Genomic DNA, 461,373 nt, shown 5'->3' with positions numbered 1-461,373 from the left:
GCCTGACGCAGCATTGAGAGCTGAATCGGCTGCCCGGGAACGAGATCGCGCAGGCTAATCGCATCCTGCGCCTGATTGATATCCAGCATCGTGCGCGGCGGCAATTGATCGAGACGACCGCGTTTTAATGTCACGCTGCCGGGTTGCAGCGTGCTGCCACGCGCAACAGATTGCGCCGCCACTACATAATTACCCGTCGCCTGCACGTTAACCTGCAAAAAGCGCTTAGCTCCCGCACAGTTTGCCACAACGTTTACGTTTCCCCATAGCTTTGCGCCGCCGACTACGCTCAGCGCGGGCTGATCGCAGGTGGGCAACATGTTCTGCGGGGTTCGTATATTTACCACTACCTCGTCACTAAAGCCAGCAAGGCGCTGAGCAAAAAATGATGTGAGCTGAGCTTGCAGCTCGCCCGCCTGTGTCAGCGGGCTCAAAAACAGTAAGGTCGCGGCTAAACCGCTTTTCAACGTGTTCATCGCAGACTCCTGCCTGTTGATGGGATGCAGAGATTTTAACTGCATGGCAAATCTATCAACGCAATAAATAGCGACGCATTTTGCCCTTATTCCGGCGATAAGTTTGCCTGAGGAGATTTAAGCTGTTGGCTAAATAATTGTCATCAGTGGGGGAGCTATGCTCGATAAACTTGATGCCGCTCTGCGTTTTCAGCAAGAAGCGCTGAACCTGAGCGCCCAGCGCCAGGAAATTCTGGCGGCAAACATTGCCAACGCCGATACCCCCGGGTTTCAGGCGCGCGATATTGATTTCTCCAGCGAATTAAAAAAAGTCATGGAGCGCGGGCGTGCTGAAAACAGCGGCGTTGCATTGACGCTGACATCTTCCCGCCATATTCCGGCGCAAAACATCTCCACGCCGTCTGCCGATCTGTTGTACCGCATTCCTGACCAGCCTTCACTCGACGGTAACACCGTGGATATGGATCGCGAACGTACGCAATTCGCTGACAACAGCGTGAAATACCAGACCGGCCTGACCGTGCTGGGCGGGCAGATCAAAAGCATGATGAGCGTTCTGCAACAGGGGAACTAAGTAAATGGCATTACTGAATATCTTTGATGTCGCCGGGTCTGCGCTCACCGCGCAATCAAAACGTCTGAACGTCGCCGCCAGTAACCTGGCGAACGCCGACAGCGTAACCGGACCGGATGGGCAACCCTACCGCGCTAAACAGGTTGTCTTCCAGGTGGACGCTGCACCGGGTCAGGCGACCGGCGGCGTGAAAGTAGCTGATGTGGTCGAAAGTCAGGCGCCGGACAAACTGGTCTTTGAACCAGGTAATCCGCTGGCTGATGCCAATGGCTACGTCAAAATGCCGAACGTTGATGTGGTCGGTGAGATGGTGAATACCATGTCCGCTTCACGCAGCTATCAGGCAAACGTTGAAGTGCTTAATACCGTTAAGAGCATGATGCTCAAAACGCTCACCCTTGGCCAGTAAAGGAGACACGCATGTCTATCGCCGTGAACGTGAATGACACCACTGCTAACAGTAGTGTCTCATCGACCAGCACTACCGGTACTACCACTACAGGCACTAACAGCGCTTCCGACCTGCAGAGTAGCTTTCTGACGCTGCTGGTCGCACAGCTGAAAAACCAGGACCCGACCAACCCGCTGCAAAACAACGAGCTGACGTCGCAACTGGCACAGATCAGCACCCTTAGCGGGATTGAAAAACTGAATACCACGCTGGGTTCGATTTCCGGACAGATTGATAACAGCCAGTCATTGCAGGCATCTAACCTGATTGGTCACGGCGTCATGATCCCGGGGCAGACGGTTCTGGTAGGCAGCGGAACCACCACGCCGTTTGGCGTTGAACTGACGCAGGCTGCTGACAAAGTCACTGCGACTGTCACGAGCAAAGACGGCACCGTGGTGCGCACGATTGACATTGGTTCGCTGTCGGCTGGCGTTCATACCTTTAGCTGGGATGGCAAGCTGACCGATGGGACGACAGCGCCGGATGGCTCTTACAAAGTCTCCATCTCTGCCAGCAACGCATCAACACAGCTGGTTGCACAACCGCTGCAATTTGCCATGGTGCAGGGCGTCACGCTCAACTCCAGCGGCAACCTTTTAGATTTGGGTACCTACGGTACAACCACACTCGACGAAGTACGGCAGATTATCTAAGCCTTAACACTTATCAGGAGTAAGTCATGGCCTTTTCACAAGCGGTCAGCGGCCTGAATGCTGCGGCCACCAACCTCGATGTCATTGGTAACAACATCGCCAACTCCGCCACATATGGCTTTAAATCCGGGACTGCATCTTTTGCCGATATGTTTGCCGGTTCCAAAATCGGTCTGGGTGTTAAGGTGGCCGGGATTACCCAGGACTTTAACGATGGTACCACCACCAGTACCGGTCGTGGTCTTGACGTCGCGCTGAGCGGCAACGGTTTCTTCCGTCTGGTAGACAGCAACGGCTCTGTTTATTACAGCCGTAACGGCCAGTTCAAACTGGACGAGAACCGTAACCTGGTGAACATGCAAGGCATGGAAGTGACGGGTTATCCGGCAACGGGTACACCGCCAACGGTTCAGACCGGCGCGAACCCGCAGGCCATTACTATCCCGAACACCCTGATGGCGGCGAAAACCACCACCACGGCAACGATGCAGATCAACCTGAACTCTACGGATTCCACTCCGACAGTTACCACCTTTGATCCGACTAACGCGGATAGCTACAACAAAAAAGGCTCTGTTACCGTTTACGATAGCCAGGGTAACGCGCATGACATGAACGTCTACTTCGTGAAAAGTTCTACGGCGAACACCTGGAGTGTTTACACGCAGGACAGTAGCGTAAGTGGCAGCACTGCAACGCTGGCAAGCACACTGGTGTTTGATGCGAACGGCTCTCTGACCAGCGGCACCACGGCGAACATCACCACCGGTACCATTAACGGCGCAACCCCGGCGACGTTCTCCCTGAGCTTCCTGAACTCCATGCAGCAAAACACCGGTTCCAACAACATCGTTGCGACCACCCAGAATGGTTACAAACCGGGTGACCTGGTGAGCTACCAGATTAACGATGACGGTACCGTTGTAGGTAACTACTCCAACGAACAGACTCAGTTGCTGGGGCAGATTGTGCTGGCAAACTTCGCCAACAACGAAGGCCTGAAGTCCGAAGGCGACAACGTCTGGTCTGCCACGTCTTCTTCCGGTGTGGCGCTGCTCGGTACGGCAAACACCGGTAACTACGGTAGCCTGACCAGCGGCGCGCTGGAAGCTTCGAACGTGGATCTGAGTAAAGAACTGGTCAACATGATCGTCGCGCAGCGTAACTATCAGTCGAACGCGCAGACCATCAAAACCCAGGACCAGATCCTTAACACGCTGGTTAACCTGCGTTAATCGTCTGACGGGATGGCTTAATGGATCACGCAATATATACCGCGATGGGCGCTGCCAGCCAGACGCTGAATCAGCAGGCTGTCACGGCCAGCAACCTCGCGAATGCGTCCACTCCGGGTTTCCGCGCGCAGCTTAATGCGCTGCGTGCGGTGCCGGTAGAAGGGCTTTCGCTGCCTACCCGTACGCTGGTAGTCGCGTCAACACCTGGTGCCGATATGACGCCAGGCCAACTGGATTACACCTCGCGTCCGCTGGACGTGGCGTTGCAGCAGGACGGCTGGCTGGCAGTACAGACGGCGAACGGTACTGAAGGATATACCCGCAACGGTAACATCCAGGTGAGCTCGACCGGCCAGTTGACGATCCAGGGGCATCCGGTGATGGGCGATGCCGGGCCGTTGACCGTGCCTGAAGGCTCGCAAATAACGATTGCGGCTGACGGTACGATCTCCTCGCTGAACCCGGGCGATCCGGCCAATACCGTTGCGCCGGTTGGCAAACTGAAACTGGTGAAAGCAGACCCGCAAGAAGTGCAGCGCGGCGATGACGGCATTTTTCGTCTGACCCAGGCCGCACAAGCGACGCGTGGCGCGACGTTACAGGACGATCCGAGCGTACGCGTCATGTCCGGCGTGCTGGAAGGCAGTAACGTTAAACCGGTGGCGGCCATGACCGACATGATTGCCAGCGCGCGTCGTTTCGAGATGCAGATGAAGGTGATCTCCAGCGTCGATGATAACGCGCAACGTGCCAACCAGTTGCTGTCAATGGGCTAATAAACAGGACTACATATGATCAGTTCATTATGGATCGCAAAAACCGGCCTTGACGCCCAACAAACCAATATGGATGTCATCGCCAACAACCTGGCGAACGTCAGTACCAATGGTTTTAAGCGTCAGCGTGCGGTATTTGAAGATTTGCTGTACCAGACGATTCGTCAGCCTGGTGCGCAGTCTTCCGCGCAGACTACGCTGCCTTCCGGCTTGCAGATTGGTACCGGCGTGCGTCCGGTAGCCACTGAACGTCTGCATAGCCAGGGCAACTTGTCTCAGACCAACAACAGTAAAGATGTGGCGATCAAAGGGCAGGGCTTCTTTGAAGTCTCTCTGCCGGATGGGACTTCCGCTTACACCCGCGACGGTTCCTTCCAGGTTGATCAGAACGGGCAACTGGTGACGGCTGGCGGTTATCAGGTTCAGCCGGCTATCACTATTCCGGCAAACGCCCTGAGCATCACCATTGCCAGCGATGGTGTGGTGAGTGTGACTCAGCAGGGGACAGCTGCGCCAGTTCAGGTTGGCCAGTTAAACCTGACCACCTTTATGAATGACACCGGTCTGGAAAGCATCGGTGAAAACCTCTACACCGAAACGCAGGCCTCCGGCGCGCCGAACGCCACTACGCCTGGGTTGAACGGTGCGGGTTTGCTGTATCAGGGGTATGTGGAAACCTCAAACGTAAACGTGGCGGAAGAGCTGGTGAATATGATCCAGGTTCAGCGCGCTTACGAAATTAATAGTAAGGCAGTATCGACCACCGATCAGATGCTGCAGAAACTGACGCAACTCTAAGGCGTTTTCCGGCGCGGTAAGTGCCGCGCCGGAACCCTGATTTCGAAGATGAATGCAATGCAAAAATACGCCGTGCGCAGCTACCCGATTATGGCTTTAGTGGCATTAACCCTGACTGGATGTGCCTGGGTTCCGTCTACACCGTTAGTGCAGGGGGCAACCACCGCCCAGCCCATTCCGGGGCCGGTGCCAATGGTGAATGGTTCTATTTACCAAACTGCGCAGCCAATCAATTATGGCTATCAGCCGCTGTTTGAAGACCGTCGTCCGCGTAACGTCGGCGACACGCTGACTATCGTACTGCAAGAGAACGTGAGCGCGAGCAAGAGCTCGTCAGCGAATGCCAGCCGCGATAGCAAATCCAGTTTTGGCATGGATACCACGCCGCGTTATCTCGAAGGGCTGTTCGGCAATGCTCGTGCCGATCTGAGTTCTTCCGGCAGTAATACCTTTGACGGCAAAGGCGGCGCAAACGCCAGTAACACATTTAGCGGCACGCTGACCGTTACGGTCGATCAAGTGCTGATCAACGGCAATTTACATGTAGTGGGTGAAAAACAGATCGCCATTAACCAGGGCACGGAGTTCATCCGCTTTTCCGGTGTCGTAAACCCACGCGCCGTCAGCGGCAGCAACACGGTTCCGTCCACGCAGGTGGCGGATGCGCGTATCGAATATGTGGGCAATGGCTACATCAACGAAGCGCAGAATATGGGCTGGCTGCAACGTTTCTTCCTCAACTTATCGCCGATGTAACCGGGGTGAATTATGTTTAGATATCTGGCAATGGCGTTGGTACTGGTGGCATCTGTTGCCCAGGCCGACCGCATCCGGGACCTCACCAGCGTACAGGGCGTGCGAGAAAACTCCTTGATCGGCTATGGCCTGGTCGTTGGCCTTGATGGCACCGGTGACCAGACCACGCAGACCCCCTTTACCACGCAGACACTGAATAACATGCTGTCGCAGATGGGGATTACGGTGCCGACCGGCACCAACATGCAGTTGAAAAACGTCGCGGCCGTTATGGTCACGGCGCAGTTCCCGGCATTTGCCCGCCAGGGGCAAACCATCGATGTGGTGGTCTCCTCAATGGGTAACGCTAAAAGTCTGCGCGGCGGTACGCTGCTGATGACTCCGCTGAAAGGGGTCGACAGCCAGGTGTACGCGCTGGCGCAGGGGAATATTCTGGTTGGCGGCGCAGGTGCGTCGGCAGGCGGCAGCAGTGTTCAGGTGAACCAGCTTAACGGCGGTCGTATTACTAACGGTGCGGTGATTGAGCGTGAGTTACCGACGCAGTTCGGCTCAGGGAATACCATCAACCTGCAACTGAACCAGGAAGATTTCTCTATGGCGCAGCAGATTGCCGACACCATTAACCGCAGCCGTGGTTACGGGAGTGCAACGGCGCTTGACGCCCGCACTGTGCAGGTCCGCGTTTCTACTGGCGGCAGTTCGCAGGTCCGTCTGCTGGCCGATATTCAGAACCTTGAAGTCGGCACGACTCAGCAGGATGCGAAAGTGATCATCAACTCGCGTACCGGCTCGGTGGTGATGAACCGTGAAGTGTCGCTGGATAACTGTGCCGTCGCGCAGGGGAACCTCTCTGTCACGGTCAACCAGCAGGCTAATGTCAGCCAGCCGAATACACCGTTTGGCGGCGGTCAGACGGTAGTGACACCGCAAACGCAGATCGATTTGCGCCAGAGCGGCGGCTCGCTGCAAAGCGTCCGCTCCAGCGCCAACCTGAACAGCGTCGTGCGCGCACTTAACGCGCTGGGGGCTTCGCCGATGGAACTGATGTCCATCCTGCAGGCTATGCAAAGTGCAGGCTGCCTGCGCGCGAAACTGGAGATCATCTAATGTTGACGGACAGCCGGTTGTTGTCGAGCGCGGCCTGGGACGCGCAATCACTGAACGAACTGAAAACCGAGACCAGACAGGATCCGCAGGCCAATTTGCGCCCCGTTGCGCGTCAGGTAGAGGGTATGTTTGTGCAGATGATGCTGAAAAGCATGCGTGAAACATTACCGAAAGACGGTATTTTCAGCAGTGACTCAACGCGGCTGTACACCAGCATGTATGACCAACAAATCGCGCAGCAGATGACGGCCGGTAAAGGTCTGGGGCTGGCGGATATGATGGTCAAACAGATGGCCGCTCAGCAGGGTTCCGCTGAGCCAGCGGAACAAGCAGCACAGCAGGTGCCGATGAAGTTCCCGCTGGAAACGGTCACCTCCTATCAGAACCAGGCGCTGACGCAACTGGTGCGTAAAGCGATGCCAAAAGCGCCGGATGGCAGCGATGAACCGCTTTCCGGCGACAGCAAAGACTTCCTGGCGCAATTGTCGCTTCCTGCCCGTCTGGCGAGTGAACAGAGTGGGGTTCCGCATCACCTGATCCTGGCGCAGGCGGCGCTGGAATCTGGCTGGGGCCAGCGGCAGATCCCGCGTGAAAACGGCGAGCCGAGCTTTAACATTTTTGGCGTAAAAGCTACGCCAGGCTGGAAGGGGCCGACCACGGAAATTACCACCACCGAATATGAAAACGGTGAAGCGGTGAAAGTGAAAGCCAAATTCCGCGTTTACAGTTCGTACCTTGAAGCGCTCTCCGACTACGTTGGTATGCTGACGCGCAATAAACGCTACGCGGCGGTCACCACTGCCGCAACGCCAGAGCAGGGCGCGCAGGCGCTGCAAAATGCCGGTTATGCGACCGATCCTAACTATGCTCGCAAACTGACATCCATGATTCAGCAGTTGAAATCGATGGGTGAAAAAGTCAGCAAAGCGTATAGCACCGACATCCAAAATCTGTTCTGAAAGGTCTCAAGTTTCGCCCTGGGTTGCCGATAATCGTCAACAGGACTCATGACTGAATGTATATAAGGAACCTCCATGTCCAGTTTGATTAATAGCGCCATGAGTGGGCTCAGCGCAGCCCAGGCCGCGCTTAATACTGCCAGTAATAACATTTCCAGTTATAACGTGGCGGGCTACACTCGTCAGACGACAGTGCTTTCAGCGGCGAAAAGTACGCTGGGCGCAGGCGGCTATGTTGGTAATGGTGTTAACGTAGTTGGCGTTCAGCGTGAGTATGATGCCTTTATCACCAACCAGTTGCGCGCGGCGCAAAACCAGAGCAGCGGGCTGACGACGCGTTATGAGCAGATGTCGAAAATCGACGATGTGTTGTCAAGCACCACCAATTCGCTGGCGACCAGCATGCAGGATTTCTTCTCCAGTTTGCAAACGCTGGTCAGTAACGCGGAAGATCCAGCGTCACGTCAGGCACTGTTGGGTAAAGCTGACAGCATGGTTAACCAGTTCAAAGTGGCTGACCAGTATCTGCGCGACCAGGACAAACAGATTAACTTGTCTATCTCGTCAAGCGTTGACCAGATTAACAACTACACCAAGCAGATTGCCTCGCTGAACGACCAGATCTCTCGCCTGACTGGCGTGGGTGCTGGCGCGTCGCCGAATGACTTGCTCGATCAGCGCGACCAACTGGTCAGCGAACTGAATAAGATCGTGGGTGTGGAAGTCAGCGTGCAGGATGGTAATACCTACAACCTGACGATGGCGAACGGCTATACGCTGGTGCAAGGCAGTACTTCTCGCCAGCTGGCGGCGGTTTCTTCGAGCGCCGATCCGTCACGTACAACCGTCGCGTATGTTGATAACACCGCTGGCAATATCGAAATTCCGGAAAAACTGATCACCACCGGCTCGCTGGGCGGCCTGCTGGCATTCCGTTCACAGGATTTGGATCAGACGCGTAACACGCTGGGTCAACTGGCGCTGTCATTTGCCGATTCATTTAACCAGCAGCACACGCAAGGTTATGACGCGAACGGCGATCAGGGGACTGATTTCTTTACCATTGGTTCCCCGGCAACGCTGAACAACTCGAAAAATACCGGTGATGCCACGTTGACGGCAACCGTGAGTGACAGCTCTGCGGTACAGGCGACCGATTACAAAGTGGTTTATGACGGCACAAACTGGAATGTTACCCGCCTGTCCAACAATACCTCGTTTACGGTTACGCCGGATGCGACTGACGGTACGCTGAACTTTGACGGTCTGAAAATTACCGTCGGCGGCACGACCGGGCCGGTCGCCAACGATAGCTTTACGGTTAAACCGGTGAGCAATGCTGTCGTCAACATGAGTGTGGCAGTGACGGATGAGTCGAAGATCGCTATGGCGCAAACCGCTACTGACGGTGCGAGCGATAACCGTAACGGCCAGGCGATGCTGGATCTGCAAAAGGCGACGAAAGTCGGCGGCAACAAAACCTTTAACGATGCGTATGCCACGCTGGTCAGCGATGTGGGTAACAAAACATCCACGCTGAAAACCAGCAGCACGACGCAGACCAACGTGGTGACACAGCTCAGCAACCAGCAGCAGTCTATCTCCGGGGTTAACCTCGATGAAGAGTACGGCAACCTGCAACGTTATCAGCAATATTATCTGGCTAACGCCCAGGTTCTGCAGACCGCAAGCACGCTGTTTAATGCGTTGCTGGAAATTCGCTAAGTAAGGGGTGAATGATGCGTATCAGCACGCAAATGATGTATGAACAAAACATGCGCGGCGTTACCAATGCGCAGAGTAAATGGCTGGCCTACGGTGAGCAAATGTCTACCGGGCAGCGTGTGAACCGTCCGTCTGACGATCCGATCGCCGCTTCGCAGGCGGTAGTGATCTCTCAGGCGCAGTCGCAGAACACCCAGTATGCGACAGCGCGTACTTTCGCCGAACAAAAAGTGTCGCTGGAAGAGAGCGTGTTGCAGCAGGTAACGACCGCTATTCAGGGCGCGCAGTCCACTATCGTTGAGGCCGGTAGCGGCTCGCTCAGCGACGATGACCGCGCATCGCTGGCCAGCAAACTGCAAGGCTATCGCGATCAGTTGTTGAACCTGGCGAACAGCACTGACGGTAACGGGCGTTATATTTTTGGCGGCTATAAAACTGAAACTGCGCCGTATGACTCTACCGGTACATACAGCGGCGGTACGCAGAATATCACCCAGCAGGTTGACGCTTCCCGCACCATGGTGATTGCCCATACGGGGGATGAAATTTTTAACCGTATCACCAGTAACGCCACGCCTGAACCGACGGATCCGGCAACCGGTGCGCCGGGAACTTCGGAAACGGATCTGTTTAAAATGCTGGATACGGCCATCGCTGCGCTGAATACGCCGGTTTCCGGCGATGAGACGGCCAAAGCGACCGCACAGGCCGCGGTTGATAAAACCAGTCGTGGCTTGACGAACTCCCTGAACAACGTGCTGACGGTACGCGCGGAGTTGGGCACGCAGTTGAATGAGCTGGACAGCCTTGATTCGTTGGGTGATGACCGTGCGCTGGGTCTGACACAGCAGAAAAGCGATCTGGTGGATGTGGACTGGAACTCGGTGATTTCGTCCTACACCATGCAACAGGCTGCATTGCAGGCTTCTTACAAAGCATTCTCCGATATGCAGGGAATGTCGTTGTTCCAGATTAACTCGTAATCGTTTCATTTTGAGCATGTCTTGAAACTGGGGCATGTTCCGTATGCCCGCTCTGTTACCGGAGCGGGCCTTTTTTTTGCCTTATGCTTTCTGCGTTGCTTGCTGGATGCGACGGGCATCAACCAGGCGAATGACCAGCGCGATAAAGCCAGAGAGCGTCGCCAGCACCACCACACCCTGCCATGAGGCAACGGAATAGAGTTTACTGCCCAGTGCAGAACCCACCGCCATACCGATAAACACACCTGTAAACAGTAGCGCATTCAGGCGGCCACGCGCTTGCGGCTCCAGACCGTATACCAGATTCTGGTGCGCCACGAGGCTGGATTGCAGACCGAGATCGAAGCCGACGGCAGAGAGCGCAATCAGGATAAGCTGAGCGTGTGGCGGCAGTGCCGGCAGTAAAAACATCAGGGCAAAAGAGAGCGTCACCAGCCCGGCGCCCAGCTGCGTCACTTTTTCAGCGCCGACTTTATCTGCCAGACCACCAGCCAGCGGTGCGGCCAGCGCACCGGCGGCACCCGCAATACCGAATGTACCGGCAACGGCACTACCCAACTGATATTTTTCCAGCAGCATTACCGCAAGCGTAGACCAGAAGGCGCTAAAAGCGATGGACAAGAAACCCTGGGCGAAAGCCGCACGGCGCAGTGCCGGATAACGTTGCCACAGGTGCGCCATCGATTTCATCAGTGCCGGATAGCTCAGCGTAGAGTGGGTGGCAAAACGCGGCAGCACGGACCACATCAGCACGCCAATCAGGGCAATACTGACGGCAGCAAGTTGATACATTACCCGCCAGCCAAATGCTGCACCGACAAAGCCGCTAACAGTACGAGAGAGCAGAATGCCCAGCAGTAAGCCGGTCATCACCGTGCCGACCATTTTCCCCTGTTTGCCCGCTGGTGCCAGAATGGCCGCCGCCGGGACAATATCCTGCGCCATTGTCGCCGCCATCCCCAGCATCAGGCTGACGAGCAATAGAGAGGGCAGGTTGCTGGTCAGGCTACAGGCCAGCAGCAGAATCGCCAGTGCCACGCTTTTTATCAGGATGAGGCGGCGACGATCATGGCGATCGCCCAGCGGTAGTAAAAACAAAATACCCAGCGCATAACCGGCCTGAGTCAGCGTCGGTACCAGCCCCATGCCGTTAACGGTCAGGTGCAGATCGCTACCCATCAGCGGCAGCAACGGCTGCGAATAGTAGATAGATGCCACGCTAAATCCGGCGCCCAGCGCCAGCGCTAAAATGACCCAGCCAACAACATCTGTCGAAAGAGAATGACGGTTCATACAGTGTTTCCCCGGTATGGTTTTTATGAGTTCGTAGGCGTGCTACGCAGTGAGGACATTCTTCTCTAATACGCTGTGGCGCGGTAGCCTGCGGAGTGGTAAAACGGTTATACGTGAAACGTATAGGCAAAATAAATATGAAGCGCCAGGAGCGTATAGACAGAGTGGATTTGATGCGGACGTTTATCCGTATCGTGGAAGCGGGCTCGCTGTCGGCAGCTGCGCGCCAGTTGGGAACGACGCAGGCGACGGTCAGCCGCCGTTTGCAGTCACTGGAAACCCTGCTTGGCGTGAAGTTGTTGCTGCGCACCACCCATGCGATGAAGCTGACCGATGATGGTGAACGCTGTTATCAACATGCAAAACGGGTAGCGGATGCCTGGGTAGCCCTGGAGGATGAGCTGAGCCAGTCTGACGATGAACCGGTCGGTATTCTGCGCGTGCGCGCGCCACATGCTTTTGGTCAGGAGCAGTTACTTGGGCCGCTCACCGAATTTCTCGAGCGACACCCGCAGCTTTCTGTCGAGTGGATGCTGAACGATAAAACGGTCGATTTTCTTAGCGTGAACATCGATTGTGCTATTCGCGTCGGCGCGGAAGTGGACCCGGCAACGGTGTCGGTGCTGCTGGCAGAAGTCCCCCGCAGCCTGGTGGCTTCTCCGGCCTTGCTGGCGCGTTTTCCGGCAATTGAGACCCCACAGCAACTCTCAGCCTTGCCGTGGATAGCGCTGAACACTTTTTATCAGCATGAAATTCATCTGACACATCAGCAAACCGGCGATGCGGAACAGGTGCCGATCTCGCCAAGACTGTTTACCGACAGCCTGTACGCTGCGCGGAATACGGCAATCAGTGGTCTTGGTCTGGCGGTTATCTCCAGTTGGGCGGTGGAAGAGGAGATACGCAGCGGGAAACTGGTTGCTTTGTTGCCGGAATGGCAGGCGGCGGCGCTGCCGGTACATCTGGTGTATCCGTGGGCGCGGTACTATCCGGCGCGATTGCGAAAATTTTTGCAATTGATGCGTGAAGTGATGCCGGGGCTGGGAGGCATGCGCCAGCCTGCGCGGCAGGCATAAAAAAGCCGACCCTGAGGTCGGCTTTTGGCTGTCTGGCGATTAGCCAACAGATGGCGGCTTCGTTGCCGGTGCAGTGGCGGCGTGGGTGGCGCTGTGACCGCCCGCGGAGCCTTTGCCTTCGAAATTGAAGTCAGGACGTACCCAGTCGCTGTGACGCGGCGCTTCCGGTACATAATCCGGTGCAGGCGCTTTGGTCATCGGCGCAGTGGCTACTTTACGGGCGACGGCGGGCACCACAGTTTCTTTAACCGGTTCTGCAACCGGGGCCTGTGATTCTTCGCTAACGACCGGAGCGGTTTCGACGATGGGAGCCGGGGCTTCCTGCGCTGGCGCGGCTTCTTCCGCAACCTCTTCGGCGACGACACGATCTTCTTCGGCAATCAGTTGCGGTTGCTCATCAACCGGCGCGGCAATAACCTCCGGATGACTGGTTTCTACCTCAACGGTTTCTGGCTCAGCGACAGTCTGCTGCGGCTCAACAACGACAGGTTCTGTCACTTCCGTTTCAGCGGCTGGCGCGACAACTTCTGCTTCTGCTGCGGGTTGCTGCTCAACCACTTCGGTTTCTACAGCGCTTACCAGCGCGGCTTCATCCACCATCGGTGCAACTTCCTGCTCAACGGCAACGTTCTCTTCTGCCGCGATCTCTTTCGCCTGCTCTTCCTGAGCGCGCGGAACCGGGTAGCGGATCCATACCTTACCGGAAGCCATTTCAGGTGAAGCACATGCGACGGTTAACGGCATGGCTGACTGCAACGGATAACGCTCGTCACGGTAGCGACGACGGCGCTGGCCGCTGACGCGCAGATGACGCGGAGAACGACGAGAGCGGCGAGGCATCGCATTTTCGCGCGCTTCCGCATTCTCATCCTGATCCTGGCTGGTTTCCACAACGGCCGGGAGATCGACTTTCGCCACTTCAGTACTCTGAGCCATCGTCTCTTCGGTAGTATCCGTGGACTGCGCATCTTCAAAACGTACTTTCTGGCTCAGTTGACGCTGCTTACGACGCGGCATCACCTGTACGCGCTCTTCCTGTTCAGTTTCCTGCTCAGGCTGATCGGCATCGGCACGGTTCAGTTCTTTAACATCCTGCTGTGCCTGACGTTTGTCATCGTTACGGCGACGGTTGCGTTCACGGCGCGACGGTTGCTGCTCATCGCGCTGTTTAGTTTTTTCCGTCTCTTCGACCGCTACTGGCTGACGCGCTTCGCGAGTTTCCACGTTCTGCTGCGATTTCTCGCGGCGATTACGGCGGTTCTCTTCACGACTTTCGCGGTTTTCACGATTCTCACGACCTTCGCGCGCCTCGCTACCTTCAGCGCGGCCATCACGGCGTTCGCTACGATCGCGACGATTGTTCTGGCGCGGTTTGCGACGATCCTGTTGGCGATCTTGTTTCGCTGGCTTTTTCTCTTCCTGGGCTTCGACGGCTGCCGGGGTTTCTTCACCCGCAAACAGACCTTTCAGTGCCGAGAAGAAACGACTGAACAGCCCCGGAGTGGTGGGTTGTACAGCGGCAGGTTCGGCTTTGGCAACTGGTGCAGCAGCGGCGGCAGGCGCTTGCGGCACAGGCGGAACATCTGGCATGACGAACGTCGCCAGCGCAGGCTGCTCAGGCAGTTTACGCTCGGCATACTCTTCTTCCGACGGCAGCGCCATTGCTTCTTCGTGTAGCTTCGGCAGCAGGTAGCTCAGGGTCGGCGTCTCTTCGCCTTTACGCACACGCAGTACGGAGTAGTGCGGCGTTTCCATCTGGTCGTTCGGCACGATCACGCAGCGTACGCCGCCCTGGCGGGCTTCGATAGCGCTGACCGCAGCACGTTTTTCGTTCAGCAGATAAGAGGCGACCTGGACCGGCACAATCGCGTGCACTTCCTGGGTGTTCTCTTTCAGCGCTTCTTCTTCGATCAGGCGCAGAATCGACAGCGACAGCGATTCGTTATCACGAATGGTACCGGTGCCGCTACAGCGTGGGCAGACGTGGTGGCTGGATTCGCCCAGCGATGGGCTCAGGCGCTGACGAGACATCTCCAGCAGGCCAAAGCGGGAAATATGGCTGATCTGAATACGGGCGCGGTCCTGACGTACGGCTTCGCGCAGACGGTTCTCAACAGCGCGCTGATGGCGAACCGGCGTCATATCGATAAAGTCAATGACAATCAGACCGCCGAGATCGCGCAGGCGCAGTTGGCGGGCGATCTCATCGGCTGCTTCCAGGTTGGTGTTGAAGGCGGTTTCTTCGATATCGCCACCGCGGGTTGCGCGTGCGGAGTTGATATCGATAGCCGTCAGTGCTTCCGTGGAATCGATAACAATGGAGCCGCCGGACGGCAGACGCACTTCACGCTGGAAGGCAGATTCAATCTGCGACTCAATCTGGTAGTGGCTGAACAGCGGGATTTCACCGGTGTACAGTTTGATTTTGCTGCTGAAATCCGGACGACCCAGTGCGGAGATATGCTGGCGGGCCAGCTCAAGCACTTTCGGGTTGTCGATGAGGATTTCGCCAATGTCCTGGCGCAGGTAGTCACGGAAAGCACGAACGATGACGTTACTTTCCTGATGGATCAGGAACGGCGCTGGACGGCTTTCAGCGGCTTTCTGGATAGCTTCCCAGTGTTTCAGGCGGAAACTCAGATCCCATTGCAGCGCTTCGGCGGATTTACCCACACCGGCTGTGCGTACAATCAGCCCCATGCCATCCGGCAATTCGAGGCTGGAGAGGGCTTCCTTTAATTCAGTACGATCGTCGCCTTCAATGCGGCGAGAGATGCCGCCAGCGCGCGGGTTATTCGGCATTAACACCAGATAACTGCCCGCAAGGCTAATAAACGTGGTCAGCGCAGCGCCTTTATTGCCACGCTCTTCTTTATCAATCTGGACGATGACTTCCTGGCCTTCACGCAGCACATCTTTGATATTAGGACGGCCATGAGCGTTGTAATTGGCGGGGAAATATTCGCGCGCGATTTCTTTGAGGGGGAGAAAACCGTGTCGTTCAGCACCGTAATCAACGAAGGCGGCTTCAAGACTCGGCTCAATGCGGGTGATTTTACCTTTATAGATGTTCGCTTTTTTCTGTTCGTGCCCCGGACTTTCGATATCCAGATCGTACAGGCGCTGCCCATCCACAAGGGCGACACGCAACTCTTCTTGCTGAGTTGCGTTGATTAACATTCTTTTCATCGTAACTTACTCATTATTCTTACATTGACGACTAAGCTGCGGGCAAGATAACGCCTTTCCGGGGAGAACCGATGGCCTCGAGACTATTCACGTCGCCAACCTCACGGTTGTCGCTCGCTTAAGAGGCGCAGTGTGTCGGTTGCCTGTATTTCCTGTGGAAAATACAGCGCAATTATCAGGGGAACAGCCTGGGAAAAACTCTCCAGAGAAGATTCCATCTACCGGTAAGGACTGCAACCCGCAGCCCGCTAACTGCCTGAAAGTTCAATACGTCTTACGCCATTGCTGCGTGTATGATCGGACAGGCAAAACTGGTCATTCCGCTTATTTTGCTTGTTTCAACAAGATTCAACACGGAAAACCGCAACATTATTCCCTGCGAACCCTCTTATAGCAAGCTGACTTTTACCATTTATCACCCGGTTACTCACAGTTTTTTCACCTCTGTACGGAGATTGGTTTAATAACCACCGAATCAGAAGAATCTAACGCCAGTATCCAGGTGCGAATGTAAATATAAGCATAGAAAAATGAGTGGCGCTAATCATCATGGCTATTTAGAATCGCCTCCCATGAAAACTGAGACACCATCCGTAAAATTTGTTGCTATTTCCGCTGACGAAGCGGGGCAACGCATCGATAACTTTTTACGCACCCAATTAAAAGGTGTGCCGAAAAGCATGATCTACCGCATTCTGCGTAAAGGCGAAGTGCGGGTGAATAAAAAACGCATCAAACCGGAATATAAACTGGAAGCCGGTGACGAAGTGCGCATCCCGCCAGTGCGCGTTGCTGAACGCGAAGAAGAGGCGGTTTCACCGCATTTGCAGAAAGTTGCGGCACTGAGTGACGTTATTTTGTACGAAGACGATCATATTCTCGTTCTCAACAAGCCGTCCGGTACAGCGGTACACGGCGGCAGCGGCCTGAGTTTTGGCGTGATTGAAGGTCTGCGCGCGCTGCGTCCGGAAGCCCGGTTCCTCGAACTCGTTCACCGCCTCGATCGCGATACTTCCGGCGTTCTGCTGGTGGCCAAAAAACGTTCGGCGCTGCGTTCGCTGCATGAGCAACTGCGTGGCAAAGAGATGCAGAAAGATTATCTCGCGCTGGTGCGCGGTCAGTGGCAGTCACATGTAAAAGTGGTGCAGGCACCGTTGCTGAAGAATATTCTGCAAAGCGGTGAACGCATTGTACGCGTCAACAGTGAAGGCAAGCCGTCGGAAACACGTTTTAAAGTGGAAGAGCGTTACGAGTTTGCGACGCTGGTACGTTGTAGCCCGGTAACCGGTCGTACGCACCAGATCCGCGTACATACGCAGCATGCGGGTCATCCGATTGCTTTTGACGACCGTTATGGCGATCGTGAATTTGACAAGCAACTGGCAGCAACCGGTTTGTCACGTCTGTTTTTGCATGCGGCAGCGCTGAAATTTACCCATCCAAATAGCGGTGAGACGTTACGTATTGAAGCGCCGCTCGATGATGAACTAAAACACTGTTTGCAGGTGCTGCGCAGCGGCAAATAAGCGTTTCCCCCTCCGGTACGAGGGGGGAAGCAACAGGTCAGGGCTTCAGCCACTTATCCAGCCACGGAAAGACTTCATCCTGCTGTTCACGGTAAAAAACATGCCCCAGTTGTGGCCAGGTTCGGGTGACGAGTTTGTCGTCGGCGTGCTGCGATTTCCAGACGCGGTGCACTTTGGCAAAGGCCTCCTTTACCGCTTCCTGCGGGAACAGTTTGTCCTGGCCGCCGCTGAATATCAGCATCGGTTTAGGCGCAGCGATACTGGCAATGTCCGGAATATCCATCTGCGCAGGCATTCCCGGGTGGAGCATATAAAAGGCAGACTGGCCGCGCAGCACATTATTGCCTGGTTGCATCAGGCCGTTATACGTACCAAACCATGAGATCACGGCGGTCGCCGCCACTTTGTCGCTCAGTGCTGCCAGTTGCCAGGCGCGAAAACCGCCCATCGAGAAACCCAGCACGCCCACACGTTGACTGTCCACTCCGGCATATGAGGCGATAAAGTCTACCGTGCGCATATCTTCATAAGCCATTTCGCCTGCCAGAGAACGGCCAAGGTTGAAATAGTTACTGGCCAGCGCCTGCTGCTGCTCGTAGACCATTGGCCCGCGATCGCCCCAACCCGGGCTGTCAATGGCGATGACGGCATAGCCACGGCTGGCCAACTCATCACCGATAAATTTCCCGCTGAAAAATTTGTCAGCCCAGGCTTGCGCGCTGGCGAGCTTTCCTGCATCGCCCCAGGGACGGATCAGCTTCTCTTTACCGATATCAAATTTCGAACCGTGATCGTGTAACAGCACTACTGCGGGGTGAGGTCCCGGGGATTTCGGCATTAGCAGCAGCGCCGCAATACGATTATCGTCGGTGATATTAAGTGCCAGTTTTTCTGCAGTGTAACTGCCACGATCTTCTTTGCTGAGAATTTCTGGCGCGAAAGGTTTCGTCGAGGTCGGGGTAAGCAATGCTGCGCGGAACAGCTGGCGGCTAAGGGTTTGCCACTGAGTAAAATCTTTATAGTGGCCGGAGAGCCAGGAATGGGGGTAATGCATCTCTGCTTTCAGCGTTTGCCATGAAGCGGGGAGGTTACCTTCGACCACTCCCTGCGTTTGCCACGGTGCCTGCGCAATGGCATTCGCGGCGCCGAAAAGCGTCAACAGCAGCGCCATTTTATTGAATATCTTCATCACCTCTCCTTAAATTAAAACGGTGTTTTAATAATGGAGGTGAATGTAGCTTTTGCTCAAAAAAGAAACTGTGATCGCTAAAGCATTAGTTTAACAAGGGGTTACACTGTTCACGACGTAGCATCTGGCACAGCGCGATCAGCGGCAAACCGACCAGCGTGTTGGGATCCCGGCCTTCAAGACGCTCAAACAGCGCAATGCCTAACCCTTCGCTTTTGAAACTACCTGCGCAGTTCAGCGGATGCTCTTTACGGATATAGTCTTCGATTTCCTGCTCGCTTAAATGACGGAAATGGACGTCGAAAGGCTCACATTCAGTCTGCAAATGACCGGTGGCCGAGTTATATAGCGCCAGGCCAGTATAAAATGTGACAATATTTCCGCGGGCTTTCATCAATTGCTGGCGGGCATTTTCTTCCGTATGCGGCTTGCCGGTTATTTCACCGTCCAATACGCACACCTGATCGGAACCAATAATCAGATGCTGAGGATATTTTTCCGCCAGCGATTGCGCTTTTTCCTGCGCCAGACGCAGCACCAGATGACGCGGTGCTTCGCCTGCATACGGGGTCTCATCAGCCTGCGGCGCGGCGCATTCAAACGCTAAGCCAAGCTTTTCCAGAAGCGCACGGCGGTATGGGGAGGTCGATGCGAGAATAATTTGCGACATATTTTTTTCACCAAATATGGCTTAACAATGAGAGGCATTTTAAACTGTAGGCCGCAATGTGTGCGAATTATTGGCAAAAGGCAACCGTAGGCTGCCTTTTTCTTTGACTATATGACGTTACAAAGTTAATATGCGCGCCCTATGCAAAAGGTAAAATTACCCCTGACTCTTGATCCGGTTCGTACGGCTCAAAAACGCCTCGATTACGAGGGTATCTATACCCCCGAACAGGCGGAGCGTGTCGCCGAATCTGTAGTCAGCGTAGACAGTGATGTGGAGTGCTCCATGTCGTTCGCTATCGATAACCAGCGTCTGGCGGTCCTGACCGGCGATGCGAAGGTAACGGTATCGCTCGAATGCCAGCGCTGCGGGAAACCGTTCACCCATCAGGTCTACACAACGTATTGTTTTAGTCCTGTGCGTTCAGACGAGCAGGCTGAAGCACTGCCGGAAGCGTATGAACCGATTGAGGTTAACGAATTCGGCGAAATCGATCTGCTGGCGCTGGTTGAGGATGAAATTATTCTCTCCTTGCCTGTAGTTCCGGTGCATGATTCTGAACACTGTGAAGTGTCCGAAGCGGACATGGTCTTTGGCGAATTGCCTGATGAAGCGCAAAAACCAAACCCATTTGCCGTATTAGCCAGCTTAAAGCGTAAGTAATTGAGGAGTAAGGTCCATGGCCGTACAACAGAATAAACCAACCCGTTCCAAACGTGGCATGCGTCGTTCCCATGACGCGCTGACCGCAGTCACCAGCCTGTCTGTAGACAAAACTTCTGGTGAAACCCACCTGCGTCACCACATCACCGCCGACGGTTTCTACCGCGGTCGCAAGGTTATCACTAAGTAATCACGCGCAAGCGTGATTAAGCTTAGTGAGGATTTCCCCGCGAAAGCGGGGATAGACCGAACCAGGCTGCGACGATACCTTGACACGTCTAACCCTGGCGTTAGATGTCATGGGGGGCGATTTTGGCCCGTCCGTGACAGTGCCTGCAGCTTTGCAGGCACTGAACTCTAATTCACAGCTCAACCTTCTTTTAGTCGGCGATCCCGACGCTATCACGCCATTACTTGCCAAAGCTGATTTCGAGCAACGCTCACGCTTGCTTATCATTCCTGCACAGTCAGTTATTGCCAGTGATGCCCGGCCCGCGCAAGCGATCCGCACCAGTCGCGGTAGCTCGATGCGTATGGCGCTGGAATTAGTGAAAGAAGGTCGTGCCCAGGCTTGCGTCAGCGCAGGCAATACCGGCGCGCTGATGGGGCTGGCGAAAATGTTGCTCAAACCGATTGAGGGGATTGAGCGTCCGGCGCTGGTGACCGTTCTGCCACATCAGCAGAAGGGCAAAACTGTCGTGCTGGATCTCGGCGCGAATGTGGATTGTGACAGTAGAATGCTGGCGCAGTTTGCGGTAATGGGGGCGGTGATGGCCGAGGAGATCCTGGGTATCGCTAACCCTCGCGTGGCGCTGCTGAACATTGGTGAAGAAGAAACCAAAGGTCATGACAATATCCGTGATGCAGCGGCTCTGTTACGATCGGTTCCCTCAATGAACTACATTGGTTATCTGGAGGCGAATGAACTTCTGACTGGAAAAACGGATGTGTTAGTTTGTGATGGTTTTACGGGAAACGTCACATTAAAAACCATGGAGGGGGTTGTCAGGATGTTTCTTTCGCTGCTGAAATCACAGAGCGAAGGGCAAAAAAGGTCGTGGTGGCTGGTTTTATTAAAACGTTGGTTACAAAAAAGCCTGAGCAGGCGATTCAGTCACCTCAACCCCGACCAGTATAATGGCGCCTGTCTGTTAGGATTGCGCGGCACTGTGATTAAAAGTCACGGAGCAGCGAATCAGCGAGCCTTTACCGTCGCGATTGAACAGGCAGTGCAGGCGGTGCAGCGGCAGGTTCCACAGCGAATCGCCGCTCGCCTGGAATCTGTGTATGCGCTTTCGGCATCATCCGCCCAGGGCGACGATAACCGGAATGTGTGTATATTACCCAAGAGTGACTGAGCGTACATGTATACGAAGATTATTGGTACCGGCAGTTATCTGCCTGAGCAGGTTCGAACAAACGCCGATTTGGAAACAATGGTGGAAACCTCTGACGAGTGGATTGTCAGCCGTACAGGGATCCGTGAGCGTCGTATTGCTTCGGCAAACGAAACTGTCTCAACCATGGGCTATGAAGCCGCTAAACGCGCGCTGGAAATGGCCGGCATCGATAACGATCAAATTGGCCTGATTATTGTGGCGACAACCTCTGCAACGCACGCTTTTCCGAGCGCGGCGTGCCAGATCCAGAATATGCTGGAAATCAAAGGTTGTCCTGCCTTCGACGTTGCCGCAGCATGTGCAGGGTTTACCTACGCGTTGAGCATCGCCGATCAATATGTAAAATCCGGCGCGGTAAAACATGCGCTGGTGATTGGATCTGATGTGCTGGCGCGCACATTAGATCCAAATGATCGCGGTACCATTATTCTGTTCGGCGATGGTGCAGGTGCGGTGGTATTGAGTGCTTCGGAAGAGCCGGGCATTATCTCAACCCACATGCATGCTGACGGTAGCTACGGTGAGCTGCTGACGCTGCCGAACCTCGACCGCGTGAATCCGGAAAGCCCGACCTATTTAACGATGGCGGGCAACGAAGTGTTTAAAGTCGCGGTGACGGAACTGGCGCGAATTGTTGATGAAACATTAGCCGCTAATAACCTTGAGCGAAGCTCGCTGGATTGGCTGGTGCCGCACCAGGCTAACCTGCGTATTATCAGCGCCACAGCGAAAAAGCTTGGCATGGCGATGGATAACGTTGTGGTTACGCTGGATCGTCATGGCAACACCTCTGCGGCTTCTGTTCCCAGCGCACTGGATGAGGCGGTACGCGATGGGCGTATCAAACCTGGCCAGCTAATTCTGCTTGAAGCGTTCGGCGGCGGGTTTACCTGGGGTTCCGCGCTGGTTCGTTTCTAAGTATTAAGGATAAGAAGATGACGCAATTTGCTTTTGTTTTTCCGGGGCAGGGTTCCCAGACCGTCGGTATGTTGGCGGATATGGCGGCAGCTTACCCGGTCATTGAAGAAACGTTTGCCGAAGCCTCTGCGGCTCTGGGTTATGATCTCTGGGCACTGGTGCAGCAAGGCCCGGCAGAAGAGCTTAATAAAACATGGCAGACTCAGCCTGTACTCCTGAGTGCATCTGTCGCGCTGTGGCGCGTGTGGCAGCAGCAGGGTGGCAAAACGCCGGTACTGATGGCAGGGCATAGCCTGGGCGAATATTCCGCGCTGGTATGCGCCGGTGTTATTGCTTTTGCCGATGCTGTACGTCTGGTTGAGCTGCGCGGCAAATTCATGCAGGAAGCCGTACCGGAAGGTACCGGCGCGATGTCAGCTATCATCGGTCTTGATGATGAGTCTATTGCAAAAGCATGTGAAACTGCGGCTGAAGGCCAGATTGTTTCTCCGGTGAACTATAATTCCCCGGGGCAGGTAGTTATCGCAGGCCATAAAGAGGCCGTTGAACGTGCCGGCGCAGCCTGTAAAGCCGCTGGTGCTAAACGTGCATTGCCGCTGCCTGTAAGCGTGCCGTCTCACTGCGCGCTGATGAAACCGGCTGCCGAAAAACTGGCTGTTGAACTGAACGCTATTCCATTTAATGCGCCGCAGATCCCGGTTATTAACAATGTGGATGTGAAGTGCGAAACGTCGCCGGAAGCCATCCGCAGTGCACTGGTGCGCCAGTTGTACAGCCCGGTGCAGTGGACGAAAAGCGTTGAGTTTATGGCGTCGCAGGGCGTTGAGCACCTGTATGAGGTTGGCCCGGGTAAGGTTCTCACCGGCCTGGCAAAACGTATTGTTGACACACTGACGGCATCGGCTATCAATGAGCCGGCTGCGATGTCAGAAGCACTCGCGCAATAAAAGAGGAACACCATGAGTTTTGAAGGAAAAGTCGCGCTGGTTACCGGTGCAAGCCGCGGAATTGGTCGTGCCATTGCTGAGACGTTAGCCGCTCGCGGCGCAAAGGTTATTGGTACCGCGACGAGCGAAAATGGCGCGCAGGCTATCAGTGATTATTTAGGTGCGAAGGGTAAAGGTCTGCTGCTGAACGTGACCGATGCCGCATCTATTGAATCGGTTCTGGAGAACATTCGCGCTGAGTTTGGCGAGGTTGATATTCTGGTTAATAATGCCGGGATCACTCGTGATAACTTGCTGATGCGCATGAAAGATGATGAGTGGAACGATATTCTCGACACTAACCTTTCATCTGTTTTCCGTCTGTCAAAAGCGGTAATGCGGGCTATGATGAAAAAGCGTCATGGGCGTATTATCACTATCGGTTCTGTGGTTGGTACCATGGGAAATGCTGGTCAGGCCAACTACGCTGCGGCGAAAGCGGGTCTTATCGGTTTCAGTAAATCGCTGGCGCGTGAAGTTGCGTCCCGCGGTATTACGGTAAACGTTGTTGCTCCGGGCTTTATTGAAACGGACATGACGCGTGCGCTCTCTGACGATCAGCGTGCGGGTATCCTGGCGCAAGTTCCTGCGGGTCGCCTTGGCGGTGCTCAGGAAATCGCCAATGCGGTTGCATTTTTAGCCTCTGACGAGGCGGGTTACATCACTGGTGAGACTCTGCACGTCAACGGTGGAATGTATATGGTCTAACCACGATTAAAATCATTTGCGTTATGAGGGCGAAAGGCCTCAAAATAGCGTAAAATCGTGGTAAGAACTGCCGGGATTTAGTTGCAAATTTTTCAACATTTTATACACTACGAAAACCATCGCGAAAGCGAGTTTTGATAGGAAATTTAAGAGTATGAGCACTATCGAAGAACGCGTTAAGAAAATTATCGGCGAACAGCTGGGCGTTAAGCAGGAAGAAGTTACCAACAATGCTTCCTTCGTTGAGGACCTGGGCGCTGATTCTCTTGACACCGTTGAGCTGGTAATGGCTCTGGAAGAAGAGTTTGATACTGAGATTCCGGACGAAGAAGCTGAGAAAATCACCACCGTTCAGGCTGCCATTGATTACATCAACGGTCACCAGGCGTAAGTGAACATCTCCAGGCGGTCACTCGACCGCCTGAGTTTTATCTAGTGCTATCCCTCGAATCTCTTTTTTATCCCTCCCTGGAGGATGAACGTGTCTAAGCGTCGTGTAGTTGTGACCGGACTTGGCATGTTGTCTCCTGTCGGCAATACCGTAGAGTCTACCTGGAAAGCTCTTCTTGCCGGTCAGAGTGGCATCAGCCTGATCGACCATTTCGATACTAGCGCCTATGCAACCAAATTTGCTGGCTTAGTAAAGGATTTTAACTGTGAAGACATTATCTCGCGCAAAGAACAGCGCAAGATGGATGATTTCATTCAATATGGAATTGTGGCTGGCGTTCAGGCCATGCACGACTCCGGCCTGGTTATCACGGAAGAAAATGCTTCTCGTGTTGGTGCCGCGATCGGTTCTGGTATCGGCGGTCTGGGCTTGATTGAAGAGAACCACAGCTCCCTCGTTAAGGGCGGTCCGCGTAAAATCAGTCCGTTCTTCGTACCGTCTACAATTGTTAACATGGTGGCAGGTCACCTGACTATCATGTTTGGCCTGCAAGGCCCAAGCATCTCCATTGCAACGGCCTGTACTTCAGGCGTGCACAACATCGGCCATGCTGCGCGTATTATTGCTTATGGCGATGCCGATGCGATGCTGGCTGGTGGTGCAGAAAAAGCCAGCACCCCGCTGGGCGTAGGTGGCTTTGGTGCAGCGCGTGCGCTGTCTACCCGCAACGATAATCCTCAGGCTGCAAGCCGTCCGTGGGATAAAGAGCGTGACGGTTTTGTCCTCGGCGACGGCGCTGGCATCATCATGCTGGAAGAGTATGAGCACGCAAAAAAACGCGGTGCGAAAATCTATGCTGAAATCGTCGGCTTCGGTATGAGCAGCGATGCTTATCATATGACGTCACCGCCGGAAAACGGCGCTGGCGCGGCCAAAGCAATGGTGAATGCGCTGCGTGATGCGGGCATTGGACCAGGCCAGATTGGCTATGTCAACGCACACGGTACCTCTACGCCAGCAGGCGATATTGCTGAAGCTCAGGCGGTGAAAGCGGTGTTTGGCGATGCCGCGCGTAGCGTCATGGTGAGTTCAACCAAATCCATGACCGGGCACCTGTTAGGCGCGGCCGGTGCAGTAGAGTCCATCTACTCCATTCTTGCGCTGCGCGATCAAGCTGTACCGCCAACCATCAACCTGGATAACCCGGATGAAGGTTGCGATCTGGACTTCGTACCGCACGAAGCGCGCCAGGTCAGCGGTATGGAGTATACCCTGTGTAACTCCTTCGGCTTTGGTGGCACCAACGGCTCGCTGATCTTCAAAAAAGTCTGATCGCCTTCGCTGTTTTAAAGGCCCGCTTGTCGGGCCTTTTCTATTCAGCTTTCTCCCCTTGTTCTCTGCTTTCCATCCTGCCAAACTGTCCGGCCACACGCTTAAGGAGCCTCTATGTTCTTGATTAATGGCACAGAGCAACGACAGCTTGCAGCCAGTGACCGGGCCATACAGTTTGGTGACGGCTGCTTTACTACCGCGCGTATCCTTGCCGGGCAAATCCAGTTTGCGCCTGCGCATATACAGCGCTTGCGTCTGGCATGTGAACGGCTATTTATTCCTTTTCATGACTGGGATCTACTGGTGCAGGAGATGGCATCGCTGGCACAAGGAAAAGCTGACGGTGTGGTTAAAGTGATCCTCAGCCGTGGTGGCGGAGGTCGTGGCTACAGTGCAGCGAACTGCGATTCACCGACGCGTATTCTTTCTGTTTCAGCCCGGCCCGCACACTACGCGCGATGGCAGCGGGAAGGCGTTACGTTGACGTTGAGCGATGTATGCCTCGGGCGTAATCCGATGCTCGCGGGAATCAAACATCTTAACCGTCTGGAACAGGTGTTAATCCGCGCCGGACTGGAGCAGACCGATGCTGATGAAGCGCTGGTGCTGGACAGCGACGGCTGGATCACCGAATGTTGCGCGGCTAATATTTTCTGGCGGCAAGGGCAGGAGGTTTTCACGCCACGCCTCGACTATGCCGGAGTGGATGGCATCATGCGACAATATTGTATGCGACATCTAGCATCTTCCGGTTTTCGTGTTGTCGAAGTGAATGCCCGCCAGCAAGCGCTGGCGCAGGCCGAGGAAGTGGTTATTTGTAACGCGTTGATGCCGGTCGTCCCCGTTCGCCAATGGGGAGAACTGCGTTGGTCAGCGCGTGATTTGTACCAATTTTTAGCCCCACTGTGTGAGCAGATAAATCAGTCATGAGGAAAATGTTACGCGTTGTTCTCCTGCTGCTGACGGTATTAGTGATTGCAGCAGGAGCCGGAGTCTGGAAGGTTCGTCAACTGGCGGATTCCACGATCCTTACCAAAGATGAAATCATTTTTACCCTGCCAGCCGGAACCGGCCGGGTGGCGCTGGGTGAATTGCTGTACCAGGAAAAAGTCATCAATCGCCCGCGTGTTTTCCAGTGGTTGTTACGCCTGGAGCCTGATTTGTCGCACTTCAAAGCGGGGACCTACCGTTTTACGGCGGGCATGACCGTGCGTGAAATGCTGCAATTATTGGCCAGCGGCAAAGAGGCGCAATTTCCGCTGCGTCTGGTGGAGGGAATGCGTCTGAGTGATTATCTGAAGCAGCTACGTGATGCGCCATATCTGAAGCACACGCTGAAGGATGATGATTATGCCACTGTCGCGCAGGCGCTGAAGTTGGAGCATGCAAACTGGGCGGAAGGCTGGTTCTGGCCGGATACCTGGATGTATACCGCAAATACGACGGATGTTGCGCTACTCAAGCGCGCGCACCAAAAGATGGCGCGAGCCGTTGAACAGGTCTGGGAAGGGCGCATGGACGGCCTGCCGTACAAGGATCAGAACCAGTTGGTAACCATGGCGTCCATCATTGAAAAAGAGACGGCTGTGGCCAGCGAACGCGATCAGGTTGCCTCGGTCTTTATTAACCGCTTACGCGTCGGAATGCGCCTGCAAACCGATCCGACGGTGATCTACGGGATGGGCGCGCGTTATAATGGTAAGCTGTCGCGCGCCGACCTGGAGGCTCCGACGGATTACAACACCTATGTGATTAGCGGCTTGCCGCCAGGACCGATTGCCACGCCAGGTGAAGCCTCGCTGAAAGCGGCAGCGCATCCGGCGAAGACGCCATACCTCTATTTTGTGGCCGACGGGAAGGGTGGACACACATTTAATACCAACCTCGCCAGCCATAACCGGTCAGTGCAGGACTATCTGAAAGTGCTTAAGGAAAAAAATGAGCAGTAAATACATCGTTATTGAAGGGCTGGAAGGCGCCGGTAAAACGACGGCACGCGATGTCGTCGTCGAAACGCTGAAAGAACTGGGCGTCAGCGAGATGATATTTACGCGCGAGCCGGGCGGTACGCTGCTGGCAGAGAAGCTGCGCAGTCTGGTGCTGGATATCCGCTCTGTTGGTGACGAAGTGATTTCTGATAAAGCCGAAGTCCTGATGTTTTATGCCGCTCGTGTTCAACTGGTGGAAACGGTGATCAAACCGGCGTTGGCGCGCGGTTGCTGGGTCATTGGCGATCGGCACGATCTTTCTACTCAAGCCTACCAGGGCGGCGGTCGTGGCATTGATCAAGGCATGCTGGCGACGTTGCGCGATGCCGTGCTGGGCGATTTTCGCCCGGATTTAACTCTGTACCTTGATGTCACCCCTGAAGTGGGCCTGAAACGCGCCCGCGCGCGCGGCGAGCTGGATCGTATTGAGCAGGAGTCGCTGGATTTCTTCAATCGCACCCGTGCACGTTACCTTGAGCTGGCCGCGCAGGATGCTTCTATTCGCACGGTGGATGCCACGCAACCGCTGGATGACGTTGTGCGCGCTATCCGTCAGACAGTTACCGCATGGGTGCAGGAGCAGGGCGCATGAAATGGTATCCGTGGCTGCGACCGGACTTTGAACAACTGGTCGCCAGTTATCAAAGCGGACGTGGGCACCACGCGTTACTTATTCACTCGCTGCCAGGTATGGGGGAAGACGCGCTGATCTATGCGCTCAGCCGTTTTCTGCTGTGCCAAACACCGGAAGGACACAAAAGCTGCGGCCACTGTCGCGGCTGTCAGTTGATGCAGGCCGGAACTCACCCGGATTACTACGCACTGGCGCCGGAAAAAGGCAAAACCACGTTGGGCATTGATGCGGTGCGTGAAGTGAGTGAAAAACTCTACGAGCATGCTCGTCTTGGCGGGGCGAAGGTGGTCTGGATTCAGGACGCCGCGTTATTAACCGATGCTGCCGCCAATGCATTACTGAAAACGCTGGAGGAGCCACCAGCCCAGACGTGGTTCTTTCTTGCCTGCCGCGAGCCCGCTCGGTTACTGGCTACGCTGCGCAGCCGCTGCCGCTTGCATCACCTTGCGCCACCGGCGGAAAGTTATGCCAGCGCATGGCTTAGTCGGGAAGTGACGGTGTCACAAGATGCTATCCTCAGCGCGCTGCGTCTGTGCGCCGGGTCGCCTGGCGCGGCTGAAACGTTGTTGCAGGAAGAGCACTGGGCGCAGCGTCAGGCACTCTGCCTGGCGATTGAAAACGCGCTAAATAGCGGTGACTGGTTCGCCATGCTGACGGCGCTTAACCACGATCGGGTGGCGGAGCGCTTGCAATGGGTCTGTGCGCTGTTCCTCGATGCTCTGAAAGCACAGCAGGGGGCGACATTGCTGACCAACGTTGATGTGCCAGACCTGGTACACAACCTTGCCCGTCAGTTACGCGGTGAGACATTGCATGCTCTGCTGCATGCTGTATTTACTTGCCGTGAGCAGTTGCTGAATGTCGTGGGAGTGAACCGCGAACTGCTGCTCACCGATCTTTTATTAACACTGGAACGGTACCTGCAACCAGGCGCTACGCTTCCGGTATCCCACCTTTAAGAGAGACATTATGTTTTTAGTCGACTCGCACTGCCATCTTGATGGCCTGGATTACGCCTCTTTGCACAAAGATGTTGATGACGTACTGGCGAAAGCCGCCGCGCGCGATGTGAAGTTTTGTCTGGCTGTGGCCACCACGCTGCCCGGATATCGCAGCATGCGCGAGCTGGTGGGAGAGCGCAGTAATGTGGTGTTCTCCTGCGGCGTTCATCCGCTGAATCAGGACGAAGAGTATGACGCGGCGACGCTGCGTCAGTTAGCAGCGGAAGAGGGTGTTGTGGCAATGGGTGAGACCGGTCTGGACTATTTCTATACACCGGAAACCAAAGCGCGTCAGCAGATCTCATTCCGCAACCATATCCGCATTGGGCGCGAGCTGAATAAACCGGTTATCGTGCATACACGCGATGCCCGTGCCGACACACTGGCGATTTTGCAGGAAGAGCAGGTTCAGGATTGCGGCGGTGTACTACACTGCTTTACTGAGGATCGTGAAACGGCAGGCAAGCTGTTGGATATGGGATTTTATATCTCTTTCTCCGGCATTGTGACTTTCCGTAATGCGGAACAACTACGCGATGCAGCACGTTATGTGCCTCTGGATCGGTTGCTGGTCGAGACCGATTCTCCGTATCTCGCGCCCGTACCGCACCGCGGTAAAGAGAACCAGCCTGCAATGACACGCGATGTGGCAGAATATATGGCGGTTCTGAAAGGGGTTTCCATTGAGGAACTCGCACAGCAGACCACGCAAAACTTTGCCAGCCTGTTTCATATCGATCCCGCCAGATTGCAATCTGTCTGAAATATCAGCTTATTTTAGTACTCGTAATTAATAAACGATCAGAGTAAAGTTCACCGCCATAAAAAAGGCGGTGATGGTCGTTTTTCATACATCAGGCAGCGCCTTTTGTAAATCTGTGTGAGTTTTAAAGCGACCGCTAGCTGAAACGTGATAGCCGTCAAACAAAGCTGAAACGATTTATTTTACTCTGTGTAATAAATAAAGGGCGCTTAGATGCCCTTCCCAAGGCGCGGTTCTCCCCCCGTGCCAACGCGTGAAAGCGCAACAAAAAGCACTAATACTCAGGAGCACTCTCAATTATGTTTAAGAATGCATTTGCTAACCTGCAGAAGGTCGGTAAATCGCTGATGCTGCCAGTATCCGTACTGCCTATCGCAGGTATCCTGCTGGGCGTCGGTTCTGCAAACTTCAGCTGGCTGCCAGAAGTGGTATCTCATGTTATGGCCGAAGCGGGTGGTTCCGTTTTTGCCAACATGCCGCTGATTTTCGCTATCGGTGTTGCGCTTGGCTTCACCAATAACGATGGCGTTTCTGCTCTGGCTTCGGTTGTTGCCTACGGCATCATGGTGAAAACCATGGCTGTGGTTGCACCTCTGGTTCTGCATTTACCTGCTGAAGAGATCGCTGCAAAACACCTGGCGGATACCGGTGTGCTCGGCGGGATCATCTCCGGTGCGATTGCCGCATACATGTTTAACCGCTTCTACCGTATCAAGCTGCCTGAGTATCTGGGCTTCTTCGCGGGTAAACGCTTTGTACCGATTATTTCTGGCCTTGCAGCGATTATCACCGGTGTGATCCTCTCCTTCATTTGGCCGCCGATTGGTTCCGCGATCCAGACATTCTCTCAATGGGCTGCTTACCAGAACCCGGTTGTTGCATTCGGTATCTACGGCTTCATTGAACGCTGCCTGGTACCGTTCGGTCTGCACCACATTTGGAACGTACCTTTCCAGATGCAGATTGGTGAATTCACCAACGCTGCTGGCCAGGTATTCCACGGCGATATTCCGCGTTACATGGCAGGCGACCCGACAGCGGGCAAACTGTCTGGCGGCTTCCTGTTCAAAATGTACGGTCTGCCGGCTGCAGCTATCGCTATCTGGCACTCTGCTAAACCGGAAAACCGCGCGAAAGTGGGCGGTATCATGATCTCCGCAGCGCTGACCTCGTTCCTGACCGGTATCACCGAGCCGATCGAGTTCTCCTTCATGTTCGTTGCGCCGATCCTGTACGTTATCCACGCTATTCTGGCAGGTCTGGCCTTCCCGATCTGTATCCTGCTGGGTATGCGTGACGGTACGTCGTTCTCTCACGGTCTGATCGACTTCATCGTACTGAGTGGCAACAGCAGCAAACTGTGGCTGTTCCCGGTCGTCGGTGCTTGCTATGCCGTGGTTTACTACACCGTGTTCCGCGTGCTGATCAAAGCGCTTGATCTGAAAACGCCGGGCCGTGAAGACGCAACCGAAGACACCAAAGCAGGTGCAAGCAGTGAGATGGCCCCGGCTCTGGTTGCAGCGTTTGGCGGTAAAGAAAACATCACCAACCTGGATGCGTGCATCACGCGTCTGCGTGTCAGCGTAGCTGACGTAGCGAAAGTGGATCAGGCTGGCCTGAAGAAACTGGGCGCTGCAGGTGTGGTCGTCGCTGGTTCCGGCGTTCAGGCAATTTTCGGTACGAAATCCGATAACCTGAAAACCGAAATGGATGACTATATCCGCGCTAACTAAGCCGTAGTCTGGGGAGACTGAGGGAGCCTGCTGGCTCCCTTTTTTATTGCTCTGCTATCAGAAGCTGTAATTTGCACTGACAGAGAAGTTACGCGGCGCACCGTACACACCGTAGGTGCCCAGATAATCGTAATACTCTTTATCGAACACATTGTTGAGGTTCGCCTGGATGGCAAAGTTCTTCGTGGCCTGATAGCGCGCGAAGAGATCCACCACCGTGTAACCGCTCTGGGTAATGCGGGTATCGCCGTTCGGGCCGGTAATATCCTGCCAGGTTTTGTTCTGCCAGCGCGCGCCGCCGCCGATTGCCAGCTCAGGTAGCATCGGCAACTGGTAGCGTGTAAACAGCTTCATCGTGGTACGCGGCTGTTCAGGGTTCACCGCAACGCCATCACCATCTTCCGCCATAAAGCGGCTTGCCCCGAAGGTCAGTTGCAGGTTGTCGGTCAGCGCACCGTTCAGTTCAAATTCCACGCCCTTGCTGACGGTGCCATTCACAGATTTATAGGCCGTCTGGCCACCTGAGTCAGGAATATATTCACCAGTGGAAACAGCAACGTGATCCTGCTCGGTGCGGAAGACCGCAAGCGTGGCAGTCAAACGTGTGTTAAACCAGTCGCCTTTTACTCCGGCTTCGTAGCTTTTACCGGTTGTCGGTTCAAGGAACTCGCTATTAATGTCGCGCTGGCTGGACGGTTCGAAAATAGAGGTATAGCTGGTGTAGACCGACCAGGTGTCATTGATGTCATAGATCAGGCCGGCATACGGCGTTACATCATCAAACTTGGTGTTACGGATCTCGTCCGGTTTACGCTCCAGGTTGTACTTCGCGCTCCACTCGGTGTAGCGGGCGCCGAGGATCAGATGCAGCGGATCGGCCAGCGAGATGCGGGTCGCGGCGTAGACAGATTTCTGGCGAATAACGTCGCGCTGATAGAGCGCCCAGTCGGACCAGCTCGGATCGGCCAGCGTACTACCGTTGTAATTGTTGATATTTCCGACATCCATCAGACCGAAATTATCATTCACCGGGTAGGAGTTGTCGTAGTTGTTACGCTGACGGCTGTAGCTGCCACCGAACATCACCTCATGCTGGCGACCCAACAGGTCGTAGCCGCCGCGAACAAAGGCATCGACGGAATCCTGCTTACGCTCGCCCCGGTTCCAGCCGCCCCAGGCACCTTGCCACTGCGTGGCGTCATACAGGCCGGTGGCTTTATCCGGGAAACCATCGATATACATCAGTTTGCTGTCGAAATTGGTTTCGGCATGCATAGCGTTGACTTTGGCTTCCCAACCATTATCAAAACGCTGTGTCAGGTTGGCGAAAACCTTGCGTGAATCGACGTTAGAGTAAGCCCAGTCCGCCGCCGTGTTGAAACCACGGCGGAAATGGGTACGGCTACCGTCGCTGTACAACGAGGGAATGCCGCCCCAGGTCGGGCTATCCTCTTCGCTCTCCTGGTAATCATACCCGAGAGAAAGTGTTGTCGAATCGGTGAGGTCGGCATCAACAACGCCGGTAATGAATTTTTTGCGGTAGTGGTTGCGTTCAAGCCAGGAGTCGTTGTCCTGGTAGCCGGTAATAACACGGCCGCGCACATTGCCGGATTCGGTCAGGGGAGCCTGGAGATCCAGAACATAACGCTGTTTACCCCAGCTACCATATGTTGCCTCGGCCGAGCCTTTAAACGTTTTGCTGTCGGCGTGTTTACGCACCATGTTGACATACGCGGATGGATTCCCTGTCCCGCTCATCAGACCCGCTGCGCCGCGCACGACTTCGATTTTGTCATAAATCGCCGTATCACCCGCGGTATCCCCGAAATTCCATCGGTTATCGAGAAATGTCGGCATATCTTCATAGGCAAAGTTGCTGACGAAGAAACCACGGGCGAAGAAATTTGTACGGTGTGAGTCAATGCGCGAAGCGTTAACGCCAATCGTGTTATCGAGCACTTGCTCAATCGTTGTTAACTGTTGGTCTTGCATACGTTGCTGGCTGACAACGCTGACGGACTGGGGAATATCACGCGGCACTAGCAGTAATTTTGTCCCGGTGGTAGTGGTTTTTACGCTGTAGTCCTGCGCCTGGCTATCGGAGATGCTCAGCCCACCGCCACCGTCGACCACAACTGTATCATCGGCGTTGGCCGTTGTTTCTGCTGCAAATACTGCAGATGGCGTCAGCGCAAGAGCAATGCACGCTGCCAGCAGCGAAGGCACAGCAGCGTTTGAACACGCGCCATCCCTGGTGTGTTGAGTGAAAGACATAATAAACCCTTAATAGTGCGTTAGCGTGATAACCCGGCGGCGATACGTTGTCGCGCCGGATGTGTTTTTGTAATGCGTTTGATAAGAGTTGCGCATGAAAATGCAAATGCGAAATATACGCATTCACTTCATAAATGTAAACAGATGTAATATTCATAATTGAAATGCTATTTCATTCACGCTGTGTTGAAAGGAGAAAGGTTCCTGCGGCAGAGAAGGGTGTAAAGGCGAAAGAAAAAGAGCGTTATGGTTGAAACAACAAGAGAATCTCGATCATACTCTAGGGCACGTAATTGACGATGGCTGCGGGTTGGCTCCGCGCCTGAAAAAGGAAAACGTCATGGCCGAAGAAACCATTTTCAGTAAAATCATCCGCCGGGAAATTCCCTCGGATATTGTCTACCAGGATGAACTGGTCACCGCTTTTCGCGATATCTCTCCACAAGCGCCGACGCATGTGCTTATTGTGCCGAATATCCTCATCCCCACGCTGAATGATGTCACCGAGGCGCACGAGCAGACGCTGGGACGCATGCTGACCGTTGCGGCCAAAATCGCCAGCGACGAAGGCATCGCCGAAGATGGATACCGTCTGATCATGAACTGTAATCGTCATGGTGGTCAGGAGGTTTACCATATCCATATGCACCTGCTGGGCGGGCGCGCAATGGGGCCAATGCTGGCTCATAAAGGTCTGTAAGATGATAAACGGGCGTGTCGCGCTGCTGCTGGCGGCGCTGGGGCTGGTGGGATGCAGTTCGCGCCCGGCTATTCCGGTCGCCAGCGATCAAACGCTGGTGATGGAGTCCAGTATTCTGGCGGCGGGCATTATCGCGGAGCCGCCGGAAATGGGCACGCAGGAGCTTCAACCTTCCGCCTCCTCCCGATTATTTAATGAGCGGCAGCAGCCTGTGACGGTGCACTACCGTTTTTTCTGGTATGACGCCAGAGGTCTTGAAATGCACCCGCTGGAAGCGCCGCGCAGCATCACGATCCCGGCGCGTTCCGGCGTGACGCTGTATGGCAGCGCTAATTATCTGGGTGCGCACAGCGTCAGACTTTATCTCTATCTCTAAGGAGTGACACTTGATTAAAACATTTGGACGCTTCGCGCTACTGACCACACTGTCGGTGTTGTTGGCAGGGTGTATCAGTAATCAACAGCCTGCGCCGGTTGAACAGGCCGGCGGCGCTCAGCAGCCTGCCCAGCCGCAACCGCAACCGACGCAGCCAGTTCCGACAGTACCGTCGGTTCCGACGTTACCACAGCAGCCTGGCCCAATCGAACACCAGGATCAAACCGGACAGCCCGCGCCGCGCGAACGTCATTATGACTGGAACAGTGCGGTGCAGCCGATGGTCGGTAAAATGTTGCAGGCCAGTGGTGCCAACGCTGGCAGCGTTTTGCTGGTTGATAGTGTAAACAACCGTACCAACGGTTCGATCAACACCGGCGAAGCCACCGAAGTGGTGCGCAACGCGCTGGCCAATAACGGCAAATTTACGCTGATTACCGCGCAGCAGCTTTCGCTGGCGAAACAGCAATTGGGGCTCTCCCCGCAGGACAGCCTGGGTACCCGCAGTAAAGCCATTGGCATTGCCCGCAACGTTGGGGCGCAGTATGTGCTTTATTCCAATGCGACCGGCAACGCCAGCGCACCCGCGTTACAAATGCAGCTGATGCTGGTGCAGACAGGCGAAATTATCTGGTCGGGTAAAGGTGCGGTTCAGCAACAATAAACAGACGCGTGACACTGTGTTGTCACGCTATTTTCCGACGTATACTCCCGTCGCCAGCCAGAATAGCGGGCTAAGCGGCGGGAGTTGCCTTATTCGCGATGGCCAGCACACGCTGGTGCTGCGCCAGCATCACCAGGCCGCTTCCTCGCCATTTCTGCGTCAGTACCGTTTGCTCCGCCGCTTGCCCGCAACCCTCGCGCCGCGCCCGCAACTCTATACTGGTACCTGGATGGCGGTGGACTTTATACCCGGCGAGATCAAAACGGCCTTACCGCAGCCTGATGTACTGGCGGCATTACTCCGCGATTTACACCACCAGCCACTTTTTGGCTGGCGTATTACGTTGTTGCCGCTGCTGGAGCGATACTGGCAGCAGAGCGCGCCGACGCGGCGCACCCCCTTCTGGTTGCGACAGTTAAAGCAGTTAAGAAAACAGGGCGAACCGCAGCCGCTACGGCTCGCGCCGCTGCATATGGATGTCCATGCGGGAAACCTGGTGCACAGCGCCGTGGGTTTGCGGCTTATCGACTGGGAATATGCTGGCGATGGTGATGTTGCTCTCGAGCTCGCCTCGGTATGGACGGAGGATGAGGTGCAGCGTCTGCAGTTGGTTGCGCAGTATGCTCAGCAGGCGGCGGTCGATCCGGTAATATTAGTGCGCCAGGTTCGACGCTGGCGGCCCTGGGTATGGATGTTGATGGCGGGCTGGTTTGAGTGCCGCTGGCAGCAAACGGGCGAACAACAATTTATTACGCTGGCAGATGCAATCTGGCGGCGGTTACAGAACAAAGAATAAGAGAGGTCAGTGTGGGTCCGGTAATGTTGGATGTGGAAGGGTATGAACTGGATGCGGAAGAGCGCGAGATTCTGGCGCATCCGCTGGTGGGCGGCCTGATTCTCTTTACCCGTAATTATCACGATCCGCAGCAGTTGCGGGAACTGGTGCGCCAGATCCGCCAGGCTTCGCATCACCGTCTGGTGGTGGCGGTCGATCAGGAAGGAGGGCGGGTGCAGCGTTTTCGCGAAGGCTTCACGCGTTTGCCTGCTGCCCAGGCTTTTTCCGCTCTGCACGGGTTAGAAGAGGGCGGGCGGCTGGCGCAAGATGCCGGCTGGTTGATGGCCAGTGAAATGATCGCCATGGATATTGATATCAGCTTTGCCCCGGTGCTGGATGTTGGACATATCAGCGCCGCCATCGGCGAACGTTCTTACCACGAAGATCCGGCTAAAGCGCTGGTGATGGCGAGCCACTTTATTGATGGTATGCACAGCGCGGGAATGAAAACGACCGGTAAACATTTCCCGGGGCACGGCGCGGTAACCGCAGATTCACACAAAGAAACACCGCGCGATCCGCGTCCGCTGGCGGAGATTCGCGCGAAAGATATGTCGGTATTCCGCTCGCTGATTGAGCAAAATAAACTGGATGCCATTATGCCCGCGCATGTGATTTATACCGATGCCGATCCGCGTCCGGCCAGCGGTTCACCGTGGTGGTTGAAAACCATTCTGCGCGGCGAGCTGGGTTTTAACGGCGTGATTTTTTCTGACGATTTGTCGATGGAAGGCGCGGCAATCATGGGAAGTTATGCAGAACGCGGGCAGGCATCGCTGGATGCCGGTTGCGATATGATCCTCGTCTGTAATAATCGTAAAGGCGCAGTCAGTGTGTTAGATAACCTGTCGCCGATCAATGCAGAGCGTGTTACACAATTGTATCATAAAGGTTCATATTCTCGTCAGGAGTTGATGAGTTCGGCGCGCTGGAAAGCGGTCAGTACAGCACTGGAGCAGTTGCATGAGCGCTGGCAGGCGATGAAAGCCGCCCATTAACCCCTGAGGACGTGATGTCGAAGTGGTGAGGATACAATGATTATCTATTTACACGGTTTTGACTCAAACAGTCCCGGCAACCATGAAAAAGTGTTGCAGCTACAGTTTATCGATCCGGATGTTCGCCTGATAAGCTACAGCACGCGGCATCCGAAACATGATATGCAGCATCTGTTGAAAGAAGTCGACAAGATGCTGCAACTCAACGTGGATGAACGCCCGCTGATTTGCGGCGTCGGCCTTGGCGGTTACTGGGCAGAGCGCATTGGTTTTCTCTGCGACATCCGCCAGGTGATGTTCAATCCGAACCTGTTTCCCTATGAGAACATGGAAGGGAAGATTGACCGGCCGGAAGAGTATGAGGACATTGCCACTAAGTGTGTCGCTAACTTTCGGGAGAAAAATCGCGATCGCTGCCTGGTGATCCTGTCGCGAAAAGATGAAGCACTGGACAGCCAGCGCTCTTCCGATGAGTTGCATCATTACTATGAGATTGTCTGGGACGAAGAACAGTCGCATAAGTTTAAAAATATCTCGCCGCACCTGCAGCGAATTAAAGCCTTTAAAACCCTCGGTTAATCCTCTCCCCGGCAGGTTCTTGTCTGCCGGGCTCCTCTTTTTCTCCTCTATTGACGGGCAGTTTTTCGCTGCGTGACTACACTTGCTCAACTTTTAGGCATGAAAACTTGATTCATATCAATTTTGGTATGACCATTGAACCGTTCGTGATATTCTCGACGTCAAAGTGAGGTTGCGCGTGCGTAACCTGTTGTTAATTAAGAGCTATTTTTATAACTTTTAATTAACAATTGGTTAATATTTTAGGGGGTCATTTTGACAACACCGTTGAGAAAGATTGTGATCGTAGGTGGTGGCGCTGGCGGTCTGGAACTGGCAACACAGTTAGGTAAAAAGCTGGGACGCGGTAAAAAAGCCAAAATTACGCTGGTCGATCGTAACCACAGCCATTTATGGAAACCCCTGCTGCACGAAGTGGCAACCGGTTCGCTGGATGAAGGTGTTGATGCGCTGAGCTACCTGGCGCACGCACGCAATCATCATTTCCAGTTCCAACTGGGCTCTGTGGTGGATATTAACCGCGAAAGCAAAACCATCACCCTGGCGGAATTGCGTGATGAGAAGGGCGATCTGCTGGTGCCGGAACGCAAACTGGCCTATGACACGTTAGTGATGGCGCTGGGCAGTACCTCGAACGACTTCAACACGCCGGGCGTGAAAGAGCACTGCATTTTCCTCGATAACCCGCATCAGGCGCGTCGCTTCCATCAGGAAATGCTCAACCTGTTCCTGAAATATTCGGCCAACCTTGGCGCTAACGGCAAAGTTAATATTGCGATTGTCGGTGGCGGCGCGACCGGCGTTGAACTCTCCGCAGAGTTGCACAATGCGGTGAAACAGCTTCATAGCTACGGTTATAAAGGGCTGACGAATGAGGCGCTGAACGTCACACTGGTGGAAGCGGGTGAGCGCATTCTGCCAGCGTTGCCGCCGCGCATCTCCGGCGCCGCACACAATGAACTGACCAAAATGGGCGTACGCGTTTTGACCCAGACGATGGTCACCAGCGCCGACGAAGGTGGTCTGCATACCAAAGAGGGCGAATACATCAAGGCCGATCTGATGGTATGGGCAGCAGGGATCAAGGCACCGGATTTTATGAAAGAGATTGGTGGCCTGGAAAGCAACCGCATCAATCAGCTGGTCGTAGAGCCGACGCTGCAAACAACGCGCGATGCGGACATTTACGCCATTGGCGACTGTGCTTCTTGCGCCCGTCCGGAAGGCGGATTTGTGCCGCCGCGCGCGCAGGCTGCTCATCAGATGGCTACCCTTGCATTGCATAACATTCTGGCGCAGATCAAAGATAAGCCGCTGAAATCTTATGTTTATAAGGATCACGGTTCACTGGTTTCCCTGTCGAACTTCTCCACCGTGGGCAGTCTGATGGGTAACCTGATGCGTGGTTCAATGATGATTGAAGGTCGTATTGCGCGTTTTGTTTATATTTCGCTGTACCGTATGCACCAGATCGCGCTGCACGGCTATTTCAAAACCGGTCTGATGATGCTGGTCGGCAGTATTAACCGCGTGATCCGCCCACGTCTGAAATTACACTGATCCGGTTTCGCTGCTCTCCCGGTTGTTGGCCGGGAAGCAGCATATCCCGCTGCCTTGCACGCGTATGGTGGTCGGAAAACTCTGAATATCATCTTTTACCCCATCTGTATCCCTATTTTTGCGTGCTTTCCGATTGGCTTTACTATTGCTGAAGTTGCAAAATTGTTACCAATAGCCAACCAGGGAGAGAATCCTGTGAATAAATCAATGTTAGCGGGTATCGGTATTGGCGTGGCCGCTGCACTGGGCGTTGCCGCAGTGGCCAGCCTGAATGTCTTCGATCGCGGCCCTCAGTATGCGCAGGTCGTTTCAGCCACGCCAATCAAGGAAACAGTAAAAACGCCGCGTCAGGAGTGCCGTAATGTCACTATGACGCATCGCCGCCCGGTGCAGGACGAAAATCGTATTACCGGTTCGGTACTTGGCGCAGTGGCTGGTGGGGTGCTCGGTCACCAGTTCGGCGGCGGCAAAGGACGAGATGTCGCAACAGTCGTCGGTGCGTTAGGCGGCGGGTATGCTGGTAACCAGATCCAGGGCGGTATGCAGGAGCGTGACACCTACACCACCACCCAGAAGCGTTGCAGCACGGTATATGATAAATCGGAAAAAATGCTCGGCTACGACGTCACTTATAAAATCGGCGACCAGCAGGGAAAAATTCGCATGGATAAAGATCCGGGAACACAGATTCCGCTGGATAAAAATGGTCAGCTGATACTGAATAACAACGCGTAAAATAGTAGTACTCTGCATGTTAGCTCCCCATCGCTCAGGCTGGGGAGCTTTTTTTCATTGAAAAGCCCTGCATTGCTGCAAGGCTTAATCAGATCAAATGAAATCGTGTTGGCGTACCAGTAGTAGCCCGGTGATGAGAACAGATATAAAAGCAAATAATACGGAACCGCCTAACATAACCCACAGACCAAATAACAATGTAATTACTATTAGCACTTTAATGAATGGTAATAGCAAAATCATCTCCATTTTCCTTCTGCTTGTGATCAGTCAGTGAAGTACCCTTTATCCTCGACAAGTCATGCATTACAGCGCGTAAAAATGAGAGCAAAGGAAGGCCAGTGAATGTGTCATCATGACGCTTATTATTTGTATCATTCTGCTGAATGATTAGCACGGCAATAATCACAATTAATAATAGCAAAGCGGGGGATTTAGCTGATAGTTTTCACCTATTATTGAAATGTGATATCTCCATCACAGAGATAAAAAAAGAGACGGTTTCCCGTCTCATTTTTTTTATGCCTTGATCAAATTTGGCCACAGTCTCAGGGTCGTGCGCGTGATCTGTAGCAGCTTCTCAACGCTGGCACCTTCACGTGCACTGATCGACATCCCCTGCAAAACACACCCAAGGAATTCAGCCAGCGCCTGAGGATCTGCCTCCGCCGGGATCTCACCGCGCTGCTGGCGCTGAGAGAGGAACTGGAGCAGGGTATCTTCCTGCTGCGCATGCCGCGATTTGATCGTTTGCGCGATGGCCTGCGAAGAAGCTGCCAGCGTCGCCGAGGTGTTGATCATAAAACAACCGGCTGGTGTATCGGTGCTGGTGAAGCACTTTGCCACGGCGGTGAAATAATCCAGCAGCGCGGTTTCTACTGGTTTGTCCTCACAGAGCAACTGGGCTTCGTGCTGTCGGGCGAACCGCGCAATATAGCGATCGAGCACCGCGCGGAACAATCCCTCTTTATTGGTGAACTCAGCGTACAGCGTCGGTGCTTTCGCCCCGGTGGCTTCCACGAGATCGGATAATGATGTGGCTTCGTAGCCATGCTGCCAAAACAGCGTCATGGCTTTGTCGAGCGCCGCTTCCCTGTCGAACACTTTCGGTCGGCCACGGCATTTTTTGGTGCAACTGGTGACTTCACTGGTCATATTGCCGCTTAACCTTTGTTGGTTTGTTGAACGACCATTATAAAAATAATCTTCGCCAATGACCAGCAGCAAAATAGCACATATTAATAAAACATATAATTATGAAAGTTAAGCAATTAATACTTTAATTAACATTCATTACAAAAATATGTTGACCAGTGATGAAGATCACACTTATCATTTACCTATCGATCGTTAACTTAATAGTTAACGACATCTTTTATCTTCATTCAGGAAAAAATCATGAAAAACATCACTGCGCTTTTTGCCGCTGCTGCACTCAGTACGCTCTCTTTTGCCAGCTTTGCTGCCGTTGAAGTTCAGTCTGCGCCGACAGGCCAGCAGGAAGTTGCGGCCATTGGTGTCAGTGCGGGTTCCGATATCTCTTCCGTTGAAGCCAAACTGGCGCAAAAAGCCGATGAAATGGGCGCGAAATCTTTCCGCATCACTTCAGTGACTGGTTCTGACAACCTGCACGGTACCGCGGTGCTTTACAAATAACCCCAACCTCTCCTCCCTGTGCCACTGCAATAAAAAAGGCCCGGTGTATATCGCCGGGCCTTTTCTTTTCGCTCACTTTCTACAGAGCCTGCAAGACGCTCTCACTATGACGAGTAACATCAACCGGCATACCAGAGCGGATTTCTATTGCGTGGTTCATTATGCTGGCGTCGCTACGGGCATCGTCTTTGAAGGCCTGCATCGTGGCATTCAGCACGATGGGCTGCGTTTTCGGATCGTCATCAATCGATTTCGACAGCGGTTGATGTACTTCAACCAGCCGTCTACCGTCCGGCTCAACTGATGCTTTTATTGGCGCATTAATGATGTTCACCGGCGTTCCTGGCGTCACGTTGGCAAACAGACTGGAAATATCGGCATCGCGCAGGCGAATACAGCCAGAGCTGACGCGCATGCCGATACCGAAATCAGCATTAGTGCCGTGCAGCAGGTAAACCCCGCCAAACGCGGCAAGACGGATCGCATGATGCCCCATCGGGTTATCTGGCCCGGCTGGCATCACCGCAGGCAGATCAATCCCCTGAGCCTTATAACGCGCGCGGATGTTGGCAGTTGGCGTCCATGTGGGGTTTGCACGTTTATCGGAAACTGTGGTGACCATTGTTGGCGTCAGGGTATCGCCACCTAACTGACCAATGCCGATCGGATAAACCGTCACTTCGTTTTTTCCCGCTGGGTAGTAATAGAGACGCAGTTCCGCGAGGTTAATGACAATACCTTTGCGTGGAACATCCGGCAGCAGGGTTTGCAGCGGGATCGTCAGCACGCTGCCAGCACGCGGCACATAAGGGTCGATGCCCGGGTTTGCCTGCAACAGAGCAAGAAAACCAACATTATATTTTTTGGCGATCGCTTCCAGTGAACCGCCATCATTTTGCACCACATGATAGCGGTTTTCGCCTACCAGACGGCTACCCTCAGCTGGTAATGGCCAGGTATTTGCCCGAGCAGGCAAGGTGAGGGTGGTGATGGTCGCAACGGTGAGGAGGGTGATCCAGCAGGTAAAACGTGTAATTCTTCTCATTACCATAATCCATTTAAATCATGAGGTTATTTATATACAACTTTGTTATGGGATTATGATTGGTCAGGGTGTCGGGAAACCCTGGCTATTGCAAAATATTTGTAAATATTGCGAAAAATAACGGGCCGGGCCAGGCGGCCCGGCGCTGAGACCATCAGGCGACGGCGTTTTCGGCCAGTTGCTGCATAAAATTACGCACCCAGCCCATGCGGGTTTTCCGTTCGCTCAGATCCTGCATAAATTTCAGCCGCGTCGGACCATCCAGACGGAAATGCTGCGGCTGTTTTTGCAGCAGACCAATCAGCCACACCGGGTTGACATTGTTTTTCTCGTTGAACTCGATGATGCCGCCTTTTTCATTGCCTTCCAGTTTGCGGATCCCCAGCTTCTGCGCTTGCTGGCGCAACAGGGCGATATCCAGCAGGTTACGCGCCGCATCCGGTAGCAGCCCAAAGCGATCGATCAGTTCGACTTTTATCTCTTCCAGTGCGTTCGCATCTTTCGCGCTGGCGATGCGTTTATAGAATGACAGACGCGTATTAACATCAGGAATAAAATCGTCCGGCAATAGCGAAGGCATGCGCAATTCGACCTCGGTCTGCTGGCTGGTTAAATCCTCCAGCGACGGCTCGCGACCGGCCTTCAGCGCATCAACTGCGTTTTCCAGCAGTTCCATATACAGCGAGAAACCGATGGTTTCCATCTGGCCACTCTGATCTTCACCGAGCAGCTCGCCCGCCCCACGGATCTCCAGATCGTGCGTTGCCAGCGCAAAACCTGCGCCCAAATCCTCCAGCGAGGCGATAGCTTCCAGCCGTTTTTGCGCATCGGTTGTCATCGCTTTCGGGTGCGGCGTCAGCAACCAGGCGTAGGCCTGGTGGTGTGAGCGACCGACGCGTCCGCGCAACTGGTGCAACTGGGCGAGACCAAAGTGATCGGCGCGTTCGATGATAATGGTATTGGCAGTCGGAATATCGATCCCGGTTTCAATAATGGTGGTGCAGACCAGCACGTTGAAACGCTGATGATGGAAATCGTTCATCACCCGTTCCAGTTCGCGCTCGCGCATCTGCCCGTGACCGATAGCGATGCGCGCTTCCGGCACCAGCTCCGCCAGCCTGGCGGCGGCTTTCTGGATATTCTCCACATCGTTATACAAGTAATAGACCTGCCCGCCGCGCAGCACTTCACGCAGGATCGCCTCACGTACCACCAGGCTGTCGTACTCCCGAACAAAGGTTTTTACCGCCAGACGGCGCGCAGGTGGCGTGGCGATGATCGACAGGTCGCGCATCCCGCTCATTGCCATATTCAGCGTGCGCGGGATCGGCGTTGCCGTCAGCGTCAGAATATCGACATCGGCACGCATCGCTTTGATGCGCTCTTTATGGCGCACGCCGAAGCGGTGCTCTTCGTCGACAATCAGCAGGCCGAGATCTTTCAGCTTCACATCGCTTTGCAGCAGTTTGTGCGTGCCGATCAGAATATCGATTTTGCCCTCAGCGGCCTGTTCAAGAATTTGCGACTGCTCTTTGGCGCTGCGGAAGCGTGAGAGCATCTCAATGCGTACCGGCCAGTTGGCAAAACGGTCGCGGAAGTTATCAAAGTGCTGCTGCGCCAGCAGGGTGGTTGGCACCAGCACCGCCACCTGCTTGTTGTTTTCGACGGCAAGGAATGCCGCGCGCATCGCCACTTCGGTTTTACCGAAACCCACATCGCCGCACACCAGACGATCCATCGCCAGCGGCTGACACATATCGCTGAGCACGGCGTTGATCGCCTGCGCCTGATCCGGCGTGGTTTCGAAGGGGAAACTATCGCAGAACAGTTGATATTGTTCACGATCGTGCTTGAAGGCAAAACCTGCTTTTGCCGCGCGCTGCGCGTAGATATCCAGCAGCTCGGCCGCCACATCACGCACTTTTTCCGCCGCTTTCTGCCGTGCCCGCGCCCAGGCATCGCTGCCCAGTTTATGCAGCGGGGCAGTCTCTTCTGCGCCGCCCGCATAGCGGCTGATTAGATGCAGCGAAGAGACCGGGACATAAAGTTTGGCGTCACCGGCGTACGTCAGCATCAGGTATTCGCCTTTAATGCCGCCGGCTTCCAGCGTGGTCATACCGGCATAACGCCCGACGCCATGTTCCAGATGCACCACTGGCTGGCCGTCGTGCAACTCAGCGAGGTTACGGATCAGCGTGTCGGGATTAATCGTCCGTCGCGTATCCTGGCGGCGGCGCGCAACGCGTTCGCCCAGCAGATCGCTTTCGCAAATCAGTGCCCGGTTGCGTAGGGTGTCGATAAAACCGTGCTCTGCGGAACCGAGCATCAGCCAGGCGCCCGGCGTTGACGCTTCGTCGAGACGCAAAATGCGTTTGGGCGCCACTTTAATGCGCGCCAGCAGTTCTATCAGCGCTTCGCGGCGGCCTTCGCTCTCGACCGAGAAAACCACCGGGCCGCTGAAGGACTCAAGGAACTTACGCAGGTTATCCAGCGGTGATTTTTGCTGCGCCTGTACCGCCAGTTCTGGCAACGCGCGATAACCGAGATTAACGTGCGCGGCTTTTTCACTGAGCCGTTCAGTTTTGAGCTGGATACGCGGCCATTTTTTCAGTTCGCTGAACAGCGCGTCGCTGCGCAGCCATAAGCTTTCCGGCGGCAACAGCGGGCGCATCGGATCCACACCGCGGCTCTCGAAGCGCGCCTGCGTCTCCTGCTGGAAACGTTCCGCACTGGCTTCCAGATCGCCGGTGTTGACCAGCAGCGTATTCGCCGGGAAATAGCTAAACAGCGGCGACAGCGGTTCGCTAAAGAACAGCGGCTGCCAGTATTCGATCCCGGCGGGCAGGGTGCCTTTGCTCACCTGCTGATAAATGTGTTCTGCATCGCGCTTCACCTCAAACCGATCGCGCCACTGGCTGCGGAACAGCTCAATGGCATTTTTATCGGTCGGGAATTCATGCGCAGGCAGTAAATTAATCGCCTCGACCTCTTCCAGCGTGCGCTGGGTATCGGCGTCGAACAGCCGTAAGCTGTCGATTTCATCGTCGAAAAAGTCGAGACGGAACGGCTGATCGCTGCCCATCGGGAAGAGATCCAGCAGTGCGCCGCGCGTGGCATACTCGCCGTGCTCCATCACCTGATCAACATGGCGGTAACCCGCACTGTCCAGCTGCGCGCGCAGCTGATCGCGAGACAGCCGCTGCCCTTTTTTCATCACCAGCGCATGGCCGTGCAGATAGTTGTGCGGGCAGACGCGCTGCATCAAGGTATTGACCGGCACAATCAGCACGCCACGCTGCATGGCTGGCAGCTGGTAGAGGGTGGAAAGACGGGAAGAGATGATCTCCTGGTGTGGCGAGAAGCTGTCGTAGGGCAGAGTTTCCCAGTCGGCCAGGTTCATGACCAGGTTATCGGTAAACTGGCTTATCTCGTCCTGCAAGCGCAGGGCGTTTTGCATATCCGGTGCGATCAGCACCACGGGACCAGCATGGCGCTCAATGATTTCCGCCACTTCGGTGGCGCAGGCGGCGCCGGTGAGTTCGCCAAACTGGCGCTGGTCACCCGCTTTGGTCGGCAGTGAATAACGATATTGTTCAGGCATAGAAGGTGTCGGAGTCTCTTGTGGATATACCCCCACATGGGGGCATATCACTGATACGCAATCCCTTGATTATCCGCGATTGCGTCATTTTAGCCAAGGTGAACGCATGGATCAGCGTGCGGTGGCGGGTTGGAAGAGTTTTGCCGGAGGGGTGAAAAAGAGATCGCCAAACAAGGCGCTGGAGAGTTTGCGCACCAGCAATCCAAACAGCGTACAGATAAGCAAAGTCGCAAACGGATAGACCAGCAGCAGCGCCAGTTCGGTTTGCGGCGGCCAGACACCGGCATTCAGCGGTTTGATCAGCGCCAGGCTGAATCCCTCAACCAGAATGCGATGGGTGGTGTAAATCGCCAGTGTATTGCTGCCCACTACATTCAACAGGCTCTTTTCACTCGGCGGGAAACGCTGCTCCAGCTCCCAGAACAGCCGCATAATGGCGACGATAGAAAGCAGGCAGAGCGGCAACGGCATCGCGAACATCCACAGGCCGAAGGCCGCGACCATCGCGAGGGCAAACAGCACGCCGTAACGGCGAATTTGTACGGTTTTGACCCACTCCATCAGGCTTGCGCCATACCAGGCACCCAGCGAGTAGAAAATCATATTACGTACTACGCTGTTCATTCCCCACCACGGCAGCGGCAGATAATTGATCGCCAGGCTGCTCAGGATCATCAGCGCCAGCATTGGCACTTTCCAGCGGCTCAACAGTTTACACAGGGTGAAATAGACCACCAGCGCGTACAGATACCACAGACTGGTGCTCGCGGTGAGCATCCCCTGTAAAAACTCAATCCAGCTACCAGCGTAAGCAGCATTCGCGGCGTTGCTCAGATCGCGTTCCGGTGCCAGCCATGCATTAAGCTGGCTTAAGCCTGCCCACTGCAATACGCCCCACAACGCCAGCACATATACAATGCTCCAGATGCGTTTATCGATGGTCTCTTTCCACGGCACCTCATCGATATAGCGGCGAATCAAATAGCCGGAGATAAAAAAGAACACCGGCATGCGAAAAGGTGCGAGGTAAAGATTGAAGTAGACCCAGCACTTCGAGAGCGTTTGCGACCATGGATGCTGAAATACATTGAGATGCGGATAAAAGGTAATCACAGAGTGGTAAATCACCACCAGACAAATACATAACCCTTTAATTTGGTTTAGCCACAAAGCTTTTTGTTTCACGTCCTTAGTCCCCTGCATTACAAAAAATTAAGTCTTTTATCCTGACTATTGAGGGCGTGAATGTGATGCGAAAATATCTGTATTTTGTCATTTTAGGATTAAGATCAGAATCGTTTGTGGTTGACCTCTGTGCAAACATGCAGCAGTTCAGCGTTGGCAGAATGGAATTATTGAGTTGATTTCCCGGCTTTTTTTCATATCACGCTGACGAATTCTTACGGTTCCTCTCATTTACGCTATGTGCTTTCGCTTATATACTCCTGACTCTGCTATCAGCAATCAGACGGATTTCATGTACCAGCCTGTCACTCTTTTCATAGGTCTGCGCTATATGCGTGGACGCGCAGCGGACCGCTTTGGCCGCTTTGTTTCCTGGCTATCAACCATTGGCATTACGCTCGGCGTCATGGCGCTGGTGACCGTGTTATCAGTGATGAATGGCTTCGAACGCGAGCTGCAAAACAACATTCTTGGGTTAATGCCGCAGGCCACACTCACCGCGCAAAACGGCTCCCTCAATCCGCAACAACTTCCTGCCAGCGCCGTGAAATTGCAGGGCGTAACGCGTATTGCGCCGCTGACTACCGGCGATGTCGTACTGCAAAGCGCGCGCAGTGTGGCGGTCGGCGTGATGCTGGGGATCGATCCGGCGCAGAAGGATCCACTGACGCCGTATCTGGTGAACGTTAAACAGAGCGACCTGCAGGCGGGCAAATACAACATCATCCTCGGTGAACAACTGGCCGGGCAATTAGGCGTTAATCGCGGCGATCAGATCCGCGTGATGGTGCCCTCCGCCAGCCAGTTCACCCCAATGGGGCGTCTGCCGAGCCAGCGTCTGTTCACCGTGATCGGTACTTTCGCCGCCAACAGCGAAGTGGATGAATATCAAATGCTGGTGAACATTGACGATGCGTCGCGGTTGATGCGTTACCCGGTGGGTAACATTACCGGCTGGCGCTTGTGGCTCAACGAGCCGCTGAAAGTGGACGTACTGAGCCAGCAAACGCTGCCGGAAGGCACAAAATGGCAGGACTGGCGCGATCGCAAAGGCGAATTGTTCCAGGCCGTGAGCATGGAAAAGAACATGATGGGGCTGCTGCTGAGCCTGATTGTCGCCGTTGCGGCGTTTAATATCATCACCTCGCTGGGCCTGATGGTGATGGAGAAACAGGGCGAGGTGGCGATCCTGCAAACCCAGGGGCTGACGCCGCGCCAGATTATGGCGATCTTTATGGTGCAGGGAGCCAGCGCCGGGATCATTGGCGCGCTGCTTGGTGCCGTGCTTGGCGCGCTGCTTGCCAGCCAGCTCAATAATCTGATGCCGATTATCGGCGCGCTGCTCGACGGCGCGGCGCTGCCGGTGGCAATTGAGCCGCTGCAGGTCGTGGGTATTGCGCTGGTGGCGATGGCCATCGCGCTGCTTTCAACGCTTTATCCTTCCTGGCGCGCTGCCGCCACTCAACCCGCTGAGGCTTTACGTTATGAATAAAATCCTGTTGCAATGCGACAACCTGTGCAAACGCTATCAGGAAGGCAGTGTGCAAACCGACGTGCTGCACAATGTCAGCTTTAGCATGGGTGAAGGGGAGTTGATGGCGATCGTCGGTAGCTCCGGTTCCGGGAAGAGTACGCTGCTGCATCTGCTGGGTGGGCTGGATACCCCGACCTCCGGCGATGTCATTTTCCGCGATCGGCCGATGAGCAAGCTCTCATCGGCGGCGAAAGCAGAGCTGCGCAACCGCGAACTCGGCTTTATCTACCAGTTTCACCATCTGCTGCCCGATTTTACCGCGCTGGAAAACGTGGCTATGCCGCTCCTCATCGGGAAAAAGAAACCGGCGGAAATTGATGCCCGTGCGCGGGAAATGCTGCGCGCCGTTGGGCTTGAGCATCGCGCCAGTCACCGTCCTTCTGAGCTTTCCGGCGGTGAACGCCAGCGCGTTGCTATCGCGCGCGCGCTGGTGAACAATCCGCGTCTGGTGCTGGCAGATGAACCGACCGGTAATCTCGATGCCCGCAACGCCGACAGTATCTTTGCGCTGCTGGGGGAACTGAATCAGGCGCAGGGCACCGCCTTTCTGGTGGTGACGCACGATCTGCAACTGGCGAAGCGTATGAATCGCCAACTGGAGATGCGCGACGGCCACCTGAGCGCCGATGTGACGCTGATGGGGGCAGATTAATGGCGCTGCCTCTGTCGTTATTGATTGGTCTGCGCTTTAGCCGCGGTCGCCGTCGCGGCGGAATGGTGTCGCTGATTTCGGTGATCTCCACTGTCGGTATCGCGCTGGGTGTGGCGGTGTTGATCGTCGGTTTAAGCGCGATGAACGGTTTCGAGCGCGAGTTGAACAACCGCATTCTGGCGGTGGTGCCGCACGGCGAGATCGAGCCGGTGAATCAGCCGTGGAACGACTGGGACACGGCGCTGGAAAAAGTGAAAAAAGTTCCCGGCATTGCTGCCGCTGCGCCCTATATTAATTTTACCGGGCTGGTAGAAAGTGGGGCGAATTTGCGCGCCATCCAGGTGAAAGGCGTTGATCCGGCGCAGGAGAGCGAGCTGAGCGCGCTGCCGAAATTTGTGCAGGGCGATGCCTGGCAGAATTTCCGTGCCGGTGAGCAGCAAATCATTCTCGGCAAAGGCGTTGCCGATGCGCTAAAAGTGAAGCAGGGCGACTGGGTATCGATCATGATCCCCAACTCGGACGACGCGCACAAACTGCTGCAACCGAAACGCGTGCGTCTGCACGTAACCGGGATTTTACAGCTCAGCGGCCAGCTTGATCACAGCTATGCCATGATCCCGATGGCGGATGCGCAGCAGTATCTGGAGATGGGCAGCAGCATTACCGGTATCGACATCAAAGTGAATGATGTGTTTAACGCCAATAAGCTGGTGCGCGATGCGGGCAGCGTCACGAACAACTATGTCTATATCAAAAGCTGGATCGGCAAGTACGGCTATATGTACCGCGACATCCAGATGATCCGCGCCATTATGTATCTGGCGATGGTGCTGGTGATTGGCGTGGCCTGTTTTAATATTGTCTCGACACTGGTGATGGCGGTAAAAGACAAAAGCGGCGACATTGCCGTGCTGCGCACGCTGGGGGCGAAAGATGGCCTGATCCGCGCCGTGTTTGTCTGGTACGGGCTGCTGGCCGGGCTGCTGGGCAGCCTCTGCGGCGTGGTGATTGGTGTTATTGTGGCGCTGCAACTGACACCGATTATCAACGTGATTGAGAAGATTATTGGTCATCAGTTCCTGTCGGGGGATATCTACTTTATCGATTTCCTGCCGTCAGAGTTACACCCGCTGGATGTGGTGTACGTGCTGGTGACGGCGTTACTTCTGAGCCTGCTGGCGAGCTGGTATCCGGCGCGCCGGGCGAGCAATATTGATCCGGCAAGAGTACTGAGCGGGCAGTAATCCCGCCGTTTTCACAGGGCCACAACGAAGGAGTGGCGATGAATTACGGATTTGATATCGGCGGCAGTAAAATCGCGTTAGGCGTCTTTGACGCTGAGCGACGCTTACAGTGGGAAAAGCGCGTCGCCACGCCCCACGACAGTTACGACGCGTTTTTGCGCGCCATCACCGGGCTGGTTGCCGAAGCGGATGAACGCTTCGGTAGCAAAGGCAGCGTCGGCGTCGGTATTCCTGGTATGCCAGAGACCGCCGACGGTACGCTGTATGCCTCCAACCTTCCTGCCGCCAGCGGTCAGCCGCTGCGCACCGATCTCAGCGCTCTGCTTGCGCGGGATGTGCGTATCGATAACGATGCCAACTGCTTTACCCTCTCAGAAGCCTGGGATGATGAATTCCGCGACTATCCGCTGGTGATGGGGTTGATCCTCGGCACTGGCATGGGCGGCGGGCTGGTGGTGAACGGGAAATCGGTGACCGGGCGTCGTTTTATTACCGGAGAATTTGGTCATATTCGCCTGCCGGTGGATGCGCTGGGGCTGATGGGTTTTGACTTTCCGTTAACCCGCTGCGGCTGCGGCAAAATTGGCTGCATTGAGAACTATCTCTCGGGACGCGGTTTTGCGTGGCTGTATCAGTACTTCTACCATCAATCGTTGTCAGCGCCGGAAATCATTTCGCACTGGGAGCAGGGCGAGGCGAAAGCGCGGGCCCATGTTGAGCGCTATGTGGATTTACTGGCGGTGTGTCTGGGCAATATTCTGACCATTGTCGATCCCGATCTGCTGGTGATCGGCGGTGGTTTATCAAACTTCAGCGCACTGACCCGGCTGTTGCCGGAACGCATTGCGCCGCATCTGCTGCCGGCAGGCGATGTCCCGCGTATTGAACGTGCTCGCCACGGCGATGCGGGCGGCATGCGCGGCGCGGCCTTCCTTCACTTAACTGATTAAATCCTGAGAGGATGCCATGCAATCGCGTCGTTTACATCGTCTCAGCCGTTTTCGCCGTAACAAACGCCGCCAGCGCGAGCGGTTACGCCAGCGAATTTTCTTCAGAGACAGAGTGGTACCGGAACTGATGGAAAAACCAAGAGTCGTCGTCCTGACCGGAGCGGGCATTTCTGCCGAATCCGGCATTCGTACTTTTCGCGCCGCCGACGGGCTGTGGGAAGAGCATCATGTGGAAGATGTGGCAACGCCGGAAGGTTTTGCCCGCAACCCGCAGCTGGTGCAGACTTTTTATAACGATCGTCGTCGGCAGTTGCAATTGCCGGAGATTGTGCCGAACGCCGCGCACCTGGCGCTGGCGAAGCTGGAGCAGGCGCTGGGCGATCGTTTCCTGCTGATCACGCAAAATATCGATAACCTACATGAGCGCGCCGGCAACAAAAACATTATCCATATGCACGGTGAGCTACTGAAAGTGCGCTGCTCGCAGAGCGGGCAGGTGCTGGAGTGGACCGGCGATGTCACGCGTGAAGATAAATGTCACTGCTGCCAGTTCCCCGCGCCGCTGCGCCCGCATGTGGTGTGGTTTGGCGAGATGCCGCTGGGCATGGATGAAATTTACAGCGCGCTGGCGATGGCCGATGTCTTTATCGCCATTGGCACATCCGGGCATGTTTACCCGGCTGCCGGGTTTGTCCACGAAGCGAAACTACAGGGCGCGCACACCGTTGAGCTGAACCTTGAACCGAGCCAGGTCGGCAGCGAGTTCGAAGAGAAGCACTATGGGCTGGCAAGCGAAGTGGTGCCAGAGTTTGTGGAAAAATTGCTGAAAGGGCTGTAACGACACTCTCTCGCACAAGCGGGAGTATGCCGTTTGCTTGTCGCCCGGCGGCGCTTTGCGTGCCGGGCCTTTCGTTTCTCCCCGACAAATAAGTTACAAGTCGCTTTCCGGTAAGTTCCCCGTAAGTTTTCACCGCGGATGATAGCGCTTCCATTGCTAACAGGAGCGCCATTATGGTTGTTGTGCCGCACCGCATTATTGCTGCCAGTTTGCTGTCTCTCTCATTTTCCGCCCTTGCCGATGACGCCACCACCTGGGGGCTGGGCGTCGGCGTTGCCAGCACGCAAAAACCCTATACCGGGATCGACCGCGAATACACGCCGCTGCCGGTACTGCATATCGAAAACCGTTATTTCCGCTTTTTAGGCACCACTGCTGAAGTGAAATTACCTGCCTGGCAGTGGAGTGAAACCCAACGGCTAAATGCCGGTCTAATAGCCCGCTATGATGGCGCAGGCTACGCCTCCGACGATGCCGAAATTCTGCGTGGGATGGATAAGCGCAAAGGCGGCGTGTGGGCTGGCGTCAACGTGGAGTGGCAGAACCCGCTGGTGAATATTTTCACCGACTGGTCGCACGATATCTCCGGTAACAGCAACGGGCAACGCCTGCGTCTTGGCGCGGAGCGTAGCTGGCAGTGGGGCGATGTGACCCTGACGCCGCGTGTTGTGGCGAACCGTTACGACAGCAATTATGTGAATTATTACTATGGCGTGCGCAGCGATGAAGCCCGCGCCTGGCGACCTGCCTGGCAGGGGGACGCCGCGCTGAACACGGAAATTGGCCTCAATGGCCGCTGGCAGTTCAGCACTCACCAGTTGTTGATGGTGGATGTGCAGGCGACGCTGCTGGCATCAGAAATTAAGGATAGCCCGCTGGTGGACAGGACCAACGAAAACCGATTTTTTGTGAGTTATCTCTACGACTTCTGATGAGCCGAATACTGTTAATAGAAGATCATGACCATCTGGCGCGCCTGATCGGTAAAGGGCTGGGCGCCGCCGGGATCGCCACGGATATCGTCGGTCGCGGCGATGCCGCCTGGCATGCCATACAGCAAGTGGCTTACCAGGGGCTGGTGCTCGATCGGGGATTGCCGGATGGCGACGGTTTGCAGTTATTGCAGCGCCTGCGCCAGGCGCAGGTTGTCACGCCGTGCCTGATCCTGACCGCCCGCGATGCGTTGCACGATCGTGTCGAAGGGCTGGAGGCCGGAGCCGATGATTATCTGGCCAAACCCTTTGCCATGGAGGAGCTGGTGGCTCGTGTGCGGGCATTATTACGTCGTCCCGCCGAAAGCCAGACCCTGAAGCCAATGTGGGGCGATATCACTTTATTGCCGGAATCGGCGGTCATGTGCTGCGGGCAGCAGAATGTCCCGCTGGCTCCCGCTGAGCTACAGATCATGCTGACGTTGATCCGTAAGCAGGGCAGCATTGTGCGCCGCAACAGTATGGAGGCGGCCGGGTGGGGGCTGAGCGATGCCGTTACGCCGAACGCCCTCGATGTTGTTTTGTATCGGCTGCGCCGCAAACTGCTGGCGATTGGCTCCCGTTTGCAGATTGTGAATATCAGGGGGCTGGGCTATGCCATCCGGGAAAACACGCCGCTTTAACAGCCTGTCGTTCAAGATCTTACTGGCCTTTATCACCGGCGTGCTGCTCAGCATTGCGCTGCTGATCCTGCTCGGTATGGTGGTGAAAGAGCGTTTGCCGGGAATGGATCTGACTGATTACACCCGGGCGTTAGCCCGCCAGTTGCAATTTGATGCTCACGGTCAGCCGATCGGTTTTCGTGAAGGGGCTGATTATCCGCTGTGGATCTACAGCAGCCTCGAAGAGGAACTGGCATACCGGGTGCTGGATGCCGACGGGAAAGTGGTATTGATGTCGCCGGGCGCACAGCACTGGCCGCCGCTACCGCAACTTACTGCGCCGGTTGCGGGCGACTTCAAGTTTCAATTGCAGGGCGCGGAATATGGCGGTACCAGCGATCCCTATTTCATGGAGGGAAAGCGCTGGTTTATCCAGGTGAGCGCCAGTTCGCGGATTATCGATTTTTTGCACCGTGGATTTGCCCTGCCGTTTATTCGTTTTGGTATTGAGCTGTTCAGTCTGGTGCTGTTGGTGGTGTTCGGTTTGTGCGCCTGGGTGACGCTGGCCTGGTCGCTGCGACCGTTGCGACAGGCATCCGCCGGAGCCGCCACGATCTCGCCGCGCTCGCTGGATGCCCGTTTGCCAACGGCGGGTGTTCCCACGGAGATTTCGCCGCTGATCGACAGTTTTAACCAGGCATTAGCCCGGCTGGAGACGGGGTTTCGCAATCAGCAGGATTTTCTGGCGAAGGCCGCCCATGAGCTGAAGACGCCGCTGACGCTGATTCGCGCTGAAGTGGAATTGATGAGCGACTGTGCCGAGGCCCGCGAACTGCTGCTGGCTCGCGTGGAACATCTTTCCCGCCAGGTACAGCAACTGCTGATCCTCGCGGAGGCCAGCGAGCCGCTGAGCTACCACTTCGCGCCGGTTGATGTGGCGGATGTCGCCCGCGATAGCGCGCGATTTCTGCAGCGCATTGCCGAAGAGGCGCGCGTCAATCTGACGCTGAGCTTCAGGCATGTTGCCGTGGTGTGGAATGCCGATCGCGGCGCATTGTTCACCCTGCTGAAAAACCTGATGGAAAACGCGATCCAGCATGCGCCTGCGGGCAGCGACGTGCATATAGAAATTCATGCGCAGGCCATCACGCTTCGCGATTGGGGGCCGGGTGTTATCGGGGACGAACTGCCTTTATTGTTCACGCGCTTTTGGCGCGGCGCACACCGGCGCGATAGCGGCGCCGGGCTGGGGCTGGCGATCTGCCAGGAAATTGCCGTGGCTCATGGCTGGTCGCTGACGGCAGAAAACGTGCAACCCGGTCTGCGGCTGAGGTTGTGTGTGACGGGGGAGTGAGTAGCACTTTCTGCACCCCGCATCCGGCGTGCATGATGTTCAGATATTCTGAGGATTGCCAACAAATCTCCTGGCTTTCTCTGCAGGCGTGACAAACTTAGTATTTCTCTGTTGATACCCGTGATACACCGATCATGGCGAACAACCGGATCGGCCCGGATTTCGATCTGCACGGTACCACCAGATGAGAAAGGGCCGAGCTAAAACCGGGAAGCCGTACGCGGATTCCCGGCCCATAAAGGAGAATTAGCATGGCATATGTCACAACAAACCCGTACACCGGCGAAGTCGTTAAGACGTTCCCGGATGCCACCGATGCTGAAGTTAATGGCGCGATAGAACGATCGCACCGTGCTTTTAGCGAGTGGAAAAATGTTTCATTTGCACAGCGCGGCGCGATTTTACAGAACGCAGCCAACCTGTTACGCCAGCAAAAAGATGAATTTGCGCAGTTGCTTACGCTTGAAATGGGCAAGCTGATTTCAGAAGCGCGAGCGGAAGTGGAACTGTCGGCACAAATTTTTGAATACTACGTGCATAATGCCGAAAAACTTCTGGCGCCGGAGATCCTGCCGGTGGCAAACCCGGAAGAAGCCACGGCGAAAATTGTGCATGAACCGCTGGGAGTGCTGCTGGCGATCGAGCCGTGGAATTTCCCGTACTATCAAATCGCCCGCATCATTGCTCCGCAACTCTCCGCCGGTAACACCATCCTGTTAAAACATGCGTCGAATGTTCCGCAAAGTGCCGCGCGGTTTGAGCGCCTGATGAAAGAGGCCGGTCTACCTGACGGCGGATTTATCAATCTCTACGCAGCCCGTCACCATATCGAACTGATCCTTAATGACCCGCGGGTACAGGGTGTGGCGTTAACCGGTTCTGAGGGCGCGGGTGCCACCGTTGCTCAGCAAGCGGCGAAGGCGCTGAAAAAATCCACGCTGGAACTTGGCGGGGCCGATGCGTTTATCGTGCTTGCCGATGCCGATATCGAAAAAGCGGCGAAGTGGGGCGTATTTGGTCGCCACTGGAATGGCGGGCAAGTTTGCGTCTCATCGAAACGCATGATCGTTGTTGATGAGGTGTATGACCAGTTTGTTGACCATTACATCAAAGGTGTTGCCGCGTTGCGGGCGGGCGATCCGCTGGATGAAAACACAACGCTGGCACCGCTCTCATCGCAACAGGCCGCTGACGAAGTTAAAGAGAAAATCAGCCTGGCCATTGCGCATGGCGCACAGGCGCTGGAAGTTGGACCGAAAGTCCCGGAACGCGGGGCATTTGTGCAGCCGACGATCCTGACCAATGTGACGCCAGACAATCCGGCCTACTATATGGAGTTCTTCGGCCCCGTGTCGATGATCTTCAGAGCCAAAAACGAAGACGACGCGGTGCGGATTGCCAATGACTCGCCGTTTGGCCTTGGCGGTTCTGTCTTTACCCGCGATACCGCGCACGGTGAAGCGCTGGCCAGTCGCATCTCTACTGGCATGGTGTATATCAACCATCCCACGCGTGTTAAAGCCGATCTCCCGTTTGGCGGGGTCCGCCGTTCCGGTTATGGCCGCGAATTAACCGGGCTGGGGATTAAAGAGTTCGTCAACCATAAGCTGATTTCGGTTGTCGATATTGATGCCGATTTTTAACTGCGCGAGGAGCCAGCCCCCGTCGGTTCGGCTCCCCGGCTAACGCGACGCGGCCCACATTCTGGGCCGCGGTTTGCGGCTTAACGCCCGGCTTTTAACTTCTGGTAATACTCTTCATAAATGGCGCTGGCGCTGCCAACATCATTTTGCCATTCGCCTTTGCTGAGGGTTTCCGCATCCGGGTAAAGCGATTTGTCGTTCGCCACTTCCGGTTTTAGCAGCTTACGCGCGGCAAGGTTCGGCGTCGGGTAACCGATGGTTTCCGCCACCTGTCTGGCAATGTCCGGGCGCAGCAGGAAGTTGATCAACTTCAGCGCGCCGTCGACGTTTTTCGCATTGGCCGGAATCGACAGGCTGTCCATCCAGAAGATACCTCCTTCCTGCGGCCATACCACTTCCAGCGGTGTACCGGCCTGACGAGCTACATACGCCGAGCCGTTCCATACCATGCCGAGGTTTACTTCCCCTTCCATATACGGGTTCGCCGGATTGTCGGAGTTGAAGGCCGCCACATTCGGCATCAGCTTTTGCAGCTCTTTATACGCCGCTTCAATCTCTTTCGGATCGGTGGTGTTGCCGGAGTAACCGAGCTTGCGTAGCGCCATCTGGAACACTTCGCGTGCATCGTCGGTCAGCAGCAGGCTGCCTTTGTATTCGGGTTTCCACAGATCGGCCCAGCGGGTGACGCTCTTTGGATCGATAGCTTCGCTGTTAACACCGATAGCGGTTGCGCCCCAGATATAAGGGATCGAGTAATCATTGTTCGGATCGAACGGTTTGTTGAGCATTTGCGGATCGAGGTTGTGGAAGTTGGTCAGCTTCGTTTTATCGATCTTCTGAATCATGCCCTCTTTGCGCATTTTGTCGACGAAGTAGGTGGATGGCACCACCAGATCGTAAGCACCGTCTTTATAGGTTTTGAGCTTGGCGTACATAGTTTCATTCGATTCGTAAGTCGAATAGATAACCTTGATGCCTGTCTCTTTGGTGAACTGTTCCAGCAGGCCTGGCGGCACATACTCGGTCCAGTTGTAGAAGTAGAGCGTTTTGTTGTCGTCCGCGTGCGCAGCGCTCATGCCGAGGGCGAGAGCGCCCGCTGCGAGCAGGTGGCGTGACCATTTTTTCATATTACGTCCCCTGAGATTGAGCCTCTGTTTCAGGCTATTTTATTTGCCATTCCGGTATTGAACGCGGCGGAAATTCTCGCGAACGCCTTGTTGAATCCGGCATGGCGGTGTTCGTTACGCCTGGCGCGGCTGGCTTCTGGCTTTGGTGGTATCGCGGGCAATCAATTGGCTGGCAATAACCAGCACCAGCGACAGAACCAGCAGAATCGTTGCCAGCGCGTTCACTTCCGGCGACACGCCGACTTTGACCATCGAATAGATCTTCAGCGGCAGAATTTCATACCCCGGCCCGGTCACGAAGGAGGAGACCACCACATCATCCATCGACAGCGTGAAACTCAATAACCAGCCAGCGGCCACGGCGGGCATCGCCAGCGGCAGAATGATTTTGCGCAGAATGGTGATTTCGCTGGCCCCGAGATCTTTGGCCGCTTCCAGCATCCGCACATCAAACCCCTTCAGGCGTGAAAACACCGTAACCACGACAAACGGCAGGCAGAAGGTGATATGCGAAAACAGCAGCGACCAGAAACCGAGCTGAATGCCCAGCAGCATAAACAGCACCAGCAGGGAGATAGCCATTACGATATCCGGCGACATCATCACCACGAACAGCATGCCGCTGACGAACGGCTTGCCGCGAAAACGGTAGCGATAAAGCGCGACGGCGGTCAGCGAACCGATAAGCGTGGCGAATGTCGCCGACAGCACCGCCATGGTTAGCGAGTGCTGCGCCGCCTGCAACAGACTGTCATTGTTCATCAGCAGGCTGTACCACTGCGTGGTGAAGCCCTGCCAGTTAATGCCGAAGCGCGAACTGTTAAAGGAATTGACGATCAAGATAATGATCGGGATATAGAGATAAGCATAAATGGCGGTCATAAAACCGCCGCGCAGCAGTCGACCGATCATTCGAGTTCCACCTTTTTATTCAGCAAGCGCGCGGCGCGCCAGTAAACCAGCAGCATCAACCCCATTACGATTGTCAGAGTGATGCTGGTTGCTGAACCAAATGGCCAGTCGCGGATATTAAGGAACTGGCTCTTAATGACGTTGCCGACCAGCAGATTTTTCGCGCCGCCCATCAGATCCGAAACGTAAAACAGCCCCATTGCCGGCAGCATTACCAGCAAACACCCGGCGATAATCCCCGGCATGGTCAGTGGAATGATAATGCGCGTAAAGGTTTGCAGCTTACTGGCACCCAGATCTCTCGCCGCTTCCAGCAAGGGCTTATCGAGCTTTTCGATGCTGGAGTAGAGCGGCATCACCATAAACGGCAGCAGAATATAGACCAGACCAATAATTACCGCGCCAGGGGTGAACATAATGCGTATCGGCGTATCGATAACGCCGAGCCACAGCAGGAACGCATTCAGATAGCCTTTGGTGCTGAGGAAAATCTTCAGCCCGTAGATGCGAATCAGCGAATTGGTCCAGAAGGGAACAATCAGCAAGAACAGCAGCAGCGGACGCACTTTGGCAGGCAGTTTCGCCAGAAACCAGGCAAACGGATAGCCGATCGCCAGGCAAGCGAGCGTGGCGATCAGCGCCATATTCAACGAGTGCAGCAGCACGTCGAAATAGAGCGGATCGAACAGGCGCGTGTAGTTGTCCAGCGTAAAGACCAGCGCAACGAAATGGGCGTCATCGCGGGTTAAAAAGCTGGTGGCGATGATCATCAGATTGGGCAGAAAGACAAACAGTACAAGCCAACCGACAATGGTGATGATCGCCGCGTTCTGGAATTTACTTGTACTCTTCATCAGCCAGTACGACCTCCCAGCTTTCCACCCAGTTAATGGCCATTTTTTGGTCCAGCGAGTGGTCAAAATCGGGATCGTCTTCGTTGAAGAATTCACTGACCATCACCATCTTGCCGTTCTCCAGCTCAACCATCGATTCCAGTGTCATGCCTTTGTAATTGCGTTCGCGCACGTAGCCGATCAGACCTGCCACTTCGGCAACATCATGAACCTCTTCCACGCGCAGATCTTCCGGACGCAGCAGCACATTGAGCCGCTGACCTTTTTCGACGGCGAAATTGACGTGAATATGACATTCGCGGCCTTCTACGCTTGCGCGCACGCGCGTTTCATCCAGGCGTTCGAGCACCGTGGCGTTAAAGATATTGATCTCGCCAATAAAGCTGGCAACAAACAGATTTTTCGGCTCTTCGTAGATTTCGCGCGGCGTGCCGTCCTGCTCAATACGGCCATCGCGCATCACCACGATACGATCGGACATCGTCAGCGCTTCTTCCTGATCGTGGGTGACGAAAACAAAAGTAATGCCGAGTTTACGCTGCAGCGCTTTTAGTTCGTTCTGCATCTGCTTGCGCAGCTTGTAGTCGAGCGCTGAGAGGGATTCATCCAGCAGCAACAGGCGCGGTTTGTTGACTACCGCACGGGCGATAGCAACGCGTTGCTGCTGGCCGCCAGAGAGCTGATGCGGTTTACGCTGGGCGAACTCATCAAGCTGCACCATGCGCAGCGCTTCGGTGACGCGCGGGGTGATTTCGCTGGCCGGGGTTTTTTGCATCCGCAGACCAAATGCCACGTTTTCGAAAACGGTCATGTGCGGGAAGAGGGCGTAGCTTTGAAAAACGGTATTCACATGGCGGTGTTCCGCCGGAACGTTCGTTATCTCCTGGTCATCGAGGCGGATATAACCGGCATCGACGTTTTCCAGCCCGGCAATCAGGCGCAGAACGGTGGTTTTGCCGCAACCGGAGGGGCCAAGCAGGGTGAGAAATTCGCCGTTATTGATGGTGAGATTAAAATCGGTAATGACATTTTTGCCATCAAAGCTTTTGCCAATACCGGCCAGTTGCACCAGCGGCGAATGCGAACGCGATTGTGTGTTCAATTTTTTACTCTGTCCCGTGTTTGCGCATCGAATGGCGTATTGGATGCGGGGTTTGTGATTAACCACCTTGAGGGTTGTGCACGATTTAAGGGCTGGCATTCTACGGCAAAGCCATGAAATCGCCAATCATTGTGAGTTTTTTGCTCATCAAACAGGTGCTTCTCAACGACATTTCCTGTGCGAGAGCAATTTTGAAAATATACTCGTTTACGGGGTAAAGGTGACTTGACGCAATATTTATCTTTTCATGCTTACTGATAATGTTGTGACATTTTGTTGGGGGGCTTCATGGACAAATTATTAGAGCGTTTTTTACAGTACGTTTCGCTGGATACTCAATCTAAGCCCGGCGTCCGCCAGGTGCCAAGTACGGACGGTCAGTGGAAGCTCCTGCGTTTACTTCAGGCCCAACTGGAAGAACTAGGGCTGGAAAATGTGACGTTAAGTGACAAAGGCACGGTGATGGCGAAGCTGCCTGCGAACGTGCAAACGCCGGTTCCGGCGATCGGTTTTATCTCCCATGTCGATACTTCCCCTGATTGCAGCGGGAAAAACGTCAACCCGCAAATCCTTGAAAACTATCGCGGCGGCGATATCGCGCTCGGCATCGGCGATGAAATTCTCTCGCCAGTGATGTTCCCGGTGCTGCATCAGTTGCTGGGGCAGACACTGATCACCACCGACGGCAAAACGCTGCTCGGCGCGGATGATAAGGCAGGTGTCGCGGAAATCATGACCGCGCTGGCGGTGCTGAAAAAGGAAAATATTCCTCACGGCGACATCTGTGTGGCATTTACCCCGGATGAGGAAGTCGGCAAAGGGGCGAAACATTTTGACGTTGAGGCTTTTGGCGCGAAATGGGCGTATACCGTTGATGGCGGCGGCGTAGGCGAGCTGGAGTATGAGAACTTCAACGCCGCGTCGGTGGACATCAAAATTGTCGGCAATAACGTGCATCCTGGCACAGCGAAAGGGGTGATGGTCAATGCCCTGACGCTCGCCAGCAAGATCCATGCGCTGGTGCCGGAAGAGGAGAGCCCGGAACAGACCGAAGGCTATGAGGGGTTCTACCATCTGACCAGCATCAAAGGCACGGTTGAACGCGCCGAGATGCACTACATCATCCGTGATTTTGATCGGAAAGCCTTCGAAGCGCGTAAACGTAAAATGATGGAAATCGCCAAAAAAGTGGGTAAAGGGCTGCATCCGGATTGCTATATCGAACTGGCGATTGAAGACAGCTACTACAACATGCGCGATAAAGTGGTGGAATTCCCGCATATCCTGGAAGTCGCCCAGCAGGCGATGCGCGACTGCGACATCGAACCGGACATGAAACCGATTCGCGGCGGCACCGACGGCGCGCAGCTCTCCTTTATGGGGTTGCCGTGTCCGAACCTCTTTACCGGCGGCTATAACTACCACGGCAAGCATGAATTTGTGACGCTGGAAGGGATGGAAAAAGCGGTGCGGGTCATTGTCCGTATCGCCGAATTGACCGCAAAAGGGCACTAATACAGGAAATGCCCGGTGGCGCTTTGCTTACCGGGCCTGTGACAGGGCGGGACGTTGACGGATTTTCCAGGCCGGATAAGACGCAATCGCCATCCGGCGCTTATTAATCCTCGAAGAACCAGTAGCCGCTGTTGACCAGCGCGGCGAGCATGGCGAGGAAGGACGGGTCTTCCAGCGCATCGCCAAAGTTCTCACCGGTTAACACAACGTCGCTTGCCAGCGCATTCAGCGCCGGGCGGTGTGGCGTATCCACTTTCTCACCATTAACGAAGACGTCTTCGCCAATACGCAGCACGCGCAGGCCGCCCAGACGCACCAGCTTGTCGCCCTGTTGCAGCGCATCATAGATTTCATCCGGCTGATACGGCGGTTCCGGCGGCGCGACATCCAGCTCATGGCGCGACTGAGAGATAAACTCACCCAGCCAGTCGTTGAACTGTTCGGGCTGGTTGATCAGGTTCAGCATCATCTCACGCAGTTTATCCACCTCTTCCGGCAGAATATCCGCCGGATGCGCACGCTGCGGCACGTCCGGATCGCTGTAACGCTGGCTGCCTAATTCACGTTGTAAAACGTAATCGGCAAAACCGCTGATCAATTCGCGGCCGCTTGGCGCGCGAAAACCAACCGAATAGTTCAGCGAGTTTTCCAGCGAATAACCTTCATGCGGGAATCCCGGCGGAATGTAGAGAATATCGCCCGGCTCCAGCTCTTCATCGATAATCGCCTCGAATGGATCGACCTGGAGCAAATCCGGGTGCGGGCAGTGCTGCTTGAGCGGCGTTTTTTCACCCACGCGCCAGCGACGACGGCCGGTGCCCTGAATAATAAACACATCGTACTGGTCGAGGTGCGGGCCTACGCCACCGCCCGGCACGGAGAAAGAGATCATCAGATCGTCGGTACGCCAGTCGGGCAGGGCGCGGAACGGACGCATTAATGCGGCGGCAGGCTGATGCCAGTGGTTAACCGCCTGCACCAGCAGCGACCAGTTGTTTTCGCCCAGGTGATCATAGCTCTGGAACGGCCCGTGTCCGACCTGCCATTTGCCATCAAGATGGCTGACCAGTCGGCTGTCCACTTCATTTTCCATTGCCAGCCCGGCCAGTTCGTCAGGGCTGATGGGATCGACGAAATTTTTAATTCCACGTTTCAGCACTACCGGGCGTTTTTGCCAGTAGCGTTGAATAAAGTCTGGCCAGTTTATCTCTACATGATATTCCATATACGTTTCCGGCAAATAATCAGTGGCTGAATAAAGGATTATAGTAATGCTGATGCGCTATTTTGTCTGCGTAACAGGGTGAGATAACAAGAAAAAGGGGGCGAATTCGCCCCCTTTTTGCACAATCGGTAAGTGATGGCGATCAATCACTGGTTGCACTGGTGTGCTGTCGGCCAAAAATCACTTCCATTCTGGCCCCGCCAAGCAGGCTCTCGCCAGTCAGAATTTGCCCTTCATACTGGTCAACGATCTCCCGCGCCACGGAAAGCCCGACGCCCTGTCCGGGACGCAGTGTATCGGCGCGCTGCCCGCGATCAAAAACCATTTCGCGTTTAGCAATCGGGATCCCCGGGCCATCGTCTTCAACCACAATATGCAGCGTATCTTCGGTTTGCCGGGCGGAAACTTCGACAAATTCAAGGCAGTATTTGCAGGCGTTATCCAGCAGATTGCCCATCACTTCCATAAAATCATTCTGCTCGCCGACGAAGCTGATTTCCGGCGAGATGTCGAGCGTGATATTCACACCTTTGCGTTGGTAAACCTTGTTCAGCGCCGATGTGAGGTTATCGAGCAACGGTGCAATGGGATGCAGTTCGCGGCTCAGCAGGCCGATGCTGCCGCGCATTGTCGCCCGGTGCAGGTAGTAACCAATTTGCTGAGAAATACGGCTGATCTGCTCCAGCATTAAGGGTTCTGCTTCGCCAAGGCTCATCTTCTCACTGCGCAGCGATCGTAATGTGCTTTGCAATACCGCCAGCGGTGTTTTCAGGCTGTGGGTGAGGTCGGTCAGCGTAGTGCGATATTTGTCGTAGCGTTCGCGCTCACTTTTCAATAGTCGGTTCAGGTTGCTCACCAGACTGGTCAGCTCGCGGGTGGTTTCCGGGTTGAGTTGCTCACGGTGATGCTCTTCCAGCTCGCGCACTTCCCGCGCCAGATCTTCAATCGGCCGCAGGCTCCACCATGCCGCCATCCATAGCAATGGCACCACCAGCAGCAGGTTGGCGGCCAGTACATAGATAAACCAGTTCCAGACCATATTGGAGCGTTTAAGCTCGATAGGAATGGTATCGACAACCACGATGGTCAGTTGCGGCATGCGCGCCGTGGCGGGGTAAATATTCACCGCCACGGAGTGCGTCATTTCTGAGTTGCTGTCGTCGTTGCGGATCTCTTTCAGCTCTTCCGCGATGGAATGGTCGTCATCCACCAGCGTGCTGCTGGCATCGACATCGGCTTCGATTTCGTGGAAACCGTTAGCTGTTAGCCAGTCCGGCTCGATCATTTTCTGCAACCACGGCACATCTTTCTGTGACCAGATCAGTTTGTTGTTCTTATCATAGATAAGCGCCACCGTCGGGCTTTGCAGGTTGAGATTTTCCGGCAACTCAACGCTGAGCTGGTTATTTTCCCACTTCGCCAGAGTGTAAAAGAGGTTACTTTCGCCGCGTAGCAGACGGAAGGTGGTTTTATCAAAACTAACGCTGTAACCCACCAGCGCCACCACGCCATACGCCAGCGAGAGCACCATCACCACGGCTGCCGTGGCGAGTAAAAAGCGAACCCGCAAAGACAGCGGCATGATGTGTCGCAGCAGGCGTCTCATTTTGGCAATTCAAATAAATAACCCTGACCGCGCACCGTGGTGATGACGTCATTGGGATACTGCGCCTGGATTTTTTTACGTAACCGACCCATCAACACATCGATGGTGTGGCTTTCGCGCAGTTCTGCATCGGGATAAAGCTGCAACATCAACGAATCTTTGCTGACCACTTTGCCGCTGTTGCGGATCAGCGTTTCCATAATGGTGTATTCAAAAGCGGTAAGTTTCACCACTTCATCATTCACGGATAATTCCCGGCGTGAAAGATCGACCTGGAAAGGCGGCATCGAGATCAGTTGCGAGGCCAGGCCGCTGTTACGGCGCATCAGCGCCTGAATGCGCGCCACCACCTCTTCAATATGGAAGGGTTTGGTGACGTAGTCGTCGGCACCCGCACTCAGCACTTCGACTTTATCCTGCCAGCCTTCGCGGGCGGTCAGAACCAACACCGGCAGCGAAACCTCATGGCTGCGCCAGCGGCGGATCAGCGACAGGCCATCCTCATCCGGCAGACCGAGATCGACAATGGCGATGTCCGGCAGATGTTCGTTCAGAAAGTAATCCGCTTCCCTGGCATCTTCCGCCGCGTCAACCTGATGTCCCAGTTCCTGTAACTGAACTTTTAAGTGGTGGCGCAGCAGAGCATTATCTTCCACAACGAGAACGCGCATCGTCAGAACTCTCCATATATTTTTGATACAAATAGTTTAACGCTGATTGTCAGGCGGTGGGGATAAACATTTACTAAACCAGGAGGGAAGAAACCCTCTTTTCAGGGAAAAGAGGGTTGGCAGGCAGAACAACGGGTTACTTTAATTCATCAACCATGGTGATGGCACGACCGATATAGTTGGCCGGTGTCATCGCTTTCAGACGCGCTTTTTCGTCGTCCGGCAGCGCCAGGCTGTCGATAAACTGCTTCATCCCTTCGGCGTCGACACGTTTGCCGCGGGTCAGTTCTTTTAGCTTCTCGTACGGTTTTTCGATGCCGTAACGGCGCATCACGGTCTGGATCGGCTCGGCCAGCACTTCCCAGTTGTGGTCGAGCTCGTCGAGCAGACGATCGCGGTTCACTTCCAGTTTGCTTACGCCTTTCAGCGTTGACTGGTAAGCGATCAGCGCGTAGCCAACGCCAACGCCGAGATTACGCAATACCGTCGAGTCGGTCAGATCGCGCTGCCAGCGGGAAACCGGCAGTTTGCTGGCCAGATGCTGCAACACGGCGTTTGACAGACCGAGGTTGCCTTCGGAGTTCTCAAAGTCGATCGGGTTAACTTTGTGCGGCATGGTGGAAGAACCAATTTCACCGGCAATGGTTTTCTGCTTGAAGTGGTTCAGCGCAACGTAGCCCCAGATATCACGGTCGAAGTCGATCAGGATGGTGTTGAAGCGCGCCATGCAGTCAAACAGCTCAGCGATATAATCGTGCGGCTCAATCTGCGTGGTGTACGGGTTCCACTGGATCCCGAGCGAGGTGACGAACTCTTCGCTGAACTGATGCCAGTCCACTTCCGGATAGGCGGCGATGTGGGCGTTGTAGTTACCAACCGCGCCGTTGATTTTGCCGAGAATTTCCACCTGGTTCAACTGGCGGAATTGACGCTCCATACGGTAAGCGACGTTGGCCATCTCTTTACCCATAGTGGACGGCGTTGCCGGCTGGCCGTGGGTGCGCGAGAGCAGTGGAATATCACGGTACTGTACCGCCAGATCTTTTACCGCATCGATGATCTTGCGCCAGTAAGGCAGGATCACTTCGTCACGGGCGGTTTTCAGCATCAGCGCGTGGGAAAGGTTATTGATATCTTCCGAGGTGCAGGCAAAGTGGATAAATTCAGATACCGCGTGCAGTTCGGCAACATCGGCCACTTTCTCTTTCAGAAAATATTCGACCGCTTTGACATCGTGGTTAGTGGTGCGCTCGATAGTTTTAATGCGGGCGGCATCTTCTTCACTGAAGTCTTCGACGATTTTATCGAGGTAACCGTTTGCGTGGGCAGCAAAAGCAGGAACTTCCTTGATCGCCGCGTGCGCCGCCAGTTTTTGCAGCCAGCGTACTTCAACCTGAACACGAAATTTCAGCAAACCGAATTCGCTGAAGATCCCGCGCAGTACGCTGACTTTATCGCCGTAGCGTCCATCGACAGGGGAAACGGCGGTCAGTGAGGATAATTCCATAAGTCACAACTCCGGGAGGTTAACAATGAGCGAGAATTTGTTTGGCCTGTGTCGACAGGCGATTTCGGGAAAACATCAATTGCAGGCGGCCCCCGCCGACCTGATGCCACAGCACGGCGGCGCGGATCCCGGCGAGTAGCGTGGCGCGTACTTTTGCCTGCACCTGCGGGCTTTGCAGCACGGCGGGCGAACCGGTGACCTGAATGCGCGGCCCCAGCGGGCTGATAACGTCAACATAAATACCGGCCATCGCGCTGAGCAGCGTCTCCGATTGCAGATCGAAGTGCTCAAGCTGGCGCTGTAATCCGGCAATGCGGTTACCAAGCGTCTCCATTGCCCCTTTGCTGCCGGCAAGTTTACGCTCCAGCACCATCATAGAAAGAGTGTAGCGGGTTAATTCACCATTCAGACCCTGGCGACTGCTGGCGTTCAGCACGCCAAGCAGCGTTTCCAGCCCGGTGCGCAGATTGGTTTCACTGCCGCCGAAGACGCTGAGCGTGGAGTCCGGGTTAAGATCGATAACGCTATTGAGCGAAACGTGCAGCGCGTCGGAGTCACAATGCCCCTGGTGCGCCAGTTGCTGCACCAGCCGTGCGGACTGGCAAATGCCTGCCAGCGCGAGGGTAATATCGTAATAGTTCTTCGCCACACTCACTCCTTCCACTGCCCGCAGTGTTAACTGCTGCGCGGGCTTTCGCCAGTCCAGTATTTACGCTAATTCGTTAAAGGGGCAGCGGCAGGCGCTGCTCAATAATGCCGCCGCCGAGGCAGACTTCGCCGAGATAAAAGACAGCGGATTGCCCCGGCGTGACGGCCGCAACCGGTGCATCAAAACGGACCTCGATGCGCTCGTCGTCCAGCACGGTGACGGTGCAGGGAATATCTTCCTGACGGTAGCGGGTTTTCACCGTGCAGCGCAGCGTCCCTTGCAGCGGCTCGCGATTGACCCAGTGCAACTGCTGGGCAATCAGCCCAACGGACATCAGACGCGGATGTTCGTGACCCTGCGCGACGATGAGAATATTGTTTTCCACGTCTTTATCAACCACGTACCACGGCTCTTCGCTACCCTCTTTGGTGCCGCCGATCCCCAGACCTTTGCGCTGGCCGAGGGTGTGGTACATCAGCCCCTGATGCTCGCCAATCTCTTCACCGTCGACGGTGAGGATTTTGCCCGGCTGGGCTGGCAGATAACGACCGAGGAATTCGCGGAATTTACGCTCGCCGATAAAGCAGATGCCGGTAGAGTCTTTTTTCTTCGCGGTGGCCAGGCCGAGCTCTTCGGCGATTTTACGCACCTGCGGTTTTTCCAGCTCGCCGACCGGGAACAGACTCTGGGCTATTTGCTCATGGCCCAGCGTATACAGGAAGTAGCTCTGATCCTTATTGCCATCAAGGCCGCGCAGCAGGCGGCTTTTGCCGTCAACGTCGGCGCGGCGCACATAGTGGCCGGTGGCAATGTAGTCTGCGCCCAGATCTTCGGCGGCAAACTCAAGGAAGGCTTTAAATTTGATCTCTTTGTTGCAGAGAATATCCGGGTTCGGCGTACGCCCGGCTTTATATTCAGCCAGGAAATGTTCGAACACGTTGTCCCAGTACTCTGCGGCAAAGTTGACGGTGTGAAGCTCAATGCCGAGCTTGTCGCAAACGGCCTGCGCGTCGGCCAGATCCGCCGCCGCGGTGCAGTATTCCTCGCCGTCATCCTCTTCCCAGTTCTTCATGAACAGGCCTTCCACCTTATAACCTTGCTGCTGCAACAGGTAAGCGGAAACGGAAGAGTCGACACCGCCGGACATGCCGACGATCACTTTTTTTGGGCTATCAGACATAGAATACTCACGACTAAGAACTTCAGGGCGGCGTATTCTATCACGGGCTGACAGCGCAGGCATCCCTTTGTGCCCATTCATGTTGTGAATGTGTTGCCATAAGGCACACAACGGCCATTTACGCGGTGAACGGCCAGTTAAATTCCCCGACTAGCGCCAGCGGATAGCGCTCCCCGCGCTGCCAGCTACGAATGCTCTCCGCGACCAGCGGCGAGCGCAAATTTGCCGCCTGCAAAATCTCTTCGGCAGTTACCCACAGACAACGATCGATATCGCTGTCGTGCGGCTCGGTGGCACACATTTCGTCAAGCTCGATGGCAAACAGAAAACGCAGAAACGGGGTTTTGTCCGGGGCGATCCAGTGGTGCATGCGGATAAACTGCTGCGGCTCGGCGCGGATCCCGGTCTCTTCCCACAACTCACGTTTTGCCGCCTGCACGAGAGTTTCGTCGGCTTCAAGATGGCCGGCAGGCTGGTTCCATAGTGCTTTGCCGTTGATGGTCTCTTCTACAACGAGGAATTTGCCGGCGGCGTGAACCACGCAGGCGACGGTAACATGCGGTTTAAACATGGTTGGCTCCCTGGTAAGCGTCACGCCACTCGCCGTTGGCGAGGTTATCCAGCGTGTAATTTCCCATAGCGTAGCGGATGAGACGCAGAGTGGGAAACCCAACATGGGCAGTCATACGGCGTACCTGGCGGTTGCGCCCTTCGTACAGCGTGATTTTCAGCCATGCGGTAGGGATCGATTTGCGCTCGCGGATCGGCGGATTGCGCGGCCACAGCCAGTCTGGCTCATTGACCCGCTCAATACCTGCGGGCAGGGTTGGGCCGTCATTGAGGGTGACGCCGCTACGCAGCGCGGTGATGGCTTCGTCAGTCGGTTCGCCTTCCACCTGCACGTAATAAATTTTGCCGGTACGTTTGCCGGGCTGGGTAAGGCTCGCCTGTAGCGCGCCATCATTGGTCAGCACCAGCAGCCCTTCGCTGTCGCGGTCAAGACGACCGGCGGCATATACGCCCTGCACCGGAATAAAATCTTTCAGCGTGCTGCGTCCGGCTTCGTCGGTAAACTGTGGCAAAACATCGTAGGGTTTATTGAACAAAATGACGCGTTTTGGTTGGCTTTGTCCGGAAGGTTTAGACGCTTGTCGCGAGCTGAATCGCTCAACCCGGTGATTTCTAAAAGAAGTTTTCTTCATGGTATTTTCAGTAGTTATCAATTGCCGCATTATAGCGGAATAACGATTGCCTTTCATGGAGCCTGAGTATCGGTTAGTATTGACGGGCTCATTACAATTCATTAACAAAAAACGGTTTGCTCTGTGTGATTCAGATAACAGGTGAACGGACGAAGTCTGAGCGCCCCGGCATGAAGTCAGCGAGCAAACAACCAGAAGCGCTCGAAGGAGAGGTGAATGGAAAGCAAAGTAGTTGTTCCGGCGGAAGGTAAAAAGATCACCCTGCAAAATGGCAAACTCAACGTTCCGAATAACCCGATTATCCCGTTCATTGAAGGTGACGGTATCGGTGTTGACGTGACCCCGCCAATGCTGAAAGTGGTGGATGCCGCCGTGGAGAAAGCCTACAAAGGTGAGCGTAAAATTTCCTGGATGGAAATTTATACCGGTGAGAAATCGACCCACGTTTATGGCCAGGATGTCTGGCTGCCGCCTGAAACACTTGATCTGATTCGTGAATACCGCGTTGCGATTAAAGGCCCTCTGACCACGCCAGTTGGCGGCGGCATCCGTTCCCTGAACGTTGCGCTGCGCCAGGAGCTGGATCTTTACATCTGTCTGCGCCCGGTTCGTTACTACCAGGGCACCCCAAGCCCGGTTAAACATCCGGAACTGACTGACATGGTCATCTTCCGTGAAAACTCTGAAGACATTTACGCCGGTATCGAATGGAAAGCGGACTCTGCTGACGCAGAAAAAGTGATCAAATTCCTGCGCGAAGAGATGGGCGTGAAGAAAATTCGCTTCCCGGAACATTGCGGTATTGGCATCAAGCCGTGCTCCGAAGAAGGCACCAAACGTCTGGTGCGCGCTGCGATTGAATACGCGATCGCCAACGACCGCGATTCCGTGACGCTGGTTCACAAAGGCAACATCATGAAGTTCACCGAAGGCGCGTTCAAAGACTGGGGTTACCAGCTGGCTCGCGAAGAGTTCGGCGGTGAACTGATCGACGGCGGCCCGTGGCAGAAAATCAAGAACCCGAAAACCGGCAAAGAGATCATCGTTAAAGATGTGATCGCTGATGCGTTCCTGCAACAGATCCTGCTGCGTCCGGCTGAATATGACGTTATCGCCTGTATGAACCTGAACGGTGACTACATCTCTGACGCCCTGGCTGCTCAGGTTGGTGGTATTGGTATTGCGCCTGGCGCGAACATCGGTGACGAATGCGCACTGTTCGAAGCGACCCACGGCACGGCACCGAAATATGCCGGTCAGGACAAAGTGAACCCAGGTTCGGTGATCCTTTCCGCTGAGATGATGCTGCGCCATATGGGCTGGGTTGAAGCGGCAGACCTGATCGTCAAAGGCATGAGCGGCGCGATTAACGCCAAAACTGTGACCTACGATTTTGAACGTCTGATGGAAGGCGCTAAGCTGCTGAAATGCTCAGAGTTTGGCGACGCGATTATCGCGAACATGTAATCCGCTTCGCGGGTTACACAAGAACGGGAGCCTGAGGGTTCCCGTTTTTTATTGCGTGTGAATAATTAGCAGACTGATGAAAATTAACTTCGCGGATATTTACTATATTAGTCTGCAATAATGCTTTGGTTTTTACTCATTGCTGGTTATCAATCTTAAGGTTTTATTAATATTCCCTGCGTAGTTGGGGTAATGCGGCTTAAAAATAAGAATTAATGAGATTTCCGAATCTGGGTAAACTTAATATGCTTATAAAGTGTACTCACTGTGAAGGTATAAAAATCATGTTTAAGCGTCGCACTTTTAATACTGCTCTTGCGGCGGTGATTTCACTCTCTTTACTCGCGGCTCCTGCTTTTGCTAATCCGGGCAACGGAAATGGTAACGGCAATAGTGGTGGTAATCATGGCAATAGCGGCAATAAAGGCAACAGCGGAAACAGAGGGAACAGCAGTGCCGCAGCCGATCAGGGTAATCGTAAAAACTATGGAAAACCGGACCACGTGGAGTCGGACATTAGTGTCTCCCGCGCCCGTTCTCTGGCGATAAACTATGGCTTAACAGGTTACCAGGCACTGCCTCCTGGCATTGCTAAAAACCTTGCGCGCGGTAAACCTTTACCTCCGGGCATTGCTAAAAAAGCCGTACCTGCATCAATGCTGGGCCAGTTGCCTTATTATCCCGGTTATGAATGGCGTATTGTCGGCGACGATCTGGTGCTGATCGCACTGAGTACAGCCATTGTTACCGCCATCATCAATGGTGTATTTGATTAACCACCATCTCTTTTTCATCAACGCTTCGCATCTGCGGGGCGTTATATTGTTATCCGTGAATTCCCTCCAGAGAAGGCGATTATCTGAATGAGAGTTTTGAAAAATATACGGATTTATACCGATGATCTGAGTTGCCATTAAATAAAACCAATAAAAGAAAAATCTCAGTAGAGGTTATTTTTTTGGGCCCGTGACGATGATGCTATTCGGTGGGAATCCTCTGGTTTAGCAATGAATATTTGTAGCGGCGAATAGCTTTGCCAGGGCAGCGTTTTGTTGAGTTGCTGGAGTAATAAACGTTTGGAATTGTTTATTCACTGGTTGTCATTTTATCCAGGTCACAATAATGAAGGTTTGCCGGTGAGTATGTTGCTGCGGATAGTGAGAAGAGTGGGGTAGCTGTTTTCATCGTATCTGAAGAGATAAGGGCAGCATGGTGATTCGGGCAGACTACGTCAGTGAAAACAGACCTGTCCACACAAGACGAGCTGCCCTGAATCATGCACTGATATGATTAGCGGCGTACTGCCATGGCCTCAATTTCCACACCGGCATCTTTTGGCAGGCGTGCCACTTCCACGCAGGAACGTGCCGGGAAAGCGGCGTGGTGTTCGCGGAAAAAGGCTTCATACACCGCATTTACCTGCGAAAAATGATTAAGGTCTTTGACAAAAATGGTGGTTTTAACAATATCCGCCACCTGCAGACCACTGGCCTCGATAATGGCCTGCACATTTTCCAGCGACTGTCGGGTTTGCTGCGCAATATCCGTCGCCATCTCGCCCGTCGCAGGGTTTAACGGGATCTGACCGGAAGTGAACACCAGGGAGCCTAAATCTACCCCCTGAACATAAGGCCCAATAGCGGCAGGCGCCTGGGAAGTTGAAATTGCTGACATAGACCAACCTTGTTAAAAAGTAGCGTTATTTTTGACCGGAAAGCTCCGTTGTACGACGTACCGCAGCCAGAACGCTGCTTTGCAGGCCAGCGGCGAAATCACTTTTATTCAACTCGTATAAGCCATTAATGCCGACACCCGCCGGAGAGTTATTAATATCCATCAGTTGGCGCGGATGGCGTCCGGATAACTTAAGCATTTCAACCGCGCCGACCAGGTTTTCCCACACCACCTGCGTGGATTGCGTGCGGGTTAACCCGGCAAGAACACCGGCGTCAGCCAGCGCTTCGACAAAGTAATAGACATAATTGACGCCAGCGACAGCAAAACCGGTGAAGACGTCAATCAGCCGTTCTTCCAGCACCATCACCTTGCCGAAACTTTCGAGGAACGGCATGACGGAGGCGCTGTTGACATAAGCATTAAACGCCACGCCGCTGTAGCCCAGCCCGGTATCCGTCAGCGTATTCGGGATGATCCGCGTAATCGGGCGCGACTCGCCCAGCATTACGGACAGTTGAGCCAGCGTTACGCCAGCAATAATAGAAATGACCGACGCCTGTGGCGCCGCATGCTGCTTGATCAGTTGTGCGACACCGGCAATATCGTCCTGCGGACGAACCCCCATCACGATGTGATCCGCTGCGGCCAGCGCATCGGGTAAATCTTGTGTATTGCTCAACTGATAGCGCGTTTTCAGCGTTTCAATTCGCGCCGGATCAATATCCGATAAGCTGACCTGATCCGGGTTTAATGCGCCGCGTTTTAAGGCGGCACGCAGAATCGCTTCGGTCATTTGACCGGCACCAATAAAGTGGATATGGCTCATAGTGAATCCTCGGAAGTAACAGAAACAGGGCCCAATGACCTCTCCACCAGCGATACCCAAAGACCGATGCCAGGCGCGATAAGTTGGTCATTAAAATCGTAATGCGGGTTATGTAACGCCGCGCCAGGCGTTGGGCCATCGGCCCCCAGCCACAGATAAGCACCCGGACAGGCTTCCAGAAAATAGGCGAAATCTTCTGCCGCCATGGATGGCGAGAGCTGCGTGTGGACCTGCGTGATCCCGGGGACATGGCGTGCGGCATCCGCCAGAATTTTTGCCTGTTGCGCATGATTGACAGTTACCGGGTAACCGTATTCCCAGCGAATGCTGCCACTGACGCCAAACGGCCCGGTGAGTTGTTCAACATACTCCGCCAGCAGGGCCTGGCAACGCGCTCTGGCGGCCTGGCTCAGGCAACGCAGCGTGCCGGACAAGTGCATTGTCTGCGGAACGACATTTATTGCTTCTCCTGCCTGCAGTTGCGTCACGCTGATCACGGCGCTGTCCAGCGGTGAGAGGCGGCGTGTGGTGATCGTTTGCAATGCGGTAATCAGGTGCGCACCGGCCAGCACCGGATCGGCACCTTTTTCCGGCATCGCTGCATGGCATCCCACGCCAGTCAGCGTGATAAAAAAATTGTCCTGCGAAGCCATCATCGGGCCTGCGCTCACGGCCACTTCTCCCACCGGAAGCCCCGGCCAGTTGTGCAGCGCATAAACCGCAGAAACGGGAAAGCGCGTAAAGATCCCTTCTTCCACCATCAAACGCCCGCCGCCGGCATTCTCTTCCGCAGGCTGAAAAATAAAGTACACCGTACCGTTGAATGCCCTGGTCTGGCTGAGATAGCGCGCAGCACCCAGTAGAATGGCAGTATGTCCGTCATGTCCACAGGCGTGCATCGTGCCAGGCGAGGTTGAGCACCAGTCAACAACATTGTTTTCCTGGATGGGTAAGGCATCAATATCAGCGCGAAGGGCTATTGCCGGTCCCTCGCCATTGCGAAGAACACCAATCACGCCAGTGCCTGCGATGCCGGTATGCACTTCAAGATCATATTCGCGCAGCAGGCTGCTGATTTTCGCGGACGTATGAAACTCTTGTAAGCCAATCTCCGGGCGCGCGTGGATCTCACGTCGCCAGATAATCGCCTGTTGAATAATCTCTTCGGGAATGGAGCGCATATTTCCTCTACATTTTCCCGGCGCAATGCCGCAGCATAACGCTGTGAATGGATTACCGGAACGCGTAATGCCCTCTGGTAGCTGATTAAATTATCGTTGTGACCCTGACGGAAAGAGCGTCTCAGGGCTTGCCAAAATAGATCCTCGCAAGCCCTTCTTTTGTCACTTCAACCGCGTGCTCGGCACTCAATGAAATATGTTGCTCAATCAGTACCACGCCTTTTTCTATATCCCGCTGACGTAAAGCCGCGATAATTTCGACATGCTCGTCATAGGCATTGTTCCGGCGTACGGGGGTTTCGAGATCAATGCGCCGGAAAAAACGGCTTAGCGAATTCAGGCTGTCGAGCATTTCATAGAGCCGGCTGTTATGGGAAATACGGGCTATTTCCATGTGGAAACGCTCATCGATTTCCGCGATCTTCGCCCAGTCCTGTTCGGTTTGCGCCGGGCGATGCTGGCTCACTTCCTCCCAGATAGCCGTGGTCGCAGCGATCTCTTCATCGGTTGCCCGCAGGCAGGCGAAACGAAAGGTCGATTGCTCTATCACCATTCGCACTTCATACAGTTCGCGGACACCTTCCGGCGTCAGGTCGCGGGAGTAAAAACCCCGGTTGGGTACAAAGTTCATAAAGCCGTCTTTCGCCAGACGGTTCAGCGCTTCCCGCACCGGGGTACGCGAGACGCCCAGTTGTGCCGCAAGCTCAACTTCATTCACCCGTTCGCCGGGACGAAAGTGGTAATCAATCGCCAGGCCTTTCACTTTCTCGTAGACCTTTTCCACACTGTCAGCGCTACGGGATTTCTTTTTAATAGCAACCACATTATCCCCTTAATTTACCGCACACTCAGCACGAAAATAAAAATGCTGTACAGGTTATTTCACGTAATATTTTTATAGATAGCACAGCGAAAAAAACAACTCAACACAAAAGTGAATACACTTTCGTTTCATTTTAATGTTACTGATTTATAAGTTGTTTTATATTATTTGTTGTCGTTGGTTCTTTCCGCACCATTTTACGGCAGCGTTGCACCAAAATGACTCAAAGTGTATTCACTTTTGCACGCACATGTTTTTATCAACCACAGTAAAAAACGAAAATGAAAGTTTCATGATGCGATTTTCATTATTTTCGATTCCCTTGTATTTATTCGGGAATTTGCATTTGTCTCGCCTGAAATAAGCACCTGATGTCGGGAACATCCAGGCTCCCTGGCATCGTCTTTGCTTAATGCACAAGTGTATGCACTTATATATTCACTTTAGTGCGCGCTTATTGGCATTACCAGACAGGCTTGTGCACGTTTGCGCAGGCGACAAAACACCGGCCTCAGAAGCCGGCAACAGCAAACCGGAGAACCAACATGAAAAATCGTTTTGGGCAGGGCATGACGCTGTCAACACTGGCAGGTATGACGTTGTTAGGTCTGGCGCACACGGCGCAGGCCGATGTGAACATTGGCGCGATTTTGCCCTTAACCGGCACCAGCGCCAGCATTGGTGAAGATCAGCGTCGTGGTATGGAACTGGCGGTTGAACAGGTCAATGCCCAGGGCGGCGTTAATGGTCAGCCATTACATGTGATCGTGGAAGATTCCGCCGAAAGCCCGGTAACAGGCCTGAATGCCGTACGTAAGTTAACCCAGGTTAACCATGTCCCTTTAGTAATGGGCAGTTTTTCCTCCAGCGTCACCATCCCGATTGGGCAATATCTGGTGAAGAATAACCTGCTGCACATCAATATTTCCGGCACCAGCACCGATATCCGCAAAATCGGCGCTACCTCCTGGAGCGTTATTGGCCTGGATTCCCTTTCCGCGAGCTTCTCGGCACAAGATGTGCGCCAGCTCGGTTACAGCAAAGTGGCCTTTATCGCCCCGGATGGCGCTTACGGTCAGGGGATGGCGGAGCAATTCACCAAAGCGTTTGAAAAAGAGGGCGGCAAAGTGGTCGCCAAAGTGCTCTATACCAGCGGTCAGCCTTCTTATCGCCGCGAGCTGGAGCAAATCTCCCGCGCTCATCCGCAAGCCTATGTCTATACCAGTTACGGCCAGGATGCCATTGTGCTGAACCGCGAGGCCTGGGAGCTGGGACTGAATAAAACGCCCTGGTATGGCATGTATTTAACCATGGCCATTGAAGGTTCCCCGGCGCAGTACACCAACGGACAGGTTGGTATGGAAGTCGCGGGTATTGACCAGAAAGCGGCGAGCGGCAATGGCGCAAATTATGCTGAGCTGTACCAGCAAAAATTCCATGAGAAACCTCGCTCCGTGTACGGCAGCTATGCCTGGGATAGCGTGATGCTGGCGGCGGCAGCGATTAATAAAGCGCACAGTGCCGATCCGGCAGCCATGATCGCGGCAATGAAAACCGTTGCGCCTGGCTTTACGGGTATTACCGGCACATTAAATCTCGACGCCGATAACCAGCGTCAGTCCCAGCCGTACCTGAAAGTGAAAGCGTTTAATGGCGTACCGGTTCCCCGGTAACGAGCCGCTTTATTTTGCCAGTTCACGCTACATCATCGGGGAAAAACCATGCTGCAGTTTTTGATTGATACATTGATTCGCACCGCGGATTTGTCGCTGGTCGCGCTGGGATTAAGCCTGGTTTACGGGCTGGTACGGTTCGCCAATATCGCCCATATGCAATATGCCATGGTCGGTTCATTTATTACCGCCGCCGGGCTGCGCCTTGGCATGCCGCTGTCACTGGCAATCGTGTTTTCGGCAATAGTCTGCGGCATGTTGTCCATGATGTTGCATCACTGGGTGTACCAGCCGCTGCTGAAAAGCGGCACCGCTAACGCCATGATTGGCTCGCTGGCGGTATCGATGGTGCTGATTGCACTGGTTCTCGGGGTTGAGGGATCGGCCCCGGTGAATTATTCCCTGCCAGTGGGCGCGCTCTTGCAGGTTGGCGACACCCGCATCTCTTCCGACGAACTCTGGAGCCTTGGCGTCACGATTTCGCTGGTGGTGATGTTCAGCCTGCTGCTGTTTCGCACGCCGCAAGGCCGCGCTATCCGTGCGCTGGCCAGTAACCGGGATCTGGCGGCAGCCTCCGGGTTAAATGCCAGTGCCATTATCCACACCGTTAACCTGGTGGCCGGAATGCTGGCCGCCGTGGGAGGCAGCATGCTGGCAATGAATGCCAGCGCATGGGTTAACCAGGGCAATGATCTGATGTTGCCGGTACTCGCTGCCGCCATTCTCGGTGGGCTGGGAAATCCAATGGGCGCCATTTTTGGCGCGCTCCTTATCGCTGTAACCGAAACCCTCGTTACCAACATCGACTGGAGCTGGCTGTTCGGCGGCGACTTATTGTTTATCCCGGTGACCTGGGTGAACGCCTCATCGTTTGTGATTCTGCTGCTGGCGCTGTTGCTGCGTCCTTATGGTCTGTTTAACCGGGAGGTCCGCCGTGTCTGAGTTTTTACTGCATATCCTTTGCCTTGCCGGGATTTATGCCATCGTCGCGCTTGCCCTGAATTTACAGGCAGGTTACGCCGGTTTGCTGAATTTCGGTCATATCGTGTTTGTCGGAACCGGCGCTTATGCCATTGGTCTGGGAAGCAATTTTGGCTTGCCGCTGTGGCTGGTGATCCCGGCCGGGTTACTGTGTGCCATTGTTATCAGCGCGCTGATGACGCTGCTGGGCCGTCAGCTCACGGCGGATTACTGGGGCATTGCCACGCTGGCGCTGGCTGAAATCATCCGCATTGCGGTCGTCAATGAAGACCATCTGACAGGTGGCGCGCAGGGGATTGGCGGGCTGTCCGCGCCCTGGTCAACCGGCGATACCATCACCGATACACGTATCTTCGCGGTCATTATCCTGCTCAGCGTCATCATCGCCACGCTCGCCAGCCTGCGGATCGGCGCCAGCCGGTTTGGCCGGGCGCTGCGCCTGATGCGCGAGCAACCTCAATTAGCGATCTGTATGGGCTATGCGCTGCCGTGGCTGAAATGCCGGGCGTTAATGAGCAGCGCGGTGATGTGCTGTCTGGCTGGCATGTTACTGGCCTGGTACACCGATTATGTCAGCCCGGATTATTTGCTCTCTTCGGAAACCTTTCTTATCTGGAGCATGGTGATGATCGGCGGTATTGGCAATGTGCGCGGCGTGCTGCTGGGCGTGTTGCTGGTAGAAGGGCTGTATAACTTTATCCCCTTTGCAAAAGACTATTTCCACATCAGCTCAGACCTGACCGGCGCTCTGCGCCTGGGGTTGGTGGGGCTGGCTTTATTACTCTGTCTGCTCACCCGCCCAGGCGGCCTGTTACCGGAAAAATTAAGGACTTTATCATGAGCCGTTTGCTTGAAGTGGCTGATGTCAGCAAAGCCTTTGGCGGCAACCAGGTACTGACATCCGTATCATTTACGCTGGAGAAGGGCGAAATTCTTGGCCTGCTGGGGCCGAATGGTTCCGGTAAAAGCACGCTGCTTAACACCATTTCCGGGTTTACCCGGCCGGATGGCGGCAACATCACATTTGATGGCCGCTCCATTGCTTGCCAGCCCAGCCACCGGATCATCCAGGCGGGCATTGCGCGCACCTTCCAGCTACCGGTTATGCCGGAAAAGATGAGCGTTATGGAAGTCGTGATGACGGCGGGCACTCGCCAGCACGGGTTATTCAACGGTCTGCTGGGGCTGGCTTCCGGGCGTAAAGCCGAACAGGAAGATAGAGCCCGCGCCCGCGAATTACTGGATATCTTGTTATTAACCAAAGTGAAAGACCTGCCTGCTGCGGCACTTTCCGGCGGACAGAAAAAATTACTGGGCATTGCCTGTGCGTTGATGGGCAAACCGACGCTTCTGATGCTGGATGAGCCGATGGCCGGCGTGCACCCGAAATTACGCCAGGAGCTGGTGGAAACGCTGGTCAGCCTGAGCCGTCAGGGCATTTCACTTTTGGTCATCGAGCACGACATGCATTTTATCAACACTTTGTGCCAGCGCTGCATTGTGCTGGATCGCGGGCAGATTGTCGCCAGTTGCCGCCCGGACGAACTGGCGCAGAACCAGCAGGTGCTGGAAGCCTACCTCGGGCACAGCACCGCAACATTGCAGGAGGCCGTATGATTACCCTCGAAAACGTGGTCGCCGGTTATACCCCGGGGATTGATATTCTGCATGGTATTTCATTGCACGTTGAACAGGCGGAAATCGTGACGCTGCTGGGGCCAAATGGCTGCGGCAAATCTACCCTGCTGAAATCGATTGCCGGTTTTGTCTCCCCGCGCGAAGGGCGGGTTGAAATCGATGGCCGGGAAACGGCAAAAATTCCGGTGCACCGCAAAATCCGCGAATGCGCACTCGGGTTTGTCCCGCAACTGGACAACGTCTTCAACAATCTGACCGTGGCAGAAAACCTGCAAACCGGGGGGCAGTTTTTACCGCCCGGCCAGCGTAAGCAGCGGATGGCGCAACTGGCGGAACATTACCCGGTATTACATAAAAAGTGGCAATCGCCCGCGTCCGCGCTTTCCGGCGGTGAGCGACAAATCCTCGCGCTCGCCCGCGCACTGATGCCCGAACCGGCGGTACTGCTGCTTGATGAACCCTCGGCCGGGCTGTCACCGAAAATGCTGACGGAAGTGTTTAGCGCCATACAAACCATTCGCCGCCAGGAAAAAGTGACCATTTTGATGGTCGAGCAGAATGCCATGGAGGCACTGCACATTTCCGACCGGGCTTACGTACTGGCGCTGGGGAAAGTGGCGATGGAGGGCAGTGCGCGGGATCTGCTGGACGACCCCCGTATGCGCGAGCTCTATTTTGGCGGTCGTGCCGCCTGACAGGATCAATAAAAAGAGCAGAAGGAATACACCATGCCGATTACCCCGGTTATCGATCACGCGGTGATTAATGTTGATGAAGAGCTGGATCAGGCCCAATCCCTGTTCCAGCGGATGGGATTTCAGCTCAGTACGCGGGGGCACCATTCGATGGGCTCCAGCAACCATCTGGCCATCTTTGCCGATAACTATCTGGAACTTTTAGGTTATGAACCTGCCAGGCAGACAGACTCGCGAGGTTTATGGAACGTTGCGCCAGGCCTTGCCGGACTGGTCTGGAAAACTCGCGATGCACATGCGGTATGGCACCATCTACAGCAATGCCAACTCGATGGCGAACCACCGACCCGCTTCTTCCGCCCGGTGATACTGCCGGACGGCAGTCAGACTGAGGCCCGGTTCTGTATCTCGCGGGTCCGCGCCAGCGCCCTGGCATACGGCTTCAGCTTTTTCTGTGAACATCAGACGCCGCAAGCTGTCTGGCAGCCCGCCTGGCAAGTACATCCTAATGGCGTACAGGCGCTGTCCGCGTTCGTTATTGCCTCGCCGCAACCTGAAGAGACGCTGGCGCTGTATCGTCAGTTATTCAGTACAGAGGCCCGTGCGGAAGATAGCGGCGGCTATGTGCTTGATTCAGGAACGTGCTGCCTGCGTATTATCACGCATCAACAAGCCAGCCTGGAGTTTGCGCTGCCGCCTGTTGCTGCGCAGGCACCAGCGAAAATGGTGGCGCTCTGCTTTCAGGTGGCCTCACTGGAGCAGCTCAGGCGCTGCCTTAGCCAGGGCGATATTCAGTGGCGCGAGCAGGGCCGCCAGGTGCTGGTGATGCAGCAGCAGGCACAATGGCTGGCGATGCGTTTTGCGGAAAAAGCATAGAGGGGAGTGCTGAAAACGAAGGAGGAGCAGGACGTGAAGTGAATATTCGCTGGCCGCTTCTCCTGGTGTACTTCAGGCATTACCGATTTCAGCCCGGCTGCACGTTCTGGCAGCCGGCAGATTTCGGCGCAAATTCAGAGGGCGTCATCCACGATGGCACTGCCTTACTCCGCCACCAGCCACATATCCGCTTCTTCAAACATTTCCTCGAGCATCCGGTTCAGCTTTTCCCGGTCGTTTTTACTGGCATCGCTGTTCAGCCCGTTGGCCTGCATGGGTTTTACCCGGACATCGGCATCAGGAAACAGACGGTGAACACGCCGGGTAAGTTCCTCAAGGATAATTTCCCTGGCGCCGGAAAGCCCTTCAACATTGCGTTTGTCATAGACCAGTTCAACGAACATTAACCATTCCTGTGTGTGAATTAATAGCGCAGTATTTATACTGTATAAAACACCAGTAATCAACAATGAAAGTGAGAGGGGAAGGGCAGAAGGTATTTTGTGGGATAGCGATCGGTTATTCCGCGCTATTTCTGCGCGCAATGGGTGAAAAACAGTCGCGGCATTTGCTGTATATCACCGTGAGCCCTTTTCAGGACTCACGGTTTTATGGTCGATTCTGAGCGGGAATTTTGGGTGGAGATCAGGTGGGCTGTACGGTTTTTTTCTTTTTAAAGTTTTCGTCATTAATCACAAACTGGAATGCATCGAGAATCAGCCCCGATATTCTGAGAATATCTTCCATTTATCACCTGTAGCTTCAGAGAATGTAGCTTCTTCAAATTATTACTATTTTGGTGAATAAAGCCGCCGTGCAGCATCCCCTCTCGCCGATCGTGAAAGCGCAGCGTTTGCCAACCACATGATTAAAAAAAGAGAGTGCAATATCTGATTTTGCCCGTGCCGGGCCACTATTGGCACGATCGAATGGCATACACTGAACTGAGTAGCGAAAGCGAAGGCCCCTTTGTGCTTGTTCACCAGGAAGGCTTACGCCAGTACAGTCCGGAAATATGTCGAAATAGCCTGGAAGCGCAGTGACTGTAACTGGTTGATGATGCCGGTTCGTACATATCTTTCTTCACCGCAGGCGTAACGGTGTTGAACAGTGGGAAGCCGCATGTTTAATCATTTGAAAAAACGAATGCACCAGTACAGGAAACCGGCGGTGCCGCCATGGCAGGGGGAAGATATTCTGTTTGCTGCTCTTGAGCAGAATATGATGGCTGCCGTGTTGATTGATGAGCAAGACAGGGTGATGTTTTACAATCGCGCGGCAGAAAGACTGTGGGGCTACAGCCGTGACGATGTGCTCGGACAAAGTGTCTCCATTCTGATTCCGCATGACCTGAAGGCCGCGCATCCTGGCTTTATTCGCCATCATCGCGAGGGCGGAGATTCACGCGTTGAAGGGATGAGCCGGGAATTGCAACTGGAGCGAAAGGACGGCAAGAGGATCTGGACGCGCTTTTCCCTTTCCCGGGTCGTGAACGCAGGAAAAGTCTGTTACCTAGCGCTGGCGCGTGACGCCACTCTGGAGGTGGAACAGCGGGAACAGACGCGTTTGCTGCTGCTGGCTGTTGACCATATCAGCAAACCGGTGATCGTGCTGGATACAGGACGGCGTATTGTTCAGGCGAACCGGGCTTTTACGGAGGCGTTTGGCCTGAGCGTAAGCCAGGCGGCAGGGAAACGCCTGGATAACATACTCAACATTCCCGATGCTCCGCCGGATAACCGGCAGCGTCTGCAAAACCTGTTGCGCAAGAACGAGCGTGACCAGAATGAGTTTCAGGCGCTTGCCAGCACTGGCGAAAACGTCTGGTTCAGCGCCACCCTCAGCCCGGTTCTTGCCAAAAATGGTCAGTTGCAGAATCTGGTGATGACCTTTTCTGATATCACTGAAGATCGCAAGATCCGCGAACTTGAACGAGCGTTGCTTTCCGCGATGCGCAGCAACCTGCCGATCGCTGAAATGGGCGAAATCATCTGCCGTAATATCGTCGCCGTGCTGGGGCAGGCGCACGCTTCGCTGAAAACCCTGCAAAATAATGTTCCGCAACACTGGGCGTCCAGCGCCGAAAAACTCGACAGCCCGGGAGTCATGTCGCGCGCGGTGACGATTCGCCGTCGTGACGGCGTTGCCGCAGGCATCCTGGCGATCGACACCGTGGCAGGCAAGGAAAACAGAGCCTTTACTGAGCGTGTCGCCGATATTAGCCAGCACCTGGCCGCGCTGGTACTGGAGCAGGAAAACAGCCGCCAGCAGATTGAACATCTGATTAAATTCGATCCGCTAACCGGGCTGCCTAACCGCAGTCATCTGCAAGAGCATCTCGATCAACAGCTGGCGACAGCGGAGACGAAAGCGCCGGTGGTGTTGATGATGACGGTTGATCATTTCCAGGACGTCATTGATGCGCAGGGGTATAGCGCCGCTGAGCAGATCCTCTCAATCGTGGCTAACCGTCTGCACGATAGCCTCGGAGCGGGTCAGTATCTGAGCAAAATAGAGGGGCAACAGTTTGTGCTGGTGGATAGCGAAAATGACGTCAGCAGCATGACACGAGTTGTGGAAACGCTCGAAAACGCCGTTAGTGAACCCATTAGCTTCAATAACACGACGCTTTCATTGACGCTGAGTATCGGTATCAGCCATGAAGCAGGTAAAGATCGCGACTGGCTGCTGTCCACTGCGCACAGCGCCATGGATCATATTTACCGCAGCGGCGGTAACGGCTGGCAGTTCTTCAATGAGGAGCTTAACCGCGCTGCAACGGAGCGTCTGCTTCTGGGGGCGGCGCTGAAACGCGCCGTTGCGGAAAATCGCCTGCGGCTGGTATTTCAGCCGCAGATCAATATCGCCACGGGTCAATTATATGGTTTTGAGGCGCTGGCAAGATGGTGGGATCCTGAACACGGAGATGTGCCGCCTGCTCGGTTTATACCGCTGGCGGAAGAGGTGGGAGAAATCGAAAATATCGGCGTCTGGGTGTTGCGCGAGGCGTGCCGCCAACTGGCGCAGTGGCGCAAAACCTGGCCGGATTTTCCTGCGCTTTCTGTCAATTTGTCGGCCATTCACTTTCACAATATCCAGCTTCCCGTGCAGGTACTGCAAGCGATCAACGAGTTTGCCATCCCCGGTGAAATGCTGACGCTGGAAATTACCGAAAGTATGGTCATGGCGCCGGATGATGAGCTATCAACGCGTTTTCAGGCACTGCGCGATATGGGCGTCGGTCTGTCGGTTGATGATTTCGGGACGGGGTTTTCCGGGCTTTCCCGGCTGGTCACGCTGCCGGTGACCGAAATTAAAATTGATAAAAGCTTTGTCGATGGTTGCCTGACGGATAACCGGAGCCGTTCGCTGCTGGAGGCGATAACCAGCATCGGGCAGAGCTTTGGCATGACGGTGGTGGCAGAGGGCGTTGAAACCCACGAACAGTTACAGCTCCTGCGGCATATCGGGTGTCCGGTGGTCCAGGGCTACTATTTTTCCAGACCGATGCCTCCTGAAGAGGTTCCCGAGTGGTATTCAACGACCTTCCCCAGGCTTATCGCGCAAGAGGCGCAGCCCTGAAACGCCGTTTTTTGCTGAAATAACCGCAACGCTTTTGTTTCTGCGGCTCCCCTTGTAGCATATGTCGCGAATTTTATTGTGGTTGCAGCGTTAGCTCTAAGGAAGTGAGTGTGTTTGCGGAATTTGGCGTTATCAGTTACTGGACCTATTTTATCGGCGCAATTTTTATCATTCTGGTGCCCGGTCCGAACACCTTTTTTGTGCTGAAAACCAGTATCGCCGGAGGATTACGCAACGGGTATACCGCTGCGGCAGGCGTTTTTATTGGTGATGCTGTGCTGATGTTTCTCGCGTACGCTGGTGTCGCCACGCTGATTAAAACAACACCGGTATTGTTCAATATCGTGCGTTATCTCGGCGCGATTTATTTGCTCTGGCTTGGCGGGAAAATGCTCTACAGTACCTTTGTGCAGCGAACGCAGCCGCAAAGCGATGATGATGCGCATAAAGGCGATATTTTAAAACGCTCGCTGGTGTTGAGCCTGACCAACCCGAAAGCGATTCTGTTTTATGTTTCGTTCTTTGTGCAGTTTATCGATATCCATTATGCCCGTCCCGGCGTGTCCTTTTTTATTCTCGCCAGCACGCTGGAGATCATCAGCTTCTGCTATTTCAGCTTCCTGATCGTGACAGGCTCGTATGTGACACAGTGGGTGAAGACAAAAAAACGCTTAACCCGTCTGGGAAATTCGCTGATTGGTTTAATCTTTGTCGGCTTCGCCGCCCGTCTGGCAACGTTGCAATCCTGAAGAGATAACCTGAAGAGATAAAAAGAAAAGCCACGCCAGCAAGCGTGGCTTTTTAGCGTTTATTCTGCCGGCACAGGCATTTTCGCCATGACAAACTCCAGCACTTTTTCACCATCCATTGACGCGAAAGGATAGCTTTCGATAATCGCGACAGGCGCATTACCCACGGCGGCCTTAATTTCGTCCAGTTTGTACTGGATGTGCGGCGCGACCAGAAAACAGTCAAAGGCGGGAGCCACGCTGGCAAAATTATCCAGACCGATGGCACTAATCAGCATTGGATAGCCATGTTCGTTGGCTGCCTTTTGCATCCGTTTCGCCAGCGCGTTGGCGGTATTGCCGAAAAGACAACATATTAGTAACTTTTTCATGGTTCTGTCCTCCTGGAAGATACGCCTACACTATGCCTGCCAGTGGCGAGAAAATGAGCGCAGCCTCCAGGTTTATTACGAAATATCGTTACTGGAACACCGAAATCGCTTCTGCTAAACGAATGGCCTGCTGATTCATACGCCCGGAGGCTTCCGCGCCTTCCTGCACGCGCTCGGCATTCTGATGGGTGATCCTGTCCAGATCTTCCACGGCCACACTGACTTCGCCCAGCGCAGTCGCTTGTTCGGCGGTGGCGGCGCTGATTTGCGCAATGAGCGCGGTGACGTTCTGTACCTGGCTGACAATCTCTTTCATCGTCTTTCCTGCGTTATCGGCCAGTGCACTACCGGAATCAACGTTCGCCACACTGGTTTCGATCAGTGCTTTGATTTCACTGGCCGCGCTGGCGCTGCGGCTTGCCAGGCTTCTCACTTCGCCAGCCACCACCGCAAAGCCTTTACCTTGTTCCCCCGCGCGTGCAGCCTCTACCGCGGCGTTCAGCGCCAGGATATTGGTTTGAAAGGCAATACTGTCGATGATGCTGGTGATGCTGGCAATTTGCCGCGAGCTGTCCGCAATCGCCGACATCATCTCGATCATCTGATTCATGACCTGTCCGCCTTGCTGCGCCGCGCTCTGCGTACCTTGCGAAAGGGCGGTGACTTCCGCCGCCGTTTCGCGGTTACTCCTTACCGTTGCCGTCATTTCGTTCATGGTGGCGGCCGTTTGCTGCACATTTGACGCCGCCTGTTCAGTCTGACGGCTTAAGGAGTCATTTCCTGCCCGCAGCGCATCTGACGCTTTCAGCACGGTCACTGCCTGGCCGCTGACGTCGTTAACCAGCCAGCGAAACATCAGGCCAAGCTGGTTGATGGCGCGTAGCGTGACGCCCACTTCATCTACGCGGTTGAGCTGTTCCACCTGATGAATTTCACCACTGGCAACCTGCAACGCCTGGCGCCGCAGATGTTCAACCGGGCGAACGATTTGCTGCTCAAGCCAGATATCGATAGCCAGCAGCAGTAGCGCCATAAAACCCGAGAAGCTTGCCATTTGCCCTGGCGTTAATGCATGCAGCCAGGCGGCAGCAAGGCTGAATAACAGCGCGATAATTAGCGCTGAGCGTAATCGCCAGCGCAGGGGCAGGGTGACGAACAGCGAGCGCCACGCCATTAAACCGGTGCGAATAATCAACCCTTTATGAAAACGTCGGCCTTTGCTCTGGCCGTTGCGAAACTCTCGGTACAGTGTCTCCGCCGCCGCGACTTCTTCCGCTGCGGGCCGTGTACGTACTGACATATAACCTTTGATTCTGCCCTCACGTACCACCGGAATAGCGTTAGCGCGTACCCAGTAGTGATCGCCATTACGACGGCGGTTTTTTACCAGTGCCGTCCACGGTTCCCCCTGCTTCAGCGTGCCCCACATGTCCGCGAAAGCCTCTTTTGGCATATCGGGATGGCGAACCAGGTTATGCGGCTCACCTTTTAGTTCCTCAAGCGAAAAACCACTGACCTGAACAAACGCGTCGTTAGCATAATTAATATGGCTCTGTGGATCGGTCGTTGACATTAAAGTGGCATCATTGTCGAAAACGTATTCTTGCTGTGTGACGGGTTCATTGTTACGCATAGTGAGCCTTCTCAGGAAAAGGGATACGAGCCTGAAACATGTTGCATTTCTTATATCTATTTACGGCATGGAGTACTGCGTGCTTTATATTTTTCTGTTGCTTACGTACTGGCGAAATAGTGCATAAAATAATTTCATTTAAGCCATCATCTTTTTTCCCGGAGATAAAAGGAAATTTTACTTAAGGAGCTAAAAAGCGCACAACAGTAAGTTAAGTGTATATTTATATTCAAGCATAACCACACATAGTGTAGCTGTTTTTATTATTGTTGAAGCTGCAGGGATAATGTTTCCGCTGAGACTATAAATACGTGAATAAGAGTTGTGGTCGGGATCATAAACCTGTTGCTACGGTGCGCCAAATACGCGCCAGATCGTTTCCTGGCGGGCTGGATTCAGCTACGCTGAAACTCTCTTACTGCGAAAGGATTGTTCTTATGAAAGGTACTGTCGTTCACCACGAGCACCGCATTGGCTTTCTTGTGATTCGCGACGATAAAGGCGAGTTCGCCATCGCAGAGCTGCTGGGAAATTATGATGTTGAGATGGGAGATATCGTTTCTGGAAACCTGCACACTAACGGCAATGAGACGCTGTTTAACCAGACTCAGAATGAAGCGATGGAGGTCTCTGTGAAAGGCTATGGATTATCTGAACAGGATGCCATTAGCATGCTTTTGCGTACGCACTGAATTAATTCGCTGTTTCTTATGCGATATATCTTAGTTGCGGAGAATTAATTGCAGAGAAAAAAGTTCCTGTTTTCACTGGCTGGTTGAAGCAGGGGGGAATAGCAATAAAATGCGGCAGTTTCGACACCAAAACTGCCAGCGAATGTTTTTTTGAGATTGTTAAAGCGTATATCCGTCACGTGCGCACTTTATAACCTGTAACCCGATTGTGAGCCAACGCAAATTTTTCTGTGGAAAGATTAATGAATTTGATGATTACTGGTGCTGCGCTATCGTTTGATAGCCACATGCTGCTGCGGAATGTGACGCCGTAGCAGCCAGATTCATTAAACCATCTTATTGTTTGTCCGGAGTTTGAAGATTTGCACCATCTCCAGCAGGTTTTCCGCCTGCTGCTGCATGGCATGCGCCGCCGCCGATGATTCCTGCGACAGCGTTGCATTTTGCTGCGTCGCCGCATCCATACGAGTAATGGCGACATGCACCTGATCGATTCCCACGCTCTGATCGTTACTCGCCAGCGAAATGGTCTCTACCAGTTTGCTGACGTGCGCCACGCTCTGCATGATGTCGTCCATGGCGCTGCCTGCGCTTTTCACCAGTTGGTTACCTTCGTCAATACGCGTGACAGAACGTTGGATCAAGGCGCTAATTTCTTTCGCGGCCGTCGCGGAACGCTGAGCCAGTGCGCGAACTTCTGAGGCGACGACAGCGAAACCCCGGCCTTCTGTTCCGGCGCGGGCGGCTTCAACCGCCGCATTCAGCGCCAGAATATTGGTCTGGAAAGCAATGCTGTCGATCACGCCGATAATGCTGCTGATCTCGGTCGAAAGCTGATTAATTTCGCTCATGGTCTGCACCACACGCTCAACCACTTCACCTCCCTGGTTTGCAACCTGGGTCGCTTCGCGAGTGATATCGCTGGCGATGCGTGAATTTTCGGCGTTGTTTTTGACAACCGCGGTCAGCTCCTCCATCGAGGCTGCGGTTTGTTCCAGCGCGCTGGCCTGCGCTTCATTGCGCGAAGAGAGTTCGCGACTGCCGCTGGCAATCTGCTGCGATGCGCCCGCGATAGTTTCGGTACCGGAACGCACGCCGGTAACAATACGCGTCAGGTTGCCGTTCATTTCCAGTAACGCATGCATCAGTTCCGCCGTTTCATCCCGTCCGGCGGGGATAATCGTTGATTGCAGATCGCCGGAGGCAACGTTGCGGGCCACCGATACTGCTTGCGCCAGCGGCTGCGTGATACTGCGGATCAGCCACCAGGTGATCAGTAGCCCGACAACTAAAGTCAATGCCATTACCAGCAGTAACATCAGGCGCGTTTGGGAAAAGTGTTGATAATTACTGGCCTCAGTTTGTTCGCGGATAAGCGCCGCCTGTTTCAACGTCGAGGCCACCACTTCGTCGATCATGCGCGTAGGCTCGCGATCGATGCCGGTGACCAGATGATCGACCCGCTGGGCGCTGGTGGCATCCTGTATAGCGTACTGCTGCAAGGCGGAGAGATAATGCTGCTCCAGTTCCGCATGCAGGTTGATGGTATTGGTGACTTCTGTTGCGGGAAGGCCGATTTGCGGTAGCAATTCGCGCAGGGTTTTTAACAGCGCCTGCGTTTTCTGGCTCTGTTCTACAAACGCGTTTTTATATTTGTCGAAAGATTGCTGGCCCTGTGTACCGCGCAGCAGCGTATTTTTCCACTCCTGCACCTGAATTTTAAACTGCACCTGTGCGTTGCGGGCGGTGTCAATACTCTGGGCAACGACCTTTTCCGTGGTCATGATCCGTTGATTTTGTACTAATCCGCCAGCGTTAATCGCCAGGCCGCGAATACCAATAAACAGCGTTGCCAGCAGCAGAATGGTCGCAAGAAAACCGAGGCGCTGCCCGATGGTGAGGTGGTTGAGTTTCATGAATTTCTGCTTCCCGTTGTCAGTGGAGCGCGAACCGGCGCACGCCAGCAATATCGACCGGGTTTTACGGGGCTTTAATCGGCTGTCTGCAGGGAAATTGAGCGTATTTGGCTTAAGTTATTGAGGCGGAATATAATATCTTTTTTATGACATTTTCATGACAGTACGCGGCCTGCTGCTTAATACAACAGGCCGGATAAATAACGTGCGTGGTTATATACCGTACTGGTGGTGATTCTCGTCAGCGTTGATTTTCGCCAGCAAACGAAAGGGTTTACTGTCAGCCAGCCAGTCCGGGATCTCTTCGGGCGTCAGCGGGCGAGAAAAGAGATATCCCTGTGCGACATCGCAGCCATACTCTTCCAGCATGCGTGCGGTTTCGAGATCCTCAATCCCCTCGGCCAGCACCACGTACTGCAGTTCCTTGAGCATCATAATCACGTTACGGGCAATAATCCGGCTGCCGGTATCGGTGGTTACCTGGCTGACCAGCGAGCGGTCGAGCTTGATAACGTCGATCGGAATTCGGCGTAAGTAACTGATATTGCTGTAACCGGCGCCAAAGTCATCAAGCAGAATGGTAAAGCCCAGTAGTTTAAGCCTGTCCAGTTCCGCCAGCGCCGGGTCGCTTTCCAGCACTTTTTCTGTCTCCAGACATTCGATACGCAAATCGGAGGTGTAAAGCCCGGCAGCGAGCACGTTGCGTTCCAGCTCGTCGGCAAACCCCGGACGCGAGAAATCGCTTACCGTAACGTTGATCGACACCGGCAGCAAAACGCCCTGCTGTTTCCAGCTTTTTAGCTGCGCGATCACCGATTTAATCACCCACTGTGTAAGATCGCTCATCAGGGTGGTTTTTTCTGCTAGCTCCACTATGACGGCCGGGGAGATATTCCCCAGTTGCGGGTGTTTCCAGCGCAGTAACGCTTCGACGCCTTCGGTTTTACCTGAGCGCAGCGAAATCTTCGGCTGATAGACCATATACAACTGGTCCGGAGATTTAATGGCTTCACTGAGATCGTGCAGCAATTTGAAGTCTTTATTGCGTTTGTGGTCGAGGATCGGGTTGAACTGCAACGCCGGAATATCCTGGCGAATGGACTCATGCAGGGCGCTAATTCCCTGGCGCACCACTTCCTGCACATTGTCTTCCTGCGGGGAAAATTTAACGTAGCCGGTATGCAGGGTCAGGTTGATGTCGATATCGCCAGCCACTTTCGCCTGCGTACAGGGTAAACGTTCCGCCCGTTTTGCCAGCGTCAGCGCATAATCGATATCCACCAGCACGGCATAACGCGCGGTGGTAAAGGCATACAGCGTGACCTCTTCTTTCAGTCTCAGGCGTAAACGCAGCAGCGAGCCGAAGCTGCGTAGCAGTTTCTCCACTGCTTCCAGGCCGAGATAGCGAGAGAGCTCGTAAGCACGCGGCATATCGATGCAATCAAAAATCACCAGCCCGTAAGGGGAACTCACTTTTTCATTGGTCAGCCGCTCCATCTCTTTCATCAGAAACTGGCGGTTAGGCAGACCGGTCAGCGCATCCACCAACCCGACGGTATAAAAGGATTCAAGATAAGCGGCAGCGAGGGCGGCAACGCGCAAAAAGCTGGCAACCTGGCTGGACGTGGGCACGTAGGTTTCGGAATGACTCGCACACAGCGTACCCATGATCACGCCATCTTTATTTATCATTGGCGCTGAAGCATAAAAAACAATATCGCCGCTTTTTACCAGCGGCTGATGATTAAATCGACCATCAAGGCGGGTATCTGAACTAATTACCGTTTGGCCGCTGTGCAAAGAATATTGGCACATGGTCTGTTCAATACGTATTTTTACGTGCTCAATCGGTATGTTTTTAACATATTTGATATATTGAAAAACATCATCGAATGTAGAGATAAAGCAGCCTTCAACGCCCATAACTTCGCACGCCAGAAGAGCAAACTCGGCCAGTGCTGCATCGCGGGATTTATCCTCCTTGCTCAGCAGCTCCAGAGTGGCTAACCGTTTGCTTTCGCTTTTTTTCAGACCAGTGAACATAGCGAGCTCCTGCCCAAATAAATGAGACCGTAGGAATCTGTTCAGAGGACGCCATCATTCGTTTGGTTGAGTTCTGCGCTGAAATAACAATATGTCTGGAATTACCACCAGCCCAATTGCGTTCCGGCCACGGCGACAATTGCCACAATCAGCATAATGATGGTTGTCTTTCTCACGAAAACTCCTTCACCGGCGATATTCGCCAGAAATGAATTGTATAAGAGATAGAAGAAAATCAGATTTTTCTCAAGCTATCCATGGGGGTCAATAAGCTTAATCGAGACGGGGAAAGGGTTTTTTCTTTTTATTTTTTTCACCAGATACATTCCCTCATTCACAGGCACAGCCGCGCATGTTAATGCCGCAGATCCTGGCTGCGCGACATTACATCATGAAAGCCGGACATTTGATATATCGGGGGGCGGTAGCCACTAAAGCTGGCAGGGGAAAATAAAAAAAGCCCCGTTGATGAAGCGGGGCAAAAACTCATTGATTACGGAATGATGTTCTCTTGGTCATGGGTGAGAACGAGACTCACTATAATGACCAAAAGTGCAGTAAGAATGGAGAAATCATGGAGATACCTCCGGCTTGAGGCTATGCTGAAGAGCGATTTCGCCTGAGATGAAGGAAAAAAATGATGCGCTATGTTTTATGGATGCTGCCGTTTTTAGTCACCGCTTGCTCCACAACGAAACCCGATGCGCCGCTGCCGCCGCAGATCGGGAAAGCCAATCCGGCGGCGATGTACTGCCAGCAAAAGGGCGGTCAGCGGGTGCCGGTTCAGAGTCCGCAGGGTGTGCGTACCGAGTGTAAACTGCCGAACGGTGAGGTGATCGATGAATGGACGCTGTGGCGTCGCGATCATCCGCAATCCGGATCGTGACAGCAGCGGGCGGCCCAGGGTAAACTTCGCTTTCAGATTAATCTCATTTTTACTGTTGCGAGAGTACCAGAGAAGTATGTTTCAGCTACGAGCGGGCAGCCAGGCCTTAGTGATTGGCGCCCAGACCGCCAATGGTCGCTGCAATATTGGTAAAGCCGTTGAACTGTTCGGCCTGTGCCAGCCGGGAGAACGTTTTTTAAATCCGGTGAACGGTGTAATCACTGAGATGCCGCGCAACGCCGGCCGGGCGCTGTGGCTGGTCACCGGAAATGTCACCGCTTTCGATGGTCAGCAGGGCTTTGCTTTTATCCGGGCTGAGCATCTGATGCCGTTGCAACCCGACAGCGAACCGCAGGATCTGCGCGAGCGGGTGATCGACTAACTCAACGAGCGCAGCCATTCGGCCAGCACGATGGCATGATTCTGCGCCCTGTTTTTCGCCGCGTATAACAGCGTAACAGTCTCCTTTTTACCCCGTGCCGCAAGCTGTTCACCTGCCGTTTTTTGCGCATCCAGCTCTTTGCGGTAGGCTTCGCTGAAGCTGGCAAAATCGAGCACCTCCCCGTGAAAGGCTTTGCGCAGCTCCGTTGAGGGTGCCAGCGTTTTGTTCCATTCATCAAAACGCAGCTCGGCTTTTTTTATGCCGCGCGGCCAGAGCCGGTCGACCAGCACCCGGTAACCATCGTCGTCGCTGGCGGCGTCATAAACACGTTTACATTGGATCATGGCTCTCCCTCTCTTCAACCCAGGCAATCAGCGCCGGTAATTGTCGTGCGGAAAGGCAGGCGCTCACGAGGATGCGGATTTGCTGCACGGGTGACTCCTGATAATTTGTTCTTGCGCAACAGATTATTTCATTTTTCCGCGTGATACATGATCTCAATTTTAAGGTGTTGTGATTCCAGTAAAAGACAGCTAATGTGATGTTCCTTATGTTATTCGTTATTTGCCCCGGCATAAGGACACATTCATGCATCATATCCCTCCGAAGAAAACACTGCGTATCGCACTGGTCGGCGATTACAGCCATGACATTGTTGCTCATCAGGCGATTCCGCTGGCGATTGATGATGCCGCTGCCGTACTGGAAATTACCGCTGATTACGACTGGTTACCGACCAGCGAAATTAACAGCGCCGAAGATCTGGTCGGCTACGATGCCATCTGGGTGGTGCCGGGAAGCCCTTATAAAAATGCCCGTGGCGCGTTTATTGCCATTCAGTATGCGCGAGAAAATGCCGTGCCGTTCCTCGGTACCTGCGGCGGTTTCCAGCATGCGGTGATCGAATATGCCCGTAATGTGCTGGGCTGGAGCGACGCTGCACATGCTGAAACGGAAAACGAAGGACGCATGGTGATCTCCCCGCTGACCTGCGCGCTGGTGGATCAAACCGGTACCATCGAACTGCGACCGAATACGCTGATTGCCCGCGCGTATGGTCGTGAAATGGTGGAAGAGGCATACCGTTGCAGCTTTGGCGTTTCGGCAGAGTTTGCCCGCGAACTGGAGAGCGGCGATCTGCGCGTGACCGGTTGGGATGAAGAGGGTGAAATCCGCGCGGTGGAACTGGTGACGCATCCGTTCTTTGTCGCCACGCTGTTTCAGCATGAACGCGCCGCGCTGGCTGGACGACCTTCACCGCTGGTACAGGCGATGCTGCGCGCTGCCTGCGAATAAGCCATGCAGCTCTTACGCGCCATCCGGTATCCGGCCGGATGGCGCGCGGTTTAGCGGGAAATAATTTCCCGTTCGCGGCCGGCAAACGCGCCGCACACCGCCATTACCACCGCCAGCACGGTACATGCCAGTAACGGAAGGTGCCAGTCGCCGCTGGCGTCGTGAATTTTTCCCATCAACGGCGGGCCACAGGCTGCCAGCAGGTAACCGACCGACTGCGCCATCCCGGAGAGGGCGGCCGCCTGATGTGCGGAACTGGCGCGCAGGCCGATAAAAGTGAGGCCGAGGATCATCGTCGCGCCGGAGCCAAAACCAAAAATAACCGTCCACAGCACGGCATGTGCTGGCAGCAACCATAATCCCAGCGAACCCACCGCGCACAGAAGCGCCACCAGCGCCGCGATGCCGCGTTGATCTTTCAGCCGGTGCAGGAAAACCGGCACCAGTAAGCCTGGCGCGGCAGTCGCCAGTTGCAAAATACCGTGCAGGGAACCGGCCTGCGCTTCACTAAAACCCTGAGTCAGCAGAATCGACGGCAGCCAGCCAATAATAATGTAATAAATCAGCGAGTTGATACCGAGGAACAGCGTGACTTGCCAGGCCAGCGCCGAGCGCCAGATCCCCCGGCTGTGCAGCGCTCCGGAAGCGCTGATCTGCGCCGGTGCACCGCGACGCAGATGAGGCAACCACAGCAGCAGCGCGAGCAGCGGAAACACCATCAGCATCAGCAATGCGCCGTGCCAGCCCGCGCCGCTCTGCGCCAGCGGAACCACCAGTGCGGAGCCAAGCGCCGCAGACGCGCCCATCGTCAGGGAGTAGGCGCCAGTCAGTTTCGCTACATGTCCGGCGAAGTCACGCTTCAGCATACCTGGCAACAGCACGTTGCCGAGTGCGATACCGCAACCAATCACCGCTGTGCCAGCAAACAGCAGCGTGGAGGACGGCAGGGAACGGATGGCGATGCCAAGACAAATCAGCACCATAGCGGCAAACAGACTGCGCTCCATGCCGAAACGGCGGGCGACACCGGCAGCCAGCGGAGAGATCAGCGCAAATGCCAGCAGCGGCAGCGTGGTAAGCATGCCGGTTTGTGCGGTACTTAAACCATATTCTGCACGAATGGCATCGAGCAACGGCGCCGCGCCGGTAAACGTGACGCGTAACGTGGTCGCAATCATCAGGATACCGGCAATCAGCAGCACCCCTTGTTGCCCACGGGAAGAAAGGCGAGTGGTCATTGTATTCTCTTGATAAACAACAGAGCGTTACGATAGCGGTTTTTTCTTTGGTTTTAATCAAGCTAAAATGACAGTTTATCGCTAAATTCGGACAACTTAATGCACGGACTCGGACTGGGCGGCTACGATCCCGACAGCCAGCAGGAAGCGGCGGTGGCTTTTCGTATCACCGTTGCGGCAGAAGAGCAGCGCATTCCTGCGCATTGTCACCGCAAGGGGCAACTGATTCTGGCGCTGAAAGGGGCCATCACCTGCGAAGTTGAACATGCACGCTGGATGGTGCCGCCGCACCATGCCATGTGGCTGCCCGGTAGGGTGTCGCACAGTAATCACGCGACTCCCAACGCGCAGCTCTGCTTTTTATTTATCGAACCCTGGTCGGTGGTGATGCCGGAACATTGCTGCACGTTGAAGATCTCGCCGCTGGTGCGCGAGCTGATTATGACGCTTGCCGCACGAACGCCGACGCAGCGACGCCAGCCTGCTACGCAGCGGCTGGTGCAGGTGCTGTTTGATGAGTTGCCGGATCAACCGCAGATGCAGTTGCAGCTTCCTGTTTCCGCGCATCTGAAGATCCGCCAGATGGTCGATCATATGGAGGCCAGCCCGGCTGAGCGGCAAACGCTGGCGCAGTGGGCACAGATTTTCGCCATGAGCGAGCGTAACCTGGCGCGGCTGGTGGTTCGGGAGACGGGCCTCAGTTTTCGTCGCTGGCGGCATCAGATGCAGTTGATCCTCGCCCTGCAACTGCTGATTAGCGGCCAGTCCGTACAGCAAGCCGCCCAGACGCTGGGGTACGACTCGACCACGGCATTCATTACCATGTTCAAAAAGGGGTTGGGTCAGACGCCGGGGCGTTATCTGGCCACACTCGGCGCAGAGTAATATTTTCTGCTCTCTATTCCCTTGTGTTTATAAGGTCTTAAAAGGTTTGTTCTGTGGAGTGATGGTGGATAAGGGATTTATATGGTGAATCTGTTTTTAATAATATTTTCAGATAATCAATGCACTTTTTGATATTTGTCTGATGAATGGGGTTATGTGACTTTAGCGCTGAAATCACCACAATAACAGGGCATAAGGATAAGCATGGCAACTACATTACACACAAAAATCACCGCGCTCAGCGCGCTGACACTCCTTTCCGCACTCTCATTTGCTGCGCATGCCGACAAACTGGCGGATATCAAAGCCGCTGGTGTCGTCAAAGTGGCGACCTTCGACGCCAACCCGCCGTTTGGCGCAATTGATCCGAAATCGCACGATATCGTCGGTTATGACGTCGATTTTGCTAAAGCGCTGGCGAAAAGCCTTGGGGTGAAACTGGAGCTGGTCGCGACCAACCCGGCGAACCGCATTCCGCTGTTACAATCCGGCAAGGTGGATCTGATTGTTGCAGATATCACCATCACCCCGGAACGCGCGCAGGTGATTGACTTCTCCACGCCGTATTTTGTTACCGGCCAGCAGTTCCTCGTCCCGGCAACGGCTGCCGATAAACTGGATTCCTACAGCAAAGCGCGTATCGGCGCAGTGAAAGGCACTACCGGAGAGCAGGCGCTGCACCAGCGCTTCCCGCAATCCCGCGTGCTGGCCTATGACGATATCCCACTGGCGCTGACCGCGCTGCGTAATGGCAACGTACAGGCGATTACACAAGACAGCACCATTCTGGCCGGGTTACTGGCGGAAGCGCCGGATAAAGCGAAATTTAAAATCCTGCCGGATCTGCTGTCGAAAGAGGAGATTGGCGTTGGGGTGGGTAAAGGTGAAACCGCGCTGCTGAAAGCGGTGAATGATGAACTGGTGAACCTTGAGAAGAGCGGCGACGCGGCAAAAATCTACGATACCTGGTTTGGCCCGCAAACCAAAACTCCGGCTCCACGCAGCTTTAAAATAGAAGCGAAGTAATATGCTGTCAGGTCTGTTTTCCGCCTCTGTGGCTCCCGCCACGGAGGCGTTTCCCGTGCAAAAAGGAACGGTGACATTTCGCGGCGTCACAAAACGCTATGGCGATAATGTTGTGCTGAATGGCATTGATTTACAGGTCGCCGCTGGTGAAGTGCTGGCCGTGTGCGGCCCCTCTGGCTCCGGCAAATCGACCCTGATCCGCCTGATCAACCAGCTTGAAACCCTGAGCAGCGGCGAGATTGAGGTTGATGGCCAACCGACCAGCACGCTCTCCGGGCGCGCGCTGCGCGGACTGCGTCGCCATGTCGGTTTCGTCTTTCAGCAATTCAATCTCTATGCGCACCTCAACGCGCTGGACAATATCACGCTGGCGCTGCGGCACATTCACGGTAAAAGTGCCGGTGACGCGCAGGCTATCGCGCTGGCGCTCCTGGCGCGGGTGGGGTTGCAGGATAAAGCGCATCACTTTCCCTCGCAGCTCTCCGGCGGGCAGCAGCAGCGGGTGGCGATCGCCCGCACGCTGGCTGCCGATCCGCATATCATTCTGTTCGACGAGCCCACCTCGGCGCTGGATCCAGAGATGATTGGCGAGGTGTTGCAGGTGATGAAATCGCTGGCGCACAGTGGCATCACGCTGATTGTTGTTACCCACGAGATGCAGTTTGCCCGTGAAATTGCCGATCGGGTGATCTTTATCGACGGCGGCGAGATCCTGGAACAGGCGGCACCGGCACAGTTCTTCTCCGCGCCGCAACACCCCCGAGCGCAGCGTTTCCTGCAAAAAGTGCTCAACCCGCTGCACGCGGATAACAAGGAGTTGTGATGGCGCTGCATCTCGACTGGGCGGGCGTGCTGACCGGGCAGCCCGCGCAATGGATCGTCTCCGGTTTTCTCACCACCATTTGGGTCACTATCGCCGGTATGTTGCTGGCGACGGCGCTGACGGTACTGCTGCTGGCGTTGCGGTTGACCGGTGGCAAAGTGAGGCGTGGAGCGGTGGCGGTGTGGGTTTCGCTGTTTCGCAACACGCCTTTGCTGGTGCAGTTACTGTTCTGGTATTTCGCCGCCTGGAACCTGCTGCCGCTGAGTTTTCGCCAGTACGTCAATGACGACCATGCATTCAGCATTCTGCCGGGTAATGTCTGGTGGTTTACCCCGGAATTTCTCTCCTCCGCCTGGGCCTTAGGGCTGTTTACCGCCGCATTTCTGGTGGAAGAGATTCAGGCCGGGCTACACGCGGTACCGCGCGGGCAAATTGAAGCGGCCGAGTCGCAAGGGTTCAGCCCGCTGGCGCTGTTTCGCTGGGTGCTGTTGCCGCAGGGGTTGCACAATGCCTGGCAACCGGTGGTGGGGCAATATCTCAACCTGATGAAACTCTCCTCGCTGGCCACCGGGATTGGCCTTGGCGAACTGACCTACCAGACCCGACAGATCGAAAGTTACAACGCGCATGCGCTGGAAGCGTTTGCCATTGGCAGCGCGCTCTATCTGCTGCTGGGGCTGGTGATGAGCGTGCTGTTCAATGGGGCGCAAAGCTGGCGAATTCTACGCCGCGCGGCGGGAGGGCAGCATGATCGCTAACGTTACGGTTATCACCGATAACCTCGATTATCTGTTGTGGGGGCGAGCAGCCCAGGGAGAACCGGGCGGGGTATTGCTCTCATTGCTGATGACCTTTGGCGCGGCGGCGCTGGCCTTTCCCGGCGGCGTGCTGCTGGCCTGTTGCGCCTGGCGCTTTCGCGGCTTGCCGCGCAGGGTACTGTTTCTGTGGGCAGAGATTATCCGCGGCATTCCGCTGATCTTCGTGATTTTCTGGCTGTGGTTTTTACTGCCGTGGCTGACAGGAACGGATCTGCCTGGCGCGGTGACCGTAACGCTGGCGCTGGCGTGGTTTACCTCGGCATCGGTAATGTATTCGACGCTGGCGGCGCTGGGCGCGTTGCCAGACGGCCAGTACGAAGCGGCGCTGAGCAGTGGTTTTAGCAGCGCGCAAACCCTGCGGCTGGTACTGCTGCCACAAGCGTTACGCAATGCGCTGCCCTCATACGTGGGGTTGCTGGTCGCGCTGCTGAAGGACACCTCGCTGGCATTTATCGTCAACGTGCCGGAGCTGACCACCGTAGCCGGGCAGGTGAATAACCGGGTGCAGGTCTATCCTGCGGCGTTGTTTATCTTTACCGGTCTGGTCTACTACCTGCTGTGCAGCGCGCTGGAGTTTGCCGTCAAACGCCACCAGCGTCGTTATTCACTGCCGACCAATTAGCAGCGACACCAGCCCGGCAGCAATCAGTGGCCCGACCGGAACGCCCCGGAACAGGGCCACACCCAGCACGGTGCCAACCAGCAGCCCTGCCACCAGCGACGGCTGCGTACTCATTAATGTCACGCCGCGCCCGCCGAGCCACGAGACAAAAATACCCACCGCAATGGCCACCAGCGACTTCCAGTTGACGAAGGAGTGCAACAGGGTGGACGGCGGCAGCGAGCCGCTGGCAATCGGCGCCATCACGCCAATCGTCAGAATAATAATCCCCACCGTCAGCCCCTGTTTTTCTATCCACGGAAAGAAGGTGTTCAGCGGCGTGATGCGGACAATAATCAGCACCAGAATGGAAACGGCGACAGTGGTGTTGTGGCTGACAAATCCCAGCGCGGCGAGCGCGAGCAAAATAAACAGCGTGCTATCAAACATGCAGAGGTTCCTTGCCAAAAAAAGAAGCCTGTTCACTCTACGCATAAATGGATGATGAGGCAGGCTTTTTTCTTTCGTACGGCTAATTTCGGGCAGTTGCCAGAACATTTTTTACGCAAGTTCTGGCAATCTGTCATGAATCAGTCATGTTCGGCGCTTATCAATAGCGCATCGCCCGGTGAAATTTCAGGCAATTGCGAGCCGCCATCATGCCATCAGATATCTATATTCTTACCACACTGTTTACGACGCTGGCCGTTGGGCTGGTGATCTGCGTGTTAATACTGGAACGCTCGGAGTGGTAACCGGCCCATTACGCGGACAGACGGCGGAAATCGACAATTTCCGGCTGCGCAATGCGCAGGTAATCTTGTGTATCCATAATCACTGATTTTTCCAGCAGACCGGCGTTGAAGGCGATATCGTCAAAGCGCTGAAACAGCACCGGGTCGGCCACCAGATGCAGATCCGGATGAAAGCTAAACGGCGGAATCGCGCCGAAGACGCAGGCGGTGAGCTGCTCCACCTCCAGCGGACTGGCCAGCGAGGCTTTCAGACCACCAAAATGGTGCGCCAGACGGCTGAGATCGGCTTGCAGGTCGGCGGCCAGGATCGCCAGCACATGCTTTTTCACACCGTTACCTTTAATTTTGCACACCAGCGCTTTAGCGCCCTGACCCAGGGCGGTGCCGCGAATTTCACTGACCGCTTCGCATTTACCGACGGCGTCGTGCTCGACTACCTGAAAACGTGCTTGCTGCTGTTCCAGCAGGGTCAACAGATGTTGATGGACGTCGCGGCTGGCAATCTCAGACATGATCTCTCCCAATAACAAACAGTAAGAGTGAAAGCATAATCCACCCGCCGGACGATGAGAATAAAAAAGCCGCCCTGAAGGGCGGCGAAAAAATACAAGCACTACAAACAACGCTTTGTGTGTACTGTTTATTTTTTTTGCAAAAGGTAGCTGTTTTCAAAGCCCGGAACGCTACCAATAACGTCGAATCCGTTAAAGAAGCCGCCTGCGCGCAGCAGGTCAACTGCGGGTCCGACTTCCGGAGAGTAGATGAAGTCGCGATAATCATCGAAGACAATAAATCCACCGCTAACCACGGTTGGCGCATACAGCAGGAAATCGGTAAGAACGTGCTCTTTCAGGTGGCCGCCGTCAATATGCAGCAGAATGGTTTTCGGCGCCAGCGCCATTACCCGTTCAATACTGTGCTGCGAATAGCCGCGTATCAGCGTGACTTCCGGGAAAATATGCTCGTGGTAGAAACCCAGTTCCAGAGGCTGGTTCGTCAATTCCATCGGGTCGATGCTGATAATGCGGCGGTTACCCTGGCAGAGGGCGTTCATAAAGGCGCTGGATTTGCCTTTCCAGACGCCGATTTCAATAATATCGCCAGCGGCGTTGGCATTATTCACTAACCAGCAGAGATAACCGAGCAGCTTAACGTGGTCGTGAAAAGAGAGTTCCCGGCGCGGCATCGCTTTTTCAGCGGGCAGGATGGCCTGTGCTTGCACGAAGGCTTCTCCCAGATCGTCCCAGACGGTATCAATAATCCCTTTTATTTCAGGGTTCTGTACAAATACTTTTAAGTCCTCAAGGTCGATCATGCGCACGGTTCCTGTCAATTTGTCTTTCGCGACGAAAGAGAACGCCACGATTTGTCGTGCGTAAAATGTGCCACATTTCTTTGCTCACAAGGGGTGAAATAGCCGCGCTTTTGTAGGGCAATTCGTGGATTAGCTCCGCGCAAGCGGAATCAGAAGGGTTTGCGGGAAAGAACGCGCCTGAGGAGAATCAGCCAGCCGGGCGGGCCTGACTGGCTGATATGTGTGGTTAATTCCCTGATGTTGCCGTTTGCTTGTGAAACAGTTCACGAAATACCGGGTAGATATCTTCCTGATCGCGGATATGCTGGATGGCGAAGTTATCGAACATCGTTTGCAGATGTTCGTACTCGCGCCACAGCGTCTGGTGCGCCCGGCGGGTGATCTCAATGTAGCTGTAGTAACGCACCACTGGCAGGATTTTCTTCGCCAGGATTTCGTGACACAGCGGTGAGTCGTCCGCCCAGTTATCGCCGTCCGACGCCTGCGCAGCATAGATGTTCCACTGTGCCGGGTCGTAACGCTCTTTGACCACTTCATCCATCAGTTTCAGGGCGCTGGAAACGATAGTGCCGCCCGTTTCCTGCGAGTAGAAGAACTCATGCTCATCCACTTCTTTTGCCTGCGTATGATGGCGGATATAGACCACTTCGACGTTTTTATAGGTCCGGCTCAGGAACAGATAGAGCAGGATGTAAAAACGTTTGGCCATATCTTTGGTGGCCTGATCCATCGAGCCGGAGACGTCCATCAGGCAAAACATCACCGCCTGACTGGAAGGTTCCGGGCGTTTTTCGTAGTTTTTGTACCGTAAATCAAAGGTGTCGATAAACGGCACACGCTCGATTTTTGCGCGCAGCTCCGCAATCTCTTTACGTAAACGCTCCTCTTCAAGTAACTGTGCCGGTTCGCTTTTCTCCACCGTTTCGAGACTATTTTCCAGTTCGCGCAATTCACGGCGTTTACCGGCAGTCATCGCGGTTCGACGGGCGAGCGAATTTTGCAGCGATCGCACGACGCTGATATTCGCCGGTACACCGTTGGAGGTGTAGCCAGCGCGGTGCGTTTTAAATTCATTAAGCTGCCGTTGCTGGTTTTGTTTCAGGTTCGGCAGCGCCAGATCCTCAAACAGCAGATCGAGATACTCATCTTTGGAGATCTGGAAGACGAATTCATCCTGGCCTTCGCCGTCAGGGCTGGCTTCACCCTGGCCGCTACCGGAACCGCCACCGCCGCCTTGCGGGCGTTCGATACGGTCGTTTTGCACAAAATGATCGTTTCCCGGATGCACGCGATGACGTAAGCCGCCGCGCCCCTGATGAAACATCGGTTCGCTGATATCTTCCGTTGGGATGGAGACAGACTCGCCGTTCTCCACGTCGGTCACCGAGCGTTTGTTAATGGCTTCGGAAATCGACTGTTTTATTTGTGCTTTATAACGGCGTAAAAATCGCTGGCGGTTAACCGTGCTTTTGTTTTTGCCGTTCAGACGTCGGTCAATGAACCAGGTCATTAGTGCCTCCCGCTGCGAATGCCAACTTTGCAACAGGCCGCGCGCAGGGCGCGGCCCGATCGTTGTTATGATGATTTACGAACACGCAGATACCATTCGCAGAGCAGGCGAACCTGCTTGCGGGTGTAGCCTTTTTCCATCATACGATCGACAAAGTCGTCATGCTTTTTCTGCTCGTCGGTTGAGGTTTTGGCATTAAACGAAATGACCGGCAAAAGCTCTTCGGTATTCGAGAACATTTTCTTCTCGATGACCGTGCGCAGTTTTTCGTAACTGGTCCAGTTCGGGTTGCGGCCATTGTTGTTGGCGCGGGCGCGCAGCACAAAATTGACGATTTCGTTACGGAAATCTTTCGGGTTGCTGATCCCTGCCGGTTTCTCGATTTTTTCCAGTTCCGCGTTCAGGGATTCACGGTCAAACAACTGGCCGGTATCCGGGTCGCGATACTCCTGATCCTGGATCCAGAAATCCGCATAAGTGACATAACGGTCGAAAATGTTCTGCCCATATTCGGAGTAGGATTCCAGGTACGCCGTCTGGATCTCTTTGCCGATAAACTCGGCATATTTCGGGATCAGATAGCCTTTCAGGAACTCCAGGTAACGCTCGGCCAGCTCTTGCGGGAACTGCTCGCGCTCAATTTGCTGCTCCAGTACGTAGAACAGATGCACCGGGTTGGCCGCCACTTCCACATGATCGAAGTTAAACACGCGGGAGAGGATCTTAAAGGCGAAACGCGTCGACAGACCGTTCATCCCTTCATCGACCCCGGCGTAGTCGCGATACTCCTGGTATGATTTGGCTTTCGGATCGGTATCTTTCAGGCTTTCACCATCGTAGACCCGCATTTTCGAGTAGATGCTCGAGTTTTCCGGCTCTTTCAGACGCGACAGGATCGAGAAACGCGCCAGTGTTTCCAGCGTGCCCGGCGCGCATGGCGCATGGGACAGCTCACTGTGATTGAGCAGTTTTTCGTAAATTTTCATCTCTTCCGAGATGCGCAGGCAATAAGGCACCTTGACGATGTAAACACGGTCAAGAAATGCTTCGTTGTTTTTGTTGTTACGGAACTGCACCCATTCCGATTCGTTCGAGTGGGCGAGGATAATGCCGTTAAACGGCAGGGCGGATATGCCTTCCGTACCGTTATAGTTCCCCTCCTGCGTGGCGGTCAGCAGTGGGTGCAGCACCTTGATCGGTGCTTTGAACATTTCGACGAATTCCATGACCCCCTGGTTTGCCCGGCACAGCGCGCCGGAATAACCGTAAGCATCCGGATCGTTTTGCGCGTGGTTTTCCAGCTTGCGGATATCCACTTTACCCACCAGCGCGGAGATGTCCTGGTTGTTTTCATCACCCGGTTCAGTTTTGGCGATGGCGATCTGTTCCAGAATCGACGGCCATACTTTGACCACACGGAATTTGCTGATGTCGCCGCCGAATTCGTGCAGACGTTTGGCGGCCCACGGCGACATGATGGTGCCGAGATAGCGACGCGGAACGTTGTACTCTTTCTCAAGGATCTGCGCATCTTCCTGCGGGTTAAACAGGCACAAAGGATGGTCGTTTACCGGGCTGCGTTCGCCATTGGCGCTCAGCACGTAAATCGGCACCCGTTGCATTAAGGATTTCAGCCGTTCAGCCAGCGACGATTTCCCGCCGCCCACCGGACCGAGTAAATAGAGAATCTGCTTCTTCTCTTCCAGACCCTGAGCGGCATGTTTGAGGTACGAGACAATCTGTTCTATTGCCTCTTCCATGCCATAGAATTCTTCAAATGCCGGGTAGCGTCCAATGACCCGGTTCGAAAAGAGACGGGAAAGCCGTGGCTCCTGGGCGGTGTCTACCATCACAGGTTCACCTATAGCCATCAGCAGCCTTTCAGCGGCGTTAGCATAGGCACTACGATCTTGCTTACAGATAGCAAGAAACTCCTGCAAAGTGAACTCTTCGTCCTTGGCAGCTTCATAACGCTGGCGATAGTGATCGAATATATTCATGGCATGCCGTCCTTTCTTAATCTGTGGGAACATTACAGCTATCAGTTTTTCCACTTTTAGCGTCGCAAACCAACGGGATAAAAAATCTGCTCCGTCCTATCTGTTATGAGCGTGTATCCGTCTTTGATCAAGTTATCGCTGGAGACGATTCTGATGGCAGGAGGGTGTTTTTTACTCATTATTTAGATTAAATATCTGTCTAATTTGATTTATACAGATTTTTTATGATTGATAGCGGGTTTTTGCGTTGGAAAATGCCAACATTTCGCACCGGGCGAATGTTGGTAAATTTTTACAGGATGTGCGGAATCGCAAGTATAGAAAAAGTGACGCCGTCATGGTCACTTCGTCTCAGTACAAAGATGAGCGACAATATTAACTACGTGAGCAGTGTGAAACGATGATGACAGAGGGGCGTTTTTTCGTTGTTAAGACGAAAAAAAGCTCCTGGCGATAATGCCTGGAGCCTTTGAATATCATAAAGCCCGTGTGATTAGCCGCGGTGCTCTTCAACGTAACGTGCTAAATCGGCGGGCGTTTTCAGCACGGTGGCGACTTCCGTCGGCGGGATCATGCAGCCGTAAACGTCCTGCACTTCCAGAACCATATCTACCGCGAGAATGGAGTCGAGAATATCGGACTCGATCAGCTCATCATGAAAGCCCACCTTGCGGGACAGAATCTTTTCAAACAGCGCGAGAATTTCTTGTTCCATTGTCTTTTCCTGTGTAATCAGTTGCTGCGGGCGTGGCTGTCCAGCAGTTTACGGTCGATTTTACCGTTAGGGTTCAACGGCAAAGCGTCCTGGATAATGATTTGCGACGGCACCATGTATGATGGCACCACCTGTGAAAGTGAATGTTTGATAGCGTCAGGTGCCAGTTTTGTTACGCAGAACGCCGCGATACGCAGCACGCCGCCGCCCGTTTTCATCAACGGCAATACGACCGCCTCACGAATGCCGGACATCGCCAGCAGGCGGTTTTCAATCTCGTTGATTTCAATGCGGTAGCCGTTGAGTTTGATCTGGCTGTCATTACGTCCCTGGCAGTAAAGAAGCCCATCTTCATAGCCGAGATCGCCCGTTTTATAGCCGCGCCATGCTTCGCCTTCCCGGCGCAGCAATTTTTCTGCATTCTCCTGCGGCAGGCCGAGATAGCCGCGCATCACGTTTTTGCCCCAGATTATCAGCTCACCCTCTGCAGTAATCTCCATTCTGGATTCCGGCATCATGGTGCCGATCGGCAGCAGGTCGTTCTCGCGGTTCACTATCTCATCGGTGATTTCAACCACGGTGGTGGCGATAGTCGCTTCGGTCGGACCATAGGAGTTGAGGATTTTGGCGTGCGGAAAACGGCGGCGCAGCTGTTTAACCAGTGCTTTGTTGAGCACCTCGCCGATAAATATAAACACGCCAAGCGTCGGTAAAAAGTCGCTATTGAACTGCGGCGAGAGCAATTTCTGGTAGGCGAAAGAGGGGGTGGAAACCCAGACTGAGACAGCATTATTTTTCAGCCGGGTGAGCCAGTCTTCCGCCGCGATATCCTCTTTGGCATTCAGCACAATGTGGCCGCCTGTTGCCAGATTCGCCAGCAATGGAATCAACGAGAGATCGAAACTGAACAGTGCGTGGTTCATCAGCACCGGCACTTGCGGCAACGCGAAATCCTGGCTCACCCACTGCATAAAATGCCACACGCTTTCCCGCCCGATCTGCACGCCCTTCGGTTTACCAGTACTACCAGAAGTAAACATGATATAGGCGAGATCCGGTTCTGCCAGCGGCTGGCCGACTTCACCGGTTGGCACAAACTGCCGGGTCGCTACGTCGTAGTAGTACGGCGCGCTGGCGAGGTGGCAAATCTCCTTCAGCCTTTCCTGGGGGTAAATGCAGTCTACCGGAATATAGGGAATGTTATGGAGCAGGCAGCTATAGATTGCCACCGCGAATTCCGCCTGCTGGTGGCCATATAACACCACTGGCGTTCCTGCCGGTGGCTGGCAACGCTGATAGCGCTGTAACCACTCTGTTACCGCCACAGAGAGTTGTTGCCAGGTTAATGTTTCATCGCTGCCGCTGATCGCTAACTGATGCGGACGAGCAGGATCGAGTAATGCTGCACGCAGGAAATCCTGGAGCGCCTGGAGATCAGAGTGAAGATTCATAGGGGAGACATTCCGCTAAAAATGTAAAGGGATACCGCAGCGCTTGCGAGCGTTAACAGGCGTCCCAAAAAGAGCATCACGGGGTATTGCAACCAACGGTTCAGTGCCGGGCTGCGCTTCGCTGACCATTGCAACATGTTGTGTGCAACTGAAATGGCGCCAAACAGAGCGCCGCTAATGACATAGTGCCGTTCGAGCCCGTTCCATGCCCCCATACAAAACAGCGTGCAGAAAATACCAATATTCTGCGCCAGCGTTTTGTTCTGACGGAAAAAGTCGAGCTTCATTAAATTCATATAAATCGGCATAAAGACCACATCGCGTAACCATTCAGACAGACTGATATGGAAACGGCGCCAGAAATCCTGTGGATTTTTCGCCAGAATGGGCATATTGAAATTTGCCGGAATATTAAGACCAAACAAACGTGCGGCGCCGATTGCCATATTGCTGTAACCGGCAAAATCAAAATAGAGATAGGCGCTATAGGCCAGCGACATAACAATGCCAACACTTAAGGTAAACGGACGATGGCTCCACGACTGAATGACCAGGTTATCGATCAGCATGGCAAATAAGAATTTCTGGATAATGCCGGTAAAAATGCGTTCTGCGGCAACGAGAAATTGCTCACGTGTCAACGTAAATAGCGGTTTATTAATATCTGTGATCCATGTTCGCCAGCGATACATCGGACCGGCCAGAATAATAAACGGCATAAACAGGTAACAGAAATAATGTAAAACATTGTTGCCATCTTTTTTGTTGCGGTAGAGCAGGACATCAATGGCGCGGAAGGTCATAAAAGATAAGCCAATCATTCCCCAGTGATTATTTAAATGTAATTTCACCGCGAACAAAGGCAGCAGGGTTAAACTTACCGCTTGCCAGGTTTTTAACCAGCCTTTCTCTTTTAAGGTCACGAGAACATAAAAACTGAGGAATACCGCAACAGGGACAATGTAATCACCCTGAAATATATATCCCCAGCCGAATGCCGCCAGCACGGAAAAAGCGGATAAATAAGTTAACCGGTAACGCAACACCCGGTTAACCAGCGCAAACAGCAACGCCGAAGAAAAGAGAAAGAAGAAAAAGGTTCCGGAGCTGTACATCATTCATTCCTTAGAACTTTTGATATTCAAAGTGCACTTTTAAATTCATGCTTTCATCAACAGAGGACCACGCGATAATGGTGACCGCCAGTAAGAGGTAAAGGAAAAACAGGCGAATAGCGTATTTCATCATTTAAAACTCTCAACAATAAAGCGGTCCATCGGAACCCATGCGAGGTCGGTAGGATGCAGGCGATCCCAGTTCCAGCCGTTCTGATAGGGCATTGAATACATATCAAGATACGGGATCTGATTTTCTTTCAGAATGGCCGTCGTCTGTATTACTGCAGGCTGTACGAGTTCGGGGTTTTGCACCGCGCGCCGGTTAATCGCATCGATAATGACTACCACCTGGACGTGGTGTTCTTTCAGCAACTGGATCATGGCGCGAAACGCTTTCATTTGTTCGGGTTCAACGGGCGAGTCGTCCCACACTTCCGGTTTTTCGCCCGGTTCATAGACAGTTTTATCCATCCACAAGGTATCGGCGCTTTCCTGACGCGCTTCGTTCAGTTTGCGGGCATGAGCCAGTTCGCGATCCCAATCCGGTGTGATGGCAACGGCAGGTTGCACCGGCCAGGGCCGCGCAGGTGAAGGGACAATATGCAGCATCGCCAGCCAGTCGTTTTTTATCAGCGTGCAAAAATTGTCAAACTCATAACTGACTTCTTGCCAGATATTGTCCAGGTCCCAGCCAGAGATTTTCATTTGTGCAAACGTTAAATGGCTGGTTTCCTTTTTATCTATTTTGCGCAAGTAATTGACCAAAAATGGGCGAGTCTGTTCATCCTGCATTAATGGATTAAATACGGGCGCCGGGAAATTGTTAGCGAAAATAGTGGGAGGCACACCAGTAGAATAAAAGCTGTCGGGGGCCAGTAGTAAAACCACTTTACTGTTTGCGTTAAGGGAATCTTTAAAGCGTGACAGCAAAAGAAAATGGGTGATGCTGTCATCAAAACTGTCGCCAAATGCAACTACATTACGATGTAAATCATTGTTCAGATAATTATATACAGCGTAAGGCTCATCTTCAGAGGTGGCTACCTCCGATGCACCAATGAAAAAAATCGCATTGCCCTGTAATGCATGGGAAATAGTCGCTATTTTTTCCGCCTGTTCTTTTGTCGTTCCGTCCATAGATTCGATCAGCGGCTGGAATTTAAGCGGCGGGGCATAACTGTTCATCAGTGGATGAATACAAAGGAACAGGACGGCAAGAAGTGCCATCAGGATATGTAGGCAAAAAGTATTTTTGATTTTCATTATAAACGTGAAATTACTTGATGTTCTTATGTTTCAAAATTGTTGTTTTTTTAAGGTCACAGACAAAGGAAACTTTGTTTCCGCGACACTATATACCAGCCGCAGGGGAATGATGAGTATTGCCGTGTAACAGTATGTACAGCGCGTCATTTATCGCCAGTAATTCCAGAAACGGCTCACCGCAGTTTTGCTGAGCCGGGGGCAGCAGCGTTTTGTCACACCGGATATGCCAGGCGAGGCGTTATGAACAGTTAGCGTCTTTTTTGTAATGCTCAGGTAAAAAAATTTGGGTAGGATGTCGTGGGCGGTTAAACTTCTTGCGCCAATTATTTGACTACAGGAAAGAAAGGACTGTGACCAAACTCAAACTCCTGGCACTGGGTGTGCTGACTGCAGGTTCCGCTTTTGCGGCGAATGCAGAAAATACCTTTTCCCTGGGCGCTGGTGTCGGCGTCGTGGAAACGCCGTACAAACAGTATGACAGGGATGTACTGCCGATTCCGGTGATCACCTATGAAGGCGATGATTTCTGGTTTCGTGGCATCGGTGGCGGCTACTATCTGTGGAATGATGATGCGGATAAGCTGTCGATTACGGCCTACTATTCACCGTGGCAGTTTAAACCGAAAGACAGTGATAACAATCAGTTACGCCAGTTAGATCGCCGTAAGGCGACCATGATGGCGGGGCTATCGTATATTCACAACACGCCGTATGGTTTCCTGCGCACCACGCTTGCTGGCGATGTGCTGGATAACAGCAACGGTATCACCTGGGATGCTGCGTGGTTGTACGCATACCACAACGGCGGTCTGACGGTGACTCCGGGGATTGGTGTTGAGTGGAATAGCGACAACCAGAATGAGTACTATTATGGCGTCTCCGCTTCTGAAGCGCGTCGCAGCGGTTTAAACAGCTACGATCCAGACAGTAGCTGGAACCCGTATCTTGAGCTGAGCGTCAGCTACCGCCTGACCGATAGCTGGAGCATCTACGGCACCGGCCGCTATACCCATCTGTCGGATGAAATAAAAGACAGTCCGATGGTGGATAAATCCTGGGCGGGTTTGTTATCCACGGGTGTCACCTACCGTTTCTGATTGTGCATTTGAATAGCGTAATCTGTGCATTAAAACAGGGCCTTTGGCCCTGTTTTGTTTTACGGTGGTGCATTTATCGCAGGGGGAGAAGATGGCAGAGAAAAACATCGTTTTTACCGGTAACGCAACGCTACCCGCGATCGGCCAGGGCACCTGGTACATGGGTGAAAATTCACGCATGCGGACAAAAGAAGTGGATGCGCTACGTGCGGGCATCGATCTGGGGCTGACGCTGATTGATACCGCCGAAATGTACGCGGAAGGTGGTGCTGAAGAGGTGGTCGGCGAAGCACTACAGGGCGGTTTGCGCGATAAGGCGTTTCTGGTTTCCAAAGTTTATCCGTGGAATGCGGCGGGTAAAAAAGCGATCGCGGCCTGTGAAGCGAGTTTGCGTCGCCTGAAAACCGATGTGCTCGATCTCTATCTGCTGCACTGGCGTGGCAACTACTCGCTTGCTGAAACGGTAGAGGTGATGGAAACGCTGATGCAGCAGGGCAAAATCCGCCGCTGGGGCGTCTCTAACCTCGATTACAGCGATATGCAGGAACTTTCCCGCGTCAGCGGCGGTGAGGCTTGCGCTACCGATCAGGTGCTGTATCACCTCGGCTCCCGCGGGATTGAATTCGATTTACTGCCCTGGTGCCAGCAGCAGGCGATGCCTGTAATGGCGTATTGTCCGCTGGCGCAGGCCGGGCGTCTGCGGGATGGTTTACTGGAAAGCCGTGTGGTGCAGGATATTGCCCATGCGCACCGCGCCAGCGCGGCGCAAATTCTGCTGGCGTGGGTTATCAGTCATCAGGGGGTGATGGCAATACCCAAAGCGGCGAGCGTGGCGCACGTCGAGGAAAATGCGGCAGCGTTGAAAATCGTGCTCAGTGCGGATGATTTGGCGCGACTCGATAATGCGTTTCCGGCGCCCAACCGTAAAACACCGCTCGATGTTGTGTAATAACGTGCCTTAACCCTCTCCCGGCGGGAGAGGGTAGGCAGCGGATCAGCGTTTAACCACGCGGATGCTCTGTGCCAGGCGGGACGGTTTTTCGGCGGTCGCTTTTTGCGCGACGGTCGCATTGACTGATTCCACGCAGACAAAGGTTTTATAACCATCGTCCGGCATGTCGGCCATGCTGACGGAGAGCGCCGGACCCGGGTTCCAGGCCACCACGTTGGCGTTATGGCTGTGAGTCACTTCAATCGTGCGGTTCAGCGCGGCATCATGAATCAGACTGCAACCTTCAGCATTCAGATAGACGCGATCGGTACGATCCGGGAAGGTTTGTACGCCATCGGCCAGCACATCTTCTTTTGCGTCATTCACTTTGTCGATAAAGCGATCGCCCAGGCCGCTCACTTTCACCGCGGCGATATCACCAACGTTGAAATAGGTGTGCAGGGCGGAGGTGGTTTCAAACTCACCGTGGGCTTCCAGTTCAATTTCACAGGTTGCGCCCAGTTTATAACGTGCATACAGAGTAAAGTCGTGCGGCCAGAATTTGCGCGAGGCATCGCTGCTTTGCAGTTCAAAAGTCAGTACCACGCCGCTTGCATCTTCGTTGTGCGCTTTCAGCGTCCACGGCAGATTGCGCGCAAAACCGTGCGCAGGCAGGCCTTGCTGTTTTGCCGGGCCAAACCACGGCCAGCACACCGGAATACCGCCACGGATTGCGATGCCATCTTTAAACGGGGTGTTGCCGCTCAGCCACAGGACTTCCTGTTCGCTCTGCGGTTTCCAGGAGAGCAGATGTGCGCCCTGTAAGGTAAAGGCGGCTTTAACCTGCGGATGTTCAACGACTAACACATCCAGTTCGTCCATTTTACGGCGGGTAAGCGTTGGGGTAATTTTTTCGAGTACCGGAAGTGCAAAAATTTTTGTAATCATTAACGCAATCCTCTGTCTTGAAAACAAAAAAAAGAGCGACCGAAGTCGCTCTTTCAGATCATGTTCTCATCTCAACTTATTTGGAGATGTGAGCGATCAGGTCCAGAACTTTGTTAGAGTAGCCAGTTTCGTTGTCGTACCAGGAAACCAGTTTCACGAAGTTGTCGTTCAGTGCGATACCAGCTTTAGCATCGAACACGGAAGTGCAAACTTCACCGTTGAAATCGGTAGATACAACGTCGTCTTCGGTGTAACCCAGAACGCCTTTCATCGGGCCTTCAGAAGCGGCTTTGATGGCTTTCTTGATTTCTTCGTAAGACGCTGCTTTTTCCAGACGAACTGTCAGGTCAACAACAGATACGTTCGGAGTCGGAACGCGGAACGCCATACCAGTCAGTTTGCCGTTCAGTTCCGGCAGTACTTTACCTACAGCTTTAGCAGCACCGGTAGAGGACGGGATGATGTTCTGGGATGCGCCGCGGCCGCCGCGCCAGTCTTTGTGAGACGGGCCATCAACGGTTTTCTGAGTTGCGGTGGTTGCGTGAACAGTGGTCATCAGACCTTCGATGATGCCGAAGTTGTCGTTGATAACTTTAGCCAGCGGAGCCAGGCAGTTGGTGGTGCAGGATGCGTTGGAAACGATGTCCTGGCCAGCATATTTGTCGAAGTTCGCGCCGCGAACAAACATCGGAGTGTTGTCTTTGGACGGACCAGTCAGAACCACTTTTTTCGCGCCAGCAGTGATGTGCTTACGAGCAGTTTCATCGGTAAGGAAGATACCGGTAGCTTCAGCAACAACGTCAACGCCGATTTCGTTCCATTTCAGGTTAGCCGGATCTTTCTCAGCAGTAACACGGATGGTTTTACCGTTAACAACCAGGTTGCCGTCTTTCACTTCTACGGTACCGTTGAAACGGCCGTGAGTGGAGTCATATTTCAGCATGTACGCCATGTAGTCAGCGTCCAACAGATCGTTGATACCAACGATTTCGATGTCAGAACGTTCCTGAGCAGCACGGAAAACAATGCGACCGATACGGCCAAAACCGTTGATACCTACTTTGATAGTCATATATTCCACCAGCTATTTGTTAGTGAATAAAAGGTTGGCTGTAAAATTACAAAAACCGTACGCAGCGTCAAGCGGAATCGTGTCAATCATTGCGACAAATCAATCCTCCGCATAACCTTTGTTCGACTGACTCGCCTCACTCTTCCTTTGAGCATCCTCCCCATATGGAGGCGCCGCGTGGGATTTTAAAGGTCAGACAGGATAAAAATGTGAAACGCATCACAATTACCTGGCTGCTTTATCGCAACTGCTAAGTTTAGAACAAAAGTTAGCACCCTAGTGTTAATGTTTTGTTAGAATCGTTGGAAAAAATGGTCTTACTTTTACCGCGAGATGTGAGCATATGGCGAATAATTCCTCCGAAGACGACCTGAAAAAAGAACTGACTGAAATGCAGTTTTATGTGACGCAAAATCACGGCACAGAACCCCCTTTTACGGGCCGTCTGCTGCATAACAAACGCGATGGCGTTTACCATTGCCTGGTGTGCGATGCTGCGCTGTTCAATTCCCAAACCAAGTACGATTCTGGCTGCGGCTGGCCGAGTTTTTTTGAACCGGTAAGTGAAGACGCGATCCGCTACATCAATGACTACTCCCACGGTATGCAGCGCATAGAAATTCGCTGCGGGAAATGTGACGCGCATCTGGGCCATGTCTTCCCGGACGGCCCGCAGCCGACCGGAGAGCGTTATTGCGTGAACTCCGCCTCGCTGAGTTTCATGGATGATGAAGACGGTAGCCAGACTCGTGGTTGAAAAATCGATTCAGCTATTATTCCACGGAGATGAGTAATATGGATCTCGAACAAATTGTTAACAGTATGACGCCAGAGATCTACCAGCGACTGGCGACGGCCGTTGAATTAGGAAAATGGCCAGACGGCGTGGCGCTGACGCCGGAGCAAAAAGAGAACAGCCTGCAATTGGTGATGTTATGGCAGGCGCGCAACAACACGCAGGCGCAGCACATGACCATCGACACCAACGGGCAGATGGTGATGAAAAGTAAACAGCAGTTGAAAGAGGATTTCGGCATTGCGCCGAAGCCGATCGCGACATTTAAGTCATAAGCGTCGCGCAATGCCAGAGGGGGGCTTCGCCTTATCTGGCCTGTAAAACTGTAAGCCGGACGGCAACAGCCGCCATCCGGCTTTGTCTCTCAGGCGTGTGTTTCCTGCCAGTCCGCCAATGTATAGAGCGTGGCACCTTCTACCGCCATCTCCATAAATGCCTGCGTGCTGTCCTGCGGCTGGATATTGACGCCGCGGCAGCCGTCGCTGATCACGCTGACCTCGTAGCCCAGTTGCAGCGCATCCAGCACGCTGAATTTGACGCAGTAGTCGGTGGCCAGCCCCAGCACGATTAACTCGCGAATACCGTGCTGTTGCAGCCAGCCATGCAGCGCCGTAGCTTTGCGGTGATCGTTATCGAAAAACGCACTGTAACTGTCGATGTTCGGATCTTCACCTTTGCGGAACACCTCATCAATAGCCTGCTGATTCAGTAATGGGTGCAGCGCAGCGCCGTCACTGTTCTGCACACAGTGATCCGGCCAGAACGTTTGCGCTAAGCCGTCCAGCTCGCCGGTGCTAAACGGCGCAACACCGTGCTGGCTGGCAAAGCTGCCGTGATCGGCGGGGTGCCAGTCCTGGCTTGCCAGTACCGCATCGCCACGGGATTTGCACCAGTCGATCAGGGTATTGGCAATATCCACGGTGCTGTCGCCTTCGGCCACGGCCAGCGCGCCGCCAGCGCAAAAATCATTCTGGATATCGACCAACAGCAGAGCACGTTGCGTCATACAAGCCTCCTCATTCATCCGGCGTCAGTTCACCCCGCAGATTTTGCATCATGGCGGTACGGATCGCGTCCGCATCAAGCTGCTGGCTCAGCAGGTAGTGCAGTTTGGTCAGCGTGGCTTCGACGGTCATATCCGCGCCGCCAATCACCCCGGCATGGGCGAGAGCGTTGCCGGTGGCGTAGCCACCCATATTCACCTTGCCGGACATACATTGTGTCAGGTTAACCACCACGATGCCGCGCGCGCTGGCATCCTGCAAGGCTTTCAGGAACTCGCTGTTTTGCGGCGCATTTCCCACACCATAGGAGCGCAGAATCAATGCTTTTACCGGCTGAAGCAGGAAATTACGCACCACATCGGCGGAGATCCCCGGATAAATCGTCACCACGCCAATCGGCTGTGGGGTGATAGGGTGTACGATCAAATCTCCCACTGTATGCGGTGCTGGTGGCGTATTGAGTCGGCGAATGTGAATGCCGGCTTCCAGCAGCGGCGGCAGGTTCGGCGAAGCGAAAGCATCAAAACCGTCCGCATGCGCTTTGGTGGTGCGGTTACCGCGATAGAGGCGATTGTTGAAGAACAGCGTCACTTCGTTAATCGGGAAGTTTGCCGCCACATACAGCGCGTTCAGCAGATTAATTTGTCCGTCGGAGCGAAGCTCGGCGAGTGGGATTTGTGACCCTGTCACAATGACCGGTTTGCCAAGATTTTCCAGCATAAACGACAGTGCTGACGCGGTGTACGCCATGGTGTCGGTGCCGTGCAGAATGACAAAACCGTCGTACTCGTCGTAGTGCGTTTTCACATCATCAGCAATATGCTGCCAGTCTTCCGGCGTCATATCGGAAGAGTCCATCAGCGGGGCATATTCGTGAATCGTGAAATCCGGCATCTCCGGGCGATGGAACTCCGGCATCAGCGCCAGTTGACGTTGCAGGTGGCCGGAAACCGGCACATAACCGTGTTCTGAGCGTTGCATACCGATGGTACCGCCGGTGTAGGCAACGTAAATAGATTTCTTTTGCATGGTTTCGTTCTTGCCGCATCTAAAAAAATCCCCTCCGGTGGAGGGGACGTGTGAGGTGAGTTTAGCGGATATTGGCGCAGTTCAGACAGAGGGCGTAACGATTTTGTGGATCGTTAAACACCGCCAGTTTGTCCGTTTCGGCTTTTACTTCCTGCGCAGCGCTGGCCAGCGGCGCAGGCAGATAAGCCTGCAACGCCTGCGGCAGCATCGCGCGCACGGAGCCAGTCATGCTGTCCATTACCCGATCAAAGAAGCTCGGCTCCTCTTCGTAGTAATCCACATGCCACTGCTTGAGTTTCGCCAGTTCCGCGGCTTTCGCCAGCGCATCGTCGAAATCGCCCAGCGCATCAACCAGACCGTTGTTTTTCGCATCCTGGCCTGTCCAGACGTGACCCTGGGCAATCTTATCGACCTGCTCAGGCGTGCTATTGCGTGACTGCGCGACCAGCGTGATAAAGCGTTTGTAGCCATTATCGATGCTCAGTTGCATCATCTGCTGCACTTCGTCAGGCAGCGCTTTGGTCATACTGACATCCGCCAGCGGTGACGTGGCGACGCCGTCGGTGTGCACGCCAATGGTATCGAGGCTGTTTTCCAGCGTATTGATCACGCCAAAAATACCAATCGAGCCGGTCAGGGTGCTGGCATTGGCGATGATGTAATTCGCCGGGGTCGAGATCCAGTAGCCGCCAGAGGCCGCCATGCCACCCATCGACACCACCACCGGTTTGCCAGCCGCTTTTGCCGCTGCCAGTTCAGAGCGGATGATTTCGGAAGCACTGACGCTGCCGCCAGGGCTGTTCACCCGCAGGACGATCGCCTTCACTTTTGGATCAAGACGCGCGTCGCGGATCTGCGCGGCTGTGGTATCGCCGCCGACATTCCCCGGTGTTTCTTCGCCATCCATGATCGCCCCGTTCGCGAAGATCACGGCAACGGTGCCGCCGACATCGCTCGGTTTCTTCGTCTGATAGTCATACATGCTGACAGCGCGGAAGTTTTTATCTTCGCTGCTCCAGCCAAACTGTTTGACCATCGCTTTTTCGGCGTCAGCAGCGGAACCCAGCTCATCCACCAGCTTGTTGTCGAGCGCGTATTTTGCCGTGTCGCCATCGGCTTTGCGCAGACCGTCCAGCATCGCCTGCGCACCAGGGAAGACCTGTTGTGCTGTGATCTGGCGGTTTGCTGCAACGGTATTAAGGTAGTTTTGCCACAGCTCATTGATCCAGCGGCTGTCCGCTTCGCGCGCGGCAGGGGACATATCGTCACGAATAAACGGCTCAACGGCAGATTTATACGTGCCAACGCGGAACACATGCGTGGTGACTTTCAGCTTATCCAGCAAGGTTTTGTAGTAGAGGCCGTTGGTGGCGAAACCGTGCAGATCCACCACGCCCTGCGGCGACAGCCAGATCTTATTGGCGAAGCTGGCAAGGTAATACTGGCCCTGACTGTAGTTATCACCGATGGCGTAAACCGGTTTACCGCTGTCGCGGAACGCGCGCAGCGCTTTACCGATGTACTGCATTGAGGGTTGATCGGCGCCGGCGAAGTTTTTCAGATCCATCACAATACCGGTGATATTGCGATCGCTCTGCGCCTGTCGAATGGTCTCAACGATATCAAACAGCGAATTCTCCTGAAGGCGATCGGAACTGGCGCCAAAGAGCTGGCGGCCCAGTGCACCAAGACGTCCGCTGGTTGAAGTTTTATCGACCACTACGCCGGTGATATCCAGCAGTAATGCGCCGCGATTGCTGTGCTCGGTTTTGCTGTCGCTTACCTGCATCCAGATCCCGACGCCCACCAGAACCAGCAGGATAAAGAACAAATTCAATACCAGATTGCGGATAAAGTTCAGCAATCGCCAGCTCCATCGAAAAAAAGCGGCAATAAAACGCCAAAGTGTTCGCATGTATTCTCCCTGGTTTGTTTAGGCCACCGCTGCCCGGGCGGCGAAGTGTGGTTATCCTAATTATCCCGCCGCCTCTTGTCAGCAGGAATCGCCTGCGGCGCTGTAACAAATTCTACGTCCGTGTTAATTTTAAGAATAAATTTTAATACAGGAGTTTAACTAATGGATGCACTTGAACTGCTCGTCAACCGTCGTAGCGCGTCACGCCTGGCGGAACCGGCACCAGCGGGTGAACAACTGGATAACATTCTGCGTGCCGGTATGCGCGCACCCGATCATGGTACGCTGCAACCGTGGCACTTTTTCGTTATCGACGGCGAAGGGCGCGAACGCTTCGGTAAGGTGCTGGAGCAGGGCGCAATTGCGGCAGGCCAGGATGAGAAGGGCATTGAGAAAGCGCGCACTTCGCCGCTGCGCGCGCCGCTGATTATTACCGTGGTCGCGAAATGTGAAGTGGGTCATAAAGTGCCGCAGTGGGAACAGCTGCTTTCTGCCGGTTGTGCCGTGATGGCGATGCAGATGGCGGCGCTGGCTCAGGGGTTCAATGGCATCTGGCGTACCGGCCCGCTGACCGACAGCCCGCAGGTGCGCGAGGCGTTTGCCTGCCGCGAGCAGGACAAAATCGTCGGCTTCCTGTATCTCGGCACGCCGCAACTGAAAGCCTCCACCACCGTTACGGTTCCGGATATCGCTCCGTTCGTCACGCGTTTTTAATCACCACATCTATTCACAGGCCGGATGGCGCTAACGCTTATCCGGCCTGCGTTATTAATTTGCTACTTATTCTTCGCAGCAAACTCCGCTTTGGCTTTCTGCAATTGTTGCTGGAATGCCGGGCTGGTGTGTAGCGTGGCGACAACGGCAGAACCGACGATCCGCGCGGCATCAACATCACTCTGCCAGTGGTAGCCGCAGATCACCCGGCTTTGCCCCAGATCGTAGCCGCGTTTGAGGATCTGATCCTGGCGCTGCGGGTTAATTTCTGCGAGCACCAGCGCCGTTGCCCAGCCAATTGAGGTGTGTCCGGAAGGGTAGGAGCCGTTTTTCGACAATGCATCCTGCTCTTTGGTATTGCAGGTCGGCACACCATAGAAGGCAAACGGGCGGATGCGCATGTACTTCTGTTTAGCACCGCGCGTCGCCAGATCGCCCGCATCCTCAATCATATTGGTCAGCAGCTTATGCAACTGCGGGGAATCTTTTTCGGTAATCGGTGAACCGAATGCCGTTGAGAAGGCATTGGCGACGCCGCCGCTACTCAGGTTGGCGTCTTCCGCAGCCTGTTTGCCACGTTCAGTGTTGCGCAGCAGGCGGCCTTGTTCATACATCGCCTGATCGTTGAGAAACGCAATGCTGCCTACTTCCGGCGGTGGCGGCAGCAACGCCAGGCTGTCAATCGCCTGCGCATTTTTCAGGTAGTAGAGGTCTGGTTTGGTGGTGGCATCGTTGCCCGCAGGGACAAGCGCAAAGGTATTAACAGAGAACAAACTGGCAATGCAGAGGGTAAGTAAACGTCTTTTCATTAGTGATTCCTTTAATTATCAATAACATCCTCAGTTGAAAAGATAAGTAATATTTCTGTCATATAACAGTAATAAATAAACTCACGGTTTAAAAAATTGCTCTGTATCGCAAAATGGCCGATGTATTGAGTTCAGTGATGTTATGTGGCGACATACTCAGCAGCGAAATGCTGTTATTCGTTCGCTTAATGAGCAACAGCGCGTGAATTCAGACACGCAGACTTACCACCATGCCGTTTGGGCGCTACCATAGCGGGATTGCAATGACAGGAGATGTCCATGAGCGAGCAAACCATTCGTTTAACGCAATACAGCCACGGAGCCGGTTGCGGTTGTAAAATTTCCCCCAAAGTGCTGGATACCATTCTGCACAGCGAGCAGGCAAAGTTTCTCGACCCGAATCTGCTGGTCGGTAATGAAACGCGCGACGACGCCGCGGTTTACGATCTCGGTAACGGCACTTGCATTATCAGTACCACCGATTTTTTCATGCCTATCGTCGATAACCCGTTCGATTTTGGCCGTATTGCGGCAACCAACGCCATCAGCGATGTCTTTGCGATGGGGGGAAAACCGATCATGGCGATTGCCATCCTCGGCTGGCCGCTCGATAAACTGCCGCCGGAAATTGCCCGTGAAGTGATCGATGGCGGGCGCTTTGCTTGCCAGCAGGCGGGTATTGCGCTGGCGGGCGGTCACTCTATCGATGCGCCGGAGCCGATTTTCGGTCTCGCCGTGACCGGCGTGGTGCCGACAGAGCGCGTGAAGAAAAACAGCACCGCGCAGGCGGGCTGCAAACTGTTCCTCACCAAACCGCTGGGCATTGGCGTATTAACCACTGCCGAGAAAAAATCCCTGCTTAAGCCGGAACATGTTGGCCTGGCAACGGAAGTGATGTGCCGGATGAATATTGCTGGCGCAGCCTTTGCGAATATCGACGGGGTGAAAGCGATGACCGATGTCACCGGCTTTGGCCTGCTCGGCCATCTGGGCGAGATGTGCCAGGGCGCTGGCGTGCAGGCGCAGGTGAATTATCAGGCTGTGCCGAAACTGCCGGGCGTCGAAGAGTATATTGCCAAAGGCGCCGTGCCGGGCGGCACGCAGCGCAACTTCGCCAGCTATGGTCATCTGATGGGCGAAATGCCTGCGTCCGTGCGCGATCTGCTGTGCGATCCGCAAACCTCCGGCGGCCTGCTGTTGGCGGTGTCGCTGGAAGCGGAAAACGAGGTGAAAGCCACGGCGGCAGAGTACGGCATTGAACTGAGCGCCATTGGCGAGCTGGTCAGTGCTCGTGGCGGTCGTCCGATGATCGAGATCCGTTAATTCATGCGGTTATTTATTGCCGAAAAGCCCAGTCTGGCCCGCGCCATTGCCGATGTGTTACCCAAACCGCATCGCAAAGGCGACGGCTATATTGAGTGCGGTAATGGTCAGGTGGTGACCTGGTGTATCGGTCACCTGCTGGAGCAGGCGCAGCCGGATGCCTACGATAGCCGCTACGCCCGCTGGAATCTGGCGGATTTGCCGATTGTGCCGGAAAAGTGGCAGTTGCAACCGCGCCCGTCGGTGCTGAAACAGATCAATGTCATTAAACGCCTGCTCGCGGATGCCGAGCAGGTGGTGCACGCGGGTGACCCGGATCGCGAAGGGCAGTTGCTGGTGGACGAGGTGATCGACTACCTGCAACTGGCGCCGGAAAAGCGCCAGCAGGTGCAACGCTGCCTGATTAACGATCTCAACCCGCAGGCGGTGGAGCGCGCGATCGAACGCCTGCGCGCCAATAGCGAGTTTATTCCGCTGTGCGTATCGGCGCTGGCCCGCGCCCGCGCCGACTGGCTGTACGGCATCAACATGACCCGCGCGTATACGCTGCTGGGGCGCAACGCCGGTTATCAGGGCGTGCTCTCGGTTGGCCGCGTACAGACGCCGGTGCTCGGGCTGGTGGTGCGCCGCGATGAAGAGATCGAAAACTTCGTGGCGAAAGATTTCTTTGAGGTGAAAGCGCATATCGTCACGCCTGCCGGAGAGCGCTTTACCGCCCTGTGGCAGCCGAGCGATGCCTGCGAGCCGTATCAGGATGAAGAAGGGCGTCTGCTGCATCGTCCGCTGGCGGAACATGTGGTCAGCCGCATTACCGGCCAGCCAGCGCTGGTTACGGCGTATAACGATAAGCGCGAATCGGAACTGGCGCCGCTGCCGTTTTCCCTTTCGGCGTTGCAGATTGAAGCGGCGAAACGCTACGGTCTCAGCGCGCAAAATGTGCTGGATATCTGCCAGAAGCTGTACGAAACCCACAAGCTGATTACCTATCCGCGTTCGGATTGCCGTTATTTGCCGGAAGAGCACTTTGCCGGGCGCCATGCGGTGATGAATGCAATTGGCGCGCATGCGCCGGATCTGCTGCCGCAGCCGGTGGTCAACCCGGATACGCGCAACCGCTGCTGGGATGACAAAAAGGTCGATGCGCACCACGCCATTATTCCGACCGCGCGGGCATCGAAAGTGAATCTCAGCGATAACGAAGCCAACGTTTATAACCTGATTGCCCGCCAGTATCTGATGCAGTTCTGCCCGGATGCGGTGTTCCGCAAATGCCAGATCGATCTGGATATCGCCAACGGCAAGTTTATCGCCAAAGCGCGTTTCCTGGCGGAAGCCGGCTGGCGAACGCTGTTGGGTTCGAAAGAGCGCGATGAGGAGAACGATGGCACGCCGCTGCCGGTGGTGGCGAAAGGCGACGAGCTGCTGTGCGAGAAGGGCGAAGTGGTGGCCCGTCAGACGCAGCCGCCGCGCCACTTTACCGACGCCACATTATTGTCGGCGATGACCGGTATCGCCCGCTTTGTGCAGGATAAAGAGCTGAAAAAGATCCTGCGCGCCACCGACGGGCTGGGGACGGAAGCAACGCGCGCCGGGATTATCGAACTGCTGTTTAAACGCAGTTTTCTGGTTAAAAAAGGGCGCTACATCCACTCCACCGAGCCGGGACGGGCGCTGATCCATTCATTGCCGGAAATGGCGGCCAGACCGGATATGACGGCGCACTGGGAGTCGGTGCTGACGCAAATCAGCGAAAAAGAGTGCCGCTATCAGGACTTCATGCAGCCGCTGGTCAGCACGCTGCATGAGTTGATCCACCAGGCGCGTAATACGCCGGTGCGTCAGTTCCGTGGCCTGGTTGCGCCGGGCGGCGAGAAGAAAAAAACGTTTGCCAAAGGACGGAGTAAAAAACGCCCGCCATCAACTGAGGCGGGCGGCGACGCTGTTGTGTCGTAGGCCGGATAAAGCCTGTATGCCGCCATCCGGCAATGAATGCCTGATGGCGCTTCGCTTATCAGGCCTGGGGTTAAATCACACCCTGCGCCAGCATCGCGTCGGCGACTTTCACAAAACCGGCGATGTTGGCGCCGCGCACATAGTGCGTCTGTTTACCTTCACCGCCGTATTCGACGCAGGCCTGATGAATATCAAGCATGATGTGGTGCAGACGGGCGTCCACTTTCTCTGCTTTCCAGCTTAAACGCGCGGCATTCTGTGCCATCTCCAGCCCGGAAGTGGCTACGCCGCCCGCATTGGCGGCTTTACCCGGCGCGAACAGCACGTTTGCTTCAAGGAACAGTTCGGTCGCCGCGATAGTGGTGGGCATATTCGCCCCTTCGGCCACCGCTTTCACGCCGTTGGCGATCAGCACGCGTGCTGCATCCACAGCCAGTTCATTCTGCGTGGCGCACGGCAGCGCAATATCCACGGGCACGGACCATGGCTGCTGGCCCTGCAGATAGTTCAGGCCAAACTCCCGCGCATAGTCGGCGATCCGGCCATCGCGACTGGCTTTGATTTCACACAGACGGGCCAGTTTTTCCGCCGTAAAACCGGCTTCATCAACGACAGTGCCGCTGGAATCAGAAGCCGTGATCACGCGCGCGCCAAGGGACATCGCTTTTTCGATGGCGTACTGCGCCACATTGCCGGAACCGGAAACCGCCACGCGCATCCCTTCAAAACCGAGACCGTGGCGTTTCAGCATCGCTTCGGTGAAGTAAACCAGGCCGTAGCCGGTGGCTTCCGGGCGGATCAAACTGCCGCCGAACGTCAACCCTTTGCCGGTGAAGACGCAGGCGGTGTTGTTGGAGAGTTTTTTCATCATCCCGGCCATAAAGCCGACTTCACGCGCACCGACGCCGATATCGCCCGCCGGAACGTCGGTATCCGCGCCGAGATGGCGGTACAGTTCGCTGATCAACGCCTGGCAAAAACGCATCACTTCGCCGTCGCTTTTGCCTTTCGGATCGAAGTCGCTGCCACCTTTGCCGCCGCCCATTGGCAGGGTAGTCAGCGCATTTTTAAAGGTCTGCTCGAAACCGAGGAATTTCAAAATCGACAAATTCACTGACGGGTGAAAACGCATCCCGCCTTTGTAGGGACCAATGGCGGAGCTGAACTGTACGCGCCATGCGCGGTTGACCTGCACCTGGTTGCGGTCATCAACCCAGGCCACGCGAAACTGGATCACGCGTTCCGGTTCAACCAGCCGCTCCAGCAGCGACAGCTGGCGATAGCGCGGGTTAGCTTCAAGAAACGGCCAGAGGGTGGTCATCACTTCGCGCACGGCCTGGGCGAACTCCGGCTGGTGCGGATCGCGCTGCTGAACATAACCGAGAAAGGATTCAAGAGAGTGGGTCTGATCCATAGATATAAGCTTCTCTTATTTTTAGGTGAAGTTGTTGTGATTGTGGTGCGCAAAAAACGGGCACTTTCGGACTATAACATCCGTAATGGTGCATGCCGCAAAGGAAAATGCCCCATACCAGGCAAATTAATAATCTGCGCAGCGTCATAACGAAAAACGATGATTGAGGAAACTAAAGCTGTGGGAAATAGATCCGTTATAGTAATACGTGGCGTCAATCAGAAAGGAAGAGTTATGGCCCGTTTATCGTGGATAGCAGCATTACTGGTGGTAGCAGCGGGCAACGCGCTGGCCGAACGTTTACCCTCGCCGGGAATTGAAGTGAATGTCCCCCCGGAAGTCTTTAGCTCCGGCGGGCAGACGCAAACCACGCAGCCGTGCATCCAGTGCTGCGTGTATGGCAATCAAAATTACAGTGAAGGCGCGGTGGTGAAAGCCGAAGGCGTGCTGTTACAGTGCCAGCGCGATGAACGCGCCATTTCCACTAATCCGCTGGTCTGGCGTCGCGTGAAGCCATAAACGCTTCCAGTAGCGGGATATCCGCTGGCGCCAATGCCTGTTTCAGGGCGTCAGCGGGTTCGCACCACAGCAAGGCGCTGTGATAGTGGCGGGTTGGCTCGCCATGAAAGGCAACAACATGCCACGCATGCAGATGGATCATCCGCCCGGACACTTCCCGCTGGTGGCTGGCGACATAACAAGCAGGCTGGGCATCAATGCCCAGTTCCTCACGCAGCTCACGCGTTAGCGCCTGCGGCTGCGTTTCCCCGGTTTCCACCTTGCCGCCAGCAAACTCCCATAGCCCGGCTTGATCTGCGTGCGGCGGGCGCTGCGCCAGCAAAATTTTGCCATCGCGCTCGATGATCGCCGCGACCACCTCAACTGTTTTCAGGGTTGTCATCCGTCTGTTCCATTTTCTGCTGCTGGCTCCACTCGAACCAGCCGCCATCATACACGGCGATCCTCTGCCAGCCGAGCGCGCGGGCAAGCAAAAATGCCAGCGATGCACGCCAGCCAGTACCGCAGTAAAAAATCACCTGTTGATCGGCGGTGATGCCTTGCTGCTGCCACAATGCGGCAATCTCTTGCGGGGAGCGTACAGTGCCATCCGGATGATGGTAATCCGCAATAAACTGGCTGTTGCCGCCAGCGTGTCCCCAGCGCGCGCCGGGAATATCACCAGCGGTGGAAATATAGTGATATCCGCTGCTGCCGCCGCTGAATTCATCCCAACTGCGTACGCTGACCAGCACGGTTTCTGGCTGCGCCATTCGTTGCCGGGTTTGCGCCAGGTTAAGTAAAAAGTGTGGCCGTGCAGGGAACGGCGCGCCGAAATCCTGCGCGGTGATGGCGGGCGGCAGGTCGCTCGTTTGCCGCAGCCCTGCGCGTTGCCAGCTCTGCCAGCCGCCATTCAGCAGACGGACATCGTTAACGCCCGCGTACAGCAGAATATGCGCCAGCCGCTCGGCCGCATAGTTACCGCGACCGTAGAGAATGACAGTCATATCGCTGCGTAGACCGTAGCGGGACAGCACCGCGCGCAGTATTTCGGGCGGTACCACATTCCACAGCGGCAGGCTTTCGACAAGTTGGGTGTCAATGTAATGCGCGCCGGGAATGTGCCCGGCGCGATAGGTTGGCTCGGCGTTATAGCCGACTTCCAGCAGCCGCCATGTTTCGGCTGGCGGATTGTGTTGCAGTAAATCGTCCAGCCACTGCGCGGTAACCCACGGATTGCCGGACGTCATGGCATCAGACCTTAAATTTGGCCCATACCGGCGCGTGATCGGACGGTTTTTCCATGCTGCGAATGTCGTAATCAATCCCGGTTTCGATGCAGCGCTCGGCCAGCGGCTGGCTCGCCAGCAACAGATCGATGCGCAGGCCACGGTTGTCATCAAAGCCTTTGGAGCGGTAATCAAACCACGAGAAGCGATCGTTGGTTTCCGGGTTTGCTTCGCGGTAAGTGTCCACCAGACCCCAGCCCTTCAGGCGCTCCATCCATTCACGCTCTTCCGGCAGGAACGAGCATTTCCCGGTGCGCAGCCAACGCTTGCGGTTCTCTTCGCCGATGCCGATGTCCAGATCCGTCGGGCTGATATTCATATCGCCCATGATCAGTACCGGGTTCTCTTTTTTCAGCTCGGTTTCGAGGAAGGTTTGCAGATCCTGGTAGAACTTCTCTTTCGCCGGGAATTTCAGCGGATGGTCGCGGCTTTCGCCCTGCGGAAAGTAGCCATTAATCACGGTGATATTGCCGAGAGGCGACGGGATTTCCGCCATGATAATGCGACGCTGCGCCTCTTCGCCGTCGTTGGGAAAGCCGCGACGTACGGAAACCGGCGTATCTTTGGTCAACAGCGCAACGCCGTAGTGACCTTTTTGCCCGTGATAAAAGACGTTGTAACCCAGTCGCGCCACCTCTTCGAGCGGAAACATATCGTCATGGACTTTTGTCTCCTGCAGACCGATTACGTCCGGCTGATGCTGCTCGACAAGCGCTTCCAGTTGATGAGGCCGGGCACGCAGGCCGTTGATATTAAAAGAGACAAATTTCATAGTCGCCGCCACTTAGCAGTAAAAAGATGCACAGATGTTAGCAGAATTTACATTTAACCACCGCCACTTATTGATATTGCTGTTACTGATGAGCAAAAAACGCGTCGGTTGCCCTGGTTTGGTGCGCGCTGCGCCGAAATGGGGCAGTGCGTGAAGATTAATTTCGCTGATGATCACAGTTCCAGAATTAAATATTCTTATTGCATAAACCCGCGCCTCCGATCGCCCATCACCTCGCCTGGATATACATTTATTCACTTTTTATGCATTTTATGTGAATAGCGACAGGCTGTAAGTTGCTGATATTTCGTTGCTCCAGGACGTTTATGCATTTTTATCGCTGGCTGGCACGAACTGTGCAATCTACATTTACAGCGAGAATGTTCATATTCATTAACATTTATTCAACTTTTTATTTACCGGATGAGGTCGCTATGTCTACGTCAATTACGCGTGAAAATTTTGATCAATGGATGTTGCCTGTCTACGCGCCAGCGCCTTTTATTCCGGTTCGCGGGGAAGGGTCGCGTTTATGGGATCAACAGGGCAACGAGTACATCGATTTTGCCGGGGGGATTGCGGTAAACGCGCTGGGCCACGCCCATCCCGCATTGTGCAAGGCTCTGAGCGAGCAAGCGGCGAAGTTCTGGCATACCGGCAATGGCTATACCAATGAGCCGGTACTGAAGCTGGCAAAACGGTTGCTGGATGCCACGTTTGCCGATCGCGTTTTCTTCTGTAACTCCGGCGCGGAGGCGAATGAAGCGGCGCTGAAACTGGCACGTAAATATGCCCACGACACTTTCGGCCCGCAGAAAAGCGGCATTGTGGCTTTCAAAAATGCTTTCCATGGCCGCACGCTGTTTACCGTCAGCGCTGGCGGGCAACCGGCCTACTCACAGGATTTTGCGCCGTTGCCGCCGCAGATCCAGCATGCGGTTTACAACGATCTGGCTTCCGCCAGCGCACTGATCAATGACGACACCTGCGCGGTCATTGTTGAACCAATGCAGGGGGAAGGTGGTGTGCTCCCGGCCAGTCAGGCCTTTTTACAGGGCTTGCGCGATCTCTGTACCCGTCACAACGCGGTGCTGATTTTTGATGAAGTGCAGACCGGCGTCGGCCGCACCGGCGAACTGTATGCCTATATGCACTATGGTGTGACACCGGATGTACTGACCACCGCGAAAGCATTGGGCGGCGGTTTCCCGATTGGCGCGATGCTCACCACTGAAACCTTCGGCAAAGTGATGAATGTGGGTACACATGGCACGACCTACGGCGGTAATCCGCTGGCGGGCGCAGTTGCTGGTGCGGTGCTGGATATCGTCAATACGCCGGAAACACTGACCGGTGTGAAACAGCGCCACCAGTGGTTTGTTGAGCAGCTGACGGCGTTCAACGATCGCCATCCTCTGTTCAGTGACATTCGCGGCCTCGGGCTGCTGATTGGCTGCCAACTGGTGGCGGAACATGCCGGAAAAGCGAAACAGATTTCGCAACTGGCGGCAACGGAAGGGGTGATGGTGCTGATTGCCGGTGGCAACGTGGTGCGCTTTGCTCCGGCGCTGAATATCAGTGAAGAAGAGGTTCGCACCGGGCTTGCGCGCTTTACCCGCGCCTGTGAAAAATTCCTTGCGGAGAACGTATCATGATGGTGATCCGTCCTGTCGCGGCAAGCGATCTACCGGCGCTGATGAAGCTGGCCGGGAAAACCGGCGGTGGACTGACATCGTTACCAGCCGATGAAGCGACGCTGGCCGCGCGTATTGAGCGTGCCCGCCGCACGTGGCAAGGGGAGTTGCCGAAGGGCGAGCAGGGCTATGTTTTTGTGCTGGAAGAGACGCAAAGCGGTGAAGTGGCCGGGATCTGCGCCATCGAAGTGGCGGTGGGGCTTAACGATCCCTGGTATAACTACCTCGTGGGGACTCAGGTTCATGCGTCGAAAGAGTTGAATGTCTACAATGCGCTGCCAACGTTATTTCTCAGTAACGATCACACCGGCAGCAGCGAGCTGTGCACGCTGTTTCTCGATCCGGCCTGGCGCAAAGAGGGCAACGGCTATCTGCTGTCGAAGTCGCGCTTTCTGTTTATGGCGGCCTTTCGCGATCGCTTTAACGAAAAAGTGGTGGCGGAGATGCGCGGCGTCATCGACGAGCATGGTTACTCGCCGTTCTGGGAGAGCCTGGGAAAACGTTTCTTCTCAATGGAATTCAGCCGTGCTGATTATCTGTGCGGGACCGGGCAGAAAGCGTTTATCGCCGAATTGATGCCCAAACATCCTATTTATACCCACTTCCTCTCCGACGAGGCGCAGGCGGTTATTGGCGAGGTGCATCCGCAGACCGCGCCAGCACGCGCGGTGCTGGAGAAAGAGGGCTTTCGCTACCGCAATTATGTCGACATTTTTGATGGCGGGCCGACGCTGGAATGCGATGTTGACCGGGTGCGGGCGATCCGCAAAAGCCGGCTGGTTACCGTGGCGCAAGGGCAGCGCGCGCCGGGAGAGTGGCCAACCTGCATGGTGGCGAATGAGCAATACGAGCAATTTAGAGCCATGCTTATCAAAGCGGATCCCAACACGGAGCGGCTGCTGTTAAGCGCCGCAGAACTGGATGCGTTGAAATGTCAGCCGGGCGATACCGTGCGGCTGGTTCGCCTGTGTGCCGAGGAGAAATCACAATGAGTTTATGGATCAATGGCGACTGGGTAACCGGTGAAGGTGAGCGTCGGGTGAAAAGTAATCCGGTAAGCCATGAAGCGCTGTGGCACGGTTTTGATGCCAGCGCCGCACAGGTCGAAGAGGCGTATCGGGCTGCGCGTAACGCTTTTCCGGCATGGGCGCGCGAACCTTTCTCCGTGCGCCAGGCGGTGGTGGAAAAATTTGCCAGCCTGCTGGAAGCCAATAAAGCCGCGCTGGCGGAAATCATTGCCCGTGAAACCGGGAAACCGCGCTGGGAAGCAGCGACCGAAGTAACGGCGATGATCAATAAAGCCACCATTTCCGTGAAGGCTTATCACACGCGAACCGGCGAACAGCACACGGAAATGGCCGACGGCGTAGCAACGTTGCGCCACCGTCCGCATGGCGTTCTCGCCGTTTTCGGGCCCTATAATTTTCCAGGCCACTTGCCGAACGGCCATATTATTCCGGCGCTGCTGGCGGGCAACACGCTGCTGTTCAAACCGAGCGAACTGACGCCGTGGAGCGGCGAAGCGGTGGTTAAACTGTGGGAGCAGGCTGGTCTGCCCGCCGGGGTGCTCAATTTAGTGCAGGGCGGACGCGAAACCGGGCAGGCGCTGAGTGCGTTGCCGGGGCTGGACGGTTTGCTGTTCACCGGTAGCGCCAATACTGGTTATCAATTGCATCGCCAGTTGGCGGGTCAGCCGGAGAAGATCCTCGCGCTGGAAATGGGCGGCAATAACCCGCTGATCGTCGAAGATATTCAGGATATTGATGCCGCCGTACATCTGGCTATCCAGTCCGCTTTTATTACCGCCGGACAGCGCTGTACCTGCGCACGACGTTTGCTGGTGAAACGCTCAGCAGAGGGCGATGCTTTCCTTGCGCGGCTGGTGGAGGTGAGCGCACGTCTCACGCCGCAGGCATGGAATGCAGAACCGCAGCCGTTCCTGGGCGGTTTGATCTCCGCGCAGGCCGCGCAGCATGTGCTGCACGCGTGGCAGGAGCATGAAGCGCGCGGCGGCAAAACCTTGCTGGCGCCACGTCTGCTGGAAGAAGGCACTTCACTGCTGACGCCGGGCATTATTGAGATGACCGGAGTGGCCGACGTGCCGGATGAAGAGGTGTTTGGCCCGCTGCTGTGCGTCTGGCGTTATGACGATTTCGATGAAGCCATCGCGCTGGCGAACAATACCCGTTACGGGCTCTCCTGTGGGCTGATTTCCCCGCAGCGCGAGAAGTTTGATCGGCTGTTGCTGGAAGCGCGCGCCGGGATTGTTAACTGGAACAAACCACTGACGGGCGCGGCCAGTACCGCACCATTCGGCGGTGTGGGCGCTTCCGGTAACCATCGCGCCAGCGCCTGGTATGCGGCGGATTACTGCGCATGGCCTATGGCGAGCCTTGAATCTGCCGATCTGACCCTGCCGCAAACGCTCAGCCCGGGTCTCGATTTTTCCCGCGAGGAACAACCATGAAAGCGCATGAAGTGAACTTTGATGGGCTGGTCGGCCTGACGCACCACTATGCCGGGTTGTCATTCGGCAATGAAGCCTCGACCCGGCACCGTTTCCAGGTCTCCAACCCTAAGCTGGCAGCGAAGCAGGGGCTACTGAAAATGAAGGCGCTGGCCGATGCCGGTTTCCCGCAGGCGGTGATCCCACCGCATGAGCGCCCCAATGTGCCGGTGTTGCGCCAGTTGGGATTTAGCGGCAGCGATGAGCAGGTGGTCGAAAAAGCCGCAGCGCAGGCGCCGCAAATCCTCTCTTCCGCCAGTTCGGCATCGGCGATGTGGGTTGCCAATGCCGCCACGGTTTGCCCGTCGGCGGATTCCGCGGATGGCAAAGTCCATCTGACGGTGGCGAATCTCAACAATAAATTCCATCGCGCGATCGAAGCGCCGACCACTGAAGCGCTGCTGCGGGCGATTTTCCGCGATGAAGAGACATTCAGCGTGCATTCGGCGCTACCGCAAGTGGCAATGCTGGGCGATGAAGGTGCCGCTAACCACAACCGCTTTGGTGGCGACTATGGCGATCCGGGCGTCCAGCTTTTTGTCTATGGGCGCGAAGAGGGCAGCACGCTTGCACCGACACGCTATCCGGCTCGTCAGACGCTGGAAGCCAGCCAGGCGGTGGCGCGTCTCAACCAGGTTCGCCCTTCGCAGGTGGTGTATGCCAGGCAAAATTCCCAGGTCATTGATCAGGGCGTGTTCCATAATGATGTTATTGCTGTTTCCAATCGCCAGTTACTGTTTTGCCACGAGCACGCCTTTGCCGATCAAGCGCAACTGCTGGCGGAGTTACGCCGTCGCGTGCCGGGTTTTATGGCGATCGAAGTGCCGCAGCAGGCGGTATCGGTTGCCGATGCGGTGTCGACTTACCTGTTCAATAGCCAGCTACTGAGCCATGAAGATGGTCGCATGGTGCTGGTGTTGCCGCAGGAGTCGCGGGAGCATGAAGGCGTCTGGCGTTATCTGAACCAGTTGCTGGCGCAGGATAACCCGATCGCTGAGCTGAAGGTGTTCGATCTGCGCGAGAGTATGGCAAACGGCGGCGGCCCGGCGTGCCTGCGCTTGCGCGTAGTGTTAACCGGGGCGGAACAGCAGGCGGTAAATCCGGCGGTGATGATGAACGATACGTTGTTCGCCACGCTCAATGACTGGGTTGATCGCCACTATCGCGACCGTCTGACACAGGCAGATCTTGCCGATCCGCAACTGTTGCGGGAAGGGCGGGAAGCGCTGGACAGACTCACGCAGTTGCTGAACCTCGGTTCTGTTTATCCCTTCCAGCGTTAACCGGAGGTTGTATGGATAACTTTCTTGCCACCACGTTATCGGGTGACATCCCGCGTAAAATGTCAGGGGAGTCGGGCGGTATTCACTGGTTGTGGCACGAGCAAGGGATCCTTGAACTGGTACCGCCGCACCCTACCGGGCGTTCGCTGGTGCTCTCCTGCGCCATTCATGGCAATGAAACCGCGCCGGTGGAGATGCTGGACATCCTGCTGAAAAATATGTTTTCCGGCACGCAGCCGCTTACCTGGCGGTTGTTGGTCATCCTTGGCAACCCGCAGGCGCTGAGGGAAGGAAAGCGTTTTCTGCATAGCGATTTGAACCGCATGTTTGATGGACGCTGGCAACAACTCCCGCCCAGCGATGAAACGGTGCGTGCCGCGCAGCTTGAACGTGCGGTCACCCACTTTTTTGCCGGTGGCGATGAGGAGCGCTGGCACCTCGATCTGCATACGGCGATTCGCGGATCGCATCATGTGCGTTTCGGCGTGCTGCCGCAGCGTGCGCAGCCGTGGGATGAACTGTTTCTGGAGTGGCTGGGCTCTGCGGGCCTGGAAGCACTGGTGTTCCATCAGGCGCCGGGCGGCACGTTTACCCACTTCACGTGTGCGCAATTTGAGGCGCTGGCCTGTACGCTGGAGCTGGGTAAAGCGCTGCCGTTTGGCGAGAACGATCTCAGCCAGTTTCAGCGTACCGCATGGGCGCTGGCAGCATTGCTGGCCGGTGAACCTGCGCCGGACAAGCAGAGTACGCCGGTACGTTACCGGGTTGTGCAGCAACTGACGCGACACAGTGAGGCGTTCAAACTGTATATGTCAGCAGAAACGCTGAACTTTACGCCTTTCAGCGCCGGGACGCTGCTGGCGGAAGATCGCGGTGAACGCTACGTTGTGCAGCATGATGAAGAGTATGTGCTATTTCCGAATCCTGGTGTTGCTGTAGGTTTGCGCGCCGGATTAATGCTGGAAAAAATAAACTAATACCTCGGCCCTGTTACCACAGGGCTTATTTTTTTTGGTGGCTTTTTAAATAAATTACGGAAAAATCCTGGTTGCTGGGTTTATTATTAATCAGCGTTACTTTATACTCTTCATAATTCCTTATTAATCAATGTATTGATTATTTAATTTTCAACTCTCCACTGTTTATCCTTATTTCCCTCACATTTGACGTAAAAAGAGTATTTACACTTTCATTGTTTTACTGTCGCTCTGATTAATTGACGATAAAGACGGTAAAGTAAATAGCGTCAACACGGCAATCGCCGTAAGTAAAACCGAAGTAAGGAATAAAATTATGCGTAAATTGACTGCTCTGTTTGTTGCCTCTACCCTGGCTTTTGGCGCTGCTGGCCTGGCGCACGCCGACGATACAACGGCTGCACCTGCTGACGGTAAGCCGATGATGATGCACCACAAGGGTAAAGGTCCGCACGATATGATGTTCAGAGACCTGAATCTGACCGATGCACAGAAACAGCAGATCCACGAAATTATGAAAAGCCAGCGTGATGAGATGAAACGTCCGCGGGTTGAAGAGATGCGTGCAATGCATGACATCATCACCAGCGACAGCTTCGACAAAGCGAAAGCGGAAGCACAGATCGCGAAAATGGAAGAACAGCATAAAGCTGGCATGCTGAGACATATGGAAACGCAGAACAAAATTTACAACATCCTGACGCCGGAGCAGAAAAAGCAGTTCAATGCGAATTTTGAGAAGCGTCTGACAGAACGTCCGGCAGCGGAAGGTAAAATGCCTCCTGCACCTGCTGAGTAATTCAGCACCCCCTATCAAAACCGCCGGTTTTGCCCATTGCATGCAGTACGTGATGGGCAGAATCGGCGGTTTTTCTTTCCTTCCCTCTTGCCAGCCGCGCGTGGCACGGTATTCTCGTGAAGCCCCTCTTCTCGGGTGCGTTACTTATCTGAAATTTATATTTTTTTACATGTCTGGTTACGCTGTGGCCTAAGGCAAATTGTTGCTGCTGCCGATAATCCGACAACGACAATAAACAATAACAAGCTGCCTGCTGAAGCAGCGGCGCGGATTGCATAACCGCGCCCTTCAGGAGTGATGATGGAATTCTTTGATATTCGCAAAATGCCGGTGAATCTCTGGCGTAATGGTGCGGGCGAGACCCGGGAGATTTGCTGTTTTCCGCCCGCCACTCGCGATTTTAACTGGCGCGCCAGTATTGCTTCACTGGCAAGTAACGGTGAATTTCCTCAGTTCCCCGGCGTCGATCGGGTGATAACCCTGCTGGAAGGCGGTGAAGTGACGCTGGATGGCGGTAGCGTTTTCCGCCACACCCTGAAACACCATCAGCCTTTTACCTTTGCCGGTGAACAGTCTGTGAAAGTGGAACTGTCGGAAGGGAAAATGTCGATGGATTTCAATATCCTGACGCGCCGTGACCGTTGCCAGGCAAAAGTGCGCATTGCCGATCGCACGTTTACCACCTTCGGGACGCGTGGCGGCGTGGTGTTTATTCTTAGTGGCGCGTGGCAACTGGGAGATAAACTGTTAACCGCCGATCAGGGCGCTTGCTGGCAGGAAGGGCGGCACACGCTGCGGTTGTTGAAGCCAGAAGGGCAGTTGCTGTTCAGTGAAATCAGCTGGCTGCCCGGGCATTAATCCAGATCGATGATTTCATGCTCGCCGCTGAGCAAAGGTTTACAGAGTATTTTGTAACCATCATGGTCGAAACCGGCTGGCGTGCGTAGCAACGCGGTGGCCTCACTCAGCGTGTTAACCGAACCCAGCCACAGCCAGTTGTGAATGACGTGGTATTGCGTCATCGCGCCGAAACTCTCTTTCAATCCGACCGGCCCTTGCCAGGGCCAGCATACCAGCTTCATACGCGCCATCGCCGCCGCGAAACGCGCATCGTGCGCTTCGCGCGGTTCTCTGCCGCAGCATGCTCCGGCGCAGCGTTGCAGCGCTGAGCGGAAGCAGGGACGACCTCGCGTGACCGACTCCAGCCCCAGCAGACCGTAACAGAGCTTTTCGTCATCGGCGATGGATTGCAGCGCCTGTAACGCGGCGCGGCGGTTGGCGAACAGCCCGTGGAGCTCCGGCGTGGCGGAAAAATCCACTTCGCGCGCATAGACCACCTGCGGTTTCTCGCCACCGAGCAGTAGCGAGCAGAGCTGGCGATTGCGGCGCAGGCGTTTATTAAACAGCGGCTGCTGCTCTTTGATCAGCCGGGCTTCCAGCAGCAACGCACCCAACTCTCCGGCGGTGCAGATCCAACTGATACGCCTGGACTGGCGCAGCATTGAGGCTTCATCCGGGGTGCGCATATGTGACAGCACCCGGCTGCGGATATTGACGCTTTTGCCGATATACAGCGGCATCGCCTCGCTTTCGCCATGAAAAATATAGACGCCAGGGTGCTTTGGCATGGCCTCCAGCCACTGGCGCAAATGTTCGGGGTATTCATAAATTGCCGCTGCGTCGAATTCGAGACGCGGGGCGGATTGACGCCTTGCCACTCAGAAACTCCTGATACTGTTTACCCATCCAGTATAACAACTAACGACAGGCTAAAAAAGTGGCAAACAGGCGATGATGTGGGCAGGCCGGGAAAGCCGCGACAATATCAGGGAGCAGGGGATGGACACAGAGGGCGCGACGCTTATCAGGCCCGGCGGGCAGGCCTGATAAGATCATGATGAATTTCAGAAATTATTTTTTCCAGAAGTCATCGAAAACGGTGATCGGCGGGCGGCGTTTGTGTTCGGTTTTCAGATACCAGCCTTCGATGATTTTGGCGATACCGGCATCCAGCGTTTTGCCTTCCAGATAATCATCGATATTTTCGTAGGTAACACCCAGCGCAGCTTCATCAGGCAGCGATGGGCGATCGTCTTCCAGATCCGCCGTTGGCGCTTTCTTGTAGAGATGTTCCGGGCAGCCCAGATACGCCAACAGTTGTTTCCCCTGACGTTTATTCAGACGGAAAATTGGGTTGATGTCGGTGCCGCCATCGCCATATTTGGTGAAGAAGCCGGTTACCGCTTCAGCAGCGTGATCGGTGCCGACCACCACGCCTTTGGTCATGCCAGCGATACTGTACTGTGCTTTCATACGTTCACGGGCCTTCTCGTTGCCGCGAACAAAATCGCTCAGCTCGATGCCAGCATCACGCAGCGCCTGTTCGCTCGCCAGCACTGCGCCTTTGATGTTCACGGTCAATACGCGATCCGGCTGGATAAAACCAATGGCATCCTGGCAATCTTGCTCGTCTGCCTGCGCGCCGTAAGGCAGACGCACCGCGATAAACTGATACGCTTCATCGCCGGTTTCCGCGCGCAGTTCGCTGATAGCCAACTGGCTGATTTTGCCGGTCAGCGTGGAATCCTGGCCGCCGCTGATGCCGAGCACCAGCGATTTAATAAAGGGAAACGTCTTCAGATAGGTTTTCAGAAAATCCACGCTGCGGCGAACTTCTTCTTCGGCGTTGATGCTCGGCTTCACGCCCAGCGCCTGAATAATCTCTTGTTGCAGAGTCATTTACCCCTCCGTTATGTAATCCTGCCTGGCAGGTTGCAAATAGCTAATATAGAGCCAAATTAACCCTTTGGCGGTAAAACGACAAGGATCACAGATCTGAGTGGCGCAATTTGCTGCGTTTTAGCAGCTTATGTCACTTTCATTAGATTTTTCCGAAAGATATGCCATCGGCAACCCATAGTTGAAAAATGCACTTTTATATTCCAGGCTTAGATAACACGCTGATACACAAGCGGATACTAAAGAGGATGGAATATGAATAAGAACATCGCAGGAATTCTGGGCACCGCCGCTGTACTGACCATGCTGGCAGGGTGTACTGCCTACGATCGCGCAAAAGATCAGGTCACGCAGCCGGTTGTGAAAGATGTGAAAAAAGGCATGAGCCGCCAGCAGGTGATGCAGATTGCAGGTCGTCCTTCTTCTGAAGTCACCATGATCCACGCGCGCGGTACCTGCCAGACCTATATTCTGGGTCAACGTGACGGTAAAACCGAAACTTACTTTGTGGCACTTGATGAAACTGGCCACGTGATGAATTCCGGTTATCAAACTTGCGCCGAGTACGATACCGACCCGCAAACTAAGCAGTAATTTATTTTTGCCTGAGCATTAAAAAAACCGGCCTGATGGCCGGTTTTTTTATCTCATGCCGGTATGCTGTCAATCTTGCCTATTCGTGACCACACCCGGTGCGCGGCAAGGTGGGTGAGGAAATCATCCACCAGTATCGATGAGGCTGAGTCGGCTTCCACAATACCGTCTTCCCCCTGCGCATCGACGCCCAGCAGCGCTTTGAACTGACGCGCATCACCCAGCAGCGCAATGGTTTTCAGATGCTTATACGCCTCCAGCAGGTAGTATTTCGCATCCCCATTTTGTAAAAGCTCGCTCACGTCGCCACCGGGGACGATCACACCGTCCACTGTCAGCGAAGGTGATCCGGCAAATGTTGCCGCCACCGGCAGGCTGGAGCCGTCATCAGCGGTCACTTCACCCATGCGGGCATACAGCAGTTTGCTGTGCACGCCTTTTGCCTGAAGCCCTTGCAGCACGTTCAGTACATCGGCAGCGCTGACGTTATCATGCAGCAGGATAGCCACTACCCGGCCTTTGACGCTGCCGTCCGGAACCGCATACAGGCTTAGCGCCGGATCTTTTTTCAGGCCGTTAACGTCCGGCGGCGGAGCGATATTGCGCTGTTCATCGCTGAGCGTAATCCCGAGGTTTTCGGCAACGCCCTGCGCCAGATGAACGTCGATATGCGCCAGTTGATCAACAACGCGTTCGCGAATATAGGCGCGCGCCACTTTACTCAGTTCAAAGCTGAATGCGTCGATGATATGGCGCTGCTCAAAAGGCGTCTGGCTAAGCCAGAAAAGCCGTGGATGGGCATAATACTCGGCAAAAGAGGCGCTGCGCTCGCGGATTTTATGGCCCTCAACGCGCTCCTGATACGTTTCAAACCCGCCGCGTTTCGGCCCCGGCGGTGTTTCTCGCGGCCAGTTATCGTTGATCGAATTCGGTTCATAATTGGCCGGATTGGTATCAATATCCATGCGGTGCATGCCGTCACGCTGGAAATTGTGATACGGGCAGGTAGGGCGATTTATCGGGATTTCATGGAAGTTTGGCCCGCCGAGACGGCTGATTTGCGTATCGGTGTAGGAGAACAACCGCCCCTGCAAGAGGGGATCGTTGGTGAAGTCCAGTCCCGGAACGATATGCCCCGGATGGAACGCGGCCTGCTCGTTTTCGGTAAAGAAATTATCCGGGTTCCGGTTGAGCACCATCTTGCCCACGCGTTGCACTGGCACCAGTTCTTCCGGGATCAGTTTGGTCGGATCCAGCAGGTCAAAATCAAATTTGAACTCGTCTTCTTCAGGGATCAGTTGCAGCCCCAGTTCATATTCCGGGTAGTCGCCCGCTTCAATGGCTTCCCACAACTCGCGACGATGGAAGTCCGGATCGCGTCCGGTCAGTTTTTGCGCCTCATCCCACACCAGAGACGCCTTGCCCGCCAGTGGTTTCCAGTGGAAGCGCACAAAGGTCGCTTTGCCTTCGGCGTTAATCAGCCGGAAGGTATGAATGCCGAAGCCTTCCATGGTGCGATAGCTGCGCGGAATGCCGCGATCCGACATCGCCCACATCACGTTGTGCAGCGTCTCCGGTTGCAAAGAGACGTAATCCCAGAAGGTGTCATGGGCGCTTTGCCCCTGCGGGATTGCCCAGTGCGGTTCCGGTTTTACGGCATGAACAAAATCCGGGAATTTATGCGCATCCTGAATAAAAAAGATCGGCGTGTTGTTGCCCACCAGATCAAAAATGCCCTCTTCGGTATAAAACTTGGTGGCAAAACCACGGATGTCGCGCACGGTATCTGCCGAACCGGCACCGCCCTGCACTGTGGAGAAGCGGACAAAAACCGGCGTGATTTTCTCTGGATCGGAGAGGAAATCGGCTTTGGTGATATCGCTCAGGCTGCGATAGGGCTGAAAATAGCCGTGCGCCGCTGAACCACGCGCGTGCACGATCCGTTCCGGAATGCGTTCATGGTCAAAATGGGTAATCTTCTCCCGCAGAATGAAATCTTCCAGCAGAGTGGGGCCACGGGTTCCGGCGCGCAGGGAGTTTTGATCGTCGGCGATGCGCACCCCTTGATTGGTGGTAAGTGGAAAATTCTCACTGCCCTTACGGAAAGGCTCAAGCGCGTTCAGTTTGTCGTTGGACGTATCCGGCGCTTTCAGGCTCCCCGGCGCGGTTGGCTGTTCACCAGGCGCAGTGGGCTTCGGGGAAGGGCGGTGAGAATTGTCTTCTGGCGCGAGGGAATCCAGCCCGGGGCGGGATTCGTTGGCATCATGTACCGGGGCATGTTGGGGGTCTTTTTTCTGTTGCGACATTGAACTCGTCTCCTGTTTTCATTACTGAAAAATGGTCGTTGTTATGGCAAAACCCCTCTAACTATAGAACATTGTCCTGTTGCTGCCCGCCAGATGGCGGTTCGATGAAAAAGCGGAGAAAAGTGCGCCAGAGGCGACGGGCGGGGTAACAATCGGCTATGATAGGTCTTTCATGTCTGTAGATTTTGTCTTTAGTGAATGCATCGCTTATGAAAACTCTTCGCCAACAAAACCGAGTCGTTATCAGCTATGTCCCGCGGGTTGAACCCGCTCCGCCCGATCATGCCGAAAAAGTGGACGGGTATCGCGATGTCTGGCTGCTGCGCGGTAAATATGTCGCTTTCGTGCTGATGGGGGAAAATTTTCACCGTTCGCCGGTTTTCAGCGTCCCGGAAGCGGCCCAACGATGGGCGACGCAGATGCGCCAGCAGGACGAACTCGACGAAGAGTAATTCTGGCGCTACGGCTGGCGGAGCGCGGTGACAAGATAATCGGCAAACGCTCTGACCCTGGCTGAAAGATGCCGGTTTTGCGGGTAAAGAAGATAGAACGGACGCGAACGGCCAGCCATCTCCTGCATCACTTCTTCCAGCCGTCCTTCCGCCACTGCCTGTGCCGCCACAAAATGGTAGATCTGAAAGAGTCCGCCGCCCGCCATCGCCCAGCCCACACCCGCCAGCACATCTTCGTGGACCCTGCGGCGACTGGTGAAACTGAAATCCTGGTTTTCACCCTGCGCGTTGCGGAAAATCCACGCCACCGGGCGGCCCGTGCTGGGTAAAATAAACTGGATTAAATCGTGCTGGCGCAGGGCATCCAGCGTCTGCGGGCGCGTGTGATTTGCCAGATACGCTGGCGATGCAAAGACGCCGACGCTGGCATCTTCCAGCTTGCGTGCCACGACGCGGGAGTCTTTCGGTTCTCCCATCCGAATGGCCAGATCATAGCCGTCCTCAATAAAATCTATATTGCGGTTCGAAATGTTAAGTTCGACCTCGATATCCGGGTATGCCGCCATAAACGCCGGTAGCAACGGTACGATGCGGTGATGCCCGTACACCGTTCCGACGCTGACCCGCAGTACGCCTTGCGGGCGGCGCTGTTGTCCGGTTAGTGCGCGTTCTGCTTCGGCAATCTGATCCAGCGCCTGCTGGCACTGAGCGCGATACAATTCGCCATCGCTGGTCAATTTTACGCTGCGGGTGGTGCGATTAAACAACCTGACGCCAAGCCGTGTTTCCAGCCGACTAATCGTCCGGCTAACCGAGGCTGGCGTGATCCCCAGTGCTTCTGCCGCCGCAGTGAAACTACCGCTCTCTGCTGCCTTGCAGAAAAGCTCGATACTGCCCAGTTGTACCGACTCGAATGACCGTGACATTTATTCTCTGGTGTAATCAATAAAGTTCTTTCAGGTTAATTTATTTACAGCAAGTGAACCAGTACATTTCTCGTACTGTTAATCTATTGGGGACCAACCATGAAAAAACTGCTACAGGGTTTGCTTGCTGTTATTGCGCTGGCTACCAGCGTGACCACCTATGCCGCATCGAAAGGCAATGTACTGGTGCTGCTCTCCAGCGAGACCGCGCTGCCGCTGCAAGAGGGGAAAAGTTATGCTTCCGGCTTTTACCTTAATGAATTTGGTGTGCCCGCCGATGCGTTGCTCAAGGCCGGATATTCGCTGACGATTGTCACCCCCAAAGGCAATAAGCCGCTACCGGATGAGCACTCGATCGACCCGATGTATTTCGCTAATAACCCGCAAGAAATGCAGCGCATTAAGAGCGTTGTGGACACACTGACTGCCGAAGGCAACGTTAAATCGCTTAAACAGGTTCTGGCGCAGGGAACGGAGAGTTATGCGGGGATCTTTATTCCTGGCGGGCACGCCCCATTGATCGATCTGCCGGGGAATGCGGATGTTGGTGCGCTGCTGCGTCAGTTCCACCGCAGCGGTAAACCGACGGCGGCTATCTGTCATGGGCCGATTGCACTGCTGGCGGCGCAGGAGCAGCCGCAGACGTTTGAGCAGGGGCTGATTGCGGGCGCGCCAGCGGCGGCGAAAAACTGGATTTATGCGGGCTATAAGATGACGATTTTTTCCGATGCCGAAGAACAGGCCTTTGAAACGTCGTTGAAAGGGGCTAAGTTGCGTTATTACCCGGCGCAGGCGATGGCGCAAGCAGGAGGCAAGATGGCATTTGCCAACGCCTGGCAGGCCAATGTCGTGACGGACCGGGAGCTGATTACCGGGCAAAACCCTTTCTCGGATCATGCGCTGGCAAAAACGTTGATTGCTGCGCTGGATAGCAAAAAGCGATGAGATATAAAAAAGGCGGGGAGATTCCCCGCCTTGTCGTCTTTGGCTTAACGATGCGCCAGTTCGGCGTCGTCTTCGCTCTCCAGAATAGCTTTGTCGGTTTGCTTCAGCCACTGGCTGGTCAGCGTCCCGGCGGTCATGGAACCACTCACATTCAGCGCGGTACGACCCATATCAATCAGCGGTTCAACGGAGATCAGCAGCGCAACCAGCGTGACCGGCAGGCCCATGGCTGGCAGTACAATCAGCGCGGCAAATGTTGCGCCGCCGCCGACACCCGCGACACCGGCGGAGCTGACGGTGACAATCCCGACCAGCGTGGCAATCCACAACGGATCCAGCGGGTTAATGCCGACGGTGGGCGCCACCATGACAGCCAGCATTGCCGGATAGAGACCCGCACAGCCATTCTGACCAATCGTTGCACCGAAAGAGGCCGAGAAGCTGGCGATCGATTCCGGCACGCCCAGACGGCGGGTTTGCGCTTCGACGTTCAGCGGAATTGACGCCGCGCTGGAACGGCTGGTGAAGGCAAAGGTCAGCACCGGCCATACTTTGCGGAAGAATTTCAGCGGGCTGACGCCGTTAACGCCCAGCAGCAGTCCGTGCACGACAAACATAATGCCGAGGCCAAGATAGGAGGCGATAACAAAGCTGCCCAGTTTGATGATGTCCTGAATGTTGGAGCCCGCCACGACTTTGGTCATCAGCGCCAGCACACCATACGGCGTAAGTTGCATCACCAGACGCACCAGTTTCATCACCCAGCTTTGCAGCGTGTCGATAGCGGTCAGCACGCGCTGGCCTTTCGGTGCGTCATCTTTCAGCAATTTCAGCGCGGCGACGCCGAGGAAAGCGGCAAAAATTACGATGCTGATGATCGAGGTCGGATTCGCGCCGGTCAGATCGGCAAACGGGTTTTTCGGCACGAAAGAGAGCAGCAGTTGCGGTACGGTCAGATCGGCCACTTTACCGACATAATTGCTCTGGATGGCATTCAGACGCGCCGTTTCCGCTGTTCCCTGCACCAGTCCTTCGGCGGTCAGGCCAAACAGGTTAGTCACCAGCACCCCGACCAGTGCGGCAATCAGCGTAGTAAACAGCAGTGTGCCGATGGTTAAGAAGCTGATTTTACCCAACTGGGAGGCGTTATGCAGGCGCGCGACGGCGCTTAAAATAGAGGCGAATACCAGCGGCATTACGATCATTTGCAGCAGTTGAACATAGCCGTTTCCAACCACGTTAAACCACTGGATAGAGGCTTTCAGTACCGGGCTGTCAGCACCATAGATAGCCTGTAGCGCCAGGCCGAAGACCACGCCAAGCCCTAAGCCGACCAGCACTTTTTTGGCCAGGCTCCACTGTTTGTGGCGGGCCTGCGCCAGCAAAAACAGCAATGCCACGAACACAACGACGTTCGCGATTAATGGAAGATTCATCCCCGTTCTCCTGATTTCATTATTCGGTCAACCTTGCCGGTTAATCCAGTGGCGCAAGGTTAGCAGAAGTGCCGGGGTGGCCTTATATCCAAATGGAATGTTTTATGCAAAAAGCAGGGGAATTGCTGGTTTAATGGCCGGATTGTGGATGAATAAAGCGATTAAACTGATTTTGCAGCGAGTTTATCATCTGTGATGACCAGCGAACTGCACCGCTTTCGGGCAACGATTGCGGCATCCACACCGCCCAGGTGAACAGCGCCATACATAATACGCGCTCCAGTTGATTGCCTTTTTGCGGCACCAGGATCGGCAGGCGAAAGCGCCAGCGACAAGGCCATAACAGCGGCACGCCCGCAGGCGTCAGCATATCTGCAAGGATATGGCTCAAATAGCCCACCACCATTCCCTGCAATGCATCCGCAGGGACAATCCAGCTTTCCGGGACTTTTAGCGTAAACAGGGCGAGTGAGAGAAAAACCGCCAGCAGGCTGTGCGTAAAGCCCCGATGACCGAAGGCTCGCGCCACCGGTTTTGATATCCACTTCAGACGCTGGCCGAGGAAGGATTTCGGGTGATCGATGTCCGGTAACAGGCAGGTAAGAATGGCCGACGGAACAATATGCCACCAGTCACCCTGAGCAAGGACAGGTGTTAACTCGGCATTTTTGGCAAACACCGCGCAGGCAATGGAGAAAAGCAGGTGTCCTTCCGCCGTCATGATCAAACTCACTAAACTGTCGATGCATACAGTATAGGATGTTTATACAGTAGGCGGAAGAGGTGACGTTGTAACTCTTTGTCACAATCCTGTCAGATTAGCGCGCCAGCCAGCCGCCATCGACGGCAAGGGTGAAGCCATTGATGTAATCGGATGCCTGTGAAGCGAGAAACACCGCTGCGCCTTTCAAATCTTCGGGCTCGCCCCAGCGCCCGGCGGGAATGCGATCGAGTATCTCCTGGCTGCGTTCGGCATCTTCCCGCAGTTGCTGGGTATTATTGGTCGCCATATAGCCTGGCGCGATGGCGTTGACGTTAATCTGGTGCGGCGCCCACTCATTGGCCAACAGTCGGGTCAGCCCCATCACGCCGCTTTTCGACGCAGTATAAGAAGGCACGCGGATGCCGCCCTGGAAAGAGAGCATCGAGGCAATATTAATAATTTTGCCGCCGTTGCCCTGGGCGATAAATTGCCTCGCAACGGCCTGCGACAGAAAGAAGACCGTTTTCAGGTTCAGGTTCATGACGTCATCCCAGTCCTGCTCGCTGAAATCGAGGGCGTCGCAGCGTCGAATGGCGCCAGCGTTATTCACCAGAATATCTACCCGGCCCATCTGGTTCACCGTCTGATTAACAATGTCATCAAGCCCGTGCTGATGGCGCAGATCCGCCTGCACAGAAACAAAACGACGCCCGAGAGCCTGAACGCGTTCGGCCGTGTCGAGTGGAATTTTTCGGCCCACGCCGACAATATCGCAGCCCGCCTCCGCAAGCCCTAACGTCATTCCTTGACCCAGACCGGTATCGCACCCGGTCACAATGGCCACTCTACCTGCAAGCTTAAAGGCATCCAGTATCATGTTCTCTCCGGCGTAATCATTATTGTTGTAACAGGGCATCAGCGCCTGAAGATCAGAATAGAAGGTGGGCAAGAAAAATACAAATAAAATGAAATGATGTTTCAAAAATAAAATTAAGGGGCAACAAAAGCGGCTGCCCCGGTGGAATTAGCCGATAAGATGGGCAAGCGTGAGCTGTTCGAGGCTGGTGAGCTTAACGTTAGCCAGCACATAACGCGGATCGGCGCGGTGTTCTTCATCCGGTACCACAATCGAGCGCATCCGCGCTGCTTTGCTGGCGATCATGCCATTGACGGAATCTTCCAGCGCCACACAGGTCAGCGGATCAATGCCCAGTTTGGCGGCACAATCCAGGTACACCTGCGGGTGCGGTTTGCTGTAGGGGAGGTTTTCTGCCGAGGCCAGCGCATCAAAGCTGTCGCGCAGTTCAAACATTGCCAGCACTTTTTCCAGCATATGCAGCGGCGATGCGGAGGCCAGCCCGACCAGCAGGCCGTTGGCTTTACACAACGCAATGGCTTCGCGCACGCCAGGCAGTAGCGGGCGTTTCTCTTCAACCAGCGAAATTGCGCGCTGAATAATGCGTTCGGTCACTTCTTTGCGATCCGGGCCATTCCACGGTTGCTGCGCGTACCAGAGTTCCACCACCATATCGATGCGCAGACCGAGGGTATCGGGCAATTCATTACGTCGGTTAATGTCCACGCCCAGGCTTGCCATAACCTCCAGTTCGGCGCGATCCCAGAGTGGCTCGGAGTCGATAAGCAATCCATCCATATCAAAAATGGCAGCAAGAATTTGACGCGGAGCTGTCATAAAACCTCTCTTTTTTATGGCATGTCGCCGGGGAATAAACGGTAAGTATGGTTAAACGTTCATCATACCGACTTTAAAGATCAGGCGAAAATGATTATCAGCAGGTAGACTAAGGCGGAAACAGTGCGTCACTTACAAGGGGAATCCATGACGTATCAACAAGCTGGACGCATCGCTATTCTGAAACGCGTTCTGGGTTGGGTGATTTTTATTCCGACCGTAATTTCGACAGTCATTTCTGTACTGAAATTTATGTATGACCACAGTGAAAAACAGCCAGGCATTAACGCCGTGATGCTGGATTTTGCGCATGTCATGATTGAGATGATGCGTTTTAATACGCCTTTTCTTAACCTTTTCTGGTACAACTCGCCGACGCCCGACTTCCACCAGAGCCTGAACATTGTGTTCTGGCTTATCTACGCGCTGATCTTTGTTGGTCTGGCGTTGCAGGCCTCCGGCGCGCGCATGAGCCGCCAGGCGCGTTTTCTGCGAGAAGGGGTGGAAAACCAGATGATTCTTGAACAAGCCAAAGGGCCTGAAGGGTTGTCTCGCGAGCAGATCGAAGCGCGCATCGTCGTGCCGCACCACACCATTCTGCTGCAAATTTTCCCACTTTATGTGTTGCCAGTGATTGTGATTATCGCAGGCTACTTCTTCTTTTCACTGCTGGGCTTTCTGTAAGCGGTAACAAGCCCGAAAGCGATAATGCTCCCGGGCTTGTCTGTTCTACGCTGCCAATACGCGATCGAGCGCTTTTTGTGCGTTCAGCAGATGTTCGCCACCAAAAAGAATGGCCCGGTTGAAAAGCGTATAAAGCTGGTAGATCGGCTGACGTTCGGGGAAATCGAGGGGCAACGGTGAGACTGACTGGTAGCCGTCGTAAATCTGCGGCGGCTGATCCGGATGCAGCGGCAGCATCGCCAGATCGCACTCACGATCGCCCCAGTAACAGGCCGGATCGTAAATATAAGGACCGTCTGGCCCCAGCGCGCAGTTATCGGACCACAGATCGCCATGCAGTAAGGACGGCTGCGGCTGGTGAGAGCTAAGGCGCTGCTGGACATGCTCGACAATGGCGTCGATATTGCCGAACTCCATGCCTTTTTCCGCAGCCAGCTCCAGTTGCCAGCCAATACGCTGTTCGGCAAAAAACGTTGACCAGCGGCGCTGCCAGGCGTTGGGCTGCGGCGTGGTGGAAAGATCGTTATCAAAATCGAGGCCAAACTGCGGTTGATCGCTCCACTGGTGCAGACGCGCCAGTTGCTGACCGAGCAGAAACGCGTTGTGCGCATCCAGCGGGCGGGCAGGGAGATACTCCATGACCAGAAAGCTGTAATCGCGATCGCTACCCACCGCCCATACCGTCGGCACCTTTACCGTATTACTGCGCGCCAACAGTGCGAGCTGATCGGCTTCGGCGGTAAAAATAGGCAACAGTTCACGTTCATCGCATTTTACGAAAAGATCGCGACCCGCGTAACGGACATGCCATGCAGCATGGATTTCGCCGCCTGGCAGCTCATCCCGCTGCTCAATCTCGCCACTTCCCAGTTGTTCGCGTAACAGACCACTTATCGCTTGCCACATGATGTCTCTCCCATGTAATCAGCCAGATCATAAGGTTAGCGCACTAAAGCTGTGAAAAAATACGACGTAACGCACACCTGCGGGACAGGCGGTGCGCCATGGCACTTAATGCTCTTTTTGCTGCCATGCCTCCCAGGTGCTGATGGCGATATCAGCCTCTTCAGCCACCGCGGCGGTGGCTAATCCACGGGCGAGTTCAAGCACTTCCTGTTCACTGAGCGCACTGATGAGCCCGAAGGTGTTGGTGCCCAGATCGTGAACATTGCCATCTTCATCGGTCATCGTGAGCAGGAAACCTGCACGTGTAAAGTGGTTATTTAGCTCGTTGATTTCGGCCAGGCTTTGCTCATGAAATTTCACCACTACCACGTAGCGCGTGATGCCGTCGCTGCTCATATATCACCTCGTTGTAATCCTGAAGGTTTTTTTAGCATAGTCGTCAGGCGCTATTTGTCGATTCTCAGGCATTGCGCAAATAGTCGTAGATCTTTTGCGTGTCGGCCAGCGCACACAGGCGAGTACCATGGTTGATCGTGGCGGCGCTCCCGGCAGCAACACCGTAACGGACCATATCGTCCAGCGGCGCGTCGTGCGCCAGTTTTAGCGTCATCGCACCCACCATACTGTCGCCAGCGCCTACCGTACTCTGGCTTTTCATCGGCGGCGGCACGACCTGCACACACTGGTTCGCATCGACGGCCAGCGCACCCTGAGGGCCCAGCGATACGACAACGCGCAGCGCTTTACCGCTATCAACAATCTCCTGTGCGGCTTTGCGCACATCATCCGGCTGGGTCAACTCCCGGCCCACCAGCGCGCTTAGCTCTTTCTGATTCGGTTTGACCAGTTCGATGTTGCCGATAGCCAGCGCAGCGCTAAGGGCTTCGCCGGAACTGTCAACGATGCAGCGCAGCCCATGCTGCTGTGCGGTTTTAATCAGTTGTGTCAGTTTCCCGACGGTAATGCCTGGCGGCAGACTGCCGCTCACTACCAGCAATGCGCCTGGCTCAATGGTGAGTACTTTTTCTTCGATCTGGCGAAATTCATCTTCACTGAGGCTGGCGCCCGGCATGACAAAGCGGTACTGCTCGCCGCTGGATTCAACGTGAACATGCAGGTTCTGCCGTGTCCAGTCTTTGGCGTAGACGCTGATGGTTGGCACGTTTTCATCTGCTAACAGCGCAGTCAGGTGTTCGCCGGTTGCGCCACCGGCCGGAAAAATCGCTGTGGCTTTACCACCAAGATGGGTAATGGCCCTTGCGACATTAATGCCGCCGCCGCCGGGCTCAAAAACAGGTGAAGTGCAGCGCAGTTTCCCTTCTGGATAAATCTGCGGCGTTAATGTTGCGCTGTCCAGTGAAGGTGCCAGCGTCAAAGTATAAATCGCGACCATGATGACCTCCTTTTTCTTCGGTTGCAGTAAGCCTGGCACTGAATCCAGCGGAGGGAAAGGAAATAACAGCCTGATTTAAATATGATATCGATTAACCTGGCTTAGAGGATTAATAACCATTTTGTAGTTTTTGAGATCTCTCTTATTCAAAAATTCCAATAATATTTCATTGATATGTTTAAGCGGCCTTTTTATAATTTGTTACCTTTCTTTGGAACGTTAGTCGTTGATCCTGATGAAAGTTTCCGGGACCGTGATGGTCTCTTTTTTTTGCTGTTCGGACTCTAAAAAAATGAAGCTTTTGAAGACAGTACCCGCGTTTGCACTGGTCGCGGGCGTATTTGCGGCAATGAATGCTGCCGCAGATGATACCGTTTTTACTGTCATGGATGACCCATCCACCGCGAAACACCCGTTTGAAGGTAGCGTGAACGGCGGCTATCTGGCGCAGTCCGGCAACACAAAGAGCTCCTCTTTGACTGCCGATTCCACCCTGACCTGGTACGGCAATACCACGGCCTGGTCTCTGTGGGGCAACGCCAGTAATACCTCATCGAACGATGTTCGTTCGTCTGAGAAATACGCCGTTGGCGGCCGTAGTCGTTATAATCTGACGGATTATGACTATATTTTCGGCCAGGCCAGTTGGTTGACCGATCGCTATAACGGTTATCAGGATCGCGATGTATTTACCGCCGGTTATGGTCGTCAGTTCCTGAATGGCCCGGTTCATAGCCTGCGCTTTGAATTCGGTCCTGGTGTACGTTACGACAAGTACACCGATGACAACACCAAAACCACCGCGCTGGGTTATGCATCCGGTACTTATACCTGGCAAGTGACTGACACCACCAAATTCACGCAGGGTGTGTCTGTGTTTGGCGCGGATGACACCACAGTGAACTCAGAAACAGCGCTGGAAGTGGCTATCAATGCCCATTTCGCGTTGAAAGTAGGTTATTACCTGACCTGGAACTCCCAGCCGCCTTCAACTGCGCCGGATCATACCGATCGCAGAACGACGGTTACGTTAGGTTATAAAATGTAATACGCCGGGCCGGAAATTCCGGCCCACTGTTTTTGTTTATTTGTGCTATTTTATCGCGCCTTATATTCAGTTTTATTTAAGTAAATCCCTCTCTCCATATTGTCTTCATAATTAATTACCTGGACACATATTCAGTTTATTTGACACGAATGGATAAATAAATTGACTGGGCAAAAGTGTGATCCAGATCTACACTGGTTTTACGGGCGGAAAAACGGCCCAGCAAATAATGTTCGTATTACAGAAAGAGAACTCAATTATGAAAACAATCAAAACTGCCGCAGTTGCCGTGGTGCTTTCCGCACTCTCTTTTGGCGTCTTCGCGGCTCAGTCTGCTACTTCAGCCAGCCAGAGCAACACGAATATCACTAACATTGAAGCGGGCTCCAATATGGTGCCGGTCGCACAATCTACTCACGGAACCAACGATCAGGCGTTTGATGCGCATACGCTGGTTGCTGGTGAATGGAATTAAGTAGATTCTTAGTTAATTCATTAACTTTGAAAAACCGGAGAGTGTAGTACCGGTTTTTGCAATTATCCCCTAATGTAAAATTAGCGCTCTGTATTTTATTAAACATTGACGAAAACTGACGGTGATATTTAAAGAACTACAGGTGTTAAATAGGTTGTCTGTTTAACTCCGCAACAAAGATAAAATATTTTCTGCCGACTGATTTGCCACTTTGAGTACGGCATCCTGCCCCTGTTGTAATATTTGTGCTTTCACCATCTTGCTGATTTCCAGTGCATAATCTGCGTCTTCAATGCGGCTTTTTGCCGCCTGTGTGGCAATATTTTGTTGCGCCAGCACTGATTTTGACGATTCAAAGCGATTAATGAACGCACCGTACTGAGAACGATAGTGACTGACTTTCTCCAGCGCGCTATCGAGTGTTCCCATCGCATCACCAGCGGTCGCCATCGAACGAATATCGGTATTCAGTAACCCCAACGATTTCAGATCGGCCGGCGTGGTCGGCATCGTAACGGCACCCACCTCGCCATCAAAATTTGCACTGGTGACCACCTCCCAGGGAAAACTCTGCTTTGGCGGTTCGGCGGGCGTGATTTTTGGCGTGGGCAGGGTGCCCCAGTTCAGGTTACTGGTAAACGAGCCGCTACCGACAATCATCACCACCAAATCTTCCGTAACGTTATCTATTTTGATTCGTTCCAGCCGGTTGGAACCATTACTGCCGTCGTTGTAGGCTTTGCCGGATTCGTAGCGATCGCCATCACCGCTGTATCGGATGGTCATGCCGTCGTAATTAAGCGTTGCGCTGCCATTCAGCACCCAACTGGAACCTCCTTCTATCAATAATGAATCATCATAGATTGCACCTGCCTCAAAACCGTTGGCCTCGGTCAGTACGCGGCTGGTCGCTTTTGCCGGGGTGGTAATACCGCGGCTTTTCCAGGTGTAATCCGGATCGGTACCGTCGATCGGCGTACCGGCAAGGTGCTTGCCATCGCGCGTGAAGAGCTGAATGTCATCGTCAAGTCCCAATGAATCAATAGTGAGGGTGATATCCTTCGCCCCCGCGGGAATATACGCCAGAGAAACAATTCCCGAGCTGAATGTGTAATTCGTTCCTGCAACGGGAAATTTCGTGTCCAGTGGCGGAACATTACCGATTAACTCTGGCGGCAGATCCGGGGTGTCGGTGGCCAGCGGGTAGCGACCAAAAATCTCTGTGTTTTCTGAAAGGTACTGAATATTTTCAAGAATTTCTTGATATTCAGCATGCAAACTTTCCCGGTCACTTACCGACAACGTACTGTTACCGGACTGGATGGCCAGGCTTTTCGCTCGGATCAACAATTCACCGACGGTACCCAGGCTGTCTTCGGCGGTTTGCGCCATACTCATGGCATCGTCAAGCCCGCGTGAAATCACGGTATCCGAATTAACATTGGCGCGCATGCGGTTAACAATCGCCTGGCCTGCAGCGTCGTCTTTCGCACCGTTGATGCGCAATCCAGACGATAATCGTGCAATAGATTCCTGTAATGCTGATGCCGTTTTCTGGCGGGTGGACAGATTGAGACCGACCATTTCATTGTAATTAATCGTCTGCATCGCTGAGCTAACTTATCCGTGCTTCTAATGAATCATTCATCGGCAGTGGAGGCAGGTAACTTTAAGGTAAATTTACAAGTCAGTTTAATATATGTGCATCCGATTGAAAGTGAAGGAAGTTGTCTGCAGGAGGTTACAAAGGGAGTGTTTATCCCTATCCTGATACCGATTAAGCCAGGCAAAAAACCACAACAACCGGAGGAACAATGGGGAATTCCAAAGATGAGGCATTATACGAGGAGATGTGCCGGGTGGTGGGGAAGGTAGTGCTCGAGATGCGCGATCTGGGACAGGAGCCAAAGCATGTTGTCATTGCTGGCGTGGTCAGAACGATGCTGGCAAATAAGCGAGTTACGCGTTCTGCATTAACGCAGGAAGCAATGGAAACAGTGATTCGCGCGTTGGGGTATCAATCCTGATAAATAATGAAGAAAGGCACGCTTGCGCGTGCCTTTTGTGAGTGCGAGTTTGTCCTTCAAAGCAGCCTGGCGCCGTCAGCGCCGCTTTTTATGACGACCCGGTAAGCTTCTTGCTGATTTCATGCTGCGGTGCTTATAAAACGAAAAAATAATGATCGCAAGGAGCGCGATAATGATAACGGGATAAACGATTGCCATGCTTTATCATTGAGTTAGATGTTAATGGGAAGCCAACTAGACTGCCAGTGGTACTGTTGTGTCAAGGTGGCCACTAAAAATCAGATTAAACGCATGCTATGCGATTAATTTTGAAACATTTTTTCACAATAACAATCATCACTGCCGGTTATGGATATCCTGTTTTCAGACGTGCGGAGCTGCCACGCTGGAGTGAATAAAAAGCACTCACTTGCTGTTATATCCCGGAAATTCCATTTTGTACGTTTTTTTCTGCGGCAGGCCGAAAACGTGGTGGGAGGTTGCCGCTGATGTGAAGGTATCGGGAGCTAACTTACTGAATTGCCAGTTGCTGTGAACTGACAACTCACGTAGGAAATGCGTTATCTCAATCGGGCGGGATCAATTTCCGCCATGATTAAACTGGCGATATCCTGCTTTTGATGCACCTTTCCACATTTGATGATGATCTGCCTTGCGTTTTCGTATCCCGGCGCCCAAAGCTGATTGTTGAGCCGTACATCTTTGTAGATAGCAATGAGCGGTTTCTGCCAGGCTGCCGCCATATGCACGATCGAAGTATCGGGCGAGATAATCAGATCGGCTTGCGCAATAAGAGCCATTGCATGATGCAGGGTTTTAAAGGGATTTATGACGACTTTGTCGGGGAGTGGCAGGTGGATCTCTTTACGGTGATCGAGCAAAATAATATTTACCGCAGGATACGCGATCTGCAACTGTTCAATAATTACTGCAAGCTGAGTCTGGGATAAGCAGCGATCCTCATTACCGGCAAAGATATTAATGATAATCTTACGGCCTTCGATGGCTGCCAGAAATTGTTGTGTCTCAGCATAAATATCCTGTGGGATATGCAGGTCATAAGTTTCCAGTTGTTTTTTATCTAACTGCATGCAGTCAGCGATGCAGGAAAAGGTTTTGCTGACATGCAAGTTTGCGCAATCAAAATCAAAGGATTTTGTATAATGGTTAATAGAGGGCCATTTGTTAAATCCTAATACTGCTTTGGCATTTATTTGCCTTAATAACAACAACCGATGTACCGGAATATCAAAAAGGGAGGGGTCGATAACAATATCGTATTTATTACTGGCTAACTCAGTAATCACAGAACGGGGGACATTATGGGTGAATTTTTTGAGGTAGCTGGCAGAAGTGACATCCTCTGCCTCGTAAATATGGCGAATGCGGGGATTATAGCGCATTACCTGGCTGTTTGATTTTGTCAGCAGAAAATCAACGATATATCCTGACTCGTGCAGACATTTAACCAGTGCGGAATCGACGACGACATCGCCGATTGCTCCTTCGTTGCGCATCAACAGAACTTTTCTCGCTGAGATTAAATTCAGTTCGCTTCGGGCAGGACTGTCCCATAGCATTTTTGCAATATAAATGCGTAACAGCATACGTATTTTTTTTATAAGATAATTACGCCGTCTGTTGAGTGCTCTTAGTTTTTTAAATTTGCCGACAGGCATTTCTATTGCTGTGTGTTGCATCATGATTACTCTTTTCCTTATTCACAATAAACACTCCCGTCATTTGTTCTAATGAGATCACAAGACGGTAAAAATGATTCAGTCAGGTTTGTTAGTTATTACAGTAAAACGATGAATATTTTTTCGCTTGATTTCATCATGTGAAATTGAGGATATGATGGATGAAATGTGAATTCGTTATATTTTTTGCGGTAGCGCATATAAAACGGCTGAGTGGTATAATTGTCCGTATTATGGGAACGTCATTGACGGCGAATTTATTGTTGTTATCGCGCCATGATGACGTGACTGGCATGATCCCTGCGATGTACGCCAGGAATATGATTCTGTTCACGCTTTTATGTCGCCGCGATGCCGTGTACTATTGTGGGGCGTTATCAACAGGTGGGGATGGGCACAGCCAGGCTTTCGTACATTCTGGTGTGCACAGTTTGCAGAGTGAAGCAAATAAACATTCTTAACGTGCTGATATAAATACATTATTTAATTTTGTATGTGCTCTTTCGTGTGGGGCACCACTGCAAATAAGGAAATGAAATGCCTGTAATTACTCTTCCTGATGGCAGCCAACGCCATTACGACCACGCCGTAAGCCCTATGGATGTTGCGCTGGATATCGGTCCGGGACTGGCGAAAGCCTGTATCGCTGGGCGCGTTAATGGCGAACTGGTTGATGCTTCTGATGTAATCAACAGTGACGCCAACCTCGCCATCATCACCGCTAAAGATGACGATGGTCTGGAAATTATCCGTCACTCCTGTGCGCACCTGTTAGGCCATGCGATCAAGCAATTGTGGCCGAATACCAAAATGGCGATTGGCCCGGTTATTGATAACGGCTTCTATTATGACGTTGATCTTGACCACACCCTGACCCAGGAAGACATCGACGCGCTTGAAAAGCGTATGCATGAGCTCGCCGAAACCAACTACGACGTCATCAAGAAAAAAGTGAGCTGGCAGGAAGCGCGCGAGACCTTTGTCAAACGCGGCGAAAACTATAAAGTCTCCATCCTTGATGAAAACATTGCGCATGATGACAAGCCGGGCTTGTATCATCACCAGGAATACATCGACATGTGCCGCGGTCCGCACGTGCCGAACATGCGTTTCTGTCATCACTTCAAACTGATGAAAACAGCAGGGGCTTACTGGCGCGGCGACAGCAACAACAAGATGTTGCAGCGTATCTACGGCACCGCGTGGGCAGATAAAAAAGCGCTGAATGCCTATCTGCAACGCCTGGAAGAAGCGGCAAAACGCGATCACCGTAAAATCGGTAAGCAACTCGACCTGTATCATATGCAGGAAGAGGCTCCGGGTATGGTTTTCTGGCATAACGATGGCTGGACTATCTTCCGTGAACTGGAAACATTTGTTCGCTCTAAGCTGAAAGAGTACCAGTATCAGGAAGTGAAAGGCCCGTTCATGATGGACCGTGTGCTGTGGGAAAAAACCGGCCACTGGGACAACTACAAAGATGCGATGTTTACGACGTCTTCCGAGAACCGTGAATACTGCATCAAGCCGATGAACTGCCCGGGTCACGTACAGATTTTCAACCAGGGCTTAAAATCCTACCGCGATCTGCCGCTGCGTATGGCTGAGTTCGGTAGCTGCCATCGCAATGAACCATCAGGCGCGCTGCATGGTTTGATGCGCGTACGTGGCTTCACTCAGGATGACGCCCATATCTTCTGTACGGAAGAACAGGTGCGTGATGAAGTGAACGCATGTATTCGTTTAGTCTACGATATGTACAGCACCTTCGGTTTTGAGAAAATCGTCGTCAAACTCTCTACTCGTCCGGAAAAACGTATCGGTAGCGATGAGATGTGGGATCGTGCTGAGGCGGATTTGGCAGTTGCGCTGGAAGAGAACAATATCCCGTTTGAATTCCAACTGGGTGAAGGCGCATTCTACGGTCCGAAAATTGAATTTACCTTATATGACTGCCTCGATCGTGCATGGCAGTGCGGTACAGTACAGCTTGATTTCTCCCTGCCGGCTCGTCTGAACGCCTCTTATGTAGGCGAAAGCAACGAACGTCAGGTTCCGGTGATGATTCACCGCGCGATTCTTGGTTCTCTGGAGCGCTTTATCGGCATCCTGACTGAAGAGTTCGCTGGCTTCTTCCCGACCTGGCTGGCGCCGGTGCAGGTAGTGGTCATGAATATCACCGATTCACAGTCTGAATACGTTAACGAATTGACGCGTAAACTGCAAAATGCGGGCATTCGTGTAAAAGCAGACTTGAGAAACGAGAAGATAGGCTTTAAAATCCGCGAGCACACTTTACGTCGCGTCCCTTATATGCTGGTTTGCGGTGACAAAGAGGTTGAGGCCGGCAAAGTTGCCGTGCGTACCCGCCGTGGTAAAGACCTGGGGAGCCTGGACGTAAATGATGTTATCGAGCAGCTGCAGCAAGAGATTCGCAGCCGCAGTCTTCAACAATTGGAGGAATAAAGTATTAAAGGCGGAAAACGAGTTCAAACGGCGCGTCCCAATCGTATCAATGGCGAAATTCGCGCCCTGGAAGTTCGCTTAACAGGTCTGGAAGGCGAGCAGCTTGGTATTGTGAGTCTGAGAGAAGCTCTGGAAAAAGCTGAAGAAGCCGGGGTTGATTTAGTTGAAATTAGCCCTAACGCCGAGCCGCCCGTTTGCCGTATAATGGATTACGGCAAGTTCCTCTATGAAAAGAGCAAATCTTCTAAGGAACAGAAGAAGAAGCAAAAAGTTATTCAGGTTAAGGAAATTAAATTCCGACCTGGTACAGATGAAGGCGACTATCAGGTAAAACTCCGCAGCCTGATTCGCTTTCTCGAAGAGGGCGATAAGGCCAAGATCACACTGCGTTTCCGTGGTCGTGAAATGGCCCACCAACAGATCGGTATGGAAGTGCTTAATCGCGTGAAAGACGATCTGAATGAGCTGGCAGTTGTCGAATCCTTCCCAACGAAGATCGAAGGCCGCCAGATGATTATGGTGCTTGCTCCGAAGAAGAAACAGTAAGGCCATCAAGTAATTAAACCTGTGGGCCACAGGCTCACGGGTTTAGTTCGCCTTTGTTTCGTTTATTAACAATGCGAAGTGGAAGTTAAAAAATGCCAAAAATTAAGACCGTACGCGGTGCTGCTAAGCGCTTCAAAAAAACCGGTAAAGGTGGTTTTAAGCACAAGCACGCTAACCTGCGTCATATTCTGACCAAAAAAGCTACTAAGCGTAAACGTCACCTGCGCCCGAAAGCCATGGTTTCCAAAGGCGATCTGGGTCTGGTAATCGCGTGCCTGCCGTACGCATAAGTCGTTAACCTTTTAACTTTTTTTAAGAATATAGATACAGGAGAGAGCATATGGCTCGCGTAAAACGTGGTGTGATTGCACGTGCACGTCATAAGAAAATTTTGAAACAAGCTAAAGGTTACTACGGCGCGCGTTCACGCGTTTACCGTGTTGCCTTCCAGGCTGTTATCAAAGCTGGTCAGTACGCTTATCGTGACCGTCGTCAGAAAAAGCGTCAGTTCCGTCAACTGTGGATTGCACGTATCAACGCAGCAGCACGTCAGAACGGTATCTCTTACAGCAAATTCATCAATGGCCTGAAAAAAGCCTCTGTTGAAATCGACCGTAAGATCCTGGCTGACATCGCCGTATTCGACAAAGTGGCATTCTCTGCACTGGTTGAAAAAGCGAAAGCAGCTCTGGCATAAGCCAGTTTAAGAGAGGGAGCCTGGCTCCCTCTTTTGCTTTAACATTATCAATACATTGACATTTTGCAGTGATGTGTTTTCAATAGCCCATCGCCGCCACTTACCCTGTTAAGGTAACGCAAGCATGAATGCTGCTATTTTCCGCTTCTTTTTTTACTTTAGCACCTGAATCCGGGAGGCTAGCGCGTGAAAGAAGAAACGGAAAACAGCGCCAGAAAGCCTCCCTGTGGAGGCTTTTTTTGTATCTGCCGTTTGTAAATATCGTCATATAACGAGGAAAACCATGTCACATCTCGCAGAGCTGGTTGCCAGTGCGAAGGCAGCCATTAACGATGCTTCAGATGTCGCCGCTCTGGACAACGTCCGCGTCGAATACCTGGGCAAAAAAGGGCACCTGACCCTTCAGATGACCACCCTGCGTGAGCTGCCGCCAGAAGAGCGCCCGGCTGCCGGGGCAGTGATCAATGAAGCAAAAGAGCAGGTTCAGCAAGCGCTGAATGCCCGTAAATCGGATCTGGAAAATGCTGCGCTGAATGCGCGTCTGGCTGCCGAAACCATCGATGTCTCCCTGCCGGGTCGTCGCGTGGAGAATGGGGGATTGCACCCGGTAACCCGTACGATCGATCGTATCGAGAGTTTCTTCGGGGAGCTCGGCTTTACCGTCGCCACCGGCCCGGAAATTGAAGACGATTATCATAACTTTGACGCGCTGAATATTCCGGGTCATCACCCGGCACGTGCGGATCACGATACTTTCTGGTTTGACGCGACGCGTTTGCTGCGTACCCAGACCTCTGGTGTGCAGATTCGTACCATGGAAAATCAGCAGCCGCCAATCCGTATCATCGCCCCCGGACGCGTTTACCGTAACGACTACGACCAAACGCATACCCCAATGTTCCATCAGATGGAAGGGCTGATCGTGGATAAAAACATCAGCTTTACTAACCTGAAAGGCACACTGCATGACTTCCTGCGTAACTTCTTTGAAGAAGATCTGCAGATTCGTTTCCGCCCGTCTTACTTCCCGTTCACTGAGCCGTCTGCAGAAGTCGATGTAATGGGTAAAAACGGCAAATGGCTGGAAGTGCTGGGCTGCGGCATGGTGCATCCAAACGTACTGCGTAATGTTGGAATCGATCCGGAAGTTTACTCCGGCTTCGCATTTGGCATGGGGATGGAGCGTCTGACCATGCTGCGTTATGGCGTTACCGATTTGCGCGCATTCTTCGAAAACGATCTGCGTTTCCTCAAACAGTTTAAATAAAGGCAGGCAAAACAATGAAATTCAGTGAACTGTGGTTACGCGAATGGGTCAATCCAGCCATTGACAGTGAAGCGCTGTCAGGGCAAATCACCATGGCTGGCCTGGAAGTGGACGGCGTGGAGGCGGTTGCCGGGGCGTTTCATGGTGTTGTGGTTGGCGAAGTGATGGAGTGCGCCCAGCACCCGAACGCTGACAAACTGCGCGTGACGAAAGTAAATGTTGGCGGCGATCGCCTGCTGGACATCGTCTGTGGCGCGCCGAACTGCCGTCTGGGCCTGAAAGTCGCCGTAGCGACAGTGGGTGCGGTACTGCCTGGTGACTTCAAAATCAAGGCGGCAAAACTCCGCGGCGAACCGTCGGAAGGCATGCTGTGCTCCTTCTCCGAGCTCGGTATTTCTGACGATCACAACGGCATTATCGAACTGCCGGCAGATGCGCCGATCGGCACCGATATCCGTGAATACCTGAAGCTTGATGATAATACCATTGAGATCAGCGTCACGCCGAACCGTGCGGATTGCTTAGGGATCATTGGTGTTGCGCGCGATGTGGCGGTACTGAACCAGTCTCCGCTGACGGCGCCGGAAATTTCGCCGGTCGCCGCGACAATTACCGACACGTTGCCGATCGCAGTGGAAGCCGCCGATGCCTGCCCGCGCTACCTCGGACGAGTAGTGAAGGGCATCAATGTTAAAGCGCCAACTCCGCTGTGGATGAAAGAGAAGCTGCGTCGCTGCGGTATTCGTTCAATCGATGCGGTTGTGGACGTAACCAACTATGTTCTGCTGGAACTGGGTCAGCCGATGCACGCGTTTGACCGCGATCGCCTTGAAGGCGGCATCGTGGTGCGCATGGCAAAAGAGGGCGAAACCCTGGTGCTGCTGGACGGCAGCGAAGCGAAACTGAACGCGGACACGCTGGTTATTGCTGACCATAACAAAGCGCTGGCGATGGGCGGTATCTTTGGCGGCGAACACTCTGGCGTGAACAGCGAAACCCAGAACGTACTGCTGGAATGCGCTTTCTTCAATCCGCTTTCTATTACTGGTCGTGCACGCCGTCATGGTCTGCACACTGATGCTTCACATCGTTATGAGCGCGGTGTCGACCCACAATTGCAGTACAAAGCCATGGAGCGCGCAACTCGCCTGTTGCTGGATATCTGCGGCGGCGAAGCGGGTCCAATCATTGATGTCACGAATGAAGCTAAGCTGCCGAAACGTGCGACCATTCGTCTGCGCCGGAGCAAACTGGATCGCCTGATTGGTCATCATATTGCCGATGAGCAGGTCAGCGATATCCTGAAGCGCCTTGGTTGCGAAGTCACTGAAGGCCAGGACGAATGGCTGGCCGTTGCGCCGAGCTGGCGTTTCGATATGGAAATCGAAGAAGATCTGGTGGAAGAAGTGGCGCGTATTTACGGCTACAACAACATTCCGGATGCGCCGGTTCAGGCCGGTCTGGTCATGGGCGAACACCGTGAAGCGGATCTGTCGCTGAAGCGTGTGAAAACCATGCTCAACGACAAAGGCTACCAGGAAGTGATCACCTACAGTTTCGTTGATCCGAAATTGCAGCAATTGATCCACCCGGGCGAAGAAGCGTTGATCCTGCCAAGCCCGATCTCCAGCGAAATGTCGGCAATGCGTCTGTCACTGTGGACTGGTTTGTTGGGCACTATCGTTTATAACCAGAACCGCCAGCAGAGCCGCGTGCGTATTTTTGAAACGGGTCTGCGCTTTGTCCCTGATACCCAGGCAAATCTTGGTATTCGTCAGGATGTCATGCTGGCGGGCGCCATTTGCGGCAACCGTTATGAAGAACATTGGGATCTGGCAAAAGGCAGCGTGGATTTCTTCGACCTGAAAGGCGATCTGGAATCTATTCTGGAGCTGACTGGCAAATTATCCGCCATTGAATTTCGCGCAGAAACGAATCCGGCGCTCCATCCGGGACAATCTGCGGCGATTTATCTGAAAGATAAACGTATTGGTTTTATTGGTGTTGTGCACCCTGAACTGGAACGTAAGCTCGATCTGAACGGCCGCACTTTGGTGTTTGAACTGGAGTGGAATGCGCTTGCAGACCGCGTGGTTCCTCAGGCTCAGGAGATTTCACGCTTCCCGTCGAACCGTCGTGATATCGCTGTTGTTGTGGCTGAAAATGTGCCCGCAGCAGATGTTTTGGCCGAGTGTAAGAAAGTTGGCGTAAATCAGGTAGTTGGCGTAAACTTATTTGACGTGTACCGCGGTAAGGGCGTAGCGGAGGGGTATAAGAGCCTTGCCATTAGCCTGATCCTTCAGGATACCAGCCGTACACTCGAAGAAGAGGAGATTGCCGCTACCGTTGCCAGATGTGTAGAGGCATTAAAAGAGCGATTCCAGGCATCATTGAGGGATTGAACCTATGGCGCTTACAAAAGCTGAAATGTCAGAATATCTGTTTGATAAGCTCGGGCTTAGCAAGCGGGACGCAAAAGAGCTGGTAGAGCTGTTTTTCGAAGAGATCCGTCGTGCTCTGGAAAACGGTGAGCAGGTAAAACTCTCCGGCTTTGGCAATTTCGATTTGCGCGACAAAAATCAACGTCCGGGGCGTAACCCGAAAACGGGCGAAGATATTCCCATTACAGCCCGGCGCGTGGTGACCTTCAGACCCGGCCAGAAGTTGAAGAGCCGTGTTGAAAACGCTTCGCCCAAAGCTGAATGATATGAACTAACTAAAAAGGCCGCACTGCGGCCTTTTTTCTTTTCAGCGCCCGGCATCAATCATAAAATCAGCCACCTGACTGACGGTAAAACGGTTAACATGCTGGCATACGCTCATCTTCAACAGCAACGAAATCGCCGCTGGCTTGGCGGATTATTGCTGCTTTTATTATTCTCTGTGTTTATTAGCCTCTGTGCGGGCGAGCAATGGATCGCGCCAGGCGGCTGGTTTACTCCTGATGGTCAGCTCTTTGTCTGGCAAATTCGTCTTCCCCGTACGCTGGCGGTAGTGCTGGTGGGTGCCGCGCTGGCGCTCTGCGGCGCAGTGATGCAGGCGCTTTTTGAAAATCCGCTCGCGGAGCCGGGATTGTTGGGGGTCTCCAGTGGCGCGGGCGTCGGGTTGATTGCCGCTGTACTGCTGGGCGGCGGTATGTTGCCAGGCTGGGTGCTGGGTGTGTGCGCCATCGCCGGAGCGCTGATCGTGACGCTTATTCTGCTACGCTTCGCCCGGCGTCATCTCACCACCAGCCGTCTGCTGCTTGCTGGCGTAGCGCTTGGCATTATTTGTACAGCGTTAATGACGTGGGCGGTTTACTTTTCTACCTCATTCGATTTACGCCAGCTTATGTACTGGATGATGGGCGGTTTTGGCGGGGTCGACTGGCAACAAAGCTGGCTGATGGTGGCGTTGCTACCAGCGATGATCTGGGTCTGTTTTCAATCAAAACCGCTGAACGTTCTGGCGCTGGGTGAGATATCCGCCCGGCAGTTGGGGCTGCCGCTATGGCTGTGGCGAAATTTGCTGGTGGTGGCAACGGGCTGGATGGTAGGCGTCAGCGTTGCGCTGGCGGGAGCTATTGGCTTTATTGGTCTGGTGATCCCGCATATTTTACGTCTCTGCGGGCTGACCGATCACCGGGTGCTGCTTCCTGGTTGCGCGCTGGCGGGGGCGGTGGCGCTGTTGTTCGCTGATATTGTTGCACGGCTGACGCTCAGTGCCGCTGAGTTACCCATCGGCGTCGTCACGGCGACGCTGGGTGCGCCGGTGTTTATCTGGTTATTATTAAAGGTCGGGCGTGAAGCCTGAAATCCATAACATCAACAAAGGGTACGCTATGCAACAGGATATTCTGAATACCGAAGTCACGACCATTGATGGTGAGCAGACCACGCTGGAAACTTATCGCGGTAATGTATTACTCATCGTCAATGTGGCATCTAAATGCGGCCTGACGCCGCAGTATGAGCAACTGGAAAACCTGCAAAAAACGCTCGCCGGTGAGGGCTTCACGGTGCTGGGATTCCCCTGCAACCAGTTCCTTGGCCAGGAGCCGGGTTCGGAAGAGGAGATCAAAACTTTTTGCAGCACGACTTACGGCGTGACGTTCCCGATGTTCAGCAAAATTGAAGTGAATGGTGACGCGCGTCATCCGCTGTATAAAAAATTGATCGCTGCCGCGCCGTCTGCTGTTACGCCGGAAGGCAGCGGTTTCTATGCGCGTATGGAGAGTAAAGGCCGTGCGCCGAAAGAGCCGGGTGATATTTTGTGGAATTTCGAAAAATTCCTCATTGGCCGCGATGGTACGGTGATTCAGCGTTTCTCACCGGATATGACCCCGGAAGATCCGGCTTTGCAACAGGCCGTTAAACAGGCTTTGACGAAATAATGTCAGCGCTGTTGCAACTGCAAAATGTGGGAGAATCGGGCAGGCTGGGGCCGATTACGGCATCGGTTGAGCGGGCGGCGATTCTGCATCTGGTCGGACCAAATGGTGCAGGGAAAAGCACGCTACTTTCCCGGCTTGCTGGTCTATCTGGCGGGCAGGGCGAGGTGTTGTTGAACAACCGTCCGCTGGAACAATGGCCCGCCCTGGCGCTGGCGCAACATCGCGCTTACCTTGCCCAGCAGCAGACGCCGCCTTTTGCTATGCCAGTCTGGCACTATTTGCTGTTGCATCAGCGCGACACAGCGCAAACCCACAGTCTGGGGAAAATTGCCGCTAAGCTTGGGCTGGGTGACAAGCTTAGCCGTAGAGTCAATCAACTTTCTGGCGGTGAATGGCAGCGGGTGAGGCTGGCCGCAGTGATTTTACAGATCCACCCGGAGGTGAATCCCTCCGGGCAGTTGCTGTTGCTGGATGAGCCAATGAATAGCCTTGATGTAGCGCAACAGACTGCGCTGGACAAGCTTATAGCGGAGCTGGTGAGCGGTGGCGTGACCGTAGTGATGAGTAGCCACGACCTCAACCATACGTTGCGCCATGCACAGCAGGTGTGGTTGCTGAGCGCCGGGCGGCTACTGGGTAGCGGCAAACAAGAAGAGGTGCTGACGCCTGCTCATCTGGCGGAAGTTTACGGTATGGCTTTTCGTCGTTTCGACGTAGACGGGCATCGTGTGCTGATCCCGGCGACGTGACGAAAAGGTGACTTGCCACGCAACTGATTCACACGGTAGATTATTCCGATAAAAATAAAGTACGAGGCGAGATCCAGAATGCGTATCTGGTTTCTTCTGGCGGCGGCACTGTTCCTTGCAGGATGTAGTTCTCATCGCGCTCCGCCACCTAACCCAAGATTGTCGGATTCGATCACGGTGATCGCGGGTCTGAACGATCAACTGAGCGAGTGGCGAGGTACACCGTATCGCTACGGCGGTATGACGCGTTCAGGCGTCGATTGTTCCGGGTTTGTGATGATGACTTTCCGCGACAAATTTGCGCTTCAACTACCGCGCGAAACACGTCAGCAGGCTGAGATCGGCACGAAAATCGACAAAGATGATCTATTGCCTGGCGATCTGGTGTTCTTCAAAACCGGTTCCGGCGAAAGCGGGCTGCATGTTGGAATTTATGATACTGACAATGAATTTATTCATGCGTCTACCAGCCGCGGCGTGATGCGTTCTTCATTGGATAACGTCTATTGGCGGAAAAATTTCTGGCAGGCGCGGCGCATTTAAGCGCTGCGCAGTCGTGGCAAAAATTTGTTAAACCAGGATGTTTCCACTAATTATCTTTTAGAATATTAATTATCATAAGTGGACATTGAATCTGGCGAAAAGACTATTAGTGAGCAACCTAATAAAGGAGAAGCCAAATATAAAATGGGATAAAAATGGAGTTAACCTCACTAAAATCATTAAGCCTGGAATTCATCTACTTGTGTTTAGCCATTCCGGATATCACCCTTAACGCGGGACTGGCACAATGATCATTTTGCTTGATGATACATATCACCCGGAGCTTTTATTACAGCCAGCGAGAAAAAGTAACGGAATGCTTCAGGGGCTGGAAGTTATCGTTAACTTTGTGGGGAAAGACAGTAATGTCCGCGCCCCGGCAGAGCTGGTTTCCCCGCGCCTGCAGGCTGATGAAATGCTGCAACTTTTTAAGGAGCAACTGGCGCTAATAGAGGCCTGTCAGCTCTTTTTATTACAACATCAATTAATTGCCTGGATTAATATTTCCCCGGCTATTGTTGAAGCCTTACTTACCGACGAGACGCTGGCTGCCAGCGTGGCTAAATTCCCTTTTCTGGAATTTACTATAAATGAGAATTTCCTCAATTTAAATAAAGGAAAAGAGGATCCTTCTCTGTCTCTATTGGCGAAACAATATCCGCTGGTACTGGCTAATTTTGGTGTCGGAACGGCATCGACTAAAGCCATTTTTGACGGGTTATTTAAACGTGTCGCATTAGATAAAAATTTTGTTCAGCAACGATTAGCATCTCCTTCGTTTGAACCTTTTATGCGGGCGATCGTTTCGCAGATAAGTCCCTATTGTCAGTCAATGATGATTGCGGGCATTGATGACGAATCTGCCCTGAAGCGGGCGGAACCTTTTCACTTCAGCGCAATGCAAGGGGCACTATGGCCACCAGTCAACGCTGCGCAGATCACATCGCTGATCCACTCATAGCCCTGCTTTTCGCCGGTGTTTAAACCTGGTGGTTGGCACTACACTAAAGGCAGGAGGAACCATGACCCTGTCTTTTACTACCCGCTGGCGTGATGAACTGCCAGAATTTTACACTGCATTATCTCCGACACCGCTGCACAATGCCCGTCTGATCTGGCACAACGCGCCACTGGCGCAGGAGCTGGGCGTGGAGGATGCGCTTTTTCATCCCGAATCGGGTGCCGGTGTCTGGGGCGGCGAAGCATTGCTGCCGGGCATGTCGCCGCTGGCGCAAGTCTACAGTGGACATCAGTTCGGTGTCTGGGCCGGGCAACTGGGCGACGGTCGCGGGATCTTACTCGGTGAACAACAACTGCCGGATGGCACTACCCGCGACTGGCATCTGAAAGGCGCAGGGCTGACGCCTTATTCGCGCATGGGCGATGGACGCGCAGTTCTGCGTTCAACCATCCGAGAAAGTCTGGCATCAGAGGCGATGCACCATCTTGGCATTCCGACGACCCGCGCGCTGAGCATCGTTACCAGCGATACACCGGTCATGCGTGAAAGCCGCGAGCAGGGGGCCATGCTGATGCGCATCGCTGAAAGCCATCTGCGTTTCGGCCATTTCGAGCATTTTTATTATCGGCGCGAACCGCAAAAAGTGCGCCAGCTGGCCGACTTTGCCATCCGCCACCACTGGCCGCATTTGCAGAATGAATCCGATAAGTACGTGCTGTGGTTCCGCGATATCGTCCGACGCATTGCCACGCTGATTGCCCGCTGGCAGGCGGTCGGTTTTGCGCACGGTGTGATGAATACCGACAACATGTCGATCCTCGGGTTGACCATTGATTACGGCCCCTTCGGTTTCCTCGACGATTATCAGCCGTCATTTATCTGCAATCACTCGGATTACCAAGGGCGTTATAGCTTCGATAATCAACCTGCAGTGGCGTTGTGGAACCTGCAACGTCTGGCGCAGTCGCTGTCGCCGTTTATTGACATTGAGGCGCTGAATAGTGCGCTGGATGATTATCAACATCTGTTGCTGACAGAATATGGCGTGCTGATGCGCGGTAAGCTTGGTTTCCTCACGCAGCAGCAAGGCGATAACCAGCTTCTGACGGAACTGTTTGCGCTGATGGCGCGTGAGGGCAGTGATTATACGCGTACCTTCCGTCTGCTCAGCCAGACGGAGCAGCAGAGCGTCTCTTCGCCGCTGCGCGATGAATTTATCGATCGTGCGGCGTTCGACCGTTGGTTTGCTCAGTACCGGATGCGTCTGCAACAGGAGCAGGTTGACGATGCGCAACGGCAACAGCTGATGTCCGGTGTGAATCCGGCGCTGGTGTTGCGCAACTGGCTGGCACAGCGGGTGATTGATGCTGCTGAGAAAGGCGACGCCAGTGAACTGGCGCAGTTACATGAAGCGCTGCGCCAGCCGTTTCGCGATCGTAACGATGATTATGTCAGCCGCCCACCGGACTGGGGAAAGCGGCTGGAGGTCAGTTGTTCGAGTTAAACCGGTTCATTTCGTCAGAATCAGCTTCCCGGCATGGGTCTGACGCAGCAGATATTGCTGTCCTTTATGCTCAATCACCACCCGGCCTTCTTCGCCCAGTAGCTGTTGACTGTTGATGCGACGATCGGTCGGGCTGATATGGGTGGGTTTTTCCTGCGAAGCGATGAGTGCGGCAGTCGTGCTATCCGTATGCGACATAACTGTTTCAAGGTTGCTTATTATCAACAATGATAATCATTATCAATAATATGCCAGCTGGTAGCAAGGGTGTTCTGTAACATTTCGCGATTTCCCCCTGGATAAAGTAGGGGAAGAGGATCCCGCCGCCTGGCGGCGGGATGCGATCAGAGGCGGGTGGCGACAGCGGCCGCCAGTTTCTCCAGCAGCAATTCACTGTCGTCCCAGCCCAGGCAAGGATCGGTAATGGATTGCCCATAAACCAGCGGCTGGCCGCTGACAATTTTCTGCGTGCCTTCCTGCAGGAAGCTTTCTACCATCACGCCAGCAATGGCGGTCGAACCGTTACGAATCTGCGAACAAACATTGTCGCAGACATCGAGTTGACGTCGATGTTGTTTCTGGCAGTTGCCGTGGCTGAAATCCACCACCAGGTATTCCGGCAGATCAAACTCGCTCAGCGTATCGCACGCATTGGCGATATCTTCGGCGTAATAGTTCGGCGTTTTACCGCCACGCATAATGATATGCCCGTAAGGATTACCGCTGGTTTGATAGATGGTCATCTGCCCGGTTTTATCCGGCGAGAGGAACATATGGCTGGCGCGGGAGGCGCGGATCGCATCGACCGCGATGCGGGTATTGCCATCGGTGCCGTTTTTAAAACCGACCGGGCAAGAGAGCGCTGACGCCATTTCACGGTGGATCTGGCTTTCCGTCGTGCGCGCGCCAATCGCCCCCCAGCTAATCAGATCGGCTATAAATTGCCCTGTTACCATGTCGAGAAATTCAGTCGCCGTTGGCACACCCAGTTCGTTGACCTGGAGCAGCAGCTTGCGCGCCAGTTCAAGACCATGATTAACGCGATAGCTACCATTCAGGTCCGGATCGGAGATCAGTCCTTTCCAGCCAACAACCGTACGCGGTTTTTCAAAATAGGTGCGCATCACGATCTCAAGCTGAGCGTGATGTTTCTCGCGCAGCGTCTGCAAGCGACGCGCGTAATCTACCGCCGCATCAAAATCGTGGATGGAGCAGGGGCCAATAATCACCAGTAAACGGCGATCTTCGCCATTGAGGATTTTTTCTATTCGCCGCCGGGATGCAATAACATGTTCGGCAACATCAGGTTTAACAGGATAACGCTGCGCCAGTTCAGCCGGTGTCACCAGGCTGTCGATGCGCGCAGTGCGAAGTTCATCGGTTTTGTTCATCAAGCGTCTCAAAATTAGGTGCTTCAGCGGCAGGAATGCCGGAAGTGATGCGCACACCATAAACCAATCGCGGCTTATTTCAAGTATGGCCGCGAAGCGCATTACTTCAGTGGCAGATATCATAGCGCAGTATGAATCAGTGTACTAGCTTGTTAGTACAATAATGAGCGTAATACATTTTGAGTGAGCATATTTTGAGCACGCTTTGCTGTGATTTGTCTTCTACAGTGTGATCGCCAGTCGTGTCAGATAGTAATTATTTTCAAACTGAACACTATCTATTATTTCCGCTTTTCGGAATTATTATCGGAAATTTCTTTTCGTACAATATATTTGATAAATGTATCCGCGCTATGCTTACTGTTATAAAATGATTGCTAAATCATGTGGCAAGAAAGAATATTAAATTTCTGTATGATTTTCATTTTAAGTGTTTTTTAGGAAAAATATCTAATTCTATTTCTGGACAATGCATTCATCGCTGGCAGATACTATTAAGCATATTTTATAAATGAATTTGGAGTTGTCATGTGATAGCTCCAGAAAGCTGAAACCTATTTTTTTTCAGCTGAATATTTAAATATTGTTTCAAGATTAAGGGGAATTTGATGAAACAACTCAGCAATGATGAAATGCAGGCCGTATCCGGTGCAGGCTTGATCTCTCTGGCTGCGGGTATGCTCGGCGAAGGCATTGGTATTGTGATTGATGCGGCCTTTGGCGGGAAAAGTTCTTTCGCAACTGATTTAGGGCGTAACATTGGTAAGGGCATCGGCGTTGTGCTTGAAACCAGCCTGAATCTTTTCACCAGTATTATGAATATTTTCAGAAAGTAAATCATAAATCGCCACGGAAGGTGAGTTGCTGCTAATTTTACTGTGGGGGACTTCCCCACAGTAAAATACAATTATTGATTTATGATTTCTTATCGGCTCATTAATATTACGAAGTGTCCATATTTTCTTATCGACCATCCGTGATGTAATACGTCCAAAAATGCACTTATCATTATTGTTGGTGATTTTGGGTGATGCATAAACAATAAAGAGTATCATTGGTCATTGGAAATTATTTTATTGATTTCAAAATGGTATTCTTATTTGTTTTATGTATAAATGAACAATTAATATTAAGGATAATGAAATGAAAGAACTTACAACTCATGAAATGCAATATGCTTCAGGTGGAATTCTTTTCTCCGTAGCGGGTGCTATGCTGGGGGGCGGTATTGGTAAGTTGATTGATATGATGCTTCCAGGTGAAGATCATTATTCGTTTGGAGACACCGGCCTGTCGATGGGATTGTTAGGCGGCATCGCGGCTGATGCGATTGGCGTGGTGGGTACGCTCGGCGCTATTGGTGTGGTCGGTGCTGTAGGGGTTGGTGTAGCAGGTGCTGGCGTGGTTGGTGCAGGGCTGTTGTGCCTCTCTCCACTTCTGTTATTCATCTAATAGCAACCTATTAACTGCAATGATCTCGCATTGTTGATATGTGTATAAGTGACATCTCTCTTGATATGTCACTTATTTTTAAATATCCGCAAACATCGCTTTTCGTCGTTATGCCGCCTGTTCTCCGGGCAATCCGCAGCCAGAAAACTGGTGCAGCCACGCTTAGTACATGCGGCGGTTCAGTCCCATGATGTCGAGCATTTTGGTCGCAATCTCTTCAACTGAGTAGTTGGTACTGTTAAGACAGGGAATCTGATTTTTGCGATAAAGCGCTTCTACTTCCGCTACTTCCATGCGGCACTGTCGCAAAGAAGCGTACCGGCTGTTCTCCCGCCGCTCTTCACGAATTGCTGCAAGGCGTTCAGGGTTAATGGTCAGACCAAATAATTTATGCTGCAACGGTTTTAACGCAGCCGGAAGTACAAGGTTATCCATATCATCGGCAATAAAGGGATAATTCGCTGCGCGAATACCGAATTGCATCGCAAGATAGAGGCTGGTTGGGGTTTTTCCACAGCGCGATACCCCCAGTAAAATGACCTGAGCCTGATCGAGGTTGCGCAACGAAATACCGTCATCATGTGCCAGTGTGTAATCAATTGCGGCAATACGCGCATCATATTTAGTTAAATTACCCGGATTAAGCCCATGCGTGCGATGCGCAATCGGGGTAGGATCGAGCTTTAATTCCTGCTGTAATGGGGCAACCAGCGCCTGAACAATGTCCTGACAAAATCCTTCGCTTTGCAAAATAATAGAGCGAATTTCGGGGATCACAATGGAATAAAAAACCAATGGACGGTTGCCCGTTTGCTGATAGATAGCATCAATCTGATCTTTGACGGCGCGGGCGCGGCTCTCGTTTTCCACGAAAGGCAGGGTAATGCTGCTGACGGCGACCGGAAATTGTGACATCACCGCATGGCCCAATACTTCAGCGGTGATAGCGGTTCCATCAGAAATATAAAACACGTGGCGATCAACAGAACTGTCCATTTAACCCATCCTGACTTTCATACGTAATTCTATGAAAGCATAAATTAAAATCTTCATTGTGCGTATCTCCTTTTTCTCATTTTTAAAATGAAATGGTGTTTTTATTTTTTATGAACTACAGGGTTCACTTTTTTTGATGGCGTATGAAAAATAAGGATATTCTAAAAAGAGATATTCTCGCCGCGTGATTAATTGATGGGAATCTGTCCGAAAAACCATAATCTGGAATTGCTTACACGATTCACCGTTTTTTCCGGCGAATTAATTATGCCAGGATTAATACGCAGTCTGAGATTTTACCCATTCATATATCACAAAAGGATTGTTTCGATGTCCAACAATGGCTCGTCTCCGCTGGTGCTTTGGTATGACCAACTCGGCATGAATGATGTAGACAGAGTTGGGGGCAAAAATGCCTCCCTTGGTGAAATGATTACTAACCTGTCAGGCGTGGGAGTTTCCGTGCCGAATGGGTTCGCGACCACCGCCGATGCGTTTAACCAGTTCCTTGAACAGAGCGGCTTAAATCAACGTATTTATGCGCTGCTGGATAACACGGATATTGACGATGTCTCTGAGCTGGCGAAAGCCGGCGCACAGATCCGCCAGTGGATTGTCGATACGCCTTTCCCGCCGGAGCTGGAGAAAGCGGTTCATGATGCGTATGCAAAACTGTCGGAGGATGACGCGCAGGCCTCGTTTGCCGTACGCTCCTCGGCGACGGCGGAGGATATGCCGGACGCTTCTTTCGCCGGTCAGCAAGAAACATTCCTCAATGTTCAGGGTTATGACGCCGTGCTGGTGGCTGTTAAACACGTGTTTGCTTCGCTGTTTAACGACCGCGCTATCTCTTACCGCGTGCATCAGGGTTATGACCACCGCGGCGTGGCGCTCTCTGCGGGCGTGCAGCGTATGGTGCGCTCGGACATCGGCGCTTCCGGCGTGATGTTCTCTATTGACACCGAATCCGGCTTCGACCAGGTGGTATTTATCACCTCTGCGTGGGGGCTGGGCGAGATGGTGGTGCAGGGCGCGGTCAACCCCGATGAGTTCTACGTGCATAAACCGACGCTGGCGGCTGGCCGTCCGGCGATTGTGCGCCGCACGATGGGCTCGAAAAAGATCCGCATGATTTATGCGCCCACGCAGGAACACGGTAAACAGGTACAGATTGAAGATGTGCCGCAGGCCGATCGCGATCGCTTCTCGCTGAGCGATGCCGATGTGCAGGCGCTGGCCAAACAGGCGGTACAAATCGAAAAACACTATGGTCGTCCGATGGATATTGAATGGGCGAAAGACGGCCATACCGGCAAGTTGTTTATCGTGCAGGCGCGTCCGGAAACGGTGCGCTCCCGTGGACAGGTGATGGAACGCTATACGCTGCATGCGCAAGGGCGAATCATCTCTGAAGGCCGCGCTATCGGTCATCGCATCGGCGCAGGTACGGTTAAAGTGATCCACGACATCAGCGAAATGAACCTGATTGAAGCGGGCGATGTGCTGGTCACCGATATGACCGACCCGGACTGGGAACCGATCATGAAGAAGGCGGCTGCGATTGTCACCAACCGTGGTGGTCGAACCTGCCATGCGGCGATTATCGCCCGTGAACTGGGGATCCCGGCGGTGGTAGGTTGCGGTGATGCGACCGAACGTATCAAAACCGGTGAAAAAGTAACTGTCTCCTGTGCCGAAGGCGACACGGGTTATGTGTATGCCGATCTGCTCGATTTCAGCGTGAAAAGCTCCAGCGTCGATACCATGCCGGATCTGCCGCTGAAGATCATGATGAACGTCGGTAACCCGGATCGCGCCTTTGATTTCGCCTGTTTGCCGAATGAAGGTGTCGGGCTGGCGCGCCTGGAATTTATCATTAACCGCATGATTGGCGTTCACCCGCGCGCGCTGCTGGAGTTTGATGATCAGGAAGCGAAGCTGCAAAGCGAAATTCGCGAGATGATGAAAGGTTTTGACTCGCCGGTTGAGTTTTACGTCGGTCGTCTGACGGAAGGGATTGCCACGCTGGGCGCGGCGTTCTGGCCGAAGCGCGTGATTGTGCGTTTGTCGGATTTTAAATCGAACGAATACGCCAATCTGGTCGGCGGCGAGCGTTATGAACCGGAAGAAGAGAACCCGATGCTCGGTTTCCGTGGGGCGGGTCGTTATGTAGCCGACAGCTTCCGCGACTGCTTTGCGCTCGAATGCGAAGCGGTAAAACGCGTGCGCAACGAGATGGGGCTGACAAACGTTGAGATCATGATCCCGTTCGTTCGTACCGTGGAGCAGGCGAAAGCCGTGGTTGATGAACTGGCGCGCCAGGGACTGAAACGCGGTGAGAACGGGCTGAAGATCATTATGATGTGCGAAATTCCGTCCAACGCACTGCTGGCGGAGCAGTTCCTTGAGCACTTTGATGGTTTCTCGATTGGTTCCAACGATATGACGCAGCTTACGCTGGGCCTCGATCGTGACTCCGGCGTCGTTTCCGAACTGTTCGATGAACGTAATGAGGCGGTGAAAGCCCTGCTGTCGATGGCGATTCGCGCGGCGAAAAAACATGGCAAATATGTCGGTATCTGCGGCCAGGGGCCTTCGGATCACGAAGATTTCGCCGCATGGTTGATGGATGAAGGCATCGACAGTCTGTCGCTGAATCCGGACACCGTGGTGCAGACATGGCTCTCGCTTGCTGAACTGAAAAAATAACGTACTGAAGGAAATCCCCGGCACAATGTCGGGGTTTATTATATATTTATCATTGCCTTATGTTCGAATGGGGTGCTTGTGGGGTGCCGGGCTGTGGTAAAATATAAAAGAATAGCATCAAACAATACGAAAAAGCCGGGCGAAGCCCGGCATGCCACTAGCTGTTCATTTGTTTAAAAAGTTCTCTTCCTGCCGCCCTTTGTTTCTCTATGTAATCGGCGAGATCCTGAATATGAATCATCCGCGGCGCTTTCTGGCTTTCGCCAGCCCGGAACGTTGGGATAGGCAATTGTCCCAACGCAGCTTTTTTATCAGCGGTCGCTGACTTCATGCCAAAGTATTTTTCGCATACATCGGCAAGAGGTATTGATGCTGTTTCAAATTCAGCCAGTAATAAAAAAATCGTATTCATACCCACCTCACACCATACTCAGGCCACGTCAGTGGCTCCATGTTTCATATTAACCACTTCCCGGAAGTAGTGGCCCTCGTTGTCTTTTGTCCTGATTTTCATACTTCCTCGCGCTCTGAATTTATTCCACGGCTTACAAGTGAGCGTATACGGCGCCTTCCTGTCAGTGCCGTCGCAACATAGCTTGCCGGGCGGTTGACCACTTCAACGGTAATTTTCACGCCTTCAACGAGAACCGTGTAAGTTGTCGTTTTATCGTGGCGTCCATACTCACCAAATTTTTCAACATGAGATGCCAGTGCTGCGTCACATGCCTGCCGTGCCAGCGGTGAATTTTTGCTGCTTCGGTTAATCAGCTTCATGCGCACGCTCCGGATCAAATTTGTCCCAGCAGTTAATTTCGATGTTGCGCTGCAGCCGCCGTGCCCGTATCTCTTCGATATCCCGCCCGGTCAACTCAGCCACCGACTGATTACCGTGCCTGGCGAGTAGCATCAGATCTTCGACACTCCAGTTTTCTCGCTCCATAAATCCTCCAGAGCGGGAGGGTTGCCCCTCCCGGCGTCGATTAGCCAACGTATTCGGGTTTCATGTCGGTGAGCGTGATGCTGTATTTTTCGTACAAATCATCGCCCAGGTGGCGTTTTGCTGCGGAAAGCGTACGCTCCACGGCGGCAAACTGTTCCGCCGCGCCGGGTTCGCCGGGCGATGGCAGAGAATTAATCGCCGCCTCAACCTTGTTCCGGTTGTTGACCAGGTGATAACGACGCGTTGCCTTGTTTTTCAGTTCCGTGAAGAGGGCTGTGCCGAGAGCTGCTTTCGCCTCGTTAATCTGATTACCGACAGCAGTCGCAGCCTCCAGTGTTTCAGCGGCATCAATGCGCGCGCGGAATGCCTCTGCTTTGGTTTCCTGTCCATCAGTGTTATCGATCACCGTCTGATTTTGTGGCTCGCTCTCAGTAATCTCCTGGACGCTTACGCGTGGTGCCGGGTCAGGGTTGATGACTCTTTCCTGACGATCTTCAAGCTCATCCGGTGTGTATACGCCGAGGATCACATCCGGGCAGAAGAGTCGCGCCCAGCGCTTAACCGCAAGGTAAGCAAGCTGCTGGCGTGGATCATCCGCCCACAGGGTGGAGTTTCGAACCCGTGCCTGCGCCAGCAGTAAATCCAGTTCGCGGTATTGCTCCTCGCCTTTTAGCCGGGCGCGGATGATGATGCCGATCCCTTCTTCGTCCGCCATGCTCCAGCCAGGAACCCGGTATTCGCCTTTCTCACCTTTCTTAATGTTGAATCTGCCGATCACCTTTTCCCACGGGCCGTACCATTCATATTCGAAACGAGAGGCCAGCACACCACTACGGGAGATCACCGCGTTGACGAGCTGCGCCTCATAACCCAGCACGCCATTAATCAGGTGTGTTTTCTGCGCCACGGCGAACGGGTTCATTTGCCACTGCGCCGCCTGCATAGCTACAGCCATACAATCCGCCGCATTTCCCTGGAGGTGACGCGGGACAGTTGCAGCCCCTTGCGACATCATCTGCGCAAAAGCGCTGATGGCGTTCAGGTACTGCGAGTCGAAAAGCGCGATATTTGAGTTAACAATCGCGCTCTGGTCTGTTACAGCAACGTTTGTATTTTCCATGATCCCCCCTTATGCGTTTGCCAGTGCGCGCAGCGATTCAAGGCGGCGCAGGTCGTAGTCGGTCAGTTCGTCGGCGTAATCTTCGGTAACTGGCGCAGGCCATTCGCCTGTGTCGAATGCGTTCGCGATAGCGCGCATAGTGGTCTGGTATTCCAGCGCGCCGAGTTCGATGAGTTCCGGGCTGGCTTCGACAATCGCGATCCAGTGGTAGCCCTCATCCTTGTTGACGAAAATCCAGAAGAACTGATCCAGTGCTGCGGTGTTCATGTACATGGCCGCGCTGAGGTGGTAATCGCGGTCGATAATTTCCCGGTGCAGTTTTGCCCGCAAAGCTGGCTGTTTGACGTTCCACATACTGATCGTTTTCAGGTCTACGCCGACACGGATGCCGCCCATATCGATTTCCAGATCGGGACGCACACGGATTTCCAGCCCGGTTTCGTCGTCGAACCCGAAATAGCTCACTTCAACGGCGCGACCAGGGTGGGTGAGGAATTTCCCGGCGGTCGGGTGCGCCAGCAGCGCGGACTGAATCGCCGTGGCCGTTGCCATTTGCTGGCGGGTGACCAGAATTTTGTCTTCCGGGTTCTCGCGCCATGCATCCAGCAGCTCGTCGGCAAAGACTGCATCGGGATTAACGCTTTTAACCGCTTGAATCAGATCTGCTTTCTGGCCCGATACTTTCAGCGGCGCGGGTTTCTGCGCTTCCTGCGCCACCAGGTTGGGATGTATAAGCGCCAGTTGTTCGAGCAATGTGTCGCGGCTGCCGCTGGTTTTAACCGGGGCGGGCAGGGTGGCGTTGTACTCTTTGATGCAGGCTTTCATTGCCGTGGCAGTTTGCTTCTGGCCTTCTTCTATGCGCTGATATTCTGCCGGCAGGGACATGTAGCTTTGCCCTGTTTCGTCAACAGATGTGCCTAGCGGCAGTTGCGCGGGCAGGGTGGCGTTGTGCGTTTCCAGCAGCGCTTTAATGTCATCTGTGCTTAACTGCGGCGGCAACCCGGCGTTGTATTCATCGATAAAGGCGCGGATTGTTGCTGTGGTGGTGAATGCGCCTTTCGGGATCTCCGGCTCAATGCTGAATTCAGCCAGAAGGTTTTCAGGTTGGAGCGCCAGCGCATGCACCAGATTCCCCATATCCAGCACCTTCGATTGTTCGCGGGCGATGGTTTTGGCAACGTGGCGCGCGTTGAAGTACATCAGGCTGACGCGGGCATCTTTCACCTGCGTGCTGCTGATACCATTTGCCGCGTGGTAAACGTTGTTCGGCAAACCTTCGTAGCGGCCCGGTTCGAAGAATGCCGGGTATTCAGGTTCCGGTGTTGCGTCTGCTGCATGCTGTTGCACTTCGTCCTGTAACGGTTGGGTGCTTTCCGGCCCGGCAACTGCGGCGGCCATCAGCGGGGCCGCAGCGGCCATAATGTCATGGGTGCTCAGGGTATCTGTTTGCGTACCAGCGAGATCCACGCTTTCGCCTCCCGGCAGCGCAGCAGTATTTTGGTCTTCGATCTGGAAAGTCTTTTCCATCTGCACATCTTCGGCATTCTCCTGCACGTTCGTTTGGGTTGTGTTGCCGATCAGGCCATCAATGGAAAACATCCCGCCGCCCAGCTTTTTCACTTCCGGCTGACCGGTCGTTTCACTCACCGACGCGCGGGTAGCTTCGGCTGCCGCTTTCCCCACGACAGCAAATTCAGTGGCAAGTTTATCGAGGCTTTCAACCGGCTCGGCGCCCTGAATCACCCCGGCGACAACCGCAGCGCTGTCTATCTGACGCGCCGCCGCTAGGGTTTCATCCGTCGGTTTGTCGTGCTGATGCTCAGTGAGGTTTGCGTTGATATAGGTCTGTAAGCTGACCGGGAAGTGATGCACATTTTCAGTGGCGCTGCGGATAAGGGCGAAAATAGCCGCGCGGGAGAAATCGAGGATGCCAGGCGTTTTGCGCAGCGCTGCTGACCACTCCTTAAACGGACTTTCTTTGGCTGCGACAATGTCCTTCGCACGGCGGTGAACTGAACCAGGAATGTTGTAGATATCAAAATCCATCGGCATTGTTGCCGCTGCGATCTCAATATCTAGGGTGTCCAGCGTATGCTCGTAGTCAGGATTGCGATCGGTGGCATTCCCGCCGCCTGCATTGGTGCCAGTATCGGTGCGCTGAATGGCAGGAATACGTTTACCAGCGGCCCATTCTTTTACAAGCAGGCCACGGTCAATGTGATGGGTATCAGACCACGCCAGGATAAACTGAACCATGACAGCAAGCTCATGGCGTTTTTCTTCCGGGAATACTGACTTGATGGCACTGGTTAATTTCCACAACTCATGCGTTGTCAGATTGTCGATGCCGGGGATATTTCGCGCAGCAAGTAGCAGGTTCTGGACATGGTTATTATCGCTGTCCATCTCCATAGCACCAATCTCCACACGCTGAGACTGAGTTACGTGATGGCGCATTTTGTCACTCAGATACTGTGCAATAATTCGCTGAGGCAGACGCAGTTTTACCACCGGATATAACGTATTTTCGTCATCATCCTCCGTCACGTCTGAGTGGGTGTTCGTTTGCAGGGGGGATGTTTCTGCGGGGGACGAAACCGGATCTGCTGCTTCGTTTACAGCACCCTCTGTTGATTCGGTATCCTGAGTGTCTGTTGTGGCCTGGCTGGTAATTTTCAGCCAGGTACGTCCGTCATCAGTCAGCGAATAACGATCGCACCAGGTGAAGTCGATAGCTTCTTCTGCTGGCAGATCGTCAACCACAGGGAAATTAGTCAGTACCGGCAACTGATAATCGTGGCCGCGCCCGGTAGCGATTTCGTTATCTTCGAGAATTACCTGTACCTGCAATTTTGCACGAGCTTCGGTTTTCGCACTAAACCAGACAACTGCACTCGGCTTGCCTGATTTCTGAGTTGCTTTAATTAAATAAAAGAATTCCATACCAGATCCTTATTTTGGGGTGATAAAATCCCCGGCGCTGATTAAGCCGCCTGCGGTTTATTAGTGTTAAAAGTTCCGGTTTGCTTTGGTCGGTACACCGGAAGGGCTGGCCCACCTTGCGTGGGCTTTTGCTCAATGAACTTGCTGCAAAACCCTTTCAGTAAATTCACGCTTGTAGTTGCGATAACTGCCGAACATGGCTTTATCTGCGTCTGAAATACTGAGTGCCAGCAGTGCGATGGCCTTCACTGCGCAATGGGCGCAATCAAACTTACCCAGCACATAACCGCCATCGAGAATAACGGTCACCTCTTTTGACGATGGGGTGTGAATAACGCCGCTTACTTTCTTTTCGCAATTGAAAAGGGCGACATCTTGATTAATGACTTTAATTTCCGTTTGAGCTGTAATGATTTGCATAAATACTCCTTGGTTTTCTCGTCGGTTAATTAACCTTCATGCGCCCATTGGTCATGGGTTGCACACTGTTTAGAGCAGTATTCATTTTCTTTGCGGGCGAGCTGCGCGCCGTTACGGAACAGAATGGTTTCTTTAACTGTGGTTTCAGCCGTGAGCGGCTTGCCGCAGTAAGCGCATTTCGCGCCTGTGGGTGTTTTTTCTTTGATCACTGGATCACCTTTACCGTTTAACAGAACCTCTACCAGGCAATCGCTGATGCGCGTTGCTTCACGCATGGTGCTCAGGTAGACGTGTTTGCCGCGAACGGCTGAGACATTCCAGGTGTGGCCCTTGTGCATGGCCAGCATGCCTGGCGTCACGCACTGACGAATGATGTGCATCGTGCCGTAGTGCTGGTTAATCATTGGTTTTCCCCCTGTTGATGCCTGTCTTTTAACCACATCAGGCCCGGTGGTATGCTGGAGTTCCTACACAACCAGCAAGGACGGACTATGAAATCAGTAACCAAGCCGTGCCCGATCTGTGGTGAAGCAGCTACGTCGTTTAAGCATGTAAGTAAGGTTGTTAACATCAGCGGTAATCAACCCACTATCCGGGAGGTTCCATCCGTGGTTTATGTCTGTGATGAACACGGTTGGTTTATGCTCTCGGAACAAATTAATGACTTTGTCATTACAAGCACTGACCCATCTGTAAAAAAACGGCTGGCAGAGTTGGTTAAGGTTCGATTCGTACCTGAGCAAGAACAGCCGCTATCTCTGAAAGCTATTGAGTCGCTCGATTAAGGTCTTTACGGGACTCACTTCTCCAGCCCAGGCGGTACATCTTTTTATTCATCCTGCCGCGAGGCACACCGCCTGTTCTGTTCACCTTCCGGCGAAGGTGGTGCAAATGTTTTTCTTCCGGACTATTCATCCCTGTGCCGCCATCCTGCCGCGAGCTTTGAAGCTGCAAGGGTTTCTGTCGTGTCTCAAAAAGACGCGCCCAGTAAGCGCCAAACCCGAACATCTCAGTTTTCTTTGTGTTGCCTTTCATATTCATCCTCTGCCGTTGACGCCCGGCTGGCGGAACGTTGAAAAACCTTATGCGCGCATTGCTGTGCGGTGAGTGGCGTCGTAGCCGCTCGTTTGGATGAATTAAAGATAACTAAAGTTATTTGATGTTGCAATAACTTAAATTATTATTTTGGGGCGTAAGTTATAAATGGCTAATAACAAAAGGAATTTATTTTCTTAGCTGTTGTGAGTAAGATCGGTTTGTTTAATCAGGAGACAGGTTATGAGGCTATTGAAGGGATTGCTTTTCGTGTTTGGCGTGATGCTTCTGGGGGCATCGTTTAAGCTGGAGCAGGGTGGTGATTCGCCATTCGGCGCTTTCGTTTGCTACGGCTTTTTTGCGGGCTCGGTGATGATCGGATGGTCTGAGGTTAAGGCGTTCGTGCGGGAACTTGGCGGGAAGTGATGTAAAAAACCCGGCTCGGTGGCCGGGTTGGTTTGAAAATAATCAGTTTGTAAATTTTAAGGATTTACCTGCTGCTGTAAACATATGATCAAAGTACTTTGCCATATCTTGCTCACTAAGCAGATTAAAAACATTATCGGCATAGCCTTCTATGAGATTTAATTGCCTTAGACCTGCTTTTTCTTCTGAAAGGCAATTTGCTGCATAAACTACAAAAGAGCTTACTTTTCCATCAAAAACATTTTTAGCTTTAGAAATGGTAATCGCTTTGAGAGCGGAGTCTCCCATTTTTTGCTTAGTGCTATCTCCACGAAGATCCAGCGTTTCAGTTAAATGGTATGCACCGTTTTTTAATAGTAATTCTGCATAAATACCTTCATCTTCTGCAATCGGGAAATTATAAACCACCCTGTGATTCCATAAATCATCATGAGTTTTCCCCAATATTCCAGCACGACTAAACTCTTGTTTTAACTCAGTTATAATGCGTTTATTCTGTTTTGTTCGCTCTGAAGAAAAACAAGGTTGAACATATTCTTTCATCAATAGTTCAACTTTTTTATCGTATGCTGTTTGCTCTCGAAGAACAAACATACCAGGTTCTGAAAGTTGGATGCTTCCAGTCTTAAACAGCTTTGAAAGGGTTTTGATATCAGGTGTTAAATCATAAAGCCATTCAATTTCCGAGGTGAAATCCTCAATCAAAGAGAGATTGAAGTTTTCACTCACAGCTTTTATTTTCTGTTCTGTTTTCAGCAGACGGATATCAAGACCATGTTCAGTTTCAACAAGAACACCGACATTAATAGTTTCAGCTCGAATAGGGTCAGAAATCAATTTTATAATGCTAAAGCTAAATTTATTCATGATTTGACCTCTTTATCTATAATGTCGATCCTGTCCTGTTTTTCTTCGCTATCCCACCATGTCAGAAGTGCATCTCGACGCAACACTGGCAACCAAGTATCAGGCATGGCATTCAAAATACCTTGAATTATTGAAATGTCCATAGAGCTTAGCTTGCTTAGAAGATTTTCAGCACTTTTATGATACTCAGGGTCGCTACCGATCACGGCCTTAATAATTGACCAGACTAAAGTGGTTTTTGAATCTTCGGGTAATAGCAGAACTCCTGTTCTATTGGGCCATCCCATAGCTAAACCAGACATACTAAAATCAAAGGCTTGTATTGCGACTGATTGTTGTCGGTTTGTAACATACAGATAATTGTTTATGTGCCTGTCAACATTGTAGATAAACTGGTCGAACGCATAAATGGACCATAGCTGCTTACGCATTTGGACATTAGAATTAACCAGTAAATTGCGCCACTGCGGTATTTCAAGCGCACCGCGATAAGCCGCAAGATCGATTCTAGAACCGAAAACATATTGATTGCTAACCGGTTCGAGCAGGATCCTGCAAGGTGGTGACGGTAGACCACATGCTTCCGCTAACTTGCTACAAAACCATTCAGCAGCAGGGACCAACTCTGGTGAATAGACGTTGAGACTGGAAGCTTGTCCATCTTCTAGGCTTTTAATCGCATACTCTAGGCCATCGTTAGCAATAGCAAAACTCCGCAAGTGCCCGGTTGAGCCATTTGGAGGTGTCCACTCTTCGATCTCAAGGCCAAATAGAGGCTGAGGTTCAGTTGGGGACTGACGGCCATCTTCTGAAGGATTATTATTCAACAAGTTATCCCCTTGATAATATCTGATAGTTCATTATCACCATTCTTCGAGAGATTCAGTCGTCAAGAATACCCCATCAACTACCCATGCTTCCGGTACGTCTGCGGCATGCTGCCAATGACCTTGCCAAAAATGAGCACACGGTTCATCTCGTCTTTCTCGATCGGATCCCACGGTGAGTAAATCTTGTTATCCGAGATAACCAATAGCTTGTCTTTCATTTTCTGGAGGCGCTTCACATGCGCGGTGTCGTCATACAGGAACGCGTAGATGCCATCACCATCGAAATTTTTCACACTGATATCGACGAACAGCAGATCGCCTGGCTCAATCGTTCCGGACATGCTGTCGCCGCGTACGTTGATGATTCGGATCTGGTCGGCCTTTCTGCCATCAAACATCATCCGCGCATCTTCTGGCGCGTACTCCATTGATCGCAGCACTTCAATGAACTCGCTATTCACGACTCCAGGCCCAGCGCTGACGCTCAGATTCAACACTTCCAGACGGTAGATATCGCCGCGATGCACTGGCGGTTCAGCCGATTGCTGGCCATCGTGGCGCATTGGACCGCTTCCCGTTGATAGCCACTCAGGTCGAACTCCGAGTGCGTGCGAAAGCTCCACCATTTTTCTACTGCCGTTCGTTTTACCAGATGCCATTTTTTGCACGGCAGGTTGAGACACGCCTACAAGCTCAGCTAGCTGTGCTTGTGATAGGCCTGCTGCGGTCATTGCCGCGGAGAGTCGTTCAGAAAAAGTTTTCATAGATTCAATTTATAACCTCGGTTATGCCTTGTAAAATAACAAAGGTTATGGACAGTGTGGATAACTTGAGTTATCTTTCGACTGTTCAATACCGATGAAGGTAAAAAAATATGAATTTAGTTATTCAGCGTGCTTTACAGATTGTCGGTAGCCAAAAGCGCCTTGCTGACATATGCGATGTATCACAACCAGCGGTTCACAAATGGCTCAACGGAGGATCTGTTTCTCCTGAAAAAGTGAATGCGATTGTTAAAGCTACCAATGGCGAGATTAAGGCTCATGAAATTCGTCCTGATCTGCCCGAATTATTTCCCCACCCCGACAATGCGGCCTAACACTCAACGGAGTTTCAGTCATGCACAACGCAATAGCACGAAAGTTGGAACCACCAATTCTCAAGCCACTTGAAATCGAGAGCATTTTGCTCAACCGGCTGGCGTCTGTGGGGCAAAAGAATTACGCCGAGCAGATCGGCATCAGCGAATCGACAGTGAGCAAGCGCAAAGCCGACAGCCATTTTTCAGAGATGGCTCGCGAGCTTTCTGCTCTTGGCTTGCAGGTGGTACCGCCGGAGGCGGTGGTGGTTTCACGCGATTACCTGACATCGGTCGAGACGCTGGCAGATATCGGCCTTCGCGCCGAACGCGCACGGCCCGGCCCGCTGGGATGGGACTGATGGAAAGACTAAAAATGGTGAAGACCGGACTGCGCTAACAGTGCCGGTCTTCGTGCGAATTAATGAGATCAATTCACGGAATTAAGTATGTCAAATACCGCTGAAGTTATCAAATTCCCTGCGCCGGAACGAGCGCAACAGGAGCACAGCATGGCTGATCTGGAAAATGGCTATTTACGCCTGGCCAATCAGATCCAGGATGCCCTATGTATCGTTGAGTTGTCCGGGCGTGAGTTCCGCGTCCTGAACGCCATTGTTCGTCTGACTTATGGCTGGTCAAAAAAGTCAGATCGGATTACCAATAGCCTCATTGCGGACAAGACGGCGCTCAAAGCTAAGCATGTATCCGAAGCTGTCCTAAGCCTTGCCTATCGCAATATTATTAAGCTGCGTCGGATAGGGCAAACGAGATACATCGGGATTAACACAAGTCTGGATCAATGGGCTTACACAAAGCCCAATTGCTCAAAGTGCCCAGTTGATTTCCCTGCCGCGGAGATCGTTACTTGGGCAATCACCATCCCTGAAACAGGGGAAAACCATCCCCGAAAACAGGGAGAGATATCCCCGAAAATGGGGATGGATATCCCTGAAAACGGGGATAGTGAAAATGAACCATCAACCATCCCTGAAAACGGGGAAAACTATCCCCGAAAACAGGGAGAGGTATCCCTGAAAACGGGGAACACCAAAGACATTATTCCAAAGACAAATATAAAACCTAATACCCCCTCTAATCCCCCAAGGGGGAAGGACAAATTTGATCCGCTCAGCATTCTCGTTCCTGAGTGGCTTGATCAAACCGCCTGGGTGGAGTGGGTTGCTTATCGTAAACAGTCTGGCAAAGCCATTAAAACCGAGCTGACGGTCACGAAGGCATTCAAGCTGCTGAAAGAGTGTCTGGACGAAGGCCATAACCCCGTTGACGTAATCAACGCGAGCATTGCCAACGGGTATCAGGGCTTATTCAAGCCGAAGTTTCCGGTTAAGCCTACCTCCCGCACTACGAATGGGAACGGCCGGCCTATAGATTTCAACAACACCGACTGGATCAACGGGGTGCTCGATGAAAAATATCTCTGAACAGATTCATAACCTCGATCGGGAAAATTTCCGCCGTGTTGCTCACGGTCTGCCGGAAGTTCAGGACGACAACGCTCCTGTCAGACAACAGCAGGTGGCAGAAGTGTTCAACAGCCTGTTTTCTCAGTTGCGCGCAACGTTCCCGGCTGCGATCGCTAATTTCCGCACCCAGGATGAGTTCGATGAATTTCGCCGCCAGTGGCTGCTGGCGTTTAGCGAGAACGGGATCACAACTCTGGCACAAGTCGCCGCAGGTATGCGCGTTGCTCGCCAGCAGGAAAAACCATTCCTGCCGTCGCCGGGCCAGTTCGTCGCCTGGTGCCGCGCGGAAGAATGTGCGGCGGTAGGGCTGCCAGACCAAGCAGCGCTGATGGATCTTTTTTATCGCTATTGCCGCACGCGCGGGAGCTATCCGGATGCAGAGTCATTTCCGTGGCCGGGGAAAATCGACGGGAAGAACACCAGCCAATCATCTGCGAATTACTGGATCGTGACCACGCTGTATCAGCAGATGCTCGCCAGTGGTCTGAGTGACGCTGAAGTACGCCGCAAAGCCGGGGAAGAGCTGGCAGCGATGGCGCTGCGTATTCGTCGTGGTGAAGAGCTCCCGGAGCCAATCGCCCGCCTGCCTGTGATGGGTAGAAAACCGCTTAGCCGCGAGCAGAACATGTCGAAAGTTAAGGAAATCCGGATGAAGTTCGGTTTTAAAGGTGGTAATTGACGATGGTAAATAACTTCGTACTAAAACTACAAATCTCTAAACTGTGCGTAGCACAAAACTGTTAGCGTATTTTTTAAGCAAGTCCCGTAATTGTAATTTGCATCAATATTGCCTTATGGTATACGCTGCTTTTAACTACAATAACGATCAGTAAATGTAGATAACAGAATCTAATGTAACGTGTTTACTTACATAGAATTGTTATCAATGTCATTTCCTAAGAAATCGTGAAGGACGCATATGATAACTAGCAGATTTAGATTAGCTTTAGAGCAACTTAAACGATCAGACTGGGAAACATTTGAAAGATTAGCATCTATTTTTTTAGCTTCTGAGTTTTCATCTATCAGAACCGTAGCTAGCGCGTCAGGGGATGACGGTAGAGATGCCGAGTTATTTTCTCCAGAAGGTGAACCTACAGTTATGATTCAGTATTCAGTTACTGAAGGGTGGAAAAATAAAGTTCGAGAGACCCTCAAAAGATTGAGGGAAACTAGGCCCAACACACAAATACTTATATATTTAACTAATCAGGAAATCGGTGCTAAAGCTGATGATTTGAAAATAGCAGCAAGAAAATCTGGTATATCTCTTGATGTGAGGGATAAAAATTGGTTTTTGGAGCGCGTTTTAGGAAATGACGCCAGGGAAAAAGCTGCTGAAGAGCTTGCAATTTTAAAAGTTGACCCTCTGCTAGCGTCAAAAGGATTAACAGATAAAAAGTCTTCCGAATTATCACAAGATGAAGCAGTCACAGCAGCAACGTTTTTAGCGCTTCAATGGCAAGATGATAACCGTGATAAAGGATTAACAAAATTAGCTTTCGAAGCACTTGTCCGGGCGTCATTGATTGACACAGACACTGAGAATCGAATGAAAAGGTGCGATATCCATTCGAAGATTCATCAGTTTCTACCATCTCATCCAGCTGAAGTTGTTTCTAAATATATAGATTCTGCATTACGACGACTCACTAAAAAAACGATAAAGCATTGGGAAAGTTTGGATGAATTTTGTTTGGCTCATGAGGAAATCGTGAGGTACAAAGAGTTTAGAGCAAGATCAATTTTATCTGAGTCAACTCTTCTGGAAGCCATGAGACATATTATGGATAATATTAAGTCCATGTATAAATCAATTCCGATTGAAAATGAAGATTTAATTATCAAAACATTAAGGAATATTTCACAAAAAGTATTGCTTGAGCGTAGCCAGGCGTTTGCATTGGCTGTGCAGTCTGGTAGTTTATCAGAATTAGCAGATAATGATTTCACAACTGTAATTATTAATGAGCTAAATGACGTTAAATTACCAAGAATAAAAGAACTGGATTGGATTCAAGTGATGCGGACGGGAGTACGCATGATTCTCACCAGCAATAACGGGGTAATTCAAGAATATCTTCGATCTCTATCTGATTCATTCACTTTATTAGCTTTTTTAAAGAAGACTCCAGATGTACAAAAAGTTGTCGAAAAAATGTTTTCTACAGGAAACATCTGGTTGGATACAACTATAGTGCTGCCTCTAATCGCAGATACATTACTTGATGAATATGATTCTGATGTTGGGCGTTTCACTAGAATGATTGATGCGGCTAGGGATGTTGGTTTCAAGTTGTATGTTACTCCCGGTGTGGTTGAAGAAATTGAACGACACATGAACAGAGCAAAAACGTGCGCTCAAATGATTAATGGAAAATGGCAAGGTTCTGTTCCTTTTTTGCTTGAAAGATTTATTGTAAGTGGAAGATCTAGAGCTTCTTTCGCTCAATGGTTAGAGAACTTTCGAGGGGATGTACGCCCATTAGAGGATATATCAATATATTTGTCAGAAGTATTCAAAATTAACATCCGCTCTTTGGAAGATGAAAGTCAAAATGCTTCACATGAGTTAAGACATGCTTTAGAACAAATTTGGGGGGAAAGATATAAACATAGACAGGAAAAATATGGTGCTGTGTTAGACGATATGGCAGTAGCACGCTTGATCGCACATGATGTTGAGTGCTACAGCGGAGTTATAGGGCTAAGAAACAAGCAAGCCTCATCGCCATTCGGTTATAATGAATGGTGGCTTACTGTCGACAAACAGGCCTTTGATTTAAAAGAGAAACTTAAAACTAGAATGAGCGATAGAGTACCAGATTCACCGGTTATGAGTGCTGATTTTATGGTTAATTATCTGGCCTTTGGTCCATCGCGCCGAAAAGTTGATAAAAATAAAGAATCCCATCTTCCAGTTTTAATGATTATGGGTAACACATCTTACCTCACTCCTGAGTTACTCAAAGAAGCTGAACGGCTTAGAGAGCAGTATAGTGAAATGCCTGAAAGGATTATTCGGCGCCACGTTAGAGATTACTTAGACGGTGCAAAATCAAAAATTGGCCCTGTCTCACATTTAGGGCTAAATGGAAAAGAATTAGATGAAATTGATGAAAGTCTTCAATTAGCATCACCATCTATAAACGTCATTGATAAACAATTTTATAACTCTAACAGTAAAATATGATATTTTAAATATCATAAATGGGTTGATATTAATTTCAACCTGAGAAACTTATTATCTTATGTGCCAAACATCGACATGATAGCGCAATTACACCTCATTGATTATTCCCCTCGTTGAATCGAAGGGAATTGATGTTTGAAGTATAATACCTTTTCAAGGTTTAGATTTTGCCATTACCTTTCCTGCTAATTCTGCGACAGCGTTAGCTCCGTCCAGAACAGAAGGGATATTGTCTGGTGTTATTTGAATTGGACTAAATATTAACGATTCAAATAAATCCCATGATTCTTTGTTATCTTTGTCAGCATTTTTCTTTTCAATATAATCATGAATGAATTCGCAAAGACTCAATCTGTGATCGATTTGCAGTAATTGTGTGTTTAACGCTCGGACTTCGCTATAATATAATCGCATAAAATAGAAAATTAAGATCTCAAAGGTTAATATTGGTAAGTAAAATGACAGCGATGAGAAACCTTCACCACTTGGAAACCAATTATATATGTGGTTGAAAAAAGCAAAGGAAGGAGGAAGGGCTAATGCCATAGTGAACCTCCAAGTTAACTTTTTGGCTTTATTCAACTCCTCACTTTTTCTAATGTGTAGGTTGTTAAACGATTTACTTAGTAAAACGAAGTTATATTTGGCTTTATAACCTTCTAGTTTTGCATCATAATCTGCAAGCTCAGATTTGGTAGAGTTTGTTTTTTCTATTGACTCTTCTAAGGTCTCGCTAAGGTTCTTTACTGTTTCAATATACTCAGTGGTAGATTTTTCTTTATGTGAAGTGATTATTTTTTTGTAATTAGCCACATCCTTGGCTATAGCTCTAATAGAAATGAAATCTTCAGAGTTTATCAAGTCTCGTGTTATGGCGGTAGCCATTGAATTCTCGATCCAAGAAAACTGAGCGGTATATGATTTCTTTTTAGTTAAAGACGAAAGCCGCGTGAGGATATCACTACTAATTATATCCGGAAGTTCTTCTCTAACCGGGTTCCAAAAATAATATTCATGTATTACCCTCATCAAGTAACTTAAGAAATGTTCTTTGTCAGTTTTTAATATATCTAGGGTTGGTTTTGCTCGATTTTGTAAGTGCTTCTGATTGAAAGGGGTGAATTCATTTAAATTATCAAGTTCAAATTTGAAAAGATACTGAAAATGAGACCATGATTTAATTAAAGTTGCATCAATGAAAGTATTATCATCAATTTCTGATAGTATATATTTCTCATAATCTTGATTTGGGAATTCCCTTTCAAGATAAGTTGTTATTTTATTTATTTCGATGTTGTCAGACTCATTCCAGAAAGCCATAATATGTCGCCCGTGTTTGGTAGTTATAGTCCAGTTTACGCTATTTGTTTTTTGTAATGCACTTCATTTATATTTGCTTTGTCTAAAGCTCCTGTTCATAATCTCAGTGTCAGCCTGAACAACTGACAACCTTATGCGCCAAATGGGGACATTATGGCGCAGCTACAACTTATCAATCATTCAGGAATCCTGATCCCGGCAACGCCTGAGACCAGAGATTTTCTGCATTCAAAATGTAAGCTCGGTGCGGTGCTGTCAGCCGACATCAAGCTGGTACGCAATCCGGCTTTTCACCGCCGATTCTTCGCTTTGCTCAATCTCGGTTTTGAATACTGGGAGCCAACCGGCGGCGCTATTTCGTCCAACGAACGCCGACTGGTAACAGGGTATGCAAAATTCCTCGCTTCCTACGGTGGAAATGAAGCGGCGTTGATGGATGCCGCTGAGCAGTATCTGGCGCAGGTTGCCAATCGCCGCATCACCAACGGGATAAGCCTTTGCAAATCCTTCGATGCGTACCGTGCGTGGGTGACCGTTGAGGCAGGCCACTATGACGCTATCGAGCTGCCGGATGGCACACTACGCAAACATCCCCGCAGTATCGCCTTTGGAAACATGGACGAAACCGAATTCCAGCAACTCTACAAATCCGCACTGGATGTCCTCTGGCGCTGGATATTGTCCAGTTCATTTAGCTCGCAGCAAGAAGCAGAAAACGCTGCATCTCAACTGATGAGCTTCGCGTGATCATGACCAGAAAGAGCTGGTTCCAGCACACCGAATGCAGCACGCAACAGGCCGACGAGCTGGTGGAGCAATACCGGCGCCGTGGTGTTGAGGTTGAGCGCAGCCTGAATCCCGATCTTATTACCTGGACTGTCAGCGCCAGGCTTCCCGAGCAACGAAACGGTAAACGTGGTCGCCCGTGGGGAGGTCGCCTTGGCTGATTTACGCAAAGCGGCGCGCGGCCGCGAATGTACCGTCCGAATTCCAGGGATATGCAACGGCAACCCTGAAACCAGTGTACTGGCGCATTACCGCCTGGCGGGAACCTGCGGCACGGGAATTAAGCCGGATGATACACAGGCCGCGATCGCCTGTAGCTGCTGCCATGATGTCATCGACGGGCGCGTACAAACCGAATACAGCCGCGACGAGTTGCGACTCATGCACGCTGAAGGCGTAATGCGCACGCTTGCCATCTGGAAGAAAGGGGGGCTGGTGAAAACATGACAGTCGCCGAAAAACACCGCTACGAAAAAGAATCCATCCTCCGCGCGCTTGCACCGGCGCGCCAGCACCATTCCCGCACACAGCAGAAAACAGGAGCCGCCGCATGACTGCAAATCTCTCATACATCCGACAGCAACTGATAACCGCAATGGCTGATCTGAGCGGGGCGACAAAAGGCCAGTTACTGGCCTGGCTTGAGAATGCACAATTTGACACGAACACTTATCGCCGGAAGAAGCCCAGAATTTACGATGAAGAAACGGAGAAATGGATAACGCTGCTCAACCCACCAATTCAGGGACGTCAGTCACTGGCGAAAGGCTCATCAATTGCTCTGGTGAAGCCGGTGGAATTTGCGACTGCGTCGTGGCGCCGCGCTGTGCTGTCCGTTGAAGAACATCAGAAAGCGTGGCTACTCTGGAACTACGGCGAAAATATCCGATTCGAATACCAGGTCGAAATAACTCGCTGGGCGTGGACTGAGTTTACGGTGCAGCTCGACGGCAAGAAGATAGCCGGGAAAACGCTGGGGCGACTCCGGGCATTAATCTGGCTGGCAGCGCAGGACGTTAAATCCGAGTTAGCTGGGAGCGCAGTTTATCAATATAAGGATCTGGCGCTGCTGGTAGGGGTTGAAGAGAAAAACTGGTCGAAAACTTTTACTGCTCACTGGCTCGCCATGCGCACTATCTTTCTGCGCCTCGACCAGGCATCTCTTTTGAGTCTATCGAAAACACGATCGAAACAAATGGCGACTAATTATCAGCATAGTGTTGCAAAAGTAGATTAAAATGGCTATATTTCGTGTAAATCTGATATCGTCGTCATAGCTTTGATTGTCGACCAAAATATAAAACCTCGCATCGACGGGGTTTTTTTATGTCTGGCATATTTACTTCTTGCTGATACATCGAACCAGAGTTATCTGTGTGTCACGGCATCAGAAAGGGTAAAAAGACATGCTAAAACAGCAAGATATGACAGAAACAGCAAGGGCTGTTCTAAGTGCGCTGACGTTATCTCCTGCCACTGCCGGGGAAGTAGCAGAAGCGGTGCATATTTCACACGAACGCTGCCAGTTGATACTGACTCAGTTGGTTATGGCGGGGTTATCGCATTATCAATTCGGATATTATAAACGCCTCCAGTAATGGGGGCTTCCTGCTGTGAAAATGGGCGGCTGGTGGGTGTTGTAGCACCCGGCCAGCCATTCGCTCATGTCTGAGGTCACAAGCGAACCATGGCCCACTGCTTTAGCGCAAAAGCATAGTGAGCCTACCAGAGTCCCGCTTACTGATCTATGAAAAACACTGTAAAAATATCCAGTATTGAGTTAATTAACGCTGATTGTCTGCATTACATACAAACTCTCCCTGATAATTCCATTGACCTGATTGTTACCGATCCGCCTTACTTCAAGGTAAAGCCGAATGGCTGGGATAATCAGTGGAAAGGGGACGAGGATTACTTAAAGTGGCTCGACGGCTGCCTGGCGCAGTTCTGGCGAGTCCTCAAACCCTCGGGCAGCATCTACCTGTTTTGTGGTCATCGGCTTGCGGCAGATATCGAGTTGATGATGCGCCGCCGTTTCAGTGTGCTGAATCACATCATCTGGGCAAAGCCCTCTGGCCGGTGGAACGGCTGTAATAAAGAAAGCCTGCGGGCTTACTTCCCGGCGACCGAGCGCGTTCTCTTCGCAGAGCATTATCTGGGGCCGTACAGGCCGAAAGACGATGGTTACGAGCGGAAAGGGACGGAATTAAAGCAAAGCCTGATGGCTCCCCTGATCGAGTATTTTCAGGGTGCCCGAGCCTCACTCGGCGTCACATCGAAAGAGATTTCAGCCGCTACGGGTAAGAAAAACATGGTCTCGCACTGGTTCGGATCCAGCCAGTGGCAACTGCCGGGCGAGGCGGATTACCAAAAGTTGCAGGCGTTATTCACCCGAATAGCCACAGAGAAGCACCAGCGTAGCGAACTGATTCAACCTCATCACCAGTTGGTGGCCACGTACCATTCACTCAACCGTAAATACTGCGAGCTGGTGGACGAATATAAATCGCTCCGGCGGCACTTTGCTGTCACCGCCGCGGTTCCGTATACCGATGTCTGGACGTATAAGCCGGTACAGTTCTACCCGGGCAAACACTCTTGCGAAAAACCGGCGGACATGCTGAGGGACATTATCAACGCCAGCAGCAGGCCCGGTGATATCCTCGCTGATTTCTTTATGGGTTCTGGCTCAATGATTAAAGAAGCATTAGCGCTGGGGCGTAGCGCAATCGGTGTTGAACTTGAAACAGACCGGTTCAACCAGACTGTTTCGGAAGTATCAGCACAGGCGAGCAGGGACGCTGAATAATGTTGGTACTGGCCCCGTAAGACAAAAAAATAACACTGTGCAAAAGGTCATCTCTCTCTGATGACCTTTGACAGAGTGTTGCTCATTGACGAAGCGGTACGGCTAATTTTACATTATTGATGTGGTGAATCCCCCTGTGCGGAGGGGCGTAAACAGCAATCTTCGTGTTTCACGACTGAAGCATACCCTACGCGGGTCATGGTAGCTGGCCAAAGACTCACCGGGAGGCACCCGGCACCACATCCTGTAAATTTATTATTGCTTTTCTGGCCTGTTCATCCGAGCAGGCCTTTTTTTATCCTGTTTCCAATTACACAGCCTCCGCAAACAGCGAGGTGAGAGACTATGAAAATGCCTTACAAACAAGATTTCATTGCTGCTCTGCTGGCTGCAAAAGAGCAGGGTATTGGCGCAATGCTGGCGTTTGCAATGGCGTATCTACGTGGGCGCTATAACGGCGGCCCGATCATGAAAACGCTAATCGATGCCACCATGTGCGCGATGATTGCCTGGTTTGCCCGTGACCTGCTGGATTTCTTCGGTCTGGCTAAAAACCTGTCATACATCGCCAGTGTCTTTATAGGCTACGTAGGTACGGATTTTATCGGCGGCTTCATCAAACGCTTCGCCGCCAGAAAAGCAGGGGGGGATGATGCAAATCAGCAATAAAGGGATCGCGTTAATCAAGCAGTTTGAAGGTCTGCGGCTTACGGCATATCAGGACAGCGTCGGCGTGTGGACGATTGGCTACGGCTGGACGCAGCCGGTTGACGGCAAACCTGTCGGTAAGGGTATGGTCATCAAGCCTGAAATCGCTGAGCGCCTGCTTAAAACAGGGCTGGTGAGTTACGAAAACGACGTGTCGAAACTGGTGAAGGTGAAGCTGACTCAGGGGCAGTTTGATGCGCTGGTGTCGTTTGCTTATAACCTCGGCACACGATCGCTTTCCACCTCTACGTTGCTGAAAAAGCTTAACGCAGGAGATTACCGCGGCTCCGCCGATGAGTTCCTGCGCTGGAACAAAGCAGGCGGGCAGTTGCTGGCTGGTCTAACCCGACGCCGTGAGGCAGAGCGTGCTCTGTTCCTGTCGTGATTGGCGCGCTGGTAAAACGCTACTGGCTTCAGTTGTCGGTAATAGCGCTGGTGGCCGTGCTGGCGGCATTACTGATGAAAACGCGGGCGGACCTCAGCGTGTCGGAGAGTGAAAAGCGCGTGCTGAAGTCAGATAACGCGTTGCAGGGCCAGGTGATAGCCACGCAGGCATTCAACGTGAATCGGTTTAACCAGGTGGCACAGTTAGCAGCCAGAGCTAATGCCGCCGTCGCCAGCGATGCCGAAAACACCGTAATTGAATACCGGGAGATACTTCGCCGTGAGAAAACCTGTGATCTGCCTGTTCCTGCTCATATTGCTGACGGGCTGCTCTCATACGCAAACCGTTTACGTTCCAGCGCAATGCACGCCGATTCCGACGAGCCTGACACAGCCGATGGTGGTTCCGCTCCCGCCAGCGGGATGACATATTGCCAGGCTGTGCTGTGGATAAAACCACTTCTCGTAACTATCGAGCAGGGCAATAACAACTTTGCTGGCATTCGGGATATTGAGAACCAGCGGCAGAAATAAAAAAAGCCTCCTAAGCGAAGGCAATCTTGAGGTACTCAATCGGTTCTTATTATTGATCACTATCCCTCAGAGTCATCTGAAGGTGAGAACTCCTCCATAAGTCAGGCCCTGGGTCGGAGCTTTCATCCTTTAAGAGCCAATTCAAGTGTGGTCCGTAAACGATATTCATCAAGCGTAAGCGGCAGGTATTTATTAAGGACTCTTACATTCACCCACAAATCCTGACCGGCGCACTATAAAGCGGCAGACGGTCGAGCTACTGAGTTGTGGTTCGATAAAGACGACATTTCAGCCGTTGGAGATAACATCCGGGAGCACCAATCTTTGCAGTGAAAGCGGAAGATGCACCTGATGACGTTGTCTTAGAAAAGCGGGCATTACAGCAGGCATACACTGAGTGCCTGCTGTAATTACGAAAATAAAATCTATTCTGAATGTTTGGATGGCATCGTCAATTTGGGAAGGATCACAACAAAATGATCACCTTTCTTGGTAATTTTTGCACCCTCTGAACAAAATTCTGATGCGAAAGTGAAAAATGCATCAGAATCAATATCAAATGAAAGCTCCACCTTGCGAAAAGCCCCAGATTTAAGCAGGTCTTTTGCCTGTGCAATTGTTAAAGCCTGTGCTGTGCTCATATTCCCCTCTGGTGTATCAAGTAAGCTAAGTAGTACTACAGTGCTTATATCAGCACAATCGTACGTAATAATAACAGTCGGTAATAATACGTGCTTGAGAAAATGAGTTGCTGTAACGAGTCGACCACTTATTTAAACATGTAGGATCTCTAAGCCTTGCAGTAGAAGGATTTTTTAATGAGCCCCCGTACGCTCAAACAATCGAGAGACTTGCAGCCGTGAGCTTGGGAAAAGCTGTTTTCCTGGGTGACACCCCCATGCGACAGGCTCACTTCTAAAGTCGGGCAATATGCATGCCACTATCGAAGGTTTCCCATATCCGTCAGCAGTTGCCGGTTGTAATCGGTGTATCGAAAAGAAGATCCCTTGACGCAGATGATCGCCAACCACGCACTGGTCTGAGTCAACGGGGAACAAAGTTGAACCGGGGTGACTGACTCAAGGGCATGAGCGCGAACACTGCGAGAGTGTGGCAGACATTACAGAAGCTCTTCATTTAATGGCTTCGATAATGCTGGAGCTTTATAAGTATGCGATAGTTATTACTCATTTTTCATGGGGGTAACTATGACTGAAGATAAAATCTATGATTACTTGGTTATTGGTGGTGAGCACCATGGAGTTGTATTCACCGGGCCGCATACGCGTATTTTAGAAGTTCCAAGCAACCACAATCAGCAATTAGCAAAATTTTATGCTAGGGATCAGCCTGCTGAGGTTAATGTGCGAAAAGTTGAACCGCATCCTGTCAGCGAGTATACGAGAGGTGACGGATCTCATTTCTTCATCGCAACCAATGAAGATATAACGAAATGGGATATTGAAGCTGAAATCAGGAAGTACAATCCGCGCCCGGTAAACTGAGTTTTAACAGTGCTCAATTATCGTAAAGGCCGCCTGCGGGCGGTTTTTGTTGACATTACAGCAGGCATTCACTGAGTGCCTGTGATAATGCAAACAAGACCAATATTTTGAATGAGAAAAAATTGTTTGTGGAGGTAAAATGCTAATTCTTGCACATCTCTCGGAGAAAGCCATGCACGTTACCTTCAAAGATATCAAGCAGCGTTATAAGGAATTGCAGGATAAGCACAGCGATCGTAAATTTGAATTACAAGAATCGGCCCGAACGTTAGTTTCTGAATATATAGAATCCCTTTCATTGCCATCAGCATCATGGGTGGATGCAAATAAAGTACCTCACCCTTATGTATCTGTAGGCTATCTTAACGAGAAGGGCTTGTTCCAACAGATGCCTTTCGCTGGTTTTGACTTGGATAAAGAGTATAAGTTGAAATTCAAGGTTTCGACCGTCGTTGACGACTCAGAATATGGCGGCGGATCTTACCATCTTGTCTCCGTTGCATTATGGAAAGAAAAAAACAGGTTGCATGTTGATGTCGGTGACGGCAAAAAAACAATATTGGTTTCAGACCCTACTGAAAATAATGCATTCTTTGAAGTTTGTCGGGCAGTCAAGGAGTTGGTTATCTCTGGTGTTACTGATCCTCGCTTAGATTGATATAAGATTTATGAATTCTGTAACATAAGAATTTTCACAATATTTTATGACATTAAGCCACTGGCATCCGCTGGTGGCTTTTTTATTGCCATCACAATGAGCAGCCTCATCGTAATGGCGTAAGAAAGGTAAACGACTATGGTAAAACCGGACTGGGGAGCGCTGCAAAACCAGTTCCTCGCCGACCATGCCAAAAACGGAATATCACCGAAAGAGTGGTGTGAAGCGCAGGGACTGAATTACGCATCAGCTCGTCGCTACATCAAAAAGCCCGCTGCGCAAAGTGCGCAAAAAACTGCGCAGAAAAAATTGCGCAGTGCGCATGCGCAAAGCGGTGCAAAAACTCCAATTCTCCAAATTGAAAATCAAATTGATTCAAATTGCCTGCCACCTGCAAACACCACAGATCAATGGAGTTTAAACCCTGATGAATACGGGCTTAACGATATGCAGGCCCGGTTCGTTAGCGAGTACCTCATCGATATGAACCGCGTGGCCGCTTATAAACGTGCCGGTGGAAAAGGCGAGGGAAACACTGCGTATGTCGCAGCCTCGCGAATGTACAGAAACGATAAGGTGAGCCGGGCGATTCGCGATGCTCTGGCAGCAAGAGAGCGGCGCACTCAAATCACGCAGGACGCCGTGCTGAAAATGTGGTGGGAACTGGCGACAGCAGATGCAACGCAAATCACCGAACATCGTCGTTTGTGCTGCCGCCATTGCTGGGGATTCGGCCACCAGTATCAGTGGCGCGATGCGGTTGAATTTGAGGAAGCCGGTGCAGAGGCAAAGGAAAAGAAAAAAGCCGCTCCGCGCGATGACGGAGGCTACGGGTTCGATGCCACCCTTGATCCGAATCCCGAATGCCCTCGCTGTAACGGGATAGGGGTAAGCAGGGCATTTTTTCACGATACCCGAGATTTACACGGCGCAGCGCGTCGGTTGTTCGCCGGGGTAAAAGAAGGGCGCTTCGGCCTGGAAGTTCAGATGCGCAATCAGGATGACGCCCTGAAAATGGTGGCGCAGCATCTTGGCATGCTGAAAAACCGCACCGAACTGACTGGTGCTGACGGCGGCCCCATCAACCAGGTTAATTACACGCCGGAAGATTATGCGAAGGCGCAGGCGGCATTAGAAAAACAACTCCCCGATCTGGATTAAGTAGAAAAGAGAAAATAGGGTAAAAAGCGGGTTTCGTCTGTCATTTTAACCGGACCGTAATAATGGCGATTTGTTATCAAAATGTTATTGCTAAAAATGCCTGTTTATCACCGGGAAAACCTGTCCTTTTAACGCTTTCGTGGTGAATTTGGCATGAGTGCCAATCCCGCTGTTCGGGTAACGTCCATTATGTTAAATAGCCCCAAAAAAGGGTAAAAATCGGGATTGAAAAATGTCGCAGCTACTCGAGTGGGAAGACCTCGATTTTCCTGATCGTGTCGCCCTTAAGTCAAAAAGCGAAAAATCCTTCCTGAATTTCACCCGCCTCTGGTTTGAGCTGTTGCAGGGTGATCGCCTGCTGGTTAACTGGCATCATCGCATGATGGCCAGCAAAATTGATGATCTGGTATTCGGACGGTTACAGCCACGAAACCTTATTATCAACGTGCCGCCGGGTGGGACAAAAACCGAGTTCGTTTCGATCCACGCAGCGGCATACATCAACATGCTGGTGCAAACGGGTAAGTTACGCCGGTTTCGTAATCTGAACGTTTCGTTTGCTGATTCGCTGGTCAAACGTAACAGCCGACGCACCCGCGACATTATCGCCAGCGCTGAATATCAGTCGCTGTGGCCGTGCAAGTTTGGCGTTAACCAGGCCGAAGAGTGGGAGGTTGTTAATCCCCGCGGGCGGACCGTTGGCCAGACGGTTTCCCGCTCCAGTGGTGGGCAAATCACAGGTGGGCGCGCGGGATATCCCGGCCCTGATTTTTCCGGCTTTGTGTGCCTGGATGACTACAACAAGCCAGAGGACATGTTCTCTGCGACGAAACGCGAGAACGCAAACCGTCTGCTGGTGAACACCATTCGTTCCCGCCGCGGCGATAAATCGAAAGACCACCCAACCCCGTTCGTCAGTATCCAGCAGCGCCTGCACACCGACGATGCCACCGGCTTCATGCTGGCGGGCGGAATGGGCGTGGATTTCCACCACGTCACAATCCCGGCGCTGGTCAGCGACGAATATATCGATGCACTACCGGAACCGTGGCGTTCACTGTGCTGGTTCTCTGTTAAAGACACGGAAAGCGTGATTGTCGGTGGTGTTCGCTACTGGTCGTACTGGCCAGCTAACGAATACGTGGGCGATCTGCTGCGACTGTGGGAGCGTGACGAATACACGTTTCTATCGCAGTACATGCAGCGTCCGCGCGCTTTGACGGGTGGGTTGATCGATACCGACTGGTTTAAGCGCTACACGCATCTGCCACCGCTGACACACCGCGCCGTTTACGTGGACACCAACAGCGGCAAGGTCGAGGACTACAACGATTACACCGTTTTTACGCTGGCTGGTATGGGGACAGACAACAATCTGTACCTCATCGACAGCGTGCGCGGCAGGTGGGATCCGGAAGATTTGCTACAGCAGGCAACAGCGCTGTGGGAAAAATGGAAACCATATAATCCGAAACGCCCGGCACCGCTCCGGCATATGGGTATTGAGGATAAACAGGCCGGGCAGGGACTGATTACCACGCTGAAAAAGCGTAAATCGATCCCCGTGCTGGAAATCCCCCGTGGCGCCGGACAGAACAAGCTGGTTCGCTGCCTGAACAGCGTCCCTCAGATCAAAACCGGCAAGGTGTTCATTCCGGCACTGATGACCGACGATGGCCAGCCCGTCAATCAGGTTTTTTACTGGGATGGTACGCCAGCAGCACAAACCAGTTGGGTATTGCCTGCTCTGGCCGAATGTGCCGATTTCTCCGCAGATGACAGCCACAAAAATGACGACATCCTCGACACGTTCATGGATGCAATCGAGATCGAATTAATTTCCGGTGGCGGCACCGGGTGGGGATGGGTTTAACGATGAGCAATAACCAGTACGGCGGAAAACCGCGTATTCGCGTGACCTCTGACGGGCTAATGAACGTCATGACCGGCATGGGTACAGATCGTGACCGCCGCATGTTTAACCGTTTTCAGTTCGGCATGATGCAGGATTTTGGCGAACTGGAAGCCGCGTATATCGAAAACTGGATCGCCCGCGACATCATTGATATTCCGGTTGACGACTCAACGCGCGAGTGGCGGGAATTTGCCGCTGACGACGCCACGGCCATTCGTGAGGCAGAAAAGGCGTTTAACGTTCAGGGGGCAACGCAGGAGGCATTCAAGTGGGCTGGTGTATACGGTGGGGCGGGTGTGCTGATGATCACCGATCAATCGTTCGATACCCCACTGGACGTGAAAAGAATCAAAAAGGGTTCACTGCGCCGTTTGCTGGTGCTTGACCGCATGTTTATCAACGGCCAGCAATTCAACGTCACGAATCCGCTGGAAGAAAATTACATGCTGCCGGACTACTACGTGGTTAACGGCGGTACTCAGCGCATTCACTACAGCCATTTCGTCAAAGCACCCGGAGCGCCGTTGCCTATGCGTTTGCGCATGATCAACGGTGGCTGGGACGACAGCCGTCTGCGGCGCTGCCTTGAGGATGTCAAAGATGCCGTCAGCGCAAAGGGCGGCATCGCGGCGCTGATTCAGGAAGCGAACATTGATGTTATCAATCGTGAGAACCTCGCCTCCGATCTGTCCTCTGGTGATATGGATGAGTCGATAGCCCGCCGCTACAACATTTTTGGCATGATGAAGTCCCTTTACCGGCTGGCGCTGCTGGACAGTAAAGAAGTTTTTGAACGCAAGCAGATCTCGTTCGGCGGACTGGGTGAAATTCTTTCATCCCTTATGGAATGGACATCCGGTGCAGCGGGCATCCCGATGACACGATTATTTGGTGTTCAGTCCAAGGGGATTGGCGACTCCGGCCAGGGCGATATGAACAACTACTACAACACCATCAGGGGCGGACAGGAATCAAAGTACCGGCCATTCCTGAAACGCATTGATGAAGTCCTGATCCGCTCAACGCTGGGCACCATGCCGGATGGACTGGATTTTGAATTCTCTCCGCTGGCGCAGCCGACCGACACCGAACTGTCAGCGCAGCGACTCGCTGACGCACAGGCAGATGATATTCGTCTGCAACAGGGAGTGGTGAAACCGTCTCAGGTAGCGCGAAAACTCATGGAGCAGGGGATCTATGGTATCGACGAATCTGATATTGCCGACATTGAGGCAGACGAAAAGGCCGAGCGAGGCGGCGATTATCAGTTCCGGCTCGGCAATGCTGGCGGAAATCCTGAAGAAGAGGCCACCGCGCCGACGGGCACCGCTGAGACCGGCGAAGCAAACTGACGAAACTGAACGTTACTACAACGGGCAGTTGCGCGATATTGTCCGGCAAATGGCGCAGGCGATTGATGAAGCACTGATCCCGGTACTGCGCCGTGAGTTCACCGCCGACAGCCGTTTAACCGATATCATCATGGCCTCAATCCGGCAGGCGGCGGACCGGTTCTTCTCTGTTGCGTTTGGTGCAGCAACAGAAAAACTGGCTCAGCGCGTTGTCAGCCGGGCCGACTCCGAAAGTTCAGCGGTGTTTGTTGAGCAGATTAACCGCGCGCTGGGCGTTGACATGACCGGCCTGATGGTTAATGGCGGGCTGGTGGATTATTTCGACGCATCAGTCGAACAGAATGTCGCACTGATCAAATCGCTGTCATCAGACTACTTCGACGACATTCAGCGGCAAGTTATGGACGGTATTTTGCGGGGCGACTCGCTGACCACGATAACCCGCAATCTGCAAAACACCACCGGCGCGACGTACAACCGGGCAAAACTCATCGCCCGTGACCAGACCGCGAAAATCCGTAGCGACATCACACGCCAGCGCCAGCAGCAGGCAGGCATTGACCGGTTTCGCTGGTCAACGTCTCAGGATGTGCGCGTCAGCGGCAACCCGGCAGGGCGATATCCGAAAGCAAAAATCAAATGCTTTCACATCGCCAGGCAGGATGTAGGCTACGGACCCGGCGTTTATCTCTGGTCAAAAGGTGCAAGTTTTAACGGCGAAACCGGGCTGTTTCCCGGGCGTGCGCATATTAATTGCCGTTGCACTCCCACCCCACTGATACAGGGTCTCGATTACTAACCATCTGGAGTAACACGCATGCGGATCACAGTCCGTGACCGCGTGGCCTTCCCCGTCACATCCCAGCGCGAAATCACACCTGAGGGCTATCTCAAAGTCCCCGGGCGCGTTGCCCGTTCCGGTATTCAGCAGTATCTGGCCGCCGAGCTGGGGTTAACAGACAGGCCACCCGGTCAGATCGTTAATGTTTATCGTCCGCCAGAAGAGGTTTTTAAACCTCAGAGCCTGGCGAGCTACGACAACAAAGACGTCACCATTGATCACCCCGATGACCTCGTAGACTCCGGGACGTTTAAAGAGGTGACTGCCGGCCATGCGATTTCGCCGGGCCGCCAGGATGGCGATTTCGTCGTCGTAGATCTGCTGATCAAAGACCAGGCCGCGATCGATGCCATCGACCGCGGTAAAGCGGAACTGTCAGCCGGTTATACCTCCGAGTATGACCAGACCCCCGGCACGGCGCCGGATGGCACCCCGTACGAGTTCATTCAACGGGACATCACTATCAACCACATCGCACTGTGTGACCAGGCCAGGGCCGGGCATCTGGCGCGATTGTTCGACCATAAACCAACGGGAGCAAAGCCCATGCCATTTAAAGTTGTTCTGGATTCAGGCGTTCGGGTGGAAGTGGCTGATGAGGCAACTCAGCAGTTGATCCAGACCACCATCGACAACCTGAAAAAACGCGTGAAAGACGCGGAGGAAGAAAAAGAGAAGGCCGAAGCTGAGAAGGATTCGGCAGAGGAAGAGCTGGAAAAAGAGAAGGCCCAGTCTGACGCCAAAGACGAAGAGATCGAGGAACTGAAAGAGAAAACTTCCGAAGATTCGATTTCTAAACGCGTGGCGGATTTGCTGGCGGTACGCGACTCAGCCGTGAAGGTAGCGGGTACCGGTTTTACCTGCGATGCAACCGACCCTCTGAAAATCAAACGTGCTGCGCTGGATGCCGCGGGTATCAAGTGCCGCAAATACGAATCGTGGGACAAAGCACCTGATGCGTATGTCACGGCTTATTTCGATGCGGAAGAAGAGCGCAAAGAAAACGATGACGACGATGAAGAGGACGATCCGGACAGCAAACAGCGCTCCGATGACTCGCTCTTTAATTTCAGCCGCGATATGCGGGGCGCGAAAACCTCCGGGGCGCAGGCGACCCGTGACAGCGTCCGTCAGTCCTGGCTCGATAAACGCTACGGCAAACAGGAGGCCAAATAATGGCTATTGCTCAGAACAATTTCACGCTTTATCGCGGCAAGGCGTACGAGGGGCAGATTTCCACCACTGACGTGGTTGAAGTGGTATCGCGGGTTGTTGAGTCTGCGCTGGTTCCGTTTGGCCGTGCAGTGATCCGCGGTACCGCTGCCCGCTCCTGCGCGCCGGTGACAGCCGCCACAACGGCTGAGGACATTATCGGGTTTTCCGTCCGCTCACTGGCTGAATTCAGCAACAGCTCACCAACAAATCCGGATGCCTATGCAACGGGTTATCCGGTGAGCCATGTCGCTTCCATTTTGCATCGTGGCCCCATGTTCGCGCTTTGCGTGGATGGGGCTAACGCGGGTGATGCGGTGATCGTTATCACTGAGACCGGTGACAACCTGGGGCGTTTATCCGCCGGGTCCGCTGCGGGGGTGACACTCAATTTTGTCCGCTGGGTTGATGATGTGGTTGCCGGTGAAGTTGGTGAAATCCGTGTTGATGGCGTTCTTGCTGCTCCTTCCGCTGGCAATTAATAAAGAGGTTAATAATGAAGCGAAAATTTTCTGACGCTGCTGTTTTCGACGTGTCACCGGTCGCGGCGCTGTCGTTCCTGATCCAGCAGGCCGCGTATGTCGAAGCGGAGATCTACCGGCTGGAGTATCCCCAGTTCAAATATGGCACGTTGCTGCCGCTGGATAACAGCGCGCCGGACTGGGCAAAAATGGTGGTGTTCCGCGCGATTGATGCCCGCGGTGAATTGCAGGTGCTTGGTCCGAACAGCACCGATGTGCCGACCGTTGATATTGCGATGTCCCAGGGCTTCAAAGAAATCACGACCGCAGCACTGGGTTACACCTATTCTCTGGAAGAGATCGGCTTTGCCATGCTGAACAACGTTAACCTGGACGCCGAACGCGGGCAGGCAGTACGTGATGTCGTTGAGCAGGGGCTGAACAAAATCTATCTTCTGGGCGATAAGGGTGTGGGAGAGGGGCTTTATAAAAGTCCTAATGTTGGCGTGGAGTCGGCATCGTCCACCCTGGCCGCACTGGTTGCCGCAATTCCAACCTATGGCGCGCAGCCGATTATCGATTTCTTTGGTAACGCTTATAACCAGGTCTATCTGGAAAATACGCTGACCGTTCATCGACCAAACGGATTTGTGATCCCGTCAGAGCAGTTCCAGTTGCTCCAGCGAACCCTGCTTTCAACTGCAAACGCCAGCAACGTTACCCTGCTCGAATTCCTGCGCCAGAATTTCCGCGATATGGAATTTGAAGACGACATTCTGCTGAAAGGCGCGGGCGCAGGTGGAACCGATCGCATGATGGTCTATAAAAAAGACCTCCGTGTAGTCAAAGGACACGATGTGATGCCGCTGCGTTTCCTGGCTCCGGCCACGGCGGATAACATCAACTTCAAGGTACCGGCGCTGCTGCGTACCGGTGGGACGGAATGGCGTATTCCGAAAGCTGCTCATTACGTGGATGGGGTGTAACGATGGCTGAACTGTTTAATCTTCATACTGCGCCGTTGACCGTCACTGATGGGGTGACTGGCAAGCGCATCACCATCCAGCGCGGCCATTCTGCTCTGGTGGCGGGTGATTTCCGCGATCACCTGTTCGTTAAGGCCAAATTGTTGCGTGCGGAGCATGACGAGAGCGACGAGACGCTGGCGCAACAGAATGCCGGTGAAACGGCAGTGGATATCGCCGCGTTGCGCACCCGGTACGAAGAGGTGCTGGGCAAAAAGGCACCTTCGGCGGCTAAAGCAGAGACACTGCAAAAGGCCATCGACGAGGCGCTGGCGCAACAGCCGGATACCTCCGGCAGTACTGCTGAAACCGAATAAACCCCGTCCTGGTGACGGGGTTTTGCTTTATGGGGGTAACGATGGAGATCATTACGCAAATTGTGACTGATTTCCGGGCGTATTACCCCGAATTCGGCGACGTGGCGTTGTGGCCGGATTCTGGGGTGATTACCGCGCTGGCAGAAGGCGATGCAGAAACCGGCAAGCGCTGGGGCATTTATCCGGATGGCCGGGTGGTCAGCATCAAAAAGCGCGGCATGTTCGCGTTTGCGGCCCACAGACTGGTGATGCGTAAACGTTCTGCCGCGGGAGACGTTGGTGCCGCTTATGCCATTTCTGGCAAGTCTGTAGGTGATGAATCCACGTCGTTCGCTGTGCCGTCGGTGACGATGGATGATTTGACCATCAACGGCGATTTGCCGCTGACAGCGTACGGCGTGGAATTTATGCGCCTGCGCCGCCGTGCGGGTACCGGGGGATTGATGATATGAAAATCAATGCAGAAGTGCATGGCGGCAACAAAATCGCCCGGAAGCTGAAGCAGATTCAGGACCGACTGACGGCAAAACGCCGGGTGCTGGTGGGATTACCCGCTGGCTCCGGTAACTACGAAGATGGCGCGCCGTTGGTGGTCATTGGTGCGGTGCAGGAATTCGGCTCCGCAAACGGCCTCATCCCCGAACGCTCTTTCCTGCGTGTCCCTTTGCGCCAGAATCAGGACAACATCAAAAAGGGCTTCCGTGCCCTCTCAGGAAAGGTTGCCCGCGGAGAAATTACGGCATTCCAGATGCTCGACCAGATTGGTGCCCGGGCGGCGGGGTATTGCCAGGACGCAATCAGTGCCGGTATTGAGCCAGCAAACGCACCGTCAACTATCGCCCGCAAGGGATCTGCTACGCCACTCATTGACACCGGCACATTGCGGCAGGCTATCACCCATGTCGTGGAGGATTAACGATGTTTGGAAATGGTCTGGATATGAACGGCCATATCGATTCGACATTCAATTCTCCCGTTCCCGGTGGCGTACGAATAATCCGCGCCGGTGCAGGGGGTTACACCGGACCCGGCGGGCGATGGGCGGATTCGCCGGGTGAAACCGTCGAACTGACGCGCGTTAACATTCAGCCTGCGAAGTGGAAAGACATGCAGATGCTGATTGGCATGGGCGGCACGGCGAATCCACAGGATGCGCGGGCCATTCATATCAACGACGGCGTGAATTATCTCTGGCCGGACGATAACGGAAAATTTGCCGATTTGCTCGAGTTCAGCGACGGGCTGGTGATGCGCCAGTGGCGTGTGATGTCCTGTGACAATCGCCCGTGGCGAAATTTCTGCCGTGCGGTGGTGGAACGATACCGGGGGACGGGCTGATGGAGCGCATCGACGAGCTGTATACCGTATTTCAGGAACTGGTGGCGCTGGCGTCGGGTGTGGATACCGTCATTCTGGCTGACCAGGGCCGCGATGCGCCAGCCGGGCTTTATGCCACCTACAAACCCATCCCGATCCGTGCATACGGCTGGTCGCAGCGGCGACGAGATCTCATTCCGGCAACGGAGGAAGCCGATACATCGCTGGGGCAGTGGCAGGATCTGCGCGAAACGATAGTCACTTCAATGGAATTTATGTTGTCGGTAAACATCCTCAATGAAGGGGCGGATACAGCCATTCTGCGATTGCATAACGCCAATTTTCGCCAGCCAGTGAGTGAATTCCTGTACCGCAATGATATTGCGTGGCGTTACGTCAGCGCGTGCAGGAATCTCACCGGAATATTACAGGCGGGGATCCAGCCGCGCTGGCAGGCAGATATCCATCTGTTTATCGAACACACCCTTTCTTACGAGCTGCTGCGCGCAGCAGGGTTCAATATTCAATTTATCAATGAGGGGTAAACCTCCCTATGGCTTATTCAGTCGATAATATTATCCCCATCAACCTGCTGTTGAATCCGGCTGGCCTGGGGTATGCAGATTTTTCGAGCGCACTCGTTTTTGCTGATGCTGCCGATCTGGTTCAGGGGGTGGCGTTTGCGGCTGATACTTTTCGCGATTACGACTCTGTAACAGACGTGGCGGCGGATTTCAAAACCGACAGCGACATTTACCGCATTGCCACCCGCTATTTCGCCAACGTGCCTAAACCGCCGACCATTACGGTATGGATGAAAAACGAAACCGACACGCTGCTGGAAATCATTAACAGCGCGAACGATCGACTCTGGCGCTACCATTACTTTTTCAAAAACGCAGACGTGACGGCGGCCATGTTACCGGATTTGTCCGACTGGTCTGATGCTGCCAGCCATCCGTTATGGTTCACGTTCAGCGATGACAACATCATCGACCAGAACACCACGGATGATGTGATTTCCACCCTGAAAGCCAAAGGCAACCGCCATATGTTCGCCGGGTACAAATCAGCATCCTCAGTGACCGCTGACGCCTCTCAGGCCTACGCGATGGTGCAACTGGCTGCGGCGTTCCACAAGTTCCGTCCGACGGGCGACAATACTGCCATCACGGGCGAGTATCAGGTATTGCCTGGTATCAGCGGTGACGATCTCACGACCAGTGCCTATAACGCGCTGAAAGCGAAAAATGCGGTGATTTTTACACAAATCGAACTGGCGGGCGAAACCGACAACAGCCGCGTAATTAACAGCAAATCGATGTCGTCTTATGGCGAGTTTATCGACGATGTGATCAATCTGGATGTGCTGAAAAACCATATTCAGGTGGATGGCTATAACTACATCGCAAACGCTGGTTCAAAACGTGCGCTGACGCCGCGCGACTATGCCGGATTGCTGTCTTCCATCACGGCCACCTGCAAACGTTTTTATGATAACGGTGTGCTGGGTACGGGGTCTTACGTCGATCCCGATGATGGTCAGACGAAAACAGCGCAGTTTGGTTTTGTGCTGCGGTCCTCCCCTGAAGATGTCCTCAGCCTGACATCCAGCCAGCGCAAACAGCGCCTCTATCCGCCCACTTCCCTGATGGTCATTCTGTCGCGCGCCGGGCACGTGGCTGAAATCAATATCACCGTGGAGTAATACATTATGACAATGAAACGGTATGGCGCTGACGGTGCCAATTTAACCGTGTTCGGTATTCCGATTGACGATTTCGGCGACACAGACCCACCGATCACGATTGAGGATCTGGAGCCGCGCGCTACCCTGAAACGCGGTATCGGTAAAACGTCGGTACGCCTGGACAGCCAGACGCGCCCGAAGCGCCTCACCATTAACCTGATCCCCGGTTGTGATCAGGTTCGCCAGATTCTGGCAGTGGCAAAAACGGGTGTGGATGCCTCCTTTACGTTTTTCCAGACGGGCACGGCAGAAACCGTCATGGGGTTTGATGGCGTTCTGGTGAACCGCGGCTCAATGGGGCGCGGTGGTAAAACCAGCGTCAGTGACGAGCAGTTTATTTTTGAATTTGCAGACAGTGAGGAAACCTGATGGGGCGCAGAATTGAAATTGAAATCGATGGCGCGACGTACAGTGGCGTGACCGCATCGGCAAAAGACCAGGTGGAAATGTTGCAGATTTCCGCGCAGGCTGGCCTGCTGCCGCTATTGGGGGAAGGAGTGACCCCGATGGGCATTACCGTCGCCATGGCTTCTCTGGACGGTGTGAAAACAGCGCGGCTGAAAGAACTGTGTATCGTGAAAGGAAAGATTGTTCGCGATTCTGATGGTGTGCCGGTAGCTGAAAACCTCTTTCAGGATGCCGCGCATAACTTCCTGCTGCTGCTTGGCAGCGCGCTGAAGGAGAATGTCGGCCCTTTCTGGCAGCTCAGCGAACAGAGCGAAAACGGCGCAGGGGCAACGCCGATCATTCCGTAACCGTCAAAGACTGGTTTCTGTGGCGTCCATGTGTGGGGGCGGGTGATGTCTGCCCGCCTCTGGCGAAATGGTCGGATATGATCGACGGAACGTATGCGATAGACGATGTGCAGGCCATGCACGATGTGCTTGATGATCTGATTGAACAGTTTGAGAGACAATGAGAGACGAGATAGCCCGGCGCTCCGGGCTATGTGTTACAGAATCAACTGTTCCGGTTTGCAACCATACAGTTCGGCCAGTTTATTTCTGGTGCGTTTCTGTGGTCTGGTGTCCGGTGATTCGAGTTGTGAAACCGCTGCCTGAGTGATGCCGAGGGAATCGGCAACTTCTCGTTGGGACAGCCCACGGAAGATTCTCCACGCCGCCTGAATACTCACGTCCTGATCGATATGGATGCTAACCACTTCATGAGGAATGGTGACGTCATCATCGTCAGCCGCGCTGTACGGAATGCTCTCATAAAGGGAGTCATCCTCAGAGTTTTTAATCAGGCGCTGATAGAGTTCGTATGGGATCACGGCGTACTCGGGGTTACCGTTTCTGTCGTGTATTACCTGTATGCTCATATGTCACTCCAACATTTAATTTCGGTTGGCGAAATCTCTTTAACTCAGGGATTCAGGCGGGATAACCCCGCCTCAGTATGTTGTTGATGTTCTGCGTTTGACTTCGAGTATCTCGCAAACTCGTGGTGTGCCGTCGATTAACTCAAAGATAATGCGGTAATCGCCAACCCTTAACCTGTACTGCTTGCCAGATGATTCGAGTTTTTTCAGATCCAGTGTCACATCGGGAAAGTCGGTCAGTTCGCCCACTTTGTCCTTGATGCGTTTACGGTATCTGGTGTCAATCGCTGCGAGTTGTTTTAGCGCCCGTTTTGACCAACTAACCTGAACCATAACCCCTCAGTTTTTAAAGAGCCATACCGTCTTGGTATAAGAGAATAATAAGAAAATAAGTCTTAACTGTCAAGGTGAAACCTTATTTACTTATTATTATCTTATGTGAGCCCCATTTTTAACTCGTACTCGCTTCTTTTTGCGGGTTTTTTTGTACCAGGAGAACAGTAATGGCGGAAAACGCTGGAACCATTGATTCCCTGTTGGTCTCGCTTGGCCTTGAAACTGATGCAAAATCTTTCGAGAAAGGTGCCACCGCTATAAAAAGCGTCACCGATGGAATGCTTCAGCTTGCCGCCATTGCTGGTGTAGGGATGGGCATGAAAGCGCTCACCAGTGGTGTTGCTAATTCTGCACTGGAAATGCAGCGCCTCAGCAATAATACCGGTTTTACGATCCGCCAGATTCAGGGGCTGGAGATGGCTATGCGACGGCTTAATCTTTCTCCTGATGCTGCGCACGATATCGCTAAAATGATCCCCGATTTACAGCGCAAAGCCCGGTTCGGGGAACTGAATGATAAGGCGTACTGGAACGGTGCGTTTAACCCTGGCGAATTCGCGAATATGGCCCCGGATCAGGGGTTACAGTATCTGTCCGATGCTTATCAGAAGATGAATCGCGATCAACGAGCATTTTTGCAGGAAGGTGCAGGACTGGGGCGTGACTCACCGATCACTCGTCTGCTGGAGATGGGGCCAAAATTCCTCAGTGATTCTCAGGCAAAATCCGACGCAAACCCGTATAAAATTGATGCTCAGTTATTAAAAAACTCTCAAATATTTAACGATGAAATGGCGGATTTAAGCCGCAATTTTGAGGTGCTCGCTTACTCAATGGGCAGTAAATTGTTGCCGATCGTTAATTCAGTTCTTGATGTCATCAATAGTTTTATTAAAGAAAACCCCGGTGTTTCGCAGGCCCTTATTACTGCGGGTGGTGTTGCGGGTGCCGCTGGCGCTTTGAAAATCGGTGGACGCCTGCTTGGTGTTGGTGGTGGCTCATCTTCCGGCTCTGGGGCCGGGTGGTTATCCAGATTTCTTCTCAATCCATTTACGGTTGGCGCTGCTGCTGCGCTCACCCCCGGAAACGCCTTTGTTGATGAGAAGGATGCCCGCGCCATGAGTAACCCTGCACTTAACCGGGGGCGCTCTGATGGTGGAGGCGTCACTCCTTATGAGGCGTATTTAAGGCAAAAAAAAGGCGGTGATCTTCATAGCGCGATCGATAACCCAAACGCCCGCGCCTATCTGGATGCAATTTCGCGCGCTGAGGGAACCGCGGCCCTTCCTGGTGGTGGCTATAACACGATGTTTGGTGGTGAACAGTTCGGTGATCTGTCTGACCATCCACGAGTATTGAAACCATTCCGGCAGACAGACGGAACAATGAATCAGACGTCGGCAGCCGGGCGTTATCAGTTCACGCAAACATCATGGGATGAGGCAGCACAGGCGCTGGGTCTCACCGACTTTTCACCACGAAGCCAGGATATGGCGGCCCTGTGGCTTATCCAGCGGGCGGGGCAACTGGATAATGTCCTCAGTGGTGACTTTATGACAGCGACAAACCATCTCGGCGGTGTCTGGGCGTCGCTGCCGTCATCGCCCTATGCTCAGCCCAAACGCAGCCAGGAGGAAATGGAAAATTACTACATGCCGGATTATGTCCAGCGCCGCAGTCAGGCGCCCTATAACCCGTCAGTCAGCCGCTCTGAGTCGTCGCAGCCCACGCAGGTTACCCAGCGAAACGAGTTTAATATTTCTGGTCTGGGGCTGGATGAAAAACAGGTAAGACATGTTGCTGAAGAGGTGGTTGTTGAGGCTGCGAACACGCTGGAGCGTTCATTCAATAAAAACAGAGGGTGATCATGTCAATCGTCGGAGTGTTCACTAAGTCCCGCCCGGAAATAGGCGGGATTTTTTTTGACGCAATACTGGAGGAGACCAGCGAACTACGGACTGACGTTAGTGAGTATCCGCTGGAAAATGGCCAGACGGCAAATGACAACGCCGTAACGCGACCGATGACGGTCACGATGACGGTGGCGATCTCCGATAACTCGGTTAAGGCATTGATGGATCAGGCTGGTGATCTGTCCGGCCTGGCCGGGATTGGGGCGGGCGTGGCGACTGGCGCCGTCAGCTCGCTGTTAGGTGGTGGCGCGGCCGCACTGGCCGGGATTGCAGCCTCCGCAGGGCTGGCTTTTGCCGTTTCCGGACGTCAGCGCTCAGAAGAGGCTTTGGTTAATCTTCGACGCTTACAGCGCTACAACAGCATATTAACGATTGTCGGCGTCAGTTCATCTTACGATGACATGATCATCACCAACACACGCGTGCAGAAAAGCAAGGAAAACGAGGGCGGGCAGGAAATCGTCGTCGAATTGCGCGCGCTGTTGATAAAAAACCGTAACGACAGCCCGGCGACGATAAACAGCAGGCTGCCTGCGGGTGACACAGCGGCCACCCAGGGGCAGGCGAACGTGCATTTGGGCGAGGTGACACCGCAATGAAAACCATCCCCCTGACGGCAGGCCTGGCCGATTTTTCTTTTACCTCAACGCTCAACGATACGTTGCTTCAGTTCAATATCCGCTGGCTGACGCGGTACGGTTATTTCGTTGTGGATATCCGGAATGCCAGCAATGAGCCGATTGCTCTGGGGCGTGGTCTGCATGTCGGAGTGAACCTGCTGGCAGGTCTGAACAGCACTATCGGCAAGATCGTGCTTGAGGGTGAAACGCCAACGATCGCCAATCTGGGCGTAACAAATAACCTGAACTGGTACCCCAATGACTGAATTATTTGGACGCGCATATCATCTGGAAATTACGTCAGCGGAAGGTAATAAGCTGATTTGCGACCCGCCCACGCAGGTTCGGTTCCTCATTACCAACATGCCGCAGGACAGCGTGGCGACAGCCATGATCATGATTTATGGCGTCTCCAGTGAATACCGGCAGCTCATACAGCGCTGGGATAAAAAGCGCCTCCGTTATGGAACTGTGCGCCTGTCTGCCGGGTACGATGAATCTTCAGGTGAAATTTATACCGGGCAAATAAACAGCGTCGAAGTAGGGCGGGACGGCGTTAGCGTCTATTTACGGCTCAACTGCTGGTCAGTGATGTGGACTGAAGCGTCCACAGGTAAAACCTGGGGGGAGAAAGCGCGCGCCATCGAGATTCTTCAGGATGTGGCGCGTTCATTCGGGAAGCCGGTGCAGACGATAGGCGATTTTTCCGATTTGCCGGTTTTCAACCACGGTTACACAATGGCCTACACCTCCAGCCGCGCGTTCCTCGACAGAATGAAATCGGCGTGGCGCTATGACTGGTTATTATCTGAAAACCGGACGGTGATCATCCGCGATGGAGCTACGCGTCCGACGACGTATGAAATCAATGTCGATAACGGCATGGAGGGCGCGCCGCGCTGGTATCAAAAAGAACTGGAAGTGGATGTTCGGATGAATCACATCATACAGCCCGGGGACCTGATCAAAATTCGCTCTGATTTCTGGACCATTAACTACAGCGGCATGTACAACACGGGTCTGAATGACATGGCGAATATTCAGCGCCGCACGGGCTCGTTTCGCGTACTGTCCACCACGCATCAGGGGGATCTCTGGGGTGATGACTGGCGAACGACATTACGATGCTTATGGAGCACCGCCCAGTGAAAAATACCAATCCGCTATTCAGCGCTGTCCAGTCTGCCGGGATGAGTATTATCAGCGACCTTATGATCGGTATGCCCGGTCATGTCATTGCCTTTAACGCTGACACGCAACGTGCGCAGGTTGAGTGCGGCATTCAGCGCCAGATGCCCGATGGAACGCTCGAAACCCTGCCACTGCTGGTTAACGTACCTGTCAGATTCTCCGGATCACCAGAGTGGGCTGTTTTCCATGAACTTCCCGCTGGCACAGAAGGGTATATCCATTTCAGTCAGCGGTCGGTTGATGCGTGGCTGGATATGGGCGGACCGGCACAACCTGTCGGGCCTGAGATGTTCAGCGCCAGTGACGCGTTTTTCTCGCCCGGCTACCGCTCAGCAAAAACGGCCATTCCTGGATTGCCGTCCTGCGGGATCGGCATAAGCAATCGCGATGGTTCGGTTTGCCTCCATCTGACCGACGGCGGCATTGTGCTGACGTGTGGCGGGCAAACGCTGGAACTCACCGCGAGTGGGCTAACACACAACGGTATCAACATCGGAAGCGACCACATTCATGGCGGTGTTGAGAAAGGCGGAAGTAACACCAATGGCCCACAGTGAACCCATCTCATTACAACTTCACGCCCTGGCATTTGCCGGGGTTTTTTATGGAGTCTGATCCGTGATCCGAAATTTTGTGGATGGCGATATTGTCACACATGGCGACCACTTCGCGGTCGGGAAAGAGGCAACGCGGCAGGGCATTATCCGCCGTCTGCGTTTGTTCCTCAGGGAGTATTTTCTTGATTTAACGGAGGGTACCCCATGGTTTCAGAACATCCTCGGCAAAACACAGGCAGATATCGCTGCTGCCAGTATCAAACAACGTATCCTGACCGCGCCAGGCGTTATCGGCATATCTCAGTTTGAATTCGATATCGATCAGAAAACCAGAAAAATAACTGTTTTCGCCTCACTGGTGGACGTCAATAACGAGCAATTCGAATTATTCTTCAACGAGGAGATCATCTGATGGCGGAGATCACCAAAGACGGCGCGGTGGCTCAGACGCTGAATGCGTATCTCACCGTAATGCGTCAGCGCTATCTGGATATTGATGATGGCTGGAATATCAACCCGGAATCACCTGATGGATTGATTATTGCGGCATGGTGCGAAACGCTGGCAAATCTTGATGAAGCTGTTATTAACGCCTATCACTCTGCTGACCCGAATTCAGCGGTTGGTCAGCAACTCGATCGCATTGCGGCATTCGCGGGTATTACGCGGCAGGACGCCACGTTCTCCACGGCTACGGTGGTGTTCACTGGCACGCCGCTTGTGGAGATCCCCGCAGGTACGCTGGTGCGTAACCGCATAACGGGGACGCTGTGGGCCACCGATACGACGATCCCGACCAGTAACGCCGGAATTGCGACGGTAAGCGTGACGTGTGCCACTGCCGGTGCGGTGGGGGCCAACAGTGACAATCTGTCGATCATTGCCACGCCAGTTGGCGGAATCACATCCGTCACTAATCCGGATTCCGCATCGCTGGGCGCGGACGAGGAAACAGATGATACGTTCCGGATCCGGCGCAATGAGTCCGTGGCGCTACCCGGTAATAACCAGATTGACAATATTTATGCCGCATTGGTCAATCTCGATGGCGTAAAAAAGGTGAGAATTTATGAAAACGTCGATGATGCCCCGGATGAAAACGGCGTGCTGGGCCATTCGATGGCGATTTTCATTGATGGTGGCGCTGTGGATGAGATTGTGTCCACGCTGGCGGTGCGAAAAAGCCCCGGTTGCGGGCTGAATCGCTATAACACGGGGATTCCGAACCGGATCAGCATCGATACAACAACGCCAGGCGGAAACCCCTTCAATGCGACGTTCTTCAGGCCGGAATATGTATCCGCTCATGTCCGTGTGGAAATCGTCTCTGATTCGCTGTCCGGCGTCAACGATGATGAAATCAAACAGGCAATCATCGATTACTCGCTGCAAGGCTTTCCTGAAACAAACGGATTCGCAAAGCAGGGGTTTCGTATCGGCGAAACCATCGGTGCGGGCCGCCTGTACACGCCAGTAAATAAAATTGTTGGCAGTGATGATTACGTTGCTGCGATCACCGTCGGGAGCAGCGCTGGCGATGTAACTCACGGCATCATTCCGATCGCCTTTAACCAGTTGGCCGTGTTCTCGATGGACGCGATTGAGGTGTCTTATGCAACACCGTAATAAGGCGTTGACGCGGGCTTACTGGCAGTACAAAAACGCGCCGAAACTGATTGCGCTGCTGCTGGCGCTGCCGGATATCGCGCAGGCCGGCATTGAGGATCAGTTGGCGAAAATACAGGTCATGCTGGATATCGACAGCGCGGAAGGTGAGCAACTCAATATTTGTGGCCGCATTGCGGGGTACACCAAACGGCCGGTCGGGACATTTTACCCGTTATGCGCACCTGCGGCGGTGAGTGATGATCTTTTCCGCCGGATGATCAAAGCAAAAATTTTTAAAAACAACAGCATCGCGACGATTGATGAAATCAAACGCGCTACTGATTACATCCTGAATACGGCGGCGCGAATACTGGATGGCCAGGATATGACCATGCGTCCGGTATTTTACGAATATCTGGATGTTGGTTCGCAAAAACTCGTTGCTGATTACGATCTGATACCCCGCCCGCAGGGCGTCGGGATGAGACAGGCCCGCACCCTGACTTACAGGCCTTTCGGTTTCGGCCAGCACTACAGCAATTTCCGCGCGCCGTTCTGGCACGGTGATGGCGTTAAATTTTATGCCGGGCTGCAACTGGTGCTTATCTGGTCCGGTGATGTGGTATCCGGCACGCTGACGGCAAATCCCGGTATCACCGTTTCAGATATCGATGTGACGTTGATTTACACCGCATCCGGTATCAGCACTTTCCAGAGTGCGATCACGGATACAGAAGGGCGGTTTACCGTCACGCCGCCAGTCGCTGAGCCGTTCAGCGTCATCGCCCGCGCGCAGGTCTGGACGCCGCTCTGCGAATGGGAAGGCGTTGAGAGTGCAGAAGTAACAACGAACATTTTTCACAACGGGGCCGTGACACATAACGGCCTGCACACCCACAGAGGTTGACATGCCGAGTATCACCGAACTGAATGAATTCACCGCCGACATCCCGCTGCTGGAGCTGGATACGCCCGCGCGCGGATACGATGGTGTGGATATCGGCCCGGATAACGAGCAGGCGCAGCGGCTGGCGAACCGCACGAAATGGCTGAAACAGCGCGTCGATAACCTGCTGACGGCGCAGGTGCGCTCCGTCAACGGTAAATCCGGTACCGTCACGCTGACTGTGAGTGATGTCGGCGCGGACCCGGCGGGAACGGCGGATAGCCTGCTGACGGCGCACGAAAACGATGCTGACCCGCATCCGCAGTATTTCAGCGAGGCGCGCGGTGATGTGCGCTATGTTCAGGTGTCACTCGCGAACACCGCCAACGGCTGGCTGCAACTGGACGCGTCCGGAAAAATTCCGGCGGCGCAGCTCTCCGCCATCGCATCCCGTTATGTTGCTGCTGCTGACCAGACCGCACGTCTGGCGCTGGCGTCGTCGGCAAACCTCACTATCTGCGCTCAGGCGGACATCGACACGCTATTTTACCTCAATGGCGGCGCTAACCCGGCAGTGGCGGCAAACTGGGTGCAGGGCCAGTCAGCCACGGTTTCCGGCGTGTCATCTGTATTCGGGCGCACCGGGGCCGTGACGGCACAGGCGGGGGATTACAGCGCTGACCAGATTAACGAGACGGCTGACCGGAAATTTGTTACCCCGGCAGAGAAATCGGCATGGAGCGCAAAGCAGGATGTGCTGGTGTCCGGGAGCAACATCCGCTCGCTGTTCGGTCTGTCGTTGACCGGCTCCGGTAACCTGGCGCCGACGCCAGCGCAGATGGGCGCTGCCGCCACACAGCACACGCACGCCGTCGCCGATATTGCTGATTTCACGCAGCAGACTCAGGCGCTCATCGTTAACTCGCTGGAAGCGGGGGCCGGCATCACGCTGGGGCAAAGTCCGGTCAGCGGGAAAACTATCATCAGCGCCTCCGGCAGTGGTGCCGGTGGTGGTGGTGGTTATATCGTCGTGGACCGCGCCGGTGCCACAGCAGGCCAGGTGCATTCCTTCAGTTTTGCCCCACAGTCCGGTTTTAATTTATGTGCCTACGCACTGAAGTCCGAGCAGGGGCAGCAGAATAAGTCATACACTCAGGACGCTTTCCCCGCAGGCAGTGAGGCCGGTTTTAATACCACGGCGGATATCGTCTTTAACGCTAAACTGGGGCTGATCACACAGCTAAATTACGTCACCGCTGCGGAGGGTGGCCTGTTCAGCGCGGAGGTGCTTAAAAAGGGAAAATCCCTCGTGTTGTCCACCAATGCGGACAACAGCATCGTTCCCAAAATGACAGCCAACAACGCACCTGCCGGATATACGGTGAGTGCAAGCAGTGTATATGATTCAGGCTCTCCGGCTTATTCTGCGTTTGACCGGGTAGCCACTACTGCATGGGTGACATTATCCGGCCCGACGCAATGGATTCAGATCAAATTACCTGAAGCTAAAAAAGTGAACCGCTTCAGGATCACAAACCGGACTGTGTCACAGCCCTTCCAGAATAACCCCAAAACATTTGCCCTGTACGGAAGCAATGACGGCACAAACTTTACCTTGCTGGCCAACGGGACAAGTACCAGTAACGTCGGTGATGCGCAGACAACAGTCACTATTCCGGCCCCGGCCGCCTGGCTTTATTACCGGTTAACGGTGACCGCCGTATTCCAGTCCGGGTCTGTGACCCTGGGTGAACTCGAGCTGCTGGGCGATCCTTCCACCCGGTTTCTGTTAAACGGCAGTGACGGCAAATATTACACCGTGGTCAGCGGTGCGCTGTCAGAGGTCGTCGGTGCGATTGATGGTACCGTCATCGCAAATCAGGGCGTGGCCAGCGTTACCCTGACGGAGGCTATGCAGCAGCAACTGGGGGATTCATACAAACTGGTTACCGGCGAAAGCGTGGAGATTAGCGGGGTGTTAACCCCCGACGACCAGATTGCGTTGCCGCTGGAACTGACAGGCGCGTCAGCATGGAGCACGATCAACAGCGCGACCATCACAGCCAGCCTGACCGGCGCTGGCGCAGCACGGGTGGCCGTGACCCGGGATTTAACCGACTACGTTGTTTTTGACGGTACCGCATGGATCAGTATCGGGGCACTGACTGCCGATACCGCGGGGGCCGAAAAATTAATCGCTCAGGGAATGACAGCCGCAGCAGTGTCAGCTCTCACTGCCGCCCAGTGGGCGCAACTGTGGCCTGCGGGTGTGCCTGATAGGCTGGCTTTCGCTTACGCGCTGCATATTGCCGATGCGGCAGCCGATAAAGCGGAAATCACCGGCAATGTGCTCAGTGTGAACGAAGTTTCCGCCTGGAAGTTACAGACGCCTGCGGAAGTGGAAATCCGCTGGTATGCGGACAGCGTCAGTTTCAAAACTCTCACTGCCGGTGATTACAAACTGGCGTATCAAATCCCGGACTAACTACCCACTTAACGCATCTTCAGGCCGCATATCGCGGCCTTTTTTATTTTCTGGAGTACTGAATGGATCAGAAATTTTTCCGAGTACCGTTCGCATCGTTCGGTGACCGACAAACCATCCCGGACGCGGCACCCACTAATGGCTCCGTGAGCTATCCCTCAGGCTGGGGGCCTGACTACGCAAAAGATCCGGGTGCGGATGCCAGTGCAAAACCCGTTGAGCGCGAGGCCATGAACGCGGTGCTGAACGCCATTACCGGCGCGATTCGTCAGTACCAGACGAACGGCTATCCCGAGTGGATTACTACCGCGAACAATAACGGGGCTGCTTTCGGTTACGATGCGGGCGTGGTGGTGGATTATAACGGCGATCTGTACCTGTCGCTCGTCAGCAACAACACCGCAACGCCGGGTGCTGATGCGACGAAATGGCAATTGTATATTCAGCGTGAGGCAACCGAACAGGAAGCTCTGGCCGGTGATGGCAGCGTGCAGGTGATGACGCCACGCCGGGTAAAACAACTGGCCGACTATCTGGATGACCAGTTACATCAAACTATTACTACAGCAATGGCTCCATTCATTCTGCCGGTCGGGGCAATCATCCTGTGGGGAAACACCACGCCGCCGGAAGGCTGGCTTGAACTGAATGGCCAGACGTTTGATACCGCAGAGAACCCGGAACTGGCCGCGCTGTACCCGTCCGGGCGCGTGCCGGACTGGCGCGGTAATTTTGTGCGTGCATGGGCGCACGGGTCATCCGTTGATCCGGATTCAAACCGTGCGATTCTGTCATTCCAGAGCGACGCGTTTCGTAAGCATTATCATTATTCCCGCTGGCTTGGCTTTGATAACGTGGGCAGTCTGAACGGTCTGGGAGATGCTGGTGGACCAGGAGGCTTTCGCTATGCCGGTGGTGATGACCCCAACTGGCATAACTCTCCAAATGCCGATCTGCTGACTGGCGGCGATGAAACCCGTCCGAAAAACGTTGCGGCGATGTACATCATCAAGACTGACAAAGCTGAATCGGAAGTCGGTGCGGAAACACCCTCTGCCATTGTCATCAGCCCTGCATCGGTGACGTTGAACGCGGGAACCTCGCAGCAGTTTACCGGCACGATTTTGCCGTCGGCGCTGGCGGCGGGTTATCCGGTGTCATGGTCAGTATCCGATCCGTCACTGGGCAGTATCAACAGCAGCGGGCTGTATACCGCGGCGGCGGGCAAATCCGGTACCCAGACCATCATCGCCAGTATTTCCACTGGCCTGACGGCAACAGCCGCTGTCACGCAACAGCTTTACCTGACCTCGATCGACATCGGTGTGGTACCTGCAGGCCTGCTGGCCGGTAACAGCTATCCCCTGACCATCAACTATTCACCGGCAAATTACACAGAGACGGTTAACTCCGCGTCCACGGATGCCTCTGTGGCGACGTTATCCGCCGATGGTACGCTGACAGTCAGCGGTGCGGGCACCGCCACATTGTCACTGACCGGGGCCAGTTCCGGCATCACGGATTCGATCACGATCACGGCAATGGAAGAGGTTATTCAGGAAACCCGGCTTCTGATTGCCAACAACCTGTCCGAAATTGCGGCCGGTGGCGGGGATGCGCAGGCGGACGCGCGCGAAAATCTGGGCCTGGGGGTGCTGGCAACGAAAGACGCCCTGACGGCGGCCGATACTGGCGCAGTTCCTCAGGATACACAATCGCTCGGAACGGCGGATTTGAACACTGTGGTTTCTCCGGGTCGTAAGTTCCAGTCCCTGACGGGCTATGCCACCACGGAACGGCATTACCCCGTTTCGCTGGCGGGCATGCTGGACGTTATCCGGACCACGGAAACCGGCATCCGACAGATTTACTACCCGTACAACACCACGGACGTTTATCACCGCTACTGCGAGGACGCCACGGCGGCCACACCGGTATTCAGCAACTGGTCATTAAATGGTGCGGGGGATTATCTGGACGCTGAAAATAACCTTTCTGACGTGGCCGATGCTGCAACGGCGCGGCAAAACATCGGGGTGAGTTACACCATATCGACCGATGCGGCCCCCGCAGACGCGAGCGGATACGCTGCTGGTCATATCTGGTACCAGATTGAGGAAAGCTGAACCATGACCATTTACCGTAAAACTGCAGGGGGCGATTTTGCACCTGTCAGCGCGCTGAATATCAACGAGGGCGGCGAATTTAAATCCGTGGTTACAGCCTGGGTGAACGACGGGGGGGCGTTTAAGAAAGTGTTCCCTGATATCGTTTATGCGGATCCATCCGCTGATTATGACATGGCTGGCGCCACCATTCCTTCGCTGACCCTTTCGCGAACATCCGAAAGCGCCACGCAGAACGCCTGGAAGATAGACAAACTGGTAATTCCCCTGAAAGAAAATCTCTCTTCCAGTAACACAGATGTGGGCTGGTCAGCGCTGGATATCATTGCCATCGATACGCAGGAGGTGCTGCCCTTCGGCGTCTGGTCCACGGGGACTGCGGATGAGATGTGGACTAAGGTAGAGCTTAAAGATGGCGTGGTGACCAACACCCGGATGAATGGTGTGATCGCTGTGGTTAACCCGTCTAACCACTGCCCGCCGCCGCGCGACTGGATAAGCCAGTTATCATCCAGCAGCACTGGCACAGAGATGTACATCAAATACGGATGGTATGATTATTCGGCCTTTTATGGCAGGCAGATCGGTATCCGCTGGCGCTGGCACAGCCAGCAGCACAGAAAATATTACGAGTATATTTTCACGAATGGAAACATGGTGCTGAATGCGTTGAGCTGACATTTTCTAACTTCACAGGGTGATAACCTCTTTTCATGTTTTTATTCTGGAGGTGGTTATGTGATGTATCATGGTTTTATTATTGAGCAGCAATTTAGTAAAGTGTGTAACAGATGTCCTAAATTAGCTCAGGTATAAGGGTTTGCTAACGTTTCAAGAAGTTGCGGCTATTAACTACAAATTAAGGCTGATCAGCGATACATGGTCAGATCTGTGGCTTTTCCTTTATTATATTCCTGTAAGTGTGGGTAGGATTGTTGAGTTGCAGTATAGTGATATTATAGGTAATTATTTAATAATTAAGCAAAAAAGGCGCCTTAAAGAGAAATCTATACATATTCCCACTGCTGTATTGAATATTATAAATAGACGAAAACAGGCTTATCCTGATGATACATTTATCTTTCAGAGTCATTCCAACCGGGTTAAGTATAAAGAACGTCCCGTCACTGTTATCGCATTCAACCAAGCGCTTAAACGTGCATCAATTGGTGTCACGGAAAAGATCGTGACCAGTAGAAGTGTGCAATCAAATGCGCCACATCACACGTATGCAAGAGCATGATGCGGCAAGGGTATTGAATGGACTCCAGCAGGGGAGAATCGCAGCGTTAAATAAATAGTAGAAAGGGGCTGACAGGGACTGTCTGGTAATGCTTTAAACCTGTCCGTGCCTTTCTTTTTTCAGTTGCTCCAGTCTTACATGCAGCGATTTAGGGAAAAGTTCGGTATAAACCTGCCAAAGGATATTCAGTGACTTATGTCCTGTGACCTGGGCTACTTCTTCAATGGTAAAACCTGACTCGAATAGCCTGCTGGCGCCCTCCCGGCGTAAATCGTGATAGCGTAAATCTTCTATACCGAGCTTATCGCGCACCTGGCGGTATGTTTGCGTGACACTTCGACTGTTAAAGGGGAATACTCTTTCTGAGATTTTTGGTTGTTTCTGCAATATATCCCAGGATTCTCCAAGTAATGGTACCAGCATGTGGTTTCCGGCTTTCTTTCTCGGATCCTTTCTGTCTCTGACCAGAACAGCCTTTTGCTGCATATCGACATCTTCCCATTGAATTCTGCAAACTTCCCCAATACGCATGCAGGTTAGTATGGAAAATAAAAAAATGTCAGAGAAAGGGACTTTTTTATAGGAGGTCATTTCTCTGTTTCTTAAGCCGGCAATAATCTGTTCAGATTCCTCGCGCGTGGGGCGCCGACTTCTCTTCTGTGTTGGCCCTATAACTTTCATTTGCGTAAGGTTTTGCCTGGCCAGACTATATGCCTGCAGGTCTGCATCAATATTAAAAATCGGTTTAGCCGCTTTAAGGACAGAACCAATATAAGCCAGATCTTGTGCTACCGTCGCAGCACCTGCACCACAGGCCCGTCGTTGCTCGCAATGCTCAATGAGTGTACCTGCTGACAAATCAGAAACTGCAACGTTGGCTACAGGTGATCGGGATATCAGTTTTAGTACATCAGCTTTTGAACGTCCGTATTTTATGTTTGGGTGGCTTGTGTATTTTTGTATAAGTTCACCCAGCGTCACTTTTGGTGACTGGTCATCGGAAGGGATCCCATTGCTTTCTATATGCGAAACCCTGCTTATTCCCCATGCTTTTGCGAGAGACAATTTTCCAAATGTCCTGTTCTCACGATAGATATATTTCCCAGCCTTTTTCACCCCAACAGTGCAACGGTAGCGCAGGGTGCCGTCTGATTTGATTCTTTTCTCTACCGTGTAAAAAGCCATATGTCGTTCCTTACTGGTGTCCTGTGGGGTGCTGTGTGGGGGACTGGGACGACAAAATTAGCCTGAATTGAGAAAAAATGCACTAAATAAATACTGGTTACATAATCAGTATTGCTTTCATCTTTATGATTATTATTGATTTTATTTTGTTGGCTGGCATGCGGATGCCGACACAATGTCGGGGATTTTTTTATTTTTGCCGCTAACTCGTCGGCGATCACAATTACTAAAAAACGTAAAAAGCCTGGTAATTATCACAATTGTCCGGGTGAGCGCTTCTTCTAATACTTTAGCCTGTAGTAAGCGGCGCGAAGCCCTGTTCGCGTCAGGTTGAAATATCCATTTTCACCTCACAAGGCTGATAAAAAATGACCCTCACCTCTGTTCTTAGTACCAAAGATAAAATAGGTTATGGCCTCGGCGATATGGCCAGCGCGCTGGTCTGGCAAACGGCCACACTGTTTCTCGCTTATTTCTATACCGATGTTTTTGGTTTACCCGCCGCTATTATGGGCACCATGTTTTTGGTGGTGCGTGTGATTGATGCGTTTGCCGATCCCTGTATTGGCGCACTGGTCGATCGCACGCAAACCCGTCACGGACGTTTCCGTCCCTGGCTGCTGTGGTTTGCGATTCCGTTTGGCGTCAGTTGCATTATCACTTTCTATGTGCCGGATGCGGGCCCAACGGCAAAAATCATTTATGCCTGCGTGACCTACGCGATCCTGAGTTTTATCTACTCCGCGATAAATGTACCGTACTGCGCCATGCCCGGCGCGCTGACCATGGACCCGCAGGAGCGCCATTCCCTGCAATCGTGGCGTTTTTGCCTGTCGTTTATCGGCGGATTGATCGTGACGGTGATTGCGTTACCACTGGTGGCGCAGCTCGGTAACGGTAACGATCAGAAGGGCTATTTTTACGCTATGAGTATGATGGGCGTGCTGGGTATTTTACTGTTCTTCGGCTGCTTCTTTATGACCCGTGAGCGTTATACGCCGCATAATGACAGCTCAGGATCAATATTTAGCGATCTCAAATTACTGGCGAAAAATAGCCAGTGGCGCATTGTTTTTCTGTTTAATATTTTACTGCTTACCGCTGTGGTTACGCGCGGTTCGGCAACTATGTATTACGTCAAATATGTATTACAGCGCCCGGAAATGGTCTTTACCTTTATTGTTTCCGGCATGATTGCAGCGCTGCTTGGCGCATTATTCTCCGCACGTTTGTTAGGGAAATTTGATCGTGTTCGTGCTTATCAGTGGACCATCATTACCTTTGTGGTGTTTGCCGCGCTGATATTTATCATTCCGCCCACACAAGTGTGGCTTATATTCGGCCTCAACATTGTTTTCAGCTTTATTCAGAATCTCACCACGCCGCTACAGTGGACCATGTTTTCCGATGTGGTGGATTACGAAGAGCACCGCAGCGGGCGACGCCTTGATGGCCTGGTGTTCTCGACGGCGCTGTTTGCCATCAAGTTCGGTCTTGCGTTGGGCGGCGCCGTTGTTGGCTGGGTGCTGGGCGCGGTGGATTATGTACCAAATCAGGCGCAGCAAACGGCCAGCGTACTGACCACTATCAATGCGTTGTTTACGCTGATCCCGTGTCTGCTATTTATTGGCATGGTGCTGCTGCTTACCCGCTACAAACTGAATAGCCAGCTGACCAACACGATTGCCCGCGAACTGATCCGCAAACGCGACGCCAGCAATTCAGTGACAACCCCACAAACTTCCCCGGATTTCAGTAACACAGGAGTGACCCGATGAGCGCAATTTATCAGGACCCTGGCCGCCCGGTTTCCGAACGCGTGGCCGATCTGCTTGCCAGGATGACACCGGAAGAGAAATTCGCCCAGATGCATGCGTTGTGGCTGGTGCTGTCAGAAGATGGCGAGCACCGTGAACGCAGCGATCTGAGCGACGAATTTGCTGGCGTCAGTGCCCAGGCGGCGCTGGCGGAACGGTTAACGCGCGGTATCGGGCAGATTACCCGTCCGCTCGGTACGCATATTGTTGATGCGAAAAGCGGCGTAAGAGCCGCTAACCGGCTGCAAAAAACCATGGTAGAAGAGACGCGGCTGGGGATCCCGGCGCTGTTTCACGAAGAGTGCCTGGTGGGCTTGTTGTGCAAAGACGCCACGCTATTTCCTTCATCGCTCAACTATGGTTCGACCTGGGACCCGGCGCTGATCAAACGCACCGCACAGCAAATCGGCGAAGAAGCGCGCAGCACCGGTTGCAAGCAGGGATTGGCGCCGGTGCTGGATGTTTCGCGCGATGTGCGCTGGGGCCGCACCGAGGAGACGTTTGGCGAAGATCCGTGGCTGGTGGGCGTGATGGCCTGCGCTTATGTTGAGGGGTTGCAGGGTGAGCGGGGCGATATGCTGGCGACGCTTAAACACTACGTTGGCCACTCTTTCAGCGAAGGCGCGCGCAACCATGCGCCGGTGCACCTGGGTTTTTGCGAACTTAACGACACCTTTTTGTTGCCCTTTGAAATGGCTGTCAAACTGGCGAAAGCCGGTTCGGTGATGCCCGCTTATCACGACATCGATAATCAACCTGGGCACAGCGATCATTTTCTGCTGACCACGCTGCTGCGCGAAGAGTGGGGCTTTGATGGCATTATTGTTGCCGATTATGGCGGTGTCAGCCTGCTCCATCAGCATCACGGCGTCAGTCATGATGCGGCAGAATCGGCGGCATTAGCCTTCAACGCCGGGCTGGATATTGAATTGCCGAAAGATGACTGCGCCCGTCATCTGGCGGAGGCGGTTGAGCGCGGACTGATTTCGATGGCGAAGATCGATGAAATTGTCGCCCGCGTGCTGGCGGTTAAATTCCGCCTTGGGCTGTTCGAACAGCCCTATACGGATGAGCGTCGCATCGTGTTGCAGTCTGATGCGGCGCTGCAGGCTGCGCGTGACGTGGCAACCCGTTCGCTGACCCTGCTGGAGAACAACGGCATTCTGCCGCTGCGAGGAGCAGCAAAAGTGGCGGTGGTTGGCCCGACAGCGGACGATCCGCTGGCCCTGCTCAGCGGTTACAGCTTCCCGGTACATTTGATCATCAGCGATATGCTGGAAGAGACCTCGCAGGTTACCACGCCGCTGGCAGCCTTGCGCCAGGCGCTGGGCGAGGGCAATGTTCGCTATGCGAAAGGTTGCCATATCATTGAAAAACGCATGGCGGGAGCGCCGGTTTTCCCGGGCGATGCCTCCGGCAAACCGATGCAGCAATCGCCGGTTTCCATGGATCAAAGCCTGATCCCGCAGGCAGTGCGTGCAGCGCAGGAGAGCGATGTGGTGATTGCTTGTGTGGGCGATCTCGCCGGGCTATTCCAGAGCGGCACGGTGGGTGAAGGCTCCGATACGGACAGTCTTTCGCTGCCGGGCGTACAACAGCGATTGCTTGAGGCACTGGTAGAGACCGGTAAACCCGTGGTGGTGGTGATGACCGGCGGGCGCCCTTACAACTTGCAAGGGCTGGAAACGCGTGTCGCCGCCTGGTTAATGGCATGGGCGCCGGGCCAGGAGGGCGGCTACGCAATTGCCGATGTGCTGACCGGCCGCGCGGAACCGCAGGGACGGCTGGTGGTGAGCGTGCCGAAAAGCGCGGGCGCAATGCCCTATTATTACAACCACAAACTGAAAAGCGGCGGGACGCCGTTCGCCTTCCATTTTGGCTCCCGCTACCCGTTCGGCTACGGCCTGAGCTGGACGCAGTTCGATTACGCGCCTCTGGTGTTGTTAACGCCGGAAGTGGCTATTGATGGCGAGATCGCATTGCAGGTTCGGGTCACCAATGTTGGCGAACGCAGCGGCGGCGAGGTTGTGCAGATCTACGTGCGCGACAAAGTGGCTTCGATGGTGCGGCCGGTACAGGAGCTGAAAGCGTTCCAGCGCGTGGACCTTTCGCCAGGAGAATCCGCAACGCTGACCTTTACGCTGCCCGTGGATATGCTCAATTTCACGCGGCGCGACGGCAAGCGCATCGTCGAGCCGGGGGAGTTTGAGTTGCGGGCTGGCGCGTCATCGGGAGATATACGCGCGACAGCAACGGTGAATGTTACCGGTGAAACGCGGGTGCTGCCAGCCGCATGGAGGATGATGAGCCACTGCGAAATCAACCGCTAGCAAACCGCAGCCCATCGCCAGGTGGGCTGTTTTTCTGGTTAGCATGCAGATAACAAATACATGTGAGAAATAACAAGCCCACTTTATTTCTCACATAAACGTAAGCTATGCGTGTGATCGTAAGCTATTTGTGCCGCGATCCTGAATATATTTATTGTATTGATAATTACCCTGAATATAATCCCTTTCGTTCACTTTTATTTATCCCGCATAGTATTTCATGCTTTATTTAAGCGGCGTGTTTCGAGGCAATGTAATATGAAAAAAAACCATGAACGGCATTACGTTCATTTTATTTGTAATGGGCAAACAGGCTTTGTGGAAGTGGAACCTGAAGGTGCCATGTGGGTGAATTACGCGGGCGATCGCCGGGCTTATATGGCGTTGCAGGGAAGGTTACGCAATGTGGTTGATCATATTCTGGCGCAACACAATCTGTTTGCTGGCAGAGTGGGATAAGGATTTACGCGATCTCTGCTATTTATTTCTACTTCTCCAACTCTCTTTAGTCGTTAATTTTTTTGTTTTGCATCAGCGTGCGTTTTTTTAAATGCAATGTTGACTCACCTGTATTATCTGGAATGGTTTGCATGAAAAGTTTATTGATGGTTATTGCTGTACTGGCCTGTACGGTGCTCAACGGCTGCGCCTCGTATAATGATCATATACGGGCCTGTGATGGCCGGGACGTCAGCGCAGTACATTTAGCGTTAGATTATCTGCCTGTTGGCGCAGCGCTTGATAATGGTACATGCGCGGTGGCCGGTAATGCGAAGTGACGTTTTTGAGGTGAAAAAAAAGCCCATCGTGGGAGATGGGCAAAGACTACACACAGCAATTCGTTGTTTCACTCAGGGGATTTCCATGCTTATAAACCAAGGTGTTGATTTATAACCGTGGACTTATAGTAGGCATGCTGATTTTTTGAGTCGATCAGATTCGTCTCATTAGTTTAATAGTCTTGAAGAATATATGCCGAAGATGCCGCATTCTGCGGGCTACAGAGGGGTCTGACCAGATTTTATTATCTTAAATGATAAGTGTGGCTTAATAATTACTTAAGGCGGGCTACCCCGCCTTAAGACTATTTCAGGAAGAGGCTCCCGAATTTTGCTCGTCATTCAATATATCTTCTGGGCGCGTGGTCGGTTCGGGTACTTCATTCACCCATGCGGAGAAAAGACGCCATGAGACGGCCAGCAGCACCGGGCCAATAAACAGGCCGATCATACCAAATGCGATCAACCCGCCGATGACGCCGGAGAGGATCAAAATCAGCGGTAAGTCTGCGCCCATGCGAATAAGCACCGGGCGGATAAAGTTATCCAGCGTGGCGACCACGCAGCTCCAGACCAGCAGCACGGTACCCCAGGTGGAATCGCCGCTCCAGTAAAGCCAGATGATCGCCGGAACCAGCACCAGCAATGGCCCAATCTGAATAAGACAGGTCATCAGCATCACGACGGTGAGCAGCGTAGCGTAAGGGACGCCAGAAATGGCCAGCCCGATTCCGCCCAGAACCGCCTGCACCAGCGCGGTCACGACCACGCCCAGCGCCACAGCGCGGATAGCCTGACCGGCGAGGAGTACCGCCGCATCGCCGCGCCTGGCCGCCAGACGAACGGCGAAATGGCGAATCCCCTGCGCAACCTGCTCACCACGCCAGTAGAGCAAGGCGCTGAATAACAGCATCAGGCCGCAGTGCAGCATAAAACGCCCAATATGCGCGGCCTGGCCGACAAACCACGTAGTGGTTGCGCCAACGTAAGGCCGCAGTTTCGCCATGATCGCGGTGCCGCCCATATCCAGCAGGTTATGCCAGCCGCTATAGAGCTTTTCACCGACCAGCGGAATGCTGTGCAGCCATGCGAGATCGGGCGGTGACATCGAACCGGTGGTAATGGCATGGATAACCGGGCCACTGGAGTCCACCAGGCTGTTCACCAGCAGGGCAACGGGAACAATAAACAGCAGGATTAAGAGCAACATCATCACCAGCACCGCCAGCGAGCGTCGGCCAAATAGCAGGCGTTGCAGACGTAACAGCAACGGCCAGGTGGCTATCACTACGGTTCCCGCCCAGGCAAAACCGAGGATAAAGGGCTGAACAATCCACAAACAGGCGATAATCATGATTGCTAAAAACAGTACCGACAGCATCACTTGCGGCACATCCCTGGACTGACGTAGATCAACCATATGATTTACACACCTTTATTAAGTTGCTGAAGAGTGGGCCTTGCAGGAAGACGCCCGTGATAATGATTAATGATTTCAGCGCGTTTGCCCAGCCCGATTGTGCCTGCAATTCTCTGGGCGTATAAGAAAAAAATGTGATACAACGATGCATGCTTAAAGCAAACGATTAACTATTCACAACACTCACCATCAGGCAGGGTCAAGCATAATGATCCCACAGATTTCCCAGGCACCCGGCGTTGTTCAGCTGGTGCTGAATTTTTTGCAAGCACTGGAGCAGCAAGGTTTTACAGGTGATACCGCCACGAATTATGCCGACAGGCTGACGATGGCGACAGACAACAGTATTTACCAGTTATTACCCGATGCAGTCGTTTTTCCCCGTTCAACATCCGATGTTGCACTGATAACCCGTCTGGCGGCGGAAGAACGCTTCCGCACGCTGGTGTTTACGCCGCGCGGCGGCGGCACCGGCACCAATGGACAGGCACTGAACCAGGGCATCATTGTCGATATGTCCCGCTATATGAACCGCATCATGGAGATCAACCCGGAAGAGGGCTGGGTGCGTGTTGAAGCGGGCGTCATTAAGGATCAGCTTAACCAGTTCCTGAAACCTTACGGGTTCTTTTTCGCGCCGGAGCTCTCCACCAGTAACCGCGCGACGCTCGGCGGAATGATCAACACCGATGCTTCTGGTCAGGGTTCACTGGTATACGGTAAAACCTCCGATCACGTTTTGGGCGTGCGCGCGGTGCTGCTGGGCGGTGATATTCTCGACACGCAGGCGATGCCGGTGGCGTTGGCGGAAACGCTGGGCAAGGCCAACACGGCAATTGGTCGCGTCTACAAAACCGTACTTGAACGCTGCCGCGACAATCGCCAGTTGATCCTCGATAAATTTCCGAAACTGAACCGTTTCCTGACCGGCTACGACCTGCGTCACGTCTTTAATGATGAGATGACGGAGTTCGATCTTACCCGCGTGTTAACCGGGTCGGAAGGAACGCTGGCGTTTATCACCGAAGCGCGGCTCGACATCACCCGGCTACCGAAAGTGCGTCGCCTGGTGAACGTCAAATATGACTCGTTTGATTCCGCCTTGCGCAATGCGCCGTTTATGGTGGAAGCGCGCGCGCTGTCGGTAGAGACCGTGGATTCGAAAGTCCTGAACCTGGCACGGGAAGATATCGTCTGGCATTCAGTAAAAGAGCTGATTACCGATGTGCCGTATAAAACGCTGCTCGGCCTGAATATTGTTGAGTTCGCCGGTGACGATCAGGAATTGATTGACGGTCAGGTCGCGGCGCTGTGCCAGCGGCTGGATGCGCTGATGGCCAACGGTGAAGGCGGGGTCATTGGCTGGCAGCTTTGCGAGGATCTGGCCGGGATTGAGCGCATTTATGCGATGCGTAAAAAAGCGGTCGGTCTGCTGGGTAACGCTAAAGGGGCGGCCAAACCGATCCCGTTTGCTGAAGATACCTGCGTACCGCCGGAACATCTGGCGGATTATATCGTTGAGTTCCGCGCGCTGCTGGACAGCCACGGTCTGAGCTATGGCATGTTTGGTCACGTGGATGCCGGGGTGTTGCACGTGCGTCCGGCGCTGGACATGTGCGATCCGCAGCAAGAAGTATTGATGAAATCCATCTCTGATGAGGTGGTGGCGCTGACGGCGAAATATGGTGGTCTGCTATGGGGGGAACACGGGAAAGGGTTCCGCGCCGAGTACAGCCCGGCCTTTTTCGGCGCTCAGCTTTATGGCGAGCTGCGAAAAATCAAAGCGGCATTCGATCCTGAGAACCGCCTGAATCCCGGTAAAATTTGTCCTCCGGAGGGCGTGGATGCGCCAATGAAACAGGTGGATGACGTGAAACGCGGGACTCTGGATCGGCAAATTCCTATTGCGGTGCGCACTTCATGGCGTGGGGCGATGGAGTGTAACGGTAACGGTCTGTGCTTTAACTTTGATGTGAAAAGCCCGATGTGCCCGTCGATGAAGATTTCCGCTAACCGAATCCATTCACCGAAAGGGCGCGCGACGCTGGTACGTGAGTGGCTGCGCTTGCTGGCGGATCGTGGTGTTGATCCGCTGAAACTGGAAAAAGAGCTGCCGGAGAAACGCGCCAGCCTGCGTACATTGATTGAGCGTACCCGCAACAGCTGGCATGCACGGCGTGGTGAGTATGACTTCTCGCACGAGGTGAAAGAGGCGATGTCCGGCTGCCTGGCCTGCAAAGCTTGCTCCACGCAGTGTCCGATTAAAATCGATGTGCCGGAATTCCGTTCGCGCTTCCTGCAACTTTATCACAGCCGTTATCTGCGCCCGGTGCGCGATCATCTGGTTGCTACGGTAGAAAGCTATGCGCCGCTGATGGCGCGGGCGCCGAAGACGTTTAACTTCTTTATGAGTCAGCCGTGGGTGCGTTCGCTGTCGGCCAAACATATCGGCATGGTCGATTTACCGCTGCTGTCGGTGCCCTCCCTGCAGCGTCAGATGGTGGGTCACCGCACGGCAAATATGACGCTGGAGCAGCTTGAACAGCTCAATGCGGCGCAGAAAGCGAAAACGGTGCTGGTGGTACAGGATCCGTTTACCAGCTATTACGATGCGCAGGTGGTGGCTGACTTTGTGCGGCTGGTGGAGAAACTCGGCTTTGAGCCGGTGGTGCTACCTTTCTCGCCGAACGGCAAGGCGCAACACATTAAAGGGTTCCTCAATCGCTTTGCCAAAACTGCGCAGAAGACCGCCGATTTCCTCAATCGCGTGGCACAACTGGGAATGCCGATGGTGGGCGTCGATCCGGCGCTGGTGCTATGCTATCGCGACGAGTACAAACTGGCGCTGGGCGATAAGCGCGGTGATTTCCATGTTCAGTTGGTGCATGAGTGGTTGCCTGCGGCGCTGGAGCATGTCGAGGCCCGCGCGGTGAGCGGTGAACCGTGGTATCTGTTTGGCCACTGTACGGAAGTGACGGCATTGCCGGGCGCGACGGGGCAGTGGGCGACGATCTTCGCTCGTTTCGGCGCGAAGCTGGAAAATGTCAGCGTGGGCTGCTGCGGTATGGCTGGTACTTACGGCCACGAAGTGAAGAACCACGCCAGTTCGCTGGGCATTTATGAGCTTTCCTGGCACCAGGCGATACAGCGTCTGCCGCGTAACCGCTGTCTGGCGACCGGCTACTCATGCCGTAGCCAGGTGAAGCGCGTTGAGGGTAACGGGGTGCGCCATCCATTACAGGCTTTGCTGGAGATACTGGGATGATCTGGAAACGTGCAGTCACGCTGGAAGCGCTCAATGCTATGGGCGACGGTAATATGGTTGGTCTGCTGGATATTCGTTTTGAGCGCATCACGGATGATGCGCTGGAAGCCTCCATGCCGGTAGATGAACGCACGCACCAGCCGTTTGGCCTGCTGCACGGCGGTGCGTCGGTCGTGCTGGCGGAGACGCTTGGCTCGGTGGCTGGTTATTTATGCACCGAAGGGGATCAAAAAGTGGTCGGGCTGGAGGTGAATGCTAACCACTTGCGTTCGGTGCGCAGCGGCCGGGTGCGCGGCGTTTGCCGTGCGCTACATACGGGCGGACGTCATCAGGTCTGGCAAATCGATCTGTTTGATGAACAGTCGCGGCTTTGCTGCTCATCCCGTCTGACCACTGCAATTGTCTGACCAGTTTCGGCGGAAGCAATCCGCCGAAAATATTCACCTTTTCTTCATTATTCTCTCCATCTCCCTTTAACGCTTCGTGCTATAGTGCGTGGCACTGGATGTACCGTTTCGGCACCTTCTGCCGCGGCGAATAGCTGTAACGCATAATGACCTGATGAAGTGATTCATTGTCTCCTTAAGCGCTACTGAATTTAGGCTTTAAGGTAACAGTGATGACATCGTTTAAACTCTCATTTTTACACCCGCGCCACTGGGTGACCTGGGTCGGCCTGGCTTTGCTCTGGCTGCTCGTTCAACTTCCTTATCCCGTTTTGGCCCGCCTTGGCGCAGGGCTTGGACATCACTCCCGCCGTTTTCTGAAGCGTCGCGAACGTATTGCGCGCCGTAATCTTGAACTCTGTTTTCCGGTGATGAGCGAAGCGCTGCGTGATGCGCTGATTGCCAAAAACTTTATGTCGCTGGGTATGGGGTTAATTGAAACCGGCATGGCATGGTTCTGGTCAGATAAGCGCGTGCGCCGCTGGTTTGATGTTGAAGGTTACCAGCATTTACAGGCCGCGCAGGCCAGCGAGCAGGGCGTGATGGTTGTCGGCGTGCATTTCATGTCGCTGGAGCTGGGCGGCCGCGTGATGGGATTGTGCCAGCCGATGATGGCCACCTATCGCCCGCACAACAACCCGCTGATGGAGTGGGTACAGACGCGTGGACGTATGCGTTCAAATAAAAATATGATCGACCGCCGTAACCTGAAAGGGCTGGTGAATGCGTTAAAACAGGGTGAAGCTGTCTGGTTCGCGCCGGATCAGGATTATGGCCGCAAGGGCAGTACCTTCGCGCCATTCTTCTCGGTGAAAAATGCCGCCACTACCAACGGCACGTTTGTACTTTCGCGCCTGTCGGGCGCTAAAATGCTGACGGTGACGATGGTGCGCAAAACCGATGGCTCAGGTTATTCATTGCATATTGGTCCTGCATTAAATGATTATCCTGGCGAGGATGAGTTTGCGGCAGCCAGTTATATGAATAAAGTGATTGAGCGCGAAATCTTGCGCGCGCCGGAACAGTATCTGTGGATCCATCGCCGCTTCAAAACCCGTCCGCTCGGTGAACCTTCGCTCTATAACTGATCTCTTTTCTCTGCGTCCCGGCTTCGGGGCGCTGTATTATCATTGCGTTAAAATTGACTCGGGATGCTTATGATCAGGTTTATTGTGGTCAGCAGTTTTACTCTCTTTTCCGCATGTTCGTTCGCCGCTGGTATCAACCTCTCCTGCGATGAATATACCGCTGTTGTTGAGCCTGAAGGGCTTACCGTTAACGGCCACCGCTATACCAATCCGCAAGAGAAGCCGTTCAATATCTCTGACGATTATACTGGTCGCTCGCTGATTTATACCGACAGCCAGGATCAGAACAACCAGACCAACTGGGTCGCTATCAACATCATCACGCAGCTCTCCAGCGGTAAAAAAGCCTTCTTCTTTTCGGACAGCAAACACACGGATGACAAAGCTATCATCTGTACGCGTAAAGACGCAGGGCAGTAAGGTTAAAAGTCTTCCAGCAGCCGCAACTGACTGAAGGTTAACGGGGGAGAGAAAATGTACCCCTCGATGCCGATATGGCTGTAGCGGCTGAGCAGAGCAAGGTCGGATGAACGTTCCACACCCTCGCAAATTACATGTGTGCCTGCCGGGATCACCTTGTCGATCAAATTGTGAAGTGTTGATAATTTTGCCGGGCTGGCGGCAATTCCGTAGACCAGCGTTCGCGCGAGTTTAATTGTGTCAAAGCGAAACAGCCGCAGACTGTCGGCGGCTTCATCCCGGGCGCCAAAATCATCTAACGAGAGCATAAAACCATAGGTTCTCGCCTGCTGTAAAAATGCCTGACGAGGCGTCTGTGGTATATCAGTCAGCCACTCGCCAATCTCAATCTCAATGCGTTGCGGCGATACGTGATGATGCCCGCACTGCTGGTAAAGGCTGGCAAGGTACGCCATATCATTCATTAACTGAGCGGGAAGTTTGAATGAAACCGTGATGCCTTCTTTCATTTTCAGCAGTTCGCAGACGGTCTCAAACAAAAAATCGTTAATGGCTTTAATGGCTTCTCTCTCAAGAATATCGAAGGATTGTTCCACTGAAAGCCAACGATCGCTGGCATTATAAATTTTGGCAAGAACTTCGTAGCGGAAAATAGTTTTTCCAGAAAGGTGCATGACGGGTTTGAACTCTGCAGTAACGCTAAGTTTTTTGTCCGCAATTTCGAGTGTTTTTATATTCATTATCCCTGATTCAGCTCCCCACTCACAAGAACAGGTCTAACCACTATATAATTTTTCAATTTTACACAACTAATCATAATCTTTGAAAATTGTTTTGAATGATCGATCCTCTCTTTTCGATAGTCTGTATCTATTGCTATTATTAAAATGATCGCTTAAATCTATAAATAAGGGTGGCCTTTTGTTTTAAGTATTTTTATTGTGTCAGGTTTATCAACTAATGATTTGCGTTTTGTATTATTTATCTCCTTGTTTTTGGACAGGAAAGTGGACTCAACGCAAATTAATGCGTTCTTATCGCCTGCTGAATGATTTGCCAAAAGTGTAAACTTTAGCGCACATCACCGCTTTTCGACCGGAGGGTGGCTTGTTACTGCCTCACTCGGCGCGATCCGTTGTTCATTTTTTTTGATCTTTTTTCTGTCATGGATGATGTCCGTAAACATGTATTTTTAATATGTATATCGGCGCAGAAAAGCGGAGAGTAAAAATAAAATGACATTTTAAGGCAATATCACTCTTGCGTTTGCGTACCCTTGAGAGGCAAAGCCTTAAAGAGATAAATCTGCTCAGAAAGCGTAATAAACTTTTTCAAATTTGCGATTAATGAATTTCGTATGCAAACAACAAGTGTGATGAGCCCCGAAAATAACAAAATTCGGTCACGGTATTTTTATACGGTATTGCTGTACGTCAAAAAAGTGCGTGGAACTAAAACCGGTGTACTTACCGTGCGATCTCCACTCTCCATCGGCGGGGAGTGGAGTATCACGGAGGTTATAAATGTCTGGAGAGGAAATTCTCAATCAAGCTCAGCACTTCCCCGGGATTTTCGCGGTTGCTGATATGCGCAGCATTCGGGATCAGCGTGAAATCGCAGCCCAGTTTTTCTGCCATCAGACGACCTTCGACCGGCGGCCTCGGCAGATCCAGTTCACCGGTGGCAACGTGTGTCGGACAACGAATGGAATCCAGCACTGACAGCCTGTCCGGGCGGCCAAAAATCTGTTTACCGAGCGGAACGATACTGCCGCGCAGTTGTTCCGCTGTGAGTGAAGAGAGATACGCGGTGAGCCGCTGGACATCCGCCGGTGCGGCATGCTGCGAATAAAATTGCCCGACAATGTAATCCAGCATAGCGGGCGGAATGAAACCGGCGGTGTCAATGGCGTTGAGCATGCCAAAGTAGCGCTCGCGCGCTTCACTGGTTTCATCACCGATAAAAGTATCAAACAGCATTAACGCTTTTACCCGCTGCGGCGCGGCAGCGGCCAGTTCGGCTCCCCACATGCCGCCAACGGACAACCCCATCACCGCGAACTCCTCAATCTGCAACGCATCCATCAGCGCCAGATGATCGGCGGCCAGATCCGCCAGCGACGTTGTTGATGCGGGCAGGGCGGGAGAATCGCCGTGGCCCCATAAATCCGGCGCTATCACGCGAAACTGTTTAGCCAGAGCTTCAATCTGCGGTGACCACATCGATTTATCGAACAGATAACTGTGGCCGAGTAAAACGGGAAATCCTGAACCAGTATCTAAATATGACATCGTTGCCTTCATTAACTCTCTCCATGTTTGCAGGGCGCTGCCCGGATTTAAACCAGGCGATATCTTACAGGAGATATTTTCGCCACGTCGGCTGAGAAAATCCTAATTGCAGAGAAACGTCTTAAGCCGTGAGCAATGCGTTCCCGGAAATGGTGCCGTCTCTTCCATCGCGATTTATGTTCATACCACTATGGATTTTATGGCGATTGTCGAAGATGAAAGGGGAAAGTGGAGCCTGTGCGTCAGTTCGGTGATGCCGATAACTTTTTGATAATCCGCTACGTTTTTAATGCGACTTTTTTTTCGATCCTATCTCAAAAATAGGTATTGCCTATACATCTTATCTTTTTCACCGGACTGTCTGCGGCTGGCTATTTAAAGTCATTATTTATCAATTTATTAAACAATTTTTCACTTATCTGTAATGCCTTTCAGCAACGTCTATGCTTATAGCAACAGCCAAAAAAGGGGCTACCGGGGGAATAACCCTGCGGGAAAGAGGTTGAAGTGAGAATTATTATCACTAACATAGCATCAAGCCCTTCGAATCTGGTGATGTGAGGTAATGCGATGGAATCATTTAATCCGGAAGATTTTGCGTGGCGCGGGCTGACCATGACGCCTGCCGCTGCTGAACATATTCGTACGCTGGCCAGCAAACAGGCCGGCGTGCTGGGCGTGCGGCTCGGCATTAAGCAGACCGGCTGCGCGGGCTTTGGTTATGTGCTGGATACGGTGACGGAACCGAATGCTGACGATTTGCTGTACGAATCCGAAGGCGCGCGCCTTTACGTTCCGCTTCAGGCGATGCCCTTTATTGACGGCACGGAAGTGGATTATGTACGTGAAGGGTTAAATCAGATCTTCAAATTTCATAACCCGAAAGCCCAGCATGAATGCGGCTGTGGCGAAAGCTTTGGGGTATAGGCGGTACTATGTCTCGTAATACTGAAGCAACTGACGATGTCAAAATCTGGACCGGTAACCTCAATTATAAAGAGGGGTTCTTCACGCAATTAACCACCGATGAGCTGGCGAAAGGCATCAATGAAGATGTCGTGCGGGCGATCTCGGCGAAACGTAACGAGCCGGAGTGGATGCTGGAGTTCCGCCTGAATGCCTTTCGCGCCTGGCTTGAAATGGAAGAACCGCACTGGCTGAAAGCGCACTATGACAAGCTGAACTATCAGGACTACAGCTACTATTCGGCCCCGTCCTGCGGTAATTGCGATGACACTTGCGCCTCGCAGCCGGGTGCAGTGCAACAGACGGGCGCGAATGCCTATCTGACCGATGAAGTGGAAGCCGCGTTTAACCAGCTGGGCGTACCCGTGCGTGAAGGGAAAGAAGTGGCGGTAGACGCCATTTTCGACTCGGTTTCCGTTGCCACCACTTACCGCGAGAAACTGTCGGAGCAGGGCATTATTTTCTGCTCGTTCGGTGAGGCTATCCACGATCATCCGGAGCTGGTGAAAAAATACCTCGGCACAGTTGTGCCGTCGAACGATAACTTCTTCGCCGCGCTGAATGCTGCTGTCGCCTCCGATGGCACGTTCATTTATATCCCGAAAGGCGTGCGTTGCCCGATGGAGCTGTCCACCTATTTCCGTATCAATGCGGAGAAAACCGGCCAGTTCGAACGCACTATTCTGGTGGCCGATGAAGGCAGTTACGTCAGCTATATCGAAGGTTGCTCCGCGCCGGTGCGCGACAGCTACCAGCTCCACGCGGCAGTGGTGGAAGTGATCATCCACAAAGATGCCGAAGTGAAATACTCCACCGTGCAGAACTGGTTCCCCGGCGACAACAACACTGGCGGCATTCTTAACTTCGTCACCAAGCGCGCGCTGTGCGAAGGCGAAAACAGCAAGATGTCGTGGACGCAGTCAGAAACCGGTTCGGCCATTACGTGGAAATATCCGAGCTGCATTCTGCGCGGCGATAACTCCATTGGCGAGTTCTTCTCCGTGGCGCTGACCAGCGGGCATCAGCAGGCCGATACCGGCACCAAGATGATCCACATCGGCAAGAACACCAAATCGACCATTATTTCGAAAGGGATCTCGGCCGGGCATAGCCAGAACAGCTATCGCGGGCTGGTGAAAATCATGCCGACAGCGACGAATGCCCGCAACTTTACCCAGTGCGATTCGATGCTGATCGGCCCGGACTGCGGTGCGCATACCTTCCCGTATGTTGAATGCCGCAATAACAGCGCCCAGCTTGAACACGAAGCCACAACCTCGCGCATTGGTGAAGATCAACTGTTCTATTGCCTGCAACGCGGTATCAGCGAGGATGATGCTATCTCAATGATTGTTAACGGTTTCTGTAAAGACGTCTTCTCCGAGTTGCCGCTGGAATTTGCCGTTGAAGCGCAAAAACTGCTGGCTATCAGCCTTGAACACAGCGTCGGTTAAGAATTAAAGGATAATAAATGTTAAGTATCAAAGATTTGCAGGTAAGCGTTGAAGATAAAGCAATCCTGCGCGGTTTGAGTCTGGACGTTCGTCCTGGTGAAGTGCATGCCATCATGGGGCCGAACGGTTCCGGGAAAAGTACGCTCTCTGCAACCCTCGCCGGGCGTGAAGATTATGAAGTCGTCGGCGGCAGCGTGGAGTTTAAAGGCAAAGATTTGCTGGAGTTGTCACCGGAAGATCGCGCCGGTGAAGGCGTCTTTATGGCCTTCCAGTATCCGGTAGAAATTCCCGGCGTCAGCAATCAGTTCTTTTTACAGACGGCACTGAATGCAGTGCGGAAATATCGCGGCAAAGAGGAGCTTGATCGCTTCGATTTCCAGGATCTGATGGAAGATAAAATCAAACTGCTGAAGATGCCTGAAGATCTGTTGACCCGTTCGGTGAATGTCGGCTTCTCTGGCGGTGAGAAGAAGCGTAACGACATTCTGCAAATGGCGGTGCTGGAACCGGATCTCTGCATTCTTGATGAAACCGACTCCGGGCTGGATATTGATGCGCTGAAAATCGTTGCTGAAGGGGTGAATGCCCTGCGCGATGAGAAACGGGCTTTTATTATCGTCACGCACTACCAGCGAATTCTTGATTACATCAAACCCGACTTTGTGCATGTGTTGTATCAGGGGCGCATCGTGAAATCTGGCGATTTCACGCTGGTTAAGCAACTGGAGGAGCAGGGCTATGGCTGGCTTACCGAACAGCAGTAACGCGCTGCAGCAGTGGCATCACCTGTTCGAAACCCGGGGCGGCGCGCGCTCGGAAGTGGCGCAACAACATTTGCAACAAATGTTGCGCTTAGGCCTGCCGACGCGCAAACAGGAGAACTGGAAATACACTCCGCTCGATGGCTTACTGAACAGCCAGTTTGTTAGCGCGAGCGCCACGGTAAATACCGCGCAGCGTGACGCGCTGGCGCTGCCGGTAGATGCCATCAGGCTGGTGTTTGTCGATGGGCAATTCAGCGCAGAGTTAAGCGATGACACGGCTGGTTCCGGTTTTGACGTGACGTTCAGCGACGCGCGCCATTCTCTGCCCGCGCCGGTGCAACCGGAGATGTTCCTGCACCTGACTGAAAGCCTGGCGCAGAACGTGACGTGGGTTCAGGTCGCGCGCAATCAACGCCCGGCGAAACCCTTGCTGCTGATGCATATTACGCAGGGGCTGGCAGGCGAGGAGATGAACACCGCGCACTATCGTCATCATCTCGAACTGGCGCAGGGTGCTGAAGCAACGATTTATGAGCACTATGTCAGCCTCAGCGAACAGCCGCACTTTACCGGTTCGCGTCTGACGATGAATGTGGCGGCGAATGCGCATTTGCACCATGTGAAACTGGCATTTGAAAACCCGCAAAGCTATCACTTTGCGCATAACGATCTTCTGCTGGGAGCCGATGCGGCGGCTGACAGCCATAGCTTCCTGCTGGGTGGCCTGGTGCTGCGCCATAACACCAGTACGCAGCTGAATGGTGAAAATACGCAGCTTAATATCAACAGCCTGGCGATGCCGGTGAAATCGGAAGTGTGTGACACCCGTACCTGGCTTGAGCACAACAAAGGCTACTGCAACAGCCGCCAGTTACATAAAACTATTGTCAGCGATAAAGGACGGGCGGTGTTCAACGGTTTAATCAATGTTGCGCAACACGCGATTAAAACCGACGGCCAGATGACCAACAACAATCTGCTGTTAGGACGTCTGGCGGAAGTGGATACCAAACCGCAACTGGAAATTTATGCTGACGATGTGAAGTGCAGTCATGGCGCAACGGTTGGCCGTATTGATGATGAACAGATGTTTTATTTGCGCTCGCGCGGCATTAACCAGCAGGCGGCGCAGAAAATGATCATCCATGCTTTTGCCGCTGAACTGACGGAAGTGATTCGCGACGAAGCTTTAAAACAACAGGTTCTGGCGCGTATCAGTCAGCGCCTGGCAGGGGGCGTAGCATGAGTTTTCCCGTGAACGCGGTACGCGCCGATTTTCCGGTGCTGCTGCGTGAAGTGAACGGAACGCCGCTGGCTTACCTCGACAGCGCTGCCAGCGCGCAAAAACCGAATCAGGTCATTGATGCCGAAGCGGAGTTTTATCGCCACGGTTACGCTGCCGTGCATCGGGGGATCCATACCCTCAGCGCGGAAGCGACGCAGCGTATGGAACAGGTACGTGAGAAAGCGGCGGCGTTTCTTAATGCGCGTCTGCCGGAAGAGCTGGTATTTGTGCGCGGTACGACGGAAGGGATCAACCTGGTTGCCAATAGCTGGGGCAACAGCCAGGTGCGTGCCGGCGACAATATCATCATCAGCGCGATGGAGCACCATGCGAACATCGTGCCGTGGCAGATGCTGTGTGAACGTGTGGGGGCGCAGTTGCGCGTGATCCCGCTTAATCAGAATGGCACTCTGCAATTAGAGGCGCTACCGACACTGCTGGACGCACGCACGCGACTACTGGCGATCACCCAGGTTTCTAACGTGCTGGGGACGGAAAACCCGGTGGCGGAGATGATCGCGCTGGCGCATCAGCAGGGCGCGAAAGTGCTGGTGGACGGCGCGCAGGCGGTGATGCATCACCCGGTTGATGTACAGGCGCTGGGCTGCGATTTCTATGTCTTCTCCGGGCATAAACTGTATGGCCCGACCGGCATTGGCGTGCTGTACGCCAAAGAGGATATTTTGCAGGCTATGCCGCCGTGGGAAGGTGGTGGTTCAATGATTGCCACTGTCAGCCTGACGGAAGGCACTACCTACGCGAAAGCGCCGTGGCGGTTTGAAGCCGGGACGCCGAATACTGGCGGGATTATCGGGCTGGGTGCGGCGATCGATTATGTGGCCGCATTGGGCCTTGAGGCGATTGGCGAGTACGAACAGACGTTGATGCGTTATGCGCTGGCGGCGCTGGCGGAGGTGCCGGATTTAACACTCTACGGCCCGGCGCAGCGTCAGGGGGTAATTGCCTTCAACCTTGGTAAACATCACGCTTATGATGTCGGCAGTTTCCTCGACAATTACGGTATTGCCGTTCGTACCGGGCATCATTGCGCGATGCCGCTGATGGCGTTTTACAATGTGCCTGCGATGTGTCGTGCTTCGCTGGTCATGTACAATACGCAAGAAGAGGTGGATCGTCTGGTGGCTGGCCTGAAACGTATTCATCAGTTGCTGGGCTAACGAAAGAGGCGAGAATGGCCGCATTACCCGATAAAGAGAAATTGCTGCGCAATTTTGCCCGCTGTGCCAACTGGGAAGAGAAGTACCTTTATATTATCGAGCTGGGACAGCGGTTGCCGGTGCTGAGCGCCGAGGAACATAACCCGCAAAACATTATCCAGGGGTGCCAAAGCCAGGTCTGGATTGTTATGCATCGTAATGACGATGGCGTGATTGAGCTGGCGGGCGACAGCGATGCCGCGATTGTTAAAGGGCTTATTGCCATCGTTTTTGCGCTCTACCAGCAGATGACGCCGCAGGACATCGTCGCGTTTGATGTTCGTCCGTGGTTCGAAAAACTCGCTTTGACACAACATCTCACGCCTTCTCGTTCGCAGGGACTGGAAGCAATGATCCGCGCAATCCGCTCCAAAGCTGCCAACATTAGCTAAACTCAAAGAAAAGCTTTCATTCTGTTATGCGAGGCGTTTTTCGCCTCGCTGGTTTTCAGCTTTCTGGCGTTTTGCCAGTGAATACAGGAACGACAATGAAACGCGTGTCTTTGATAACTCTCTGTCTTTTTGGCGCGATTAGCGCTCTTTCGGTGGCTCATGCGGCGGAATATACCCTGCCGGGAAACGGGAGCCGTATCATCGGTCAAAACCAGACGTACACCGTGCAGGCGGGGGATAAAAACCTGCAAACTATCGCCCGTCATTTTGATACCGCTGCAATGCTGATCATTGAAGCTAATGACACGATTGCCCCGGTGCCAAAACCGGGAACGGTGGTCACTATTCCTTCGCAAATGTTGCTCCCCGATACGCCGCGGGAAGGTATTGTGGTCAATCTTGCGGAGCTACGGCTTTATTATTTCCCGCCGGGTAAAAACAGCGTTCAGGTTTATCCCCTTGGTATTGGTCAGCAAGGGCTGGAAACGCCGGTGTCTGTGACGAAGGTTAGCCAGAAAATACCTAATCCAACCTGGACACCGACAGCGGGCATCCGCGCACGCTCACTGGCGAACGGTATTGAATTGCCGCCAGTAATCCCTGCCGGGCCCAATAACCCGCTGGGGCGCTTTGCGCTGCGTCTGGGGATAGGTCACGGCGAATATCTTATTCATGGCACCAATGCGCAGGACAGCGTCGGGCTGCGCGTCAGTTCCGGCTGTATGCGTATGAACGCGCCGGACATCGCTGCGCTGTTTGCCCAGGTCTCGGTGGGAACAAAGGTCACTATCATCAACGAGCCGGTGAAGTATGCGGTTGAGCCGGACGGCAGGCACTATATTGAGGTGCATCGCCCGTTGTCGCAGACGGTGGAAGAGAATACCCAGACGCTGCCGATAACCTTCTCCCCAACGCTGGCGTCGTTTATTAGCCAGGCGGGCGGCGACAAAGTCGCGATTGAAAAAGCGCTGTACCGTCGTGCAGGTTATCCGGTGACAATCCCTGCGGCAAAGCAGGCCGCAAGCCCTGAAAGCGTGCTATCGGTGCAAAACAGCACGAAAGCGGCAGCCATGAATGCGGAAACGGCAGAAACGGTAACGCAGTAGGAGCAGGGAAGGGGTAAATCGCAGGCAAAAAAAATGGCGCACAATGTGCGCCATTTCATTACAGGAACTCTTACTTACGGTAAGAGTGAGCCTGGTTGTCCAGACGCTGGTTAGCGCGAGCTGCGTCATCTTTAGCAGCCTGAACGTCGGAACGGATTGCGTTCACGTCGTTGCTCAGCTGGTCAACTTTAGCGTTCAGAGTCTGAACGTCAGAAGACAGCTGATCGATTTTAGCATTGCTGGAGCAACCAGCCAGCAGAGTAGAACCCAGGATTACCGCGCCCAGTACCAGTTTAGTACGATTCATTATTAATACCCTCTAGATTGAGTTAATCTCCATGTAGCGTTACAAGTATTACACAAAGTTTTTTAGGTTGAGAATATTTTTTTGATGGGAATACCCTTAAATTTGATCGTTCGCTCAAAGAAGCACCGACTTTGAATAAATGGTTAAAAAATGTGTGTTAAAACATCGGGCTTCCATCGGATTCATCTTAGATAATGTGCTGCTTAAATAGTGAAATCCGATTTGATTTTTTATTTAAGCTGGAGACGGAAATATAAAAAAAGCGCCGCGAGGGCGCTTTTTTAAACAGTCTAAATTGTCTGGTTATTATTACAGAACGTGGACAGAAGCGGTGTTTGTGGTGCCGCTCGGAACCAGCGCGCCGGAAACCATCACTACGACGTCGCCTTTGCTGGCCAGACCGCTCTGCAGCGCTACTTCTTTACCCAGACGGTAGAAATCGTCCGTAGAAGAGATCTCTTTCACCAGCTGTGGGACAACGCCTTTGCTCAGTACCAGTTGGCGGGCAGTGATTTCGTTAGTCGTCAGCGCCAGGATGGTCGCATCCGGGAAGTATTTACGCACTGCGCGTGCGGATTTACCACCCTGAGTCGCTACCACAATCAGCGGTGCTTCCAGTTTTTCTGCGGTTTCAACGGCGCCACGGCAAACTGCTTCGGTGATGCGCAGCTTACGGCTGTCGTTGTTGTAGTCCAGACGGCTGGTCATTACGCGATCGGTACGTTCACAGATGGTCGCCATGATACCAACGGCTTCCAGCGGGTATTTACCTTTTGCAGATTCACCGGACAGCATAACGGCATCGGTGCCGTCGAGGATGGCGTTCGCTACGTCGCCTGCTTCCGCACGGGTCGGACGCGGGTTTTTGATCATCGAGTCGAGCATCTGGGTCGCAGTGATAACGACTTTACGCGCGCGGATACATTTCTCGATCATCATCTTCTGCGCGAAGATCACTTCTTCAACCGGGATTTCAACGCCCAGGTCGCCGCGAGCAACCATGATGCCGTCAGAAGCTTCGAGGATTTCGTCGAAGTTGTTCAGGCCTTCCTGGTTTTCGATTTTGGAGATGATCTGGATGTTTTCGCCGCCGTGCGCTTTCAGATGCTCACGGATTTCAACCACGTCGGAACGTTTACGGATGAAGGATGCCGCAACGAAATCAACGCCTTGCTCACAGCCAAAGATCAGGTCTTGCTTGTCTTTTTCAGCCAGCGCCGGCAGCGCGATGGAAACGCCTGGCAGGTTAACGCCTTTGTTTTCGCCCAGGTCGCCGTTGTTCAGAACCTTACAGATAACTTTGTTACCTTCGATTGCGGTAACTTCCATGCCGATCAGACCATCGTCCACCAGAACGGTGTTGCCGACGCTCAGATCATTGGTGAAACCTTCATAGGTCACAGCAACAGTGTCGGCATTGCCGACCACGGATTTGTCAGTGGTGAAGGTGAAGGTCTGACCCGCTTTCAGGGAGACGTCATTGCCACCTTCCAGCTTGATGGTGCGGATTTCCGGGCCTTTGGTGTCCAGCAGAATTGCCGCTTTTTTACCGGTTTTGCTCAATACGTTGCGCAGGTTTTTGATGCGCTGGCCGTGTTCAGCATAGTCACCGTGAGAGAAGTTTAAACGCATGACGTTCATGCCCGCGTCCAGCATTTTCGCCAGCATCTCTTCGGATTCGGTTTTCGGACCGATGGTGCAAACAATTTTGGTCTTTTTCATGACAGTTCTGGTCTTTAAGTTTGAGTTGAGAAGGATTGGGAATTCACGCTCCGGCTGGCGCGCAATGGCCCCGGAGTCAAACCTGTGTTACGAAAAGAGCGATGCCACTGCCTAAGGATAGGTGACATCAAAAAAGCGTGCAGAGTAATGTGTGCCTGAGTTTCAGCCCAACAGGGAAAAGTATGATTTAAGTTTGGTGTTTTACAGTTCAATCAGCTGAAACCATTCAAGAGTGAATAGGTCGGCATTATACGCCAATTTTCAGCGAAAAGGAAAATGAAAACGGTGTTTCAAAAATCATCTGTGCAGTTTCACAACGAAGTGTTATCAACGTGTTAAGTTCGCCCAAAAATAAAATCCGCAGATTTACCGCCAAAATTGCACTTTTACCGCCAAATGGATAAAAGCAGGGGTAATCTGCGACCCGGATTCACAAATTTGAACGTATAAAATATCAACAAGTGAAACACGTTAAGTGTGCACGCTGTAACGTTTTAGCGATGTTATTTAGCGATTGAGGATACGTAATGCCTGTTCGTGCAAAAAAGGGCAGCCGGAAGCAAGGATATGACCGCCCGATTCCGGTCTCCCGCCGTCTAATGTTGTCACCACGCCGCCTGCCTGTTCGATAATGGGGACCAGCGCCACAATGTCATATGGTTGCAACGCATATTCCAGACACAGATCAATCTGCCCGGCAGCGAGCATGGCCATCGCGTAGCATTCACCGCCGTAGCGGATCATCAGCGTACTCGCTTCCAGCGCAGCAAAATTGATTGCCGGGAAACGCGACACGGGTTCAGGCGAGGTGGTGTGGAAAATGGCCTGCTCAAGCGCGATTCCCCGGCGCGTCTGTAGCTGCGTCGTGCCCTGCGGCCCCTGATGCCACGCCTGCTCGCCATCGGCCCAGAAACGCTCGCGGGTAAAGGGCTGGTCCATCATGCCGATACGCGAGCGGCCTTCAACCGTCAGGCCAATCAACGTTCCCCAGACTGGCAAACCGCAGAGAAAAGGGCGCGTGCCATCAACCGGGTCCAGTACCCACTGCAACGGGCCAGAACCCGTCACCCCGAACTCTTCGCCCATAATGGCGTGTTCCGGATAGCGGGCGGTGATGATGTCGCGCATTACACGCTCCGCCTCGCGATCGGCGTCGGTTACCGGGTCGAAGCGAAACCCCTCTTTGGGTTTGCTGCCGACATGCAGATTGGTTTGCGCGCGAAAACGCGGCAGTGTCTGTTGATCTGCCGCATCGGCCAGTTCATGCAAAAAAGCGCTATCAGGCACAATATGATTCATTGCGTAACTCTCCGGTGTCTTGTTTGGACGCTGAAAGTGGACTTTCCGAACCTTGAATCTCTGCTTGTAGCATAACCCAATGACAGATTATTGATTGTATACAATAAAGATTGCATACATAGCGGCTTATATGTATTTTTATGCACATAATTTGCATAAAAAGGTGGTGTGTATGTTCAGGAAGTGGATGCAGGCAGGTTGTCTTTTTGCTGCGCTGGCGAGCAGTGCGTTTGCTGCCCAGCAAACTTACGTGGTGGGCGCTGGGGGAACTTATCGTCCGTTCGAGTTTGAAAACAGCCAGAAGCAGTTAGAAGGCTTTGATATCGACATCATTAAAGCCATCGCCAAAGCCGAGGATTTTAATATCAAGCTGATCAACACGCCGTGGGAAGGGATCTTCGCCACGCTGGGCTCCGGCGATCGCGACATCATTATTTCCGGCATTACCATTACCGACAAACGTAAGCAGATGGTTGATTTTTCCGCGCCTTACTTCCCGGCGGAGCAGTCGATCGTGGTTCCGGCCAGCTCAAAAGTGACCTCTCTGGCGTCACTGAAAGATGAAAAAGTCGGCGTAGTGAACTCCAGCACCGGCGATATCGTGGTTTCAGACGTGTTGGGGAAAAACAGCACGGCGATTAAACGCTTTGATAACACGCCGCTGATGCTGCAAGAGTTATTCGAAGATGGCGTCAGCGCGGCCGTGGGCGATGTGGGCGTGGTGAAGTATTACATCAAACAGCACCCGGAAAAACAGTTCAAACTGGTACCTGACGCGAAGTTTGAACGTCAATATTTTGGTATTGCGGTGGCAAAAGGGAATACCGAATTGCAGGCGAAAATTAACAGCGGCCTGAAGAAAATTGTGGCTGACGGTACCTACGCCAAAATTTATAAAACCTGGTTTGACGACCACGTGCCTGAATTGCCCGCGCAATAACACTTCGCTTCTTTTTTATTCCGGCTACCGTGAACATTCCGGTAGCCGTCATTTTTTCAGGAATGACTTATGTCGGGATTCCGTTGGGAAATAATCCAGGAGTACGCGCCGTTATTTATGGAAGGCGCCTGGATGACCATCAAATGCACGATTATCTGCGTTATTTTAGGCACGCTTTGGGGCCTCACGCTCGGCCTTGGCCGCATGGCGCAGGCTGAACATGGGCCGTGGAAATATGTATTGCGCTATCTGGTGCAATTTCCGGTGCGTTTTTATGTCAGCGCTATTCGTGGTACGCCGCTGTTTGTGCAGATTATGGTCGTACACTTTGCGCTGGTGCCGCTGTTCATTAACCCGCGTGACGGCATTCTGGTGACCAGTGGGATCATGAGCAGCGATCTGGCGCGAGGGTTGCGCTCCGACTATGGCGCGTTTCTCTCCTGTATCGTCGCTATTACGCTCAATGCCGGAGCCTACGTGTCGGAGATCTTCCGCGCGGGTATTCAGTCTGTCGATCGCGGGCAGATGGAAGCCTCCCGTGCGCTGGGTATGCCGTGGTGGAAGACGATGCGCAAAGTGATCCTGCCGCAGGCGTTCCGTCGCATTCTGCCGCCGCTGGGTAATAACGCCATTGCTATTGTTAAAGATTCATCACTGGCGTCAGCGATTGGTCTTGCGGATCTGGCCTATGCCGCCCGCACCGTTTCTGGTGCGTATGCCACCTACTGGGAACCCTATCTGACCATTTCGCTGGTCTACTGGGTGATCACCTTCCTGCTTGCGCAACTGGTTAATCGACTGGAAAAGAGGTTTGGCAAAAGTGATTCACATTAAAAACCTGCATAAACATTTTGGCGAAAGCCATGTGCTGCGCGGCATCACTTGCGATATCAAGCCGAAAGAAGTGGTGTGCGTGATTGGGCCGTCCGGCTCGGGGAAAAGTACCTTTCTGCGCTGTATGAACGGCCTGGAGTCGGTGAGCGAAGGTGTCGTTGAGGTTAACGGCTTTGCGATCCACAATCCGAAAACCGATATCAACAAGCTGCGCGAAAGCGTCGGCATGGTTTTCCAGCGTTTCAACTTGTTCCCGCATATGACAGTGCTGGACAACCTGACAATGGCGCCTGTGAACCTGAAGGGGATGAAACGCGCTGAGGCCGTTGCCCTGGCGGAGAACCTGCTGGCGAAAGTCGGGCTGAGCGATAAACGTGATGCCTGGCCGGCGAGTCTTTCCGGCGGGCAACAGCAGCGCGTGGCAATTGCCCGCGCGTTGGCGATGAATCCGGCGATTATGCTATTCGATGAGCCGACATCGGCGCTCGATCCGGAGCTGGTGGGTGATGTATTGCAGGTGATGAAAACGCTGGCGACGGAAGGGATGACGATGGTGATCGTCACTCATGAAATGGGCTTTGCCCGCGAAGTGGCGGACCGGGTGATATTCATCGACCAGGGCGTGATCCAGGAAGAGGGGCCGCCGCAGAAGATTTTCACCGCGCCCACCAATCCCCGGACCGCCGCGTTCCTCAGTAAAGTTCTTTAACATCAAGCTCTCTGCGGAGGGCTTTTTTGTTTTCCGATGACAGAAAGTGCAAAGCGTGCGATCGGACGGCGGTGGATACTGCAACGCGCCATACTTGAACGACGGTGTGGGAGCAACAACAGGATCACAATCGGGTGTTATCACCTTTGTATCAAGCCTGAAGAATAAACGGAGAACAACCATGACGATGAAAGTCCTCGGCTATGCCGCACAGTCAAATAAAGCCCCGCTGGCGCCTTTCCATTTTGAGCGTCGCGACCCACGGGCAGATGATGTGGTGATTGATATTCTTTATTGCGGCGTTTGCCATTCCGATCTTCACCAGGCCCGTAACGACTGGGGGTTCAGCCAGTATCCCATCGTGCCGGGTCACGAAATTATTGGTCGCGTTGTGTCTGCGGGGGCGGGTGTCAGTAAATTCAAACCCGGCGATTTAGTCGGCATCGGCTGCATGGTCGATTCCTGTCGTGAATGTAACCCCTGCAAACAGGGGCTGGAACAGTATTGCGAAGAGGGGAACGTCCAGACCTATAACGGTATTGACCGGCACGATCACCGTCCTACATTCGGTGGTTATTCACAATCGATCGTCTGCTCGCAAGATTTTGTGTTGCGCATCCCGGAGAACCTCGATGCGCAAGCTGTCGCACCGCTGCTGTGCGCCGGGATCACCACCTGGTCACCGCTGCGCCGCTGGGGCGTGAAAAAAGGCAGTAAAGTCGCGGTGATCGGCCTTGGCGGGCTGGGGCATATGGCGCTGAAACTGGCGCATGCGCTGGGTGCGGAAGTGACGCTATTTACCCGTTCACCGGGCAAAGAGGCGGATGCCCGTCGTCTGGGGGCGCACCATGTGGTGCTCTCTACAGACGCGAAACAGATGGAAGCGGTACACGGGGAGTTTGAGCTGATCATCGATACCGTGCCTTACACCCACGATATCAATGCCTATCTGTCAACGCTGACGCTGGATGGCACGCTGGTATTTGTTGGGCTGCTGGGCGAACTCGAACCGACCATTAACACCATCCCGCTGCTGATTGGTCGCCGTTCGGTTTCCGGCTCCGCGATTGGTGGTATTGCCGAAACTCAGGAAATGCTCGATTTCTGCGGTGAACATAACATTACGGCGGATTCGGAGTTGATTCGGATGGATGAGATCAATGACGCCTTTGAGCGCCTGCTGAAAAGCGACGTGAAGTACCGTTTTGTTATCGATATGAAAACGCTGAGCGCGTAAACGTAAAACACCGGCAGGCCGCGTTGGCGGTCTGCTGCGTAACGCAGCGATAAAACAAGGGAAGTAAAAAGGAAACTTAAGAATGGTGCGTCCGAATGGACTCGAACCATCGACCCCCACCATGTCAAGGTGGTGCTCTAACCAACTGAGCTACGGACGCACTGAGAGAATGGTGCGTTCAATTGGACTCGAACCAACGACCCCCACCATGTCAAGGTGGTGCTCTAACCAACTGAGCTATGAACGCAGTGTTGTGGCTGACAACGGGGACGAATATTAGCGGCAGCCCGGAGATGTGGCAAGGGGAAAATGGCAAATTTCTTCCTGAATTCACGCGATTGCGGAACAACTAACCAAAACGCCGGGAAAGTAGCCGCCATCCGGCGGCTACTGGCCTGTTAATGCGCAGCGCGCTGCAAAATCCGGGCGGAAGGCTGGCGTTGCAGGAAGCGCATCCGCAGCATCATCAAAATTGCCGCAGACGTCAGGCCGATGATAAAGCCCATCCAGAAACCGGCCGGTCCCATTCTTGGCACCACTAAATCAGTCAGCGCCAGGATATAGCCGGAAGGAAGCCCCAGCACCCAGTAGGCGGTAAACGTGATAAAGAAGATGGAGCGCGTATCCTTATAGCCGCGTAGCACGCCGCTGCCAATGACCTGGATCGAATCAGAAATCTGATAAATCGCCGCCAGCAACATCAGGTGTGATGCCAGCGCCACGACTTGCGGATTATCGTTATAGAGCAGGGCAATCTGCTCGCGCAGCAGCACGGTGAAAATCGCCGTGACCACCGCCATGCAGACGCCAACCATCAGCCCGGTGAGCGCTGCGATTTGCGCATCAAGGGTTGATCCCTGCCCCAGGCGGAAACCGACGCGAATGGTCACTGCCGCACCAAGCGACATCGGCAGCACGAACATCAGCGAACTAAAGTTGAGGGCGATCTGGTGCCCGGCGACATCGACAATACCCAGCGGCGACACCAGCAGTGCAACCACCGCAAACAGCGTGACTTCAAAAAACAACGCCAGCGCAATTGGCAGGCCGAGTTGCGTCAGACGTTTTAGTACGTTCATATCTGGTTTCGCAAAACGCTGGTTCTGCTGAATATCGCGCATGACGCGGGCGCGTTTCACCCAGATGCGCATACAGATAAACATCACCCAGTACACCGAGGCTGTGGCCACGCCGCAACCGATGCCGCCCAGCTCTGGCATACCAAAATGGCCGTAGATAAAGATGTAATTCACCGGGATATTGACCAGCAGGCCGAGAAAACCCATCACCATGCCGGGTTTGGTGCGGGCAAGGCCTTCGCACTGGTTACGCAGTACCTGGAAGAAGAGATAACCGGGCACGCCCCACAGTAGCGCGCGCAGGTAACCCACGGCTTTGTTGGCTAACTCCGGGTCGATGTTGTGCATCGCGCGAATGATATGGCCGGCATTCCACAGCACCACCATCACCAGAATGGAGACAGTGCCTGCCAGCCAGAACCCCTGACCGATTTGATGTGCGATGCGATCGCGGCGCCCTGAACCGTTAAGTTGCGCAATCACCGGCGTTAGCGCCAGCAGCAGGCCGTGTCCAAACAGGATCGCTGGCAGCCAGATTGAGGTACCAATGGCGACGGCAGCCATGTCCGTGGCGCTGTAGCCACCCGCCATCACCGTATCAACGAAGCCCATAGAGGTCTGGGCCACCTGCGCGAAAATAACCGGCACCGCAAGGGCCAGTAACTGACGCGCTTCTGCTACATACTTCTGCACGTGAACACCTTTATATTGTTGTTATAAGAAAGAATGGAACGGCTTATCAGGAAGGAGTTTTCCTTGTGCTAACAAGAATGCCGCAGTGTGAAAGATGCGGCATGCGCATAAATATTACCTGCTACAGCCTCTTTTTTCCATGTTGACCATAAAGCAAAATTATTACCGCGCCTGGAGCGGGGCGCTTATCTTATCACCGGCCTGGCGGGAAAAGCAGCGGCGGGGTGAATGAGACTGGCATGGGCTATTTTCACCTGTTATTGTGCGTAAAGAACACGGCTGAGCCGTAGGAATGGAACAGGAGTGGTAAGTATGTTTACGGGTATTGTACAGGGTACGGCAAAACTGGTTTCGATTGAGGATAAACCGAATTTCCGCACCCACGTTGTTGAGCTTCCTGAAACGATGCTGGAGGGAATTGAGACCGGTGCATCCATTGCTAACAATGGTTGCTGTCTGACCGTGACGGCCATTAATGGCAGCCATATTAGTTTCGATTTGATGAAAGAGACGCTGCGTATTACCAATCTCGGTGAGCTAAATATTGGTGATAGGGTAAACGTTGAGCGCGCAGCAAAATTCAGCGATGAGATTGGCGGCCATTTAATGTCCGGCCATATTATGACGACCGCTGAAATCGTTAAAATTCTCACCTCCGAGAATAACCGCCAGATCTGGTTTAAAGTGCAGGATCCGGCCTTGATGAAATATATCCTCTATAAAGGATTTATCGGTATAGACGGTATTAGTCTGACGGTCGGTGAGGTGACAAACAGCCGTTTCTGTGTGCATCTGATTCCGGAAACGCTGCAACGCACCACCCTTGGTGAGAAAAAGCTGGGCCACCGCGTCAATATTGAGATCGATCCGCAAACGCAGGCCGTGGTCGATACCGTTGAGCGTGTGCTGGCGGCAAAAGAAGCCGCTGTCATCAGCGGCGAAGAGTAAAGAAAACCCCGGCTTGCCGGGGTTTTTTGTTGTCACCCTTAAACCACCTCCTGGGGAGGTGGTGATTGATCCTGTAAGGCTATAGCCTGAAGAATGCCCATGCCGGAATATCTCTGCTTACTCACCACAAGTAAAAGGAGACAAACCGACATGGGGCTTTACAGGAGTTCATCACATGTATATTGGCGTTGTAAATATCACATAGTCTGGACGCCTAAGTACCGTTTCAGGATCCTGAAAGATAAGTTGGGCAAGGAACTTTACAGGACAATCTACATTCTCTGCGGAATAAAGGATTGTGAGGTTCTGGAGCTAAATGTTCAGCCAGATCATGTACATCTGGTCGTAATAGTCCCGCCGAAAATCTCGATATCAACTCTAATGGGGCATCTGAAAGGTCGCAGCGCAATCAGACTCTACAATCGTTTCCCACACATAAGAAAGAAGCTATGGGGCAACCACTTTTGGTCACGTGGCTACTTTGTAGATACTGTCGGTGTGAACGAGGAAATTATCAGACGATATGTGAGGCATCAGGAGAAAACGGAACAAATACATGAACAGCAAATGGAATTGCTAGAGTAGTAAGCGGGAAGTGACAATAGCCCCCCTTACAGGGGGCATTCTCAAAAGCCACCTTCTAAGAAGGTGGTCTTTTACTTTAGCGCGGAACGCGCAGGCCGTGTTCGATACCGCGGCTGAAGACGACCTGCCACAGTTGAATATCACGTGCACGGAAAGCGCCTGCGCAGGCGTTCAGATAGTAGCTGAACATCCGTTTGAAGCGTTCAGAGTAGTTGTCGGCAATTTCCGGCCAGGCGGCAAGAAAACGTTCGTACCATGCCATCAACGTGCGATCGTAATCGGCGCCGAAGTTGTGCCAGTCTTCCATCACGAAATGTGATTCACTGGCGTTGGCAATCTGGCGTACGGAAGGCAGGCAACCGTTCGGGAAGATGTAGCGGTTGATCCAGGGGTCAACATTGAGGTCGGTGCGTTTTGAACCGATAGTGTGCAGCAGGAAAATTCCGTCCGGTTTAAGGTTGCGATCCACCACGCTGAAATAGGTCGCGTAATTTTTCGGCCCCACGTGTTCAAACATCCCGACGGAGACAATGCGGTCAAACTGCTCATTCAGATCGCGATAATCCTGCAGGCGAATATCGACATCCAGCCCTTCACAACGCTGTTGCGCCATTTTTTGCTGTTCCGCCGAGATTGTTACGCCGACCACGCTGACGCCGTAATTCTGTGCCATAAATTGTGCCAGCCCGCCCCATCCGCAGCCGATATCCAGCACGCGCATACCGGGTTTCAGCTTCAGTTTTTCACCAATAAGCTTTAATTTCGCCCGTTGTGCGTCGTCGAGATTTTCTGCGTCTTTCCAGTAGGCGCAAGAGTATTGCATCTGCGGATCCAGCATGCGGGTAAACAGATCATTACCAAGGTCGTAATGCTCTTTACCGACAATCCAGGCCCGTTTTTTACTTTGCAGATTAAATAATCTTGCTCCGGCAATGCGGAGTGTGTCTTTGAAATGGTGCGGAAGCTGTTTTTCCAGTCCGGCACGCAGCACTTTGGTGAAGAAGATATCCAGACGATCGCATTCCCACCAACCGTCCATATAACTTTCACCTAGCCCGAGCGAACCTTCCTGTAAAACGCGTTTAAAAAAATCCGGGTTTTTCACCTGGATATCTGAAGCAGCGGGACCGTTAACGCGGATACCTGCGCGGCTCAGTAACTCGTTTGCTATACGGAACCAATTATCATCCCGTACGCCAACTTCTTCTATACACGATGAACTCATAACTTCTCCATCACTCGTAGTGATCTGAACCTTCAAACAGCGTAGTCGCTTTTTCGGGCTTGTGAGAAATCTCACGGTTTTCGCCGTGAGGCTGATATCCGACGTAGAACAGAGGAAGGGAGATGACCCTTGCCGAAAGGCCGTCCCTGGAATGGCGGGCACAATCCGGTGCCCGTTACTACATAATATTTATCGTATTTATTAAAAACCGAAAATTAGTATAGGCCTCAATATCAGGTGATTCAACTTAAAGCTGTTAGCAAACTAATCACTTAACTATTGATAGTCGCTAACATAATCATCCGTGCGAAGAGGAGGGGACAGCCTCATCTTTTACCGTTTCAGTATTACGCTGGTGTTGCTGGCGATAGCCAAACGCGGCCAGCAGCACCATCGCCACCATTACAGTGGTGGTGGTAAACAGCGGTGTGGCAATCAGCCCTGATACCACCAGGCTTGCCAGGAAACACAACCCGAGTTGCAACGTATTTTGCAGCGCGGCTGCGCGGCCAGTCGCCTGGGGAAACGGGCGTAACGCCTGTGCTACCACAACAGGATAGATGGCGCCGTTGGCCATTGCCATAAAACAGAACGGGATCAGCAGTGCGGTCAGTGATGTCTGCGGCAGCAAACCCACAATCCAGGTGGCAATCACGCTTAATCCAAAGGCGCTCAGCAGCCACGGAAGCAGGCGCGAACCCTGCCATTTTTGCAAGGCAGCGCGGCAACCATAACCGCCAATCAGGAAGGCAATGGTCTGCGGTACGTAACTCAGACCAATTACTGACGGACCATAACCCATTTCGTGCAAAATGAACGGCGAACCGGTCAGCCAGGCAAAAAAACTGGCCGAGCAGGCAGCGTAGATGATGACATTGCCGCGATATGCTTTATTGCGCAGCAGATCGTAAAAGGTCAGCGGCTGTTCATGCAGCGCAGCAGGCTGGGCGGGCGCTTTCAACCGCCAGGCAGGCACCATCAGCACCAGAGTTATTGCCAGCAGAGTGGCAAAAATCGCCTGCCAGGAGAAGTGCGCCAGCATCCAGGCACCCAGCAGGGGGGCCAGCGCAGGCGTCAGGCCCACCAGCGGCATAATGGTCGCGAAGATACGGTTAACGCGGTGTGCCGGATAGTGGTCAGTGACCAGCGCCTGCCAGCTAACCGTAGCGGCGCAAACGCCGATTGCCTGTACGAAACGCAGCGCAAGTAACAGGCTGGCGTCCCGTACCCACAATGTTCCCAGACAGCCAAGTGCGAAAATAGTCAGCCCGCTCAACAAAATAGGTCTGCGGCCATAGCGATCCGACAAGGGGCCCCATACCAGTTGTGCGACAGCAAAGCCTGCCAGAAACAAACTCAGCGTGGCGCTGACGATGGCCGGGGAGGTTTGCAAATCTTGTTGTATCGCGCTAAACGCGGGCAGGTACATATCGGTGGCTAAAAAGCCCAGCACGCTTAATCCCGCGAGCCAGACTAAAAATCCTTTTCCAGGTTGCATTTGAGTTCTCATCTTGTTGCTTCTTCAGGGCTGTCGAGTGTAAGGAGTGCTTTCCTGCTTGTGAAACGCTAATATTTGCGCAGTGGTTTCAAAATTTTTGCAGGCAGATTATGTGGTCAGAATATTCACTCGAAGTGGTTGATGCTGTTGCGCGCAACGGCAGTTTCAGCGGTGCCGCCCAGGAGCTGCACCGCGTACCTTCAGCGGTGAGCTATACGGTGCGCCAACTCGAAGAGTGGCTGGCAGTTCCGTTATTTGAACGCCGTCATCGGGATGTGGAGTTAACGCCCGCCGGAAGCTGGTTTTTAAAAGAGGGGCGATCTGTTATCAAAAAAATGCAGATCACCCGCCAGCAGTGCCAACAGATCGCCAACGGCTGGCGCGGCCAACTGGCGATTGCCGTGGATAACATTGTGAAACCGGCACGAACACGGCAACTGATCGTCGATTTCTACCGACATTTTAACGATGTCGAGTTACAGGTTTACCAGGAGGTGTTCAACGGTGTCTGGGATGCGCTGGCAGATGGCCGCGTTGAGGTGGCGATTGGCGCGACCCAGGCGATCCCGGTCGGTGGACGGTACGCGTTTCGTGATATGGGCATGCTGAGCTGGAAATGCGTGGTCTCCAGCCGCCATCCGCTGGCATCAATGCCCGGCCCGCTAAGCGATGAAACGTTGCGCAACTGGCCTTCGTTGATCCAGGAAGATACGTCGCGCTCGTTGCCAAAACGTATTACCTGGCTGCTGGATAACCAGAAGCGGGTAATCGTGCCGGACTGGTCCGCTTCAGAAGCCTGCCTTTCTGCCGGGCTGTGTGTGGGGATGGTGCCCGCGCATTTCGCGCGTCCGCGGCTGGACAGCGGCGACTGGGTGGCGCTGGAACTGGAGAACCCGTTTCCGGATGCGGCCTGCTGCCTGACATGGCAACAAAATGACGCATCACCGGCGTTGAACTGGCTGCTGGAGTATCTGGGGGACAGTGAGACGCTGAACAGCGAATGGTTGCGGGAGCCGGAGTAGCGGCCCCCGCAGGGCGTGATTAACGGCGGTAGTCGCGGAACGGACCATCCGCCACCGAACGACGCTCGATCAGACGCGGATGGACTTCAATGGACTGCGACTCTTCGCGCTTGTTGACGATACGATCGAGCAACATGGTAAACGCCGTTTCGCCCAGCGAATCTTTCGGCTGATGGATGGTGGTCAGTGCGGGCGTAAAGTAGCGGGAATTACGCACATTGTCATAGCCGATCAGCGAAATATCCTGGGGAACGCGCAGCCCCATCTCATCCGCCGCGCAGAGCGCACCCATCGCCATAATATCGCCGCCGCAGAACACGGCAGTAGGGCGGTGGGACTGGTTGAGGATTTGCTGCATCGCCCGGTAACCCGATTCCGGTTCAAAGTCGCCCTGCACGATCCAGTTTTCCGGTACGGTAATGATCGCCTCTTCCATCGCTTTCATAAAACCGGCGAGGCGGCCTGCGCCGGTGTTGCGCTCCAGCGGGCCTGGAATGACGCCGATATCGCGATGTCCGCGCTCAATCAGATAGCGGCCAGCCATATAGCCGCCTTCAAAAGCATTATCAATGACCGAATCGGTAAAATCGGCTTTCGCCTCGCCCCAGTCCATCACCACCATTGGGATATTACGGTACTCTTCCAGCATGCTCAGCAGCGACTCCGGGTATTCGGAGCACATCACCAGCAGGCCATCGACACGTTTTTGCGCCATCATCGACAGGTAGGCGCGCTGTTTCTCAAGGCTGTTCCAGGCGTTGCCGAGGATCAAGGTGTAGCCTTTCTGGAAGCATTTTTTCTCTACGGCTTCGATGATCTCGGCAAAATAGGCGGCTTCGCTGCTTGTGGCCAGTAAACCGATCGATTTGGTGTGATTGACCTTCAGGCTACGTGCCACAGCGCTGGGGGAGTAATGTAACTCTTTAATCGCCGCCCATACGGCATTGCGAGTCTCTTCAGCGACGAAGCGCGTTTTGTTAATTACATGTGATACGGTTGTAGTGGAAACGTTTGCTCGTTTCGCGACGTCTTTAATCGTTGCCATCAGAAATCACTCCAGACCATATCATAAGCTCCTGATAATACTTAAGGTAAACGTTTGCCTTCCATCACCCTGAACCCCAGCAAAGTGAGTGCGGTACGCCGGGAAAAAGACACTAAACGTCAGGAGGGGAGTCAATGGCCGGTACGCTAATAAATTTAGCGTCGAATTTTGTCTTATCTTGAGCAAAAGGGGAAGCGCTAAAACATATCTCCTCCTAATTCCTGCAAGATTTTTATGATTATTTGTGCAAAAATGCGCAAACTCACTTTTTGTGGGGAAATGAAAATGGAGAAAAATTGATGAGCACCGATCTGAAGTATTCTTTGGTCACTACCGTCATTGTTCTGAGCCTGATTGTTTTCGGTGGGCTGACCGCCGCGCTGCATTGATCTGGCACGAGGGAGAGCCTTCTCCCTCGGCTTTCCCCGCCATTGTTATCACTTCTGCAATAATCTTTTGTCATTCTGCTAACTTCTGTTTTTTGTGATTGCTGTCATACTTTTGACTTCTGCGACAGTGTCTCCAACCGACACGGCTTTTTCGGAGTCAAACGATGAAAGTAAATTTCCCTCTGCTTGCCCTGGCGATTGGCGCCTTTGGGATAGGTACAACGGAGTTCTCCCCGATGGGATTGCTGCCCGTTATTGCCCGTGGCGTCGATGTTTCCATTCCGGCGGCGGGGATGTTGATTAGCGCTTATGCGATTGGCGTGATGGTGGGGGCGCCGCTGATGACGCTGCTGCTGTCGCACCGTGGCAGACGTAACGCGCTGATCTTCCTGATGGCGATCTTTACGCTGGGTAATGTGCTGTCGGCAATCGCGCCGGACTACACCACCTTAATGCTGGCGCGCATCGTTACCAGCCTCAACCACGGCGCCTTCTTTGGTCTGGGATCGGTTGTTGCCGCAAGCGTGGTGGCAAAAGAGAAACAAGCCAGCGCCGTCGCCACCATGTTTATGGGGCTGACTATCGCCAATATTGGCGGTGTGCCTGCTGCAACCTGGCTGGGTGAAACCATCGGCTGGCGCATGTCGTTTATGGCGACCGCCGTGCTGGGTCTGGTTGCCATGCTGAGCCTCTACTTTTCACTGCCTGGCGGCGGAACGGGCGAACGTCCGGATGTACGCAAAGAGTTGTCCGTGCTGGTTCGTCCACAGGTGCTGTCGGCACTGCTGACGACGGTGCTCGGCGCGGGCGCGATGTTCACGCTTTATACCTATATTTCGCCGGTGCTGCGCACCATTACTGATGCTACGCCGGTGTTTGTTACCGGGATGTTGGTGCTGATTGGCGTCGGTTTCTCGATTGGCAACTACCTTGGCGGCAAACTGGCGGATCGTTCGGTAACCGGTACGCTGAAAGGTTTTCTTATCCTGCTGATTGCCATCATGCTGGCTATTCCGTTCCTGGCCCGCAGCGAAGTAGGCGCGGCTATCAGCATGGTGGTCTGGGGCGCAGCGACCTTTGCTGTGGTTCCGCCGCTGCAAATGCGTGTAATGCGCGTCGCACATGAAGCGCCAGGACTCTCTTCTTCAGTGAACATTGGTGCCTTTAACCTCGGTAACGCACTCGGTGCGGCTGCGGGCGGCGCGGTGATCTCCGGCGGCCTGGGATATGATTTTGTCCCGGTGATGGGGGCGATTATTGCGGGGCTTGGGCTGATGGTGGTGCTGTTTTCCGGGCGCTCCCGGCCGGAACGAGCCTGTGCGGCAGTCGAGTAAAAAGAGGAGGGGCAATGCCCCTCCTTTGTTTTATGCGGCGAAATTCTTCGCCACGAAGGCCCAGTTGACCAGCGCCCAGAAGTGTTCAAGGTAGTTCGGACGGGCGTTGCGGTAGTCAATGTAATAAGCATGTTCCCAGACATCGACAGTCAGCAACGGTGTCGCATCCGTCGTCAGCGGGGTTCCCGCATTGGACGTTGAGACAATCGCCAACCCGCCATCCGCTTTTTTCACCAGCCATGTCCAGCCTGAACCAAAGTTCTTCACTGCGGCATCGGTAAACTGCGCTTTGAACTCCGCAAAGCCGCCAAAGGCTTTAGCAATCGCAGCGGCCAGTTCGCCAGTCGGCTCACCACCAGCGTGCGGCGCGAGGCAATTCCAGTAAAAGGTGTGGTTCCAGACCTGAGCGGCGTTATTGAACACGCCACCTTCGCTGTGCTTAACGATCTCTTCCAGCGTTTTGCCTTCGAAGGCGGTGCCTTTGATCAGGTTGTTGAGGTTAGTGACATAAGTCTGATGGTGCTTACCATAGTGATACTCCAGCGTTTCGGCTGAGATATGCGGCATCAGGGCGTCTTTTGCATACGGTAATGCAGGTAATTCGAACGACATTGCTACTCTCCTTCATTATTTTAATACACCCAATAACCCTATTGAGTGTGAGGCTTAGAGTAACAAATCGCGGGGACGGGAAAAAGAGAACATCGCCTGTCGCAATGACGACAGGCGATGGGATCAACGAATGGTTTTCGGCGTAACGACGCGGCGAGCGCCGACGTAATGGCGCTGCCAGTAGTCTTCGCTCAGGGAAGTGACCTGAATATCCTGGCCGCTGCGCGGAGACTGGATAAACTTGCCGTTACCAACGTACACACCAACGTGATCGGCGGTACCGCGACCCTGCGTGCGGAAGAATACCAGATCGCCGCTTTCCAGTTCCGCCACATTCACCGGCGACGCATCACGCAGGTGATACATTTCGTTGGCGGTGCGCGGAATGCGGAATTTCACCAAATCCTTATAGGCGTAATAGACCAGACCACTACAATCAAAACCGGTACTCGGCGAGGTGCCACCCCAGCGGTAAGGTTTACCAATCTGGTTCATTAGTTTCGACATCGCCGTTTTCTGGGCTTTCTGGATACGTACTTTATGTGCCTCAGCAATGGTCGTGGTTTTTTTGACTTTGACACAATGAGGCTTGCGGCCTTTGCGCGGCGTACTGCATTTTTCCGTCCAGGCGACTTCTGTAGTTTTTAACTGGCTGGTTTTGTTACGACGCGAGGTAATCTGACTGGCTTTGCTGCTGGTGGAAACTTTTTTCTTAGCCGGTGACTTCTTGTGTTCCGCTGTTTTTTTACTGGTGGTTTTTTCTGCCGTACTGCGACTGCTTTTCTTTGATGTTTTTTGTGATGTGGTTTTTTTCTTACGTTCGGATGCTTTCGCCAGATGCGATTTTTGCACGGCCGATGCTCGCGCCTGTTCAGAGGCGTTAGCCAATGGCGTGAAAGAAAGCGTGGTGAACAACAAAGCACAGAGCGTGATCGAAGCTTTTGGTATCCGCGCCACTGAGCAATCCCCTGTTAAGGCAAGCATATAATATGCCTGCGTATGGTTTTTCAAAACCCGTCGATTCTAATCCATAAAAAGCACAAAAGTTAATACTGTTTTTGCATCTATAACTTCGTTTCGTTAGCAAGCGCAAAAAAAAGCAGCAAAACGTTTCTATGACGATTAAGAGTTGAGCAGGACAAGTTGGGTTAAGTCATATTTTTAAGGCAACTTTACGTGACAGACGATAAAATAATGAACGGTGAATAAAATGTTATTTTCCGTTGCTTGTCTGAACCGTTACAATGTCAGATCTCAGCCGTAGAAGAAGTTGAAGGAAGTAAGACAATGAGCACAACCCTTGAGAAAATCCAGCGTCAAATCGCTGAAAACCCGATTCTGCTGTATATGAAAGGCTCCCCGAAGCTGCCGAGCTGCGGCTTCTCCGCCCAGGCTGTGCAGGCGCTGTCTGCTTGTGGCGAGCGTTTCGCGTATGTCGATATCCTGCAAAACCCGGACATCCGCGCAGAACTGCCAAAATACGCTAACTGGCCAACCTTCCCGCAGCTGTGGGTTGAAGGCGAACTGGTCGGCGGCTGCGATATCATCATTGAGATGTATCAGCGCGGCGAACTGCAATCGCTGATTAAAGAAGCGGCGGCAAACCATAAAGACGAGCCGGCTGCGGAATAAGTTTCCGCCAATAAAAAAGCGACCCTGCGGTCGCTTTTTTTATGCCTGTGAATCATCGGCGAGCGGCAATGGCCATCCACCCAGACGCTTCCAGCGGTTCACGATTTCGCAAAACAGCAGGGCGGTTTGTTCCGTATCGTACAGCGCCGAATGCGCCTGCGAGGCGTCAAAGGCAATACCCGCGGCGGCGCAGGCTTTTGACAGCACAGTTTGCCCCAGCGCCAGCCCGCTCAGTGATGCGGTATCAAAGGTGACAAACGGGTGGAAAGGATTGCGCTTCAGCGACGCGCGTTCGGCGGCGGCCATCATAAAGCTGTGATCGAAGGTGGCATTATGCGCCACCATAATCGCGCGATTGCAGTTTTGATCTTTAATGCCTTTGCGCACCATTTTGAAAATGGCATGCAGCGCATCATGTTCGCTTACCGCGCCGCGCAGTGGATTCGAGGGATCAATACCGTTAAAGGCCAGCGCTTCCGGTTGCAGATTTGCGCCTTCGAAAGGCTCAACGTGGAAATGCAGGGTGCTGTCAGGCATCAGCCAGCCTTGTTCATCCATTTTCAGCGTAATGGCGGCGACTTCCAGCAGTGCGTCGGTTTTGGCGTTAAAGCCGGCAGTTTCAACATCAATCACGACAGGATAAAAACCGCGAAAACGGTCGCACAGGCCAGTAAGTTGAGCGTTATCGGACATCAGGATCTCTTGATACGGGAAAATGGCAGCGCATTATGGCAAATTTTGCGAAGGGATGTAAAACAGCGGGCGCAAAGTGCGCCCGAAGGGATCAATTACCCAGGCCGTGACCGGCGTGCTTCTCTTCGATCAGTTCGATTTTGTAACCGTCCGGATCTTCAACAAAGGCGATAACGGTGGTACCGCCTTTAACCGGACCAGCTTCGCGGGTTACGTTACCGCCGTTTTTGCGGATCGCTTCGCAGGACTCTGCGGCATTTTCCACGCTCAGCGCGATGTGACCGTAGGCGGTGCCCAGCTCATAGCTCTCGACGCCCCAGTTGTAAGTCAGCTCGATGACCGCTTCTTCGGTTTCCGGGCCGTAACCCACAAAGGCCAGCGAGTATTTATATTCCGGATTTTCGCTGGTACGCAGCAGCTTCATGCCCAGCACTTTGGTATAGAAGTCGATGGAGCGTTGCAGGTTGCCAACACGAAGCATGGTGTGAAGTAAGCGCATGATGTCCTCTTTTATAAATGAATTAACGTTCCAGTTAGAAACATCGTTTTAGTATAGCGGCGTAAACCCGCCGCTATCAAATGAACAATCCGAGGATCACAGAGACGGGTAATCGGTATAGCCTTCTGCGCCGCCGCCGTAGAAGCTTTCCGGGCGCTGCGGGTTCAGCTCCGCTTTCAGTTGCAGACGTTTCACCAAGTCCGGGTTGGCGATATAAGCGCGACCAAAGGCTACGGCATCGATCAAACCTTTTTCGATCAGTGCTTCTGCTTTCTCGACTGTGTAAGCGCCAGCGCCGATGATCGGGCCGTGGAAGCGCGCACGCACTTTTTCACGGAACGCATCAGTGTATGGCTTGCCGCCCGCCCAGTCCGGTTCGGACATATGCAAGTAAGCAATCCCACGTTTACCCAGTTCTTCAATCAGATACAGCGCATCCGCTTCTTCGTTCGGGCCATTATCCACATTCTGGAATGTGCCAATCGGCGAAACGCGGATCCCGATGCGATCGGCTCCCCACTCTTTGCTCACGGCATCAACCACTTCCAGCACCAGACGGGCGCGGTTTTCCACGCTACCGCCGTACTGATCGGTACGATGGTTAGAAGATGGCGACAGGAATTGATGCAGCAGGTAGCCGTGGGCAGAGTGCAGTTCGACCAGGTCAAAACCCGCTTCACGTGCATTCGCAACGGCCTGGCGGAAATCGTTAACGATACCCGGAATTTCGGCGGTCTCCAGTGCGCGCGGCATAGAGGTATCTTCGCGGGTAGCGTTACCATTAGCATCACGCAGCGAAGTGCGGGTGCCCGCGCTGATAGCCGAAGGCGCGACAGGCGCTGCGCCGCCCGGTTGCAAGCTGTTGTGTGAGATGCGACCGGTGTGCCACAGTTGAACCGCAATACGGCCGTTTTCACGGTGTACGGCATCGGTAATTTTCTGCCACGCAGCGATTTGTTCGGCGCTGTGCAGGCCCGGCGCGCCTGCGTAACCTTTCGCCTGTGCGGAGATTTGCGTGGCTTCGCTGATGATCAGGCCAGAACTGGCGCGTTGACGGTAATATTCCGCCATCAGCGGCGTCGGGATATCGCCCGGCTCAATGCTGCGCAGACGCGTCAGTGGAGCCATGAAAACACGGTTTGGAACGGTAATTGCGCCCACTTTCAGCGGCGTGAATAATTTACTGGACATAACAACTCCTGAATAGACCGGTCGACTAGTAAAATGTGAAATAAAAAAGCCTGATATTACACAGGCATAGCGATAATGTTTTTCGCATGCGCCAGCGCGCTTTCCAGCGGCAGGGCACTGCGAGAAATCTTGGCCTGCAAATTGGCGCCCAGCCATAAAGCATACAGCACCTGCGCTTGCGTCAGCGCATCGCCGGAAAGGGTAAGGCTACGATCTTCACGCCCTTTTTCCAGCGCTTGCGCAAGCAGGGCGATAACACCGCTTGCGCCTTTGTCCATCGCGGCGCGCATATCCTCCGACAGATCGCACACTTCCGCAGAGAGTTTCACCGTCAGGCAACCGCTGATAATCCCCTGCTGGCAAAACTGATTCAGTGTCTCCTGATAGTACGCCAGCAGCCTGTCACGATAATTTCCCGGCCCGCTGGCGAAATGGGTAGCCAGCCGCTGGTGGTAACCCGCATAGTGACGCTCAAGTAACGCCACGCCAAACGCCTCTTTTGAGCGAAAATAGTGGTAGAACGAGCCTTTCGGCACTTCTGCTGTTTTCAATAATTCGCTCAGGCCCATACCGGTGAACCCGCGATGCATGCAAAGTTGCTCGCCGGTAGCCAGTAAGTGTTCGCGCGTGTCGTGTTCGGTATTTCTGCTCATCTCGCCACTCTACTAGACCGATCGGTCCACTGCAAGTGGCAATCAATGCGCTTTAGGGCTTGCACGTTATCAATGAGCAGTCTTCAATAGAGAGAGTGCATGCATTAACGGAGACGACCGTGCCTGAACAACTGGAGTTTTTTCCCGTCCAGAGTCCGTGTCGCGGCATCTGCCAGTCAGATGAGCGGGGCTTTTGCCGTGGCTGCATGCGTAGCCGCGATGAGCGTTTCAACTGGCAAAATATGAGCGACGGACAAAAGCAAGAGGTGCTCCGCCTGTGCCGTCAGCGCTGGCTGCGCAAAATGCGCGCAAACAAATCCCTTCCCCCGGAAGAACCTCAGCAACCTTCACTTTTTTGATCCTGAAAATGCGTATACTCACAGGAAAATGACCTTTGAGGATACCATTATGGTTCAACGTATTGCTCTTGCGCCGCAAGGCCCGGAGTTCTCTCGTTTTGTGATGGGTTACTGGCGTTTGATGGAGTGGAATATGTCCTCGCGCCAGTTGGTGAGTTTTATCGAGGCACATCTCGATCTGGGCATCACGACTGTCGATCATGCCGATATTTATGGCGGCTATCAGTGCGAAGCCGCGTTTGGTGACGCGCTGAAACTGGCTCCGCATTTGCGTGAGCGGATGGAAGTCGTCAGCAAATGCGGTATTGCGACCACCGCAAAAGCGGAAAATGTGCTTGGTCATTACATCACCGATCGCGACCACATCATCAAAAGCGCGGAACAGTCGCTGAGTAATCTGGCTATCGATCATCTCGATCTGCTACTGATTCACCGTCCCGACCCGCTGATGGATGCCGATGAAGTGGCAGAGGCGTTCCTGCATCTGCACCAGAGCGGTAAAGTGCGCAACTTTGGCGTTTCCAACTTCACCCCGGCGCAGTTCTCGCTGTTGCAATCGCGGCTGCCGTTTACGCTGGCGACCAACCAGGTGGAGATCTCCCCGGTACATCAGCCGCTGCTTCTTGATGGCACACTGGATCAACTGCAACAACTGCGCATTCGCCCGATGGCCTGGTCGTGCCTGGGTGGCGGTCGCCTGTTTAATGATCCTGCTTTTCAACCGTTGCGCGATGAGCTGGCGAATGTTGCACGCGAGCTGAACGCGGAAACTATCGAACAGGTGGTTTACGCGTGGGTCATGCGTCTGCCATCGTCGCCGCTGCCGATTATCGGTTCCGGCAAAATTGAACGCGTTAAATCAGCGCTTGGCGCGCTGGAGCTGCAGATGACTCGCCAGCAGTGGTTCCGCATCCGCAAAGCGGCGTTAGGCTACGACGTGCCATAAGCAAAGGCCTTCCGGTGAAATCGTTCATCCTGGTTTAAACTGACAGGGTAAACGTATATCAAAGGAGGTCATATGAAGCGTTTTAGTCTGGCAATGCTGGCGCTGTTGGTCTGTACGGGGGCGCAGGCCGCCAGTGAAGACGTCGAGATGCATCTCGTCACTGCCCAGGGCATTGGGCAGTCGATCGGCAGCGTGAAAATCAGTGAAACGGACAAAGGGCTGGAATTTGCGCCGGATCTGAAAGCCCTGCCGCCCGGCGAGCACGGCTTTCACGTCCACGCGAAAGGCAGTTGTGAACCCGCTATGAAGGAGGGGAAAGCCTCTGCCGCTGAGGCTGCAGGCGGCCACCTTGATCCGCAACATACGGGTAAACATGAAGGGCCGGAGGGCGTCGGACATTTAGGCGATCTGCCGGTGCTGGTAGTCAATAACGACGGTAAAGCGACCGATCCGGTGATTGCGCCGCGGCTGAAAAAGCTGGATGACGTGAAAGATAAAGCGCTGATGATTCATGTCGGCGGCGATAATATGTCCGATCAACCAAAACCGCTGGGCGGAGGCGGGGCGCGTTATGCCTGTGGCGTCATCAAGTGATTCGTTCGATAAGCGTGCCTTCGGGCGGCGCTTGCTCCAACTGGGAAAGCGAACAGTAAAGACGCCAGATAACCGACGCCAGTTCGCGCGCCGCAGGCTGATGATGTTTTCCCAGCGTCACACAAATATGTTGTAACTCCGCCTGCGTGGCGGACAGCGTTCGTTGCTGAACGCCACGCTCACTCATTACATCGCGCAATAACGCAATGCAGATATCACGCACGTTTGCCAGCACATCGGAACGAATTTCCCACTCGCGAAGTTGCCACACCACATGCGAGCAATTCAGCAGCACCACTCCCCAACGCAATAACCAACGCCGCGCCAGCGCATCCTGGCTGTTGCTCAACTGGCTGATGTGATGATAGACCACGGACTCGAACGCATCTTCGCTCAGTTGCGGTACCCGACTGAGTTGATCGACAAAATTACGCCGCAATGTACGGATATGGCGGCGGCTTTTGCGCGCATCGGAACCCGGACGCAGCACGGCAAACAACAGCCAGGCCAGCGCAACGCCGAGGATTTTCGCCAGATTGTCATTTAAAAAATCGGCGAAATCATAAGCAGGCGGATTGGTCACCGCGATAAACGAGCCCATAAAGACGATCAACTGTCCCAACAGCCCGGCCTGTTTGGGGAGTTGCAATTTCAGCAGTTGCATGGTCGTCAGCAGCGGAAACAGGAACAGCAAAAATGAACCCAGCTCGCTTATCTGCACCATCAGGCCAAATTTCACCACAAAACTGAACAGCGACAGCAGCAGCAATGTGCGCAGCAGCAGCGTCAGCGAGTTAAAAGGCGCAGGCGACACCGAATAGAGCACGCAGCTGATTGCCGCCAGCGTCAGCGCCGCCGCGCCATATTCCCACTGCGTATTAATGCTCCAGGCGCCCACCAGAGCCAGCGCGCAGAAAGTACGAATACCGCTCCACAGCGCCTCGGCATTATCGGTATAGCGCATTAACGCCGGGCTGCGCGGCGGCGTATAGACACTGATCGGCGTTGCGTTCTCGACACGTGCCAGCCAGCGGTTGCTGTCCAGATAGAGGCGGCAAAAATAGCGTAAGCGCTGCCAGAATGCGTGGTGGCGGTAATCATCCTGCTCGCCAGGCGCAAGAGGGGCGATTATCCTGGCGATGGTCAGCGCGTCCGCGTTCGGCCTGGCCAGCGCGGCCAATAATTCTTCTACTGTCGGGCGCAAATTGGCTGGCGCGTCCGGCCAGTTAAGCAGCATGCGGCGCAGGCTGGAGATCACGCTGGTCATACGCAGTTGCTGGTGCAGCAGCCAGCTAAGCAAGGCGTTCTGCCGACGAAAACGGTAGTGGCTCCAGAAAGCCTGAATGCGCAGCAGATTGGTGGTAAGAATCTGCCCGATGACACTTTCATGGGCGGCGCGAATAGCATCGGTTGTTTCCGGTTGCCACAGCAGGCTGGCATGCTCAAGCAAACGGGCATGCATCTTTTTTAATGTCACCAGTAACGTGACGCCGTCCGCCGTGCCGGGCATCACCATCATCATAAAACCGCCGCACAATATACCTAAAATCACTTCACACACGCGCGCCTGGGCGATATCCCACAGTTCGGTGGTATCGGTAATGTTGATCGCCGGGAAAGCGATAATCGCGGCGGTATAGCCAGCAAGCTGAAATGCGTAAGCGACATTATTGGTAAATTGCGCGCAAGCCCAGGTACAAAAGGCAATCCAGCCGGCCATGGCAAACAGAAACAACCACGGATCATTCAGCGTTTGCCCGGCAATAATCAGCGCGGCGCTGGCACCGAGCAGGCTACCGGCAATACGGCCAAGACTTTTGCTGATCACGCCGCCAACAGTGGGAAAACTGACCACTGCGGCGGACGTCATCGCCCAGTAGGGTTGATCCAGATCGAGATAATAAGCCACCGTAAGCGCCAGACACATGGCGACCCCGTTGCGCAATGCATAGCGCCACTGCGCAGGCGTGGCTTTCACCCACGGCAGGTTTTGCCACAGCCAGGCAGGGGATTTCATGGTTGTTCGCCAATTGCCACTGTACAGGTAGTGCCGGAAACCAGCGTCAGACCGTCGGGTAATTTATCAAACTGAATACGTACCGGCACGCGCTGCGCCAGCCGCACCCAGGGTACATTTGGTTTGATGTCCGGGACCAGGCCGCTGTCCGTCTCAACGCTCTGATCGTAGATCGCACGACCAATACCGGATACGTGACCCTGTAACGTAACATTACCGCTGTAGAGGACGATTTTCGCGGCGGCACCTTCATGAATATGGCGCAGTTTGGTCTCTTCAAAATAACCCATGACATAAAACGAATGGCTATCGACAAGGGCGAAGACTGGCTGTCCGGCGGTGGCGTAATTGCCTGTGCGCGCCGAAAGATTCGTGACCCAGCCATCCACCGGCGCGCTGACGGTGGTCTGCGCCAGTTGCCATTTTGCCTGTGCGAGCTGCGCTTCGGCGACTGCAACGCCCGCCTGTGCAGCTTTAACACCAATATTGGCGGTATCGAGATCTTCTGCGGAGATGTAATTTTGTGACAGGTGGCGGCGGCGGTTGGCTTCATTACTGGCTTTTGCCAGATCGGTTTGCGCTTTTGCCAACTGCGCTTCGGCGTTCAGAACGGCGATGTGGTATGGCGTGTCATCGATGCGGAACAGCAATTGCCCGGCTTTGACGAGCTGATTATCTTTCACCGCCAGCATGGTAATCGTGCCGGAAACCTGCGGCGTAATACTGACCTGTTCGGCGCGAACTTTCCCATCCCGCGTCCAGGGGGTTTGCATGTAGTAGTTCCACATCCACCACGCCGCGACAATGGCCACGGCCAGTACCAGCAAAGTGGAGAAATATTTAAGGGATTTCAGATGCATAATTACCACACGATGAGCAAGCCGAGCGCGAGACTCAGCGCAATAACAAACAGGGAAAGATCCATCAGAATGGGGTGCCAGATCTCGCCAGCGTAGATCCACTCACGCAACAAACGGTGGGCGACAAGCCACAGCAGAAAGCCAAGCATCACGACTTTAAAAACAGGCGGGAAATAGACTGATGCGCCGAAAATCAGGTCCTGGAGGGGTAAATCCAGCGAACTCGAATTCCACTTCACGGTTATGGGTCCTGTACAGTCAAACGGATCGCCGGGCAGGGCTTAACGGTAAGAAAAGAGATAAAGATGCCACGTCAGAGCTGGGAGCGACTTCGCAAACTACTTGACCGGGACAGCAATACATTTGTTTTACCAATACAAATACTGCAAACTATTTTAAAATGAGTATAATAAGTTAGCAAGCTAATTATAAGGAGATGAAATTGGAATCGCCATTAGGTTCTGATCTGGCACGCTTAGTGCGCGTATGGCGCGCTTTGATTGACCATCGCCTGAAACCTCTGGAATTAACGCAGACTCACTGGGTAACGCTGCACAATATTCATCAGTTGCCGCCCGAGCAGTCGCAAATTCAACTGGCTAAAGCGATTGGCATTGAGCAGCCTTCGCTGGTGCGTACGCTTGACCAACTGGAGGAGAAAGGTCTTATTTCTCGCCAGACATGCGCCAGCGATCGCCGGGCAAAACGGATCAAATTGACGGAAAAAGCAGCACCGATTATCGATGAAATGGAGACAGTAATTCGCAAAACCCGGGGTGAAATTCTTTCCGGGATCTCTGCGGAAGAACTGGATCTGTTAATCAAGATGATTGCCCGGCTGGAACAAAATATCCTTGAGCTACAGTCGCGGGATTGAATTGAAAAAGCCTTGCATCGCAAGGCTTTTTTTATGTCTGAAGGTGGTCGCAACTGCAACAACCAGCCTCCTGCTTAGCGCGGAGAGACCGTTACCTGGCTGCCGTTGCTGGCCATCGCGACGCGCTGGCCCGCAGAGAAATGGGTATTGCCCTGTTTCTGAACCACCATGATGGTGTTACCGTCGTCTTTACGAATTTCCAGCTCAACGCCCTGAGTTTTGTTCAGCGAACCCTGAACGGATTGACCCGCTACGCCGCCTGCAACCGCGCCTGCTGCGGTAGCCAGAGAACGACCAGTGCCGCCACCCACGGTATTACCGAGGAAACCACCCAGCACTGCGCCGCCAATCGCGCCAATAACGTTGCTGTTATCGCCGCCCTGGAGCTGCACCTGACGGACATGAACAATGGTGCCGTAAGTGACATTTTGCACTTGTTTGGCTTCGGAGGCAGAGTAAACATCACCGGAAAGCGTATCGTTGTTGACACAACCAGCCAACGTTAAACCAATCAGCGAAACTGCCAGTGCACGTAACATCATTTATGAATCTCCTGTTCACCATGAAATGCTCTTATGAGCATCCGTCATGGTTAAATTATATGGCATTTTTACAATGCCAGGTCGTATCTTCTGCCTAATCCTGGCAAAAATAATACCCGGTGTCTGTTTAACCAGATTTAAACGAAGCGATTATAAACGCGACCTGATGGGATTTCACTTAGTGTAAAACGGCAGGATTGTTAAAAAGTGTTTGTAGTCGATAGCGTTAATGGTTGCTTTATGGTGGAGTGTTGCTCCTGAGTTACGCAAATTAAGGAAGGCGCATGAAATCGGGTCGCTACATTGGGGTGATGTCGGGAACGAGTCTGGACGGTGTGGATGTGGTGCTGGCGGCCATCGATGAGAACATGGTCGCGCAGCAGGCAAGCCTTACGTTTCCTATTCCACTGCCGCTGAAAGAGGCGATCCTCGCGATTTGCCAGGGGCAGCCGCTCACGCTCTCACAACTGGGACGGCTGGATACGCAACTGGGAAAACTGTTCGCTGATGCCGTTCTGGCGTTGATGGATCGCGAGCATCTGCACCCGGAGGATATCGTGGCGATTGGCTGCCACGGGCAAACGGTCTGGCATGAACCAACGGGAGTTGCACCGCATACGCTGCAAATAGGCGATAACAATCAGATTGCCGCTCGTACTGGCGTAACGGTGGTCGGCGATTTTCGTCGGCGCGATATGGCGCTGGGTGGACAGGGCGCGCCGCTGGTTCCGGCTTTTCACCACGCGCTGCTGGCGCATCCGGTTGAACGACGGATGGTGCTCAATATTGGCGGCATTGCCAATCTGTCGCTGTTAATCCCCGGTCAACCGGTCAGAGGCTATGATACCGGGCCGGGTAATATGCTGATGGATGCCTGGATTTGGCGACAAAAGGGCAAGCCATATGACAAAGACGCTCAGTGGGCAAGCGAAGGGAAAGTGGTGCTGCCGTTGCTGCAAAATATGCTCAGCGATCCTTACTTCGCGGCAATACCGCCGAAAAGCACCGGGCGCGAATATTTCAACTATGGCTGGCTTGAGCGCCACCTGGTCCATTTCCCGGGTATTAGCGCCAGCGATGTCCAGGCAACGCTGACGGAACTGACGGCGGTGACCATTTCCGAACAGGTATTGCTGAGCGGCGGTTGTGAACGTCTGCTGGTGTGCGGCGGCGGCAGCCGTAATCCGCTGTTGATGGCGCGTCTGGCGGCGCTGCTGCCGGGTATCGAAGTTTCCACTACGGATGACGCGGGGATCAGCGGTGATGATATGGAAGCGCTGGCTTTTGCCTGGCTGGCATGGCGAACGCTCGCCGGGTTACCAGGCAATCTGCCGTCGGTGACCGGGGCTTCTGCGCCGACGGTACTTGGCGCCATCTATCCGGCGAACCCACGCCAGAATCAGAGTTAACCGAATTTTACTTTGGTGTTACATCGCTAGACTGACCGGATTTAAGGAGGGCGTTTCGCCCTCCGTGACCAGGACTGTCCAGGGATACCCAATGAAAAAACTGCTGATTGCCTGCCTGCCCGCACTGCTTGCCGGGTGTAGTTATTACAACCAGTTCGTTGAACGGATGCATACCGACACGCTGGTTTACCAGTGCGATGAAAAACCCCTGACCGTGAAAATTAACCGTACCCGCCAGCAGGCCAGTTTCGTCTGGGATGACAAGCTACTGACGCTGCAACAAGGGTTATCGGCATCCGGCGCGCGCTATACTGATGGCGTTTATGTTTTCTGGTCGAAAGGTAACGGCGCGACGGTCTATAAACGTGACCGCATCGTGCTGAATAACTGTCAGTTAATTCCAGAGCGTTGAGATTTTCACAGGGGGGCGCATAATAGCCCTCCCTGATGATTATTTTTTGCTAACGCCATGTCTGATAACGATCAATTGCAGCAAATCGCGCATCTGCGCCGTGAATACACAAAAGGCGGTCTGCGCCGCAACGACCTGCCAGCAGAGCCGCTGAAACTCTTTGAGCGCTGGTTAGGGCAAGCCTGCGAGGCCCAGCTCGTCGATCCGACTGCCATGGTGGTAGCAACGGTGGATGAAAACGGTCAGCCCTATCAGCGCATCGTGCTGCTCAAGCATTATGATGAAAAAGGGCTGGTGTTTTATACCAACCTTGGTAGCCGTAAAGCGCACCATATTGAGCATAATCCGGCGGTCAGTCTGCTGTTCCCGTGGCATATGCTGGAACGTCAGGTGATGGTAACCGGTAAAGCAGAACGCTTATCGACGCTGGAAGTGGTGAAGTACTTTCACAGCCGCCCGCGCGACAGTCAAATCGGTGCCTGGGTTTCTAAACAATCCAGCCGTATCTCCGCGCGCGGTATCCTCGAAAGCAAGTTTCTTGAACTGAAGCAAAAGTTCCAGCAGGGCGAAATTCCGCTGCCCAGTTTCTGGGGAGGTTTTCGCGTCAGCATTGAGCAGATGGAGTTCTGGCAGGGCGGCGCTAACCGTCTGCACGATCGTTTTTTATACCAGCGTGAAAATGACGCCTGGAAAATTGATCGTCTCGCTCCGTAATCCCTGAAAAATGTTGCGTTAAGCGCTGGTACTCCGTGTTCCGGCGCTTTATTCTATCTGCCCCCCTGAAGTATCCTTTCGCATCTGGCGAAAAGTCGTGTACCGGCAAAGGTGCAGTTCCGTTTTATACATGGAGAATTTGATGGCAAGCAGTAACTTGATTAAACAATTGCAAGAGCGGGGCCTGGTGGCTCAGGTAACGGATGAGGAAGCGTTAGCAGAGCGACTGGCGCAGGGGCCAATCGCGCTTTATTGCGGCTTCGATCCCACCGCAGACAGCTTGCATTTGGGGCATCTCGTTCCATTGTTATGCCTGAAACGCTTCCAGCAGGCTGGCCACAAGCCGGTAGCGCTGGTAGGCGGCGCTACCGGGCTGATTGGCGATCCGAGCTTTAAAGCGACCGAGCGCAAACTGAATACCGAAGAGACCGTGCAGGAGTGGGTGGATAAAATCCGCCGGCAAGTGGCACCGTTCCTCGATTTCGACTGCGGTGACAACTCCGCAATTGCGGCGAACAACTACGACTGGTTCGGCAACATGAACGTGCTGACCTTCCTGCGCGATATCGGCAAACACTTCTCTGTTAACCAGATGATTAACAAAGAAGCGGTGAAACAGCGTCTGAACCGTGATGATGTCGGTATCTCCTTTACCGAGTTCTCCTACAACCTGTTACAGGGTTACGACTTCGCCTGCCTGAACAAGCTGCACGGCGTGGCGTTGCAGATCGGCGGTTCCGATCAATGGGGCAACATCACCTCCGGTATCGACCTGACCCGTCGTCTGCACCAGAATCAGGTATTTGGCCTGACGGTTCCGCTGATCACCAAAGCTGACGGCACCAAATTCGGTAAAACCGAAGGCGGCGCGGTCTGGCTGGATCCGAAGAAAACCAGCCCGTACAAGTTCTACCAGTTCTGGATCAACACCGCCGATGCCGATGTTTATCGCTTCCTGAAATTCTTCACCTTTATGGATATCGCCGAAATTAACGCGCTGGAAGAAGAAGACAAGAACAGCGGTAAAGCACCGCGCGCACAGTATGTGCTGGCCGAGCAGGTCACGCGACTGGTGCATGGCGAAGAGGGGCTGGTTGCCGCAAAACGCATCACCGAAAGCCTGTTTAACGGCACGCTGAGCGATCTGAGCGAAGCGGATTTCGAACAGCTGGCGCAGGATGGCGTGCCGATGGTCGAGATGGAAAAAGGTGCGGATCTGATGCAGGCGCTGGTCGATTCCGAGCTGCAACCATCCCGCGGCCAGGCGCGTAAAACCATCGCCTCCAATGCGGTCACCATCAACGGTGAAAAACAGTCCGATCCGGAATACACCTTCGCCGACAGCGATCGCCTGTTTGGTCGCTACACGCTGCTGCGTCGCGGTAAGAAAAATTACTGCCTGATCTGCTGGAAATAATTCACGTCATATCCCGGGGAGTGAGAAATCACTCCCTTCTTTTTCGTCCCGTCATTGCAAGGCTACAAAAATGAAGAACATCCTCGCCATTCAATCGCATGTGGTCTTTGGGCATGCGGGGAACAGTGCGGCTGAATTTCCGATGCGCCGCCTTGGCGCCAATGTCTGGCCGCTGAATACGGTGCAGTTTTCTAACCACACCCAGTACGGCAAATGGACCGGTAGCGTCATGCCGCCCGCGCATCTGACGGAGATTGTGCAGGGCATCGCCGCTATTGATCAGCTACAGCGCTGTGACGCGGTACTAAGCGGCTATCTCGGGTCGGCGGAGCAGGGCGAACATATTCTCGGTATCGTGCGTCAGGTAAAAGCCGCCAATCCGCAGGCGAAATATTTCTGCGATCCGGTGATGGGGCATCCCGAAAAAGGGTGCATCGTTGCGCCGGGCGTCGCCGAATTCCATCTGCGCCACGCGTTACCGGCCAGCGATATCATTGCGCCTAATCTGATTGAGCTGGAGATCCTTTGCGAACATGCAGTGAATAGCGTGCAGGAAGCGGTCGCTGCCGCGCGTGAACTGATTGCGAAAGGGCCGCAAATTGTTCTGGTGAAACATCTGGCGCGCGCCGGTCTGAGCGCGGATCGTTTTGAGATGCTGCTGGTGACGCCGCAGGAAGCCTGGCACATCAGCCGTCCGCTGGTCGATTTCGGCGCGCGTCAGCCGGTTGGCGTCGGCGATGTCACCAGCGGGCTGTTACTGGTGAAGCTGCTGCAGGGTGCATCGGTACGTGAGGCGCTGGAGCATGTAACGGCTGCGGTGTATGAAATTATGCTGACCACTCAGGGCATGCAGGAGTACGAACTGCAAGTGGTGGCAGCGCAGGACAGGATCGCGAAACCGGAACATCTGTTCAGCGCAACCTTGCTGTAATAAAAAAGGCGGGATTTTCCCGCCTTTCTCTTACTGGCATTAATGCCGCGCGCAAACGCACGCGGGCCATCAGTGCTTACTGAATACCTTCCGCTGCCATCGCGGCCGCAACGGCCGGACGAGCGGCAACACGCGCCATGTACGCGTCGATATGGCTCAGGCCTTCCATGTTCAGTTTCACTGCGCGCGCCCAGCGCAGCACCGTAAACAGGTAGCCATCAGCAATAGTGAAGCGCGCGCCGCTGATCCACTCGCTATTCGCCAGGGACTGGTCCACGTATTGCAGCTTTTTCTCCAGCAGAGCGCGAACCGTCGGTTTGTACTCTTCCGGCGTATCCGGGCGGAAAAGCGGCGTGAAGCCTTTATGCAGCTCGGTCGCGACAAAGTTTAGCCACTCCAGCGTTTTGTAGCGCGGCAACGTACCGACCGGCGCCAGAAGCTGGCTGTCCGGTGCGCTGTCGGCGACATATTGCATGATTGCCACGCCTTCCGTCACCAGCGTGGTGTCATCAAGTTGAAGCGCAGGGATCTGGCCTTTCGGGTTAATGGCAAAAAAGTCGTCGCCATTTTCCAGGCGCTTTTTCATCAGGTCGACGCTGACCAGCGTCACGTCTTTACCGGTTTCACGCAGGGCAATGTGCGATGCAAGCGAGCAGGCGCCGGGCTTGTAAAACAGTTTCATTATGCTTTCCTTATAGTCAATTTCGGGCATTAGGTTATTACGTCGCGGAATAAAAAAAAAGCCGCTAACCTGGGTTAGCGGCTGAATATTTCGTGCTCCCCGCAGCAATTACGCTGTTGCGGTTTCCGACGCTTCACGCACGTTGTCGTCGCTCTGCGTCATGCGGTTCAGCTTCGGTGCAGCCAGGATCATCAGCACCGCAATCACGGCTGTGGCGATACCAATCTGCAGGAAGACAGTACCGTAGATGTCCAGTGACATCAGCGGGTCGGTCACGTTTTCCGGGATTGCCATCTGGTTAGCGACGTAACCTGCGATGATGTTCGCACCGGCAGTCGTCAGGAACCAGCTACCCATGATGAAGCCCATCAGTCGTTGCGGTACCAGCTGCGCAACCATCGCCAGGCCCAGCCCGGAGATCATCAGTTCACCGATACTTTGCAGCGCGTAACTTGCAATCAGCCAGTTCACGGAGACGATACCGGCATCGGAAGCGAATTTGGTGCCCAGCGGCAGAACCAGGAACGCGCCGGAGCACAATACCATACCGATCGCAAATTTATGCGGCATCGGCAGCGTATCGCCCATTTTGTTGTAGATTGCGGCCAAAATCGGGCTACCAATAATGATCCAGAACGGGTTCAGCGCCTGATACTGTTCCGGCTCAAACGCGATGCCAAACAGGGTATGTTCAACGTTGCGAATGGCAAAGAAGTTCAGGGACGTCGGCATCTGGCTGTACAGGACGAAGAAAACGATCGCCTGAAGCATCAGAATGAAGGCCACAATCATTTTGCGACGTGCAGCGCCTTGCAGGGCGAACGTCTCTTTCGCGAAGATGCAGATAATACCCAGCGCAACAACACCCAGTACCATACGGGCGATCCCCTGGTTGTGCAGCAGCCAGGTTGCGATAGCAATCAGCACGGCGACACCGACGATGGTCGCCAGCAGGTAACCCATGCGCACCGGTGCGAAGTCCGGTTTTGAACCGTAATTTTTCACCCAGCGTTTGCAGAAGGCGAAGTTAACGATGGTGATCAGCAGACCGACAACGCTCAGACCAAATGCCGTGCTCCAGCCAAACTTCGCGGCGAGCCACGGCGTTGCCAGCATAGAGAAGAAGGAGCCAACGTTAACGGACATGTAGTACATGGTAAATGCACCGTCCAGACGCGGATCATCTTTGGCATAGCAGGTAGAGAGCAGGGAAGACGGGTTGGCTTTGAACAGCCCGTTACCGACGGCGATAGCCGCCATACCCATATAGACGATACCGGCGTCATGGCCGGACCATGCCACCAGTGCATAGCCGATCGCCAGCACAATCGCGCCCAGCATAATCACACGTTTGGTACCGAGGACTTTATCGCCCAGCCAGCCGCCGATAGCGACCAGGCCGTAGACCAACGCGCTAAAGGAAGAGAACAGCGTAATCGAGTCCGCTTCGGACATACCCAGCTGTTTTACCAGGTAAACGGCCATGATCCCTTGCAGGCCGTAGTAACCAAAACGTTCCCATAACTCGATCGAGAAAATCAGATAAAACGCTTTCGGTTGTTTAAAAGCATTCAGGCTAACGCTTTCGGTTGGTTTGTTTGCAGTTGACACATATACCTCTTTTTTTACATCCCATATTAACGGGGGTGTTCAGCGCGTAATAACCAGAGTTCATCACGCTTATAGTTATATTGGGAGGGGAAACGGCGGGTAATGTTCACTATCCTGGGCTTTCAGGCAATACCTTTGACATATTCTGTTACATAGATCTCTGTCATTACATTACTCGGTAATTGTATTTGTTATTCAGAGTTAAATTTTACCAATGTAATAAAGATGGATTTTTCCACTGGGATCATAGGGTAGGATTACGTCATTAGCTATATGTTCTGCTATTTTGCTTATAATGTAGTGTATTGGACTGGTTTATCAAACATTAATGGTTATATGTCTTGAAAATAAGTGGCTAAACTTTGCGCTACGGTCTGAAATTCCCGGCAATAAACTTCTTTTTTAACATCACATTAGCAATGTCAGTATAATCACACTGCGGTTGTATTTTTTTCTTCTAAAAAAATGATAAGTCTTAATGAATACGCATAAGTGAACGATTATTTGTCAAATTCATCATTTTTCGAACATTAATTCGACTTGATGGGCAATGTGCAGAGATGTGAGTAATATCACATCAGTTATCTGCTGAAAATCAGCAAGTTCTGCCAATTTTCATTGCTTCCGCATACGGTAAAAAGGCAATAACCATGGCTTTTTTAACGTTATGCCGCGCATTGTTCATGACATCCCGCCGCGCTGCTGGCAGACTGCTGCCTGTCCCTTTCTACTGGAGTCAAATAATGAACTTTCACCCGTGGCTCAATGCGTTACATATTGTCTCCGCCATCGTCTGGATTGGCGGCATGTTGGTGATGGCTGTGGTTGCCGGCTGGAGCGCGCTGCAAAGTGATAAAACCTCAACGGCTGGGTTGCTGCTGGCGGTACGTCGCTGGAGCCGCAAAGTCGTCACCCCCGCGATGTTGCTGCTGTGGATTGCCGGGGCGATCATGGTTATCGCTCACGGTCAGTTTCCGCATCTCTGGCTGGTCGTGAAGATCGTGGCCGTGATTGTACTTTCCGGGCTGCACGGCTTTCTCTCTGCAACGATACGCCGGATGGCGGCAGGTGAGGCGGTGAAGGGGGCTGGCGCTGTGCGCAATGCCACCACATTGATTATCGTCGTGGTGGCAGTGATTATTCTGCTGGCGGTATTCCGGCCGTTCTGACGGCGGTCAGAGTTCGGCTTTGTCGTCGTACTCGCAGAGATCTTCGATAATGCAGGAGCCGCAGCGCGGCTTACGGGCGATGCAGGTGTATCGCCCGTGCAGGATCAACCAGTGGTGGCAATCGACTTTAAACTCCGCCGGCACCACTTTCAGCAGCTTCTCTTCCACTTCCTCAACGTTCTTACCGGGCGCAAAACGCGTGCGGTTAGAGACGCGGAAGATGTGTGTGTCGACGGCAATCGTTGGCCAGCCAAAGGCGGTGTTGAGTACCACATTGGCGGTTTTGCGCCCGACGCCCGGCAGTGCTTCCAGTGCGGCGCGATCTTCCGGCACTTCGCCACCATGTTTTTCCAGCAAAATACGGCAGGTTTTAATCACGTTTTCCGCTTTGCTGTTAAACAGGCCAATTGTTTTGATGTATTGCTTCACACCCTCAACGCCCAACGCCAGCATCGCGGCTGGCGTATTGGCAACCGGGTAGAGCAGCGCGGTGGCTTTATTGACGCTGACGTCGGTCGCCTGGGCGGAAAGCAGCACGGCGATCAACAGTTCAAACGGCGAACTGAAATTGAGTTCGGTGGTCGGATGTGGGTTGTTTTCCCGTAAACGGGTTAATATTTCCAGCCGTTTTGCTTTGTTCATTATGCCTTCCCGGGCGACGAGTGCGCAGCGTCACTAACAGCAGCAGCGGCTTCCCGGCGCTTTTTCATTTTTTGATCGATCAGATATTTCACTGCCAGCATCATGCCCAGACCGATAAATGCACCGGGCGGCAACATCGCCAGCAAAAACGGTGAATCGGTATGAAACACTTCAATACGCAGCACTTTGGCCCAGTTGCCGAGCAGACCATCTGCGCCGTCAAACAGGGTGCCGTTGCCAAGAATTTCACGCAGCGAGCCGAGAACAAACATCGCACAGGTTGCCCCCATGCCGATGGAAAAACCATCCAGCGCCGATAACGCCGGGCCTTTTTTCGCGGCGAAAGCTTCAGCGCGCCCGACCACGATACAGTTGGTGACGATCAGCGGGATAAAAATCCCCAATGACTGGTACAGACCAAAAGCGTAAGCGTTAATCAGCATCTGTACCGCACTGACCACGGACGCGATAATCATTACATAAACAGGAATACGGATCTCTGCGGGTGTCCAGCGACGCAACAGCGAAATAAACAAATTGGTCAGCGTCAGGACCAGCGTGGTAGCGAGCCCCAGACCCAGAGCGTTAGTCGCCGTGGAGGTTACCGCCAGCAGCGGGCACATCCCGAGCAACTGCACCAGCGCGGAGTTGTTCTTCCACAGCCCCTGGACGATAACGTCTTTTACTTCGCTCATCGTTTACTCTCCACAACCCGGTAAACGGGAAAGCTGCTCAGGCAGCGTCGTTGCATACAGACCCGCACGTTTAACCGCATTGACCACGGCGCGCGGGGTAATGGTGGCTCCCGTGAACTGATCGAAATCGCCGCCATCTTTTTTCACCGCAAAATGCGGGTCGGTGGCACCTTCAATTCGCTTCCCGGAAAAGTGCGTGATCCAGTCAGAAATACGTAGTTCGATTTTATCGCCCAGCCCCGGCGTTTCATGATGCTCAGTCACGCGCACACCCAGTACGGTGCCGGAAAAGTCGGCACCGACCAGTAACTGAATTGCCCCAGAGTAGCCGTCGGGTGCCGTGGCTTCAATCACTGCCGCCACCGGCTGCTCATCTTTTTTAGCGATCCACAGATGATGCTGGCCTTTACCTAACGCCGGATCGCTTACCAGATAACAGCTCTGTTGCAGCGCATTATTATAGCTGTCGCCGGGAATCACCTGATCAAACAGCGCTTTTTGTTGCTGCGCGGCCTGCTCGGCAATCGTGGTTTTGGTCATTTGATCAATGGCAGCTGTCAGGCCGGTAGAACCTGCTGCGAACAGCGCCAGCGTCACGCCATGTTTACGCATTGTCTTTAGCATGGCGACTCCTTATCGATGCCCGTACACGCGAGGACGCGTGTAGTAGTCAATCAGCGGTACGGTGATATTAGCCAGCAGTACGGCAAAGGCGACGCCGTCCGGATAGCCGCCAAAACTGCGGATCAGCCACACCAGCAAACCCGCCAGCGCGCCAAAAATCAGCCGCCCTTTGTTGGTAGTGGAGGCGGTTACCGGATCGGTCAAAATAAAGAAAGCGCCCAGCATGGTTGCGCCGGAGAGTAAATGCAGATGCGGTGCAGCCAGCGATTGCGGGGAAAAGATCCAGCCAAGCGTGGAGCACACCGCAAGCGAAAGCAGGAAGCTCAGCGGAATATGCCAGCGAATGGTCTTCTGCCACAGCAGGAACAGCCCGCCGGCCAGATAGCCAAGGTTAACCCACTGCCAGCCTGCGCCCGCCAGCACACCGCTGTAGATCGGGTATTGCAGGATCTGCTCAACGCTGTGACCCGCATGCAGTGATGTTTTAAAGGTATCCAGCGGTGTGGCCTGGCTGACGCCATCAATGCCAATACGCAGGGTTTCCATGGTGGCACCCGTTGCAGTATGCCCGCTGAAGATCACCTGTACCGCATCCATAAAACCCGGCACGGTATGGGCGATTTCGTATGGCGGCAGCCAACTGGTCATTTGCACAGGGAAAGAGATCAGCAGTACCACGTAACCGATCATCGCCGGGTTAAATGGGTTGTGACCAAGCCCGCCATATAACTGTTTGGCAATAACGACGGCGAACACCGTACCCAGCACCACCATCCACCACGGCGCGAAAGGGGGAATACTGATCGCCAGCAGCAAGCCGGTTAACAGCGCCGAGTTATCCGCCAGAATTGCGCCCACGTTTTGTTTACGCAGCGACAACACCAGCGCTTCCGCTGCCAGGGCACTGACAATGGCGAGAATGATCTGTATCAGGGTTCCCCAACCGAAAAACCACAGTTGAGCGGCAATGCCAGGCACGGTGGCGAGCGTCACCAACAGCATAATGCGTGAAGTCTGACGCTGGTTATGGGTATAGGGGGAACTTGCGATTCGGAAAACCATTTAATCCTCGTTAACAGCTTGCTGCGCGGCTTTTTTAGCCTGAACACGGGCGATGGCGGCGGCGACAGCCGCTTTGCGCGGATCATCATTGGCGGCCTGCGGAACCGGTGATGCCTCATTTACCGCTACCTGCGCCTGAGTTTGTTCTGCTTTGCGCGCTTTCGCGCGGGCAATGGCGGCTTCGACAGCGGCTTTACGCGGATCGACAGGTGCCTGCTCCGGCGGTTGTTCGACAACCGGGGATTCAGCCTGCGCCGCTTTGCGCGCTTTCGCTCGGGCAATTGCTGCCTCAACGGCAGCTTTACGCGGATCGACAGGCGCCTGCTCCGGCGGTTGTTCGACAACCTGAGATTCAGCCTGCGCCGCTTTGCGCGCTTTCGCTCGGGCAATTGCTGCCTCAACGGCAGCTTTGCGCGGATCGACAGGCGCCTGCTCCGGCGGTTGTTCGACAACCGGGGATTCAGCCTGCGCCGCTTTACGCGCTTTCGCGCGGGCAATGGCGGCTTCGACAGCCGCTTTGCGCGGATCGTCCGTTTCACCGCTTGCCGTGTTTGCTTCAGCGAGCTGTGCTTTCTCTGACTGGCGGGCGCGAACCTGCGCTTTGCGCGCTTCGCGGGCGGCGATGGCATCGCGGTTATCCGGCTCAGCGCCAGCCTGAATCACCACTGGTTGCGTGGCGGTAGCTTGTTTTTCCCGCACGCGGGCCAGCGCAGCGTCGATAGCCTGCTGATCCTGAGCGCCAGGCTGCACCGCGGCCTGTTTGTGGCGCTGCTGGCGGGCAATTTTATCGCGCTCAAGACGAGCCTGACGCGCCTCAAAGCGCGCTTTAGCTTCGATCGTGCGTTTCTCTTCCTGCGCAATGGCATAAATTTCCGCTTTCTCCTGGCGGAAATATTGCACCAGCGGAATATTGCTGGGGCACACCCAGGCGCAGGCACCGCATTCGATACAATCGGAGAGGTTATGCGCAGTGGCCTTATCGTGCTGCTGGCCCTTGCTGAACCAGTAAAGCTGCTGCGGCAGTAAATCTGCCGGGCAGGCATCGGCACAGGCGCTACAGCGAATACAGCCTTTCTCTTCCTGCGGTTCGCCCATTTCGCAGGCAGACGGTGCCAGCAGACAGTTGGTGATTTTGACCACCGGAACATCCAGCCATGGCAGGGTAAAGCCCATCAGCGGGCCGCCCATAATGACCAGTTGTTCGCTGGAAGGACAGAAACCCGCATGTTCAAGCAGATGACGCACTGGCGTCCCCAGACGCGCCCAGACGTTGCCAGGACGGGTGACGGCTTCGCCAGTTAGCGTGACGACGCGTTCGGTCAGAGGCTCACCATCAATCACTGCGCGTTTCACCGCATAGGCTGTGCCGACGTTTTGCATCAGGATGCCGATATCCGAAGAACGACCGCCGTGCGGCACCTGTTTGCCTGTCAGGATCTGCGTCAACTGTTTTGCGCCGCCGGACGGGTATTTGGTTGGAATAACGCGTAACTGAATATCATGACTGTCGGCCAGTACCGCACGCATCATCGAAATGGCCTGCGGTTTATTATCTTCAATCCCGATGAGGGTCTGACGCGGTTTAAGAATGTGCGCCAGAATACGCACACCTTCGATAATCTGCGCGGCACAATCCTGCATCAGCCGGTCGTCAGCTGTAATGTACGGCTCGCATTCGGCGGCATTGATGATCAGCGTTTCAATTTTATTGCCGCCGCCATACAGTTTGGCGGCGGTCGGAAAGCCCGCGCCGCCTAACCCCGCGACGCCATACTGATGAATGCGTTCGAGCAACGCGTCAATGCTGTGTGCGCGGTAGTCATTCCAGCCATCACGTTCGATCCAGCGATCTTCGCCATCAGCTGCAATAATGACGCTCATCTCCGGCAACGCTGAAGGGTGAGCGGTGGAGTGGGGAGCGATAGCGATAACGGTACCCGACGTCGGGGCATGCACTGGCAGCATCCGGCCGCGACCACGCGTCAGCGGCTGGCCGCGCAGCACCGTATCACCGACGCTGACGCACAGCTCGCCTTCAGCACCAATATGTTGTTTTAGCGGAATGACAAAGCGCTGCGCCAGCGGTAACTGGCGCAGCGGCGTGCCGTTAGACTGCGTTTTCATCTCCGGCGGATGAATGCCACCGTGAAAATCCCACAGTTTCTCTTTTCGGAAAGCGGAAAATAACTTAAGCATGGTGTTCCACAGGAATAATACGTACCGGGATGGTTTCTAAATCCCATTTCCAGCTCGCGGTGGTCGTTTCCACAGGACGCAATTCAATGCACTGCGTCGGGCACGGATCCACACAAAGATTGCAACCGGTACACAGATCGCTCATCACCGTATGCATGGCGCGCGTGGCGCCAAGGATGGCGTCGACCGGACAGGCCTGGATGCATTTGGTGCAGCCAATGCAGTTGTTTTCATCAATAACCGCCAGCATCCGTACCGGCTCCTGTGCGCTGGCATCGCCGTCAATCGGTTGCGGATCGACATTCAGCAGCGTGGCGATTTTCAGCATTACCGCTTCGCCGCCCGGCGCGCAGCGGTTAATTTTTTCGCCGTTGATGCCCACTGCTTCTGCATAAGGGCGGCAGCCTGGATAGCCGCACTGGCCGCACTGACTTTGCGGCAGCAGCTCATCAATACGTTCAACGACCGGATCGTCCTCAACCGCAAAGCGGCGGGATGCGTAACCGAGAATGAGGCCGAACAGCAGCCCTAGCACGCTCAGAGCTGCAACGGCAATTGAAATTGCACTCATTACAGTTTTACCAGACCACTAAAGCCCATAAAGGCCAGAGACATTAAGCCCGCAGTGATTAACGCAATCGCATTGCCGCGGAAAGGGGCGGGCACATCAGCAACCACCAGACGCTCGCGGATCGCAGCGAACAGCACCATCACCAAAGAGAAGCCAACGGCGGCGGCAAAGCCATATAACGCCGATTGCATGAAATTATGACCAAGGTTGATATTCAGCAGCGCAACGCCCAGCACCGCGCAGTTGGTGGTAATCAACGGCAGAAAGATCCCCAGCAGGCGATAGAGCGCCGGGCTGGTTTTGCGCACCACCATTTCAGTGAACTGCACAACGACCGCGATAATCAGGATAAACGCCAGCGTGCGCAGATAGACTAAATCCAGCGGAATCAGAACCCAGGTATCGATAATCCAGGCGCACACCGACGCCATCGTCATCACAAAGGTGGTCGCCAGACCCATGCCCATGGCGCTTTCCAGTTTTTTGGATACGCCCATAAACGGACACAGGCCAAGAAACTTCACCAGTACGAAGTTATTGACCAGCACCGTTCCGATAAATAGCAGCAGATAATCTGTCATTATTTGGCCTGAAAATAAAAAAGCCGCCTATTATCGGTCAAACAGCACCGGGCGACAACAGGATAACTGTAAGGTTATTACGGATTAACAAAGGTCTTCTTCACGCGTTGAGAACGCTTGAAGTAAGGCACCATCAGCGCAGCGGCAAGCAGTGGGAACAGAAGCTGTCGCACCGCCAGATCGTCGGAAACGGGAGAGAAAGCGAACGCTTTCAGCGACAGCAGGACGCAAATTAACGACCAGATTATAAAGTGTTTGGGTACGCTGCGGCGGCGCTTAAAAAAGGCGATCACCAGCCAGAACGTGTAATACCAGATGGCGATAGCAAAGGCGAATGAAACGAACCACAAAACGTTTTCTTTCAGCGTTTGCGCGCCGAGCGCCGCGACCGTCTGTGGCGTTAATAGTGCGGTGGCATAGAGCATTAATGCCAGAGAAGTACTTAATAACGTGAGCAGCAACCAGGCCAGAGGGCCAAGTAACCAGCCTCCGATTCGTTCTGCAGGCGTTGTCGTCATGTGTATTCCTCTGTTAAGGCTTTAATGTAATGCATTTATTTCGCCGGGCGACGAGTATAAAGCATTACGCGCCAAATGCCAGAGGCGTTACTGCACGTAGCGCCAGACAGAGCGTGGAACGCACCCAATGTCAAACAAGCGGCCGCCAGAGACCAGCTCAGCGCGGCGGTGATCGGCGGCGCGGTACATGTTGATGATTTCGGCAGTGTCGGTAAGCGTGTAGTTGAGGTGGTCAAACAATTTTTCCAGACTTTCGAGCGAACTGATTTTGCGGAATTTTAATAAATAGTCCTGAACGGTCATGTCGTGGGTTATCCATATATTGAAAGAGGCGTAAATAAAATGGGGCTAATTCGTTCGAATAATAAACATTATTATTATCGCAACGTAAATAGCTCTACTATTAAATTAAGAGTTTTCTTTTCGAATGAAAACAGATGCCAGAACGGCGGCGGAGAAGAAGATTAACGTTCTTCACCACCGCTGGCAATAAGCATTTACTCTCTTTACCAGGAGTTTTCGTTATTATTTTTTCTGCGCCACAATACTCTGTTCCGGGGGCTGATAATTATCGATATGGCTGGCGAAAACCAAAAGAACGGTCGATACGCCAAGCACCACCCACCCCATTAGTTCAATGATCCGATTGATTATTCCGGCCATACTTCTACAACTCCCTGATGTTAATCCACGTATAAAAAACGCCATCATGTCTCGAAAAGGCGCTGGTTGCAGATTTAAGCAGATTTTTCGACCGGAAACCAGGGCGTAATGGGACTAAATCATTCATGAAATTTATGAATAGAGGAAGCGGTTGTCGCCATCCGACAGATGGTGTCAAATAAGTGCTCTAAAAGGAGGGGCCATGATATGAGTGATAAGATCCGTGTTGGCTTAGTCGGTTATGGCTATGCCAGTAAAACGTTTCACGCGCCGCTGATTGCCGGAACGCCAGGGATGGAACTGGCGGCTATTTCCAGCAGTGATGAATCAAAAGTCAAAGCTGACTGGCCCGTCGTGCCGGTTGTTTCTGAACCGAAACATCTGTTCAACGATCCGCAAATCGATTTGATTGTGATCCCCACGCCCAACGATACCCATTTTCCGCTGGCGAAAGCGGCACTGGAAGCCGGTAAGCATGTGGTCGTGGATAAACCCTTTACAGTGACACTGTCACAAGCCCGCGAACTGGATGCGCTGGCGCGTAGTCTTGGGCGCGTATTGTCTGTGTTCCACAATCGGCGTTGGGACAGTGATTTTCTGACGTTAAAAGCGCTACTGGCGGACGGCGCTCTGGGCGAGGTGGCCTATTTTGAATCCCATTTTGACCGTTTTCGTCCGCAGGTACGCAACCGCTGGCGCGAACAGGGCGGTCCGGGCAGCGGCATCTGGTACGATTTAGGTCCGCATCTGCTCGATCAGGCGGTCAATTTATTCGGTCTGCCGGTATCGCTGATGGTCGATCTGGCGCAGTTGCGTCCGGGTGCACAATCAACCGACTACTTCCATGCCGTACTGACTTACCCGCAACGCCGCGTGGTGCTGCATGGTACGCTGCTGGCGGCGGCGGAATCGGCACGCTACATTGTGCACGGCAGTCGTGGTAGCTATGTGAAATATGGTCTGGATCCGCAGGAAGAGTGCCTGAAAAATGGCGCGCGTTTGCCGCAGGCTGACTGGGGCTACGATATGCGCGACGGCGTGTTGACGCGCGTGGAAGGCGAAGAACGCAGGGAAGAGAGCTGGCTGACCGTGCCGGGCAACTACCCGGCCTACTATGCTGCGATTCGCGATGCGCTTAATGGCGTCGGTGAAAACCCGGTTCCGGCCAGCCAGGCTATTCAGATTATGGAGTTAATCGAACTGGGGATTGAGTCCGCAAAACATCGCGCCACCCTGAGCCTGACCTGACAATTGACCGCTCACGCCGCTGCGTGAGCGGTTTGTTTCAGGCGGTTGCCACTCTCTCCCGTAATGCCTGTTTCTCTTGCTCGCTGAGAAACGCCATCTCCAGCCCGTTGATTTGCGCCTGGCGAATCTGTTCGCGACTCAGCCCTGCTGCGGGTGCCGCAACCTGATATTCATGACCAATTTCCACACCCTGCACGGCCGGATCGTCAGTGTTAATGCTGGCAAGAATGCCATGTTCGAGGAAAGTCTTGAGTGGATGGCGATCGAGCGAAGGCACGGTACTGGTCTGAATATTCGACGTCAGGCAGGATTCGATGCCGATACGCTGCTCAGCAAGGAAATCCATGAGCGCCGCATCATCAATCGCTTTGACACCGTGGCCGATACGCACGGCGCCCAGTTCGCGAATTGCCTGCCAGATGCTCTCCGGCCCGGCTGCTTCGCCTGCGTGCACGGTAATGCGCCAGCCCGCATCCCGCGCGCGGTTAAAGTGCGACAGAAACAGGCTGCCAGGGAAGCCAAGTTCATCGCCCGCCAGATCCAGCGCGGTGATCCCGTCGCGATGTGCCAGTAAGGCTTCCAGCTCCTGCAAACAGGCGGCTTCGCCAAAGGTGCGGCTCATAATACCGATTAGCCGCGCCTGGACGTTGAAATCGCGGCTGCCTTCACGCACGCCGGCAATTACCGCTTCCACCACGCCAGCAACCGGCAGGTTGTGAGTCATGGCCATATAGCCTGGAGAGAAACGCAGCTCGACATAATGCAGGCCGTTAAGGGCCGCATCCTGCATATTTTCGTACGCCACACGGCGGCAGGCATCCAGCGAAGCCAGCACTTTTACGCCCCAGTCGAGTTTCGCCAGAAAACTGACCAGATCGGGTTCGTTCGAGGTGACCTGCACATGCGGACGCAGCGCGTCGAGCGTTTGCGCGGGCAGGGGTAAATTATACTGGCGGCCAAGATCCAGAATAGTTTGGGCGCGGATATTGCCGTCGAGATGGCGATGGATGTCAGTTAGTGGCAGGTTTGGATCTATCATGGTCGCACTCTTATTTTTGCTAAAGTGCATACCATTATACCACAGCTCAATAAGCTATTAAAAATACAGCTAAATTTATGAATCCCTGAATGAAAAGGCTTTCGCGGAGAATAACAACCCAATTTTATGGTTGATCCACTATCATTTCTGTCAGTTGCCTGAGCGGAAGCATTGGGTAATATTCCGCGATTATTAGCGATAAAACAGAGCCGCCTGCAGGCGACTCTGTTTTGAGCAATGGCCGATATTATCGGTGTTCGGTGAACGTAATCTCTTCAGCCGCCTAAAAAGCATTGGTGCTGACAAACGTAGACATCACATTAGCGATGTTAATGCGGCAATTAATCCTTCGACGCCGCGCTCAAGTTTTATTCGCGGGCAACCGGCATTTAAACGAATAAATCCCTGACCTTCCGCGCCGTAAACATCGCCGCGCATAATGGCGACTTTTTGCTCCTCAATCAGCGCCTTTTGCAGAGCATCGTCGTCCACTCCAGTGCGACGTAAATCGATCCACGCCAGATAGGTTGATTCCGGGATGTGCCAGTTAAGCGACGGGAACGCCTGATTTAACCGGCTGGCGATATACTCCAGATTGGCGCGCAGATACGTTCGCAGAGCATCCAGCCATGGCGCGCCCTGGCGGTAAGCGGCAATATGCGCAACCACGGATAACACCGCCGGTGAGGAGAGACCATTACTGTTTTTCAGTGCATCCAGCCAGTTCTCGCGCGACGTCGCATCGCCAATCATTCCCCATGCGCCGGTCAGCGCCGGGATATTGAAGCTTTTTGACGCCGAGGTAAACAGCGCCCACGGGCCGCGCGCCACGGTATGCCATGGGATATGTGGACGCTGGCTCCAGACCATATCCATATGGATTTCATCGCTGATCACCCTGACGTTATGCCGCTCGCACAGCGCGGCCATGGTTTCCAGTTCTTCCCGTGTCCAGAGCTTGCCGGTTGGGTTGTGTGGGCTGCACAGGAGAAGAATTTTGCTTTCCGGGCGCCTTAACACCGCTTCCAGACGCGTCATATCGCAGTACCAGCCTGCATCGTTACGCTCCAGTGGCACGGAAAACATCTGGCGCTGATTCCCTGCGATCGCTTTGTAGAACGCATCATAGGCGGGTGTATGCACCACCACGCCATCGCCAGGCTGCGACCATTGCCGAATTTGCTCGGCGATCATCCAGATCACTGATGGGCCGTAAACAAAGGTTTCCCGATCTGACGGACAGTTAAAACGGCTGGCCAGCCAGTGTTCAATCGCACCGAGAAAATCGTCATTTTTCCAGCGGCTGTAGCCCAGCACGCCGTGCGCCAGCCGTTGCTGCATGGCGGTAATGACGCAGGGTGCTGTGGCGAAATCCATATCGGAGATGGTAAAAGGCAGCAAATCGGCGTGGCCGAAACGATCGGCAACGTAATCCCACTGCGTACACCAGGTTCCGTGGCGATCGATTGGGGTGGCAAAATCGAAAGAGGTTGTGTCTGTCATTTTATCCTGCCTCCGTCTGGGCTACCGCCTGCGGTGCGCGCATCAACTGCACCATCTCATCTTTCACTGACTGAACCTGCGTACCAATCACCACTTGCAGGTTATGTTGATTAACTTTAATCACGCCGATTGCCCGGTTCGCTTTCAGGGCGGCCTCGTCCACGCGCGACATATCCTTCACCACCAGACGTAAACGGGTGATGCAGTTGTCCAGCGAATCGATATTCTCTGCGCCTCCGAGCGCGTTCAGTAGAGCCGGGACATTATAGCCCGATTGCCCCTGCGCACTTGTCGTTACGCTGTTCGCCTCGCTGGCCGTGTCGATCTCGCGCCCCGGTGTTTTCAGGTTGAAGCGGGTGATAGCAAAACGGAACAGCGCGTAATACGTCACAAACCATACGGCGGCAACGACCGGCACCAGATACCATTTGGTCGCCATGCCATGCAGTATGCCGAAAACGATAAAGTCGATGATATTGCCGTCCGTGTTGCCAATAGTTACGCCGAGCACCGCCATCACGGTGAAACCAAGACCGGTTAACAGGGCATGGAGCACATAGAGCGCCGGGGCGACAAACAGGAACAGGAACTCCAGCGGTTCGGTGGTGCCGCCGACCACACAGGCAATCACGCCGGAGATAATTAAGCCTTTAATTTTATGACGATTTTCCGGTCTGGCACAGTGATACATTGCCAGCGCTGCGCCCGGTAAGCCGCCGAGGAAAGCCGGCATTTTACCCTGCGACAGAAAACGCGTAGCGCTCTCGGCAAAACCGTGGGTTTCCGGGCAGCCAAGCTGCGCCTGGAAAATGGTTAACGCGCCGCTGACCGTATGACCGCACACATCCATGGTGCCACCCGCTTCGGTAAAACGAATCAGCGCGACCAGAATGTGTTGCAGGCCGAAAGGGAGCAACAGCCGCTCGCCGGTGCCGAAAATCATCGGGCCGAACTCGCCAGCGCGATCGATAATGTGCCCAAGCCCGCTAATCCCCAGCGCAAACCACGGCCAGACCAGCGGGATTACCAGGCCAATCATGCCCATCACAATGCTGGTGACAATCGGTACCGAACGCGTACCGCCGAAGAAAGCCAGTGCATCCGGCAGGCGCAGCGTATGAAAGCGCTCATGCAGCCGCCAGATGATCACCCCGGCAATCACTGCGCCGAGGATGCCGGTATCAATGGAGGGAATGCCCAGCACATTCTGCACGTTATGCGCTTTGAGAAGCGCCGCATCGCTGGTGGGCAAAACCCCTTTTGCCGTCAGCCAGAAATTGACCGCCAGATTCATTACCGCATAACCGACAAACCCGGAGAACGCCGCAACGCCTTTATCTTCACGGGCCAGCCCCAGCGGGATGGCGATACAGAACATCACCGGCAGGAAGGTAAAGGCAAATGCGCCGATTTTGCTCATCCAGATAAACACTGCCTGCAACAGCGGGTGTCCAAGCCATGGCAGGAGCGTAATCACATCGCGGCTGCTCAGTGAACTGCCGATGCCAAGCATGATCCCGCAAAATGAGAGCAGGGCGACCGGCAACATAAATGTCTTACCTAATTGCTGAAAAAATTCCCACAATGTTATTTTCTGGGCGGTTTTTACCGTCATCACTAATCCTTAGTTCGCAAAGGCCAAAGCCGAAAGCGCACAGGGTAAAGATTTCTCCGATTTTTGGTGCGATGTGGCGCACGTAACGCAGATTGCCTGTTTTTTTCAGATTCCATGAATACCGCGCTGTTGCGGCCTGTCGGGCGAGAAAAACATCTATCCTTCACTCTGTAAGCGAACAGCAGCAAGAGGAGCGTTGGATGCGAAGTGATTGGTATAAAAATGCTGTCATCTATCAGATTGATACCCCTTTTTTTCTGGACGGGAACGGCGATGGCTGCGGTGATTTGCAGGGTATTCGCCGCCGCCTGGATTACATTCGCGGCCTGGGCGCGACGGGCGTCTGGTTAACACCTTTTTATCTCACTCCGTTTCTTGATGGCGGGTACGATGTGCAGGATCACCTGCAAATTGACCCGCGTTTTGGCGATATCGCCGATATGGTCTTACTGCTGGAAGAGGCGGAAGAGCTGGGGATCCATGTCATTATTGAGCTTGTCTTGCAGCATACCTCCGATCAGCATGTCTGGTTTCAGTCGGCCCGGCAGGATAAACACTCCCCTTATCGCGACTACTACATTTGGGCTGATGAGCCACCAGAAGAGGATGATGATCCGATGTTTCCCGGCGTCGAAGAGAGCGTCTGGAGCTGGGATGAGGCCGCGCAGCAGTATTACCGACACATGTTTTATCGCCACGAGCCCGACTTGAATCTTCAGTGCCCACAGGTGATTAAAGAGATCGAACGCATTATCGTTTTCTGGCTGCGGCTTGGCGTCTCTGGTTTCCGCCTTGATGCGGCATCGCACATGGTGAAGCAGGCCGGTGGTGGCGATGCTGATAAAGGTTACTGGCTTCTGAACCATCTGCGTGATTTTGTCATGTTGCGCAGGCCTGAAACCATCCTGCTGGGGGAAGTGGATGTCGCTGTTGATGAGTATGCCGACTACTTCGGCAACAATGATCGGCTGCATATGTTGCTGAGTTTCAACATTAATAAACACTTCTTCCTGGCGCTCGCCCGGCAGAATGCCACGCCGCTGGCGGATGCGTTACGTGAAATCCCTGCACCGCCGCTACGCGCCTGTTTCGCCAACTGGCTACGTAACCATGACGAACTGGATCTCGACGGTCTCAGTGATGAAGAGAAGAAAGAGGTGATGGCGGCGTTTGCGCCAGATGAGGAGATGAGAGTTTATCAACGCGGCATCCGGCGGCGGCTGGCGCCGATGCTGCAAGGTGATACCGCGTGGATTGCGATGGCGCACGCGGTGCTCTTTTCGCTTCCCGGCACGCCAGTGATGCGTTACGGCGATGAGATCGGCATGGGGGATGATTTGCGTTTGCCAGAACGTCAGGCTGTCCGTACGCCGATGCAGTGGTCCGGTACGCATGCTGCCGGTTTTTCAACGGCGGATGCCGACCGTTTATTGGTTTCGCCGGTCGATAGCGGTCCTTTTCGCTACCAAAAAATCAATGTTGGTGCCGGGCAGTTGCAGGCCAACTCGTTGCTGCGACGCGTCAGCGATATGGCGCGCACCCGGCTGGGGTTAAAGGAGATCGGCTCGGGCAATTATCAGGTGCTGGATACCAGCAATCCCGCTGTGCTGGGGCTGTTTTATCAGGCAGATGGGGAGAGCTTACTGATGCTGGTGAATTTTTGCCGCCAGAGTGTGACGGCAAATCTCCGCGCATTCGGCAATGTTGAGCTAACAGAATGCCTGGCCGACAGAGCCTATTCAGCGACGGACTGCACGCGCCATCCGCGCGACATTGAACTGGCCGGATATGGTTACCGCTGGTTCGGCGTGGTGAAAAATCCGGACCTCAGCGACGACGCATAAAACGCCCTAACGCCAGCAGGCCGGGCAGGGTAACAACCACTTTGCCGGGCAGATCGGCGCTTTCGCTCAGCGTATGTGTTTTGGCCTCATCGCTAAAGCGGCCGAGCGCATGATGCAGGTCATCAACCGGCGCATCCAGGTAATCGGCGGTTGCCGATAGCGGTTGTTCTTCCGTTTGGCCGCCCCAGGCCTTTTTCGCCAGAAGACGATCAAAAAGGGCGGGGAAAAGCATGTTCCCGGCAATGGACTGAATACTGGAACTGCCCAGCCAGACTTCGTGCACGCGCCGCTGGCTGGCCCGATAGATGTCGCGTGCGGCCGTCTCCGGCTGGAAAACAGGTGCCACCGGACGGGCTTTTTTACCCAGTTTATTGCGTTGCGCGCCCCACACCTGCTGTCCCTCCGGTAATCACCACTACTGGCATTCTTTCCTCCTGCTGGTCAAAAAAACTCATTCATTTATAGACGCCGTGGCGCAGAAGCTCTAAGCGCAACGGTTTTCAAATTCTGGCGTGTGGAGTTTATGCCGGTAAAAAATGTCGCCAGGGGAAATAGATAAAAAATTGTTATGTAATTAAGTTGCACAGGTGAAAAAGCGTGACTATTTTTTATTGTCGAATCAAAACCCTCCCGCCATACCGTGGAGGCCGGGCTCTCTTTTTTATTCAGGATTACTATGCAGACGACAACCACAGAAGAGCAACTTAATGCGTATTTCGGAACAGATGCGCGCACTTATGAAGCGGAAAAGGAAATAATCCACGAGATCATGCATAACCTGCAGTTAAAGAATGTAGAGGTCAGTAATAAGCATCTGATTCTGGCGCTGATCGGGCTGCTGGAAACAGAAGATGATGTGGTCAGACAGGATATCTATCGCAATGCATTAGAGCTGGTCGTGCAGAAAACGCCCGACGATCTGTAATCAAAAAAATGTGTCCTCGATTCGCCTTCGCCTGTCGCGAAGGCGTTTTTTTGCCCGCAGGGTTAATGTCTGGGCAGATTATTCCGCGCTGAAAGCCCGGTTAACGGAAACGGATTGGTATGGCGCGTATTGCTGCTCTGGTAGAGGTAGACGGCACGGATAGCCGCCTGAAGCGCGTGGTGTCGTTCATCATCGCACGCCTCCTGCAGATGCTGCTGGAGTTGCTGCACAAGCGTGGCGAAAGAGATCTTACTCTCTGACGCCAGCAATGCCATAACGGCGTCTTTCAGCACCGTATCGACAAGATCTTCATACGCCATTTTACGCATTCAGCCTCACAAAATCAGCGGTATGGGAGGGAACTGAAATATATTGCGTATATATATCACCGAGTTGTATGAGTTGTACACGCTGATGCTGAGAGGTGCGTTGCTGTCTGGCAAAAAATTAACCCCTCCGCAGAGGGGTTAGAGATTACTGCTGCGGCGCTGCCGGTACTTCCGGCACCGGAGGCACGGCGTTGTCCGGCTGTGCGGGCTGAAGCGACGGCAGACCAAACATACCGACAAACTCTTCGAGCGGCATTTTTTCGCCATTCAGCGTCACCTGACCGTTCGCGTATTGCAGGCTGGTGAGAATATTGTTGTTCTCAAGCGTGGTGATACGGAACATCTGGCCCATCGCCGCCAGCCCTTTAACTTGCTGGTTAGCCAGTTTTGCTGCTTCGTCCTGCTGATAACCTTCCAGTTTCGCGACCTGGGTCATCAGTTCGGTGGCCATCTCCACCGGGATCAGCAGCTTGCCATCCAGCGATTTCACCGTGCGATCCACTTCGTCGGCCAGCGTTTGCGGCGCGCCGGTGGCGGTGGAAGGATCTTTCAGGAACAGTGACAGATTGAAGGTGGCTTCGCCTTTGGCATTTTTCCAGCTTAACGGCGCAACGGTAATCACCGGTTCACCTTTCAGCAGCAGCGGTACAGCATTGAGGAAGGCTTCCGTCGCTTTTTGCTGGTAGAGTTCCGGGTTCTGCACCACTTCCGGCTGCGCCATCAGCGCGCGCGTCTGCGCATTGTACTGCTCGCTGAACTGATGCCACGCCTGGCCGTCGATCTGGCCCACTTTTAGCGTCAGGTTGCCGCTGCCCAGATCCTGGCCCTGAACTTTCAGGCTATTAAGGGTGTAATCGAGCTGGCTGTTGATGTTTTTCTTGTCATCCGCCACGTCGGATTTAGCCGTTAAGTTCATGCCTTCCAGCACGGCCAGCTCTTTGTTTTCCACCGAAATAGAGAGTTTATCGAGTGAGAGTTTCTGGCTACCGGTGCGCTCATCAAAAGCTGCGATTTCGCTTTTGCCATCGGTTTTCAGTTGGTTAAACGACAGTTGCACGCGCTGTCCGTACTCATTCACAGCATCAACCAGCCCGCTCTGCGCCTCTCCGCTCAGGGTGAGCACGTTGCCATCTTTGTCCGCGCTGAAACGGAACTGGCCACCGCTGAAGGCGACTTTCTCGCCCTCTTTTTCAGAGCTGAGCGGGAGCAGGGTGATATCGCTGCGCGTATCGCCGCTGTAGCCAATGCGGGTTTCGGCATAGAACGGCGATTCCCCTTTGGCGATGTCGAACAGTGCTTTGGTGACATCGTTATTAACCAGTTGCGTATGCACAGAGGCCATTGCCGGGGCCAGGCTGAACGACTTAAGCTGCGCCAGCGGGAAGGGGCCATGATCGACGGTTTCTTGCAGAACAATGTTCTGGCCCGGTTTCAGCCAGGTATTGGTGGCGCCATCAACTGGCTTGATATGCAGCGTAAAATGGCTGGAGAAGAGGCCGCGCTGATAATCCTGCGCGGAAAGCTCCACGTTGGCCTCCGGCGCGTTGTGCTTAATCTGCGCATTGGCGTCGTTCACTATCTCCGCCAGACGGCTTTCAAGCTGTTTTCCCGTGTACCAGGCACCGCCGGTCCAGACGACACCCAGTGCAACAATGATCCCTGCGGCAAGCAACGTTTTTTTCATAGTGTTTATCCATAAAAAATGAAACCAGGCGGTGGTGGCCGCCTGGACTGTCGAAATAGGTTACAGCAAGCTTAGCAACCCTTATTAAAAAGTTCAGTAACTTAGTTGTTTTTATTGAACACGCGCGCCACTCTCCCGGTGCCGCGGACGGCCACTGGCGACTCATCAGCAGCAATGAATGCCGACTCGCCAGGTTTCAGTACCAGACGGTCACTGCCTTTGCTGAGCACCGCTTCGCCTTCGACGCAAAAGACAATCGCCGCACTCTGCTGCGCCAGCGTGGTTTCAGCGGCGGAGAGATCGTGAAGCGAGAACGCAAAATCATCAACCGGGATTGGGAAATCCAGCTCCGCGCCCTGGCGCACCGGTTCGGTGAGCAGCGTTGCGGCTGGTTTCGGTGTGAATTTGACGTTCGCCACCAGTTCCGGAATATCGATGTATTTCGGCGTTAATCCGGCGCGCAGAACGTTATCAGAGTTCGCCATCACTTCCAGCGCCACGCCTTGCAGATAGGCATGCGGCGTTTCGGCGAACAGAAACATCGCTTCGCCTGGATTCAGTTTCACTACGTTGAGCAGCAGTGGAGAGAAGAGGCCGCTGTCATCGGGGTAGAATTCAGCAATCGTGCGGATCGTCTGCCACGGCTCACCCTGTTTTTCTTCCAGCACGGATTTCAGCACCGCCAGCGCGCGGGATTTTTCGTCACCCTGCATGTTGAGCAGCGCGGCAAACAGCTCGCTCAATCTCTCAGCGCCCGGCGCCTGCAAGAAGTGGGCGATAGCCGGATGCGCGCCCGCGACCGGTTGCAGCAGAGAGACTATGTCGGAGAACTCGCGAAAGGCATTCATGGCCAGGAACGGCGTCAGGGCGAACACCAGTTCCGGCTTATGGTTTGGATCTTTGTAGTTACGTTCCGCCGCGTCCAGCGGAATGCCTGCGGCGTTCTCTTTGGCAAAGCCGATTTCTGAGTTTTTCTTGTTGGGATGAACCTGAATCGACAGCGGCTGGTCGGCGCACAGCACTTTAAATAAAAACGGCAGTTCGCCGAAACGCTCTGCCACTGCCTGGCCGAGCAGGCGGGTTTTGTCCTGCTCGATCACGTCACGCAACGCGCGGGTCTGACCGCTGGCGTCCTGAACTTTTGAGCTGCTCTTCGGGTGCGCTCCCATCCACAACTCTGCCATCGGCAGGTTTTGCGGATTCGCCACGCCGTAGAGATCCGTTAACGCAGTTTTACTTCCCCAGGCGTAGTTCTGCACTGAGTTGATGAGTTTTTGCATTATCAAGCCCTTTCTAAGTAATGAAATACTGGCGTCATTAAAGCAACAAACCCGGCAGAAGTAACCTGCGGGGATAAAAAGTCGTATTAGTCTCAGTTTTTGTTAAAAAATTGTGTAGGATATGGTAACTCGCTTTAACACAGGCAGAGGGAATGGCTGCCTGAACAATAACCAGATCGTGCCGTAAGTGAGAGAACAATGTCGAATAAACCCTTTTACTATCAGGATCCTTTCCCGCTCGGAAAGGACGAGACCGAATACTATCTGCTAAGCCGTGACTATGTTTCTGTTGCCGAGTTTGACGGCCAGCAAATCCTCAAAGTTGACCCGCAGGCACTGACGCTACTGGCGCAACATGCCTTCCACGATGCTGCATTTTTACTGCGCCCGGCGCACCAGCAGCAGGTTGCCGATATCCTCGACGATCCCGAAGCCAGCGAAAACGATAAATATGTCGCGCTGCAATTCCTGCGCAACTCCGAGATCGCCTCTCGCGGCGTTCTGCCAACCTGCCAGGATACCGGCACGGCGATCATCATGGGTAAAAAAGGGCAGAACGTATGGACCGGCGGCGGCGATGAAGCCGCGCTGGCCCGTGGCGTCTATAACACCTTTATCAACGATAACCTGCGCTACTCGCAGAATGCGCCGCTGGATATGTACAAAGAGGTCAACACCGGCACTAACCTGCCAGCGCAGATCGATCTCTACAGCGTGGACGGCGATGAATATAAGTTCCTGTGTATTGCCAAGGGCGGCGGTTCGGCCAACAAAACTTATCTCTACCAGGAAACCAAAGCGCTGATCACCCCGGCGAAGCTGAAAAATTACCTTGTTGAGAAGATGCGCACCCTGGGTACGGCCGCGTGTCCGCCTTATCACATTGCGTTCGTGATTGGCGGTACATCGGCGGAAGCGACGCTGAAAACGGTCAAACTGGCATCAACCAAATATTACGACGCGTTGCCGACGGAAGGTAATGAGCACGGCCAGGCATTCCGCGATGTGCAACTTGAGCAGGAACTGCTGGTGGAAGCGCAGAATCTCGGTCTGGGCGCGCAGTTTGGCGGCAAGTACTTTGCCCATGATATTCGCGTGATCCGTCTGCCGCGCCACGGCGCATCCTGTCCGGTGGGGATGGGCGTTTCCTGTTCGGCCGATCGTAACATCAAAGGCAAGATCAACCGTGAAGGGATCTGGCTGGAGCGGCTGGAGCAGAATCCCGGTAAATACATTCCCGAAGCGCTGCGCCAGGCGGGTGAAGGCGAGGCGGTGAAAGTGGATCTCAACCGTCCGATGAAAGAGATCCTGGCGCAGTTGTCGCAGTACCCGGTCTCCACGCGTCTGTCGCTCAGCGGTACGATCATTGTCGCTCGCGATATTGCGCATGCGAAACTGAAAGAGCTGATGGACAGCGGCGAGCATCTGCCGGAGTACGTGAAAAATCACCCGATTTATTACGCTGGCCCGGCGAAAACGCCGGAAGGTTATGCTTCTGGTTCCCTCGGCCCAACCACCGCAGGGCGGATGGATTCCTACGTCGATCAGTTGCAGTCGCAGGGCGGCAGCATGATCATGCTGGCGAAAGGCAACCGTAGCCAGCAGGTGACGGATGCCTGCCATAAACATGGCGGTTTTTACCTTGGCAGCATTGGCGGCCCGGCGGCTATCCTCGCGCAGAACAGCATCAAGCATCTGGAGTGCGTGGCTTATCCGGAACTGGGAATGGAAGCCATCTGGAAGATTGAAGTGGAAGATTTCCCGGCCTTTATCCTTGTTGATGACAAAGGCAATGACTTCTTCCAGCAGATCCAGTCCGGCCAGTGCGCCCGCTGTGTGAAATGATTCAGACCGCCCCTGGGGGCGGTTTTTTTCGGGGCTGCCGCTCTCCGACAGACCTGTTTCAGCACAAAGCAGTAAACAACATCATAAATAGCATCAATACTTTTACTTGTTTGCAGGTGAGCAATGTCAGCACTCAACACCACTTTGTAGCCAAGGAGAAAGTAATGACAACGCATCGCAGTGAGAAAGATTCGATGGGCGCCATCGATGTTCCGGCCGATAAACTGTGGGGCGCGCAAACCCAGCGGTCGCTGGAGCATTTCCGTATTTCCACCGAGAAGATGCCGGTCTCGCTGATCCACGCGCTGGCGCTGACCAAGCGTGCAGCGGCGAAGGTGAACCAGGATCTGGGGCTGTTGCCTGAAGAGAAGGCCCGCGCGATTATCGCGGCGGCAGATGAAGTGCTGGCGGGGAAACATCCCGATGAGTTTCCGCTCGCCATCTGGCAGACCGGCTCCGGCACGCAGAGCAACATGAACATGAACGAGGTGCTGGCGAATCGTGGCAGCGAGATCCTCGGCGGCGTGCGCGGTATGGATCGCAAAATTCATCCCAACGACGACGTAAACAAAAGCCAGAGCTCCAACGACGTTTTTCCTACCGCGATGCATGTTGCGGCGGTGATTGGCGTGCGCGAACATCTGCTGCCGCAATTGCTGGTGCTGAAAAACACGCTTGCGGAGAAGTCCCGCGCTTTCGCTGACATTGTGAAAATCGGCCGAACCCACTTACAGGATGCAACGCCGCTGACGCTTGGCCAGGAGATCTCCGGTTGGGTCGCGATGCTGGAACACAACCTGAAGCATATCGAATTAAGTTTGCCGCACTTAAGCGAGCTGGCGCTGGGCGGCACTGCCGTAGGCACGGGGCTGAATACGCACCCGGAATATGCAGAGCGTGTGGCGAAAGAGCTGGCGAGTTTCACGCAACAACCGTTTGTCACTGCGCCCAATAAATTCGAGGCGCTGGCCACCTGTGATGCGCTGGTGCAGGCTCACGGCGCGTTAAAAGGGCTGGCGGCATCGCTGATGAAAATCGCCAATGATGTGCGCTGGCTGGCTTCCGGCCCGCGCTGCGGTATCGGCGAAATCGCCATTCCGGAAAACGAGCCGGGTAGCTCGATCATGCCAGGCAAAGTTAACCCGACGCAGTGCGAAGCGATGACCATGTTGTGCAGCCAGGTGCTGGGCAACGATGTGGCGGTCAATATTGGCGGCGCATCCGGCAACTTCGAGCTGAATGTGTTCCGCCCGCTGGTTATCCATAATTTCCTGCAATCGGTGCGTTTACTGACGGACGGAATGGAGAGTTTCAACGAGCATTGCGCGGTGGGCATTGAGCCCAATCGTGTGCGTATCGACCAGTTGCTCAATGAGTCGTTAATGCTGGTGACGGCGCTGAATACGCATATCGGGTACGACAAAGCGGCGGAAATTGCCAAAAAAGCCCATAAAGAGGGGCTGACGCTGAAAGCCTCGGCGCTGGCGCTCGGCTATCTGACCGAGGCCGAGTTTGACAGTTGGGTACGCCCGGAGTCGATGGTCGGCAGCATGAAACAGGCCTAACCCGCCAGATAGAGGTGCAGCCGCGGGATCAACAGCGTTAGCGGCTGCGGCTGCGGTTTGAAACGGTGCTGTATATTGTCGGCGTTGTAATCCAGCAGTTCGCCAATATCCGGCACCATCCCGCCATTTTCCTCTGAGATCAGCACAATCATTGGTGTCGGGCAGGCGTACTGCACCTGCTTTTGTGAACCGGAATACCAGATGCGCGCAATCGGCTGTACCTTCACCGGACGTTTAATTTTCAGCCGCGCCTGTTTGGGTAGTGCGGCAACATCGTTGTACTCCTGTTCGACTTTCGCCAGCCACTGCTCCCGCGTGAAGGCGGAAACAGCGCGCGGTGATTTCAGGCTTTTCTCCAGTTGTGCCAGCACCTCATCGCGCGTGAGGTTTTTGATGATGTGTTTATTGGCCCAGCCGAAACGAATGGTGGCGGGAGAATGAATCAACGTCAGCGTGCGGTAGGCATTGAGGGTGATCAGACCTGGTAAATGACGATGTACCCACTCAAAACGGGCGGCGGGCACCAGCCCGGATTCCACGGTAACAATCCGTTCAAAGTTCAGTTTCAGCGAATTGATCGCGCTAATGCGCTGTTCCAGCGCCTGGCGAGTCGCCTCATTGGTTTGATAACACAGTACGCCCGGCAGCCGCACCGCTGCTTTGCTGCTGCGGTTTTCCGACTGCTGCTGAATGAACAGATGCGTGTAATGGTTGAGCGCCAGCTCTGCCGCGCGGCGGCCAATATGTTGTTTGACGTGAATAGCAGGCAGGGGATCGTGCTCCGCACCTTTGGCAATTTCCGGCAAGGTAAAGACGCGCCCGGCCATCAGACGGCACTCCGCCAGCGCCGCTTTCAATGCGCCGAGTTCATGTTCAAGCTGCCGAAAAGTGGTGTTAAGACGTTCGATAAGATCCAGCGCTGCCATCCTGGTTTCTCCATTAGTTACAACATACTTTTTAATTTATAGCACAGGTGCACGCATCCGGCCACTGTGCCGCTATGGTTCAGGAGGGCAGTGAAATGTGGTGGTAGATGGGCCAGCTAAAAGTAAATTGCGCGCCACCCAACTCGCTTTGTGAGCAGCTGACTTCGCCGCCGAACGCCTGGGCTATTGAATGCACAATGGCCAGCCCCAGGCCGCAACCGCCGGTTGCGCGATCGCGGCTGGGATCGAGGCGGACAAAAGGCTCGAACACACGCTGGCGCTCTTCGGGCGCAATGCCTGGACCATCATCTTCCACGGTCATGCTGGCCTGCGAGCCCTGGCGCTGTAAGGTGACCCTCACGGTTTGCTGGCTGTAACGCAATGCATTGTTTACCAGGTTATCCAGCACGCGCTCCATCAGGCGCATATCGAGCGCACCATACTCTTCGCCCGGTGTGGCGGTCAGCAACAAGGTGTGTTGCGGGTTCATGCTGCGGGCATCATCCATATAGCTGTGAAACCAGGCGGGCAGATCCGGGGTAGTGAGTTTTAGCTCAGTTTGCGGGCGATCGAGCCGGGCATAGGTCAGCAGTTCTTCAATTAATGCTTCCAGTTGCCCGATATCACGGTTCAGCGCCGCGCGTTCGGTTTCGCTCAGGTTATCGCTCATCTCCAGCCGGTAACGCAGCCTGACCAGCGGCGTGCGCAGCTCGTGGGCGATACCGTCAATCAACTGTTTTTTACTGGCGATCAGCGCATTGATGTTATCGGCCATCTGGTTAAAGGCGATGCCGAGCCGCTCAAAGCTGGAGTTACTGTCGAAATGAATACGTTCTTCAAGATGGCCTTCACCAAAACGTTGCGCGGCAGATTCCAGCCGCAGCATCTCCTGCCAGTGCGGGCGCATCCAGATAAACACCGGAAAAGCGAGTGAGATGGCAATCAGCGCCATCAACGACATATCCAGCAGACGCATCTCATGCAGGAAAAAGAGATAGGGCACCGGGCCGACAGCCAGCACGTAATGGCTGCGTGGAATGCGCTGAATAAAGGTGTATTCAGAATCCAGCGCCACAATATCGCCTTCGCGCAGCCGTTGGGCTGCGTGTTCCTCAAGCGTGAATTTATTCATCGGTTCAATGCGCAGATTGAACGACAAATTCAGATCCAGCTCTTTCAGCGTTTTGGCCCATTGATGCGGCGGGATCTCTCGCAGTTCGCTGCGCATTAAGTAGAGGGAGCTTTTCATCAGGTCGTCCAGCGACTGACGTCCCGCGCGCTCGGCGGTAAATTTATAAACCAGACCCACCAGCATCGTCATGACCAGAAAACAGACGAACAGCAAAAGGTAAAACTGGACGAACAGTTTTTTCATCGTGACACCTGGTTAAGAGCTTCAGTTGTCCCACGCGTGCGGCGCGAACAGGTAGCCTTTGTTACGGACGGTTTTGATGCGATAAGGTTCGGTGGCGCTGTCGAGCAGCTTTTTCCGCAGTCGGGAGATCGCGACATCGACGCTGCGATCCATACCGTCATAACTGACACCGCGCAGGTTTTTCAACAGCGCGTCCCGGTCCATGATCTGTCCGGCGTGGGTTGCCAGTTCCCACAGCAGCTCAAAATCCGCCGTCGAAAGCGAAACCTGCTCGCCTGCCAGCAGTACCTGGCGGTTAACCGGATCGATCGACAATGTGCCGAAACTGATGGCTTTATGCTGTTTCAGCGACGGGGATGCAGGTTCCGCCGCGACGCCAGTACGCTGTCGCAAATGCAACCGCAGCCGGGCCAGCAGCACCGCAGGTGGCGTGGTTTTGAGGATGTAGTCGTTTGCGCCCATCTCCAGCGACAGAATATGGTTCATATCACTGTCGAGCGAGGTGAGCAGCACAATCGGGACATTCCACTGGCTTCGCAGGTCGCGGCACAGCGTCATACCGTCTTTACCCGGCAGCATAATATCCAGCAGCACCAGCTCCGGTTTTTCATGGGCGATCACCTCTTCGGCGCGATCGCCGCGGGGTTCGACAATGACATCCATATCGTGTTTGCCCAGATAAGCCGCAATCAGTGCGCCGACTTCCGGGTCGTCTTCCACAAAAACGATCTTATTCATATGCCAGTGTTATCGATAAAAACGTAAACATACACCGCCTTGCGGTAAGCTGCCATTACTCTTTTCTAAACGATATGCGCTCAGTTATGCTGTAGGTCGTTGTTGTTAAAGTATTAAAGGGAAAATTATGGGGTTGTTTTTTAAAGCCGCGCTGGGCGCGCTGGTGGTGCTGTTGATCGGCGTATTAGCAAAAACAAAAAATTACTATATTGCCGGGCTGATCCCACTGTTCCCGACTTTTGCGCTGATCGCCCACTATATCGTCGCGACCGAGCGCGGTGTGGAAGCGTTGCGCACTACCATCGTGTTCGGTATGTGGGCGATCATTCCCTATTTCGTCTATCTGCTGTCACTGTGGTATTTCACCGGTATGATGCGCGTCTGGCCGGCGCTGGGCTGCGCAGTAGTGTGCTGGTGCCTCAGCGCCTGGCTGCTAATTTTTGTCTGGAGCCGCACCCATTAACGCACCAGCATCCAGGTTGCCGGAACAGCAGCAATCAGTAGCAGGCCGATCAGTGCTTTTTCCCGCTGTTTCAGCGCGTCGGTCATTTCGTGCGTGCGGCGGGCATACATAAAGACCAGCAGGCCTGGCGCGTAAAGCACCACGGAGAGCAGCAGGTGCATTGGCCCGGAGGCGTACAGTAACCACAGTCCGTACAGACAGGCGCCAATGGCGACAGCCTGATGCAGCGGGCGACGGGCCATTTTCAGCAGGAACGCGCCGACGAGGAAGTAGGGCACCAGAATCATCTCTGAAGCAATGGTCAGCAGTGTGTTGTAATCCGAGCCGGTAAGCCAGATCAGCACCAGACAGACCTGCACGCTACTGTTGGTCAGCCACAGCGAGGCGGCTGGCGCGCTGTTTTTATTCTGGTGCGCAAAAATGCGTGGAAAGGCTTTATGTGTCGCCGCCAGCAGCGGAACTTCGGCGGCCATAATGGTCCAGCTCAGATAAGCGCCGCACACGGAGATAATCAATCCGGCGGCAATCACCACTTCACCCCAGCTACCGAGCAGCCTGACCATTAACCCGGCCATTGACGGGTTGCGCATTTCGGCCAGTTCGGGACGTGGAACCACACCGAGCGAAAGCAGGGTGACCAGCAGGTAGACCGTAAGCGCCGCCAGCACCGCCAGAAGGGTGGCGCGACCGACATCCTGTTTATTCCGCGCTCTGGCTGACACGACCACGGCGCCTTCCACACCGATAAACACCCACAGCGTGATCAGCATGGTGTTTTTCACCTGTTCCCAGACGGGAACGCCGAGTGCGATGCCGCTGAAGTCCAGACGGAACTTGTCGAGGTTAAACGCCAGCGCCGCCAGTACGACAAACAATCCAAGCGGCACCAGTTTCGCCAGCGTGGCAGCGAGATTAATGCTTGCCGCCGTCTGCACGCCACGCAGGACCAGCGCGTGAACAATCCACAGCAACGCAGACGCGCCGACGATCGATTGCCAGGTATTGCCATCGCCAAACAGACGCAACGCGGGAGTATCGGTAAAGAAACTCAGCGCGGAAAAGACAATCACCAGATAAGAGACGTTAGCAATAACCGCACACAGCCAGTATCCCCAGGCCGAGCAGAAGCCGATCAGCTCGCCGAACCCTTCGCGGGCATAGGTAAAAATACCGCCATCCAGATCCGGGCGGATTCGGGTCAAAATCAGCATCGCAAAAGCGAGCAGCAGTATTCCCGCGCCGGTGATCACCCAGCCGATGATCAATGCCGCCGGACTGGCGACTTCCGCCATATTCTGCGGCAGGCTAAATACGCCAGCGCCGAGCATGGAGCTCAAAACCAGCGCAGTTAAAGCGCTAAGGCCTAGTTTTTTTTCCATTGTTATCCTGTCAACAAATACGGCTAATCCAGAATAATTATTTTGCCGTGGCGCATAAATATGGTGGATATCACTGAGGCGCGGGATTTTACGGAGTGTCGTGAGGGCATGCAATGCTGTCGGTGACAATTTTGCGAAAAAGCGGGAAAAAAGCGAAAAAAAGGCGGCCGTAGCCGCCTGATTCAGGAATGCGCTTACTTGTAGAGATCGGCGCTGATGGTCATGTTGTTGCCGCTTTCTGACCACTGGCGCGTGATGTGGTAATACTTCGCGCCTTTCTGTGCGGCGCGTTTAGCAACCTGATAGGAGATTTCCGTCATGTTGCCGTAGTTGCCGGTAAACTTGATGCTGTCGAACGGTACCATCTGCGCAGCCGTGATCTTGTTCAGCTCTTCGACTTTGGTGCCGTCAGGCAGTGTGACACTGTAACGCCCGCCGGAAGTGGATTGCGTTTCGAAGAAACGGCCAATACCCACGCCTGGAGTTGCATCGCTGGCAACGCCCGGGATTTCCACTTTCTTCGCTTCTTCACCACCTTTAGCCAGCGCAGCGCGGCCCGCTTCGGAATCACGTGGAATAGCATCGGCGCTCTGAATAACGCGTTTTTTGGCGTCGGCTTTATAGATGAAAGCGGTAATCATCTGGTTGCCGCCCTGGTTCGCATCGACCTGGCGAACGATATAGAAAGACGCGGCGCCTTTTTCGCTGGCGGCTTTGGTGATGGCGTCGTTAACTTCAGGTTGCGTGCGATAGAAGCCCTGAACGGTGACGGTATCGTACGGCTCAAGCGCGATGGCGACATCTTTCGGTAATTCTGTTACGCCGTTGATCACGCGGAAGGCCGGACGTTCTGCTTTTGGTGCGTCGGCTTTATAGAGATCGGCGGTGACGCGTTGGTTGCCGCTGTTGCCCGCATCAGAGGTATCTACAACATAAAATGCTGCGGCGCCTTCTTTATCTGCGCGTTTGGATGCCGCATCGACGGCATCGCCAATGGCATTAAATCGACCGGTAATGACGACACGATCGTAGGGTTTTACTGCCGCTGCTTGCTCCGGTGTTAACTCCGTGGCTGCGTTCGCTGTCATCACTGTGGCAGATAAAAGAGCTGACGCCAGGAGGGTGTACTTAAGCTTCATAAAAATAGTCCTTCGCCTTGCGCAAACCATAAACTGGTGTTGTTGTTGGGAAAACGTCGGTGATTATTGCATTTAAACAGCGCTACTGTCTGCGTCATTTTTCACTGAGTGTGCGGTGAGGAGGCAAATAACGATAACCTTTAGTGATATGTTGAAAAAACAGACGCTTGACCAGCAAAAGCGATATAGCATACAACTTTTAACGTTAATACATTGTTAAATGACGACTCTGCGCTGGAGATTAATCGTGTTTTGCCGCTTCGCTTGAGCGGAATATCGGCCTGTTATAGCGAATTTAAGGAAAATAACCCTGCCAGAATCCCTCTACCATTCATATTCGCGGATAAAAGCACAATTTCTCTTTTTCGGCTGTGGATCACAGGCGTTATTTTCAGTAGGTTATAGAAAGTTTGTTACTGTTTTATTTTCCGGGGCTTTTGTGAAAACAGAGGTAAAACGCCTCCGGGACGACTGACAAACCATCATCTAAATCCGATGGAAGGGAAAACTATGCGTATTGGTGTACCTAAAGAACGGTTGGCCAATGAAACCCGCGTTGCGGCGACACCGAAAACGGTCGAGCAATTGCTTAAATTGGGTTTCAGCGTTGCGGTTGAAAGCGGCGCGGGCAAGCTGGCAAGTTTTGATGACGATGCGTTTACTCTGGCAGGGGCAACGATAGTCGATAGCAGCAACGTCTGGCATTCCGACGTGATCCTGAAAGTGAACGCGCCGGACGATGAAGAGATCGCTCTGCTCAATCCTGGCACGACGCTGGTCAGCTTTATCTGGCCTGCGCAGAACCCTGCGCTGATGGAGAAGCTGGCGGCGCGCAACGTGACAGTGATGGCGATGGATTCCGTACCGCGTATTTCGCGCGCGCAGTCGCTGGATGCGCTCAGCTCAATGGCGAATATCGCGGGTTACCGTGCCATTGTTGAAGCCGCGCATGAGTTTGGCCGCTTCTTTACCGGGCAGATCACTGCGGCAGGGAAAGTTCCGCCAGCAAAAGTGATGGTTATCGGCGCGGGTGTGGCCGGTCTGGCCGCCATCGGCGCCGCAAATAGCCTTGGCGCGATTGTCCGTGCGTTCGACACCCGTCCGGAAGTGAAGGAGCAGGTGCAAAGTATGGGCGCCGAATTCCTCGAACTCGATTTCGAAGAGGAAGCCGGCAGCGGCGACGGCTATGCAAAAGTGATGTCCGAAGCCTTTATCAAGGCGGAGATGGAACTGTTTGCCGCGCAGGCGAAAGATGTCGATATCATTGTCACCACTGCGCTTATCCCTGGTAAACCGGCACCGAAGCTGATTACCCGTGACATGGTCGATTCCATGAAGCCGGGCAGCGTGATCGTCGATCTGGCGGCGCAAAACGGCGGTAACTGCGAATACACCGTGCCGAATGAAATCAACACTACGGCCAACGGCGTAAAAGTGATTGGTTATACCGATCTGCCAGGCCGCTTGCCGACGCAGTCTTCCCAGCTTTACGGCACCAACCTGGTTAACCTGCTGAAACTGCTGTGCGTGGAAAAAGACGGCAACGTAGTGGTTAACTTTGATGATGTCGTGGTGCGCGGTGTGACCGTGGTTCGCGACGGCGAAATCACCTGGCCGGCCCCGCCGATTCAGGTTTCCGCGCAGCCGCAGGCAGCCCCAAAAGCGACAGTAGCGCCGAAAGAAGAGGCCAAACCGGCCTCGCCGTGGCGTAAATATGCGCTGATGGCGCTGGCGATCATTCTGTTTGGCTGGCTGGCGGATGTCGCGCCGAAAGAGTTCCTTGGCCACTTTACCGTCTTCGCGCTTTCTTGCGTGGTGGGTTATTACGTGGTGTGGAACGTGTCGCACGCGCTGCATACGCCGCTAATGTCGGTAACCAACGCGATTTCCGGCATTATTGTCGTCGGTGCGCTGTTGCAGATCGGCCATGGTGGCTGGGTCAGCTTCTTAAGTTTTATTGCGGTACTGATTGCCAGCATTAATATTTTTGGTGGTTTCACCGTCACTCAGCGCATGCTGAAAATGTTCCGGAAGAACTAAGGGGTAACATATGTCTGGAGGATTAGTTACTGCTGCATACATTGTTGCCGCGATCCTGTTTATTTTCAGCCTGGCGGGGCTTTCTAAGCACGAAACCTCCCAGCAGGGCAATAACTTCGGTATCGCCGGGATGGCGATTGCGCTGATCGCCACCATCTTTGGCCCGGATACCGGCAACGTTGCCTGGATTCTGGTGGCCATGATCATCGGCGGCGCGATCGGTATTCGCCTGGCGAAGAAAGTAGAAATGACTGAGATGCCGGAGCTGGTCGCAGTGCTGCACAGCTTCGTTGGTCTGGCGGCGGTGCTGGTCGGCTTTAACAGCTACCTGTATCACGATGCGGGCCTGGAACCGGTGCTGGTAAATATTCACCTGACCGAAGTGTTCCTCGGTATCTTTATTGGTGCGGTGACCTTTACCGGTTCCATCGTGGCGTTCGGCAAGCTGCGCGGTAAGATCTCTTCTAAACCGCTGATGCTGCCGCATCGTCACAAAATGAACCTTGCTGCGCTGGTTGTCTCTTTTGTTCTGCTGCTGGTGTTTGTCCGTACCGACAGCGTCGGCCTGCAAGTTCTGGCACTGCTGCTGATGACTATCATCGCGCTGGTGTTCGGCTGGCATCTGGTGGCGTCCATTGGCGGCGCGGATATGCCGGTGGTGGTTTCCATGCTGAACTCCTACTCCGGTTGGGCAGCAGCGGCGGCGGGCTTTATGCTCAGCAACGACCTGCTGATCGTGACCGGTGCGCTGGTCGGTTCGTCGGGTGCGATCCTCTCTTACATTATGTGTAAGGCGATGAACCGCTCCTTTATCAGCGTGATTGCCGGTGGTTTTGGTACCGACGGTTCTTCATCCGGCGGCGATGAAGAAGTGGGCGAGCACCGCGAAATTAACGCGGAAGAGACTGCCGAGCTGCTGAAAAATTCGCACTCGGTAATCATCACCCCGGGCTATGGTATGGCGGTGGCGCAGGCGCAGTATCCGGTGGCGGAAATCACCGAAAAACTACGCGCGCGCGGCGTGAAAGTGCGCTTTGGTATTCACCCGGTCGCCGGTCGCCTGCCGGGCCATATGAACGTGCTGCTGGCGGAAGCGAAAGTGCCGTACGACATCGTGCTGGAAATGGATGAGATCAACGATGATTTCGCCGATACCGATACGGTGCTGGTGATCGGCGCGAACGATACCGTTAACCCGGCGGCTCAGGACGATCCGAAGAGCCCCATCGCCGGGATGCCGGTGCTGGAAGTGTGGAAAGCGCAGAACGTGATTGTCTTCAAACGTTCGATGAACACCGGCTATGCTGGCGTACAGAACCCGCTGTTCTTCAAAGAGAATACGCAGATGCTGTTTGGCGATGCCAAAGCCAGCGTCGATGCTATCCTCAAAGCGCTGTAAGTTATACCGCTTATACATACCGCTCTTTGGAGCGGTATTTTTTTGCCCGTAACCAGCATGAGCAGAGCGACTATACTTCTTTCTTCATGTTTTTATGTGGAGGAAGGATGACGTTTTTGCCTCATTTTGACTTTATATCCTTATTGATGTCGCCCGCATTCTGGGCAGGTCTGGCGACAGTGGTGGTGGTCACGCTGGTGGTCTACTGGCTGTTTACTCGCTTACTGAAGATGGTGATGAAAGGAGCGCATAACTGGAGCGAGAAACAGCGTGGCGTTGGCAAAATGCAGCATGTGCTGGTCGATATGCTCAGCCGTACCAGTCAATTCCTGCTCTTTATTGCTGCATTACTTTTCAGTCTGCGTTTCATCGATCTTCCCGACCGCCTGTTTAATACCCTCGGACACGCCTGGTTTTTAGTGCTGGCGATTCAGATTGCCATCTGGTTCGATCAGGGCGTGGTGTCGTGGATGCGTCATTTGATGTATACGCCTGGTGCAAGCCGAAATCCGGTGACTATGGTTATTGCCGGTCTGTTGCTGCGCATGATGCTATGGACCATCATGCTGTTGTCGATTCTGGCAAACGCGGGCGTCAATATCACCGCGCTGGTTGCCAGCCTTGGTGTGGGCGGTATTGCGATTGCACTGGCTGTGCAGACCATCCTCAGCGATGTCTTTGCCTCGCTCTCCATTGGCTTCGATAAGCCCTTCGAAATTGGCGATTTCGTGGTGTTTAACGATGTTGCCGGCACCATTGAGCATATTGGTCTTAAAACCACGCGTATTCGCAGCCTGAGCGGCGAGCAAATCGTCTGCGGCAATGCGATTTTGCTGCAACAAACGCTGCATAACTATAAGCGCATGCAGACGCGGCGTATCGTTTTCACCTTCGGTCTGGCCGTCAGTACGCCGCCGGACAAATTGCGGAAAGTGAGTGAAATGGTGCAGGCCATCATTACCGACGTGGGTGAAACGAAGTTTGACCGCGCACATTTTCAGGGATTCGCTGCCGACAGGCTGAATGTTGAAGTCGTGCATATCGTCAACACGGCGGATTACAACAAGTACATGGATATTCAGCAGGAAATTAATATCCGCATTATGGAAAAGCTGGCAGAAGAGGGGATCGCGCTGGCGCTGCCGTGCGTGGTAGTAAAAGGTGGGCTGGCGGTAGAAAACCCGGCGGCTGAGCAGCGCGGTGAACCGGCAGTATAAAAAATCCGCCTTGCTGAAGTGAACCCCGAAAGCTGGATACTCCAACAAATGGGGTTCACTTCATGGCGGGTTTTTATTTAATCGTCTTCGTCGTCCAGTTCGATCGGGCTTTGATAATCATCCGGTTTGATGACCAACAGGTCGCAGCGCAGATGATCGATTACCTGTTCGGCCGTATTACCGAGGAATGCCGCAGAAATCCCGGTTCGCCCGATGGTACCCAGCACTACAATCCCGGCCTGTAAGTGCTCGGCCAGATCCGGGATCACCTCTTCCGGTAACCCTTTCTCTACATGCGTCAATTTTTCATCAATACCGAATTTCTGCCGCAGCGCTTTCATTGCCAGCAGATGCTGACCACGAATAGCGTCGTTGTACACGCTGGGATCGAATTCCGGCAGTTCGATGGCGATATTGATTGGCGTAACAGGATAAGCGCCGACAAGATGCACTTCGGTATGGTTGACCTGTTCGGCCAAATGCAACGTCTCTTTGACCAGCTTTTCGTTCAGCGAATTGTGGTACAGCTCTTCACTGGCGAGATTGACCGCCACCACGGCGCGGCCACCTTCCGGCCAGGGCTGATCTTTGACCATCCATACCGGGCAAGGGCATTTGCGCAACAAATGCCAGTCCGTTGGGGTGAAAATGACTGATTCCAGCCGATCGTGCTGGTGGGTCATTTTCAGCAATAAATCATGACCGCCGGAAATCACTTCCTGGATGATGGCCTCGAAGGGACGATTATGCCAGACCACTTTGATCTCAATCGGCACGCCCGCATCGATGTAAAATTTCGCCTGCTCGCGGATCCACGCGGTACGCTGGCTGATAACGCCTTGCCGCATAGCGGTGCGTTCATCGGGGGACAGAAGGGTGGTCATTTCGTAAGAGAAATCATAGATTGGCAAAAAGGCTTTAATGCGGCCACCAATCCGTTGATGCAAATACACAGCACGCCGTAATGCTGGTTGATCGTCCTGGTTAGGATCGATGGCGACCAACATGTTTTGATACTTAGCCATACAGGGTCTCCTTACATCTGTCACCACAGTCTGTAAATAAAAGATAACCTATAAGCACTGAATGAAACAGGGAAAACCTTTTGCCAGATCAATAAATCACGAAAATTACACAGTCCGGCAAAAGGTCTGAAGGCAGGAGAAAAAACTCAGGCGACGTTGCGCGTATGGCCAGCCAGCTGCGCCAGCATATCGCTGTTTTCAATGGTGATATATTTACCTTTCACCGCCAGCATTCCGCTCTTCTGGAAACGACCGAGCAGGCGGCTAATGGTTTCTACCGTCAGCCCCAGATAGTTACCAATATCGCCACGGGTCATGGTCAGACGGAACTCGCGCGGTGAGAAGCCACGCTGGGCAAAACGACGTGAGAGATTGTAGATAAACGCCGCCAGACGCTCTTCGGCATTTTTCTTCGACAGCAGCAGGATCATATCCTGATCGCCTTTGATCTCGCCGCTCATCAGACGCATCATCTGCTGACGCAGGTTCGGCATTTTGCCGGAGAGATCGTCCAGCGTCTCAAACGGGATTTCGCAGACCATCGAGGTTTCCAGCGCCTGTGCGAAGCTGGGATGATGAGCGGTACCAATCGCGTCGAAGCCGACCAGATCGCCCGCCAGATGGAACCCGGTGATCTGCTCGTCGCCCTGTTCGGTAATGGTGTAGCTCTTAATCGTACCGGAACGAATAGCGTACAGCGATTTCAGTTCATCCCCTGCTTTAAACAGCGTCTGACCTTTCTGGATGGGCTTTTTACGCTCAATAATGTTGTCGAGCTGATCCAGCTCGTGCTCATTGAGAGTAAAAGGGATACAAAGCTGGCTAATGCTGCAATCCTGGCAATGGATTGCACATCCGCCTGACTGAATGCGTCGTATAATTCGCTTTTCCGGGATCATAGGTCTGCTCAAGCCGTAATTGATATTTGTCAATTTTAACATCTTTTTCTTGAGCACGTAAGTCTGGTAAAACGTCAATTCACGATTATTAAAACAGGCGGGCGAGCTTCAACGAAATGAATCTACATCATCTCGTTGAAATTCCTTCACTTCGTTAAGGTTTTTATCGCAATACGTCCTGATAAAAAGCCTTTTTATGCGCTTTTTCTCACAATAGCAGGTAGCCTTCATGGCGTAACAGCCACTCTTTGCGCTGTACGCCGCCCGCATAGCCGGTCAGGGTGCCATTGCTGCCGATGACGCGGTGACAGGGTACGACAATACTGACCGGGTTTGAACCATTGGCGGCTCCCACAGCCCGCGCCGCCGTTGCGCGTCCCAGCGTTTTTGCCAATTGGCCATAATGCACCACCTGGCCACACGGGATCGTGCGCAGCGCTTGCCATACTTCACGCTGAAAAGGGGTGCCAGCGGTCGCTGTGGGGAGGGTGTCGATAACAGCCAGATCGCCATCAAAGTAGTCCTGCAGTTTCTGGCTCAATCCGCCAGGATCTGTTGCGGCGATGCGTTGATAGCCTTCACTGCGATAATGAATATCCAGTAGCTTATTCATACGATCGCTGTGCTCTTCCCACTCCACGGCGCGCAGATGAAAACTTTCGTCGCACACTATCCATAGCGGGCCAAGCGGGGTGGATATTTTGTCCTCAAGTAACGTTAACATCTGGCGTCCTTAACCGCGGCAAAGTTCGCCAATCCTAGCAGACGACTTGCTGTGCCACCATACCCCAAAAGTACGTTTATTCCACTATGTCAAGGCGAGGAACAGAATAATAAACAGACAATGTGTCGTTATCTAATAGATCATATATTATCTATTCCCGCTGATAAAAAAATAGAGCCTGCCGACATCCGTCAGGCTCTACAGTACACACAATGACGCTTCCTTTCGTTATTTCCTGCAGTGTCCTCCGTGTGCGGTAAATATAGTTATAGCGATGCGCGTAAATATTTCCAGTAAGAAATGGTGATTGATTTCACGATAATTTAACTAAAATTCAGGTCGCCAGTGCGATAATAATTTTAGTTAAGTTAAATTTGTACTCACAAATTTATTATGGTTTTTGGCTGCAATTAAACAGGCGAGAACATTAACTGTTTGTCCGACTTAAGGTAAATCCTCGAGAGCCATTGTAGGGGCGGGGTACGCCCGTTATAGTACATGAGCAGAAGTTGATGGAGGAGTGCCTGATGAACCCTGACGACAAATCGCTTTTTCTTGACGCCATGGAGGACGTTCAGCCCCTGAAGCGCTGTGCAGATGTACACTGGCAGCGAACACCTAATCCTCGCGCGCAGCAGCGTATCGATACCCTGCAGCTCGATAATTTTCTCACCACCGGTTTTCTTGACATTATCCCTCTTGGTACGCCACTGGAGTTTAAACGCGAAGGGTTGCAGAACGGCGTGCTGGATAAGCTGCGGCAGGGGAAATACAGCCAGCAGGCAAGCCTTAATCTGCTACGCCAGCCGGTTGAGCAATGCCGCCAGATGCTGTTCCGCTTTATGCACCAGGCGCGGCTTGATGGTCTGCGTAATGTGCTCATCATTCACGGCAAAGGGCGGGAAGATGGCTCGCATCCGAATATTGTGCGCAGTTATCTGGCGCGCTGGCTGACCGAGTTTGATGATGTTCAGGCCTTTTGTGCGGCGCTGCCGCATCATGGTGGCAACGGTGCTTGCTACGTGGCGTTGCGTAAGTCGGAGCAGGCAAAGCAGGAAAACTGGGAGCGCCACGCCAAACGCAGCCGCTGATGGTCTGGCGTGATTTTCGTGTTGCCTTTCACTGGCGGGTTTCTGCATGGAACCCGCTGTTTAATATAAGTGACTAATATCCGTCATTTTTGCCTGCGCTGGCGAATACTCCGACGGCCTGAGTTTTATCCGCTGTCTGGCGATATTTTCGGCCTGCTGATGACCGCCCATAAAATCTCTGGCGTTTCGGCCTTCAGTGATCCCGTAACGTCGTTTGTAGTAAAAGTTAAACGTTTGGGGAATCACACCGGAATAATACTGGGCTGAATATTCAGCGGTGCCGCCCCGGGCTTTTATAAAATTAACAATGGTATTGCCAATATCGCTACTGGGTGAAGAACAGCGCAGGTAGCTCTGCTTTCCGTCGCCACCAAAAACCATACCGTGCAGGCTTTTCATACTGATCCCTTTCCGCTCCAGCGCGCATTGAATATCTTCCAGGTTCTGTTGTAGCGCCAGAGCCGTATCAAAATGCGCGCATAGCAAGTAATCGTGCTGATCGGATAATGCATACAACCCCAAACAACTTTGTACCGCTGGCATAGAAAGGTCTAAACCTTCGCGTTTAAAAATACCATATTGTCCTTGAAATACGACAACTCTCATCTCAGTAGCTCCATTACGTAGTGAATGTTATTTTCAGATCGGGAAACCTGTTTAATAATACAAAGAGAATGATTTTTGTCTCTTAATAAGAATAATATTTATCTCTTTTTGATCTTAAATAAATAGATTGAAAGAACGCCTGTATAAATATATCGACAGCGTTTTTATTTGACGATCGGTAAATCAACGTAGCGTGTTGTATAACCCGGCGATAGCATCTCTCGCTTCATGGCCCAGCTTTTTTGAATGCCCTGACCGGCAAACCAGACGGTGCCTCGTGGGAATAGTCAGCCGGCCGCTGGCCTGCGGGTTATAGAAGGTTTTATTTTCGTCATGTGGGCTGGCGCGTATAAAAACGCTTATTACGCAGCAACGTTTTCTTCCAGCCTGGAGTTTCTCCGCCGCACGCTCCGCATAGGCGCACCCTGCCTGATACATATCGCTATATTGAGTGATGCGGTGACCAAATGAGCGGCTACAGATGATCTGCTGAACTCATCGCGACCTGCTCCACGCTTTAATCGTGAGCGTCAGCACACTGTGTGACGATTTATCCTCCCGGCCTCAAAAAAACAATAAAAACGTATCCATGATCAAAAAACATCCTCTGCCGGTAGTTTTACAGTGAGATTATTCTTAAGCATATAGGATATTTCATATGTTTTTTTCTTCAGACAGGGAAGAGCAGGGTGAAACACTTCCTCCCTCTTTATCGGCCTTACCCGTGTCCTTCTCTCGTGAAGAATGGATAGCAACAGGGATCTGTCTCCGCGACTTTTTTGCTTTCCCGCAATCAGGCTCACTGGCTGAAATCAGTAACAGACTCCAGGATTTATGCCTGCGCCATCCGGGGTTACCCGCTATCCCTTCCTCCGGGGACTGGCTTGAAGTCGAATACGATTTTAACCGGCTATTTGTAGGTCCCATGGCTTTGTTGGCTCCGCCTTATGCTTCCGTATATCTGCATACAGAGCCGCAAGTGATGGGAAAAAGTACGCTCGAAATACGCAAGTGTTATCACGAACTGGGTTTCGAAGTTTCACTAGAAAATCAATTTCCCGATGATTCAATCAGTTATGAAATTGAGGCCTGTTTGCTACTGGTATCGTTACCTGAACTGACGCCAGAACAGAGAGAAGTACTGAACTGGCTGACGCATCAGCACCTGAGTAAATGGTTGCCGGACTTTATTACCCGTATCAAAGCCCATGTATCAACGCCGCTGATTGACTCAGTTGCTGACGTACTTTCGCTTTGGTTTTTCGATTTACAGCGGAGAATTCTCCATGACTGACACACCTGATTCCCCCGCCAGGCGGCGCTTTATCAAAAATCTTGCCCTCGCAGGCGTTGCTACCAGCCTGCCAGGCGGGCTGTTGACCCCTCGCCGGGCTGCAGCACAGCCCCCGATACCTTACAATCCTGATAACTACACCCTTTATCGAAATTCCTGTCCCCGCAATTGCTATGACACCTGCAGCCTGAGAACTCACGTTAAGGACGGTGTCATCCACTATATTGACGGAGCAAAAGAGTCGACTTTCACGCATGGTCAACCCTGTATAAAAGGTTTGACCTATCCCCGCCGGGTCTACAGTCCTGACCGGATTAAATACCCGATGATTCAGGATGGCCGGGGTTCCGGTAAATGGCGTCGCATCTCCTGGGAAGACGCAATGGAACGCATTGCCAGCAAAATTCTGGAGATTAAAAAGAAAGATGGCTCGCTTCTGGGACTGGGCCTCACGAAATATTCAGGTAATTTGGGCATTCTTAATTACGGTGTTGAAGGCATGATGTCCTCGCTGGGTTACACCACCCGTTTTGTCGGCACTCCCTGCTGGCCTGCAGGAATTGATGCCCAGAGCTATGACATGGGGGATATGTGGTGTAACGATCCCGAAGATATGGTCAAGTCCCGGTACATCATTATCTGGGGCGCTAACCCTGCCTGGTGTTCCATGCACAGCATGAAATACATCTATCAGGCGCGCGAGCGTGGCGCCAGAGTGGTTGTCATTGATCCCCTCCTGACGCAGACAGCAGCCAAAGCCGATTTGTACTTACGGATAAAACCAGCCTCCGATGGCGCGCTGGCGCTGGGTATGGCTCGCCACTTATTAGACAACGGTCTGGTGGATAAAGACTTTACTACCCAGTATGCCGTCGGTTTTTCTGATTTTGCACAGTATTTAGAGGAAAACATCACCCTGGAGTGGGCAGCGGAGCAGTGCGGCCTTCCTGCCGACACCATTCGTCAGCTTGCAGAAGATTTTGCTGCAGTAAAACCAGCGACTATCTGGATCGGTTACGGTATGCAACGCCATATCAATGGTGGCGCAAATGTGCGTGCCATTGATGCGCTGGTCGCCATGACGGGGAATATCGGTCTGGAAGGGGGAGGCGCACGTTATGGTCACCTTTATACCTGGGGATTCAATTATCACGCCATGCTGCAAAAACAACCTGAGGGATCGGTTGGGTTTAGCGGACAGAAAGGACCAAAAGGGGAGTTTGATTTTGCGGCAAAAACGGAAGCCAGTTATACCGACCGCAGCGTGAATATAAACAAAACCGCGCAGGCCATACTGGACACGAATGATCCGCCCATTCGTATGTTGTGGGTGGCGTGTAAGAACCCGCTATCACAGGATTTTGATCATAATAAAATGCTCAAGGCTTTCAAAAAGCTGGAGATGGTGGTGTGCGTGGACCATTTTTTCAATAAAACCGTGGAGCAGGCCGATATTGTTTTACCTGCCACAACCCAAATGGAGGAGTGGAATGTCTCGGTATCGTACTGGCATTACTGGTTAACCATTAACCAGCCGGCGATTAAACCAATGTATGAGTCGAAATCGGATATTGAGATAGCGGCGGCACTCTCCCGAACCATGAATCGCTTGTCTCCTGGCTCCTGTACATTCCCACAGGAGATTGACGGTAAAGAATGGGTGGCGAAAGAATTTAACGATGGGATCTACAAACTGTTTGGCATCTCATCCTGGGAAGAGCTGCTCAATGGCCCTGTCAAAGCTAAACTGCCACATCCTGCGGCCTGGCACGACTTCAAGTTCAAAACACCATCCGGTAAATACGAATTTGCTTCGGCGCTGAGTCAGGAGAACGGCCACTCACGCTTACCTGAATATAAACCGGGCAGGGCGAAAACCCATCCATTCCAGCTTTTTACTCCGCATGCATTATTTGGCATCCATTCACAGTTCATTAATCTGGACTGGATGAAGGTGTTTTACCCGGAACCATTTGTTTACCTCCATCCCGCAGCGGCACAACTCAAAGGTATCAAGGAACTGGACTGGGTTCGTGTCTTTAATGGCATTGGTGACGTGACTGTCAGGGCCAGACTCACCACGAACGTACCGAAAGATATGCTGGTGATGTATGAGGCCTGGTTCCCGAAAAAGAGTTTTAACGTTCAGAATGTGGTCGATGATACCTCATCAGACATGGGGCAAATGAAAACCGGTTCACCGGGTTCCGCCATCCATTGTCAGTTTGCTGATATAGAGTTAACAAAAATGCCAGCACAGGATAAATCGATACAAGGAGCAAAAGCATGAGACGTGCATTCCTGGTCGATAGTGAAAAATGTATCGGGTGCCGTGGCTGTGCCATGGCCTGTAAAAGTTTTAATCAACTGGAGCCTGATCTTTTCTGGCGCTATGTCTACCCGCTGGGGAATTCCATCTATCCGCACGAAGAAAGGGCTTTCTACTCACTGGCATGTAACCACTGTGAGCATCCCGCCTGTCTGGATGCGTGCCCGGTTGAGGCCTATACCCTGCGCGAAGATGGTATCGTCGTACATGACCCTGCTCGCTGTATAGGCTGTAAAAACTGCCTGCGCAGTTGTCCTTATGGTGCCCCCAGATTTAACGAAGTCACTCATAAGGCTGAAAAATGCAGTATGTGTTATGAACGGTTAGATGCAGGTTTACAAACAGCCTGCATTGATGCTTGCCCTGTCGGTGCATTAACCATGATAGATCTGGATGGACAGGGTGCCCCCGGAAATGCCATACAGTATCCCCCCGGATACCCTGTTATGCCATCCCTGAACCCCGGGACCCGCTTCATTATGCCCCGCACACCGCATCAGGCTGGAGAATAATCATGGAACACTATGAGTTACCACTGGTTTTCTTTACATCGCTGAGCCAGACGTCTGTCGGAATGGCCCTGTTTCTTGCCTGGCGGCGCATTTATAACCGTGATATACCGCAGCGCAGGTCATGGTTTATCACGGGCGTGGTCCTGGGCATATCCCTGATTGGAGCAACCTTCCATCTGGCCGATCCGTTCCATGGCTATAATGCTTTTATTAACTTAAGACATTCATGGCTGAGCAGAGAAATTCTGGCAGCAAGCCTTTTTGCCGTCACGATTGCGCTGGCACTGTTCACCGATGGAAAAGTCGTGACCGTGATTGCAGCGGCAGTGATGGGGATCGTTCTGATTGCAGTGCAGGGACTGACATATGCAGCACCCGCAATGATCGCCATCAATAACGGGCTGCCGATGATTCTCTACCTGTTAACGGCATGGGTAATGGGGGCGGCAATGCTCCCATTGCTGGATAAGTCTCCGGCACTTTCCCCCTTACGCCAGGGGCTGGTGTTGCTGATTCTGGCCATGGTTATCGCACCGGTTATCTGGCGCAGCGGTGGAACGATTGCACGTATGACCGCAGAACAATGGAGCTCATCTCCTTTTTTCTGGTCCGGCTTAATCTGTTTCGCGCTAACACTCGTCTTGTCCTGTCAGCGCCAGAAAGCGTCAGTTTCCATTGCAACGGTTATCATTGCACTTTCAGGTATTATCCTGAGTCGACTGACATTCTTTGGTGATACGGTGAGCACAATTATTAATATAGGTCAGCCGTACTGATCCCACATCAACCGGCTTTCTGAATTTATACCGGTCATATTTGTGAAAAAGCCCCCGCATTGCTGCAGGGGCTTATACATATGATGCCGGGTGCCTCCCGGTAAGCCTTTGGGTAACCCCCCATGGCTCGCTGCTTCAGTCGTGCATGATGAACATTCCAGCAAAAGTGTCATCAGGTTAATTAGCCCCGCCGCTTAGGAGGATTCACCATAAAAGGCAAGATAGCATGAAGGGGATTAGAGCGATATCGACAATTTGTCAGTACACAAAGAGTCATTTTCACTTCTCAGGGTAAACGCTTATAAAATTTTGAATGTGTTATAAAAAAAAGCCTGCAGTTAGCAGGCGATAAAGGGTTTTTACTCATTTTTTTAGTTGTATCTGTTGAATAGGGTAAGTGATCGTGCGCAATTAAATGTGAAGCAGAGAACTTAATGAAATGCTATAAATATTTCCTGGCAGCATCAAGTATCTCCTGAGAACTCAATTCCCTGTCAGAAGCCACGTGAACAACACCATGATCTCCGGTCAAAGAAGGAAAACCTGCTGACATAATCCGAAGATGAGTTTCTTCACCGTTTGGATATTCCTGCTTAATAGAGGATATACCTTCAAGAACGGTCATGACCTTACAGGATTCAGCATTAAAAAACACAAGGACTTTTATCATCTGTTGGTTTTTTCCATAAGGCAATCTCTTCGATACAGGAAATAATTTTTTGTGATCTACCTGCGCGGACTATGTGATATTTACAAAAGTCTGGCAATTTTCTTCTTTTTTAAATTTTGAAGGCTAAAGAAAATTAAAACAGGGTAGAATCAAGGACGTGATGCTTTCGGAGGCTGCCTGACCTCTTACGCACTTTATTATTTAACAAGCAGTTAGCTTCTGCTTTTAGACTTTTCATGCAGCAGACCTGCACTTCATCACATCGGTCAGCACACTCATAGATGTGCAAAAATATGCTGACCTGATATTAAGAATAAACGGCCTTTCGCTAAATTAATTTATGGATCTGTCTACTCAGGAATAATCCTTCATCGTTGTCGCAGACCCACAAAGATTTATTTATCGCAAAGTATTACGTTTGCCGCAGCAGGACCTTTGTCTCCACTGTGTATTGCGAATTCAACTTTCTGCCCTTCAAATAAGGTTTTAAAGTTGTCTCCGTTAAGCGCTGAAAAATGAACAAAGATATCTTTGCTCCCATCAAGAGGAGAGATGAAGCCAAAACCTTTGTCTTCATTAAACCATTTTACAAGGCCTTTAATTCTTGAGGTCATACTGATTCCCGTCACAAATTATAGTATTGATAGTAAACGTATAGTATTAAACGTATGGACTCAAAAGAGGGGATATCAGCGATAACGCCTGGTAATGAGGACTGCCCGGAAAATGTTTAACGTTCGTTTGTACATCGAACTGATGGGATTCATTAAGGCACGGGAAGTCATAATTAGCAAATTATATTTTAGCCATCCAGAGGTCCTGCAAGGAAAATTAAAAGTGGCAATATAATTTTTTCAGGGTATAGTCTTTGCGTGTTTTCAATAAGGAATTGACTTGTCCCATAAAATGACAGGAATTGTCAAAAGTTTTGACATTCTCAGCGGTAAAGGTTTCATCACCCCTTCAGATGGCAGAAAAGATGTTCTGCTTCATATTTCAGCCGTTAATTCACGCGAATCGGAATTACCCATTCCAGGAAGCCGTATTGAATTTTGTCGGATTCACGGTCCCAGGGGGCCTGTGGCTGCGAACATCTATCTTTCCTGAATTTCAGTGCACCAAAATAAATAGATTAAAACTTAACCAAGTGTGATACGGTGAGGCTCATTCATTGAAAGGTTAATGATTATGTCCATTATCGATTACGCAATGAAACTCTTCAGCGGTGCTTCTACCGCCACTGCCGCTTGCCCTGTTTGTGGCTTGAAATCAGCTCAACCGGTGTCAAAAATCCGTCGCAATCAGGCCATGATGTGCCCAGGGTGTAAAGCCCTGTTTATCTCCCGACGCTAGTCCGACCGAAAAACCTCAGACAGAGCCCACATTTTATACCTAAGTTAAATTCCAGCAGCTGTTAAATCCCTGATGCCTTACGCCCATCCTGAGAGAACGTTTCTGAACTGATTTCGCAACTGCTCCTGCGCGCTAACGTCGCATCAGAGCAACGCTATGAAAATGAACCCCAGAGCGTGGTTTAACCACTCCCGTATTCCTACGAATGACGCAGAAAACATGACGTTTTCTGCGAACGATCCTGACGGTGAAAGCAATCCGCGGTCAGAGCTCTTTTCGACTGCCCAGATGGAACGCTACGGTCAGAAACTGGCGCGCACACATAAATTATCGCCGGATAAACTTCCTTATTACCTGCTGAAAAGGCTCGCCGACAATGAGATCGTCATCACGCAAAACTGCTATGAGCTTAACGCGGGTAAAAAGACGAGTATCATGCCCGCCGGGGAATGGTTGCTGGACAATTATTATCTGATTGAGGAGCAAATCCGCACTGTCCGTCAGCACTTGCCGAAAAGCTTTGGCAAAGGTCTCCCGTCGCTGATGTCACCACTGAATTGTCCGCGAATTTACAATATTGCATCAGAGGCCATTGCTCACGGTGATGGCCGCTGGGATACCGCCAGTCTGACCAGCTACCTCACCGCCTATCAACAGGTGGCACCGCTGACATTAGGTGAAGTCTGGGCCTTGCCGGGGATGCTGCGCCTGGCGCTGATTGAAAATCTTCGTCGTATCAGCATGGAAGTGATAAAAGCTCAGCAGGACAGAAACCTGGCCGATACGTGGATAACAAGGATTTTCGAATGTGCAGAGAACGAGCCTGGTGATTTAATCATGGTGGTGGCCGATATGGCGCGCTCTCGTCCTCCGTTAACCAGTGCGTTTGTCGCAGAGCTGGTGCGGCGCCTGCAGGGACATGGCAACGCGCTGTCGTTACCTCTTACCTGGGTTGATCAGTGCCTCCGGGAACAGGGAGTCACCACCGACATTCTCATACATAGCTTCAATCAACAGCTTGCCGCCAGCCAGCTATCCGTCAGTAACAGCATCGCGGGTCTGCGATTACTGAGCGAAACGGACTGGGCTGATTTCGCCGAAACGATCAGTGTCGTCGAACAGGCATTACGCAATGATCCTGCCGGTATCTATCCCCGGATGCACTTTAATACCCGGGATCATTACCGCCACGTTGTTGAGATCCTTGCCAGAGACAGTGGTCTCAGTGAGCCTGAGGTTGCGGGCAGGGTGCTGGCGCTTTCGGGGGAGAGTGCTCCCGACACACAGGAACATCACGTTGGCTATTATCTGGCGGGCGAAGGTCGACAGCAGCTGGAGATTCATCTGTTGGCTGACACCTCCAGGCTCATACGTTTGCGGCACAGTTTCAACAGAATAACTCTGTTGTCCTGGCTTGGAAGCCTGGCGTTGTTGACAACAGCAACGACAGCGGCAGTTTTGCACGAAACTGCTCTGCAGGGCGCAGACTGGCTGTTGATCGCGGTGGCATTGCCTCTGATTATCGCTTTAACTCAGTTAATGAGTGATTTGCTCAGTGACGCAACCACCCGTTTTCGCGTTCCTTATCCATTGCCAGGGATGGATTTTTCAACCGGCATTCCTGCTGACAGCGCAACCATGATTGCTATTCCCTGCATGCTGACCAGCCACGATAGTTTCAGCAAGCTCCTCACCAGCCTTGAAGTCTGCTGGCTGGGGAATCAAAACGAAAATCTCAGGTTCGCTCTGCTCACCGATTTCGCTGATTCTGAGAATGAACCCTCGCCGGAAAATAACGCCCTGCTCAGACAGGCTATCGCCGATATGCAGGCGCTTAATCGCCGCTATCCCTCCAGCCGCCCACGTTTCTATCTGCTACACCGGGAACCTGAATGGAACCCCTCTGAAGGAACGTGGATGGGCTATGAACGCAAGCGGGGAAAACTGGCGTTGCTGAACAGCTGGTTGCGTCATCCGGGGACTCAATTCGTCAGTGTTGCGGATATACCAGCTCATCTTTTACCGGGTCACATTAAATACGTCATTACCCTGGACAGTGATACGGTGCTGCCGCGCGATACGGCACACAAGCTGGTCGCGACAATGGCGCATCCGCTGAATAAGCCAGAGTATGATCCGCTACGCCAGAGGGTCATTAAAGGATTCGGCATTCTGCAACCCGGCCTCGCGGAGGAGATACCACGCAACGGTCAGGGACGTTATGCCGCCATACGCAGTAACGTGCCCGGTAATAATCCTTATTCGATGATGTCTTCGGATATCTATCAGGATCTCTTTGGGGAAGGATCGTTCGTCGGTAAAGGGATTTATGATGTCGATATCTTTGTGCTGGCCACTGCCAACACTTGCCCGGAAAATCTGGTTCTCAGCCATGATTTACTTGAAGGGTGCTATGCACGATCGGGGCTACTGAGTGAGGTCTTACTTTACGAGCAGTACCCCAATAATTACCTTTCGGACGTCGCGCGTCGTTCACGCTGGATCCGGGGCGACTGGCAACTGCTTAACTGGCTGAAGCCACACGTCAGAAAAACTGATGGAACCCGGGATAAGAACCCGCTGTCCACACTTTCTTACTGGAAATTACTCGATAATTTGCGTCGCAGTCTGGTCGCACCTTCTTTACTGGTATTGCTGTTCTTCTCCCTGATTTGGGTACCCAATCCATTTTACTGGCTTGGCGTACTGGCACTGATATGGCTGTTACCTGCAATCCTCAGCATCGCCCACAACTTTCTGCATAAACCTCTGCGTCGTCGCCTGAAGCCGCATCTGTTACTGGTGGGGGCAGGCGCGCTGAAGCGTTTGTCAGGCATCGGCCTTAATTTTGCGGTACTGCCGCATGAAGCCGGATATTCGCTCAAGGCAATTGCCGTGACGCTATGGCGACTGGGGGTCAGCAGGCGTCACCTCAGCCAGTGGGTCAGTCACAGCCTGGACAGCAATCAGGACAAACCCTCTGTTGCGCGATTTTATCAGGCGATGTGGCTGAATGTTGCAGGTGGCGTGACGCTTATAATACTGACCGGACAATATGCGCCGCCACTGCTGGCGATTGCTTTGCCGATCGGTTTGTTATGGTGTCTGGCACCACTGCTGATGAGCTGGCTGAGTCGCCAGCCTGTGCGTAAGGTGTTTTCGCCAAATCAGGAACAAAAACAGTTGTTACGCCAGACAAGCCGTGAAATCTGGGCATTTTTTGAGACCTTTGCCACAGAAAAAGAAAACTGGCTTCCACCTGATAACTACCAGGAAATACCGCAACCGACGGTGGCCCATCGTACTTCTCCTACCAATATTGGCCTTTCCCTTATGGCTAACCTGACGGCCTGGGATTTTGGCTATCTGCCCGGCGGAGAGGTGCTCCGGCGCGTGTCACTCACCCTCGACACACTGGATAAAATGGAGCATTACCGGGGCCATCTCTATAACTGGTATGACACCCGTACGCTGGCCCCCCTCAGCCCACGCTATGTTTCAAGCGTCGACAGCGGAAACATGGCGGGGCATTTGTTGACACTGCGTGAAGGGCTGTCCGCCATGCGTCATCAGCCCGTTTTAAACATCCAACGGATACTGGCAGGAGTGAACGATACGCTGGATATTCTGGAAAAACAGTGGGGCCAGAACCCGCCTGATAGCCTGCGACTGCTGCGCAAACACTACCTGAGCGCGGTGTTGCTACCTCCGCAGGCGTTTTTCAGCGAGCTGAAAAAAATGCGCACCCAGTGCAACCATTTGACAACGCAATGTCATCAGGGGTCTCCTCTTCAGATGCGCTGGGCAGGGCACCTGGAGCATCAACTGGTACAGCTTTGCCATGAGTGGTCGCTGCTGCTTGGCTGGTTACCTGCTTCCTGGAACGAACAGCCGCTGCCGACTCTGAGCGAGCTTGCCCGTGCGACATTTACCGGTAAGGGAACACCTCCGGCGTCAGCGACGGAGCAGGCCCGGATGCGACTGAATATTATCACCGAGCTTGAACAGCGGCTGAATGAGCATGCCCGGATGGATTTCGCCTTTCTGTACAGCGAAACAACCAGTCTGCTCAGTGTCGGTTATAACTGTGACACGAATACACCTGATAAGAGCCATTATGATCTCCTGCCATCTGAAATCCGCCTGACCAGTTTTCTCGCCATTGCGACTAATCAGTTGCCTCTTAAAAGCTGGTACGCGCTGGGGCGGCTGTTTACCACGATTGATAATGAAACTGCCCTGATGTCATGGAGCGGGTCTATGTTTGAATACCTGATGCCGAATCTGGTGATGCCCACCTGGCCTGGCAGTCTGCTCGATGAGATGAGTCAGTCGGCGGTTATGCGCCAGATTCACTGGGGGAAAGAACGTGGGGTACCATGGGGCGTTTCAGAGTCTGGTTATCATGCTTTTGATGTTCAGCATAATTATCAATATCAGGCATTTGGCGTGCCGGGGCTCGGTCTGCGCAGGGGACTTGCCGATGACATGGTTGTCGCCCCGTACGCCACACTGCTGGCGCTGATAGTCTCACCACAGAGAGCCTGTGAGAATCTGTTCAGACTGCAAAAAAATGGTGCGCGTGGCGAATACGGTTTTTACGAAGCGCTGGACTATACCCCCTCACGCCTCGCAACCGGTCAGCTCTATGCGGTTGTGCAGTCATGGATGGCACATCACCAGGGCATGGCTTTTCAGGCGCTGGCCCATGTGCTGCTTGGTGCCCCCATGGCTGAGCGATTCATGTCCAGTACAGTTTTCCGGTCAGCGAGTCTGCTGTTACAGGAGCGCGTGCCGGATGCGGTCGATCTCTACAGCCCACGCCGTCATTTTGAATCTCATGAGGGCAGGGTCAAACCCGTTCGCTATGAACCCCGAATTTTCAATGGGGTGGACACACCCGCCCCGGATATTCAGTTGCTGTCCAACAGCCATTATCATCTGATGTTGACAGCGGGAGGGGGAGGTTACAGTCGCTGGAATAATATTGCTCTTACGCGCTGGCGCAGTGATACCACGCGCGATAACTGGGGAACATTCTGCTATATCCGCGATATGCAGACGGGCGACGTGTGGAGCAATACCTGGCAGCCGACAGGCAACGCCAGCGAACACGACGAGGAAGTGATCTTCACCGATGCGAGCGCTGAATTCAGACGAACCTTCGCTGGGCTCAGCGTCAAAACTCAGGTTGTGATCTCCCCTGAGGATGATATTGAGCTGCGACGGCTCACACTGATTCATCGTGGTCGCCAGCCCCGAGCCCTGGCGCTGACAACCTATGCCGAAGTGGTACTGGCGCCTGATGCCAGCGATCTGGCACACCCGGCATTCAGCAATTTGTTTATTCAGACTGAGCTGAATCCTGAGCGTGACGCTATTCTTTGCCACCGGCGCCCGCGCTCACCGGATGAACCGAGTCCTTGCCTGTTTCACATGATGGTGGTGCATGGCGATAACCGTCATAACGTCTCGTTTGAAACGGACAGGGCAAAATTTCTTGGTCGTGGCAGAACCTCTGCTGATGCCCTGGCAATAGAGGGCGGAGGGCCGCTCAGCAACACGTCGGGGCCAGTACTGGACCCTATACTGGCGATACGCAACACCATCATTCTGCAGCCGGGGCAGCCGGTCACGATTGATATCATTTATGGTATCAGCGATACCCGCCAGCAGAGTCTGGCGTTGCTGGAGAAATATCGCGATTACCCTATTGCCGATCGCGTCTTTGAACTGGCCTGGTCGCACAGTCTGGTGGTATTACGCCAGATGAACGCCAGTGAAGATGATGCCACTTTGTTTAATCGTCTCGCCAGCGCAGTGCTTTACCCTGTCCAGGAGCTGCGCGCCGAAGGTCAGGTGATCAGCCGTAACCGGCGTGGTCAGTCCGGTCTGTGGGGCTGGGCAATTTCAGGTGATCTGCCGATAGTGCTGCTTAGTATTACCAGTGAGGAAAGTATCGCCTCCGTTACCACACTGATTCAGGCACACCGGTACTGGAGACAGAAAGGACTGGATGTTGATTTGGTGATCCTGAATAACAGCCCCGGCGGCTACCAGCAGGGATTACAAAATAAGATTATGGATTTAATTTATGCCGGGTCTGAAGCCAGCCTGCTGGATAAAACGGGCGGGCTTTTCGTCCGTAACGGTGAGCACCTCTCCGCTGAGGATAAGTTGCTTTTGATGAGCGTGGCCTGTCTTTATCTTGATGACCGCGCAGGTGGAATTAATGAGCAGCTTAACCAGCGTATTCATACCCTGAAACCTCCGGTAAGAGCATTCGTTCCGCGTGCTGTGCGGGAGCGTAATCAACATACGGACTGGATCCCCGACATCAGTCAGTTAAGCCATTTCAATGGGTACGGTGGATTTTCGCAGGATGGTCGGGAGTACCAGATTGTCCTGCGGGAAAATGCGCTGACACCGGCACCCTGGTCAAATGTACTGGCAAATTCCCGTTTTGGCAGCGTGATTTCAGAGGCGGGACAGGCTTACACCTGGTATGAGAATGCGCATGAATACCGGTTAACACCATGGGAGAACGATCCGGTAAGCGATCGCAGCGGCGAGGCGTTTTATCTGCGCGATGAAGAGAGCGGTGAGTGTTGGTCACCGACGGCTTTGCCTGTTCGCGGACACGGTGATTATCTGACCCGCCATGGTTTTGGTTACAGTGTTTTTGCCCATCGTGAGAACGGTATAGACAGCGAGCTGACGGTTCTGGTTGCCGAAGAGGCGCCGGTAAAACTGGCGTTCCTGACGCTCAGTAACACTTCGGGACGAACACGAAAACTCTCTGTCACTGGCTATGTGGAGTGGACACTCGGTGGAGCCCGAACGCGCTCAGCACCTCACATTGTGACACAGGCAGCCAGTATCCCTAGCGGCTGCGGGGTGCTGGCGAACAATTTTTACGGTGATAACGGTGGCGGGCGTACTGCATTTTTTGCCGTCAGCGGTAATGATTGTTCACTGACAGGCGACCGTCGCGAGTTTATCGGCCGTAATGGTTCCCTGCACGATCCGTCTGCTATGAAACTGCGCAAACTTTCGGGTAAGACGGGGGCAGGGTTGGATCCCTGCGGGGCGGTACAATCGGCGGTCACATTAATTGATGGGGATCAGAGGACGTTTATTTTTATCCTCGGCGCAGATGAAAATCACGCACGTGCTCAGGAGACGCTTGCCCATTATATGAATGAGAATACGGTCCGCCAGGAGCTAAACCGGGTTCACAACCACTGGCACAATGTGCTCGATAAAATCGTGGTTAACACCCCCGACACTTCCGTAAATTTACTGGTTAATGGCTGGCTAATGTATCAGACAGTCGCCTGTCGTCTTATGGCCCGCAGTGGTTACTATCAGTCTGGCGGCGCATTTGGTTTTCGCGATCAGCTGCAGGATACACTGGCACTGAGTCATGCCGATCCGAACCGGATGCGTGAACAGATAATACTGTGTGCATCACGGCAATTTATCGAGGGAGATGTGCAACACTGGTGGCACCCTCCACATGGCAACGGTGTTCGTACCCGCTGTTCTGATGACTACCTGTGGCTTCCACTTGCCGTTTGCCACTATGTTGAAACGACGGGGGATAAGGATGCCCTGGAAATCCTCATCCCTTATCTGGAGGGACGTCCGCTTCAGCCTGGTGAGGAGTCTGTCTATGACACGCCGGTCATCAGCGGCACCGAAGAGACACTCTGGTTACACTGCGTCAAAGCGATTCAACATGGTCTGCGGTTCGGAGAGCATGGCCTGCCGCTGATGGGGGCAGGTGACTGGAATGACGGGATGAACCAGGTAGGTATCGAAGGCAAAGGTGAAAGCGTCTGGCTGGGCTTCTTCCTGTACGATATTTTGCAGCGGTTTGCAGCGCTGGCGGAGCGCAGGCAGGATGACACTGTCGCCTCGATGTGCCGTTCACAGGCCCTGCGCCTGCAAAACAATCTCGAAGCCCATGCCTGGGATGGCGAATGGTACCGGCGCGGGTACTTTGACGATGGTACGCCCCTGGGATCGAAAGCCTCGCAGGACTGCCGGATTGATGCGATTGCACAGAGCTGGTCTGTATTGTCCGGGGCCGCAAGCCCGGTTCGCTGCGCGCAGGCCATGCAGGCGCTGGATAAGCACCTTGTGGATAATGAGGGGGGATTGATAAAGCTTTTAACACCTCCTTTTGATGGGCACGGTCCTAATCCGGGTTACATCCAGGGGTATCTGCCCGGAGTGCGGGAGAACGGGGGACAGTATACACATGGCGCTATCTGGGCAGTGATGGCATTTGCCCGAATGGGGAATGCAGAACGCGCCTGGCAACTCTGGTCAATGCTCAACCCGATAAATCATACCCTGAATGCGGACTCGGTCGGGATCTATAAAGCTGAACCTTATGTCATGAGTGCTGATGTCTACAGTGTCGCTCCCCATACCGGACGAGCAGGATGGAGCTGGTATACCGGTTCCGCAGGCTGGGCCTTGCGTTTACTTACTGATGAATTACTGGGGATAAAACGCTCCGGTGCTGCCTTTACTGTTCATGCCCGGTTGCCAGATGAGTGGCCGTCTTTTTCTATGAGATATCAATATGGCGAAAGCCATTATCAGATTAGTGTCTCACGCGGCGAAGGAGAATATCGGGTTACGCTGGATGGCGTTCTCCTCCCTGATGACAGAATCCCACTGCGGGATGATGGCCAAAACCATACGGTTGAAATCATTCAGAACGGATACTGATTTCAGACGCGCATTAACGTCTGCCGTTAATGCGCTGATTATCCCTGAGAACATCAATCGCAGTTTGCATGGCGACTTTGTCATCCCGCCTTTTTTGCTTGCCCTGCATAACCTGAAGGTATTCAAGCAACGTTCGGGTATTAATCGGTCGGCCCTGTTTACCCACAGCCAGCACGGCTTCACCAAGAATAATTTTCACGGGCGGCAACTGTGCCGGGTACCAGTCAAGGGTGTCTTCTGATTTCATCATAAATTTCTCATGGAAGGGTATTGTATCATAAATCAGACATTCAATTTTCAATATCTGGTGTTCTGCCTGCTGGCTATTATTCAGATCATCAGAATGCGGATATATTGGGGGCTTATCAGCCCCGCAACCTAATCTAAACGATGCCGGGAATGACAACATTTCTCTTATACTGCTGTGGTAGAGGCCATGATAATGAAATCTATTAAATCTGTTTTTATTGAAGGAGATATCCTTTCGAACAGCCGTCACAGACAGGCAGGTCAATCTTTCTGTATTCGGTATCCACCGGGCCAGATTTAATAATGGCCACTATGCAATTATTCGTGAAATATCAGGGGTATGTTTCAAACCGGGCGAAGTTATTCAACGAAAAGGTTATGGTTTTATAACCTTACCCAAATTCACCTTTTCGCTTTTGAGTATCCTGAGGATGATGAATCCAGAAGACAACTTCCTGCATGCCAATAATCAACCCATAAATTTATGGCAAAAAAATTACTGCTTCACTATTTTCTCCCGGTTCTCCATATTTTTTACCATTACTTGCAGGATTGTTTTATTTTCTGAATTTAAACAGTCTGCAACTGTCTAAAACGATGTGTATCGCTAAAGACGAATTCTTCATTATTTTCCTTATGCGTTACAACTTTCATTAGCATTAAGGAAATTTATGTCACAACCCTTTAATCATAATTTACTCTATCCCCGCTACTGGTTTACCTGGTCTGGTTTGGGCCTGCTGTGGCTTATAGTTCAACTTCCTTACCCGGTCTTACATATTCTGGGCTCTGGTCTTGGAAAAATATCCAGACACTTTCTGAAACGCCGGGAACGTATTGCGATTAAAAATATTGAGCTCTGCTTTCCCGAAATGACACCATTTGCCCGAAGCCAGATGGTCAATAAAAACTTTGTTTCTCTCGGTCTGGGACTGATGGAAACGGGCATGGCCTGGTTCTGGAGCGATGCGAGAGTCAAGAAATGGTTTGATGTCGAAGGGGTTGAAAACCTGACCAATGCAACCAGAGGGGTAATGGTTGTCGGGATTCATTTTATGTCTCTTGAATTGTGCGGAAGAGTCATGGGGTTATGTCATCCTATGATGGCAACGTATCGCCCACACAATAATCCATTGATGGAATGGGTTCAGACAAAAGGGCGTATGCGTTCAAATAAAGCGATGATTAATCGACGTAATTTATCTGGCTTTGTTCATGCTCTTAAGGCCGGTGAAGCTGTGTGGTTTGCACCTGATCAAGATTATGGGCCTAAGGGCAGCGTTTTCGCTCCCTTTTTCTCCGTAAAAAATGCAGCCACGACGAATGGAACATATGCACTGTCAAAACTCGCTGGCGCAGATTTGATCACTCTTAGCATGATCCGACGGAGCGATAAAAAAGGTTATCAGATGTATATCAGTAATCCGTTATCAGGCTATCCCGAGGGCGACGAGGTCGTCGCAGCTGGTTACATGAATAAAATCATCGAAAATGAAATCCTCCGTGCCCCTGAACAATACCTGTGGATGCACCGCCGGTTTAAAACCCGTCCAGCAGGTGAAGCATCCTTATACGAATAATCACATCGACCTGTGACCCGCATCGGATACCTCCTTACTGGCAACAGATAGTGGTATCTGAATTACGCGTCGGTAAAACGGCGTTAATTGTGGCGCATGCAAATTCAATATGCGCGCTGATGACCTTCCCCGAAAAACTCAGTGACGAAGCGATTGCGCGCTTGCATCTCCCAACCTGGTGCCAATCATCTCCTTAATGCACATCTCCGCCAACGTGGTTACGCCGCGCATCCTGAACTGAGCGGGAGTCAGCTCAGTGTTCCCATGACATGCGATGACATAAGTCTGGAACAATTCAGAAACCCTTCCTGGCTGGCTTTTCTATATTCTTTTTCCGTGAGGTTCTGCTTTTCCCGATACGCTCTCATTAACGGTAACTCGAGGTAATAAATGAAAAAGTTTCTGATGCTGGCTGCAGGTTTCGTCTTTATCAGTGCTGCCAGCGCAGCACCGGCGGATAGCCTCGCACAACGTATGCAAAATCGCTTTACTGCCGCGGATACCAATCATGATGGAAAACTGACTCTGGCCGAGGCGCAGGTTGGTATGCCACGCGTCGCCCGGCACTTTTCAGAAATAGATACCGCGAAAAATGGCTATATCACCCTCTCGCAACTCAGTGCATTTATGGCTGCGAAAAAATAATCAACCCCATGAACGCGCTATCCATGAAGACGCTTAGTGTGACATGCGGGTATGGACTGTTGTTGATGGCCGGCTGTTTTCTGGCGGGCTGTAAGCCACAGGAAAACGCTCCCCGGCAGTCGGTTCCTGTGGTTTCGGTAAGCGTGCCGCAAAAACTCACATTTGACTCGTCAATTACCGTCACCGGGACACTGAGTGCTTCAGAGCAGGTGCAGATTGCAGCGCGCGTCGCTGCGACGCTGCAATCTGTCAATTTTAAAGACGGCGACCTGGTACAGGCCGGACAAGTGTTGTTTACGTTAGACCCGGCTGCCTTACAGGCACAGCTTAATTCGGATCAGGCCACGCTGATAAATGCCCAGCGTGAAACCGACCGCGACCAGGCACTCTATCCGTCACGCGTTATCTCCTTGTCAACCTTGCAGGACGCGCAAACCGCCAGAGATCAGGCCCTGGCACAGCGGGATATTGCGCAAATTAATCTTGGTTATACGCGTATTACCGCACCTTTCACCGGACGCATCGGGCGGCGCACCGTTGATGTCGGTAATCTGGTGGGTACCAGCGGTAATACCGTGTTAGCCACGCTGAATAAAATCGACCCGTTGTATGTCACTTTCAGCCTTAATCAGTCAGACGCGACGCGTTTTGGCATTATCGCCGCACGCAGCGATGCTGTCGCGCATCAGCCGTTAGATATCACCATTCCCGGACTAAGTGAGCCTCTGCATACCGCCATCGATTTTGTCGATAACCAGCTTGACAGCGCCAGCGGCAATATCACCCTGCGCGCGACTCTGCATCAGCCGCCAGTTAACCTGCTGCCGGGTATGTTTGTCCAGGTCACTCTGCATGCGGCAGCGCCAGTGAGCCAGTTGCAACTTCCGGCCACGGCAGTGCAGGGCGACAGTATTTTCCCGGTTGCCGCGGATGGCACGGTTAGCCGCCTTAGCGTTAAAACGGCTCCCGGTAGCGGTGAGCATGTCATTTTGCTCAGCGCAATTGACAACACGCAACGCGTCCTGACCTTTGCCCGTCCGGATTTGTTGGGGAGAAAGGTGAACATCAGCAACGAGGCGCAAAGCCAGCATGATTAAGTTCTTCCTCGACCGGCCAGTTTTCGCCAATGTGTTGTCACTGATTATCCTGATCCTCGGCGCTGCTGCGTTATGGGTGTTGCCGGTGTCGCAGTATCCCCCCATCACTCCGCCGACGGTTCAGGTGGTGACTCACTATCCAGGAGCCAATGCACAGACTTTGCAGGGGCAGGTAGCGTTCCCCATTGAGCAGCAGGTAAATGGTGTCGAGAACATGCTGTATATGAAATCCACCACCGGCAACGATGGTACCTATACCCTGAATATCACCTTTGCTATCGGCACCGATAGCGACCAGGCTCAAATCCTGGTGCAAAACCGTGTGCAGGCTGCGCTTTCCCAACTGCCGGATGCGGTGCAGCAGCAGGGGGTAACGGTGCGTAAAAGATCAACGGCCATTTTGCAGTTGTATAGTCTGCAATCGAGCGACCCGGCTCAGGACACACTGTTTTTGAGCAACTACGTCACTAATCATCTGCGCGACTCACTGGCGCGCATACCTGGCGTGGGTGATGTCACGGTGTTTGGTACCGGAAATTACAGCATTCGCATCTGGCTGGATGCGGCGCGTATGCAGCAATACAGCCTGGTACCGGATGACGTCATCAGCGCTATCAAAGCGCAAAACCGCAGCGTCAGCGCCGGGCAGTTGGGCGCTCCACCCGTCGACAGTGGCCAGCAGAGGCAACTGACGCTTAACGTTAATGGCCTGCTGACCGATGCCAGCCAGTTCAATCAGATCGTTATTAAAAGCAGCACCCAGGATGGTGGCAGGCTGGTGCGTTTACAGGATGTCGGCCATGCCGAACTGGGTTCATCGAGTTATTCGCAATTTTTCACCATGGACGGTAAACCTGCAGCAGGGATTGCTATTTCACAGTTACCGGATGCCAATGCGCTGGACGTTGGCGCAGCAGTCGCTGCAGAGATGCAAAAAATGTCAACCCAACTGCCGGCAGGTATGCACTATTCACTGCCATTCGACACCACCAACTTTATTCAGAGTTCAGTCGATGACGTCTACAGCACCTTGTTGATTGCCGGTCTGCTGGTTTTACTGGTGATCGTGGCATTTTTGCAAAACTGGCGGGCGGTGCTGGTACCCGCCACCACGGTACCTGTCACCCTTATCGGCACGTTCGGTGCCATTTACCTGATGGGTTTTTCCATCAATCTGCTGACGTTGTTTGCCATCGTGCTGGCGATCGGTATCGTGGTTGATGATGCGATCGTGGTGGTCGAAGGCGTGAGTCATCATATAGAACAGGGATATACGCCGCGCGAGGCGACGCTGCGTGCCATGCGCCAGCTGTTGCCGCCAATTATTTCTATCACCCTGGTGCTGGTGGCAGTGTATCTCCCGGCCAGCTTCTTACCGGGGCTTAGCGGCCAGATGTATCGTCAGTTTGCGCTGGTGATTGCCGTGACGACCTTGCTCAGCGCTCTTAATGCGTTGACGCTGAAACCGGTGCAGAGCGCACAGTGGCTGCGACCAGTGAAAGAGGGAACCAGGCCCTGGGTTTACCGGAAGTTCAACTAGGTTTTCGGCTGGCTGGAGAACGTTTATCTCAACGGTGTTCGCCGCTTAATCCGCCACAGCAAAGCGGCGCTTATCGGTGGCATGGTGATGATCGTGCTGGCGTTAGCTGCCTTCCTCAAAATTCCTACCGGATTTATTCCGCTGGAAGACCAGGGTTACCTGTTGGTATCGCTGCAACTGCCAGACGCAGTTTCGCTGGGAAAAACCGCCAATGTTACTCAACAGGTAGAGGGCATGCTGAATCAGCAGCCTGGGGTAGATCACGTCGTGGTCATCGGTGGACTGTCACCGCTCGACAATAATGCGTCCTTGTCCAACGCGGCGCTGATTTACATCACCCTGAAGCCCTGGAACCAGCGTGGCAGGAACCAGGATTTACGTTCAATCTATCTCAACCTGAATAAACAACTGGCAGGAATTCCCGATGCCAATGCACTGGTGATTGTGCCGCCGCCGATTCAGGGCGTCGGTAACGGCGGCGGTATGCAGATGATCCTGAGCGAGAATGACGGGAAAAGTGATTACAGACATCTGCAGCAGGTGAGTGACAATTTTGCCCGACAGGCGATGGCACTGCCGCAAGTGTCGCGCATGTTCAGCACACTGCGCGCTGATGTGCCGCAGATCAATGTCACGCTGGACAGAACGCGCGCGGCAGCGATGGGCGTATCTCCCGGTGATGCCTTTGATGCGATGCAACAGTATCTTGGTGCCAGCTATGTCAATCAAATCACCCGCGAGAACCATAGCGTGAAAGTTTATGTGCAGGCGCAGTCAGATCAGCGTCTGCTGCAACAGCAAATCTCCGCACTGACGGTAAAAAATGCCAGCGGTGAGCCGGTTTCGCTGGCGACACTGGTCAGTTTCACCCCGACCCGGGGGCCAGTTGTTGCTTCTTTATATAATCTCAACCCGGCTGCCACGCTCACCGGTATGCCCGCACCGGGTTACAGTAGTGGGGCAGCGATGCAGGCATTGGAGACACTGGCTAAAGCCACTCTGCCGCCGGATATCAGCCTGTCCTGGACCGATATGTCGTATCAGGAAAAAGTGGCCGGAAACCGTATCTATATTGCCTTCGCCATGTCACTGCTGCTGGTTTATCTGGTGCTGGCGGCACAATATGAAAGCTACTGGTTACCTGTCAGCGTAATCCTTGGTGTCCCACTTGCCTTATCAGGTACGGCAATCACATTGTTAGCGCTGAATATCGCTAACAATCTTTATACTCAGATTGGCGTGTTATTGCTCGTCGGTCTTGCCGCCAAGAATGCGATCCTGATTGTCGAATATGCCCGTCAGCAGCGCCTGGCCGGTAGTAGCATCATTGATGCTGCACTGACGGCGGCCAGAACGCGTTTCCGGCCGATTATCATGACATCGCTGGCGTTTACCCTGGGTGTAGTACCGCTGATCTTTTCCAGCGGTGCCAGCGCCAGCGCCAGAAAATCACTGGGGATTACCGTTTTTTCGGGAATGTTGTCAGCGACTTTGCTTGCCATTCTGTTAGTCCCTTGTTTTTATGTCGTTTTGCAACGTGCACAAGAGGCCTGGCAGGCGCGACGCAGTCGGGGGAATGATTTATGAGTGACGCGAAACCCGGGTATAAGGCGAAGAAAATCCTCGTTCTGGACGATGAAAATGAACTGCGCAGCATGCTGCAACGCTATTTAAGCGATCAGGGGTTTGAAGTCAGAACGGCGGAAAACAGCGCGCGACTCGACCGGTATTTGCAGCGTGAACCTTTTGATCTGCTGGTGCTGGATCTGATGATGGAACCGGAAGATGGTCTGTCCGTTTGCCGCCGCCTGCGCGCGGCGAAATACACGTTGCCTATCCTGATGCTCACTGCGCGCGGTGACCCGATAGACCGGGTGATTGGTCTGGAAACCGGCGCTGATGATTATCTCGCCAAGCCTTTCCTGCCGCAGGAATTGGTGGCGCGTATTAAAGCAATCTTCCGGCGGCAGGCGTTGCAGCGTGGTGAAACACCCAGCGGTTCGGGAGAGGTCTGTTTTGGCCCTTACCGCCTGGATATCACCCGTCAGACGCTTTACCGCGCAGATCAACCGCTGGCACTAAATTCTGCTGAAATGAATCTGTTGATTGCGCTGGCTACCACGCCTAACCGGCCGATCAGCCGGGAGAATCTGCTGAACCGCGCCAGAGGACGCGAGTATGAAGCGCTGGACCGAAGCGTCGATGTGCAGATTTTACGCCTGCGCCAGCAACTTGAAGTGCAACCTTCCGAGCCCCGCTGGCTGAAGACCGTCTGGGGCATGGGTTACATGCTGATTGTAGATAGCGAAACGTGAAAAAATTCTGGCCTCGCTCACTGCTGGCACGCAACAGTGTCCTATTGATATTGCTGGTCACATTGACGCAATTCACCACGCTGGCGGTGTTTCTGGTTTTTATCCAGAAACCCCGGGTCAATGACGCCGCCTCGCTGATTGCCTCGCAGATCGTAATGCTCGATAAGCTGCTGGCAGCGGTGCCAGCCAGGGATCGTGATCGCTATGTGCAGGCGGTGCAGGGCGTTGCTCAGCCACCACAGCATTCCATAGAAATACCCACGCTGGGACTGGCTGGGTTCTATCGTCGTTATTATCTGAAAGTCTTTCTTGATAGTCTGCATCAGCAACTTCCGGCGGGCATTCAGTTGCGCTGGGAGCAGGCACCCGGAAAAAAATTATGGGTGAAGGTGAACACCGCCGGGCAGCCGTACTGGATTGCGCTGGCCGTGGAGCCTTCGGACCATCTTTCTGGCCTGATAAGCGCGATTTTGCTGTCAGTCGTTTTGTCCCTGATGGCATTGTTCACCGCTTATGCCCTGCAACGGCGCATCAACCGGCCACTGACATCACTGGCTCGGGCCGCAACTGACGTCGGAAAGGGAGGATGGCCGCGTCCCTTATCGCCAGAAGGGCCGACTGAAATCAAGACGGTCAGCCTGACATTTAATCACATGCTGGATGGTCTGGCTGAGATGGAGAATACCCGGGCGCAGATGCTGGCCGGTATTTCTCACGATCTGCGAACGCCACTGACCAAGCTGAGGCTGTCGCTGGCAATGCGTGAGCAGGGGAAATCCACCCAGGATGATTTTGGTCGTTATTTTGATGACGTTGATAACATTCTTCAGCAATTTATTGATTATGCCCGTGGCAGTGCAACGGAGTTAACTCAGCCCGGTGACATCAACCAGATAATTACCGAGCTGACACATGATTTTACCGGGCTGGGACAGAACTTTAGCCTGAACCTTGCCCCGCTGCCGGTGTTCCTTTTCCGCCCCGTCAGCGTGATGCGCCTGCTGACAAACCTGATGCAAAACGCAGCCAAATATGGCCGGACTGGATTAGAGGTCGCCAGCTGGCGGGAACAAAATGTCGCCAAAATTGCGGTACGCGATCGCGGTCCCGGTGTATCAGAGCAGGATTTATTGCTGATTATCAAGCCCTTTCATCGCGGAGCTGGTACTGCCGCCCGGCATAACGGTTCCGGGCTGGGATTAGCCATCGCGCACCAGATTGCCCGGCAGCATGGCGGGGATCTCAGCGTCAACAGCCGGGCAGGCGGCGGGCTGGAGGTGATGGTTACGCTGCCTTTAGTCTGAGATTCCAGTTTGCCACAGTCTGTAGTGGCACGATTTATCGTTCCTTCAGATCGGTGTCTCAATATTATTGATACGTGTATTTTCACAATACGAGAGCATTTTAAAATGCTTCTTGATTCGATATTCCGCTCCTCCAGCATCCGGACATGCACCTTAACCGAAATTGCCGGGAGAAAATCTATGGTGTGAACCACGCGCAATTACCCGGACAATGCATTTGAACATGCCGTGAGCTTTGTGGTCAGACTGGCCATCGTGGTATTTTACGGTTTTGTGAAGATGAGAATAACGACAGAGCCTAACAGGCTAAATTTGAAAGAGGAGTACTACCATGATCAATCCAGAAATAAAAAATAAGGGCCATGAACCTCCGGATGGTCTTCCTCGTTACCGTCTCCTGACAGGTAAGGATGACGCTAAATTTTGTCATCGGGTTTCAGAAGCGCTGGCGCTTGGTTATCAACTGTATGGTTCCCCCGCCGCGACGTTTAATGGGCAGGATGTGATTGTTGCACAGGCTATTATATGGCCTGAGGTGCAGCCGGATCAGGCTTCGTAGCAATGGCGTCGGTTCACAGCGTCCGGAATCCGCCCGGCGCTGTTCTTCACTGCCTGTGTTTGTTGTAAGGTAATTCGCATCACTCGCCGCGACACATTTTTCTTTACGCAGGCCTTCTTATTCGTTCTGTCTTTCACTGTTTGCCAGAACTGTGGACAGCAGTAATCCCACTCCGTGCTTTAATCAACGAGATGTCGGGTGCAAATTAACGGAAAGGCAGATTTGACTGGCGTATTCAGGAAGCAAAAATCAACCAATTCAACCATTATCAGGCAGATGTAAAGCTATCAACATCAGATCTCGTTTTCTGTAATTCAGGTGGCCTCACCTGCTATCTGATACTGGAGAAATACCGACAGCACCATTATTTGGCCGGGAACTCAAAAAATACATGGAACTAAAACAGGTCTATTGACAGGCCGTCTCACAAGTTACCAGTGCATCATTCGCATCTTTTTTGGGTGATGCGTCAATGCTTTTACGTGCTGGGTGGGGATAAGTTGGACGGAAAGCCCATTGTTTGAAAAGTGTGCCCCAGGAACGTGAAGTTGCACAAGCCTCCATTCCAACGATCAAACCTGCAGGAAACTGGAGAATGCAGTCCAGCAATTTAGCTCGGGAAACCTTACGGGTAATTGCAATCCCGTCATTCATCCAGACGCAGATCTGAAAGACTGATTTAACCAGATCGATGCTAATGACTTTTATCGCGTTCATGATGCTGTTCCTCTGAAAAAATACCCATTATAAATGTGGCAGAACTTGCGCTGAGAGAGGGACATCCTGGCTGTCTTTGTCAGCCCGTACTTTTCATACCGTTTCCTCATGCCCAAATCTTCGCGAATCTTTACTCACTCTCAGAGTATCTATATATGGAAATACTATTAGTGTCGTGTGCTGAATTCGTTTATATTTAGTTTAATATTGAATTATCCTTGTCCATCTGGAGTTATAACGGTGATAGCAACTCATAATATTCTCGATGTGTTTGTTGATCTCCATCCGACATTGCAGCGGATAATCACCTATCGCACCGGTTCACGGCAGGTTGCTCAGGATCTGACGCAGGATATTTATTTTCGCATACTTAATCTGGCTAATCAGTTTCCGACTCATGACGACGCGCGAAATTATTTGATTCGCATCGCCATGAATGCCTCAACGGACTATGTTCGTACCGAACAACGCCGTAGCCAGCTACTCAAAGGCGCTTTTGAGCTATTTGAAAACTACATGCCAACCCCGGAAGAAAACCTGCATTATAAGCAGCAAATAAAAGAGATAGATGATGCTTTATCCTCTTTACCTGAAAAGTCTCGAGAAATCCTCTACATGAGCCGCGTTGAGGGTATGACTCATGCACAGATAGCAGAAAAGCTTGGCGTATCCCGTAGCCTGGTAGAGAAATATGCGGTTAAAGCAGTGCTGCACTGTCGGGAAGTTTTGCTGAAAAATCAGTCGTAATTTAAAATATATTATCACTTCCCTTTTATTCTTTATTCCATCCTTGTTATTTTATTTATCCAGTAAAACTTCTCACTCCCATTTTTTAAATTTATTCACTTTTGCGCAGACGATAAAAAATCGCCACCTTCGCATTACGACGATGGCGGTAATTTTATTTTAGGCTTCAGTCAAACATTGCGAATAGAAAATGAAACTGGCACCACTAATACCATTCTATCCGATTGCGTAAACGCGCTGGCCGGTGGTTTTGGAAGCGGAGATGCTCGCTCCAGCAGCTGGAGCGATTCACGATCCAACGTAACATAACCTTTACTTTTCTCAATAGCAGTTTCCAGTACATTGCCATTGCGGTCGATAGTGAAGCGTACCATCACTGTATCCTGCTGTTTCATCCGCAGCGCATAGCCGGGATAGCGCTTCTCGCGCTGAAGCTGGGCGAGGATCATCGACTGCCAGTTCTGCTTCTCCGTGGCGGCCTGATTACTGGCGGCGCCGACCTGCGGGGCCTGATTCTGTTGTGAAAGCCGTTCGCTGCTGTTGCTGCGCACTGAGTCCGGCGTGGTGATTAATGCCGGTTTTTTTACCTCAACTTTTTTGGGCAGGGGTTTAACTTCGCGTGGCTTAACGGTTCGCTGTGGTTTTGGCTGTTTAGCCTCCGCTTTCGGCCTCTGCTTGCTGTCGTGGACCACCGCTTTGACCTCGGCGTTTTTCACTTCTTTCGCCGCCACATCCAGTTTGGCGGACGAAGGTGGCGGTTCTGATTCAACGGGTTGGCTAGCCTGCTGTGCAACGCTTTCCTGGCTGGAAATCTGCGAGGTGGTTGGCATCACCGCCATAATAACCGACATCGGTGCCGCTGCCGGGTTGGGCATCACCATCGGTGGTGCCGGCGGTTTCCGCAGCAGATATATCAGCACTAACAGATGTACAGCAACCGCCAGCAGCAGACCGATTGACCACGACAGCTTTTCTCCACGCGGCTTTACGCGCAGGGGCTGGACATTATTGAGAATAAAGCTGGTCATGGATGATTCCCCGCCGCCTCACTGGGCAGGCCAATCAATGCCACTTTGGTATAGCCGCCATCGCGCAGCAGATCCATAAAGGTCATCAGCCGTGCATAGTCGATATCTTTATCTGCCCGCAGGAAAATCCGCGCGTCCTTATCGCCGTGGGTTCCGGCATCCAGATCGGCGATAAAATCTTCGCGGCTCACCGGTTTATCACCGATGTACAGTTGGTTATCGCTCTTCAGGCTGACGGTAATTGGCTCCGGCGCAGGCGTCGGCTGGCTGGAGGTGGTTGACGGCAGATCCAGCGGAATATTGGCCGTAGAGAGCGGCGCCGCTACCATAAAGATGATCAGCAGCACCAGCATCACGTCGATAACTGGCGTAACGTTGATCTCGGCAAGCGCGTTCAGATCGTCGCCGCCAGCGGATTGAGAGGAGAAGGCCATAGCTATGATGCTCTCGTCAGAAGAGGATGAGAGTTCTGTTCCAGCGCATCCAGATCGTGGCTGAGCAGGCACAGGGTCAGGGTCATCGATTCGGCCAGCAGCAGGCGATAGCCGGTGATAAGCCTACCGATAACGTTGTAGAGGATGACCGCCGGAATGGCGACCACCAGCCCCAGCGCGGTGGTAAACAGCGCTTCGGCAATACCGGGTGCAACCACGCTGAGGTTGGTGGTCTGCGACTGCGCGATGGAGATAAAACTGTGCATAATACCCCAAACCGTGCCAAACAGGCCGATAAACGGCGCAACGGCGCTGGTGGTGGCGAGGATGCTGGCACCCCGTGTGGCCAGGCGCGCTTCCGCGGCTTCAATGCGCTGGATAAGGGCGACAACGCGGTCGCGCAGCGCTTGTACCGCTTGAGTCGACAGGCGATCATTCGCACGATCCAACTCGTTCAGCGCAACCTGGCGCATTTGTTCACAGCTCTTCGCGGAGAGCTCGCCACACTGGTGAAGCGAGCGTTTACCGGTCAGCAGCAGGAGATTTTTTCTCAGGCGGCGACCACGCACCAACAACTCCAGGGTTTTACCGGACCAGATGCTCCAACTGAGTACGGAGGAAAAAATCAGGATCAGGATCACCGCTTTTACAATCCGGTCCGCGTGGTGATAGAGGGCGAGCGGTGAAAAGTCTGTCAGCATCGGCGGTTTTGCGGCTACGGTGACGACAGGTCGTGTTGTACCAGCGGGTTGTGTAGCTCCGGTGGTTGCCGGGATAAGGTGTGGCTGAACTGGACTCTGAACACTTTCGCTGGTGGCGCTGGCGGAAACCGCATTGACCGGAATGGCCTGCGGTTCAGCCCGTACGGCCATCGATGCTGCGATCAATAACAGCAATGGCAAGCTGAAGTTGACGCGGATTTTTGCCGCACCCGACGCATCGTCAGATTTTTCAGAATTGGTATGCACGCTCATTCACTCCTCATTACACTGGCATAAATCATTCGGAATACCGCAGGTCAGCACTGCACGCTGTGGTGATACGATGAAAACGACCCTACCTGCCGTTTTCATCACCCGCCGCAGCAAAAAAACTCGATATTTTTAATGTCGTGTGATTTTTAGTTTTTTTTGCCAAATTAAAATTAATGGCCAGATAATTATTCTTGTTGAATCAGCCGGTAGCGCCAGCGCCTGTATATGAAGGTGATGAGCCGGCAACAGAAAATATTTTTTACTACCGGCTGCGAAAATTCTGTTGTTCAGTCGTTTCTCTCTCGTCCGGCCCCTGAATGGGTCTTCCCTGAATGCCGCTGAGCGGCATTCTGATATGTCATGCATAACCGAGAGAGGATAGATTTTGACAACGCAGTACAGGCCACGACCCATATCGGATAAGCGCGAGCCTCTGGCCGATATCGCTTTCCCCACCAGTACCTTCACGTTGGATAACGGACTAACGGTTATCGTGGCAGAAAACCGCGATGTGCCGCTGGTGTCATATCAGCTAATTTACCAGGTTGGTTCTAAAGATGAACTCGCAGGGATGACCGGATTTGCCCATCTTTTTGAGCATCTTATGTTCGAAGGCAGCGAACATGCACCCGGTTCCTTTCTGGAAAAGATGACTCATGCTGGAGCCACCAACCTCAACGCCTATACCAGCACCGATCGCACCACCTATCACGCCACTGTGCCGACAGGATCGTTTGACTATGCGCTGTTTTTGGAGTCGGACCGTATGGGGCATTTCTGCGACAGCATCAGTCAGTTGTCGCTGGATCAGCAGCGGCGGGTAGTGCTCAACGAAAAACTGGAGACCGAGAGCGGTCCCTACGGCAAGCTCTACGAGTTTAAATCGCGGGGCTGTTTCCCCGCTGAGCATCCCTACGCCCATACCGTTATCGGTGAAAAAGAGGATTTGATAGCCGCTACACTGGAAGATGTGCAGCACTGGTTCCGGAAATACTACACGCCTTCTAATGCGGTGCTCGCGCTGTGCGGCGATATCGATCTCGTTACCGCGCGGGAGAAAGTCAGCCACTGGTTTGGCGATATTCCTGCCGGACAGCCGCTGGCCCGTCCTGAAAGCTGGATCGCCGATATCACTCCGCAGCGCCGCGATCGCTACCAGGCGAAAGTCGCCAACGGTACACTGCAACTGGTATGGAACATTCCTCCGGCAGGTAATCCGGATGCCACGTTACTGTCGCTGGTGGCGGATTATCTCGCATCAGGGCTGTCTTCCGTACTGGTCAAAAATCTGGTGTACGTCAGGGAGATAGCCAGTAGTGTGCAGGCTATGGTCGCTGACGGTGCATTGTGCAGCCAGTTTATTATCAGTGCTACCGTTGCCGAAGGACAGGCGCTGTCCGCGCTGGAGCAGAGCCTGCTGGAGGAAGTGTACGCTTTTCTTGCGCAGCCATGCGATGACCAACGTCTGTGTGAGGTGAAGAATGATGCACTTAACCTGTTCCGCGATAGTTATAAGACTTCGGCGCAGATAGCCGCATTGCTCTCGGTTTGCCAGGTGACGCTGGGCAATGCCGATGCCTTTCGCCAGCAGCTCAGCCAGTTGGACAACGCCTCGCCTGACGATCTGCATCAGGTCGCCCGGCGCTGGTTGAGCCGCCCGCACTATACGCTGGAGATAGAACCCTTCACCGCCAGAACGGATGAAACGGCAACCGCCGCCCAGCGCACGCCGCCGCCAGCAATCCAGCCTCCGGTGCCACTGGTGTTGCCGCAGGTGCAGCATGCCCGGCTGGCTAACGGCATTCGACTGGTGCTGCTGGAACGGCATGGTCAGAACGATATCTACCTCGATCTGTTGTTGCCTACAGCTGCGCTACCGCGACCCGGTCAGCATCAACTGCTGAGCGAGCTGCTTAACCAGTCCGGAGCCGGTGAACGGGATGCTTTCTCCTTCAACCAGGCCTGCCGCGATCTGGGCTGCCGCATGGAGCTACGCCGGCGGCTGCGACACTTTTCGCTTTTGCTCTCCTGTCGCAGCCCGCAGTTGCCTGCCTCGCTGGCGCTGCTCAGCGATCGCCTGGCGCATAGTGTATTGCTGGAGGAAGATTTCCAGCGGCAGCGAGCAATCCAGCTTGATGCGCTGACCGAACAGCAGCAGATTGCCAGTGCGCTGGTCGTGCGCGTCCTGCCGGGCCTGCTCTATCCCGCAGGTCATCCTTGCCGGGTGCCTGGCGGGTCAGAAGGCACCCACGCCGGGCTGACACAGACCACGTTTCCCGAGTTAATGGCGGCTCTACCGCAACTGCTTAATGTCCAGGGGGCCACACTTGTTGTCACCGGCGATATAACCCTGGACGTGCTGTTGCCGCTACTGAATACCTCAGTAGGGCAGTTGGCGGGGCTGCCAATGGATAATGCTGCGATACCGCAGGCAGACCCGCCGATGCATCCCCGTGTCTGGATTCTTGATATCCCCGGTGCAGAGCAAACCTCCATCGCCGCAGCTTCACTGCTGCCGGGTGTTAGCGACACCGATGAAGCCGGGTTTGAGTTGTTGAACGCAGTATTCGCCAGCGGTTTTACCTCCCGTATAAATCTGAACCTGCGGGAAGATAAAAACTGGACCTATGGCGTAAAAGGGCGACTGATTAACGATTTTCAACAACGGGTTCACTACGTACAAACCGAAGTCCAGGCCGATCGTACCTGCGATGCCATCAGTGAAATTCTGGCGGAATACCGGGCTTTGATCGGCGAGCGGCCGGTGACGGCGGATGAGCTGGCAGAGGTTCGCCGTACCAGTCTGCTGGGTTTTAGCAGTAGCGCCGAAAGCCTGTCCGGACTGAACAATATGATCTCCTGGCTGCTGCGCAGTCAGTTGCCCGATGATTTTTGGCAGGCTCATCAGCAGCGTATCGGCGAAATCACGCTGGAGCAGATTAACGATCTGGCACAGCAGTTGTTCTCCCCTGAACGGCTGACCTGGGTGATTGCCGGGGATACCAGTCTGTTCCGGGAAGAACTTGCCGCGATGTTCCCCGGCAATCTGCACGTTATCAACGACGGCGGCGATGCGCTTTATGACTAAGCATGACCACAGCACAACGCGCAGCCCTTTTTCCAACATCATGGAGTTACTATGTCTGATCTCATTATTAACCTGACGGACCGCACGCTGGACGATGCCCTGAACCATGCTGAGCAGCCAGTGCTGCTGGACCTGTGGGCTCCCTGGTGCAGCCCCTGCCTGGCTATTGCTCCGCTGCTGGAGAAAGTGGCGGCGGCAACGGAAGGGCAACTGACGGTGGCTAAACTGGACGTGGAGGAGTATGAACATCTGCTGCCGCGTTTCCGTGTGCGCGGCATCCCTACGCTACTCCTGTTCCGCAACGGTAGCGAAGTGGCGCGTAAAGTGGGCGTGGATTCACTTTCAGATCTTAATAACTGGCTGAGATCGCAAGGGATTGTAATTGAATCTGAGGGAGAAGTGGTGGTGCCCGAGGTACAGCCCTGGCCATCTTTCTACGGTGACGACGAACTGCGGAGGTTCCTGACCGGGCGCCTGAAAGAGAAAGCACTGGCCGCTGAAATCTCTCACTATGCCTTCCCGCGCCCGAAAGATCTGCTGACCGCACCTTACGTGCTGGCAGGACAGGAATCGCTGGATGTATTTGAACGTGTTTCCGGCCTGCCACCCGCACTGGCGCTGTGGCTGGAGGTTCTCGATTTTGTCACCCCGCAGCAGATCGACGAACTGATCGCCGTTCTGGCGAGCGGAAAAGCCTACGGCGATGTTCCACTGCATTTACTGGTGCAGTGGCTGGAAGATGCGGATCTCCGCTGGCCTGCAGTGCTTTCGTCTTCGCTGAATACGCTACGGCTACACTGGATTGAACTGACACACCACTATCTGACCGGGCGGGAGACACCGCGGCAGGTATGGCTGAAGATTCAACAGGAAGCCAGAGAACATCACGATTCCTGCCAGAGTGGGCAGGATCTTGAACAGCATCTTTGTTCTCTGCTGTCTATCCTTTCGCCGCCGTCGGCGCTCAACGATACGCATGCGACGAGTACTATTCAGCATCACTGGTATCAGATCCAGTTCCATCTGGAGCAAATTAACGCAGGTTGGAGCAGGGATGAACTGGCGATGGCGGATCGACGCTGGGCGTGGATTGAACCACAACTGGCGGCAATCCCGGAGGAGGAATCAGAAGGCGCATTAGAAACGCTGCATTTGCAATGGCGGCAGCAGTCACCTGAGTTTGCTGATTATGTGCAGAAAGAAGCGCTTTTTAACGAAGATTTTGCGGCGGGAGAGCCGCAGCGCATACAGGTATTCAGAACGCGTTTCCTGCAATTGATGAAGCAGGCGCCTGACGCTGCATAATGACCTGAAATCAAAAACCTGCCTGCGGGCATGACGCCATCTATCCTCACCGATCGGCATCAGTTCCCGGGGCAGGTTTTTTTTGTGCCGTTTCCGGCGCATAAAAAACCCCGAATCATGATTCGGGGTGCAGCAGCAGGCGATAAGTTGGTTAGTCAAAGGTCCCGCTAATTGACAGCACAAAGTTACGTGGATCGCCGTACCAGTAGCCGCCGTGTAAGTTGCCGACGGTGGAGTAGTAAGTTTTGTCGAACAGGTTATTGCCCAACAGGGCGACACTCCAGTTGCGGTTAATAGCGTAGCCGATTCTGGCGGAATACACCGCATAGAATGCAGTATTGGCGTTGTAGTTGTGCTGGTTAAAATCATCGTCGTACCAGCTACCAATCTGTTTGGTCTTGCTCTGCGCCTGTACGCCAACGCCAAAGCTGAACTTGCTTAACGTCTCCCCGGCATTGTTAAACTGGAAGTCGTTCCACCATTTAATAGTGTGCTTTGGTGTGAAGGTGGTGATGCTGTCGTTAAGTCCGTCCGACGATAGATCAGAGGTCTTGTTAAAGTTATAGGTATATCCTAACGAGGTCTGCCACCACGGCTGTACGGTACCGGTGATCTCAAGATCCACCCCCTTGCTGATATTCGCATCCGGCGCGTTGCGGTAGTAGCCCGTACGTCCGCCGCCCAGATTTACAGAATCAGCGCCGATCAGTTGCCCCTGATTCACCAGACGTATTTGATACAGCGACAGCGACGCATTCAGCAGACCTCCCGGTTGGGCGTACTTGAGGCCGGTCTCCAGATTACTGCCGGTCTCCGGATCGATCTGCTGTCCTGAAGGTGCGATCATATTACTCTGCGGGATGAAGATCTTAGTGTAGCTGCCGTACCAGCTCAGGTCATCGTTAATATCGTAGCTGACCGAGTAGTAAGGACTTTCCCACTTACGGGTGGATTCGCTGATGTCGCTCTGATCGCTGGCGGTACTGGTATGGGTATTACTTTTATAGGCGTTCAGCCGAAGACCGAGGCCAAAGTGCAGTGGTTTCCACGGGGTAAGTACCAGTTGCGAGTACATCCCCCAGTTTACTGAGGAGCCGCTGCTCATATACGCATAATAGCCCGCCGGAATTGACGGTTCAGGCACCGAGGTATCCCAGTGCCACGGGTCCATTATCGGGCCAGTGGTACCGAACCAGCCGTTGACCATGCTGGCAGCATCGGGGGAGGTCATCCAGTAGTTTTCTTTGGAATAATTGCCACCGAAAGTCAGCTTCTGCGGTAGGCCAAAGACGTCAAACTCTCCGGTCAGCGTGGAGTCAAAAGAGAACTGTTTGTTATTACTATTGCTGCCGTCGGCGGAGATGGGCTCGGCTGAGAACAAGCCGGTATCCGGCATAATATTTCCGGCGACATTAGAGTAAATAGTGCTGTTACGCTGATACAGCCCGGTATAGTTCAGGTTGAAGTTCCAGCGGTCGCCAATTTTCTGAGCCAGCTTAGCAAAGATTTCACGCGTATCGGAGTCTGACTTTTCCCAGGGAAACACCCACGCCGTTTTGCGACTGAAATGGGGATCTCTGCCATCCGGGTAAAGCTCCAGGCCGTTAGTAAGTGGTACGCCGCGAATGCGCTGATAGCTGCCGCCTATGGTTAACAAGGTGGATGACGTCAGGTCGGCTTCCAACGTGCCGTAGGCCACGGTATTTTCATCTTTTGCCGTGCGGTAAAAATGGTGGCTGTCTTTGCGGGTTAAGACGGCACGGGCGCGCAGCGTACCAGCGTCATTCAGCGGAGAAGTAAGGTCCAGCGAGTTCTGATAGTTATCCCAACTGCCCGCCGAGCCGTCGTACTTTAGCTGAAAGTGATCGAGCGGGCGTTTACGTACCAGGTTAACAGTCCCGCCCGGGCCTGTGGTGCTGAAACCGTTAAACAGATCGTCGGCACCGCGCAGGATCTCCACGTGATCGTACATCGACATATCAAAAGAAGGAGAAAAGCGGTTGTTATAGTTGGTGCCGCCGGTGATATCGATCGGCGATCCACCATCGATGCTGGCTCGAGTGATCTGAAATCCACGCGAGTAAAAATTTTTCTCGCGCGAGTTATTGCCCTGTTGCACTGTGATGCCAGTGCCTTTTTGCATCGCATCGTTCAAGGTACGAATACCTTGCTGCTGCATGGTTTCACTGGTTATAACGCTGACCGACTGTGGCGTATCTTTAACGCTGGTTGCTCCCTTGGAACCGACGGTAAGCATGCCGCCATTCAGACTGCCGGACCCTTCGGTTGCGGTAATGTCCGTGCTGCCATTAACACCTTTGATGTCGCTGCCCTGATCCAGCGCGCCATCTACCTGAACCGTACCTAAAACTTCGGTACCGTCGGTTGAGGCCTGTGCGGTGCTATAGATCTGGATGGTATTGGTGTTGACATATTTAAAACTCAACGGGGTGCCCGACAGCAGCGTACGCAGGGCGTCATCAGCCGAATAGTTGCCGCTGAAGCCCGCACTCGAAAGCCCGTTGGTCAGTTCGCTTGGCACAATGAGTTGAAGGCCACTCTGCTGACCAAAGGCCAGTAGCGCCTCGGCCAGCGAACCGCCGCCAGGAATGCTGAAATTATATCGCTGTACCTGCCTGGCGTTGTCTCCGGCTGGTGAAGATTGCTGCGCCAGCGTGGATGAGGTGCCCGCCAGGTTTCCCCCCAGCACCGCCAGCATCAGCCAGGAGTGATAGTTTTTCGATGCCATAAAGTGTGATTCCAGTCATGAGTTAGTGTTATCTCAGAGAAAACGAATTAGCGGTGAAAACATCGCAACGGAAAACGTGTGGTGAAGGAATTTATTTATAAAGCGCCTCGGGATTATGGGGATAATACCCGGCAGGCAGCGCGAGTATGTCCGCTAGTTTGTCAGCTACGGCGGTTACCGGGCCTTCGATAAGCCATTTTCCACATCCTGGTGCGATTGCCTGGCGTAGCAGAGGATCGATCTGAACCTCGTTGAGTGCAGTCAGAGAATCCATCAGTTGCTGACGGTAATTTTCTGCTAGTCCCTCACGCAGTAGCGATTCCTGTCGGCATAGTGCTTCATAATCATTGCCTGTTGGTCGGCTCAGTCGTAGCTGTTCTATCTGGATAAGTCCCAGTATCTCTTCCCGGGTAAGCGGTCGATTGCCCAGCAGTGCATCGCATTCGCGGCGGATAGCTTTAACCGCTGCCAGAGTATTTTCGGCAGCCAGGGTCATTTCAAAGCCCAGCAGGCGACTGCCTGGCAGTGACTGGCTGAGCGGCGTCACGTTGTAGGTCAGGCGATCCACTTCGCGCAGGGAAAAATTAATGCGCGAAGCAAAGCTGGTGACCAGTAAAGGATGGATCAACTGCACAGCGGCATCGTGTGGCGATCCGATGCCCGGCAGTACAAACCACGCCATTAACGTCGTCACTGCCGCTGTGGGGTTATCGATCAGCAACAGTGAGCCAGCGGTATCGGCAGGGGGAATTGCTGGTGGTGTTGGGGCCGCCGAAGTTGCAAGTTGCCACTGCGCCAGGCTGCGTTCCAGCAGCGCGCTCAGCCGCTCAATGGGCAGCGAGCTGCAAAGCAGTAGGGTGGCGTTGTGTGGCTGATAGTGTTGCCGATAAAACGCATCCGCCGCCTCGGGCGTGATTAGTGCCAGGCTGGCGGCGGTGCCCTGGGTAAACGCCGGACGGCGCAACGGATGTGACGGAGGGAAACAAATGGCAGGCAGGGCCCATGCTGCGCTGTCCAGATCGTTTAGCACCTGCAGGTAATGATCGCGATGTGCTTCAATGCTCTCCGCCGAGGCTGGAGAGCGGCGCAATACATCACACAGGTGATGGAAAACCAGTTCGGCGCTCGGCTCCGGCATCTGCATTCTGAGCGCGATACTGCTCACACCGACGTCAAGTACCATGCCCGCGTCCTGCGACCACAGCCATTGTTCAAGGGTTATACCGTCGTTTTCCTTGCTGGCGATCAGTCCTGCGACCAGTTGTGCCAGGCCACTGTATTCCGGCGGATCGAACTGCGATCCGGCTTCGACGATCAGACTGGCGCTAAGCAATCCCTGCTGAATTGCAGGAATGACGACGATATTTAGTCCGTTTGACAGTACTCGCCGCTGTGCCGCAGGCACAGGAGCTAGCGGCGCGATAATAATTGGCGGAGCTATACGTGCTGGCGCAGGATGATGGTTGCCGGTCACGGCGGTAAACGGATCGACTTGCACGACCAGCCGCCCCTGCTTTAACCATCGCTGTGCCGCCGCGACTACAGTTTCGGCAGACATATTCAGCGCCTGGACCACGCGCTGGCGCAGACCTTCGGCGCGTTTTGGCAAGTGTTCATGTCGCCCCAGAGCTGCGGCAAGCGTCAGGGGATCGGCCCAGTCAGACCGTGAGTTTTCCAGCAGCAACTGCTGGCTGTGCTGGAGCAGATCGGGGTTCAGCGGCGTGGTTTGCATCTCCTCCAATACCGCCATGGTGTGATGCTCCACATCGTCAGCTCTGACGCCCGGGTGTAGTTCGATGCGCAGATTGAAATAGCTCGCCAGCATGCCGGATTCAACAAAGGCTGATATTGCGGTAGCAAACTGATTATCGACCATCAGTCGGATCACCAGCGGCGACAAGGCAGTATCGGCCAGCACCCCGGCAAACAGTTCCAGCGCCGTAGTGTCATTCTCACCGTAGGGTGGGATTGGCCAACAGATTCGTAGCAGCTGGTTGTCAATGCGATCCTGCAGGTGCAGGCGTTTTTCATGCCTGAGCTCAGGTAGCCAGCGCTGCACAGTTTCCCGTGTTTCGCCCGGCGCGATGTCGCCAAACCAGCGTTGTACTTTTTCCCGCGCCTCTTCGGGGGTAATTGCGCCAGCCAGAGTGATTACCGCATTATTGGGCCGGTAATAACGCTGGTACCACTCCTTTACATCAGCAAAGCTAACCTGCTGTAAATCAGCCCGTTCACCTGCAACTTTATGGGCATAAGGATGCTTCTCCGGGAACAGATGCCGCAGGATCAGTCCTTGTACAGCCCCCAGCGGCTGAAGCTCGTTTTCTTCCATTTCACGGGTAACTACATCCCGCTGTACCTCCAGTGCCTGCGGGACCAGGCCACCAAGCAGGTATCCCATCCGATCCGATTCGGCAAACAGCGCATAATCCAGCGATCCCGGCGGCACCGACTGGAAAAACTGGGTGACATCAGCACTGGTCACGCCATTTAGCCCTTCTGCTCCTGCCCGTTCCAGGTGGCTGATATAGCTGCCCGGCAGTGCCGCACTGCCGGAAAACATGAGGTGTTCCATAAGATGAGCAAAACCAAATCGGCCGGTGGGCTCATCCTTCGCACCTACGCCATAGGCCAGGTGGACAGCAACAGTCGGTGAATTGGCATCTTCATACACCAGCAGAGTCAGGCCGTTATCGAGGGTAAAGCGCTGAAAGGGGATCTCGGGCAGCGTGGCCGTCAGAGTGGGGACGGCCGTCGTTACGTCGTTCATGCAGGCTCCAAAACAGGTGATGTATCGAAAAAAGTCAGTGCCGATAGAACGAGTCAGGTAAAGCTTTTCCACAATTTGGCTGCACGTTTGTGGATTTACGGCTCCTTACTCGTTCTCTGGGTATCTGGAAATCGTGTGGATATTTGCAATGTCAGTTGATGAACAACCCGCTGCTGCCCGCAGCTACAAACTGAACGCGCTGTTTTTTCGTCGGCTCTATACGCTAAGCGCGCCATACTGGTGCCGCCTTGAGGCGTGGAAAGCGTGGGCAATTATGGCGATGCTGCTCTCCTCCGCTGCAGCCTTCAGCCTGGTTGGCGGCTATATCTCCAATCTGGTGGCAGACTCCACTAATGCGCTGGTGGCGAAACAGAGCATTTACTGGCGCATCATGATCTGGATGACCTTTGTCGGTCTGATGCAGACGCTAGCGGTGCAGATGACCAGTTGGTTTAGTTCATGGCTTTTGCTGGACTGGCGTAAATGGATGACACGGCATTTATTGAACGCCTATATGCACAACCGCACCTACTACGAAATCGAGAAAGACGGGTTTATCGATAACCCGGATCAACGGTTGCAGGAGGAGGTGCCGTCGGTGTGCCAGACGGTGATTGGCATACCGCAGTTTATTCTCAGCTCGCTGATGACCATTGCGGTACAGGCCAACATTATTGTTCAGGTATCGCCAAATATGTTCTGGGCGGTGGTGATTTATGCCGGGGTGAATACGCTGGTGTCAATGTGGCTGTATAACCCGACGATTAAGCAGAGTTGGGATCTGACCGTGGCTCAGGCGCGCATGCGATCGCGGTTGATGCACCTGAGTGACAATGCGGAAACTATCGCTTTCTATCGCGGAGAAAACAGCGAAAGAAAGGGACTGCATCAACGGCTACACGATGTGGCGAAGGTCAAAATGACGATGATTTTTTACGGCATCCGCATGAGTGTAGTGAATCAGGTGATGGGCCTGATCTTCAGCCTGCTGCCAATCTTTTTTGTTGTGCCGCTCTACTTCAGCGGCAAGGTGGCCTATGGTTCTATCGATCAGGTTGCGGCGGCGGCGGCCATGGTGCTATCTGGCCTGTCGGTGATCTCTAATTTCATTCCCACTATGACTAGCACCATGCCGAGCGTGGTGCGGCTGTCCGAGATCCAGGAAAAATTCAATCAGCTAAACGATCCGCAGAGAACCCACGAGGAGACTCACATTCATTGCCGTCAAGGGGAGATTGTCACTCTGGAACATGTTGATGTTGCCACACCCGGCGGCGAGCAGCAGCTGGTACGTGACCTCTCCCTGCGTGTGGCCGAAGGCCAGCATACGTTAATTGTCGGACAGACTGGGGTAGGGAAGAGCTCGCTGCTGCGCGCGATTGCCGGATTGTGGCAGCGCGGCAAAGGTGAGATACAGTTGCCGCCACATCAACAAATGATGTTTATTCCACAGAAACCTTACATGGTCCTCACCGATTTACGCTCCCAATTGCTGTACCCGAAACCGACAGAAAACGGGGATGACCGGCTCATCCAACAGGCGTTTACCCGCCTTGGCAGGCCGGATTTTCTGGCGAAGCAGGGTGGGCTGGACTGCATTAAAGACTGGCGGAAAGTACTGTCGCTGGGCGAACAGCAACTGGTGGCGTTTGCCCGTATTTTACTGCATCAACCGCGCTATGTGTTTCTGGATGAAGCCACCAGCGCGATGGATGTGGAAACAGAACACCTGGCCTATCTCGCGCTCGGCGAGGCGAAAATCACCTGCATCAGCGTCGGGCATCGCGAAACGCTGATGCAGTTCCATCCGCAAAAGTTGCACCTGATGGCCCATGGCGAGTGGCGGCTGACGCAGCACAGTGAAGCGGAACAGCAGGGGGATGATGCAGCTTCATATCATATTCAGGCCCGGGCGGTCTGATCCTCTTATTTTTTGAAGGGCATAACGGATGGCTGTGATGTTATCGGAACTAAAAAACGATCAAAACCGGCACCGGTTAAATCGCCTGTTCTTCCGCCGCGTGTGGCAGTTGGCCGCACCATACTGGACCCGCAAAGACGCCTGGAAATCCTGGCTGACTGTGGGCATTCTCTGCCTGATGATGGGCGGCTTCAGTCTGGCGGGAGCAAAGCTTACCCAGCTCACCACCGATGTCACTAATGCGCTGGTGGATAAACGGACCGATCTCTACTGGGAGTTGTTTACCTGGTTGACGGTGTTCGGCGTGCTGCGTTTTGGCGCGGATATGGTGCAGCAGCTGATTGATTCGATGCTGGCGATGCACTGGTGGCGCTGGTTGACAGAATACATTATGGACAACTATCTCTACCGTCACGCCTATTATTATATATTGCAGGATGAGAAGATCGATAATCCTGACCAGCGTATTCAGCAGGAGGTGGAACCCTTCTGCGGCACGGTGGGCGCATTCCCCCGCCAGTTTATTGGTTCGCTGATGGATATGGGCATACAGACCACTATCATGATGAGCATCTCCACCCCGATGTTCTTTGGGGTTATCGGATTTGCGCTGTTCCAGGCGGTGGCGATGTATTACATCAACCGGCCAACCATCAAGCAAAACTTCGATGTCACCGTGGCCGAAGCTGATTTACGCTATGGGCTGACCCACGTGCGGAATAATGCTGAGAACATTGCGTTTTATCGCGGAGAAGCGGTGGAGGTGGAGCATATCGTTACCCGACTGCTGAACGCCATCCGCAAACGGATGCGGGCAAATGTCTACAGCATCTATATGCAGTTGATGAACGAGGGCGTTGGCCAGGTGTGGAATTATCTGCCGCTGATTATCCTCGTTCCGGTCTATTTCCGTGGCGATATCAGCTACGGCAGCATTGCGCAGGCAACCGCCTCTGCCACTATGCTCCTCAACAGCCTGTCGGTGCTGACCACCTATATTCCGTTACTCAGCCAGACCGTGCCGAACGTGGTGCGGCTGGCGGAAATACACGAAACCTTCCTCAGGTTGCAGGAAGCTCAGGTCGACGATAAAAATAACCTGGTCATGAAGCCCGGTAAAACCATTGAGTTGAGCAACGTTAGCCTGAAAACGCCCGGCGGTGAGCAGTCGCTGGTGCAAAACCTCAACCTGAAGTTGCCGGAAGACAGCCGCCTGATTATCGTTGGCCGTACCGGCGTGGGGAAAAGCTCGCTGCTGCGTGCTATCGGTGGGCTGTGGCAGAACGGGCAGGGTAGCGTGACGCTGCCGCTGGAGATGGGGGCCTGCCTGTTCCTGCCCCAGCGCCCCTATACCTTTGAAGGCGATCTGCGTAGCCAAATATGCTATCCCGCTGCACAGTCACCAGTCAGTGACGGCGAACTGGCGGGGCTGCTGGAAAAGGTGTGCCTCGGTGATCTGTTGGCCCGCCACGGGCCGCTGGATCGGGTTGCCGACTGGTCACGCGTGCTCTCGCTGGGCGAGCAGCAGCGAATTGCCTTCGCCCGTATGCTATTGATTAAGCCGCGTTATCTGTTTCTGGATGAGGCTACCAGCGCTGTCGATTTGCAGACCGAGGCGGCGCTGTATCAACTGCTGGAAGAAGCAGGAACGGCGTGGATCAGCGTCGGGCACCGGCCAAGCGTAATGCGCTTTCACCGCAAGGCGCTGCGACTACATGAAGGGGGAAGCTGGGAGTTGCTGACCATGGAGCAACTGAATGAGCTGGCGATGGCGGATCGAGACTGATAGCGGCGCGCTAAGGCTGTGACCTTAGCGCTTACTTGCGCTCACGCAGCCAGACTACCGGACCTACCCGGCTGATATTCACCGGCAGAGACTTCTGCAGACCGTCGTACCAGTCGTCGAGATGATTGATATCGATAATGGTATTAAGCTTAATGGCGGCCAGGCGATCGCTGTTAAACACAATCACCCGCTTATCGTAGCGCTTTAGGGTGGTGAGAATGGTCCCCAGCGGCTGCTCTTCAAATATCAGTTTCCCCTGATGCCAGGAGAGAACCTGCCTGGCATTGACCGTGGTAATTTTTACGCTGTCCTGCCCGCCGTGTAGTTCTGTTTGCTGATTGGTATTGAGCTGCATATCAGGATGATCTTTGCGGCTCAGTTCTACTCTGCCACGCTCCACTGTGACCACCATACCGTCACCGTCGCGCTGCACGCCAAAGGCGGTGCCCAGCACTTTCACCTCCCCGACGCCAGCATCAACGATAAACGGCTGCAACGGGTTATGTACCACGTCAAAAAAGGCTTCACCGCGAGCCAGGCGTACGAAGCGCTGCCCGGAATTCACCCGCACATCCGCCGCGCTGTCAGCATCCAGCCACATGCGGCTGCCGTCATCCAGCGACAGCATGCGCTGCTCTCCGCTGGAAGTGTAGTGGTCGTACTGCCAGCGCGAAAGCCAGTTTTGGGTCATTATAGCCGAGAATAACAGCAGGCCCGCAGTGGGCAGCATAATTTGCCACCGCCAGAAGCGGCGCCGTGCCTGCTCATGCGGAGATATACCGCTTAGAGCATCCGGCTGATAGTAGTTTTCCAGCGACATTCCCATGCTGACCCACAGACTGCGAGCATCGACCAACGCGGCTTCATGGCGGCTGTCGGCGCGGCGCCAGCGCTCAAAAGCGGCCAGCTCATCGCTGGTGATATCACCCGAGGTCAATCGCACCAGCCAGGTTACGGCCTGCGTATTGATTTCCGTCGTGTGCTCTGTGTTGTACCCGGATGCTGGCATGGCTCAGCACCGGTCAGCATTACATTGAGTGGACATCCGGTAATTCCCTTTGGCAGACAGGTAAGCTTTTTGATTACGGTATGTTATACAAATCCAGCGTCCTGCTGGCAAAACACAATCGTAGCATGATTCACAGCATTTCAAGGCTGGCGAACCAGGAAAAGTATGATTCAATGAAGAAACGTGTGACGTAGGGGTTTTCATCAATCAAAATGAAAAAAGTTCAGGAAAAGGTCGCTGTCCGGAAGCTGGCGGAAGAGCAGAGCCCGAAAGATGAGAATGGCGGTCCTGGAAAAATGATGCGCTGGGGCTGTCCAGGGACACCTGGCCTGATTGTGATGCCGGCACAGAACGCGACACCGAAAAACATCACGGTATTCACCCTCATCACAGCAGAACCTTTCCGCGATACAAAAAGCGCAGAACTGAACGCACCCGGTCCGTCCGGGTTTCCGTATAGGGTAATGATATAGCAAACGATCCTGTGCAGCAGACCGGCATCGTGCCGGTCTGTGTCAGTCCTGGCACTATTGCACAGGAGCAGGGGAAGATTAGGTCAAACCAGCAACCGGTCGTGTTCAGTTACAAAACGTCCGGGGCCCCTCGTCATAACAAGTCTGGGTTTTGCCGTTTGCGTCGGTAATGTAAGTATATTTGCCAATGGTTTGCTTTCTACTGCCATCGGTTCCGAAAATTATGCCGGCAGATTCGTAATATGAAATTGTAGGTCCGTCTTTATTTTCTCTAAAGGTCCTGTTACCAGCCTGGTAGGTGTTGCTGCCATCACTACCGAAGACTCTGTCTCCTATTTTTTTATAAGTGGTGCTGCCCTTGTCGCTGTCCACATAAGTTGTATCGCCATCATGGTAGATTGTGGTGCCCGCATGAGCAGAGACAGAGGATAAGACAACAGCGATCAGCAGGGATTTGAATAAAATTTTCATGGCAAAATACCTGTGTGTATGCCGGTGTTTGGCTTTTACATCATATGCTTACCACGGCGGTAAATGACTATTTCAATCGTACTGGATACTGATAATCCAGACACTTCCGATCTTCTGGTGCAGGTCAGTCTGAAATGTCAGGAGCACCATCCTCTGGCGCTGACATCATGGGGGATGGCTCCGATGGCGGAATGCTGACATGCCGTTAGTGGAACCCGGGAAGTGTTAAAATTGCCGTCATAAGGGGGAGGGTAATGTAACGAAAACGTGCTTCAGTGAACTAACTCAGTGAATCGGGCTTACGCATGGCGATCTCCTCACGGGGACATAATTAGTATGTCGGAAGATCTCTAAAAGTGAATGGGCCGGTTTGCAGGGATACTTATAGTTAATGTGGAACAATCAATTAACTATGCTCATTAATAGTAAAGGAAATTATCGATAAATAATACATCACTCGAGGACAGAATTTATGCAGTAAACTGGAATTCATCCTATACAGCATATGGACCCGCAAATGATGTTCCTGAACTATTATTACATTAGCATCTGATGATCACGAGGTAGCAAAGACCGCCAGTCATAAGCTTTGGTGCGGACTATGTCATCAGCATGTTTCTATGGCGCCAGCAGGATATATTGCCCTTCCATTTATATTAGAGATTCTTGATAGCGCAGATGAGTTACTTACGGTTGAAATACTCGATATCTTATGGAGATTCGCTCAGTGCTGCGTAGAGACAGGACCGAATGTTCCCGACTATTTCGAGCCAACCAGAGAGCGTCTTATCTTCGAACTACCCCGTTTTTCGTTACTATCCGAACACAGCGATGAGTTAATATCGCATTTCGCTTCTGAAATAATAAAATCGTTAAACCAAATATGAGCGAAAAGTGCCACGCTGTACTATTAAACGCTCGGGTAATTGCGCGTGGTTCACATCATAGATTTTTTCGCAGAAATTACGGCGAAGAAGGCGGGGCCGGTAATATAACGGCCCCAACTTTATCCCCTTTATCAAGCCGTAGTGAAGAACGCCACGGTCTGCGTGAGCCGCCGGGTTTGTTTTTCCAGCGCATTCGCGGCAATGACCGCCTGCTGAACCAGCTGCGCGTTCTGATGGGTGACAGAATCGATTTGTACGATGGCTTCATTGACCTGGCTAATCCCGATGCTCTGCTCATCCGTCGCGACGGAGATTTCCGACATAATGTCCGAAACACGCTGCACGGCTTCAATCATCTCGTCGATATTATCGCCGGCGATTTTAATCTGCGACGAGCCACTGTTGACGCGGCTGACGGACTCCTCAATCAACTCTTTAATCTCCTGGGCTGCCTGAGAACTGCGTAAGGATAAGTTGCGTACCTCGCTGGCCACCACGGCAAAGCCTTTCCCCTGTTCTCCGGCCCTGGCCGCCTCAACTGCCGCATTCAGCGCGAGAATGTTGGTTTGAAAAGCAATGCTGTTTACCACATCGATGATACTGGCAATTTTACCGGCGCTTTCAGAAATACCGTTCATGGTGTCATTGACATTCTGCATCATCACACCCCCGCGCGAGGCAATATCCACCGCGCCACGCGCCAGTTCACGCGCCTGTCCTGCGTTTTCAGCGTTCTGTTTTACGGCTGCGGTGATCTCTTCCATGCTGGAGGAGGTTTTTTCCAGAGATACCGCCTGCTGATCGGTGTGCCCGGCGATTTCCTGATTACCGGCGACAATATCCTGGGTATTGGTGTTGATCCTCTCAGCACCATCGCGGATCTCCGCAATAACGGAAGTCAGTTGCTCGCGCATCACCCCCATCTCATGTAACAGGCTGGCGTTATCACTGGCTTTTTTATTCACGCTCTGCGATAAATCCCCTGCGGCAATTCGCGATACAACCTCAGCCGCATAACGCGGTTCTCCGCCCAGTGTTTTCAGCGTGCTGCGGTTAATCATATAAACCAGCACCGAGAGCAGGATGCTGATGACAATAAATTCTCCCAGGTTCTGATAAACAGAACCCAGAAATGCTTCATGGATATCATCAACATAAAGACCCGTCGTAATAATCCATCCCCAGGGAACCCAGGGAATGTTGTAGGCAATTTTGGGCTTTGGTTCGGTGTCTCCCGGTCGCGGAAAATTATAGGCGGTGTAACCATCATGGCCATCCTTCGTCACCGTGACCATATCTCTGTAAATATAGACGCCATTGACATCGGCAACATCCGGCCCCTTGCCAATTAACGCGGCATTAATGGGATGCATAATGACCTGTGCCTGGTTATTCAGAATAGTAAAATATCCTGTGTCGCCATAACGTAAGTCTTTAATGATCTGGATTGAACGCTGTTGTGCTTCCTCTTTTGATATCAGCCCCTTATCAACAAGTGCAGCCTGCGTTTTCACCACGTTAAGGGCTAACTGGGAAACATACATTAATTCCTTTTTTCGTAGCGCCAGCTGGTCATCTTTAATTTTTACTGAGCCAAAGAATAATGACCCGGCAAGGCTTAGCAGTGCGACAGCAAGTGGAAGCCACAATTTATGCGCAAAGGATAATTTCATAGCATGCTAACCTGTTGTTGTTGTATAGGCAGGTATTGCGCAGGCCTTTCGGTATCAGGCTGCGCTTAATCTTTTTATCGGAAATTAAAGAGAAAGAATTAATCGATAATATTGATATATATATTATATATATCCCACTTTTAGTATAATGAACTGAATTGCCTGATAAATAAAACATTCATATGCACTGCGTCATTATACGCAACATTGATACCGATACAGGAGGGCTGGTTTCAGACAACCAGTGACGTGCCAACGATTGTAATCACGTCCGGGAGAGTATTCGCATAATTTTCCAGTTATCACGTAACAGTGACGGGAGGGGGAGCCTGAACTGGCAATACATCGGCGAAAGCGTTCTGCGGGTGTGATCATCGATACATCGTATGGGTTGTTATGGGAAATAGAATTTCAATGCAGTATTTATGGTATATCGTTAATCAGGAAGAACAGCAGAAGTCATGAGAGATTTATGAGCGACAAAAGCAAAGCTTTTCGTCTTCTTCACGAATCCGGGAATACCTTTGTCATTCCTAATCCATGGGACATTGGCACAGCCAGAATACTTGAAAAAATGGGCTTTCTGGCCCTCGCCACAACCAGTGCAGGCCTTGCCTTTTCTCTGGGGGTGGCAGAAGGTCAGGTTTCCTGGCAACAGACAATCCATCATTGCCGGAACATCGCAGCAGCAACCTCTCTGCCGGTGTCAGCCGATCTGGAGAAAGGAACAGGTGACAGTCCGGATAGCGCCGCTGAAACCATTAAGATTGCCGTGGATGCCGGCCTTGCAGGCTGTTCCCTTGAGGATTATACCGGCCGACCAGAACATCCTGTCTTCGATTTAAGTCTTGCAGTCGAGAGGATTTCGGCAGCGGCTGAATCACGTGATATTTGTGATCCTGATTTTGTTATTACTGCGCGCGCTGAAAATTTCATGTGGGGCAATGAGGATCTTGATGAAACAATTCTGAGACTTCAGGCCTTCGAAAAAGCAGGCGCAGATGTCCTCTATGCCCCTGGAATTCATGATCTTTCTATGATTCATACCCTCTGCAGGTCTGTTACAAAACCGGTGAATGTTGTCATGGGCTTGCCCGGAAATGTTTACAGTGTTGAAGAACTTTCACATGCCGGAGTCCGGCGTATAAGCGTGGGAGCCTCAATGGCCCGGCTCGCCTATGGAGTGTTTGTTCAGGCTGCACGAGAAATCAGTGGTAATGGCACTTTTTCTTATGCAAAACATGCCATCAGTTTTTCAGAGCTTGAGGCTTTTTTCGAAAAAACTAATCAATAATCAGTTTATTAGCAGGCCTGACAGTATGCACAATTTCTCTGTTTTTCCATTGATTCAGTGCCCGCTTTGAGCTGCTCTCCATTGATTAACACGAACTGATGTTCGCAACGACTGCTCTGGCACAAAACGTATATTCAATGTTCAAAAAGGGGAGAGGGTGCCCTTACGTTGTGCGAGGCCACCCGCCGGTGCTGCGCTGGTAGTACTGATAACGACGAAACTCACAATCAGCACCAGAAACTTTTTCATTTGTTACGTCAATTTACCGTAACGAGAGCGTACCGGGAAAAAGCAGAACTTCACGGAAAATGGCATTAAGGGTAGAGACGTGGCCGTCTTCATGTTCCTTCATATGAAGTCACTAACTTAATCCCAAGGGCCATCATCACGCCACCTGCGGCCCGGTCAAACCACGCTTTTCCGCGAAGGTACAAATTTCGAGGTTTAGACGCAGAAAGAACAATCGCGACAAGCGCATACCAGCTGGCTTCGATTAAAAAGACGAGCAATGCAATGACAACCTTAAAGGAGAGAGCGCTATCTGGTGGAAGAAAGGCGGCAAAAACACTGGCATAGACAATAGCCGTTTTCGGATTACTGAGTTGAGTGGTAAGGCCCAGGAACAGAAATCGTGAAGAGAGTGGAATTGACCGATCATGCAGCTGAACTTCAGCAACAAGAGGGGTACGAGCGCCCCTCCAGATACGGAAGCCTAAATAAGCCAGATAAAGACCACCGCCAACTTTCAGGAGCAAATATAACGACGGGACTGCAAGCAAAACGCCATGAAGTCCCAGCAACGATGCTGTTGCAAAAATCAATCCTCCAACCCCCATCCCCAACGCGGCTAGCAAGCCGTTGAGTCGGCCCATACTTGCCGATGTGCGTGCCACCATCACGAAGCTCGGACCCGGGCTTGCAGCGCCAGCGGCGAGTGCCGTTGCAATGCCAATAATCTCGGGGAGATGTTGCATAGGTCGACTCCTTTGTGAACATGAGGGAATTCTTGAAAGCCGTCAAATTAAGCGGAAACAATAGCATTGAATCTCGCACTCATTCGAGAACGACAACGCCTTGATTTCCTGTACTGCGTGTCACAAACCTGCCTTATTGATATACGCCTGTAAGCCCCCGGCAAGAATATCGAATACCGTTTTACAGGCCTGACTGTGGCGCAAGTCCTCATGCATCACCAGCCAGGTATCAAGACGGAACGCAAAGAAATCAGGCATCAACCGCTTTAATGGGACAGGAAAATCGGCCAGTTGAACCTGACACATCCCTATACCCGCACCTGCGCGAATAAGGTTCAACTGCGCCACATCACTGTCAGTTCGTAAGGTAAATGCTTCACGGTTCAGCTGAGGGTAGTGTTTCAGTGCCTGTAAAATAAACGGCGTCATTTTATCAAAGCCCACAAGCGGATGGCTGAACAGCTCGTCAATACTTTCCGGTTCACCATGCCGGGCCAGATAGGAATGTGATGCATGCAGACCAATTTCAATACGGCCCAACCGACGTGCGATCAGTTGCTCCTGCACCGGTGTGGTCATGCGTACCGCAATATCCACTTCCCGGTTCAATAAATCCTGCATTCGGTTAGAGAGAACCAATTCAATTGTAAGCTGCGGATAATCCTCTTTGATTCGTGCAATCAGGGAAGGAAGAACTTCCGTGCCGATAATTTCACTCGCAGAAACGCGTACCACGCCATGCAACCCGGCGGTGTGCGTGCTGAAGCTGGCGGCCGTTCGCGCAATCATACTGGCCGTGTTTTCCATCGCTTGCGCATGGCCTTGCAGCGCGGCTGCCGCATCCGTCGGTTGCAGACCAGTCTGCGACCGCGTAAACAAAACCAGGCCAAGGGCGGATTCCAGTGCCGCTATGTGGCGCCCCGCAGTGGGCTGGGTAATGGCAAGCATACGGGCGGCCCCCGACAGGGAGCCTTCTTTCATCACCGCCAGGAAGGTTCGATACCATTCCCATGGAATATTTATAGTCATACAAAAATGCATACCTGCTACCTGATGTCATGCAATTACATTTAGTCCGCGCAAACACTACGATGTCAAGCACACACATCCGGTAAAGGCAAGGCGATGAAAAACAGAAACAAGGTACTCGTACTGGGCGCAACAGGCGGAATCGGTGGCGAAATCGCCCGTAAACTCATTCGCGAAAAATGGGACGTTCATGCACTGCGCCGCAGCGCTCCGCAAAATGAAGAGCCCGCAAATATGACGTGGATAACGGGTGACGCGCTGAATGCTGAGCAGGTCGCGGCGGCGGCGTCAGAGTGTAGTGTGATTGTCCATGCCGTTAATCCGCCAGGTTATCGAAACTGGGAGCAACTGGTTTTGCCGATGTTACAGAACACCATCAATGCGGCGGAGCGAAACGGTGCCTTAATCGTTCTCCCTGGCACCGTTTACAACTACGGTCCGGACGCCTTTCCACTTTTACGGGAAGACTCTCCCCAAAATCCTGTCACCAGAAAAGGGGCCATACGGGTGCAAATGGAGAAGGCACTGAACGCCTACACGCAGCGTGGCGGAAAAGTGCTGATTCTGCGGGCCGGTGATTTCTTTGGCCCTGACGCAGGCAACAACTGGTTTTCACAGGGATGGATCACGCCAGGTAAACTCCCCCGGACAATTAAAAATCCGGGTAAAGCCGGAACAGGCCATCAGTGGGCCTATCTGCCGGATGTCGCCGAAACGCTGTCTGCGCTGTTGGCGCGTCGGGAGCAACTCGAACCGTTTGCCTGTTTTCATATGCGGGGGCACTGGGATGCCGATGGTACGGCGATGGCAGCAGCCATAAAAAGTGTCGCACAATTTGCGGGTATTAAAGCGAAGATAACCTCTTTTCCCTGGTGGCTTATCTTTGCGATGGCGCCGTTCAATACCACGCTGCGTGAGATGCGCGAGATGCGGTATTTATGGGAACAGCCGATACAGATGGACAATGCAAAACTGATCGACTTTTTAGGCCACGAACCGCATACCCCGCTGATTGAGGCCGTGCGGACTACGTTAATCGGCCAGGGCTGCATTAATCACGCGTCATTCACGCGTTTATGAGCGGATCAGATCGTTTCTGGCACAAAGTGGCAAATCCAGATATAGCCAGGTCGGCTTTGAGCAAGGAGCGGTTCTTTAAGCCATTGTGTATCAGATGTAGGACTAACACTGGCTTGTGATAATCAACCGTGTACAGGTCATTTCACTGCGTCGGCGGGTACAGGCGGGGCTGAATTAAGGTGAAGCCTGCGTAACGCGCTGTCCCGTGCTTTATTCATGCACCGGCTGGAATAAATCAGGGACCGAAAACCGGAAAATCAGAGCTATCGTGCCAGTGACCAGTGACCAGTGACCAGTGACCAGTGACCAGTGACCAGTGACTGTAGTGAAAAGCAAACTTACCCGGCTTGCTGCTCACACGGTAAAACCTAAATACCTCGCAACTTCAAACGGTTCCGAAAACCTTCTTAGAAGAAGATTGAACGTGCGAAAAAATCAGAGATACTGTATATAAATACAGTTATATTGAGTTCCTCATTATGCAGCTTTTTTATCCCTTAGAGATTGCCCCCTCTATCCATCTTCCTCTCTTTACGGAGCGGGTACCTTGTGGTTTTCCTGGTCCCGCGCAAGACTATGTTGAAGATAGGCTGGATCTCAATACGCTTTTGATAGCCCATCCTTGCGCCACATATTTTATTAAAGTCAGCGGTGACTCCATGACTGGTGCTGGAATTGGGGATGGTGACCTTCTGGTAGTTGATCGTTCGCTGTCGGCAAGCCATGGCGATATTGTGATTGCTGCTGTAGCTGGCGAGTTTACTGTCAAGGAACTACGTACTCATCCTGTCTTACGCCTGGTTCCGCACAATAGCAATTACTCACCCATTACGTTTCATAACCCAGAAGAGCTAGAAATATTTGGTGTAGTAACATTTTCAGTGAAGTCACATAAATGACGATGTTTGCTTTGGCTGACGTCAACAGCTTTTATACGTCCTGTGAAACGGTATTCCGCCCGGATTTAAAGGGAAAACCCGTGGTAGTGGTCTCTAACAACGACGGCTGCGTAATTTCGCGTTCAGCAGAGGCAAAAGCGCTTGGCATCGCCATGGGAGAGCCTTTTTTCAAACTGAAAAATAAAACGTTCTCATCTGAAGTGCACGTATTTAGCTCGAACTATGCTCTTTATGCTGACCTCAGTGCGCGGGTTATGCAGACGCTGACGCAGATGGCGCCAGCCATCGAGATCTATTCAATTGATGAAGCCTTTATCGACTTATCCGGCATAGCCAGCTACATGTCGCTGACAGATTTTGGGAAGGCCGTGCGGAACCAGGTACTTAAAAATACCGGGCTCACGATCGGAATCGGAGTTTCGCAAACCAAAACGTTAGCAAAATTAGCAAATTACGCAACAAAACGATGGGCGAGTGCGGGTGGCGTGGTTGATCTATCCGACATATCACGTCAGCGGAAGCTGTTAGAACGAGTGCCTGTGGAGGATGTATGGGGTGTAGGAAGGCGCATCAGCAAAAAACTGAACAATATGGGGATCAATACAGCGCTGGACTTAGCCAATAGCTCACCTTGGGTAATCAAAAAACATTTCAACGTTGTTCTGGAAAGAACGCTGCGTGAGCTGCGCGGTGAGTCGTGCCTGGAGCTTGAGGAATTCGTGCCGGATAAACAACAGATTATGTTCAGCCGCTCTTTTGGGTATCGTATTACCGAGTATGCAGATATGCGCCAGGCTGTCTGCGCCTATGCTGAACGCGCCGCAGCAAAATTGCGTAGCGAACACCAGTTTTGTGCTTTTGTCAGCGTATTTCTACGCACCAGCCCGCACGCAGATAATGAAATTTATTATGAGAACCAATCATCTACGAAACTATCGATACCATCTAATGATACGCGTGACATTATACGTGCATCTACAGAATCACTAGACCGGATATGGGTCGATGGTTATCGCTACATGAAAGCTGGCGTAATGCTTGCTGACTTTTTTAGTCGTGGCACTGCACAGCTTAATTTGTTTGATGATACCGCCCCAAAGGCTAATAGCACTGCACTGATGGCGGTAATCGACGGCATTAACTCGTCAGGAAAAGGAAAGGTCTGGTTTGCTGGTCAAGGCATCCAGAAACCTTGGGCAATGAAGCGTGAAATGCTATCACCATCTTATACTACGCGCTATTCAGACCTGCCTGTCGCTAAATAAAAACTAGTTGTAGTGGTCAACAAAAATTGGCCACGGCTTTAGAGATTTCCAGAACAAGCGTTCTGATTCATTCGGCGTCAAACCACCATTATAGTGAAGAGAGCAAGCCGCTTGCGGCAGAAAATAATAAAGCTACTGAAGTCACATGAAATTTATGCGGCGGGGATGCCAGGCCGTGTCAACCACCGCCTGGCATCATGTACTAGCGATAGCTTAAAAAATTCGCGTCCAGCGGATATCGTTGGCGGGCGGTACCGGGCCGGAAACCGGATCGCTATGACCAAAAATACGCGTGTTGTGCCAAATCTGATTATTCTGCGCCGCTATCCGCACATTAGCGGCAAACTCTGCGATGCCCGGACCGCAAGAGGAAATATAAATTCTTGCCGGAACGGCCTTGTTCGCCATATTTCCCTGAACCAGAGCAAGAAAGGTTTCGGCATTAACATCAACAACGCTCGGAGCCGCGTTGCCAATTTCCGTACCATTACCATGGGCAATAACCACAATGGTCGCGCCGTTGATAATATTTAAATTCATGGAACTGACCTGTGCCCACGTATAGCGATTCGTGATGGGGTTCCAGGCGGCATTCAGTTGCGTGTTAACAATATCGGCATCGGTAGACATGAGCATTACAATGGTCATACTGTATCTCCTCTTTGTGAAATATAACCTTTTGATTTAAAGGTGCTTCTATGCTTATCACGACAATAGACAGATAACGGATAAAACAACCCGACAATGTGTTACTGCGTCGCCAATATTAACCAACTGCTTTTTCCCCACCAGTTAGCCAGATAGCCGATGCACTATTCCTGGTGTTGTCTGGCGCAATTCGGTGGCGTCATCATAAGCGGCAATAGGGCATCGATTTATCGTCTCATTCTTAAATACGCGTTGAGTACGAAAATCCTGATGGCGTGCAGTTGATAAAAAAGGAAAGGTTATTAGCGGTGTACAACCGTCAGGGCAGGGGATTGTTTTTACAATCAATGAGTAAGGCACTACACTTAATGGTTGTTTCTCCATTGGACGGGCCGATGTCAACACTTAAAAGTAATCAGTTCTTTTTTATCATTTTATTATTGCTGGTCAGCGTGGCGTTTTTCGGCCTGATCCAGCCCTATTATTCCGCGATTATCTGGGCGATCATCCTGGCGTTGATTTTCTATCCGCTGCGCATGCAGCTCTCGGTATGGTTGCGCGGGCGTAACGGCATTGCCTCGTTGATCACTGTGTTGCTGATTTGCGTGATTGTGTTTATCCCAATGATGATGGTGCTCTCTTCACTGGCCGTGGAGATCAACAGCCTGTACCAGCGTCTGCAAAATAACGCGACCGATTTGCCGCAGCTATTAAGTAATGGCATTGCACATCTGCCGGACTGGGCGAAGGGCTATCTGCGCGACAATGATTTTGATTCGGTGAATGCAATCCGGGAAAAACTCTCCGGCGTGGCGTTGAGCGTCGGGCGTTACCTGGCGGGCAGCGCGGTGATCATTGGCAAAGGTACGCTGGGCATTACCGTTAGCTTCTGTTTGATGGTCTATCTGCTGTTCTTCCTGCTGAAAGATGGCGCCACGCTGGTGCGCCAGATCTACGAAGTTATGCCGCTGACGGCGACCATTAAGCGTCGCCTGTTTTTGAAATTCGCCGGTGTGGCGCGTGCTACGGTAAAAGGGACGCTGGTGGTTGCCATCGTTCAGGGCGCGCTGGGCGGCATCGGTTTCTGGTTTGCCGGTTTCAACGGCAGCCTGCTGTGGGCGGCGCTGATGGCATTCCTGTCGTTAATCCCGGCGGTGGGAACGGCGATTGTCTGGATCCCGGCGGTGATTTTTCTCTATTCGACCGACGAGTTTGTTACGGCAACGGTGCTGACGCTCTACTTCGTGATCGTCGTTGGTTTGGCCGACAATCTTCTGCGTCCGTTGCTGGTCGGGAAAGATACCCGCATGCCGGATTATCTGATTCTGCTGACCACGCTGGGCGGCCTGCAATTCTTCGGCATTAATGGTTTTGTCCTTGGGCCCATGATTGCTGCGCTGTTTATCACCTCGTGGAATTTGCTGGCGGAAGCGCGGGCGAGCGTTGCAAAAAACAGCCCGCCAACGCCGCCTCAATAAAGGCGCTGCGCGGCAAAGATGCCGTAAAGGGTGCAGGCCACCGTTCGCGTACAGGTTTTGTAGGTTATAAACCAGGCTTTCTGGTAGCGGGCTAAGTCGGGGCGGTTATGGAAAACCGGCCATAAAACGCGATGCACGTAGCCGTGGTAAACATTGTCATATTCGTTGGGCGCCATCTCCCAACTATGGCCGCACGATTGGCAACGTGACATATATTTCCTCATCGTGAGTTATTACCGGCTGAAGAGGATTATTTATCGCCTGATATAAATGCGGTATAAAAAGAAAACCACGCACTGCAAAAATAATATAAATTCCACAGCAGAGTAAAGAATTGAAAAGCTTTTGAGTAAAATCCTGGGCTGTGATAGAAATAAGCGGTGTTTAACGACTGAGGACAATTTTCATCCGCATGATGAGAAGCAATTCGCGGATAATTGTAATTATATGGACATTCTGTTCAGCATTTTAAATTCTGTTTTTTCCCGTCACCACTCCTCCTGCTGCCCGCTTGCGGGTGAACAATACTGGCGCTCAGCGCTATAGTCTCCTCCTGCCTGTGCTGGCGCGCTGCGTCCGGCTGATATTGCTGTTTTTCCGGTTTCCCGCGCTGCGGTAAGCCGCGCAAGGATATATATTCTCAAGCAGGAGAAAAAATGATTTATTGGATATTACTGATCTTAGCAATTGTTGCTGAAATAACCGGCACATTGTCAATGAAATGGGCCAGCGTCAACGATAGCCAGACAGGGTTTATTCTAATGCTGGCCATGATTGCGCTGTCGTATATTTTTCTGTCATTTGCGGTGAAAAAAATTGCCCTCGGTGTGGCGTATGCAATGTGGGAAGGCATTGGCATATTATTCATTACCCTGTTCAGCGTATTTCTTTTTGATGAACAACTCCCGGTATTAAAAGTGATCGGGCTGGCAACGTTGGTGTTGGGCATTGTGCTGATTAAATCCGGGACGCGTAAGCCGCGTCAGGAGCGCAATCATGCAGCCGTTTGAGTGGATCCACGCTCTCTGGCTGGCGATGGCGATTGGGCTGGAGATCGTGGCGAATATCTTTCTGAAATTCTCTGACGGTTTTCGTCGCAAACTGTACGGTTGCGGGTCGCTTTTGGCGGTGCTGGCGGCGTTTAGCGCGCTGTCACAGGCGGTGAAAGGGATCGATCTTTCCGTGGCCTATGCGCTGTGGGGCGGATTTGGTATTGTCGCTACGCTGGCGGCGGGCTGGATCCTCTTCGGCCAGCGCCTGAACCGTAAAGGCTGGTTTGGTCTGCTGCTGTTAATTATGGGTATGTTGCTGATTAAACTCGCATAATGTGACGCTGCCCGCGTTTACGGGCAGCGAATTTTGCAGTCTGTATTACGCTTTACTCAATAACTAACGCAACGCGACTTTTTCAGCCACCTGCAGGGGGCGATGAATGTTCAATCCGTTTAGCTGGCGCAATATTCCTGGCGCAAGGACGTTATTTGTCATGACCTTTATGGCGGGGATTGGCTTAATCGTCTCCGTTGTTGCACTGCTTTACCTCTCGTTGAATTTAATCAGCAGCAAAGCCAATGAAATTGATGAGCACCGCACTGCGCTCGCGGTGCAGGGCGCGATTCAGACGTCGGTTAACCGAATCCGCTCGCTGGTGATTGATAATGGCGTCTGGGACGATGCGGTGCGGGAAGTTTATCGGCCACAACTGGATACGCAGTGGTTGTACAACACCTGGGGGGCTGGTTATAAAATCAACAATCTGTATGACGGCACCTTTGTGCTGGATGAGCAATTCAATGTGCTGTGGGGCGCGTTTCGCAGCCAACTTTTCACGGAGCGCGATCTCACTTTTTTTGGCAGTGGATTGCGGGCGCTGATCCGCGGTCATAACCAGTTGCTTCAGTCCGGGAAAGAGGTCTACGCCGGGATTACGCAGACCCGGGACGGCGTGGCGTTTATCAGTATCGGGCTGGTGCGCCCGATGGTTGGCCGTCTTGAGGTTTACGACGGCACTCGCCGCTATCTGGTGATTACCCGCCATCTGGATGCGCAGATCCTCAGCGACCTTGGCAAAACCTTCCAGATTACAGACTTACGCCTGTCACCGCAGAAAACCGCCGCCAGTAGCGTTCCGCTGCGTGACTCGGCGGGCGAGGAGCTCGGCTATCTGAGCTGGACGCCGCGTCTGCCGGGCGCAGAAGCCGCGCGGGCGGCGGCGTCGAATATTCGCCAGATTGCGATGCTGGCGTCCGGGTTGATCCTGCTGTTTATCGTGCTGAGCAGCGCCGGGCTGTACAAGCTGGCGCGTGGGGAAAGGCTGGCGCGCAAAATCGCCCTGACGGACTGGCTCAGCCGGTTACCCAACCGCCGGGCGCTCATCGAAAACATCGAAAAACTGGGCGCGATGGGCGATCCGGATACGATAAGCGTGGTGTTTATCGATCTGGATGGTTTTAAAGATGTGAATGATATCTACGGGCACGATGTTGGCGACCGTCTGATTGTCACCATTGCCCAGACCCTGCGTGAGAAAGTGCCGACTGACGGCATGCTGGCGCGGATGGGCGGCGACGAATTTGCCATGACCCTGAGCGGGCCGTGGTCGGTGGAGAAGGCCACCGACTTTGCCAATAACGTCCTGCAATACCTGAATCATCCTGTGCGCATTGGTAAACGCACCATCCACATTGGCGCCAGCATCGGCATCGCCAGCGGCACGCTGCTGGAATGCTCCAGTTCCGAGTTGTTTCGCCGCGCAGATATTGCGATGTACCATTCGAAAATTACCGGCAAAGACAGGCTAACGCATTATGACGCGGCGCTGAACAGCGCTCGCGAGCGGCAATTATTGATTGAAAGTGATATCCGCGATGGGCTGGAGCGTGAGGAGTTTGATGTCTGGTATCAACCGATTGTCGATGCCCGAAGCCAGATGATGGTGGGCATCGAAGCACTGGCGCGCTGGCCGCGACGTCCTGCCGGGGAGCTAAAACCGGATGAATTTATTCCGATTGCAGAGACCAGCGGGCTGATTTACTCGCTGGGACAGTTTGTCCTGCGCCGCGCTTGCAGCGATCTCCAGCCGATAGAGGATCTGAAATTATCGGTGAATATCTCGCCAGCGCAGTTTCGCGATCCGGAGTTCGAGAACAAAGTCTCCAGCGTGCTGGAGACCTGCCGCTTTCCGGCGCACCGCCTGCAACTGGAAGTAACAGAAACCTACGTGCTGGAAAATCCCGAGCGCGCCCGTTCGGCCATTGCCAACTTAAAAGCGCTGGGCACGGCGGTGGCGCTGGATGATTTTGGTACTGGCTACTCCAGCATTGGTTATCTGCGTCGTTTTAATTTCGACACCATCAAAATTGATAAATCACTGGCCGGGCTGGTGGACGATGATGAGCAGGCGTCGGCGCTAGTGAGCGGGACTATCCGCATCGCCAGCGCGCTGGGCATGCAGGTGGTGGCGGAAGGGGTGGAGAATGAAAAGCAGATGAAACTGTTAAGACTGGCCGGTTGCGATCAGCTTCAGGGATATTACTTCAGTGAACCGATGCCGCTGCACGACATCCTGCAACTGCGTTTGCAGCGGCTGGGCTGAATCACTCGCTCTCTTTGGCCAGCGCTTCCAGCTTGTCACGAAAACCGGTTACGGAGATGGCGCGGTTATCGGCGCGCCAGCGATCTTTTGCCGCCGGTGCTGAGCTTTGTACGGCAATCAACTGCCAGCCTGCGTCGGTTTTCAGCATCAATGGTGAACCACTGTCGCCGGGCAGGGTATCGCACTGGTGCGACAGCACGCTACTTTGCGCCCAGCCGGTGACCGTACAATCCTGGTGGCTGTAGAGCGTATCCAGATGATCTTCCGGATAGCCTGCCTGCGTCACTTTCCGGTTGGCCGTTTTCAGCGCCGCTGTCAGTTCGTCTTTATCGCCAACAAAGATCGGTAGCGGTGTAATGCCGGACGGCGGATAACGCAAGACGATCAGACCGAAATCCCACGATGCGGCGGAAGAGGGAACGATCCAGCCATCGCCATCGGGTTTCAGACGATGACCGAGCGAGGCGTCAACACGCCCTTCAATACCGTGAATTTCATAGCGCCAGGTCCCTTTTTGCGAAACAAAACGCAGCGCGACGGCTTTGTCTGCTTTCCCGTTCGGCGGCGTCAGCAGGCAGTGTCCGGCGGTCAGCGCCAGGTGCGGAGAGATAAGGGTGGCAGTACACAGATTACCACTGGCGGTTTCCAGCTGGCCGATAGCATCCCACGGCGCTTTGGTCGGCGTGGGAACCGGGACGCGATCGTCATGACCAAAAAAAAGCGTTTTTACATCACGGGCGTTAACCGCGTCATCCTCGCCATCGTCAGCATGACCAGCAGCGGAAAACAGAAACAGCGATCCCAGCATCAGCACAACAGTTTTTCGCATATCACACTCTGGTGGGTAATTATGATTATTAACGTAAGCCCAGATAAATATAGACGGGACGCGAGGAAAGTGGGAGTAAAATCAGCGTGCTACATCAGTAAAGATAAAAACGGATGGCAATAAGCGCGCAAATAATCAGCATTAACAGAATCAGTTCAAAACGATAACGTCGCAGCATATGCCCTCCAGAGAAAAACGGCGCCTCACCCGAAGGGCTCAGCGCCGACTTGTCACAGCGTGCCGTTAAGGACGCCGGAATCAGACACGTTTACTTATGCAGCCGGTTGTGCAGCCGGTTTAGTTGCAGTGTGTTTAACGTGTTTTTTGTGTTTTTTAGCAGCCTGTGCTTTCTGCTCTACTGCCGGTTTAGCTGCTTTTTTGTGATGTTTTTTCACTTTTGCAGCCTGAGCTTTCTGCTCTACAGCTTTTTTGTGTTTTTTGTGCACTTTTTTAGCCGGAGCTTTAGTTGCGGTAGCAGCCGGTGCAGCGGTGGTAGCAGTCGGAGCAGCAGCCGGAGCCTGAGAGGTGGCAGCGGTGTCAGCAGCGAATGCAGCGGAAGACAGACCCATAGCAGCGGCAACAACCAGAGCTAATACTTTTTTCATTCCGATATCCTCGAATTGGTTTCATCATTCAACCCCACTGCGGGGCCGTTGAAAGAACTATATCCCTGTAAATGCGAGGTTTCCGTGAGTGATTGGTATCGGCGTGTAACGGAATGTACAAACGTGATGTACCGCGCCGAAACGGGGGTTCCGGCGCGATGTCATCAGAGATAACGGCGGGTCAAATGCTGGCGGAAATAATCGGCATTCAATGCTTCTCCTGTTGCATTTTCAATGAGTTGCGAGGTGCTGAAGCGGCTACCGTGCTGCCAGATATTCTGCCGCAACCAGTCGAACAGGGCGCTAAAATCACCTTGCGCAATGGCCTCATCAAGCGTTGGCAGGGCCACGCGTGCCGCATGAAAGAGTTGCGCGGCGTACATGGCGCCCAGCGTGTAGGAGGGAAAGTAACCGAATCCGCCATCGGTCCAGTGAATATCCTGCATGCAGCCATTGCGGTAATTGCCTTCGGTGGAAAGCCCCAGCCAGGCCTGCATTTTTTCATTCCACAGCGCCGGAATATCCTCCACTTCAATGTCGCCGTCGATCAGCGCGCGTTCGATTTCGTAACGCAGGATCACGTGCGCCGGATAGCTGACTTCATCAGCCTCAACGCGGATATAACCCGGTTTCACCCGCTGATTCCAGGCAATGAAATTGCCCTCTTCGAAGGCTGGTTGCATACCAAAACTCTCGACAATCGCCGGTTGCAGGCGGCGCAGAAACGCGTCGCTGCGCCCGAGTTGCATTTCAAAGAACAGACTTTGCGATTCATGAATCGCCGTGGATCGCGCCAGCGCGATCGGCTGGCCGGCCCAGGCGCGCGGCAGGTTTTGTTCGTAGCGGGCGTGACCGGTTTCATGCACTACGCCGAACAGCGCGCTCAGCAGTTCATTTTCGTCGTAGCGCGTAGTAATGCGCACATCTTCCGGGACGCCGCCGCAGAAGGGATGCGCGCTGACATCAAGACGCCCGCCGTTGAAATCGAAGCCCAATACCTGCATTGCCTGCAATCCCAGCTCGCGCTGCACGGCCTGCGGGAACGGCCCCTGCGGCGCAATCAGTGTTTGCTGCGCCTGTTTCGCCACCGCGCGGTTCAGTAAATCCGGCAGCCAGCTTTTCACCTCGCTAAATAGTTCATCCAGGCGGGCGCTGGTCATGTCCGGTTCGAATTTGTCGAGCAGCGCATCATACGGTGAACAGCCTTTGGCCGCTGCGCGTAAGCTGGCCTCTTCGCGGGCAAGCTTGACCACCTCTTTCAGGTTGGCGCTGAAACCCGCCCAGTCATTCGCCGGGCGCTGTGTGCGCCAGGCGTGCTCGCATTTGCTGCCTGCCAGCGACTGTGCTTCGACCAGCGCTTCCGGGAGCAGCGCCGCCTGCTGGTAGTGACGCGTCATTTCGCGCAGGTTTGCCTGTTCAATATCGTCCAGCGTCTCCTGCTTTGCCGCCTGTAACCACTGGCCGACACGCTTATCGGTCAGAATCTGGTGTTGCAGCACGCTGAGTTCAGCCAGCGCTTCGCCGCGTGCTGCGCTACCGCCTGGCGGCATCATGGTGAACATGTCCCAGCTGGCGATGGCGGAGAGGTGTGAGAAGCGCGACAGACGCTGGAAAGTGCGGGTGAGTTGCTGGTAGTTCTGCTTGTCCATAATGCCTCTATTTTCGTTAGCGTTTTTTCTATAACTACCTGAAATAGTAGTCCGGCTTTCATTTGGCCAGTTTGTACCATAATAGAAGTACAGGATTTTTACACCCGCAGAAGAGACAACAGAGTGACAACCATAAATCCTTTTGTCTGGATCATTTTTGCTCTGATGGCGCTGGATGCCGTGCGTGAACTGGTTGGCGCAACCTCGATTTTGAGCCTCTTTTAACGCACATCCGCACGGAGCAAAAAAAGCCCCGCACACGCGAGGCTCTTCTTTCGTCGTTGCATTAATGCAAACGAGAGTGGATCCGGCTGCCCACCAGAATGGCAATCAGCAGCATCAAGGCAATAAAGCCGCCGACGCCATTCCAGCCATAGCTGTGCCAGAAAACCCCGCCCAGTGTCCCGGCCACGCTGGAACCCAGATAGTAGCTGAATAAATAGAGTGATGAGGCCTGGCCTTTGGCGCGCCGCGCGCGCGGGCCGATCCAGCTACTGGCGACGGCGTGTGCGGCAAAGAAACCGGCGGTGAATAACAGCATGCCCGGAAAAATCAGCCACAGCGAAGAGAAAAGGGTCAGCAGCAGCCCGAACAGCATGATGGCGGAAGAGCCGATCATCACCGGACCGCGACCATATTTGCTGGTCATTGCCCCGGCGCGCGGCGAGCTCCAGGTGCCGGTAAGATAGGCCAATGACAGCAGGCCAACGGCCGCCTGGCTCAGCGACCACGGCGACAGCATCAGGCGATAACCGATGTAGTTAAACAGCGTAACGAACGATCCCATCAGCAAAAAGCCTTCAAGGAACAGCAGCGGCAGCCCTTTATCGCGCAAGTGCAGATGGAGGTTGATCAGTAACGTTTTCGGGCGCAGCGAAGTGGGCCGAAAATGGCGCGACTCCGGCAGGATTTTCCAGAACATCAGCGCTGATGCCAGCGCAAAGCAGCCAATCACCGCGACTGCAATTCGCCAGTTAAAGAAGTCGGTAAACACACCGCTGATTAAACGCCCACTCATGCCGCCAATCGAGTTGCCGCTAATGTACAGCCCCATTGAGAAGGCGACAAAGCTCGGATGGATCTCCTCGCTTAAATAGGTCATCCCGACCGCCGCCACACCGCTCAGCGACAGACCAAGCAGCGCGCGCATTACCAGAATACCGTGCCAGCTTGTCATCATCGTTGACAGCAGGGTACAGCAGGAAGCGAGCAGCAAGGCGGTAACCATCACTTTTTTGCGCCCGATGGCGTCCGAAAGCGGGCCGGTAAACAGCAGGCCAATCGCCAGCATGGCGGTGGAAATCGACAGCGAAATACTGCTGCTGGCAGGAGAGACGCCAAATTCATGAGACAACACCGGCAAAATCGGCTGCACGCAATAGAGCAGGGCAAAAGTTGCCAGCCCGGCGGAGAAGAGCGCCAGCGTAACGCGCATGAATTGGGGGGTACCACGTTTAATAAATTGTCCCGGCAACGCGACAGGAATTTCGTTGACAACGCTTGCCGGCTCGGTGTCAACGGTTGTTGTACGACTCACTGGAGATCCTTACATTTCATACCCGTGATTCTGGTGACGGGCTTACCACGGACATAAGAGTATGAAAGGTGTAATATTCTGTCTAATATATTAATAATCTCAAATAATACTTTTAAAATATGAATATCGAACTGCGCCATCTGCGTTACTTTATCGCCGTTGCCGAAGAGCTGCATTTTGGTCATGCGGCGGCACGGCTCAATATCTCCCAACCGCCGCTGAGCCAGCAGATCCAGTTGCTCGAACAGCAGGTTGGCGCGCGTCTTCTGGCTCGCACCAACCGCAGCGTCGCGCTGACGGCCGCCGGCAAACAGTTTCTTGCCGACAGTCGACAGATTTTGGGCCTGGTCGATGAAGCCGCTGCCCGCGCTGCCCGTCTGCATCAGGGGGAAACCGGTGAATTGCGTATCGGTTTCACCTCTTCGGCGCCGTTTATCAAGGCGGTTTCCGATACACTCTCATCGTTTCGCCAGCGCTACCCGGATGTGCACATTCAGACGCGGGAGATCAATACCCGCGAGCAGATTGCTCCCCTGAATGAAGGCTCGCTGGATTTGGGGCTGATGCGCAATACACCGCTGCCTGAAACGCTGGCATGGGAAGTGATTTTGCGTGAACCGCTGCTGGCGATGATCCACCGTGACCACCCGCTGGCGGCGCGCAAGGCGGTGTCGCTGAAGGAACTGGCGCAGGAGCCGTTTGTTTTTTTTGATCCGCACGTCGGCACTGGCCTGTATGACGAGATCCTCGGGCTGATGCGGCGCTATCAATTAATCCCCACCATAACCCAGGAAGTGGGCGAAGCGATGACGATCATCGGGCTGGTGGCGGCCGGGCTGGGCGTCTCGATCCTCCCGGCGTCGTTTCACCGGGTGCAACTCAATGAAATACGCTGGGTGCCGATTATTGAAGCGGATGCGGTTTCCGAAATGTGGCTGGTGTGGGCAAAACACCATGAACAGGGAACGGCAGCCGCGCGTTTCAAGCAGCAACTTCTACATGCCGCAATCGGCTGATTTTTACGCATAAGTCATTGCAAAATGTGCTGTAACTCACAAGCCGGGGTAAAAATTTGACGGCGCCTGGTGAAGTGCTTCACCATAGCTGAACGTTTATTTCGAAGCGCGAAAATAAGGGAGTCAGAGGTGGTTGCTGATAGTCAGCCTGGGCATATTGATCAGATTAAGCAGACCAACGCGGGGGCGGTTTATCGCCTTATTGATCAGCTTGGCCCGGTTTCGCGCATCGATTTATCGCGTCTGGCGCAACTCGCGCCGGCGAGCATTACTAAAATTGTGCGTGAAATGCTGGAAGCACATCTGGTGCAGGAGACGGAGATCCAGGAGCCGGGCAGCCGTGGGCGTCCGGCGGTCGGGTTGGTGGTAGAGACCGAAGCCTGGCACTATCTCTCGCTGCGTATTAGCCGCGGGGAAATCTTTCTCTCGCTGCGCGATCTCAGCAGCAAGCTGGTGGTGGAAGACCGGCTTGAACTGCCGCTGGGCGATGAGATGCCGCTGCTGGATCGCATTATTCACCTTATCGACAGCTTTTTTACCCGCCACCAGAATCGCCTGGAGCGTCTGACCTCAATTGCCATCACGCTGCCGGGAATCATTGATACCGAGAATGGTATCGTTCACCGTATGCCGTTTTACACGGAAGTGAAAGATATGCCGCTGGGTGAAACGCTGGAGAAGCACACCGGCGTGCCGGTTTACGTGCAGCACGACATCAGCGCGTGGACCATGGCAGAAGCGCTGTTCGGCGCTTCACGCGGCGCGCGCGATGTTATTCAGGTGGTGATTGACCACAACGTTGGCGCCGGAGTGATCACCGACGGACGCTTGCTGCACGCGGGCAGCAGCAGCCTGGTGGAGATTGGACACACCCAGGTGGACCCTTACGGTAAGCGCTGCTATTGCGGCAACCACGGTTGTCTTGAAACCATTGCCAGCGTTGAAAGCGTGCTGGAACTGGCGCAGTTACGCATGAGCCAGTCGATGAGTTCAATGCTGCATCAGAAGCCGTTAACGGTGGAGTGGTTATGTCAGGCGGCGCAGCAGGGCGATTTGCTGGCGAAAGATATCATCAGCGGCGTCGGGGCGAATATTGGTCGTATCCTTGCCATTATGGTGAATTTGTTCAACCCGCAAAAAATACTCATTGGCTCGCCGCTGAGCAAAGCGGCAGACATTCTCTTTCCCGCTATTGCCGATTGCATTCGCCAGCAGGCGTTACCGGCATACAGCCAGCATATTTCCGTTGAGAGTACCCAGTTCACCAATCAGGGCACGATGGCTGGTGCCGCGCTGGTAAAAGACGCGATGTATAACGGATCTTTGCTTATCCGTTTGTTGCAGGGGTAACATTTTTACATTGTTGTCGTAAAAATTGCGCTACCTCAAGCTGGGCCGATGATACTTATCTTAGACTTTCCCCACTGAATTATTCTCCTGGTTTATATTTTCGTAGAACAACGGTGGAAATCGAGATGCTTAAGCGTTTCTTTGTAACGGGTACAGACACTTCTGTCGGGAAGACAGTGGCATCCCGCGCGCTTCTCCAGGCGCTGGCTGCCAGCGGCAAAACAGTGGCAGGTTACAAACCTGTTGCTAAAGGAAGCAAAGAGACGCCGGAAGGATTGCGCAACAAAGACGCGCTGGTACTGCAAAGCGTTTCCTCGCTGGATTTACCTTACCAGGCGATAAACCCGATTGCCCTGAGCGAAGAGGAAAGTAGCGTTGCGCACAGTTGCCCCATCAATTACAGCCTGCTTTCTAACGGCCTGGTCAACCTGTGTGAAAAAGTCGATCACGTGGTGGTCGAGGGAACCGGCGGCTGGCGCAGCCTGATGAATGATTTGCGCCCGCTCTCCGAGTGGGTGGTACAGGAGCAGATGGCGGTGGTGATGGTGGTGGGTATCCAGGAAGGCTGCATTAACCACGCTTTGCTGACCGCGCAGGCGATTGCCAGCGACGGTCTGCCGCTGATTGGCTGGGTGGCGAACCGTATCAACCCAGGGCTGGCGCATTATGCTGAAATTATCAATGTGCTGAGCAAAAAACTGCCTGCGCCGCTGGTTGGTGAGTTACCCTATCTGCCGCGCGCCGAGCAGCGCGATCTGGCGCAATACATCAATTTGCAGATGGCGACCGGCATGTTAGTTGCCGACCGCATCCTCGCCTGAAAAAAGCCCCTCATCTGAGGGGCTTCTGTTACGCATCATGAATATTCAGTACCCGGCGTGTTCTGCCCGAACTTAAATACTCCGCAATATAGTCCTGCGAAATTTCACCGTTATAACGACCATCCTCATCGACAATCGGCATCCAACTGGTGTTGCTTTCGTACAGCCGTGACAATACCACGCGCAGGTTATCTTCCGCTTTCCCGGTAATACGGAACGGATGCAGCAAATCGGAACAGCTGCCCGGCGCGTTTCGCGCTTCGCGACGTTTAACAAAACCCAGCGGTTTACCCGCCGAATCCACGACGGTAATGGCGCGAATATCGTTGTCATCCATGGTGGCAAAGGCTTCCGCCGCCGGAGTGGATTCCCGCACCGTAATCGTCGGCTGTTGATCGGTGACGTCGCCTGCGGAAACCAGCAGCAACCGCTTCAGTGTGCGATCCTGGCCGACAAACGAACCGACAAATTCATTGGCCGGTTTGGCCAGCAGCTCATCCGGGCTGGCGCACTGTACGATGCGTCCCTGGCGGAACACCGCAATACGATCGCCGAGCTTCAGCGCTTCATCGATATCGTGGCTGACCAGCATCACCGTTTTTTTCAGCTTGCGCTGCATCTCAAGGAACTGGTTCTGGATCACTTCACGGTTGATAGGGTCGACCGCGCCGAATGGCTCATCCATCAGCAGTACCGGCGGATCGGCCGCCAGCGCGCGGATCACGCCGATACGCTGCTGCTGGCCGCCGGACATTTCGCGCGGGTAGCGATGAAGGAATTTTTTCGCATCCAGCGCCACCATCTCCATCAACTCTTCGGCACGGCTTTTACAGCGCGCTTTATCCCAGCCCAGCATGCGCGGAACGACAGTAATGTTCTCTTCGATGGTCATATTGGGAAACAGACCAATCTGCTGAATCACGTAGCCAATATTGCGCCGCAGGGTGACGGTATCCATGGCGCTGGTGTCTTCACCGTTGATGAAAATCGAGCCGCTGCTCGGTGCAATCAGGCGGTTGATCATCTTCAGCGTGGTGGTTTTACCGCAGCCGGAAGGGCCGAGCAGTACGCACATTTCACCTTCCGGTACAGTCAGATTGACGTTATCGACAGCCTTCACTGTCTGGCCGTTTTTCTGCGTAAATTGTTTGGTCAGATTTTCCAGTTTAATCATTAGCGAATCCCCTTCGGCGTCAGCACAATTTGTAAGCGGTGCAATAACCAGTCGAGCACAATCGCGAGTACGCAAATCATCAGCGCCCCGGCAATTAACATACGAATGTCACTGCCGCCAATACCGTTCAGCAACAGCAATCCCAGACCGCCTGCGCCAATGACGGCGGCAATAGCCATCACGCCGATATTCATCACCACAGCCGTGCGGATACCACCGAAAATCACCGGCAGCGCCATCGGAATTTCGACCCAGCGCAGGCGTTGCCAGAAGGTCATGCCGATACCGCGTCCGGCTTCGCGCAGCCCCGGCGGCAGGCTGTCCAGCGCCGTGTGGGTGTTACGCACAATCGGCAGTAGTGAATAGAGAAAAACGGCGGTGATGGCGGGCAGGGCGCCAATCCCCTGACCGATCAGCGAAAACAGCGGGATCATCAGCCCGAACAGGGCAATTGACGGAATGGTCAGCACCAGCGTTGCCAGCCCGAGAACCGGCGTCGCCAGCCACTTATGGCGCACAATCAGAATGCCGAGCGGAACGCCGATGATAATCGCCAGGCCAACGGCCAGCAGTACCAGCCACAAATGCTGGAAGGTAAGGCTTGCCAGATAGCCTGCGTTGTCCATCATGTAATGAATCGTCTCCATAGGCTCTCCTTACAACAACCCTTTTTCATGCAGGAAATCGTGGGCGACTTGCTGCGGTGTCTGGTGGTCAATATCCACTTTGGCGTTAAGCGTCATAATGACGTCGTTATTTAACAGCCCCGAAAGGGTATTCAGCGCCTCTTCCAGCCCCGGATTGGCTTTCAGCGTATCTTCACGCACCACGGGCGTGACCGCATAACTCGGGAAGAAACCTTTGTCATCTTCCAGCACTTTGAGATCGAAGCCTTTCACGCGCCCGTCAGTGGTGTAGACCAGCCCGGCATCAACAAAGCCATCGCGGATGGCGTTATAAACAAGCCCGGGATCCATCTGGCGAATTTGCGGGCGATCCAGCGCCATCCCATAGGCCTGTTGCAGAGGTTTCATGCCGTCGCTGCGCCCGGCGAACTCCAGATCCAGCCCCAGCAACCAGTTGTGTTTGGGATCGGTTTTACGGATCTGTTCAATCTTCGCCACCATCTGCGACATGGTGGTGATGTGTTCGGCTTCTGCCCGTTTACGCTGCATGGCAAAGGCGTAGGTGTTATTCATGTTGGCTGGCTTCAGCCACACCAGTCCGTGCTTCGCGTCGAGGCGTTTTACCGTGTCGTAAGACTCCTGTGGCGACATGCGCTGGTTAATGTGATTGAAGATAATCAGCGAGGTGCCGGTGTACTCCCAGGTCATATCAATTTGCTTGTTGATCATTGCGTTACGTGAGATCACCGTGGCGATATTGGTCTGCGGCTGTACCTGGAAACCGCGTTTTTGCAGATACTGCACGGTCATCGCCGACAAGATGTGCTGCTCGGTAAAACTTTTGGTCGCCAGAATCAGCGGCGCGGCATGCGCGCTGGCGGAAAATAAGACCGCAGCGGCAAGCGCACCGAGCAAGCGGGTCAATCTTTTCATCAGGTTCCCTCTTGTTGTTTTCAGGCCGTGTGCGGGCTAAGGAAGCGGCCCAGCGCCGCCAGCAGAGTGTCGAGGATCAGGGCGAACAGCGCGGTGGCCGCAGCGCCTAAAATCAGCGTTGGGAAGTCGTTCAGGTAGATTCCCGGAAAGATCAATTCACCGTAGCTACTGGCACCAATCAGGAATGCCAGCGGCGCAGTTCCGACGTTGATGGCGGTGGCAATACGCACCCCGGAGAGGATCACCGGCATGGCATTGGGGATCTCCACCTGGCGCAGGCGTTGCCATTTGGTCATACCGATGCCGTTCGCGGCTTCAATTAACGACGCAGGCACCGAGCACAGCCCGGCGTAGGTGTTACGCACAATCGGCAGCAGCGACGCGAGGAACAGCGCAATGATCGCCGGTGTATCGCCAATGCCAATCACCACCATTGCCAGTGCCAGAACGGCGAGCGGCGGCAGCGTATTGCCGACATTAAAGATTTGCATCACGTATTCCGCCACGCCGCGTGCGGCAGGACGGCTAAGCGCGATACCGCTCGGAATGCCCACCAGCAGGGCGAAGAACATTGAGCTGAACACCAGAATCAGGTGCTGCTGCCCGAGATAAAGCAGATCGACCTGGCGGGCTTTGAGGGTGTCCAGACCAATTCCCCAGGTCAGCAGGGCCAGAACTATGGCGATCCCGACGATAAACAGCAGGGCGCGGGTAAGTACGGATAGTTGCATTGCAATGTTTCTCCCTGTTTGCATGCGTTATGGCAACGGGCGTTGCGTGTTGTTATGCCATGTTCGGCAGGGTGACTTGACCTATAGCAAGCGCCTGGGAAGGATTCCAGTGACGGGGAAATTTACTTTGCGCCGGGATGATGCCGGAAAGAGACGCCAGACCTGATGAGATAACGGTTGCGAACCGGAAGTAAAGAATTGTCTTAAAAGCACCGGTTTAAAGTGACAATGTCACATATATATGATGACAAAGCGTGGAAATCCCGGCAGTTACGCCGGGTCGGGATTAACGAAACAAGGGTTTTTGTGCGACCGGGATCAGCAAGCGCGATTGCCAACTGGCCAGCGTCAGCTGCGCCAGTTTTCCAACTGAGCACCAGAAAGGATGCTGCGCTTCGTTGGTAAAGACCGTCAGGAAACGCCCGGCCCACGGCAGCAGATGCCAGGCCAGCAGCCGCTCGCAGGCGTCGCTATTTCCCTCTTCAGCCAGCCACGCCGCCAGTAACAGCAGTGCGCCGAAGTGATCCTCCGGCTCATTTTGCCGGCTGTCGAAGGCGATATTGTTTTCCCGCATCCACTGGCGCAGCGCCAGCGTGGAATCGCCAAACAGCACCGATTCTTTATCCAGCCATACGGAACCCCACGGCGGCGCAGGCAGCGCCCACGGGCCAATAAACAGGCGCTGCCAGGCTTCAGACAGCGGTTCGTCACAGGGCGCGGCGAACTCAGCCACCAGCGGCGCAAGGTCGGTTTGCGGGAGCGGCCACTGTTTCGCCCAGTCTCCCTGTGTGAACGCGGCAATCAGCGGCTGGCACTGCTCGCTCTGCGGCGGGTAGTAAAACAGCGCGCCCAGAACGCGGGCGGTCACGACAAAATTTTCACCGGTTAGGTCAGTCATGTTTGATCCTGAAAAATTGCCGGATGGCGCGGTGTTTATCCGGCCTGCGCATCATGCGGAACACACAGGCCGAATCAGGCACGGCCATCCGGCGCACATCATCAACCGGCAACGGCGACGCCCACGGTCATATGCAGCCCATAGAACAGACCACGCCCGATTACTTCCCCGGCGGCGACCAGCACGATGCCAAGCAGCAGGCTAAGCACCTGCGGCTGTTTACGCATCACCAGCGGGCAGATCCAGCAGCCCAGACCGAGCGCAACCAGCAGCAGGCGCGCCACTTGCAGCATAGCGTAATCCGGTACCAGCGCGATCGCCTGCTGGACGGAACTGTGGATCTCGCCCAGTTGCTGGCTTTGCAGCATCACTACGGCAATGCTGGCGATAAACGCCGCAACGCTAAGCGCGGCGAAGCGCGAGGCGCGAAAACGAATACCCGCCAGACGCAGCAGCAGTGCGGCCAGCAGCGGGCCGCCCATCAGCATGGTCAGAAAAAATGCTGCCGTGGTGTAGCCGTTATGCCAGGTCGGCACGGTGTCGATTTGATAGACCCGTGTCATGGCCCAGACAAACAGCACGCCAAGCAACATGCTGACCGCCAGCCAGATGCGGCTTAAGGTGGCGGGCATTTTCCCCAGCCAGCTTACCAGCCACCAGAAACCACCGACGGCGAAGAACAGAGAACCGGCGGCGATTTCATTACTGAGCGCCGACGCACCGACGCGGTTTAGCGAGTTAAAGGCGCGCAGCGGCGAGCCGAGGTGCATCATCGAGGCGATAAAACCCACGCCCATCAGCACCCAGAGGAGAAGCTGGCTGCGTACAATGCGCACTTGCCCGATACGATCGTCGTTGGCGTTCATCCAGACGATACCGCTTACAATCAGGCCGCCAGCCACACACTGGCCCAGTACCGTGAACAGTACCAGCGGCCACTCATGCCATCCGTTTCCCATTTCATACCTCCTGCGGATTGGCCAGATAGCCGGTGGTATCACCCGTCGGGCGGCTATTGGCGTTAGGTTTGATCACGATATTCGGCCGGGTAAAATGCGCAGCCGGGAAGGGGGCGATGGCAGCAAGCGAACCGTGCTGTTTACGCAGTTCCTCGATTGGGCCGAAATCCAGCGCGCGCAGCGGGCAGGATTCGACGCAGATGGGCTTTTTCCCCTCGGCGACGCGATCGTGGCAGCCGTCGCACTTGGTCATGTGTCCCTTCGCGGCGTTGTATTGCGGCGCGCCGTAGGGGCAGGCCATATGGCAGTAGCGGCAGCCGATGCAGACATCTTAGTCCACCACCACAAAACCATCTTCACGCTTATGCATCGCGCCGCTTGGGCACACTTTGGTGCAGGCCGGATCTTCACAATGGTTGCAGGAGATCGAAAGGTAGTAGGCAAAGACGTTCTGGTGCCAGATACCGTTATCTTCCTGCCAGTTGCCGCCAGCGTATTCATACACGCGGCGGAAGCTGACGTCCGGGGTTAAGTCTTTGTAATCCTTACAGGCCAGCTCGCAGGTTTTGCAACCGGTGCAACGGCTGGAGTCAATAAAAAATCCATACTGAGTTGTCATCGGTTACTCCTCAAACCTTCTGAATGTCGACCAGGTTGGTGTGCTGCGGATTGCCTTTCGCCAGCGGCGACGGGCGGTGGGTGGTTAGCGTATTCACGCAGCCACCATGATCGACACGGTCTCCTTCCATGTTGGCCCGGTGCCAGGCGCCCTGGCCCATGGCGCTGACGCCCGGCATGATGCGCGGTGTTACTTTCGCCGCAATGCGCACTTCGCCGCGCTCATTAAAGACGCGCACCATGTCGCCATGCTTGATACCACGACGCTCGGCATCAATAGGGTTGATCCACACTTCCTGGCGGCAGGACTCTTTCAGCACATCGATGTTGCCGTAGCTGGAGTGCGTGCGGGCTTTGTAGTGGAACCCGAACAGTTGCAACGGGAATTTTTCCCGCGCCGGATCGTCCCAGCCTTCAAAGGTTGAGGCGTAAACCGGCAGTGGACTGATGACTTCGTCTTTCTCCAGCTCCCAGCTGTTGGCGATTTTCGCCAGTTGACTGGAGTAGATTTCAATTTTTCCAGAGGGCGTTTTCAGCGGGTTAGCAACCGGATCATCGCGGAATTTTTTATAGGCGACAAAGTGTCCGTTCGGATCTTTGCGCTTATAAATCCCCATCGCTTTGAGCTCTTCATAGGAAGGCAACTGCGGATCTTTGGCGACCATTTTGGCGTACAGATACTTCAGCCACTCTTGCTGGGTGCGGCCTTCGGTGAACTTCTGGTAGATATCCGGCCCCAGACGACGGGCGATTTCGCTGGTAATCCAGTAGATCGGTTTGCGCTCGAATTTCGGTGCGGTGACCGGCTGCAGGAAGATCAGATAGCCCATATTCCCTGCGTAGTCGTTCGGAATAATGTCTTCCTGTTCAACGGTCATCAGATCCGGCAGCAGAATGTCGGCATACATTGCCGAAGAGGTCATAAAATTCTCAATGACCACAATCATTTCGCACTTGCTTTCGTCCTGCAGGATGTCGTGAGTCCGGTTGATATCGCCGTGCTGGTTGGTGATGGTGTTACCGGCGTAGTTCCAGATGAATTTGATCGGCACATCGAGTTTATCTTTACCACGCACACCATCGCGTTTGGCGGTCATTTCCGGGCCGCGGGCAATGGCATCCGTCCAGGTAAAGCAGGAGATCGACGTTTTCACCGGGTTTTCCGGCATCGGCATACGTTCGATGGTAATAGTGTAAGTGGATTCACGCGCGCCGCTGTTGCCGCCGTTAATGCCCACGTTACCGGTGAGGATCGGCAGCATGGCGATGGCACGCGAAGTCAACTCGCCGTTGGCCTGACGCTGCGGCCCCCAGCCCTGACAAATATAGGCCGGTTTGGCGCTGCCAATTTCCCGCGCCAGCTTAATAATTTTATCGGCCGGAATACCGGTAATACGCGACGCCCACTGCGGCGTTTTGGCAATACCATCATCGCCCTGACCGAGAATATACGCTTTGTAGTGGCTGTTGGCAGGCGCATCGGCGGGCAGGGTTTTCTCATCGTAACCGATGCAATATTTATCGAGGAACGGCTGGTCGACGAGGTTTTCGCTGATCAATACCCATGCCATCCCTGCGACCAATGCGGCATCGGTACCCGGACGAATCGGAACCCACTCATCTTCACGTCCGGCAGCCGTATCGGTATAGCGCGGATCGATAACAATCATCCGCGCATTCGAGCGTTCGCGCGCCTGTTCAAGAAAGTAAGTGATGCCGCCACCGCTCATACGGGTTTCCGCCGGGTTGTTGCCGAACATCACCACCAGTTTGGTGTTTTCAATATCCGAGGTGCTGTTGCCGTCGTTGGAGCCGTAGGTATAAGGCATCGCGCAGGAGATTTGCGCAGTGCTGTAAGTGCCGTACTGTTTAAGGAAACCGCCGTATAGCGCCATCAGCCTGGCAATGACCGAAGCGGAAGGTGAAGAGCGGGTAATGTTGCCGCCGACGATGCCGGAAGAGTAGTTAATGTAAACCGCTTCGTTACCGTATTTCTGCACCACGCCTTTCAGGCTGTTGGCAATCGTATCGAGAGCTTCGTCCCAGCTAATGCGCACGAACTTGCCTTCACCGCGTTTGCCCACGCGCTTCATCGGGTAGTTAAGACGATCGGGATGATTGATGCGGCGGCGAATCGAACGCCCGCGCAGGCAGGCGCGGACCTGGTGGTTACCGTAAATATCATCGCCGGTATTATCGGTTTCCACCCAGTACACTTCGTCATCGCGCACATGTAAACGCAGGGCGCAGCGGCTGCCACAGTTTACCGAGCAGGCGCCCCAGACGACTTTATCGGGCGCGGGTTGCATGGCTTGTTGTACGGCGGCTGCAGCGGAGCGCATGCCGAAAGGAAGGGAGATTGCACCCGCTGCGAGTGCAAGCGATCCCAGCGCAGTAGATTTCACCAACGTTCGTCGGCTGATCCCCCCCTGGTGTTCAATGTCGGACATAGCTCACTCCATTATTATTTATAATAAAAAGAAATTAACCGCTCATATTAGAAGCAGGCTAATGAAGTGTTTATGGTAACCATTTGGGGGGGATAAGTTTTAACCACGATCAACTGCGGGATAATCCCCCTAATATTCAGGGGGATTATATTTTATTGCGTATCGGCGCCCTGATCGTTCTGCGGGGTGGCGCCGCTGTTGCGGGTGTAGAGAATTTTGTAGGTGTCATTCGCACAGTGGCCCACCACCTGCGAACCGGCCTGGTCTGCCTGGTCATTCGGCACAATTGTCAGGCTGAATCCCGATTCCGGGACGCCGTTATTAATGATGCGCTGCTGGATATCCGCCTTGACCCGCTCGCATGAATCGGGCGCAGCAAAGGCAGGAACCGCGCCCGCCAGCAGTAATGCACATAACCAACGTGAATATTGCATTCTCATCTCCTTCAGTTTTGCCCGCAGTAAGCTTAGCAGTTTCCGCGTCAGGGCCGGATAAATCTCTGAATTATCTGACGATGCGATCGCTGATGCGGCAGTAACGTTATCTGCGGCGGAACACATAACCGCCGCCGTTTTATGACCGCTCCGGCTACTAAATTTGGTGGGCAGCGTGTATTCGTTGGCAGGTTTTAGGCCGTAAGACAAATAAGTGTTTGCCCGACTATGTAAAGATTTTGCTAAGATAAGCGCAATCCAGAAGAAAAATGTGGTGAACCCATTGAAAAAACAGCTATTGCTCATCGCTGTGGCAGCACTGCTCGCCGGATGTGATGACGCGAAGGGACCGGTATCGTTTACGCCAGAGATGGCGAGCTTCTCCAATGAATTCGATTTTGATCCGTTGCGTGGCCCGGTGAAAGAGTTCAGCCAGACGCTGTTAAATGAGAAGGGCGAAGTAACAAAACGCGTCAGCGGAACGATGTCGAAAGAGGGCTGTTTCGATACGCTGGAACTGCACGATCTGGAGAACAACAGCGGCGTCGCGCTGGTGCTGGATGCCAATTATTACCTCGACGCGGAAACAAAAGAGAAGCGGCTGCGCTTGCAGGGTAAATGCCAGTTAGCTGAGTTTCCGGCGGCGGGCGTGACGTGGGACACCGATGACAACGGTTTTGTCGTGCTGGCGACCGGGAAAGAGATGGAAGTGAAATACCGTTACGATGAGGAAGGTTACCCGCTGGGCAAATCCACGACCTCGAAGGACGAGCATCTGACAGTGGCCTCGACGCCTTCCAAAGACAAACGGAAAAAACTCGATTACACATCGCTCAGCACGCTGAATGACAAGCCGCTCGGCAGCGTGAAACAGGCTTGCGACTACGACAGCCACGACAATCCGTTGAGCTGCACGCTGGAGGTTGTCGATCTGAGCGCTTCCCCGCAGGTTACCCACAAATACAGCATCAAAAATACCATCTCCTATTATTGATGCAGTTCCCCGCCGCGCTTACGGCGCGGTGGCGGCAGGCGGTTCATGACCGTTATGGCAATGAGTCCCTGAGACAGTTGTTTAGGGGCGCGTAATCATCACTGGTTTTATTTCAAAATAATCTGATTACCTGGATACTGGCGGAGTTCAGCCCCCAGGGGCGGCTGGCGTTGAGCGTATCACTGAAGAACATTACGGACGATGACAAGTTGCTGGAGACAGCATCTATGCTGTTTGACGGCCTGTTAATGACTTACCAAATGGGATCAGCACACCATGAGTAAAAGCCCATCGCTCGCTATGGCCGATACAGAAACTCCTCATCACGTCAGTTTCCGGGAAGCATTTCTATTCTGGCTGAAGCTGGGGTTTATCAGTTTTGGCGGCCCGGCAGGGCAAATATCCATCATGCATCAGGAACTGGTGGAAAACCGACGCTGGATCTCAGAACAACGTTTTCTGCACGCATTGAACTACTGCATGGTCCTACCAGGGCCTGAAGCGCAGCAGCTGGCAACGTATATTGGCTGGCTGATGCATCGTAGCAGGGGCGGTATCGTGGCTGGCACATTGTTTGTTCTGCCTTCACTGTTGGTGTTAATCGCGCTTTCCTGGATTTATATCGCCTGGGGCGACCTGCCTGTCGTCATGGGGTTATTTTATGGCATTAAACCCGCGATCACCGCGATTGTCGTACAGGCGGCGCATCGCATCGGTACCAGAGCGTTACGCAACAATACTCAGTGGGCCATTGCCGCAGCCGCTTTTGTGGCGATCTTTGCTTTAAATATCCCGTTCCCGATTATTGTCTTGTCGGCCGCGCTCATTGGTTTCATCGGCGGGCGTTTCTCCCCGGAGAGGTTCAAGGGTGGCGGCGCGCATGCCGGAACCGACAAATCTTATGGCTCCGCCATGATTGATGATGATACCCCGACACCGGAACATGCCGTTTTCAAATGGTCACGGTTGATGTGGATAGTGATTGCTGGCGCTCTTTTGTGGGTGCTCCCTATGGGGACGCTTTATCTCACCCTGGGCCCGGAACATACCATAACGCAAATGGGCTGGTTCTTTACCAAAGCGGCGCTTCTCACCTTTGGTGGGGCTTACGCCGTACTGCCTTACATTTATCAGGGGGCAGTCGTTAATTATCAGTGGCTAACCCCTACCCAGATGATCGATGGTCTGGCGTTGGGAGAAACCACTCCCGGTCCTTTAATTATGGTTGTCGCCTTTGTCGGATTTGTCGGCGGATATGCCAATACCGTGTTTGGGCCGGATCATTTCTTCCTCGGAGGTGTGGTTGCCGCAATACTGGTTACCTGGTTCACCTTCCTGCCTTCTTTCTTGTTTATTTTTGCTGGTGGACCTTTTATTGAAACAACCCACAACGATATCAAATTCACCGCGCCACTCACGGCGATAACAGCGGCCGTCGTCGGCGTCATTCTCAACCTTGCCCTGTTCTTTGGTTATCATGTGCTATGGCCGAAAGGGTTTGCTGGCAACCTCGACTGGGCGGCGGCCCTGATTGCGCTGGCTGCGGCAATTGCTCTGTTTCGCTTTAAAGCAAAAGTAACGCATGTCATCGCCGGTTGCGCGGTTGCGGGACTGACTCTTCACCTGCTGTTTCTTTCATAATATGAGAACTGGCAAGGGTTTTGCCTGATATCCGGTTTCGCGTGAGCCTCATCCGTACCCCAGGTAGGGCCTACGAAAAGTTATCAGGCGGTGGGCGAAGCGCAGGGGAGGATGAAGCTGAGCGGTATAGCTGCGTCACTTAAGTTTTTCTGCAGGCAGAAAGCGGGCGCGGTGCGCGCCCGGTGAAATTACTGAATTTGACGACCGGTACGACGATCGAGGCAGCGCTGGGTATTGGGTTCCCAGTACGCGTTAAAGTTGCTGCTTTTCTGGCAGTTATCCTGTGCGTCAAACGCCACGTCGGTTTTATCCCACTCTTTTTCAACGCGTTTGTTCACTTTATGACGCAACGTACGGGTGTCATTCCATTGCTCTTTTTCCATCTCCGCAGATTGACGGGTTTGTGCATTGTCGCCCGATTCGATAATCAGACGGTTGGTTTCTGCCATTGCGGAGGTGGTGTACACGATGGCACCCAGCGTCAGCATTGCGGTCAGGCACAGGCGTTTGCTAAGTGTAGTTGTCATTGCGATATCCTTAAATTGAGGGAGAAACGGGTAGCCCACATCTCTCTATTCTATGCGATCTCAGGCTGCCAGCATACTGGGGCGGCGCTCACTCTCAGAACATTATCGGGTATGATGGTTCAACCAATCCTGAATAATAGTGCCAGAAATGCTCAAAACAACGCTGCTTTTTTTTGCTACCGCACTGTGTGAAATCCTTGGTTGCTTCCTGCCCTGGCTGTGGTTAAAACGCGGCGCGACGCCGTTTCTGCTGGTGCCTGCGGCACTGGCGTTGGCGTTGTTTGTCTGGCTGTTAACACTGCATCCGGCGGCCAGCGGGCGCGTTTATGCGGCTTACGGCGGAGTGTATGTTTGCACGGCGCTTATCTGGCTGCGCGTGGTGGATGGCGTGAAGCTGAGTCTTTATGACTGGCTGGGTGCCGTTGTCGCGATATGCGGTATGTTAATCATTGTCGCCGGATGGGGACGTACTTAACTAATCGTTAATATTTTGTGATCGATTGCGTATTTCTTGATCATTATACTTGTATGGTAGTTGCCTGATTGCGTAAGTTTTCCGCATCACATTACGTCGATGCAAGGAAACCCGCATGAAAATCACTGGCGCTGATGTCTTTGTTACCTGCCCGGGGCGCAACTTTGTCACATTAAAAATCACCACCGAAGAGGGGATCGTCGGCCTTGGTGACGCCACGCTGAATGGCCGCGAACTCTCCGTTGCTTCCTACCTGAAAGATCATTTGTGCCCGCAACTTATTGGCCGTGACGCGCAGCGCATTGAAGATATCTGGCAGTTTTTCTACAAAGGCGCTTACTGGCGGCGCGGTCCGGTGACCATGTCGGCTATCTCCGCCATTGATATGGCGCTGTGGGATATTAAAGCCAAAGCCGCCAATATGCCGCTCTACCAGTTGCTTGGTGGCGCTTCCCGTGAAGGGGTGATGGTTTATTGCCACACCACCGGCCACACCATTGATGAGGTGCTGGAAGATTACGCGCGGCATAAAGAGATGGGGTTTAAAGCCATCCGCGTGCAGTGCGGCGTGCCGGGAATGAAAACCACCTACGGCATGGCAAAAGGCAAAGGCCAGGCGTATGAACCGGCCACCAAAGGCCAGTGGCCGGAAGAGCAGCTCTGGTCGACGGAAAAATACCTCGATTTCACCCCGAAACTGTTTGACGCCGTGCGCAGTCAATTTGGTTTCGACGAACATCTGCTGCATGACATGCACCACCGTCTGACGCCAATTGAAGCCGCGCGTTTTGGTAAAAGCATCGAACCTTTTCGCCTGTTCTGGATGGAAGATCCCACCCCGGCAGAAAATCAGGCGTGCTTCCGCTTGATCCGCCAACACACCGTTACCCCTATTGCCGTTGGCGAAGTGTTCAACAGTCTCTGGGATTGCAAACAACTGATTGAAGAACAGCTGATCGACTATATCCGCACCACGATCACTCATGCCGGTGGCATTACGGGTATGCGGCGCATTGCGGATTTCGCCTCGCTGTATCAGGTACGTACTGGCTCGCACGGCCCGTCAGATCTTTCACCCATTTGCCATGCGGCAGCCCTCCATTTTGATCTGTGGGTGCCCAACTTTGGTGTGCAGGAATATATGGGTTACTCCGAACAGATGCTGGAAGTTTTCCCGCACAGTTGGCGCTTTGAGCAAGGCTATATGCATCCTGGCGATCAACCCGGTCTGGGCATCGGCTTTGACGAAAAACTGGCGGCGAAATACCCCTACGATCCCGCGTATCTGCCGGTCGCGCGGCTGGAAGATGGCACGTTGTGGAACTGGTAACAGAGGAAAGCAAAATGAAAAGTGTGGTGATTGAACAGCCCAACCAATTAACGCTCGCTGAACGCCCTTTGCCGCAACCCGCAGCCGGTGAGGTGCGCGTTAAGGTCAAACTCGCCGGGATCTGCGGCTCCGACAGCCACATCTATCGCGGGCACAACCCGTTCGCCAAATACCCGCGCGTTATCGGCCATGAATTCTACGGTCTGATTGATGCCGTCGGTGAAGGTGTATCGGCGGAAAGGCTGGGCGAACGCGTGGTTGTTGATCCGGTGATCAGCTGCGGCCATTGCTATCCGTGCTCCGTTGGCAAACCGAACGTCTGCAACGAACTGGTAGTGCTGGGCGTGCATCGCGATGGCGGTTTTAGCGAATACGCCACTGTACCGGCACGTAACGCGTGGGCTGTTCCGGCGGCAATCCCGGATGAGAATGCGGTAATGATCGAGCCGTTTACCATCGCGGCTAACGTCACAGGCCAGGTGCAACCAACGGAGAGAGACATTGTGCTGATCTATGGTGCCGGGCCGATGGGGTTAACCACGCTGCAGGCGCTGAAAAATGTCTACAACGTGCAGCAGGTGATTGTTGCCGATCGTATTGAAGAGCGTCTGGCAATGGCGCAGCGCAATGGCGCGGACTGGGTGATTAACAACAGCCAGCAACCGTTGGCGGAAGCGCTGGCAGAGCAGGGCATTAAACCGACCCTGATTGTTGATGCGGCGTGTCATCCATCCATTCTACAGGAGGCGATTGCGCTGGCCTCTCCGGCCGCGCGTATTGTGATCATGGGATTTTCCAGCGAACCCAGCCAGATAATCCAGCAGGGCATCACAGGTAAAGAGTTGTCTATTTTCTCTTCGCGTCTTAACGCGGGCAAATTCCCGGTGGTGATCGACTGGCTGGCTCGCGCCCTGATCGATCCGACGAAGTTAGTGACGCATAAATTTGACTATCAACATGTCACAGATGCGATTGAACTGTTTGAAAAAGATCAGCGGCACTGCTGTAAGGTCTTATTAACGTTCAATTAATTACAACGAAAAATGCGGTTGAGCGGTACGCATACTTCTTTTTCGAGATAGCCATTATGACGCAAGTTAACGCTGAAAGAACAACCTCAGATCTGGTGAAAGCCGCGGTTTCCGGCTGGCTGGGTACCGCGCTTGAGTTTATGGATTTCCAGCTTTACTCGCTGGGTGCGGCGCTGGTTTTTCATGAGATCTTCTTCCCGGAGCAATCAGCGGCAATGGCGCTGATCCTCGCGATGGGAACCTACGGAGCGGGTTATGTGGCGCGCATTATCGGCGCGTTTATCTTCGGTAAAATGGGCGATCGTATCGGCCGCAAAAAAGTATTGTTCATCACCATTACGATGATGGGTATTTGTACCACTTTGATTGGCGTGTTACCGACCTATGCGCAGATCGGTATTTTTGCGCCGGTACTGCTGGTAACACTGCGCATTATTCAGGGCCTTGGCGCAGGCGCGGAAATATCCGGTGCCGGAACCATGCTGGCGGAATATGCGCCGAAAGGGAAACGCGGCATTATCTCTTCACTGGTCGCGATGGGGACCAACTGCGGCACGCTGAGCGCAACGGCGATCTGGGCGGTAATGTTCTTCGCGCTGGATCGCGAAGCATTGCTGGCCTGGGGCTGGCGGGTGCCGTTTATCGCCAGTGTGGTAGTGATGATTTTCGCCATCTGGTTGCGTTTGAACCTGAAAGAAAGCCCGGTCTTTGAGAAGGTGCACGAAGGCGCACATGCGCCGAAAAGCCAAATTGCGGAAATGGGGCTGGGCGCGATGTTCAGCAGCAAAACTTTCTGGCTGGCGACCGGTTTGCGCTTTGGTCAGGCCGGTAACTCCGGGTTAATCCAGACTTTCCTCGCGGGTTACCTGGTACAAACCCTGCTGTTCGAAAAACGCATTCCGACCGATGCCCTGATGATCAGTTCGATTGTTGGCTTTCTTACCATTCCGTTTTTGGGCTGGCTGTCCGACAAAGTGGGGCGCCGTTTACCCTATATCTGCCTGTGTATTTCGGCGATCATTCTCGCGTACCCGATGATGGCGATCATCGTCGATAAGAGCTACAACCCTGGCGTGATTATGCTGTCGATCATCGTCATTCATAACGTTGCCGTGCTCGGGTTATTCGCGCTGGAAAACATCACCATGGCGGAGATGTTTGGCTCACGTAACCGCTTCACGCGGATGGCCATTTCGAAAGAGGCAGGTGGGCTGGTGGCTGTCGGATTCGGGCCAGTACTGGCAGGGATCTTCTGCAATATGACCGGCTCCTGGTGGCCGATAGTCGTTATGCTGGTGGCCTACTCGCTGATTGGTTTGCTCTCCGCCGTACTGATGCCGGAAGTGCGCGATCGCGATTTGAATATTCTGCAAGACGCGGCTGAACCGCGTGCTGTGACTCAACCGGTGGGAAACCGTAACTATATCTGAAACGCCTTATCGATTACCGGAAGTGAACGCTGAGCCAGGGGTAATTTAAAGGGATTTTGACACATTTGGTTACCATTCTAGTTAGTGTAGTCCGCAAATGCTGTCGTAAATCAACGTCTGATTTGCGACAGCCCGTAATCTATTGAACCACTGTTTCACTTAATAAGATGAGTCCCACCATGGAAAACAGGCTATTAAAGGCGAAAGCCACGTTACCTACTTACGATCGTAACAAACTGGTTCCACGCATTGTGCATTTGGGGTTTGGCGCTTTTCACCGTGCTCACCAGTCGGTGTATGCGGATATTCTGGCTGCAGAGCATGGCAGCGACTGGGGTTATTGCGAAGTCAATCTGATTGGCGGTGAGCAGCAGATTGCCGACCTCAAACAGCAGGATAATTTGTACACCGTGGCGGAAATGTCTGCCGACGCGTGGACAGCGCGGGTGGTTGGCGCGGTGAAACGCGCTCTTCACGCGCAGGTTGATGGCCTGGAAACTGTGCTGGCCGCCATGTGCGAGCCGCAGGTGGCGATTGTCTCGCTGACCATTACCGAAAAAGGGTATTGCCACTCACCGGCGACCGGCGAACTGATGCTCGATCATCCGTTAATCGTTGGCGACCTGCAAAACCCGCAGCAGCCGAAATCCGCAGCTGGCGTGGTGGTGGAAGCGCTGGCGCGTCGCAAAGCGGCAGGGCTGGCGGCATTCAGTGTGATGTCCTGCGATAACATGCCGGAAAACGGCCACGTTACCCGCAATGTGGTGTGCGCTTATGCCCGTGCAGTGAATGCGGAGCTGGCAGATTGGATTGACGCCAACGTGACGTTCCCGTCGACCATGGTGGACCGTATTGTTCCGGCGGTAACGGCTGAAACGCTGGATAAAATCGAACAGCTTACCGGCGTGCGCGATCCGGCCGGTGTGGCCTGCGAACCGTTCCGCCAGTGGGTGATTGAAGATAACTTTGTCGCGGGGCGTCCGGCATGGGAAAAAGCGGGCGCCGAACTGGTTGCCGACGTCGTGCCGTTTGAAGAGATGAAACTGCGTATGCTGAACGGCAGCCACTCCTTCCTCGCTTATCTGGGCTACCTGGCCGGTTATCAGCACATCAACGAATGCATGGACGACGATAACTATCGCCGTGCGGCGCACGCGCTGATGCTGAAAGAGCAGGCACCAACGCTGAAAGTGAAGGGCGTTGACCTTGCGCGTTACGCCGATCTGTTGATTGCGCGTTACAGCAACACTGCGCTGCGCCACCGTACCTGGCAGATCGCGATGGACGGTAGCCAGAAATTACCGCAGCGTATGCTCGATTCCGTACGTTGGCATTTAGCGCATCAGGATTCCTTTGCACTGCTGGCGCTGGGTGTGGCGGGCTGGATGCGCTACGTCGGCGGTATTGATGAACAAGGTCAGGCGATCGAAGTGTGCGATCCGCTGCTGACGGTGATTCAGGGCGCCGTTAACGCAAGCGCGGAAGGTGAAGCGCGCGTGCAGGCTCTGCTGGGCATCGAAGCGATTTTTGGCAACGAACTGCCGAAAGAAGCGGCTTTTGTGGCGCAGGTACAGAATGCGTATCGTTCACTGCTGGAGAAAGGGGCGAAAGCGACGGTGGCAGAATACGCCGCTGCGCTGTAAATCGTCGAAAGAATGCCGCCGGGGCGGCATTCTTTTTTGCCGTTATACGGGCATTTTCACCATTTAGTGCAGACCAAGACGGATCAGTTCAACCGGTTCGAATTTACCTTCACAACCTTCCACTTCTACCGTTTTACTGCGGCGCAGTTGTGCGGCGTCCAGCCCGGCTGCGTGAATCGCAATGATTTTGCCGGTACGGCCCGTGCCATTAATCATTACGCGGCTGCCGGTAGTAATCGCATTACGGTTACGATCATAAGTCACCATGGTGGTTTCTCCTTGTTGATATCCAAAAAACGAAACGGGGCAGAAGATGTCCCCGCTACGGACGCCTTATAAATACGCTTCTGAGATGACAAGTTTTTGTTTTTGATCAACATCACACTTTTTTGCTGAAAAAATGTTTGGCATCACGCAATGACAAACACCTTAAATCAACCGGATATAGGTAAAAACCGCGCGTTTATTTCCCCGCTTCTATTTTCATTCATTAATGATAAAAAGCTTTTAAGATTTTCCTGATTATTACCTGCCGCGCGATAACGCGTACACTCTGTAACGATATGTTAGAGACTGTTTCGCGTTTTCTATTTTTAGCGCAGTGGAATCCTGCGCCGGGTTTCTTTTGAATAAAATATGGCGATCGTTTTTAAATAAAAATGAAGCGACAGAAGAGTGCGGGAAGCCTGGTTTTTGTCGGCAAGTGATGAAGGTCGACAGCATAATTTATCGCTGGCTATTCTGTACTGAACTTACTGTAAGTAACAACAGAATAAAGATATATCTGGAATTATCACGAATTGAAATTATTTCATTTAATGTCGTCTGTTTATTAACAAACAGGCGAAGAGTATGAACGTCTTTTATAAGATAGTTTTATTTTAACTCATTGATCTTGATGGTGATTTTAATGAATGCGAGATGTTTTATCGCTTCATTTTAATGGTGTTATAACGATACGGAATGGGGATGGCATAATGAAAAGTGAGGTTGTCAAGCAACAGGTGAGAAATCATCTTAAGTCGCTTAAACGCACAATTACGCATCTGCGCAAGAAATGGAAATATCGTCATAGCGGTGATTCGGATGTGTACTGGATTTCCCTTGGAGAAAATTGCCTGCCTGATGATATCCTTCGTCGGCACAACAGGAAATCGTTCAGTTCTATTTTTTCCTCCGGGCGATCTAATATAGAATATATTCTTCAGATGGAAAAAGATAATTACCAGAATTTACTGGACAAAACGCATCTGCAACATTTTCCTGATGGCGACCACTCTGTTGTACGCTCCACCTACTATAAGCATTGCGTTGGCCAGTACAGTGAAAGACATATGCTGGGATTTGAATTCACCCATCACGATCCCCTCAGCATTTCCGCTGACAAGCAGACATTCAAACGGCGTATTGAGCGTCAGCTCGCCTGGCGAGGAAATAAAAATTTTGTCTTCCTTTATCATCACCGCGTCACGGCGGATTCCGATCTTGCACTGCTAAGAGCTCATCTGAATGAACTGTTGTCGTTGTACAACGCGAAAGGCTGCGAGTGTGAAGTTGTGCTTTTCTATCAGAATATTGTCCCGCAGGAGACGCAGAAGCGTATCGATTTCACGCCGCATCACTCCGGCTTACTGGAGTTCGCCTGTCATACTCATGAGATCTGGGGCGGCGAGGATCAGGATACGTTCTGGGCGCGAAAGGATGACGCGCTTTTTACCGAGATGTTTGACACTGTTGATCGGTACAACCTGAGCAAAGGCGAATCCCGCCGTGAGCCGGCGCCGGTCGCTACGGACACCGGAATGCCGGTTTAAACGCTAACGCGAGAGGTATCTGAAAGGAGAGCGGTGAGCTACCGGTGAGGGTGGCTCACCACGAGATGTCTGTGACCGGCGAGGACGTTAATCCTCGCTGAACCAGTCGCGATTTTCCTGGCGAATGGTTTTTACTGATTCACTGATCTCCTGCAAGTGCAGGCTCATGGCGTGGTCGACTGCGTCAGGGTCACGTTTTTCCAGTGCGGAAAAGATATCCATGTGCTGGCGCAGCAGCATTTCCGGCGGCGAAACGTGGTCAAGGCTCATATAGCGTACGCGGTCGATGGTGGCTTTGATGTTTTCGATGGTATCCCATGCCAGCTGGCAATCGGCGATCAGCGCCAGCTTCTGGTGGAAATTGTCATCCAGCTCGAAAAAATCATTCAGTTGCTTGCGCTCGATGGCGGTGCGCTGCTGGTTGAGGTTTTGCTCAAGCTGGTAGCAGGCACTGTCATCAATCAGCGTGGCGGCGCGGCGGGCGACGGCGCATTCGATAGCCTGGCGCACGAAGCAGCCATTACGCACCTGCGTCATGGAAATTTTGTTAACGTAACTGCCGCGCTGCGGGCGGATCTGGATCAGGCCGTTTTCCGCCAGCTTAATAAAGGCTTCACGCACCGGCTGGCGCGAAACGTCGAAACGCACCGACACCTCTTTTTCCGACAACGGCGTACCCGGTGGGATCAGGCAATGCACAATATCCCGCCGTAGAATGCGGTAAATTTGTTGATTTACGGGCTGTGTAGGGTTGAGTTGCGTTTCAGCGGCCATTCGCTCTTACTTTTTAAAGGGTTAACCCGGCTACCATACCATTTATTTACGGTACATCCCATACCCGGCCCGCAGGCCGGGTGGGAAATTTAACCCTGACGGTGAACGCTTAATCCCGCATACGTCTGGCTTACCGGCATCATCTCCAGGGTGTTGATGTTGACATGCTTCGGCAACGTCGCCACCCACCAGACCGCTTCGGTCACATCTTCAGGCGTCAGCGCAGTGGTATTCTCGTAGGTTTTTCCCGCTTTAGCGTCATCGCCTTTAAAGCGCACATTCGAAAACTCCGTACCGCCGACCAGACCTGGCTCAATATTGGTCACCCGCACTGCCGTACCGCTCAGATCGGTACGCAGGTTAAGGCTGAACTGACGCACAAACGCTTTGCTCGCGCCGTAGACGTTGCCACCTGCATACGGCCAGCTCCCCGCCGTTGAACCGATATTGATGATATGGCCGCGATTACGTTCCACCATGCCCGGCAGTACCGCGCGGGTCATATAAACCAGGCCTTTGTTATTGGTGTCGATCATCGTTTCCCAGTCATCAACGCTGGCTTTATGAGCGGGCTCAAGGCCCAGCGCCAGACCGGCATTGTTGACCAGCACATCAATGTCTCGCCACTGTGCTGGCAAGGAAGCCATCAACTCGTCAATTGCCGCACGGTTGCGAACGTCCAGTTGCGCGATGTAGAGGTTATCCCCCAGCTCGTCTTTCAGCTCCTGTAAACGTTCCTGACGGCGACCTGTGGCGATCACTTTGTGGCCGTTCTGAATAAAACGGCGTGTGATACCTTCGCCAAAACCTGCCGTTGCCCCGGTAACCAGAATAATCATCTCACTGTTCCTCAACGCTTTTTGTGGTGTTGAACCCTAGCATGACCGCATGTTTGCGGTAACACAAGTTATCCCGCCTTACAGTGTGGCAAAAAACGCACGCTTGTGCGGCAACAGAGAGAGAAATGATTGCGATGCGCGCAGCGGATGCCTACTCTGAAAAGATTCACTGTGTTCAGGAGCGAAACATGTCGGTTACCAATCCCTTTTTCTCTGCAAGCCCGCTGCCGTATCAGGCGCCACCGTTTGATGTGATTACTGATGAACACTATCGCCCGGCGTTTGACGAAGGCGTACGGCAAAAGCGCGCGGAGATCGCCGCCATTACGGCGAACCCGGCTGCCGCCGATTTTGACAATACGCTGCTGGCGCTGGAGCAGAGCGGCCACCTGCTAAATCAGGTGACCAGCGTCTTTTTCGCCATGACTTCCGCGCATACCAACGATTTTTTACAGCAACTTGATGAGGCGTTTTCCACGGAGCTGGCGGAACTGGCAAACGATATTTACCTTGATGATGCGTTGTTTGCCCGCGTGGAAAGCGTATGGCATCAGCGTGAAGCGCTGGGGCTGGATGCAGAATCGTTGCGCCTTGTCGAAACGACGTATCAGAAGTTTGTCCTCGCAGGCGCGACGCTGAGCGCAGAAGATAAAACGACGCTGAAAGCGCTGAATACCGAAGCGGCGGCGCTGACCAGCCAGTTTAACCAGCGTTTGCTGGCCGCAGATAAAGCGGGCGGGCTGGTGGTGGATTATGTCCATCAACTTGATGGCTTAAGTGCCGAAGAGATCGCCTCGGCCGCCGAAGCGGCGAAGGCGAAAGGGCTGGAAAACCGCTGGCTGCTCTCTCTGCTCAATACCACCCAGCAACCGGCGCTCGCTGCGCTGCGCGATCGCCAGACCCGCGAAAATCTGTTTACCGCCAGTTGGCTGCGCACACAGCGAAGGGATGCCAATGATACCCGCGCGATAGTGCTGCGTCTGGTGCAGCTTCGCGCGCAGCAGGCGAAACTGCTGGGTTTTAACGATTTCGCCAGCTGGAAGATCGCCGATCAGATGGCCGGTACGCCGCAGGCTGCACTGACATTTATGCGCGATATCGCGCCTGCCGCGCGCGCGCGCGCCGAGCGGGAACTGGCTGACATTCAGCAGATGATTGACACCCAGCAGGGCGGCTTTACCGCGCAGGCCTGGGACTGGGCGTTCTATGCCGAGCAGGTTCGTCTGGCGAAATATGCGCTGGATGAATCGCAAATAAAACCCTATTTCGCCCTGAACTCTGTGCTCACGGACGGGGTGTTCTGGGCAGCGAGCGAGCTGTTTGGTATTCGGTTCAGCGAGCGTTTTGATATTCCGGTTTATCATCCGGATGTGCGCGTGTGGGAGATTTTCGATGCTGATGGCCGCGGTCTGGCGCTGTTTTACGGCGATTACTACGCCCGCGACTCAAAAAGCGGCGGCGCGTGGATGGGCAATTTTGTTGAACAATCGACGCTGAATGGCACGCAGCCGGTGATCTATAACGTTTGTAACTACCAGAAACCGGCCGCAGGGCAGGCGGCGTTGCTGACGTGGGATGAAGTGATTACGTTGTTCCATGAGTTTGGCCACACGCTGCATGGGCTATTTGCCAGCCAGCGTTACGCCACGCTTTCCGGCACCAATACGCCGCGCGATTTCGTTGAATTCCCTTCGCAAATCAATGAGCACTGGGCCAGCCAGCCGCAGGTTTTCGCTCACTACGCCCGCCATCATCAGAGCGGCGAGCCGATGCCGGAGGCGCTGCGCGAGAAAATGCTGCAAGCCACCCAGTTCAATAAAGGTTACGACATGACGGAACTGCTGAGCGCGGCGCTGCTCGACATGAACTGGCATGCGCTGGCCGATGGCGCCGGGGTGAATGATGTCGATGAGTTTGAACGTGAAGCTATTCGCAAGGAGCGGCTCGATCTGGCGGCTGTTCCGCCGCGCTATCGCAGCAGCTATTTCGCGCATATTTTTGGTGGCGGTTATGCGGCTGGCTATTACGCCTATTTATGGACGCAGATGCTGGCCGATGACGGCTATCAGTGGTTTGTGGAGCAGGGCGGTTTAACCCGTGAAAATGGGCAACGATTCCGCGAAGCCATCTTGTCGCGCGGCAACAGTAGCGATCTCGGTGAACTTTATCGGCAATGGCGCGGCCACGATCCGCAGATCGAGCCGATGCTGAAAAATCGCGGGTTAAGTGATTAATCACGGGCGGAAATGCTTTAAAAAGTTACATAACCCGCAGGGTTATTGACCTGTTTCCACGTGAGAAATACCGTAACAGATGGTGATGAATCCCCCTGCGCGGAGGGGCAACCAGTCAAACCTTTTTGGGGTATCGCGGGTTTCGTGGGCTGGCGCGAACTCACCGGGAGGCACCCGGCATCACCGTAAACTCCTCAGCCAGAGGCCTGCATCATCGGGCCTCTGGCTTTTTACTTTCCTCTCTTTTCACTGCGTTAATTGCCGCTTTTAGCCCACTCAGTTGTTAAAGTGTGGGCTACCTCACATTTACTACCGTGGCGTTATGTCGTTCATTAAGCCAAATTAAAGGACCTGATTTGAACGTTAACATTCTGTGGCATAACCCAGGCATTCAGACAGTGACTGTGCTAATGTCGAATCAAATTTGAGCAACTGAGGTAACCGACATGACCAAAAATGTAGTGGTAATACGCGCCGGTGGTAAGGTTGAAAACGTGACCGTGGAAGACAACGCAAAATCGGTCACATTCAAAAATGAGCAAAGCTCATTTCTCGAAATCCCGATTGAGCCCTGGGAACTGGATGGCGAGACCTTCCTGGTTGCCCGTTTCTCCGATCTGGTGAGCCAACAGGAAACCGAACAGGCTATCCGGAAATTTTATTAATTAACGACCGCCTGAGGGCGGTTTTTTTTACGCCATGTCGCAGCCAGAATTGAACGTTAGCGTTTCGTGCAAATAGCGGAAAATAAAATGCGGGTAGTTTGTGCAGTTACCTGAATTATCATGCAGTATGCAAAATATAAAAATCAAAAGGGCCTCAACGAGGCCCATTTACATTACCGGTTTAGGCCAGCGTCTGCGGCGTGGCGTAGATATACAGGTTCTTGCCGTCAGTCTTGTTCCACATACTGAGCAAATTGCGCCATGCGGCTGTTGCCGCTCCTGGCAGAATGTGGTGAATAAAAACTTTTGACTGCTGCAAACCGGGCACTGAAATTTGAGATTGGGAATAACCCCTCCGGTCTGTGAAGTGGTGATTCGACGTTAACATATTCTTATTGCGCTGAAAGATATATCTTCAATAATTTCAATAGCAAAACGTTTCGCTGGCGCTTTTTTTATCGCCAGTTCAGCTTTGTTTAACCTTCATTGAGGCAGTAACTGCTAGTGTAGTCAGCACGGCGTTTACCCATCCCGTTGAGTGAACGTGCAGAATAATATAAAACTATCCATGCAAGCATTGACCGCCGATACGGCGGTTTTTTTTGGGGCATAACGAAAAAGGCCCCTCACGCATTTACGCAAGGGGCCTTCCCGGTGGGGGATTATCGCTGTTCATCAGTCGTCCCATTTGTGGCTAAAATAAGCAGCAAGGAATCCGGAAAAAAGAATCACTCCCAGTACTGCCATAAAGACATGCATATTTGCCATCATTTTAAACCTCCATCTAATTAACCAACTTGCCTCTCTTACCTTAATTATTTAGCCGCGATGGAGAGATAATAACCTGGTGAACCTCAATAAAGCCTGAATGGCGCGCGTTATTTCGCTGTTTCGGCAAATTTCTTGCGGTACATCGCCGGGGAGATGCCATATTGCTGATGAAAATGGTGGCGCAGCAACGCGGCATTACCAAATCCTGCCTGCCCGGCGACCAGATCAATACGCATGCGTGTTTGTTCAAGCAGCGTCTGAGCGCGCTGCAACCGCGCCTGTAAAATCCAGCGTGCCGGCGTGGTGCCTGTCGATTCCTGAAAGCGGCGTAAAAAGGTGCGCGGGCTCATGCCCACCCGTTGCGCCAGTGATGCCACGGTATGATTTTCCGCAAGTTGCTGGTGGAGAAAATCAAACAGCAGCCCCAACTGGCGGCTCTCGCGCGTGCGGGCGACCGGGCGGATAAGCTGCTGCGTCTGCGAACCATCGCGATGTGGCTGAACCACCAGTCTCCGGGCGACCATGTTCGCCGCCTCAAGACCAAAATCCTCACGGACCACGTGCAGGCAGAGATCAATCCCCGCCGCGCTGCCCGCGGACGTCATCACATTCCCTTCGTCGTAATAGAGCGCATCCTCCAGCACCACAATGGCCGGATAGCGCTCGCGCAGCCCATCGGTATAACGCCAGTGGGTGGTGGCTTTGCGCCCGTTTAACAGGCCCGCCGCCGCCAGCACAAACACCCCGGAACAGATGGAGATAATGCGGCAACCCCGTTGCCAGGCTTGCTGGAGCGCAGCGCACAAATCAGCCGGAACGGGCGACTCTGCGCCGCGCCATCCGGGCACGACAATGGTTTGCGCGTCGGCCAGCAGCTCCAGCCCGCCTTCAGCCGTTACACGAATACCGCCGGTCGCCCGCAGTTCCCCGGCATCCACTGCCGCAACGGCGAAGTGGTACCAGTTATCGCCCATTTCCGGGCGCGGCAGACCGAAGATCTCCACCGCGACGCCAAACTCAAAGGTGCAAAGCCCATCATAAGCGAGGGCAACAACACGGTGCGGTGCGGGGGGATGTCGTAATGTTGTCATTATCCTGGTGTTATCTGGCATAGAACGGTGCAGCTAAGTTGTCCTGTTTTGGTTAGATTACTGTTAACACAAACAAGGAGAAAGCACGATGAGCTACGTTACTGATTTTCCCGTCGCATCCCCTGAACAAGCCACCAGCCATTTTCTGCGCCGCCTGAGCGTTGAAACAGATTGCGCCGATGTGCATGACGCGATCACCCATGACGACAGAGATTTTGTCCTGCTGCATGTGGTTGGCAGCCCGGATGCCTTCGCTCGTCGTCACGTTCCCGGCGCGTTGCATCTGCCGCACAGCATGATGACTGCCGACCGCATGTCCGCCTGGCCGTCGGAGACGCTGTTTGTAGTGTACTGTGCCGGGCCGCACTGCAACGGTGCCGATCGCGCGGCGCTGAAACTGGCGCGGCTGGGACTACCGGTCAAAATCATGATCGGTGGCATCACCGGCTGGGAAGATGAAGGTTATGCCTTCGCCAGCGGGCAGAGCGAAGCGGATTTCTAGTCCTCTTTTTTCATCTTCATTACGTCATCATGAAACTCTCTCATGTATGGTGAAATTTTCTCTGTTGCTGCACTCTGCCCGGTGTGACATTTTATTTGGACATTTAGCCATCCAGAAGGCTAAAAATTCAAATAATGAATTATCACGCCGGGTAATCATCTGCTCCGGCGTTCGAGGAGAATAACCATGCAGCGACATCAGGCCCCTTTCCGCGCAGACGTAGTCGGCAGTTTCTTACGACCGGATGCCATCAAAAATGCCCGCCAGCAGTTTGCGCAGGGCGAGATCACCGCACAGCAGTTGCGCAGTGTCGAAGATGAGGCCATCCGTCATGTGGTTGAACAGCAGTGCGCCTGTGGTCTGCATGTGGTGACGGACGGGGAGTTTCGTCGCGCCTGGTGGCACTTTGATTTCTTCGACGGGCTGGAAGGGGTTGAGCGTTACGATTCGGAGAAAGGTATTCAGTTTAACGGCGTACAAACCAAAGCCCACGGCGTACGTGTCACCGGCAAACTGCGTTTTGGCGATCACCCAATGCTGAATGATTTCCGCTATCTGAAAAGCATCAGCGGCAACGCGCAGCCGAAGATGACCATCCCCAGCCCGAGCGTGCTGCATTTCCGCGGCGGGCGTAAAGATATTGATGCGACCGTCTATCCGCAACTGGATGCCTATTTTGACGATCTGGCGACCACCTGGCGCGATGCCATTCATGCTTTCTATGCCGCCGGTTGCCGTTATCTGCAACTGGATGACACCGTCTGGGCCTATCTGTGCTCTGACGATCAGCGTCGCCAGATCCGCGAACGCGGTGACGATCCGGATGAACTGGCGCGCATTTATGCCCGCGTACTCAATAAAGCGCTGGAAGGTAAGCCGGAGGATCTGACCATCGGGTTGCATGTCTGCCGCGGCAATTTCCGTTCGACCTGGATTTCCGAAGGCGGCTACGAGCCGGTGGCAGAAGTGCTGTTCGGCAGCGTCAATGTTGATGCTTTCTTCCTTGAATATGACAACGATCGTTCCGGGGATTTTGCACCGCTGCGCTTCGTTCGTCCGGGTAAACAGCAGGTGGTGTTGGGGCTTATTACCACTAAAAACGGCGAGCTGGAAAACCCGGAAGGGGTGAAAGCGCGTATCGCGGAAGCGGCAAAATATGTGGATATCAACCAGATTTGCCTTAGCCCGCAGTGCGGTTTTGCTTCCACCGAAGAGGGCAACTCACTAACGCCGGAGCAGCAGTGGGACAAAGTGCGTCTGGTGACAAATATCGCCGCACAAGTGTGGTGAGTCGGTAAAGCGTTGTGAGTGCCTGATGGCGTGGCCGCCATCAGGCACCTGCTATTTATTGCGCTGGCACCGCGCCCCATTGCCGTACCTGCATCCCTTTCACCAGCATCAGCCATGCTATGCCAATGGTGACGATCAGGATCACAAACAGTGACCAGGCAGGCAGGGTGGTGAGAATGATCCCGGTCAGTAGCGGGTTCATCGCCGCACCCAGCCAGCCCAGCGCCTGGGCGGAAAAATAGGTGGCTTTCATCCCCGGCGGCGCGATGTTATCGATCAGCAAATATTCACCTGGCGCATAAATCACTTCGCCCAGCGTAAATACCGCAGCGGAGAGCCCCCACAACCATAAGTTGTTGCCGGAGAGCATAAATCCCACCAGCCCCACCACGAAGCAAAGTGTGCCGAACGCCATGAGCGGACGCAGGTTGGTCGCGGTCAGTTTGCGCCCGACAGCGTATTGCAGCGAAACCACGATAGCGGCGTTGACCGGCAGCACGACGGCCACCACTTTTTCCGCAAAATCGCTGTCCGCTACGGCCATCACGTACTGGGAAAGGCAGGAGGCGAAAGAGCCGCACACGAAGGAAGCAAGCAGGTTCGAGAGGGTAAACCAGCCGAGCGCTTTGTCTTTCAGCAGCACCGATGGCGACCAGGGAACCGCAGGCTCCATGCCGCTGCCCACGGCCACGCGGCGGACAAAAGACTGGATAAAGACCAGTGGGAATGCTGCGCAGACAGCCGCCAGCCAGAATGGCAGATTAATACTTTGCATCACCAGCAGCGTGCCCAGCGGCGGGCCGACGGTCCAGCCGATGTTGAGAAAGGTGTAGTTAAGCGAAAAGACCTTCGCTTTCGCCGTCGGCGTGAGCGTATCGGCAAAATAGGCTTTCAGCACCGTGGAGAAGACCGAATAAGCGCAGTTGATCAGGGCGAAAAAGAGCACAACCAGCCCGGCGTGATGCGTCAGCGGGATGGCAGCAAAACCGGTGATAAAGGCGACGATCGCCAGCAACATATAGCGTTTTTTATCGAACTTATCCGCCAGCATGCCGAAACCAAGGCTGAAGACAACGCCGATAGTCAGCGCGACGGACATGGCATAACCGACCTGATCGACGGCCATGCCGTACTGGCGATTAAGATAGATGGTCATAAACGGCAGCGTTGCGCCGCGACCAATGGTTAATAACAGAGAGGACGCCAGTAGTGCGACGGTGGATCGTGTTTGTGGTGTGGTCATGTTTTGCCCGACATGCTGGTTGTTATAGTTTTTTGTGATGTATACAGCAATAACATGCATAAACCGCTATGTACAACGGCTGATTTAGCGACAAATGCCTAAACTGACCTACCGAATTTAATGATCTGTCGCTGTACTATTTTTTACGTTAACGTAACTTTTTTACAAAAGTTGAAACTACAGGGGCGAAGAATGACGCGTAAAGATGTACTGCTGGCAATGCTGGTGGTCGTGGCGTGGGGGCTGAATTTTGTGGTGATCAAAGTTGGCCTGCACAGTATGCCGCCGTTGATGTTGGCAGGTTTACGCTTTGTGTTAGTGGCGTTCCCGGCAATTTTGTTCGTCGCGCGGCCCAACATTCCGCTGCGTTTGTTGCTGGGTTACGGGCTGACGATCAGTTTCGGTCAGTTCGCCTTTCTGTTTTGCGCCATCAAATTCGGCATGCCTGCCGGGCTGGCATCGCTGGTATTACAGGCGCAGGCCTTTTTCACCATTATTCTCGGCGCGGGTGTCTTTGGCGAGCGGCTGCAATCAAAACAGCTGGTCGGCATTTCGCTGGCGGTACTGGGGGTGCTGGTGTTGATCGAATCGAGTCTTAATGGTCAGCACATTCCGCTGGTGGGCTTTGTGCTGACACTGGCGGCGGCGTTCAGTTGGGCCTGTGGCAATATCTTCAACAAAAAAATCATGCAGCACAGCTCACGACCGGCGGTGATGTCGCTGGTGGTATGGAGCGCCTTAATTCCGATTGTGCCGTTTATGATTGCTTCTCTGGTGTTCGACGGTCCGGCGTTGATGCTGCGAAGCCTGGTGAGTATTGATACCACCACGCTGCTGTCGCTGGTCTATCTGGCGTTTGTCGCGACCATCATCGGCTACGGCATCTGGGGTTCATTGCTGGGGCGCTATGAAACCTGGCGCGTCGCGCCGCTGTCGCTGCTGGTGCCGGTCGTCGGCATGGCGAGCGCGGCAATTCTGTTGGGCGAAACCTTATCGGCCCTGCAGCTGGCAGGCGCAGTGCTGGTGATGGGCGGTCTGTATATCAACGTTTTTGGTTTTCGTCTGCGCCGTGCGGTGCAGGCCTAATACACTGCGGTTTGTCGGGAAAGGGCTAATCAGGCAGGGAATAAAAAAAAGCCCCGCTTATGCGGGGCAAAACGATTAGCCGTGCTGATTGTAATAGGGCACGCCTAATACGTCGGATTTGTCACTGCCCACACCCATATGGTTAAAGTCATACGGCGATGTTTGTTGGGGGGCGGGTAAAATCATCGCGTCGCGGGAATCCTGCGGTGCCGGATGATTGAATTGTTCCGCATAACTCTGGCCGGAAAACAGAACCATCAGCGAGATGGCGGCACAGGCAATACGTTTCATACATTCCTCGATACGTCTTTAAAACAGGCGATAATTAACAAGCATGGTTTAGCGGGTAGAGATACCTTGATTCAGCAGGCATATCTGTCACGCGGAATTTATGCGGCGGCACGTCAAAATAGTTTTTGAACGTGCGGGTCAGGGTTTGTTGCGATTCAAACCCATAACGTTCCGCCAGATACAGGATCGGTTCGTTGCTCTCCTTGAGCTTTTGCGCAATTTCCGTCAGCTTGCGGCTGCGAATGTATTGGCCCAGCGAATGACCGGTCTCTTTTTTAAACATCCGTTGCAGGTGCCACTTGGAGTAACCTGAACGTTCTGACACTTTTTCCAGTGACAGCGGCGATTCCAGGTTATCCTCGATCCAGTCCAAAATGCTATGAATGGTGATAGCGTCAGTATTGCGTCTGGACATCGTCATACCTCTTTGTTTTTTACGGCAATATTTTCCTGAGCAAAGACTCAAGGGTTGCCACTTCTTCTGCCGTTAAGTTTTTTGTCAATTCCTGGTGCAGATCTTTCCCTACCAATTGATGACATTGCTCACAAAGCGCCGCGCCGTCGGGCGTTAATTGCACCAACACGCCGCGTTTGTCATTCGGATTCGGGTTACGCACGATCCAGCCTTTGCATACCAGTCTGTCCAGCATGCGGGTCAGGGCGCCGAGATCGACGGAAAGAATTTTTTTTAGTTCTACCGGGGTGATACAGGTTTGGCAGCGGATAGAACACAGCACCTTAAACTGGGTGGCAGTGATATCCAGCGGCGATAAATAGTCGTTGAGTAAACGATCTTTTTTCTGGTTAACCATATGGATTAAGCGGCCTAAAGGAATGATATCGTTAAACAGATCATTCGTGCTTTTCACAATGATTGCCCCGGCAAGTAGATTAATCACGGCAGATATTATTGCTCAGGCAAATATAAGTCAACAGAATGGATTCCCGGATGCCACTATTTGCTAAAACGTTTCATAACGGTAAAATTTTACACAACGTAAACAACTGAATCGGTTTGCGTTAAGGTGCTGTTGCCAGTCTACAAACATCCCATTGCCGCTGTGTTAACGCTATACTGCCCGGGCTTTGACCACACAAGGAGCGTCGCGCATCATGCTTGAATTGTTTAAAGCTATCGGTCTGGGGCTGGTGGTGATACTGCCGCTGGCGAACCCGTTAACCACCGTAGCGCTGTTTTTAGGGCTGGCGGGCAATATGAATAACGCCCAGCGTAATCAACAAGCGCTGATGGCGTCGGTGTATGTCTTCATCATTATGATGGTGGCATATTATGCCGGGCAGTTGGTGATGAACACGTTCGGCATCTCGATCCCGGGTTTGCGGATTGCCGGTGGGTTGATTGTCGCCTTTATTGGTTTTCGCATGCTGTTCCCGCAGCAAAAACCGCACGAATCGCCAGAAGCAAAAACCAAATCTGAAGAGCTGGAGGATGAGCCCGGTACCAATATCGCCTTCGTACCGCTGGCGATGCCCAGCACCGCCGGGCCGGGAACTATCGCCATGATCATCAGTTCGGCATCGACGATCCGCCACAGCTCGACATTTCCCGACTGGGTGATTTTCCTTGCGCCGCCGCTCGTCTTTGCCGCTGTATCGGTGATCTTATGGGGCAGTCTGCGCAGTTCCGGCGCGATCATGCGGCTGGTCGGCAAGGGCGGAATAGAAGCGATCTCCCGGTTAATGGGCTTTTTGCTGGTCTGCATGGGCGTGCAATTTATCATCAACGGCGTGCTGGAGATTATTACCACTTTCCACGGAGCCGCCTGATGGGCAGAGGGGTTGTGCTGGCGATCATGATGTTGATGCTGACAGGCTGCCAGCATCAACAAACCGCGCAACCGCCGCTGGGGCAGGCAAGCTTTGCCGATTATCAGTTACAAACCCGCGACTATGTACGTGCGCATCGGGCCTTTCAAACGCTGGATAAAACGGCGGAGCTGACGCTCAACACGCCGCAGGAGTGGCGCCCGTCGCAGCCTGCCCGTAAAGGCATTTTACTGATCCACGGCCTTGGCGATGGGCCTGGCTCGTTTGTCGATATTGCGCCAGCGCTGGCGAAACAGGGTTTTTTGGTGCGCACTGTCCTTTTGCCGGGGCACGGCACACGGCCCTCTGACCTGCTGAACGTCAGCGTCGAACAGTGGCGGCAGGTGGTGCGTGAACAGGCCGATATCCTGGCAAAAGAGGTGGATACGCTGTGGCTCGGCGGCTTCTCCACCGGCGGTAATCTGGCGCTGGAGTATGCCATGACGCATCACGATAGGGTGCAGGGCTTGCTGTTATTCTCTCCGGCGTTTAAATCCAACACCGCCTACGATTTTCTCGCCCCGACGGTGGCGCTATTTCGCGACTGGTTGCGCCCGCCGAGCACGGTATTCCCGCAGCAGATCGCCACCCGTTATTTACGCGTACCGACGAATGGGTTTGCCCAGTTCTGGCGCACCAGCGCCAGCGCGCAGCAGTGGCTGGCGCGTAAAAGCTGGGACAAGCCGGCGCTGATTGTGCTCAGCGAGCATGATTCCGTGCTCAATACCCGTTGGATCCTCGACCATTTTGACCGCAGCTTTCCCCATCCCGCCAGCCGGGTGATCTGGTACGGCGCGCCGCGTCCGGAAGTGGCGAACGTCTCCCGCATTCTGGTGAAAACGGATTTTCTGCCGCAGGATCGCATCAGTCAGTTTTCGCATATGTCGGTGCTGTTTTCGCCGCAAAACCCGCTGTATGGCCGCAAAGGCAGCGTACTGCTCTGCGCCAACGGTCAGCCTGACGATGCGGCGCAGCGCTGTCTGAAGGGGGAAGAGGTGTGGTATTCCGATTGGGGGCTGGTCGAAGCGGGTAAAATTCATGCCCGCCTGACCTGGAACCCGTGGTTTGACTGGCAAACCGCGGTGATGGATAAAATGGTGTCCGAAACACTTTGAGCCACGAGCCGCTACATATGGCTGTGGCTTACCTGTTCTTCCAGTTTTACCGGCCAGCGGCGGAAAATCACCACCGCCCATACCAGCGCGGCAATCGCCGGGATCGCACCCGCATAGCCGATGATATCCATCGACCAGTGCAGGCTGATCTGGTTGCCAACCAGCGCACCGGCGCCAATGCCAATGTTAAAAATGCCGGAAAACAGCGCCATTGCTACGTCAGTGGCATCGGGCGCCAGCGCCAGCACTTTCACCTGCATGCCGAGGCCGATAATCATGATCGCCATGCCCCAGAAAACGCTCAGCACCGCCAGATGCGTCTCGCTGCCGGAAGCGGGCAGCATGAACACCAGCGACAACACCAGCAGGCCAATCGCGCTACACACCAGACCGGACGCGTGCTGATTGCCCAGCTTGCCGAACAAGATACTGCCGATAATCCCCGCGCCGCCGAGGATCAGCAGCAGTACGGTGGCGAAACCGGCGCTAAAGCCAGCCACATTCTGCACAAACGGCTCAATATAGCTGTAAGCGGTGTAATGGGCGGTCACCACGACTACCGTCAGCAGGTAGATGCTCATCAGCGCCGGACGACGGAACAGCAGCGGCAGGCTTTTCAGCGATCCGGAGTGTTCGCTTGGCAGGGGCGGCAGCAGTTTTATCAGAGAAACCAGTGTGATGAGGGCGCCAAGACCGATGGCAAAGAAGGTGGTGCGCCAGCCAAAATATTGCCCGACAATGCGGCCAATCGGCAGGCCCAGCACCATCGCCAGCGCGGTACCGGTGGCGATCAGGCTCAGCGCCTGCGCGCGTTTACCGGCGGGCGCCAGGCGGATTGCCAGCGAGGCGGTGATCGACCAGAAAATCGCATGGGCGAAAGCAATACCGATGCGGCTTATCACCAGCACCTTAAAGTTCCACGCCAGAAACGACAGTACATGGCTGGCAATAAACAACACAAACAAACCAATCAACAGATTACGACGCTCGATCTGGCTGGTCAGCAGCATAAAGGGCAGCGACATCAGCGCCACAACCCAGGCGTAGATGGTCAGCATAATCCCCACCTGCGCGGTCTCCATGTCGAAACTCTGAGCGATATCCGACAGTAACCCCACAGGCACGAACTCGGTGGTATTAAAAATGAAAGCAGCAACGGCAAGCGTTACGACCCGAAGCCACGCGACTTTTCGTGAAACGGTATTCGTAGTCATAAGGTGTTCTTGCTTGGTTAAAAAAAAGAAGAGGAAGTGATCTTAAAGCTTTTGTTGGCGAAAATACAAACATTTTGTGATGTAGATCTCACTTTTCATTCAGCAAATAAATACCGATTGCATCGGTTGACAATAGCGTTCAGAAACAGAGAACGATAAAGAGGAAACGGCTATGCAAACAATTGACTTTTATATGGTGGACGCGTTTAGCGACCAAACTTTTGGCGGCAATGCCGCTGCCGTGTGCCCGCTTACCGAATGGCTGCCTGACGATCTGTTGCTGAAAATGGCGCAGCAGCATAATCAATCCGAGACCGCGTTTTTTGTCCGCAATGACACCGGTTTTGAGCTGCGCTGGTTTACCACGCAGGCGGAAATTAACCTCTGCGGGCATGCCACACTTGCCGCCGCGCACGTGATTTTTGAATATCTGGATTACCCGTCGACGGAAATTCTCTTCGCCACCCGTTTTGTCGGCCCGTTGACGGTCTCGCGTAACGGTGACTGGCTGACGCTCGATTTTCCGGCCTGGGCAACACAAGAGGTGAGCATGCCGCCGGAACTGCTGTTGCAAACGCTGGGCATCAGTACGGCGAAAGAGGTGCGCGTGGCCCGTGATTATCTGGTAGTGCTGGAGAACCAGGCGCAGGTGGAAGCGTTACGACCGGATATCGCCGCCATGAAGCCGCTGGGAAAAATGGTCTGCGTGACCGCGCCGGGGGATGAGTACGATTTTGTCAGCCGCTTTTTCTGCCCGGGCGAATCGGTGGCGGAAGATCCGGTGACCGGCTCGGCGCACAGCATGTTGATCCCGTACTGGGGCGAGAAGCTGAATAAAACGGTGATGCAGGCGCGGCAGGTTTCCGCACGCGGCGGCGATTTACGCTGCGAATGGCGCGGCGACCGCGTGCTCATCGGTGGCCAGGCGACGCTCTATCTGCTGGGAAAAGTCTATCTGCGCTAATTCCATCGCCGCAGTGGCTTCGTCTTATCCGGCCAGGGCGATTGTGCCCTGGTTGAAGCAAAAATACTCATTTCGCTCCCTGTTCCGGTAAGCACGGCGCTTGCCCAGATCTGATAAGCACAGCGCCATCCGGTATTTCATGGTTATGTTAATGATGCGCCGCCGCAGATCACCAGCTCCTGGCCGGTGATGGCTGCGGCATCCGGCGAGAGCACAAACCCCGCCAGTGCTGCGACTTCCCTTGGTGCGATCAGCCGACCGATCGGTGGTACATTCGGCGGCGAGCTTTCCCGTCCTGGCGCGCTGAGCATCGGCGTTTGCGTGGCTCCTGGCGCGACCACATTGGCGGTGATCCCGCGCGGAGCCAGCTCTGCCGCCCAGCTTCTGACCATCCCGAGCAGCGCCGCTTTGGTGGCGACATACTGCGAACGCCCGGCGGCACCGCGCGAGGTACGGCTGCCAATCACCACAATTCGTCCGCCTGGCTGTAGCTGCGGCGCAAAGTGGTTAACCAGCATTTCGGCGGCCTGCACATGCAGCCGCCACAGGCGCTGGCTGGTTGTCGCATCCAGCTCGCCAAGCGGCGCGGCAGCCATCATTCCGGCGGCGTGGATCACCGCCTGCGGCGTTTGTACCTCTGCGAGCACCTGGCGCAACGCCTGCTCATCGCTTAAATCCACTTGCAGGCTGCGAAACGCAGGATGCGCCCGTTCAACCCGCGAACGTGCAAGCCCGGTGACCTGCCAGCCCTGCGCCAGCAAATTATCGACAATGGCTTCGCCAATCCCGGAACTGGCGCCAGTAACCACAGCATGCGGCATGGTGTTAACCCTCCAGCAGTTCGCACGGCACTTTGAACACCGCTTTACGCACGGTCATCGGTTCATTCACCGCGCACAGCGCCTGATGCGGCTCGCCGGGAAGAAACACGGCGAAATCCCCGGCGCGCAGCGTCACGCTCACCGGCAATGCAGCGGCGGTGGTGATATACAAATCCGGCTTACGCTGTTCATCGCTCTCCTGCGCCAGATATTGTGTTCCGGCATTAATCATCTCCTCACCGGTCAGCAGCACCTGAATATCTGCCCATAACCGGTGATATTCGGTGTGGCGCTGCGCCTGCGGTTGGGTTTTTGCCGGGCCAATATTGCAAAACCACGCAGCCTGTTCTGGCTGCAAACGCCCGTCATCGTGCGCCTGCAGCGCGGCCAACGAGCACTGCGGCAGCGCAAGGATGTCGCGCAGCGCGGCGGGAAGGCCGGCCTGCGGCAGGGCGTTCAGATTCCCTAAAATCATCTGTTACTCCTTCACCCACGCTGGAGAAACACGCACATATTTGATGGCCTGACGGAACCAGGTATAAGCAATGTGCAGATCGCCGTCAGCGCCCTGTTTGATGCTGGGATAAGAGAACTCGCGGTTGAGCTTTTCCTGCGAGTTGTTGGTCATGCAGTAGCCATCGCCTTCATCCAGATTGCGCTGCCACGGCCAGCTTTTACCGCCATCCGGCGAGATAGCCACCGTCATCGGCGCGCGCGGTGCGCCCCAGAAGGCGCTGCGCCCGCTGGTGACCGTCGGTTCTTTGCGCCCGTCGCCATCGTCAATCTCATCATAAAGTGAGGCGCGGCGTTCTGTGGCCCCGGCGGCGCTCATGTGGTTAAACACCAGCGCCAGCGTGCCATCGGTCAGCGTGGTTACCTGAATCGATGAGTTGTTATTCGGCAGCACGGTCGGTTCCGGCACCGACCAGCTTTCGCCGCCATCGGTGGAGTGGCTGTAATAAATATTGTCTGCCCAGCGGCTGCGGAACAGTGCCACCAGCGTACCGCCGGGCAGGGCGGTGATATTCATATGCACGCAGCCAAGGCTCTGCGGTACGTCGACATCGCGCCAGCTTTTCCCCCGATCGGCGGAGATTTTTACCGCGCTGATATCGTCATTGCCGACCCATTTTTCACCCGGCTGCGTGCGGCAATAGAACACCGGCAGCAGCCAGTTACCATTCTCCAGCACGGTAATCGGCTGGCGAATAAAGGTGCCGGGTTTGTCCAGCAGCGTGCCGATTTCCCCCCAGCTTGCGCCAAAGTCAGCCGACTGGCGGTAGCGCACAATGGCAGTGTCCTGGTTGCCGGAGATCTGAGCCGTCCACAGCAGCCACAGCGTGTTATCCGGCGCGAGGAACAGTACCGGGTTCTGCTCGGAGCGCGTCGGATCGTCCGAGAGTTTCACCGCGTCGCTCCAGCGCTGCGCGCCCGGCGCAAGGCGCGAACCGTAGACGGAAATATCCGCGACGCCTTCCTGCGAGCCGCCGAACCAGACGCAGAGTAACGTGCCGTCCGGCAGCGGCAGAATATTCGCTGCATGGTTTTGCGGGCAGGGTGACGGCAGCATCGCTGTGATAACGCGCGCGTCATGCGGTTGCGGGCGTAAAACACCATCACGATTGGTAGCGGACATATCAGACTCCATTATGTTGAACAGGTTGCGACGCATGAGAACCGGCTTTTTGCTGTGCTTTGTTGGGGATCAGGCGGTCCAGCACCATGATCACCGCCGGGGTTATCAGCGCGATATACATATTATTGATGCCAAACGGATCGCCGAGCAGATACCAGACCGAGGTCACCACGCAGGCACCAATCAGCCCGGCGTTCGCGCCCCGTGCGCTCTTAAAGAACGGCGCATAGAAAGCAATGACCGCGACCACGGAAATAGACAGGCGAATAGCGCGGGTAAAGAAAGAGAGCTTCAGCACTTCCGGGACAAACAGCACGAAAATCAGCGGCAGGAAACCAATCAGCAGCGACAGCCAGCGCGTGGCTTTAAATTCCTGTTCTGGCGTCGGGTTGCGGTAGGGGACGTAAAAATCTTTTACCACCAGCGAGGCGATAGCCAGCGCAACGGTACTGACGCTGACAAAGATGGAAGCAACAAGTGACGTTGTCACCAAACCGGCAACCCACGGATTCATATCCTGCAGGAAAATCGGCATCGCATACAGGCTGTTGATTTCCGGGTGCAGGTATTTCGCCGCCACGCCAATCACCGCAATCGCCAGCGCAATCGGCAGGCAGAAGAAAAACGCCACCCAAGTGGAACGCTTCGCCGATTTCACATCTTTGGTCGAGCAAATTGCCTGAATCACGAACTGCGTGCAGAAGATGGAACCGATGGTGCCAATCAGCCAGGCAAAAATGGTGCTGGCGCCGAAGTTACCATCCCAGGTCCAGTAGTATTTCGGCATGTTCTCGATCATCGGCGTGAAACCGCCGGTTTTCGACAGAGCAAAGCCCATGATCGCCAGAATACCGAAATATTTCAGTGCGCTGTGCAGTAGCGTCACCCACGCCACGCCTTTCATGCCGCCGAACGCGAAGTAGAAGGTACTGACAATGGCAGTGATAAATGCCGCCACCGGCAGATTCACTTTCAATACCGTCGAAATCGCCGCCGCGCCGCTGACGTAGTTGCCGACGTTCACCAGCAGCAGAGCGTAGATCATGATGATGGAGATGATATTTTTCGTACTGTTGCCGTACTTCTCGGCAATCGCGCCGGAGATGGTGATCTTGCCGGTGTTATAGATGCGTTTTACCAGCAGAAAGCCAAACAGCGGGAAGCCAATCGCCGCGCCGATCACCGACCAGGAGGCGGCAAAACCATCCTCAAACGCCGCCTGGGCGGTGCCGACGGTGGATTTTGCGCCGATGTATTCAGACATCAACAGAATGCCGACAATAAAGGCGGGCATCGCACGCGAGCCTTCCATAAAATCGCCGGTGTTCTTACTGCGTAAACGGAATGTCAGCCAGGTGGTGAACAGAATGTAGGCTACCACAATGCCGACGATGATGAGGGTATCTTGAGATGTAAAGGTGTTCATCTTTGCCTCTCTTCAGGGCGAGTGAATCCGGGGCGCCTGCAGCGCCCGGTTTTCTTATGACGAATGACTCCGCAATCAGTGAAGGTATTGCGTCACTAGCTGGCGGATCTGTTGTAATTGTTGCTCGCTAAACGTGACGGCGTAACGGCTGTCGCCAACGTCATATCCCATGATTTGTAATGCTTTTTTGACCGCGGCCGGGGAAAACGCCACGTTATACAGTTCGGTGCGCAGCCTGGTGACGCTCTCCTGCGCCGCGTGGGAACCGGCAATATCTCCGGTGGTAAAACATGACCAGATGGCATTGATCGCCTGCGGCGCAACGTTTGCCAGACCGGAAATACAGGCTGAACAGCCGTCGACGAATCCCTGATGGATCAGGGAGTCCGGGCCGTTTAACACGTCGAAACTGCTAATATCGCTGACCGCATGCAAAAAACCGTTCAGGCTCTCATAGCTGCCCGCGCTGTCTTTGATGCCGATGATATTGGGGTGCGCTGCCAGCGTGCGCGCGGTTTGCGGTTCGATAGTGTTGCCGGTACGCGCCGGGATGTTATAGAGAAAAACCGGCACGCTTAACGCGTCCGCCACGGCGGTGTAATGGGCAATAAGTTCATCCTGTTTCAACGGCACGAACCAGGGGGTGATCACTGAAACGGCATCGACGCCGAGCTTTTCAATCTCTTTGCCCAGACGAACGGTTTCCCGCGTCGAGATCTCGCCAATATGCGCCACGACCGGCGCGCGACCGGCCACTTCATCGACGCAGGTGGCGGCGACGGCCACTTTTTCTTGCGCGTTCAGCACGAAGAATTCGCCATTGGTGCCGCCGCAAAAGATGCCGTTTCCGGCGTCGAGCTGGCGATTGATCTGCTGTTTCAGCGCCTGTGGGTTGAAAGCTCCCCCGGTGTCAAAAGGCGTGACAATGGCGGTCAGTACGCCTTTTATCGGTTTGTTCATCACAATTCCTCTGTTTGCGCCGGATGGCGGCTGCGCCATCCGACAATCCGTCATGCATTAAAACAATGTCTGATAAATCGCCTGTACATCCGCATGACTGACGGTGCAGGGCGCGTTATTCATCAACCGCTTAACATTGAGGGACGCGTCGCTCAGCGCCGGGATATCGGCACGCGGTACGCCGAGCGCTTCGAGGTTGTCCGGCAGATTCAGGCGCTTCACCAGCGCAGCAAACCACGCCACCAGCGCATGGGATTTCTCCTCTGCACTCAGCGAGGTGTCCGCATCTGGCAGCAGATCCCACACCTGGGCGAATTTCTCCACGGCGTGCGGGCGCACCACTTTCATGCAGGGCGCGAGCAGAATGGCGTTCGCCACGCCGTGCGGCAGGTGATATTTGCCGCCCAGCGGATAAGAGAGCGCATGCACCAGATGGGTTCCGGCATGGGTAATCGCCGCACCGCCGTAATAAGAGGCCCACAGCATCTCCAGCCGCGCATTGAGATTGTGCGGTTCATTAACTGCGGTTTCGATATTGCGCAGCAGCTTGTAGAGGCCGATCAGCGCGACGTTATCGCTGACCGGATTGGCGATGGTGGCAGTAAAGCACTCAATCAGATGGCACAGCGCGTCGATGCCGGTCGAAGAGGCAATGTGCGCGGGCATGCTGGTGGTCAACTCCGGGATCAGCGCCACATAATCCGGCAGCATTACCGGTGAAATGATGCCGATTTTGGTGTCCTGTTCAGGAATGGCCAGAATCGCATTCGGCGTGGCTTCCGAGCCGGTACCGGCAGTGGCCGGGATCAGCAGCGAGCCGATGCGCGCCGTCGGCTTCTCGCCTTTCAACAGCGCATCAAGACCCGGTGACACCGGGTGACACAGCACGGAGAGAAGCTTCGCCACATCCAGCACGCTACCGCCGCCAATGCCAACCACCAGATCAAATGCGGTGATATGTAATGCACCGACAATTTTCGCGACGTCGTGCTGGCTTGGTTCCGGCGGTACATTGTCAATCAATTGAACGTGTCTGCCATCGCTCTCCAGCAGGGCGCGAATCTGTTGTGTCGCTGCGAGCTTAATAATGTTGCCGTCGCTGACCAGCAGGACGTTCTTTTTACCGGCCAGCAGCGGAGCAATGGCCGGAATCGCCCCCGCGCCGCTAATCAGTGTGCTGTTAATGGTTACCACGACCTTCTCCTGTCTCTGTTATGGTGATTAATCTCAATCATCAGATAGCAATCACCGTCACTACATGGCCTAAATTTATAATTTATTCACAAACTGATTAAGTTGATCTTGCTCACATATAATCAATCATGATTGAATATAATCATAACCAGAACATAATGACCCGGAGAAGGGATGAACGAACAACTGGTGGTGAAAGAGGTCGTGATCCTCGCGGATGATTTCACCGGCGCAAACGACGCCGGTGTCAGCCTGGCGCAGGCGGGCATGCACGTTGAAGTGGCGCTGACGGCAGGTTATGTAAGCCAGGCACAGGCGCTAATCTACAACAGCGACAGCCGGGCGTTGACGGCTCAGGAAGCCGCCGCGCGCATTCACGCGCTGACTGCGGAGATCGGCACCCATTACGCACCGCGCTGGTTAGTGAAAAAAATCGACTCCACCCTGCGCGGCAATATCGGCGCGGAAGTCGCCGCTATGATGCAAGTGCTGCAGGCAACGGCGGCCGTTATCGCCCCGGCATTTCCCCAGGCCGGGCGCATCACCCGCAACGGGCAGTGTTATGTGCAGGGTGTACTGCTGACGGAAACCGAATTTGCCAGCGACCCGAAAACACCGGTGCAAAGCGCAGATATCGGCTGCCTGCTGGCGGCGCACAGCACGGCGGAATGTCGCTATCTGCAACCGGCGCAACTGGCGGAAGCACTGGCGCAGGCGACCGCAGATGCACCGCTGTTGCTGGTGGTGGATGCGCAGACCGATGCCGATCTCGATTTGATTATTGCCCAGACGACACGCGCCGCCACGCCGCCGCTGCTGGTGGGTTCCGCCGGGCTGTGCGATGCGCTGGCACGCCATCTGGCACCGAAAAAACCGGCCGCGCTACTGGCAATAATTGGCTCTATGAGCGAAATCGCTCAACAGCAACTGGAGCAGACCGCAACGCACCCGCGCGTGACGCGCCTGCTGATTGATGTTGATGCGGCACTGGACGCTGATAGCGCCGCATACCGGCAGGCGATTATTACCGCGCTGCGCGCTGGCGAGCACTGCCTGGTACACACCTGCCCGGATGTGCAGGCGCGTCATCAAATTGCGGCGCTGTGCGCTCGTCGCGGCCTGAGCCGCAGTGAACTGGGTGAGCAAATTTGCGCATTTCTGGCGCAATTAACGCGCGAGGTGCTGAGTGAGGTGACGCCTGCGGCGCTCTATCTCTCCGGCGGCGATGTTGCTGTGGCGGTGGCGCAGGCGCTGGGTGCGCGTGGTTTTCATATTCAGGGGCGAGCCGCAGGTTGCGTGCCCTGGGGCTATTTTACAGGTTGCGAGTGGCAACGACCGGTGATGACCAGGGCGGGTGGCTTTGGCGACAAAACGACCTTGCTTAAGGTTCTGCATTTTATCGAGGAGAAATCGAGTGACTAATATCATTGCTGTAACGATGGGCGACCCGGCGGGTATTGGCCCGGAGATTATTATTAAATCGCTGGTCGAAGGCGAGTTATCCGGTGCGCCGGTGGTGGTGGTGGGATGTGCGCGCACCTTCCAGCGCATTCTGGCGATGAATATTACCCCGCGTGCGGAACTGAAGGTCATTGATCGGATTGCCGACGCGCGTTTTGCGCCGGGCGTGATCAACGTCATTGATGAGCCGCTGGAGGATGCTGATGCGCTGCAACCGGGCGTGGTGCAAGCGCAGGCGGGCGATTTGGCGTATCGCTGCATCAAACGTGCGACCGCGCTGGCAATGAACGGTGAGGTAAAAGCGATAGCGACCGCGCCGTTGAATAAAGAGGCGCTGCACCTTGCCGGGCACCACTATCCGGGGCATACCGAACTGCTGGCGCACCTGACCGGCAGCAAAGATTACGCGATGGTGCTTTACACCGATAAGCTGAAAGTGATCCACATCACCACGCATATTGCGCTGCGGAAGTTCCTCGATACCCTCAATCAGGATCGCGTAAAAACCGTGATTCGCGTAGCCGATACGTTCCTCAAACGCGTCGGTTACGATAACCCGCGCATTGCCGTGGCCGGGGTTAACCCGCACGCCGGCGAAAACGGTCTGTTTGGCGATGAAGAGATCAACATTGTCGGCCCGGCGGTGGAAGCCATGAAAGCAGAAGGGCTGAATGTTACCGGTCCGTGCCCGCCGGATACGGTGTTTATGCAGTGCCACGAAGGGATGTATGACATGGTAGTGGCGATGTACCACGATCAGGGTCATATTCCGTTAAAATTGCTGGGATTTTATGATGGCGTTAATATCACCGCGGGTCTGCCTTTTATCCGTACCTCGGCGGATCACGGCACCGCATTTGATATCGCCTGGCGCGGCAAAGCGAAAGCAGAGAGTATGGCGGTATCCATCCAGTTAGCTATGCAAATTACACGGGAATAATATGAAGGGATATAACCGGTTAGAGCAGATAATGGATTACCTGAAAGGGCATAATCTGGTGACGGTGGATCAACTGGTTGCGGCAACCGATGCCTCGCCAGCCACCATTCGCCGCGATTTGATTAAACTCGATCAGGAAGGCGTCATCAGCCGCACCCACGGCGGTGTGACGCTGAACCGGTTTATCCCCTCGCAGCCCACCACCAGCGAGAAAATGCAGCGTAACCTGGCGGAGAAACACGCCATTGCTTGCGCGGCGGCGGCGCTGGTGAAAGCGGGCGACGCCATTGTGCTGGATGCCGGAACGACGATGATTGAACTGGCGCGCCAGTTAACCCATCTGCCGCTGCGGGTGATCACCAGCGACCTGCATATCGCGCTGTTTCTCTCGGAATTTAAGCAGATTGAAGTGACGATTATCGGCGGACGCATTGATGATTCCAGCCAGTCATGCATTGGCGAGCACGGACGCAAACTACTGCAAAATATCTGGCCTGACTGGGCGTTTGTCAGCTGTAACGGCTGGGATTTTGAACGTGGCATTACCGCGCCAACGGAGGAAAAAGCCGCGCTGAAGCACGATCTGATCGTCAATGCGAAGCGGCGGGTATTGCTGGCCGACAGCAGCAAATATGGCGCGTGGTCGCTGTTTAACGTGGCGAAACTCGATTCGCTGACGGATATCATTACTGACGCACAGCTCAGCCCGGAGATCCGCCAGCAGCTTGAAGTGTTGCCAGGGCGGCTAACCATCGCCGGTTAACCGCACGGGCTTCAGGGGAGGCGGGCGATATTGGCTTTAATGACCGCGACGGAGTGATTGAATTTCGCCACTTCGTCACCTTCCAGTTGTAACTCAATAATCTGCTGGACGCCGCTTTGCGTCAGCACGGCAGGCACGCCAATCGCTACATCTTTTACGCCGTATTCACCGTCGAGAACGCAGGAGATTGCCAGCGCGCGGTGGCTGCCGGTAAAGATATTGCGGCAGATCTCGGCGATAGTTCCGGCAATACCGTACTCGGTACAGCCTTTACGGTTATAGATCTCAAAGCCGTGGCGGCGCACTTTGTCTGCCAGCGCGTCGAAATCCAGGGATTGCCCGGTTTTGCGCAGGTAGACATCGGCAATCGGCGAACCGTACACCGAGGAGTGTGACCACACCGGAAATTGCGTATCGCCATGTTCGCCGAGAATAAACGCATCAATACTCTGTGCGCCAATATCCAGCGCCTGCGCCAGCGTGCGACGCAGGCGTGTGGTATCCAGCCAGACGCCGGTGCCGATCACCTGGCTGCGCGGCAGGCCGGAGAGTTGCCATACTTGCCAGGTAATGATGTCGCACGGGTTGGTGGCGACGAGGAAAATACCGTTAAAACCGTTGGCCATCATTGCCGGAACAATGTTTTTGACGATCCGCGCCGTGTTGGTCAGTTCATCCAGCCGCGTCTGGCCCGGCTGTAATGGGCCGCCCGAGACGGTAATGACCGCAATGTCGATATCGGCGCACTCTTCCACCGGGCGCGTGGAGATGGTCATCATGCCGGGCATATACGCGGCGGCATCCGCCAGATCCTGAACGTGGCCTTCCACGCGCTGCTGATTGAGATCGACGAGGATCAACTCCTCGCAAATGTTCTGGTTCAGCAGGGCATACGCGGCGGACGCGCCCACATTTCCTGTGCCGATAATCATCACCTTACGGGCTTTGGTATTCATGCAAATTCCACTAGCAGAGTTAGATATGGGCGTAAATTACCGTTACTTATCCCTGTGATGCAACGCTGCGCCGGAGATATAAATTATTCCTATGACAGCGTCCGTGCTTTGCGCGGTTATTTTTTACAAGGTGATAACAACAAGGAGCACACGATGTACAGTATTGTCGAAGCGAGCGCTTCACAACCCGATGTCATAGCACTGATTGCTGAGCTTGATCGCTACCAGGCGGCGCTCTATCCGGCGGAAAGTAACCATCTGCTCGATCTGGCCTCACTGCCTGACGAGACGCTGATTCTGCGCAAGATCCTCCATCTGGAGCAGGCCGTTGGCTGCGGCGCGGTGGTGCTGAACCTCGACGGTAGCGGCGAGATGAAGCGGGTATTTATCGATCCCACAAACCGCGGGCAGCAACTGGGGGAGAAACTGATTGCCGCGCTGGAACAGGCAGCAGCAGGGCGCGCCTGCCATACGTTGCGGCTGGAAACCGGCATCGAGCAGCATGCGGCGATAAAACTGTATCAGCGCTGTGGCTACCAGATCCGCGATGCATTTGCGCCGTATCAGCCGGATCCGCTGAGCATTTTTATGGAGAAAGCGCTGCGCTGAACGCCTTGCCGCGCACGCGTACAAGCGTCCGTAAGCCCGGTTTGTGGCGTTGCCGTTATTAACGCCACATCTAATAGCGAGTGGGAGGCACGCCGAACATGGCGCGAAAAGCAAAGGTAAATGCGGCCGGGCTTGAATAGCCAAGATCAAGTGCTACCTGCGTGACGCTACGGTTGTTTTTTAACATCACCACGGATTCCAGCAAGCGCACGCGTTTTTTCCATTCGCTGAATGCCACGCCGGTCTCCTTTTTGAAACGGCGTGAAAACGTGCGCACCGACATCCCGCTACAGGAGGCCCACTGCTCAATGCTGTGCGCTTCACCCGGCGTTTTTTGGATCTGGCTGCATACCTTTATCAGCAACGGCGATCCTGGCCATGATATCGACAGACCGGCATCCGGCAATTGCCGAAGTAATGAAATCAGTACCTGCACAAGCTGCGCATCTTCGCCTTCATAATCATACAGTTCCGGTACATTCTGCGTCGCGTAGTGGATAAACTCACGCACGAAATCGCTGACCACCACCACTTTGCTGCCGCTGAAGGCGATGGTTGCGAAACCGGCTTCCACATAAAGGCTTTCCAGCAATACGTCGCTACCGGCAAGAATACGGTGCGGCACATGGGCCGGTATCCAGACGCCATAAAGAACCGGAACCACCAGCGTCTTACCTTCAATTTCCACACGCATATTTCCTTTCCGCGCATAGAGAAATTCGGCGAACGGGTGCTCATGTCTGTCCACTCCCGTATCGCCCGTCAAAGGGTAGCTGCGAAAGTAAACCGGGCGAGGCAAGGTCAACAGTACCGGCGCGGGCTGGCCGCAAATGGGCTGAGGCGGTGGTAACACTAGCTTGGAGCACATAACAACCTGACCTCTATTCGATGAAGTTTGTCTTGATAGCACAGCGCAGGCAGGGCGGGTTTACTGAATAATGACGGGGTCATAAAACTGTTTCGCCCGTCATGAATAATTTACCAGCCATCTGCCTGAGCGATAAGCCTTTTCGCACATAATGACTGGAGTGACGGGGATATTTGCGACTGGCAGCAAGCTACGTTGAAGGAAAGATGATGGCTAACGAATGTACCGTCGATGCTATCGACAAACCAGACCACTGGCAGCGGATCGTGCAGGAACTGCTATCGCAGGCAGGCATTGTGATTAATGGACCTGAACCCTGGGATATCCGGGTGCATGACACGCGCTTTTTCAAACGCGTGTTACAGCAGGGGTCTCTCGGCCTGGGCGAAAGTTACATGGAGGGCTGGTGGGATTGCAAACAGCTCGACGCTTTTTTTGACAAGCTGCTCCGCGCCCGGCTGGACGAACAGCGCCCCGCCAGTTTTGCCGATCTTCTTCGAATCGCGTACGCGCGGCTCACGAATCCGCAGTCGCGCAGACGCGCCTGGCAAGTTGGCGAAGCACACTACGATCTGGGCAATGATCTGTTTAGCCGCATGCTCGATCCCCATATGCAATATTCCTGCGGCTACTGGAAAGATGCCGATGAGCTGTATACGGCACAGGAGAATAAACTGGCGCTGATCTGTGAAAAACTGCAGCTAAAGCCAGGCATGACGCTGCTGGATATTGGCTGCGGCTGGGGCGGTCTGGCTGAATATGCGGCACGTCATTATGGTGTGCGCGTTGAAGGTATTACGATTTCGGCAGAACAAAAAGCCTATGTCGAAAACCGCAGCGCCGGGCTGGATATTCGTATCCTGCTGCAGGATTACCGCGATCTGGACAAACAATATGATCGTATTGTCTCGGTCGGCATGTTTGAGCATGTCGGCCCGAAAAACTACGCCACCTATTTTAAGGTTGCGGATCGCTGCCTGAAACCGGAAGGCCTTTTTTTGCTGCACTCCATTGGATCAAATAAAACGCAACATAACGTTGATGCCTGGATTAACAAATATATATTTCCTAACGGTTGTCTGCCCTCGGTAAAACAAATCGCTGAGGCCAGCGAGCCTTATTTTGTCATTGAGGATTTACATAATTTTGGCGCTGATTACGATAAAACCCTGATGGCATGGCATCGCCGCTTTAATCAGGCCTGGCCGGAATTATCAGGCAATTACTCAACGAAATTTCACCGGATGTTCAACTACTATCTCACTGCCTGTGCGGGAGCATTCCGCGCCAGAAATATTCAGCTTTGGCAACTGGTATTAAGCCGTGGCGTCACCGGTGGGCTGCGCGTGGCGCGCTAAATACAATATTTATAAGGCGAGACAAAACGCTATCACCGTAAAAAAGAGGCTCTGCCGTTATATTCACTGGAAGCTAAATAATATGAACGTTAATTTCTTTGTTACCTGCATTGGCGATGCGCTTAAATCGCGCATGGCCCGCAACAGTGTATTACTGCTCGAACAGTTGGGTTGTCATGTCCAGTTTCCGGAAAAGCAGGGGTGTTGTGGTCAACCGGCCATTAATAGCGGCTACATTACCGATGCGTTGCCGGGGATGAAAGCGCAGATTGCTGCGCTTGAAATCAACGACGATCCCATTATTTCTCCCGCCGGATCCTGTATGAACGCGATTCGCCACTATCAGGACTGGCTGAGCGATGAACCTGAATGGGCAGCGCGCGCGGCGAAGATTGCCAGCCGGATGGTCGATCTGACCTCCTTTATCGTTAACCAGCTTGGTGTGACGGATGTCGGCGCGCGCCTGCCGGGACGCGCTGTTTACCATCCTTCATGCAGTCTGTTTCGCAAGCTGGGTGTACACGATGAACCGCTGGCGCTGTTACGTGAAGTGCGTGAGCTGGAAATCATCCCCTTTGGCGCCCAGGAAACCTGTTGCGGTTTTGGCGGCACTTTTTCGGTCAAAATGGCCGAGATCTCCGGTGAGATGGTGAAAGAAAAGGTTGCGCATCTTATGGAGGCGAAACCGGATTATGTGATCGGCGCGGATGCCAGTTGCCTTATCAATATTGGCGGACGCTTGCAGCGCGAAGGCCACAACGTTCGTGTGCTCCACATTGCTGACGTGCTGATGAGCCGTTAAGGAAGCAACATGTTTCTCAAAACCAGTAACCTCCCTTTTTATGATCGGGTTCAGCAGCAAATTGACGATCCGGTGATGCGCCATGCCGTTGCCAACGCGCAGGATCGCATTGGCACCAATCGCCAGAAAATGATCGATGAACTTGAAAACTGGCCTGACTGGCGTTCACGCGCCGCAGATATTCGCGCCCATGTTCTCGAGAATCTGGATGCTTATCTCTATCAATTGAGTGAAAAGGTCAGCGCGAATGGCGGTCACGTCTTTTTTGCCGACACCCGTGAAGATGCCACCCGTTATATTTTGCAGATTGCGCAGCAGAAGCAGGCCCGCAAAATCGTCAAATCAAAGTCGATGGTGACCGAAGAGATCGGGATGAATGCCGCGCTGGAAGGGGCAGGTATGGAGGTCGTGGAAACCGATCTGGGCGAGTATATTCTGCAACTGGCCAAAGATGCACCTTCGCATGTCGTTGTTCCTGCCATCCATAAAGACCGCCAGCAAATTCAGCGCATTTTGCGAGAGAAACTGGGCTACGAGGGCCCCGAAACCCCGGAAGCGATGACGCGCTTTATTCGCCAGAAGATCCGCGCTGATTTCCTCAACGCCGATATCGGCATCACCGGATGCAACTTTGCGGTAGCGGAAACCGGGACGCTCAGCCTGGTGAGCAACGAGGGCAATGCCCGGCTTTGTACCACCGTGCCACGGACGCATATTGCCGTGATGGGTATGGAGCGCGTGGTTCCCACTTTCGCTGAACTGGACATCATCCTGACCATGCTGGCCCGCAGCGCGGTGGGCGCCCGGCTGACGGGTTACAACACCTGGCTTACCGGGCCGAAAAAAAGCGCGGAAAGCGACGGGCCTGAAGAGTTCCATCTGGTGATTGTCGACAATGGACGCTCGCAGGTGCTGGGTTCTCCTTTTCAGGATATCCTGCGCTGTATACGCTGCGGTGCCTGCATGAATACCTGCCCGGCCTATCGTCATATCGGCGGGCACGGCTACGGTTCGATTTATCCTGGCCCTGTTGGCGCGGTGCTTTCGCCGTTGCTCGGCGGTTATGACGATTTCAAAAACCTGCCTTACGCCTGTTCGTTATGCACTGCCTGCGATGACGTCTGCCCGGTGCGTATTCCCTTGTCCTCACTGATCCTTCAGCACCGCCGCACGCTGGCTGAAAGCGGAATGACGCCCGCGATGGAGAGACATACCGTACATCTGTTCAATTACGCTAACCGCCATCACTCGCTGTGGAAGGTCGGTATGGTCGCGGGCGCACGCGCGGCACAACTGATGATTCACAATGGGAAGATGCCTTTTAGCATCGCGGCTATCCGCAAATGGACGGAAGCCCGCGATCTGCCTGAAGCGGATGGCGAAAGTTTCCGCAGCTGGTTTAAAACGCATCAAAAGCAGCGTAAAAACGGGGAGGAAGCATAATGGAAAACCGCGATGCCTTCATGCAAAAGCTTGCCCAACGTCTCGGTCGCGAGCCGCGTCAAATCCCGCAACCTCTGCCTGTGACGCACTCTGCGCCGCTAAAAAGCCGCTATGCCGGGCAGATTCAGCAGCAGCCTTGCGACAGTTTCATGGAATATGCGACGCAGGTGATGCAGGCTCACTGTGAACTGGCTCCGCTGGCCACTCTTCCTCTGGTTGCCGAACGGCTCTGTAAACATTACGGTGGTGGCCCGATACTGATGAGCGGCGATGCCAGGTTGGCAAACGCGGGCATTACGGCGCATTTGCAGAATGCTTTCCCGACAACGTGCTGGGCCTCGCCAGAGAGTGAAGAAAACCTGCGCAACGCCGCCGCCGCCAATATCGGCGTGGTCTTTGCCGAATACGGCCTTTGTGAAACCGGCGGCGTAGTCCTGTTTTCTTCTCCTTTGCAAGGACGCGCCATCAGTCTGCTTCCGCCAACCACGTTATTTATTCTCTATAAGAGCCGCTTACTGCCTGGCGTCACACAGCTGGCTGAGGTTCTGCATCAGCGGGTGCAGTCAGGTGAAGCTCTCCCTTCCTGTATTAATCTTATCGCCGGGCCAAGTTCAACGGCGGATATTGAGCTTATTAAAGTGGTGGGCGTTCATGGGCCATTGAATGCGGTCTATTTGCTAGTTGAGGATTGTTAAGGCAATTAACAGGACAGGCTGAGATTTACCATCACAATCATTTTTAGTCAGGGATATCTATTATGTAACAGTGATATCCCTGACTCTGCCAATAAAAAAGGTGTGGAAATGGGAAAAGAGAGCTCATTATACCTGATGAGTTTAACCATCCAGGATATTCTCCAGTGGATTGAGTGCAATATTGCAGAGCCGTTACCGCTGGGCGTGTTAGCGCAAAAATCAGGATATTCTGCGTGGCATTTTCAGCGAGGTTTTAAAAAAATAGCCGGTATGTCGCCAGGAATGTATATACGGTATCGAAAAATGGTTATCGCCCGCGAGTTACTTACCGAAACCAATCGCTCAATTACTGAAATTGCCCTGCATCTCGGGTACCAGCAGCAGTCGACATTCTGCCGGGCGTTCCGGGAACATTATCAGCGAACGCCAAGACAGTATCGCCTTCAGGTTCAGACCGGGATCGTCAAGGGTAATAACTGAGAATATAACGTGCAGTGGGTTTTAATAATTTATCACAGCATCAAGTATTATTTTTTATAGTGATGCGCGAAACATGCGGGTTTTGGGGGCGACAACCACAGAATAAGGAGAGTCTGAAGTGGGGCACAAATAAGGTATTGACCCGCTTATCCTGGCCCCACGGTGTTGGTAATGTTCGCGCTATGTGCGAGAAGCGGAAGTTCATATTTATTCTTATCACTTTAAAACTTTAACAAACACCGGGATGTATTAATTCACGGGGCGCAGGCCATTCTCTGTGTATACAGCCTGAGGGTGAATGATCGTTACCCCAGTCTTTCCGGGCAGAGGGATAAATCATGTTTGTCTGGAGTGACAGGATAAAAATCCACGCCGTCGCCGTTGTTCTGACCACGCATACCCATATGATAAGCCTGAAAATTTATTGTCGGGAGCCAAATCTACATCAGTCTTTATTTCGAGGGATTTTAAAGCATAGAATGAAGAACTTTTGTGCAGACCTTTTAACTGCCGTGTAATTCGGTAACCGATGAAGATAAGGTACATTCAGTGACGATAATTATCCCGGATTCATTTCCTGCCCGACGTTTACGCCGTTCCCGTACGCATGCTTTCAGTCGCCGCCTGGTTGCCGAAAACCACCTGACCGTGGATGACCTGATCCTGCCTGTTTTCATTATTGAGGGGAAAAATCAACGACAGGAAATCGCTTCCATGCCGGGTGTGTTCCGCTTATCCCTGGATAACCTGCTTCTGGACGCTGAGAAGCTTGTTCAGTCAGGCATTCCGGCGGTTGCGTTGTTCCCCTCCCTTGAACCGTCAGACAAATCTCTGTTCGCAGAAGCTTCATGGGACCCGACAGGTCTGGTGCCACGTGCAGTTCGTGCACTTAAAGGCGCTTTTCCCGATCTGGGCGTGATCACTGATGTTGCTCTTGATGCCTACACCTTACATGGTCAGGACGGCATTATTGATGAAAACGGTTATGTCCTGAATGATAAGACGAATGAAATTCTGGTGAAACAGGCAATGACTCACGCCTTAGCGGGAGCGGATATTGTTGCGCCGAGTGACATGATGGACGGGCGTATTGGTCAAATCAGACGTGAGTTAGAATCTCAGGCGTTACATAACGTCCAGATAATGGCGTATTCGGCAAAGTATGCTTCAAATTATTACGGACCTTTCCGTGAAGCCACAAGATCTGCAACTGCACTGGGTAAAGCGAACAAGAAAAACTACCAGATGGATCCGGCGAATGCGATGGAAGCACTGCATGAAATTGCTCAGGATTTACAGGAAGGAGCAGATATGGTGATGGTGAAGCCCGGATTACCTTATCTGGATATCATCAGGGAGGCCAAACGTAATTTTGGGGTGCCGGTATTTGCCTATCAGGTCTCCGGAGAGTATGCCATGCATATGGCCGCGTTTCAGAACGGCTGGCTCGAAGAAGAGAAAACGATTATAGAATCTCTGGTGTGTTTCAAACGCGCCGGTGCCGATGGCATTCTCACGTATTTTGCCACGCGAGCAGCCGCGTTGCTTAATCGGGGGCGGGGGGAGTACTGACCTGGCCTGCTTCCGGTAAAGTGATATCACGCTGATCTGCTCAGGGCATTGCCATCGATCGGCAGGGCGCAGCCGGAGCAATCCCGGCTTCACCTCACGTTTCAATGTGCGGCCCTGTTCGGAGTATCGGCGCAACTGACCGAAGCCGCAGTGAGAAGGGGGGAGCTTCGTTTGGGGCAGGTTGAATGATGTTGCGATAGCCAACATCCGCCTGACACAGCGCTCCCCTGATGGCTCAGGATAAATCTGTTGTGGCGCGAGCCTTATCGATCCTGTGAATCGGTATTAAGCAATTCAATAAACGCGTCGAGATGGCGGGTTTTCGCACCGCGCCGCCACACCAGCCAGGTGGTGAGCCAGCGCCAGTTTTCTGACAGCGGCCAGGCTTCCACCTGGTGATGGCCGGGCATGCTTTCCAGCATGCTACGCGGGATCAACGCCAGCCCGGCGCCGGCAATCACGCAGGCCAGCATGCCGTGGTAAGACTCCATCTCATGGATTTTGCCGGGTGTTGCGCGATCGGCCTGGAACCAGCTCTCAAAATGGCGGCGATAGGAGCAGTTGGCGCGAAAGGCGTAAATGCTGGCGCCGTTAACCTGCGAGGCGCGGGTAATCGTTTCATGGCCGACCGGGGCGACGATCATCATCTCTTCCCGATAGACCGGAATACCTTCCAGCCCCGGATGCATAATCGGCCCGTCAACAAACGCGGCGCTGAGTTGCCCCTCCAGCACGCCGTCGATCATCGTTCCGGAAGGGCCAGTGGCAAGATCAAACTGAATGCGCGGGTAGCGCTGATTATACTTCGCCAGCGTCGCCGGGATCCGCACGGCGGCGGTGCTTTCCAGCGCGCCGAGTGAGAACAGCCCTTGCGGTTCGTCGCCTGCCACCACCATGCGCGCTTCATCGACCAGCGCCAGAATTTGCTGGCTGTAACGCAAAAAGCTGTGTCCGGCGGGCGAAAGCCGCAGGCGCTGGTTCTCGCGGATGAACAGATCGACGCCCAGGTCGGACTCCAGCTGGCGAATGCGTGTGGTGAGGTTGGACGGCACGCGATGCACCTTTTGCGCCGCCTGGGTAATGCTGCCGGTCTGCGCCACCGCGTTAAACATCTCAAGCTGTGTTAAGTCCATGCCATTCTCTCATTGTGAATACTGGAGTTAATATTATTCAATTTTCAGAAATAACAAACTCGGCCACTATTGCGCAAGTCCTGAACACATTTATGGGAGACGTTATGTCAATTACCGCGACAACACATGCGATTTCAGTCAATCCGGCCACCGGGGAAACCCTGCGCGCGACGCCGTGGGCGAGCCGCGAAGCGGTGGATGCCGCGCTTGAACTGGCCGCCAGCGGTTATCGCCAGTGGCGGCAGGTCGCCATTGCTGAGCGTGCGCAAAAACTGCGCGATCTCGGCGCGGCGCTCAGAGCGCGTGGTGAAGAGATGGCGCAGATGATTAGCCAGGAGATGGGCAAACCCATTTTGCAGGCACGCGGCGAAGTAAATAAATCCGCCGCGCTGTGCGACTGGTATGCCGATCATGGCCCGGCGATGCTCGGCAGCGAAGCGACGCTGGTGGAAGAGCATCGCGCCACGATTGAGTATCGCCCGCTGGGGCCGATTCTGGCGGTAATGCCGTGGAACTTCCCGCTGTGGCAGGTGTTGCGCGGTGCGGTGCCGATTTTGCTGGCAGGCAACAGCTACCTGCTGAAGCATGCGCCGAACGTGCTGGGATGCGCGCAATTGATGGCGGAGATTTTCGTGCAGGCCGGGATCCCGCAAGGGGTGTTCGGCTGGGTGAATGCCACCAATGAGGGCGTCAGCCAGGCGATTAACGATCCGCGCATCGCCGCCGTCACCGTGACCGGCAGCGTTCGCGCCGGAGCGGCAATTGGTGCCCAGGCCGGTGCGGCGCTGAAAAAATGCGTGCTGGAACTCGGCGGCTCCGATCCCTTTATTGTGCTTAACGATGCCGATGTGGAACTGGCGGTGAAAGCGGCGGTAGCCGGGCGTTATCAGAATACGGGGCAGGTTTGTGCGGCGGCGAAACGCTTTATCATTGAAGAGGGCATTGCGCAGGCGTTCACCGACAAATTCGTTGCCGCGGCTGCGGCGCTGAAACAGGGCGCGCCGGATGTCGAAGAGAACTACCTTGGCCCGATGGCGCGTTTTGATCTGCGCGATGAGCTGCATGCGCAGGTACAGGCCAGTATAAAAGAGGGCGCGAAGCTGGTGCTCGGTGGGGAAAAAGTGCCGGGCAGCGGCAACTACTACCCGGCCACGGTACTGACGCAGGTCACGCCAGCGATGACGGCCTTCCGCCAGGAGATGTTTGGCCCGGTCGCCGCCATCAGTATCGCCCGCGATGCGGAGCACGCGCTGCAACTGGCGAATGACAGTGATTTCGGTTTGTCGGCCACGGTATTTACCGCCGATTCTGCACGGGCGCAGCAGTTTGCTGAACGTCTGGAGTGCGGCGGCGTGTTTATCAATGGCTTCAGCGCCAGCGATGCCCGCGTCGCCTTTGGCGGGGTGAAGAAGAGCGGTTTTGGCCGTGAACTGTCGCACTTCGGTCTGCATGAATTTTGCAACATCCAGACCGTGTGGAAAGACCGGCTGTAAGCTAAACGCGCCCCGGCGGGGCGCGTCACCTCTGGCTGTCATGGGAGTGTCATGATCCTTTTGTAGACTCACAGCAACTTTGTGGTTATAGAAGAATATCATGAACTTAATGCAAATTTTTCGCCGTATTTTTCGGCGTATTGCTCCACGACAGTTTGGTTTGTTGGCCGGGATTTTTTGCGTTATCGGTCTCTTTTCCGCGCTACAAATCACGTCATCTATCGTCCTTTCCGCGTCGTTACGCGACGCACAAACCAGCGAACAACGAAACCAGCAGGCGCATCGGCAACAGGTACGGGTCGATGAAGCCCGCATTGCGTTGCTGACCGCCAGCGATCTGCTGAACCGTGCGGGCGTCTATTTTATGCAGGATAAAGAGACCGGCTCGGATGGCAGCTGGCACAGCCTGATGGATGAAACCAAAAAAGCACTCGAAGATTCACAAAAAGCCTGGCAGGCCTGGTTGGCGCTCAATCCGCCGAAAGACGAGGGGCTGATTAACAGCTACCAGATGTTTTATGGCGCGCTGAAAGAGCAGGCGGACGGGCTGGTAAAAACCCAGTCGATCGACGCGTTTTTCGCCGTACCGGCGCAGGCGTTTCAGGCCGATTTTAACGACAATTACGCCCGCTTCCAGCAGGCCAGCGAAACGCGCGCGGAGCAGGGAAGACAGGCGCTGATGTCGACGCTTGCGCAGTTGCAGCATGTCTTCATGCTGGTTCCGGCATTGCTGTTGGTGATTGCCGTGCTGGTGTGGTTTGCCATGTCGCGCTGGGTCATTACGCCGCTGCGCAGACTGATTGCACATATCAATGTGCTTGCCGCCGGAGACTTGGGGACGTCGTTGCCATCGGTACAGCGGTTTAACCGCGAAATCGATCAACTGGGCATGAGCATCGGCACAATGCAGCAGGGGCTGCAACAACTGGTGATGCAGGTCAGTGATGCCACCTCTTCAATGGTTGAAACCATTGGCAGCCTGGCGGAGGGCAACCAGTCGCTGTATCAACAGTCGGCGAAACAGGCGCAGGAGCTGATCGATGTGACGGAACATATCGCCACGCTGGAGTCGCATGTCGAGGGCAACAGCGGGTTCGCCGAGCAGGCCCGTCAACAGGCGGATGAAGCGCGCAAAGTGGCGGAGGGCGGCGACCGGATGATGGATACGGTGACGCAGTCGATGCGCGAAATCGTCGAACGCTCGGCAGAGATGCGCAATATTGTGTCGATGATCGATGGCGTCGCTTTCCAGACCAATATTCTGGCGCTGAATGCCGCGATCGAAGCGGCACATGCCGGTAATCACGGCCGCGGTTTTGCCGTGGTGGCGAAAGAAGTCGGGCTGCTGGCGCGCAAAAGCAGCCACTCCACACAAACCATTCAGCAACTGATCAACCACTCATTGCAGGGCATTCACGACGGCACCGCTGCCGTCAGCCGTCTGGAAGATAACCTGCAAAAGGTGACCGGGCTGGTGGCGCATTTAAGCGCGGTGCTGAGCGAAATCTCGGCCGCCACGCTGAGCCAGGGGGAAAGTATTCACAAGATGACGCGCCGCCTGCACTCACTGAACAGCGTCTCCCGCCGCACCGATGAACTGGTTTCGACCGCCACCCAGGCGTCTGAGCAGTTGCATCATGATTCTCACCAGCTACTGCAAGCGGTTGCGCGTTTTCGTCTTCCGGCCTGACGCCGCCGGGTAGCTCTGCTATACTCGCAGGCCGTTTTTGGCCTGTGGGCAAGGGGTTAACGTGGCAACGGTGATGGGAAATGAGGTTCTGGAAGCGGTGCTTGCGCAGGTTCGTCCGCTGCTGGGACAAGGCAAGGTCGCCGATTATATTCCGGCGCTGGCCTCGATCAGCGGCAACAAGCTGGGCGTGGCGGTCAGCACCGTTAATGGCGAACATTTCCGCGCGGGAGACGCCGACGAGCGTTTCTCCATTCAGTCGATCTCTAAAGTGCTGAGTCTGGTGGTGGCGATGAACCACTACGCGGAAGAGGAGATCTGGCAGCGGGTGGGTAAAGATCCCTCCGGCCAGCCGTTTAATTCGCTGGTACAACTGGAGATGGAGCAGGGCAAACCGCGCAACCCGTTTATCAATGCCGGGGCGCTGGTGGTTTGTGACATGCTGCAAAGCCGTCTCAGCGCGCCGCGCCAGCGGATGCTGGAAGTGGTGCGTAAGCTCTCCGGCGTGCCGGATATCGCCTACGACAGCGCGGTGGCCCGCTCCGAACTGGAACACTCGGCGCGCAATAACGCCATCGCCTGGCTGATGAAATCCTTCGGCAATTTCCACAACGATGTCCCGACAGTTTTACAAAACTATTTTCACTACTGCGCACTCAAAATGAGCTGTGCGGAACTGGCACAAACCTTCCTGTTTCTCGCCAACGGCGGCCATGCCGCGCATATTGAGTCCCCGGTGGTTTCCGCGCGGCAGGCGCGTCAGGTGAACGCGCTGATGGCGACCAGCGGCATGTATCAGAATGCCGGGGAATTCGCCTGGCGCGTCGGTTTACCGGCAAAGTCAGGCGTGGGCGGCGGGATTGTGGCGGTTGTACCACAAGAGATGGTGATTGCCGTCTGGAGCCCGGAGCTGGACGCAGCGGGAAACTCGCTGGCTGGCGTCGCGGTGCTGGAGGCGTTAACGCAACAACTGGGGAGATCCGTGTACTGATGGCTGACTTAACACCGCTGTTTGCGCGTCTGGGGCGTTCCACTTTTCGCTCCCGGTTCCGCCTTGGTGTGAAAGAGCGACAATATTGTGTGGATAAAGGTGCAGAGGTGATTGTCCGCCACGCGGCAGATTTCGTCGCGCAGCGGCTGTCACCTGCCGAGCCGCAAAATGATGGCAAGCAGACCCCCATGCGCGGCCATCCGGTGTTTATTGCCCAGCACGCAACGGCCACCTGCTGTCGCGGCTGTCTGGAGAAGTGGCACCATATCGCGCGCGGTTACCCATTAACAGAAGCACAACAACAGTATATTGTTGATGTCATTTACCAGTGGCTGGTAATCCAGATGAATTCGCCGCGCTAAGTGCGATCGCGCCAGAGCGCCTCCCGCAGGTGGTAAATGATTTACCGAACGTGGCTCCTGCCAGTGATATGGATTGAGATTTGATGCGTGCATTTTTTTCAACCCCTTTCCGCCCGTTGCGGGAGGAGGCTCCGCTCACTAATGCGGTGGTTATTTTTATCCTGACCACACTGTTCTATTTTCTTGGTGCAATGATGCGCCTTGTCGAAGAACTGTCACTGTTCTGGCCGCTCAATGCCGTAATGGCCGGGGTGTTTGCCCGCTACGCCTTTCTCCACCGCTGGCACTATTATCTTATTAGCTACGCCGCGATGCTGGTTTACGATGCGTTCACCACCAACTGGGGCATGGCGTCGCTGATCATCAACTTCTCAAACATGGTGTTTATTATCACCATGGCGCAGCTTATTGGCGCAAAACGACGCCAGATGCTGAAGACGCCGGAACCGGCCAGTGCCCTGAAGTTGTTTGGTTATTGCCTGCTGGCCGCGCTGCTGTGCGGTTTCGTCGGCGCGATAGGATCGGTTGGCATTAACGGTCATGGGTTCTGGTCGTTGCTGGCCGACTGGTTTGGCGAACAGTTTTCCACGGGTGTGCTGATCCTGCCGGGGGTGCTGACCATGAGCTGGCCGCGCAAGCCGCTGCAATTCTCCCTGCAACGGTGCATGCCGGTTGTCGCCGTTGTCGTCTCGGTGATTGCGTCAGTGGCGATCGGCGGGGCAGGCAGCCTGGCGTTTCCATTACCGGCGCTGATCTGGTGCGCGGTACGCTTTTCCCTGCCGTTTACCTCGCTGATTACGCTGTTGACCGGCGGCGTGGAGATTATCCTCGTCTCCAGCAGCGTGATTGATATCTCGATCGGTTCGCCGATGGAGATCCCGCATATGCTCTCTGCACGCCTGGGGATTGCCACTATGGCGATCTGCCCGGTGATTGTCTCCGTCAGCGTCGAGGCGATTAATCGCCTGATGCGCCAGGTCTCTCTGCGCGCGGATTTCGATTTTCTCACCCGCGTTTATTCACGTTCGGGGCTGTATGAAGCGCTGAACCACGATGACAAACGTTTTGCCGATAAACATTTGTCGGTGATGCTGCTGGATATCGACTATTTTAAAAGCGTGAATGACAGCTACGGCCATGAGTGCGGAGACCAGGTACTGGCCTCGTTTGCGCAGCAGATCCAGCGGGTGCTGGGCGATCGCGGGGTGGTGGCGCGCATGGGCGGTGAAGAGTTTGTGGTGGTGGCGACCACCCTTGATCCGCAGGAAGGTGTGCAACTGGCTGAAACCCTGCGTCTTTCGGTGGCGAACCATCCCTTCCAGTGGCGGCAGCAGACACTGCATTTAACGGTCAGTATCGGTATCAGCAGCGGCAAAACCGATGCCTGGCAGTTAACGGAGATGTTTAATGTGCTGCTGGCGGCCGCTGATGAAAATCTCTACCGGTCAAAAAAACAGGGAAGAAATCGCACCACCCAGAACGATGTTGCGTCGAAACCTTCCGCGACCGCGCCGGTGTTGCTTGATAATTAACTCCGCGTGCTGAGTCCGGACGATTGATGCCAGAAGCAATTAATATCCTTAACTTATTAAATTGCTTGCTACTCATTTTTAAGGTTAATACTATTGACTCCTGTGCGTAGCGGAATGTAACGCGACATGATCGGGTCTGACAATTTGAATAAAAATGAGCGTGTTGCTGGCAGACGTTTTGTCAGGCGAATGTATCTGATGCGTATTCTGGGAACGCTGTTGTGCTTTTTCCCTATTCTTTCCGTTCTGCTCGAATTACAGCGTCCGCTGTGGTGTATTCTCCTCCTCGCTGCAAATGCCTTTCTCTGGCCGACTCTTGCTTTCCTGCGCGCGCGCAAAGCGCAGCTGCCGCTGCAAATTGAGCACCAGAACCTGGTGATCGATGCGGGTGCGGGCGGGTTGTGGATCGCGCTTATGGCGGTGAATCCACTGCCGTCAGTGGTGATTGCCACCATTCTGCTTACCGATCGTTTATCCGCGGGCGGTTTTGTTCTGATGCGCAAAGCAGCGCTGGCGTTGCTGGCGGTATTTATGCTGGCCTGGATTGCACTTGGTACACCGTTCGATGTGATCGTCACCCAGCGTACGATGTTCGCCACACTGCCGCTGATTGGCATTTATATGCTGGCGCTCAGCGTACTGACCGACAGCATGGCGGTGAAATTGCGGATGAAAAGCCGCGAACTGGAGCGCATCGCGATGATGGATCCGCTACTCGATATCGCTAATCGCCGCCTGCTGGAAAAGCGTATCCAGTATGAGCTGGACAAATTGCGCACCACGCCGGGCCACTCATCGCTGATGTTTATCGATATTGATAATTTCAAAGAGGTGAATGACCGGTTTGGTCACAAGGTCGGCGATGCCCTGCTGGTGGCGGTGTCGAAGATTTTGCATATCGCCACCCGCAAAACAGATACGCCCGCGCGCCTGGGCGGCGATGAGTTTGTGATCCTCTTGCCGGACACGCCGCAGGAGGAGGCTCATGCCGTCGCAACGCGCATTATGGATGCGGCGGCCGTGATGACAGTCGTGCAGGAATATGCCTTTAAATGCACCTTAAGCATCGGCATTGCCAGCGCGCTTCCGGGCATGAATGACGTAACTGACTGGTTAAAAGCGGCGGATGACGCGCTGTACCAGGCAAAAAGACTGGGTAAAAACCAGATCTACTCCCACTGACAAACGTGCTGAATAGGCTAAGCTTTACGCTGTATACCGCGAATTGATCGACAGTTTTTCTGTTTGCGGAAACGGCCCGAAAAAATGAAGAGATCGGCATCCTATGCAAATACCTGCTACTCCCGTGGATGAAGAGCAACGTCTTGCTTCACTACACGATTCCGGACTGCTTGAAGGCGGCGTCACTGAGCGGCTTGATCGCCTGACCCGGCTGGCTAAACGCATGTTTAACGTGCAGGCAGCGCTGATTACGCTGTTGGACGAAGATACCCTGTATTTTAAATCCTGTGATGGTTACACCCGTGCAGAAACAGTACCCCGGAAAATCTCCTTTTGCGGGCACGCCATTTTGCACCCGGAACCGTTGATCATCCCGGATAGTGCTCGTGATGAACGCTTTGCCGATAATCCGCTGGTTACCAGTGACAAACCGATCCGTTTTTATGCCGGGCATCCGCTGCGTCTGCCGGATGGTGCGGTCGTGGGAGCGTTTTGTCTGATCGACAATGAACCGCGCGAATTAAGCACTGCTGATCTGGATAGCCTGAAAGATTTCGCCACCATCGTCGAGGATGAGTTCGCGGTGATGAGCGCGGCTACCACCGATGAGCTCACCGGGTTGTTTAACCGCCGCGGTTTCGACAGCCTGGCGAAGTTTGCCATTTACGGCGCTCGCCGCCGGGCGGAGCCGTTAACGCTGGCGTGGATCGATCTGGATAACTTCAAAGAGATTAATGATACCTGGGGACATGCCGAAGGCGATGAAGCGCTGAAAGCGATGTCTTCGGTGATGACTGCCAGCCTGCGTGAAGCCGATCTGCGGGTACGTTATGGCGGTGACGAATTCGCCATTGTCTTTTCCGATACCGACGAGCAGGGGGCGTGGATCGCTATGCAGCATCTGGTCGAACAGGTTGAGGCGTGGAATCAGACTTCCGGAAAAGCGTGGAAGCTGCTCTTTTCCTGGGGCGTGAGCGAGTTTGATCACAACGGTAATGGCGGGCTGCACCCGTGGATTAAAGACGCGGATCAAAAAATGTACGCTATGAAAACACGTAACAACCGCACCCGTTAAGCCATCATAAACACCTGGTGCTGCGGCATGTGTGTTGCAGACAGGTAAACAAGAAAGTGGTTGTTTTATAAGGAAGTAAAATGACCACTTATTCACGCCATCACGAGCGAGACGCTCACTTCCCGTATTTATTCCCTCTGTGAAGTGCCGGACACCGCCACCGGCAGCGGCGTGGAACATTTTTATCAACAATCTGACTGGCAACGCGCCGGCGAAATCCTGCGCTATGCGCTGATGCCGGACGGAAATGTGACGGGTACGACAATTTTTTACAAGCTTATCTAATTTGGTCTAATAAGACGGCCCATTTTGATCAAAACAGGGTTTCATGGTCTAAAAGTCTGGTAAGTTATTACACCAATCTCCCAAGGTTGTATGACTAATCAAAAAGGAACCCACTGTGAACACGTTAAACCGTCGCAACTTTCCCGGCGCTGAATACCCTGAACGCATTATTCAGTTCGGCGAAGGGAATTTCTTGCGCGCTTTTGTTGACTGGCAAATCGATCTGCTGAACGAGCACACCGACCTTGACGCCGGTGTGGTGGTCGTCCGCCCGATCCAGAGTGATTTCCCGCCGTCTCTGAGTACGCAGGATGGCCTCTATACCACGATTATTCGCGGCCTGAACGAGCAGGGCGAAGCGGTGAGCGATGCGCGTCTTATCCGCTCTGTTAACCGCGAAATCAGTGTCTATGGTCAGTACGATGAGTTCCTGAAACTGGCACACAACCCGAATATCCGTTTTGTGTTTTCCAACACCACGGAAGCCGGTATCAGCTACCACGCGGGCGATAAATTCGATGATGCGCCAGCCGTCAGCTATCCGGCAAAACTGACCCGTCTGCTGTTCGAACGTTTCAGTCATTTCTCTGGCGCGGCCGATAAAGGCTGGGTGATCATTCCGTGTGAACTGATTGATTACAACGGTGATGCGCTGCGTGAACTGGTGCTGCGTTATGCGCAGGAGTGGGCGCTGGGCGCAGAGTTTATCCAGTGGCTGGATGCGGCGAACGATTTCTGCTCCACGCTGGTTGACCGCATCGTAACCGGTTATCCGCGTGACGAAGTGGCGAAACTGGAAGCTGAACTGGGCTACCGCGACAGCTTCCTCGACACCGCAGAGCACTTCTATCTGTTCGTGATCCAGGGGCCTAAATCACTGGCCTCCGAACTGCGTCTCGACAAACTGCCGCTTAACGTCCTGATTGTTGACGACATTAAGCCGTACAAAGAGCGTAAAGTGGCGATCCTCAACGGCGCGCATACCGCGCTGGTACCGGTGGCATTCCAGGCTGGTCTGGATACCGTTGGCGAAGCGATGAACGACAGCGAAATCTGCGCGTTTGTTGAAAAAGCGATTTATGAAGAGATCATTCCGGTGCTTGATCTGCCGCGTGATGAGCTGGAATCATTCGCCAGCGCCGTGACCGGGCGTTTCCGCAACCCGTACATCAAGCATCAGTTGCTGTCGATCGCGCTGAACGGTATGACCAAATTCCGTACCCGTATTCTGCCGCAGTTGCTGGCAGGGCAGAAAGCGACCGGCAAACTGCCTGCGCGTCTGACTTTTGCCCTTGCCGCGCTGATTGCCTTCTACCGCGGTGAGCGTAACGGCCAGCCGTATCCGGTTCAGGATGATGCGCACTGGATCGAACGCTACCAGCAGTTGTGGAGCCAGCACGGCGATCGCCAGATCAGCACCAGCGAACTGGTGAAAGCCGTATTGTCCGTCAGCGAACACTGGGAACAGGATCTGAGCAAAATCACTGGTCTGGTGGAACAGGTGTCGTTAGATCTGGATGCGATACTGCTGCGTGGCATGCGTGAAGCGGTAAAACCGCTGTGCTAAGCGGCAAATGATGAACAGGAAAACCCGGCTGCGGCCGGGTTTTTTATGGCGAATATTTTGTGTTCATTTTAGTTACAACATACTTATTGAGAGTTGTATAACAGGTTTCAGTAACTTCTGTGCCGGTTATCGTCGACCAGATTGATTTTTCGTCACAATTTCTTAGCAAACTTGCAACTGTGATTGCGATCACGTTTAATAGCAAGGCTATCCCTTTTGCCTGCAACTAAACAATGATCGTTCGCCCACAACAACACTGGCTTCCCCGTCTTTTCGTCTGGCACGGTTCGGTTCTGCCGAAAATCAGTTCACGCCTGTTCATGAACTTCCTGCTCTCCATCGTCGTGGTGTTGATGCTTCCCTGGTATACCTCGCTGGGCATCAAACTGACCGTTGCGCCATTCAGCATTCTCGGCGTGGCTATCGCCATCTTCCTCGGCTTTCGTAATAACGCCTGTTATGCGCGTTACAGCGAAGCGCGTTTACTGTGGGGACAATTGATGATTGCCTCGCGATCATTGCTGCGGGAAGTGAAAACCACGCTACCGAATGAAGCCGATATCACGCACTTTATTCGTCTCCAGGTGGCCTTTGCCCACAGCCTGCGCATGACGCTTCGGCGTAAACCGCAGGCGGAAACGCTGGCGAAATATTTAACGGCTCAAGAGTTGCAAATGGTGCTGGAGACGCATTCGCCCGCGAACCGCATCCTGCTGATCATGGCGGAGTGGCTGGGTGAGCGTCGTGCGCAGGGGGCGCTTTCCGACATCTTATTCCAGAGCATTACACAGCGGCTGCATGATATGTCCGTGGTGCTTTCCGGCTGCGAGCGCATTTTTACCACGCCGCTGCCTTTTGCTTATTCACTGATTCTGCATCGCACGGTCTATCTGTTCTGCATTATGTTGCCGTTTGCGCTGGTGGTGGATTTGCACTACATGACGCCGTTTGTTTCCGTGCTGATCTCTTACACGTTTATCTCGCTGGATACGCTGGCGGAAGAGCTGGAAGAGCCGTTTGGCGTCGAGGATAACGATCTGCCGCTGGATGCGATTTGCAATGCTATCGAGATCGATCTGCTGCAGATGCAGGGCGAAAAAACGTTACCGCACAAAATGACCGCAGACAAAAACTATCAGCTAACCTAAACTTTAGGACGTGAGAGTAAGACACATTACGCATTTTTCGCTTTAATGACATTACTCAGCATAAAGAGGGACGCGCGATGGAAAACTCAGACAGAACGATATCGCTGGCCGTAATGTTGGTTGTCAGCTTATCTCTTCTCGCTACGGCGTGGGATCTCTCCTTCGTTAGTAGCTTGCCCTGAACTTCTACTGCCCGCCAAGCAGCGCCCGTGTTTCTATAGCCGGGCGCTGTAATAACGCTTCTGCTTCCGCATACGAACGCACATTGGTATAGCCAATAATCAGGCCGTAGCGCTTGCTGGTCTGGTTATACCAGCGCGACAGCGCGCTGACCTGCAATTCGTGGCGCTGCCAGATCTCCGCCAGCGCCACATCCTGCGTGCTGGTGCGTAAAAACGCGATAATATGCATGCCGCCATCGCTGACTTCCACGCTGAACAAGTGCGGATAAATGTTCTCCAGCGCGGCCAGCACGTTCTTTCTGCGCAGCGAGTAGAGCGTGCGCATTTTTTTCAGATGCTGATAAAAGTGGCCTTCGCCAAGAAAGGCGGCGAGAATTTTTTGTGTCAGTACCGGCTGGCCACTTTCGGTCAGCGCAGCGGTTTCATGGAAACGGGCGAGCGCGGCGCGGGGTAACACAAGGTAACTGATGCGCAGGGCGGGCATCACCGTCTTGCTGAATGTCCCCATATAGATGACCCGATCATCACTATCAAGACTCTTCATCGCCGGAAGGACTTTCCGGGTGTAGTGAAACTCACCGTCATAATCATCTTCGACGATCCAACTCTCATTCTGGCTGGCCCACTTCAACAACTGGTGTTTGCGCGGCAGCGACATCGTGACCGCAAGCGGGCTTTGATGTGACGGTGTCACAAATAACAGACGGGCATCAGGGTGATAACGCAGTAAATAATCGACATTCATGCCTTGATCATCGACCGGCACAAAGTGCAGGTTTGCGGCGGCGCGTTTCAGCGCCTGCTGACCAAAAAAGTAACCGGGATCTTCAAACAGCACTTTGTCGCGGTCTGTCGCCAGCGTATTGAGGATCAAGCGCAGGTTATTGCTGTAACCGCTGGTAATAAACACCTGATCTGCGGTGCAGGATAACCCGCGCGAGACATTCACATAATGGGCGATGGCCTCACGCAGCGGCGCATAGCCCGCCAGCGGGGGATTGGTCATCTCCAGTGGCTGCATGGAGCGCACCGCTTTGCCGCACAGCAGTAGCCATTTCTTGTAGGGAAAGGCATCCAGAGACGGAATACCGAGGCGCAAAAAGCCTTGCTGGTCGCGCAACACGTCCATCATGGCGGGTGGTTTTTCTTCGGCAACGGGTTGTTTCGAAGCCGGTTTCCGTGCTGGCAGAATCAGATCCGGGTTCACCCGCGTACCGCGCGCGCCGTGGCTGATAAGGTAACCTTCGCCGACCAGAATCGCCCATGCAGTTTCGACGGTTTTACGCGCCACGCCTAACTCGCTGGCCAGCACGCGCACGGAGGGAACTTTGTCACCAGGCTTCAATAACCCGCTGACAATGCTATGGCGATACTGCTCATAAATGTTCTTATAGCCCGGCTTCATGTCCTACCTTTATTTTCAGTTTTTGCATCTTTTTACTACGGCATAAGGCAGTAATATAACCCCGGTCGAACAACTCTACGAGGCAAAAAACATGAGCACCCGCATCAATCTTTTCCAGACCGTTCCGGCGTTGATCAAAACCCTGTCCGATGCCAGCCAGGCGTCGCATAGCAGCAGCCTGGATATTACTCTCAAAAATCTGGTCGATATTCGGGCATCGCAGCTCAACGGCTGCGCGTTTTGTCTGGATATGCATGTGAAGCAGGCCAAACTGCACGGTGAGCGTGAACTGCGTCTTTACCATGTGGCTATCTGGCGCGAGTCGCCGCTGTTCACCGCAAAAGAGAAAGCGGCGCTGGCGCTGAGCGAAGCGTTAACCCAGCCTGGTGTCGATGGCGTACCGGATGCGCTGTACCGCGAAGCGCGCGAGCATTTCAGCGAAGTGGAGTTGTCTGAACTGACATTTGCCATTGCCATTATTAATGCCTGGAATCGCCTGATGATTGCGTCACGCACGCTGCCGGGCGCGCTGGATAAGGCCTATGGTCTGGATCGTGCGCATCTGGAGTGATCAACCCGCCCGGACAAAGTCGATAAACGCCCGCAATCCCTCCGGGATATGGCGATGTCCGGGATAGTAAAGACACAGCCCCTGAAACGGCTGTGTCCATTCATCCAGCACGCTCACCAGCCGTCCGGTACGTAAATCCTCTTCAATGTAAAACCCCGGCAGAAAGCCGACGCCCAGCCCGGCGCGTACGGCCGTAAGCGAAGTAAAAAAATCGGAAGTGGCAAGCCTGGGCGGGATCGCGAGGGCGTAGTGCTGCCCGTGGCGTGACAGCTCCCAACGATAAATCCCGCCGTTCGCCATGCGCATGCAAATGCCCTGATGTTGATAAAGATCATCCGGCGTCTGCGGCGTACCGTGCGTGGCGAACCACTCGGGCGTAGCCACTATCTGCATGCGGATATCTGGCGTTAGCGGAACGGCAATCATATCCTGCGGGATGGATTCGCCAAGGCGAATGCCGGCATCGTAACCCTCCGCCACAATATCAATCATCCGTGCTTCGCTGGTGATTTCGAGGCGCATTAGCGGATAGCGGGCCAGAAAACGCACCACAATATCATCGAGAAACAGCTGACCAACGGCCTGCGGTATATTAATGCGTAGCGTGCCGGAGGGTTCCGCCGGAAGGCTGTGGATCTCATCGGTTGCCTGCTGAATTTCACGCAGCGCCGGGCCAACCCGTGCCACAAAGCGCTCTCCGGCTTCGGTCAACGCCACACTGCGGGTGGTGCGATGAAACAGCCGCACATTAAGGCGGCTTTCCAGACCAGCAATAGCGTTACTTACCGCCGTTGGCGACATACTCAGCGCCTGTGCCGCCGCGCGAAAACTGCCGAGGCGCATCACCGCCATCACCACTTCCAGCTCAATCAATCCTGAACGATGCATAGATTATCCCGAATTTCGAAACAACCCATGCAGGATAGCGTGGATTATCTGCGAGATAAAGCTGTGCCACACTGAGCCAACTGTCCTGAAGGAGGTTCAAATGCACCAGGTAGAACAGATTTCGATTAACGGTGAATGGGTCACGCCGCAGGGTACCGAGCGATTCGACCTTTTTAACCCGGCGACGGGCGAAGTGATTGGTCAGGTGCGTCTGGCCAATGAAGAGGATACGCAGCGGGCGATAGCGGCGGCAAAAGCGGCGTTTGCTGGCTGGTCTGCGACTACCGTGGCCGAACGCGTGGAGGCGCTGACGCGGATGCGCGATGCGCTGGCTGCCAGCGAACAGGCGTTGTTGCAGGCGATCATCATGGAATATGGCGCGCCGGAAACCCGCGCCGTCTGGATGGCCCGCTACCCGGTCGCGGTGGTTGATGAGGCGATTTCTGCGTTAAAAGCCTTTACGTTTCGCTCGCAGATTGGCCTGGCGCAGGTGGAGATGACGCCGCTGGGTGTGGCCGGGCTTATCACGCCGTGGAACAGCAACGCCGGATTTATCTGTGGCAAACTGGCAGCCGCGCTGGCTGCGGGCTGTACGGCGGTTATCAAACCCAGTGAGATGAGCGCGTTGCAAACGCAGGTAGTGATCGATGCGTTGCATCAGGCCGCACTGCCGCCGGGCGTATTTAATATTGTCACCGGGCGGGGCGACGTGGTCGGCGAGGTGATTAGCCGTCATCCGGATGTGGCGAAAATCTCATTTACTGGCTCTACCGCGACAGGAAAAGCGATTCTGCGCAACGCTGCGGAGAGTTTTAAGCGCGTAACGCTGGAGTTGGGCGGTAAATCGCCGACGATTATTCTTGATGACGCCAACTTAGCGACAGCCGTGCCGCTGGCGATCCAGGCCGGGTTGATGAACAGTGGCCAGGCCTGTATCGCCGGAACGCGGATTCTGGTTCCGCAATCACGCAAAGCCGAGTGCGAAGCCGCGCTGGCGAAGGCAATGGCGGCGGTGAACGTTGGTGATCCGCGCGATCCGGCGACCACCGTCGGGCCGATGGTCAGTGAAAAGCAGTGGCAGCGCGTGCAATCTTATATTCGTCTTGGATTGCAGGAGGGCGCACGGTTGCTGGCGGGTGGTGAAGGGCGGCCGGAAAACTGCGGGCAAGGGTGGTTTGTCCGGCCAACGCTGTTTGCCGATGTGCGAAACGAAATGCGCATTGCGCGGGAAGAGATTTTCGGGCCGGTGCTGACGGTGATGAGCTACCAGGATGAGGCTGATGCCGTGGCTATCGCTAATGATACGGAATACGGTTTAAGCGCGCTGGTACTGGGTGAAGACCGCGAACGGGCGCAGCGCGTGGCAGCGCAAATCCATGCGGGCCGTGTGCAGGTCAATACGCTGGCGCATGAGCCGCGCGCGCCGTTTGGCGGCTTTAAACACTCAGGAATCGGGCGGGAGATGGGAGTGTGGGGGCTGTCGGCGTTTATGGAACCTAAAGCGATCATCAGCGAATAGCAGGCCCGGCGGGCGGGCCTGCAAGCGGTTTTAGCGTGCCAACTGGAAATAACGCACTGAATCGCGCAGGCCTTCGCTCTGCTCGGTCATCGACTGCGCGGCAACGGCTGCCTGTTCCACCAGCGTGGCGTTCTGCTGAGTTACCTGATCCATCTGGTCGATGGCGACGCTGATCTCTTTAATACCCTGATGCTGTTCGGTTGAAGCGGCTGAAATCTCCGCAACGATATCCGTCACCTTGTTCACCGAGGTGACAATCTCTTCCATCGCCCGGCTGGCTGTGTCGGCGTAGCGCGAACCGTCGGTGATTTTCTCCACCGTTCCTTCGATCAGTTGCTTGATCTCTTTTGCGGACTCGGCGCTTTTCTGTGCCAGGTTGCGTACTTCACCGGCAACCACGGCAAAGCCTTTACCCTGTTCTCCGGCGCGGGCGGCTTCAACGGCGGCGTTCAGCGCCAGAATGTTAGTCTGGAAGGCGATCCCTTCAATCACGGAAATAATGTCGACAATTTTCTGCGAACTGGCCGAAATTTCATGCATGCGTTTCAGCATGTCATCCACTTCTTTACCGCCTTTGACGGCGGTCTGCGAGGTCTGACGCGCCAGGTCGCTCGCTTTACGGGCGTTTTCCGCGTTACTCTTCACGTTCTCCGTGATTTGCTGCATATTCGACGACGTTTGTACCAGCGAAGCGGCTTGTTCTTCGGTACGCTGCGACAGATCGTTGTTGCCTTCGGAGATTTCGCTGGCGGCGTGGGAAATGGATTCACTGCCGTCGATTATGCCGTTAATGATCCCGGCCAGTCGGGCATTCATAAAGTTGATGGTCGCCAGCAGGCTCTGGGTATCGTTGTCGCGCAGTTTGACCTGCGTACCCAGATTTCCTGCGGCAATTTCTTTCATGATTGACACTGCATAAGCCGGTTCGCCGCCAAGCTGGCGCGCCAGGTTACGCGAGATAAACAGGGCAATCACGCCGGTTGCAATCAGCGCCAGCAGCAGCAAACCGCTCAGCATATAGATCGCCTGTTTATAGGCCGCCTGCGAGGCTTCACCGGCATCATTGCCCAGCGCGACTTCCATATCCACCAGCGTAGCCAGGTCTTTCATTAACTGTGTGCGGTATTTCGATGACACCGCGCCGCTGATTTTGGCGGCTTCTGCGGCGTTGCCGTTTTTCATCTCTTCGATAACTTTGGCGTTCACATCGATAAATTTTTTGAAGTTATCGACCACCGTGGCGAAGAGGGCGCGCATCTCTTGTGGATCGTGCGCGGAGATATTGGCGTACGCCTGCTGCGCGCGCAGGAACGTCTCCTGGTTTTGCAGTAATTCGCCGCGGTGCTGCTCCAGCGATTCCGGTGTTGTCGAAGCGATGTACTGCACCTGCTGTAAGCGCATTTCGGCTAAGACGCCGCGCATTTCAAGGGTATAGCGCACGCCCGGCATGCGATTTTTGCGGAACTGATCAATGTGATCTTTGCTCATATTGAGCTGATAAATGGACACAATGCCCAACAGTAACATCATGACAATGAGGATGGAGAAACCGATAAGCAATTTAGTCAATACGGTGGCTTGTGATAATTTTTTCATAATTCAACGCTGTGTAAAGGGAGATAGTATTAATAACGGCAGCTTTTAAGATTTTATTGATTTATTTATCTGATCAATATCACAATTTACTGAGGTAATTGTGCAAAAGCCC

General features: G+C 53.6%; 447 protein-coding genes, 2 tRNA genes, 1 other RNA gene, 6 pseudogenes and 1 other annotated feature (1 of these 457 running past the window's edge). Of the genes and pseudogenes, 265 read left to right on the top strand and 191 right to left on the bottom strand.

All coding sequences use genetic code 11. From position 1 onward, the window contains the following. Positions 1-476 carry the 5' portion of a flagellar basal body P-ring formation chaperone FlgA gene (gene flgA, locus Y71_RS16285; protein ID WP_007374473.1) on the bottom strand. Its footprint begins 184 nt before the window's first position, so 476 of the gene's 660 nt are visible here — the first part of the coding sequence; the start codon lies at positions 474-476; its stop codon lies off the left edge, out of view. Positions 477-633: 157 nt separating this feature from the next. On the opposite strand from flgA, the gene flgB reads away from it, so the two are divergent. From flgB to flgL, 11 genes are all read left to right on the top strand, one after another. Continuing rightward, positions 634-1,050: a flagellar basal body rod protein FlgB gene (gene flgB / locus Y71_RS16280; protein ID WP_007374474.1), complete on the top strand. Its 417-nt coding sequence runs from the start codon at positions 634-636 to the stop codon at positions 1,048-1,050. 4 nt (positions 1,051-1,054) lie between these two features. Continuing rightward, the gene (gene flgC, locus Y71_RS16275) at positions 1,055-1,459 is read left to right on the top strand and encodes a flagellar basal body rod protein FlgC (RefSeq protein ID WP_007374475.1); all 405 of its coding nucleotides are present in this window, start codon (positions 1,055-1,057) and stop codon (positions 1,457-1,459) included. Between the two features lie 11 nt (positions 1,460-1,470). Then, positions 1,471-2,157, top strand: a complete 687-nt coding sequence (flgD, locus tag Y71_RS16270; protein WP_007374476.1) for a flagellar hook assembly protein FlgD — start codon at positions 1,471-1,473, stop codon at positions 2,155-2,157. A 26-nt stretch (positions 2,158-2,183) separates the two neighbouring features. Further along, on the top strand, positions 2,184-3,392 hold the full coding sequence (flgE, locus tag Y71_RS16265) for a flagellar hook protein FlgE (RefSeq protein WP_007374477.1): 1,209 nt from the start codon (positions 2,184-2,186) through the stop codon (positions 3,390-3,392). A gap of 20 nt (positions 3,393-3,412) precedes the next feature. Then, positions 3,413-4,168, top strand: a complete 756-nt coding sequence (locus Y71_RS16260) for a flagellar basal body rod protein FlgF (RefSeq protein WP_007374478.1) — start codon at positions 3,413-3,415, stop codon at positions 4,166-4,168. Positions 4,169-4,183: 15 nt separating this feature from the next. After that, a complete protein-coding gene (gene flgG / locus Y71_RS16255) occupies positions 4,184-4,966 on the top strand; it encodes a flagellar basal-body rod protein FlgG (protein ID WP_007374479.1) in 783 nt (260 codons plus the stop codon). Between the two features lie 57 nt (positions 4,967-5,023). Further along, a complete protein-coding gene (locus Y71_RS16250; RefSeq protein ID WP_007374480.1) occupies positions 5,024-5,722 on the top strand; it encodes a flagellar basal body L-ring protein FlgH in 699 nt (232 codons plus the stop codon). 12 nt (positions 5,723-5,734) lie between these two features. Next, positions 5,735-6,829 (top strand): flagellar basal body P-ring protein FlgI, encoded by a 1,095-nt coding sequence (locus Y71_RS16245; protein WP_007374481.1) that lies wholly within the window; start codon positions 5,735-5,737, stop codon positions 6,827-6,829. Beyond that, positions 6,829-7,788: a flagellar assembly peptidoglycan hydrolase FlgJ gene (gene flgJ, locus Y71_RS16240; RefSeq protein WP_007374482.1), complete on the top strand. Its 960-nt coding sequence runs from the start codon at positions 6,829-6,831 to the stop codon at positions 7,786-7,788. The genes Y71_RS16245 and flgJ overlap by 1 nt, the downstream gene beginning before the upstream one ends. Before the next feature lie 75 nt (positions 7,789-7,863). Beyond that, positions 7,864-9,513, top strand: coding sequence for a flagellar hook-associated protein FlgK (gene flgK, locus Y71_RS16235; protein ID WP_007374483.1), 1,650 nt, complete (start codon positions 7,864-7,866; stop codon positions 9,511-9,513). 14 nt (positions 9,514-9,527) lie between these two features. Next, positions 9,528-10,496 carry a flagellar hook-associated protein FlgL gene (gene flgL, locus Y71_RS16230; protein WP_007374484.1) on the top strand — a complete coding sequence of 323 codons (969 nt, stop codon included), beginning with the start codon at positions 9,528-9,530 and terminating at the stop codon, positions 10,494-10,496. Positions 10,497-10,577: 81 nt separating this feature from the next. Here flgL and Y71_RS16225 read toward each other — a convergent pair whose 3' ends face one another. Next, a complete protein-coding gene (locus Y71_RS16225; protein WP_007374485.1) occupies positions 10,578-11,789 on the bottom strand; it encodes an MFS transporter in 1,212 nt (403 codons plus the stop codon). A gap of 137 nt (positions 11,790-11,926) precedes the next feature. Here Y71_RS16225 and Y71_RS16220 point away from each other — a divergent pair, with 137 nt between their 5' ends. Beyond that, positions 11,927-12,865, top strand: coding sequence for a LysR family transcriptional regulator (locus Y71_RS16220; protein WP_035886195.1), 939 nt, complete (start codon positions 11,927-11,929; stop codon positions 12,863-12,865). Between the two features lie 39 nt (positions 12,866-12,904). Here Y71_RS16220 and rne read toward each other — a convergent pair whose 3' ends face one another. After that, positions 12,905-16,054 (bottom strand): ribonuclease E, encoded by a 3,150-nt coding sequence (gene rne, locus Y71_RS16215; RefSeq protein WP_007374487.1) that lies wholly within the window; start codon positions 16,052-16,054, stop codon positions 12,905-12,907. A 572-nt stretch (positions 16,055-16,626) separates the two neighbouring features. On the opposite strand from rne, the gene rluC reads away from it, so the two are divergent. Next, positions 16,627-17,580, top strand: a complete 954-nt coding sequence (gene rluC / locus Y71_RS16205) for a 23S rRNA pseudouridine(955/2504/2580) synthase RluC (protein ID WP_007374490.1) — start codon at positions 16,627-16,629, stop codon at positions 17,578-17,580. Between the two features lie 37 nt (positions 17,581-17,617). On the opposite strand, the gene Y71_RS16200 is transcribed toward rluC, so the two are convergent. Together Y71_RS16200 and Y71_RS16195 are read right to left on the bottom strand one after the other, a co-directional pair. After that, complete coding sequence (locus Y71_RS16200) at positions 17,618-18,751, bottom strand: dienelactone hydrolase family protein (protein ID WP_007374491.1); 1,134 nt, start codon at positions 18,749-18,751, stop codon at positions 17,618-17,620. Positions 18,752-18,854: 103 nt separating this feature from the next. Beyond that, positions 18,855-19,439: a Maf family protein gene (locus tag Y71_RS16195; RefSeq protein ID WP_007374492.1), complete on the bottom strand. Its 585-nt coding sequence runs from the start codon at positions 19,437-19,439 to the stop codon at positions 18,855-18,857. Positions 19,440-19,580: 141 nt separating this feature from the next. On the opposite strand from Y71_RS16195, the gene yceD reads away from it, so the two are divergent. From yceD to ptsG, 14 genes are all read left to right on the top strand, one after another. After that, positions 19,581-20,102 carry a 23S rRNA accumulation protein YceD gene (gene yceD, locus Y71_RS16190; protein ID WP_007374493.1) on the top strand — a complete coding sequence of 174 codons (522 nt, stop codon included), beginning with the start codon at positions 19,581-19,583 and terminating at the stop codon, positions 20,100-20,102. 16 nt (positions 20,103-20,118) lie between these two features. Continuing rightward, positions 20,119-20,292 carry a 50S ribosomal protein L32 gene (gene rpmF / locus Y71_RS16185; RefSeq protein WP_007374494.1) on the top strand — a complete coding sequence of 58 codons (174 nt, stop codon included), beginning with the start codon at positions 20,119-20,121 and terminating at the stop codon, positions 20,290-20,292. 79 nt (positions 20,293-20,371) lie between these two features. Further along, positions 20,372-21,460 (top strand): phosphate acyltransferase PlsX, encoded by a 1,089-nt coding sequence (gene plsX, locus Y71_RS16180; RefSeq protein WP_072440991.1) that lies wholly within the window; start codon positions 20,372-20,374, stop codon positions 21,458-21,460. 6 nt (positions 21,461-21,466) lie between these two features. After that, complete coding sequence (locus Y71_RS16175; protein ID WP_007374496.1) at positions 21,467-22,420, top strand: beta-ketoacyl-ACP synthase III; 954 nt, start codon at positions 21,467-21,469, stop codon at positions 22,418-22,420. Positions 22,421-22,437: 17 nt separating this feature from the next. Then, positions 22,438-23,367, top strand: coding sequence for an ACP S-malonyltransferase (gene fabD, locus Y71_RS16170; protein WP_007374497.1), 930 nt, complete (start codon positions 22,438-22,440; stop codon positions 23,365-23,367). 12 nt (positions 23,368-23,379) lie between these two features. Further along, on the top strand, positions 23,380-24,114 hold the full coding sequence (fabG, locus tag Y71_RS16165) for a 3-oxoacyl-ACP reductase FabG (RefSeq protein WP_007374498.1): 735 nt from the start codon (positions 23,380-23,382) through the stop codon (positions 24,112-24,114). 154 nt (positions 24,115-24,268) lie between these two features. Then, complete coding sequence (gene acpP, locus Y71_RS16160; RefSeq protein ID WP_000103754.1) at positions 24,269-24,505, top strand: acyl carrier protein; 237 nt, start codon at positions 24,269-24,271, stop codon at positions 24,503-24,505. Positions 24,506-24,595: 90 nt separating this feature from the next. After that, positions 24,596-25,837, top strand: coding sequence for a beta-ketoacyl-ACP synthase II (gene fabF / locus Y71_RS16155; protein ID WP_035943608.1), 1,242 nt, complete (start codon positions 24,596-24,598; stop codon positions 25,835-25,837). A gap of 114 nt (positions 25,838-25,951) precedes the next feature. Beyond that, a complete protein-coding gene (gene pabC / locus Y71_RS16150; RefSeq protein ID WP_007374500.1) occupies positions 25,952-26,767 on the top strand; it encodes an aminodeoxychorismate lyase in 816 nt (271 codons plus the stop codon). Next, positions 26,764-27,786: a cell division protein YceG gene (gene yceG / locus Y71_RS16145; protein WP_007374501.1), complete on the top strand. Its 1,023-nt coding sequence runs from the start codon at positions 26,764-26,766 to the stop codon at positions 27,784-27,786. The genes pabC and yceG overlap by 4 nt, the downstream gene beginning before the upstream one ends. Next, positions 27,776-28,417: a dTMP kinase gene (gene tmk / locus Y71_RS16140; RefSeq protein WP_007374502.1), complete on the top strand. Its 642-nt coding sequence runs from the start codon at positions 27,776-27,778 to the stop codon at positions 28,415-28,417. Before yceG ends, tmk begins: the two co-directional genes overlap by 11 nt. Continuing rightward, positions 28,414-29,418, top strand: a complete 1,005-nt coding sequence (gene holB / locus Y71_RS16135) for a DNA polymerase III subunit delta' (RefSeq protein WP_007374503.1) — start codon at positions 28,414-28,416, stop codon at positions 29,416-29,418. Before tmk ends, holB begins: the two co-directional genes overlap by 4 nt. A 10-nt stretch (positions 29,419-29,428) precedes the next feature. Next, positions 29,429-30,223, top strand: a complete 795-nt coding sequence (locus tag Y71_RS16130; protein ID WP_007374504.1) for a metal-dependent hydrolase — start codon at positions 29,429-29,431, stop codon at positions 30,221-30,223. 299 nt (positions 30,224-30,522) lie between these two features. Next, positions 30,523-31,956, top strand: a complete 1,434-nt coding sequence (ptsG, locus tag Y71_RS16125; RefSeq protein WP_007374505.1) for a PTS glucose transporter subunit IIBC — start codon at positions 30,523-30,525, stop codon at positions 31,954-31,956. Positions 31,957-32,013: 57 nt separating this feature from the next. Here the strand turns inward: ptsG and fhuE are convergent, their stop codons facing one another. Beyond that, a complete protein-coding gene (fhuE, locus tag Y71_RS16120) occupies positions 32,014-34,230 on the bottom strand; it encodes a ferric-rhodotorulic acid/ferric-coprogen receptor FhuE (protein ID WP_007374506.1) in 2,217 nt (738 codons plus the stop codon). 340 nt (positions 34,231-34,570) lie between these two features. On the opposite strand from fhuE, the gene hinT reads away from it, so the two are divergent. The 8 genes from hinT to Y71_RS16080 all read left to right on the top strand — a co-directional run bounded on the left by hinT (position 34,571) and on the right by Y71_RS16080 (position 40,677). Then, positions 34,571-34,930, top strand: a complete 360-nt coding sequence (hinT, locus tag Y71_RS16115) for a purine nucleoside phosphoramidase (protein ID WP_007374508.1) — start codon at positions 34,571-34,573, stop codon at positions 34,928-34,930. A 1-nt stretch (position 34,931) separates the two neighbouring features. After that, positions 34,932-35,306, top strand: coding sequence for a YcfL family putative periplasmic lipoprotein (locus tag Y71_RS16110; protein ID WP_007374509.1), 375 nt, complete (start codon positions 34,932-34,934; stop codon positions 35,304-35,306). Between the two features lie 10 nt (positions 35,307-35,316). Next, complete coding sequence (gene lpoB, locus Y71_RS16105) at positions 35,317-35,970, top strand: penicillin-binding protein activator LpoB (protein ID WP_007374510.1); 654 nt, start codon at positions 35,317-35,319, stop codon at positions 35,968-35,970. Then, a complete protein-coding gene (gene thiK / locus Y71_RS16100) occupies positions 35,951-36,766 on the top strand; it encodes a thiamine kinase (protein ID WP_035943332.1) in 816 nt (271 codons plus the stop codon). The genes lpoB and thiK overlap by 20 nt, the downstream gene beginning before the upstream one ends. An 11-nt stretch (positions 36,767-36,777) precedes the next feature. Continuing rightward, on the top strand, positions 36,778-37,803 hold the full coding sequence (gene nagZ, locus Y71_RS16095) for a beta-N-acetylhexosaminidase (RefSeq protein WP_035943335.1): 1,026 nt from the start codon (positions 36,778-36,780) through the stop codon (positions 37,801-37,803). A gap of 36 nt (positions 37,804-37,839) precedes the next feature. Further along, positions 37,840-38,382: an alpha/beta hydrolase YcfP gene (ycfP, locus tag Y71_RS16090; protein ID WP_007374513.1), complete on the top strand. Its 543-nt coding sequence runs from the start codon at positions 37,840-37,842 to the stop codon at positions 38,380-38,382. A gap of 255 nt (positions 38,383-38,637) precedes the next feature. After that, positions 38,638-39,942, top strand: a complete 1,305-nt coding sequence (locus Y71_RS16085; RefSeq protein WP_035943338.1) for an NAD(P)/FAD-dependent oxidoreductase — start codon at positions 38,638-38,640, stop codon at positions 39,940-39,942. A 195-nt stretch (positions 39,943-40,137) separates the two neighbouring features. Beyond that, positions 40,138-40,677, top strand: coding sequence for a glycine zipper 2TM domain-containing protein (locus Y71_RS16080; RefSeq protein ID WP_007374515.1), 540 nt, complete (start codon positions 40,138-40,140; stop codon positions 40,675-40,677). A 519-nt stretch (positions 40,678-41,196) separates the two neighbouring features. Here the strand turns inward: Y71_RS16080 and Y71_RS16075 are convergent. Beyond that, entirely contained in the window at positions 41,197-41,832 is a 636-nt protein-coding gene (locus tag Y71_RS16075) for a TetR/AcrR family transcriptional regulator (protein WP_007374517.1), read from the bottom strand. Between the two features lie 243 nt (positions 41,833-42,075). Here Y71_RS16075 and bhsA point away from each other — a divergent pair, with 243 nt between their 5' ends. Next, positions 42,076-42,333, top strand: a complete 258-nt coding sequence (bhsA, locus tag Y71_RS16070) for a multiple stress resistance protein BhsA (protein ID WP_007374518.1) — start codon at positions 42,076-42,078, stop codon at positions 42,331-42,333. A gap of 79 nt (positions 42,334-42,412) precedes the next feature. Here the strand turns inward: bhsA and ldtC are convergent, their stop codons facing one another. From ldtC to Y71_RS16055, 3 genes are all read right to left on the bottom strand, one after another. Then, on the bottom strand, positions 42,413-43,384 hold the full coding sequence (gene ldtC, locus Y71_RS16065) for a L,D-transpeptidase LdtC (RefSeq protein ID WP_035943348.1): 972 nt from the start codon (positions 43,382-43,384) through the stop codon (positions 42,413-42,415). Between the two features lie 148 nt (positions 43,385-43,532). Beyond that, entirely contained in the window at positions 43,533-46,979 is a 3,447-nt protein-coding gene (gene mfd / locus Y71_RS16060) for a transcription-repair coupling factor (RefSeq protein WP_007374521.1), read from the bottom strand. Positions 46,980-47,090: 111 nt separating this feature from the next. Beyond that, entirely contained in the window at positions 47,091-48,164 is a 1,074-nt protein-coding gene (locus Y71_RS16055; protein ID WP_007374522.1) for an acyltransferase family protein, read from the bottom strand. Positions 48,165-48,456: 292 nt separating this feature from the next. Here Y71_RS16055 and lolC point away from each other — a divergent pair, with 292 nt between their 5' ends. The 9 genes from lolC to Y71_RS16010 all read left to right on the top strand — a co-directional run bounded on the left by lolC (position 48,457) and on the right by Y71_RS16010 (position 57,973). Then, positions 48,457-49,656 carry a lipoprotein-releasing ABC transporter permease subunit LolC gene (lolC, locus tag Y71_RS16050; RefSeq protein WP_007374524.1) on the top strand — a complete coding sequence of 400 codons (1,200 nt, stop codon included), beginning with the start codon at positions 48,457-48,459 and terminating at the stop codon, positions 49,654-49,656. After that, positions 49,649-50,350, top strand: coding sequence for a lipoprotein-releasing ABC transporter ATP-binding protein LolD (gene lolD / locus Y71_RS16045; RefSeq protein WP_007374525.1), 702 nt, complete (start codon positions 49,649-49,651; stop codon positions 50,348-50,350). The genes lolC and lolD overlap by 8 nt, the downstream gene beginning before the upstream one ends. Next, positions 50,350-51,594 (top strand): lipoprotein-releasing ABC transporter permease subunit LolE, encoded by a 1,245-nt coding sequence (lolE, locus tag Y71_RS16040; RefSeq protein ID WP_007374526.1) that lies wholly within the window; start codon positions 50,350-50,352, stop codon positions 51,592-51,594. The genes lolD and lolE overlap by 1 nt, the downstream gene beginning before the upstream one ends. Positions 51,595-51,632: 38 nt before the next feature. Then, complete coding sequence (gene nagK / locus Y71_RS16035; protein ID WP_007374527.1) at positions 51,633-52,544, top strand: N-acetylglucosamine kinase; 912 nt, start codon at positions 51,633-51,635, stop codon at positions 52,542-52,544. A gap of 16 nt (positions 52,545-52,560) precedes the next feature. Further along, a complete protein-coding gene (gene cobB, locus Y71_RS16030; protein ID WP_007374528.1) occupies positions 52,561-53,382 on the top strand; it encodes a Sir2 family NAD+-dependent deacetylase in 822 nt (273 codons plus the stop codon). A gap of 173 nt (positions 53,383-53,555) precedes the next feature. Further along, positions 53,556-54,314 carry a MipA/OmpV family protein gene (locus tag Y71_RS16025; RefSeq protein ID WP_007374529.1) on the top strand — a complete coding sequence of 253 codons (759 nt, stop codon included), beginning with the start codon at positions 53,556-53,558 and terminating at the stop codon, positions 54,312-54,314. After that, complete coding sequence (locus Y71_RS16020; protein ID WP_007374530.1) at positions 54,314-54,997, top strand: response regulator transcription factor; 684 nt, start codon at positions 54,314-54,316, stop codon at positions 54,995-54,997. The genes Y71_RS16025 and Y71_RS16020 overlap by 1 nt, the downstream gene beginning before the upstream one ends. Next, positions 54,969-56,330: an ATP-binding protein gene (locus Y71_RS16015; protein ID WP_007374531.1), complete on the top strand. Its 1,362-nt coding sequence runs from the start codon at positions 54,969-54,971 to the stop codon at positions 56,328-56,330. Before Y71_RS16020 ends, Y71_RS16015 begins: the two co-directional genes overlap by 29 nt. A gap of 251 nt (positions 56,331-56,581) precedes the next feature. Beyond that, on the top strand, positions 56,582-57,973 hold the full coding sequence (locus Y71_RS16010) for an NAD-dependent succinate-semialdehyde dehydrogenase (protein WP_007374532.1): 1,392 nt from the start codon (positions 56,582-56,584) through the stop codon (positions 57,971-57,973). A gap of 80 nt (positions 57,974-58,053) precedes the next feature. Here Y71_RS16010 and potD read toward each other — a convergent pair whose 3' ends face one another. The 4 genes from potD to potA form a co-directional block, all read right to left on the bottom strand. Beyond that, positions 58,054-59,100 (bottom strand): spermidine/putrescine ABC transporter substrate-binding protein PotD, encoded by a 1,047-nt coding sequence (gene potD, locus Y71_RS16005; RefSeq protein ID WP_007374533.1) that lies wholly within the window; start codon positions 59,098-59,100, stop codon positions 58,054-58,056. Between the two features lie 114 nt (positions 59,101-59,214). Then, positions 59,215-60,012, bottom strand: a complete 798-nt coding sequence (gene potC, locus Y71_RS16000; protein WP_007374534.1) for a spermidine/putrescine ABC transporter permease PotC — start codon at positions 60,010-60,012, stop codon at positions 59,215-59,217. Then, positions 60,009-60,866 (bottom strand): spermidine/putrescine ABC transporter permease PotB, encoded by an 858-nt coding sequence (gene potB / locus Y71_RS15995; RefSeq protein ID WP_007374535.1) that lies wholly within the window; start codon positions 60,864-60,866, stop codon positions 60,009-60,011. The genes potC and potB overlap by 4 nt, the downstream gene beginning before the upstream one ends. Then, the gene (potA, locus tag Y71_RS15990) at positions 60,850-62,001 is read right to left on the bottom strand and encodes a spermidine/putrescine ABC transporter ATP-binding protein PotA (protein ID WP_167287392.1); all 1,152 of its coding nucleotides are present in this window, start codon (positions 61,999-62,001) and stop codon (positions 60,850-60,852) included. Before potA ends, potB begins: the two co-directional genes overlap by 17 nt. A gap of 255 nt (positions 62,002-62,256) precedes the next feature. Here potA and pepT point away from each other — a divergent pair, with 255 nt between their 5' ends. Further along, the gene (pepT, locus tag Y71_RS15985; protein ID WP_007374537.1) at positions 62,257-63,483 is read left to right on the top strand and encodes a peptidase T; all 1,227 of its coding nucleotides are present in this window, start codon (positions 62,257-62,259) and stop codon (positions 63,481-63,483) included. A 103-nt stretch (positions 63,484-63,586) separates the two neighbouring features. Here pepT and Y71_RS15980 read toward each other — a convergent pair whose 3' ends face one another. The 8 genes from Y71_RS15980 to rluE all read right to left on the bottom strand — a co-directional run bounded on the left by Y71_RS15980 (position 63,587) and on the right by rluE (position 71,553). Continuing rightward, a complete protein-coding gene (locus tag Y71_RS15980) occupies positions 63,587-64,708 on the bottom strand; it encodes a ribosomal protein uL16 3-hydroxylase (RefSeq protein WP_007374538.1) in 1,122 nt (373 codons plus the stop codon). Between the two features lie 142 nt (positions 64,709-64,850). Then, on the bottom strand, positions 64,851-66,314 hold the full coding sequence (gene phoQ / locus Y71_RS15975) for a two-component system sensor histidine kinase PhoQ (RefSeq protein ID WP_007374540.1): 1,464 nt from the start codon (positions 66,312-66,314) through the stop codon (positions 64,851-64,853). Continuing rightward, a complete protein-coding gene (gene phoP, locus Y71_RS15970; RefSeq protein WP_007374541.1) occupies positions 66,311-66,985 on the bottom strand; it encodes a two-component system response regulator PhoP in 675 nt (224 codons plus the stop codon). Before phoP ends, phoQ begins: the two co-directional genes overlap by 4 nt. A gap of 136 nt (positions 66,986-67,121) precedes the next feature. Next, complete coding sequence (gene purB, locus Y71_RS15965; RefSeq protein WP_007374542.1) at positions 67,122-68,492, bottom strand: adenylosuccinate lyase; 1,371 nt, start codon at positions 68,490-68,492, stop codon at positions 67,122-67,124. A 19-nt stretch (positions 68,493-68,511) separates the two neighbouring features. Further along, entirely contained in the window at positions 68,512-69,141 is a 630-nt protein-coding gene (gene hflD, locus Y71_RS15960; RefSeq protein ID WP_007374543.1) for a high frequency lysogenization protein HflD, read from the bottom strand. Between the two features lie 73 nt (positions 69,142-69,214). Next, complete coding sequence (gene mnmA / locus Y71_RS15955) at positions 69,215-70,321, bottom strand: tRNA 2-thiouridine(34) synthase MnmA (RefSeq protein ID WP_007374544.1); 1,107 nt, start codon at positions 70,319-70,321, stop codon at positions 69,215-69,217. Between the two features lie 118 nt (positions 70,322-70,439). Beyond that, complete coding sequence (locus Y71_RS15950; protein WP_007374545.1) at positions 70,440-70,892, bottom strand: NUDIX hydrolase; 453 nt, start codon at positions 70,890-70,892, stop codon at positions 70,440-70,442. After that, the gene (gene rluE / locus Y71_RS15945; protein WP_035886413.1) at positions 70,885-71,553 is read right to left on the bottom strand and encodes a 23S rRNA pseudouridine(2457) synthase RluE; all 669 of its coding nucleotides are present in this window, start codon (positions 71,551-71,553) and stop codon (positions 70,885-70,887) included. Before rluE ends, Y71_RS15950 begins: the two co-directional genes overlap by 8 nt. A 186-nt stretch (positions 71,554-71,739) precedes the next feature. Here rluE and icd point away from each other — a divergent pair, with 186 nt between their 5' ends. Continuing rightward, entirely contained in the window at positions 71,740-72,990 is a 1,251-nt protein-coding gene (gene icd / locus Y71_RS15935; RefSeq protein WP_007374547.1) for an NADP-dependent isocitrate dehydrogenase, read from the top strand. Positions 72,991-73,274: 284 nt separating this feature from the next. Next, positions 73,275-73,766, top strand: a complete 492-nt coding sequence (locus Y71_RS15930; RefSeq protein WP_007374548.1) for an anti-virulence regulator CigR family protein — start codon at positions 73,275-73,277, stop codon at positions 73,764-73,766. Positions 73,767-74,280: 514 nt separating this feature from the next. Here the strand turns inward: Y71_RS15930 and Y71_RS15925 are convergent. From Y71_RS15925 to Y71_RS15910, 4 genes are all read right to left on the bottom strand, one after another. Then, positions 74,281-74,664: a RidA family protein gene (locus Y71_RS15925; RefSeq protein WP_007374549.1), complete on the bottom strand. Its 384-nt coding sequence runs from the start codon at positions 74,662-74,664 to the stop codon at positions 74,281-74,283. Positions 74,665-74,689: 25 nt separating this feature from the next. After that, a complete protein-coding gene (locus Y71_RS15920) occupies positions 74,690-75,493 on the bottom strand; it encodes a pyrroline-5-carboxylate reductase family protein (protein WP_007374550.1) in 804 nt (267 codons plus the stop codon). Beyond that, a complete protein-coding gene (locus Y71_RS15915) occupies positions 75,490-76,674 on the bottom strand; it encodes a M20 aminoacylase family protein (RefSeq protein WP_007374551.1) in 1,185 nt (394 codons plus the stop codon). Before Y71_RS15915 ends, Y71_RS15920 begins: the two co-directional genes overlap by 4 nt. A 121-nt stretch (positions 76,675-76,795) precedes the next feature. After that, positions 76,796-77,497, bottom strand: coding sequence for a GntR family transcriptional regulator (locus Y71_RS15910; protein WP_007374552.1), 702 nt, complete (start codon positions 77,495-77,497; stop codon positions 76,796-76,798). Between the two features lie 545 nt (positions 77,498-78,042). Here Y71_RS15910 and Y71_RS15905 point away from each other — a divergent pair. Genes Y71_RS15905 through Y71_RS15880 form a run of 6 tightly spaced genes read left to right on the top strand, consistent with a single transcriptional unit; the run spans position 78,043 to position 83,360 of the window. Beyond that, positions 78,043-79,170 (top strand): ABC transporter substrate-binding protein, encoded by a 1,128-nt coding sequence (locus tag Y71_RS15905; RefSeq protein WP_007374554.1) that lies wholly within the window; start codon positions 78,043-78,045, stop codon positions 79,168-79,170. A gap of 48 nt (positions 79,171-79,218) precedes the next feature. Next, positions 79,219-80,112, top strand: coding sequence for a branched-chain amino acid ABC transporter permease (locus Y71_RS15900; RefSeq protein ID WP_007374555.1), 894 nt, complete (start codon positions 79,219-79,221; stop codon positions 80,110-80,112). Further along, on the top strand, positions 80,105-80,992 hold the full coding sequence (locus Y71_RS15895; RefSeq protein WP_007374556.1) for a branched-chain amino acid ABC transporter permease: 888 nt from the start codon (positions 80,105-80,107) through the stop codon (positions 80,990-80,992). Before Y71_RS15900 ends, Y71_RS15895 begins: the two co-directional genes overlap by 8 nt. After that, complete coding sequence (locus tag Y71_RS15890) at positions 80,989-81,768, top strand: ABC transporter ATP-binding protein (RefSeq protein ID WP_007374557.1); 780 nt, start codon at positions 80,989-80,991, stop codon at positions 81,766-81,768. Before Y71_RS15895 ends, Y71_RS15890 begins: the two co-directional genes overlap by 4 nt. Next, positions 81,765-82,484, top strand: a complete 720-nt coding sequence (locus tag Y71_RS15885; protein ID WP_007374558.1) for an ABC transporter ATP-binding protein — start codon at positions 81,765-81,767, stop codon at positions 82,482-82,484. The genes Y71_RS15890 and Y71_RS15885 overlap by 4 nt, the downstream gene beginning before the upstream one ends. A gap of 33 nt (positions 82,485-82,517) precedes the next feature. After that, positions 82,518-83,360, top strand: coding sequence for a VOC family protein (locus Y71_RS15880; protein ID WP_007374559.1), 843 nt, complete (start codon positions 82,518-82,520; stop codon positions 83,358-83,360). A 164-nt stretch (positions 83,361-83,524) separates the two neighbouring features. Here Y71_RS15880 and Y71_RS15875 read toward each other — a convergent pair whose 3' ends face one another. Beyond that, complete coding sequence (locus tag Y71_RS15875) at positions 83,525-83,764, bottom strand: DinI family protein (protein WP_007374560.1); 240 nt, start codon at positions 83,762-83,764, stop codon at positions 83,525-83,527. A gap of 742 nt (positions 83,765-84,506) precedes the next feature. Between Y71_RS15875 and dosP the strand changes: the two genes are divergently transcribed. Beyond that, entirely contained in the window at positions 84,507-86,942 is a 2,436-nt protein-coding gene (gene dosP / locus Y71_RS15870; RefSeq protein ID WP_050998979.1) for an oxygen-sensing cyclic-di-GMP phosphodiesterase DosP, read from the top strand. A 110-nt stretch (positions 86,943-87,052) separates the two neighbouring features. Beyond that, positions 87,053-87,691, top strand: a complete 639-nt coding sequence (leuE, locus tag Y71_RS15865) for a leucine efflux protein LeuE (RefSeq protein WP_007374563.1) — start codon at positions 87,053-87,055, stop codon at positions 87,689-87,691. A gap of 59 nt (positions 87,692-87,750) precedes the next feature. On the opposite strand, the gene Y71_RS15860 is transcribed toward leuE, so the two are convergent. Further along, positions 87,751-88,062, bottom strand: coding sequence for a PTS sugar transporter subunit IIB (locus tag Y71_RS15860; RefSeq protein ID WP_007374564.1), 312 nt, complete (start codon positions 88,060-88,062; stop codon positions 87,751-87,753). An 88-nt stretch (positions 88,063-88,150) separates the two neighbouring features. Next, positions 88,151-89,695 (bottom strand): methyl-accepting chemotaxis protein, encoded by a 1,545-nt coding sequence (locus Y71_RS15855; protein ID WP_007374565.1) that lies wholly within the window; start codon positions 89,693-89,695, stop codon positions 88,151-88,153. Between the two features lie 437 nt (positions 89,696-90,132). On the opposite strand from Y71_RS15855, the gene Y71_RS15850 reads away from it, so the two are divergent. After that, positions 90,133-90,387, top strand: a complete 255-nt coding sequence (locus Y71_RS15850) for a hypothetical protein (protein WP_007374566.1) — start codon at positions 90,133-90,135, stop codon at positions 90,385-90,387. Between the two features lie 326 nt (positions 90,388-90,713). On the opposite strand, the gene Y71_RS15845 is transcribed toward Y71_RS15850, so the two are convergent. Both Y71_RS15845 and Y71_RS15840 read right to left on the bottom strand, forming a co-directional pair. Beyond that, the gene (locus Y71_RS15845) at positions 90,714-92,303 is read right to left on the bottom strand and encodes a methyl-accepting chemotaxis protein (RefSeq protein WP_007374568.1); all 1,590 of its coding nucleotides are present in this window, start codon (positions 92,301-92,303) and stop codon (positions 90,714-90,716) included. Positions 92,304-92,516: 213 nt separating this feature from the next. Continuing rightward, on the bottom strand, positions 92,517-94,346 hold the full coding sequence (locus Y71_RS15840) for a sensor domain-containing diguanylate cyclase (protein WP_007374570.1): 1,830 nt from the start codon (positions 94,344-94,346) through the stop codon (positions 92,517-92,519). A 640-nt stretch (positions 94,347-94,986) separates the two neighbouring features. Between Y71_RS15840 and Y71_RS15835 the strand changes: the two genes are divergently transcribed. Both Y71_RS15835 and Y71_RS15830 read left to right on the top strand, forming a co-directional pair. Beyond that, positions 94,987-95,232 (top strand): putative hemolysin, encoded by a 246-nt coding sequence (locus tag Y71_RS15835; RefSeq protein ID WP_035943351.1) that lies wholly within the window; start codon positions 94,987-94,989, stop codon positions 95,230-95,232. 76 nt (positions 95,233-95,308) lie between these two features. After that, positions 95,309-95,614 carry a hypothetical protein gene (locus Y71_RS15830; RefSeq protein ID WP_007374573.1) on the top strand — a complete coding sequence of 102 codons (306 nt, stop codon included), beginning with the start codon at positions 95,309-95,311 and terminating at the stop codon, positions 95,612-95,614. Here Y71_RS15830 and Y71_RS15825 read toward each other — a convergent pair. Further along, positions 95,611-95,958 (bottom strand): DUF488 domain-containing protein, encoded by a 348-nt coding sequence (locus Y71_RS15825; protein ID WP_007374574.1) that lies wholly within the window; start codon positions 95,956-95,958, stop codon positions 95,611-95,613. The genes Y71_RS15830 and Y71_RS15825 overlap by 4 nt on opposite strands. 244 nt (positions 95,959-96,202) lie before the next feature. Here Y71_RS15825 and Y71_RS15820 point away from each other — a divergent pair, with 244 nt between their 5' ends. Further along, positions 96,203-96,910, top strand: coding sequence for a CTP synthase C-terminal region-related (seleno)protein (locus Y71_RS15820; RefSeq protein WP_007374575.1), 708 nt, complete (start codon positions 96,203-96,205; stop codon positions 96,908-96,910). A 50-nt stretch (positions 96,911-96,960) separates the two neighbouring features. Here the strand turns inward: Y71_RS15820 and Y71_RS15815 are convergent, their stop codons facing one another. Beyond that, on the bottom strand, positions 96,961-98,148 hold the full coding sequence (locus tag Y71_RS15815) for a CynX/NimT family MFS transporter (protein WP_007374576.1): 1,188 nt from the start codon (positions 98,146-98,148) through the stop codon (positions 96,961-96,963). A 99-nt stretch (positions 98,149-98,247) separates the two neighbouring features. Between Y71_RS15815 and Y71_RS15810 the strand changes: the two genes are divergently transcribed. From Y71_RS15810 to Y71_RS15790, 5 genes are all read left to right on the top strand, one after another. Next, positions 98,248-99,033 (top strand): AraC family transcriptional regulator, encoded by a 786-nt coding sequence (locus Y71_RS15810; protein WP_007374577.1) that lies wholly within the window; start codon positions 98,248-98,250, stop codon positions 99,031-99,033. A 204-nt stretch (positions 99,034-99,237) separates the two neighbouring features. Then, positions 99,238-100,059, top strand: coding sequence for an ABC transporter substrate-binding protein (locus Y71_RS15805; RefSeq protein WP_007374579.1), 822 nt, complete (start codon positions 99,238-99,240; stop codon positions 100,057-100,059). A 1-nt stretch (position 100,060) separates the two neighbouring features. Continuing rightward, a complete protein-coding gene (locus tag Y71_RS15800; protein ID WP_007374580.1) occupies positions 100,061-100,882 on the top strand; it encodes an amino acid ABC transporter ATP-binding protein in 822 nt (273 codons plus the stop codon). Next, positions 100,882-101,640 (top strand): amino acid ABC transporter permease, encoded by a 759-nt coding sequence (locus Y71_RS15795; protein WP_007374581.1) that lies wholly within the window; start codon positions 100,882-100,884, stop codon positions 101,638-101,640. The genes Y71_RS15800 and Y71_RS15795 overlap by 1 nt, the downstream gene beginning before the upstream one ends. Then, complete coding sequence (locus tag Y71_RS15790; protein WP_007374582.1) at positions 101,630-102,322, top strand: amino acid ABC transporter permease; 693 nt, start codon at positions 101,630-101,632, stop codon at positions 102,320-102,322. Before Y71_RS15795 ends, Y71_RS15790 begins: the two co-directional genes overlap by 11 nt. On the opposite strand, the gene Y71_RS15785 is transcribed toward Y71_RS15790, so the two are convergent. The 9 genes from Y71_RS15785 to Y71_RS15745 all read right to left on the bottom strand — a co-directional run bounded on the left by Y71_RS15785 (position 102,305) and on the right by Y71_RS15745 (position 112,428). Then, positions 102,305-102,751 (bottom strand): DUF441 domain-containing protein, encoded by a 447-nt coding sequence (locus Y71_RS15785; RefSeq protein WP_007374583.1) that lies wholly within the window; start codon positions 102,749-102,751, stop codon positions 102,305-102,307. The two genes, Y71_RS15790 and Y71_RS15785, sit on opposite strands and share 18 nt — an antisense overlap. 313 nt (positions 102,752-103,064) lie before the next feature. After that, positions 103,065-103,568 (bottom strand): YbaK/prolyl-tRNA synthetase associated domain-containing protein, encoded by a 504-nt coding sequence (locus tag Y71_RS15780; protein WP_007374584.1) that lies wholly within the window; start codon positions 103,566-103,568, stop codon positions 103,065-103,067. A gap of 128 nt (positions 103,569-103,696) precedes the next feature. Then, positions 103,697-104,371 carry a class I SAM-dependent methyltransferase gene (locus Y71_RS15775; protein ID WP_007374585.1) on the bottom strand — a complete coding sequence of 225 codons (675 nt, stop codon included), beginning with the start codon at positions 104,369-104,371 and terminating at the stop codon, positions 103,697-103,699. A gap of 226 nt (positions 104,372-104,597) precedes the next feature. Next, positions 104,598-105,881, bottom strand: coding sequence for a YeaH/YhbH family protein (locus tag Y71_RS15770; protein WP_007374586.1), 1,284 nt, complete (start codon positions 105,879-105,881; stop codon positions 104,598-104,600). Positions 105,882-105,946: 65 nt separating this feature from the next. Further along, a complete protein-coding gene (gene yeaG, locus Y71_RS15765) occupies positions 105,947-107,881 on the bottom strand; it encodes a protein kinase YeaG (RefSeq protein ID WP_007374587.1) in 1,935 nt (644 codons plus the stop codon). A gap of 493 nt (positions 107,882-108,374) precedes the next feature. Continuing rightward, positions 108,375-108,596 carry an acyl carrier protein gene (locus tag Y71_RS15760; protein WP_007374589.1) on the bottom strand — a complete coding sequence of 74 codons (222 nt, stop codon included), beginning with the start codon at positions 108,594-108,596 and terminating at the stop codon, positions 108,375-108,377. Between the two features lie 17 nt (positions 108,597-108,613). Beyond that, positions 108,614-110,047 carry an AMP-binding protein gene (locus tag Y71_RS15755; protein ID WP_007374590.1) on the bottom strand — a complete coding sequence of 478 codons (1,434 nt, stop codon included), beginning with the start codon at positions 110,045-110,047 and terminating at the stop codon, positions 108,614-108,616. Further along, entirely contained in the window at positions 110,044-111,162 is a 1,119-nt protein-coding gene (locus tag Y71_RS15750; RefSeq protein WP_007374591.1) for an MBOAT family O-acyltransferase, read from the bottom strand. Before Y71_RS15750 ends, Y71_RS15755 begins: the two co-directional genes overlap by 4 nt. Before the next feature lie 129 nt (positions 111,163-111,291). After that, on the bottom strand, positions 111,292-112,428 hold the full coding sequence (locus Y71_RS15745) for a D-alanyl-lipoteichoic acid biosynthesis protein DltD (protein WP_007374593.1): 1,137 nt from the start codon (positions 112,426-112,428) through the stop codon (positions 111,292-111,294). A gap of 353 nt (positions 112,429-112,781) precedes the next feature. On the opposite strand from Y71_RS15745, the gene Y71_RS15740 reads away from it, so the two are divergent. Together Y71_RS15740 and Y71_RS15735 are read left to right on the top strand one after the other, a co-directional pair. After that, positions 112,782-113,528: a MipA/OmpV family protein gene (locus Y71_RS15740; protein WP_007374594.1), complete on the top strand. Its 747-nt coding sequence runs from the start codon at positions 112,782-112,784 to the stop codon at positions 113,526-113,528. Positions 113,529-113,619: 91 nt separating this feature from the next. Then, the gene (locus Y71_RS15735; RefSeq protein ID WP_007374595.1) at positions 113,620-114,477 is read left to right on the top strand and encodes an aldo/keto reductase; all 858 of its coding nucleotides are present in this window, start codon (positions 113,620-113,622) and stop codon (positions 114,475-114,477) included. A gap of 45 nt (positions 114,478-114,522) precedes the next feature. On the opposite strand, the gene Y71_RS15730 is transcribed toward Y71_RS15735, so the two are convergent. Both Y71_RS15730 and gapA read right to left on the bottom strand, forming a co-directional pair. Further along, positions 114,523-115,407 carry a D-hexose-6-phosphate mutarotase gene (locus tag Y71_RS15730; protein WP_007374596.1) on the bottom strand — a complete coding sequence of 295 codons (885 nt, stop codon included), beginning with the start codon at positions 115,405-115,407 and terminating at the stop codon, positions 114,523-114,525. A 76-nt stretch (positions 115,408-115,483) separates the two neighbouring features. Continuing rightward, a complete protein-coding gene (gene gapA, locus Y71_RS15725) occupies positions 115,484-116,479 on the bottom strand; it encodes a glyceraldehyde-3-phosphate dehydrogenase (RefSeq protein WP_007374597.1) in 996 nt (331 codons plus the stop codon). A gap of 343 nt (positions 116,480-116,822) precedes the next feature. Between gapA and msrB the strand changes: the two genes are divergently transcribed. Both msrB and Y71_RS15715 read left to right on the top strand, forming a co-directional pair. Continuing rightward, positions 116,823-117,236 carry a peptide-methionine (R)-S-oxide reductase MsrB gene (gene msrB, locus Y71_RS15720; RefSeq protein ID WP_007374598.1) on the top strand — a complete coding sequence of 138 codons (414 nt, stop codon included), beginning with the start codon at positions 116,823-116,825 and terminating at the stop codon, positions 117,234-117,236. Positions 117,237-117,274: 38 nt separating this feature from the next. Further along, positions 117,275-117,550 (top strand): YeaC family protein, encoded by a 276-nt coding sequence (locus tag Y71_RS15715; RefSeq protein ID WP_007374599.1) that lies wholly within the window; start codon positions 117,275-117,277, stop codon positions 117,548-117,550. Positions 117,551-117,639: 89 nt separating this feature from the next. On the opposite strand, the gene pncA is transcribed toward Y71_RS15715, so the two are convergent. From pncA to sppA, 3 genes are all read right to left on the bottom strand, one after another. Next, positions 117,640-118,281, bottom strand: a complete 642-nt coding sequence (gene pncA, locus Y71_RS15710; RefSeq protein ID WP_007374600.1) for a bifunctional nicotinamidase/pyrazinamidase — start codon at positions 118,279-118,281, stop codon at positions 117,640-117,642. Positions 118,282-118,291: 10 nt separating this feature from the next. Continuing rightward, a complete protein-coding gene (ansA, locus tag Y71_RS15705; RefSeq protein ID WP_007374601.1) occupies positions 118,292-119,308 on the bottom strand; it encodes an asparaginase in 1,017 nt (338 codons plus the stop codon). Between the two features lie 61 nt (positions 119,309-119,369). Further along, positions 119,370-121,223, bottom strand: a complete 1,854-nt coding sequence (gene sppA / locus Y71_RS15700) for a signal peptide peptidase SppA (RefSeq protein ID WP_007374602.1) — start codon at positions 121,221-121,223, stop codon at positions 119,370-119,372. A 162-nt stretch (positions 121,224-121,385) separates the two neighbouring features. On the opposite strand from sppA, the gene Y71_RS15695 reads away from it, so the two are divergent. Continuing rightward, complete coding sequence (locus Y71_RS15695) at positions 121,386-121,937, top strand: NAD(P)H nitroreductase (RefSeq protein ID WP_007374603.1); 552 nt, start codon at positions 121,386-121,388, stop codon at positions 121,935-121,937. Between the two features lie 62 nt (positions 121,938-121,999). Here the strand turns inward: Y71_RS15695 and phoC are convergent, their stop codons facing one another. Then, complete coding sequence (gene phoC, locus Y71_RS15690) at positions 122,000-122,746, bottom strand: acid phosphatase PhoC (RefSeq protein ID WP_007374604.1); 747 nt, start codon at positions 122,744-122,746, stop codon at positions 122,000-122,002. Positions 122,747-123,025: 279 nt separating this feature from the next. Between phoC and selD the strand changes: the two genes are divergently transcribed. After that, positions 123,026-124,069, top strand: a complete 1,044-nt coding sequence (gene selD / locus Y71_RS15685) for a selenide, water dikinase SelD (RefSeq protein ID WP_007374605.1) — start codon at positions 123,026-123,028, stop codon at positions 124,067-124,069. A 3-nt stretch (positions 124,070-124,072) separates the two neighbouring features. Continuing rightward, the gene (locus Y71_RS15680) at positions 124,073-126,022 is read left to right on the top strand and encodes a DNA topoisomerase III (RefSeq protein WP_007374606.1); all 1,950 of its coding nucleotides are present in this window, start codon (positions 124,073-124,075) and stop codon (positions 126,020-126,022) included. A 70-nt stretch (positions 126,023-126,092) separates the two neighbouring features. On the opposite strand, the gene gdhA is transcribed toward Y71_RS15680, so the two are convergent. Then, on the bottom strand, positions 126,093-127,436 hold the full coding sequence (gdhA, locus tag Y71_RS15675) for an NADP-specific glutamate dehydrogenase (RefSeq protein WP_007374607.1): 1,344 nt from the start codon (positions 127,434-127,436) through the stop codon (positions 126,093-126,095). A 234-nt stretch (positions 127,437-127,670) separates the two neighbouring features. Here gdhA and Y71_RS15670 point away from each other — a divergent pair, with 234 nt between their 5' ends. Then, a complete protein-coding gene (locus tag Y71_RS15670; protein WP_007374608.1) occupies positions 127,671-127,955 on the top strand; it encodes a DUF1496 domain-containing protein in 285 nt (94 codons plus the stop codon). On the opposite strand, the gene Y71_RS15665 is transcribed toward Y71_RS15670, so the two are convergent. From Y71_RS15665 to xthA, 3 genes are read right to left on the bottom strand one after another with little or no spacing between them, the layout of a single operon-like run. After that, positions 127,921-128,337 (bottom strand): pyrimidine (deoxy)nucleoside triphosphate diphosphatase, encoded by a 417-nt coding sequence (locus Y71_RS15665; protein ID WP_007374609.1) that lies wholly within the window; start codon positions 128,335-128,337, stop codon positions 127,921-127,923. The two genes, Y71_RS15670 and Y71_RS15665, sit on opposite strands and share 35 nt — an antisense overlap. Beyond that, positions 128,315-129,184: a sulfurtransferase gene (locus Y71_RS15660; protein ID WP_007374610.1), complete on the bottom strand. Its 870-nt coding sequence runs from the start codon at positions 129,182-129,184 to the stop codon at positions 128,315-128,317. Before Y71_RS15660 ends, Y71_RS15665 begins: the two co-directional genes overlap by 23 nt. Before the next feature lie 4 nt (positions 129,185-129,188). Continuing rightward, positions 129,189-129,995: an exodeoxyribonuclease III gene (gene xthA, locus Y71_RS15655; protein WP_007374611.1), complete on the bottom strand. Its 807-nt coding sequence runs from the start codon at positions 129,993-129,995 to the stop codon at positions 129,189-129,191. A gap of 434 nt (positions 129,996-130,429) precedes the next feature. Here xthA and astC point away from each other — a divergent pair, with 434 nt between their 5' ends. From astC to ves, 7 genes are all read left to right on the top strand, one after another. Further along, positions 130,430-131,650 (top strand): succinylornithine/acetylornithine transaminase, encoded by a 1,221-nt coding sequence (gene astC, locus Y71_RS15650; protein ID WP_007374613.1) that lies wholly within the window; start codon positions 130,430-130,432, stop codon positions 131,648-131,650. After that, positions 131,647-132,681 (top strand): arginine N-succinyltransferase, encoded by a 1,035-nt coding sequence (gene astA / locus Y71_RS15645; protein ID WP_007374614.1) that lies wholly within the window; start codon positions 131,647-131,649, stop codon positions 132,679-132,681. Before astC ends, astA begins: the two co-directional genes overlap by 4 nt. Further along, positions 132,678-134,156, top strand: a complete 1,479-nt coding sequence (gene astD, locus Y71_RS15640; RefSeq protein ID WP_007374615.1) for a succinylglutamate-semialdehyde dehydrogenase — start codon at positions 132,678-132,680, stop codon at positions 134,154-134,156. The genes astA and astD overlap by 4 nt, the downstream gene beginning before the upstream one ends. Continuing rightward, entirely contained in the window at positions 134,153-135,478 is a 1,326-nt protein-coding gene (astB, locus tag Y71_RS15635; RefSeq protein ID WP_007374616.1) for an N-succinylarginine dihydrolase, read from the top strand. Before astD ends, astB begins: the two co-directional genes overlap by 4 nt. Before the next feature lie 11 nt (positions 135,479-135,489). Next, positions 135,490-136,455, top strand: a complete 966-nt coding sequence (gene astE, locus Y71_RS15630; protein ID WP_007374617.1) for a succinylglutamate desuccinylase — start codon at positions 135,490-135,492, stop codon at positions 136,453-136,455. Between the two features lie 316 nt (positions 136,456-136,771). Further along, a complete protein-coding gene (gene spy, locus Y71_RS15625) occupies positions 136,772-137,254 on the top strand; it encodes an ATP-independent periplasmic protein-refolding chaperone Spy (RefSeq protein ID WP_007374618.1) in 483 nt (160 codons plus the stop codon). Between the two features lie 300 nt (positions 137,255-137,554). Further along, positions 137,555-138,112 (top strand): environmental stress-induced protein Ves, encoded by a 558-nt coding sequence (gene ves, locus Y71_RS15620; protein WP_007374620.1) that lies wholly within the window; start codon positions 137,555-137,557, stop codon positions 138,110-138,112. On the opposite strand, the gene cho is transcribed toward ves, so the two are convergent. Both cho and nadE read right to left on the bottom strand, forming a co-directional pair. Then, positions 138,109-138,972 carry an excinuclease Cho gene (cho, locus tag Y71_RS15615; protein WP_007374621.1) on the bottom strand — a complete coding sequence of 288 codons (864 nt, stop codon included), beginning with the start codon at positions 138,970-138,972 and terminating at the stop codon, positions 138,109-138,111. The genes ves and cho overlap by 4 nt on opposite strands. A gap of 193 nt (positions 138,973-139,165) precedes the next feature. Continuing rightward, positions 139,166-139,993 (bottom strand): NAD(+) synthase, encoded by an 828-nt coding sequence (gene nadE, locus Y71_RS15610; protein ID WP_007374623.1) that lies wholly within the window; start codon positions 139,991-139,993, stop codon positions 139,166-139,168. A gap of 255 nt (positions 139,994-140,248) precedes the next feature. Here nadE and osmE point away from each other — a divergent pair, with 255 nt between their 5' ends. Further along, complete coding sequence (gene osmE, locus Y71_RS15605) at positions 140,249-140,587, top strand: osmotically-inducible lipoprotein OsmE (protein WP_007374624.1); 339 nt, start codon at positions 140,249-140,251, stop codon at positions 140,585-140,587. Positions 140,588-140,640: 53 nt separating this feature from the next. Here the strand turns inward: osmE and katE are convergent, their stop codons facing one another. Continuing rightward, on the bottom strand, positions 140,641-142,893 hold the full coding sequence (gene katE / locus Y71_RS15600) for a catalase HPII (protein WP_007374625.1): 2,253 nt from the start codon (positions 142,891-142,893) through the stop codon (positions 140,641-140,643). A 209-nt stretch (positions 142,894-143,102) separates the two neighbouring features. Between katE and cedA the strand changes: the two genes are divergently transcribed. Further along, entirely contained in the window at positions 143,103-143,345 is a 243-nt protein-coding gene (gene cedA, locus Y71_RS15595; protein WP_007374626.1) for a cell division activator CedA, read from the top strand. A gap of 8 nt (positions 143,346-143,353) precedes the next feature. On the opposite strand, the gene Y71_RS15590 is transcribed toward cedA, so the two are convergent. Beyond that, positions 143,354-144,271 (bottom strand): LysR family transcriptional regulator, encoded by a 918-nt coding sequence (locus Y71_RS15590; RefSeq protein WP_007374627.1) that lies wholly within the window; start codon positions 144,269-144,271, stop codon positions 143,354-143,356. A gap of 99 nt (positions 144,272-144,370) precedes the next feature. On the opposite strand from Y71_RS15590, the gene Y71_RS15585 reads away from it, so the two are divergent. Continuing rightward, positions 144,371-145,216 (top strand): type 1 glutamine amidotransferase domain-containing protein, encoded by an 846-nt coding sequence (locus Y71_RS15585; RefSeq protein ID WP_007374628.1) that lies wholly within the window; start codon positions 144,371-144,373, stop codon positions 145,214-145,216. 44 nt (positions 145,217-145,260) lie between these two features. Here Y71_RS15585 and Y71_RS15580 read toward each other — a convergent pair whose 3' ends face one another. The 4 genes from Y71_RS15580 to hxpB form a co-directional block, all read right to left on the bottom strand. After that, complete coding sequence (locus Y71_RS15580) at positions 145,261-146,652, bottom strand: L-cystine transporter (RefSeq protein ID WP_035886115.1); 1,392 nt, start codon at positions 146,650-146,652, stop codon at positions 145,261-145,263. 130 nt (positions 146,653-146,782) lie between these two features. Next, on the bottom strand, positions 146,783-147,373 hold the full coding sequence (locus tag Y71_RS15575; protein WP_007374630.1) for a metal-dependent hydrolase: 591 nt from the start codon (positions 147,371-147,373) through the stop codon (positions 146,783-146,785). 97 nt (positions 147,374-147,470) lie between these two features. Continuing rightward, the gene (kduD, locus tag Y71_RS15570) at positions 147,471-148,232 is read right to left on the bottom strand and encodes a 2-dehydro-3-deoxy-D-gluconate 5-dehydrogenase KduD (protein WP_007374631.1); all 762 of its coding nucleotides are present in this window, start codon (positions 148,230-148,232) and stop codon (positions 147,471-147,473) included. Between the two features lie 147 nt (positions 148,233-148,379). Further along, a complete protein-coding gene (gene hxpB, locus Y71_RS15565; RefSeq protein WP_007374632.1) occupies positions 148,380-149,048 on the bottom strand; it encodes a hexitol phosphatase HxpB in 669 nt (222 codons plus the stop codon). A gap of 147 nt (positions 149,049-149,195) precedes the next feature. Between hxpB and Y71_RS15560 the strand changes: the two genes are divergently transcribed. Beyond that, on the top strand, positions 149,196-149,732 hold the full coding sequence (locus Y71_RS15560) for a YniB family protein (RefSeq protein ID WP_007374633.1): 537 nt from the start codon (positions 149,196-149,198) through the stop codon (positions 149,730-149,732). 45 nt (positions 149,733-149,777) lie between these two features. Here Y71_RS15560 and Y71_RS15555 read toward each other — a convergent pair whose 3' ends face one another. From Y71_RS15555 to pfkB, 3 genes are all read right to left on the bottom strand, one after another. After that, complete coding sequence (locus tag Y71_RS15555; protein WP_007374634.1) at positions 149,778-150,638, bottom strand: fructosamine kinase family protein; 861 nt, start codon at positions 150,636-150,638, stop codon at positions 149,778-149,780. A gap of 105 nt (positions 150,639-150,743) precedes the next feature. Further along, positions 150,744-151,034 carry a type V toxin-antitoxin system endoribonuclease antitoxin GhoS gene (gene ghoS, locus Y71_RS15550; protein WP_007374635.1) on the bottom strand — a complete coding sequence of 97 codons (291 nt, stop codon included), beginning with the start codon at positions 151,032-151,034 and terminating at the stop codon, positions 150,744-150,746. 64 nt (positions 151,035-151,098) lie between these two features. Further along, positions 151,099-152,031: a 6-phosphofructokinase II gene (gene pfkB / locus Y71_RS15545; protein ID WP_007374636.1), complete on the bottom strand. Its 933-nt coding sequence runs from the start codon at positions 152,029-152,031 to the stop codon at positions 151,099-151,101. A 292-nt stretch (positions 152,032-152,323) separates the two neighbouring features. Between pfkB and Y71_RS15540 the strand changes: the two genes are divergently transcribed. Both Y71_RS15540 and Y71_RS15535 read left to right on the top strand, forming a co-directional pair. Then, positions 152,324-153,079, top strand: a complete 756-nt coding sequence (locus Y71_RS15540; RefSeq protein ID WP_007374637.1) for a DUF481 domain-containing protein — start codon at positions 152,324-152,326, stop codon at positions 153,077-153,079. A gap of 259 nt (positions 153,080-153,338) precedes the next feature. Next, positions 153,339-153,554 carry a YdgH/BhsA/McbA family protein gene (locus Y71_RS15535; protein ID WP_035943610.1) on the top strand — a complete coding sequence of 72 codons (216 nt, stop codon included), beginning with the start codon at positions 153,339-153,341 and terminating at the stop codon, positions 153,552-153,554. Positions 153,555-153,716: 162 nt separating this feature from the next. On the opposite strand, the gene Y71_RS15530 is transcribed toward Y71_RS15535, so the two are convergent. After that, entirely contained in the window at positions 153,717-155,162 is a 1,446-nt protein-coding gene (locus Y71_RS15530; RefSeq protein ID WP_007374639.1) for a flagellin N-terminal helical domain-containing protein, read from the bottom strand. Between the two features lie 206 nt (positions 155,163-155,368). On the opposite strand from Y71_RS15530, the gene fumD reads away from it, so the two are divergent. After that, the gene (gene fumD / locus Y71_RS15525; protein ID WP_035886110.1) at positions 155,369-155,581 is read left to right on the top strand and encodes a fumarate hydratase FumD; all 213 of its coding nucleotides are present in this window, start codon (positions 155,369-155,371) and stop codon (positions 155,579-155,581) included. A gap of 560 nt (positions 155,582-156,141) precedes the next feature. Here fumD and Y71_RS15520 read toward each other — a convergent pair. Beyond that, positions 156,142-157,284, bottom strand: coding sequence for a glycosyltransferase family 9 protein (locus Y71_RS15520; protein ID WP_007374643.1), 1,143 nt, complete (start codon positions 157,282-157,284; stop codon positions 156,142-156,144). Between the two features lie 534 nt (positions 157,285-157,818). On the opposite strand from Y71_RS15520, the gene thrS reads away from it, so the two are divergent. The 14 genes from thrS (at position 157,819) to selO (ending at position 170,386) form a co-directional block, all read left to right on the top strand. Next, on the top strand, positions 157,819-159,747 hold the full coding sequence (gene thrS, locus Y71_RS15510) for a threonine--tRNA ligase (protein WP_007374644.1): 1,929 nt from the start codon (positions 157,819-157,821) through the stop codon (positions 159,745-159,747). A gap of 3 nt (positions 159,748-159,750) precedes the next feature. Continuing rightward, positions 159,751-160,293 (top strand): translation initiation factor IF-3, encoded by a 543-nt coding sequence (infC, locus tag Y71_RS15505; protein WP_071532057.1) that lies wholly within the window; start codon positions 159,751-159,753, stop codon positions 160,291-160,293. A gap of 92 nt (positions 160,294-160,385) precedes the next feature. Beyond that, the gene (rpmI, locus tag Y71_RS15500; RefSeq protein WP_001124225.1) at positions 160,386-160,583 is read left to right on the top strand and encodes a 50S ribosomal protein L35; all 198 of its coding nucleotides are present in this window, start codon (positions 160,386-160,388) and stop codon (positions 160,581-160,583) included. Between the two features lie 50 nt (positions 160,584-160,633). Beyond that, on the top strand, positions 160,634-160,990 hold the full coding sequence (gene rplT, locus Y71_RS15495) for a 50S ribosomal protein L20 (protein WP_007374646.1): 357 nt from the start codon (positions 160,634-160,636) through the stop codon (positions 160,988-160,990). A 119-nt stretch (positions 160,991-161,109) separates the two neighbouring features. Beyond that, positions 161,110-161,233: a sequence feature (Phe leader region), on the top strand. Further along, a complete protein-coding gene (gene pheM / locus Y71_RS30050; RefSeq protein WP_001386830.1) occupies positions 161,115-161,159 on the top strand; it encodes a pheST operon leader peptide PheM in 45 nt (14 codons plus the stop codon). (Overlaps the previous feature by 45 nt.) A 40-nt stretch (positions 161,234-161,273) precedes the next feature. Beyond that, positions 161,274-162,257 carry a phenylalanine--tRNA ligase subunit alpha gene (gene pheS / locus Y71_RS15485; RefSeq protein WP_007374647.1) on the top strand — a complete coding sequence of 328 codons (984 nt, stop codon included), beginning with the start codon at positions 161,274-161,276 and terminating at the stop codon, positions 162,255-162,257. A gap of 14 nt (positions 162,258-162,271) precedes the next feature. Continuing rightward, positions 162,272-164,659 carry a phenylalanine--tRNA ligase subunit beta gene (pheT, locus tag Y71_RS15480; RefSeq protein WP_007374648.1) on the top strand — a complete coding sequence of 796 codons (2,388 nt, stop codon included), beginning with the start codon at positions 162,272-162,274 and terminating at the stop codon, positions 164,657-164,659. A 4-nt stretch (positions 164,660-164,663) separates the two neighbouring features. Beyond that, entirely contained in the window at positions 164,664-164,963 is a 300-nt protein-coding gene (ihfA, locus tag Y71_RS15475; RefSeq protein ID WP_006820203.1) for an integration host factor subunit alpha, read from the top strand. A gap of 99 nt (positions 164,964-165,062) precedes the next feature. Further along, on the top strand, positions 165,063-166,049 hold the full coding sequence (gene btuC, locus Y71_RS15470; protein ID WP_007374649.1) for a vitamin B12 ABC transporter permease BtuC: 987 nt from the start codon (positions 165,063-165,065) through the stop codon (positions 166,047-166,049). Between the two features lie 28 nt (positions 166,050-166,077). Continuing rightward, positions 166,078-166,629 (top strand): glutathione peroxidase, encoded by a 552-nt coding sequence (locus Y71_RS15465; RefSeq protein ID WP_007374650.1) that lies wholly within the window; start codon positions 166,078-166,080, stop codon positions 166,627-166,629. Then, positions 166,629-167,378: a vitamin B12 ABC transporter ATP-binding protein BtuD gene (gene btuD, locus Y71_RS15460; RefSeq protein ID WP_007374651.1), complete on the top strand. Its 750-nt coding sequence runs from the start codon at positions 166,629-166,631 to the stop codon at positions 167,376-167,378. Before Y71_RS15465 ends, btuD begins: the two co-directional genes overlap by 1 nt. 78 nt (positions 167,379-167,456) lie before the next feature. Further along, a complete protein-coding gene (locus Y71_RS15455) occupies positions 167,457-167,921 on the top strand; it encodes a C40 family peptidase (protein ID WP_007374652.1) in 465 nt (154 codons plus the stop codon). Between the two features lie 247 nt (positions 167,922-168,168). Then, a complete protein-coding gene (locus tag Y71_RS15450) occupies positions 168,169-168,882 on the top strand; it encodes an EAL domain-containing protein (protein ID WP_007374653.1) in 714 nt (237 codons plus the stop codon). Between the two features lie 61 nt (positions 168,883-168,943). Then, positions 168,944-170,386 (top strand): protein adenylyltransferase SelO, encoded by a 1,443-nt coding sequence (gene selO, locus Y71_RS15445; RefSeq protein ID WP_007374654.1) that lies wholly within the window; start codon positions 168,944-168,946, stop codon positions 170,384-170,386. A gap of 6 nt (positions 170,387-170,392) precedes the next feature. Here selO and hemP read toward each other — a convergent pair whose 3' ends face one another. Together hemP and aroH are read right to left on the bottom strand one after the other, a co-directional pair. Further along, positions 170,393-170,584, bottom strand: coding sequence for a hemin uptake protein HemP (gene hemP, locus Y71_RS15440; protein ID WP_007374655.1), 192 nt, complete (start codon positions 170,582-170,584; stop codon positions 170,393-170,395). Positions 170,585-170,730: 146 nt separating this feature from the next. Then, entirely contained in the window at positions 170,731-171,777 is a 1,047-nt protein-coding gene (gene aroH / locus Y71_RS15435) for a 3-deoxy-7-phosphoheptulonate synthase AroH (RefSeq protein WP_007374656.1), read from the bottom strand. A gap of 608 nt (positions 171,778-172,385) precedes the next feature. Here aroH and Y71_RS15430 point away from each other — a divergent pair. Together Y71_RS15430 and Y71_RS15425 are read left to right on the top strand one after the other, a co-directional pair. Then, a complete protein-coding gene (locus tag Y71_RS15430) occupies positions 172,386-172,613 on the top strand; it encodes a hypothetical protein (RefSeq protein ID WP_007374657.1) in 228 nt (75 codons plus the stop codon). A gap of 307 nt (positions 172,614-172,920) precedes the next feature. Beyond that, positions 172,921-173,229, top strand: coding sequence for a hypothetical protein (locus Y71_RS15425; RefSeq protein ID WP_007374658.1), 309 nt, complete (start codon positions 172,921-172,923; stop codon positions 173,227-173,229). A 162-nt stretch (positions 173,230-173,391) separates the two neighbouring features. Here the strand turns inward: Y71_RS15425 and ppsR are convergent, their stop codons facing one another. Further along, positions 173,392-174,225, bottom strand: coding sequence for a posphoenolpyruvate synthetase regulatory kinase/phosphorylase PpsR (ppsR, locus tag Y71_RS15420; RefSeq protein ID WP_035886099.1), 834 nt, complete (start codon positions 174,223-174,225; stop codon positions 173,392-173,394). 330 nt (positions 174,226-174,555) lie between these two features. On the opposite strand from ppsR, the gene ppsA reads away from it, so the two are divergent. Next, positions 174,556-176,934 carry a phosphoenolpyruvate synthase gene (ppsA, locus tag Y71_RS15415; protein ID WP_007374661.1) on the top strand — a complete coding sequence of 793 codons (2,379 nt, stop codon included), beginning with the start codon at positions 174,556-174,558 and terminating at the stop codon, positions 176,932-176,934. Between the two features lie 157 nt (positions 176,935-177,091). On the opposite strand, the gene Y71_RS15410 is transcribed toward ppsA, so the two are convergent. From Y71_RS15410 to Y71_RS31185, 8 genes and pseudogenes are all read right to left on the bottom strand, one after another. Next, positions 177,092-177,346 carry a pyocin activator PrtN family protein gene (locus Y71_RS15410; RefSeq protein ID WP_007374662.1) on the bottom strand — a complete coding sequence of 85 codons (255 nt, stop codon included), beginning with the start codon at positions 177,344-177,346 and terminating at the stop codon, positions 177,092-177,094. 98 nt (positions 177,347-177,444) lie between these two features. Further along, positions 177,445-177,708, bottom strand: a complete 264-nt coding sequence (locus tag Y71_RS15405; protein ID WP_007374663.1) for a DUF4060 family protein — start codon at positions 177,706-177,708, stop codon at positions 177,445-177,447. Next, entirely contained in the window at positions 177,695-177,874 is a 180-nt protein-coding gene (locus Y71_RS15400; RefSeq protein WP_007374664.1) for a hypothetical protein, read from the bottom strand. The genes Y71_RS15405 and Y71_RS15400 overlap by 14 nt, the downstream gene beginning before the upstream one ends. A gap of 40 nt (positions 177,875-177,914) precedes the next feature. Beyond that, positions 177,915-178,994 (bottom strand): RecT family recombinase, encoded by a 1,080-nt coding sequence (locus Y71_RS15395; protein ID WP_007374665.1) that lies wholly within the window; start codon positions 178,992-178,994, stop codon positions 177,915-177,917. Positions 178,995-179,003: 9 nt separating this feature from the next. Next, positions 179,004-181,937 carry a RecE family exodeoxyribonuclease gene (locus Y71_RS15390; RefSeq protein ID WP_081120796.1) on the bottom strand — a complete coding sequence of 978 codons (2,934 nt, stop codon included), beginning with the start codon at positions 181,935-181,937 and terminating at the stop codon, positions 179,004-179,006. A gap of 132 nt (positions 181,938-182,069) precedes the next feature. After that, positions 182,070-182,357 carry a hypothetical protein gene (locus tag Y71_RS15385; RefSeq protein ID WP_007374668.1) on the bottom strand — a complete coding sequence of 96 codons (288 nt, stop codon included), beginning with the start codon at positions 182,355-182,357 and terminating at the stop codon, positions 182,070-182,072. Between the two features lie 29 nt (positions 182,358-182,386). Beyond that, complete coding sequence (locus tag Y71_RS30755) at positions 182,387-182,563, bottom strand: YdaE family protein (protein WP_035943613.1); 177 nt, start codon at positions 182,561-182,563, stop codon at positions 182,387-182,389. 36 nt (positions 182,564-182,599) lie between these two features. Then, positions 182,600-182,737, bottom strand: a pseudogene (locus tag Y71_RS31185) (cell division protein FtsZ); the annotation flags it as partial. A gap of 111 nt (positions 182,738-182,848) precedes the next feature. Here Y71_RS31185 and Y71_RS15375 point away from each other — a divergent pair. Next, on the top strand, positions 182,849-183,142 hold the full coding sequence (locus tag Y71_RS15375) for a hypothetical protein (RefSeq protein ID WP_145954146.1): 294 nt from the start codon (positions 182,849-182,851) through the stop codon (positions 183,140-183,142). A 493-nt stretch (positions 183,143-183,635) separates the two neighbouring features. Further along, complete coding sequence (locus tag Y71_RS15365; RefSeq protein ID WP_035943365.1) at positions 183,636-183,818, top strand: hypothetical protein; 183 nt, start codon at positions 183,636-183,638, stop codon at positions 183,816-183,818. A 42-nt stretch (positions 183,819-183,860) separates the two neighbouring features. Here the strand turns inward: Y71_RS15365 and Y71_RS15360 are convergent, their stop codons facing one another. From Y71_RS15360 to Y71_RS15350, 3 genes are all read right to left on the bottom strand, one after another. Further along, the gene (locus Y71_RS15360; protein ID WP_007374672.1) at positions 183,861-184,685 is read right to left on the bottom strand and encodes a DUF3037 domain-containing protein; all 825 of its coding nucleotides are present in this window, start codon (positions 184,683-184,685) and stop codon (positions 183,861-183,863) included. Continuing rightward, on the bottom strand, positions 184,682-185,515 hold the full coding sequence (locus Y71_RS15355) for a HipA family kinase (RefSeq protein ID WP_035943366.1): 834 nt from the start codon (positions 185,513-185,515) through the stop codon (positions 184,682-184,684). The genes Y71_RS15360 and Y71_RS15355 overlap by 4 nt, the downstream gene beginning before the upstream one ends. 77 nt (positions 185,516-185,592) lie before the next feature. After that, a complete protein-coding gene (locus Y71_RS15350; RefSeq protein WP_145954145.1) occupies positions 185,593-186,279 on the bottom strand; it encodes an XRE family transcriptional regulator in 687 nt (228 codons plus the stop codon). 110 nt (positions 186,280-186,389) lie between these two features. Between Y71_RS15350 and Y71_RS15345 the strand changes: the two genes are divergently transcribed. From Y71_RS15345 to Y71_RS15325, 5 genes are all read left to right on the top strand, one after another. After that, complete coding sequence (locus Y71_RS15345) at positions 186,390-186,614, top strand: transcriptional regulator (RefSeq protein ID WP_007374675.1); 225 nt, start codon at positions 186,390-186,392, stop codon at positions 186,612-186,614. A gap of 20 nt (positions 186,615-186,634) precedes the next feature. Further along, entirely contained in the window at positions 186,635-186,955 is a 321-nt protein-coding gene (locus Y71_RS15340) for a CII family transcriptional regulator (RefSeq protein WP_035943368.1), read from the top strand. 87 nt (positions 186,956-187,042) lie between these two features. Then, positions 187,043-188,038 (top strand): replication protein, encoded by a 996-nt coding sequence (locus Y71_RS15335; RefSeq protein WP_035943370.1) that lies wholly within the window; start codon positions 187,043-187,045, stop codon positions 188,036-188,038. Continuing rightward, the gene (locus Y71_RS15330) at positions 188,022-188,759 is read left to right on the top strand and encodes a replication protein P (RefSeq protein ID WP_007374678.1); all 738 of its coding nucleotides are present in this window, start codon (positions 188,022-188,024) and stop codon (positions 188,757-188,759) included. The genes Y71_RS15335 and Y71_RS15330 overlap by 17 nt, the downstream gene beginning before the upstream one ends. 240 nt (positions 188,760-188,999) lie before the next feature. Then, a complete protein-coding gene (locus Y71_RS15325) occupies positions 189,000-191,273 on the top strand; it encodes a hypothetical protein (protein ID WP_145954144.1) in 2,274 nt (757 codons plus the stop codon). Positions 191,274-191,426: 153 nt separating this feature from the next. Here Y71_RS15325 and Y71_RS15320 read toward each other — a convergent pair whose 3' ends face one another. After that, a complete protein-coding gene (locus Y71_RS15320; protein WP_007374680.1) occupies positions 191,427-192,593 on the bottom strand; it encodes a hypothetical protein in 1,167 nt (388 codons plus the stop codon). A gap of 150 nt (positions 192,594-192,743) precedes the next feature. Here Y71_RS15320 and Y71_RS15315 point away from each other — a divergent pair, with 150 nt between their 5' ends. From Y71_RS15315 to Y71_RS15275, 9 genes are all read left to right on the top strand, one after another. Further along, positions 192,744-193,340 carry a DUF1367 family protein gene (locus Y71_RS15315; protein WP_145954143.1) on the top strand — a complete coding sequence of 199 codons (597 nt, stop codon included), beginning with the start codon at positions 192,744-192,746 and terminating at the stop codon, positions 193,338-193,340. A 2-nt stretch (positions 193,341-193,342) separates the two neighbouring features. After that, complete coding sequence (locus Y71_RS15310; RefSeq protein ID WP_035943378.1) at positions 193,343-193,540, top strand: hypothetical protein; 198 nt, start codon at positions 193,343-193,345, stop codon at positions 193,538-193,540. After that, entirely contained in the window at positions 193,533-193,826 is a 294-nt protein-coding gene (locus Y71_RS15305; RefSeq protein ID WP_007374683.1) for a DUF1364 domain-containing protein, read from the top strand. Before Y71_RS15310 ends, Y71_RS15305 begins: the two co-directional genes overlap by 8 nt. Positions 193,827-193,929: 103 nt before the next feature. Continuing rightward, positions 193,930-194,616, top strand: a complete 687-nt coding sequence (locus tag Y71_RS15300; RefSeq protein ID WP_007374684.1) for a bacteriophage antitermination protein Q — start codon at positions 193,930-193,932, stop codon at positions 194,614-194,616. A 169-nt stretch (positions 194,617-194,785) separates the two neighbouring features. After that, positions 194,786-194,977: a helix-turn-helix domain-containing protein gene (locus Y71_RS15295; protein WP_007374685.1), complete on the top strand. Its 192-nt coding sequence runs from the start codon at positions 194,786-194,788 to the stop codon at positions 194,975-194,977. A gap of 149 nt (positions 194,978-195,126) precedes the next feature. After that, entirely contained in the window at positions 195,127-196,188 is a 1,062-nt protein-coding gene (locus Y71_RS15290) for a DNA-methyltransferase (protein WP_007374686.1), read from the top strand. Between the two features lie 345 nt (positions 196,189-196,533). Beyond that, a complete protein-coding gene (locus tag Y71_RS15285; RefSeq protein ID WP_007374687.1) occupies positions 196,534-196,857 on the top strand; it encodes a phage holin, lambda family in 324 nt (107 codons plus the stop codon). Further along, positions 196,838-197,281 (top strand): lysozyme, encoded by a 444-nt coding sequence (locus Y71_RS15280; RefSeq protein WP_145954142.1) that lies wholly within the window; start codon positions 196,838-196,840, stop codon positions 197,279-197,281. The genes Y71_RS15285 and Y71_RS15280 overlap by 20 nt, the downstream gene beginning before the upstream one ends. Further along, complete coding sequence (locus Y71_RS15275; RefSeq protein ID WP_007374689.1) at positions 197,278-197,814, top strand: hypothetical protein; 537 nt, start codon at positions 197,278-197,280, stop codon at positions 197,812-197,814. The genes Y71_RS15280 and Y71_RS15275 overlap by 4 nt, the downstream gene beginning before the upstream one ends. Positions 197,815-198,239: 425 nt before the next feature. Here Y71_RS15275 and Y71_RS15270 read toward each other — a convergent pair whose 3' ends face one another. Further along, positions 198,240-198,455: a hypothetical protein gene (locus tag Y71_RS15270; RefSeq protein WP_007374690.1), complete on the bottom strand. Its 216-nt coding sequence runs from the start codon at positions 198,453-198,455 to the stop codon at positions 198,240-198,242. Positions 198,456-199,022: 567 nt separating this feature from the next. Here Y71_RS15270 and Y71_RS15265 point away from each other — a divergent pair. The 17 genes from Y71_RS15265 to Y71_RS15185 all read left to right on the top strand — a co-directional run bounded on the left by Y71_RS15265 (position 199,023) and on the right by Y71_RS15185 (position 212,083). Continuing rightward, positions 199,023-199,319: a hypothetical protein gene (locus Y71_RS15265; RefSeq protein WP_035943383.1), complete on the top strand. Its 297-nt coding sequence runs from the start codon at positions 199,023-199,025 to the stop codon at positions 199,317-199,319. A 139-nt stretch (positions 199,320-199,458) separates the two neighbouring features. Continuing rightward, complete coding sequence (locus Y71_RS15260) at positions 199,459-199,977, top strand: hypothetical protein (protein WP_007374691.1); 519 nt, start codon at positions 199,459-199,461, stop codon at positions 199,975-199,977. Between the two features lie 138 nt (positions 199,978-200,115). Beyond that, entirely contained in the window at positions 200,116-201,138 is a 1,023-nt protein-coding gene (locus Y71_RS15255) for a terminase small subunit (protein WP_081120792.1), read from the top strand. Positions 201,139-201,370: 232 nt separating this feature from the next. Then, entirely contained in the window at positions 201,371-203,011 is a 1,641-nt protein-coding gene (terL, locus tag Y71_RS15250; RefSeq protein WP_007374693.1) for a phage terminase large subunit, read from the top strand. 2 nt (positions 203,012-203,013) lie between these two features. Next, entirely contained in the window at positions 203,014-204,405 is a 1,392-nt protein-coding gene (locus tag Y71_RS15245; protein WP_007374694.1) for a DUF1073 domain-containing protein, read from the top strand. Next, the gene (locus Y71_RS15240) at positions 204,335-205,204 is read left to right on the top strand and encodes a phage minor head protein (protein ID WP_236946441.1); all 870 of its coding nucleotides are present in this window, start codon (positions 204,335-204,337) and stop codon (positions 205,202-205,204) included. The genes Y71_RS15245 and Y71_RS15240 overlap by 71 nt, the downstream gene beginning before the upstream one ends. An 18-nt stretch (positions 205,205-205,222) precedes the next feature. After that, positions 205,223-206,422 carry a DUF2213 domain-containing protein gene (locus Y71_RS15235; RefSeq protein ID WP_007374696.1) on the top strand — a complete coding sequence of 400 codons (1,200 nt, stop codon included), beginning with the start codon at positions 205,223-205,225 and terminating at the stop codon, positions 206,420-206,422. Then, on the top strand, positions 206,422-206,940 hold the full coding sequence (locus tag Y71_RS15230; protein WP_007374697.1) for a structural cement protein Gp24: 519 nt from the start codon (positions 206,422-206,424) through the stop codon (positions 206,938-206,940). The genes Y71_RS15235 and Y71_RS15230 overlap by 1 nt, the downstream gene beginning before the upstream one ends. 14 nt (positions 206,941-206,954) lie before the next feature. Then, complete coding sequence (locus Y71_RS15225; RefSeq protein WP_007374698.1) at positions 206,955-207,905, top strand: DUF2184 domain-containing protein; 951 nt, start codon at positions 206,955-206,957, stop codon at positions 207,903-207,905. A gap of 2 nt (positions 207,906-207,907) precedes the next feature. Continuing rightward, positions 207,908-208,261 (top strand): hypothetical protein, encoded by a 354-nt coding sequence (locus Y71_RS15220; RefSeq protein ID WP_007374699.1) that lies wholly within the window; start codon positions 207,908-207,910, stop codon positions 208,259-208,261. Between the two features lie 41 nt (positions 208,262-208,302). Further along, complete coding sequence (locus tag Y71_RS15215; protein WP_035943388.1) at positions 208,303-208,713, top strand: DUF4054 domain-containing protein; 411 nt, start codon at positions 208,303-208,305, stop codon at positions 208,711-208,713. Then, positions 208,710-209,177, top strand: a complete 468-nt coding sequence (locus tag Y71_RS15210) for a hypothetical protein (RefSeq protein WP_007374701.1) — start codon at positions 208,710-208,712, stop codon at positions 209,175-209,177. The genes Y71_RS15215 and Y71_RS15210 overlap by 4 nt, the downstream gene beginning before the upstream one ends. 2 nt (positions 209,178-209,179) lie before the next feature. After that, the gene (locus Y71_RS15205) at positions 209,180-209,599 is read left to right on the top strand and encodes a hypothetical protein (RefSeq protein ID WP_007374702.1); all 420 of its coding nucleotides are present in this window, start codon (positions 209,180-209,182) and stop codon (positions 209,597-209,599) included. Continuing rightward, a complete protein-coding gene (locus Y71_RS15200) occupies positions 209,599-210,123 on the top strand; it encodes a phage neck terminator protein (RefSeq protein WP_007374703.1) in 525 nt (174 codons plus the stop codon). The genes Y71_RS15205 and Y71_RS15200 overlap by 1 nt, the downstream gene beginning before the upstream one ends. A gap of 8 nt (positions 210,124-210,131) precedes the next feature. Continuing rightward, complete coding sequence (locus tag Y71_RS15195) at positions 210,132-211,286, top strand: DUF3383 family protein (RefSeq protein ID WP_007374704.1); 1,155 nt, start codon at positions 210,132-210,134, stop codon at positions 211,284-211,286. A 6-nt stretch (positions 211,287-211,292) separates the two neighbouring features. Further along, complete coding sequence (locus Y71_RS15190) at positions 211,293-211,697, top strand: hypothetical protein (protein ID WP_007374705.1); 405 nt, start codon at positions 211,293-211,295, stop codon at positions 211,695-211,697. Continuing rightward, positions 211,697-212,083 carry a hypothetical protein gene (locus tag Y71_RS15185; RefSeq protein ID WP_007374706.1) on the top strand — a complete coding sequence of 129 codons (387 nt, stop codon included), beginning with the start codon at positions 211,697-211,699 and terminating at the stop codon, positions 212,081-212,083. The genes Y71_RS15190 and Y71_RS15185 overlap by 1 nt, the downstream gene beginning before the upstream one ends. 197 nt (positions 212,084-212,280) lie before the next feature. On the opposite strand, the gene Y71_RS15180 is transcribed toward Y71_RS15185, so the two are convergent. Further along, positions 212,281-212,652, bottom strand: a complete 372-nt coding sequence (locus Y71_RS15180) for a helix-turn-helix domain-containing protein (protein ID WP_035943390.1) — start codon at positions 212,650-212,652, stop codon at positions 212,281-212,283. Positions 212,653-212,724: 72 nt separating this feature from the next. Continuing rightward, complete coding sequence (locus Y71_RS15175; RefSeq protein WP_007374709.1) at positions 212,725-212,985, bottom strand: type II toxin-antitoxin system RelE family toxin; 261 nt, start codon at positions 212,983-212,985, stop codon at positions 212,725-212,727. Positions 212,986-213,155: 170 nt separating this feature from the next. Here Y71_RS15175 and Y71_RS15170 point away from each other — a divergent pair, with 170 nt between their 5' ends. The 12 genes from Y71_RS15170 (at position 213,156) to Y71_RS15115 (ending at position 225,617) form a co-directional block, all read left to right on the top strand. Continuing rightward, a complete protein-coding gene (locus Y71_RS15170) occupies positions 213,156-214,853 on the top strand; it encodes a glycoside hydrolase family 24 protein (RefSeq protein WP_007374710.1) in 1,698 nt (565 codons plus the stop codon). A 2-nt stretch (positions 214,854-214,855) separates the two neighbouring features. After that, positions 214,856-215,500: a phage baseplate protein gene (locus tag Y71_RS15165; protein WP_007374711.1), complete on the top strand. Its 645-nt coding sequence runs from the start codon at positions 214,856-214,858 to the stop codon at positions 215,498-215,500. Beyond that, the gene (locus tag Y71_RS15160; protein WP_007374712.1) at positions 215,497-215,787 is read left to right on the top strand and encodes a phage baseplate plug family protein; all 291 of its coding nucleotides are present in this window, start codon (positions 215,497-215,499) and stop codon (positions 215,785-215,787) included. The genes Y71_RS15165 and Y71_RS15160 overlap by 4 nt, the downstream gene beginning before the upstream one ends. After that, positions 215,780-216,670 carry a phage protein gene (locus tag Y71_RS15155; protein ID WP_007374713.1) on the top strand — a complete coding sequence of 297 codons (891 nt, stop codon included), beginning with the start codon at positions 215,780-215,782 and terminating at the stop codon, positions 216,668-216,670. Before Y71_RS15160 ends, Y71_RS15155 begins: the two co-directional genes overlap by 8 nt. Further along, the gene (locus tag Y71_RS15150; protein WP_007374714.1) at positions 216,667-217,269 is read left to right on the top strand and encodes a Gp138 family membrane-puncturing spike protein; all 603 of its coding nucleotides are present in this window, start codon (positions 216,667-216,669) and stop codon (positions 217,267-217,269) included. The genes Y71_RS15155 and Y71_RS15150 overlap by 4 nt, the downstream gene beginning before the upstream one ends. A gap of 61 nt (positions 217,270-217,330) precedes the next feature. Beyond that, on the top strand, positions 217,331-217,681 hold the full coding sequence (locus Y71_RS15145; protein WP_007374715.1) for a contractile injection system sheath initiator: 351 nt from the start codon (positions 217,331-217,333) through the stop codon (positions 217,679-217,681). Further along, positions 217,681-218,895 carry a baseplate J/gp47 family protein gene (locus tag Y71_RS15140; RefSeq protein ID WP_007374716.1) on the top strand — a complete coding sequence of 405 codons (1,215 nt, stop codon included), beginning with the start codon at positions 217,681-217,683 and terminating at the stop codon, positions 218,893-218,895. The genes Y71_RS15145 and Y71_RS15140 overlap by 1 nt, the downstream gene beginning before the upstream one ends. Continuing rightward, positions 218,882-219,784, top strand: a complete 903-nt coding sequence (locus tag Y71_RS15135; protein WP_007374717.1) for a baseplate wedge 1 family protein — start codon at positions 218,882-218,884, stop codon at positions 219,782-219,784. Before Y71_RS15140 ends, Y71_RS15135 begins: the two co-directional genes overlap by 14 nt. A gap of 1 nt (position 219,785) precedes the next feature. After that, positions 219,786-222,248, top strand: coding sequence for a discoidin domain-containing protein (locus Y71_RS15130; RefSeq protein ID WP_007374718.1), 2,463 nt, complete (start codon positions 219,786-219,788; stop codon positions 222,246-222,248). 62 nt (positions 222,249-222,310) lie between these two features. Continuing rightward, positions 222,311-224,374: a tail fiber protein gene (locus Y71_RS15125; RefSeq protein ID WP_035943396.1), complete on the top strand. Its 2,064-nt coding sequence runs from the start codon at positions 222,311-222,313 to the stop codon at positions 224,372-224,374. 3 nt (positions 224,375-224,377) lie between these two features. Further along, complete coding sequence (locus Y71_RS15120) at positions 224,378-225,052, top strand: hypothetical protein (protein ID WP_007374721.1); 675 nt, start codon at positions 224,378-224,380, stop codon at positions 225,050-225,052. Between the two features lie 142 nt (positions 225,053-225,194). Then, positions 225,195-225,617, top strand: a complete 423-nt coding sequence (locus tag Y71_RS15115; RefSeq protein WP_035943398.1) for a hypothetical protein — start codon at positions 225,195-225,197, stop codon at positions 225,615-225,617. A 93-nt stretch (positions 225,618-225,710) separates the two neighbouring features. Here the strand turns inward: Y71_RS15115 and Y71_RS15110 are convergent, their stop codons facing one another. After that, positions 225,711-226,802, bottom strand: a complete 1,092-nt coding sequence (locus Y71_RS15110; RefSeq protein ID WP_007374722.1) for a site-specific integrase — start codon at positions 226,800-226,802, stop codon at positions 225,711-225,713. A 368-nt stretch (positions 226,803-227,170) separates the two neighbouring features. Between Y71_RS15110 and Y71_RS15105 the strand changes: the two genes are divergently transcribed. The 4 genes from Y71_RS15105 to Y71_RS15090 all read left to right on the top strand — a co-directional run bounded on the left by Y71_RS15105 (position 227,171) and on the right by Y71_RS15090 (position 231,728). Beyond that, on the top strand, positions 227,171-228,580 hold the full coding sequence (locus Y71_RS15105; RefSeq protein ID WP_007374723.1) for an MFS transporter: 1,410 nt from the start codon (positions 227,171-227,173) through the stop codon (positions 228,578-228,580). Next, positions 228,577-230,949, top strand: coding sequence for a glycoside hydrolase family 3 N-terminal domain-containing protein (locus Y71_RS15100; RefSeq protein WP_007374724.1), 2,373 nt, complete (start codon positions 228,577-228,579; stop codon positions 230,947-230,949). The genes Y71_RS15105 and Y71_RS15100 overlap by 4 nt, the downstream gene beginning before the upstream one ends. Before the next feature lie 258 nt (positions 230,950-231,207). Next, entirely contained in the window at positions 231,208-231,408 is a 201-nt protein-coding gene (locus Y71_RS15095) for a hypothetical protein (protein WP_007374726.1), read from the top strand. Between the two features lie 131 nt (positions 231,409-231,539). After that, positions 231,540-231,728, top strand: coding sequence for a hypothetical protein (locus tag Y71_RS15090; RefSeq protein WP_007374728.1), 189 nt, complete (start codon positions 231,540-231,542; stop codon positions 231,726-231,728). A gap of 11 nt (positions 231,729-231,739) precedes the next feature. Here Y71_RS15090 and rprA read toward each other — a convergent pair. Both rprA and ydiK read right to left on the bottom strand, forming a co-directional pair. Beyond that, positions 231,740-231,847, bottom strand: an RNA gene (gene rprA, locus Y71_RS15085) — antisense sRNA RprA. A 191-nt stretch (positions 231,848-232,038) separates the two neighbouring features. Continuing rightward, on the bottom strand, positions 232,039-233,148 hold the full coding sequence (ydiK, locus tag Y71_RS15080) for an AI-2E family transporter YdiK (protein ID WP_007374729.1): 1,110 nt from the start codon (positions 233,146-233,148) through the stop codon (positions 232,039-232,041). Positions 233,149-233,356: 208 nt separating this feature from the next. Here ydiK and ydiJ point away from each other — a divergent pair, with 208 nt between their 5' ends. The 4 genes from ydiJ to Y71_RS15060 all read left to right on the top strand — a co-directional run bounded on the left by ydiJ (position 233,357) and on the right by Y71_RS15060 (position 238,367). After that, entirely contained in the window at positions 233,357-236,413 is a 3,057-nt protein-coding gene (gene ydiJ, locus Y71_RS15075) for a D-2-hydroxyglutarate dehydrogenase YdiJ (RefSeq protein WP_007374731.1), read from the top strand. Further along, on the top strand, positions 236,410-236,820 hold the full coding sequence (menI, locus tag Y71_RS15070; protein ID WP_007374732.1) for a 1,4-dihydroxy-2-naphthoyl-CoA hydrolase: 411 nt from the start codon (positions 236,410-236,412) through the stop codon (positions 236,818-236,820). Before ydiJ ends, menI begins: the two co-directional genes overlap by 4 nt. 212 nt (positions 236,821-237,032) lie before the next feature. Further along, positions 237,033-237,947, top strand: a complete 915-nt coding sequence (gene lpxP, locus Y71_RS15065; RefSeq protein WP_007374733.1) for a kdo(2)-lipid IV(A) palmitoleoyltransferase — start codon at positions 237,033-237,035, stop codon at positions 237,945-237,947. Between the two features lie 69 nt (positions 237,948-238,016). Continuing rightward, positions 238,017-238,367 (top strand): hypothetical protein, encoded by a 351-nt coding sequence (locus tag Y71_RS15060; RefSeq protein WP_007374734.1) that lies wholly within the window; start codon positions 238,017-238,019, stop codon positions 238,365-238,367. A gap of 2 nt (positions 238,368-238,369) precedes the next feature. On the opposite strand, the gene Y71_RS15055 is transcribed toward Y71_RS15060, so the two are convergent. Together Y71_RS15055 and Y71_RS15050 are read right to left on the bottom strand one after the other, a co-directional pair. Further along, positions 238,370-239,107, bottom strand: coding sequence for an EAL domain-containing protein (locus tag Y71_RS15055; RefSeq protein ID WP_007374735.1), 738 nt, complete (start codon positions 239,105-239,107; stop codon positions 238,370-238,372). Between the two features lie 777 nt (positions 239,108-239,884). Next, positions 239,885-240,670 carry an alpha/beta fold hydrolase gene (locus tag Y71_RS15050; RefSeq protein WP_007374737.1) on the bottom strand — a complete coding sequence of 262 codons (786 nt, stop codon included), beginning with the start codon at positions 240,668-240,670 and terminating at the stop codon, positions 239,885-239,887. 558 nt (positions 240,671-241,228) lie between these two features. On the opposite strand from Y71_RS15050, the gene sufA reads away from it, so the two are divergent. The 7 genes from sufA to ldtE all read left to right on the top strand — a co-directional run bounded on the left by sufA (position 241,229) and on the right by ldtE (position 247,842). After that, positions 241,229-241,585, top strand: coding sequence for a Fe-S cluster assembly scaffold SufA (gene sufA / locus Y71_RS15045; protein WP_007374739.1), 357 nt, complete (start codon positions 241,229-241,231; stop codon positions 241,583-241,585). Positions 241,586-241,593: 8 nt separating this feature from the next. Beyond that, positions 241,594-243,078 (top strand): Fe-S cluster assembly protein SufB, encoded by a 1,485-nt coding sequence (gene sufB, locus Y71_RS15040; RefSeq protein WP_007374740.1) that lies wholly within the window; start codon positions 241,594-241,596, stop codon positions 243,076-243,078. 17 nt (positions 243,079-243,095) lie between these two features. Further along, complete coding sequence (gene sufC, locus Y71_RS15035) at positions 243,096-243,842, top strand: Fe-S cluster assembly ATPase SufC (RefSeq protein WP_007374741.1); 747 nt, start codon at positions 243,096-243,098, stop codon at positions 243,840-243,842. Beyond that, positions 243,817-245,088, top strand: a complete 1,272-nt coding sequence (gene sufD / locus Y71_RS15030) for a Fe-S cluster assembly protein SufD (RefSeq protein ID WP_007374742.1) — start codon at positions 243,817-243,819, stop codon at positions 245,086-245,088. The genes sufC and sufD overlap by 26 nt, the downstream gene beginning before the upstream one ends. Next, entirely contained in the window at positions 245,085-246,305 is a 1,221-nt protein-coding gene (gene sufS, locus Y71_RS15025) for a cysteine desulfurase SufS (protein ID WP_035889231.1), read from the top strand. The genes sufD and sufS overlap by 4 nt, the downstream gene beginning before the upstream one ends. Positions 246,306-246,319: 14 nt before the next feature. Continuing rightward, a complete protein-coding gene (gene sufE / locus Y71_RS15020; protein ID WP_007374744.1) occupies positions 246,320-246,736 on the top strand; it encodes a cysteine desulfuration protein SufE in 417 nt (138 codons plus the stop codon). Between the two features lie 95 nt (positions 246,737-246,831). Then, positions 246,832-247,842 (top strand): L,D-transpeptidase LdtE, encoded by a 1,011-nt coding sequence (gene ldtE / locus Y71_RS15015; RefSeq protein WP_007374745.1) that lies wholly within the window; start codon positions 246,832-246,834, stop codon positions 247,840-247,842. A 70-nt stretch (positions 247,843-247,912) separates the two neighbouring features. Here the strand turns inward: ldtE and Y71_RS15010 are convergent, their stop codons facing one another. The 4 genes and pseudogenes from Y71_RS15010 to Y71_RS15000 all read right to left on the bottom strand — a co-directional run bounded on the left by Y71_RS15010 (position 247,913) and on the right by Y71_RS15000 (position 251,170). Beyond that, on the bottom strand, positions 247,913-248,149 hold the full coding sequence (locus tag Y71_RS15010; RefSeq protein ID WP_007374746.1) for a major outer membrane lipoprotein: 237 nt from the start codon (positions 248,147-248,149) through the stop codon (positions 247,913-247,915). 309 nt (positions 248,150-248,458) lie between these two features. Further along, complete coding sequence (pykF, locus tag Y71_RS15005; protein WP_007374747.1) at positions 248,459-249,871, bottom strand: pyruvate kinase PykF; 1,413 nt, start codon at positions 249,869-249,871, stop codon at positions 248,459-248,461. A gap of 80 nt (positions 249,872-249,951) precedes the next feature. Beyond that, positions 249,952-250,083: pseudogene (ynhH, locus tag Y71_RS31120) on the bottom strand (protein YnhH); the annotation flags it as partial. Between the two features lie 295 nt (positions 250,084-250,378). After that, entirely contained in the window at positions 250,379-251,170 is a 792-nt protein-coding gene (locus Y71_RS15000) for an inositol monophosphatase family protein (RefSeq protein WP_007374749.1), read from the bottom strand. A 172-nt stretch (positions 251,171-251,342) separates the two neighbouring features. Here Y71_RS15000 and Y71_RS14995 point away from each other — a divergent pair, with 172 nt between their 5' ends. The 4 genes from Y71_RS14995 (at position 251,343) to Y71_RS14980 (ending at position 254,890) form a co-directional block, all read left to right on the top strand. Then, the gene (locus tag Y71_RS14995; RefSeq protein ID WP_035889233.1) at positions 251,343-252,110 is read left to right on the top strand and encodes a basic amino acid ABC transporter substrate-binding protein; all 768 of its coding nucleotides are present in this window, start codon (positions 251,343-251,345) and stop codon (positions 252,108-252,110) included. A 69-nt stretch (positions 252,111-252,179) separates the two neighbouring features. Further along, positions 252,180-252,944, top strand: coding sequence for an amino acid ABC transporter permease (locus Y71_RS14990; RefSeq protein WP_007374751.1), 765 nt, complete (start codon positions 252,180-252,182; stop codon positions 252,942-252,944). After that, positions 252,931-253,653 (top strand): amino acid ABC transporter ATP-binding protein, encoded by a 723-nt coding sequence (locus Y71_RS14985; protein ID WP_007374752.1) that lies wholly within the window; start codon positions 252,931-252,933, stop codon positions 253,651-253,653. The genes Y71_RS14990 and Y71_RS14985 overlap by 14 nt, the downstream gene beginning before the upstream one ends. 181 nt (positions 253,654-253,834) lie before the next feature. Beyond that, entirely contained in the window at positions 253,835-254,890 is a 1,056-nt protein-coding gene (locus Y71_RS14980) for an NAD(P)-dependent alcohol dehydrogenase (RefSeq protein ID WP_007374753.1), read from the top strand. Between the two features lie 83 nt (positions 254,891-254,973). On the opposite strand, the gene Y71_RS14975 is transcribed toward Y71_RS14980, so the two are convergent. From Y71_RS14975 to mdtK, 3 genes are all read right to left on the bottom strand, one after another. After that, a tRNA-Val gene (locus tag Y71_RS14975) sits at positions 254,974-255,050 on the bottom strand. Positions 255,051-255,060: 10 nt separating this feature from the next. After that, positions 255,061-255,137: transfer RNA gene (locus tag Y71_RS14970), tRNA-Val, on the bottom strand. A gap of 151 nt (positions 255,138-255,288) precedes the next feature. Further along, positions 255,289-256,662, bottom strand: coding sequence for an MdtK family multidrug efflux MATE transporter (gene mdtK / locus Y71_RS14965; RefSeq protein WP_007374754.1), 1,374 nt, complete (start codon positions 256,660-256,662; stop codon positions 255,289-255,291). Between the two features lie 312 nt (positions 256,663-256,974). Between mdtK and Y71_RS14960 the strand changes: the two genes are divergently transcribed. Then, complete coding sequence (locus Y71_RS14960; protein WP_007374756.1) at positions 256,975-257,610, top strand: riboflavin synthase; 636 nt, start codon at positions 256,975-256,977, stop codon at positions 257,608-257,610. A 150-nt stretch (positions 257,611-257,760) separates the two neighbouring features. Continuing rightward, on the top strand, positions 257,761-258,195 hold the full coding sequence (gene tnpA, locus Y71_RS14955) for an IS200/IS605 family transposase (RefSeq protein ID WP_007369221.1): 435 nt from the start codon (positions 257,761-257,763) through the stop codon (positions 258,193-258,195). Positions 258,196-258,271: 76 nt separating this feature from the next. Here tnpA and cfa (Y71_RS14950) read toward each other — a convergent pair whose 3' ends face one another. Further along, a complete protein-coding gene (gene cfa / locus Y71_RS14950) occupies positions 258,272-259,420 on the bottom strand; it encodes a cyclopropane fatty acyl phospholipid synthase (RefSeq protein ID WP_007374757.1) in 1,149 nt (382 codons plus the stop codon). A 298-nt stretch (positions 259,421-259,718) separates the two neighbouring features. Beyond that, entirely contained in the window at positions 259,719-260,918 is a 1,200-nt protein-coding gene (gene punC / locus Y71_RS14945; protein ID WP_007374758.1) for a purine nucleoside transporter PunC, read from the bottom strand. Positions 260,919-261,028: 110 nt separating this feature from the next. Between punC and punR the strand changes: the two genes are divergently transcribed. Then, entirely contained in the window at positions 261,029-261,940 is a 912-nt protein-coding gene (gene punR / locus Y71_RS14940; protein WP_007374759.1) for a DNA-binding transcriptional activator PunR, read from the top strand. Positions 261,941-261,959: 19 nt separating this feature from the next. Here punR and purR read toward each other — a convergent pair whose 3' ends face one another. Next, a complete protein-coding gene (gene purR, locus Y71_RS14935) occupies positions 261,960-262,985 on the bottom strand; it encodes an HTH-type transcriptional repressor PurR (RefSeq protein ID WP_007374760.1) in 1,026 nt (341 codons plus the stop codon). 299 nt (positions 262,986-263,284) lie between these two features. On the opposite strand from purR, the gene cydH reads away from it, so the two are divergent. Both cydH and Y71_RS14930 read left to right on the top strand, forming a co-directional pair. Beyond that, complete coding sequence (cydH, locus tag Y71_RS30045; RefSeq protein WP_090137008.1) at positions 263,285-263,374, top strand: cytochrome bd-I oxidase subunit CydH; 90 nt, start codon at positions 263,285-263,287, stop codon at positions 263,372-263,374. 164 nt (positions 263,375-263,538) lie between these two features. After that, positions 263,539-264,708 (top strand): MFS transporter, encoded by a 1,170-nt coding sequence (locus Y71_RS14930; protein ID WP_035889236.1) that lies wholly within the window; start codon positions 263,539-263,541, stop codon positions 264,706-264,708. A 30-nt stretch (positions 264,709-264,738) separates the two neighbouring features. Here the strand turns inward: Y71_RS14930 and sodB are convergent, their stop codons facing one another. Continuing rightward, entirely contained in the window at positions 264,739-265,320 is a 582-nt protein-coding gene (gene sodB / locus Y71_RS14925; protein WP_007374763.1) for a superoxide dismutase [Fe], read from the bottom strand. 123 nt (positions 265,321-265,443) lie between these two features. Then, entirely contained in the window at positions 265,444-266,277 is an 834-nt protein-coding gene (locus Y71_RS14920; RefSeq protein ID WP_007374764.1) for a C40 family peptidase, read from the bottom strand. A 330-nt stretch (positions 266,278-266,607) separates the two neighbouring features. Here Y71_RS14920 and Y71_RS14915 point away from each other — a divergent pair, with 330 nt between their 5' ends. Beyond that, entirely contained in the window at positions 266,608-266,952 is a 345-nt protein-coding gene (locus Y71_RS14915) for a Grx4 family monothiol glutaredoxin (protein WP_007374765.1), read from the top strand. A gap of 39 nt (positions 266,953-266,991) precedes the next feature. Here Y71_RS14915 and rnt read toward each other — a convergent pair whose 3' ends face one another. From rnt to Y71_RS14895, 4 genes are all read right to left on the bottom strand, one after another. Continuing rightward, a complete protein-coding gene (rnt, locus tag Y71_RS14910; RefSeq protein ID WP_007374766.1) occupies positions 266,992-267,645 on the bottom strand; it encodes a ribonuclease T in 654 nt (217 codons plus the stop codon). Positions 267,646-267,736: 91 nt separating this feature from the next. After that, positions 267,737-268,144 (bottom strand): lactoylglutathione lyase, encoded by a 408-nt coding sequence (gloA, locus tag Y71_RS14905; protein WP_007374767.1) that lies wholly within the window; start codon positions 268,142-268,144, stop codon positions 267,737-267,739. Positions 268,145-268,240: 96 nt separating this feature from the next. Continuing rightward, the gene (locus Y71_RS14900; RefSeq protein ID WP_007374768.1) at positions 268,241-269,335 is read right to left on the bottom strand and encodes an alkene reductase; all 1,095 of its coding nucleotides are present in this window, start codon (positions 269,333-269,335) and stop codon (positions 268,241-268,243) included. 56 nt (positions 269,336-269,391) lie between these two features. Beyond that, on the bottom strand, positions 269,392-269,988 hold the full coding sequence (locus Y71_RS14895) for a TetR/AcrR family transcriptional regulator (protein ID WP_007374769.1): 597 nt from the start codon (positions 269,986-269,988) through the stop codon (positions 269,392-269,394). A 119-nt stretch (positions 269,989-270,107) separates the two neighbouring features. Here Y71_RS14895 and Y71_RS14890 point away from each other — a divergent pair, with 119 nt between their 5' ends. The 3 genes from Y71_RS14890 (at position 270,108) to sodC (ending at position 271,887) form a co-directional block, all read left to right on the top strand. Continuing rightward, positions 270,108-270,347: a DUF1289 domain-containing protein gene (locus Y71_RS14890; protein ID WP_035889243.1), complete on the top strand. Its 240-nt coding sequence runs from the start codon at positions 270,108-270,110 to the stop codon at positions 270,345-270,347. A 49-nt stretch (positions 270,348-270,396) separates the two neighbouring features. Then, the gene (locus tag Y71_RS14885; RefSeq protein WP_007374771.1) at positions 270,397-271,293 is read left to right on the top strand and encodes an aldo/keto reductase; all 897 of its coding nucleotides are present in this window, start codon (positions 270,397-270,399) and stop codon (positions 271,291-271,293) included. 72 nt (positions 271,294-271,365) lie between these two features. Next, complete coding sequence (gene sodC / locus Y71_RS14880) at positions 271,366-271,887, top strand: superoxide dismutase [Cu-Zn] SodC (protein WP_007374772.1); 522 nt, start codon at positions 271,366-271,368, stop codon at positions 271,885-271,887. Here the strand turns inward: sodC and Y71_RS14875 are convergent. The 3 genes from Y71_RS14875 to Y71_RS14865 are packed head-to-tail and all read right to left on the bottom strand — an operon-like array spanning position 271,880 to position 275,003. Then, a complete protein-coding gene (locus tag Y71_RS14875; protein ID WP_007374773.1) occupies positions 271,880-273,904 on the bottom strand; it encodes an FUSC family protein in 2,025 nt (674 codons plus the stop codon). The two genes, sodC and Y71_RS14875, sit on opposite strands and share 8 nt — an antisense overlap. Then, positions 273,901-274,764, bottom strand: a complete 864-nt coding sequence (locus Y71_RS14870) for an efflux RND transporter periplasmic adaptor subunit (protein ID WP_007374774.1) — start codon at positions 274,762-274,764, stop codon at positions 273,901-273,903. Before Y71_RS14870 ends, Y71_RS14875 begins: the two co-directional genes overlap by 4 nt. Positions 274,765-274,766: 2 nt before the next feature. Further along, the gene (locus Y71_RS14865) at positions 274,767-275,003 is read right to left on the bottom strand and encodes a DUF1656 domain-containing protein (RefSeq protein WP_007374775.1); all 237 of its coding nucleotides are present in this window, start codon (positions 275,001-275,003) and stop codon (positions 274,767-274,769) included. Between the two features lie 197 nt (positions 275,004-275,200). On the opposite strand from Y71_RS14865, the gene slyA reads away from it, so the two are divergent. Then, the gene (gene slyA / locus Y71_RS14860) at positions 275,201-275,641 is read left to right on the top strand and encodes a transcriptional regulator SlyA (RefSeq protein WP_035889248.1); all 441 of its coding nucleotides are present in this window, start codon (positions 275,201-275,203) and stop codon (positions 275,639-275,641) included. 74 nt (positions 275,642-275,715) lie between these two features. Here the strand turns inward: slyA and slyB are convergent, their stop codons facing one another. Next, on the bottom strand, positions 275,716-276,183 hold the full coding sequence (gene slyB / locus Y71_RS14855) for an outer membrane lipoprotein SlyB (protein ID WP_007374777.1): 468 nt from the start codon (positions 276,181-276,183) through the stop codon (positions 275,716-275,718). A gap of 284 nt (positions 276,184-276,467) precedes the next feature. Between slyB and anmK the strand changes: the two genes are divergently transcribed. The 5 genes from anmK (at position 276,468) to pdxY (ending at position 281,066) form a co-directional block, all read left to right on the top strand. Further along, positions 276,468-277,592 carry an anhydro-N-acetylmuramic acid kinase gene (anmK, locus tag Y71_RS14850; protein WP_007374778.1) on the top strand — a complete coding sequence of 375 codons (1,125 nt, stop codon included), beginning with the start codon at positions 276,468-276,470 and terminating at the stop codon, positions 277,590-277,592. A gap of 91 nt (positions 277,593-277,683) precedes the next feature. Next, complete coding sequence (mliC, locus tag Y71_RS14845; RefSeq protein WP_007374779.1) at positions 277,684-278,004, top strand: C-type lysozyme inhibitor; 321 nt, start codon at positions 277,684-277,686, stop codon at positions 278,002-278,004. 57 nt (positions 278,005-278,061) lie between these two features. Then, complete coding sequence (pdxH, locus tag Y71_RS14840; RefSeq protein WP_007374780.1) at positions 278,062-278,718, top strand: pyridoxamine 5'-phosphate oxidase; 657 nt, start codon at positions 278,062-278,064, stop codon at positions 278,716-278,718. A 142-nt stretch (positions 278,719-278,860) separates the two neighbouring features. Then, the gene (gene tyrS, locus Y71_RS14835; protein WP_007374781.1) at positions 278,861-280,135 is read left to right on the top strand and encodes a tyrosine--tRNA ligase; all 1,275 of its coding nucleotides are present in this window, start codon (positions 278,861-278,863) and stop codon (positions 280,133-280,135) included. Between the two features lie 70 nt (positions 280,136-280,205). Next, positions 280,206-281,066 carry a pyridoxal kinase PdxY gene (gene pdxY / locus Y71_RS14830; RefSeq protein ID WP_007374782.1) on the top strand — a complete coding sequence of 287 codons (861 nt, stop codon included), beginning with the start codon at positions 280,206-280,208 and terminating at the stop codon, positions 281,064-281,066. A 76-nt stretch (positions 281,067-281,142) separates the two neighbouring features. Here the strand turns inward: pdxY and gstA are convergent, their stop codons facing one another. Both gstA and dtpA read right to left on the bottom strand, forming a co-directional pair. After that, positions 281,143-281,748, bottom strand: coding sequence for a glutathione transferase GstA (gstA, locus tag Y71_RS14825; RefSeq protein WP_007374783.1), 606 nt, complete (start codon positions 281,746-281,748; stop codon positions 281,143-281,145). Positions 281,749-281,856: 108 nt separating this feature from the next. After that, positions 281,857-283,359 carry a dipeptide/tripeptide permease DtpA gene (dtpA, locus tag Y71_RS14820; RefSeq protein ID WP_007374784.1) on the bottom strand — a complete coding sequence of 501 codons (1,503 nt, stop codon included), beginning with the start codon at positions 283,357-283,359 and terminating at the stop codon, positions 281,857-281,859. A 743-nt stretch (positions 283,360-284,102) separates the two neighbouring features. Between dtpA and Y71_RS14815 the strand changes: the two genes are divergently transcribed. After that, positions 284,103-284,528 (top strand): CopD family protein, encoded by a 426-nt coding sequence (locus Y71_RS14815; protein WP_007374785.1) that lies wholly within the window; start codon positions 284,103-284,105, stop codon positions 284,526-284,528. A 6-nt stretch (positions 284,529-284,534) separates the two neighbouring features. Here Y71_RS14815 and nth read toward each other — a convergent pair whose 3' ends face one another. From nth to blr, 10 genes are all read right to left on the bottom strand, one after another. Next, on the bottom strand, positions 284,535-285,170 hold the full coding sequence (nth, locus tag Y71_RS14810) for an endonuclease III (protein ID WP_007374786.1): 636 nt from the start codon (positions 285,168-285,170) through the stop codon (positions 284,535-284,537). Then, positions 285,170-285,865: an electron transport complex subunit E gene (locus tag Y71_RS14805; RefSeq protein WP_007374787.1), complete on the bottom strand. Its 696-nt coding sequence runs from the start codon at positions 285,863-285,865 to the stop codon at positions 285,170-285,172. The genes nth and Y71_RS14805 overlap by 1 nt, the downstream gene beginning before the upstream one ends. Positions 285,866-285,868: 3 nt before the next feature. Then, positions 285,869-286,489 (bottom strand): electron transport complex subunit RsxG, encoded by a 621-nt coding sequence (gene rsxG, locus Y71_RS14800; RefSeq protein WP_007374788.1) that lies wholly within the window; start codon positions 286,487-286,489, stop codon positions 285,869-285,871. Between the two features lie 9 nt (positions 286,490-286,498). Beyond that, positions 286,499-287,551 (bottom strand): electron transport complex subunit RsxD, encoded by a 1,053-nt coding sequence (rsxD, locus tag Y71_RS14795; RefSeq protein WP_007374789.1) that lies wholly within the window; start codon positions 287,549-287,551, stop codon positions 286,499-286,501. Beyond that, complete coding sequence (rsxC, locus tag Y71_RS14790) at positions 287,552-289,747, bottom strand: electron transport complex subunit RsxC (RefSeq protein WP_081120790.1); 2,196 nt, start codon at positions 289,745-289,747, stop codon at positions 287,552-287,554. After that, a complete protein-coding gene (gene rsxB, locus Y71_RS14785) occupies positions 289,740-290,318 on the bottom strand; it encodes an electron transport complex subunit RsxB (RefSeq protein ID WP_007374791.1) in 579 nt (192 codons plus the stop codon). The genes rsxC and rsxB overlap by 8 nt, the downstream gene beginning before the upstream one ends. Further along, positions 290,318-290,899, bottom strand: a complete 582-nt coding sequence (gene rsxA, locus Y71_RS14780; protein ID WP_007374792.1) for an electron transport complex subunit RsxA — start codon at positions 290,897-290,899, stop codon at positions 290,318-290,320. The genes rsxB and rsxA overlap by 1 nt, the downstream gene beginning before the upstream one ends. A gap of 77 nt (positions 290,900-290,976) precedes the next feature. Then, entirely contained in the window at positions 290,977-291,417 is a 441-nt protein-coding gene (locus Y71_RS14775) for a DUF2569 domain-containing protein (protein WP_007374793.1), read from the bottom strand. Between the two features lie 87 nt (positions 291,418-291,504). Then, positions 291,505-291,720 (bottom strand): transcription modulator YdgT, encoded by a 216-nt coding sequence (gene ydgT / locus Y71_RS14770; protein WP_007374794.1) that lies wholly within the window; start codon positions 291,718-291,720, stop codon positions 291,505-291,507. Positions 291,721-291,942: 222 nt separating this feature from the next. After that, complete coding sequence (gene blr / locus Y71_RS14765) at positions 291,943-292,080, bottom strand: division septum protein Blr (RefSeq protein ID WP_007374796.1); 138 nt, start codon at positions 292,078-292,080, stop codon at positions 291,943-291,945. 207 nt (positions 292,081-292,287) lie between these two features. Between blr and Y71_RS14760 the strand changes: the two genes are divergently transcribed. After that, positions 292,288-293,328: an oxidoreductase gene (locus Y71_RS14760; protein ID WP_007374797.1), complete on the top strand. Its 1,041-nt coding sequence runs from the start codon at positions 292,288-292,290 to the stop codon at positions 293,326-293,328. Positions 293,329-293,365: 37 nt separating this feature from the next. Here Y71_RS14760 and add read toward each other — a convergent pair whose 3' ends face one another. The 3 genes from add to malX form a co-directional block, all read right to left on the bottom strand. Beyond that, positions 293,366-294,367 (bottom strand): adenosine deaminase, encoded by a 1,002-nt coding sequence (gene add / locus Y71_RS14755; RefSeq protein ID WP_007374798.1) that lies wholly within the window; start codon positions 294,365-294,367, stop codon positions 293,366-293,368. Between the two features lie 315 nt (positions 294,368-294,682). Then, on the bottom strand, positions 294,683-295,870 hold the full coding sequence (locus tag Y71_RS14750) for a MalY/PatB family protein (RefSeq protein ID WP_007374799.1): 1,188 nt from the start codon (positions 295,868-295,870) through the stop codon (positions 294,683-294,685). Between the two features lies 1 nt (position 295,871). After that, positions 295,872-297,485: a maltose/glucose-specific PTS transporter subunit IIBC gene (gene malX, locus Y71_RS14745; RefSeq protein ID WP_007374800.1), complete on the bottom strand. Its 1,614-nt coding sequence runs from the start codon at positions 297,483-297,485 to the stop codon at positions 295,872-295,874. A gap of 200 nt (positions 297,486-297,685) precedes the next feature. On the opposite strand from malX, the gene Y71_RS14740 reads away from it, so the two are divergent. Beyond that, a complete protein-coding gene (locus Y71_RS14740) occupies positions 297,686-299,329 on the top strand; it encodes an alpha-amylase family protein (protein ID WP_007374801.1) in 1,644 nt (547 codons plus the stop codon). On the opposite strand, the gene Y71_RS14735 is transcribed toward Y71_RS14740, so the two are convergent. Then, positions 299,313-299,720: an SDR family oxidoreductase gene (locus Y71_RS14735; protein WP_007374802.1), complete on the bottom strand. Its 408-nt coding sequence runs from the start codon at positions 299,718-299,720 to the stop codon at positions 299,313-299,315. The genes Y71_RS14740 and Y71_RS14735 overlap by 17 nt on opposite strands. 285 nt (positions 299,721-300,005) lie before the next feature. On the opposite strand from Y71_RS14735, the gene Y71_RS14730 reads away from it, so the two are divergent. Next, on the top strand, positions 300,006-300,254 hold the full coding sequence (locus Y71_RS14730) for a biofilm development regulator YmgB/AriR family protein (RefSeq protein ID WP_007374803.1): 249 nt from the start codon (positions 300,006-300,008) through the stop codon (positions 300,252-300,254). A 62-nt stretch (positions 300,255-300,316) separates the two neighbouring features. Here the strand turns inward: Y71_RS14730 and Y71_RS14725 are convergent, their stop codons facing one another. The 3 genes from Y71_RS14725 to manA all read right to left on the bottom strand — a co-directional run bounded on the left by Y71_RS14725 (position 300,317) and on the right by manA (position 303,547). Next, positions 300,317-300,574, bottom strand: a complete 258-nt coding sequence (locus Y71_RS14725) for a hypothetical protein (RefSeq protein WP_139201259.1) — start codon at positions 300,572-300,574, stop codon at positions 300,317-300,319. Between the two features lie 154 nt (positions 300,575-300,728). Further along, complete coding sequence (locus tag Y71_RS14720) at positions 300,729-302,267, bottom strand: YdgA family protein (RefSeq protein WP_007374805.1); 1,539 nt, start codon at positions 302,265-302,267, stop codon at positions 300,729-300,731. 101 nt (positions 302,268-302,368) lie between these two features. Further along, on the bottom strand, positions 302,369-303,547 hold the full coding sequence (gene manA, locus Y71_RS14715) for a mannose-6-phosphate isomerase (RefSeq protein ID WP_007374806.1): 1,179 nt from the start codon (positions 303,545-303,547) through the stop codon (positions 302,369-302,371). Between the two features lie 198 nt (positions 303,548-303,745). Here manA and fumA point away from each other — a divergent pair, with 198 nt between their 5' ends. Beyond that, positions 303,746-305,392 carry a class I fumarate hydratase FumA gene (fumA, locus tag Y71_RS14710; protein WP_007374807.1) on the top strand — a complete coding sequence of 549 codons (1,647 nt, stop codon included), beginning with the start codon at positions 303,746-303,748 and terminating at the stop codon, positions 305,390-305,392. Positions 305,393-305,556: 164 nt separating this feature from the next. Beyond that, positions 305,557-306,957: a class II fumarate hydratase gene (gene fumC / locus Y71_RS14705; protein ID WP_007374808.1), complete on the top strand. Its 1,401-nt coding sequence runs from the start codon at positions 305,557-305,559 to the stop codon at positions 306,955-306,957. On the opposite strand, the gene tus is transcribed toward fumC, so the two are convergent. From tus to rstA, 3 genes are all read right to left on the bottom strand, one after another. Beyond that, complete coding sequence (gene tus / locus Y71_RS14700) at positions 306,954-307,883, bottom strand: DNA replication terminus site-binding protein (RefSeq protein WP_007374809.1); 930 nt, start codon at positions 307,881-307,883, stop codon at positions 306,954-306,956. The genes fumC and tus overlap by 4 nt on opposite strands. A 79-nt stretch (positions 307,884-307,962) precedes the next feature. Continuing rightward, the gene (rstB, locus tag Y71_RS14695) at positions 307,963-309,258 is read right to left on the bottom strand and encodes a two-component system sensor histidine kinase RstB (RefSeq protein ID WP_007374810.1); all 1,296 of its coding nucleotides are present in this window, start codon (positions 309,256-309,258) and stop codon (positions 307,963-307,965) included. A gap of 21 nt (positions 309,259-309,279) precedes the next feature. Beyond that, the gene (rstA, locus tag Y71_RS14690) at positions 309,280-309,996 is read right to left on the bottom strand and encodes a two-component system response regulator RstA (RefSeq protein ID WP_007374811.1); all 717 of its coding nucleotides are present in this window, start codon (positions 309,994-309,996) and stop codon (positions 309,280-309,282) included. Between the two features lie 127 nt (positions 309,997-310,123). On the opposite strand from rstA, the gene Y71_RS14685 reads away from it, so the two are divergent. Next, complete coding sequence (locus Y71_RS14685; protein WP_007374812.1) at positions 310,124-310,459, top strand: GlpM family protein; 336 nt, start codon at positions 310,124-310,126, stop codon at positions 310,457-310,459. Here Y71_RS14685 and Y71_RS14680 read toward each other — a convergent pair. Both Y71_RS14680 and ydgH read right to left on the bottom strand, forming a co-directional pair. After that, positions 310,456-311,838, bottom strand: a complete 1,383-nt coding sequence (locus Y71_RS14680) for an amino acid permease (RefSeq protein ID WP_081120787.1) — start codon at positions 311,836-311,838, stop codon at positions 310,456-310,458. The genes Y71_RS14685 and Y71_RS14680 overlap by 4 nt on opposite strands. Before the next feature lie 194 nt (positions 311,839-312,032). Continuing rightward, on the bottom strand, positions 312,033-312,977 hold the full coding sequence (ydgH, locus tag Y71_RS14675; RefSeq protein ID WP_035889269.1) for a DUF1471 family protein YdgH: 945 nt from the start codon (positions 312,975-312,977) through the stop codon (positions 312,033-312,035). A 510-nt stretch (positions 312,978-313,487) separates the two neighbouring features. Here ydgH and pntA point away from each other — a divergent pair. The 3 genes from pntA (at position 313,488) to Y71_RS14655 (ending at position 317,633) form a co-directional block, all read left to right on the top strand. Beyond that, positions 313,488-315,017, top strand: coding sequence for a Re/Si-specific NAD(P)(+) transhydrogenase subunit alpha (pntA, locus tag Y71_RS14665; protein WP_007374815.1), 1,530 nt, complete (start codon positions 313,488-313,490; stop codon positions 315,015-315,017). 10 nt (positions 315,018-315,027) lie between these two features. After that, entirely contained in the window at positions 315,028-316,416 is a 1,389-nt protein-coding gene (gene pntB / locus Y71_RS14660; RefSeq protein ID WP_007374816.1) for a Re/Si-specific NAD(P)(+) transhydrogenase subunit beta, read from the top strand. 107 nt (positions 316,417-316,523) lie between these two features. Beyond that, positions 316,524-317,633 (top strand): mechanosensitive ion channel family protein, encoded by a 1,110-nt coding sequence (locus tag Y71_RS14655; RefSeq protein ID WP_007374817.1) that lies wholly within the window; start codon positions 316,524-316,526, stop codon positions 317,631-317,633. Between the two features lie 77 nt (positions 317,634-317,710). On the opposite strand, the gene uspE is transcribed toward Y71_RS14655, so the two are convergent. From uspE to ogt, 3 genes are all read right to left on the bottom strand, one after another. Further along, entirely contained in the window at positions 317,711-318,658 is a 948-nt protein-coding gene (gene uspE / locus Y71_RS14650; RefSeq protein WP_007374818.1) for a universal stress protein UspE, read from the bottom strand. Positions 318,659-318,804: 146 nt separating this feature from the next. Beyond that, positions 318,805-319,557, bottom strand: a complete 753-nt coding sequence (fnr, locus tag Y71_RS14645; RefSeq protein ID WP_007374819.1) for a fumarate/nitrate reduction transcriptional regulator Fnr — start codon at positions 319,555-319,557, stop codon at positions 318,805-318,807. Positions 319,558-319,765: 208 nt separating this feature from the next. Then, positions 319,766-320,281 carry a methylated-DNA--[protein]-cysteine S-methyltransferase gene (gene ogt, locus Y71_RS14640; RefSeq protein ID WP_007374820.1) on the bottom strand — a complete coding sequence of 172 codons (516 nt, stop codon included), beginning with the start codon at positions 320,279-320,281 and terminating at the stop codon, positions 319,766-319,768. A gap of 527 nt (positions 320,282-320,808) precedes the next feature. Between ogt and smrA the strand changes: the two genes are divergently transcribed. Next, on the top strand, positions 320,809-321,372 hold the full coding sequence (gene smrA, locus Y71_RS14635; protein ID WP_007374821.1) for a DNA endonuclease SmrA: 564 nt from the start codon (positions 320,809-320,811) through the stop codon (positions 321,370-321,372). A 60-nt stretch (positions 321,373-321,432) separates the two neighbouring features. On the opposite strand, the gene Y71_RS14630 is transcribed toward smrA, so the two are convergent. The 3 genes and pseudogenes from Y71_RS14630 to Y71_RS31175 all read right to left on the bottom strand — a co-directional run. Beyond that, entirely contained in the window at positions 321,433-321,978 is a 546-nt protein-coding gene (locus Y71_RS14630; RefSeq protein ID WP_007374822.1) for a hypothetical protein, read from the bottom strand. A gap of 164 nt (positions 321,979-322,142) precedes the next feature. Next, positions 322,143-322,208, bottom strand: coding sequence for a DUF4113 domain-containing protein (locus tag Y71_RS31180; protein WP_227136874.1), 66 nt, complete (start codon positions 322,206-322,208; stop codon positions 322,143-322,145). A 34-nt stretch (positions 322,209-322,242) separates the two neighbouring features. Further along, positions 322,243-322,416: pseudogene (locus Y71_RS31175) on the bottom strand (DNA polymerase V subunit UmuC); the annotation flags it as partial. Between the two features lie 220 nt (positions 322,417-322,636). Between Y71_RS31175 and Y71_RS14620 the strand changes: the two are divergent. Genes Y71_RS14620 through Y71_RS14605 form a run of 4 tightly spaced genes read left to right on the top strand, consistent with a single transcriptional unit; the run spans position 322,637 to position 326,889 of the window. After that, complete coding sequence (locus tag Y71_RS14620) at positions 322,637-323,272, top strand: TorD/DmsD family molecular chaperone (RefSeq protein WP_236946440.1); 636 nt, start codon at positions 322,637-322,639, stop codon at positions 323,270-323,272. Further along, entirely contained in the window at positions 323,265-325,562 is a 2,298-nt protein-coding gene (locus tag Y71_RS14615) for a molybdopterin-dependent oxidoreductase (protein ID WP_035943406.1), read from the top strand. The genes Y71_RS14620 and Y71_RS14615 overlap by 8 nt, the downstream gene beginning before the upstream one ends. After that, positions 325,559-326,113, top strand: a complete 555-nt coding sequence (locus Y71_RS14610; protein ID WP_035890156.1) for a 4Fe-4S dicluster domain-containing protein — start codon at positions 325,559-325,561, stop codon at positions 326,111-326,113. Before Y71_RS14615 ends, Y71_RS14610 begins: the two co-directional genes overlap by 4 nt. A 2-nt stretch (positions 326,114-326,115) precedes the next feature. Then, positions 326,116-326,889, top strand: coding sequence for a dimethyl sulfoxide reductase anchor subunit family protein (locus Y71_RS14605; RefSeq protein ID WP_007374826.1), 774 nt, complete (start codon positions 326,116-326,118; stop codon positions 326,887-326,889). Between the two features lie 442 nt (positions 326,890-327,331). Here Y71_RS14605 and Y71_RS14600 read toward each other — a convergent pair whose 3' ends face one another. Then, on the bottom strand, positions 327,332-327,559 hold the full coding sequence (locus Y71_RS14600; RefSeq protein WP_035943409.1) for a hypothetical protein: 228 nt from the start codon (positions 327,557-327,559) through the stop codon (positions 327,332-327,334). A gap of 395 nt (positions 327,560-327,954) precedes the next feature. Beyond that, entirely contained in the window at positions 327,955-328,173 is a 219-nt protein-coding gene (locus Y71_RS14595) for a cold shock domain-containing protein (RefSeq protein WP_007374827.1), read from the bottom strand. Between the two features lie 280 nt (positions 328,174-328,453). On the opposite strand from Y71_RS14595, the gene cspF reads away from it, so the two are divergent. The 3 genes from cspF to Y71_RS14585 all read left to right on the top strand — a co-directional run bounded on the left by cspF (position 328,454) and on the right by Y71_RS14585 (position 337,657). Beyond that, complete coding sequence (gene cspF, locus Y71_RS14590; RefSeq protein WP_071532062.1) at positions 328,454-328,666, top strand: cold shock-like protein CspF; 213 nt, start codon at positions 328,454-328,456, stop codon at positions 328,664-328,666. Positions 328,667-328,741: 75 nt separating this feature from the next. After that, positions 328,742-328,912 (top strand): YnfU family zinc-binding protein, encoded by a 171-nt coding sequence (locus Y71_RS30750; protein WP_313902140.1) that lies wholly within the window; start codon positions 328,742-328,744, stop codon positions 328,910-328,912. Positions 328,913-329,068: 156 nt separating this feature from the next. Then, positions 329,069-337,657, top strand: a complete 8,589-nt coding sequence (locus tag Y71_RS14585) for a glycoside hydrolase family 94 protein (RefSeq protein WP_081120785.1) — start codon at positions 329,069-329,071, stop codon at positions 337,655-337,657. Positions 337,658-337,670: 13 nt separating this feature from the next. Here Y71_RS14585 and Y71_RS14580 read toward each other — a convergent pair whose 3' ends face one another. Beyond that, positions 337,671-337,904, bottom strand: coding sequence for a hypothetical protein (locus Y71_RS14580; RefSeq protein ID WP_007374831.1), 234 nt, complete (start codon positions 337,902-337,904; stop codon positions 337,671-337,673). Between the two features lie 673 nt (positions 337,905-338,577). On the opposite strand from Y71_RS14580, the gene lpxP (Y71_RS14570) reads away from it, so the two are divergent. From lpxP (Y71_RS14570) to Y71_RS14540, 7 genes and pseudogenes are all read left to right on the top strand, one after another. Next, the gene (lpxP, locus tag Y71_RS14570) at positions 338,578-339,486 is read left to right on the top strand and encodes a kdo(2)-lipid IV(A) palmitoleoyltransferase (protein WP_007374834.1); all 909 of its coding nucleotides are present in this window, start codon (positions 338,578-338,580) and stop codon (positions 339,484-339,486) included. Positions 339,487-339,876: 390 nt separating this feature from the next. Further along, positions 339,877-340,131 carry an EF-hand domain-containing protein gene (locus tag Y71_RS14565; RefSeq protein WP_007374836.1) on the top strand — a complete coding sequence of 85 codons (255 nt, stop codon included), beginning with the start codon at positions 339,877-339,879 and terminating at the stop codon, positions 340,129-340,131. A gap of 65 nt (positions 340,132-340,196) precedes the next feature. Beyond that, entirely contained in the window at positions 340,197-341,228 is a 1,032-nt protein-coding gene (locus tag Y71_RS14560) for an efflux RND transporter periplasmic adaptor subunit (protein ID WP_007374837.1), read from the top strand. Then, a pseudogene (locus Y71_RS30745) lies at positions 341,221-344,355 on the top strand (efflux RND transporter permease subunit). Before Y71_RS14560 ends, Y71_RS30745 begins: the two are co-directional and overlap by 8 nt. Continuing rightward, the gene (locus Y71_RS14550; protein WP_007374840.1) at positions 344,352-345,083 is read left to right on the top strand and encodes a response regulator; all 732 of its coding nucleotides are present in this window, start codon (positions 344,352-344,354) and stop codon (positions 345,081-345,083) included. Before Y71_RS30745 ends, Y71_RS14550 begins: the two are co-directional and overlap by 4 nt. Then, complete coding sequence (locus Y71_RS14545; protein WP_081120780.1) at positions 345,080-346,387, top strand: ATP-binding protein; 1,308 nt, start codon at positions 345,080-345,082, stop codon at positions 346,385-346,387. Before Y71_RS14550 ends, Y71_RS14545 begins: the two co-directional genes overlap by 4 nt. Positions 346,388-346,718: 331 nt before the next feature. After that, positions 346,719-346,946 (top strand): DUF1737 domain-containing protein, encoded by a 228-nt coding sequence (locus Y71_RS14540; RefSeq protein ID WP_007374842.1) that lies wholly within the window; start codon positions 346,719-346,721, stop codon positions 346,944-346,946. A gap of 408 nt (positions 346,947-347,354) precedes the next feature. Here the strand turns inward: Y71_RS14540 and Y71_RS30400 are convergent, their stop codons facing one another. Next, positions 347,355-347,663 (bottom strand): hypothetical protein, encoded by a 309-nt coding sequence (locus Y71_RS30400; RefSeq protein ID WP_035943411.1) that lies wholly within the window; start codon positions 347,661-347,663, stop codon positions 347,355-347,357. 240 nt (positions 347,664-347,903) lie between these two features. Between Y71_RS30400 and Y71_RS14530 the strand changes: the two genes are divergently transcribed. Continuing rightward, a complete protein-coding gene (locus Y71_RS14530; RefSeq protein ID WP_007374843.1) occupies positions 347,904-348,410 on the top strand; it encodes an RNA polymerase sigma factor in 507 nt (168 codons plus the stop codon). Between the two features lie 170 nt (positions 348,411-348,580). Here Y71_RS14530 and tolA read toward each other — a convergent pair whose 3' ends face one another. Genes tolA through exbB form a run of 3 tightly spaced genes read right to left on the bottom strand, consistent with a single transcriptional unit; the run spans position 348,581 to position 350,846 of the window. Continuing rightward, the gene (gene tolA, locus Y71_RS14525; RefSeq protein WP_007374844.1) at positions 348,581-349,438 is read right to left on the bottom strand and encodes a cell envelope integrity protein TolA; all 858 of its coding nucleotides are present in this window, start codon (positions 349,436-349,438) and stop codon (positions 348,581-348,583) included. After that, positions 349,435-349,872 carry a TonB system transport protein ExbD gene (exbD, locus tag Y71_RS14520; protein ID WP_007374845.1) on the bottom strand — a complete coding sequence of 146 codons (438 nt, stop codon included), beginning with the start codon at positions 349,870-349,872 and terminating at the stop codon, positions 349,435-349,437. Before exbD ends, tolA begins: the two co-directional genes overlap by 4 nt. A 2-nt stretch (positions 349,873-349,874) precedes the next feature. Continuing rightward, a complete protein-coding gene (gene exbB, locus Y71_RS14515; RefSeq protein WP_007374846.1) occupies positions 349,875-350,846 on the bottom strand; it encodes a tonB-system energizer ExbB in 972 nt (323 codons plus the stop codon). Between the two features lie 385 nt (positions 350,847-351,231). On the opposite strand from exbB, the gene Y71_RS14510 reads away from it, so the two are divergent. Together Y71_RS14510 and Y71_RS31115 are read left to right on the top strand one after the other, a co-directional pair. After that, complete coding sequence (locus Y71_RS14510; RefSeq protein WP_081120778.1) at positions 351,232-353,934, top strand: M16 family metallopeptidase; 2,703 nt, start codon at positions 351,232-351,234, stop codon at positions 353,932-353,934. Between the two features lie 51 nt (positions 353,935-353,985). Then, a complete protein-coding gene (locus Y71_RS31115; RefSeq protein ID WP_007374849.1) occupies positions 353,986-355,239 on the top strand; it encodes a thioredoxin family protein in 1,254 nt (417 codons plus the stop codon). 151 nt (positions 355,240-355,390) lie between these two features. Here Y71_RS31115 and Y71_RS14500 read toward each other — a convergent pair whose 3' ends face one another. Together Y71_RS14500 and Y71_RS14495 are read right to left on the bottom strand one after the other, a co-directional pair. After that, positions 355,391-357,988: a TonB-dependent siderophore receptor gene (locus Y71_RS14500; RefSeq protein WP_007374850.1), complete on the bottom strand. Its 2,598-nt coding sequence runs from the start codon at positions 357,986-357,988 to the stop codon at positions 355,391-355,393. Between the two features lie 91 nt (positions 357,989-358,079). Then, positions 358,080-360,758 (bottom strand): M16 family metallopeptidase, encoded by a 2,679-nt coding sequence (locus tag Y71_RS14495; RefSeq protein ID WP_007374851.1) that lies wholly within the window; start codon positions 360,756-360,758, stop codon positions 358,080-358,082. A gap of 148 nt (positions 360,759-360,906) precedes the next feature. Here Y71_RS14495 and Y71_RS14490 point away from each other — a divergent pair, with 148 nt between their 5' ends. Both Y71_RS14490 and Y71_RS14485 read left to right on the top strand, forming a co-directional pair. Next, positions 360,907-362,679 carry an ABC transporter ATP-binding protein/permease gene (locus Y71_RS14490; protein WP_007374852.1) on the top strand — a complete coding sequence of 591 codons (1,773 nt, stop codon included), beginning with the start codon at positions 360,907-360,909 and terminating at the stop codon, positions 362,677-362,679. Between the two features lie 37 nt (positions 362,680-362,716). Beyond that, positions 362,717-364,465 carry an ABC transporter ATP-binding protein/permease gene (locus Y71_RS14485; protein WP_007374853.1) on the top strand — a complete coding sequence of 583 codons (1,749 nt, stop codon included), beginning with the start codon at positions 362,717-362,719 and terminating at the stop codon, positions 364,463-364,465. 31 nt (positions 364,466-364,496) lie between these two features. Here Y71_RS14485 and Y71_RS14480 read toward each other — a convergent pair whose 3' ends face one another. Then, positions 364,497-365,474 (bottom strand): FecR family protein, encoded by a 978-nt coding sequence (locus tag Y71_RS14480; RefSeq protein WP_007374854.1) that lies wholly within the window; start codon positions 365,472-365,474, stop codon positions 364,497-364,499. Positions 365,475-365,686: 212 nt separating this feature from the next. Between Y71_RS14480 and Y71_RS14475 the strand changes: the two genes are divergently transcribed. Further along, positions 365,687-365,947: a hypothetical protein gene (locus Y71_RS14475; RefSeq protein ID WP_007374856.1), complete on the top strand. Its 261-nt coding sequence runs from the start codon at positions 365,687-365,689 to the stop codon at positions 365,945-365,947. Positions 365,948-366,052: 105 nt separating this feature from the next. Here Y71_RS14475 and Y71_RS14470 read toward each other — a convergent pair whose 3' ends face one another. Then, a complete protein-coding gene (locus tag Y71_RS14470) occupies positions 366,053-366,418 on the bottom strand; it encodes a hypothetical protein (RefSeq protein WP_035890526.1) in 366 nt (121 codons plus the stop codon). A 63-nt stretch (positions 366,419-366,481) separates the two neighbouring features. On the opposite strand from Y71_RS14470, the gene Y71_RS30925 reads away from it, so the two are divergent. Continuing rightward, a complete protein-coding gene (locus tag Y71_RS30925) occupies positions 366,482-366,616 on the top strand; it encodes a hypothetical protein (protein ID WP_007374857.1) in 135 nt (44 codons plus the stop codon). Between the two features lie 820 nt (positions 366,617-367,436). Here Y71_RS30925 and Y71_RS14465 read toward each other — a convergent pair. Continuing rightward, on the bottom strand, positions 367,437-368,978 hold the full coding sequence (locus tag Y71_RS14465; RefSeq protein ID WP_007374858.1) for a methyl-accepting chemotaxis protein: 1,542 nt from the start codon (positions 368,976-368,978) through the stop codon (positions 367,437-367,439). A gap of 472 nt (positions 368,979-369,450) precedes the next feature. On the opposite strand from Y71_RS14465, the gene Y71_RS14460 reads away from it, so the two are divergent. Continuing rightward, entirely contained in the window at positions 369,451-370,272 is an 822-nt protein-coding gene (locus Y71_RS14460; RefSeq protein WP_007374859.1) for an isocitrate lyase/PEP mutase family protein, read from the top strand. Between the two features lie 338 nt (positions 370,273-370,610). Here Y71_RS14460 and Y71_RS14455 read toward each other — a convergent pair whose 3' ends face one another. Beyond that, a complete protein-coding gene (locus tag Y71_RS14455) occupies positions 370,611-371,246 on the bottom strand; it encodes a LysE family translocator (RefSeq protein WP_035885805.1) in 636 nt (211 codons plus the stop codon). Between the two features lie 120 nt (positions 371,247-371,366). Beyond that, positions 371,367-372,275, bottom strand: a complete 909-nt coding sequence (locus Y71_RS14450) for a LysR family transcriptional regulator (RefSeq protein ID WP_007374861.1) — start codon at positions 372,273-372,275, stop codon at positions 371,367-371,369. 96 nt (positions 372,276-372,371) lie between these two features. Here Y71_RS14450 and Y71_RS14445 point away from each other — a divergent pair, with 96 nt between their 5' ends. The 3 genes from Y71_RS14445 to umuC all read left to right on the top strand — a co-directional run bounded on the left by Y71_RS14445 (position 372,372) and on the right by umuC (position 375,519). After that, positions 372,372-373,355, top strand: a complete 984-nt coding sequence (locus Y71_RS14445; RefSeq protein ID WP_072438690.1) for an NAD-dependent epimerase/dehydratase family protein — start codon at positions 372,372-372,374, stop codon at positions 373,353-373,355. A gap of 479 nt (positions 373,356-373,834) precedes the next feature. Then, a complete protein-coding gene (gene umuD / locus Y71_RS14440) occupies positions 373,835-374,254 on the top strand; it encodes a translesion error-prone DNA polymerase V autoproteolytic subunit (RefSeq protein ID WP_081120775.1) in 420 nt (139 codons plus the stop codon). Between the two features lie 2 nt (positions 374,255-374,256). Then, entirely contained in the window at positions 374,257-375,519 is a 1,263-nt protein-coding gene (gene umuC / locus Y71_RS14435) for a translesion error-prone DNA polymerase V subunit UmuC (protein ID WP_007374864.1), read from the top strand. A gap of 213 nt (positions 375,520-375,732) precedes the next feature. Here umuC and Y71_RS14430 read toward each other — a convergent pair whose 3' ends face one another. Continuing rightward, on the bottom strand, positions 375,733-376,167 hold the full coding sequence (locus tag Y71_RS14430; RefSeq protein ID WP_007374865.1) for a hypothetical protein: 435 nt from the start codon (positions 376,165-376,167) through the stop codon (positions 375,733-375,735). A gap of 395 nt (positions 376,168-376,562) precedes the next feature. Between Y71_RS14430 and Y71_RS14425 the strand changes: the two genes are divergently transcribed. After that, complete coding sequence (locus tag Y71_RS14425; protein WP_035943637.1) at positions 376,563-377,645, top strand: AI-2E family transporter; 1,083 nt, start codon at positions 376,563-376,565, stop codon at positions 377,643-377,645. Here the strand turns inward: Y71_RS14425 and Y71_RS30525 are convergent. Next, positions 377,639-377,857 carry a hypothetical protein gene (locus Y71_RS30525; protein ID WP_181951277.1) on the bottom strand — a complete coding sequence of 73 codons (219 nt, stop codon included), beginning with the start codon at positions 377,855-377,857 and terminating at the stop codon, positions 377,639-377,641. The genes Y71_RS14425 and Y71_RS30525 overlap by 7 nt on opposite strands. A 444-nt stretch (positions 377,858-378,301) precedes the next feature. Between Y71_RS30525 and mdtJ the strand changes: the two genes are divergently transcribed. The 3 genes from mdtJ (at position 378,302) to Y71_RS14400 (ending at position 381,240) form a co-directional block, all read left to right on the top strand. Next, positions 378,302-378,655 (top strand): multidrug/spermidine efflux SMR transporter subunit MdtJ, encoded by a 354-nt coding sequence (mdtJ, locus tag Y71_RS14410; RefSeq protein WP_007374869.1) that lies wholly within the window; start codon positions 378,302-378,304, stop codon positions 378,653-378,655. Continuing rightward, entirely contained in the window at positions 378,642-378,971 is a 330-nt protein-coding gene (gene mdtI, locus Y71_RS14405) for a multidrug/spermidine efflux SMR transporter subunit MdtI (RefSeq protein ID WP_007374870.1), read from the top strand. Before mdtJ ends, mdtI begins: the two co-directional genes overlap by 14 nt. Positions 378,972-379,077: 106 nt before the next feature. Next, positions 379,078-381,240, top strand: coding sequence for a putative bifunctional diguanylate cyclase/phosphodiesterase (locus Y71_RS14400; protein WP_007374871.1), 2,163 nt, complete (start codon positions 379,078-379,080; stop codon positions 381,238-381,240). A gap of 1 nt (position 381,241) precedes the next feature. Here Y71_RS14400 and Y71_RS14395 read toward each other — a convergent pair whose 3' ends face one another. From Y71_RS14395 to Y71_RS14385, 4 genes are all read right to left on the bottom strand, one after another. Beyond that, positions 381,242-382,069, bottom strand: coding sequence for a trypsin-like serine peptidase (locus Y71_RS14395; RefSeq protein WP_007374872.1), 828 nt, complete (start codon positions 382,067-382,069; stop codon positions 381,242-381,244). A 94-nt stretch (positions 382,070-382,163) separates the two neighbouring features. Further along, entirely contained in the window at positions 382,164-382,247 is an 84-nt protein-coding gene (gene ydgU, locus Y71_RS31170) for a small membrane protein YdgU (protein WP_090120058.1), read from the bottom strand. Between the two features lie 94 nt (positions 382,248-382,341). Then, positions 382,342-382,674 carry an acid resistance repetitive basic protein Asr gene (gene asr, locus Y71_RS14390; protein WP_007374873.1) on the bottom strand — a complete coding sequence of 111 codons (333 nt, stop codon included), beginning with the start codon at positions 382,672-382,674 and terminating at the stop codon, positions 382,342-382,344. Positions 382,675-382,838: 164 nt separating this feature from the next. Then, positions 382,839-384,323 (bottom strand): carboxypeptidase M32, encoded by a 1,485-nt coding sequence (locus Y71_RS14385; RefSeq protein WP_007374874.1) that lies wholly within the window; start codon positions 384,321-384,323, stop codon positions 382,839-382,841. Positions 384,324-384,446: 123 nt separating this feature from the next. Here Y71_RS14385 and Y71_RS30735 point away from each other — a divergent pair, with 123 nt between their 5' ends. Further along, positions 384,447-384,548 (top strand): KPN_01571 family protein, encoded by a 102-nt coding sequence (locus Y71_RS30735; protein WP_227135680.1) that lies wholly within the window; start codon positions 384,447-384,449, stop codon positions 384,546-384,548. 61 nt (positions 384,549-384,609) lie between these two features. Here Y71_RS30735 and Y71_RS14380 read toward each other — a convergent pair whose 3' ends face one another. Further along, on the bottom strand, positions 384,610-385,860 hold the full coding sequence (locus Y71_RS14380; RefSeq protein ID WP_035885796.1) for a multidrug efflux MFS transporter YnfM/SxtP(Kp): 1,251 nt from the start codon (positions 385,858-385,860) through the stop codon (positions 384,610-384,612). A 119-nt stretch (positions 385,861-385,979) separates the two neighbouring features. On the opposite strand from Y71_RS14380, the gene Y71_RS14375 reads away from it, so the two are divergent. From Y71_RS14375 to bioD, 3 genes are all read left to right on the top strand, one after another. Further along, positions 385,980-386,876, top strand: coding sequence for a multidrug efflux transcriptional activator YnfL/SxtR(Kp) (locus Y71_RS14375; RefSeq protein ID WP_007374876.1), 897 nt, complete (start codon positions 385,980-385,982; stop codon positions 386,874-386,876). 129 nt (positions 386,877-387,005) lie between these two features. Then, complete coding sequence (gene mlc, locus Y71_RS14370) at positions 387,006-388,226, top strand: sugar metabolism global transcriptional regulator Mlc (protein WP_007374877.1); 1,221 nt, start codon at positions 387,006-387,008, stop codon at positions 388,224-388,226. 125 nt (positions 388,227-388,351) lie between these two features. After that, positions 388,352-389,047, top strand: a complete 696-nt coding sequence (gene bioD / locus Y71_RS14365; protein WP_007374878.1) for a dethiobiotin synthase — start codon at positions 388,352-388,354, stop codon at positions 389,045-389,047. A gap of 28 nt (positions 389,048-389,075) precedes the next feature. On the opposite strand, the gene osmV is transcribed toward bioD, so the two are convergent. From osmV to Y71_RS14320, 9 genes and pseudogenes are all read right to left on the bottom strand, one after another. Further along, on the bottom strand, positions 389,076-390,221 hold the full coding sequence (gene osmV / locus Y71_RS14360; RefSeq protein WP_007374879.1) for an osmoprotectant ABC transporter ATP-binding protein OsmV: 1,146 nt from the start codon (positions 390,219-390,221) through the stop codon (positions 389,076-389,078). Beyond that, a complete protein-coding gene (gene osmW, locus Y71_RS14355; RefSeq protein ID WP_007374880.1) occupies positions 390,221-390,868 on the bottom strand; it encodes an osmoprotectant ABC transporter permease OsmW in 648 nt (215 codons plus the stop codon). The genes osmV and osmW overlap by 1 nt, the downstream gene beginning before the upstream one ends. Positions 390,869-390,877: 9 nt before the next feature. Next, the gene (gene osmX, locus Y71_RS14350) at positions 390,878-391,780 is read right to left on the bottom strand and encodes an osmoprotectant ABC transporter substrate-binding protein OsmX (RefSeq protein WP_007374881.1); all 903 of its coding nucleotides are present in this window, start codon (positions 391,778-391,780) and stop codon (positions 390,878-390,880) included. 20 nt (positions 391,781-391,800) lie between these two features. After that, positions 391,801-392,511, bottom strand: a complete 711-nt coding sequence (gene osmY, locus Y71_RS14345; protein WP_007374882.1) for an osmoprotectant ABC transporter permease OsmY — start codon at positions 392,509-392,511, stop codon at positions 391,801-391,803. A 286-nt stretch (positions 392,512-392,797) separates the two neighbouring features. Beyond that, positions 392,798-393,409 carry a Tat proofreading chaperone DmsD gene (gene dmsD / locus Y71_RS14340; RefSeq protein ID WP_007374883.1) on the bottom strand — a complete coding sequence of 204 codons (612 nt, stop codon included), beginning with the start codon at positions 393,407-393,409 and terminating at the stop codon, positions 392,798-392,800. Between the two features lie 101 nt (positions 393,410-393,510). Then, positions 393,511-394,368, bottom strand: coding sequence for a dimethyl sulfoxide reductase anchor subunit family protein (locus Y71_RS14335; RefSeq protein WP_007374885.1), 858 nt, complete (start codon positions 394,366-394,368; stop codon positions 393,511-393,513). A 1-nt stretch (position 394,369) separates the two neighbouring features. Continuing rightward, a pseudogene (locus Y71_RS14330) lies at positions 394,370-394,987 on the bottom strand (DMSO/selenate family reductase complex B subunit). A gap of 10 nt (positions 394,988-394,997) precedes the next feature. Further along, positions 394,998-397,436 carry a selenate/tellurate reductase subunit YnfE gene (gene ynfE / locus Y71_RS14325; protein ID WP_007374888.1) on the bottom strand — a complete coding sequence of 813 codons (2,439 nt, stop codon included), beginning with the start codon at positions 397,434-397,436 and terminating at the stop codon, positions 394,998-395,000. A 152-nt stretch (positions 397,437-397,588) separates the two neighbouring features. After that, the gene (locus tag Y71_RS14320; protein ID WP_035943639.1) at positions 397,589-397,870 is read right to left on the bottom strand and encodes a DUF1161 domain-containing protein; all 282 of its coding nucleotides are present in this window, start codon (positions 397,868-397,870) and stop codon (positions 397,589-397,591) included. Between the two features lie 283 nt (positions 397,871-398,153). Here Y71_RS14320 and Y71_RS14315 point away from each other — a divergent pair, with 283 nt between their 5' ends. Both Y71_RS14315 and chrA read left to right on the top strand, forming a co-directional pair. After that, complete coding sequence (locus Y71_RS14315) at positions 398,154-398,864, top strand: YnfC family lipoprotein (protein WP_007374890.1); 711 nt, start codon at positions 398,154-398,156, stop codon at positions 398,862-398,864. A gap of 276 nt (positions 398,865-399,140) precedes the next feature. Continuing rightward, on the top strand, positions 399,141-400,505 hold the full coding sequence (chrA, locus tag Y71_RS14310; protein WP_050998953.1) for a chromate efflux transporter: 1,365 nt from the start codon (positions 399,141-399,143) through the stop codon (positions 400,503-400,505). A gap of 188 nt (positions 400,506-400,693) precedes the next feature. Here chrA and Y71_RS14305 read toward each other — a convergent pair whose 3' ends face one another. Beyond that, the gene (locus Y71_RS14305; RefSeq protein ID WP_007374893.1) at positions 400,694-401,032 is read right to left on the bottom strand and encodes a DUF1283 family protein; all 339 of its coding nucleotides are present in this window, start codon (positions 401,030-401,032) and stop codon (positions 400,694-400,696) included. Positions 401,033-401,180: 148 nt separating this feature from the next. Here Y71_RS14305 and Y71_RS14300 point away from each other — a divergent pair, with 148 nt between their 5' ends. From Y71_RS14300 to Y71_RS14280, 5 genes are all read left to right on the top strand, one after another. Next, positions 401,181-401,507: a YnfA family protein gene (locus tag Y71_RS14300; protein WP_007374894.1), complete on the top strand. Its 327-nt coding sequence runs from the start codon at positions 401,181-401,183 to the stop codon at positions 401,505-401,507. Positions 401,508-401,622: 115 nt separating this feature from the next. Further along, the gene (gene manD, locus Y71_RS14295) at positions 401,623-402,837 is read left to right on the top strand and encodes a D-mannonate dehydratase ManD (protein WP_007374895.1); all 1,215 of its coding nucleotides are present in this window, start codon (positions 401,623-401,625) and stop codon (positions 402,835-402,837) included. Between the two features lie 14 nt (positions 402,838-402,851). Then, positions 402,852-403,868, top strand: coding sequence for a Zn-dependent oxidoreductase (locus Y71_RS14290; RefSeq protein ID WP_007374896.1), 1,017 nt, complete (start codon positions 402,852-402,854; stop codon positions 403,866-403,868). A 56-nt stretch (positions 403,869-403,924) separates the two neighbouring features. Then, positions 403,925-405,298: an MFS transporter gene (locus Y71_RS14285; protein ID WP_035943423.1), complete on the top strand. Its 1,374-nt coding sequence runs from the start codon at positions 403,925-403,927 to the stop codon at positions 405,296-405,298. A 179-nt stretch (positions 405,299-405,477) separates the two neighbouring features. Continuing rightward, a complete protein-coding gene (locus tag Y71_RS14280; protein WP_007374898.1) occupies positions 405,478-406,941 on the top strand; it encodes a mannitol dehydrogenase family protein in 1,464 nt (487 codons plus the stop codon). Positions 406,942-407,004: 63 nt separating this feature from the next. On the opposite strand, the gene ydfZ is transcribed toward Y71_RS14280, so the two are convergent. Then, positions 407,005-407,208: a putative selenium delivery protein YdfZ gene (ydfZ, locus tag Y71_RS14275; protein ID WP_007374899.1), complete on the bottom strand. Its 204-nt coding sequence runs from the start codon at positions 407,206-407,208 to the stop codon at positions 407,005-407,007. A gap of 647 nt (positions 407,209-407,855) precedes the next feature. Between ydfZ and Y71_RS14270 the strand changes: the two genes are divergently transcribed. Beyond that, on the top strand, positions 407,856-408,755 hold the full coding sequence (locus Y71_RS14270) for a DUF1796 family putative cysteine peptidase (protein ID WP_354000862.1): 900 nt from the start codon (positions 407,856-407,858) through the stop codon (positions 408,753-408,755). 87 nt (positions 408,756-408,842) lie between these two features. Here the strand turns inward: Y71_RS14270 and Y71_RS14265 are convergent, their stop codons facing one another. Then, positions 408,843-409,529: a GntR family transcriptional regulator gene (locus Y71_RS14265; RefSeq protein WP_007374902.1), complete on the bottom strand. Its 687-nt coding sequence runs from the start codon at positions 409,527-409,529 to the stop codon at positions 408,843-408,845. An 89-nt stretch (positions 409,530-409,618) separates the two neighbouring features. Further along, positions 409,619-410,368, bottom strand: coding sequence for a bifunctional NADP-dependent 3-hydroxy acid dehydrogenase/3-hydroxypropionate dehydrogenase YdfG (gene ydfG, locus Y71_RS14260; RefSeq protein ID WP_007374903.1), 750 nt, complete (start codon positions 410,366-410,368; stop codon positions 409,619-409,621). A gap of 188 nt (positions 410,369-410,556) precedes the next feature. On the opposite strand from ydfG, the gene dcp reads away from it, so the two are divergent. Beyond that, entirely contained in the window at positions 410,557-412,602 is a 2,046-nt protein-coding gene (gene dcp / locus Y71_RS14255) for a peptidyl-dipeptidase Dcp (RefSeq protein WP_007374904.1), read from the top strand. 446 nt (positions 412,603-413,048) lie between these two features. Further along, positions 413,049-413,267, top strand: coding sequence for a hypothetical protein (locus tag Y71_RS14250; RefSeq protein WP_007374905.1), 219 nt, complete (start codon positions 413,049-413,051; stop codon positions 413,265-413,267). 675 nt (positions 413,268-413,942) lie between these two features. Here the strand turns inward: Y71_RS14250 and mgtS are convergent. Then, a complete protein-coding gene (mgtS, locus tag Y71_RS30040) occupies positions 413,943-414,038 on the bottom strand; it encodes a protein MgtS (RefSeq protein ID WP_035885781.1) in 96 nt (31 codons plus the stop codon). Between the two features lie 107 nt (positions 414,039-414,145). Continuing rightward, complete coding sequence (gene ftrA / locus Y71_RS14245) at positions 414,146-415,150, bottom strand: transcriptional regulator FtrA (RefSeq protein ID WP_035943427.1); 1,005 nt, start codon at positions 415,148-415,150, stop codon at positions 414,146-414,148. A 67-nt stretch (positions 415,151-415,217) separates the two neighbouring features. Between ftrA and Y71_RS14240 the strand changes: the two genes are divergently transcribed. Both Y71_RS14240 and Y71_RS14235 read left to right on the top strand, forming a co-directional pair. Continuing rightward, positions 415,218-415,631, top strand: coding sequence for a rhodanese-like domain-containing protein (locus tag Y71_RS14240; protein WP_007374909.1), 414 nt, complete (start codon positions 415,218-415,220; stop codon positions 415,629-415,631). A 186-nt stretch (positions 415,632-415,817) separates the two neighbouring features. Next, entirely contained in the window at positions 415,818-416,921 is a 1,104-nt protein-coding gene (locus Y71_RS14235) for a cobalamin-independent methionine synthase II family protein (RefSeq protein ID WP_007374910.1), read from the top strand. A 55-nt stretch (positions 416,922-416,976) separates the two neighbouring features. On the opposite strand, the gene ydeE is transcribed toward Y71_RS14235, so the two are convergent. Further along, the gene (gene ydeE / locus Y71_RS14230; protein ID WP_007374911.1) at positions 416,977-418,164 is read right to left on the bottom strand and encodes an efflux MFS transporter YdeE; all 1,188 of its coding nucleotides are present in this window, start codon (positions 418,162-418,164) and stop codon (positions 416,977-416,979) included. Positions 418,165-418,356: 192 nt separating this feature from the next. Between ydeE and eamA the strand changes: the two genes are divergently transcribed. Further along, positions 418,357-419,250 carry an O-acetylserine/cysteine exporter gene (eamA, locus tag Y71_RS14225; RefSeq protein ID WP_007374912.1) on the top strand — a complete coding sequence of 298 codons (894 nt, stop codon included), beginning with the start codon at positions 418,357-418,359 and terminating at the stop codon, positions 419,248-419,250. Between the two features lie 75 nt (positions 419,251-419,325). On the opposite strand, the gene marB is transcribed toward eamA, so the two are convergent. The 3 genes from marB to marR are packed head-to-tail and all read right to left on the bottom strand — an operon-like array spanning position 419,326 to position 420,410. Next, complete coding sequence (marB, locus tag Y71_RS14220) at positions 419,326-419,541, bottom strand: multiple antibiotic resistance protein MarB (protein WP_007374913.1); 216 nt, start codon at positions 419,539-419,541, stop codon at positions 419,326-419,328. Positions 419,542-419,575: 34 nt separating this feature from the next. Beyond that, on the bottom strand, positions 419,576-419,956 hold the full coding sequence (gene marA / locus Y71_RS14215; RefSeq protein WP_007374914.1) for an MDR efflux pump AcrAB transcriptional activator MarA: 381 nt from the start codon (positions 419,954-419,956) through the stop codon (positions 419,576-419,578). A gap of 19 nt (positions 419,957-419,975) precedes the next feature. Next, the gene (gene marR / locus Y71_RS14210; protein WP_007374915.1) at positions 419,976-420,410 is read right to left on the bottom strand and encodes a multiple antibiotic resistance transcriptional regulator MarR; all 435 of its coding nucleotides are present in this window, start codon (positions 420,408-420,410) and stop codon (positions 419,976-419,978) included. A gap of 244 nt (positions 420,411-420,654) precedes the next feature. Here marR and Y71_RS14205 point away from each other — a divergent pair, with 244 nt between their 5' ends. Next, on the top strand, positions 420,655-421,329 hold the full coding sequence (locus Y71_RS14205; RefSeq protein ID WP_007374916.1) for a MarC family NAAT transporter: 675 nt from the start codon (positions 420,655-420,657) through the stop codon (positions 421,327-421,329). Next, positions 421,329-422,483 carry an alpha/beta hydrolase gene (locus Y71_RS14200; RefSeq protein WP_007374917.1) on the top strand — a complete coding sequence of 385 codons (1,155 nt, stop codon included), beginning with the start codon at positions 421,329-421,331 and terminating at the stop codon, positions 422,481-422,483. The genes Y71_RS14205 and Y71_RS14200 overlap by 1 nt, the downstream gene beginning before the upstream one ends. Positions 422,484-422,494: 11 nt before the next feature. Here the strand turns inward: Y71_RS14200 and Y71_RS14195 are convergent, their stop codons facing one another. Beyond that, a complete protein-coding gene (locus Y71_RS14195) occupies positions 422,495-423,697 on the bottom strand; it encodes a sugar transporter (protein ID WP_007374918.1) in 1,203 nt (400 codons plus the stop codon). Positions 423,698-423,869: 172 nt separating this feature from the next. Between Y71_RS14195 and Y71_RS14190 the strand changes: the two genes are divergently transcribed. Then, positions 423,870-424,661, top strand: a complete 792-nt coding sequence (locus tag Y71_RS14190) for a PhzF family phenazine biosynthesis protein (RefSeq protein ID WP_007374919.1) — start codon at positions 423,870-423,872, stop codon at positions 424,659-424,661. Positions 424,662-424,804: 143 nt separating this feature from the next. Here the strand turns inward: Y71_RS14190 and Y71_RS14185 are convergent, their stop codons facing one another. From Y71_RS14185 to Y71_RS14160, 6 genes are all read right to left on the bottom strand, one after another. Next, complete coding sequence (locus Y71_RS14185) at positions 424,805-425,482, bottom strand: SDR family NAD(P)-dependent oxidoreductase (RefSeq protein ID WP_007374921.1); 678 nt, start codon at positions 425,480-425,482, stop codon at positions 424,805-424,807. 4 nt (positions 425,483-425,486) lie between these two features. After that, complete coding sequence (locus Y71_RS14180; protein ID WP_007374922.1) at positions 425,487-425,957, bottom strand: NanQ anomerase/TabA/YiaL family protein; 471 nt, start codon at positions 425,955-425,957, stop codon at positions 425,487-425,489. Between the two features lie 3 nt (positions 425,958-425,960). Beyond that, positions 425,961-427,118, bottom strand: a complete 1,158-nt coding sequence (locus Y71_RS14175) for a sialidase family protein (protein WP_007374923.1) — start codon at positions 427,116-427,118, stop codon at positions 425,961-425,963. Position 427,119: 1 nt separating this feature from the next. Further along, positions 427,120-428,544, bottom strand: coding sequence for a sodium:solute symporter family protein (locus Y71_RS14170; RefSeq protein WP_007374924.1), 1,425 nt, complete (start codon positions 428,542-428,544; stop codon positions 427,120-427,122). A gap of 75 nt (positions 428,545-428,619) precedes the next feature. After that, a complete protein-coding gene (locus Y71_RS14165; protein WP_007374925.1) occupies positions 428,620-429,504 on the bottom strand; it encodes a dihydrodipicolinate synthase family protein in 885 nt (294 codons plus the stop codon). A 57-nt stretch (positions 429,505-429,561) separates the two neighbouring features. Continuing rightward, on the bottom strand, positions 429,562-430,698 hold the full coding sequence (locus Y71_RS14160; RefSeq protein ID WP_007374926.1) for an iron-containing alcohol dehydrogenase: 1,137 nt from the start codon (positions 430,696-430,698) through the stop codon (positions 429,562-429,564). A 174-nt stretch (positions 430,699-430,872) separates the two neighbouring features. Here Y71_RS14160 and dtnK point away from each other — a divergent pair, with 174 nt between their 5' ends. From dtnK to Y71_RS14145, 3 genes are read left to right on the top strand one after another with little or no spacing between them, the layout of a single operon-like run. Further along, positions 430,873-432,120 (top strand): D-threonate kinase, encoded by a 1,248-nt coding sequence (gene dtnK / locus Y71_RS14155; RefSeq protein WP_007374927.1) that lies wholly within the window; start codon positions 430,873-430,875, stop codon positions 432,118-432,120. Beyond that, on the top strand, positions 432,113-433,099 hold the full coding sequence (locus Y71_RS14150; protein ID WP_007374928.1) for a D-threonate 4-phosphate dehydrogenase: 987 nt from the start codon (positions 432,113-432,115) through the stop codon (positions 433,097-433,099). The genes dtnK and Y71_RS14150 overlap by 8 nt, the downstream gene beginning before the upstream one ends. 1 nt (position 433,100) lies before the next feature. Next, the gene (locus tag Y71_RS14145) at positions 433,101-433,862 is read left to right on the top strand and encodes a DeoR/GlpR family DNA-binding transcription regulator (protein WP_007374929.1); all 762 of its coding nucleotides are present in this window, start codon (positions 433,101-433,103) and stop codon (positions 433,860-433,862) included. An 11-nt stretch (positions 433,863-433,873) separates the two neighbouring features. On the opposite strand, the gene Y71_RS14140 is transcribed toward Y71_RS14145, so the two are convergent. Then, positions 433,874-434,818, bottom strand: a complete 945-nt coding sequence (locus Y71_RS14140) for an L-lactate dehydrogenase (RefSeq protein ID WP_007374930.1) — start codon at positions 434,816-434,818, stop codon at positions 433,874-433,876. Positions 434,819-434,971: 153 nt separating this feature from the next. Here Y71_RS14140 and Y71_RS14135 point away from each other — a divergent pair, with 153 nt between their 5' ends. Beyond that, positions 434,972-435,427, top strand: a complete 456-nt coding sequence (locus Y71_RS14135) for a GNAT family N-acetyltransferase (protein ID WP_007374931.1) — start codon at positions 434,972-434,974, stop codon at positions 435,425-435,427. Between the two features lie 70 nt (positions 435,428-435,497). Here the strand turns inward: Y71_RS14135 and Y71_RS14130 are convergent, their stop codons facing one another. Beyond that, the gene (locus Y71_RS14130; protein ID WP_233218346.1) at positions 435,498-436,121 is read right to left on the bottom strand and encodes an AraC family transcriptional regulator; all 624 of its coding nucleotides are present in this window, start codon (positions 436,119-436,121) and stop codon (positions 435,498-435,500) included. Positions 436,122-436,504: 383 nt separating this feature from the next. Here Y71_RS14130 and cfa (Y71_RS14125) point away from each other — a divergent pair, with 383 nt between their 5' ends. The 6 genes from cfa (Y71_RS14125) to hemB all read left to right on the top strand — a co-directional run bounded on the left by cfa (Y71_RS14125) (position 436,505) and on the right by hemB (position 442,645). Further along, entirely contained in the window at positions 436,505-437,653 is a 1,149-nt protein-coding gene (gene cfa, locus Y71_RS14125) for a cyclopropane fatty acyl phospholipid synthase (RefSeq protein WP_007374933.1), read from the top strand. 82 nt (positions 437,654-437,735) lie between these two features. Then, positions 437,736-438,455, top strand: a complete 720-nt coding sequence (locus Y71_RS14120; RefSeq protein WP_007374934.1) for a (Fe-S)-binding protein — start codon at positions 437,736-437,738, stop codon at positions 438,453-438,455. A 9-nt stretch (positions 438,456-438,464) separates the two neighbouring features. Further along, the gene (locus Y71_RS14115; protein ID WP_007374935.1) at positions 438,465-439,898 is read left to right on the top strand and encodes a LutB/LldF family L-lactate oxidation iron-sulfur protein; all 1,434 of its coding nucleotides are present in this window, start codon (positions 438,465-438,467) and stop codon (positions 439,896-439,898) included. Next, entirely contained in the window at positions 439,898-440,593 is a 696-nt protein-coding gene (locus tag Y71_RS14110; RefSeq protein ID WP_007374936.1) for a LutC/YkgG family protein, read from the top strand. The genes Y71_RS14115 and Y71_RS14110 overlap by 1 nt, the downstream gene beginning before the upstream one ends. 108 nt (positions 440,594-440,701) lie before the next feature. Then, entirely contained in the window at positions 440,702-441,073 is a 372-nt protein-coding gene (locus Y71_RS14105; RefSeq protein ID WP_007374937.1) for a helix-turn-helix transcriptional regulator, read from the top strand. Between the two features lie 549 nt (positions 441,074-441,622). Beyond that, positions 441,623-442,645 carry a porphobilinogen synthase gene (gene hemB / locus Y71_RS14100; RefSeq protein WP_007374938.1) on the top strand — a complete coding sequence of 341 codons (1,023 nt, stop codon included), beginning with the start codon at positions 441,623-441,625 and terminating at the stop codon, positions 442,643-442,645. A 263-nt stretch (positions 442,646-442,908) separates the two neighbouring features. On the opposite strand, the gene ptrR is transcribed toward hemB, so the two are convergent. Continuing rightward, positions 442,909-443,778 (bottom strand): putrescine utilization regulator PtrR, encoded by an 870-nt coding sequence (gene ptrR, locus Y71_RS14095; RefSeq protein ID WP_007374939.1) that lies wholly within the window; start codon positions 443,776-443,778, stop codon positions 442,909-442,911. Between the two features lie 104 nt (positions 443,779-443,882). Here ptrR and sad point away from each other — a divergent pair, with 104 nt between their 5' ends. The 10 genes and pseudogenes from sad to Y71_RS14045 all read left to right on the top strand — a co-directional run bounded on the left by sad (position 443,883) and on the right by Y71_RS14045 (position 455,100). Then, positions 443,883-445,271, top strand: a complete 1,389-nt coding sequence (gene sad, locus Y71_RS14090; protein WP_007374940.1) for a succinate-semialdehyde dehydrogenase — start codon at positions 443,883-443,885, stop codon at positions 445,269-445,271. Between the two features lie 100 nt (positions 445,272-445,371). Continuing rightward, positions 445,372-446,961, top strand: a complete 1,590-nt coding sequence (locus Y71_RS14085) for a methyl-accepting chemotaxis protein (RefSeq protein WP_035943431.1) — start codon at positions 445,372-445,374, stop codon at positions 446,959-446,961. A gap of 73 nt (positions 446,962-447,034) precedes the next feature. Beyond that, the gene (gene glsB / locus Y71_RS14080; RefSeq protein ID WP_202626117.1) at positions 447,035-447,949 is read left to right on the top strand and encodes a glutaminase B; all 915 of its coding nucleotides are present in this window, start codon (positions 447,035-447,037) and stop codon (positions 447,947-447,949) included. Further along, positions 447,949-448,311, top strand: coding sequence for a DUF4186 domain-containing protein (locus tag Y71_RS14075; protein ID WP_007374943.1), 363 nt, complete (start codon positions 447,949-447,951; stop codon positions 448,309-448,311). Before glsB ends, Y71_RS14075 begins: the two co-directional genes overlap by 1 nt. 83 nt (positions 448,312-448,394) lie before the next feature. Continuing rightward, on the top strand, positions 448,395-449,843 hold the full coding sequence (locus tag Y71_RS14070; RefSeq protein WP_081120774.1) for a GGDEF domain-containing protein: 1,449 nt from the start codon (positions 448,395-448,397) through the stop codon (positions 449,841-449,843). A gap of 189 nt (positions 449,844-450,032) precedes the next feature. Continuing rightward, positions 450,033-451,025 carry a sensor domain-containing diguanylate cyclase gene (locus Y71_RS14065; RefSeq protein ID WP_035885767.1) on the top strand — a complete coding sequence of 331 codons (993 nt, stop codon included), beginning with the start codon at positions 450,033-450,035 and terminating at the stop codon, positions 451,023-451,025. A gap of 103 nt (positions 451,026-451,128) precedes the next feature. Continuing rightward, positions 451,129-452,100 carry a GGDEF domain-containing protein gene (locus Y71_RS14060; RefSeq protein ID WP_035885766.1) on the top strand — a complete coding sequence of 324 codons (972 nt, stop codon included), beginning with the start codon at positions 451,129-451,131 and terminating at the stop codon, positions 452,098-452,100. 144 nt (positions 452,101-452,244) lie between these two features. Next, positions 452,245-452,385: pseudogene (locus Y71_RS30730) on the top strand (GNAT family N-acetyltransferase); the annotation flags it as partial. 115 nt (positions 452,386-452,500) lie between these two features. Continuing rightward, positions 452,501-453,952 (top strand): tagaturonate reductase, encoded by a 1,452-nt coding sequence (locus Y71_RS14050; protein ID WP_007374948.1) that lies wholly within the window; start codon positions 452,501-452,503, stop codon positions 453,950-453,952. 233 nt (positions 453,953-454,185) lie between these two features. Beyond that, positions 454,186-455,100, top strand: coding sequence for a bestrophin family protein (locus Y71_RS14045; protein ID WP_007374949.1), 915 nt, complete (start codon positions 454,186-454,188; stop codon positions 455,098-455,100). Positions 455,101-455,286: 186 nt separating this feature from the next. On the opposite strand, the gene pdxR is transcribed toward Y71_RS14045, so the two are convergent. Next, the gene (gene pdxR, locus Y71_RS14040) at positions 455,287-456,687 is read right to left on the bottom strand and encodes a MocR-like pyridoxine biosynthesis transcription factor PdxR (protein WP_007374950.1); all 1,401 of its coding nucleotides are present in this window, start codon (positions 456,685-456,687) and stop codon (positions 455,287-455,289) included. Positions 456,688-456,778: 91 nt separating this feature from the next. On the opposite strand from pdxR, the gene Y71_RS14035 reads away from it, so the two are divergent. Next, entirely contained in the window at positions 456,779-457,258 is a 480-nt protein-coding gene (locus tag Y71_RS14035) for a carboxymuconolactone decarboxylase family protein (protein WP_007374951.1), read from the top strand. Here the strand turns inward: Y71_RS14035 and Y71_RS14030 are convergent, their stop codons facing one another. Next, positions 457,259-458,146, bottom strand: coding sequence for a LysR family transcriptional regulator (locus tag Y71_RS14030; protein WP_007374952.1), 888 nt, complete (start codon positions 458,144-458,146; stop codon positions 457,259-457,261). It lies immediately after the preceding gene. Positions 458,147-458,246: 100 nt separating this feature from the next. Between Y71_RS14030 and Y71_RS14025 the strand changes: the two genes are divergently transcribed. After that, positions 458,247-459,665, top strand: a complete 1,419-nt coding sequence (locus Y71_RS14025; protein ID WP_007374953.1) for an aldehyde dehydrogenase family protein — start codon at positions 458,247-458,249, stop codon at positions 459,663-459,665. Positions 459,666-459,695: 30 nt separating this feature from the next. On the opposite strand, the gene Y71_RS14020 is transcribed toward Y71_RS14025, so the two are convergent. After that, positions 459,696-461,261, bottom strand: a complete 1,566-nt coding sequence (locus Y71_RS14020; protein WP_007374954.1) for a methyl-accepting chemotaxis protein — start codon at positions 461,259-461,261, stop codon at positions 459,696-459,698. Positions 461,262-461,373: the final 112 nt, after the last annotated feature.

Origin of the sequence: Kosakonia radicincitans DSM 16656 (assembly GCF_000280495.2) — a bacterium.
GTDB lineage: Bacteria > Pseudomonadota > Gammaproteobacteria > Enterobacterales > Enterobacteriaceae > Kosakonia > Kosakonia radicincitans.
Note: the sequence above shows the minus strand (reverse complement) of the source record. Positions and strands in the feature narration are given on the sequence as shown.

Coding starts and splice junctions, on each gene's coding strand:
- astE (WP_007374617.1), top strand. CDS start 135,490: ATGGATAACTTTCTTGCCACCACGTTATCGGGTGACATCCCGCGTAAA.
- phoP (WP_007374541.1), bottom strand. CDS start 66,985: ATGCGCGTTCTCGTTGTGGAAGATAATGCTCTGCTGCGCCACCACTTA.
- ftrA (WP_035943427.1), bottom strand. CDS start 415,150: ATGCCAGATAACACCAGGATAATGACAACATTACGACATCCCCCCGCA.
- Y71_RS15670 (WP_007374608.1), top strand. CDS start 127,671: ATGGCCCGTTTATCGTGGATAGCAGCATTACTGGTGGTAGCAGCGGGC.
- Y71_RS15170 (WP_007374710.1), top strand. CDS start 213,156: ATGGCGGAAAACGCTGGAACCATTGATTCCCTGTTGGTCTCGCTTGGC.
- fhuE (WP_007374506.1), bottom strand. CDS start 34,230: ATGTCTTTCACTCAACACACCAGGGATGGCGCGTGTTCAAACGCTGCT.
- Y71_RS14605 (WP_007374826.1), top strand. CDS start 326,116: ATGGAACACTATGAGTTACCACTGGTTTTCTTTACATCGCTGAGCCAG.
- Y71_RS14115 (WP_007374935.1), top strand. CDS start 438,465: ATGTTTCTCAAAACCAGTAACCTCCCTTTTTATGATCGGGTTCAGCAG.
- Y71_RS14550 (WP_007374840.1), top strand. CDS start 344,352: ATGAGTGACGCGAAACCCGGGTATAAGGCGAAGAAAATCCTCGTTCTG.
- cobB (WP_007374528.1), top strand. CDS start 52,561: ATGCAATCGCGTCGTTTACATCGTCTCAGCCGTTTTCGCCGTAACAAA.
- Y71_RS15050 (WP_007374737.1), bottom strand. CDS start 240,670: ATGAAGGCAACGATGTCATATTTAGATACTGGTTCAGGATTTCCCGTT.
- Y71_RS15800 (WP_007374580.1), top strand. CDS start 100,061: ATGCTGTCAGGTCTGTTTTCCGCCTCTGTGGCTCCCGCCACGGAGGCG.
- ghoS (WP_007374635.1), bottom strand. CDS start 151,034: ATGAGCAGCGACGGCATCACGCGCTACGTGGTAGTGGTGAAATTTCAT.
- yeaG (WP_007374587.1), bottom strand. CDS start 107,881: ATGAATATATTCGATCACTATCGCCAGCGTTATGAAGCTGCCAAGGAC.
- lpxP (WP_007374733.1), top strand. CDS start 237,033: ATGACATCGTTTAAACTCTCATTTTTACACCCGCGCCACTGGGTGACC.
- Y71_RS15790 (WP_007374582.1), top strand. CDS start 101,630: ATGATCGCTAACGTTACGGTTATCACCGATAACCTCGATTATCTGTTG.
- exbB (WP_007374846.1), bottom strand. CDS start 350,846: ATGAGCGTGCATACCAATTCTGAAAAATCTGACGATGCGTCGGGTGCG.
- ydfZ (WP_007374899.1), bottom strand. CDS start 407,208: ATGGTGACTTATGATCGTAACCGTAATGCGATTACTACCGGCAGCCGC.
- Y71_RS16220 (WP_035886195.1), top strand. CDS start 11,927: ATGAAGCGCCAGGAGCGTATAGACAGAGTGGATTTGATGCGGACGTTT.
- Y71_RS15530 (WP_007374639.1), bottom strand. CDS start 155,162: ATGCAGACGATTAATTACAATGAAATGGTCGGTCTCAATCTGTCCACC.
- Y71_RS14200 (WP_007374917.1), top strand. CDS start 421,329: ATGGGCAGAGGGGTTGTGCTGGCGATCATGATGTTGATGCTGACAGGC.
- Y71_RS15120 (WP_007374721.1), top strand. CDS start 224,378: ATGACCATTTACCGTAAAACTGCAGGGGGCGATTTTGCACCTGTCAGC.
- Y71_RS15835 (WP_035943351.1), top strand. CDS start 94,987: ATGCGCTATGTTTTATGGATGCTGCCGTTTTTAGTCACCGCTTGCTCC.
- kduD (WP_007374631.1), bottom strand. CDS start 148,232: ATGATACTGGATGCCTTTAAGCTTGCAGGTAGAGTGGCCATTGTGACC.
- rsxD (WP_007374789.1), bottom strand. CDS start 287,551: ATGGTTTTCCGAATCGCAAGTTCCCCCTATACCCATAACCAGCGTCAG.
- Y71_RS14585 (WP_081120785.1), top strand. CDS start 329,069: ATGAAAATGAACCCCAGAGCGTGGTTTAACCACTCCCGTATTCCTACG.
- cedA (WP_007374626.1), top strand. CDS start 143,103: ATGAAAACTCTTCGCCAACAAAACCGAGTCGTTATCAGCTATGTCCCG.
- Y71_RS14030 (WP_007374952.1), bottom strand. CDS start 458,146: ATGCATCGTTCAGGATTGATTGAGCTGGAAGTGGTGATGGCGGTGATG.
- punC (WP_007374758.1), bottom strand. CDS start 260,918: ATGCAACCTGGAAAAGGATTTTTAGTCTGGCTCGCGGGATTAAGCGTG.
- Y71_RS15215 (WP_035943388.1), top strand. CDS start 208,303: ATGGAGATCATTACGCAAATTGTGACTGATTTCCGGGCGTATTACCCC.
- astB (WP_007374616.1), top strand. CDS start 134,153: ATGAAAGCGCATGAAGTGAACTTTGATGGGCTGGTCGGCCTGACGCAC.
- Y71_RS14375 (WP_007374876.1), top strand. CDS start 385,980: ATGAATATCGAACTGCGCCATCTGCGTTACTTTATCGCCGTTGCCGAA.
- lolC (WP_007374524.1), top strand. CDS start 48,457: ATGTACCAGCCTGTCACTCTTTTCATAGGTCTGCGCTATATGCGTGGA.
- dosP (WP_050998979.1), top strand. CDS start 84,507: ATGCACCAGTACAGGAAACCGGCGGTGCCGCCATGGCAGGGGGAAGAT.
- thrS (WP_007374644.1), top strand. CDS start 157,819: ATGCCTGTAATTACTCTTCCTGATGGCAGCCAACGCCATTACGACCAC.
- Y71_RS14270 (WP_354000862.1), top strand. CDS start 407,856: ATGCGAGATGTTTTATCGCTTCATTTTAATGGTGTTATAACGATACGG.
- rsxG (WP_007374788.1), bottom strand. CDS start 286,489: ATGCTAAAGACAATGCGTAAACATGGCGTGACGCTGGCGCTGTTCGCA.
- rluE (WP_035886413.1), bottom strand. CDS start 71,553: ATGCGGCAATTGATAACTACTGAAAATACCATGAAGAAAACTTCTTTT.
- pepT (WP_007374537.1), top strand. CDS start 62,257: ATGGACAAATTATTAGAGCGTTTTTTACAGTACGTTTCGCTGGATACT.
- osmV (WP_007374879.1), bottom strand. CDS start 390,221: ATGATTAAACTGGAAAATCTGACCAAACAATTTACGCAGAAAAACGGC.
- Y71_RS15010 (WP_007374746.1), bottom strand. CDS start 248,149: ATGAATCGTACTAAACTGGTACTGGGCGCGGTAATCCTGGGTTCTACT.
- Y71_RS14540 (WP_007374842.1), top strand. CDS start 346,719: ATGATCAATCCAGAAATAAAAAATAAGGGCCATGAACCTCCGGATGGT.
- flgE (WP_007374477.1), top strand. CDS start 2,184: ATGGCCTTTTCACAAGCGGTCAGCGGCCTGAATGCTGCGGCCACCAAC.
- Y71_RS15810 (WP_007374577.1), top strand. CDS start 98,248: ATGCACGGACTCGGACTGGGCGGCTACGATCCCGACAGCCAGCAGGAA.
- Y71_RS16075 (WP_007374517.1), bottom strand. CDS start 41,832: ATGACCAGTGAAGTCACCAGTTGCACCAAAAAATGCCGTGGCCGACCG.
- Y71_RS15585 (WP_007374628.1), top strand. CDS start 144,371: ATGAAAAAACTGCTACAGGGTTTGCTTGCTGTTATTGCGCTGGCTACC.
- gdhA (WP_007374607.1), bottom strand. CDS start 127,436: ATGGATCAGACCCACTCTCTTGAATCCTTTCTCGGTTATGTTCAGCAG.
- marA (WP_007374914.1), bottom strand. CDS start 419,956: ATGTCCAGACGCAATACTGACGCTATCACCATTCATAGCATTTTGGAC.
- Y71_RS14475 (WP_007374856.1), top strand. CDS start 365,687: ATGAAAAAAGTTCAGGAAAAGGTCGCTGTCCGGAAGCTGGCGGAAGAG.
- Y71_RS15060 (WP_007374734.1), top strand. CDS start 238,017: ATGATCAGGTTTATTGTGGTCAGCAGTTTTACTCTCTTTTCCGCATGT.
- Y71_RS14020 (WP_007374954.1), bottom strand. CDS start 461,261: ATGAAAAAATTATCACAAGCCACCGTATTGACTAAATTGCTTATCGGT.
- Y71_RS16250 (WP_007374480.1), top strand. CDS start 5,024: ATGCAAAAATACGCCGTGCGCAGCTACCCGATTATGGCTTTAGTGGCA.
- ycfP (WP_007374513.1), top strand. CDS start 37,840: ATGATTATCTATTTACACGGTTTTGACTCAAACAGTCCCGGCAACCAT.
- pheT (WP_007374648.1), top strand. CDS start 162,272: ATGAAATTCAGTGAACTGTGGTTACGCGAATGGGTCAATCCAGCCATT.
- purB (WP_007374542.1), bottom strand. CDS start 68,492: ATGGAATTATCCTCACTGACCGCCGTTTCCCCTGTCGATGGACGCTAC.
- mdtI (WP_007374870.1), top strand. CDS start 378,642: ATGCAGCCGTTTGAGTGGATCCACGCTCTCTGGCTGGCGATGGCGATT.
- Y71_RS15455 (WP_007374652.1), top strand. CDS start 167,457: ATGCGTATCTGGTTTCTTCTGGCGGCGGCACTGTTCCTTGCAGGATGT.
- Y71_RS15165 (WP_007374711.1), top strand. CDS start 214,856: ATGTCAATCGTCGGAGTGTTCACTAAGTCCCGCCCGGAAATAGGCGGG.
- Y71_RS15575 (WP_007374630.1), bottom strand. CDS start 147,373: ATGACGGCGGAAGGACACCTGCTTTTCTCCATTGCCTGCGCGGTGTTT.
- Y71_RS15175 (WP_007374709.1), bottom strand. CDS start 212,985: ATGGTTCAGGTTAGTTGGTCAAAACGGGCGCTAAAACAACTCGCAGCG.
- Y71_RS14655 (WP_007374817.1), top strand. CDS start 316,524: ATGACGTTTTTGCCTCATTTTGACTTTATATCCTTATTGATGTCGCCC.
- rne (WP_007374487.1), bottom strand. CDS start 16,054: ATGAAAAGAATGTTAATCAACGCAACTCAGCAAGAAGAGTTGCGTGTC.
- Y71_RS16195 (WP_007374492.1), bottom strand. CDS start 19,439: ATGTCGCAAATTATTCTCGCATCGACCTCCCCATACCGCCGTGCGCTT.
- ydgT (WP_007374794.1), bottom strand. CDS start 291,720: ATGACCGTTCAGGACTATTTATTAAAATTCCGCAAAATCAGTTCGCTC.
- sufA (WP_007374739.1), top strand. CDS start 241,229: ATGGAATCATTTAATCCGGAAGATTTTGCGTGGCGCGGGCTGACCATG.
- Y71_RS15140 (WP_007374716.1), top strand. CDS start 217,681: ATGGCGGAGATCACCAAAGACGGCGCGGTGGCTCAGACGCTGAATGCG.
- Y71_RS14885 (WP_007374771.1), top strand. CDS start 270,397: ATGGTTCAACGTATTGCTCTTGCGCCGCAAGGCCCGGAGTTCTCTCGT.
- Y71_RS15300 (WP_007374684.1), top strand. CDS start 193,930: ATGACTGCAAATCTCTCATACATCCGACAGCAACTGATAACCGCAATG.
- Y71_RS15815 (WP_007374576.1), bottom strand. CDS start 98,148: ATGACCACTCGCCTTTCTTCCCGTGGGCAACAAGGGGTGCTGCTGATT.
- lolE (WP_007374526.1), top strand. CDS start 50,350: ATGGCGCTGCCTCTGTCGTTATTGATTGGTCTGCGCTTTAGCCGCGGT.
- Y71_RS15110 (WP_007374722.1), bottom strand. CDS start 226,802: ATGGCTTTTTACACGGTAGAGAAAAGAATCAAATCAGACGGCACCCTG.
- Y71_RS14240 (WP_007374909.1), top strand. CDS start 415,218: ATGAGCTACGTTACTGATTTTCCCGTCGCATCCCCTGAACAAGCCACC.
- Y71_RS14280 (WP_007374898.1), top strand. CDS start 405,478: ATGGAAAACAGGCTATTAAAGGCGAAAGCCACGTTACCTACTTACGAT.
- yceD (WP_007374493.1), top strand. CDS start 19,581: ATGCAAAAGGTAAAATTACCCCTGACTCTTGATCCGGTTCGTACGGCT.
- pdxR (WP_007374950.1), bottom strand. CDS start 456,687: ATGAAGCCGGGCTATAAGAACATTTATGAGCAGTATCGCCATAGCATT.
- Y71_RS15365 (WP_035943365.1), top strand. CDS start 183,636: ATGAGGCTATTGAAGGGATTGCTTTTCGTGTTTGGCGTGATGCTTCTG.
- pabC (WP_007374500.1), top strand. CDS start 25,952: ATGTTCTTGATTAATGGCACAGAGCAACGACAGCTTGCAGCCAGTGAC.
- fabG (WP_007374498.1), top strand. CDS start 23,380: ATGAGTTTTGAAGGAAAAGTCGCGCTGGTTACCGGTGCAAGCCGCGGA.
- Y71_RS15770 (WP_007374586.1), bottom strand. CDS start 105,881: ATGACCTGGTTCATTGACCGACGTCTGAACGGCAAAAACAAAAGCACG.
- punR (WP_007374759.1), top strand. CDS start 261,029: ATGTGGTCAGAATATTCACTCGAAGTGGTTGATGCTGTTGCGCGCAAC.
- sodC (WP_007374772.1), top strand. CDS start 271,366: ATGAAGCGTTTTAGTCTGGCAATGCTGGCGCTGTTGGTCTGTACGGGG.
- Y71_RS14285 (WP_035943423.1), top strand. CDS start 403,925: ATGACGCAAGTTAACGCTGAAAGAACAACCTCAGATCTGGTGAAAGCC.
- manD (WP_007374895.1), top strand. CDS start 401,623: ATGAAAATCACTGGCGCTGATGTCTTTGTTACCTGCCCGGGGCGCAAC.
- Y71_RS16245 (WP_007374481.1), top strand. CDS start 5,735: ATGTTTAGATATCTGGCAATGGCGTTGGTACTGGTGGCATCTGTTGCC.
- Y71_RS14465 (WP_007374858.1), bottom strand. CDS start 368,978: ATGAAATTATCCTTTGCGCATAAATTGTGGCTTCCACTTGCTGTCGCA.
- Y71_RS30925 (WP_007374857.1), top strand. CDS start 366,482: ATGACTATTTCAATCGTACTGGATACTGATAATCCAGACACTTCCGAT.
- Y71_RS15540 (WP_007374637.1), top strand. CDS start 152,324: ATGAAGCTTTTGAAGACAGTACCCGCGTTTGCACTGGTCGCGGGCGTA.
- Y71_RS15755 (WP_007374590.1), bottom strand. CDS start 110,047: ATGAATCTTCACTCTGATCTCCAGGCGCTCCAGGATTTCCTGCGTGCA.
- Y71_RS30750 (WP_313902140.1), top strand. CDS start 328,742: ATGATTATGTCCATTATCGATTACGCAATGAAACTCTTCAGCGGTGCT.
- Y71_RS14495 (WP_007374851.1), bottom strand. CDS start 360,758: ATGAACGACGTAACGACGGCCGTCCCCACTCTGACGGCCACGCTGCCC.
- terL (WP_007374693.1), top strand. CDS start 201,371: ATGTCGCAGCTACTCGAGTGGGAAGACCTCGATTTTCCTGATCGTGTC.
- ppsR (WP_035886099.1), bottom strand. CDS start 174,225: ATGGACAGTTCTGTTGATCGCCACGTGTTTTATATTTCTGATGGAACC.
- Y71_RS15360 (WP_007374672.1), bottom strand. CDS start 184,685: ATGAATAAATTTAGCTTTAGCATTATAAAATTGATTTCTGACCCTATT.
- selD (WP_007374605.1), top strand. CDS start 123,026: ATGAGCGAGCAAACCATTCGTTTAACGCAATACAGCCACGGAGCCGGT.
- chrA (WP_050998953.1), top strand. CDS start 399,141: ATGAGTAAAAGCCCATCGCTCGCTATGGCCGATACAGAAACTCCTCAT.
- rsxB (WP_007374791.1), bottom strand. CDS start 290,318: ATGAGTGCAATTTCAATTGCCGTTGCAGCTCTGAGCGTGCTAGGGCTG.
- rstB (WP_007374810.1), bottom strand. CDS start 309,258: ATGAAAAAACTGTTCGTCCAGTTTTACCTTTTGCTGTTCGTCTGTTTT.
- Y71_RS15950 (WP_007374545.1), bottom strand. CDS start 70,892: ATGTTTAAACCGCATGTTACCGTCGCCTGCGTGGTTCACGCCGCCGGC.
- Y71_RS14980 (WP_007374753.1), top strand. CDS start 253,835: ATGACGATGAAAGTCCTCGGCTATGCCGCACAGTCAAATAAAGCCCCG.
- Y71_RS15580 (WP_035886115.1), bottom strand. CDS start 146,652: ATGAATCTTCCATTAATCGCGAACGTCGTTGTGTTCGTGGCATTGCTG.
- purR (WP_007374760.1), bottom strand. CDS start 262,985: ATGGCAACGATTAAAGACGTCGCGAAACGAGCAAACGTTTCCACTACA.
- astD (WP_007374615.1), top strand. CDS start 132,678: ATGAGTTTATGGATCAATGGCGACTGGGTAACCGGTGAAGGTGAGCGT.
- Y71_RS15760 (WP_007374589.1), bottom strand. CDS start 108,596: ATGGAACAAGAAATTCTCGCGCTGTTTGAAAAGATTCTGTCCCGCAAG.
- mfd (WP_007374521.1), bottom strand. CDS start 46,979: ATGCCTGAACAATATCGTTATTCACTGCCGACCAAAGCGGGTGACCAG.
- Y71_RS15780 (WP_007374584.1), bottom strand. CDS start 103,568: ATGTCTGAGATTGCCAGCCGCGACGTCCATCAACATCTGTTGACCCTG.
- Y71_RS15840 (WP_007374570.1), bottom strand. CDS start 94,346: ATGTTCACTGGTCTGAAAAAAAGCGAAAGCAAACGGTTAGCCACTCTG.
- Y71_RS14895 (WP_007374769.1), bottom strand. CDS start 269,988: ATGAGCAGAAATACCGAACACGACACGCGCGAACACTTACTGGCTACC.
- Y71_RS14460 (WP_007374859.1), top strand. CDS start 369,451: ATGAGCGACAAAAGCAAAGCTTTTCGTCTTCTTCACGAATCCGGGAAT.
- btuD (WP_007374651.1), top strand. CDS start 166,629: ATGTCAGCGCTGTTGCAACTGCAAAATGTGGGAGAATCGGGCAGGCTG.
- Y71_RS16020 (WP_007374530.1), top strand. CDS start 54,314: ATGAGCCGAATACTGTTAATAGAAGATCATGACCATCTGGCGCGCCTG.
- Y71_RS15230 (WP_007374697.1), top strand. CDS start 206,422: ATGGCTATTGCTCAGAACAATTTCACGCTTTATCGCGGCAAGGCGTAC.
- Y71_RS15405 (WP_007374663.1), bottom strand. CDS start 177,708: ATGAAGCTGATTAACCGAAGCAGCAAAAATTCACCGCTGGCACGGCAG.
- Y71_RS16015 (WP_007374531.1), top strand. CDS start 54,969: ATGCCATCCGGGAAAACACGCCGCTTTAACAGCCTGTCGTTCAAGATC.
- osmW (WP_007374880.1), bottom strand. CDS start 390,868: ATGGAGACGATTCATTACATGATGGACAACGCAGGCTATCTGGCAAGC.
- Y71_RS14615 (WP_035943406.1), top strand. CDS start 323,265: ATGACTGACACACCTGATTCCCCCGCCAGGCGGCGCTTTATCAAAAAT.
- cfa (WP_007374757.1), bottom strand. CDS start 259,420: ATGAGTTCATCGTGTATAGAAGAAGTTGGCGTACGGGATGATAATTGG.
- Y71_RS14875 (WP_007374773.1), bottom strand. CDS start 273,904: ATGAAATCCCCTGCCTGGCTGTGGCAAAACCTGCCGTGGGTGAAAGCC.
- Y71_RS15695 (WP_007374603.1), top strand. CDS start 121,386: ATGGATGCACTTGAACTGCTCGTCAACCGTCGTAGCGCGTCACGCCTG.
- Y71_RS14900 (WP_007374768.1), bottom strand. CDS start 269,335: ATGTCCAGTAAATTATTCACGCCGCTGAAAGTGGGCGCAATTACCGTT.
- Y71_RS15825 (WP_007374574.1), bottom strand. CDS start 95,958: ATGATCCAATGTAAACGTGTTTATGACGCCGCCAGCGACGACGATGGT.
- Y71_RS15520 (WP_007374643.1), bottom strand. CDS start 157,284: ATGATGCAACACACAGCAATAGAAATGCCTGTCGGCAAATTTAAAAAA.
- flgG (WP_007374479.1), top strand. CDS start 4,184: ATGATCAGTTCATTATGGATCGCAAAAACCGGCCTTGACGCCCAACAA.
- icd (WP_007374547.1), top strand. CDS start 71,740: ATGGAAAGCAAAGTAGTTGTTCCGGCGGAAGGTAAAAAGATCACCCTG.
- Y71_RS14025 (WP_007374953.1), top strand. CDS start 458,247: ATGCACCAGGTAGAACAGATTTCGATTAACGGTGAATGGGTCACGCCG.
- Y71_RS14760 (WP_007374797.1), top strand. CDS start 292,288: ATGAGTGATAAGATCCGTGTTGGCTTAGTCGGTTATGGCTATGCCAGT.
- Y71_RS16200 (WP_007374491.1), bottom strand. CDS start 18,751: ATGGCGCTGCTGTTGACGCTTTTCGGCGCCGCGAATGCCATTGCGCAG.
- Y71_RS14145 (WP_007374929.1), top strand. CDS start 433,101: ATGAAGGGATATAACCGGTTAGAGCAGATAATGGATTACCTGAAAGGG.
- Y71_RS14815 (WP_007374785.1), top strand. CDS start 284,103: ATGAACTTTCACCCGTGGCTCAATGCGTTACATATTGTCTCCGCCATC.
- slyB (WP_007374777.1), bottom strand. CDS start 276,183: ATGATGTTACGTGCACTGGCAGTTTCGCTGATTGGTTTAACGTTGGCT.
- Y71_RS15590 (WP_007374627.1), bottom strand. CDS start 144,271: ATGTCACGGTCATTCGAGTCGGTACAACTGGGCAGTATCGAGCTTTTC.
- Y71_RS15400 (WP_007374664.1), bottom strand. CDS start 177,874: ATGGAGCGAGAAAACTGGAGTGTCGAAGATCTGATGCTACTCGCCAGG.
- Y71_RS15290 (WP_007374686.1), top strand. CDS start 195,127: ATGAAAAACACTGTAAAAATATCCAGTATTGAGTTAATTAACGCTGAT.
- Y71_RS14110 (WP_007374936.1), top strand. CDS start 439,898: ATGGAAAACCGCGATGCCTTCATGCAAAAGCTTGCCCAACGTCTCGGT.
- osmX (WP_007374881.1), bottom strand. CDS start 391,780: ATGAAAAGATTGACCCGCTTGCTCGGTGCGCTTGCCGCTGCGGTCTTA.
- Y71_RS15000 (WP_007374749.1), bottom strand. CDS start 251,170: ATGAATCATATTGTGCCTGATAGCGCTTTTTTGCATGAACTGGCCGAT.
- nadE (WP_007374623.1), bottom strand. CDS start 139,993: ATGACTCTGCAACAAGAGATTATTCAGGCGCTGGGCGTGAAGCCGAGC.
- mnmA (WP_007374544.1), bottom strand. CDS start 70,321: ATGTCTGATAGCCCAAAAAAAGTGATCGTCGGCATGTCCGGCGGTGTC.
- nth (WP_007374786.1), bottom strand. CDS start 285,170: ATGAACAAAGCAAAACGGCTGGAAATATTAACCCGTTTACGGGAAAAC.
- flgJ (WP_007374482.1), top strand. CDS start 6,829: ATGTTGACGGACAGCCGGTTGTTGTCGAGCGCGGCCTGGGACGCGCAA.
- hxpB (WP_007374632.1), bottom strand. CDS start 149,048: ATGACAGCTCCGCGTCAAATTCTTGCTGCCATTTTTGATATGGATGGA.
- Y71_RS15260 (WP_007374691.1), top strand. CDS start 199,459: ATGCTAATTCTTGCACATCTCTCGGAGAAAGCCATGCACGTTACCTTC.
- glsB (WP_202626117.1), top strand. CDS start 447,035: ATGGGAAATGAGGTTCTGGAAGCGGTGCTTGCGCAGGTTCGTCCGCTG.
- Y71_RS14060 (WP_035885766.1), top strand. CDS start 451,129: ATGCAAATACCTGCTACTCCCGTGGATGAAGAGCAACGTCTTGCTTCA.
- lolD (WP_007374525.1), top strand. CDS start 49,649: ATGAATAAAATCCTGTTGCAATGCGACAACCTGTGCAAACGCTATCAG.
- Y71_RS14630 (WP_007374822.1), bottom strand. CDS start 321,978: ATGAGAGTTGTCGTATTTCAAGGACAATATGGTATTTTTAAACGCGAA.
- rpmF (WP_007374494.1), top strand. CDS start 20,119: ATGGCCGTACAACAGAATAAACCAACCCGTTCCAAACGTGGCATGCGT.
- Y71_RS14930 (WP_035889236.1), top strand. CDS start 263,539: ATGAAAGTAAATTTCCCTCTGCTTGCCCTGGCGATTGGCGCCTTTGGG.
- Y71_RS14140 (WP_007374930.1), bottom strand. CDS start 434,818: ATGAATACCAAAGCCCGTAAGGTGATGATTATCGGCACAGGAAATGTG.
- ydgH (WP_035889269.1), bottom strand. CDS start 312,977: ATGAAGCTTAAGTACACCCTCCTGGCGTCAGCTCTTTTATCTGCCACA.
- Y71_RS15180 (WP_035943390.1), bottom strand. CDS start 212,652: ATGAGCATACAGGTAATACACGACAGAAACGGTAACCCCGAGTACGCC.
- Y71_RS14915 (WP_007374765.1), top strand. CDS start 266,608: ATGAGCACAACCCTTGAGAAAATCCAGCGTCAAATCGCTGAAAACCCG.
- Y71_RS15350 (WP_145954145.1), bottom strand. CDS start 186,279: ATGAAAACTTTTTCTGAACGACTCTCCGCGGCAATGACCGCAGCAGGC.
- Y71_RS15855 (WP_007374565.1), bottom strand. CDS start 89,695: ATGCGTAACAATGAACCCGTCACACAGCAAGAATACGTTTTCGACAAT.
- rsxA (WP_007374792.1), bottom strand. CDS start 290,899: ATGACAGATTATCTGCTGCTATTTATCGGAACGGTGCTGGTCAATAAC.
- Y71_RS14045 (WP_007374949.1), top strand. CDS start 454,186: ATGATCGTTCGCCCACAACAACACTGGCTTCCCCGTCTTTTCGTCTGG.
- Y71_RS15925 (WP_007374549.1), bottom strand. CDS start 74,664: ATGTCAGCAATTTCAACTTCCCAGGCGCCTGCCGCTATTGGGCCTTAT.
- Y71_RS15885 (WP_007374558.1), top strand. CDS start 81,765: ATGATTACCCTCGAAAACGTGGTCGCCGGTTATACCCCGGGGATTGAT.
- ydgU (WP_090120058.1), bottom strand. CDS start 382,247: ATGCTGCGACGTTATCGTTTTGAACTGATTCTGTTAATGCTGATTATT.
- nagK (WP_007374527.1), top strand. CDS start 51,633: ATGAATTACGGATTTGATATCGGCGGCAGTAAAATCGCGTTAGGCGTC.
- Y71_RS14165 (WP_007374925.1), bottom strand. CDS start 429,504: ATGAACAAACCGATAAAAGGCGTACTGACCGCCATTGTCACGCCTTTT.
- Y71_RS15210 (WP_007374701.1), top strand. CDS start 208,710: ATGAAAATCAATGCAGAAGTGCATGGCGGCAACAAAATCGCCCGGAAG.
- Y71_RS15195 (WP_007374704.1), top strand. CDS start 210,132: ATGGCTTATTCAGTCGATAATATTATCCCCATCAACCTGCTGTTGAAT.
- Y71_RS14960 (WP_007374756.1), top strand. CDS start 256,975: ATGTTTACGGGTATTGTACAGGGTACGGCAAAACTGGTTTCGATTGAG.
- mgtS (WP_035885781.1), bottom strand. CDS start 414,038: ATGATGGCAAATATGCATGTCTTTATGGCAGTACTGGGAGTGATTCTT.
- Y71_RS15240 (WP_236946441.1), top strand. CDS start 204,335: ATGCTGGCGGAAATCCTGAAGAAGAGGCCACCGCGCCGACGGGCACCG.
- umuC (WP_007374864.1), top strand. CDS start 374,257: ATGTTTGCTTTGGCTGACGTCAACAGCTTTTATACGTCCTGTGAAACG.
- bioD (WP_007374878.1), top strand. CDS start 388,352: ATGCTTAAGCGTTTCTTTGTAACGGGTACAGACACTTCTGTCGGGAAG.
- Y71_RS14680 (WP_081120787.1), bottom strand. CDS start 311,838: ATGGAAAAAAAACTAGGCCTTAGCGCTTTAACTGCGCTGGTTTTGAGC.
- osmY (WP_007374882.1), bottom strand. CDS start 392,511: ATGCAACTATCCGTACTTACCCGCGCCCTGCTGTTTATCGTCGGGATC.
- Y71_RS14425 (WP_035943637.1), top strand. CDS start 376,563: ATGTCAACACTTAAAAGTAATCAGTTCTTTTTTATCATTTTATTATTG.
- Y71_RS14595 (WP_007374827.1), bottom strand. CDS start 328,173: ATGACCTCAAGAATTAAAGGCCTTGTAAAATGGTTTAATGAAGACAAA.
- flgC (WP_007374475.1), top strand. CDS start 1,055: ATGGCATTACTGAATATCTTTGATGTCGCCGGGTCTGCGCTCACCGCG.
- manA (WP_007374806.1), bottom strand. CDS start 303,547: ATGCAAAAACTCATCAACTCAGTGCAGAACTACGCCTGGGGAAGTAAA.
- pdxY (WP_007374782.1), top strand. CDS start 280,206: ATGAAGAACATCCTCGCCATTCAATCGCATGTGGTCTTTGGGCATGCG.
- phoC (WP_007374604.1), bottom strand. CDS start 122,746: ATGAAAAGACGTTTACTTACCCTCTGCATTGCCAGTTTGTTCTCTGTT.
- Y71_RS15390 (WP_081120796.1), bottom strand. CDS start 181,937: ATGGAATTCTTTTATTTAATTAAAGCAACTCAGAAATCAGGCAAGCCG.
- btuC (WP_007374649.1), top strand. CDS start 165,063: ATGCTGGCATACGCTCATCTTCAACAGCAACGAAATCGCCGCTGGCTT.
- Y71_RS15155 (WP_007374713.1), top strand. CDS start 215,780: ATGACTGAATTATTTGGACGCGCATATCATCTGGAAATTACGTCAGCG.
- Y71_RS14180 (WP_007374922.1), bottom strand. CDS start 425,957: ATGATTTTAGGGAATCTGAACGCCCTGCCGCAGGCCGGCCTTCCCGCC.
- Y71_RS14730 (WP_007374803.1), top strand. CDS start 300,006: ATGCAGACGACAACCACAGAAGAGCAACTTAATGCGTATTTCGGAACA.
- Y71_RS14035 (WP_007374951.1), top strand. CDS start 456,779: ATGAGCACCCGCATCAATCTTTTCCAGACCGTTCCGGCGTTGATCAAA.
- xthA (WP_007374611.1), bottom strand. CDS start 129,995: ATGAAATTTGTCTCTTTTAATATCAACGGCCTGCGTGCCCGGCCTCAT.
- Y71_RS15335 (WP_035943370.1), top strand. CDS start 187,043: ATGTCAAATACCGCTGAAGTTATCAAATTCCCTGCGCCGGAACGAGCG.
- Y71_RS15820 (WP_007374575.1), top strand. CDS start 96,203: ATGCATCATATCCCTCCGAAGAAAACACTGCGTATCGCACTGGTCGGC.
- Y71_RS15915 (WP_007374551.1), bottom strand. CDS start 76,674: ATGCGCTCCATTCCCGAAGAGATTATTCAACAGGCGATTATCTGGCGA.
- Y71_RS15280 (WP_145954142.1), top strand. CDS start 196,838: ATGATGCAAATCAGCAATAAAGGGATCGCGTTAATCAAGCAGTTTGAA.
- Y71_RS14305 (WP_007374893.1), bottom strand. CDS start 401,032: ATGACAACTACACTTAGCAAACGCCTGTGCCTGACCGCAATGCTGACG.
- Y71_RS15735 (WP_007374595.1), top strand. CDS start 113,620: ATGGCAGAGAAAAACATCGTTTTTACCGGTAACGCAACGCTACCCGCG.
- aroH (WP_007374656.1), bottom strand. CDS start 171,777: ATGAACAAAACCGATGAACTTCGCACTGCGCGCATCGACAGCCTGGTG.
- Y71_RS15265 (WP_035943383.1), top strand. CDS start 199,023: ATGACTGAAGATAAAATCTATGATTACTTGGTTATTGGTGGTGAGCAC.
- hemP (WP_007374655.1), bottom strand. CDS start 170,584: ATGTCGCATACGGATAGCACGACTGCCGCACTCATCGCTTCGCAGGAA.
- ynfE (WP_007374888.1), bottom strand. CDS start 397,436: ATGTCCGACATTGAACACCAGGGGGGGATCAGCCGACGAACGTTGGTG.
- flgK (WP_007374483.1), top strand. CDS start 7,864: ATGTCCAGTTTGATTAATAGCGCCATGAGTGGGCTCAGCGCAGCCCAG.
- Y71_RS14175 (WP_007374923.1), bottom strand. CDS start 427,118: ATGTCCGCTACCAATCGTGATGGTGTTTTACGCCCGCAACCGCATGAC.
- pheS (WP_007374647.1), top strand. CDS start 161,274: ATGTCACATCTCGCAGAGCTGGTTGCCAGTGCGAAGGCAGCCATTAAC.
- Y71_RS15200 (WP_007374703.1), top strand. CDS start 209,599: ATGGAGCGCATCGACGAGCTGTATACCGTATTTCAGGAACTGGTGGCG.
- Y71_RS15850 (WP_007374566.1), top strand. CDS start 90,133: ATGAAAGGTACTGTCGTTCACCACGAGCACCGCATTGGCTTTCTTGTG.
- Y71_RS14470 (WP_035890526.1), bottom strand. CDS start 366,418: ATGAAAATTTTATTCAAATCCCTGCTGATCGCTGTTGTCTTATCCTCT.
- Y71_RS15860 (WP_007374564.1), bottom strand. CDS start 88,062: ATGAAAAAGTTACTAATATGTTGTCTTTTCGGCAATACCGCCAACGCG.
- Y71_RS14105 (WP_007374937.1), top strand. CDS start 440,702: ATGGGAAAAGAGAGCTCATTATACCTGATGAGTTTAACCATCCAGGAT.
- gloA (WP_007374767.1), bottom strand. CDS start 268,144: ATGCGCTTACTTCACACCATGCTTCGTGTTGGCAACCTGCAACGCTCC.
- Y71_RS14750 (WP_007374799.1), bottom strand. CDS start 295,870: ATGACAGACACAACCTCTTTCGATTTTGCCACCCCAATCGATCGCCAC.
- Y71_RS14190 (WP_007374919.1), top strand. CDS start 423,870: ATGCAAACAATTGACTTTTATATGGTGGACGCGTTTAGCGACCAAACT.
- Y71_RS15395 (WP_007374665.1), bottom strand. CDS start 178,994: ATGGAAAATACAAACGTTGCTGTAACAGACCAGAGCGCGATTGTTAAC.
- Y71_RS15905 (WP_007374554.1), top strand. CDS start 78,043: ATGAAAAATCGTTTTGGGCAGGGCATGACGCTGTCAACACTGGCAGGT.
- osmE (WP_007374624.1), top strand. CDS start 140,249: ATGAATAAGAACATCGCAGGAATTCTGGGCACCGCCGCTGTACTGACC.
- rnt (WP_007374766.1), bottom strand. CDS start 267,645: ATGTCCGATAACGCTCAACTTACTGGCCTGTGCGACCGTTTTCGCGGT.
- Y71_RS14265 (WP_007374902.1), bottom strand. CDS start 409,529: ATGGCCGCTGAAACGCAACTCAACCCTACACAGCCCGTAAATCAACAA.
- Y71_RS15160 (WP_007374712.1), top strand. CDS start 215,497: ATGAAAACCATCCCCCTGACGGCAGGCCTGGCCGATTTTTCTTTTACC.
- ansA (WP_007374601.1), bottom strand. CDS start 119,308: ATGCAAAAGAAATCTATTTACGTTGCCTACACCGGCGGTACCATCGGT.
- phoQ (WP_007374540.1), bottom strand. CDS start 66,314: ATGAGACGCCTGCTGCGACACATCATGCCGCTGTCTTTGCGGGTTCGC.
- slyA (WP_035889248.1), top strand. CDS start 275,201: ATGAAATTGGAATCGCCATTAGGTTCTGATCTGGCACGCTTAGTGCGC.
- Y71_RS14400 (WP_007374871.1), top strand. CDS start 379,078: ATGTTCAATCCGTTTAGCTGGCGCAATATTCCTGGCGCAAGGACGTTA.
- Y71_RS15430 (WP_007374657.1), top strand. CDS start 172,386: ATGAAACAACTCAGCAATGATGAAATGCAGGCCGTATCCGGTGCAGGC.
- anmK (WP_007374778.1), top strand. CDS start 276,468: ATGAAATCGGGTCGCTACATTGGGGTGATGTCGGGAACGAGTCTGGAC.
- Y71_RS15135 (WP_007374717.1), top strand. CDS start 218,882: ATGCAACACCGTAATAAGGCGTTGACGCGGGCTTACTGGCAGTACAAA.
- marB (WP_007374913.1), bottom strand. CDS start 419,541: ATGAAACGTATTGCCTGTGCCGCCATCTCGCTGATGGTTCTGTTTTCC.
- Y71_RS14990 (WP_007374751.1), top strand. CDS start 252,180: ATGTCGGGATTCCGTTGGGAAATAATCCAGGAGTACGCGCCGTTATTT.
- Y71_RS15270 (WP_007374690.1), bottom strand. CDS start 198,455: ATGAGCACAGCACAGGCTTTAACAATTGCACAGGCAAAAGACCTGCTT.
- Y71_RS14610 (WP_035890156.1), top strand. CDS start 325,559: ATGAGACGTGCATTCCTGGTCGATAGTGAAAAATGTATCGGGTGCCGT.
- malX (WP_007374800.1), bottom strand. CDS start 297,485: ATGACGGTAAAAACCGCCCAGAAAATAACATTGTGGGAATTTTTTCAG.
- sad (WP_007374940.1), top strand. CDS start 443,883: ATGTCAATTACCGCGACAACACATGCGATTTCAGTCAATCCGGCCACC.
- Y71_RS14805 (WP_007374787.1), bottom strand. CDS start 285,865: ATGAGCGAAGTAAAAGACGTTATCGTCCAGGGGCTGTGGAAGAACAAC.
- Y71_RS15875 (WP_007374560.1), bottom strand. CDS start 83,764: ATGTTCGTTGAACTGGTCTATGACAAACGCAATGTTGAAGGGCTTTCC.
- Y71_RS15205 (WP_007374702.1), top strand. CDS start 209,180: ATGTTTGGAAATGGTCTGGATATGAACGGCCATATCGATTCGACATTC.
- umuD (WP_081120775.1), top strand. CDS start 373,835: ATGCAGCTTTTTTATCCCTTAGAGATTGCCCCCTCTATCCATCTTCCT.
- uspE (WP_007374818.1), bottom strand. CDS start 318,658: ATGGCTAAGTATCAAAACATGTTGGTCGCCATCGATCCTAACCAGGAC.
- Y71_RS14070 (WP_081120774.1), top strand. CDS start 448,395: ATGCGTGCATTTTTTTCAACCCCTTTCCGCCCGTTGCGGGAGGAGGCT.
- Y71_RS15310 (WP_035943378.1), top strand. CDS start 193,343: ATGACCAGAAAGAGCTGGTTCCAGCACACCGAATGCAGCACGCAACAG.
- Y71_RS14445 (WP_072438690.1), top strand. CDS start 372,372: ATGAAAAACAGAAACAAGGTACTCGTACTGGGCGCAACAGGCGGAATC.
- Y71_RS15385 (WP_007374668.1), bottom strand. CDS start 182,357: ATGCAAATCATTACAGCTCAAACGGAAATTAAAGTCATTAATCAAGAT.
- Y71_RS14385 (WP_007374874.1), bottom strand. CDS start 384,323: ATGGACAAGCAGAACTACCAGCAACTCACCCGCACTTTCCAGCGTCTG.
- Y71_RS15785 (WP_007374583.1), bottom strand. CDS start 102,751: ATGTTTGATAGCACGCTGTTTATTTTGCTCGCGCTCGCCGCGCTGGGA.
- lpxP (WP_007374834.1), top strand. CDS start 338,578: ATGTCACAACCCTTTAATCATAATTTACTCTATCCCCGCTACTGGTTT.
- rsxC (WP_081120790.1), bottom strand. CDS start 289,747: ATGCTTAAGTTATTTTCCGCTTTCCGAAAAGAGAAACTGTGGGATTTT.
- Y71_RS14720 (WP_007374805.1), bottom strand. CDS start 302,267: ATGAAAAAAACGTTGCTTGCCGCAGGGATCATTGTTGCACTGGGTGTC.
- Y71_RS14205 (WP_007374916.1), top strand. CDS start 420,655: ATGCTTGAATTGTTTAAAGCTATCGGTCTGGGGCTGGTGGTGATACTG.
- Y71_RS15845 (WP_007374568.1), bottom strand. CDS start 92,303: ATGAAACTCAACCACCTCACCATCGGGCAGCGCCTCGGTTTTCTTGCG.
- rstA (WP_007374811.1), bottom strand. CDS start 309,996: ATGAATAAGATCGTTTTTGTGGAAGACGACCCGGAAGTCGGCGCACTG.
- Y71_RS15100 (WP_007374724.1), top strand. CDS start 228,577: ATGAGCGCAATTTATCAGGACCCTGGCCGCCCGGTTTCCGAACGCGTG.
- gapA (WP_007374597.1), bottom strand. CDS start 116,479: ATGACTATCAAAGTAGGTATCAACGGTTTTGGCCGTATCGGTCGCATT.
- Y71_RS14170 (WP_007374924.1), bottom strand. CDS start 428,544: ATGAACACCTTTACATCTCAAGATACCCTCATCATCGTCGGCATTGTG.
- Y71_RS14490 (WP_007374852.1), top strand. CDS start 360,907: ATGTCAGTTGATGAACAACCCGCTGCTGCCCGCAGCTACAAACTGAAC.
- Y71_RS15220 (WP_007374699.1), top strand. CDS start 207,908: ATGGCTGAACTGTTTAATCTTCATACTGCGCCGTTGACCGTCACTGAT.
- smrA (WP_007374821.1), top strand. CDS start 320,809: ATGAACCCTGACGACAAATCGCTTTTTCTTGACGCCATGGAGGACGTT.
- Y71_RS14455 (WP_035885805.1), bottom strand. CDS start 371,246: ATGCAACATCTCCCCGAGATTATTGGCATTGCAACGGCACTCGCCGCT.
- Y71_RS15285 (WP_007374687.1), top strand. CDS start 196,534: ATGAAAATGCCTTACAAACAAGATTTCATTGCTGCTCTGCTGGCTGCA.
- Y71_RS15920 (WP_007374550.1), bottom strand. CDS start 75,493: ATGAGCCATATCCACTTTATTGGTGCCGGTCAAATGACCGAAGCGATT.
- sufD (WP_007374742.1), top strand. CDS start 243,817: ATGGCTGGCTTACCGAACAGCAGTAACGCGCTGCAGCAGTGGCATCAC.
- Y71_RS15890 (WP_007374557.1), top strand. CDS start 80,989: ATGAGCCGTTTGCTTGAAGTGGCTGATGTCAGCAAAGCCTTTGGCGGC.
- sppA (WP_007374602.1), bottom strand. CDS start 121,223: ATGCGAACACTTTGGCGTTTTATTGCCGCTTTTTTTCGATGGAGCTGG.
- eamA (WP_007374912.1), top strand. CDS start 418,357: ATGACGCGTAAAGATGTACTGCTGGCAATGCTGGTGGTCGTGGCGTGG.
- Y71_RS14395 (WP_007374872.1), bottom strand. CDS start 382,069: ATGCGAAAAACTGTTGTGCTGATGCTGGGATCGCTGTTTCTGTTTTCC.
- Y71_RS15185 (WP_007374706.1), top strand. CDS start 211,697: ATGGGGCGCAGAATTGAAATTGAAATCGATGGCGCGACGTACAGTGGC.
- Y71_RS15130 (WP_007374718.1), top strand. CDS start 219,786: ATGCCGAGTATCACCGAACTGAATGAATTCACCGCCGACATCCCGCTG.
- Y71_RS15095 (WP_007374726.1), top strand. CDS start 231,208: ATGAAAAAAAACCATGAACGGCATTACGTTCATTTTATTTGTAATGGG.
- flgL (WP_007374484.1), top strand. CDS start 9,528: ATGCGTATCAGCACGCAAATGATGTATGAACAAAACATGCGCGGCGTT.
- Y71_RS14995 (WP_035889233.1), top strand. CDS start 251,343: ATGTTCAGGAAGTGGATGCAGGCAGGTTGTCTTTTTGCTGCGCTGGCG.
- pykF (WP_007374747.1), bottom strand. CDS start 249,871: ATGAAAAAGACCAAAATTGTTTGCACCATCGGTCCGAAAACCGAATCC.
- sufB (WP_007374740.1), top strand. CDS start 241,594: ATGTCTCGTAATACTGAAGCAACTGACGATGTCAAAATCTGGACCGGT.
- Y71_RS15775 (WP_007374585.1), bottom strand. CDS start 104,371: ATGATCGACCTTGAGGACTTAAAAGTATTTGTACAGAACCCTGAAATA.
- Y71_RS14430 (WP_007374865.1), bottom strand. CDS start 376,167: ATGACCATTGTAATGCTCATGTCTACCGATGCCGATATTGTTAACACG.
- Y71_RS14235 (WP_007374910.1), top strand. CDS start 415,818: ATGCAGCGACATCAGGCCCCTTTCCGCGCAGACGTAGTCGGCAGTTTC.
- sufS (WP_035889231.1), top strand. CDS start 245,085: ATGAGTTTTCCCGTGAACGCGGTACGCGCCGATTTTCCGGTGCTGCTG.
- bhsA (WP_007374518.1), top strand. CDS start 42,076: ATGAAAAACATCACTGCGCTTTTTGCCGCTGCTGCACTCAGTACGCTC.
- pntB (WP_007374816.1), top strand. CDS start 315,028: ATGTCTGGAGGATTAGTTACTGCTGCATACATTGTTGCCGCGATCCTG.
- Y71_RS14130 (WP_233218346.1), bottom strand. CDS start 436,121: ATGCGTGTGGAAATTGAAGGTAAGACGCTGGTGGTTCCGGTTCTTTAT.
- Y71_RS14195 (WP_007374918.1), bottom strand. CDS start 423,697: ATGACTACGAATACCGTTTCACGAAAAGTCGCGTGGCTTCGGGTCGTA.
- ydeE (WP_007374911.1), bottom strand. CDS start 418,164: ATGACCACACCACAAACACGATCCACCGTCGCACTACTGGCGTCCTCT.
- Y71_RS15375 (WP_145954146.1), top strand. CDS start 182,849: ATGAAATCAGTAACCAAGCCGTGCCCGATCTGTGGTGAAGCAGCTACG.
- tolA (WP_007374844.1), bottom strand. CDS start 349,438: ATGACCAGCTTTATTCTCAATAATGTCCAGCCCCTGCGCGTAAAGCCG.
- Y71_RS14500 (WP_007374850.1), bottom strand. CDS start 357,988: ATGGCATCGAAAAACTATCACTCCTGGCTGATGCTGGCGGTGCTGGGG.
- ptsG (WP_007374505.1), top strand. CDS start 30,523: ATGTTTAAGAATGCATTTGCTAACCTGCAGAAGGTCGGTAAATCGCTG.
- potB (WP_007374535.1), bottom strand. CDS start 60,866: ATGAAGAGTACAAGTAAATTCCAGAACGCGGCGATCATCACCATTGTC.
- rluC (WP_007374490.1), top strand. CDS start 16,627: ATGAAAACTGAGACACCATCCGTAAAATTTGTTGCTATTTCCGCTGAC.
- Y71_RS15660 (WP_007374610.1), bottom strand. CDS start 129,184: ATGACGTCCGGCAATCCGTGGGTTACCGCGCAGTGGCTGGACGATTTA.
- astA (WP_007374614.1), top strand. CDS start 131,647: ATGATGGTGATCCGTCCTGTCGCGGCAAGCGATCTACCGGCGCTGATG.
- spy (WP_007374618.1), top strand. CDS start 136,772: ATGCGTAAATTGACTGCTCTGTTTGTTGCCTCTACCCTGGCTTTTGGC.
- Y71_RS15535 (WP_035943610.1), top strand. CDS start 153,339: ATGAAAACAATCAAAACTGCCGCAGTTGCCGTGGTGCTTTCCGCACTC.
- cydH (WP_090137008.1), top strand. CDS start 263,285: ATGAGCACCGATCTGAAGTATTCTTTGGTCACTACCGTCATTGTTCTG.
- fumD (WP_035886110.1), top strand. CDS start 155,369: ATGGGGAATTCCAAAGATGAGGCATTATACGAGGAGATGTGCCGGGTG.
- tmk (WP_007374502.1), top strand. CDS start 27,776: ATGAGCAGTAAATACATCGTTATTGAAGGGCTGGAAGGCGCCGGTAAA.
- Y71_RS15930 (WP_007374548.1), top strand. CDS start 73,275: ATGTTTAAGCGTCGCACTTTTAATACTGCTCTTGCGGCGGTGATTTCA.
- Y71_RS15880 (WP_007374559.1), top strand. CDS start 82,518: ATGCCGATTACCCCGGTTATCGATCACGCGGTGATTAATGTTGATGAA.
- pfkB (WP_007374636.1), bottom strand. CDS start 152,031: ATGGTCGCGATTTATACTTTGACGCTGGCACCTTCACTGGACAGCGCA.
- Y71_RS16010 (WP_007374532.1), top strand. CDS start 56,582: ATGGCATATGTCACAACAAACCCGTACACCGGCGAAGTCGTTAAGACG.
- Y71_RS15345 (WP_007374675.1), top strand. CDS start 186,390: ATGAATTTAGTTATTCAGCGTGCTTTACAGATTGTCGGTAGCCAAAAG.
- Y71_RS15330 (WP_007374678.1), top strand. CDS start 188,022: ATGAAAAATATCTCTGAACAGATTCATAACCTCGATCGGGAAAATTTC.
- rplT (WP_007374646.1), top strand. CDS start 160,634: ATGGCTCGCGTAAAACGTGGTGTGATTGCACGTGCACGTCATAAGAAA.
- Y71_RS15320 (WP_007374680.1), bottom strand. CDS start 192,593: ATGGCTTTCTGGAATGAGTCTGACAACATCGAAATAAATAAAATAACA.
- tyrS (WP_007374781.1), top strand. CDS start 278,861: ATGGCAAGCAGTAACTTGATTAAACAATTGCAAGAGCGGGGCCTGGTG.
- ihfA (WP_006820203.1), top strand. CDS start 164,664: ATGGCGCTTACAAAAGCTGAAATGTCAGAATATCTGTTTGATAAGCTC.
- Y71_RS16260 (WP_007374478.1), top strand. CDS start 3,413: ATGGATCACGCAATATATACCGCGATGGGCGCTGCCAGCCAGACGCTG.
- Y71_RS30400 (WP_035943411.1), bottom strand. CDS start 347,663: ATGAACGCGATAAAAGTCATTAGCATCGATCTGGTTAAATCAGTCTTT.
- Y71_RS31115 (WP_007374849.1), top strand. CDS start 353,986: ATGTCTGATCTCATTATTAACCTGACGGACCGCACGCTGGACGATGCC.
- Y71_RS14300 (WP_007374894.1), top strand. CDS start 401,181: ATGCTCAAAACAACGCTGCTTTTTTTTGCTACCGCACTGTGTGAAATC.
- Y71_RS15680 (WP_007374606.1), top strand. CDS start 124,073: ATGCGGTTATTTATTGCCGAAAAGCCCAGTCTGGCCCGCGCCATTGCC.
- Y71_RS14085 (WP_035943431.1), top strand. CDS start 445,372: ATGAACTTAATGCAAATTTTTCGCCGTATTTTTCGGCGTATTGCTCCA.
- blr (WP_007374796.1), bottom strand. CDS start 292,080: ATGGCCGGAATAATCAATCGGATCATTGAACTAATGGGGTGGGTGGTG.
- Y71_RS15425 (WP_007374658.1), top strand. CDS start 172,921: ATGAAAGAACTTACAACTCATGAAATGCAATATGCTTCAGGTGGAATT.
- astC (WP_007374613.1), top strand. CDS start 130,430: ATGTCTACGTCAATTACGCGTGAAAATTTTGATCAATGGATGTTGCCT.
- katE (WP_007374625.1), bottom strand. CDS start 142,893: ATGTCGCAACAGAAAAAAGACCCCCAACATGCCCCGGTACATGATGCC.
- tus (WP_007374809.1), bottom strand. CDS start 307,883: ATGGCAGCGCTGGATCTTATCGAACGTCTTAACACCACTTTTCGGCAG.
- acpP (WP_000103754.1), top strand. CDS start 24,269: ATGAGCACTATCGAAGAACGCGTTAAGAAAATTATCGGCGAACAGCTG.
- ptrR (WP_007374939.1), bottom strand. CDS start 443,778: ATGGACTTAACACAGCTTGAGATGTTTAACGCGGTGGCGCAGACCGGC.
- Y71_RS14870 (WP_007374774.1), bottom strand. CDS start 274,764: ATGCATCTGAAATCCCTTAAATATTTCTCCACTTTGCTGGTACTGGCC.
- holB (WP_007374503.1), top strand. CDS start 28,414: ATGAAATGGTATCCGTGGCTGCGACCGGACTTTGAACAACTGGTCGCC.
- Y71_RS15090 (WP_007374728.1), top strand. CDS start 231,540: ATGAAAAGTTTATTGATGGTTATTGCTGTACTGGCCTGTACGGTGCTC.
- potD (WP_007374533.1), bottom strand. CDS start 59,100: ATGAAAAAATGGTCACGCCACCTGCTCGCAGCGGGCGCTCTCGCCCTC.
- Y71_RS14740 (WP_007374801.1), top strand. CDS start 297,686: ATGCGAAGTGATTGGTATAAAAATGCTGTCATCTATCAGATTGATACC.
- Y71_RS15125 (WP_035943396.1), top strand. CDS start 222,311: ATGGATCAGAAATTTTTCCGAGTACCGTTCGCATCGTTCGGTGACCGA.
- Y71_RS15980 (WP_007374538.1), bottom strand. CDS start 64,708: ATGGAATATCATGTAGAGATAAACTGGCCAGACTTTATTCAACGCTAC.
- Y71_RS14120 (WP_007374934.1), top strand. CDS start 437,736: ATGAACGTTAATTTCTTTGTTACCTGCATTGGCGATGCGCTTAAATCG.
- Y71_RS15830 (WP_007374573.1), top strand. CDS start 95,309: ATGTTTCAGCTACGAGCGGGCAGCCAGGCCTTAGTGATTGGCGCCCAG.
- fumA (WP_007374807.1), top strand. CDS start 303,746: ATGTCGAATAAACCCTTTTACTATCAGGATCCTTTCCCGCTCGGAAAG.
- Y71_RS15805 (WP_007374579.1), top strand. CDS start 99,238: ATGGCAACTACATTACACACAAAAATCACCGCGCTCAGCGCGCTGACA.
- Y71_RS15055 (WP_007374735.1), bottom strand. CDS start 239,107: ATGAATATAAAAACACTCGAAATTGCGGACAAAAAACTTAGCGTTACT.
- fabD (WP_007374497.1), top strand. CDS start 22,438: ATGACGCAATTTGCTTTTGTTTTTCCGGGGCAGGGTTCCCAGACCGTC.
- Y71_RS15190 (WP_007374705.1), top strand. CDS start 211,293: ATGACAATGAAACGGTATGGCGCTGACGGTGCCAATTTAACCGTGTTC.
- Y71_RS16110 (WP_007374509.1), top strand. CDS start 34,932: ATGATAAACGGGCGTGTCGCGCTGCTGCTGGCGGCGCTGGGGCTGGTG.
- flgB (WP_007374474.1), top strand. CDS start 634: ATGCTCGATAAACTTGATGCCGCTCTGCGTTTTCAGCAAGAAGCGCTG.
- ldtC (WP_035943348.1), bottom strand. CDS start 43,384: ATGGTAATGAGAAGAATTACACGTTTTACCTGCTGGATCACCCTCCTC.
- pdxH (WP_007374780.1), top strand. CDS start 278,062: ATGTCTGATAACGATCAATTGCAGCAAATCGCGCATCTGCGCCGTGAA.
- Y71_RS15450 (WP_007374653.1), top strand. CDS start 168,169: ATGATCATTTTGCTTGATGATACATATCACCCGGAGCTTTTATTACAG.
- ydfG (WP_007374903.1), bottom strand. CDS start 410,368: ATGATTATTCTGGTTACCGGGGCAACGGCAGGTTTTGGCGAAGGTATC.
- exbD (WP_007374845.1), bottom strand. CDS start 349,872: ATGGCCTTCTCCTCTCAATCCGCTGGCGGCGACGATCTGAACGCGCTT.
- Y71_RS15245 (WP_007374694.1), top strand. CDS start 203,014: ATGAGCAATAACCAGTACGGCGGAAAACCGCGTATTCGCGTGACCTCT.
- rpmI (WP_001124225.1), top strand. CDS start 160,386: ATGCCAAAAATTAAGACCGTACGCGGTGCTGCTAAGCGCTTCAAAAAA.
- asr (WP_007374873.1), bottom strand. CDS start 382,674: ATGAAAAAAGTATTAGCTCTGGTTGTTGCCGCTGCTATGGGTCTGTCT.
- Y71_RS30525 (WP_181951277.1), bottom strand. CDS start 377,857: ATGTCACGTTGCCAATCGTGCGGCCATAGTTGGGAGATGGCGCCCAAC.
- Y71_RS14775 (WP_007374793.1), bottom strand. CDS start 291,417: ATGACGACAACGCCTGCAGAACGAATCGGAGGCTGGTTACTTGGCCCT.
- Y71_RS14075 (WP_007374943.1), top strand. CDS start 447,949: ATGGCTGACTTAACACCGCTGTTTGCGCGTCTGGGGCGTTCCACTTTT.
- dtnK (WP_007374927.1), top strand. CDS start 430,873: ATGAACGAACAACTGGTGGTGAAAGAGGTCGTGATCCTCGCGGATGAT.
- Y71_RS14135 (WP_007374931.1), top strand. CDS start 434,972: ATGTACAGTATTGTCGAAGCGAGCGCTTCACAACCCGATGTCATAGCA.
- ydiJ (WP_007374731.1), top strand. CDS start 233,357: ATGATCCCACAGATTTCCCAGGCACCCGGCGTTGTTCAGCTGGTGCTG.
- Y71_RS15465 (WP_007374650.1), top strand. CDS start 166,078: ATGCAACAGGATATTCTGAATACCGAAGTCACGACCATTGATGGTGAG.
- Y71_RS14320 (WP_035943639.1), bottom strand. CDS start 397,870: ATGCAATATTCACGTTGGTTATGTGCATTACTGCTGGCGGGCGCGGTT.
- Y71_RS14620 (WP_236946440.1), top strand. CDS start 322,637: ATGTTTTTTTCTTCAGACAGGGAAGAGCAGGGTGAAACACTTCCTCCC.
- Y71_RS14600 (WP_035943409.1), bottom strand. CDS start 327,559: ATGATAAAAGTCCTTGTGTTTTTTAATGCTGAATCCTGTAAGGTCATG.
- Y71_RS14065 (WP_035885767.1), top strand. CDS start 450,033: ATGTATCTGATGCGTATTCTGGGAACGCTGTTGTGCTTTTTCCCTATT.
- msrB (WP_007374598.1), top strand. CDS start 116,823: ATGGCGAATAATTCCTCCGAAGACGACCTGAAAAAAGAACTGACTGAA.
- Y71_RS15750 (WP_007374591.1), bottom strand. CDS start 111,162: ATGTACAGCTCCGGAACCTTTTTCTTCTTTCTCTTTTCTTCGGCGTTG.
- Y71_RS16175 (WP_007374496.1), top strand. CDS start 21,467: ATGTATACGAAGATTATTGGTACCGGCAGTTATCTGCCTGAGCAGGTT.
- Y71_RS14185 (WP_007374921.1), bottom strand. CDS start 425,482: ATGCCGCATGCTGTGGTTACTGGCGCCAGTTCCGGGATTGGCGAAGCC.
- Y71_RS15715 (WP_007374599.1), top strand. CDS start 117,275: ATGGATCTCGAACAAATTGTTAACAGTATGACGCCAGAGATCTACCAG.
- Y71_RS15255 (WP_081120792.1), top strand. CDS start 200,116: ATGGTAAAACCGGACTGGGGAGCGCTGCAAAACCAGTTCCTCGCCGAC.
- ydiK (WP_007374729.1), bottom strand. CDS start 233,148: ATGGTTGATCTACGTCAGTCCAGGGATGTGCCGCAAGTGATGCTGTCG.
- Y71_RS14290 (WP_007374896.1), top strand. CDS start 402,852: ATGAAAAGTGTGGTGATTGAACAGCCCAACCAATTAACGCTCGCTGAA.
- potC (WP_007374534.1), bottom strand. CDS start 60,012: ATGATCGGTCGACTGCTGCGCGGCGGTTTTATGACCGCCATTTATGCT.
- hinT (WP_007374508.1), top strand. CDS start 34,571: ATGGCCGAAGAAACCATTTTCAGTAAAATCATCCGCCGGGAAATTCCC.
- Y71_RS14485 (WP_007374853.1), top strand. CDS start 362,717: ATGTTATCGGAACTAAAAAACGATCAAAACCGGCACCGGTTAAATCGC.
- Y71_RS15295 (WP_007374685.1), top strand. CDS start 194,786: ATGCTAAAACAGCAAGATATGACAGAAACAGCAAGGGCTGTTCTAAGT.
- pncA (WP_007374600.1), bottom strand. CDS start 118,281: ATGACGCAACGTGCTCTGCTGTTGGTCGATATCCAGAATGATTTTTGC.
- Y71_RS14565 (WP_007374836.1), top strand. CDS start 339,877: ATGAAAAAGTTTCTGATGCTGGCTGCAGGTTTCGTCTTTATCAGTGCT.
- Y71_RS16025 (WP_007374529.1), top strand. CDS start 53,556: ATGGTTGTTGTGCCGCACCGCATTATTGCTGCCAGTTTGCTGTCTCTC.
- Y71_RS15410 (WP_007374662.1), bottom strand. CDS start 177,346: ATGAATACGATTTTTTTATTACTGGCTGAATTTGAAACAGCATCAATA.
- ldtE (WP_007374745.1), top strand. CDS start 246,832: ATGAAACGCGTGTCTTTGATAACTCTCTGTCTTTTTGGCGCGATTAGC.
- menI (WP_007374732.1), top strand. CDS start 236,410: ATGATCTGGAAACGTGCAGTCACGCTGGAAGCGCTCAATGCTATGGGC.
- flgD (WP_007374476.1), top strand. CDS start 1,471: ATGTCTATCGCCGTGAACGTGAATGACACCACTGCTAACAGTAGTGTC.
- Y71_RS14335 (WP_007374885.1), bottom strand. CDS start 394,368: ATGGGAAACGGATGGCATGAGTGGCCGCTGGTACTGTTCACGGTACTG.
- Y71_RS14560 (WP_007374837.1), top strand. CDS start 340,197: ATGGCCGGCTGTTTTCTGGCGGGCTGTAAGCCACAGGAAAACGCTCCC.
- yceG (WP_007374501.1), top strand. CDS start 26,764: ATGAGGAAAATGTTACGCGTTGTTCTCCTGCTGCTGACGGTATTAGTG.
- Y71_RS15225 (WP_007374698.1), top strand. CDS start 206,955: ATGAAGCGAAAATTTTCTGACGCTGCTGTTTTCGACGTGTCACCGGTC.
- fumC (WP_007374808.1), top strand. CDS start 305,557: ATGACAACGCATCGCAGTGAGAAAGATTCGATGGGCGCCATCGATGTT.
- Y71_RS15745 (WP_007374593.1), bottom strand. CDS start 112,428: ATGAAAATCAAAAATACTTTTTGCCTACATATCCTGATGGCACTTCTT.
- Y71_RS15340 (WP_035943368.1), top strand. CDS start 186,635: ATGCACAACGCAATAGCACGAAAGTTGGAACCACCAATTCTCAAGCCA.
- ogt (WP_007374820.1), bottom strand. CDS start 320,281: ATGTTAACGTTACTTGAGGACAAAATATCCACCCCGCTTGGCCCGCTA.
- ves (WP_007374620.1), top strand. CDS start 137,555: ATGGAATTCTTTGATATTCGCAAAATGCCGGTGAATCTCTGGCGTAAT.
- pntA (WP_007374815.1), top strand. CDS start 313,488: ATGCGTATTGGTGTACCTAAAGAACGGTTGGCCAATGAAACCCGCGTT.
- mdtJ (WP_007374869.1), top strand. CDS start 378,302: ATGATTTATTGGATATTACTGATCTTAGCAATTGTTGCTGAAATAACC.
- Y71_RS14580 (WP_007374831.1), bottom strand. CDS start 337,904: ATGAAATCAGAAGACACCCTTGACTGGTACCCGGCACAGTTGCCGCCC.
- mliC (WP_007374779.1), top strand. CDS start 277,684: ATGAAAAAACTGCTGATTGCCTGCCTGCCCGCACTGCTTGCCGGGTGT.
- ppsA (WP_007374661.1), top strand. CDS start 174,556: ATGTCCAACAATGGCTCGTCTCCGCTGGTGCTTTGGTATGACCAACTC.
- Y71_RS15235 (WP_007374696.1), top strand. CDS start 205,223: ATGCGGATCACAGTCCGTGACCGCGTGGCCTTCCCCGTCACATCCCAG.
- sodB (WP_007374763.1), bottom strand. CDS start 265,320: ATGTCGTTCGAATTACCTGCATTACCGTATGCAAAAGACGCCCTGATG.
- add (WP_007374798.1), bottom strand. CDS start 294,367: ATGATAGATCCAAACCTGCCACTAACTGACATCCATCGCCATCTCGAC.
- selO (WP_007374654.1), top strand. CDS start 168,944: ATGACCCTGTCTTTTACTACCCGCTGGCGTGATGAACTGCCAGAATTT.
- tnpA (WP_007369221.1), top strand. CDS start 257,761: ATGGGGCTTTACAGGAGTTCATCACATGTATATTGGCGTTGTAAATAT.
- Y71_RS15900 (WP_007374555.1), top strand. CDS start 79,219: ATGCTGCAGTTTTTGATTGATACATTGATTCGCACCGCGGATTTGTCG.
- Y71_RS15730 (WP_007374596.1), bottom strand. CDS start 115,407: ATGATTACAAAAATTTTTGCACTTCCGGTACTCGAAAAAATTACCCCA.
- Y71_RS15105 (WP_007374723.1), top strand. CDS start 227,171: ATGACCCTCACCTCTGTTCTTAGTACCAAAGATAAAATAGGTTATGGC.
- dmsD (WP_007374883.1), bottom strand. CDS start 393,409: ATGACTGACCTAACCGGTGAAAATTTTGTCGTGACCGCCCGCGTTCTG.
- Y71_RS15325 (WP_145954144.1), top strand. CDS start 189,000: ATGATAACTAGCAGATTTAGATTAGCTTTAGAGCAACTTAAACGATCA.
- Y71_RS14450 (WP_007374861.1), bottom strand. CDS start 372,275: ATGACTATAAATATTCCATGGGAATGGTATCGAACCTTCCTGGCGGTG.
- sufE (WP_007374744.1), top strand. CDS start 246,320: ATGGCCGCATTACCCGATAAAGAGAAATTGCTGCGCAATTTTGCCCGC.
- dcp (WP_007374904.1), top strand. CDS start 410,557: ATGTCGGTTACCAATCCCTTTTTCTCTGCAAGCCCGCTGCCGTATCAG.
- fnr (WP_007374819.1), bottom strand. CDS start 319,557: ATGATCCCGGAAAAGCGAATTATACGACGCATTCAGTCAGGCGGATGT.
- Y71_RS15555 (WP_007374634.1), bottom strand. CDS start 150,638: ATGTGGCAAGCGATAAGTGGTCTGTTACGCGAACAACTGGGAAGTGGC.
- gstA (WP_007374783.1), bottom strand. CDS start 281,748: ATGAAACTGTTTTACAAGCCCGGCGCCTGCTCGCTTGCATCGCACATT.
- cfa (WP_007374933.1), top strand. CDS start 436,505: ATGGCTAACGAATGTACCGTCGATGCTATCGACAAACCAGACCACTGG.
- sufC (WP_007374741.1), top strand. CDS start 243,096: ATGTTAAGTATCAAAGATTTGCAGGTAAGCGTTGAAGATAAAGCAATC.
- Y71_RS16225 (WP_007374485.1), bottom strand. CDS start 11,789: ATGAACCGTCATTCTCTTTCGACAGATGTTGTTGGCTGGGTCATTTTA.
- Y71_RS14250 (WP_007374905.1), top strand. CDS start 413,049: ATGACCAAAAATGTAGTGGTAATACGCGCCGGTGGTAAGGTTGAAAAC.
- Y71_RS14725 (WP_139201259.1), bottom strand. CDS start 300,574: ATGGCGTATGAAGATCTTGTCGATACGGTGCTGAAAGACGCCGTTATG.
- Y71_RS14685 (WP_007374812.1), top strand. CDS start 310,124: ATGGGGTTGTTTTTTAAAGCCGCGCTGGGCGCGCTGGTGGTGCTGTTG.
- Y71_RS15560 (WP_007374633.1), top strand. CDS start 149,196: ATGACGTATCAACAAGCTGGACGCATCGCTATTCTGAAACGCGTTCTG.
- Y71_RS14480 (WP_007374854.1), bottom strand. CDS start 365,474: ATGCCAGCATCCGGGTACAACACAGAGCACACGACGGAAATCAATACG.
- Y71_RS15795 (WP_007374581.1), top strand. CDS start 100,882: ATGGCGCTGCATCTCGACTGGGCGGGCGTGCTGACCGGGCAGCCCGCG.
- Y71_RS16130 (WP_007374504.1), top strand. CDS start 29,429: ATGTTTTTAGTCGACTCGCACTGCCATCTTGATGGCCTGGATTACGCC.
- Y71_RS15665 (WP_007374609.1), bottom strand. CDS start 128,337: ATGACAACCCTGAAAACAGTTGAGGTGGTCGCGGCGATCATCGAGCGC.